This window comes from Enterobacter sp. B79-1 (assembly GCF_057444735.1).
On the sequence record NZ_JBYAZJ010000001.1, the window covers coordinates 909,121 to 1,370,493 of the forward strand.

The window sequence follows — 461,373 nt, forward strand, 5'->3', positions numbered from 1 at the left end:
TGGCAGTGAGGTGCGAGAAATTCTCTTCCGGGAGCCTCCACTACTCATACGAACGGCTCTTATCCTGTGCTAAAAAACGAAAGGACGGCATGCCATGAATATATTCGATCACTATCGCCAGCGCTACGAAGCTGCCAAGGACGAAGAGTTCACACTGCAGGAGTTTCTTACCATCTGTCGGCAAGATCGCAGTGCCTATGCCAATGCGGCAGAACGGCTATTGATGGCTATTGGTGAGCCTAACATGGTTGATACTGCCCTGGAGCCACGGCTTTCCCGTCTCTTTTCGAATCGGGTCGTCGCCCGATATCCGGCGTTTGAAGAGTTCTATGGCATGGAAGATGCCATCGAGCAGATCGTCTCCTACCTGAAGCATGCTGCTCAGGGTCTGGAAGAGAAGAAGCAGATCCTCTATTTACTGGGTCCTGTGGGCGGCGGTAAATCGTCGCTTGCCGAGCGCCTGAAAGCCCTGATGCAACGCGTGCCGATTTACGTGCTGAGTGCCAACGGGGAACGCAGCCCGGTCAATGACCATCCGCTGTGCCTGTTTAATCCGCAGGAAGATGCGCAGATCCTTGATAAAGAGTTTGGCATCCCGCACCGCTATCTCGGCACGATTATGTCACCGTGGGCGGCAAAACGCCTGCACGAGTTTGGTGGCGATATTACCAAATTCCGCGTCGTCAAAGTCTGGCCGTCAATTCTGGAACAGATTGCCATCGCCAAAACGGAGCCCGGCGACGAGAACAACCAGGACATTTCGGCCCTGGTCGGTAAAGTCGATATCCGTAAGCTGGAACATCACGCGCAAAACGACCCGGATGCCTATGGCTATTCCGGCGCCCTGTGCCGTGCAAACCAGGGGATTATGGAGTTCGTCGAGATGTTTAAAGCACCGATTAAAGTGCTGCATCCACTGCTGACCGCCACCCAGGAAGGGAACTACAACGGGACGGAAGGTATTTCCGCCCTGCCGTTTAACGGCATCATTCTGGCGCACTCCAACGAATCTGAGTGGGTCACCTTCCGTAATAACAAAAACAATGAGGCGTTCCTCGACCGTGTTTACATTGTCAAAGTGCCTTATTGCCTGCGGATCTCGGAAGAGATCAAAATTTACGAGAAACTGCTTAACCACAGTGAGCTGGTGCATGCCCCTTGCGCACCGGGAACGCTGGAAACGCTGTCTCGCTTCTCCATTCTGTCGCGTCTGAAAGAGCCGGAAAACTCCAGCATCTACTCGAAAATGCGCGTCTATGATGGTGAAAGCCTGAAGGACACCGACCCGAAAGCGAAGTCCTATCAGGAGTACCGTGATTACGCTGGCGTCGACGAGGGGATGAACGGTCTGTCCACGCGTTTCGCGTTTAAGATCCTCTCCCGCGTCTTTAACTTTGACCATGCGGAAGTGGCGGCCAACCCGGTCCATCTGTTCTACGTGCTGGAGCAGCAGATCGAACGCGAGCAGTTCCCGCAGGAGCAGGCTGAACGCTACCTGGAGTTCCTCAAAGGCTACCTGATCCCGAAATACGCCGAGTTCATTGGCAAAGAGATCCAGACGGCCTATCTGGAATCCTATTCAGAATACGGGCAAAACATTTTCGACCGTTATGTCACCTATGCTGACTTCTGGATCCAGGATCAGGAGTACCGCGACCCGGATACCGGCCAGTTGTTTGACCGTGAATCCCTGAATGCAGAACTGGAAAAAATTGAGAAGCCTGCCGGTATCAGCAACCCGAAAGACTTCCGTAATGAGATTGTCAACTTCGTCCTGCGCGCCAGAGCGCATAACAACGGGCGTAACCCGAACTGGACCAGCTACGAAAAACTGCGCACGGTCATTGAGAAAAAAATGTTCTCCAATACCGAAGAGCTGTTGCCGGTTATTTCGTTTAACGCCAAAACCTCAACCGACGAGCAGAAAAAGCACGACGATTTTGTCGACCGTATGATGGAGAAAGGCTATACCCGCAAACAGGTCCGCCTGCTCTGCGAATGGTACCTGCGCGTGCGCAAATCGTCTTAAAACAAGTGCCCGGTAGCGTTTACGCTTACCGGGCCTACAAAATGCAAGTTGGCAAATGCAGTACGGGGGGTATATGACCTGGTTTATTGACCGGCGTCTTAACGGCAAAAACAAGAGCACGGTGAACCGCCAGCGCTTCTTGCGTCGTTATAAAGCGCAAATTAAACAGTCGATCTCCGAGGCCATCAACAAACGCTCGGTAACCGACGTCGACAGCGGCGAGTCTGTCTCCATCCCCACCGATGACATCAGCGAACCGATGTTTCATCAGGGGCGAGGCGGTCTGCGCCATCGCGTCCACCCAGGTAACGATCACTTTGTTCAGAATGACCGAATCGAGCGTCCACAAGGCGGTGGCGGCGGTTCTGGAAGCGGTCAGGGACAAGCCAGCCAGGACGGTGAAGGTCAGGATGAATTTGTCTTCCAGATCTCGAAAGATGAATATCTCGACCTGCTGTTTGAGGATTTGGCGCTGCCTAATCTGAAAAAGAACCAGCACCGCCAGCTTAACGAATACAAAACCCATCGCGCGGGCTATACCGCAAACGGCGTGCCCGCCAATATCAGCGTCGTGCGTTCGCTGCAGAACTCACTGGCGCGACGGACGGCGATGACAGCAGGTAAACGACGTGAACTGCGCGAGCTGGAAACCAGCCTGAAGGTCGTGGAAAACACGGAACCGGCGCAACTGCTGGAAGAGGAGCGCCTGCGCAAAGAGATTGCCGAGCTACGGGCAAAAATCGACCGCGTGCCGTTTATTGACACTTTTGACCTGCGTTACAAGAACTACGAAAAACGTCCAGAGCCATCCAGCCAGGCGGTGATGTTCTGTCTGATGGACGTTTCCGGTTCAATGGACCAGGCCACCAAAGATATGGCGAAGCGTTTTTATATTCTGCTCTACCTGTTCCTGAGCAGAACCTATAAGAACGTGGAGGTGGTCTATATCCGCCACCACACTCAGGCGAAAGAGGTGGATGAACATGAGTTCTTCTACTCGCAGGAGACCGGTGGGACCATTGTATCGAGCGCCCTGAAGCTGATGGATGAAGTGGTGAAAGAGCGTTATGACCCGGCGCAGTGGAACATCTATGCCGCGCAGGCCTCGGATGGCGATAACTGGGCAGACGACTCGCCGCTGTGTCATGAAATTCTGGCGAAGAAAATTCTGCCCGTCGTGCGTTACTACAGCTATATCGAAATCACCCGCCGCGCGCACCAGACTCTGTGGCGGGAGTATGAACATTTGCAGTCGATGTTCGATAACTTTGCCATGCAGCACATCCGCGATCAGGATGATATCTATCCGGTATTCCGGGAGCTGTTCCACAAGCAGTCTGCCACCAGCAATGCATAACCCAGCAGCCAGCGAATCCGCTGGCTGTTTTCTTTCGACCCCGTTCATCCCGTGATAATGTAGCAAGCTGCAAATGGGTTTATTACCGGGAAAATCGTTATGTCTGAAGATGTTATTGGGACGGCAACTCACCAGCAACTGATTACCTTACTTACCGAGCAGGGCGCGCGGTTTCGGGTGATGGAGCACGAGGCGGTGGGGAAATGTGAAGCGGTAAGTGAAATTCGCGGGACCGATCTGAGACAAGGCGCGAAAGCGCTGGTGTGCAAAGTGAAAGGCAACGGCGTAAAAAAACACGTTCTGGCGATCCTGGCCGCCGACCTGCAGGCCGACCTAAGCCAGCTTGCCAGCCATTTTGGCGGGCTTAAGGCCTCGCTCGCCAGCCCGGCGGAAGTCGATACCCTGACCGCCTGCGTTTTCGGCGCTATCCCGCCCTTTAGCTTCCATCCTGACCTGGCGCTGGTGGCCGACCCGCTGCTGTTCGAGCGCTTCGACGAAATCGCGTTTAACGCTGGCCTGCTGGAGAAATCCGTCATTATGGATACCCAGGATTACCTGCGCATCGCCCGTCCTGAGCTGGTGACCTTCCATAAAGCGTAACCGCTAAGGCTGACGCCCCCGTCAGCCTTTTCTTTCCAGAAACAGTACGGAGGCGACGAGAATCACGGCAATAGCGAAAAACGATGAGGAGATAATCAGCGTTTCAACAAACATGTGATCGTTCATGATGGCGACCCCTTTTGCGATATCTGCCTCCGTTTTAATCCGCGTAAATGACAAGGTTATGACAACAACAAAATCTTTTTAAAACTGTCCTGCGTCGCGTTTGCGCGTACAGTAAGCAGGTTAATTATTTTGGCAAGGACTCCCTATGTTTGACCCTACTCTGCTCATTCTTCTGGCACTCGCCGCGCTCGGCTTTGTCAGCCATAACACCACGGTCGCCATCTCGATTCTGGTGCTGATTATTGTGCGCGTGACCCCGCTCAATACCTTTTTCCCGTGGATAGAAAAACAAGGCCTCACCATCGGTATTATCATTTTAACCATCGGTGTGATGGCTCCGATCGCCAGCGGCACGCTTCCCGCCTCGACACTGCTGCATTCGTTCATGAACTGGAAATCGCTGGTGGCGATCGCGGTGGGTGTTTTTGTCTCGTGGCTGGGTGGACGCGGCGTGACGCTGATGAGCAGCCAGCCCTCGCTGGTGGCGGGCCTGCTGGTAGGCACCGTGCTCGGCGTAGCGCTGTTCCGCGGCGTGCCGGTGGGGCCACTGATTGCCGCCGGGCTGGTTTCGCTGTTTATTGGGAAGTCGTAGTCAGGCTGGCAATATAGCGAGCAGGCGTCTGCCCCAACCCTTTCTTGAACATGGTAATAAAGGCGGTGGTAGAGTCATACCCCAGTGACTGTGCTACCTGCTGCACGGAGTTCCCGCTAATTAACAACTGCAAGGCGACAATCAACTGCAGCTGGTGTCGCCAGCGCCTGAAGCTTAACCCCGTCTCTTTTACGACCAGCCGCGCCAGGTTGCGCTCGCTCATGGCAAAGTGACTCGCCCATTGCGCCAGCGTTTGCCAGGCGGCAGGCTCTTCTGCCATCTTCTCGCTCATCAGCCGAATTTTAGGATGGGGCGACACGGGCAACTGCAGATGCTCCTGTGGCTGGAGCGGTAACTCGTCAAACAGGACATCCACAAGGCGCGATGTGGCTGCAAGGCGCAGCGCTTCACGCGATTTATCCGCCAGCGACAAAATAAGTTCCCGCACCAACGGGGAGATTTTCAGGGTGCAACAGCGATCGGGCAAACTGACGGCGCCGGGTTCAATAAATAAGAAACACAGCTGTGCGCCTGGCGTGGCCTTATTGCTGTGCGGCATCTCCCCCGGAACCCATACGGCATACTGCGGCGGCACCATCAGCATAGCGTTTTCCACATCGCAGGTGATCGCGCCCCCCAGCGCCAGAATCAGCTGACCTTTACGGTGATGATGCAGCGGAATATGCTGTTCTTCAGCCACCACGCGGATGCGAAACGCCACCGCAGCGTCGTGCTGGCTATCCGGATCGTAGCCATCCAGCCCAAGACCGATCATAAAGTTGTCCGATATTAGCGATAAACTGTCATTTTAGCTTGATTTCAACCAGGCTGAAAATCGGTATTGTGTGCGCTCGATTGAACGTATGAGAACATAATGACTACAGCTATTCGAACGTCAGGAAAACACGGCGCGCTGCTAATTGCAGGCATCCTGATGATTGCCACCACGCTTCGCGTCACCTTTACCGGGGCGGCGCCGCTGCTTGACACCATCCGTCAGGACTACGGCTTAACCACCGCGCAAACGGGTTTGCTCACCACGCTGCCTCTGCTGGCATTCGCGTTAATCTCTCCCCTCGCCGCAGGTGTCGCCCGCCGTATCGGCATGGAGCGCAGCCTGTTTCTCGCCCTGCTGCTGATTTGCGCCGGAATTGGCGTGCGTTCCCTGCCTTCGGCCTCTCTGCTGTTTATCGGTACGGCGGTCATCGGCTGTGGTATCGCACTGGGCAATGTGCTGTTACCGGGATTAATCAAGCGCGACTTCCCGGGCCAGGTGGCTAAGCTCACCGGGGCATATTCCCTGACAATGGGGGCGTCTGCTGCGTTAGGCTCTGCGCTGATTGTTCCCCTGGCGCTGGGTGATGCGGGCTGGCACGGCGCGCTGCTGATGCTGATGATCTTCCCGCTGGTCGCCCTGCTGCTGTGGCTGCCGCAGTGGCGTCAGACTCCTGCTGCCACCGTGACCGGCGCAGGTGCGTTGCACAATCGCGCCATCTGGCGCTCTGCTCTTGCCTGGCAGGTGACACTGTTTCTGGGAATCAACTCGCTGATTTACTACGTGATAATCGGCTGGCTACCGGCGATTTTACTCAGTCACGGCTACAGTGAAACACAGGCAGGTTCGATGCACGGCCTGCTACAGCTGGCCACCGCCGTGCCGGGTCTTGCTGTCCCCCTGCTCCTCCATCGCCTGAAGGATCAACGCGGGATCGCCGGTATCGTGGCACTGATGTGCGCGGTGAGCGCGGCGGGGTTCTGGTTTGCGCCTGACATGGCGGTAGTATGGACGCTGGTGTTTGGCTTTGGCTCGGGTGCGACCATGATCCTCGGCCTGACCTTCATTGGTCTGCGCGCCAGCTCTGCACACCAGGCGGCGGCGTTATCCGGTATGGCGCAGTCGATTGGTTATCTGCTGGCCGCCTGCGGGCCACCGCTGATGGGGAAAATTCACGACACGGCCGGGGACTGGCGCATTCCACTGATGGCCTGCGCGCTGGCCGCCGCGGTGATGGCGGTTTGCGGCGTGCTTGCCGGGCGTGACCGGGAGATCACACCCCGCTAATGACAAGGGCAGACCCGATAGTCTGCCCTTGTTTTATCCGCGCGCCGCGCGCAGCATCGCCTGCACCAGCACCACCGGACGCCCTTCAAGCGCTGCACGTTCATGCTGGAATAAGGTGATCACAAAGAACGGATGCGTAACCAGTTCGGCTGCGCGAATGTCGCCCTGCTCGTCCCAGCCCGTCACGCGCATATCACCGCTCTCCAGTTGCTGCGCAAATTCTGGCGACACGCCATAGTTGCAGTGATAACCCTCTACAATTTCCGGCTTTCCGTAGGCTTTCGCGATCAGCGTATTGTTCCGCAGTTCAATGGCATCGGTTTTTTCCACCAGCGAGCAGGTCAGCGGCGCAATCACCATCGTCCCTTCGGTATCCGTTTCGGCGTGAGCCGCATCGCTCCAGCCCAGCACATTGCGCGCGTACTCAATCAATGCGTGCTGGAATCCACCGCAGGTCCCGAGGAAGGGAATACTGTTTTCACGGGCGTAGCGTGCGGCGATGAAGGCCGCCTCGGTGTTCTTATAGGGACTTGCAGGCACCAGCCAGATGGCATCATAGCCTACCAGGTCTTCCGGACTGGTCAGCTCCGTTGTTGCAAGCCAGTCATAATCGGCGGTGAGATCCAGTACAGCAGCGGCATCGTCAATTGCCAGTGGGATCGCCTGATGCGCGACCACATTAGCGTTATAATCGCCAACAAGGGCAATGCGCAGCGTCGTTTTAACCGGGAGGTGTTCCATGAGGGAGTCCTTATGCCAAAGAATTATCAGATAACATAAGGAACCTCAGACTACCGATCTTCTGCAATTATCACAATACCTTAAATTGGGAGGGGTGAAATATGATTCAGTGCAAGCGCCTGTACGATCGGGCCAGTCAGGACGACGGTTATCGGGTTCTGGTGGACAGGTTGTGGCCACGCGGGGTGAAAAAAACAGACCTCGCGTATGATGAATGGTGTAAAACGCTCGCGCCTTCAACTGAATTGCGCAGAGCATTTCATAGCGAAACGATTGATTTCACTGCCTTCAGTAAGGCGTATCGGGAAGAACTGGCGCAGCATAAGGACGAAGGCCAGCGTCTGGCAGCTCTGGCAAACAGGCAGACCTTAACCCTGCTCTACGGCGCTAAAGACGAGGCGCAAAATCATGCCCTGGTTTTGGCTGACTGGCTGAGCCATCTGTAATCAACCGATCGTCAGTTCATCACAGGTCTGCGATGTTTCGTCCGGCGTCAGCGGCAGCAGATGTTCCGGGCGGACAAACGCAAAGCCATGCTGATTATCAAACGCATAGACATCTCCGGTCACCAGCCACAGCGCACGGTCCGCCGTTGCAGGCAGCTGCGTCATCACGCCGTTTACTGGATTAACAAAACGCTGACCTGGCTGGCAAAGACCAAACAGCTCCACTGATTTTCCAACGTTGCGGCGGCCAGCTGGCGTACGCGCGCCAATGATTATCGCCAGGCTGCCCGGCTTTAACTGAAACATACTTCTCTCGCGGTCAATATCGCCAGAAACTGGCTAAGAATAATCCTAAAGAGAAGTGTATCGCAGAGAGTATCCCGCTGTCACCTGGCAGGTTGCGGATGATCGCGACGGTAGAGATCCCACTCATCAATCACTTCACCGCCAGGCAGTTTGCACTCGGTACGCACACCCTGCGGACTTTGCACCGGGATCTGTTCGCCACCTTTCTCCAGGCAGTACACGGAGGCCGGGTTCGCCATCCCTACCGCATGCGGCGGCATAGGGGCGTCAGGTTGAGTAGCTTTTGTTGTGCATGCTGCGAGCGGTAACGCCAGTGCCAGTAACAGATATTTCATCATCGCAATCCTTAAAGCGTCCTGAAAACGTCAGGGTAACGGGTCAGGAGGGTTTTCTCCATGATTTCTCCATCGTAACTGCACTTTTGCCCCTTACAGTGCAGCGTGTTCTCGATATGACCAGAGAACATCATTCCGTAATCAAGATGTCTTTGCCCCGGTCTCTGCACCGGGGCCTTTTTGTCTCCTGAATCGCCCCGGAGAATGTATAAAATTTGTTATATCCATGTTTTACTATGTCGAAATTGGAAAATTTCAGCATAACATGCAGATGCAGACGTCTTCTGTATGGGAGTCAACACACGTCATGTCGGATATCATCCTTGCCCGTGTTTCTGAAACACTCGCCACCGAGCAATCCTTAGAAAGTCTTGTACGCCAGCTGCTGGAGATGCTGGAAATTGTGACCGAAATGGAATCCACCTACCTGACAAAGGTGGATATCAACGCGCGGTTGCAGCACATTCTTTATGCCCGCAACAGTAAGCAGATGCAGATCCCTGAAGGGCTGAGCGTTCCGTGGGGGGATACCCTGTGCAAGCGTGCGATAGACAGCGATACGCTGTTCAGCAACGACGTGGCGGGTCGCTGGCCTGATTGCGAAGCCGCAAAAGCGCTTGGGATTACAACCTACATGAGTATCCCTATTCACCTGGCTGATGGTTCGATTTACGGGACCCTCTGCGCGACCAGCACAGAAAAAAAGCAGCTTAGTGAACGCGGTGAGCAAGTGCTGAAACTGTTTGCCGGTTTAATTGCACAGTACATTCAGAAAGAGTCCCTGGTGGCCCAGCTTCGCGAGGCCAATGCAGCGCTCATCGCCCACTCGTATACCGATGCCCTCACGGGGTTGCCCAACCGTCGGGCGATTTTCGAGAATCTCACTACCCTGTTTTCCTTAGCTAAACACCTTAAACGCAACGCCATTATTGCGTTTATCGATCTGGATGATTTCAAACTGATTAACGATCGCTTCGGGCATGAGACGGGCGATCGATTCCTGATCGAAGTGGGCAAACGACTCACTGACGAACAGACCGAGGACGAGATCGTCGGAAGATTAGGCGGCGATGAGTTTCTGGTAGCTTGTCTGAGTCAAAGCACGGAAGAAGCCGAAAGGACGCAGGTTAATCTGCTGAAAACCCGGCTTAGCGCTCGCATTGCGGGCGAATACTGGCTCGGTCAGGTTCATATTGTGTATCCGGGTGCGAGTCTGGGCATCGTCGAAGTTGATCCCGCCAGCACCGATACGGACAGCGCGTTACAGGCGGCAGATATGGCGATGTATCAAGACAAAAAAGGAAAAAGTAAAACACGCTTTCTCACGATGGATTAACGCCGTACACTCTACGGCGTTTCGTAAAACGATAAAGGTGATGGCATGAGAATAGGGATCCTCTTCCCGGTTGTTATTTTTATAACGGCGGTGATTTTTTTAGCGTGGTTTTTCATTGGCGGTTACGCTGCGCCGGGGGCATAAATGAGAAAAACAACCATCATTATGTTGATCGTGGCAATCGTGGCTGTCGCCGGTTCACAGTTCGGCTGGTGGTAAACCTCCAATGTAAAAAGGCCGCCATCAGGCAGCCTTTTTTAGCGAATAATAGATTTAGCTTTTGATTTTTCTGTAGATAAACAGAACCACCAGGGCGCCAATCACCGCGACGGCAAAGCTGCCAAAATTGAAGCCATCTACTTTGCCAAACCCGAACAGGGTACTGATCCAGCCGCCAACGACTGCACCCACGATCCCCAGTATGACGGTTACGAAGAACCCACCACCATCTTTGCCCGGCATAATCCACTTCGCCAGGATCCCCGCAATCAGCCCAAAGATAATCCAGGATAAAATTCCCATAGCTTTCCTCTCTGTATGGTTTTTGTCATTAAATCAACGACACAGAAAAGGATAGCACAGGATTTAAGAAAGGAAATTTGTGATAAGCATCACAGGGTTTGATTGAGTAAAATCTGAGCTATAAAAATGCCGTTCCACATGAAATGTGGGGTTGCATCTTTTGTTGAGAAAGATTATCTTTCTCAACACTGAATAGTTGAGTGAAACACTCAGGTATTCAGTACGACATTGCTCACATTGCTTCCAGTATTTCTTGCCCACTCTTGAGTGGGCTTTTTTTTTGCCTGCAAGACAGACACGTCATACCGCAATAAAGGCGTGCTGGTTTCGTCCGGCCCGTTTTGCCTGATAGAGCGCACGATCGGCAGCAATAATAATGTTCTGCTGGCTGCCTGCAATCTCCACGGCACGCGCGGTTGAGACCCCTACGCTTACCGTTACCCGCCCAAAGGGGCTGAAATCGTGTTCAATATTCAGGGAACAGACATTGCGAATAATCGATTTGCCAAGGCGACACGCCTCCTCGATATCGGTGTCAGGCAAGATGAGCGCAAATTCCTCACCGCCGTATCTCGCCACAATTTGGTTGTTCCGGGTAAGGCTTTTCCTGAGACACTCTCCCAGAAGGCTAAGACAGCGATCCCCTTCCGGGTGCCCGTAGTTGTCATTGTATTTTTTGAAGAAATCCGCATCCACGATCAGCACCGAAATCGGGGAATTGTCAGCCGCACAGCGCGCAATTTCAGACAGGATCTTTTCATCAAATGCGCGGCGATTGAAAAGCCCGGTCAATGCATCTTCAGAGGCAATGATCTGAAGCTCTTTGTTAACCCGGTTTTTCCTGGATAAGTCTACATACAAAAAGTAGGAAGCCACGATCAGCACGGCGGTTAAAATAAGAATAACGACGGCGAGCTGAATGGCCTGCTTGCGCCAGGGAGACAGCGCCTCCTCCTTGCTGACCGCCACCGTCGTCACCAAACCATAGCGTCTGTTTTTCTCAAAAGCGTAGATGCGTTCGATTTTATCAAACCGCGAGACGGAACTGGCTATCCCGGCATTCTGTACCTTGAGATACTCTTTAAAGAGGGGTGAGTCAGAAACAATCGCGCCAATATAGTTATTTTTAAAAGGGTGCCGAACCAGTAATACACCTGTTTGCGTCGTTAAACCGATAACCCCAGAATGACCAATGTTAATCTGTCCATATAGCGCAAGAAAGTTTTCGATACCCAGCGTAACCACGACAACCCCGTTAAAGGCCCCCGAGTGCGTTTCCAGGCGTCGACTGATGGTAATCACCCATTTACCGTTTGTTCTGCTTACCACAGGTTGACCAATAAAAATCTGCGAATTTTTATTTTCTTTATGATAGACAAAAAATGGCCTGTCTGCCCCTTTACGGGAACCGGAAAACCCCTCATGCAATGCCGTGAAGATATCCCCTTTCGCATCGTAGACGACAACATTATTTATCTGAGAAAGTAAATCATCCTGATTTGTTATTATCCGCTGAATATTCACAGCCTGCTGCGGCGTCATGCCATAAATTTCAATCATGTCAGAGACGGTGGTAATCAACATTTCGCTTTGGCGCATAATCCCCTCAGTGTACACATCAAGGGTATGGCTCAGGTTGGCAACGCTGGTATTAATTTGTTGAATTGATTGCTGTCTGGACGTGGCGATCTGAACGACAAGCGACAGCGAAATAATCAGTGAGACGATGATGACGGTAATGGTTGTTGTGTTAAACGCGTTTTTCACATGCACGAGCTAATCCACCTTATCACGCCTGATATCCTTGGCTGACAACTCTTGTCACTGTAGCAAAGGTCAGTATAAGAGGAAAATAAATTGTACTTAAGCTATGCAAATGAAACCACCAGTATTGGTTGGTTGCGCAATTTGTCTCAACCTGAATTCTGCGAGCACGTTTTTGAAGGGGAAGAAAGTGAAAAAAAATATCGTTTATTGCCGAACGTTATCCTGATTCACTCATTCGGATAGAGTATAACTCAAATTACTGAAGGGCGGTGAGCCGGGATGTCTAAACGATGCCCATTCGTCCCATGATATCAACGTATTACTCGTTGCCCCACTGATTCAGGAAATTCGCAACATCATCAATCCGCATCGTGCGAATACCTGCTGTGCTGGCCATCTCTTGCTGGGCTTCCTCGCTGATCTCTTCATTATTCGTCAAACGGGTGATCAACAACTGGAAATAGTGTGCCAGCTGATCTCGCTCCGCTTCGCTCACCGTTTCAGCGGCTTCCGTCGAGTACTCGTCGACGATGTCATAAAATTTAAGTGGGATATCGTTGTTCATGCCTGTCTCAAGTTTAACAATTAAAGAGCAATATCGCGATTATATCTGACGACGCTCTTTGACAAAAGCCCATGGAAGGCTCAGTCAGTTGACTGATTACTTCAACAAACGACTAATGCCTTTTCGACCCGTTTTGGCCATCCACAGATACATTTCTGGCATAAGAATGAAGATAGCTATTGCAGCAGTAACAGCGACAAGCATAATACCGCAGTGAGATGTCGTTACGGGTTGAGCTTGATAGACAGACATATTCATGTCGTGCATCTTTTTTGCTGCTCAGCTACAGAGTTCGACTCGTGACCACAAAAAGGCTTTTAATAATAGGTTTTTTATGAAGATTTTTATTGTAAATCTTAAACAGTCCGTAGAAAGAAGGCAGAAGATTGAGGCCCAGCTTGTTGCTCTGGGGCTTTCTGCTGAGTTTGTAGAGGCCGTAGATGGCAGAGCGATGTCAGAGAAAGAGAGGCAAAGTGTCACAGCTCAAGTAAATTACGCTTTTCTTCCTGGTGAGATCGGCTGTGCACTAAGCCATCAAAAAATTTACCAAAAAATAATTGATGAAAAGATCAATAATGCTCTGATCCTTGAAGATGACGTTGTTTTGACCGAAGATTTTAAAAACATACTCCAAAGCATCACCGTTCCTTCAGAACGTCCTTCGATTATCTTGCTAAGCCGCACAAACAAGTATTTTAAAAAACCATTAAAGACTATTTTTGGCAATTACTCTTTACATAAAACCTTACTTGCCACAACGGCACATAGTTATATCATAAACTATGAAGCCGCAAGATCGTTACTAAAAGGGCTTTATCCTGTTTGGATTGTGTCTGATAAATGGGGGCTGTTTGAAGATATGTCATTGGTTGAGGTATATTCAGTTGTCCCTCATCCTGTGCATCTTTCTGATGAAGCTAAGAACTCTACGATTAATGTTCCGCAAGATGCGCACGAAATCCATATAAGAAAGAAGAAAATATGGAATGAGCTTATGGCAGGCAGAGCCTTTAAGACTAAAATCAAGCATAAATTCAGAAGAGCGATCCTTCCCCTTTTCAGTAAAGTCATTAATCAAGGGAAAGGCTAAAGTCTCAGATTAAGTTAACTCGGTTTTATATTTTCCATAACAAGCGTGATTGTAACAATAATCGAGGTAAAAAAACGGGAACCCTTAGGCTCCCGTTGATATTTAATCCAGCGAGTAGATTACATATTCGCGATAATCGCGTCGCCAAACTCTGAACATTTCAGCAGCTTAGCGCCTTCCATCAGACGTTCGAAGTCATAGGTTACGGTTTTCGCGTTAATCGCGCCTTCCATACCTTTAACGATCAGGTCTGCGGCTTCGAACCATTCCATATGACGCAGCATCATCTCTGCGGACAGAATAATTGAGCCTGGGTTCACTTTGTCCTGGCCTGCGTATTTAGGCGCAGTACCGTGGGTCGCTTCGAACAGAGCGCACTCGTCTCCGATGTTCGCGCCAGGGGCGATACCGATACCACCAACCTGCGCTGCCAGGGCGTCAGAGATGTAGTCACCGTTCAGGTTCATACAGGCGATTACGTCGTATTCAGCAGGACGCAGCAGGATCTGCTGGAGGAACGCATCGGCGATCACATCTTTAATGATGATCTCTTTGCCGGTGTTCGGGTTCTTGATCTTCTGCCATGGGCCGCCGTCGATCAGCTCACCGCCGAACTCTTCGGTCGCCAACTGGTAGCCCCAGTCTTTGAACGCGCCTTCGGTGAACTTCATGATGTTGCCTTTGTGAACCAGGGTCACAGAGTCACGGTCGTTGGTGATCGCGTATTCGATGGCCGCACGCACCAGACGTTTAGTACCGTCTTCAGAGCATGGCTTGATGCCGATACCGCAATGCTCAGGGAAGCGAATTTTCTTCACGCCCATCTCTTCGCGCAGGAATTTAATCACTTTTTCTGCGTCAGCAGAGTCCGCTTTCCATTCGATACCCGCGTAGATGTCTTCTGAGTTTTCGCGGAAGATAACCATATCGGTCAGTTCAGGGTGCTTAACCGGGCTTGGGGTGCCCTGATAGTAACGAACCGGACGCAGACACACGTACAGGTCCAGCTCCTGACGCAGCGCCACGTTCAGGGAACGGATACCGCCGCCAACTGGCGTCGTCAGTGGGCCTTTAATAGCAACGCGGTAGTCGCGGATCAGGTCCAGCGTTTCTGCTGGCAGCCAGACGTCCTGGCCATAAACTTGAGTCGATTTCTCACCGGTGTAAATTTCCATCCAGGAAATTTTACGCTCGCCTTTGTAGGCTTTCTCAACAGCGGCATCAACCACTTTCAGCATTGCCGGGGTAACGTCTACACCGATACCGTCGCCTTCAATGAACGGGATAATCGGATTGTGAGGAACGTTAATCTTGCCGTTTTGCAGGGTGATCTTTTTACCTTCCGCCGGAACAACTACTTTGCTTTCCATTAACCTCTCCTTCGAGCGCTTCTGGTTGTTACTGATCTTATGTTAATAAATTGTAATGAGCCCTTCGATAGTACCTGAATGTCCGACGCCATGAAAGGTCTTCGTTATTAGGCTATAATGCGGCAATTGATAACGCCTGAAAATACCATGAAGAAAACTTCTTTTACAAAACACCGGGTTGAGCGATTCAGCTCGCGACAAGCCACCAGAAGACCGCAAGAAACCCAGCCGACGCGGGTGATTCTGTTCAATAAACCCTACGATGTTTTGCCGCAGTTCACCGACGAGGCCGGGCGCAGCACGCTGAAGGACTACATCCCCGTGCAGGGCGTTTACGCCGCCGGGCGACTGGACCGCGACAGCGAAGGGCTACTGGTCTTAACCAACGACGGCGCATTGCAGGCAAAGCTCACGCAACCGGGGAAACGCACCGGCAAAATTTACTTCGTGCAGGTTGAAGGCGAACCGGATGACGCGACGCTGGCGACGTTGCGCAACGGCGTGACGTTAAATGACGGTCCCACCCTGCCCGCGGGTATTGAGCGCGTGAATGAGCCGGAATGGCTGTGGCCGCGCAACCCGCCGATTCGTGAACGTAAATCCATTCCGACAAGCTGGCTTAAAATCACCCTTTACGAAGGCCGCAACCGCCAGGTTCGCCGGATGACGGCACACGTTGGCTTCCCTACCCTGCGTCTGATTCGCTACGCCATGGGCAGCTACACGCTGGATTCACTGGCGAACGGCGAATGGCGGGACGCTGTCCCTTAAGGAGAAACGATGTTCAAACCTCATGTTACGGTCGCCTGTGTGGTTCACGCCCAGGGCAAATTCCTTGTTGTTGAAGAGAGCATCAACGGCAAAGCGCTGTGGAACCAGCCTGCCGGGCATCTTGAAGCCAATGAAACCCTACTCCAGGCAGCGAAGCGTGAGCTGTGGGAAGAGACTGGCATTCACGCTGAGCCCCAGCATTTCATCCGTATGCACCAGTGGATCGCGCCCGATAGCACCCCCTTCCTGCGTTTTTTATTCACCGTTGAGCTTAGCGAAACGTGCGCCACTGAACCGCACGATGACGATATCGATCGCTGCCTGTGGGTGACCGCCGACGAGATCCTGAACGCGCCAAACCTGCGCTCGCCGCTGGTTGCGGAAAGCATCCGCTGCTGGCAGTCTGCGGTTCGCCTGCCGCTGGATGTCATCGGAGAATTTAACTGGCCGTTTACAGAGGGTGTCAACGGTGGGGGGGCGTGATAGAATACGCCGCCTTGAAGTTCAATGTCGTGAGTATTCCATGTCAGATAATAGCCAGAAAAAAGTGATCGTCGGCATGTCCGGCGGTGTCGATTCCTCCGTTTCCGCCTACCTGTTACAGCAACAGGGCTATAAGGTGGAGGGCCTGTTCATGAAGAACTGGGAGGAAGATGATGGTGAGGAATATTGCACTGCCGCTGCGGATCTCGCCGATGCGCAGGCCGTGTGCGACAAGCTTGGCATTGAACTGCACACCGTAAACTTTGCGGCGGAATACTGGGACAACGTCTTTGAACTGTTCCTGGAAGAGTACAAAGCGGGCCGCACGCCGAACCCCGATATTCTCTGCAACAAAGAGATCAAATTCAAAGCCTTCCTGGAATTCGCTGCAGAAGATTTGGGCGCAGACTACATTGCGACCGGTCACTACGTGCGTCGCGCAGATGTGAATGGCAAAAGCCAGCTCCTGCGCGGTCTGGACGGCAATAAAGATCAGAGCTACTTCCTTTACACGCTGAGCCACGAACAGATTGCCCAAAGCCTGTTCCCGGTCGGCGAGCTGGAAAAGCCGGAAGTGCGTAAAATCGCCGAAGAGCTGGACCTGATCACCGCAAAGAAAAAAGACTCCACCGGCATCTGCTTCATCGGCGAGCGCAAATTCCGCGATTTCCTGGGACGTTACCTGCCTGCACAGCCGGGTAAAATTGTCACCGTCGACGGTGAAGAGATTGGCCAGCATCAGGGTCTGATGTACCACACGCTCGGCCAGCGTAAAGGTCTGGGTATCGGCGGGACCAAAGAAGGTAGTGAAGATCCGTGGTACGTCGTCGACAAAGATGTTGAAAACAACATTCTGGTTGTCGCCCAGGGCCACGATCATCCGCGTCTTATGTCCGTTGGGCTTATCGCGCAGCAGCTGCACTGGGTCGATCGCGAGCCGCTGAAAGGCACGCTCCGCTGCACGGTGAAAACACGCTACCGTCAGACCGACATTCCCTGCACCATTACCGCGCTTGATGACGATCGCATTGACGTGCGTTTCGACGAGCCGGTCGCAGCCGTCACCCCGGGTCAGTCCGCTGTCTTCTACAGCGGTGAGATCTGCCTGGGCGGCGGGATCATTGAACAGCGCCTGCCGCTGCCTGCTGTTTAATACGATTGCACACATAAAGGAGACCGTGTGGCGAAGAACTACTATGACATCACCCTGGCGCTGGCGGGAATTTGCCAGTCAGCCCGTCTGGTGCAACAGCTGGCGCATCAGGGTCACTGCGACGCCGATGCCCTGCACGTTTCACTTAACAGCGTTATCGATCTCAACCCGGGCTCTACGCTGGGTGTTTTCGGCGGCAGTGAAGCCAATCTTCGTCTCGGTCTTGAAACCCTGCTCGGCGTGCTCAATGCCAGCAACCGTCAGGGGTTAAACGCGGAATTAACCCGCTACACGTTAAGCCTGATGGTACTGGAACGTAAGCTGAACGCCGCAAAAGGCGCAATGAATACGCTGGGCGATCGCATTGCCGGGCTGCAGCGTCAGCTCGAACATTTTGACCTGCAGTCGGAAACGCTGTTGAGCGCGATGGCGGGGATTTATGTCGACGTCATCAGCCCGCTAGGCCCGCGCATTCAGGTCACCGGCTCTCCTGCGGTACTGCAAAGCCCACAGGTTCAGGCGAAGGTTCGCGCCTCGCTGCTGGCGGGCATCCGCGCCGCCGTGCTGTGGCATCAGGTCGGCGGCGGCCGCCTGCAGTTAATGTTTTCTCGTAATCGCCTGACCACTCAGGCAAAACAAATTCTTGCTCATTGTTAACCTCCCGGAGTTGCGAATTATGGAATTATCCTCACTGACCGCCGTATCCCCTGTCGATGGACGCTACGGCGATAAAGTCAGCGCGCTGCGCGGGATCTTCAGCGAATATGGTTTGCTGAAGTTCCGTGTTCAGGTTGAAGTACGCTGGCTGCAGAAGCTGGCCGCCCAGGCAGCAATCAAGGAAGTTCCTGCTTTTGACGAAAAGGCAAACGATTACCTTGATAAAATCGTTGCTGACTTCAATGAAGAAGATGCTGCGCGCATTAAGACCATTGAACGCACCACCAACCACGATGTGAAGGCGGTTGAGTATTTCCTGAAAGAGAAAGTGGAAAGCGTTCCTGCCCTGCACGCCGTGTCTGAATTCATTCACTTTGCCTGTACCTCTGAAGACATCAATAACCTGTCTCACGCGCTGATGCTCTCCACCGCGCGCAAAGAAGTCGTGCTGCCATACTGGCGTAAAATCATCGACGCGGTGAAAGCGCTGTCTGTGGAATATCGCGACATTCCGCTGCTTTCCCGTACCCACGGCCAGCCAGCTACCCCCTCTACCATGGGTAAAGAGATGGCGAACGTGGCATACCGTATGGAGCGTCAGTATCGTCAGCTGGAACAGGTTGAGATCCTCGGCAAAATCAACGGTGCCGTTGGCAACTATAACGCCCACATCGCCGCCTATCCGGAAGTGGACTGGCACCAGTTCAGCGAAGAGTTCGTGACCTCTCTGGGCATTCAGTGGAACCCATACACCACCCAGATCGAGCCGCACGACTACATCGCGGAACTGTTTGACTGCATCGCCCGCTTCAACACCATCCTGATCGACTTCGATCGTGACGTGTGGGGCTATATCGCGCTGAACCATTTCAAACAGAAAACCATCGCCGGTGAAATCGGTTCGTCCACCATGCCGCACAAAGTGAACCCGATTGACTTCGAAAACTCCGAAGGCAACCTGGGCCTGGCGAACGCCATGCTGCAGCATATGGCGAGCAAACTGCCGGTTTCCCGCTGGCAGCGTGACCTGACTGACTCCACCGTACTGCGTAACCTCGGCGTAGGCATTGGCTACGCGCTGATCGCCTATCAGTCCACACTGAAAGGCGTGAGCAAACTGGAAGTGAACCGCGATCGTCTGCTGGACGAACTGGATCACAACTGGGAAGTGCTGGCGGAGCCAATCCAGACCGTGATGCGCCGTTACGGCATTGAAAAACCGTACGAGAAGTTGAAAGAGCTGACCCGTGGCAAACGCGTGGACGCTGAAGGCATGAAGCAGTTTATCGACGGTCTGGAACTGCCGGAGGACGAGAAAACGCGTCTCAAGGCGATGACCCCGGCGAACTATATTGGTCGCGCCGTCACGATGGTTGACGAGCTGAAGTAACCCCTTCTCCCCCTTTTCGCCCGAAAAGGGGGATGCTTTTCCCCGGTTTAGTCAATGTTTATCACCACAACAACATAATCAGCGTTAAACTATTCATACCAATTATTTAGGGAGAAGAGATGATGCGCGTACTGGTTGTTGAGGATAACGCATTGCTACGTCATCACCTGAAAGTTCAGCTTCAGGAGATGGGACATCAGGTGGACGATGCTGAAGATGCAAAAGAAGCCGATTATTATCTCAATGAACACCTGCCGGATATCGCCATTGTCGATTTAGGCTTGCCGGATGAAGACGGTCTCTCGCTGATCCGTCGCTGGCGCAGCCATGACGTCTCTCTGCCGGTGCTGGTCCTGACCGCCCGTGAAGGCTGGCAGGATAAAGTGGAAGTGCTCAGCGCGGGTGCGGACGACTACGTGACGAAGCCGTTTCATATCGAAGAAGTCGCTGCGCGCATGCAGGCGCTGTTACGTCGCAACAGCGGTCATGCTTCGCAGGTTATCTCCCTTCCGCCATTTCAGGTTGATCTTTCCCGCCGCGAATTTTCTATTAATAATGAAGTGGTCAAGCTGACGGCGTTCGAGTACACCATCATGGAGACGCTTATCCGTAATAACGGCAAAGTGGTGAGCAAGGATTCCTTAATGCTCCAGCTTTACCCGGATGCCGAGCTACGGGAGAGCCACACCATTGACGTGCTGATGGGACGTTTGCGCAAAAAAATTCAGGCGCAATACCCGCAGGACGTGATCACCACGGTTCGTGGTCAGGGTTACCTGTTCGAATTACGCTAATGAAAGGGATTTCACGACACTTTCTGCCCCTTTCGCTGCGGGTTCGCTTTCTGCTGGCAACCGCTGCCGTGGTGCTGGTGCTTTCTCTTTCCTATGGGTTAGTGGCGCTGGTCGGGTATAGCGTGAGCTTCGATAAAACAACCTTCCGTCTGTTACGCGGCGAAAGTAACCTGTTTTATACCCTGGCGAAGTGGGAAGATAACCACATTACCGTGGATATGCCTGAGCACCTCAATCAGCAAAGCCCAACGCTGGCGTTAATTTATGATGAAAAAGGCAAACTGCTGTGGGCTCAGCGCGACGTCCCCTGGTTGAAAAAACGCATTCGCCCGGAATGGCTCAGGACGAATGGTTTTCATGAGATTGAGGCCGATCTCAATTCAACCAGCGCATTGCTGCATGACGATCGCGCCCTTCAGCAAAAGCTGAATGAGATACGCGAGGATGACGACGACACGGAGATGACCCACTCCGTCGCCATTAATCTCTATCCCGCTACCATGAACATGCCGCAACTGACCATCGTGGTGATCGACACCATTCCGGTTGAGCTTAAACGTTCTTACAGGGTCTGGAGTTGGTTCGTGTATGTTCTGGCCGCCAATCTACTGCTGGTTATCCCTCTGCTGTGGGTCGCAGCATGGTGGAGTTTGCGTCCGATAGAATCACTGGCCAAAGAGGTTCGCGAGCTGGAAGAACATCATCGTGAAAAGCTCAACCCGGACACCACGCGCGAACTCACCAGCCTGGTACGTAATCTTAACCGCCTGCTGAAAAGCGAGCGCGAACGCTATGATAAATACCGCACCACGCTCACCGACCTGACGCACAGCCTTAAGACGCCGCTGGCGGTCATGCAGAGCACGCTGCGTTCCATGCGTAGCTCAACGCTCAGCGTTGATGATGCAGAGCCTGTGATGCTTGAGCAGATCAGTCGCATCTCGCAGCAAATTGGCTATTATCTCCATCGCGCCAGCATGCGTTCAGGAAGTGCGTTATTGAGCCGCGAGCTGCATCCGGTGGCGCCTTTACTGGACAACCTCACTTCCGCGCTGAACAAGGTGTATCAGCGTAAAGGGGTGAACATCAGCCTCGATATCTCGCCGGAAATCAGCTTCGTGGGCGAGAAAAATGATTTCATGGAAGTGATGGGTAACCTGCTCGATAACGCCTGTAAATACTGCCTGGAGTTTGTGGAAGTGTCCGCGCGTCAGACGGATAAGGAGCTGCACATCATCGTTGAAGACGATGGGCCCGGCATTCCACGCAATAAACGTGAAGTGGTGTTTGATCGTGGTCAACGCGCCGATACGCTGCGCCCGGGTCAGGGAGTGGGGTTAGCCGTCGCCCGGGAGATTGTCGATCAGTACGATGGCATAATTGAAACGGGTGAAAGCCTGCTGGGCGGTGCGCGAATGGAGGCTATTTTTGGCCGCCAGCATCCCACATCGAACGATACTTGACCCGTTATGTGAAAAATGCGCGGATCTCGCACTCAGGCTCCTGAGCTTCCGTTATAATCCGACTCAATAAGAGCCTGCGGAATAAAAAAATATGGAATATCACTTAGCACTTAACTGGCCCGAGTTTATCGAGCGCTACTGGCAAAAACGCCCGGTGGTTCTCAAACGCGGGTTCAGCAATTTTGTCGACCCTATCTCCCCTGACGAGCTGGCCGGCCTGGCCATGGAAAATGAAGTCGACAGCCGCCTGGTGAGCCACCAGGACGGAAAATGGCAGGTCAGCCACGGTCCTTTCGAAAGTTACGATCACCTGGGCGAAAATAACTGGTCTTTACTGGTGCAGGCGGTCAACAACTGGCATGAGCCTACCGCCGCCTTAATGCGTCCGTTCCGCGCCCTGCCCGACTGGCGAATGGACGATCTGATGATCTCCTTCTCCGTTCCCGGTGGCGGCGTTGGCCCGCATCTGGATCAGTACGACGTGTTTATCATTCAGGGTACCGGCCGCCGTCGCTGGCGCGTGGGTGACAAAGTGCCGATGAAACAGCACTGCCCGCATCCGGACCTGCTTCAGGTTGACCCGTTTGAAGGGATCATCGACGAAGAGCTGGAGCCGGGTGATATTCTCTACATTCCGCCGGGATTCCCGCACGAAGGTTACTCCCTGGAAAACTCGCTCAACTACTCCGTGGGGTTCCGCGCGCCAAGCGGTCGCGAAATGATCAGCGGCTTCGCTGACTATGTTCTGCAGCGCGAGCTGGGCAGCTACCGCTACAGCGACCCGGACGTGCCATCGCGTGAACACCCTGCTGACATCCTGCCGGAAGAGCTTGATAAGCTGCGCGGCATGATGCTGGATTTGATCAACGAGCCGGAACATTTCAAACAGTGGTTTGGTGAGTTTGTCAGCCAGTCACGCCACGAGCTGGACGTTGCGCCACCGGAGCCACCGTATCAGGCCGATGAGATTTATGATGCCCTGCAACAGGGTGACAAGCTGGTTCGCCTCGGCGGGTTACGCGTGCTGCGCATTGGTGAAGATGTCTTCGTGAACGGCGAAAAGCTGGACTCTCCGCACCGTCCGGCGCTGGAAGCCATCGCCAGCCATCAGGTGTTGCACGCCGAAACGTTTGGCGACGCGCTGGAAGACCCGTCATTCCTCGCGATGCTGGCCGCGCTGGTGAACAGTGGGTATTGGTTCTTTGAGGACTAAGTCGCTGTAATGCCCGGTGGCGCTTCGCTTACCGGGCCTACGATCCGAATGTAGGCCGGGTAAGGCGTAGCCGCCACCCGGCTTTTTACTTCCGCTCACCTGCCGCAAAATCCTCGATCTCTCCGGCCCAATCCTCTGGATATAACCCTTCCCGTACGTCCCGATGAAACGTTGAATACGGCCAGTCGCGAACCTTACTGACGTAGCCATGCTTTAGCGGATTGATATAGACGTAATCCACATGCCGCCGGTAATCCTGTTCATTGCGAATGGTATGCTCCCAGAAACGCGGCTGCCATATGTGGCGCATGTCGATGTTGAGGCTAAACGTTTTTTTAATATCCCGCCAGCGGGCCGAAAAGTCGCTGTCGCCTTCCGGTAAGGTCCAGATACAGTGCATATGTTCGGGAAGGATAACCCAGGCGTTTATGGTAAAGGGCTTCGCGCGTTTAACCATAGAGGTGGCAGCACGCAGGCTATCAATGTGACGGGTAAGCAAATCGCTTTGGCGGTTTTGAAGGTTAACGGTGAAAAACCAGGTACCGCCAGGGACGTAATGACGACGATAGTTTGACATTGGCGTTCCTTGCCTAAAAGCCGGGTGGCGGCTTCGCCTTACCCGGCCTACAAAAGCGTGATACCGTAGGTCCGGTAAGCGAAGCGCCACCGGGCGTTTTCTCAGCGTTTTGCCGTCAGTTCAGCTATCCGCACAATCACCTTCACCGCTTTTTCCATTCCTTCCAGCGTCACAAACTCATGCTTGCCGTGGTAGTTATACCCGCCGGTAAACAGGTTCGGGCAAGGTAATCCCATAAACGACAATTGCGAGCCATCAGTACCACCGCGAATCGGCTTCAGCTGCGGTTCAATGTCACAGTCGCGCATGGCCTGCTGAGCGATGTCGAGGATATGAGGATGCTCCATCACCTTCTCACGCATATTGTAATAGCTGTCTTCTATGATCAGCTCAATATAGCAATCAGGGTGTAACCCTTTCCCCACCTTCTTGGCGATCTCCATCATCTTACGCTTGCGCGCCTCAAAGGCCTTGCGGTCGAAATCGCGAACGATGTAGTGCATCTGCGCGCTGTCCACGGCGCCTTTGATGCTGGTCAGGTGATAGAAACCTTCATACCCCTCCGTCATTTCAGGGCTCTCTTCCGCCGGAACCTCAGCATGAATACGCGACGCCAGCGACAGCGCATTCACCATCACACCTTTCGCGGAGCCTGGGTGAACGTTGTTCCCCACAATCTTGATCGTCACCGACGCGGCGTTAAAATTCTCATACTCGAGTTCACCGACGCCGCCGCCGTCAACGGTATAGGCCCACTTCGCATTGAAGGCCTCGACGTCGAAATGTTTTGCGCCCTTGCCCACCTCTTCATCTGGCGTAAAGGCCACGCGGATATCACCGTGCGGGATATTTTTGCCTTTCAGCACCGCCAACGCCGTCATGATCTCCGCAATGCCCGCCTTGTCATCCGCCCCCAGCAGCGTTTTGCCGTCAGTGGTGATCAGCGTCTGGCCCAGCAGCTGATGCAAAACCGGGAACATCACCGGCGAGAGCACTTCATCGCCAATACCCAGCGCGATATCGCCGCCGCGGTAGTTTTCAACAATCTGCGGGTTCACATGTTTACCGCTAAAATCCGGAGAGGTGTCGACATGGGAGATAAAGCCAATCGCCGGGATTTCCCCGTCGACATTGGCAGGCAGCGTTCCCATCACAGTGCCTTTCTCGCTTAACGTGACGTTGACCAGCCCCATGGCGTCAAGCTGCTCTTTAAGCAGGTTTAATAACTTCCACTGGCCTTCGGTGCTCGGCACCTGGCGAACACCCGGTTTAGATTGGGTATCCAGCGAAACGTACTGTAAAAAACGCTCAAGTAATTTATCCATGCAGTCACCCTCACTTTTTGTGACAACATTATCAATAAGCATCAAAACGCAAATATTGCGTCAGGTCACTTTTATCCCGCAAACGAGAATATTTTCCGTTTATATCGTTATGCGTTAATAAATGTAGCTTATGAATCAGTGACAAGGATTGGCGATTGCAGGGGATTGCCGTAGAATGTCCGCCCTCATTACGAGTCACCAAGGTGGTTACACACAAACCCCGCTTCGGTCTGCTGCCTGAGGCGTCTATATGGGACAGCGCAAAAATTGAATACACAATCCCGTTCACGTTCACCGCTGGTGCAACTGGAACGAATTCGTAAAAACTTTGATGGTAAAGACGTTATTTCCGACCTCACGCTCACCATCAACGACGGTGAGTTTCTGACGCTGCTTGGCCCCTCTGGCTGCGGCAAAACCACCGTACTGCGCCTTATCGCCGGGCTTGAAAGCGTTGATAACGGCCATATCCATCTTGAGAACCAGGATATTACCCAGGTTCCCGCAGAAGACAGACACGTCAACACCGTCTTTCAGAGCTACGCCCTGTTCCCGCACATGACCGTGTTTGAGAACGTCGCGTTTGGTCTGCGGATGCAAAAAACACCTGCCGCCGAGATCCCACCGCGCGTCACCGAAGCCCTGCGGATGGTGCAACTGGAAGAGTTTGCCCAGCGTAAACCCCATCAACTTTCCGGTGGCCAGCAGCAGCGCGTGGCCATCGCTCGCGCCGTGGTCAACAAGCCGCGTCTGCTCCTGCTGGATGAATCCCTCTCCGCGCTGGATTACAAGCTGCGCAAGCAGATGCAGAACGAATTGAAAGCCTTACAGCGTAAGCTGGGCATTACCTTTGTTTTTGTGACCCACGACCAGGAAGAAGCCCTGACCATGTCCGACCGCATCGTGGTGATGCGTGACGGAAAAATCGAGCAGGATGGAACGCCGCGCGAAATCTACGAAGAGCCGAAGAATCTGTTTGTCGCCAGCTTCATAGGTGAGATCAATATCTTCGACGCCACGGTGATTGAACGCCTGGACGACCAGCGCGTGCGCGCCAGCGTTGAAGGCCGTGAGTGCACTATCGCGGTGAATTTCCCCGTTGAAAAGGGACAAAAGCTTAACGTCCTGCTGCGCCCGGAAGATCTGCGCGTCGAGGAAATTCATGGCAATACCGAGGCCGAAGGGTTAATCGGCTATATCCGCGAGCGCAACTACAAAGGGATGACGCTGGAGTCCGTTGTTGAGCTGGAAAACGGCAAGATGGTGATGGTCAGCGAGTTCTTTAACGAGGATGACCCTGACTTCGACCACTCTCTCGACCAGAAAATGGTTATCAACTGGGTAGAAAGCTGGGAGGTTGTGCTGGCTGATGAAGAACACAAGTAAATTCCAGAATGTGGTGATCGCCACGATCGTCGGTTGGCTTGTGCTGTTTGTCTTTTTACCCAACCTGATGATCGTTGCGACCAGCTTCCTGACCCGCGACGACGCTAACTTCGTTTCGCTGGTCTTTACGCTGGACAACTACGCGCGCCTGCTCGATCCGCTCTATTTTGACGTGCTGCTGCACTCGCTCAATATGGCGCTGATTGCCACCCTCGCCTGTCTGGTGCTGGGTTATCCTTTCGCATGGTTCCTCGCGGGCCTGCCGCAAAAGGTACGCCCCCTGCTGCTGTTTTTACTGATTGTTCCCTTCTGGACCAACTCGTTAATCCGCATCTACGGGCTGAAAATCTTCCTGAGCACGAAAGGCTATCTCAACGAGTTTCTGCTGTGGCTGGGGGTGATTGATACGCCAATCCGTATTATGTTCACGCCGAGCGCGGTGATTGTCGGCCTGGTTTATATCCTGCTGCCGTTTATGGTGATGCCGCTCTACTCCAGCATCGAGAAGCTGGATAAACCGCTGCTGGAAGCGGCAAGAGATCTGGGTGCCAGTAAGCTGCAGACCTTTATCCGCATCATTATTCCGCTGACGATGCCCGGTATTATTGCAGGCTGTCTGCTGGTGATGCTCCCGGCGATGGGCTTGTTCTATGTGTCGGATCTGATGGGCGGTGCGAAAAACCTGCTGATCGGTAACGTGATCAAGAGTCAATTCCTCAACATCCGCGACTGGCCGTTCGGCTCGGCCACCAGCATTACGCTGACGGTGGTGATGGGCCTGATGCTGCTGGTCTACTGGCGCGCCTCGCGCCTGCTGAATAAAAAGGTGGAGCTCGAATGATCGGTCGACTGCTTCGCGGCGGTTTTATGACCGCCATTTATGCCTGGCTCTATATCCCGATCGTAATTTTGATCGTGAACTCATTCAACAGCTCGCGGTTCGGGATTAACTGGCAGGGCTTTACCACCAACTGGTACAGCCTGTTGATGAACAACGACAGCCTGCTGCAGGCCGCTCAGCACTCGCTGACGATGGCGATCGTCTCTGCCACCTTCGCGACGCTGATTGGCTCCCTCACCGCCGTCGCGCTGTACCGCTACCGCTTTCGCGGCAAACCGTTCGTCAGCGGCATGCTGTTTGTAGTGATGATGTCGCCGGATATCGTCATGGCCATTTCGCTGCTGGTGCTGTTTATGCTGCTGGGTGTACAGCTTGGCTTCTGGTCGCTGCTGTTCTCGCATATCACCTTCTGCCTGCCGTTTGTGGTGGTGACCGTCTTTGCGCGTCTTAAAGGGTTCGACGTGCGTATGCTGGAGGCGGCGAAAGATCTGGGCGCCAGCGAGATGACCATCCTGCGTAAAATCATCCTGCCGCTGGCAATGCCTGCCGTGGCGGCCGGATGGCTGCTCAGCTTTACTTTGTCGATGGATGACGTGGTGGTCTCCTCCTTCGTGACCGGGCCGAGCTATGAAATTCTGCCGTTGAAGATCTATTCAATGGTGAAAGTCGGCGTCTCACCTGAGGTGAACGCGCTGGCGACCATTCTGCTGGTGTTGTCGCTGGTTCTGGTGATCGCCAGCCAGGTTATTGCTCGTGATAAAACAAAATCTCAGGGGACAATGAAATGAAAAAAATGCTCGCCGCTGCGGCACTGGTGCTTGGCATGGGTGCCGCGCACGCTGATGACAGCAAAACGCTCTACTTCTACAACTGGACCGAATACGTGCCGCCAGGACTACTGGAACAGTTCACCAAAGAGACGGGCATCAAGGTTATCTACTCGACCTATGAGTCGAATGAAACCATGTACGCCAAGCTGAAAACCTACAAAGACGGCGCGTACGATCTGGTCGTGCCTTCAACCTACTTTGTCGACAAAATGCGCAAAGAGGGGATGATCCAGAAGATCGATAAAACGAAGCTAACCCATTTTTCAAACCTCGATCCGGAGATGCTTAACAAACCGTTCGATCCCAATAACGACTACTCGATTCCTTACATCTGGGGTGCGACAGCGATTGGCGTGAACAGCGATGCCATCGATCCGAAAACGGTTACAGGCTGGGCCGATCTGTGGAAACCGGAATACAAAGGTAGCCTGCTGTTAACCGACGATGCGCGTGAGGTGTTCCAGATAGCGCTGCGTAAACTCGGCTATTCCGGTAACACTACCGATCCGAAAGAGATCGAAGCGGCCTACAACGAGCTGAAAAAGCTGATGCCTAACGTGGCGGCATTCAACTCTGATAACCCGGCAAACCCGTATATGGAAGGCGAAGTGAATCTGGGGATGGTGTGGAACGGCTCAGCGTATGTTGCCCGCCAGGCCGGTACGCCGCTGGAGGTCGTCTGGCCGAAAGAAGGCGGGATCTTCTGGATGGATAGCCTGTCGATTCCGGCCAACGCGAAAAACGTGGACGGCGCGCTGAAGCTGATTAACTTCCTGCTGCGCCCCGACGTGGCGAAACAGGTGGCTGAAACCATCGGCTACCCGACGCCAAATCTGGCTGCACGCAAGCTGTTAAGCCCTGAAGTCGCGAATGATAAATCGCTGTACCCTGATGCTGATACCGTCAGCAAAGGCGAATGGCAGAACGACGTGGGTGACGCGAGCCGTCTTTATGAAGAGTATTATCAGAAGTTAAAAGCAGGTCGTTGAGATATGACGGGCGACGCGATGTCGCCCGTCACAACTACAGCCCCTTCAGGAGTTTATCCACAAAAGCGGGCACCACCTCACTTGCCAGGCCATAGTGTTTCTCTTCAAACTCACTGCCCACCTGACTCGGCTCCAGATTAAGCTCTACCGTATGCGCGCCCTGGAGTTTAGCCTCGTGAACAAATCCCGCCGCCGGATAGACGTGCCCGGACGTGCCGATGGCAATGAAAACGTCCGCCATCGCCAGCGCGCTGTAGATCTCATCCATGCCCAGCGGCATCTCCCCGAACCAGACCACGTGCGGGCGTAAACGCGCAGGAAACTGACAGCAATGGCATTTGTCTTCCGGAAGCACGTCCTCTTTCCAGTCCAGCACCTGACCGCTCCAGGCGCAGCGAACCTTGAGCAGCTCGCCGTGCATGTGGATGATATTCTTGTTACCCGCCCGCTCGTGCAGGTTATCGATATTCTGCGTCACCAGCAGAAAACGATCCCCCAGCGCCTCTTCCAGCTTAGCCAGCGCCAGATGCGCCGCATTCGGTGCAATCTCAGGCTGCTGAAGCTGACGACGACGGGCGTTATAAAACGCCTGCACCAGGTCCGGATCGCGGGCGAAACCTTCCGGCGTCGCCACGTCCTCGACACGGTGCTCTTCCCACAGCCCGTCCGCCGCGCGGAAGGTTCGAATTCCTGACTCGGCGGAGATCCCCGCGCCGGTCAGCACCACCACTCTGGGTTTATCCATCGCTTCTGGCATCATTCTGTCTCTGAAAAAGATCCGCTGGCGCAAGCGCTCACGCAAGCGGCGTTTGTTTTTGCGAAAACGGCTGAGTCGACCCTGGCGACGCGACAGCATAGAAACCTCGTAGACTAATCGGTGAGATGAAGGAATGCGGCACCGCGCATGCCTCCCGCGTCCCCGTGTCGCGCGCGTTCAATACGCGGCACGCGGGCGACCGGCAATAAATGTCGGGGCAAACGCCCGGACAGCTGTTCCGTAATCGCAGTAAAGTTTGATAGCCCTCCCCCAATCACCAGCAGATCCGGGTCGACGATGGTGAGAATATTTCCCAGACACACCGCCAGCAGATCAAGATAGCGCTCGACGTGCTCACGCGCCTGCGCATCCCCTTGCTCCCACAGGGTAATGATTTGGGGGGCTTCAAGTTTCTGATGATAGAAGTGTTCGTAAAGCCATGCAAACCCGCGACCGGAGAGGGTGTTCTCAATACAGCCATGCTGGCCACAGCCGCAGCGGGTGAGCGGAAAATCACGCCCAACGACCTCCAGCGCGTCCACCGGCAGACGAATGTGACCGAACTCGCCGGTGATGTAGCTGCGCCCGGTAATCGGTTTGCCATTAATAACAATCCCACCTCCAACGCCCGTACCGAGGATCAGCCCCATCACCAGTGGGTACTGGCGAAACTCATCGTCCCAGGCTTCGGAGAGGGCAAAACAGTTGGCATCGTTATCTAAACGCACATCGCGTTCAAGGAGGGCAGAGAGATCGGCGCGCAGCGGTTTGCCGCTGGCGGCAGGCACGTTGGCGGCATACAGCGTACCATCGTCGGTTTCCGGCATGCCCGGAATGCCGATGCCGACGCTGCCTTTCACGCCAAAGCGTTCATCGGCTTGCGCCACCAGTGCGGCAATGGCGGTTAAAAATTCGTCGTAGCTTTCGCGCGGCGTGGGAACGCGGGTTTCCCACTGCAGTTTGAGGTCTTTATCAAACACGCCGAGCGCAATCTTAGTGCCGCCAATATCAAATCCGTAATACATGATGCATTCCTCTGCTTGATCCAGCGGCCTAAAGACCGCTAAACCATGACGAAATTACTGGCCACTTAGTACCCTCGCCGGATCAATTCGGCTTGCGCGACGCGCCGGATACCAGCTTGCCAGCAGACTCAGTAAAAGTGCTGTAACCAGCACATAAAAAACATCCAGCCAGTGCAGTTCAGACGGCAGGAAGTCAATAAAATAGATATCACCCGACAGGAACTGGTGGCCAATCAGCTTTTCAATCCCGTTGATGATTGGGGTCAGCTGCAGGGAAACCACCACGCCAATCACCACGCCGCACAGGCTGCCGAACAGGCCCGCCAGTAAACCGTACCAGACGAAGATGGCGCGAATAAGGCCGTCTTTCGCCCCGAGGGTACGAAGCACGGCGATGTCTCCGCTCTTATCCTTGACCGCCATCACCAGCGTCGAGACGATATTAAAGCACGCTACACCAATCACCAGCACCATCGCCAGATACATAATGGCGCGGATCATCTGGATATCACGGTACATATACCCGTAAGTGCCGATCCAGCTTTTGATGTAGACATAGTTATTGGTCACGCTGCCCGCATCACGCACAAGTTTGTTGGCGTTAAAGACGTCGTTCACCTTAATGGCAATGCCCGTCACGCTGTCGCCCATGTCGAGATACTGGCGCGCGTCTTCCATCGGCACCATGGCGAAGCTGTGATCGAGCTGCCCGCTCAGCTGAAGAATGCCGGCAACGTGCAGTCGCACGCGCTTAGGCTGCTGCAGTTTGTGGTCGGCGCTGGCGTTCGGGATCATGATCGATACCCAGTCGCCCTGCTTCACCTTCAGCGCATCGGCAACACCTTTGCCCATGATGATCTGCTGCTCGCCAGCCTTAAAGTTGGCCCACGCGCCGTTCTGCACAAATTGCGGCAGCGCGCTGAGACGCTCCTCCTGGGCAGGGTTGACACCTTTCACCTGAATGGCGCGCAGGTTTACCCCGCTCTCCACCAGCCCGGTAAAGTTGATGTAGGGCGCGACCGCGGCAATGCCCGGCACTTTTTCGACTTTTGTGAGCGCATCGCTCCAGTTCGTCCACGGCTGGTTAACCGGCTCGATCTCCCCGTGCGGCACCACCGCAAGAATGCGGTTGTTTAGCTCGCGCTCAAAGCCGTTCATGGCGCTTAAGCCCACGATCAATACCGCCACACCGAGCGCGATACCCACGGTGGAGATCACGGAGATGAGCGACACCATGCCGCCGCGACGGCGACCACGACTAAAACGTAAACCGATGAGTAGCGATAACGGTGACGCCATTACTCTGCTCCCATCAGGGTCAGTTCCGCGTTCAGATGGCCGTCGCGCATCTCAAGCTGGCGACCCATGCGTTTTGCCAGCTGCAGATCGTGGGTCACCACCAGAAACGCGGTGCCCTGCGAGGCGTTCAGCTCGCCCAGAAGCTGGAAAATACTGTCCGCATTGCGCGCATCCAGGTTACCGGTAGGTTCATCCGCCAGTACCAGACGCGGATTGTTCACCAGCGCACGGGCAATCGCCACGCGCTGGCGCTCGCCACCGGAAAGCTCTGAGGGACGGTGGTTCCCGCGATGGCCCAGCCCTACCGCTTTCAGCATGTCGCTGGCGCGGGCGTTAATTTCTGCCGGTTTCTTTTTGCCAATCAGCAGCGGCATCGCCACGTTTTCCAGCGCCGTGAAGTCCGGCAGCAGGTGGTGGAACTGGTAGATAAAGCCCAGCTCGCGGTTACGCAGCTCGGCCTTCGCCGCGGAGGACATCTTGCTCATCGGCTGGCCGGAGAAGATCACGTCACCTTCAGTTGGCGTATCCAGCCCGCCCAGCAGATGCAGCAGCGTACTTTTGCCTGAGCCGGAGCTGCCGACAATCGCCATCATCTCGCCTTCACCCACGCTAAAGCTCACATTGTGCAGCACGTCGGTCTGCACAGTGCCTTCCTGATAGCGTTTGGACAGGTTGTCGCATTGCAACAGGATCTTATTCATAACGTAAAGCCTCAGCGGGTTGAGTGGCGGCAGCGCGCCAGGAAGGATAAAGCGTAGAAAGCAGCGCAATGGCCATCGCGGCCAGCGCAATCCCGACCACCTGCAGCGGCTCGATAGCCACCGGCAGCGCCGCACCATCAAGCAGCGCGCCGATGATCGGCATTAAGTTATTCAGCTGGCTGGCAAGCAGCGCGCCCAGCACGGCACCGAGCAGCGCACCGATGATGCCTGCGCTTGCCCCCTGAACCATAAAGACCGCCATAATCTGGCGCGGCGTGAGCCCCTGGGTTTGCAGAATGGCGACTTCGCCCTGCTTCTCCATCACCATCAGGCCCAGCGAGGTGATGATGTTAAATGCCGCCACGGCGACGATCAGGCTCAGCAGCAGCCCCATCATGTTTTTTTCCATGCGAACGGCCTGGAACAGTTCGCCTTTACGGTCACGCCAGTCCTGCCATTTGGTACCTTCCGGCAGCGTTTGCTGGCTGAGGGTATCGACCTTGAGCGGCTGATCGAGCCACAGGCGCCAGCCGGTAATGTTTCCCGCCGGGTAGCGCATCAGGCGCGACGCATCCTGGATGTTCACCAGCATCTGATAGCCGTCGACTTCGCTGTTGGCGGCAAAGGTACCTATCACGTTGAACAGGCGCTGGCTTGGCAGGCGCCCCATAGGTGTAAACTGGCTGGCAGACGGCACCATCACGCGCAGCTGGTCACCACGGTTGACGCCGAGCTGTCCGGCAAGCTGTTCGCCGAGGATGACATTGTATTTACCGGGCTGCAGATCGGATTGCTTCACGTTAACCAGATACGGCGTCAACGGATCGTTTTGGGCAGGATCAATCCCCAGCATGACGCCGACCGCCACGCTGCGGGCGCTTTGCAACACGACATCGCCGGTGGTTAATGGCGCAACGCGCGTGACACCCTGTAACTTCGCTGCGCTTTCCGGCAGCTGTTGCGGGTTCACGGAACCGTTGGTTGAGGAGAGAACGGCCTGCGGCATCAGCCCCAGGATATTGTTTTGCAGCTCACGCTCAAAGCCATTCATGACGGAAAGCACCGTCACCAGTGCCATCACGCCAAGCGTAATGCCAATAGTCGAAAGCCAGGAGACAAAACGACCGAAGCGGTCCGCGGCGCGCCCACGCATGTAACGTAAGCCTATGAAGAGTGCGACAGGTTGATACATGAAATCCGTCTGTTTGCTGATAGCAGACCCACGAGTATATAAGCGAATCCGTTAAGCGTAAATGACTGAAACCGTAAGCTTTGGTAATCATTTTTCCGAAAAACTCAGATAAATCAGGGTGGTACTTTCGGTTTCTTCTCTGCACACCCTCCACCTTTTCCGAAAAACGTCCCGATACAGACAGTTACCCGTTACATCGCGCTGTCGTTTTAGAACAATTGCCCGTTCGTTTATGGCAAAACAGGTATTGGTTACCGATGAAACAAAAAGCATTATGGATTAATCAGATAAAGGGGTTGTGCATCTGCCTGGTGGTGATTTACCACTCGGTCATCACCTTTTATCCTCATCTCAGCGGGCTGCAGCATCCGCTGTCAGGGCTTCTCGCCAAATGCTGGGTCTATTTTAACCTGTATCTCGCACCGTTCCGCATGCCGGTGTTCTTCTTTATCTCCGGCTTTCTGATCCGCCGATACATTGATGAAGTGGACTGGCGCACCAGCCTCGACAAGCGCATCTGGAGCATCGTCTGGGTGCTGGCGCTATGGGGAATACTGCAGTGGCAGGCGCTGACCCACCTCAATGCCTGGCTCGCACCGGAACGTGAACTGGCAACCTCCTCGAATGCGGCCTACGCTGATTCTGTCTCGGGCTTTATTCTGGGTATGCTCACTGCCAGCACCAGCCTGTGGTATCTGTATGCCCTGGTGGTCTATTTCACCCTGTGCAAACTGCTGAGCCGCTGGAAGCTACCTGTTCTGGGCCTGCTGGCGCTGGCGAGCGTTGCCATTAACTTCCTGCCGCTGCCGTGGTGGGGAATGAACAGCGTCGTGCGTAATATGATCTACTACAGCCTGGGCGCGTGGTACGGTGCCCAGCTTATGGCCTGGATGAAGGGGCTGGAAATAGGTCGCGTCTGGCTGGCGCTGGTCGCGTTCGGAGCGGTATCCGTAGTCCTGTGGTTTGCAAACGTCCCTCTCCCGCTCTCATTGCTGTCGATTGTACTGATCATGAAGCTTTTCTACAGCGTTGAGCAACGTTATGCCGTCCATCCCGGCAACCTACTGAATGTGGTGGGTTCTAATACCATTGCGATTTACACCACGCATCGCATTTTGATAGAGGCTTTTAGCCTGTGCCTGATTGGTGAAATGAATGCCGCGTACTGGCCGGTCTGGGCCGAGTTAACGCTGATTCTGGTCTATCCGTTCGCCAGCCTGCTGGTCTGCACCCTTGTAGGGCTTGGCATACGCAAGATTTCCACCTCTCTCTTTGGCGATCTCTTTTTCTCCCCACCCGCTACGCTCTCCCCATCAACCGCCACCCGTTGATGCCCTCTCCGCCCCCTTTTCGGGGGCGAATTGCCGCCCACACGCTTACGATTTGCTAATGCAAAACGATCGAGGATAATAAAGACATTGCGTATCAGTGATATGCCCCAATACTGTTGGTATATCCATAAGAGACTCTCACATAGCCATGCCTGAACACTATCGCTTTACCTTGCCTGTTAAAGCAGGCGACCAACGCCAGCTGGGCGAACTCACGGGCGCGGCGTGCGCCACGCTGGTGGCAGAAATCGCTGAGCGCCATCCCGGCCCGGTGGTGCTGGTTGCCCCGGATATGCAAAATGCCCTGCGCCTGCATGACGAAATCCGTCAATTTACCGACAGCCTGGTGTCCAGCCTGGCAGACTGGGAAACGCTGCCGTATGACAGCTTCTCCCCGCATCAGGAGATCATCTCTTCACGCCTGTCAACGCTGTATCAGCTTCCGACCATGCAGCGCGGCGTGTTAATTGTGCCGGTCAATACGCTGATGCAGCGCGTCTGCCCGCACAGCTATCTTCACGGCCACGCGCTGGTGATGAAAAAAGGCCAACGCCTGTCACGTGACGCCCTGCGCGCGCAGCTTGACGGTGCCGGTTATCGCCATGTCGATCAGGTGATGGAGCACGGGGAATACGCCACCCGCGGCGCGCTGCTCGATCTTTACCCAATGGGCAGTGACCAGCCGTATCGCCTGGATTTCTTTGATGATGAAATCGACAGCCTGCGCGTGTTCGACGCCGACACGCAGCGCACGCTGGAAGAAGTGGAATCCATCAACCTGCTGCCCGCACATGAATTCCCGACGGACAAAACCGCTATCGAGCTGTTCCGCAGCCAGTGGCGCGACAGGTTCGACGTGAAGCGCGATGCCGAGCACATTTATCAGCAGGTCAGCAGAGGCACGCTGCCTGCCGGGATCGAATACTGGCAGCCCCTGTTCTTCAACGAGCCGCTACCCGCGCTGTTCAGCTATTTCCCGGCGAACACGCTGATTGTCAACACCGGGGATATCGAGGCCAGCGCCAGCCGCTTTGAAAGTGAAACCCGCGCTCGCTTTGAAAACCGTGGCGTGGATCCGATGCGTCCGCTGCTGCCGCCGGAAACGCTTTGGCTGCGCACCGACGAGCTCAACGCCGAACTGAAGCGCTGGCCGCGCATGCAGCTCAGAACCGACTCGCTCGCGGATAAAGCGGCCAATACCAACCTGGCGTTCCAAACGCTGCCTGACCTCTCCGTTCAGGCGCAGCAAAAATCCCCGCTGGATAATCTGCGCAAGTTCCTGGAATCCTTTACCGGGCCGGTGGTGTTCTCCGTTGAGAGCGAAGGTCGTCGCGAAGCGTTAGGCGAACTGCTTGGCCGCATTAAGATCGCGCCAAAGCGTATTTTGCGGCTGGACGACGCCACCGGAACGGGCCGCTATCTGATGATCGGTGCCGCTGAGCATGGGTTTATCGACACGCTCAACAACCTGGCGCTAATTTGCGAAAGCGACCTTCTCGGCGAGCGCGTGGCGCGCCGCCGTCAGGATAGCCGTCGCACCATCAACCCGGACACGCTGATCCGTAACCTGGCCGAACTGCATCCGGGCCAGCCGATTGTTCACCTCGAGCACGGCGTCGGACGCTACCAGGGGATGACCACCCTTGAAGCGGGCGGCATCAAAGGCGAATACCTGATGCTGACCTACGCCAACGACGCCAAACTCTATGTGCCGGTCTCGTCCCTGCACCTGATCAGCCGCTATGCAGGCGGTGCCGAAGATAATGCACCGCTGCACAAGCTGGGCGGCGACGCCTGGGCGCGCGCGCGCCAGAAGGCGGCGGAAAAAGTGCGCGACGTGGCGGCCGAGCTGCTGGACATCTATGCCCAGCGCGCGGCCAAAGAAGGTTATGCGTTTAAGCATGATAAAGAGCAGTATCAGCTGTTCTGCGACAGTTTCCCGTTTGAAACCACGCCGGATCAGGCGCAGGCCATTAACGCGGTGCTGAGCGACATGTGCCAGCCGCTGGCGATGGACCGCTTAGTGTGCGGTGATGTGGGCTTCGGTAAAACTGAAGTCGCCATGCGCGCCGCTTTCCTGGCCGTGGAGAACAACAAGCAGGTGGCGGTGCTGGTTCCCACTACCCTGCTTGCCCAGCAGCACTTCGACAACTTCCGCGACCGCTTTGCCAACTGGCCGGTGCGCATCGAAATGCTTTCACGTTTTCGCAGCGCCAAAGAGCAGACGCAAATTCTGGAACAGGCAAGCGAAGGTAAAATCGATATCCTGATCGGCACCCACAAGCTGCTGCAAAGCGACGTGAAGTGGAAAGATCTGGGGCTGCTGATCGTCGACGAAGAGCACCGCTTCGGGGTGCGCCATAAGGAGCGCATCAAGGCGATGCGTGCCGACGTCGACATCCTGACCCTGACCGCCACGCCTATCCCGCGTACGCTGAATATGGCGATGAGCGGCATGCGCGATCTGTCGATTATCGCCACGCCACCGGCGCGCCGTCTGGCGGTAAAAACCTTTGTCCGCGAGTATGACAATCTGGTGGTGCGCGAAGCGATCCTGCGTGAAGTGCTGCGCGGCGGTCAGGTGTACTACCTCTACAACGACGTGGAAAACATTCAGAAAGCGGCAGACAGGCTGGCGGAGCTGGTGCCGGAAGCGCGTATCGCCATCGGTCACGGACAGATGCGCGAGCGCGAGCTGGAGCGGGTGATGAATGATTTCCACCACCAGCGCTTCAACGTGCTGGTGTGTACCACCATCATTGAAACCGGTATTGATATCCCGACCGCGAACACGATTATTATCGAACGCGCGGATCACTTTGGTCTGGCGCAGCTGCACCAGTTGCGCGGTCGCGTCGGGCGTTCGCACCATCAGGCCTACGCCTGGCTGCTGACGCCGCATCCGAAAGCGATGACCACCGACGCGCAAAAGCGTCTGGAAGCCATCGCCTCACTGGAAGACCTTGGCGCAGGCTTTGCGCTGGCGACACACGATCTCGAGATCCGCGGTGCCGGTGAACTGCTGGGTGAAGACCAGAGCGGCTCGATGGAGACCATCGGCTTCTCGCTCTATATGGAACTGCTGGAAAATGCCGTCGATGCGCTGAAGGCCGGACGCGAGCCGTCGCTGGAAGATTTGACCAGTCAGCAGACCGAGGTGGAATTGCGTATGCCTTCCCTGCTGCCGGATGATTTCATTCCTGATGTGAATACCCGTCTGTCATTCTACAAACGTATCGCCAGCGCGAAAAAAGAAAACGAGCTGGAAGAGATTAAGGTGGAGCTGATCGACCGCTTCGGGCTGCTGCCGGATGCCGCGCGAAATCTGCTGGATATCGCGCGACTCCGTCAGCAGGCGCAAAAGCTGGGCATTCGTAAGCTCGAAGGGAATGAAAAAGGCGGCGTGATTGAGTTCGCGGAAAAAAACCATGTCGATCCGATGTGGTTGATTGGTTTGCTGCAAAAACAGCCGCAGCACTTCCGCCTGGACGGCCCAACGCGTCTGCGTTTTACTCAGGAACTGACAGAACGCAAAACCCGCATGGACTGGGTGCGCAACTTTATGCGCCAGCTTGAAGAGAACGCTATCGCGTAATCTTCTCCCCCGTTAGCGCCTGGCTGACGGGGGAGAATTTACAAACTCTTTGCACTTCACCCGATCTTCCCGACACACCTCTTCGCCATAATTATCATTAACCCTTTATAAAACAATAACCTTATCATTTATAGGGATTGTGATAATGACCGCTTCGCGTTTAACTCGCTGGATCACCCTGCTTGCGCTTGCCGCTACGGTAGCCGTTGCGCTGCCTGCACGCGCAAATACCTGGCCCCTTCCCCCCCCTGGCAGCAACGTTGTCGGGCAAAACCGTTTTCATGTTGTTGAAGATAACGGGGGTTCGCTGGAGGCCATTGCCAAAAAATATAACGTCGGCTTTCTGGCCTTGCTGCAGGCCAACCCCGGTGTCGATCCTTACGTGCCGCGCGCTGGCAGCGTGCTGACGATCCCGCTTCAGACCATTCTTCCTGATGCACCACGACAGGGGATCGTGATTAACCTTGCCGAGCTTCGACTTTACTATTATCCGCCGGGTAAAAAAGAAGTGACCGTTTATCCAATCGGTATCGGCCAGTTGGGCGGCGATACGCTGACGCCAACCATGGTCACTACCGTGTCGGATAAACGTGCTAACCCAACCTGGACACCCACGGCAAATATTCGCGCACGCTATAAAGCTCAGGGTATCGATCTGCCCACCGTCGTGCCGGCGGGCCCGGACAACCCAATGGGTCATCACGCGATCCGCCTCGCGGCATATGGTGGGGTTTATCTGCTGCATGGAACGAATGCGGATTTCGGCATCGGTATGCGCGTCAGCTCCGGCTGTATTCGTCTGCGGGATGACGACATCAAGACGCTCTACAGCGTGATTACGCCGGGCACAAAAGTGAATATTATCAATACACCGATTAAGGCCTCGGAAGAGCCCGGTAGCGTACGGTTGGTCGAAATTCACCAGCCATTATCAAAACACCTCGGTGACGATCCGCAGACGCTGCCCATTCCACTGAATGCCGCGATGGTGGGCTTTAAATCGAATACCAACACCGATAGCCTGGTGATGGAGCGCGCGATGGAAGCCCGGTCAGGAATGCCAATCGACGTCACCCGACATGGCGATGTCACTCCGCAGTCAATGTAAGTACAAAAAAAACGCCCTGCAAATGCAGGGCGTTTTTTATAGCAGTGGCATAAATGAGGGTTTAGCCAGGCTTATTTATAGATAACCGCAGTACCGTGCAGGGTGTTAGGGCCGGTCACTGAGGTGATACGGAACGATTTCGCACCCATCTCATCCGCTTTCTGCGCCAGCTGATCTTCCAGTGAGCCCAGGTTTGTCCCCGCGTTTGCAGAGATGGTACCCACTTTTTGTTGATCAGCAGGAGTAGATTGAACTTCTACAGCGGCGAAGCTTGCGAAAGAGAGTGAGCTAAGTACAGCAGCAGCGATCAGGGTTTTTACGTTTTTCATGATTTTTACCTTTAGGCAGATGAATTGGGCGTCGTAAGTTATTTACTTAACGATCGATAGGTAAATGATAGATGTGATCCAGCTCACACGTCAACATGTTTTTATAACGACCGTTAAATTAATTTTATTTTCGTTAATTTTCATACCTATATGATTAATTTATTTTTAAGCAAACTACGCTGGTCGCGGGATGGGTTTATTTTTATAATGGTCATTCAACAAACCAACTGAGGACCAACGGCAAATGACAACCGAAGTCACGAGTTGCGCAAAGAAAAGCCGTGGCCGACCAAAAGTGTTCGACAGGGATGCGGCGCTCGATAAGGCCATGACACTCTTCTGGCAGCATGGGTACGAAGCGACCTCGCTTTCCGATCTGGTAGAAGCGACCGGCGCCAAGGCACCCACGCTGTATGCGGAATTTACCAATAAAGAGGGGCTGTTCAGGGCAGTGCTGGACAGATACATCTCGCGCTTTGCGGCAAAACACGAAGCGCAGCTTTTTTGCGAAGAGAAAAGCGTTGAGCAGGCGTTGCAGGACTATTTCTGTGCCGTCGCGACCTGCTTTACCAGCAAAGACACACCCGCGGGCTGTTTTATGATCAACACCTCCGCCACGCTTGCTGCGTCGTCTAAAGAGATTGCCAATACGGTGAAATCACGCCATGCCATGCAGGAGGAGACGTTAAGTACGTTTCTGGCCCAGCGGCAGCAGCGCGGTGAAATCCCGGCGCATTGCCGCCCGCAGGAGCTGGCGCAATACCTGAGCTGTATTTTACAGGGCATGTCCATCAGCGCCCGTGAAGGGGCTACGCTGGAAAAACTGCAGAGCATTACGCAAACCACGCTGCGTTTGTGGCCTGAACTGCTTAAACTTTAAGGCAAAAAAAAGCTCCTCAGCCTGAGCGCATGAGGAGCTAAGTTCAGAGAACATCTTTTTTACACTTTGTTGTTCAGTACCAGCTGACCATTGTTGTCCAGTGGGATCTGGGTGCCAGGGTCTTTATCCATGCGGATTTTGCCCTGCTGGTCGCCAATTTTGTAGGTTACGTCATAGCCCAGCATTTTTTCGGACTTGTCATAAACGGTTTTGCAGCGCTGCTGCGTAGTGGTGTACGTGTCGTTGTCCTGCATTGCGCCCTGCACCTGGTTACCGGCATAGCCGCCACCCAGCGCACCCACGACCGTCGCCACATCTTTGCCTCGCCCGCCACCAAACTGATGACCAATCACGCCACCGGCCACGGCACCGAGAACTGAACCGGCAATGCGGTTTTCATCCTGCACCGGACGACGGTGAGTCACGGAGACGTTGCGGCACTCCTGACGAGGGGTTTTCACGGTTTCTTTAATCGGGGTAGCGGAAACGACCTGCGCATACTGCGGGCCACGATCAAGTACGTTGAGACCGGCTACGGCAGCCACACCTAGCGCAGCAGCGACGCCAATCCCTATACCCGCCAACATTGATTTATTCACGGGACTTCCTCCTTTGTTGCTATTGGAAACCATTTTGCAGCAGGGGTCAGCCCTCGCCAATAAGACAAAGGATTAAAAAATGGGCGTCTGGGGGAGATATATCGTGTTTGAGAGAACTCTTAAGCACGCAAAGTGTGATGTACAGCATGAAATGCTAAAAAATCCCTCCGGATGGCCCGGAGGGAGAGAAATATCAGTGCAGCTTCAGTCGAGGGCGGATCACGCGGTTGATTCGGCCGACCAGCATCATCAGACCGGTTTTGAAGTAGCCGTGCAGCGCAATCTGATGCATACGGTAAAGGGAGATATACACGAAGCGTGCAATCCGCCCTTCTACCATCATGGAGCCGCGCATCAGGTTACCCATCAGGCTACCCACGGTAGAGAAGTTAGACAGTGACACCAGCGAACCGTGGTCTTTATAGACATACGATTTCATCGGCTTCCCTTTGTACTGCGCCAGGATGTTGTGCAGCACCAGACTCGCCATCTGGTGAGCGGCCTGAGCGCGCGGCGGCACGAACCCACCTTCAGGGCGCGCGCAGGATGCACAGTCACCAATAGCGAAGATTTCCGGGTCGCGCGTGGTTTGCAGCGTCGGCTCTGTCACCAGTTGGTTAATGCGGTTGGTTTCCAGCCCGCCGATCTCTTTCATGAAATCAGGCGCTTTGATGCCCGCCGCCCAGACCATCAGATCCGCTTTGATATACTCGCCGTCCTTAGTATGCAAGCCGCCTTCGTCAGCGCTGGTCACCATGGTCTGCGTCAGCACCCGCACGCCCAGTTTGGTGAGTTCATTGTGCGCCGCACCGGAAATACGTGGCGGCAGCGCAGGCAGAATGCGTTCACCGGCTTCAACCAGCGTCACGTTCAGCGCTTCGTTAGTCAGCCCTTTATAACCGTAGCTGTGCAGCTGTTTCACCGCGTTGTGCAGCTCCGCAGACAGCTCAACGCCCGTCGCGCCGCCGCCGACAATGGCGATATTGACCTTACCGTTCGCACCCATATTGCTGGTGTACTTCAGGAACAGGTTTAGCATTTCCTGATGGAAACGACGCGCCTGGTGCGGGTTATCGAGGAAGATACAGTGCTCTTTCACGCCCGGTGTGTTGAAGTCGTTAGAGGTACTGCCCAGCGCCATGACCAGCGTGTCATACGCCAGCTTGCGTTCAGGAACAAGCAGTTCGCCTTTTTCATCACGCAGTTCGGCCAGTGTAATGGTTTTGCTTTCACGGTTGATATCCACCACGGATCCCAGCTGGAACTGGAAATGGTGATTGCGCGCATGCGCCAGATAGCTCAGCGCATCGACGCCCTCATCCAGCGAACCGGTCGCCACTTCGTGCAGCAGCGGTTTCCACAGGTGGCTATGGTTGCGATCCACCAGCGTAATTTTGGCTTTTTTGCCGCGACCCAGCTTTTTACCCAGCTGTGTGGCCAGCTCCAGCCCGCCAGCACCACCGCCTACAATCACTATCTTTTTCAATGGCGTAGTCAACGTGACCCCCTCAAATTATTAACCAATTGTTAAGTAAAAGTTATAAAAATAACCCTTAATTAACAACAGGTTACAGCACTGAAACCATTCAGGTGAATTGAGAATAACACGTCAGGCGCATTGGTCATACCAAAATTGATATGCATCAAGTTTTGATGGCTTAAAAGTAGACAATTCTGGACAAAAAGAAACCCGGTCGCAAAGGCGTACCGGGTTTCGGGTGGCAGGCTGTGGCTTAGCCCAGCGTTTTGAAGGCTTTAATGCGCTGCAGATGCGGGGAGATATTCTTGAACTTGTGGGTTTGTTCCTCGTCCCAGACAATTTCATAGTAATGATGCAGCAGTTCTGCCGCCCGGCTGCTGTTCAGTGCCTCATCCTGGCGCGAGAGGATCACTAAACAGCGATCGCGGTTTTTCTCACGGAAGTTACTCACGCACTTGGTGGAAATGTCGACATACTCTTCCGGGCGGTCAATTTTGCCTTCCATGTTCTCGTTCGGGAACAGGTTGGGATTGAACACGACCTGGCGGATGTCGCACAGGAAGCCAATGCGTTCGGCCCAGTAGCCCCCCAGCCCCACGCCGCAGATCAGCGGGCGTTCATCGACGTTGAGCTGTAACATCTTGTCCACTTCCTTAAGCAGATGCTGCATATCATGCTTCGGATGACGCGTGCTGTAACTGATCAGCCGTACATCCGGGTCGATAAACTGCAGCTGCAGCACCTTCTCATGATTACCAGGACTGTTTGAGTCAAAACCGTGTAAATAGATGATCATTGTCTTCTCACCACGCTACGCCTTCCGGGAGGGTTTACAGGCTGGCTTTATGTGCCTGCCAGCGCTCATTCAGTGCTTCAAGCTGGGCGTTGACCGTCTTCCAGCGCGCCGAATCCATCAGCTCCTGACGGCTAAATGAACCTTTATGATACAATTGTGTAACACGCTCTGCTTTGATCGGCGACAGGTTATCCAACACGCTGACGGCCCCTTTACGATTATTGCAGACGAGGATCATATCGCAACCTGCGTCCAGGGATGCCTGCCCGCGCTCCGTGTAGCTGCCCATAATTGCCGCCCCTTCCATCGACAGATCGTCGGAGAAAATCACGCCGTTAAAACCGAGCTCCTGACGAAGCACCGTTTTCAGCCAGTGCGGTGAACCGCTGGCCGGGCGCGGATCGACATCGCTGTAAATCACGTGTGCAGGCATGATGGCATCAAGCTTGTTATCGGTGATAAGCGAACGGAACACCGACATATCTTTGGCACGGATTTCCGCTTCCGGACGCGGATCGCGCGGCGTCTCTTTGTGAGAATCTGCCGTCACTGCGCCATGTCCCGGGAAGTGTTTGCCGGTGGTTTTCATGCCCGCTGCGTGCATGCCGTCGATAAAACGGGTGGCTATTGCCAGCGCAATGCGCGGATCTTCATGGTATGAACGCTCGCCAATCGCCGCGCTGATATGGCCCACATCCAGAACGGGAGCAAAGCTGATGTCGATATCCATCGCAATCATTTCGCTCGCCATCAGCCAGCCAGCATCCTGCGCCAGTTTACCGCCCTCTTCTGTACCCAGCAGCGCAGCAAAAGATTGTGCGGCAGGCAAGCGGGTGAACCCCTCGCGGAAACGCTGCACGCGCCCGCCTTCCTGGTCCACCGCGACCACCAGATGGTTACGCGACGCCGCGCGGATCTGACGAACCAGTTCGCGCAACTGCGCCGGATCGTGGTAGTTGCGGGTAAACAGAATCAGCCCCCCTACCAGCGGATGCGCCAGAATGTCGCGCTCCTCCGCATCCAGCTCAAACCCTTCGACATCCAACATGACTGGACCCACACGAACCTCTCTTATCCTTTAGTTTGTAACTGACGCCAGACGTCATCTGCCAGCGTAATAAAGTGTTTGTCGTTTGATTGCTGATAGCGCATTTCAAACCAGCCCGCCATCAGCATGAATACCCAGGGTCGCCAGCGCCTGACCTGCCGCATAAGCGTCAACGCATCCATCTGCGCTTCACGGGCATAGGCCATTATAAGCTGCTCACGAGAGGCATCATCCGGCATCCAGACCGCCGCCAGCTCCAGCGCCACGTCGCCATCTCCGGCATACTCCCAGTCGATAAGCCTGGCTCCAGCGGGCGTGTGTACAATATTCCCGGCGTGGACGTCCATATGCAACGGCGAAAGCCGTAAGGGTTGCGGTTCCCCTCGCTTTCGCATCCGTTTAAGCTGCGCAAGCCAGAATGGCGTTCGTCTGTCGGGCGAGGCCTGCTGCCAGTATTTTTCCAGCAGCGGTAACAGCGTGACCTGCCATCCCAGGCATGGCTGGCGGTGAAGATGATACAGCATCGCGGCGAGCGCGGGAGTATGCGGAAGCGTGCTTTTGATCTCCCCCGCAAGATACTCTACCGCCATCCAGCCCTGCGTAAAAAAACAGGGCTTCGGCACGAGATCCGCAGGCAAGCGCCTCAGCGTACGAAACTGTCGGCGAAAGTGGGAGGCAGGGGCAGAGAGATCGTGATGCTGTCGCAGCACCAGCCGATGTTCGCCCTGCTCAATGATGCAGCTCGCGCCGCCAAGCCCGGAGTGGGCCTGCGGCGCGATAAGGCGATACTGAGGAAAATAACGCGTCAGAATCTCGTCACGCGTGCAGCTATTGTTGCGTAACGGCACCTTTACCTGACCAGATAATTTCACCTGTCTGAACCAGCATCAGCTGCATCTGCAGCGAAGGCGTGTTCACATTACCGGTGGCGTTAGAATAGAGGACATACTGAGCGCCAACGTTGCGCGCAATGCCTATCGCTTTGCTACGCGAGCCCAGGCTATCCTGCGGCGACAAGCCCAACTGCTGTTTGGCTACTGCCAGCTGCTGTGTCGAGACCAGGGTAAATTTGCCGTTGTTTGCTAACGCATTACGCAGCGTTTCCGTCGCTTCGCCCGCGTTGAGTGAACCATTGGTACGGTTATTAACACTATCCACCAACAGTACGCTTCCCGGCGTCACGCCCTGAGCCTGCAACATTTTGCCCACCATAGGCTGCATTGCGCCATTCCAGTCATAGTGACGCACGCGCGGCGCAGGCTGTGACGTTTGGTCCGGGTGCTCAATTGGGCCAGGCTGCGCCGGAATGGTCGGTACAGAAGGCACCGTTGGCACAGGCTGCGTTGGCTGTGTCGGCTGTTCCGTACCCGGTTTCGCCTCATCCACTGGCGCAGGCTGTTCTGTACGCGTCACACACCCTGCGAGGAAAAGTGCAAACGCACTTAAGAGCACATAACGGCTCATATTTTTAATCAAGGATCACCCCTTACAGATAAAGATAAAGTCTCACCTTATGCGCACCCAAATAGTTAGCGCTGCCATAGAGCGTCACCGACGATCTTGCCGGAATAGTCACGCTACGCGGCGCCTCAAGCGGATGCATTTCAAGACCTCTTACGTCATACCAGTAGAAGCGGTAATGTACCGTCACTGGCTCATGTCTTTCGTTATAGAGCGTAGAGGAAGCAGAAGGTTGGATTTCGCTAATGGTCAGCGAAGGCTGCTCTGCCGTAATGCCTGCAGCAAGGACTGAGGACTCCATCACCAGCGTCTGTTCGTCGCTGACGGGGATCGCAGGACGCGCACTGCACCCTGCTATCACCAGCGTTATCATCAGCGCTGCAATACGCCCTCTTAACATGTCAAAGACCTTTATGTGCCAGCATCGGTCCCAGTGGTCGCCCACCCAGAAGATGCATATGGATATGATAAACTTCCTGACCGCCGTGGCGATTGCAGTTCATGATCAAACGATAGCCGTCTTCAGCGATGCCTTCCTGCTCAGCAATTTTCGCGGCTACCGTTAGCATACGGCCTAACGCCACTTCATGCTCGGTTTTCACATCATTGACGGTAGGAATCAGAATATTTGGAATGATAAGGATATGCGTCGGCGCCTGAGGTGAAATGTCCCGAAAAGCCGTCACCAGCTCATCCTGAAAGACGATATCCGACGGGATTTCGCGGCGGATAATTTTACTGAAAATCGTTTCTTCGGCCATGACCTTTTCCTTTTTTGATTAATCTGGCGTGATGCGTCCGCTATTCACACATATAGTCTTTACGACAGTGTGATACAACGCAAGAGTATGAGCGAGTTTCTCCTGTCCTTTCAACCTTCTCCCTCGATTTCTTTCCCGATCCCTCACCAGCTGGCTGGAGAGTGACCGCCAGACGACATTATTCCTCTGAAACATTATTTCAGTTTCGTCCGAAACATCTGTTTACAGTGCTAATAACAATGCGTATATTTCGCATTTGCATTTTCATGCGCGTTTTTAACCAAGAATACGACGCCAGCCCGGTTAAGGGACTGACGCATACAACCTTCACCATTCACTAAGGGTTTGATGATGTCTTTCATTAATCATACCAGGGATGGGCAACGTCAGCCTGTTGCAACGCCTTCGTTGCTGGCAGCCTGCATTGCTATGGCACTGATGCCAACCGTAAGTTTCGCCGCACCAAACGAGGAAACACTCGTCGTTGACGGTACTTCCCAGCCAGACGCGTCCAGCGAAGAGCAGGACTACAGCGTCAAAACCACCACCATCGGCACCAAAATGCAGATGGTCCAGCGCGATATCCCCCAGTCAGTCTCCATTGTCAGTGAACAACGTATGGAAGATCAGCAGCTGCAAACGCTGGGAGACGTGATGGATAACACGATGGGGATCAGCAAAAACACCGCAGACTCCGATCGCAGCAGCTATTACTCACGTGGTTTCGAGATCGACAACTACATGATTGATGGTATCCCCACCTATTTCGAATCTCGCTGGAACCTCGGGGATGCCCTCTCGGATACCGCCCTGTTTGAGCGCGTGGAAGTGGTGCGTGGGGCGACCGGCTTGATGACGGGCACGGGTAACCCGTCGGCAGCGATCAACATGGTGCGCAAACATGCCACCAGCCGCGAGTTCAAAGGCAATCTGTCTGCGGAATACGGCAGCTGGAACAAACAGCGTTACGTCATGGATCTGCAAAGCCCGTTAACCGACGATGGCAATGTGCGTGGTCGCATCGTGGCAGGCTATCAGGATAATGACTCCTGGCTCGATAACTACAATCAAAAGAAAACGTTCTTCTCCGGCATTCTTGATGCGGACCTGGGCGATACCACCTCATTCTCGGCTGGTTACGAATATCAGCGCATTGACGTGAACAACCAGACCTGGGGCGGCTTACCGCGCTGGAACACGGACGGTAGCGTAAGGCATTACGATCGCGCCCACAGCACCGCGCCAGACTGGGCCTATAACGACAAAGAATTCAACAAAGTTTTCGCCACCTTCAAGCAACGCTTTGCCGACACCTGGCAGGCCACGCTGAATGCCACCCATACCGAGGCCAAATTCGACAGTAAAGCCCTGTACCTTGACGCTTATGTGGACAAATCAACCGGCATGCTGGTTGGGCCTTATTCGAATTATGGACCGGACTACGGCTACATTGGCGGTACGGGCTGGAACAGCGGTAAGCGTAAGGTAGACGCAGTCGATCTGTTTGCCGATGGTGGCTATGACCTGTTTGGCCGCCAGCATACCGTGATGTTCGGCGGCAGCTTCAGTCGTCAAACGAACCGTTACACCAACGCGTGGGCGAACGTATATCCGGACGAATTCGGTAATTTCTACGACTATGATGGCCATTTCCCGGAAACAAACTGGGGATCGCAGGCGCTGGCCCAGGACGACAAAACGAATATGAAATCGCTCTATGCCGCGACGCGCATTTCATTGGCCGATCCTCTGCATTTGATTCTCGGTGCCCGCTATACGAACTGGAGCGTCGACACCATGACTTATGGTATGGAAAAAAACCATACCACGCCGTATGCGGGTCTTGTGTATGACATTGATGATAACTGGTCTGCCTATGCCAGCTATACCTCCATCTTCCAGCCACAGAACTACCGTGACAGCACCGGCAGGTATCTCGACCCAATCACCGGCAACAATTATGAAGTGGGCCTGAAGTCGGACTGGATGAACAGCCGACTGACCACAACGCTCTCTATCTTCCGCATCGAGCAGGATAACGTGGCGCAGAGTACGGGGCGCGTGATTCAGGGGTCAACCGATACCGCTTATGAAGGCGTAGACGGCACAGTAAGTAAAGGCGTTGAATTTGAAATTAACGGCGCGCTGACGGACAACTGGCAAATGACCTTTGGCGCGACGCGCTACCTGGCTGAAGACAGCGACGGTAAAGACGTTAACCCTTATCTACCGCGCACGACGGTTAAACTGTTCACCAGTTACCGTCTGCCAGCGATGCCTGCACTGACCGTGGGTGGCGGTGTTAACTGGCAAAACCGCGTTTACAGCGACGTTGCCACACCTTACGGAACATGGCGTGCGGAACAAGGCAGCTATGCGCTGGTTGATCTCTTCACCCGCTATCAGGTCACGAAGAATTTCTCTCTGCAGGGGAATCTGAACAATCTGTTCGACAAGACTTACGATACCAACGTTCAGGGCTCACTGGTTTATGGTGAACCCCGAAACGTCAGCGTAACGGCAACCTACCAGTTCTGATCGCCCACGTATGAATAAGGGAGCCGAATGGCTCCCTTTTTTTGTTCGCGCTTCTCGCCGGGTGACGATTCGTTTCACGTAGGCCCGGTAAGGCGTAGCCGCCACCGGGCTGAACAGGCCGCACAAATAAAAAAGGCAGCCATTCGGCTGCCTCAGTCTCCCCACATCACAACTTAGTTGTTGCGGATGTACTCATCCATTTCGGTTTTCAGGTTATCGGATTTGGTACCGAAGATTGCCTGAACACCAGAACCTGCAACAACAACGCCTGCTGCGCCCAATTTTTTCAGGCCCGGCTGGTCAACTTTTGCGACATCGGCAACGCTCACACGCAGACGAGTAATACACGCGTCCAGGTTAGTGATGTTCTCTTTACCACCGAACGCGGCTACCAGTGCTGGAGCCATTTCGCTGGTCACGCCTGCTTTGCTGTCTTCAGTTGCATCTTCACGACCTGGAGTTTTCAGGTCCAGTGCTTTGATCAGCACGCGGAAGATGGTGTAGTAAGCAACGGCATAGCACGCACCCACGATTGGGAACAGCCACAGTTTGCTGCTGTTACCGGACAGAACGATGAAGTCGATCAGACCGTGAGAGAAGGACGTACCGTCACGCATACCCAGCAGGATACAGATTGGGAACGCCAGGCCAGCCAGTACAGCATGGATGATGTACAGGATCGGCGCAACGAACATGAAGGAGAACTCGATCGGCTCGGTGATACCGGTCAGGAACGAGGTCAGCGCCGCGGAGATCATGATACCGCCCACTTTTGCACGGTTCTCTGGTTTAGCAGAGTGCCAGATTGCAATCGCAGCAGCCGGCAGACCGTACATTTTGAACAGGAAGCCACCAGACAGTTTGCCTGCAGTTGGGTCGCCTGCCATGTAGCGTGGGATATCGCCGTGGAATACCTGACCTGCTGCGTTGGTGAATTCACCAATCTGCATCTGGAATGGAACGTTCCAGATGTGGTGCAGACCAAATGGTACCAGGCAGCGCTCGATGAAGCCGTAGATACCGAACGCCACAACCGGGTTCTGGTAAGCAGCCCACTGAGAGAACGTCTGAATAGCGGAACCGATTGGTGGCCAGATGAAGGACAGGATCACACCAGTGAAAATCGCTGCCAGACCAGAGATGATCGGAACGAAACGCTTGCCCGCGAAGAAGCCCAGATACTCAGGCAGCTTGATGCGATAGAAGCGGTTAAACATATACGCTGCAATCGCACCGGAGATGATACCGCCCAGAACACCGGTGTCCGCCAGGTGTTTCGCGGCGATCTCTTCAGCCGGTAAATGCAGAACCAGCGGCGCAACCACCGCCATGGTTTTCACCATGATGCCGTAGGCAACCACTGCAGCCAGTGCAGAGACACCGTCGTTATTGGTGAAGCCCAGAGCAACACCGATCGCGAAGATCAGCGGCATGTTAGCAAAAACAGAACCGCCTGCTTCGGCCATCACGTGGGAAACTACGGCTGGCAGCCAGCTGAAGTTAGCAGAACCGACGCCCAGCAGGATACCTGCGATAGGCAGTACGGATACTGGCAGCATCAGCGATTTACCGACCTTTTGCAGGTTAGCAAATGCATTCTTAAACATAATTGAGAGTGCTCCTGAGTATTTGTGCTTTTTTTACGCTTTCACGCATTGGCCCGGGGGGAGTACCGTGCCGTGGACAGGACATCTAAGCGCCCTTTATTTATTACACAGAGTAAAATAATTCCCTCTGGGTTTGTTTGACGGCTATCACGTTTCAGTTCAAGACGGCCAAAAAACTTTCAGATATTTACAAAAAGCATGTCTGGATGTGTCTAAAAACACCATCACCGCCCCAAATGAGGCGGTGAACTTTACTCGCTTTATTTATTAATTACGAGCCTAAAAAAAACAGGTGTATCAGACAGATTGCAGGCGGGCGGGGTCGATGTGGAACAGCGTGGAGAAATTTTCCGTCGTCGCACGAGCCAGCTCTTCAATGCTGACGCCCTTCAGAACGGCCATATACTCAGCCACGTCTCTCGTCATCGCTGGCTGGTTCTCTTTGCCGCGATGCGGCACCGGTGCCAGATACGGCGAGTCTGTTTCCACCAGAATGCGATCGAGCGGAACATAACGCGCAGCATCACGCAGCTGCTCAGCATTACGGAACGTTACGATCCCCGAAAACGAGATATAAAACCCCAAATCAAGCAGCTTGCCCGCCGTTTCTCTGTCTTCTGTGAAACAGTGTAGTACGCCACCGCAATCCGTCACCTTTTCTTCCCGCAGGATCGCCAGCGTATCGGCGCGCGCATCGCGGGTATGCACAATGACGGGTTTGTTCAGCTCGCGGCCAATGCGGATATGGTGACGGAAGGACGCCTGCTGGCGTGGTTTAGTTTCCGGCGTGTAAAAATAGTCAAGCCCGGTCTCCCCCATTGCCACCACGCCCTCTTCTGCCGCCAGACGACGTAAATCTTCTACGTCATACGCGTCATCCTGGTTCAGTGGATGAACGCCGCAGGAGAAGACGACGTTATCGCGAACGCCCACCAGCTCACGCATGGAGCGGTAGCCCGGCAGCGTGGTTGCTACCGCAAGGCAGAATTTCACATCGCGGGCAGCGGCTTTTTCCAGCACGTCATCGACGTTTTTATGCAGAGATTGATAATCCAGACCATCAAGATGGCAGTGTGAGTCGACTAAAAACATAATGTCTCTCTCAGAGATGGGAAACAGGCGGTATCACGCCTGGTTGCAGGTAGTGTTCGATTCGCAGTAACTGGTCGGTCAGTAAAAGCTCGCGATTAAGACCGGTTACTGTCAAAAGTTGTTCGCGACTCTGGCAAACATCATGAAGGATAGCGCGCAACGAGACGCCCGACAGGCGATTCGCAAGAGTGTTCACCAGCGACCAGACGTCAAGGTTGGTCAGAAGCGTTGCCCCCTGTTGAAGTTTGAGCGCATCCAGCAGTAAAGCGGCCAGCCAGTGCAGCCGATCGGTCGCCTGATCGCTGTTCAGGGCAGGCAGCAAACTCAACCAGTCGCCGCTATCCAGCGCGGATTCGACGGCACGACACAGCGTTTCACGCTGCGACCAGACATCCGCCTGAAGCAACGCCAGAGCCGCCGCTGGCGCGCCGCTGCACAGCCGCAGCGCAGTCAGTGCCGCATCTTGTGACACCGTCACTTCACGTTCAATCCAGGTGAGCGCCCATGCTTCCTGAGGGACTGCGAGGTGGTGAAGACGGCAGCGACTGCGCAGCGTCGCCAGTAATCGTCCCGGTTCACGACATGACAGGAAGAACCAGGTTTTCTCCGGTGGCTCTTCCAGGGTTTTGAGCAGCGCGTTCGCCGCCGCCTCGGTAAGCTGCGCGGCATCTTTCAGCCAGACCACTTTGGCCCCGTTAAGCCGCGCGTGTTCATACAGTTTTTCACTGACTTCACGCACGGCGTCAATCCCGAGCGTGCTTTTGCCCTTTTCAGGCTCCAGCGTGTAATAGTCCGGATGTGTGCCCGCCTGCATCAGCTGGCAGCCACGGCATTTACCGCAGCTTTTATGCCCTTCCGGCTGCTGACACATCAGGAAACGGGTGATAGCGTAAATGAGCGCATCATCGCCCATTCCTGGCAATGCCTGAATCAGTAACGCATGATGGCCCCGCCCCGCCTGATAGCTGTTGATCAACTGTTCAAAGTGCGGGCGCAACCATGGATACCATTTCATGCCTGTTGCTCCTGGTGCCACTGCGCGACCGTCTTCTGAATTGCGCGCGTCACCTCGTCCAGAGACTGTGTTGCATCAATAGTGCGAATGGAAGCATCCTGCTCCGCCAGTTCAAGGTAGCGCGCTCGGGTACGGTTGAAGAAGTCAAAAGACTCTTGCTCGATGCGGTCCAGTTCACCGCGCGCGCGGGCACGCTTCAGGCCGACTTCGGGCGTCACGTCCAGATAGAGCGTCAGGTCGGGACGGAAATCACCGAGCACGGCGTCGCGCAGCGTTGCTAACATCGTCTGGTCAATCCCCCGACCACCGCCCTGATACGCCTGGGTCGACAAGTCATGACGATCGCCAATCACCCATTTCCCTTCTGCCAGTGCAGGTTTGATCACCGTTTCTACCAGCTGCACGCGCGCCGCGTAGAACATCAACACTTCGGCTTTGTCAGTGATGACCTCGTCGCCAACGGATTTGATATCCAGCACAAGGCTACGCAGCTTTTCAGCCAGCTGCGTACCGCCTGGTTCACGGGTAAACACCATGTCCGCAACGCCAAGCGCTTTTAGCGTATCAACCACCACGTTGCGGGCGGTGGTTTTACCCGCCCCTTCGAGTCCCTCAATGACAATGTATTTACTGCGCATTTTTTTCCTTAAGTGCCTTAAGATAGTCCTGAACAGAGCGATTATGGCTGGCAAGGTTGGTATTAAAGGTATGCCCCCCTTTTCCGTCAGCCACAAAATAGAGGTACGGTGTTTTGGCCGGGTGCGCCGCGGCTCGTAATGAGGCTTCACTCGGCGTCGCAATCGGGCCTGGAGGCAGGCCTGCGATCACGTAGGTATTATACGCTGTTGGCGTCTCCAGATCTTTTCTGGATATCTTGCCGCTATAACTCTCGCCCATACCGTAGATGACGGTGGGATCGGTTTGCAGACGCATGCCGATGCGCAGACGGTTGATAAATACGGAAGCGACCTGATCGCGCTCTGCCGCAACGGCAGTCTCTTTTTCAATGATCGAGGCCATGGTGACGAACTGGTTTTGATCCTTATAGGGCAGGCCATCTACACGCCCTTCCCACGCTGACTCCACCGCCGCGACCATTTTTTTATGTGCGCGTTTCAGAATAGCAACGTCGGTTGTGCCCGCCGTGTACATCCAGGTATCCGGCCAGAGCCAGCCTTCCACCCACTCAGGATGCTCGAATTTCAGCACCTCAGCGACCGTCTGATAGCTGTCGTCTTTTAACGTGTGTTTGATATAGGGTGCGTCACGCAGCTGTTTGAGGTAATCGCTTAAACGCATCCCCTCAACAAACCGCAGCGGGAACTGGGCCTCTTTGCCGCTCTCCAGCACCTGCAACATCTGCCTGACGGTCATACCTGGGGTAAAGCGGTACGTACCGGCTTTGAAGTGAGACAGTTCAGGCTCAAGGCGCAGTAACCACTGGAAGACGCGCGGGCGGTTAATAACCTTATCCCCGTAAAGCTGCTCACCCAGCGCAATGCGCCCGGTACCGGCTTTAAGGGTAAAAATCGTCTCGTCTTTAATCAGGATTTTACTGTCCGCCAGCTGACGGACTTTCCACACTCCCGCGCCGCCAGCAATACCCAGCACAACGATGAGGAGGAGAACAAAGCGCAACATTTTCTTCATGACTATCTGGTTTGCTCACATAACGGGGCTAAAAACTGAAACAGTTCGCGCGATGACCAGACCTGTTGGCCATAGGCGCGGACGGGTAAAACAGGCATCAACGCGTTACAAACAATAACTTCATCAGCGGTCAGTAGCGCCTCTTCCCTTTCGCTAACTTCGACAACGCGAAAACCCGAGTGTGCCAACTGTTGCAAACAAAACTGACGCATAATGCCCTTCACCCCAGCCTGCTCCAGTGAAGGTGTGAAGACATCACGGCCCTTCCGCCAGAGTAAATTAGCCGCACAGCATTCCGTAATGAACCCTTCGCTGTCAAGAACCAGCGCCTCATCAGCGTCCGTCTGTTCAAGATGAGTACGAATCAGCACCTGTTCAAGGCGATTGAGGTGTTTAATTCCGGCCAGCATGGGGTTGCGGCCCAGTCGTATCGGGCTCAGCGTCAGCGTGACGCCGTCTTTGCGCCAGCTTTCATAATGTGCGGGATAAGCGGATACGGAGAGTATGCGCGTGGGGTTCTCACAGCTGGCCCCGCTATAACCCCGCCCTCCGCTGCCGCGACTGATGATGACTTTCAGCACACCACTGCTCTTCTCTGACACCAGCTGGCTCATCTCACGTCGCAGCGTGCCCCAGTGCTGAAAGGGGATCATTAAGGTTTCGCAGGCCGTTTGCAGACGGCGGATATGCGCGTCGAGCAGGCATACTTGCCCGTCAATAATTCTCGCCGTCGTAAAGCAGCCATCACCAAACTGCGTTGCTCTGTCGCTGGCAGGCAGATTCTCCTGCTCAAGGCCATTGATCAAAAACATGATGTCTCCTGATGCGTGGGGGTTCAGTCTGGCAGGATGTCTTTAACCGGACAAGGGGATTACGCTTAATAAAAAAGGCCCGACAAGCGGACCTCTTTTAATAGCCATCGTGCAGTCAGGCTCAGACCTTTTTGAAGATCAGAGAGCCGTTAGTACCACCGAAGCCGAAGGAGTTACACAGGGTGTACTCCATACCGCTAACCTGACGCGCTTCGTGAGGAACGAAGTCCAGATCGCAACCTTCATCCGGGTTATCCAGGTTGATGGTTGGCGGAACAGCCTGATCGCGCAGCGCAAGGATGGAGTAGATTGACTCTACTGCACCCGCCGCACCTAACAGGTGACCGGTCATGGATTTCGTGGAGCTCACCATTACGCGGCTGGCAGATTCACCGAAGATAGACTTAACCGCCTGTGCTTCAGCTTTATCGCCTGCAGGCGTAGAAGTACCGTGCGCGTTAACGTAGCCAATCTGTGCTGGGGTAATACCCGCATCACGAATCGCATTTTCCATCGCCAGCGCAGCACCCGCACCGTTCTCCGGAGGAGACGTCATGTGGTAAGCATCACTGCTCATGCCGAAACCAACGATTTCAGCATAAATTTTCGCACCGCGTTTTTTCGCGTGCTCGTACTCTTCCAGTACGATCATACCCGCACCGTCGCCCAGCACGAAGCCGTCACGGTCTTTATCCCACGGACGGCTCGCCGCCTGCGGGTTATCATTACGGGTAGACAGCGCTCGCGCCGCACCAAAACCGCCGACACCCAGTGGGGTACTGGCTTTTTCAGCACCGCCCGCAACCATAGCATCTGCATCGCCGTACGCAATGATGCGCGCGGCCTGGCCGATGTTATGTACGCCGGACGTACATGCGGTAGCGATGGAAATGCTTGGCCCACGCAGACCGAACATAATGGTCAGGTGACCTGCCACCATGTTAACAATCGTGGACGGAACGAAGAACGGGCTGATCTTACGCGGTCCGCCATTCATCAGAGATGTATGGTTTTCCTCGATCAGGCCAAGACCGCCGATCCCGGAGCCAATAGCGGCGCCGATACGGGATGCGTTCTCTTCCGTAATCTCAAGGCCAGAATCCTGCATGGCCTGAACGCCAGCGACAATTCCATATTGAATGAAGGCATCCATCTTGCGCTGTTCTTTGCGCGAGATGATCTCTTCACAGTTAAAATCCTTTACTAAGCCAGCAAATTTCGTTGCATAGGCGCTAGTATCGAAATGGTCGATTAGGCTGATGCCGCTCTGACCGGCAAGGAGAGCTTTCCAGGTGGACTCTACGGTATTGCCGACAGGAGACAACATGCCAAGTCCGGTCACAACTACACGACGCTTAGACACGTTTGTCCTCCAGGGAGGGATAAAAAAAGAGATTCGTGGGACTAAAAAAGATAAAACTCAGGCGGTCGAATGACCGCCTGGAGATGTTCACTTACGCTTGGTGACCGTTGATGTAATCAATGGCAGCCTGAACGGTGGTGATTTTCTCAGCTTCTTCGTCCGGAATCTCAGTATCAAACTCTTCTTCCAGAGCCATTACCAGCTCAACGGTGTCAAGAGAATCTGCGCCCAGGTCTTCAACGAAGGAAGCGGAGTTCACAACTTCTTCCTGCTTAACGCCCAGCTGTTCGCCGATAATTTTCTTAACGCGTTCTTCGATAGTGCTCATACTCTTAAATTTCCTATCAAAACTCGCTTTCGCGATGGTTTTCGTAGTGTATAAAATGTTGAAAAATTTGCAACTAAATCCCGGCAGGTCTTACCACGATTTTACGTTATTTTGAGGCCAACCCCTACAATAACGCAAATATTTTTCATCGTGATTAAACCATATACATCCCGCCATTGACGTGAAGGGTTTCACCAGTGATGTAACCCGCTTCGTCAGAGGCTAAAAATGCAACCGCGCTGGCGATTTCTTTAGGGTCGCCAAGACGACCCGCCGGAACTGCCGCCAGCGTACCCGCACGCTGATCATCGGTCAGCGCACGCGTCATGTCCGTTTCAATAAAGCCCGGAGCAACAACGTTTACAGTAATACCGCGGGACGCGACTTCACGTGCCAGCGACTTACTGAAGCCAATCAGACCTGCTTTCGCCGCAGCGTAGTTAGCCTGACCAGCATTTCCCATGGTACCAACCACAGAACCAACAGTGATAATACGACCATGACGCTTTTTCATCATAGCGCGCATTACCGCTTTTGACAGACGGAATACAGATGACAGGTTGGTTTCGATAATATCGTTCCACTCGTCATCTTTCATTCGCATCAGCAGGTTGTCGCGCGTGATCCCGGCATTATTGACCAGAATATCGACTTCGCCAAACTCTGCGCGAATATTTTCCAGAACAGATTCGATAGATGCAGGTTCGGTCACATTGAGTACCAGACCTTTACCGTTCGCACCCAGATACTCGCTGATGGCCTGAGCGCCATTCTCGCTGGTTGCTGTACCAATCACTTTCGCGCCGCGCGCAACCAGTGTTTCAGCAATTGCACGCCCGATACCGCGGCTTGCGCCGGTAACCAGTGCGATTTTTCCTTCAAAACTCATGGTATTCCTCTTTTATTGCGCGAGTGCCGCTGACAGTGCTTCCGGCTCGTTAATGGCCGAGGCAGTCAGGGTATCAACAATACGTTTTGTCAGGCCGGTGAGGACTTTACCTGGACCGACTTCATACAGATGCTCAACGCCCTGTGACGCCATAAACTCAACGGTTTTGGTCCACTGTACCGGGCTGTAAAGCTGGCGAACCAGCGCATTACGGATTGCTTCCGGCGCGGTTTCGCATTTCACATCGACGTTGTTTACAACGGAAATCGTCGGTGCGTTAAACGTAATTTTTTCCAGCTCAACCGCCAGTTTGTCGGCGGCTGGCTTCATCAGCGCGCAGTGTGACGGAACGCTGACCGGCAGTGGCAGCGCACGTTTCGCGCCAGCAGCTTTACAGGCAGCACCAGCACGTTCAACCGCTTCTTTATGACCGGCGATAACGACCTGGCCAGGCGAGTTAAAGTTTACCGGTGAAACCACCTGACCTTCAGCAGATTCTTCACACGCTTTTGCAATCGAAGCATCATCCAGGCCGATGATAGCAGACATGCCACCCGTGCCTTCTGGCACCGCTTCCTGCATGAATTTACCGCGCAGTTCTACCAGACGTACCGCGTCAGCAAAGGCGATCACACCCGCACACACCAGTGCAGAGTATTCACCGAGGCTGTGGCCCGCGAGCAGTGCAGGCGCTTTGCCGCCCTGCTGCTGCCATACACGCCACAGCGCAACGGACGCGGTCAGCAGTGCTGGCTGAGTCTGCCAGGTTTTGTTCAGTTCTTCGGCTGGACCCTGCTGAGTCAACGCCCACAGATCATAACCCAGTGCATCAGAAGCTTCACGGAAAGTCTCTTCAATTACCGGATAGTGTGCTGCCATTTCAGACAACATCCCAACGGTTTGAGAGCCCTGCCCCGGGAACACAAAAGCAAATTGCGTCATTTTTTAATCCTTATCCTAGAAACGAACCAGCGCGGAACCCCAGGTGAACCCGCCACCGAAGGCTTCAAGCAAGACCAACTGGCCCCGTTTGATTCGTCCATCGCGTACCGCTTCATCAAATGCGCACGGTACCGACGCCGCAGAGGTGTTGCCATGGCGATCAAGGGTCACCACAACATTATCCATCGACATGCCCAGCTTTTTCGCGGTTGCGCTGATAATACGCAGGTTAGCCTGATGCGGCACCAGCCAGTCAAGCGCAGAGCGTTCAAGGTTGTTCGCTTCCAGCGTTTCATCAACAATGTGTGCAAGCTCAGTCACCGCCACCTTGAACACCTCATTACCTGCCATTGTCAGGTGAATGGAGCTTTCCGGATTAACGCGATCGGCGTTTGGCAAGGTCAACAGCTCGCCGTAGCTACCGTCGGCATGCAGATGCGTGGAGATGATGCCCGGCTCTTCGGACTGCCCGAGCAGCACCGCACCCGCACCATCACCAAAAATAATGATCGTCCCGCGATCGGTTGGATCACAGGTACGCGCCAGCACGTCAGCGCCGATCACCAGCGCGTACTTCACGGCGCCAGATTTAACATACTGATCGGCAACGCTCAGCGCGTAGGTGAAACCTGCGCACGCGGCAGCAACGTCAAATGCCGGGCAGCCTTTAATGCCGAGCATGTTCTGCACCTGGCACGCTGCGCTTGGGAAGGCATGCGTGGCAGACGTGGTGGCGACCACGATCAAGCCAATCTGTTCTTTATCGATGCCAGCCATTTCGATAGCGCGCTGTGCGGCTTCGTAACCCATGGTGGACACGGTTTCGTCTGGCGCGGCGATACGACGTTCACGGATACCTGTGCGCGTGACAATCCACTCGTCAGACGTATCTACCATTTTTTCAAGATCGGCGTTGGTACGCACTTGTGTTGGCAGGTAGCTGCCGGTACCTAAAATCTTCGTATACATGTACGCTCAGTCACTTTTAGCTAATACAGATTCCAGGCGAGCGGCAATCCGTTGAGGAACTTGTCGCTGCACCGCCTGCACTGCCTGTTCTATCGCGACGGAAAAGGCTCGCTGATTGGCCGCACCGTGACTCTTAATCACGATGCCGCGCAATCCTAACAGACAGGCGCCATTATACTGGTCGGGGTTGAGGTGACTGAATCGCCGCGTCAGGCTTTTTTGTAACCAACGCTTTAATAAAATCAGCCACCAGGCGCTTTTTTTACCTTCCCCCTGCGATTTCAGCAGAGAAAGGAACATTCGCACCACCCCTTCCATAGTCTTCAACGTTACGTTTCCGGTGAAGCCATCACACACTAATACATCTGTCTTACCCGTCAGCAACTCATTGGCTTCGAGATAACCAATATAGTTGATGGAGGGAACCTGCTTGAGCAATTCGGCAGCGTCACGAATGCTGTCCAGGCCTTTGGTCTCTTCTTCACCAATATTCAGTAACGCAACGCGGGGATTGTGAATTCCCACTACGTCTTCAGCCAGCACCGACCCCATCACAGCAAACTGAGCCAGCATTGTACTATCACAATCAACGTTAGCACCGAGATCCAGCACCACCGTTTTGCCCTTTTGTTGATGCGGCAACACCGTCACCAGCGCCGGGCGCTCAATGCCCTCAATGGGCTTGAGCAATAATTTCGACAGCCCCATCAGTGCACCGGTATTTCCCGCACTGACGCAAGCCTGCGCTCGCCCTTCTTTCACCAGCTCCAGTGCAATGCGCATAGAGCTGCCACGGCTATTGCGAATAGCCTGCGATGGCCGGGCATCACTGGCAATAACTGACTGTGCAGGAATAATCTGCAGACGTGAACGTTGTTCGAAGTCAGCTTTTGCAAGTAATGGCGTGATTGTGTCGGGATTGCCGACTAAAAGAAGTGTGAGTTGCGAATTAGAATTCAGTGCCTGCAATGCTGCAGGCACTGTCACGGAAGGGCCAAAATCTCCCCCCATGACATCTAACGCCAGGGTTAGACGTGTCAAGGTATCGTCGCAGCCTGGTTCGGTAACTTCCCCGTTTGCACGGGGAAATCCTCACTAAGCCTAATCACGCTAACGCGTGATTACTTAGTGATAACCTTGCGGCCGCGGTAGAAACCGTCAGCGGTGATGTGGTGACGCAGGTGTTTCTCACCAGAAGTCTTGTCTACAGACAGGCTGGTAACTGCAGTCAGCGCGTCATGGGAACGACGCATGCCACGTTTGGAACGGGTTGGTTTATTCTGTTGTACGGCCATGGACCTTACTCCTTAATTACTTACGCTTTAAGCTGGCTAATACGGCAAATGGGTTTGGTTTTTGCGCTTCATCAGGCAGTTCCCCAAAGACCATGTCCGCCTCGGACACTTCACAGTGTTCAGAATCATGCACCGGAACCACTGGCAAGGTGAGGATGATTTCATCTTCAACCAGAGCCAGAAGATCGATTTCACCGAATTCGTTAACCTCAATCGGCTCATACGCTTCCGGGAGTGCTTCAGCCTGCTCGTCAGAACGAACGGGACTGAAACAATACGTTGTGTGAACATGCTGTACAAACGGTTTCCCGCAACGCTGACATTCGAGGGTTACCGTCACCTTTGCATCACCGGTTAAAACGGCGAGACGCTGGTTGTCGATAGCGAACGACATGGAGCATTCTACATCACTGTCCACACTGACTACGGATTCGGCAATACGCTCAGCCTGATCGGAAGAATAGATACCTTCGTAATCAAGGCGTTTTTGAGCCGTACGAACCGGATCAAGAGTCAGGGGTAATTTTACCTTTTGCATAGGGCGCGCATATTAACTTTGTAACGTCATAGAGTCAAAGAAAAAGGCAACCAGAGCTGCCTTTTGCCAATTATTCGCACACATTGTGGCCTGTAGTTTAAAATGGCTGGCATCGATACGCTATATCTGGTGATAAAAATATGCCAAATCTCGTTCTCGCCTCCACTTCACCCTACCGTCGAATGCTGCTGGAAAAGCTCGGGATCCCGTTCGAATGCGCTGCCCCCGACGTTGACGAAACGCCACACCTGGGCGAATCCCCGCGTCATCTGGTGACGCGTCTCGCACAAGAGAAAGCGCAATCGCTGGCCGCACGTTATCCCGCCCATTTGATTATAGGCTCCGATCAGGTTTGTGTACTGGACGGAGAGATCACCGGCAAGCCGCATACGGAAGAGAACGCCTGCCAGCAGCTTCTGCGTGCACGTGGCACTATCGTGACCTTTTATACAGGGCTGGCGCTTTATAACTCCGCCTCAGGCCACCTGCAAACGGAATGCGAGCCGTTCGACGTGCACTTTCGCCATCTCAGCGAGCAGGAAATAACGGATTATGTCCGCCGGGAACGTCCGCTCAACTGTGCAGGAAGTTTTAAAAGTGAAGGATTGGGGATTGCGCTGTTCGACAAGCTGGACGGTCGCGATCCCAACACGCTAGTGGGGTTACCGCTGATTGCCTTGTGTCAGATGTTAAGGCGAGAAGCGTGTAATCCACTGACGGCGTGACTTTTGCCCAGCGGCGCTTCGCTTGCATGGGCCTACGGATTTCGTAGGCCGGGTAAGCGCAGCGCCACCCGGCGCATAATCAGCCGCGCAGAACCTTCAGGCAGCGTTTCAGCTGCTCATCCAGCGGCGCTTCAATACGGATGATTTCACCGGTGTTTGGATGGGTAAACTTCAGCGCAGCCGCATGCAGGAACAGACGCGACAGCCCCGTGCCCGCCAGTTGTTTATCAAACTCGCGGTCGCCATAGCGGTCATCAAACGCAATAGGATGCCCGGCAAACTGGGTATGCACGCGAATCTGATGGGTACGCCCCGTCACCGGGCTGCAGCGCACCAGCGTGGCAAATTCATAGCGCTCTTCAACTTTAAAGCGCGTCTCGGACGGTTTCCCTTCCTGATTCACACGCACAATGCGCTCGCCGCTCTGCAGAATATTTTTCAACAGCGGTGCCTGCACCACTTTTACATGGGACTGCCACTGCCCGCGAACCAGCGCCAGGTAGTCTTTCTGCATCCCTTTTTCACGAAGCTGCTCATGCAAAGAACGCAGCGCAGAACGCTTTTTCGCCACCAGCAGCACGCCGGAGGTATCACGATCCAGGCGATGCACCAGCTCCAGGAAACGGGCTTCCGGTCGAAGCGCGCGCAGTCCTTCAATCACGCCAAAGCTCAGGCCGCTGCCGCCGTGTACGGCTGTACCTGACGGTTTGTTCAGTACAAGGATATAGTCATCCTCATAAAGGATGACGTCACTCAGCGCAGCCACTTTTTGCAGCTTAGGCGAAACCGCCTCTTCTTCACGTTCAGCCACGCGCACCGGCGGAATACGCACTTCATCACCGGCTTCGAGCTTATACTCAGGCTTCACGCGTTTTTTGTTAACCCGCACCTCGCCCTTGCGCAGGATGCGGTAAATCATACTTTTTGGCACGCCTTTCAACTGGGTGCGTAAAAAGTTATCGATGCGTTGCCCCGCATAGTCATCCACGATAGCAACAATTTTTACGGCTGGAGTCTCTGTTTTCATGGTTGGCGATTCTAAATATCGTCAGCCATTAGCGCCACTCATTTTTCTATGCTTATATTTACTTTTATCCGGCCTGCGCCCCGTTTCGCGCAATCGATTTGGTGGTTATTAAACCAATCACCACCTCGAAGTGAAGAAACTGTGAGTAACCGGGTGATAATTGGTAAAAGTCATCTTGCTATAACCCGGCGAGCAGTGGAATAATGAGGCTGTTTTCCGTGTTAAATCCTGGTTAAGTAAGGATGTCGACGGAATGACCAATTTTGTCTGACCGATCATCCACGCAGCAATGGCGTAAGACGTATTGATCTTTCAGGCAGTTAGCGGGCTGCGGGTTGCAGTACTTCCCGGTATAAGGATTGTTTTCTGGAGAGTTCTACCCAGGCAATTCCCCTGATAATTGCGCTGTGTTTCCGTATGAAATACAGGCAACCGACACTCTGCGCCTCTTAAGCGAGCGACAACCGTGAGGTTGGCGACGTGAACAGACACGAGGCCATCGGTTCATACCCCGGAAAGCGTCACCTTGCCCGCAGCTTTGTCGTCAATGTAAGAATAACGAGTAAGTTACGATGAAAAGAATGTTAATCAACGCAACTCAGCAAGAAGAGTTGCGTGTCGCCCTTGTGGATGGGCAGCGCCTGTACGATCTGGATATCGAAAGTCCTGGACACGAACAGAAAAAAGCGAACATTTACAAAGGTAAAATCACCCGCATTGAACCAAGCCTTGAAGCTGCATTTGTCGATTACGGTGCTGAGCGTCACGGTTTCCTCCCTCTTAAAGAAATCGCCCGCGAATATTTCCCTGCAAACTACAACGCCCATGGCCGCCCAAACATCAAAGATGTTCTGCGTGAAGGTCAGGAAGTTATCGTCCAGATTGATAAAGAAGAGCGTGGCAACAAAGGTGCCGCACTGACGACCTTTATCAGCCTGGCGGGGAGCTATCTGGTTCTGATGCCAAACAACCCGCGTGCGGGTGGTATCTCTCGCCGTATCGAAGGTGATGACCGTACCGAGCTGAAAGAAGCGCTGGCAAGTCTTGAACTGCCGGACGGCATGGGGCTTATCGTGCGTACCGCAGGCGTAGGCAAATCTGCCGAAGCGCTGCAGTGGGACTTAAGCTTCCGTCTGAAGCACTGGGAAGCTATCCAGAAAGCCGCAGAAAGCCGCCCTGCTCCGTTCCTGATCCACCAGGAAAGCAACGTTATCGTGCGTGCCTTCCGTGATTACCTGCGTCAGGACATCGGCGAAATTCTGATTGATAACCCAAAAGTGCTTGAACTGGCTCGCCAGCACATCGCCGCGCTGGGTCGTCCGGATTTCACCAGCAAAATCAAACTGTACACCGGTGAAATCCCGCTGTTCAGCCACTATCAGATTGAATCCCAGATTGAATCCGCCTTCCAGCGTGAAGTGCGTCTGCCATCCGGTGGTTCTATCGTTATCGATACGACCGAAGCGCTGACCGCTATCGACATCAACTCCGCGCGTGCAACCCGCGGCGGTGATATCGAAGAGACCGCCTTCAACACCAACCTTGAAGCCGCTGATGAAATCGCCCGCCAGCTCCGCCTGCGCGACCTGGGTGGTCTGATCGTTATCGACTTCATCGACATGACCCCTGTTCGTCACCAGCGTGCGGTTGAAAACCGTCTGCGCGAAGCGGTGCGCCAGGACCGTGCTCGTATTCAGATCAGCCATATCTCTCGCTTTGGCCTGCTGGAGATGTCCCGTCAGCGTCTGAGCCCATCACTGGGTGAGTCCAGCCATCACGTTTGCCCGCGCTGTTCCGGTACCGGTACCGTGCGTGATAACGAATCGCTGTCCCTCTCTATTCTGCGTCTGATTGAAGAAGAAGCGCTGAAAGAGAACACTAAAGAAGTTCACGCCATTGTGCCGGTGCCCGTTGCCTCTTACCTGCTTAACGAAAAACGTGCAGCGGTAAGCGCAATCGAAGCACGTCAGGGCGGCGTTCGCTGCATCATCGTGCCAAACGACCAGATGCAGACTCCGCACTATCACGTGCTGCGTGTACGTAAGGGCGAAGAGACGACCACCCTCAGCTACCTGCTGCCGAAGCTGCATGAAGAAGAGATGGCACTGCCATCCGATGAAGAGCCTGCCGAGCGTAAACTGCCTGAGCAGCCTGCATTAGCCACCTTCATTATGCCGGAAGCGCCGCCGGAAGCCGTGCTGGAAAAACCAGCGGCTAAACCTGCTGCGCAAAAAACTGCGCCAGACGTGGCGAAAGCCCAGCCAGAGCAACCTGGTCTTCTGAGCCGTTTCTTCGGCGCGCTGAAGAAGATGTTTGCTGGCGAAGAAGTTCAGCCGGAGCAGCCAAAAGAAGCACCGAAAGAAGCGAAGCCTGAGCGTCAGCAGGATCGTCGTAAGCGCCAGAACAACCGCCGCGATCGTAATGACCGCAGCGATCGTAACGACCGTAACGATCGTCGCGACAACCGTTCTGACAACAACGAAGGCCGTGAGCAACGCGAAGATAACCGTCGCAACCGTCGCGAGAAACAGCAGCAGAATGTTGAAGATCGCGAAATTCGCCAACCGGCGGGCGATGAGTCCGAGAAGAGCAAACAGCGCGACGAGCAGCAGCCTCGCCGCGAGCGCAATCGTCGTCGCAACGACGAGAAGCGTCAGGCGCAGCAGGAAGTTAAAAACCTGAACCGCGAAGAGCCTGTTGAACAGCAAGACGCTGAGCAGGAAGAACGTACTCAGGTTATGCCACGTCGTAAGCAGCGTCAGCTGAATCAGAAAGTCCGTTTTGCTTCTGAAACGACCGAAGAGACAACTGTTGTTACGGAAACCGTCGCCGAAAGCGCGCCGCAGACCCAACTGGCGAAAGTTGATCTGCCAGCAGTGGTAGAGAACAACGCCGAGCAGGACGATAACGGGGAAGGTCGTGATAACGCAGGCATGCCGCGTCGTTCACGTCGTTCTCCTCGTCACCTGCGCGTAAGCGGTCAGCGTCGTCGCCGTTATCGTGACGAGCGTTACCCGACTCAGTCTCCAATGCCGTTAGCTATCGCGTGTGCGTCACCTGAAATGGCATCCGGTAAAGTCTGGATCCGCTACCCGGTTGCTCGCCCGGAGCAGATTGTTGAAGAACAGTCTGTCACCGAAGAGGTGATTGCACCTGTCGTTGCAGCTGAAGAGGTTGTGGCTGCAGCAGCGACGGTGGTTGAGCCGCAGGCTGTGGAAGCTGAAGCCCCACAGGCAGTTGAAGTGGAAACCACCCATCCTGAAGTGATTGCTGCCCCGGTTGATGCCGCACCGCAGTTCATCGCCGAAGAAGACACGGCCGTGGCCGAAGAGGTTGCTGAAGAAGTTGAAGTCGCCGCGCCGGTTGAAGACACCGCTGACGCTGTTATCGAAACGGTGACAGAAGAGGTGGTTCAGGAGGTTGAACTCGACGTTGAACCGGTTCGTGAAGCCGAAGAAGCTCCAGCGCCTGAGGTAAAACCAGAGCCAGTGGTTACTGCGCCAGCGGCAGCACACGTTGCAACGGCACCCATGACTCGCGCACCTGCGCCTGAGTATGTGCCGGAAGCACCGCGTCAAAGCGACTGGGTTCGCCCGGAGTTCAACTTTGACGGCAAAGGTTCCGCAGGTGGTCACAGCGCGACGCATCAGGCGACTGCACCGGCAACCCGCCCCCAGTCTGTTGAGTAACACGCGTTAATACGAAAAGCCGACCTCAGGGTCGGCTTTTTTATTGCGCATTTGCTGGCTTTCTCATTCCGGCTATACCCGGCATCACCTGCTTCATCATCTCCAGAAAACGTCGCAAGCGCGCCGGATAGTATCGCGACCACGGATAAACCAGATGGACGGGCAGCGCCGTGGGTTGCCACTCGGGCAGAAGAGGGATTAAGCGCCCTTCCTGAATATCCTCTTTCACCGTCCAGCTTGATACCAGCGCCACCCCCAGCCCGGTCAGGGCCGTATTTCGCGCCACGTACAGGCTGTCCGTGCTCAGACGCGGCGTAATGGCAATGCGTGTCGGCTGCGCTGCAGCATCAAACAGCTCAACGTGTCGCTGGTAGAAGGTGCTGATGGCAATCCAGGGCAGCGCCTGCAAATCCTCTGGCTTGCTAACCTTTGGGAAGCGTGCCAGCAACGCCGGAGAGGCGACGATGGAGCGCGGTACCTCTGCCAGCTGTACGGAAACCGTGGCGGGATCGACCTCGGCACCCACGCGGATCGCACAATCAATATTGTCGCTGAGGAAATCCACCGACTTATCGTTCAACATCCACTCAACGGAAAGCTGAGGATAACGCTGCAAAAATTCCGTCAACGGTTTCAGGAGCTGTTCCTGACCAAAGGCGTGCGGTGCCCGCACCCGCAATACCCCAACCGGTTCATCCTCCGCCTGCCCGACTTCATCTTCCAGCGCCAGCCAGCTATCAATCACCCGCCGGGCATGCTGATAGCAGCGTTCACCGTCGTCAGTAAGCCTGGTGGCATGGGTGGTTCGCAGCAGCAGGCGAGCCCCCAGCAACGTTTCCAGAGACTGCAAACGTCGGCTTACCGTGGCCTGAGTCGTCGAAAGCTGCCTTGCCGCTGCCGAGAGCGAGCCGGTTTCCACAATGCGAACAAAAGTTCGCATCAGTTCCACTCTGTCTATACGCTCAACTCGCTTCATACTTTCCTCTGTCATACTCTTAACGTATAAGCGTTTTACCATCGGCCCGTCTACCGCCGCAAGACGTAGTGATAAAAAATAGCCTCACACTATGACTGAGGAACGTCTTATGAACACAACAACTGCCTCCCATGCCGTGAGCCGCTGGGTGATATTAATGCTGGCTCTGGGTGCTGGTTTCAGCGTGGCATCCATTTACTATGCACAGCCTTTGCTGCCTCTCATGGGCGCAGACCTTCATTTGAGTATTGAAGGAATGGGCCTGGTTCCGACGCTGACCCAGGCTGGCTACGCGCTCGGCATCCTCTTCCTGCTGCCGCTTGGCGATCGTCATGACCGCAGGACGCTGATTCTGATTAAAAGTGCTGCCCTGGCGCTGTTTCTTCTGGGCTGTAGTCTCACCGGGCAACTCCCTTCACTGCTGCTGGCAAGCCTGCTGATTGGCATGGCCGCCACCATGGCGCAGGATATCGTTCCCGCTGCTGCTATCCTCGCCCCTGAAGGTAAGCAGGGGAAAACCGTGGGCACCGTCATGACAGGTCTTCTGCTGGGCATATTGTTGTCGAGAACCGTCAGCGGCGTGGTCGGTGAAGCCTTTGGCTGGCGGGTGATGTATCAGCTGGCTGCTGCAAGCATTGCCTTTGTCGGCGCGGTGATGTGGGCCGTACTCCCACGTTTTGCTATTCACTCCACGCTGAGCTATCCCGCGCTGATGCGTTCCATGGAACACCTGTGGCGTCGTTACCCGGCACTGCGTCGCGCGGCGCTGGCTCAGGGTTTTCTGTCGATTGCCTTTAGCGCATTCTGGTCAACGCTGGCCGTGATGCTGCTGGAACGCTACCACCTCGGCAGCGCCGTGGCGGGCGGGTTTGGTATCGCAGGTGCTGCCGGGGCATTAGCCGCGCCGCTGGCCGGCGGGCTGGCGGATAAACTGGGTGCAGGAAAAGTGACGCAGCTGGGTGCCGCGCTCGTCACCGTCTCGTTTGCGCTGATGTTCCTGATGCCCGCCCTCGGCGTTCACGGGCAGTTGATCCTGATTGCCATCTCCGCCGTCGGTTTTGACCTTGGCCTGCAGTCAAGCCTGGTGGCTCACCAGAACCTGGTTTACAGCCTTGAACCGCAGGCACGCGGTCGCCTGAACGCCCTGCTCTTTACGGTGGTGTTTATCGGGATGGCGCTAGGCTCGGCGTTCGGCAGCAAAATTTATACGATGGCAGGCTGGCCTGGCGTGGTGGCGCTGGCAACCCTGTGCGGCGTTATTGCCCTGGTCATCAGACTGATTGAAAACGCCCGGGTAACCTCCGCTCAGGCTGAAACCGTGTAAAAAAAATGCCCAGTCCATACGGGCTGGGCAGTCAAAACATGCCCAGTTTCAAGACATGTTCTAAGAGGTCAAGACGTTATTTGTTCATCTGGAACAGGGACATCCCCTGCATATCGCTAAACGCCTTATAGGAGGCCTGCAGAGCCGCCTGCTGCATGGAGTAAGAAGAGATCACCGAGTTCCAGTCCACATCGACCAGGTCGCTCATCTGCTGCGTTTGGCCCAAAGCACGGTCATCGCCCAGCGAATCCAGTTTGCCCAGCTCGTCCAGTTTGATCCCCAGGTCTGCACGCACGGTCAGCACGTTGTTCAGCGAGTTGCTCAGGCCGCGGTTGGTTTTATCCATCGCTGCCGTAAACGCATCGGCTTTAGTCTGGTCGCCTTCAACCGGCGTATTCAGCGCAGCGATAGCGGTATCCAGGATCTTAAACAGGTTGGTTTCCGGCGCGCTGCCGTCCGGCTCCGGTTTCGCGTTACTGGTGAAGGTATCGAAAACTTCACTGCCCGTGTGGCTGATTTGCATGGTACGCGCGGCGTCAACCTGCTGGCTGATTGGCGTAGAGCCGCCGTTATAGGTGCCGGTCGTCTCGTCGAAGGCCGCCGCTTCCGTTTTGTAACCCGCAAAAATATAGCGTCCATTACCGTCGGTGCTGTTTGCCAGGTTCATCAGCTGATCGCGGATCCCCTGCAGGTTGGTGGCAAGCGACTGTCGGTCATCATCGCTCAGGGTTCCGTTACCGGCGTTAACCACTTTTTCCTGCGCGGTGATAATCGCATTCGTCACCTCTTTCAGCACGTTCTCTTCCAGCGACACCTTGGTCGTGGCGAAAGAACGCGCCAGCGCATACTGGCTGTTCTGCGTCTGCGCCTGGGAGAGCACAACGGCCTGAGAGGCCGCAATCGGGTCATCGGAAGGACGGTTTACGCGCTTGCCGGTTGACATCTGCTCGCCATAGCCCAGCCAGAGACTCTGGGAGTTCGTCACTCCGCGCATGCTCTGCTCATACATCATTTGAGTACTAATACGCATTTTTTAACCCCGGCCTTAGCGAATGTTGATCAACGCATCAAACAGCGTGCTCGCCGTTTGCAGCACCTGCGCATTCGCCAGGTAGTACTGCTGATAGCGCTGCAGGTTGCCGTATTCTTCATCCAGGTTAACCCCGGAAATCGACTGCTGCTGTTTGGTCAGCTGCGTTACCACGTTGTCTTTCGTGGCGCTGCTGGTTTTCAGCGATGCCGTGGTGCTCCCCACCGTACTGACCAGTGACGCATAGGCATCGTTGAAGGTTTTGTTATTCCTCACCAGCTTCGCGCTCTGCAGATCCAACAGTTTTTGGCCGTTGGTATTGTCGCTATCGCCGCTGTCGCTGGCGGAGGCCATCGCCAGTTTGGATTCATCGCTAATCGCGACGTCCATATTCATAATGACGTCATTCACCGGTTTCACGATGAAGCTGTCTTTCTGGTTGGCCGCACCGGTGATGTTCACGTTCAGACCGTCAAACGACAGGTTACCGCTGCCGTCCGGCGTGGCCGTAAAGCTGGTTTTGTCAGACAGACGCGTGACCGTCCAGTTGGTCCCGTTGTACTCAACTTTATAGTTCGTCGCCTGCACCGCAGAGCTGTCCGTTACGCTCGCCGTTACCGACGCGCTGCCGGTGTTTTTGCTGTTACTCAGTACGGAAGGTGAACCGAAGTCGAACAGCTTGCCGCCCGCGTCGCCGTTGGCGTCGAACCCGGCTTCATGCTGTGTGTTCATCGCGTCGGCAAACGCCAGCGCCATCTGGTTAAGCGTGTTACGCGCCTTATCCAGATCTTCAGTACGGAAGGTCAACAGTCCACCCAGTGACCCTGTGGTGATCTGCTTTTCCGGGATCTCAACGTTTCCAGACGCTGCATCTACGTAGGCAATCGTGGTGCGCGATGGGTCAGCACTGGATTTCACCGCAGCCAGCTGGCTGGCAGTACTGCCCTGTACCAGGGTGTAACCGTTCGCGATGGAGATATTGTAGGTACCGCTGTCCTGCACGGTCACGTCCACACCCACAATCTTATTCAGCTCGCTCACCAGCTGATCGCGCTGATCGAGCAGTTCGTTCGGCGATGCGCCCGCGCCTACGCCGGTCAGACGGGAAATCTGATCGTTAAGGTTGGCTATCTGCTTCGCGTAGTTGTTGATCTGATCCACGCTGGTGGTGATCGCGGTGTTAACCTGCGCATCCTGATCGCGAAGATACTGATCGTTGGTTTTAAACTGGTTTACCAGGCCATCCGCTTTACCGATCACCGTCTGGCGCGCAGCCGGATCTTCGGCGTTACTCACCAGCGTTTGCAGGCTCTTGAAGAAATCCTGCAGGGTGGTCGAGAGCGAGTTGGTGGTATCGGAGAGCACGTCGTCAATTTTTGACATCTGCTGATAGCGCGTTGTCAGCCCGCTGCTCTGCGTCTGTGCGGCGCGCAGCTGGTTGGTAATGAAGGCGTCATACTCACGCTGCACGCCGGAGACATAAACCCCGTTCCCCACCCAGCCACCGCCGGTCAGCGTGCTGTTAGCCGCGCCCAGAATGGTGTTCTGGCGGGTGTAACCTGCCACGTTATAGCTTGAAATATTATTACTTACGGTATTAAGTGCCGCCTGTGCCGCACTGAGGCCACTCATGGCGCTGTTAATCAAACTGGACATGGGGGTTCCTTTTATACTTTCAGACACGAGTCCTGATGAAGGTTATCGGCAGCCTCCACCGGGACTTGAGAACTTTCAGAACAGATTTTCAATATCGGTGCTATAGGCTTTACTCATCTTCTCACCCATCGATTTCAGCTGCTGGATCATGCTGGTGAGCTTGCGCGCATAGTTCGGATCGGTAGCGTATCCCGCATTCTGCAATGCCTGCGCGCCCTGCTCCGGCGTCGATGCCTGCGTCACGGCGGTATAGCGCGGGTTTCGGCTTAACAGGCCGACGTAATCTGACAATGCTTCAAGGTAGGAGCTGTAAACGCGGAATTTGGCTTTAACCTTCACTGCCGCGCCGTTTTCGTATTCGGTGGTGATGATCTCGGTTGTCGGCCCCTTCCAGCTGGAGGTGGCTTTGACGCCAAAGATGTTGAAGCTCGGATCGCCGTTTTCCTTACGGATTTGACGCTGGCCCCAGCCCGACTCCAGGGCCGCCTGGGCCAGGATCAGGTGATGCGGTACCCCGCTCTGCTCGCTGGCCAGTCGTGCAGGCAGAGAAAGCTGCGCCAGGAAGTCCTTACTGTCGCCGGAGAGCGGCTCGTCGCGCGTCTCTGCGGGCTTCGGCATGGCCTTACGCACCATCTGCGTCAGCGCCTGGTTCTGATAACTGGTCACCGTTTCGATGTCGAACTTCATCGGCACCTGCTGCGGCTGATCCTCAGGCTGAATCCCCTGTGCGGCAGCGGTCTGTTTGACAATCATGTCAGCCAGTCCGAGTCCTTTACCGGCGGTCATCTGCTGTGCAATCTGCTGGTCATACATGCTGGTGTACAGCCGCGTGGAATCACTGCTGAACATCCCGTCTTTCGGCAGGGTCTCACGCATGCTTTTCAACATCATCTGCACGAACATCCCTTCCACCTGGCGGGCGACCGGGCGGATATTCGCCGCCGGGTCTTTGCCTGCTTTGGTTTTCAGTTCGTTCAGCGACTGAGCATCCCAGGCGGCACCGGTCAGCAGTTTGCTATCGGTCAGCATTAGATGATTTCCAGTTTGGCGCGCAGGCAGCCTGCACTTTGCATCGATTGCAGAATCGACATCAGATCCATCGGCGTCGCGCCCAGCGCATTCAGGGCGCGCACCACGCTGTTCAGGTTCGCGCTGGAACGCACGCTTTGCAGCGAGCCGCCGCTCTGGCGCAAATCAATCTGCGTTTGCGGTGTCACCACCGTCTGACCGCCACCAAATGGCGTGTCCGGCTGGCTGACGTTGGCAGAGCGGTTCACCGTCACGGAGAGGTTACCCTGCGCCACGGCACAGCTGTCCAGCGACACCTCGCGGTTCATCACCACTGACCCGGTGCGTGAGTTGATGATGACTTTGGCATCCTGCACCGGCACGTTCACTTCCATATTCTGGATATCCGCCAGCATACGCACCTGGTTACTGTTACCCGAAGAGGTCCGGATCTGCACGGTACGCGCGTCCAGCGCCGTGGCGCTCCCGTAGCCGCGGCTGCGGTTGATGGTGTCGGCAATTTGCTGCGCCATCGTGAAGTCTTCATTATTAAGCTGCAGGTTGATGGTATTTCCTGCGCCAAACTGGGTCGGCAGCTCGCGCTCGATGATGGCCCCGTTAGTGATACGCCCGCCGTTCAGCTGGTTCACCTGCACGCTGCTCCCGCCCGCAGAGGCACCCGCACCGCCAACCAGAATGTTACCCTGCGCCAGCGCATACACCTGGCTGTCGACACCCTTAAGCGGCGTCATCAACAGCGTGCCGCCGCGCAGGCTTTTGGCGTTACCCATGGAGGAGACCACCACGTCGATGGTCTGCCCCTGACGCGCAAACGCCGGATAGGACGCGGTCACCATCACCGCCGCCACGTTTTTCAGCTGCATGTTGGTCCCCGCAGGGACGGTAATACCAAGCTGCGAAAGCATGTTATTCAGGGTCTGGGTGGTGAACGGCGTTTGGGTGGTCTGGTCACCCGTACCGTCCAGCCCCACCACCAGGCCATAGCCAATCAGCGAGTTCTCGCGCACGCCCTGAACGCTGGTCAGGTCGCGAATACGGTCAGCCTGAGCGAAGGTTGCCACCAGCGCCAGCGCCACGGCGAAGATCGTTTTAAACATGGGTCACCTCGCTTACATCGGCGATAAGTTAAGGAAGAAACGCTGCAGCCAGCCCATATTTTGCGCTTCATTGATATAGCCGTTACCGACGTATTCAATGCGCGCATCCGCCACCTGAGTGGACGGTACGGTGTTGGTGCCGCTGATGGTGCGAGGGTTAACCACACCGGAGAAGCGAATGAACTCAGTGCCCTGGTTAATGGCGATCTGTTTTTCACCCACAACGTGTAAATTGCCGTTAACCAGCACCTGGTCAACCGTCACCGTCAGCGTGCCGCTGAAGGTGTTACTGGCGTTCGCACCACCTTTACCGTTAAAGGTATTGCCGCCAGACGCCTCAACATCCGCACGCGCATTGCCGAACAGGCCCTGCAGATAGCGTGGAACGGTGTCGAAGCCAAAATTGGTTTTGCCATCGCGGCTGGCGTTCGCCGACGAGCTCTTGCTCGCACTGACGTTTTCCTGCAGCACGATGGTCAGCGTATCGCCGATGTTACGCGGGCGACGATCTTCAAACAGCGGCTGATAGCCGTAGTTAATTGGCTGTGCGGTCTGGAAAATGGAGCCGTTCACCACGGGCGCGGGGCCGGGTACGGGCTGGGCGGTAGTCGCACCCTCGACCAATGGTTTAGACGGGATCCAGGCACACCCGCTGAGGGTAATGGCCAGAACAGTCAGTATCGGATAACGAAACGCCGCGTTTTTTTGCATTGCCTTCATCTTCGAAAACAGGGAGCCGGTGCGGCGTTGACCGCACCGGGCTGCACCTTAGAGTTGCGTCAGTTTCTGCAGCATCTGGTCGGTCGTCGACACTGCTTTACTGTTAATTTCATACGCGCGCTGAACCTGGATCATATTCACCAGCTCTTCCGCCACGTTAACGTTCGAGGTTTCAACATAACCCTGATACAGCAGACCCGCGCCGTTCAGCCCCGGCGTGCTCTCATTTGGCGTACCGGAGGACTGGGTTTCGGTGTAGAGGTTCTCACCAATGCTTTCCAGACCGGTATCGTTCATGAAGGTGGTCAGGTTGAGCTGTCCAACCTGAACGGGCGCGGCCTGACCCTGCTGGGTGACGCTCACGATACCGTCGCGCCCGATGGTGATGCTCAGGGCATTCGCCGGAATGGTGATTGCAGGCTGAACCTGGAAGCCGCCCGCCGTCACCAGTTGGCCGTTTTGATCCACCTGGAATGAGCCGTCACGGGTGTAGGCTGAGGTACCGTCAGGCAGCTGTACCTGGAAGAAACCCTGCCCTTTGATGGCGACATCTTTACTGTTGTTGGTCTGAGACAGGTTGCCCTGGCTGTGCAGACGCTCGGTCGCTACCGGACGCACGCCGGTACCAATCTGCAGACCGGACGGCAGCGTCGTTTGCTCAGAAGACTGAGCACCCGGCTGGCGAATGGTTTGATAAAGCAAATCTTCGAAAACCGCACGCTGACGCTTGAAACCATTGGTGCTGACGTTTGCCAGGTTGTTGGCAATCACATCCATGTTGGTTTGCTGCGCGTCCAGGCCTGTTTTCGCGATCCATAAAGAACTGATCATAAGGAGTCCTGTTAACTCATAGCCAGAAGTTGGTTAGCCTTGCTCGCGTTTTCATCCACGCTGCTGATAATTTTCATCTGCATTTCAAAACGGCGGGCGCTGGCGATCATGTCGGTCATGGCTTCAACCGGCTTGACGTTACTGCCTTCCAGCACGCCGGACATCACGCGAATGCTCGGGTCAGCCTGGAGCGTAGCGCCACGGGTGGTCTGTGCCGCCTGGGTCAGACGGAACATGCCGTCATCGCCGCGCTGCACCTCTTTGCCTTCCGCTTTAACCAGCTTCAGACGCCCGACGGGCGCAACGGTATTGGCCGGATCGCCCGGGTTTAGCGCCGAGATGGTGCCGTCTGCCGCGATGGTCAGCTCTGAGCCTTCCGGTACCGTGAGCGGACCGGCTTCGCCCATCACCGGATGACCCTGAATGGTCAACTGCCCGGTTGCGCTCACCTGGATATTACCGTTACGGGTATAGCCTTCGCCGCCGTCTGCCGTCTGCACCGCCAGCCAGCCGTCCTGCTGAAGGGCAACGTCCAGCGGACGCGAGGTGTAATCCATCTGGCCCGGCGTCATATCGGCACCGGGCGTGGATGCCGTCACCAGCGTACGCGTAGGCAATGAAAGCCCTTCGACCGGCACCGCACGCAGCGCATTAAGCTGCGCGCGAAAGCCCGGCGTAGAGGCATTTGCCAGGTTGCTGGCGGTAACGGCCTGCTGATTGAGCGTCTGGCTTGCCGCGCCCATCGCTGTATATATTGCGTGATCCATTGCGCGTTCCTGTTAGCCGCTTAACGCAGGTTAACCAGCGTGTTGAGGATCTGATCCTGCGTTTTGATAGTCTGCGCATTCGACTGGTAGTTACGTTGCGCGACAATCATGTTCACCAGCTCTTTACTCAGGTCCACGTTAGAGGCTTCCAGCGCGCCGTTGGTCAGCGTACCGAAGTTACCGGTACCCGCCGTGCCGAGCAGCGCAACGCCGGAGGACTGGCTTGCAGACCAGACGTTGTCGCCTTCAGATTTCAGGCCTTCGTTGTTAGCGAAGTTTGCCAGCACGATCTGACCCAGAACCTGCGTCTGTTCGTTGGAGTAATTACCGACCACGGTACCGTCGTCGTTAATCTGATAGCTCACCAGATCGCCCGGCTTGTAGCCGTTCTGGGTGGTCCCGACAACGTTGTTGGCACCGGTATTCTGCTGCATGGAGTTCTGGAAGCTCAGGGAGAACGTCGCAGGCGTCGCGCCGCTCACTGAACCGGTGGTGATGTTGATGGCCGGAGTGGCGTTTGGCGTCGCGCTCAGTACGCCAGCCGCGTTGTAGTTGTACACGCCCGCCAGGTTACCGTTGCTGTCAAAGTTCATTTGAGCGGCTTTGGTTGCTGGAGAACCGGCAACGCTACCGTCCTGGGTGTACAGATCCCATTTGTTGTCTGCTGTTTTGACGTAGTAGACATACATGTTGTGGGCGTTACCCTGGGTATCGAATACGGTCACGGTCCCTTTTTTGTTGTAGGTATCCGGGTTAGTCGCATCGAACGCGGCAGTCTGCGCATCATCCGTGGAGTTCAGGTTGATCTGCTGGGTTGCCGTTGTGGTCGCCTTCGCGGCCATCAGGGTGTTAGGGATGGTAATCGCCTGTGGGTTCGCACCGGTCTGCACCGTTGGTGGCGTACCTGCAACCGGATAGCCGGTCAACTGCATCCCCTGCATGTTCACCAGGGTACGGTTTTCGTCGAGCTTAAACTGGCCGTTACGGCTGTAGAACACAGAGCCGTTGGAATCCACCATACGGAAGAAACCGTTCTGGCTGATGGCAACGTCCAGACCACGACCGGTATTGGTGGTGGTACCGTCGGTAAAGTCCTGAGTGATACCCGCAACTTTAACGCCCAGGCCGACTTTAGAGCCTGCAAACATATCGGCAAACGAGGCCGAACCGGATTTAAAACCATAGGTCGCGGAGTTGGCGATGTTGTTGCCAATGACGTCCAGGTTGGTGGCCGCAGCATTCAGGCCGCTGACCGCTTGAGAAAAGGCCATGACTTACTCCTGATAAGTGTAAAGGCTTAGATAATCTGCCGAACTTCGTCGAGTGTGGTGGTACCAGAGGTACCCAAATCCAGTTTGTTGCCATCGCTACTTTTGATGACGCCCTGAACCAGTGCAAACTGCAGCGGCTGCGCAACCAGCTGGGTGGTCCCGCTGCTGGCGCTGATCGCCACCTTATAGGAACCGTTTGGCGCTTTGGTGCCGTCGGTCAGGCTGCCATCCCAGGTGAAGGTATGCACACCGGCTTTCAACTCACCGATGTCGATGGTGCGTACCACGGCACCGGTCGAGTCGGTGATCGTCGCGGTCACTTTGTCAGCCGCCTGCTGCAGCTCAACGCCAAACGGCGTGGTGGTGGTGGTTGAGGTGCCATCGGTGGTGCTGGTGCCCGCCAGAATGGTAGTCCCCGGGATCATCACCCCGTGACCAATCAGGTTGGCTGCCTGCAAAGACTGGCTGTTGTCGATTTGACCGGAGACGGAGCCGAGCGTGGTATTCAGTTTCTCAATGCCGCTCACGGTGCTGATCTGCGCAAGCTGCGTGGTCAGTTCGTTGTTCTGCATCGGGTTGGTAGGATCCTGGTTCTTCAGCTGCGCCACCAGCAGCGTTAAGAAGCTGCTTTGCAGATCGTTAGCACTGCTTCCGGTCAGGGAGCTGGAACCGGAGGTCGTACTGGCACTGCTGACCCCCGTATTCGTTGGGTCATTCATACTGACGGCAATGGACATGCGTGTCTCCTTTACTGGCCGAGCGTGAGTGTTTTGAGCATCATGCTCTTCACGGTGTTGAGCACTTCGACGTTTGCCTGATAGCTGCGCGAGGCGGACATCGAGTTCACCATCTCACCGACCACATCCACGTTAGGCATCTTCACGTAACCACTGGCATCGGCGAGCGGGTTGCCCGGTTCATACACCAGCTTGTCAGGTGCCTGGCTCTCCACCACGTCAGAGACTTTCACGCCGCCTGTTGCCGCACCCGGTGCAGCATCGACCTGAAAGACCACCTGTTTTGCTTTATAGGGCTGTCCGTCAGGACCGGTTACGCTGTCGGCGTTAGCGAGGTTACTGGCGGCAACGTTCAGACGCTTGGACTGTGCCGTTAACGCCGAACCCGCGATATCAAAAATATTCAGCAAAGCCATGGATTAGTTGCCCCCTTGCAGGACGGTCATCATGCCTTTAATTTGTCCGCCGAGTAGGGTCAGACCCGTCTGGTACTGCAGGCTGTTATCGGCAAACTGCGTACGCTCCCGGTCCATGTCGACGGTGTTGCCGTCAAGCGATGGCTGGTCGGGAATGCGATAAAGTAAATCGGTCGTGGGCGCGGTCATCGCCTGAGCAGGAATATGGCGTGAGGATGTCAGTGCAAGTGCGACACCCGTTCCTTCGGCACGTCCACGCTCCATCACTTTTTTAAGTTCACTGGAAAAATCAATATCGCGCGCCTGATACCCCGGGGTATCGGCGTTGGCAATATTGGCGGCTAAAATCTCCTGCCGCTGGGCGCGTAAATTGAGCGCTTCCTGCTGAAAACGTAACGCGGCGTCGAGTTTATCGAGCATGTCTCCTCCGCTGATGGCAAAATTTCAGTTCACAGCTTAAATCTCACCCCGTCTCCCCTATCGACGGAATAAGCGCAAAATGCGTCGCTATTTATTGCGTTGATGTAAAACCACTGCGGGTAGAATCCTCTCAATTCTGGAAACGGTGGGATGTGCAATGCGGACGATAAAACGAGGCCTGGCGGCAACCTTATTGCTTTTAAGCCCTCTGGCGCAGGCTGAAAACTTACAGGCTCAGCTGACGACTTTTTTTGCACAGCAGCTGGCGGGCTTTAGCGATGAAGTCAGCGTCACCGTTCGCACGCCGCCTAATCTCTATCCCACCTGCGAACAGCCCTCATTCACCGTGACCGGCACGACAAAGCTGTGGGGTAACGTGAACGTGCTGGCGCGCTGCGCCAACGAAAAACGCTATTTACAGGTTGCGGTTCAGGCGACGGGCAATTATGTTGTTGCCGCCGCGCCCATTGCCCGCGGCAGCGTACTGCAGGCCAGCAGCGTGACGCTTAAACGCGGTCGACTGGATCAGCTTCCGCCGCGAACGATGCTGGACATAAACCAGGCACAGGACGCGGTCAGCCTGCGCGATATGGCACCAGGCCAGGCCATTCAGCTCTCCATGCTGCGTAAAGCGTGGCGGGTGAAAGCGGGTCAACAGGTGATGGTGGTCGCCAACGGAGACGGCTTTAGTATCAACAGTGAAGGTAAGGCATTAAACAATGCCGCCGTGGCGCAAAATGCCCGGGTCAGAATGTCTTCAGGCCAGGTGGTTAGCGGAACCGTCGATTCTGATGGGAATATTCTGATTAACCTATAATCTTTTTAAAGATTTCGCGGTGCCTGCCGATAAATATTCAACTAATGATGATGTCAGGCGCAAACGCCGCGAACCCTCGATGAGGACAACACTATGAGCATTGATCGTACATCAGCCCTGAAGCCGGTTAGCACTGTACAACCTCGCGAAACGAATGACGCTCCCGCGCAGAAAACGCGTCTGGAAAAACCGTCTACGGCTAACAGCACCAGCGTGACCCTGAGCGACGCGCAGTCCAAACTGATGCAGCCGGGCAGCAGCGATATCAACATGGAACGTGTTGAAGCGCTGAAAACGGCCATTCGTAACGGCGAGCTGAAAATGGATACCAGCAAAATCGCTGACGCGCTGATCGAGGAAGCGCAGAGTTTCTTACAGAGTAAATAACCGTATGAGTCGACTGTCAGAAATACTGGATCAGATGACGGTTGTCCTGAACGACCTGAAAACGGTAATGGATGCTGAACAACAACACCTGTCTTCGGGTCAAATCAACGGCAGCGCGTTGCAACGCATTACTGAAGACAAAAGTTCGCTTCTGGCGACGCTGGATTACCTTGAGCAGCAGCGACGCGCTGAACAGGATCAGAAGCGCAGCGCCAACGATGAAATTGTCGAACGTTGGCAAACGATTACGGAAAAAACCCAGCATCTGCGCGATCTCAACCAGCATAACGGTTGGTTACTTGAGGGACAGATGGTGCGTAATCAGCAGGCTCTGGAAGTATTAAAGCCCCATAAAGAGCCGGGGCTGTACGGTGCGGATGGTCAGACGGCCACGGCACGCATTACGGGCGGGAAAAAGATTTCGATTTGACGCCTTAGCGGCAAATCAGGCTGTGGGGAGCACCATAAGGTGAACTCCCCTTTTGGCGTTTATGCCGTACGGCGGGTGAACTCTTTCACCTTGAATCCCAACACCGCGAGCGTGGCGAAGTATGCCACCACGCCGACCACCACAACGGCCATCAGGCGCATCAGGCGGAATGGCATAGTGCCGGCTGACCAGTCCGGCATCACATACAGCATGCCCAGCAATGCCGCCGACATCACCAGCACCGCGATCACCAGACGCACAAGAAAACGCGACCAGCCCGGCTGCGGCGTGAAAATATCCTGCTTACGCAGCTGCCAGTACAGCAGCCCGGCATTCAGGCAGGCCGCCAGACCAATCGACAGCGCCAGCCCGGCGTGTCTCAGCGGACCAATAAACGCCAGGTTCATCAGCTGGGTCATAATCAGCGTCACAATGGCGATTTTCACCGGCGTTTTGATGTCCTGGCGTGAATAGAACCCCGGTGCCAGCACCTTCACGACAATCAGCCCCATCAACCCTACCGAATAGGCAATAAGCGCCTGCTGGGTCATGGCGGCGTCATGGGCGGTAAATTTACCGTACTGGAACAGCGACACCGTCAGCGGTTTCGCCAGAATCCCCAGCGCCACCGCGCTCGGCAGCGCCAGCAGAAAGCAGAGACGCAGCCCCCAGTCCATCAGGCGGCAATACTCATCGTGGTTGCCGCTGGCAAAGCTTTTGGAGAGCGACGGCAGCAGGATGGTCCCCAGCGCCACGCCCAGCACGCCGGACGGAAACTCCATCAGGCGGTCAGCGTAGTACATCCAGGAGACCGAGCCAGACACCAGGAAAGAGGCAAAAATGGTGTTGATGATAAGCGAGATCTGGCTGACGGAGACGCCAAGAATGGCGGGTCCCATCTGCTTGATCACGCGCATCGCCCCGGCATCTTTAAGGTTGATACGCGGCAGAACCAGCATGCCGATTTTCTTCAGGTGCGGCAGCTGGTAAGCAAGCTGCAGCACGCCGCCCACGGTCACGGCCCAGGCCAGCGCCAGCACCGGCGGGTTGAAATGCGGTGCGGCAAACAGCGCAAAGCCGATCATGCTGACGTTAAGAAACGTCGGCGCAAACGCCGGGACGGAGAAGCGGTTCCAGGTATTGAGTATCGCCCCCACCAGCGAGGCCAGCGAGATCAGCAGAATATAGGGGAAGGTAATGCGCAGAAGCTGCGAGGTCAGGGCAAATTTATCCGCCGTATCCGCAAAGCCCGGTGCCGTCACCATAATCACCCAGGGCGCGGCCAGCATCCCGATGACGGTCACCACCGCCAGCGCCAGGGTCAGCAGCCCCGAGACGTAAGAGACAAAAACGCGGGTCGCGTCCTCGCCTTGCTTGCTTTTATATTCTGCGAGAATCGGCACGAAGGCCTGGGAAAACGCACCTTCCGCAAAAATACGGCGTAATAAGTTCGGCAATTTGAACGCGACGAAAAAGGCGTCCGTGGCCATCCCTGCACCAAATACCCTTGCCACAATGGCGTCGCGCGCAAAGCCGAGCACGCGGGAAAACATGGTCATCGAGCTGACGGCCGCCAGCGATTTTAATAAGTTCATTAACGTGAATTTCCAGAACCATACGGATTTGTAGACCGGGTAAGCGTAAGCGCCACCCGGCAAAGCCAACAAGCGGCGCTTAGTCTAACCGGATTTCAACGAATTACTATCCGCAGATGTTACAGCGAGTTATTCACTCATGGCGTCGCGCCAGAGCCTTTCTACAATGCGCTGCGCCAGAATCGCCTGTTCGCCGGAGGTTTCAGGAACCGTCTGATTTTGTACGCAGGTGATAAAGTGACGAGCACACCCGGCAAAACCGCGCTGCTCCAGCGTGCTCTGCCAGCCGGGAACGGGCAGCATCACCACGCCGTTGCCCTTCTCTTCTCGCCACTCACGCATGTCCGTAATGTCGACCAGCGCGCCGTCGGTCACCGCCTGCACGGATTCACGCTGGCTACCGGCCCGACGGTGCATGCTGGTGGTCACCTGAAGATGCTCAACGGCAAAGTGGTGTTCCGCATAGACCATCTGCCCCTGCTCGTTTGTCAGCAGAGTGCCGCTTTTCAGCTGTGCATTGCCGTCCGTCAGCCATAACGCCGTATCCACAACGTGAAGATAATCATCCAGTAGGGTGAAACGCAGATCGTTCGGCCCGACGCTGTCGGTGCGGTGCTTATCCATCCGCAGCGAGGCAAACGTGCCCGACTGCGCCTTAAGCTGCTGATAAAGCGGCGCGAAGCGGCGGTTGAAGCCCACCATCAGCGTCAGCTTTTTGCGCGCGGCAAGCTCAATCAGCCGTTCGGCATCCTGAACATTTTCTGCCAGCGGCTTATCCACGCAGACGTGGACACCCGCGTTGAGCAGCTCGCTCACCACCTGATAGTGCGTTGCCGTTGAGGTATGCACAAATACCGCATCGCACTCGCGGGCTAACGCCTGAAGCGAGCTGGCATACGGAATACGCCAGGTTTCACAGATGCGCTCGGCCTTCTCGCGCGTGGGCGACCAGGCCCCCTGCAGCGTCCAGTCAGATGCTGCGCCCAAAACCGGTAGCCACGCTTTTTGCGCGATACCGCCCAGACCGACCACGCCAATGCGTAATTTTTTCACTGTTAGTCTCCCAGATGTGCCAGCAACGCATCCAGACGCTGTTTTAGCCCGGCGACCTCTTCTTCCAGGGCCTCTACGCGCGCGGCAAGGCTGTCATTGCGTTCAGGGCGATCCGATTCAGCCGTCGCGCTTGCGGCGTCAACGTCACCGCTGAACAGATGCATATAGCGGCTTTCGCGTTTTCCCGGCTCGCGCGCCAGACGCACCACGTAAGGGCCATCCTCACGCGCCGCCAGCCCCTCAAGCGTCTGTTCGACCTCCTGCATATCGCTGAACTCATGCATACGGGAAGCGCGCGTTCGCAGTTCCCCTGGCGTCTGTGCCCCCCGCATCAACAGCGTGGTGATGACCGCTACTTCCGCGCTGCTCAGCTTCAGGTCGCCAAATTCGGAGTTACAAAAGCGCTGTTCATACTTAGTGACGCGGTTACCGAAGCCGCTGACGGTGCGCAGGTAGTGGCGTTTGACCAGCCCATCCAGCACGTCCTGAACATCATGCTCGCTGAGGTTCATCACCGGCTCACGGTTGGTTTTTTGGTTGCAGGCCATCGTCACGGCGTTGACCGAAAGCGGATACTGTTCCGGCGTGGTGACCTGTTTTTCCAGCAGGCTGCCGACAACGCGCGCTTCTGCACCGCTTAACTGATATTTCATCTTTTCTCCTTAACGACCTGCAGTCCAGTCCGGGGTGGTTAATGCAGTGAGGACATGATCGCGCCATTCGCCATCGATAAGCAGATAGTCTTTGGCGTAGCCCTCTTTCTCAAAGCCTAAGCGCGCCAGCAAATCCCCGCTGCGCTGATTATGCGGCATGTAGTTCGCCATAATACGGTGGATATGTTGCGTGCGTTGCATGTAGCGGATCGCCGCCGTTAACGCCTCAAACATCAGCCCCTGCCCCTGCCATTTTTGACCGATGGAGTAGCCGAGATAACAGGCGTGGAACGATCCGCGCACCACGTTAGAAAAATTGGCGATGCCGATAATCTCTTTTTCTTCCGGATCCAGCAGCGCGAAATAAAATGCGCTGCCCTGTTTGTGAAATTCCGCGATCATACTGAGGCGCGCCTGCCAGCCGGAGGGGTAACAATGGCTCTCATCCCGAACGGGTTCCCAGGGCTTTAAAAACTGGCGATTCTCGGCGTAATAATCCGCCAGACGCCAGGCATCACGCTCATGCACCAGACGAACGACGAGCCTGTCCGTTGTCAGACGCACTTTTGGCACATTGCTGCGATAGCCAAACATCGATACCACTCCTTCCCGTCACTTCTGTTCTACCGATTAGCTTTACTATACCTGCGCCTGCGCCGTCTGTGAAAACAGTGACATACCATTTTGACCTCTTTTCACATTTTTCGATGAGAACTCTCTATCAAAGCACCCTTTTGATAAAAAAATATTGTCACGCCCGGGGGTGGGAAAAAACGCGGCGACACCGCAGAATGTTAGCGTGCTCACCTTCTTATTTTCCCTGGAGGGAAAATGTCCCGCGTATCACAGGCCAGGAGCCTGGGTAAATATTTCCTGCTCGTCGATAACATGCTGGTCGTGCTCGGCTTTTTTGTCGTTTTTCCGCTTATTTCGATCCGCTTTGTCGATCAGATGGGCTGGGCGGCATTAATGGTTGGCATTGCGCTGGGGTTGCGCCAGTTTGTCCAGCAGGGTCTGGGCGTCTTTGGCGGAGCCATTGCTGACCGCTTCGGCGCTAAACCGATGATCGTTACCGGCATGCTGTTACGCGCGGCAGGCTTTGCCACGATGGCAATCGCCCACGAGCCCTGGCTGCTGTGGTTCTCCTGCTTCCTCTCCGGGATTGGCGGCACCCTCTTCGATCCGCCGCGCACCGCGCTGGTAGTGAAGCTGATCCGCCCGCAGCACCGGGGACGCTTCTTCTCGATTCTGATGATGCAGGATAGCGCTGGCGCGGTGATTGGCGCACTGCTGGGCAGCTGGCTCCTGCAGTATGATTTCCGTCTGGTCTGTGCGACCGGGGCGGTGTTGTTTATTCTCTGCGCCTTGTTCAATGGCCTGTTCCTGCCCGCGTGGAAGCTGTCAACGGTGAAAGCGCCGGTGCGAGAAGGCCTGGGCCGCGTTTTGCGCGACAAACGCTTTGTCACCTATGTGCTCACCCTGACGGGGTACTACATGCTGGCGGTGCAGGTCATGCTGATGCTGCCGATCATGGTTAACGACATTGCAGGCACCCCTGCCGCCGTGAAGTGGATGTATGCCATTGAGGCCTGCCTGTCACTGACGCTCCTCTACCCGATAGCCCGCTGGAGCGAGCGCCGCTTTCGTCTGGAGCATCGCCTGATGGCAGGGCTTCTGCTGATGACGCTGAGCATGATGCCCATCGGGCTCGTGAATTCGCTGCAGCAGCTGTTCATGCTGATTTGCACCTTCTACATCGGCTCGATCGTTGCCGAACCCGCGCGTGAGACGCTGAGTGCCTCGCTGGCCGATGCACGCGCGCGTGGCAGCTATATGGGGTTCAGTCGACTTGGGCTCGCCCTTGGCGGCGCGCTGGGCTATGCCGGAGGCGGCTGGCTGTTCGACGCCGGTAAAGCGCTGAACCAGCCGGAACTGCCGTGGATGATGCTCGGCGTGGTAGGCTTTATGACCCTGCTGGCCCTGTGGTGGCAATTCAGCCAGAAGCGCAGCGCGAGCGGCATGCTCGAACCCGGCGCCTAGTTCTTCTTTCTGGCGGGCGTCATTTCCCGCCTCAATTCTCAGTTTTTTCTGCTGGTTTCTCCCTGGTCACACTGACATACTGGCGTATCAGGACAGATGCGCCGATTTTTCGTTGAGGAACACTATGAAGAAGATTGTCATTGCCGCTGCGTTAATTGTGAGTGGCCTGCTGGTAGGCTGTAACCAGCTTACGCAGTACACCGTCAGTGAGCAGGAAATTAATCAGGCGCTGGAAAAACATAATAACTTTGCCAAAGACATCGGCGTCCCGGGCCTTGCCGATGCCCATATCGTCCTCAGCAATCTCGCCAGCCAGATTGGACGTGAAGAACCGAACAAAGTCACCCTTTCCGGTGACGCCACGCTGGATATGACCTCATTATTTGGCAACCAGAAAGCCGATATTAAGCTGAAGCTCAAGGCGCTGCCGGTCTTCAACAAAGAGAAAGGGGCCATTTTCCTGCAGGAAATGGAGATCGTCGATGCGGTCGTCACGCCGGACAAAATGAAGCCGGTACTGCAAACCCTGATGCCTTATCTGAATCAGTCGCTGCGTAATTACTTCAACCAGCAACCCGCCTATGTCTTGAGCGAAGACAAGAGCAAGGGTGAAGCGCTCGCGAAAAAGTATGCAAAAGGGATAGAGGTGAAACCGGGAGAAATCATTATTCCTTTCACCGATTAACCTGAAGGGCGCGGAAGCGCCCTTTTTTTTCGCAGAAAAGTGTGCAAACGAAAACGTTTCCGCTTATGATTTGTGTCCGGCAAAAACAGCCATCCTTATGACTGATTCCTGACAAGCCGGAGCTTCCATGACTGCACAACCCCAGGTTCTTAAAATCCGCCGCCCTGACGACTGGCATATCCATCTGCGCGATGGCGATATGCTGAAAACCGTCGTGCCCTACACCAGCGAAATTTATGGCCGCGCGATTGTTATGCCTAACCTGGTTCCGCCAGTCACGACCGTCGATGCCGCAATGGCTTACCGCCAGCGTATTCTTGACGCCGTTCCGGCGGGGCATGATTTCACCCCGCTGATGACCTGCTACCTGACCGATTCACTCGATCCGAACGAAGTGGAACGAGGGTTTAACGAAGGCGTCTTCACCGCGGCGAAACTCTACCCGGCCAATGCCACCACCAACTCCAGCCACGGTGTGACCAGCATTGATGCCATCATGCCCGTTCTGGAACGGATGCAAAAACTGGGCATGCCGCTGCTGGTACACGGGGAAGTGACGCACGCCGAGATTGATATCTTCGACCGTGAAGCCCGGTTTATCGAAACGGTAATGGAACCGCTGCGCCAGCGTCTGCCTGCCCTCAAAGTGGTGTTTGAACACATCACAACCAAAGACGCCGCGGAATATGTTCGCGATGGCAACGATCTTATCGCCGCCACCATCACGCCTCAGCACCTGATGTTTAACCGTAACCATATGCTGGTTGGCGGCGTGCGCCCTCACCTCTATTGCCTGCCGATCCTCAAACGCAATATCCACCAGCAAGCCCTGCGCGAGCTGGTTGCCAGCGGTTTCTCCCGCGCGTTCCTGGGTACCGACTCCGCCCCGCACGCGCGTCATCGTAAAGAGGCCAGCTGCGGCTGCGCGGGTTGCTTCAACGCTCCGACTGCGCTGGCGAGCTATGCCACCGTGTTTGAAGAGATGAATGCGCTGGAACATTTTGAAGCGTTCTGCTCCCTCAACGGCCCACGCTTCTATGGTCTGCCGATCAATGAGAGCTTCATCGAACTGGAGCGCAAAGCCAGCCAGGTGGACGACGCGATTCCGTTGACGGATGACACGCTGATCCCGTTCCTGGCCGGTGAAACCGTACACTGGACGGTAAAACGTTAAAAAATCAACGCCTCTTGTTGTCAAATCCATAATATACCTGTATATATAAACAGTATATTACACAGGGGGCATTTATGCGTATTGAAGTCACCATTGCCAAAACAACCGTTCTGCCTGCTGGCGCACTCGATGCGCTGGCGGGCGAGTTATCCCGTCGTATTCACAGCACCTTTCCTGAAAATGATGGCGCCGTAACGGTACGTTACGCGGCCGCAAACAACCTCTCCGTCATCGGCGGTGCAAAAGAAGACAAAGATCGTATCCGCGACATCCTGCAGGAAACGTGGGAAAGCGCCGACGACTGGTTCATAACGGATTAACCTTGCTCCCTCATTGTTTTGTTTTGCCGGGTCGCCCCGGCTTTTTTTTGTTTTTTTATCCTGGATAAGTTCAAATTATTTCAGCATCTTCTTAGAAAATCGTGAACAAGACGGTGTTTTATTGTTCGAAGAATCCTAAAACGCAGAAAAATGTGTTGCCAGCTGTTTATTTTTCTCTTCGGAACCCTTATTACTTGTATACTGAAGATGCTTTCAGAAAAACATGCATTGAACCTCAAAGCCGTTGTCTTCTAACACGCATTTAGGGGGTTATAATGGAAAAGAATAGTGAAGTCATCCAGACCCATCCGCTTGTCGGCTGGGATATCAGTACCGTAGATAGCTACGATGCGCTGATGCTGCGTTTGCACTACCAGACCCCAAATCAACTCAACCGTGACGAAGCGGAAGTTGGACAGACGCTGTGGCTTACAACAGACGTCGCCCGTCAGTTTATTTCTATTTTAGAAGCAGGTATCGCAAAAATAGAATCTGGCGACTATCAGGAAAATGAGTATAAACGGCATTAGTACAATGCCCATTTTTCACTCAACAGGCACCCACGTGGTGCCTTATTTATTTCTCCCTTGTATCAGCCCGCATAGTTAATTACTCTGCTAACAAAGCGTGAGTTAACGAGATGCATATGAGATACGACTTAATCATTATTGGCAGCGGTTCTGTAGGTTCTGCTGCCGGTTATTACGCAACGCAGGCCGGTCTGAAGGTTCTGATGATTGATGCCCATCTTCCTCCGCACGCGGAAGGTAGCCATCACGGTGATACCCGTCTTATTCGCCACGCCTATGGTGAAGGAGAGCGTTATGTCCCGCTGGTCTTACGTGCCCAGACGCTGTGGGATGAACTGGCAACGCTGACCGAAGAACGCATTTTTGACCGCACGGGGATTATCAACCTTGGCCCGGCCAGTTCTGCATTTCTTGCGAACGTGGAAAAGAGCGCGAAGGAATTTAATCTTGATGTTGAACGTCTGGATGCGAACGGCATTATGCAACGCTGGCCGGAGATCGCCGTTCCGGATGATTACATCGGGCTGTTTGAAGCCAACTCGGGCGTACTGCATTGTGAATCGGCCATTAAGACCTGGATTGATTTGGCGGCAAAAGCCGGCTGTGCCCAGTTGTTCAACTGCCCCGTAAGCGGCATTACCCATCATGCTGACGGTGTCACCGTCACCACCGCTGACGGAGACTATTCTGCGTCTCGGCTGCTAATTAGCGCCGGAACCTGGGTAACAAAACTGCTCCCGGATCTGCCCATTCAGCCCGTGCGCAAAGTCTTCTCCTGGTTCCAGTCAGACGGGCGTTACAGCGCGCAGAATAAATTCCCGGCATTCACCGGCGAGTTACCGAACGGCGATCAGTTCTACGGATTCCCGTCAGAAAAGGACGCGCTTAAGATTGGCAAACACAACGGCGGACAAATTATCTCCACGCCTGAGGAGCGCAAACCCTATGGCGCATACCCTCAGGATGGTTCAGAAGCATTCATGTTCTTGCGCACTATCCTGCCGGGCGTTGGCGGCTTGCTCTACGGCGCAGCCTGCACCTATGACAATACGCCTGATGAAGATTTCATCATTGATACCCTGCCGGGACATGACAACACGCTGCTCATTACCGGGCTCAGCGGCCACGGTTTCAAGTTCGCCTCCGTGCTTGGCGAAATTGCCGCGCAGTTTGCGCAGGGTATTACGCCGCCATTTGATCTGCAGCCCTTCTCGCTCTCACGTTTTAACGGATAATACCCGCCAGGCTCCGGTCCCCCGGAGCCTCTTTTATCTGAGGAAAAATGATGCGCAGGATCGTCGATTTACTCGTCAATAATATTCGCGAGCATTTTATGCTCTATCTGTTGTTGTGGGCGCTGCTGGCCATCATTGATGTTATTTACATTGTATTTTATTGAAAAGAAACGCTTACGTTTATTGACACTTCTTGAGGTTAATTATTTTTAACGCATCCACTGATTCCGCCTGAGTTATATTGCTCGAAGCTTTTGAAATACATCCGCGCAACACCTTCAAATACGCTGAAATAAATTAAATTAAAAACGTTATCTACTTATTTCAGTTGCAATATCCTCTATTCCCGTTCATTTTTATTGCTCGAATGATTTTGAGTGGTATCTCCTATGCAATTGCGTAATACCCCCCATCGCTACGGAATAATATCCATAGGTTTGCACTGGATATTCGCGCTTGCGGTGTATGCTATGTTCGGGCTTGGGCTCTGGATGGTCACGTTAAGCTATTATGACGGCTGGTATCACCAGGCACCGGAACTGCATAAAAGCATAGGTGTCCTGTTGATGATGGGTCTGGTTGTTCGCGTCGTCTGGCGACATATTTCCCCACCGCCACCCGCGCCGAAAACCCACGGTAAATTCACGCGCGTGAGCGCTGTCGCGGCCCATATTGCGCTCTACGCCCTGCTTTTTGCCATTCTGATTAGCGGATACCTTATTTCAACAGCAGATGGCAAGCCGATCAGCGTCTTTGGTCTTTTTGACGTTCCCGCCACGCTCAGCGATGCTGGCGTCCAGGCGGATACCGCTGGCGTTGTCCATCTGTGGCTGGCCTGGAGCGTGGTTATTCTTTCTGTCCTTCATGGGCTCGCGGCCCTCAAACATCACGTTATCGATAAAGACGACACGCTGAAGCGCATGCTTGGCCGTTCGTCTTCTGACTCTGGAGCATAAAATGAAAAAACACCTGCTGGGCATCGCCTTAGGTTCACTGTTATTCACCACCGGTTCTGCTGTTGCGGCTGATTATAAAATTGATAAAGAGGGCCAACATGCCTTCGTCAATTTCCGTATTCAGCATCTTGGCTATAGCTGGCTATATGGCACCTTTAACGATTTTGATGGCACCTTTACTTTTGACGAGAAAAATCCGGCAGCGGATAAAGTCAATGTCACCATTAATACCAATAGCGTGGATACTAACCACGCCGAGCGTGATAAACATTTACGCAGTGCAGAATTTCTGAACGTATCGAAATTCCCGCAGGCGACATTCGCCTCTACCGGCGTGAAAAAGGACGGTGACAAGCTGGATATTACCGGCAACCTGACGCTTAATGGCGTAACGAAACCCGTCACTCTTAATGCGAAATTGCTTGGTCAGGGTGATGATCCGTGGGGCGGGAAACGTGCAGGCTTCGAAGCTGCAGGTAAAATTCACCTGAAAGACTTTAACATCACCACGGATTTAGGCCCGGCATCTCAGGATGTTGAACTGATTATTTCCGTGGAAGGCGTTCAGCAAAAGGGATAAAAATATGCCCGGCGGTATTTTCCGTCGGGCATAAACATTACTCAGGGTCGGGAATACCCAGTTTGGTATTCAGACGTCCGCGGGATTTATTAAAAATCTTGTTCCCGTTTTCGCGACCTGCGCGACGGCGACGCTGCTCTTCTTCCGGCAACACGCTCTCTTCGCTGCACAGCTCACTACAGCAGCCGTTAAATTTCTCAGCGCAGGTTGGACACTGAATAAACAGCAGGTGGCAACCGTCGTTTTTGCAGTTGGTATGCGTATCGCAAGGCGTTCCGCACTGGTGGCAGTGGGCGATCACGTCGTCGGAAATACGTTCCCCCATGCGCTCGTCAAAGACAAAGTTTTTGCCGATAAAGCGCACCGGCAGGCCCTGCTCACGCGCGCGGCGAGCATACTCAATGATGCCACCTTCGATGTGCCAGACCTTGTTGAAACCGTTATGCTTCATCCACGCACTGGCTTTCTCACAGCGGATCCCGCCGGTGCAGTACATCACGATCTTTTTGTCTTTATGTTCCTGCATCATCTCAACCGCTTTTGGCAGTTGCTCGCGGAAGGTATCAGCCGGAATTTCCATCGCGTTCTCGAAATGGCCCACTTCATACTCATAGTGGTTGCGCATATCGATAAAGACCGCATCAGGATCGTCAAGCATGGCGTTCACTTCAGCGGCCTTCAGGTATTCCCCGACGTCACCCGCATTAAAGCTGGGATCGTCAATACCGTCAGCCACGATACGCTCACGCACTTTCATGCGCAGAACCCAGAACGATTTCCCGTCATCATCCAGCGCAATGTTCAGGCGTAAGCCATTAAGCGCCGGATCGAAGCCATAAAGAAAATCACGGAAGGCGTTCACCTGACTTTCCGGTACGCTGATCTGCGCATTGATGCCCTCACGCGCCAGATAGACGCGCCCGAAGACATTGAGCGCAGTCAATGCCTGATAGAGTTCATCGCGGGTCGCTTGTGGATCGTTGATAGTGAAGTATTTGTAGAATGAGATGGTCGTGCGCGGTTCGGTTTCAGCCAACATACGCGCCTTCAACATCTCATTCGATACGCGGTTGTGTAACACTGGCATGGTGTACAAGTCCTGCAATCGTTAGAGAATTAAAATCGGTCGGCATCATATAGCAAACAAAGCTAATTTACATCCACACAATTTACGCTACATTTCAGCCTACCTGATTTACCAGGATTAACAAATGCTGGATTCGTGCACGTTTCGATGACAGACATTTTGGCTACGTACTAAAAAATGCGAGAATAGCCATTCAGGACGTAAGAACACAGGACAGACATGACCCAGTTACCGAAATTTACTGCCGCCCTTTTGCATCCCCGCTATTGGTTGACCTGGATTGGCATAGGCTTGTTGTGGCTTATCGTACAACTTCCTTACCCGGTTATTTTCCGCCTCGGTAAAGGGATCGGCCACGTTGCCCGGAAATTCATGAAACGCCGCGTCAGGATTGCTTACCGCAACCTCGAACTCTGTTTTCCGCAGATGAGTGAGACAGAGCGTCACGATATGGTGGTTAAAAATTTCGAATCCGTTGGCATGGGGCTGATGGAAACAGGCATTGCATGGTTCTGGTCGGACAAAAGAATGGCCCGCTGGACGGAGGTTGCCGGAACAGGTATGGAGCCCGTGCACACGTTGCAGGCTAATCAGACCGGCGTACTGTTGATTGGCGTCCATTTCCTGACGCTTGAAATTGGCGCGCGTATGTTTGGCATGCAGGCGCCTGGTATTGGCGTATATCGGCCGAATGACAACCCGGTCATCGATCTCATCCAGACCAATGGCCGCATGCGCTCTAACAAAAGCATGATTGACCGTAAAGATCTGAAGGGCATGATCCGCGCCCTCAAATCCGGTGAGGTGGTTTGGTACGCCCCCGATCACGATTACGGCCCGCAATCCAGCGTGTTTGTGCCGTTTTTTGCCGTCGAAGAAGCGGCGACCACCACGGGGACCTGGATGCTCGCCCGAATGTCTAAAGCGGCTATTGTTCCCTTTGTCCCACGCCGCAAGCCGGATGGTTCAGGCTATCAGCTCATCATGCTTGAGCCAGAACTCACGCCGCCTCTGGACGACGCAGAAACCACCGCGCGCTGGATGAACGATATTGTGGAGAAATGCATCATGATGGCACCGGAGCAGTACATGTGGCTCCACCGCCGCTTTAAAACGCGCCCGCAAGGCGTTCCCTCCCGATACTGATTGTCATGCGGCCTCCGGGCCGCATGCTGTTTTAGCTTTAAAAGCTCCCCCACATTGCGGCAATCCTGACCCAGGCGCATAATTAGCACGCTTATTACTTCCCCTTCCCGGCGCACTGTATCTTAATTTGCGGAGAGTTATGTCACCCTCAGATGCTCCCATAAACTGGAAACGCAACCTCGCGGTTGCCTGGCTCGGCTGCTTTCTGACGGGCGCGGCGTTCAGCCTGGTCATGCCTTTCCTGCCTCTCTACGTTGAACAGCTTGGCGTTACGGGCCACAGCGCGCTCAATATGTGGTCAGGTCTGGTGTTTAGCATCACCTTTCTGTTTTCCGCTATCGCTTCGCCATTCTGGGGCGGCCTCGCCGACCGCAAGGGGCGAAAAATTATGCTGCTACGTTCAGCGCTGGGGATGGCTATTATTATGGCGCTGATGGGTGTGGCGCAAAACGTCTGGCAGTTCCTGGTACTGCGCGCACTGCTTGGCCTGCTGGGCGGATTCATTCCCAATGCCAACGCCCTGATTGCCACACAAATTCCACGCCATAAAAGCGGCTGGGCTCTCGGTACGCTCTCAACGGGTGGCGTCAGCGGTGCGCTGCTTGGACCTCTGGCGGGCGGCTTACTGGCGGATAGCTACGGCCTGCGGCCCGTCTTTTTCATCACCGCCAGCGTGCTGTTCCTCTGCTTTGTCGTCACCTTGCTCTGTATCCGTGAAAAATTCACGCCGGTCACCAAAAAAGAGATGCTTCATGCCCGGGATGTTCTTACCTCGCTGAAAAACCCCAAACTGGTGTTGAGCCTGTTCGTGACGACCATGATTATTCAGGTGGCGACCGGGTCGATCGCCCCGATTTTAACGCTGTACGTGCGCGATCTGGCGGGCAACGTCAGCAACATTGCCTTTATCAGCGGGCTGATCGCATCAGTACCCGGCGTGGCGGCACTGCTCAGCGCGCCTAGGCTGGGAAAACTCGGCGACCGTGTTGGGCCCGAAAAGATCCTGATTTGTGCCCTGGTGATTTCCGTTCTGTTACTCATCCCGATGGCGATGGTGCAGTCTCCCTGGCAACTCGGCCTGCTGCGCTTTTTGCTCGGCGCGGCAGACGGTGCGCTGTTACCTGCCGTACAGACCCTGCTGGTCTACAACTCAACGAACCAAATCGCTGGACGTATTTTTAGCTATAACCAGTCGTTTCGTGATATCGGCAACGTCACCGGGCCGCTTGTCGGGGCGGGCATTTCCGCCAGCTTTGGCTTTCGCGCCGTTTTTATCGTCACGGCCGGTGTCGTGCTGTTTAACGCCATTTACTCCTGGTTCAGTTTATCCCGGACGATGCGTTCTGAACTGAATAAGACAAATGCCTGACGGCTTATTTTCGCATTCATACTTGCAAAATCAGAGAATCAGCTATTCTTTCCCTGAATACCTTCATGAAAAACAGGGAGACACCGATGACCATGTACGCCACGCTGGAAGAAGCTATTGATGCCGCTCGTGAAGAATTTCTCGCCGATAATCCCGGCATTGAGGAAGAAGATGCTGACGTGCAACAACTCAATATCCAAAAGTATGTCCTGCAGGACGGCGATATTATGTGGCAGGCCGAATTTTTTGCCGATGACGGTGAAGAGGGGGAATGTTTGCCGATATTGAGCGGTGAAGGTGCTCAGGCCGTCTTTGACGGCGATTACGACGAAATTGAATTACGCCAGGAATGGCTTGAAGAAAATACCCTGCATGAATGGGATGAGGGCGAATTTCAACTCGAACCGCCGCTGGATACCGAAGAGGGCCAGACCGCAGCCGATGAGTGGGACGAACGTTAAGCGCTCATTACTCGTAAGGCCCGTGGCTGGCGTCGATGGGCAGCAATAGCGTGTCGAAGATCAGCGAAAACGGCAGATCGAGCACGGTCAGGTAGCGCCAGGCGGAATCTCGTACGTCCCATTTGACGCCGGGATAATACTGATTCCCGTGACCTTGTCCCGGAATAGTGCGGCTGATAATGCTGCCGCAGCCGCTGAGCAGACATGTCATCAACACCACGACAATTATTTTCATTCATTACCTCTAAAAAAATACCGGCCTCGCAGCCGGTATTTTATCTGGCGGGTGCACTTCGCTTACCCGCCCTACTTAGCAGCTTACTTCGCCTTCAGCGCCAGCGGATTCAGCTTCAGCTCTTTGTAGTAGCCCACCCACGAAGAGTATTTCTCCGGAGCAGACCACACGCGATAGTGAAGCCTCGCCATGGTGACCGGGTCGCTCAGCAGCACCAAACGGCGGTCGCGATTGAGTTTTTCCGGCGTCTCGTTCAGCGCCTGCTCAACGTGGCGATCGCGGGCGATCTCCAGCACCTGGCTGGCGCGGTGACGTGCGGTCGCCATTGCCATCGCCAGGGCGTTGAATGACGGGTTAAACACCGCGTGCATAAAGCCATCATCCAGCGAACGGCTGCGGTTCTGCTCCAGGTACTTGTCGGTATCCACCAGCACCTGCGGCGGGGAATACTCTTCCGGGATCAGGAACAGCTTCCAGCGTTTGGTACGCAGCCCCACCGTTGAACGGCTGGAGATCACGGACACAAACGGCGACAGGATCAGCGAGAAGACAATCGGCGCCAGCCAGAACAGGAAGCGCAGATCCAGCCACGCCATCCCCGCAGCCCACACCAGACCGAGCAACAGCTGCGAACCGTGACGCATGAAGGCTTCGCTCCACGGGGTGGAGTCGTCATCACGCTGCGGTGAATTCCAGACCACTTCCCAGCCCAGGAACGCGCTGACCACAAACACGGTATGGAACAGCATGCGCACCGGCGCCAGCAGCACGGAGAACAGAACTTCCAGCAGCAGCGAGAGCGTCACGCGGCAGAAGCCGCCATACTCTTTCGAGCCTTTGCACCAGATCAGGATGATACTGAGCAGCTTAGGCAGGAACAGCAGCACCATTGTCGACGCAAACAGCGCTATCGCCAGCTCCGGACGCCACTGCGGCCACACCGGGAACAGCTGGCGCGGTTGCAGGAAGTATTGCGGCTCCGTCAGGGCATGAACCACCTGTAAGGCAGTCGACAGCGCCAGGAACATAAACCACAGCGGTGCAGAGAGATAGGACATCACGCCGGTCAGGAATACCGCACGGTGAACGGGGTGCATCCCTTTCACCAGGAACAGGCGGAAGTTCATCAGGTTACCGTGGCACCAGCGACGGTCACGCTTGAGCTCATCCAGCAGGTTCGGCGGCAGTTCTTCGTATGAGCCTGGCAGGTCGTAGGCAATCCAGACGCCCCACCCTGCGCGGCGCATCAGCGCTGCTTCCACGAAGTCATGCGACAGAATCGACCCGGCAAAAGACCCTTCACCCGGCAGCGGCGCAAGCGCACAGTGCTCAATGAACGGCTTCACGCGGATAATCGCATTGTGGCCCCAGTAGTGGGATTCACCCAACTGCCAGAAGTGCAGACCAGCCGTAAACAGCGGGCCGTATACACGGGTCGCGAACTGCTGGCAACGTGCGTAAAGCGTGTCCATTCCGGACGCTTTCGGCGAGGACTGAATGATACCGGCGTTCGGGTTGGCTTCCATCAGGCGGACCAGACCGCTCAGACAGTCACCGCTCATCACGGAGTCGGCATCCAGGACCACCATGTAGCTGTACTGATTGCCCCAGCGACGGCAGAAGTCATCGATGTTACCGCTTTTACGCTTCACACGACGGCGGCGGCGACGATAGAAGATCTGGCCTTCGCCCTGCACTTCCGCAATCAGCTCCATCCAGGCTTTTTGTTCTGCTACGCAGATATCCGGGTTGTAGCTGTCGCTCAGGATGTAAACGTCAAAATGCTCGGCGTTACCGGTCGCCTTAACAGACTCCCAGGTTGCGCGCAGCCCCGCAAACACGCGGTCAACGTCTTCGTTACAGATAGGCATAATCAGCGCAGTACGATGCTCAGGATTGAGGGGTTCATCCCCGACCGTTGACGCTGAAATACTGTATTTATCACGCCCCATCAGCAACTGCAGGAAGCCCATCAGCGCGGTCCAGAAACCCGCCGAGACCCAGCAGAAGAGAACGGCGAAAAGCAGCAGAATGCCGCTTTGCAGAATGTACGGCAGCAGTTGCATGAAGGAGACCCAGATATCCTGGCCTACCATGTCAGCCGGGTTGATCAGCGCCCAGCCCTGATACGGCAGAATGGTCTTCATGTACCAGGTTGCCACCACCGTCTGCGCCAGCGTCAGCAGTAACAGCGTGTAGCGACGGATCGTTCCGACGGTACGCCACTTCTGCTCTGAGGCCTGCTCTTCTTTGGTCAGACGCGACAGATAGCGCGGCGTGACGTCACGTCCGCGCAGGCGATCCCAGAAGCGACCCACCGGGTTGGTGCGCCATGGATCGGGGAACATTGAAGAACGCGTGGCTTTCGGCATCGCCTGAAGCTGGTCGCGCCCTTCGTCGTCTTTAATCAGCTGTCCTTCTGCCAGCGAGTCTGGCCAGGCCTGCTCCAGACGCGCCTTTACTGACCCCAGCGGCGTATCATCATCACGTGTAAACTGACGATGATCGCCATCCAGCGCGGTGTGTACCGCACGGATGTCGCTTTTAGGCAGTGCCGCTTTTTCAATGTCCGTCAGCGGCATGGCATCAATATATTCAGATGTATTATTCATTGGCAGGTAGCTGATAGCTCCAGGTTTCACTCAGCGGCTGATCGTTGCTGACCAGCGCGGCGCGCATTTCAGTGGTCTGTTTCGGATCTTTCACTTTCACGCGCAGGGTCAAACGCCACCCTTTCGTTACCGGGTTGTAACGCACGGCATTTTCAACGATCTCACCGTTATCACCGATGCTCGCCTGCGCAGTCACGGCGGTATCCGGGGACAGTTTTTTCATGTCCTGGCCCGCGAAGTCCACGATGAAAGCCACGGTACCGTCAGGCTGACGGATCAGGTTTGACTGCTTCACATCACCCGTTGAACGGCGAGTCTGCATCACATACGCGTTATCCGGCGCATGCAGTTTGTCTTCGTCACGGCTAAAGGTGATGGCGTATTTGAAGTTCATCTCTTTACCGGCCTCTGGAAGCTGGTCCGGGGTCCAGTAAGCGACGATGTTATCGTTGGTTTCGTCGTTAGTTGGAATTTCAACCAGCTCGACTTTCCCTTTACCCCAGTCACCTTTCGGGGTTACCCAGGCGCTTGGACGCTGATCGTAACGGTCATCCAGGTCTTCAAAGCGAGAGAACTGACGGCCACGCTGCAGCAGACCAAAGCCCTGCGGATTTTCCATCGCGAAGCTGCTCACCGCGAGGTGTTTCGGGTTATTCAGCGGACGCCAGATCCACTCGCCGTTACCGGCATGGATAGAGAGACCGTTAGAGTCATGCAGCTCCGGGCGGAAGTTGGTCGCCGGAGACGGCTGGTTCGGCCCGAACAGGAACATACTGGTCAGCGGTGCAACGCCCAGCTTGCCCACTTTATCGCGCAGGTAAACTTTGGACTGCACGTCAACGACAGTGTCGCGTCCCGGCATGATCACGAAGCGGTATGCGCCGGTTGCACGAGGGGAGTCCAGCAGCGCATAGATTGTCAGACGTTTATCCGTTGGTTTAGGACGCTCGATCCAGAACTCGCGGAAACGTGGGAATTCTTCACCTGATGGCAGCGCGGTATCAATAGCCAGACCACGTGCGGAAAGCCCGTACACCTGCCCTGCGCCAATCACGCGGAAGTAGCTGGCACCGAGCATGCTGACGATTTCGTCGTTTTTATCTTTGCTGTTAATTGGGTAGAGCACTTTGAAGCCGGCGAAGCCCAGGTCCTTAACCGTGTCTTTGTCGTGCTGCACATCGCCGAAATTGAAATAATCCGGGCTGTACTTGATTTTACGTACCGCGGTTGCCGTCACTTCATTGATAGCAACAGGCGTGTCGAAATACATACCCTGATGATAAAACTCAAGCTTGAACGGGGTTTTAACGTTGTTCCAGTATGCTTTGTCGTGATTGAACTGGATCTGCTGATAGTCCGCGTATTTCATGTCACGGAAAACGGAGGGCAGGTTACTTTTTGGCGCTTCGTAGCTCTTGCCAGCCATAGACTTGGCCTGTTTAGCAACGTCATCGATGGTAAAGGACCAGGCCGATGAGGTATACAGGGACAACAACACTGCCGCACCCAACCAACGCATTTTCATCATTTGTGATTTATGTTTCATAATAAGTAAGCACTTCCCCCTTTGTGTGCTTATATCGATCCGATCCATTTTAATGGAAACTCAGGCAATCCGACAACATTATCACTGCTTTGTTCAGCTCGCTGGCTCAGGGATTAAGCAAATGAAAGAACCCGCTTTTCACTTTGCGTGCTTATCCTGGAGACAGGGTGTCGGTCTTGGTGTAGGGTTGGCTTCGAATGTAACCATTATGCGCCTTAGGGATAAGGCGATTAGTCTGAGAATGTACTGAGTTATATGAGCACAACACCCGTACAACGTGAATATTTCCTCGACTCGATCCGGGCATGGCTGATGCTATTGGGGATCCCGTTTCACATTTCATTGATCTATTCCAGCCATACCTGGCACGTGAACAGCCAAATGCCCTCCTGGTGGCTGACGCTGTTTAATGACTTCATTCACGCCTTCCGTATGCAGGTGTTTTTTGTCATATCCGGCTACTTCTCTTATATGCTGTTTTTGCGCTACCCGCTTAAGCGATGGTGGAAGGTGCGCGTCGAGCGCGTCGGCATACCGATGCTCACCGCCATCCCGCTGTTGACGCTGCCGCAATTCATTATGCTGCAGTATGTGAAAGGCAAAGCGGAAAACTGGCCTAACCTGTCGCTGTATGAAAAGTACAATACGCTGGTCTGGGAGCTGGTTTCACACCTTTGGTTCCTGCTGGTTCTGGTGGTTCTTACCACTGTCAGTCTGGTCATCTTCAGCCGTCTGCGCCGCCATTTAAGCACTACGTCAGACGCTTTCTTTGCCAACATCACGCTCGGTAAACTGTCCCTGCTCTTTTTGGTGCTGGGGATTGTCTACGCGGCCATCAGACGCACGCTGTTCATTGTTTATCCACCCATCCTGAGCGACGGACTGTTTAATTTCGTGGTGATGCAGTCGCTGTTCTACATTCCTTTCTTCCTGGTGGGAGCGCTGGCGTTTGTCTATCCGCAGTTAAAAGCGCTGTTTACGCAACCGTCGCCCTGGTGTGCCGTCGGCGCAGCCCTTGCCTTCGCGGCCTATCTTCTCAATCAGCGCTACGGCAGCGGTGACGCGTGGATGTACGAAACGGAGAGCGTCATTACCATGTTGCTGGGCTTGTGGATGGTGAACGTGGTGTTTGCCCTCGGTCATCGCCTGCTGAACTTTAAATCCAGCCGCGTTACCTATTTCGTCAATGCATCACTGTTCATTTATCTGGTGCATCACCCGTTGACGCTGTTCTTCGGCGCTTACATCACTCCGCATATTGCTTCCAACACGCTGGGCTTCTTCACCGGGCTGGTCTTCGTGATCGGGATTGCCATCGTGCTGTACGAGATCCACCTGCGTATCCCGCTACTGCGGTTCCTCTTCTCCGGGAAACCGCAGGTTAAAGCCTGATCGAAAAAGCGGCGCCGATAAGGCGCCGCTTTTGTATCAGCCGTCCAGTTCTTCTCCACGCTGGGTCAAAAGTCTCTGGTAGAGATGCGTCGTTTCTTCGTCGAAACAGACAAAGATGACCTTTTCCGGCATGGGCTTCAGGGATAGGTAGTGGTACACGGTATTCACCGCAATGGTCGCGGCAGCCGCTTTGGGATAACCATAAACACCGGTGCTGATGGCAGGAAACGCCAGGGTTTTATAGCCATTGTCCGCAGCGAGGCGCAGGCAGTTACGGTAAGCATCCTCAAGGATCCGTGCCTCGTGGTGCTCGCCCCCCTGCCACACCGGTCCCACGGCGTGAATAACGGCTTTGGCGGGCAGATCCCCTGCCAGCGTAATCACCGCATGCCCCGGCGGACATTCCCCCTGTTGTTGACGCACGGCCTTGCAAGCTTCGAGCAATTGCGGCCCGGCAGCGCGATGAATAGCGCCATCCACGCCGCCTCCCCCCAGCAACGAGGAATTCGCTGCATTGACGATCACATCAACATGTAACGTTGTGATATCGCCGTGAATAATCTCGATTTGCGGTCTCATACATTCCCCCTGCTACCCGCCTTTTTCTTAAGTGTATCGCAGAGGGGAGGGTCAGAAAAAACTATCGTTTAAAACGGCTAGCGATATTCCACCTTAACAACGGCCAGCGTTTTTTCAGGATTGAGATACTGCATACTCACGGTTGCCAGTCCTGGATAGGCTGAGCGCCCATTCAGTGCATCCTCATAGCTGACCATCCGGGTCTGGATACGGTTATTTTCCGGGCAGGACATCGCAAACTGACGATGTTGAGGGGTAATCTCACAGGGATCGGCAACAATGGCACCACGGAAATGGATAACACCGCCTTCAACAATCGTTGCTGAAAATGCGGGTGTCATATAAGCCGAGACGATCAGGCTAAAACCTGAGATGAGCAGAGCGGTAGATTTGGTCACAAGTTGTACTCCTCAAAATAAATCATCCTTGAGGGGTAAAAGCGCTCCAGTATGACAACGCGGTAGCCGGTAATTGAACAGCGAAACGTGTTCAGCTCCTGATAACATCATAGTTACACCTTTCAACTCCCGCCACATTCCCAAATCATTGATTTTATGAATGATTAAAGCGAGCGTTCTGCAGGCGACCATTGTTGTGATAAATGCAGCGATTTTCCGTCAGAGACGGTGACCGTAATGTTCACCGTATCCCCTGTGCCAATATTTAAACTCAGTCTCATCAAATCAATCGTCTGATTAGCGGGTATAGAAAAGGTATTTTGCTGGCGTGAGGTACTTTGTCCTCCCTCCCCCTGGCGAACGGACAAAATTTGAACCTGACAATCGCACGCGTGTGTCAGGGTGACCTGCGGAATAATGGTGGTCATATTTCCCTGCTGCGATGTTTTAAAGGTTATTTGGCTGGAAAGCGCGGCAAGGAGAATTAACGTATTCATGATGAACTCCCGAAAAAAAACAGGGCAAATGCCCTGTTTTTTTGTAGCACAGATTTGAAATCAGTATTGGTGTGCGGTCGCATTGTTGCCAAAGCCGACCTGATGCACGGTAACAGTTGATCCAGATGCTGTCTGGTCCACTGCCGCACCGTTGCCGCCGCCGTACTGTTTAACATCGATGACGGAGTTTTTGCTGTTCCACTGGTCAATGGTTGCGCTGTTACCAAAGCCTTTCTGCAGCAGATCGATGGTGCTGTCATCAGATCCTTGTCCAACATCAGCACCGTTACCGCCGCCATGCTGGGTAATTGTCAGTTCTGAATCTCTTGCATCCGTTTGCAAGGCAAGAGCAGAGTTGCCGCCACCAAACTGGTAAATGCTCAGGGTTGAGTCAGGACCGCTATTACCACCACCGCCGTGGCCATGACCGTGGCCGCCAAATTGAGGTACCGCACCTGCGAAAGCACTGCCAGAAACGATGATTGCTGCAATTGCTGCCACTTTAAAAAGTTTCATGGTAAACCCCCATCGGATTGATTAAGTCGCCACAACGCCCTAACGTTGAATAACGCGGATGGCCATTTGTGACTGTCTCTGCACTACAACTGCTGTTTTCTGCGTACCATACTGCGTAATGCTCGCTCTGTTAGCCGACCCTTTTTGGATAATCATTGCGGTATTACCAAAAGCGTCCTGCTTTATACTCGCGTCATTACCATTTCCATCTTGATCGATATAAGCAAGGTTATAAGTTCCTGATTGATCAACCTTCGCTCGGTTGCCTCCACCCTCCTGAGAGACAACGGACATTAACTTGGAACCGTCCTGACGAATATCAGTAGAATTACCTGAACCTTGTTGACCAATAATGGCTGCCTGATTATAGGAGGACTTACTTAATTCATTAACCGCAAAGTTATATTCAGAACCGGCTAAGTCCGAACCGCCTGCGGTTACAAATCCAGGCACACCCAGTAATGTAAACATCATAAATAACGTTCTGTTTTTCATGTTGTCACCCTGGACCTGGCTATACACAAAATAACGTTTCTTCATGCATAAACGCGAATCGTTTTTTTGTTAACGTCGCGTTACGAAAAAGAGTATGTCCGCCGAAACAATTTAAATATCTCACCCGCGCGGCTTATTTTAATTAATGACTTCACCTCAAAGTATTAATTCCGGTAAAAATACGCTGACAGACGTTAGGTTTAGCGCGAGAAAAAAATCGTCTCTCTCAGATCCTGTACAATGGCAGGTTCCTTGTCCAGCCTTACGTAGCCTGGCTTCACCACACCCACGCGAGACAATTTGAAAACCTTGTCACACAGGGTGAGTTTTCTTAAGAAGGAATCGCCTGATGAGGGAAGGCTTAGTTTTCTTATGTATCTCATACCTTTCACCGGTGGGGTAAGAATTATAAATCCACATTTTTTTCATGCAGTTATAATTATTTGTATGATTTTTAAAATGTGTGCAGTCTTATTCTCATGTACAACTTTTCTCTTAAACAAAAACTAATTTATTACCACAAATACACAATTTAATATTGAATTTTACATTTAGTTACATGATTAACACTTGCTTTAACGTTTGTAATAGCTAGATTGAAAACAGTAGTAAGTCATTTTATTTTTATTTCCGTCCTCCTCTGGAGGAATGGTTTGATTCTACACACAGCAGTGCCACATCTGTCAGTGCTTCTGGTATTCCTTATCTATTAACAAGGGATAGCTGCCAGGTGTCATAAATAAAGTGGGGTTTCATCATGTTTAATGAAGTCCATAGTTTACATGGTCATACATTATTGTTGATCACCAAACCTTCTTTACAAGCGACAGCATTATTGCAGCATTTAAAGCAATCTCTTTCATTGAACGGGAAATTGCATAATATTCAACGTTCTTTTGATGACATTGCACCTGGCAGTATCATTCTTCTCGATATGATGGAAGCGGATAAAAAGCTGATCCATTACTGGCAAGATAACTTAAGCAGGAAAAACAATAATATCCGCGTGTTATTATTGAATACCCCTGATGAGTATCCTTTTAGAGACATAGAAAGCTGGCCGCATATCAATGGCGTGTTCTACGTCACTGAAGAAGAGAATCGTGTCGTGGAAGGCTTGCAGGGCATATTGCGAGGAGAATGCTATTTCTCGCAAAAGCTTGCCAGCTACCTCATTACACACTCCGGAAATTATCGCTACAACAGTACAGAGTCTGCACTGCTGACGCATCGTGAGAAAGAGATCCTGAACAAGTTGCGCATTGGTGCTTCAAACATTGAAATCGCCCGTTCGTTATTTATCAGCGAAAATACGGTCAAGACGCACCTTTATAATCTTTTCAAGAAGATAGCTGTTAAAAACCGGACTCAGGCCGTTTCATGGGCAAACGATAACCTCAGGCGTTAATAGCATGAAACGCACGTTGAGTTGGATTGCTGCAGCAGGTTTCCTGCTTGCGGCCGGGAATCTCCAGGCAGTGGAAGTTGAGGTCCCCGGATTGTTAACCGACCACACCGTCACATCTATCGGGCACGATTTCTACCGCGCCTTCAGCGATAAATGGGAAAGTGACTATCCCGGTAACTTAACAATCAACGAACGGCCCAGTGCACGGTGGGGAAGCTGGATCACAATAACAGCCAATCAGGATGTTATTTACCAAACCTTCCTGTTCCCTACCAAAAGAGACTTCGATCAGAACGTCGCTTTTGCCCTGGCACAAACAGAAGAAGCTATTAATCGTCTGCAGTTAGATAAAGCCCTACTGAGTACAGGCGATTTAGCAAAAGATGAGTTCTAGCAACGATACTTATTTCGGAGGCTGTAATGCGTCTCGCACACACAGTGATTTCGTTAATGCTCATTGCACCGCTAAGCTGGGCCGGGAATATGACCTTCCAGTTCCGCAACCCTAATTTTGGCGGCAACCCGAACAACGGGGCATTCATGCTTAACGAAGCCCAGGCTCAAAACTCTTACAAAGACCCAAGCTTTGACGACGATTTCGGTATCGAAACCCCGTCAGCGCTGGATAACTTCACCCAGGCCATCCAGTCGCAAATATTAGGTGGCTTATTAACCAATATTAATACCGGTAAACCCGGCCGCATGGTGACTAACGACTTTATCGTCGATATCGCCAACAAAGATGGGCAGCTTCAGCTGAACGTAACGGATCGCAAAACCGGAAAAACATCGACAATCCAGGTGTCGGGTTTGCAAACCAGTTCGACTGATTTTTAAACAACCCCAAAATAAGGACAATTATCATGCAGCGCTTTTTGATCTTTGTTGCAGTGTGCTTATTGAGCGGTTGTTTAACTGCTCCACCTAAAGAAGCCGCTAAGCCAACATTAATGCCTCGGGCACAAAGCTACCGCGATTTAACCCATCTGCCGACACCAACCGGTAAGATATTTGTCTCGGTATATAACATTCAGGATGAAACAGGACAGTTTAAACCGTATCCGGCAAGTAACTTCTCTACGGCCGTGCCGCAGAGTGCAACCGCCATGCTGGTCACTGCCCTGAAGGATTCACGCTGGTTTATTCCTCTGGAACGCCAGGGATTGCAAAACCTGCTGAATGAACGAAAAATCATCCGCGCCGCACAGGAAAACGGAACCGTTGGCGTGAATAATCGAATGCCACTTCAGTCGCTTACCGCGGCCAATATCATGGTGGAAGGCTCGATTATCGGTTACGAAAGTAACGTGAAATCGGGGGGAGCAGGTGCGCGTTACTTCGGTATCGGTGCTGACACCCAGTATCAACTCGACCAGATTGCCGTCAACCTGCGCGTGGTTAACGTGAGCACGGGTGAGATCTTATCCTCCGTGAACACCAGCAAAACCATTCTCTCGTATGAAGTTCAGGCCGGGGTATTCCGCTTTATCGACTATCAGCGTTTGCTGGAGGGTGAAATTGGGTATACCTCTAACGAACCGGTGATGCTGTGTCTGATGTCGGCTATCGAAACCGGGGTTATCTTCCTGATTAACGATGGTATCGATCGCGGCCTGTGGGATCTGCAGAACAAATCAGAAGCGCAAAACCCGGTACTGGTAAAATACCGCGATATGTCGGTGCCGCCGGAATCCTGATCGAAAGCGCATAAAAAAGGCGAGACCCTTGTCTCGCCTTTTTTTATTCACTCACCGCAGTGATGTTTTGCGCTTTTTCTCGCCGCGCTGCCAGCCACAGGCCGCTGTTTTTCATGGCATAGCCGAAGAGAAGTCCCAGCGCCAGCGAGGGAACGACCAGCTTCCAGTCCCCCTGCCCTGCAAAGGTCGCGCAGGCTCCCATGAACGTTCCCGGTACGAACGACAACAGCAAATGCTTTGCCTGAACGCACATTAAAAATGCGACCACGCCCGTCATGACATAGCCCAGGATCTCCAGGTGAGGCGCCAGCGCGCTGCCCTTCATGATCACCAGCGCCCAAATCACTCCGCTCATCAGGGTACAGCCGGAGATGAATAGCCCTTTGACGCCACCCTGCGGGCAGGCGAAATAGGCGGTGCAGCCGAGGAACCCGGCCCAGCTGAGCAATCCGAGAGACACGGCCACCCATCCCCAGAGTCCGGAGAGAATGCCTGTTGTCAGTGCAATACAAAGTAATATGTTCATGGCGCGCATCTTAGCAGAAGCGCGCCATAGAAATGCGATCAGAAGCACATTATGTGCAAGTTGAAATGTATCGTTGCAGAATTTTTGTGATCTAAATCACTCTTCATTTTCTTCTTCGAGCTCATCCCACATCGCAGCAATCGCATCACGCGTCAGCGGTGCCAGGGTTCTCCAGAATGGCGAGGTGGCATGGGCTTCAACTTTACCCAGGAATGTCCCAACCCACGGCAACAGATAGGTTTCAAACAGGGTTTCGATGGCTTCATTTTCGTCATCACCGGCGTTGTCTTCGAGCCAGGAGGCCGCAAGCAGCAGCGTACCGATGTGATCGGCTGGCGTATCGCTCAGCGGCATCCCGCGCTCGGAGAGAAACGCACGCACTTCTGCTTCCGTCGCCCCTTCCTGCCAGGCAGAACGGTACGGCGAAACACGGCACTCGTCACCGACGAACAGCGCATTGTAATCCGTTGAAATCTGCTGCATGTCGCAGCTTTTTTGCAGACGTTCCAGCAAATCATCCTGTTCCAGCGGCCAGTTCTGCGCCAGCTTGCCTTCACGGATCAGCGTGAAAAGCGGAACCAACAGCGGGTCTTGCGGCTGGCGATAATAGAGCGTACCCAGCACGCGGCAAAGGATGGAGAACTCGTTCATTTTTTATTCCATTACACAATTAAAGATCGGCAAATTCGGCAATCGGCTCCATTCCGCGCGACTCGAGGAAATCGAGCATGCGGCGTGGCGTCACGTTCAGGATTTGCGCTTCCGGGAAATCAACGTCATTTAATACTTTCATACACTCACTGAAATCACCCAGCGTAAACGCGGTATGAGAATCGGACCCCAGCGCCACCATTCCCCCCGCATCACGCACGGCGGCAGCCACTTCGCGACAGTTGGCTTCACTGCCCTTACGCGAGTGAACAAAGGAGGAGTTATTAATCTCCAGCGCCACGCGGTGTTTCGCTGCCGCCTGCGCGACAGCCTGAATATCAATCGGATACTTCGGGTTACCGGGGTGGCTGATAATGTGCACATTGCCGCTGGCAATGGTGGCAATCATCGCCGCAGTGTTGGTGTCTTTATCCTGAGGCGCAAAGACCGGCTCATGGAAACCGGCAAGGATAAGGTCAAGAGAGGTCAGCATCGGGCCGGTGCAGTCGATCTCACCGTCTGTATTTTTGATGTTCGCCTCAATGCCGCGCAGTATCCCGATACCGTCCACCAGACGTGGCCAAATCCGCATATTCACAAAATGCCAGTAGTGCGGTGCATCCGCCATATCCGGGCCATGATCGGTAATCGCAAAAAGCTTGATGCCCTTGAGCTTTGCCTGGGCGATATAATCATGGAGGTTACTATACGCGTGGGTGCTGGCGACGGTGTGCATATGCAGGTCTACGGGATACATCTTTCTCTCCTCTGCGGTTTTTCCAAAGGATAGCAGTTATCAGCGGCGAATATTAGCAAAAACCCGGCGAACGCCGGGTTTCCGTTAGTAGCCGCGCTGTCTGTCGACCTGTCCAGTGACCGCGTTACCCTTTTCCATTTCGCTGATGGTATGGGATATGTATGCCACCGCTTCTGCCGGACGCGTCACGGCAGCCACGTGTGGCGTCATCGCGACGCGCGGGTGCGCCCACAGCGGGCTTTCCGCTGGCAGTGGCTCACGGCTGTAAACGTCCAGCATGGCACCTTTAAGCTTTCCGCTGTCCAGCGCGCTCAGCAGATCGCCCTCCACGACATGGACCCCGCGCGCGAGGTTCATCAAATAGCTCTGCTCGGCTAACTGGTTCAGGAGAGTGCTATTGATAATGCCCACCGTTTCGGCGGTATTCGGCAGCAGGTTGATAAGCACGCGAGTCCCTTTCAGGAACGCAGGAAGCTCATCCGTTCCGGCAAAACTCTCGACGCCCGGATAATCCTTACGGCTGCGGCTCCAGCAACGTAGCGGGAAGCCCCACGGGGCAAGTGCTTCTGCCACTTTTGAGCCGAGCACACCCGCGCCGAGGATCCCAACGATAAAATCTTCATGTCGATAATCCGGCAGCGGCTCCCAGTGGGATTGCTGTTTAAAGGCCTGATAATCGTCGAAGCGGCGGAACCAGTGCAGCACCTGGCTCACGGCATACTCCTGCATCTGCTGGCCCATTCCCGTATCTTCAAGACGGAACAGCGGAATATTGTCAGGCAGCATTTCTGGATGCGCTTTCAATTTACTGAGGATCGAATCAACGCCCGCGCCCAGGGCGAAAACCGCCTTCAGCTTGCGGCCCTGCAGCATCTCAACCGGCGGGTGCCAGACCAGCGCATAGTCGGCATGTTCATTATCGCCACGCTTCCACTCGCGTACGCGTGCGCCGGGCAGCGCCGCCGAAAGTGCGTCAATCCAGTAAGCGGTATCAAATGTAGGGTGATAGAAGAGAATATCCATGGTCATTCCTGCCTTTTAGTGCGCTGTTTTGTTTTCATTTTCAAATGGATTGCCAGCATAACAAATTTATCAGGAAACCGCGTTGCTGATAAAAGAGGCGCTTTGTGCACATTTAGGAGTCAGGTTGCTTGAAGTTTGTCTAAACGCGCTAAATTACTGAAAAAGTGAGTTGACGCCAGTTCGGCTTTTCCTTACATTAGCGCCCGTCCCGGCAACAACGGGATGACAATATGGTGAGGTGTCCGAGTGGCTGAAGGAGCACGCCTGGAAAGTGTGTATACGGCAACGTATCGGGGGTTCGAATCCCCCCCTCACCGCCATATTTGAAGAAGAGCTCGCATGAAAATGCGGGCTTTTTTTTCGCATATTGCACGCCTGCAGGGGATTCGAACCTTTCGGCTCTGTGCGAAACTCATGTCGGGTGGCGCTGCGCTTACCCGACCTACGAAAAACTACTCCTCCACCATCCGCGCATACTCTTCGGTCAGAAAATCTACCAGCGTCCTGACCGACGGCAGCATGCCGCGCCGTGAAGGATAAACTGCGTGAATCACTTCCCGTCGGGGTTCCCACGCGTCCAGCACCCGTACCAGTTCCCCTGACGCAAGCTGATCCTTCACCATCAATATCGGCAACTGCACAACGCCCACGCCCGCCATCGCCGCTTCCCGCAGTGCCAGCATGTCGGTGGTAATAAAGCGCGGTGCGTAGTGGATCTCCGCTTTCGCCCCCTCTGGACCACTGAGTTCCCATTTATGCACCTGTTTACCGGCCCCCATACTTAAACCAGGCCATTCACTGAGCTCAGAAGGCATTCGAGGTTTACCCATACGTTCAATCAACTGCTGACTCGCCACCAGGCAATGCCCCCTGTCAGCCAGCACCCTTAAGACCAGATCGCTGTCATCAAACGGACGCGGACGTACGCGGATCGCCACATCAATGCCTTCGCCCACAAGATCGACCCGCCGATTGGTGGCCTCAAGCTGGAGATTAATCCCCGGGTAGCGCGCCATAAACCGTGCCAGCATCGGTCCTACGTGGACGTGCAGTAACGTGACGGGACAGGTGATCCTGACGACGCCGCGCGGCTCAGCCTGCAGCGCAGCAACGGCCTCCTCTGCCGCTTCTGCTTCTATCAGCATCGCCTTACAGTGCTGATAGAAGGTCTGCCCCACTTCCGTCACCGTAAACTGCCGCGTAGTGCGCTGTATCAACCGCACGCCAAGCCGCTCTTCCAGCTGCGCGATCCTGCGGCTCAGTTTGGACTTGGGTTGGTCTAGCGCCCTTCCCGCCGCCGCAAACCCACCATGGTCGACCACCTTCACAAACCAGACAAAGTCATTGAGATCCTGCATAAAACCCCATCGTTCTATTTTCGGAACAGTGAATGCCATTTTCACTATCTACCGGGATATTAACTCTGAATATAAGCTAATTACATCAACAGAACATCAGGAGTTAATCATGAAAAACGTAACAGGCGTTTATACCGCTCCCCGCCAGCACTGGGTTGGCGATGGTTTCCCGGTTCGTTCGATGTTTTCTTATCAAACCCACGGCGAGCCGCTGAGTCCGTTCCTGCTGCTGGATTACGCAGGTCCGTACACCTTTCCGGCAGATGGGGCGAAACGCGGCGTAGGCCAACACCCCCACCGGGGTTTTGAAACGGTCACCATCGTCTATTCCGGTGAAGTGGAGCATCGCGACTCCACGGGTAAAGGTGGCGTCATTGGCCCCGGCGACGTGCAGTGGATGACGGCAGGTGCAGGCATCCTGCACGAGGAGTTCCACTCCAGCGCGTTCTCGCAGAAAGGCGGCGAACTGAAAATGATGCAGCTTTGGGTCAACCTGCCAGCCAAAGACAAAATGGCGACGCCGGGCTACCAGAGCATCACCAAAAGCGACATCCCGGTTGTGGCGTTACCGGACAACAGCGGAACGGTGCGGGTTATCGCCGGACGCTACGACGCTATTACCGGCCCTGCGCACACCTTTTCGCCGCTGAACGTCTGGGATCTTGCCCTTAATCAGGGAAGCCATCTTACGCTCGCTCAGCCGGAGGGCTGGAGCACGGCGCTGGTGGTGCTGGAAGGTCACGTTACGGTGAATGGCACTGCTCAGGCGGGAGAAGCCCAGTTGGTGGTGCTGAGTCAGGAAGGCGACAAACTGCACCTTGAGGCAAGCAGCGATGCCAAAGTGCTGCTGATGGCCGGCGCGCCACTCAATGAACCCATCGTCGGCTATGGCCCGTTTGTGATGAACACTAAAACCGAGATCGCGGAAGCTATTCGTGATTTCAACTCCGGCCGCTTCGGCCAGATCCGATCGTAATCGTAATAAAGGAGAAGAACATGTCTACACCTGCCAATTTTAATGGAGCACGTCCGGTCATTGATGTTAACGATGCGGTGATGTTGCTTATCGATCACCAGAGCGGTCTGTTCCAGACCGTCGGTGACATGCCAATGCCGGAGCTGCGTGCTCGTGCGGCGGCGTTAGCGAAAATCGCTACCCTGGCGAAGATCCCGGTTATCACTACGGCGTCCGTACCACAGGGGCCGAACGGACCGCTGATCCCGGAGATCCACGCCAACGCACCGCATGCGCAGTATGTTGCCCGTAAAGGTGAGATCAACGCCTGGGACAACCCGGAGTTCGTGGCCGCGGTGAAAGCGACCGGACGTAAAACGTTGATTATCGCGGGCACTATCACCAGCGTCTGCATGGCCTTCCCGTCGATCAGCGCGGTGGCGGATGGCTATAAAGTGTTTGCGGTGATTGATGCCTCCGGCACCTACAGTAAGATGGCGCAGGAGATCACCCTGGCACGAGTCGTTCAGGCTGGCGTGGTGCCAATGGATACGGCGGCGGTGGCCTCTGAGATCCAGCGGACATGGAATCGTGAAGACGCGGCTGAGTGGGCTGAGGTATACACCCATATCTTCCCTGCTTATCAGCTGTTGATCGAAAGCTACGGCAAAGCACAGGAAGTGGTGAAAAACAGCGAAGTGCTCGATTCACAGCGTTAATAACCCGTGCTGCGACAAGAGCTGATTAAGGCTTAACCGAACGCACACGAATACAGAAAATCTGCTTGACCGTTTTAGCGCAACTCCCTATAGTAGCGCCCCGTTGCCCCCCAAGCGGTCAGGCAGCAAAACAATATGGTGAGGTGTCCGAGTGGCTGAAGGAGCACGCCTGGAAAGTGTGTATACGGCAACGTATCGGGGGTTCGAATCCCCCCCTCACCGCCATATTTAAAGAAGAGCTCGCATGAAAATGCGGGCTTTTTTTTTGCATGTTGCACGCCTGCGGGGGGATTCGAACCCTGGAACTCCCTGCGCTCTTTATGCCTGGTGGCGCTGCGCTTACCAGGCCTACGGGTATTGTAGGTCGGGTAAGCGCAGCGCCACCCAACAAAAAGCCCGCACAAAAAACAAAGCCCGGTTTCCCGGGCCTTGAACACAACAGCGAACTCAATAATACGCTTGCAGCGTGCGCTGACAGAGCGCCGAGCGCACGCAGTCATCTTTGGTGAAACGTACCACCCCAATCATCTCATCTTCCTCAAAACGTGACATGGCGTCGCTTAATCCGGATTTCACGCCGGACGGCAGATCACACTGGGTAATATCGCCGTTAACGATAACCGTCACGTTCTCCCCGAGGCGCGTTAAGAACATTTTCATTTGCGCTGCGGTCACGTTCTGAGCCTCGTCAAGAATAACGACCGCATTTTCAAATGTACGTCCGCGCATATAGGCGAACGGCGCGATTTCCACCTTGCCAATCTCTGGTCGCAGGCAGTACTGCATAAAGGATGCACCCAGTCGCTTCACCAGCACGTCATAAACGGGCCTGAAGTACGGGGCAAACTTCTCCGAAATATCTCCGGGCAAGAAGCCGAGATCTTCATCAGCTTGCAGTACCGGACGGGTAACAATAATGCGCTCCACGTCCTTATGGATCAGCGCTTCTGCCGCTTTGGCTGCACTAATCCAGGTTTTCCCGCATCCGGCTTCACCGGTTGCAAAGATGAGCTGTTTACTCTCGATAGCATTCAGGTAGTGCGCTTGAGCCTCATTGCGCGCAACAATTGGAGAATTATCACGGCTGTCTCGGGCCATGCCAATTGCTTCTACGCCACTCATCTGCACAAGCGAGGTGACCGATTCTTCTTCACGCTGTTTATGGCTACGTGAATCCCGTCTCAGCACACGTTTTGCTTCGCGACGAGCTTTGATCACTGCTTTTTGTCTTCCCATGGATAGCACCTTGAGTTGTTGGTATTCATCACACGCGCCAGCTTCGGCACGATTATGCGCACGAACATCAGAGGGTTGGCTTCCTTGTAAGCCATTGCTTGCTTTACCGGATGACGATACAGAATAGCTACGCGCACCAGTCTGCACGTCGGTGGAATCAGATTCTTGAGGTGAAGGGGAGAATTTAGTGGTGAGGAAATCGCTGCCGGAGTCTGAGCCTCCGCGCCGGGTGCTGCGGTTGTTATGTTTACCTTGTCCAGTATAGGACCCAACCATTCGCGATCTCCATAGTGATTCAGCATCACTGCCGGGAACTACCGCTGTCTTATCTTAAGTACATCAGGAGTTATCATAAATGCAACATTTATTTTACCTGAATGCAACTTTTAAGACTGCACCTGCAGTGGATTCAGTCTTATATAGAAATATTACAGAAATATAACAACAAGATAGTCATATGAAAAAATAATGTCCCCGCGAACTATCGCAGGGACGATTATCAGGCTTCGATCAGCCCTTGAGCGAGGTACGCGTTCCGGTCGCGCGGGCCAGGCAGGGCAAAGAAATAACCGCCGCCGATGGGCTTAATATACTCTTCCAGCGCTTCGCCGTTTAACCGCTTCTGTACGGTGAGGAACCCTTTCTCCAGATCGTGCTGATAGCAGACAAACAGCAGCCCCATATCAAGCTGACCAGAGTTGGTCACGCCTAACGAATAGCTGTAGCCACGACGCATCATCAGGCTCGACTGCGTCTCTTTGGTGCGCGGGTTCGCAAGGCGAATGTGGCTGTCGAGCGCGATGGTATTCCCGTCAGGATCGCTCGCGTAGTCCGGCACATCGTGCTCGTGCTGCATGCCCAGCGGCGCCCCGCTCTGCTTGTCGCGGCCGAATATGGTCTGCTGCTCTTTCAGCGGCGTGCGGTCCCAGAACTCCACGTGGAACTGAATAATGCGCACCGCCTGGTAGCTGCCGCCCACCGCCCACGCCGGTTCACCCTGGTCCGCTGTCACCCACACCACGTCTTTCATCAGCGCCGCATCGCTGCTGTTGGGGTTGGCCGTGCCGTCCTTAAAGCCCAGCAGGTTCACCGGCGTCTCTTTGCCTTTACTGCGGGCAGCGTGGTCAGAGATAAACCCTTCCCGCTTCCAGCGCACGCTCAGCAGATCCGGCGTGTGCTTGATGATATCGCGCAGGGCGTGGATCACCGTGTCCTGGGTATTGGCGCAAATCTGCAGGAGCAGATCGCCGTGGCACAGCGCCGCGTCGAGGGAATCATTTGGAAAGCGCGTCATTTTTTGCAGCGCTTTCGGCTTCTGTTTTGCCAGGCCGTAGCGGTCATCAAACAACGACTCGCCCACCGACACGGTAATGGTCAGGTTATCCGGGGCGATAAACGCCCCGAGAATACCGGAGTCCATCGGCGGCAAACGCGGATTTGGCGTTTCCGGTGCCGGACCGCCCGCGGTGAGAAACGCAATACGCGTTGTCAGCAGGCGGAACAGACGCACCAGATCGGCTTTATCGCTGGCCAGCGAATCAAACGCCACCAGCATCATGGAGGCCTGCTGCGGCGTCAGAATGCCCGCCTGATGCTCGCCATAAAACGGCTGCGTCTCCATGCGCGCATCCGGCGACAGCGTGCCGGGGGCACTCTGCGGTTTAGCCGCATGCGCCACCGGGCAGCCGCCTGCCAGGGCAAGCGCGCCGCCCAGCGCCCCTACTCCTTTTAACAAACGACGTCGGGAAGGTTCGGCCACGTCGTGCTCGTCATGCTTGTTCATCGTGCTTAGTCCAGACCCAGAACGCCGCGCAGCAGGGAGAGATCTTCCGCCAGGGTGGTAATCGGGCCTTTCAGCGCGTTACGGTCAGCGTCGGTCAGTTTGTCATAGGTTTCGAACCCGTCTTTGGTGCGGTACTTCGCCAGGATGGTGTCGACTTTTTTGAAGTTGGCATCCACTTTGGCCAGCAGTTCGCTGTTCTCTTTTTGCAGTTGGGGACGCAGCAGATCGACAATTTTCTGCGCGCCGTCAACGTTGGCCTGGAAGTCCCACAGGTCGGTGTGGCTGTAGCGATCTTCTTCACCGCTGATTTTGCTTGCAGCCACTTCTTCAATCAGACCGGCCGCGCCGCCAACCACTTTCGACGGCGGGAAGGCCAGCTCGCTGATGCGCTTTTGCAGCTCCAGCACGTCGCCGTTCAGCTGCCCGGCGTATTTCTCCATCCCTTTGGTGGAGTTGTCGCCAAACAGGGCTTTTTCCAGTCGGTGGAAGCCGGTAAATTTTGGATCGGCGGCCTTCTGCTCGTAATCGTCCTCACGGGCATCGATGCTACCATCGAGGTCAGAGAACAGCTCGGCAATCGGCTCGATGCGCTCGTAGTGCTGACGGGTTGGCGCGTACAGGGATTTCGCTTTTTCGATATCCCCGGCTTTCACCGCATCGGTGAAGGCTTTGGTGCCCGCAACCAGGTCCGCCGTCTCTTTAGTGACGTAGGCTTTATAGGCGGTGATGGCCTCGCCCAGGCTCAGCAGCGCTTCGCCTTTCGCGGCATCCTTCGTGGCGTTGCCCTTGACGATCAGCTTGCCTTTCGGATTGGTCAGCAGGCCGCAGGTCATGTCGTATTCACCCGGCTGTAGGTTGGCGGTCATCTTCTGGCTGAAGCCAGGGGCGATGTTTTCACGCTCTTCCACCACCATTACGCCTTTGAGGATCTCCCACTCCAGCGCCTTCTGGCTGTGGTTCTGGATGATAAACTGGGTTTTGCCGCTGTTGACCGTGATGGTCATCGGCTCGCACTGTTTATCATTGACGGTCACTTTGACCTGAGGAACATCAGCGCCCCAGGCAGAGAATGAAGAAGCGAACAGCGCGGCAATGCCTGCGCATAACGCACTACGACGGAACTGAATTGCCATGACTCTTCCCTTTAAAAGTATGTTGTAACTAAATTACACATTACGGCGCAACGCGCGACGCCTGGGTGCCGGTACGCGGCGGCATAGCGAACAGCACCAGCGCCGGAACCAGATAGATAAAGTACATCGCCACTTCGCTGACGCTCGGCGTTTCCTGGTAGCCGAAGATACCTTCGAGCAGGGTGCCGGCCAGTGAATGGGTGGAGAGAACGTTGCTGAGATCGAATGCCACGTCCTGGAAGTGGTTCCACAGGCCCGCTTCGTGGAAGGCGCGTATCGCCCCTGCCGCCAGCCCTGCCGCCACCAGAAGAATAAACAGGCTGGTCCACTTGAAGAAGGCGCCCAGATTGAGACGAATACCGCCCCAGTAGAGCAGAAAGCCCAGCACTACCGCGGTTGCCAGCCCGAGCATCGCGCCAACCGGCGGCCAGATGCCGACATCCTGTTGAAACGCCGCCAGCAGGAAGAAGACCGATTCCAGCCCCTCACGCGCAACGGCAAAGAAAACCATCCCGATCAGCGCCCAGCCGTGGTTATTGCCCTTTTGCAGCGCGTTATCCACCGCCTGCTCCAGTTGCACCTTCACGTTGCGGGAAACCTTGCGCATCCAGAACACCATCCAGGTGAGGATCACCACCGCAATCACGGCGACGATCCCTTCGAACAGCTCTTGTTCTTTCTGCGGGAATTCGCCGGTGGTTTCATTGATGAGGATGCCCAGGCCCAGGCAGAGCGCCGCGGCAAGGAAGACGCCAACCCACATGACGCCAATCCAGCGTCCGCGCTGGGTTCGCTTCAGATAGCTGGCGATAAGGCTGACAATCAGGGCCGCTTCAAGGCCTTCACGTAACATAATGAGAAATGGAACAAACATGCCGACACCTTAAATGTTTATCGCGGTCAACTGATGCAAAGAAAGGTAAATTCTTGTGATAGTGATTATCATTACGGCAAGAAGAAAAACAAGCGAAATATGTGGCCTTTTGATGACGAGTTGTAACCGCATCGCAGGATAATAATTCCATCCGTTACGATTGCGTTTATAAGTTATAACGAAAATGCCCATTTACGGTTAATCAGCGCTGTGGCTAAATATCCACCTCGAAAACTAACTGAAAATAAACCATGTTTAAGATTATCCATTTCCTGCTGGCGCTGGTGATTATTCTTGCGCTTGCCTGGCTGGTGAGTTTCGACCGCCGAAAAATTCGCATTCGTTTTGTTGTACAGCTGATTGTTATTGAAATCGCGCTGGCATTCTTTTTCCTGCATGCAGAAAGTGGACTTTTTATTATTAAATATGTCTCCGGTTTCTTTGAATCGCTGCTTAAATTTGCGGCCGAAGGGACGAATTTCGTCTTTGGCGGAATGGGTGAAAAAGGGCTGGCCTTCATTTTCCTCGGCGTGCTGTGTCCGATTATTTTTATTTCCGCACTGATTGGTATTCTTCAGCACTGGCGGATCCTGCCAATTTTTATTCGCGTCATCGGTACACTGCTGTCAAAACTGAACGGTATGGGCAAGCTGGAATCCTTTAACGCGGTAAGTTCGCTGATCCTCGGTCAGTCGGAAAACTTCATTGCCTACAAAGGCGTGCTGGGGGATCTCTCCTCTCGTCGTCTCTTCACCATGGCGGCCACGGCCATGTCGACGGTCTCCCTGTCGATAGTCGGTGCCTATATGACCATGCTCGACGCCAAATTTGTCGTCGCGGCGCTTATTCTGAATATGTTCAGCACCTTTATTATTCTCTCCGTCATCAACCCGGCGCGCCCGGAAGCGGAGCCGGATATCAAGCTCGAAAAGCTGCATGAATCACAGAGCTTCTTCGAAATGCTCGGCGAGTATATTCTGGCCGGTTTTAAGGTGGCGATGATTATTCTGGCGATGCTGATTGGTTTTATCGCCCTTATTAGCGCCGTTAACGCCCTCTTCTCCAGCGTATTTGGCATGAGCTTCCAGCAGATCCTGGGCTATGTGTTTTATCCCCTGGCCTGGCTGGTGGGGATCCCGCTGAGCGATGCCTTAAACGCGGGCAGTATTATGGCAACCAAGCTGGTAGCGAATGAATTTGTGGCGATGATCGAGCTGCAAAAAATCGCCCATCAGATGTCCCCTCGTGGGCTGGGTATTTTGTCCGTCTTCCTGGTGTCGTTCGCGAACTTCGCGTCCATCGGCATTGTGGCCGGGGCGATTAAGGGCCTGAACGAGCAGCAGGGCAACGTGGTATCGCGGTTTGGTCTGCGTCTGGTGTACGGCGCGACGCTGGTAAGCCTGCTGTCGGCGAGCTTTGCGGGGTTGGTGCTCTGATGCAATGCCGGGTGGCGCGCAGCGATCCCGGCCTACAAAACAACTACGATACAACAACGGCGGGTTATCCCGCCGTTTTCATTAAAACTGCACGCACACCGGCTGGTCGACCCGCATCACCGACTCCTGCGCGAAGCGTGATTTATAAATCCCGCGTAACGCTTCGATGTTCTTCTCGCTCTGCGCATCTTTACCGTGGATCAGCATCAATGCCTTGCTCGGCTCACGCGCCACTTTCCCGTCGTTCCCAAGCCACTGGCCGCGCGCATCAAATACCGTTAAGCCATCGCGGAAACGCGGCGTCACGTCCTGATCAACAAACTGTTGCCATTCGTTGCCGGTAATCTGCGCCCCGGCAGGACGATTTAAGCCGAAATAGAGCGTGGTTTGCTGCATCTGGTTACCCGCTTTGCAGGTCTCTACCGCCGCGTGCTGCGATGGCACCGTGCAGCCAGCGAGCATCAATAGTGCCGCCGCCATTAACCCTGTTTTGATTGTCATGCTTCGCTATCCTCATTGTTATAAGCACATGGATATCACAGGAAATTACGGATTTTGGCAAGAAAAAAGCCGGGTGCGCTTGCGCTCACCCGGCCCGCATTGTGCAGCGAGAAAAATTATTCTGCCTGAAGCTTAGAAGGCGGCGCAGTGTGGTAGTGCGCGTCGGCTTCAGCAAAGCGTTTCTGCATAGAAGCAGACGGTGCTTTACCCAGCAGGCTGAACACCACGATGCCGATGCTGCCGAAGATGAAGCCCGGAATGATTTCGTACAGGCCCAGCCACGCGAACTGTTTCCAGACGATAACGGTCACCGCACCGATAATCATCCCCGCCAGCGCGCCGTTACGGGTCATACGTGACCACAGCACGGAGAACAGCACGACCGGACCAAACGCAGCACCGAAGCCCGCCCAGGCATAGCTCACCAGACCCAGCACGCGGTTATTCGGGTTAGCCGCCAGCGCGATGGCAATCAGCGCCACCACCAGCACCATAAAGCGCCCTACCCAGACCAGCTCTTTCTGGCTCGCGTTTTTACGCAGGAAGGCTTTGTAGAGGTCTTCGGTGATCGCACTGGAGCAGACCAGCAGTTGGCAGCTTAGGGTGGACATCACCGCCGCCAGGATCGCCGAGAGCAGGATACCGGCAATCCACGGGTTAAACAGTATCTGCGCCAGCTCGATGAACACGCGCTCGGCGTTCTGGTTGACCGCGCCCGCCTGCGCCGGGTTGTTGTTGAAGTACGCGATACCGAAGAAGCCGACCGCACACGCGCCCGCCAGACAGAGGATCATCCACGTCATGCTGATGCGACGGGCATGAACGATGGTGTGGTGAGAATCCGCCGCCATGAAGCGCGCCAGAATATGCGGCTGACCGAAGTAGCCCAGGCCCCAGCCCATCAAGGAGACGATGGCAACGAAGTTCAGTCCTTTCAGCATGTCGACGTTCTCAATGCTCTTCTGCTTGATCACTTCCAGCGAATCGCCAAAGCCGCCAACGGTGAAAATCACAATCACCGGGGTCAGGATCAGGGCGAAGATCATCAGGCTCGCCTGCACGGTGTCGGTCCAGCTCACGGCAAGGAAACCGCCCACAAAGGTATAGAGGATGGTCGCCGCCGCACCGGCCCACAGAGCGGTTTCATAGCTCATGCCGAAAGTGCTTTCGAACAGGCGCGCGCCGGCCACGATGCCGGAGGCACAGTAGATGGTGAAGAACAGCAGAATAACTACCGCGGAGATAATGCGCAGAACGCGGCTGTTATCTTCAAAGCGTCCGGTGAAGTAATCCGGCAGCGTCAGGGCGTTATTGTTGGCCTCGGTATGCACGCGCAGACGGCCTGCCACCAGCTTCCAGTTGATCCACGCGCCGACGGTCAGGCCGATGGCGATCCAGCTTTCAGAGATACCGGAGATGAAAATCGCGCCCGGCAGGCCCATCAACAGCCAGCCGCTCATATCGGAAGCGCCCGCAGAGAGCGCGGTCACCATTGGGCCTAAACTGCGTCCGCCCAGAATGTAGTCGTCAAAGTTCTTTGTTGAACGCCATGCCAAAAACCCTATCAGGATCATGCCAAATATATAAACGAGAAATGTCACCAGCATCGGTGTGCTAATAGCCATTCAAATTCTCCAAAATGTCGAGCGACAACCATCCGGGCTGCCTTGTTATATGATCACCGGAACGAGGTGAATGTATCTTGTGTTTCTGTTGGGCGCGCTATCCTGCCGTATGCGCATCCCGCTGACAAACGATTTAACACTGCATTTACATCAATTTCATCCCTGGTTTGATACGAGTTTCCTATAGGTTGCACTCGCTCACGCTTTTACGGGTTGCACCTTTTAAAAGTGTTAACTCCCGCATAAAAACAGGCTTCCCGCCCAAAAGCCAGTGCGTTTTTCCAGCTAACCATTCGTTAACAATCCATTCATTTTCCGGGTTGCAAACCAGGTCACATTTAACACGGTTGCACAAAGTTGCAACATGGGGGATATTTCACGCTAACGACCAAACACGATTAAAGAACAACAGGAGCTTTGGCATGGGTATGACCACCATGGGGGTTAAGCTGGATGACGCCACCCGCGAACGGATTAAGACCGCAGCAACCCGCATTGACCGCACGCCGCACTGGTTAATTAAGCAGGCGATTTTTAACTATCTCGAAAGACTCGAGAGCGATGAAGGTCTGCCGGAACTGCCTGCCCTGCTGGCCGGTGCAGCGAACGAAAGCGAGGAAGCGCCAGCCGCTGGCGACGAGAACCATCAGCCGTTCCTCGAATTCGCCGAGCAGATCCTGCCGCAGTCCGTCAGCCGTGCCGCCATTACCGGCGCCTACCGCCGCGCCGAAACCGACGCCGTGCCGATGCTGCTGGAGCAGGCTCGTCTGCCGGAAGCCATTGCCGCACAGGCGCACAGCCTGGCGTATCAGTTAGCCGACAAGCTGCGCAACCAGAAAACCGCCACCGGCCGCGCCGGGATGGTTCAGGGTCTGCTGCAGGAGTTTTCCCTCTCTTCACAGGAAGGCGTGGCGCTGATGTGCCTGGCGGAAGCGCTGCTGCGTATTCCGGATAAAGCCACCCGCGATGCGCTCATCCGCGACAAGATCAGCAACGGCAACTGGCATTCCCACATTGGCCGCAGCCCGTCGCTGTTCGTCAACGCCGCGACCTGGGGCCTGCTGTTTACCGGCAAACTGGTCTCCACCCATAACGAAGCCAACCTCTCCCGCTCCCTGAACCGCATTATCGGTAAGAGCGGCGAGCCGCTGATCCGCAAAGGCGTGGACATGGCGATGCGCCTGATGGGCGAGCAGTTCGTCACCGGAGAAACCATTGCCGAAGCGCTAGCGAACGCCCGCAAGCTGGAAGATAAAGGTTTCCGCTACTCCTACGACATGCTGGGCGAAGCGGCGCTGACCGCCGCCGACGCGCAGGCCTACATGGTCTCTTACCAGCAGGCGATTCACGCCATCGGTAAAGCGTCCAACGGTCGCGGTATTTACGAAGGCCCGGGCATCTCCATTAAGCTTTCCGCCCTGCACCCGCGCTACAGCCGCGCGCAGTACGACCGGGTGATGGAAGAGCTCTACCCGCGCCTGAAGTCCCTGACCCTGCTGGCGCGCCAGTATGACATCGGCATTAACATCGACGCCGAAGAGGCCGACCGCCTGGAGATCTCCCTCGATCTGCTGGAAAAACTGTGCTTCGAGCCGGAGCTGGCAGGCTGGAACGGCATCGGCTTCGTTATCCAGGCTTACCAGAAGCGCTGCCCGTTCGTCATTGATTACCTGATTGACCTGGCAAGCCGCAGCCGCCGTCGCCTGATGATCCGTCTGGTGAAAGGCGCCTACTGGGACAGCGAAATCAAACGCGCCCAGATGGAAGGTCTGGAAGGCTACCCGGTCTATACCCGCAAGGTTTACACCGACGTCTCTTACCTCGCCTGTGCGAAAAAGCTGCTCGGCGTGCCGAACCTGATCTATCCGCAGTTCGCTACCCATAACGCCCACACCCTGGCGGCAATCTACAGCCTGGCGGGACAGAACTACTATCCGGGCCAGTACGAGTTCCAGTGCCTGCACGGCATGGGTGAACCGCTGTACGAGCAGGTCACCGGTAAAGTGGCGGACGGCAAGCTGAACCGCCCGTGCCGCATCTATGCCCCGGTGGGAACCCACGAAACCCTGCTGGCATACCTGGTGCGTCGTCTGCTGGAAAACGGCGCGAACACCTCCTTCGTTAACCGCATCGCCGACACCACCCTACCGCTGGACGAGCTGGTTGCCGATCCGGTGCAGGCCGTAGAGAAGATGGCGGCGCAGGAAGGCCAGATTGGCCTGCCGCATCCGAAGATTGCCCTGCCGCGCGAGCTGTATGGCGCAGGCCGCGTCAACTCGGCGGGTCTGGATCTCGCCAACGAACATCGTCTGGCGTCGCTCTCCTCTGCCCTGCTCAACAGCGCATTGCAGAAATGGCAGGCGAAGCCGATCCTGGAACATTCCGTTGCTGACGGCGAAATGCAGCCGGTCATTAACCCGGCAGAGCCAAAAGATATCGTCGGCTACGTGCGTGAAGCCACCGAAGCCGAGGTGGACCAGGCGCTGGACAGCGCGGTGAACAACGCGCCAATCTGGTTCGCCACGCCGCCGCAGGAACGTGCCGCCATTCTGGAACGCGCCGCAGTGCTGATGGAAGACCAGATGCAGTCGCTCATCGGCATTCTGGTGCGCGAAGCGGGTAAAACCTTCAGCAACGCCATCGCCGAAGTGCGCGAGGCCGTCGATTTCCTGCACTACTACGCCGGTCAGGTACGCGATGATTTCGATAACGAAACCCACCGTCCGCTGGGTCCGGTCGTCTGTATCAGCCCGTGGAACTTCCCGCTGGCGATCTTCACCGGCCAGATTGCCGCCGCGCTTGCCGCAGGCAACAGCGTGCTGGCAAAACCGGCAGAGCAGACTCCGCTGATTGCCGCGCAGGGTATCAACATTCTTCTGGAAGCCGGCGTGCCTGCGGGCGTGGTTCAGCTGCTGCCGGGCCGCGGTGAAACCGTCGGCGCTAAGCTGACCTCCGATAACCGCGTGCGCGGCGTGATGTTTACCGGTTCGACCGAAGTAGCCTCCCTGCTGCAGCGCAACATCGCTACCCGTCTGGATGCGCAGGGTCGCCCTACGCCGCTCGTCGCGGAAACCGGCGGGATGAACGCCATGATCGTTGACTCCTCCGCGCTCACCGAGCAGGTGGTGGTCGACGTGCTGGCCTCTGCGTTCGACAGCGCAGGTCAGCGCTGCTCCGCCCTGCGCGTGCTGTGCCTGCAGGACGACGTGGCGGACCACACGCTGAAGATGCTGCGCGGCGCGATGGCCGAATGCCGTATGGGCAACCCGGGCCGTCTCACCACCGACATCGGGCCGGTGATCGACGCGGAAGCCAAAGCCAATATCGAAAACCACATTCAGACCATGCGCGCGAAAGGCCGTCCGGTGTTCCAGGCGGTGCGCGAGAACAGCGAAGATGCCCGCGAATGGCGGACCGGCACCTTTGTGCCGCCAACGCTGATTGAGCTGGCCAGCTTCGACGAGCTGAAAAAAGAGGTCTTCGGTCCGGTACTGCACGTGGTGCGCTACAACCGTAACAACCTGAACGAGCTGGTTGAGCAAATCAACGCCTCCGGCTACGGCCTGACGCTCGCCGTGCATACCCGTATTGACGAAACCATTGCGCAGGTCACCGGCAATGCCAAAGTCGGCAACCTGTACGTCAACCGCAACATGGTTGGCGCGGTCGTGGGCGTGCAGCCGTTCGGCGGTGAAGGTCTCTCCGGCACCGGTCCGAAAGCGGGTGGCCCGCTCTACCTGTACCGTCTGCTCGCTAACCGTCCGGAGAACGCCCTGGGCGTGACCCTGGCGCGTCAGGACGCACACTATCCGGTGGATACGCAGGTGAAAACCGTGCTGACCCAGCCGCTGGAGGCGCTGATCGCCTGGGCGGAAAAACGTCCTGAACTGCGTGCCGTCGCCCGGCAGTACGGCGAGCTGGCGCAGGCGGGCACGCAGCGTCTGCTGCCGGGCCCAACCGGCGAGCGCAACACCTGGACGCTGATGCCGCGCGAGCGCGTGCTGTGCGTGGCCGATAACGAGCAGGACGCGCTGGTGCAGCTGGCTGCCGCAATGGCAACCGGGTGTGAAGTGCTGTGGCCGGAAGATGCGCTGCATCGCGATCTCGCCAAACAGCTGCCTAAAGCGGTCTCGGCCCGTATTCGCTTTGCGAAGGCCGATGCGCTGCTGACGCAGCCGTTTGATGCGGTGATCTACCACGGTGATTCCGACCAGCTGCGCGAACTGTGCGAGCAGGTTGCGGCCCGCAGCGGTGCCATCGTTTCCGTGCAGGGCTTTGCGCGCGGGGAAACCAACCTGCTGCTGGAGCGTCTGTACGTTGAGCGCTCGCTCAGCGTCAACACCGCGGCGGCGGGAGGTAACGCCAGCCTGATGACAATCGGCTAACGCTGTGCTAATAAGGCTCCGGAGACGGAGCCTTATTTTATTGGGGAGTGTATGAAACGATTTCTTATCGCAGGCGCAGCACTGCTAATGAGCGCCAGCGCGCTGGCCGACGAGTGCGACAAAGCGACCACCCAGCTTGAGCTGAATACCTGTAGCGCGCAGCAGTACCAGGCTGCCGATAAAAAGCTCAACCAGACCTATCAGGCCGCCATCAAACGCGCGGCCGCCCCTCAGCGCGACCTGCTGAAAAAAGCGCAGCAGGCGTGGATTACCCTGCGCGACGCGGACTGCGCGTTTATCGGCTCGGGTACGGAAGGCGGAAGCGTCCAGCCAATGATTGTTAACCAGTGCCTGGCGGAGAAAACGGTTGAACGCGAGGCGTTTCTGGCCTCGCTGATGCAGTGTGAAGAGGGCGACTTAAGCTGCCCTCTCCCTCCGGGAAACTAGCGCACGCGGATCCCTTCAATAATCATCCGCTGCACGTTATCCAGCGTACTTTGGAAAAACGCCTCGTCCTGGAGCGTTTTACCGGTCACCGCCTCAACCTGGGCCGCAAAGTCAGCGTAATGCTGGGTGGAGGCCCAAATCATAAAGATCAGATGATGCGGGTCGACCGGGGCCAGTTTACCGCTGGCGACCCATCCGGCAATAATGGCCGACTTATCGTCCACCAGCTGTTTTAAATCTCCGGTGAGTTCCGCCTGCAATAGCGGCGCGCCCTGCAGCATCTCAAGACAAAACAGCTTTGATGCCTGCGGATAATCGCGCGACACCTCCAGCTTCAGGCGAATGTACTCCTTGATCGCTACCAGCGGGGCCAGCTCTGCGCGGAACGCTTTTAGCGGCGCGAGCCAGATATCGAGGATCTGCTGCATCACCGCAATATAGAGCGCCTCTTTCGACGGGTAGTAGTAGAGCAGATTGGTTTTGGATACCCCGGACTGCTCCGCCACCTGCTCCAGGCGCGTGCCGTGGATGCCAAATTGCGAAAACGTATCCAGCGCCGCGCTCAGAATAGCCTGCTTTTTCGCACTCACCGCCTGCGAACGTTTACCCGGTGTTTTCACTGCGCCTTGTGTCATTCCCGCTCTCCTTATTCTGCGTTGCCCTCAGCATAGCAAAACCCCCGTCTCGCCACGATATCCTGCACTCCGATCGCGCATGAATGCCTGTTTTCTGTGCAATGTTTTTGACCATTTAGTCCACATTTAGACGCATCAATCCACCAACTTCTGGTTAACACATTAATAACACTGTCATTTTCAAAACTGGCATTCCCTTTGCAAAAACATCCCTACACCTGCGACGTAATGAAGAGAGGTTCGTGATGAAAATTGGCGTATTTGTACCCATCGGCAACAACGGCTGGCTTATCTCGACCACAGCACCGCAATACATGCCGACCTTTGAGCTGAATAAAGCCATCGTGCAGAAAGCAGAGCACTACCATTTCGACTTTGCGCTTTCGATGATCAAGCTGCGCGGCTTTGGCGGCAAAACCGAATTCTGGGATCACAACCTGGAGTCCTTTACCCTGATGGCCGGGCTGGCCGCGGTCACCTCGCGGATCCAAATCTACGCCACCGCCGCCACCCTCACCTTACCGCCAGCGATCGTAGCGCGCATGGCCTCCACCATCGACTCCATCTCCGGCGGGCGCTTTGGCGTCAACCTGGTCACCGGCTGGCAAAAACCCGAATACGAGCAGATGGGGCTCTGGCCGGGTGACGACTACTTCTCGCGTCGCTATGACTACCTGATTGAATACGTGCAGGTGCTGCGCGATCTGTGGGGTACGGGCAAAAGCGATTTCAAGGGTGACTTCTTTACCATGAACGACTGTCGCGTCAGCCCGCAGCCGTCGGTGCCGATGAAGGTGATTTGCGCCGGACAGAGCGACGCGGGGATGGAATTCTCCGCCAAATACGCCGACTTCAACTTCTGCTTCGGTAAAGGCGTGAACACCCCTGCCGCCTTCGCCCCGACCGCCGCGCGAATGAAAGAGGCCGCCGACAAGACCGGACGCGACGTGGGCTCCTACGTGCTGTTTATGGTGATCGCCGACGAAACCGACGACGCCGCGCGCGCGAAATGGGAGCGCTATAAGGACGGCGCCGACGAGGAGGCCCTGAGCTGGCTCACCGAGCAGAGCCAGAAGGATACCCGCTCCGGGGCGGATACCAACGTGCGCCAGATGGCCGACCCCACCTCTGCGGTGAATATCAACATGGGCACCCTGGTCGGCTCTTATGCCAGCGTGGCCAGAATGCTCGACGAAGTGGCGGCCGTCCCCGGCGCGGAAGGCGTCCTGCTGACCTTCGATGATTTCCTGACCGGCGTGGAGACCTTCGGCGAGCGCATCCAGCCGCTGATGCAGTGCCGCGCCCACATCCCTGCCGTCACGAAGGAGGTGGCGTAATGACGACCCTCAACGCACGCCCGGAAGCCATCACCTTTGCGCCAGAGCAGAGCGCGCTGATCGTAGTGGATATGCAAAACGCCTACGCCAGCCAGGGCGGCTATCTGGACCTGGCGGGGTTCGACGTCTCCACCACGCAGCCGGTGATCGCGAACATCAAAACCGCCGTCGCCGCCGCGCGCGCTGCGGGGATGCTCATCATCTGGTTCCAGAACGGCTGGGATGACCAGTACGTCGAGGCAGGCGGTCCCGGCTCACCCAACTTCCACAAGTCGAACGCCCTGAAAACCATGCGTAAACGGCCCGAACTGCAGGGCAAGCTGCTGGCGAAAGGCGGCTGGGACTATCAGCTGGTGGATGAGCTGGTACCGCAGGCGGGCGATATCGTTCTGCCGAAACCGCGCTACAGCGGCTTTTTCAACACCCCGCTCGACAGCCTGCTGCGCAGCCGGGGCATTCGCCATCTGGTGTTCACCGGAATCGCCACCAACGTCTGCGTGGAGTCGACCCTGCGCGACGGCTTTTTCCTCGAGTATTTTGGCGTGGTGCTGGAAGACGCGACCCACCAGGCCGGGCCGGAATTCGCCCAGAAAGCCGCCCTGTTCAATATCGAAACCTTTTTTGGCTGGGTCAGTAACGTCAATGATTTCTGCGACGCCCTGACTCCCCCGCTCGCCCGTATCGCCTGAGGAGACACCTGATGCCAAAATCCGTGATTATTCCGCCGGGCACCAGCACGCCCATCGCCCCGTTTGTCCCCGGCACCCTCGCCGACGGCGTGGTGTATGTCTCCGGCACGCTGCCGTTTGATAAAGACAACAACGTGGTGTTTATCAACGACCCAAAGGCGCAAACCCGCCACGTGCTGGAGACGATCAAAACCGTGATCGAAACGGCGGGTGGCACGATGGAGGATGTGACCTTCAACAGCATCTTTATCACCGACTGGAAAAACTACGCCGCGATTAACGAGATCTACGCCGAGTTCTTCCCCGGCGATAAACCGGCGCGGTTCTGCATTCAGTGCGGGCTGGTGAAGCCCGAGGCGCTGGTTGAAATCGCCACCGTTGCGCACATCGCGAAGTGAGGCTGCCATGAAGCTTTCTCTCTCGCCGCCCCCGTTCGAGGGCGCGCCCGTGGTCGTGCTGATTGCCGGACTTGGAGGCAGCGGTAGCTACTGGCTGCCCCAGTTCGCCGCGCTGGAAAAGGAGTATCAGGTGGTGTGCTATGACCAGCGAGGGACGGGTAATAACCCGGATACCCTTCCTGAAGGCTATAGCCTGGCGCAGATGGCCGATGAACTGGCTCAGGCGCTTACGGATGCCGGGATCTTACGCTACACCGTCGTGGGCCACGCGCTGGGCGCGCTGGTCGGCCTGCAGCTGGCGATCGACAAACCCGACGCGGTTTCTGCGCTGGTGTGTATTAACGGTTGGCTCACCCTCAATGCCCATACCCGCCGCTGTTTTGACGTTCGCGAGCGTCTGCTGCATTCCGGCGGCGCGCAGGCCTGGGTCGAGGCGCAGCCGCTGTTTCTCTACCCGGCAGACTGGATGGCCGCCCGCGCGCCTCGCCTGGAGGCAGAAGAAGCGCTGGCGCTGGCCCATTTCCAGGGTAAAACCAATCTGCTGCGCAGGCTCAGCGCACTAAAAAATGCCGACTTCCGACGCCATACCGCGCGCATTCGCTGCCCGGTACACATTATCTGTTCCGCCGACGACATGCTGGTGCCCGCTGTTTGCTCGTCCGAGCTGCAGGCGGCGATCCCACACAGCCACAGCGTGGTGATGCGCCAGGGCGGGCATGCCTGCAACGTCACCGAGCCGGACACCTTTAACACCCTGCTGCTGAACGGGCTTGCCAGCCTGCTGCACAGTCCTGAACCCGTTTTATAAGGAGCTTTAATGAGCGAAGCCATTACGCCCGCCGCGCTGGAAACGCTGTTCACCGGCGCCCGCACCCATAACGGCTGGCTGGATATGCCTGTCAGCGACGAAACGCTGCACGAAATCTACGACCTGATGAAATGGGGGCCAACGTCCGCGAACTGCTCCCCGGCGCGAATTGTGTTTGTGCGAAGCGCAGAGGGAAAAGAGAAGCTGCGCCCGGCGCTCTCCAGCGGCAACCTCGAGAAAACGCTCACCGCCCCGGTCACAGCCATTGTCGCCTGGGACGGTGAATTCTACGAGCGCCTGCCCGAGCTGTTCCCGCACGGCGATGCAAAGAGTTGGTTTACCTCCAGCCCCGCGCATGCGGAAGAGACCGCCTTTCGCAACAGCTCATTGCAGGCTGCTTACCTGATTTTCGCCTGTCGCGCCCTGGGGCTGGACACTGGCCCGATGTCGGGATTTGACCGGCAAAAGGTCGACGAGACCTTCTTCACCGGCACCACGCTTAAAAGCAATCTGCTGATCAACATTGGCTATGGCGATACCAGCAAACTTTACGGGCGCCTGCCGCGTCTGACCTTCGACGATGCCTGCGGGCTGGCGTAAGGGAGCGATCGTCATGACACCGGATAAACAAACCTTTCGCGACGCCATGGCCTGCGTCGGCGCGGCGGTCAATATCATCACCACCGACGGCCCGGCGGGGATGGCAGGCTTCACCGCCAGCGCGGTGTGCAGCGTCACGGATTCACCGCCCACCCTGCTGGTGTGCCTGAACCGCGGGGCGTCCGTCTGGCCAACGTTTAGCGAAAACCGCACCCTTTGCGTGAATACCCTGAGCGCCGGACAGGAGCCGCTGTCCAATCTGTTTGGCGGGAAAACGCCGATGGAGGAACGCTTTGCCGCCGCCCGCTGGCAGACGGGCGACACGGGCTGCCCGCGGCTGGAGGATGCGCTGGCCTCGTTTGACTGCCGCATCAGCCAGGTGGTCAGCGTCGGTACCCACGACATTCTGTTTTGCGACATTGTTTCGATTATTCGCCACCCCGCGCCGCAAGGGCTGGTGTGGTTTGACCGCGGCTACCACGCGCTTATGCGACCCGCCTGTTAACCCGCCTTAAGGAGACAGACCATGTTCGGATTTCCCCACTGGCAGTTGAAATCGACCTCCACAGAAGCAGGCGTGGTCGCGCCGGATGAACGCCTCCCGCTCGGGCAGACGATGGTGATGGGCGTACAGCACGCGGTTGCCATGTTTGGCGCGACGGTGCTGATGCCGATGCTGATGGGACTCGATCCCAACCTCTCTATTTTGATGTCGGGTATCGGTACCCTGCTGTTCTTCTTTGTTACCGGCGGGCGCGTGCCCAGCTATCTTGGCTCCAGCGCCGCTTTTGTCGGGGTGGTTATCGCCACCACCGGGTTTAACGGCCAGGGGATCAACCCCAACCTGAGCATGGCCCTCGGCGGCATCATCGCCTGCGGCCTGGTGTACACCCTGATTGGTCTGGTGGTGATGAAAATCGGCACGCGCTGGATAGAGCGAATGATGCCCCCCGTCGTGACGGGTGCCGTGGTGATGGCGATTGGCCTGAACCTCGCTCCGATTGCGGTCAGAAGCGTCTCCGCCTCGCCGTTTGAAAGCTGGATGGCGGTGATCACGGTGCTGTGCATCGGCGTGGTGGCGGTGTTTACGCGGGGCATGATCCAGCGTCTGCTTATCCTGGTTGGGCTGATTGTCGCCTGTCTGGTCTACGCCCTGCTGGCGAACGTTTTTGGCCTGGGCAAACCGGTTGATTTTACGCTGCTGCACCAGGCTGCCTGGTTCGGCCTGCCGCAGGTGACCTCGCCCACCTTTAACACCCAGGCGATGATGCTTATCGCGCCCGTCGCCGTTATCCTGGTGGCGGAGAACCTGGGCCACCTGAAGGCCGTGGCGGGCATGACTGGACGCAGCATGGACCCGTACATGGGCCGCGCGTTCGTCGGTGACGGGCTGGCGACCATGCTCTCCGGTTCCGTGGGCGGCAGCGGCGTCACCACCTATGCCGAAAACATCGGTGTGATGGCGGTCACCAAAGTCTACTCCACGCTGGTCTTCGTCGCAGCGGCGGTGATGGCGATACTGCTCGGCTTCTCACCGAAGTTCGGCGCGCTGATCCATACCATTCCGTCACCGGTCATCGGCGGCGCATCGATTGTGGTGTTTGGGCTGATCGCCGTGGCCGGGGCGCGCATCTGGGTGCAGCACCGCGTCGATCTCAGCCAGAACAGCAACCTGATTATGGTGGCGGTCACGCTGGTGCTGGGCGCAGGCGACTTCGCCCTGACGCTGGGCGGGTTTACGATTGGCGGGATTGGTACGGCGACCTTTGGGGCAATTCTGCTTAATGCCCTGCTGAGCCGCCGCAAAGGGGATGAAGCGCAAGCGGAAGCCATCACCCCCTGAACCTGAAATAACCGGGTGACGCTACGCTTACCCGGCCAACATGCCAATTGTAGGCCCGTGCAAGCGAAGCGCCGCCGGGCAAAACGGGCAGCGTGCGCGTTGTTAGCTATCTGCCCCTTGTTCAGTGCCCAGCCCGGCAATCGACTTACGTCGTTTTTTTAACTTTAACTCACTCACCAGCACCCCGGCGACAATAAATGCCGCGCCCACCAGGGCCAGCAGCGGCAGACGCTCCCCGGCCAGCCGCCCGAAAATGCCCGCCCAGACCGGTTCTCCGGTATAAATCACCGTCGCACGGGTTGGCGATACGCTGCGCTGCGCCCAGTTCATGGTGACCTGAATAATGGCGCTGAAGATACCCAGCCCCAGTGCGACCACAACCAGCCCGGTGGACATCGGCGGTACGGACTCGCCTGCCGGCACCATTGTCGCAAACGCCACCAGCGACGCCGTGGCGAGCTGCACCACCGTCACCCGCTTAACGTCGACCTTGCCCGCCCAGGCGCTAATCAGAATAATTTCCGCCGCAATGGCAATCGCCCCAATCAGGGTGATGATTTCGCCCGGCCCCAACGCCAGCAGGTTGTTTTCCGGTCCGGCCAGTAAGATCAGGCCGATAAACGCCAGCACGATGCCAATACAGGACATCAGGCCCGGAATTCTGCCGAGACAGAGCCACTGCAATAGCGGCACCAGCGGCACATACATGGCGGTAATAAACGCGGATTTGCTGCTGGAGATAGTCTGTAAACCCCACGTCTGCAGGCTGTAGCCCATCGCTATCGCCACACCAATCGCCACGCCGGCCTTAAGCTCTTTAAGCGTCAGCCCCCGCAGCGTTTTCAGTGAAATCAGCCCTACGGCAAGCGCCGCCGTCGCAAAGCGCAGGCCAACAAAAAAGAACGGATCGCTGAGGGTTACCGCGTACTGGACGGCCAGAAACGTCCCGCCCCAGAACATGGTGATGAGAATGAGGATGGCTTCCTGCGGTTTTACGGAGAATTTGAAGCGTGAGACAGACATGCGGCACTCGCAATTAAAATCAATTCTCTAGTGTGCGTTGCCTTTGGTTACAGTTCAATGTTGCAGAAATAAAAAAACCGCCGGGAAATCCCGGCGGCAGGGGTTCAACCCGGCGTGTTACTTATTGCTGCCGTGGCTGTTTTTGCCCCCTTTTTTACCAGCCTCTGATGCGCGCTGAGGGTCATTTTTGAAGTTACCCCCGCTGGACTGGCCACCTTTACGACCTGCTTCTGATGCTCTTTCACGGTCTTCAGCGAAATTACCTGAACCACCACGATGGTTTGCCATCTCTAACCTCCAGAGTGTGAAACATTAGACATCATATTGCATTCAGTAAAAGAGGATTCTTTCACCTCGCGACTCAAGGACAGTGCCTTTATCTGTGCCGCGTGAAACTAAGCTTAGTGGAATGCGGCTATCCAGCAAGCCAGAGGTAATATTCTGCAACATGATCTCAGTCTTTTGGGTGAGACGACGCGACGGTGACTCATAAACCTTTCTTATCATTTCAAAATTCGACTGAGAGAAAGTTGTTTCATTTTGCTACAAAGCCATTTTTGTAATCATATTGTTATATATCAAAGAAATGCCGTTCATTTTTGCAGTCTGGCTGTGATGGCATATCTTTAAAAGAACGCAGCGATCCGCTGTCAGAAAAAACAAACGAGGAGTGATGCAAAATGGCAAAAGTTCTGGTGCTCTATTATTCCATGTATGGACACATTGAAACCATGGCTCACGCGGTAGCAGAAGGTGCAAACAGGGTTGATGGCGTGGAGGTTGTGGTGAAACGCGTACCGGAAACCATGCAGGCGGAAGCCTTCGCGAAAGCCGGGGGGAAAACGCAAAACGCCCCGGTCGCCACCCCGCAGGAGCTGGCAGATTATGATGCCATTATCTTCGGCACCCCAACCCGCTTCGGCAATATGTCGGGTCAGATGCGCACCTTCCTCGATCAAACCGGCGGACTTTGGGCATCCGGGGCGCTCTACGGCAAACTCGCCAGCGTATTCAGCTCTACCGGCACCGGCGGCGGTCAGGAGCAGACGATTACCTCAACCTGGACTACCCTTGCTCATCATGGGATGGTGATTGTGCCGATTGGCTACGGCGCGCAGGAGCTGTTTGACGTTTCCCAGGTGCGCGGCGGTACGCCTTACGGTGCAACCACCATTGCCGGTGGGGACGGTTCACGCCAGCCAAGCAATGAAGAACTGGCTATCGCCCGCTATCAGGGTGAACACGTCGCGGGTCTGGCCAAAAAACTGAACGGCTAACACCCAACAGGAGGACAAGCATGCCAACTCAAGAATCCAAAGCTCACCACGTGGGCGAATGGGCAAGTTTACGCAATACCTCTCCGGAGATTGCCGAAGCTATCTTTGAAGTCGCGAAATACGATGAAAAGCTGGCCGAGCAGATTTGGGAGGAAGGTAACGATGAGGTGCTGGTGCGCGCCTTCGAAAAAACGGATAAAGACTCGCTCTTCTGGGGTGAGCAAACCATCGAACGTAAAAACGTCTAAGCGTTTCCCCCCGCCGCAGCGGGGGGTTCTCTTTTACTTCGCCGCGTTATTCATGACCGCATTGAATTTATCGACAGGGCAGAAGCCGTTCGCATCCACCGGACAGCCTTTCAGCTCCAGCGTCACGCGCTGCGCAGGCGACTGCAGTGACAGCACGCTGGCGTTACGCAGCTGCTCTGAGCTCTGGTAGACATACTCAATTTTCATCAGCTCGCGGTTGGCATTTTTGTCATGCCAGCGCTGGAAGACAATCTTGCCGCCAATCGGGGTACGTTCCTGCTGGTCGTGCAGCTGATACGGTTTGAAATCCAGGGCGGTGAGCAGGGAAGCAATGTTCGAATCATGCCCCACCAGCAGTGTGATCTTAGGCGCTTTCGCCTGCTCGGTGACCAGGGTTTTATCAATGTACTTCACCAGCGGCTTCGCCACGTTTTGCGCCACCTCGGTGGAGGTAAACAGCGAGTCCTGATAGCCGTTCTTCAGCTTCGACAGCACGCGCCACTGCTGGTCAGTCTTAATTTCGCCCCAGGCCACCTGGTCGGCCGGGAAGCCTTCGTAATACTGCAGCGTAAACGCATCCACCAGCGAGTTACCCACCTTCAGCGGCCCGGATACGCCAGGCTCTTTTTCATAGTCGGCGCTGAAGGTGTCTTTCGCGTCTGCCAGCGAGCAGACCTTTTTCTCTTTGCAGGACGGAGAATCCGCGTAGTTCGTCATTTGCTCCAGCAGCTTATAGCTTTCGCCAAGCTGCATTTTCTGCCGCTCGGTCTCCATCGCCCTCAGCGCTTTTTCACGGAATTCCGGCGAGTTATCGGTAATCACCGGGTTAAAGGTCGGATCCATGGTGCCCATTTTTTCCTGATGGTGCACGGGAACGTCGCAGCCCGGGAACGCGCCGGTGATAAAGAATTGCGCGGTGGCGACGGTGCGCTGCAGGCTGTTGGCATAGGCATAAACGCTATCCGCTGGAGGACATTCTCCGGTGGTTACCATTCCCTGCTGCGCCAGCCACTCGCGCATGTAATGGCCCATATAGACTTCCAGCACGCCACCCTTGGTGGTGAGCTGACCGCCCGGCACTTCCCACTCCGGCCACTGCTTCGGCGTGGACTGCTCCAGCACGCTGCCGTTATTGGCGAGCGGCGCGCGCAGGTTGTGACGGCTCATGATTAAAACTTGCTCCAGCTGATATCCGTCTGGCGTCTCCTGCGCCTGTGCGCCAAAGGTCACTGAAAGAGTACCTGCGACTGCAACTGCGAGTAGTGCTTTTCTCATCCCTTATTCCTCACGCGTTTTATTGTTGCGGCGAGTGTGACACATTCGTGACAGCTTTTTCGGGAAGCATTTCTCAAAGTGATGATTAACGTGCTTACGACGCGCGCAGATTAGTTTTATAATAAAACCACACCCTACCGGAGAATTGACCGTGAAACGTACCCGCCTTGAAGAGAGCAACTGCCCCGTCGCCCGTTCGCTGGATATCATCGGCGACTGGTGGTCGCTGCTGATCGTGCGCGATGCGCTGCGCGGGATTAAACGCTTCGGCGAGTTCCAGAAAAGCCTCGGTATCGCAAAAAACATGCTGACCACGCGGCTGAAGCTGCTGGTCGACGAAGGCATTCTTACGCTTCAGCCCGCGTCCGACGGCAGCGCCTGGCAGGAGTATGTCCTGACCGATAAAGGGCGCGCCCTGCAAACGGTGCTGGTTGCTCTGTCCCAGTGGGGGAATGAATTTTTGTTTGCTGAAAACGAATGCGGCACCGTGCTGGTCGATAGCGAACAGCGCAAACCCCTGCGCAGGCTGGCGCTTATTGCCGACGATGGGCGCGAACTGACGCCAGAAGAGATCGAGGCTAAACTCCCCTCCTGATCGTTCCCGATGGCAAAAGCACAAAATGCTCACCAAAATGGTTGCATTATAAAACCAAATGACAGAAAGTTAATTCAGTTTCATCTTGAAACCAAATAACCCACTTTGTCTTGAGGTAACACACGATGACTACGCAAATCACCACCGCCCTGATTACGGGCGCCTCTTCCGGGATTGGTGCTGTCTATGCTGACCGTCTTGCCGCGCGCGGTGCTAACCTGGTGCTGGTTGCCCGCCGCGAGGATCGCCTGAAAACCCTCGCTGCCGACCTGCGCGCGCGCTATGGCGTGGCCGTCGATATTCTGGTGGCCGATCTCACCGACGAGACCGGGATCCGCGCCGTGGAAGAGAAGCTGCGCAGCAATACCGCCATTGACACGCTTATTAACAACGCGGGCACCGCCCAGATGGCGCCGTTCCTCGCAGGTGACGTGGCGCAGCATCAGGCCATCAACACCCTGAACACCACGGCGCTGATGCGTCTGACCTACGCCATCCTGCCCCGACTGGCGCAGAACAATCGCGGCACGCTGATCAATATCGCGTCCGTGCTGGCCCTGCACGTGCGGGCGGGCAGCGCGCTCTACAGCGCCACCAAAGCGTGGGTATTAAGCTTTACCCGTGGGCTACAGGAAGAGTTTGCCGAGAGCAATGTGCGCATTCAGGCCGTGCTGCCCGCCGCCACGGCGACAGAAATCTGGAGCCATTCAGGCGTCACGGTGAACGATCTGCCGGAAGGATCGGTGATGACCACCGACGATATGGTGGATGCATCGCTGGCGGGTCTGGATCAGGGCGAACCGATCACCATCCCGCCGATGCATGACGCAGGCCTGTGGGAGCGCTACGAAGCGGCGCGCCTTGAGCTGTTCAACAGCGCGCGCACCGGCATTCCGGCACCGCGCTACGTAAAACGCTAGCCTAACGCTCCAGCTGGTCGCCGTATTCGCTTACCCAGGCGGCCAGCGGAGAAAGTGCCCCCTGAAGGGTTAGCCCCAGGTCGGTTATCTGATACTCCACGCGCGGCGGGATCTCCGGATAGACCGTCCGCGTCACCAGCCCGCGCTGTTCAAACAGGCGAAGCTGTTTGGTCAGCTCTTTTTGGGTGATGGGCGCGGCCGCCCTCAGCAGTTCGCCAAACCGCACGGGCGTATTGAGGATAATCAGGCGATAGAGGATCGGGATCGCCCATTTACCGGAAATCAGGTTCACAAACTGCGTCATTGGGCAGGTGTAAACCTCAGATTTTTTTTCGCATGACACGTCCAGCATTTCTGCCATAGCACACCTCTTGCCGCGTTAGTATCCATTTGGTACCTGGTTTCCTTTCGATACTAACGTTTCTATAGTGATTTCTCCAGTGACATTTCAGGAGAAGAACATGGGTCGTTTAACAGATAAATATACGCTGATTACCGGCGGCACCAGCGGCATCGGTCTTGCCACCGCGCAGGCGTTTATCGCCGAAGGCGCGCGCGTCGCCGTGACCGGACGCAACCCGGACACCCTCGCCGAAGCAGAACGTATTCTTGGCGATAAGGCCTGGGTGATCCCGACCGATGCGGGAGATATCACGTCGCAAAAAGCGCTGGCGGACACTCTCGCCGCTCGCTGGCCGCGCCTCGATGCAGTGTTTCTCAACGCTGGCGACGTGACGCACGCGCCGCTGGAAGCCTGGCAGGAGGATGCCTGGGACCGCCTGATGGGCATCAACCTGAAGGGACCGTTCTTTTTAATTCAGGCGCTGCTGCCGCTGCTGAATAACCCATCGTCGGTTATCCTCTGCGGCTCCGTGAGCGCGCGCATCGGCCTGCCCACCAGCAGCGTGTATGCCGCGAGCAAGGCCGCCCTGCTGTCTCTGGCGCGTACGCTGTCGGCGGAGCTGCTGCCGCGCGGGATCCGCGTCAACGGTCTGAGCCCCGGTCCGGTGGAAACCCCGGCGTTTACGAAGACGGGCCTAAGCGATGAGGCGCTTAACGCGATGATGGCAGAGGTCATCAAGCTGGTCCCGCTCGGCAGAATGGGCTCGACGACGGAGCTGGCAAAAGCCGCGCTCTATCTGGCGTCCGACGAGTCGAGCTATACGGTAGGAACGGAGCTGCTGGTGGACGGCGGAATGGGAAGTTTGTAAATCAAAAGGCGCTGATGCCGGTGACCGCGCCGACGTACAGCGCCGCCCACGCACAGGCGGAAAGCAGGCTGACGGCGTAGACCTTGACTGCATTCAGCCTGAGCATCCCCGCCGCCAGCGGCACGACGTAACGTAACACCGCCAGAAAGCGCGACGTAAACAGCACGATGACACCGTTCTTTTGCAGCTGGTGCTGTACCCGCAAGAACTTATCGGCGTGCTTCGACGTGAAACGCGTGACCAGCCGGGTATGCCCCATCAGCTGGCCGATATGGTAGTTCAGCACCGACCCCGCCGTTGCCCCCATCACCACGGCAAGCCACGCCAGCGCAGGATGCATGCTCCCCTGGCCGACGCTGATGCCCGCCAGCAGCATCACCGAGGCGGGCGGCAGCACGGAGGAGACCAGCACCGTGGATTTACTCAGCGCCATCACGAATAACAGCGCGAAAAGATGTGCCGGATAGAGGGCAAAATGATTCAGCAGATTATCAAGCCACGCCATTTTCCTCTCCTCCATTGATTATTTAATCCTTTATTAGAAATGAATCACCTTAAATAAACCCTCAACGTTTAATTAATAAAATTCTCCTAAACCATTCTTAAACATTATTTAATTTTCTGAGCGGCAAAATGAAATAAGCGTATTATCCCTCTCGTTTTACGACGATCTCGTTATGGCGAGGCTCCTGTACAAATACACGTTATCGCTCTGGTGGGTTCGAGAGAACCGGCACAGGGTAAAACAGGCACTGTCGAATCAAGGCTTTGTCAGTATAACTTCCCTTACGGGATACGGTGTACAGTGCTGAACCCAGGACGTGGGGATCTCCTCTTCGACATGCCCTGTCTTGCTCGCCCCTGAGAGATGTTATTATTCAAAGGGAATTCACTATGTCTTACGCTATTCACAACCAAAATCTGGCATTCAATGACAGCGCGATCGCGCAATATATGAATACTGATTTTATCGTCCTTGATATTTCATTATGCGTGGCGCTGGCGCGCGAGCAATTCTTCGAAAAATTAAAAGACGACGATATTCCGTCGCATATTTTCATTGAAGATAACGGTCGCCTCGCGGGCATGATTGCCGTGCGCAAACTCTTGCAGACTACCGATACGCTGCAGTCCGTTAAGGCGCTGATGATTTCGGAATTTATTCAGGTTAAACCCGAAGATGAACGTGCGGACGTGGCAGGCGTGCTGGCCCACGCCGGGGCGGATGTGGTGCCCGTGGTCACCCACGGCAAGCTCGTCGGCTGCCTGACCGAGCGCGAGATCGCCCATCTGCTGGAAGATGACGTCACCGAAGATGCTCAGCTTCAGGGTGCAACGCTGCCGCTGGAAAAGCCCTATCTGGAAACCAGCGCCTTTAGCCTGTGGAAAAAACGCTCCGTCTGGCTGCTGCTGCTGTTTGTCGCGGAAGCGTATACCAGTTCGGTGATCCAGCACTTCGAGGAGGCGCTGGAGTCCGCCATTGCGCTGGCGTTCTTTATTCCGCTGCTGATTGGCACGGGCGGCAACAGCGGGACGCAGATCACCTCCACGCTGGTGCGCGCGATGGCGCTGGGAGAAGTCCACCTTCGCGACGTCGGGCGCGTGCTGCGCAAAGAGATGACTACCTCGCTGATGATTGCCGCCACGCTCGGCATCGCCGGGTGTATCCGCGCCTGGATAATGGGTATCGGCCTGGAGATCACGCTTATCGTCAGCCTGACGCTGGTGTGTATCACGCTCTGGAGCGCGATTGTGTCGTCCGTGATCCCGATGGTGCTCAAGCGCTGCCGGATCGACCCTGCCGTGGTGTCCGCACCGTTTATCGCCACGCTGATTGACGGGACCGGGCTGATTATCTACTTCAAAATTGCCCAGTACACGCTGGGGCTAGAGTAAGCTTGCGAGCACCTCATTCACGTGATTGAGGTGCTCACTTCGCTACGCATCGCCGAGCTGATGCGCGATCTCACGCAGCTGCTGGGCAAGCGCCTGCAGGTTTTTCCCCTTCTCCCCTTTTGGCCCGGTGGACTGACGCACCACCAGACGGGCAGGTAAAATCGAGGACATGCGCTGGGCATTCTCTTCACCGCTGTCGAGAATACGGCGCACCGCCTCTTTACCCTGCAGATCTAAATCCAGCGATACCGTCGTCAGCGCCGGGTAGAAGAACGAGCTTTCATAGGTGTCATCGTAGCCAATCACCGACTTCTCGCCCGGAATTGAAATCTGCTGCTGATGGAATGCGCTCAGCACGCCGAGCGCCATCTGGTCGTTAGCCACCAGCACGGCGGTAAACTGCGCCGTTTCCCGCAGCATTTGCAACGCTCCCGAATAACCGCTTTGCGCATCCCAGTTGCCGCGAATGACCGATGCTGGCTCCAGGCCGTAGCCCTTCAGGGTCTCGATCCAGCTTTTCAGCCTCAGCTGCGCCGAGACGGAAGACGTCGGCCCCGCCAGCAGGGCAATGTCGCGATGCCCCAGTTCGTAAAGATATTTGACGCTGGCGCGGGTGCCGTCCGCCGGGTTAAACGAAACGTTAAACACGGAACTGTACGGGTCCACGTCGAGGAACAGGCAGACAATGTCGTCGTTGTCGGTGGCGATTTTCTGCGCCGCTTCAGCCTCCAGCGGCACGTTGATGATCACTTTGCTCACCAGCTGGGATTTCAGCTCGTTGATGGAATCCTGGATGCTGTGGTTGACGTTCTCATCAATCATTGAGATCAGTACCTGGTAGCCTTCCACATTGGCATAGCGTTTCACCGCCGCCGCAACCTGCGAAGGCGCGTGCAGCGCCAGCGAAATGGTCACCAGCCCAACGGTCTGGCTCTGCTTACCCACCAGCTGCTGAGCCAGTCGGTTGGGTACATACCGCAATAACTCTATGGATTTCTCCACCTTGCTGCGCGTGGCGTCGGATACATTGGCAGACTTATTCAGTACCCTGGACACGGTCTGATAGGAGACGCCCGCATGGCGTGCCACGTCCTCTAACGTTGCGCTTTTCGACTTCATGGTCCGGTTCCTTATGTTGTTATGCGCTGATTGTAACAGGGGTGCTGAAAAAAAACGCTTACCACCCTCTCGCTGCGGGCATAACACCATCAAAAAGTATGACGCTCACAATGCCATAATTTGTGTCAGATCTCATCGTTCGTAACAAAATTGTCTATTTTATTTGCAGTTAATCACACATTTCAGATCGTGCAATTGCCAGCCAACGGGTTTAGGCATTTTATGACAGCGGATTTGTGAACGTATTACAAAACAATAAGAGGGTTACAATGAACACGACGATCCGCTCTGTATCTGTTGCGTTGGCTGCCGCGCTGGCATCGCCTTCGCTGTTTGCAGCGTCTTCAGTACCGATTGATTTTCATGGATATCTTCGCTCCGGCGTGGGCGTCTCACGGGATGGTGGGATGGAGGAGTGGCAAAAAAACAAAATTGGCCGTCTGGGTAACGAGGCCGACACCTACGGCGAGCTGGAGCTAGGCTCTGAGGTATACAAAAAGAACGACGTCAGTTTCTATCTCGACAGCATGGTGAGCATGGTATCAGACGGCTCCAACGACAATGAAACCACCTTAGATGACGATGCCCAGTTCGGCCTGCGCCAGCTTAACCTGCAGATCAAGGGGCTGATCCCCGGGGATCCCAATGCGGTGATTTGGGGCGGTAAGCGCTACTACCAGCGCCATGACCTGCACATCATTGATACCAAATACTGGAATATTTCCGGCTCCGGTGCGGGTATCGAGAACTACACGCTTGGCCCGGGCGCAGTCTCCGTTGCGTGGATCCGCGGCGATGCCAACGACGTGGACTACCGCGTGGATGGCGACAGCGACGTTAACATCAACTACATCGACCTTCGCTATGCGGGCTGGAAGCCGTGGGCGGGCGCGTGGACGGAAGTGGGTATTGATTACGCCATGCCAAACCCGACCAACAAGCAGAAAGAGTACGGCGGGCTGTACGAGGCCGATAACGGCGTGATGGTCACCGGTGAGATCAGCCAGGATATGTTTGGCGGCTATAACAAGCTGGTGCTGCAGTACGCCAATAAAGGTCTGGCCCAGAACATGGTTTCACAGGGTGGGGGCTGGTACGACATGTGGAACTACGTGAACGACGCCACCGGCTACCGCGTGATTAACACCGGCTTAATTCCGATTACCGACAAGTTCTCCTTTAACCACGTCCTGACATGGGGCTCGGCAGACGACACCACGCAGTATACGGACAAATCACGCCTGGTATCGCTGGTGGGGCGCGCGCAGTATCAGTTCACCGAGTACGTGCGTCTGATTGGCGAAGTGGGCGGATTCTACCAGGAAGATACTTACACCGACGGCGCTAAGTACAAGCAGAGCGGCGAGAAGTACACCCTCGCGCTGGGCCTGGCAGACGGTCCTGAGTTTATGTCACGTCCTGAACTGCGCGTGTTCGCCTCCTATCTGAATGACTCCGAAAAAGGGCAATCCTTCGAGGATGGCACGGCCAACAATACCTGGAACTTTGGTGTGCAGGTCGAGGCCTGGTGGTAAGTCTTAATTCATAATTTGCGTTAATCGTTATCGTATCTCCAGCAACCTGCAGTCTATTTTACTGCTTTGGGATAGCCATTACTTTGGCTATCCCTTTTTTATATTTACTGATTAAAATGTTCGTCTAATAATTTCCGTAATGTATCAGACTGCCTGCCGAATATAGCATGCACCTGCTGACCGATAATAATCACCCCCAGCGCCCCCTCATTCTGTAACGCCTGTGAATCGACCTTATTCAAATCTTTTACCGTCACGCGCAGGCGGGTAATACAGGCTTCGACGTGCTCGATATTATCGTCGCCGCCAAATGCCGGAATTAAACGCTGGGTAATTTGACTGTCCATAATACGCCTCTCTGTTATGCAGATAAAAAAATGCCTGCTCGGGGAGCAGGCGTTTTGTGCCTTGTTGCCAGGACGGTGCGGTCTGATGCCCTCACCCCAACCCTCTCCCACAGGGAGAGGGAGAAAATCAACTACGCCTTACGCCTGAGCACCCGACAGTCCCACGCCAGCAGCACGGTATCGCCCGCAGCGGCGGCGTCGGTCATGCAGTCCGTATACCCCTGCGGCAGCGTGATGAGCTGCTGCTGGGAAGTGTAGTTCTGCACAAACACCCAGGCGGTTTCGCCATCCGTGCGTGCCGTGGCGACCACGCCCGGAGGGAAATCCCCTTCGACTGCGCGCGGCAGCGCCAGCTCGTCGATAATCCCGGCGAAGAAATCGCGCTGGAACGGCAGGTCGTTGCGCGACGCCACGTACCACGCCTTGCCTTTGCCGAAGCGGTTGACCGTCACCGCAGGGCGACCGGCGTAGAAATCATCCCGGTAGGTCGCCAGCGCCTGCGCGGATTCAGTATGGATCAGCTCGCACAGATGCCTGACCTGATACGGCCCCTGCAGGCCCGCCGCATTGCCCGCCAGCCCCTGAACCAGGTTTCGCTCCCCCTCGCCCAGGCAGTCTATCTCTTCAGCCCAGATGCCGAGGAGCTTGCGCAGCGGGCCCGGGAAACCACCGAGGTGGCAGAGATCGGTCTCATCCACTACCCCGCTCCAGTAGGTCGTCACCAGATGCCCGCCCGCGGCCACAAAGGCTTCCGCCCGCTCGGCGAAACCTTCGCGCACCATGTAGAGCATGGGGGCAATCACCAGTGCGTAGCGGCTCAGATCGCCGTCAGCGTCGATGACGTCGACCGCGATGCCCTTTTCCCAGAATGGACGATAGTGTTCGTTGACGGTTTTTTCGTACTCCAGCCCCATGTTGCGCGGGCCTTCGGCATCGTCCAGCGCCCAGCGGTTTTGCTGGTCAAAGATAATGGCCACGCGCGCGTCGGTGCGGCAACCCACCACCTCAGGCAGACGCGCCAGCATCTCCCCCAGACGCGTCACTTCGCGCCCGACGCGGGTATCAAGATGCCCCACGTGATCGATAATCGCACCGTGGAATTTCTCCACCGACCCGCGGCTCTTACGCCACTGGAAGTACTGCACAGAATCCGCCCCGTGCGCTACCGCCTGAATAGAGGAGAGAATATGCATCCCCGGCTTTTTCAGCTTGCTGGTCGGCTGCCAGTTGGTGGTGCTCGGCGTGGACTCCATCAGCACAAAGGGTTTACCGCCCTTCAGGCTGCGCATCATGTCGTGGTACATGGCGGTATAGCAGGCCAGCTGCGTTTCGTCTTTCTCCTTGTGCCACATCGGGTAGCTGTCCCAGGAGATGAAGTCGATCGCTTTCGCCAGCTGCCAGTAGTCGTAATCGTAGAAATACTCCATAAAGTTGGTCGTCACCGGCAGTTCGGCATTGGCGGCCTTCAGCGGTGCCACCTCATGCTGGCAAAAATCGGTGACCTGCGCGGTATTGAAGCGGCGCCAGTCGAGATTCAGGCCGTGAATCGACACTTCCCCCTGCGGCGCGGGGGACTCAATCTGCGACCAGTCGGTGTAGGTATGGCTCCAGAAGGTGCTCCACCACGCATGGTTCAGCGCGTCGAGGGTTTTGTAGCGCGCCTTTAGCCAGTCGCGGAAGCGTTCCTGACACAGGCTACAGTGGCATTCGCCGCCGTACTCATTGGAGATATGCCAGCCCAGCACCGCCGGATGATGCGAATAACGCGCCGCCAGCAGGCTGTTAATTTTCATCGTCTTTTCGCGGTAGACCGGAGACGACATGCAGTGGTTATGACGCCCGCCGTGCAGCGCGGGGACGCGGTTGCGCCCGACGCGCAGCACTTCCGGATATTTTTGCGACATCCATGCCGGACGCGCGCCGCTCGGCGTAGCGAGAAATATATGAATGCCCGCCGCATAGAGTTTTTCAATAATGCTGTCCAGCCAGGCAAAATCATATTCCCCTTCATGCGGTTCCAGTTTCGCCCAGCTAAATATCCCCACCGACATGACATTACATTTCGCCTGCTGCATCATGGCGATATCTTTTTCAATAATACCGGGGTAATTCTCCCATTGCTCCGGGTTATAGTCGGCGCCATGCAATAACGCCGCGACCTTTGGACTTAAAGGCGCAAATTTATTCATATTTAAAACATCCTGAATGGAGATAAAAACTAGTTAAATACCGTTATTGACGGCAGCACTTTACCCTGGCAATCAAATAACGCCTGATTCTCACGGGCATTACCCTCTTTCCACTCGTCATGGATATATTTCATGCCGGTTTTGGTGGCCCACGTGGTGCCCGGAACGGCTATCCAGGTCGGTTCCCAATAAAAGATGCCCTTGCCGCGACGGTCAGGCACATCAATAACGGACTGCATTAAATCGTGAATATAGTCGTACTGACCCTGAACGGTGCCGGGATAGCCACCGTCCTTTTCTTCTTTGGCCTGGAAGCTGTTCTCGGCGTTATCGCAGTTCTCCAGCGTATAGCCGTAGGCCGCTTCCACCACAATTACGTCTTTGTTATAGCGCCTGCTGATGTCATCCATGTTGGTCTTCAGCGCGCTAATCGGGCCGTTCCAGTAGGTGTACATCGACAGGCCGATGATATCGAACGGCACGTCGCGCTTCGTGATTTCATCAAACCACCAGCGGAAGGTGTCATTTTTGGTGCCTTCGGCCAGATGGAGCATGATTTTCACCTGCTCGCCGTCGGTCAGGTTCTCCTTTAGCCCACCAATCGCGGCGTTGAGCAGCCCGGCCAGGCGGTCAAATTCACCGCCGCCCTGCCCCCAGCTTTTCCCTTCCGGCCACAGCATGCCGCCGTTAATTTCGTTTCCTATCTGCACCATGTCCGGCAATACGCCCTCTTTCTTAAAGCGGGCGATCGTGTCGTGGGTATAGTCATGAATAGCCGTTTTCAGCTGCGGGTAGTCCATCTTCTCCCAGGCTTTTGGCTTGAACTGTTTGCCCGGATCGGTCCAGAAATCGCTGTAGTGGAAATCGAGCAGCAGCTTCAGGCCCTGCGCCTTTACGCGCTTCGCCAGCGCGAGGGTGTTTTCGAGATTATTACTGCCGCCGCCGTAGGTGTTGCCGTCGGCATCCTGCGGATCAACCCACAGGCGCAGGCGCACGGTGTTCACGCCGTTAGCTTTGAGGATAGCCATCGCGTCCTGCTGCTGGCCGCTCTGGTTATAAAATTTGGCGCCATGTTGTTCCGCTTCCAGCAGCGTCGAAATATCCGCGCCCTTGATAAAGTCCGCGGGCATGGCGTTAAAAGGACGCGTTTTCACCCCGTCCGCAGCAAACACGCTCGCGGCAAAGCCACATGAGAGGCAAACGGCAAGTAAAGCAGGTTTGAGTCTTTTCATGATTATCCTTTGGTACTCCCGGAGGTCAGGCCGGAGACGAAGTATTTTTGTAATGCCAGATAGAGGATCGCTACCGGCACCGCAATCAACACCGCGCCTGCCGCGTAGGTGGTGTAGCTGGCACCCATTTTTTGCGCCACCAGGTTATAGAGCCCGATGGGTAAGGTGTATTTGTCCGGGGTGCGCAGAATCGTGCTGGAGAGGATGAAATCCCCCAGCGGCCCGGTGAAAGAGAACAGCGCCACCACCGCCACAATTGGCTTCGATAGCGGCATGATAATTTCGATGAAAATCCGGAAATTACTGGCCCCGTCCATGCGCGCGGATTCATCCAGATCTTTCGGGATGGCGTCGAGGTAGCCTTTCATCAGGTAGGTATTCATCGGGATCATGCCGCCCACGTAGATCAGCACCAGCGCCAGATGGCTGTTGATGAGGCCCAAAAGCTGCGACAGCACGAAGATGGCAATCAGCGCCGAGAACTGGGGGATCATCTGCAGGAGCAGGAACAGCATCAGCCCGTTCTGGCGTCCCTTAAAGCGAAAGCGCGAAAAGGCATAGGCGGTAAAGCTGACGCTGATTAAGGTCAGCACCATGGTCAGGAAGCTGATTTTCATCGAGTTCCAGTACCAGGTCATGTAGTTCACCTGGCCATTAAACAGGTCGGCGTAGTGCTGCACCGAAAAGTTCTCTGGAATAATTGAGGAGCTGAGCAGGCTATTACCCGCGTTAAACGACGCGCCGACCGTCCACACCAGCGGGTAGATGATAATCGTCGACACCAGCACGATAACCAGCCAGGAGAGCGAGAGGCGTACCCACTTCTCACGTTTAATACTTTGTGATTGAGCCATTGTTACGTCCCTTACGCCATGTCGTCGTTTTTGAAAGATTTGGTGGCGCGGAACTGCCACAGCGCCAGGCCGACGACAAAGATCGACAGCAGGATAGTGATGGTCGCCGCAATCGCGTACTGCGACGACGACATGGTGAGCTTGTAGATCCACGACACCAGGATATCTGTCCCACCCGCATTGGACCCCACCACCGCCGGCCCGCCGTTGTTGAACAGGTAGATGATGTTGAAGTTATTGAAGTTGAAGGTGTATTGGGTAATCAGTATTGGCGCAATGGAATAAAGCACCAGCGGCAGCGTGATGGTGCGCAGCTTGGTCGCGCTGCTGGCCCCGTCCATGGTGGCGGCTTCGTACAAATCGTCAGGGATCGCCTGCAGCACGCCGGTGGTCATGGCAAAAACAAACGGGAAGCCGAGCCAAGTCTGCATCAGGATCAGCGCCGTTTTGGTCCAGAACGGATCGGTCATCCAGGCTTTCGGCGCAATGCCGAAGAAGGCCAGAATGGCATTGTTTATCACACCGAAAGAGTCGTTGAACATTCCGGCAAACACCAGAATGGTGACAAAGCCCGGCACCGCCCACGGCAGAATGAAGATGGTGCGGATAAGCGGCTTAAAGCGCAGGTCTTTCTGGTTCACCAGGATAGCCAGCAGTACGCCCACGGTACATTGCAGCGTGGTGGCGAGCAGCGTCCAGACCACCGTCCACTGCAGGACGTCAAAGAAGGTTGAGCGCCAGATGGAGAGCGTGAAAATATTGATGAAGTTCTTAAACCCAACCCAGTCCACCAGCTTAGCCGGCGGCGTGTGGTAAAGATTGTAGTTAGTAAAGGCGATGGCAAAACCGAAGAGGATCGGGAAAACCACCACAAACACCAGCAGAATAAAGCCCGGCGTGATCATCAGATACGGAAAGCCGTCGCTCAGCAGCATCTGATACTGCTTACGCACGCTGTTTAGCCCCAGCCCTTCATCGCGTTTTCGACCGTTGACCCAGGCATCACGCATCGACAGGTAATACACCATCACGCCAAATGCGGCGATCAGTACGCTAATGATCCCTTCTGCCAGCAGGAAGATGGAGTTATCCCGCGGCACTTCCTCCCCCAGCGTCACCAGCCCCCAAAGTCCTTCGCGCAGGAAATCGGCAAAAACGCCGATAAAACTGGCCAGCAGCACCAGGAAGATAACGCCCTTCAGCCACTGGCGGTGATAGAACTGGCCGAAGCCGGGGATGACCGCCAGCAGCAGGCCGGTCCAGGCGTGACGCCCGGCCCCGTGCGGTCTGGCAAAATTTTCCGGGATGATACTCACAGACAACTCCTTTCAATAAAACGGGAGAGCGGCCTCCCGTTCTGCGACGTCAGAAAATTACTGGTTGCTGGCCTGCATGGCTTCGATTTGCATCTGGACCTGTTTCTCTGCGCTGTCCAGCGCGGCTTTGGGATCCTGTTTACCGGTCAGGCTCAGCTCCAGCGCGGCGTTGGCCGGCCCCCAGACTTCGCCCATTTCAGGGATACCCGGCATGGCGGTGGCTCGCGCGGCCTGCACCGCAACGGCGCTCGCCTTCTCGTCGTTCTTGATTACCGGGTCGTCGATCATTGCGGTCAGCGGCGGGATCTCCCGCGTGGCCACGTAGCGGGTTTTCACGTACTGCGGCTGGTTGATGAATTCGATAAATTTCTGCGCCAGCGCTTTGTCCTTGCTCCAGGTGGAAACGACGTAGCCTTTCACGCCGAGGAAGGAGCTCATTGGCTTGCCGTCCGGCAGCGTGGGCAGCGGTGCCACGCCGTAATTGATGCCTGCCGCTTCATACGGCTGGAACGCCCACGGGCCGTTGATGACGGCTGCCGCTTTCTTCTCGGTGAACAGGGAGTCGATTGCGTTCAGGCCGTTGTCACCGACTATCCCGGCCGGGAAAATATCGTCAGCGTAGAATTTTTTCAGGTACGTCACGGCTTCTACCGCGCCCGGCTTGTTCAGGCCGACGTCGCTGGCGTTATAGCCGCCTTTGCCGTTTTGACCGAAGATGTAGCCTCCCATCGGGGAGATCGCGCCCCAGCTGTAGTAAATCTGATCGAACTTGGCGAGCAGACCGTACTGGTTTTTTGCGCGCTGCTGTTTAGAAAAATCATACCAGTCCTGCAGCGAGTTGAGCGGCTTGTCGATGAGATCTTTGTTGTAGATCAGCACCAGCGTCTCAACCGCTTTCGGCACGCCGTAGAGGGCGTTATCCATTTTGAAGGCGTTAATCGAGGCCGGGGTGTACTGTTCGGTCTGCTTAGCCTCCAGATTCAGGGGGGTCAATAACCCTTGCACGACGGCACCGCCCAGCTGATCGTTAGGAATGACCAGCACGTCCGGGCCAATGCCTGCCGGGCCGTCCAGGCGCAGTTTTTCCAGCTGCTGTGCGTAAGGGGTTTCCTGCACGTTGACCTTAACGTCGTACTGTTTTTCAAAGTCCGCGACCGCATCTTTAATACCGGACGACTTCTTGATGTCTTCCCAGACGTTAAGCTGCGCGGTGGCGTGAGCCTGTACCGCGAGCGTAGAGAGGATCAGAGCAGCGAGTATGTTCTTTTTCATTATCAACCCCATGTGAAGGTATAACAATTTTATGGTTGTTATTGCATCTGATGCCCTACAAACCCCGCTATATATCCTGATAAAACTGGCGTTGTACGTCTGACACCAAATGCCTTTGGTTTGTTATACGCTACCCTTCACATCATGATAACTCTACATAAAACTGTAAGTTGTGTGATCGTCATAACATTAATGGAATATCTGTATAGGGCGCATGAATGCTGGAAGTTATAGTCAAGGCAGACAAATTGCACCGTCCGGCCACGTTGAACACAATTGTTATACGTAAAACATACTCGGCGGTTTACCTGGGGAACACTGATGTCGAACATACAATTGAGGAATGTCACCAAGCGCTTTGGCGACACCGTCACGCTCCACAACGTTAATCTTGAGATTGAGGACGGTGAGTTTGCCGTATTCGTCGGGCCTTCCGGCTGTGGCAAATCCACTATGCTTCGCATGATTGCCGGGCTGGAGGAGATAAGCGAGGGTGAAGTGCTGATCGGTAACGAGGTGATGAACGACATCGCCCCTTCCCATCGGGGTGTGGCGATGGTCTTTCAGTCCTACGCGCTCTATCCGCATATGACGGTGGCCGAAAACATGGGCTACGGGCTGAAGGTGAATAAAGTGCCGAAAGATCAGATCCGCCATCAGGTTGAGATGGTCGCCAAAACGCTGCAGCTCTCCCACCTGCTGGACCGCAAACCCAAACAGCTCTCCGGCGGCCAGCGCCAGCGCGTCGCGATTGGCCGCGCTATCGTGCGTAACCCGCGCGTCTTTATGTTCGATGAGCCGCTTTCCAACCTGGATGCCGAACTGCGCGTGGAGATGCGCCTGCACCTCGCCCGCCTGCATCAGGAGCTGAAAACCACCATGGTGTATGTCACGCACGACCAGATCGAAGCGATGACCCTGGCCGACAAAATTGTGGTGATGAACTACGGCAAAGTGGAGCAGATGGGCGCCCCGATGGATCTCTATTACAAACCGGCGAATAAGTTTGTCGCCGGGTTTATCGGTTCTCCGAAGATGAACTTTCTGCCGGCGACCGTTGAGGCCTGGCAGCCGGGCAAGTTCACCGTCAGGTTGTCGCAGCAGAAGTCGCTCACGCTCGCGATAACCACCACACCGCTGCAGCCGGGCAGCCAGGTTACGCTGGGCATCCGTCCGGAACATTTAACCACTGACCTTCACCGCGGCACGCGGCTGGAATTTAGCTGTGAAGTAGTGGAGCGGCTGGGGAACAATACTTACCTGTTTGGACAATGCTACGGCCATGACAACGTGAAGATCTTGCTGCCGGGCGACGTGAAGTTCGCGCCCTGGCAGAAGATAGACGTGGCCTTCGACGATCGCCACTGCATGGTCTTTGACGAGCAGGATGTCCGGGTGAGCGCGGATATCGACGATGCGGTGCGTTCGGTGGCTTAACGCGCGCCACCGTCAGTCAGCTTTCTCACCGCCCGCCCAAACGCCTCAATCGCCAGGGCAACATCCTCAGCCATCACCGATTCCGCCGGATGGTGGCTGACGCCCCCCCTGCAGCGCACAAACAGCATCCCGACCGGCCAGCGTTCTGCCAGCGCGATGGTGTCATGCCCGGCACCGCTCGGCAGCGATAATGAGCGCCCCTGCACCGACTCAACGGCCTGTCCCAGCAGATCCTGCAAACGCGCATCGCACGGCGTGGCGGCGATACGGTAAAACTCCTCGGCGCTGAAGCTCAGCCCGCGACGAGCGGCAATGGTTTGCGCCTGCGCCAGCAGTTCCGCGAGGAGCGCGTCCAGCGGGGCATCCTGCGGGCCGCGAATATCCAGCGAGAGCGCCACCTCACCGGGGATCACGTTGACCGCGCCGGGCAGGCAGCGCAGTTCACCGACCGTCGCCACCAGATTGCCGCCCTGCTGCAGGGTCGCGTGTTCAATGAACACCATCCATTCGGCGGCGGCGGCCAGGGCATCCGTACGATGGTTCATCGGCACGGTGCCCGCATGCCCGGCCTCGCCGGTGAAGCGGCAGTTGAGGCGACGCGCGCCGTTGATGGCTTCCACCACGCCCAGCGCCAGCCCTTCCTGCTCCAGACACGGTCCCTGTTCGATATGCAGTTCCAGACAGGCGCTGAAATCGTCCTGATGGCGTGCCGCCAGCGCCACGCGGGCGGGATCGAGCCCCGCCTGCACCATCGCCTGCGCCACGCTGATGCCACTGGCATCACAGGTCTCCAGCCAGCCCTGCGGCCAGGTGCCCGTAATGCCCCGGCTGCCTAACAGGGTGATCCCAAAACGGGTGCCCTCTTCGTCACCAAAGCCGACAATCTCGATGGCCTGGGCCAGATGCACACCCTGCTGGTGCAGGCTGTCCACCACTTCGATGGCGGTGAGCACCCCGAGCATGCCGTCGTAGCGCCCGGCGTTGCGTACCGTGTCCAGATGCGAGCCGAGCAGCACTGCCTGCGCCCCTTCCTGCGCGCCCTCATAGCGTCCACAGATATTGCCCACGCTGTCCTGCCAGACGGTCATCCCCGCCTGGCGCATCCACTCGCCGACCAGTTGGTTGGCCTGCAGATGCTGCGCCGAGAGGTACACCCTCGTCAGCGCATCCGGGGTTTCGCTGATGGCGGCCAGCGCGTCGGCACGCGCCATCACCCGTTCTGCTGCCGGGCTCATTGCGGCGTCTCGCGGCGATAGTGATCCCACGCGGCCTGCATGGCGGCACCCTGCGTGGTGGTGAACTTCAGGTAGTTCAGCACCGACTCCAGCGCGCTCAGGGTAGTCATCACACAGTCTTTGCGCGCGTTGTAGCCCATGGTGCCAATGCGCCACACTTTGCCGTGCAGCGGGCCAAACGAGGTGCCGATTTCAATCCCGAAATCCTCCAGCATCAGCTTGCGCACCTGGTCGCCGTTGACGCCCTGCGGTATCACCACGCCCAGCACGTTGTTCATCTTGTGCTTCAGATCGCCGAAGGTCTCCAGCCCCATCGCCTGAATGCCCTTCAGCAATGCATCGCCGTGCAGCTTATGACGCGCGATGCCGTTATCCAGCCCTTCCTGCAGGATCAGCCGCGCGCATTCGCGGGCGCCAAACAGCGCGGTCGTGGCTTCGGTGTGGTGGTTCAGCCGCTCCGGCCCCCAGTAGTCCATCACCATGCCGAGATCGAAATAGTTGGAGTAGATCATCTCCTCGTCGCCGTCGCGGTGGGCGTCGGTGCGAATGCCTTCCTCAACGCATTTGCGGCGGCGGATCGCCTCCTCCATGCGCGCGCTCAGGGTGATCGGCGACGTGCCCGACGGGCCGCCAAGGCACTTCTGCATCCCGGCCGAGACGGCGTCCAGCCCCCAGGCGTCGGTCTCCAGCGCGTTGCCGCCGAGCGACGCGGTGGCGTCGGTGTAGAACAGCACGTCGTAGCGGCGGCAGATGGCACCGAGCTCGGCGAGCGGCTGCAGCATAGTGGTGGAGGTGTCGCCCTGCACGGTCAGCAGCAGGCGCGGGCGAATACGCTTAATCGCATCCTCAACCTGGTCCGGCGTGAACACCTCGCCCCACGGCACCTCAATGGTATGCACCTCCGCGCGGCAGCGGCGGGCAATTTCGCACAGCAGGTGACCAAAGCGGCCAAAGACCGGCACCAGCACCTTATCTCCCGGGCGAATGGCGGAGACCAGGACGGCTTCAATTCCCGCGCGGGAGGTGCCGTCCACCAGCATCGTCCAGCGGTTCTCGGTGCGGAACACCCCGCGATAGAGCGCCATCACCTCGTTCATGTAGTGGGTCATGGCCGGATCGTACTGGCCGATCAGCTGGCTCGACATGGCGCGCAGCACGCGCGGGTCGGCGTTGATCGGGCCCGGCCCCATCAGCAGGCGCTGGGGCGGATTGATTTGCGGAAATTGTGCGATATCCATTGTTAAGTCCTTATCAGTTGAGGCCGCGCACGGAGGAGATGAACTGCTTCAGTTCCGTGGTCTGCGGGTTGGCGAACAGCGTTTTGCTGTCGCCCTGCTCCCAGACTTTCCCCTGGTGCATAAACACCACGCGGTCGCCCACTTCGCGGGCAAAATTCATTTCATGGGTAACAAGTATCAGCGTCATCCCCTCGGCGGCCAGCTGCTCCAGCACCTTGAGCACTTCGCCCACCAGCTCCGGGTCAAGCGCGGAGGTGATCTCGTCACAGAGTAAAACTTTCGGCGACATGGCCAGCGCCCGGGCAATCGCCACGCGCTGCTGCTGGCCGCCGGAGAGGCTCGACGGGTAGTAATCCAGACGGTCACCGAGACCGACTTTTTTCAGCATGCGCTGCGCCAGCTCGCGGCATTCGGCGGCGCTTTTCTTCAGCACCCGACGCGGGGCCAGCATCACGTTTTCCAGCGCCGTCATGTGCGGGAACAGGTTGAAGCTCTGGAACACCATCCCGACCGAGCGGCTGATTTCACGCGCCTGAGAATCCCGGTCGGTAATGGTCATACCGCCCAGCTTGATGCTGCCGTCCTGATACCCTTCCAGGCCGTTAATGCAGCGCAGCAACGTGCTTTTACCCGATCCGCTGCGCCCGATAATGGAAATCACCTGGCCCATGTCGATATCCAGATCGACGCCCTTGAGCACGTGGTTTTCGCCGTAGTACTTCTGCACCTGATTAATGGTGATGAGAGGCATTGAATTTCGTCTCCAGATAGCGGCTGTAGCGCGACAGCGGATAACACAGAATAAAGTAGCCGAGCGCCACCAGCGCAAAGACCTTAAACGGCTGATACGTCACGTTGGTCAGCATGGTTCCGGCCTTGGTCAGCTCGATAAAGCCGATGATCGACGCCAGCGCGGTGCCTTTGATCACCTGCACGGCAAAACCGACCGTCGGGGCGATGCCGATGCGCAGCGCCTGCGGGGCGACCACGCGAAACAGCGTCTGGCCAAAGGTCAGCCCCAGACAGCGCGAGGCTTCCCACTGCCCTTTTGGCAAGGCGCGAATACTGCCAAACCAGATGTCGAGCAGAAACGCGCTGGTGTAGAAGGTTAACGCCAGCGAGGCGGCGGTCCACGGCGAAACGTCGATGCCGAACAGCGCCACGCCAAAGAAGGCCAGGAACAGCTGCATCAGCAGCGGCGTGCCCTGGAACAGCTCAATGTAGCCTCGGATGATGCGCCTCACCGCGCGCCCGCCCGTCAGGCGCAGCAGCAGGAGCGGCAGCGTCACCGCCGCGCCGCCGACGAACGCCACCAGCGACAGCAGCACCGTCCAGCGCCCGGCCAGCAGCAGGTTGCGAATAATGTCCCAGTCGGTAAAGGTGGTCATCATGCCTGCACCCCCAGCCATTTGCGTCCTGCCGCCATCATCAGCTGGCGCAGGATAATCGACAGCGCTAAGTAAATGCCGGTTGTCACCAGATAAACCTCAAAGCTCAGAAACGTTCTGGACTGGATCAGGTTGGCGGCGAAGGTCAGCTCTTCATACGAGACCTGCGACACCACCGACGAGCCGAGCATCACGATGATGCACTGGCTCACCAGCGCCGGGTAAATGCGCTGCAGCGCGGGCGGCAGCACCACGCGGATAAAGGTCTGCAAGCGGGTCAGCCCCAGCACGCGTCCGGCTTCCCACTGCCCTTTCGGCGTGACCTGAATGCCCGCGCGGATAATCTCGGTGCTGTAGGCGCCGAGGTTCACCACCATGGCCAGCAGCGCCGCTTCCCCCGCCGTCATCTTCAGCCCCAGATTCGGCAGGCCGAAGACGATGAAAAACAGCTGTACCACAAACGGCGTGTTGCGGATGATTTCCACGTACGCGCCCCAGAGCCGGCTGAACCAGGTGGTGCGTCCGCTGCGGATCGCCGCCCCGAAAATCCCTGTTGCCAGCCCGCCGACGGTTGCCATCACCGTCAGCTGAACGGTGACCCACAGCCCCGCCAGCAGCTCCGGCCAGTACGGCCAGAGCGCTGAAAAATCGAGTTGCTCAGCCATAGACTTAAACGCCGAGGCTTGCCGGTAGCGGGGCCTTCAGCCATTGCTCGGACAGGCCGTTCAGCGTGCCGTCCTTAATGCCCTGCTCAATCAGCGCATCCACTTTTGCCTTCAGGGCCGGTTCGTTTTTCTTCAGGCCAATAAAGCACGGCGAATCTTTCAGCATAAAGCTCGGCACCGGGGCTTTATCCGCGTTCTGGCGCGAAATGGCCGCCACCACGAGGTTGCCGGTTGCCACGTACTGCACCTGGCCGGAGAGGTAGGCGGAGAGCGTGGTGTTGTTGTCTTCGTAGCGCTTCACGTCCGCGTCTTTCGGCGCCAGGCCGGTCAGCACCATGTCCTCCACCGCCCCGCGCGTCACGCCGATGGTTTTTCCGCTCAGCGCGGCGGCGTCTTTCAGCTCGGCACCTTTCGGGCCAAACACGCCGAGGAAGAACGGCGCGTAGGCGCGGCTGAAGTCGATCACCTTCTCGCGCTCCGGGTTTTTACCGAGGCTTGAAATGACCAGATCCACCTTATCGGTTTGCAGGTACGGCACGCGGTTGGCGCTGGTCACCGGCACCAGCTGCAGCTTGAGCTTCATCTGTTTGGCCAGATAGCGCGCCATGTCGATGTCATAGCCCTGCGGCTGCAGATCGGTCCCCACCGAGCCAAACGGCGGGAAGTCCTGCGGAACGGCAATGCGGATGGTGCCGCGCTTCTCGATATCCTGAAGCTGGTCAGCCTTTGCCGGCAGCTGTGTGAAGAGGCATGCGGCCCCGGCCAGTGCAATCAACAATTTTTTCATGGTGCTTCCCCGTAACGTTAACATGAAACAAAAGATTCTTTGAATGTGATTTTGCAACTAATGTGCCAGATAAAGCGAAGCGGGGAATATTCTTGTAAAGCCTGATAAAACGTGGACGGGTCGAAAAAACGTGCGTTTTCCCGACCCGACAGCTGCACCATTTTAATGCAAAGCACCAGTCTGATGCCCCATTATCGCTGTTCGAGTTCGTCCAGCTGCTGGTAGAGGGAAGCAATGTCGTGAATGCGCGGACGGCCTTTATCAAGAATTTCATGCAGGAAAGCATTCGCCAGCAGATTGATCAGACTGTTGACCGACGAATAGCTGTCATAGGCCGAGACGCTGTCCAGCGGGGCGCAGAGCTGCCAGCTCGCCAGCGGGAACAGGCTGTGCGCCTGCGGCTCGCACATCAGCAGCACCGGAATACCGCTGCTCTGAAGCTGCTGCATCAGCGGGCGGATGATGCGCGGGCGGCGGCGAAAGGCCATCATCACCACCAGATCGTCCGGCGTTAAATCCACCAGCTCCTCGCTCAGGCTCTGCCCCGGCTGCGGCAGGACCAGCACCTGACCGCGCGCCTGCAGCAGCTGCTGGCGCAGGTGCAGCGCCGCTGGATAGGCGTTACGCATGCCGATAATGACGATGCGCCGTGCCTTCACCATGCAGGCCATGGCGTCGGCAAACTGCTGCGCGTCGAGGGCATTGACCCACTGGGTCAGGTTCGCCATCTCTTGCTTATAGTGGCGCGCCAGCAGCGTATTGCCCTGCACCGCATCGCGGTTATCGGTGAGCGGCATCCCGCTCTGGCGCAGGGTGCGCAGCTCGTCGCGCATGTCCTTATATTTCTCATAGCCCAGACGCTTAAACAGACGGCTGACCGTGGCTTTCGACACTCCACTCAGCTGCGCCAGCTCGGCGCTGTTGTAGCTAATGAGATCGTCAAAATGATCGAAAATAAAATCCGCCACCCGCTGCTCCTGCGGCGACAGCGACGGGTACTGTGCTTTCAGACGTTCATCTAACTGTTCCATAGCGCCTCTGTAACTTTTGTTTCATTACATTGTACCTTTTATTCTGCGTATTCATTATACGTGCCAGTTTACTGAAACTTTTCTTTCAGAACTGGAACAGCTTTTGCAGCACCTTGTGACTTTCAGGGTTACGAGGACTTTTCATGCAAAGTAATGTCTCCACGCACGGCATGGCCGTTGCGCCCCACCATCTTGCCAGCCAGAGCGCGCTGGCGGTGCTGCGCGAAGGCGGCAGCGCGATTGAAGCGATGGTCGCCGCGGCGGCCACCGTTGCCGTGGTTTACCCGCATATGAACGGGCTGGGCGGCGACGGCTTCTGGCTTATCGTGCCGCCGGAAGGCGAACCTATTGCCATTGACGCCAGCGGCGCGGCGGGATCGCGCGCAACGCTTGCCGCCTACGACGGTCTGGCGAATATTCCCCATCGCGGCCCCCGCGCGGCGCTGACCGTCGCCGGCACGGTGAGCGGCTGGGACGAGGCGCTGAAGGTCTCGCGCGAGATAACCGGCAAGGCGCTGCCGCTGGCTCGCCTGCTGGCCGACGCCATTGACTATGCGCAGAACGGCACCCCGGTCACGGCCTCTCAGGCCCATGCCACGGCCAGTAAATTCGACGAACTGAAGGCCATCCCCGGCTTCGCGGAAACCTGGCTGGTGGACGGTAAGCCGCCGCAGGTCGGGAGCCGGTTTTACCAGCCCGCCATGGCCACGACGTTGACGCGTTTGGTGGAAGAGGGTCTGGACAGCTTTTATCGCGGCCCGCTGGCGAACGTACTGGCGCACGGCATGGAGACGCTGGGCCTGCCCGTGACGCTGGCCGATTTACACGCGCACGCTGCCCGGCGCACCGCGCCGCTGAAGCTGCAGCATCAGCAGGGGGAGATCTTTAACCACGCCCCGCCGACGCAGGGACTGGTCTCGCTGGCGATACTCGGCATCACCGATTGTCTGAACATGGCGGAGGCCGACGATGCCGACACCATTCACCGCATCGTTGAAGCCACCAAGCTGGCCTTTGGCCTGCGCGATGCCCACATCACCGACCCGCGCGAGCTGAAAACCGATGTTCAGAAACTGCTGGATCCCGCCGCTCTGCAGGCGCTTGTCGACAGGGTTGACGATAGCCGCGCCGCGCCGTGGGGCACCGGTAAAGGCCCCGGCGATACGGTGTGGATGGGGGTGATGGATAACAGCGGGCTCGCCGTGTCGTTTATCCAGAGTATCTATCACGAGTTCGGCAGCGGCGTGGTGCTGCCCGACACCGGCATCGTCTGGCAGAACCGGGGCGCATCGTTCAGCCTCGATCCCAATCATCTTCTGGCCCTCGCGCCGGGCAAGCAGCCCTTCCATACCCTGAACCCGGCGGCGGCGCGTCTTAAGGATGGGCGAGTGATGGTCTACGGATCGATGGGCGGTGACGGACAGCCGCAAACCCAGGCTGCGCTCTTTACCCGCTACGCGATTCAGGGCGTGCCTTTACAGGAAAGCATTTCCCGCCCGCGCTGGCTGCTGGGTCGCACCTGGGGACAAACCTCGGACACATTAAAACTTGAAGGGAGCTTTAGCGCTGAGACGGTCTCGCAGCTCCGCGCGCGGGGACATGAGGTGGAAATGTTCCCTGACTTCAGTGAAGCGATGGGCCACGCGGGCGCGATTGTTCGCCACCCCAACGGGCTGTTCGAAGGGGCATTTGACCCGCGCAGCAATGGCGCGGCCGCCGGATTCTGAGGAGAAAACAATGACGACACCACAACCCGACTGGCAGGCGTATCTGGCGCAAATGGAGTCCGTTCTCGGCGTGACGCTGGACGATGCCCGCCGCACCGAGCTGCAGCTGCAGTTCAGCCGCATTGCCGCCCTGGCCGCCCCGCTGATGGCGCTGCCGCTCGATGACCGTCTGGAGATCGCAGGAGTATACAAAGCATGAGGCTACACGAGATGAGTATCAGCGCGATCCAGCATGCGCTGAGCGCGGGCGAGCTGAGCGCTCGCGAGATTGCTCGCCAGACGCTGGAGGCCATTGCGCGCGTTAACCCGCAGATCAACGCCTGGACCGCCGTGACGGAAGAACGCATGCTCGCCGAAGCCGAGAGCATCGACACCCTGCGCCGCGAGAAGCGCCCCCTGCCACCGCTGGCGGCCGTGCCCTACGCGGTAAAAAATCTGTTCGATGTTGCCGGTCACACCACCCTCGCCGGGGCAGAGCTGTTCAGCCAGCGCCCCGCCGCGGCCGCTGACAGCTTCGCAGTGCGCCAGCTGCGCAGCGCGGGCGGGCTGCTGACCGGGATGGTGAATATGGACGCCTACGCCTACGGCTTCACTACCGAAAACAGCCACTACGGCACGACGCGTAACCCGCACGATCTGGCGCGCATTGCGGGCGGGTCGTCCGGCGGTTCAGCCGCTGCCGTGGCCGCCGGGCTGGTGCACTTTTCGCTCGGCACCGACACCAACGGCTCGATTCGCGTTCCGGCCTCCCTGTGCGGCATCTATGGACTGAAGCCCACCTTTGGCCGCCTGTCGCGATCCGGCAGCCATCCGTTTGTCGCGAGCCTGGATCATATCGGTCCCTTTGCCCGCCGCGTGTGCGACCTGGCGTCCGTGTATGACGCGCTGCAGGGGCGGGACAGCAGCGACGGTTTTCAGGCAGAGAGCTCGCGCGAGCAGACGCGCCCCCTGCTTGAGCGCGGGCTTGACGGCCTGCGCTGCGCGGTGCTCGGCGGCTACTTCACCACCTGGTGCGACGCGGATGCCCGAGACGCCGTGGCGCGGGTGGCGAAGGCGCTCGACGTGCAGGATGAGCTGCAGTTTCCGGACGCCGAGCTGGCGCGCTCGGCAGCGTTTATCATCAGCGCCTCCGAAGGGGGAAACCAGTACCTGCCTGCGCTTCGCCGCGAGCCCGAGCGTTTTGAACCACACTCTCGCGAACGGCTGCTGGCCGGGGCGATGATCCCCTCCGCCTGGTACATTCAGGCCCAGCGGTTTCGCGCGCACGCCCGGCAGGCGTTTAAAACCCTCTTCGCGCAGGCCGACGTGCTGATCGCCCCGGCAACGCCGCGCAGTGCGACGCTCGCGGGTGAGCAGACCATGGAGATTAACGGCCAGCCGCTCCCCATTCGCGCCAGCATGGGGATGCTGACCCAGCCGATTTCGTTTTTGGGCCTGCCCGTGACCACCGTTCCGCTGCGCACCGCCCAGGGTGCGCCGATTGGCCTGCAGCTGATTGCCGCGCCGTTTAACGAGCAGGCCTGCCTGCGCGTCGCGCGCGTGCTGGAAGAGAGCGGGATCGCCGATGCCCGTCCGGCGGAGGTGGCCGCATGATGAATCACGATGACATTAACCTGCCGTGGGTGGTTGCCGAGGTGACCGCCGCGTTTTACCGCTATGAAGACGCGCTGGTCAGCAACAACGTTGCGGTGCTGGACGAGCTGTTCTGGCACGACAAAAACACGGTGCGTCTGGGAGCGGGTGAAAACCTGTACGGGATTGATGAAATCCGCGCCTTCCGCGCGGCGCGCCCGTCCGCCGGGCTGCAGCGGACGTTGCGCCACACCGCCATCACCACCTTCGGCGAGGATTACGCGGTGTGCAGCACCGAGTTTACCCGGGAGGGCACGGAACGCATTGGCCGTCAGCAGCAGACGTGGGTGCGGTTTGCCTACGGGTGGCGCATTGTTGCGGCGCAGGTGAGTTTGATGGTGTAACGCTGAAAAACCTGCCCGGTGGCGCTGCGCTTACCGGGCCTACGATGCTCCGTATGCTCTGTGGGTCCTGTAGGCCGGGTAAGGCGCAGCCGCCACCCGGCAAAACACGGCACAATTATTTCTGAAACGGATGTACCTCCCGCCAGTGCTCCGCAATCTGCTGGCGGGTACAGACCCACACCCGCTCGTGCTGCTGCACGTAATCAAGAAACCGCTGCAGCGCGCGAAAACGCCCCGGACGCCCGAGCAGGCGGCAGTGCATGCCGATGGACATCATCTTCGGCGCGCTTTCCCCCTCTTCGTACAGCACGTCAAAACTGTCCTTCAGATACGTATAAAACTGCTCGGCGGTATTAAACCCCTGAGCGGTGGCGAAGCGCATGTCGTTTGCATCCAGCGTGTAGGGCACAATCAGGTGCGGTTTGCGGGTGCCGTCGCTACAGGCCACTTCCGTCCAGAAGGGTAAGTCGTCGCCGTAGTAGTCGCTGTCGTAGTCGAAGCCGCCATGCTCCACCACCAGCTGGCGCGTGTTGGGGCTGTCGCGCCCGGTGTACCAGCCGGTTGGCGGCTTGCCGAACAGGTCGGTCAACACCTGCACCGCTTTGTGCAGGTGTTCGCGCTCCTGTTGGATATCCATGTGCTGATAGTGTATCCAGCGCCAGCCGTGGCTCACCACGTCGTAATCCGCACCCTTGATTGCCTCGACGATCTCCGGGTGACGCGCCAGCGCCATCGCCACGCCAAAGACCGTCAGCGGCAGGCCGCGCTTTTGAAATTCACTGTGGATCCGCCAGAACCCGGCGCGGCTGCCGTATTCGTAGAGGGAGTCCATCGACATGTGTTTATCCGGGTAGCTGGCCGCACCGATGATGTCCGACAGGAATTGCTCGGAACCGGCATCGCCGTGCAGAACGTGGTTTTCCGCCCCTTCCTCATAATTGAGCACAAACTGCACGGCGATGCGCGCCTGATTCGGCCACCGCGCGTGCGGCGGGTTGCCTGCGTAACCGCGCAGATCCCGCGGGTAATCCTGTTCAAAAAGCGCCATTACGTCTCCCCTCACCTTCAAAATGGATTCAATGCCTGAAACTGTCCGCTTAACGCTTTTTTCTCCGGGAAGGCCAGATCCCCGTGCTTGCTGGTCGACAGCCCCAGCGCCACCAGCGATTCCACCATCTTCACCGCCGCGCTGACGCCGTCGATAACCGGCACGCGCAGCTCTCGGGTCAGCTCCTGCGCCAGCGTCGCCATGCCGCCGCAGCCCAGCACGATGGCGCCGCAGCCATCCTCTTTCAGCGCCTGTATACAGCGCGCGCGCACCTTCTCCTGCGCCAGACCGCTGCCGTCTTCCAGCGTCAGCACCGGGAGATCGATAGCGTGCAGCGCCGCGCAGCGATCCTGAAAACCATACTGGTGCAGCAGATGACGGGCAATAATCAGCGTGCGCGGCAGCGTGGTAACCACCGAAAAGCGCGTCGCCACCAGCGTCGCCATATGCATGGCGGCTTCCGCAATCCCTACCACCGGCCCCTGCGCCAGCTCGCGCGCCGCCAGCAGGCCCGGATCGCCAAAGCAGGCGATGACGTGACCCTCCACGCCCTGCTCTCTGCCGAGCTTGACCTGTTCGAGAACGCCCACGGCGGCGATGGCTTCATCAAAGTGGCCTTCTATAGACGGCACGCCCGCGCTCGGGCAGACCGCGAGGATCTCCGTCCCCGGTGCCGCCACCGCGCGGGCCGCCGCGCCGATGGTTTCCGTCATCGCGAGGCTGGTGTTGGGGTTGATTACTTGTATACAGACAGAGGACATTACGACTCCTTGTGGCCGGCAAACAGCCGGGCAAAATCAGGCAGGCACTCGCCCGCCCGCTCGAAGCAGAGGCTGGCGACGATATGTTCAAAATGGTGCATTAAGGCATCGCTGAGCGGCTGGAGCGCCTTCTGGCGCAGCAGATCCACAAGCTGTTCGTGATCGTTGCAGCGACAGCCCTGCCGCCACGGCGCGCCCCAGGTGGCAATCACCAGCGAGGAGCGCTGGCTCAGGCCGGTCACCATCTCCGTCAGCACCTGGTTGCCGGAGATCGCCTGCAGCTGAATGTGGAAATTGGCAGAGTGGCGGATCGCCGCCGGGCCGTCGTACGCCTCGTGCGCCTGCTGCTCCTGACGAATAATGGCCTCCAGCGCGGCAAGGTGCGGCGGCTGACAGCGGGCCAGCACGTCCGGCAGGTTGGCCACCTCCAGCAGGGCGCGGGTGCGGAAGATATGCTGCGCCTCTTCCACCGTCGGGCTGGCAACGTGTGCACCACGTTTGGGCGTTAAAGTGACCATTTGCACAGCCGCGAGTCGCTGCAGCACCTTTCGGATGCCCGTGCGACTTACGCCAAACACCTCGGCCAGCGCCTCTTCCGGCAGTTTGCTCCCCGGCAGCAGCTGATGTTCGACAATCGCGGTCATCAGCGCCTGAAAGATCGATTCATCTTTGTCATGCAGGTCTGGCGCGGTCTGCAGGGCGTTCATGTTGTTCATTCACCACTCCGTCTTTTACTCTTCGTTATCGAATCGTATACATAAAAATAAAATATTGCATACAAGATTTATTATTTTGGCCTGGATCCTGCAACACCGTCTGCACTCCCACTCAACGGGTTTTCATTCACAGGAGCAGGTTTCATGCCAAACAGTCAAAACGCGCAGCAGGGTACGGCCGCTGATTCCGGTGCGGTTTACAGCCCACGTCTTTGCAATGAGGATCTGGCACCGACGCGTGACCAGAACTGGAGCTGGTACAACATTTTTTCGTTCTGGATGTCGGACGTCCACAGCATGGGGGGTTATGTTGTCGCCGCGAGCTTCTTTACGCTCGGGCTGGCAAGCTGGCAGGTGCTGCTTTGCCTGCTGGTGGGGATTTGCATCGTGCAGCTGTGCGCCAACCTGGTGGCCAAACCGAGCCAGATGGCGGGCGTGCCTTATGCGGTGATAAGCCGTCAGGCGTTTGGCGTCTTCGGGGCCAATATTCCGGCGGTGATCCGCGGGCTGATTGCCTTCGCGTGGTATGGCATTCAGACCTATCTGGCCGCCAATGCCCTGATGCTGGTGGCGCTGAAGTTCTGGCCGTCGCTCTCTTCGCTTACCACCGGCGCGTTCCTGGGCCTGTCGCATCTGGGCTGGATCTGCTTTGCCATCATGTGGGTACTGCAGGCGATGGTCTTCTGGCACGGCATGAGCGCCATCAAGCGCTTTATTGATATCGCCGGTCCGGCGGTCTACGTGGTGATGCTGGCCCTTGCAGGCTGGATTGTATACAAGACCGGTTTTGACGGCATTTCCTTCACCCTCGCCAGCAAATCCCTGAGCGCGGGCGAGCAGACCTGGCAGATGATCACCGCGACCGCGCTAGTGGTGTCTTACTTCTCCGGCCCGCTGCTCAACTTTGGCGACTTCTCCCGCTACGGCAAAAGCATGGGCGAGATCCGCCGTGGCAACCGCTGGGGCCTGCCGTTTAACTTCCTGCTGTTCTCCATCGTCACCGTAGTCATTGTCTCCGGCACCCAGTCGCTGTTTGGCCGCATGATCACCGACCCGATCGAGACCGTCAGCCGCGTGGGCAACGATCTGGCCGTGGCGATTGGCCTGCTGACGATGATCACCGCCACCATCGGGATCAACATCGTCGCGAACTTCGTCTCCCCGGCGTTTGATTTCTCTAACTGCTCGCCGCAGAAAATCAGCTTCCGCACCGGGGGCATGATTGCCGCCGTCGGCTCGATCCTGCTCACCCCGTGGAACCTGTTCAACTCGCCGGAGCTTATCCACTACACCCTGGACGTGCTCGGGGCGTTCATCGGCCCGCTGTTCGGCATTCTGATTGCCGACTTCTACCTGATTAAACGCGGCAAGGTGTCGGTCGACGATCTGTTCGACGACACGCCAAAGGGCAAATATTGGTATCGCAACGGCTTTAACCCGAAAGCCATTGGCGCGCTGATCCCGTCCGTTGCCGTAGGCCTGGTGATTAGCTTCATCCCGGCTCTGCATGAGGTGGCGAACTTCAGCTGGTTCATCGGCGTCTTCCTCGGCGGCGTGACCTACCGCTGGCTGGCGCGGGAAGATCGCGAGACGGCGGGCGCAACGTCGTTCGGCTCCCGCGTGGCAACGCAAAAAGAGTAATCCCCTCCTTCCGGCCGCAGGGTATCTGCGGCCCGTCCATTTTTTGGCACCGTTCTTGCTGCGCCTTTTCACCCCGCTACGCAAACACGAAGGCAGGAACCATGATGGATTACCAGACAGCGATCCGCGGCGCATTTTTTGATATTGCCCAGGTCTGCGACAGCGCAGACGCGATTGCCCAACACGCGCGCTACCTTGAGGACGGGCTGCTATTTATACAGAGCGGGAAAATCCTGGCGCAGATGCCGTGGCAGGACGGCGAGCAGTATCTTGACCCCCACAAGGGCTACACCGACCTGCGCGGCAGGCTGCTGCTGCCCGGTTTTGTCGACACCCACGTCCATTACCCGCAAACGGAGATGATCGGCGCCTTTGGCGAACAGCTGCTGGAGTGGCTGACCACCTACACCTTTCCGGTGGAGAGCCAGTTTGCCGATGAAGCCTACGCGACAGAGATCGCCCAATTCTTTATTAACCAGCTGGTGAGCAACGGCACCACCACCGCGCTGGTGTTTTGCACGCTGCACCCGGAATCGGTCGAGGCGCTGTTTACCGAAGCCCTGCGCCTGAACATGCGCCTAATCGCCGGAAAGGTGATGATGGACAGGCACACGCCGGACTACCTGAGCGAAGACGCGAAGCAGAGCTACCGGCAGACGCGGGAGCTGATTCAGCGCTGGCACCACCGGGGGCGGCTGGGCTATGCCATTACGCCGCGCTTTGCCCCGACCTCATCCCCCGAGCTGCTTGCCGCGGTCAGCCTGCTCAGAGAGGAGTTCCCGGATACCTGGCTGCAGACCCACCTGAGCGAAAACCCCAACGAAGTGGCCTGGGTAAGCGACCTCTGGCCGGAACATGAGCGCTATCTGGACGTGTATCACCACTACGGCCTGACCGGCGAGCGCAGCGTGTTTGCCCACGCGATTCATCTACACCACAGCGAGTGGCAGTGCCTGCATGACACCGGTTCGGCGGTGGCGTTTTGCCCCACCTCGAACCTGTTTCTCGGCAGCGGGCTGTTTCGCCTGCCCGCCTGCTGGCAGCACAAGGTGCGGATGGGCATCGGCACCGACGTCGGCGCGGGCACCACCTTCAGCATGCTGCGCACCCTGGGGGAAGCCTACAAGGTCGGCCAGCTTCAGAGCTACCGCCTGCGCGCCAGCGAGGCGTTTTACCACGCCACGCTGGGCGGCGCGCACGCCCTCAGGCTGGACGATAAGATTGGCAACTTCGCGCCCGGCAAAGAGGCGGATTTCGTGGTTATCGATCCTGACGTGACGCCGCTGCAGCGCCTGCGTAATCGCCGCTGTCAGGATATCTACGAGCAGCTTTTCGTGCTGATGACCCTGGGCGACGAGCGCAACATCAGCGAGACCTGGGTTAACGGCGAGCGGGTATGGTCAACTGCCCCGGTAGGTTGACCACCCGCCGGGCGCAATCACAAACGGCAGGTGGAAGTGCTCGCCTGCCGTTTCTCCCGTCACAAAATCAATTTGCGCGCAGGGGTAGAGCGTGTCGCGACCGGTTTCGCTAAACCACGCGCCGATCTCCGCCACCAGCCGATAGCGGCCTTTTGGCAGGAAAGGGACAAACTCGGTGATGCGACCATTTACGTTGGTCACGCCCGTCGCCATGATTTCGCCCTCCCGTTCGAGATGAACCGTCACGCCCTCTGCGGGTTGGCCCGTCGAGATATCCAGAATATGGGTACTGAGTGTGCTCATTCGCTAATGACTCCTTCCAGACGTAGTAACGTAATTTCCCGCAGCTGTTCCAGTGCAGCCCGTACTTCCTGCGCATCGCTGTTTTCAAGCCGCGCGCGCAGCGCCTGTAAAATGTCTTCGCCGCTGCGGCCCTTCGCGCGGATTAGAAAGACGCGCCCGAAGCGAGCTTCGTAGCGGGCATTCCCCTCGCGCAGCGCCTGAGCAAGGTCAGCATCACCTTCATTCACCGCGCCCTGCTCCTGGCGCGACAGCGCCGCCTCTGCCTGTGAGCCCGCCGGCTTTTCCCCGATGCGTGGATGGGCGCTCAGGGCCTGCGCTAGCGCCGCGTCGTCCCAGGCGTGCGTCAGCGCTTTCGCCGTACTGAACAATTCGTCCCGGTTGGCGTAGGGCCGCCCCAGAGCCAGCGCGTCGGCCCAGCCGGGGAGCGCCACGCAAGGGTGAATCAGCGCTAACGCCTTTTCGTGGGAAAGATGATTGAACTCGTGCAGTGCGATCATAGCGTCTCCTTTATTGTCATCCTCCGGGTTCTTGCACAAACCACGCCATTCTGAGCGCAGGTGTGAAACAGTCGATTCCGTAGAGCTCAACAGGAAATTATTGATTCATAAAAAGGCACCTTCACCGCGTTTGCGCACCTTAGCAGTGCAAACTCACCGCTCACAACGCAGTTTTCGCCACTCTGCAGCCTGGTACGCAAATTGCTGAATGTTTTTACACCCTGCAAAAGGAGAGAAGCATGAAAGCAATCGTTATAGGTGCGGGAATTGGCGGCCTGAGCGCCGCCGTCGCGCTGAAGAAAGCGGGCATCGACTGTACCGTGTTTGAAGCCGTAAGAGAGATCAGGCCCGTCGGGGCGGCCATCTCCATCTGGCCTAACGGCGTGAAATGCATGCAGCACCTCGGCATGGGCGACATCATCGAGACTTACGGCGGTCCGATGCGTTTTATGGCCTACAAAGATTACCGGCGCGGCGAGACCCTGACCCGCTTTAGCCTTGCCCCGCTGGTTGAGCGTACCGGAGGGCGTCCCTGCCCCGTCTCGCGCGCTGAACTCCAGCGCGAAATGCTGGACTTCTGGGGTCGCGACAGGGTGCAGTTCGGCAAGCGTGTGGAACACGTTCAGGAAGACGACGCGGGCGTGAGCGTGACCTTTACCGATGGCAGCACGGCAACAGGCGATTTTCTGATTGCCGCCGACGGCAGCCACTCGGCGGTTCGTCCGTACGTGCTGGGATACACCCCGGAGCGCCGCTACGCCGGGTACGTGAACTGGAACGGGCTGGTGAAGATTAATGAAGAGATAGCCCCGGCGCACCAGTGGACCACCTTCGTTGGCGAAGGTAAACGCGTGTCGCTGATGCCCGTCTCCGGCGGTCGTTTCTACTTCTTTTTTGACGTGCCGCTGCCCGCGGGCCTGGCAGAGGATCGCACCACCCTGCGCGCCGATCTCACGGGCTACTTCCGCGGCTGGGCGCCGCCGGTGCAGACGCTTATCGCGGCGCTGGATCCCGAGACCACCAACCGCATTGAAATCCACGACATTGAGCCGTTCGACAGCCTGGTGCGCGGCAACGTCGCCCTGCTCGGCGATGCCGCGCACAGCACCACGCCGGATATCGGCCAGGGCGGCTGTGCGGCGATGGAAGACGCCGTGGTGCTGGGGGAGTGCCTGCGTGAAAACCACAGCATTACGCTGGCGCTGCGGCAGTACGAGGCGCTGCGCTGCGACCGGGTGCGCGACCTGGTGCTGAAGGCGCGTAAACGCTGCGACGTCACCCACGGGAAAGACATGGCGTTGACGCAGGCCTGGTATCAGGAGCTCAAAGAGGAGACCGGCGAGCGCATCATCAACGGTCTGTGCGAGACCATTCAGGGCGGCCCGTTAGGCTGAATGCAAGAGGGACAACGATGAAAAGAGAACCGACTCCACCCGCCCACTGCACGTTTGAGCCAGAGGACTGGCTGCGCCTGGCGAAATGCTGGCACCCGGTCGCACGCGCCTGCGACGTCGGCCCGGCGCCGGTCAAGGCGACCCTGCTGGATGAACAGCTGGTGATTTACCGGATCCACGACCAGGTCGTGGTCGCCCGTGACGTCTGTCCGCACCGCGGCGTGCCGCTGACGCTCGGCTTTCACGACGAGCACGGGATCATCTGCCCCTACCACGGCCTACGCTTCGGGGAGGACGGGCGCTGCAACCGTATTCCGTCCAGCCCCGACCAGCCCGTTCCGGCGAAGCTGAACCTGATTAACTACGCCGTGGAGGAGCGCTTCGGCCTGATCTGGACCTGCCTGGCGTTTGACCCGGACAATCCTGCGCCGCTGCCGACCATGCCGCACTGGGATGACGCCGGATTTCAGCAGATCAACTGCCCGGCGTTTGAGGTGAATGGCTTCGCCGGGCGACAGGTGGAGGGGTTTCTGGACGTGGCGCACTTTGCGTGGATCCACACCGATACCTTTGCCGATCCCAATAATCAGCTTGTGCCCGCCTATCAGCCGCAGGAGACGCCGTTCGGCTTCGTGGCGGATTACTGGAGCTCCGTGAGCAACTATCCCGCCGGTTCACCCGTGCAGGTGCCAGAAGGGTTCCAGTGGCTGCGCCATTTTGAAATGCATCTGCCGTTTACCGCCACTCTGACGATTCATTTTCCGGGAGAGTCGAGACTGGTCATCATGAACGCCGCGTCGCCCGTGTCATCGCGCGTGACCCGCATGTTCGCCCCTATTGCGCGCAACCTTGACCTGCATATTCCGGTGGAAGACGTGCATGCCTTTAACCTGCGCATCTTCGAAGAGGATCGCCTGATGGTGGAAACTCAGCGTCCGGAAAGCCTGCCGCTGGACCTGACGCTGGAAGCTCATATTCCCGCTGACAAAAGCTCAATAGCCTACCGTCGGGGACTGAAAAAAATGGGCTTTGGCGAGTTTTTCCTGGTATGACGGAGGCCGATATGCTGAGCGTGATTGTTGACGGGCTGTGGCGCGAGGGCGACAAAAGCCTCGCCGTCAGGCTGGTGTCTGAAGACGGTAAAGCATTGCCGACGTGGCAGCCCGGCGCGCACATTGACGTCCACCTGCCCTGCGGCGTGGTGCGCCAGTATTCCCTGACCGGGCCATGTCAGGACGAGAGCTATCTTATCTGCGTGGGGCGGGAAACCGCCTCGCGCGGCGGGTCGCGCTACGTTCACGAGACGCTGCGTCCCGGGCAGAAGCTGATGATTTCCGCCCCGCGCAATCTGTTTCCGCTTGGTCAGGCAGAGCGGGTTTTGCTGCTGGCGGCAGGAATTGGCATTACACCGCTGTATGCGATGGCCCTGCAGCTGAAGGCGGCCGGAACGCCGTTTACCCTGCACTATTACGTCAAAAACCGCGAAAGCGCGGCGTTTGCGCGCGAACTCTCGCAGTGCGGTGAGTGCATCATTCATACCGCCAGCCCGCGCATAGTGCTGGGTGAGCATATTCCGGTGCCGGAGGTAGGATTTCATGCCTGGGTGTGTGGACCAGCGGGTTTTATGGAAAAAGTGCGTGAGGTGGCCACAGCGAAGGGATGGGATGACGCCCATCTTCACAGCGAGGCGTTTCAGCCCGCTGCTCCTGCCGCAGGCGGTGAAACCGGCGAGATCTTCACGGTCAAACTGGCCTCCACCGGCGAGCGCTGGCCGGTGCCTGCGGATAAAACCATCGCCCAGGTATTGCAGGAAAACGGTGTAGACGTGCCGCTGTCGTGTGAAATGGGGATTTGCGGTGCGTGCCTGACGCCGGTGATTGACGGCGTGGTGGATCACCGGGATAGCGTGCAGTCGGAGGCGGAAAAAGGCGCGCCGGACCAGCAGGTGGCGCTGTGCTGTTCCCGAAGCCATTCCGGTGAACTGGTGATTGCGCTGTAAAACGAAAAAACCCTGCGATACTGCTATCGCAGGGTTTTCGAATTTGGCGGAAGCGTAGAGATTCGAACTCTAGAACCCTTTCGGGTCGCCGGTTTTCAAGACCGGTGCCTTCAACCGCTCGGCCACGCTTCCAAAGTGAGGCGCACTATAAACACCTATTAGCGCCTTGTAAAGCAGGAATTTTTCGATTTCTACGCGCCTGCGCAAAACTCATTCAGCCGAGGTGTAAAACGCAGGGCCTGCTCCCCCGTGGCCAGCGTGCGTATGGCTGCTTTTAACGGGAATGAAACCTTCTACTTCTGGTATTTCTCCTACACTTTAAAGGTTCTACCGGTACGGTGAACGTGAAAAAGCCGGATCAATCAGGGCGATGAGGATTCAAGCCTTTCAGCCTGCGATCATGTTGCCTTTAACTGAGGAGTTTGCGGTATGGCATTCGTAACAACGAAAGACGGCGTCAACATTTTCTACAAAGACTGGGGGTCAAAAGAGGCGCAACCCATTGTTTTCCATCACGGCTGGCCGTTGAGTGCCGATGACTGGGATAACCAGATGCTCTTCTTCCTTGCGGAAGGCTATCGCGTTATCGCTATCGACCGTCGTGGTCATGGGCGTTCGGATCAGGTGAGTGAAGGCCACGATATGGATCATTATGCCTCCGATGCGTCGGCCGTGGTTGAAAGCCTGGACCTGCGCAACGCCGTGCACGTGGGCCACTCCACCGGCGGCGGCCAGGTCGCCCGCTACGTTGCACAGTACGGACAACCGCAGGGGCGCGTCGCCAAAGCGGTGCTCGTCAGCGCCGTCCCGCCTCTGATGGTAAAAACGGATGCTAACCCCGGTGGGACGCCCATCGAGGTTTTCGACGGCTTCCGCAAAGCGCTGGCGGCCAACCGCGCCCAGTTTTACCTCGACGTCGCCAGCGGTCCTTTCTACGGCTTTAATCGGGACGGGGCCGACGTTTCGCAGGGCACGATTCAGAACTGGTGGCGCCAGGGAATGATCGGAAGTGCCAAGGCTCACTATGAGGGAATTAAGGCGTTTTCAGAGACCGACCAGACGGAGGATTTAAAAGCCATCACGGTTCCCGTACTGGTGCTGCAGGGCGACGACGATCAGGTCGTGCCGTATAAAAATGCCTCTCTACTGCAGGACAAGCTGCTGGCGAACAGCGTACTGAAAGTTTATCCGGGCTTCCCGCACGGGATGCATACCACTCATGCGGATACTATCAACGCGGACATTCTGGCCTTTATCCGCTCTTAGACGTGACCTTTCTTGTTTTTGCCGGGTGGCGCTGCGCTTATCCGGCCTAGATTTCGCACGATCCACCGTAGGCCAACGCCACCCAAGGGTGGCGTTGTTTATTCCGTTTACTGATTATCAAGCTGGGCGCGAACGTTGTTCAGCCCGGTGGTATTGATGCGATAAGGCTGCCCGTTCACGGATCGGATCAGTTTTTTAGTGCGGAGTTTTTTAAAGACGTTAAGCGTGCAGTCGCTCAGCACCAGCCCTTCACGGGTGTAGCACTCAACGGACGTGACGCGGCCAGAACTGTCGCGGACGTGCACAATACGTCCACCTTTGGCGAGAACGTGTAAGGTACGTTGTTCCTGACGGGATAAATTCATACTGGAAAACCTGTGTAATCATCATGCGTAAAAACGAGCCCACACCTGCAGGTGCGTGCGTAAGGTTTAAGCGCAGCGATAACCAGTCCGTCCTGAAAAGAGCGGGAAACTGATTATCTGATGAAAACATTCTCCAGCATCAAAGCCTCGGTGAGAGATAGCAAGATATTTACGGCGTGAATGATAACGCCTGTTTTATATAGGGGAATAGCGGTTTTTTAAAAATGTGAGCCGGATCGGCCAATGCAAAAGAAAAACCCCAGATTGACGAGCAACCTGGGGTTTAAATTTGGCGGAAGCGTAGAGATTCGAACTCTAGAACCCTTTCGGGTCGCCGGTTTTCAAGACCGGTGCCTTCAACCGCTCGGCCACGCTTCCTAAGTGAGGCGAACTATAAACACCTCTCTGCATGCTGTAAAGAGCAACGGCATTCGTTCGCTTTAAAAATAGCCAATACGCGTTTAATCGGTTGAATTGACAACGTATTGGCCATTTTCTCAGCACAACATGCAGCGTTCAGGCTTAGTGCTTCTTGATGTACATATCTTTGGTGTAGTAGTACCCCAGCTTATCCGGCGTGAATCCGCCCACCCACGGTTTCACCAGGTGTGTACGCACGTAGTGATAGACCGGGATCGCAGGCACGTCGCGCCCTAAAAGATCCTCTGCCTGCTGGTAGAATTTGCCGCGCTCTTCCGGCGTTTTCGCTTTCGCCGCGTTGACTAACGCCTGGTCATACTCCGGGTTGCTGTACTGGCTGGTGTTTTCACTGTCTCCGGTACGGTAGTTGTTGAGGAACGTCGCCGCATCATCGTAATCCGCAATCCAGGCGTAGCGCACCACGTCAAAGTTGTGGGTGTGCATGGTATCCAGCATGGTTTTCCACTCCTGATTTTGCAGCTTCGCCTCCACGCCGAGATTTTTCTTCCACATTGAGCTGGCCGCGATGGCAATGCGCTGGTGCGATTCAGACGTGTTGTAGAGCAGACTAAAGCGCAGCGGGTGGCTGGCGTTAAAACCGGCTTCGTCCAGCAGTTTTTTGGCTTCGGCAATGCGTTTTTCCATCGGCCAGCTGGCGTAATCCGGGTTTTTTAGCGTGATACCGCCGATATCCGGCTGGCTGACGAGCCACGCCGGGCGCTGCCCCTGCCCTAACACTTTCTCCGCGATGATGTCTTTATCCAGCGCCATGTTCAGCGCCCTACGCACGCGGGCATCATTAAACGGCGGACGGGTGGTATTGAACTCATACCAGTACGTGGCAAGCTGTGGAGAAACATCCAGTTCGCTGCCCAGCGTTTTCTTGAGCTGCGCAAACTGATTGATCGGCACCGTATAAACGATGTCGATTTCACCGGCCTTATAGCGGTTCACATCCGAGGCTTCAGAGGTGATGGGCAGGTACGTCACCTTATTGATAACGGTATGCGGGTTATCCCAGTAGCGCGGGTTGCGTTCGGCCACAATGCGCTCGTTGACCACCCACTGCGACAGTTTATAAGCACCGCTGCTGACGAAATGCTCGGGTTTGGTCCATTTATCACCGAAACGCCCAATCAGCACTTTATCCACCGGCACCAGCGAAGGGTGCGCCAGCATCGCCAGGAAAGCGGCATTTGGCTGGGTGAGCGTGACTTCAAGCGTAGTGTCGTTGATGGCTTTCACGCCCAGTTTATCGGGCGCTTGTTTACCCTGCGCAATCTCTGCAGCGTTGATGATGTGCATGTTGCCCGGATAGCTGGCGTACGGCGAAGCGGTTTTAGGGTCGACCAGACGCTGCCAGCTCCAGACCACATCTTCTGCAGTAATGGGGGTGCCGTCGCTCCAGGTGATGTCAGGACGCAGATGGAACGTCCAGACGGTGTTGTCTTTGTTCTCCCATTTCTCCGCCAGCCGCGGCTGGATATCACCGTTCGGAGAAACGCTGACCAGCCCTTCGAATAAATCGCTGATAATATTGAATTCGACATCGCTTTCGACTTTATGGGGGTCAAGCGATGAGGGTTCACTGCCGTTGTTCCTGACCAGTTCCTGCTTCTCTGCCAGTTGCGTTCCTGCCGGCACGTTAGCCGCCCAGCTTGCCGTGCTGGTGCACAGTATGGCCGCGGTTAACAAAGAGAGTGTAAAGTTAGTGCGTGTTTGTGGTTTCATATCCTTCGCCTTATTGTCTGTTTTATGACGATCCGGGAATAACTCTTAGCGCCCGCATTGAAATAAGGCAATATTTTTCAGTAACCTATAAGAGGTTGATCTGAATAAAATTCGTAATCCGCTGTTCATCCTGTGGGAAATGATTTTCGCAGAAGAAATAACCAGCATCAGCGCTAACGTGCTGAGTAAAGATGGGTAAAACCACTTTGAGACTGGCGCGCCGTTTCCTATTCTTGCCGTTAATTACATCTGTCATAAGAGAGTGACTCATGGATCGTATAATTACATCTTCACGCGACCGCACATCGCTACTCAGTACCCACAAGGTGCTGCGCAATACCTATTTCATGCTTAGCCTGACGCTGGCGTTTTCGGCGATCACCGCCACCGCCAGCACCGTGCTGATGCTGCCGTCTCCGGGGCTGATCCTGACGCTGGTGGGGATGTATGGCCTGATGTTCCTGACCTACAAAACTGCTGACAAACCGGTTGGTATTCTGTCTGCGTTTGCCTTCACTGGCTTCCTGGGCTACATCCTGGGGCCGATGCTGAATGCGTATCTGTCTGCCGGGATGGGCGACCTTATCGGTATGGCGCTGGGCGGTACCGCGCTGGTGTTCTTCTGCTGCTCGGCCTACGTGCTGACTACCCGTAAGGACATGTCCTTCCTCGGCGGTATGCTGATGGCGGGCGTCGTGGTCGTGCTGGTGGGTATGGTGGCAAACATCTTCCTGCAGCTGCCTGCCCTGCACCTGGCAATTAGCGCCGTATTTATTCTGATTTCTTCAGGTGCCATCCTGTTTGAAACCAGCAACATCATTCGCGGCGGTGAGACGAACTATATCCGCGCTACCGTGAGCCTGTACGTGTCGCTGTATAACATCTTCGTCAGCCTGCTGAGCATTCTGGGCTTCGCCAGCCGCGATTAAAGCTACAGCAATGTAAACCTGGCCCCGCTTATGCGGGGCTTTGTTTTTTGATACACTGCTGCGGTTTTTGACTGATGCGTGAATGATTATGTTGAGTTTTGAAGGCAAAGAGATCGAGACCGATAACGACGGTTATCTCAAAGAGAGTGGCCAGTGGAGCGAAGCGCTGGCAGCGGTGATTGCGGAGAAAGAGGGTATCGTCCTTTCCCCCGAACACTGGGAAGTGGTGCGTTTTGTGCGCGAGTTCTATCTCGAATTCAACACCTCTCCGGCTATTCGTATGCTGGTCAAAGCCATGGCCAATAAATTCGGCGAAGAGAAAGGTAACAGCCGTTATCTGTATCGCCTGTTTCCAAAAGGCCCGGCAAAACAGGCAACAAAGATTGCTGGCCTGCCTAAGCCGGTGAAGTGCATTTAATAGCGAATACCGAAGTTAACGTACTCCCGACCGGGTTGATGCGGTTCCGTTAAAACCTTATCAACCCGCGCACTTCGCGGCCCGCCCGCTTTCAGCCACGCCAGCAGCTTCTCAACCTGTTCTTCTTCACCACAGGCCAGTACCTCTACGCTGCCGTCGTCCATATTACGTGCATATCCCGTTAACCCTAGCTGTACGGCTTCGCGCTGGGTACTGTAACGGAAGCCGACACCCTGAACGACGCCGTAAACCCAGGCGATGGTGCACACGTTTGACATCGTTATTCTCCTTATCCGTCCGGAGCGCAGCCCGCCCCTCTTTCTATTCGAATTCAAAGAATAGCAAATTATGCCGGTTTTTAAATCGTCTCAAAATATGGTATCAAAATAACAGGATAAACAGATGAATTTTAGGAAAAACCTATGCCACCATCAGATTATTTCTTTGAGAAGCTGGAAACGAAAGCCGGGTTAAATTACATATTACGCGCACAGGAAAAAGTGCCGGAAGGTGGAATGTACATCAAGCCACATATGCATCTCGAACATGAAATAATGTGGTTTTACAAAGCCAGAGGCAGCTATAGTATTGGCCGTGAAAAATTCGCTCTCCAGAATAATACGCTTGTCTATGTCAGCCCACTCACGCTGCATGATATGGAACTGGATTTTACGGCAGACCATGAACGTTTTATCTTACAATATGATCATACTGCGCTCAGCAATCTGAAATATCCAGTACCCGCCCTGGAATCACATACGGGTGTCGTTTCCTGCCTGGAGGAAAAGGATGCAGAAAGATTACAATTTATTTTCAAATGGTTCTCAGAAGTCAATGAGACGGCCTATTCTGAAAAAGAAATTAAGCCGTTAATGATTTTGTTACTCAGCACCGTTCTGCAGCATGCCGAAAACGCAACCAAAATCGCCACAGAGACGGATCATCAATCCATCTTTGCGGTTATTATCTCTTTTGTGATCAACCTGGAAACGCAAACCTCATTTACGATGAGTTTGAACGAAGCCGCTGAATCGGTCGGACTCTCACCCAGTCATTTTTCCAGAACGTTTAAAAAAATTATGCAGGTGAGTTTCAAGGAATATCTTCTGCGAAAGAAAATCGCCCTGTCAATACAACTGTTGCGTAATACAGAACTTAGCATCACCGACATTGCTTACAAATGTGAGTTTACAGATGCTGCGTACTATTGCTTCCAGTTCAGAAGGGTTATCGGCGTTACACCTAAAAAATTCAGGAACAGCAATCTGACATCAGAACAGTTAAAAACCGGTCATAACGTGCAGCTTTAAGCGTAAAACCGCGTCGTTGATAAAACTGTGATCGGCACAAATCTACCTGCGCAAAAAAATTATATAAAAGCATCTTTCTCATACATTTTTTTATGCTCTTAATATTTATCTTTTAACCTGAGACTGGCCACTCATTTCGGATTCGTACTCATCCTGATTAAAAGGTATTTATTATGAGAAAAATAGGATTCAAAGAAAAGATTGGTTATGGGTTAGGTGATGGTGCGTCCAATATTATCTGGCAAACGATAATGCTTTTCATGGCCTACTTTTATACAGATATCTACGGGCTAAGCGCTTTTCATATGGGGACCATGTTCCTGGTCGTCAGAGCGTTTGATGCCATTGCCGACGTGTACATTGGCTATCTGGCCGACCATACTCAGACCCGGTACGGTCAGTTCAGACCTTATCTCCTCTGGTTCTCGCTGCCCTTCGGTATTTTTGGTGCCCTGACGTTTTATACACCCGATTTTGGCGAGTCGGCCAAAATTGTCTATGCGTATGTGTCTTATATTGCCCTCTCGCTTTTTTATTCCCTCGTTAACGTTCCCTACTGCGCGCTGATTAATAACATTTCCAGTGATGCAAAAGAACGGGTTTCAATGCAGTCTTATCGTTTTGCCTTCGCTGCTTTAGGAGGGATTATTGTTTCCGTCGTGGCGCTACCGTTAACCAAAATTTTGGGTGAAGGCGATCTACAGAAAGGCTATTTTCTGGCGATGGTGATTATGGGGGCGATCAGCACTATCATGTTTTACTGTTGCTTTGCCATGACCAGGGAACATTACACGAAAGCGGTGGATAAAAAACGTAACTTTCGTGGTATCTATGATGATCTGACTGTCGTGGTGAAAGATCATAACTGGCGCTGTATTTTCAGCCTCAATATTGCAAGCCTTATCGCTGGCATCCTGAAAACAGGCGGAGCCATTTATTTCGTTAGCTACTATCTGAAAAGGCCCGATTTAGTGGGGCTTGTGCTTATTATTATTCTCTGCACCCGATTTCTGGGCGCATTGTCGACAACGCTATTATATAAAAATCATGACCGGGTATTGTCATATAAAGTTTCGTTAATTATACAAGCCATTATCTTAATTATTCTTTTCGCCATTCCTGCAGAATACGTCCTGCCGGTTTGCCTGGTGATCTGTCTGATTCATTTCATCGACGCCAGTTCTGCCCCCCTGCAATGGAGCCTGCTCAGTGACATCATTGATAACGTTGAAAAACAGTCAAACATTTCGCTGAGTGGCTTAGTTTTCTCAACCAATCTTTTCGCTATAAAAATTGGCATTGCGGTTGGCGGTGCCATCATTGGCTGGCTGCTCACCGTGGGCGGCTATGTGGGCAGTGCTGCGATCCAAACCGATCTCGCCATTCTGATTGTGCGGCTTATCTTTACGCTTATTCCCGCTGCTTTTGTCTTCATGATGTACCTCATCATGAGGCAATACCGGACCCATAATGCGTTACAGGCCTGACGTTACCACCGCTATTTTCATAACAGGAATCGAAGATGACCATAATAACTAACCCCATTATCCCAGGTTTTAATCCGGACCCCTCCATTATAAGAGTGGGTGAGGCGTATTACTTAGCAACATCGACATTTGAATGGTTTCCAGGTATTTGTTTGTATAAATCATACGATCTCAAAAACTGGCGGCTGATTTCTCATCCCCTGAAGCGGAAAAGTCAGTTGAACATGCGCGGGAATCCGAATTCCGGTGGAATCTATGCGCCATGCCTCAGCTACGATGCCGGAAAATTTTATCTCATCTATACCGATGTCAAAAACGTGACCGGTCGTTTCTGGGACCCTAATAACTTTATCGTGACCACGGACGATATCGAAGGTGAATGGTCTGAGCCAACGTATCTCAATAGCAGAGGGATTGATCCCTCACTGTTCCACCACAGTGACGGTACGAAATGGCTTGTGAGCATGGAGATGAGCTACAGAGACGGCGGGGAGGCAGGATTCCCCAAGTGGAATGGCATTATCATCCAACAATACGATGAGCAGAAGAGTCGCTTAACCGGCGAGTGCCGTAAAATTTTCGCCGGTACCGCGTTGGGCATCACCGAAGGGCCACACATTTATGAGTTGAACGGCTGGTTCTATTTGTTAGTGGCCGAAGGCGGAACGTTTTATAACCATGGCGTCACGCTGGCGCGCTCCCGACATCTGTTTGGCCCCTACGAAACCGATCCCATCGGACAAATGATGACATCTCGCTTTGATTGCCGTTTACCTTTACAGCGCGTCGGCCATGCGGATCTTTTTGATAACGGTCTGGGAGAATGGTTTATTGTGCATTTATGCGGGCGACCGTTGCCCTCAAAAGGACGCAGCCCGATGGGTCGTGAAACCGCTATTCAGCAGGTTTACTGGACGGAGGATGGCTGGCTGCGCTTAACAAATAACAGCATTACGCCAGAATTAACGGTGCAGACGCGCCTGAAAGAACGTCCGTGGCCAACGCCGCCAGCCCGGGATGAGTTCGATACGCCGGAGCTGCCCCTCCACTATCAGTCGTTACGCATCCCCTTAAGCGAGGAAATGTGCACGCTTACGGAAAGGCGCGGATGGTTACGGTTGCGGGGTTATGAATCCCTGAGTTCACAGCACTATCAAAGCCTGCTGGCAAGAAGACAAACCGATTTTATATATACCGCTCAGACATGCGTAGATTTTAAGCCTCACTCTTTCCAGCAGATGGCCGGGCTGGTCTGCTTTTATGACACCACCAACTACGTTTATCTGAACATATCCTGTAACGACGCGGGAGAACGGACGGTCAATTTGATGGTTAATGACCTGAACCGATTCTCCTTACCGACAGGAGAAGGGGTAAAAATTGCGGCAGAAGGTCTGGTTTACCTCAGAGTCTGCGTCAAAGATGATGGTGCTCTTTTTTACTATTCACTCGATGAAAAAAAATGGATCCCGATTGGGGGTTATGTTGAATACAGCAAACTGTCCGATGAATATTTTAAGGAACGTGGCATAGAGCGCTTCACCGGTGCCTTTGTCGGGATGTGCTGTCAGGATTTCACGGGGGAACATATCCCGGCCGATTTTGACTACTTTGCCTATTTCCCGGAAGATTTTTAGTTAAGGGCGCGCAGAGTGTCCGCAGATGATTGCCACTGGCCTTCTGTGCTACTCTACGCGCCATTTCCATGCAATCGACAGAATAGAAATTATGAGTGTACGTTTAGTGTTAGCCAAAGGGCGCGAGAAGTCATTGCTGCGCCGCCATCCCTGGGTCTTTTCCGGCGCGGTTGCGCGTATGGAAGGTAAAGCCAACCTCGGTGAAACCATCGATATCGTTGACCATCAGGGGAAATGGTTAGCGCGCGGCGCATACTCGCCAGCATCACAGATCCGCGCTCGCGTCTGGACGTTCGATAAAGATGAAACCATCGATATCGATTTCTTCGTCCGCCGCCTGCAGCAGGCTCAGCAGTGGCGTGAGTGGCTGGCAAAACGTGACGGGCTGGACAGCTATCGGCTGATCGCCGGTGAGTCCGACGGTCTGCCGGGCGTGACCATCGATCGCTTCGGCAACTTTATGGTGCTGCAGCTGTTAAGCGCAGGTGCGGAATATCAGCGTGCTGCCCTGATCAGCGCCCTTCAGTCTCAGTTCCCTGAATGCGCCATTTATGACCGCAGCGATGTGGCGGTGCGTAAAAAAGAGGGCATGGAGCTGACGCAAGGGCCTGTTACCGGTGAATTACCGCCTGCCCTGCTGCCTATCGAAGAACACGGCATGAAGCTGCTGGTGGATATTCAGGGCGGCCACAAAACAGGTTACTACCTCGACCAGCGCGACAGCCGTCTGGCAACCCGTCAGTACGTGGCGAACAAGCGCGTGCTGAACTGCTTCTCCTACACGGGCGGTTTTGCGGTGTCTGCGCTGATGGGCGGCTGTGCCCAGGTCGTTAGCGTGGATACGTCACAGGAAGCGCTGGACGTGGCGAAACAGAACGTTGAGCTAAACAAACTGGACCTGAGCAAAGCGGAGTTTGTACGTGATGACGTCTTCAAGCTGCTGCGTAAATATCGCGATCAGGGCGAGAAGTTCGATGTTATCGTCATGGATCCGCCTAAGTTTGTGGAAAACAAAAGCCAGCTGATGGGTGCATGCCGCGGGTATAAAGATATCAACATGCTGGCTATCCAGCTGCTGAACCCGGGCGGGGTTCTGCTCACGTTCTCCTGCTCCGGCCTGATGACCACAGATTTATTTCAGAAAATCATCGCCGATGCCGCAATAGATGCTGGTCGTGATGTACAATTTATAGAGCAGTTCCGTCAGGCGGCCGATCATCCGGTGATCGCTACCTACCCGGAAGGGCTGTATCTGAAAGGGTTTGCCTGTCGCGTCATGTAACTTGAAAAGAGAAATATTGCCCTCACATCGTGTGTAAGTAATGTTTCCCGGGAGGTGACTATGATTGCCAGCAAATTCGGTATCGGCCAGCAGGTCCGCCACACCTTGCTTGGGTATTTGGGTGTGGTCGTGGATATCGACCCGGAGTATTCCCTTGACGAACCGTCAGCCGACGAGCTGGCGGTTGATGCAGAGCTTCGTGCCGCGCCCTGGTACCACGTGGTGATGGAAGGTGACGACGGGCAACCCGTTCACACCTACCTCGCTGAGGCGCAGTTAAGCAGTGAGCTGCAGGATGAACATCCGGAGCAACCCACGATGGATGAATTAGCGCAGACTATCCGCAAGCAGTTGCAGGCGCCGCGCCTGCGCAACTGAGCGTGTAAAAAAAGCCCGATAATCGGGCCTTTTTTTTACTTAACCAGCCCCAGCCGGGGGATTTCAATGGCAGGGCATCTGTCCATAACCACCTGTAAACCCGCCTCGCGCGCCAGTACGGCAGCCTGTTCGTTGATGACGCCCAACTGCATCCACAGCGTTTTCGCACCAATGGCAATCGCTTCCTGCGCGACACCCCATGCCGCCTCGGAATTACGGAACACATCTACCATGTCCACTTTTTCCGGTACATCGTTAAGCGTGGCGTAGCCCTGCTGGCCTAATAACGTCTTTCCCGCCACTTTTGGCGAAACGGGGATCACGTGATAGCCCTGATCGAGAAGGTATTTCATCACGCGATAACTTGGACGATCCGGTTTATCGCTGGCACCCACCAGCGCAATAGTGCGCGTGGATGTCAAAATCTCGGCAATATCATTCTCTCTCATGCTTTTTCTCCTGGCTTTTTTCAAAGTGTACGCCAAAGCGCACATCTCAACCATTCATCCCATACAGATGTATGAGGGCAAAACGGTGATTTATGTCTATATGTTAGTAAACGTGATTATCGAAAAATTTTGATACATTCTTGCGGGTATAATTTTCAACTGGAGTCACCTATGAAAACCGGCATTGTCTCTGCTGTGATTGCGTTAGTGATGCCGGTTTGCGTTTTTGCAACCACGCTTCGGCTCTCTACTGATATTGACCTGCTGGTGCTGGACGGAAAAAAAGTCTCCAGTTCATTATTGCGCGGCGCAGAGAGCATTGAACTGGATAACGGGCCGCATCAGCTGGTGTTTCGGGTAGAAAAAACGATCGGTCTTGCGAATCATGAACAACGGATGTACATCTCTCCCCCACTGATTGTCAGCTTTAATACCCAGCGGGTCAGTCAGGTAAACATTACCCTGCCGCGGCTTGAGAACGAAAAAGAGTCCGTCGCTTTCGACGCCGCGCCGCGCATTGAGCTGCTGGATGGGGATTCGATGCCGATCCCGGTGAAGCTTGATATTCTGGCGCTAACCACCTCGCCAAAAGGCACGGACTACGAGGCCGCAACCGAGTCTTATAACAAAGCGGGTAAACGCGCCTCTCTTCCGCAGTTTGCCACCATGATGGCCGACGACAGTACGCTGTTATCCGGTGTTTCAGAGCTGGATGTTATACCGCCTCAGTCCCAGACGCTGACGGAGCAACGCCTGAAATTCTGGTTCCAGCAGGCCGATCCCGATACGCGCGCCCGCTTTTTGCAGTGGGCAAAACAACAACCTTCGTCGTAAGCCACATTTTTTACGCCTTTCTCTTGCAGCATCAGGCGGTTCCCGTCATCGTGTAGTCAGTTAACCTGATGGATATGATTATGGAACTGACAACACGCACGCTCCCGGAACGCAAACACATTGCTCTGGTTGCGCACGATCACTGTAAACAAATGCTGCTTAACTGGGTTCGCCGCCATCAGTCATTGCTGGAAAAGCACGCCCTCTCAGCGACCGGTACAACCGGCAATCTGATCCAGCGCGAAACGGGTCTCGAAGTGAACGCCATGCTGAGCGGCCCGATGGGCGGCGATCAGCAGGTAGGCGCGCAGATTTCGGAAGGGAAAATTGATGTGCTGATTTTCTTCTGGGATCCGCTGAACGCGGTTCCGCACGATCCGGATGTTAAAGCGCTGCTGCGCCTGGCGACGGTGTGGAATATTCCGGTGGCAACGAACCTGTCGACGGCGGATTTCATCATTGAATCGCCGCAGTTTAACTCGCCGGTTGATATCCTTATTCCGGACTACCAGCGTTATCTTTCCGAGAGACTGAAGTAGCTTTTTTGCCGGGTGGCGGCTGCGCCTTACCCGGCCTACAAAATCTTGCCTGACATCGCTATGGTTTACGCGCCACCGGCACATCAATACTCTTCAGAATATCGACAAACACGGATGGCTCCTCTTTATTGAACAACAGCCATACGCGATGACGCGCGCGGGTTATCGCCACATACAGCAGACGTCGCTCTTCTGCATCCGGGAAATCTTCCGGCACCGGCAGCAGGGCCTCTTCCATCACCGACTCGCGGGCCGGGGCCGGGAAACCGTCGCTGCCCTCTTTAAGCCCCACCACAATCACATAATCAGCCTGCTGCCCTTTGCTGGCGTGAATTGTCATAAATTCAAGCTGCAGTTTCGGCCAGCGTGTAGCGGCCTTTTCCAGCACGGCCGGTTTGAGATGATGATAGCGCGCCAGCACCAGAATGCGTTCGTCGGGTTTCGCGTAGCCGCTCAGTTTATCCAGTAGCGGCTCAAGCTGATCTTCTGCTAACAGGGTGACCGCTTTTTTATCCCCCGGCGTCAGGCTGTTGAGCGGTTTGGTCAGCTGGTGCGGGTTCTGCTGAATAAAGCGGTTGGCTATTTCGCCAATGCGCGCATTGAAGCGGTAGGTGGTGTCCAGATCGCTGCGATCGCCTTCGCCAAAATAGTGGTGAAACGCTGTCGTCAGTGAAAGCTGCGCCCCGCTAAAGCGATAGATGGCCTGCCAGTCATCCCCCACCGCAAACAGCGACGTATGTTTGTTCTGCGCCCTCAGCGCAGAGAGCAGAGCGGCACGCTGCGGAGAGATATCCTGAAACTCATCAACCAGTATGTGCTTCCACGGGCTGACGAAACGCCCCTTCTCTAAAATGATAATGGCCTGATGGATAAGCCCGGAGAAATCGACGGCGTTCTCCTCTTTCAGTGCCGTTTTCCAGGCTTTTAGCATCGGAGCCATCAGCTTCACGCGCTTTGAAAACACCGCGCGGATCGCCTCCGGGGCACTTTCAATCATCTCGGCCTGCGAACCGCCGTGCATGCGCATCAGGCTGACCCAACGATCGAGACGCGAGCCGAGCCGACGTGCCAGCTTGTCATCCTGCCAGAAACTGCCTTCCGGCACAGCCCAGTTCAGCTCTTCCTCCAGCCACTGACGCCAGCCTTTTGCCTGTGCTTTTTTCTCACTGCACTGTTGCCGCCACGTTTTAATGAACAGCGCCTGGCGCGCCTGCGTGTCGTTTTCCAGCTTACTGATGGACGGGACTTTCTTGCTGCCCTGCTGAATGATATGCAGCGCAAGCGCATGAAACGTTCTGGCCGAGATATCCTGGGTATGCAGTCTCGCCTGGATACGTTCGTCCATCTCCTGTGCGGCTTTGCGACCAAATGCCAGCAGCAGAATCTGGTCTGCAACGGCCTCGCCAGTGGTCAGAAGCCAGCCTGCGCGAGCCACCAGCACCGAGGTTTTACCGCTCCCGGCGCCCGCAAGTACCAGCAGCGACTGTTCACCGTTGACCACCGCACGCGCCTGCGCAGGGTTAAGCGGCGATGACTCGACCGTGCTGAAGAAATCAGCATATTGGGTGAGCATGGCATCGGTCCAGGCCTGGTTATGCGCCAGGCGACTTTTATCAATATCGCTCAGCCATGCCTGGCACTTCCGCCATGCATCGCGGCAATTTTCAAACTCATTGAGACGCGCTACGGGGAACGGCAACGCAGTCAGCGCCTGTTTTATTTTTTGCTGCAGTCCCGCAGTTTGCTGGCGCGTGAGCCATTTGTGTTGGGCATCGCTCTGCGCGATTTCATCCAGTACCTGTTGCAAAACCTGGGCGGCAATCACGCTCATATCCTGGCTCCACTGCTGCCAGAGTGTGTTCAGATGGTAATGAAAACGCTGGGTTTCCCCCCACTCGGTGCCGTGAAGGCGCACCACTTTATCGGCAGGCAAAACGAACTCCAGCTCGCCCCACACCAGCCCACGTTTACAGTGGATCGCCAACATTTGATTGAAGGGAATGAGATATTCGTGGCGTTCCCCGGAGACTTTCACTCCCGCGTTAAGGAGCACAACCTTGTCGTAAGGGTGTTGAGCCAGGCGTTTGCCCATTGACGTTGCTTTCAGTTCCATATCCAGCCGGATCCACGAAGAGATAATTTGCCTGATAGTTTAACTGCCAGTTTTAAGGTGCTCCAGCCTAAAAAAACGTTACAATCAGTGGGCGTTAATTTTATCGAAAGGAAGTGAGGGTTTATGCGTACCGTTCTGAATGTGTTGAATTTTGTGCTGGGCGGTTTTGCCACCACCCTTTCCTGGCTTTTTGCCACTCTGGTCAGCATCGTGCTTATCTTTACCCTGCCGCTGACGCGCTCCTGCTGGGAAATCACCAAACTCTCCTTTATTCCCTACGGTAATGAGGCTGTCCACGTTGATGAGCTGAACCCGGAAGGTAAAAACGCGCTGATGAATACCGGCGGCACCGTACTGAATATTCTGTGGCTGATTTTCTTTGGCTGGTGGCTGTGCCTGATGCACATTTTTGCCGGTATCGCCCAGTGCGTGACGATTATTGGCATTCCTGTTGGGATCGCGAACTTTAAAATTGCCGTCATTGCCCTGTGGCCGGTTGGACGTAGGGTCGTCCCGGTTGAGGTGGCGCAAGCCGCGCGTGAGGCCAATGCTCGCCGTCGTTTTCAGTAATAAGGACTGGCCGCGCTCATGCTAAGCCCACTGCTTCGCCGTTATACCTGGAACAGCATCTGGCTTTATAACGTCAGAATTTTTATCGCTCTCTGTGGCACCGTTGCCCTGCCGTGGTGGCTGAATGACGTTAAGCTCACGATTCCGCTCACGTTAGGGGTGGTTGCGGGGGCGCTTGCGGACCTCGATGACCGTCTGGCCGGGCGTCTGCGCAACCTGGTTATCACTCTTGTCTGTTTCTTTATTGCGTCCGCGTCTGTCGAGCTGCTCTTCCCGTGGCCCTGGCTGTTTGCCTTAGGCCTTACGCTCTCCACCAGCGGCTTTATTCTGCTCGGCGGGCTTGGACAGCGTTATGCCACTATCGCATTTGGCGCGCTGCTGATTGCTATTTACACCATGCTGGGCGTGTCGCTGTACGATCAGTGGTACCAGCAACCCGTGCTTCTATTGCTGGGGGCCATCTGGTATAACCTGCTGACGTTAACAGGGCACCTCATCTTCCCGGTGCGCCCTCTGCAGGATAATCTTGCTCGCAGCTATGAGCAGCTGGCTCATTATCTGGAGCTGAAATCCCGGCTGTTTGACCCGGATATCGAAGAGGAAAGTCAGGCCCCTCTTTACGATCTGGCGCTGGCAAACGGCCAGCTGGTCGCCACGCTGAACCAGACCAAAGCCTCCCTGCTGACCCGACTGCGCGGAGACCGCGGCCAACGCGGGACGCGAAGAACACTTCACTACTACTTTGCCGCTCAGGACATCCATGAGCGCGCCAGCTCTTCGCACGTTCAGTATGCCGCCCTGCGTGAAACGTTCCGCTACAGCGACGTGATGTTCCGCTTCCAGCGGTTACTTTCCATGCAGTCTCAGGCGTGCCAGCAGCTAGCGCGTTCAATTTTACTGCGAACGCCCTATCAGCATGACCCGCGGTTTGAGCGCGCGTTTAGCCATCTTGATGCGGCAATCGACCGCGTGCAGGCCAGTGGAACCGCACCGGAACATATAAAAGCACTGGGGTTTTTGCTTAATAACCTGCGGGCAATCGATGCTCAGCTCGCGACGATTGAATCCGAGCAGGCGATGGCCATGCCGGGCAACGATGCCGATAATCAGCTTGCTGATGACAGCGTGCATAGCGTTAGCGACATGTGGCTGCGGCTGAGCCGCAATTTTACGCCGGAATCTGCTCTATTTCGTCACGCGGTGAGAATGTCACTGGTGCTGTGCGTGGGTTATGCGTTTATTCAAATAACCGGTTTACACCACGGCTACTGGATCCTGCTCACCAGCCTGTTTGTCTGCCAGCCCAACTATAACGCCACCCGCCACCGCCTGGCGTTACGTATTATTGGAACGCTGGTAGGCGTCGCCATTGGCCTGCCGGTGCTCTATTTCGTGCCGTCCATCGAAGGCCAACTGGTGCTGATCGTCATTACCGGCGTACTGTTCTTCGCCTTCCGTAATGTGCAATACGCCCACGCGACGATGTTCATCACGCTGCTGGTTTTACTGTGCTTTAACCTGCTGGGAGAAGGGTTTGAAGTTGCCCTGCCCCGCGTGATCGACACGCTCATTGGCTGCGCTATCGCCTGGGCGGCGGTGAGTTTCATCTGGCCCGACTGGCGTTTTCGTAATTTGCCGCGTGTGTTAGACAGGGCGATGAATGCAAACTGCCGGTACCTTGATGCGATCCTTGAGCAATACCACCAGGGGCGCGATAACCGCCTTGCTTATCGCATTGCCCGACGCGATGCGCATAACAGCGATGCGGAACTGGCGTCGGTGGTCTCGAACATGTCCACGGAACCGCGCGCCACCGCGGAAATTCGGGAAACCGCTTTTCGTCTGCTGTGTCTGAATCATACGTTCACTAGCTATATTTCTACGTTGGGCGCACACCGTGAGAAACTGACCAACCCGGGCATTCTCGCCTTACTGGATGATGCTGTCTGCTACGTCGATGATGCGCTTCATCATCGGCCAGCCGATGAGCCGCGCGTTCAACAATCGCTGGATGAACTGGCCCAACGTATTGCCCACCTTGACCCGGGCGCCGACAACAAAGCCCCGCTGGTCCTGCAGCAAATCGGCCTGCTGATTGCCCTGCTGCCGGAAATCTGCCGGCTGCAGCAGCAGATCGCTACCTTGAGGAATGATGCTCCTGACTCTCGGGCAGCGCATTAAACCACTCCGTCAGCTCCCGGCGAATGTCGGCCGGGAGCGCCGCTTCATGTAGCCCTTCGATGGCACCTTCCAGCGCGAACAGCACCTTAATACTTAAGGCCTTGTTTTTGGACCTCATCTTTAACCAGCATTTCCTGGCGCCCAGTTCCCGTAAGGTTTCCTCATTAGTGATGCCTGCTTCTAAAAGCAGCACCTCAAGTTGAAAGGTCAGGTTCGGAAGATCTTTTAGCCGGTTGCGCTGATGGCGCTGGCAGCGCTCCTTCCTTGCCGCGTCGAGAGCAAAGGAGGAAAGCTGGAGCAATTTGTCCCTGTCCTGCCACAGCCCGTCGTCCACCCGATAGTAATTAAGCAGGACGGGACGGCCCCGTTTCATCAGCGTCAGAAACGAAGAGGCGTTTTTTACACAATACCTGGCACTTTCTTCACAGGCCCGGAGGTAGAGTTCCCCCTCCGACACCATCGCGAACACCGCATTATCCACCGCCAGGGTGTACCCACCGAATAGCGCCCGATGATGAATTTCGCCTAACGGTGAGAGGTATTCCTGCGATTTATAAATCCGCTCATAAGATATCTTTTTCATGATAATTCCATTTAAAATCAATTATTAACAACGATATTTCTCACTAACGGATCCGTTAGCAGGAAAATAGGCAACTTATTGCTGGAGGGCAAGATGATTTTTTATGGCGCACCAAGAATGGGTGAAATTTGCGAGTCTCTTTCCGAAAATGAGGTTGATCTTTATGCATACAGGGGTTACTGTATATCCATACAGTAACTACAGGGCTGGAATGAATATGTACACTTCAGGCTATGCAAATCGCTCAACATCTCTCTCTTCTACCGCTGGCAATGTCGCGCAGAAATCCGTCGGGCGTGATTCTACAGGGCTTATCAGTGAAGTGGTTTACCGTGAAGACCAGCCTCTGTTAACGCAACTCTTATTACTGCCGCTGTTGCAACAGCTTGGTCAGCAATCACGCTGGCAGCTTTGGCTAACGCCACAACAAAAATTGAGCCGCGAGTGGGTTCTGTCTGCGGGTCTGCCGCTGGCGAAAGTGATGCAGATTAACCAACTCTCACCCTGCGATACGGTAGATTCAATGATTCGGGCCTTACGCACAGGGAATTACAGTGTGGTGATCGGATGGCTGCCTGATGAACTGTCGGAAGAGGAACACTTGAGACTGACGGAAGCAGCGGAAGAAGGTCACGCGATGGGGTTTATTATGCGACCGGTTCGTGCAGATTCTTACCGCAGAGGACAACATTCCGGGCTAAAAATTCACTCAAATTTGTATCATTGAGTGAAATTAGGAGTTTTCCTGGAATTTTTTTCGACCATAAGATGCAGAAATAGTTCAACGCGTCAAATCTTCGGCAAGGCTTGTCTGGAGCGGTTCTCGTTAATTTTGCTGCACAATTTTCGTTCAAGAAATGTTAAATATTAGGTATACGGAACTTTTTTTTTCATATGCCTGACAGACTTCACACTTGTAAGTTTTCATCTACGTTGTAGACTTTACATCGCCAGGGGTGCTCGGCCTAAGCCGAAGATATCGGTAGATTTATATTTGACCACGCCCCCCGGTGAAGGATTTAACCGTGATTTCTCTGCAGAGATCTTCATGGCAAATTTTGGATGATAACGAGGCGCAAAAAATGAAAAAGACAGCTATCGCGATTGCAGTGGCACTGGCTGGCTTCGCTACCGTAGCGCAGGCCGCTCCGAAAGATAATACCTGGTATGCAGGTGGTAAACTGGGCTGGTCTCAGTTCCATGACACCGGCTGGTACAACAGCAGCCTGAACAACGATGGCCCGACTCACGAGAGCCAGCTGGGTGCAGGCGCGTTCGGTGGCTATCAGGTTAACCCGTATGTTGGTTTTGAAATGGGTTACGACTGGTTAGGTCGTATGCCATACAAAGGCGACAACGTCAATGGCGCTTTCAAAGCTCAAGGCGTTCAGCTGACCGCTAAACTGGGTTACCCAGTAACTGACGATCTGGACGTGTACACCCGTCTGGGCGGCATGGTATGGCGTGCAGACTCCAGCAACAGCATCGCTGGCGACGACCATGACACCGGTGTTTCCCCAGTATTCGCTGGTGGCGTTGAGTGGGCTATGACCCGTGACATCGCTACCCGTCTGGAATACCAGTGGGTTAACAACATTGGTGACGGTGCTACCGTTGGCGTTCGTCCAGACAACGGCATGCTGAGCGTTGGTGTTTCTTACCGTTTCGGTCAGCAGGAAGATGCTGCACCAATCGTAGCTCCAGCTCCGGCTCCAGCTCCAGAAGTACAGACCAAGCACTTCACTCTGAAGTCTGACGTTCTGTTCAACTTCAACAAAGCTACCCTGAAACCAGAAGGTCAGCAGGCACTGGATCAGCTGTACACCCAGCTGAGCAACCTGGATCCTAAAGATGGTTCTGTAGTGGTTCTGGGCTTCACCGACCGTATCGGTTCTGACGCTTACAACCAGAAACTGTCTGAGAAACGTGCTCAGTCTGTAGTTGATTACCTGGTATCTAAAGGTATCCCAGCTAACAAGATCTCCCCACGTGGTATGGGCGAATCTAACCCAGTGACCGGTTCTACCTGTGACAACGTGAAAGCTCGCGCTGCACTGATCGACTGCCTGGCACCAGATCGTCGCGTTGAGATCGAAGTTAAAGGTATCAAAGACGTTGTAACTCAGCCTGCGGCATAAGTTATCGTCTTATAAAAAAACCCCGCCATGCGGGGTTTTTTATTGTCTGAAGAACAGTAAGAAACTACTTTTTACCCAGCAGAGCCTGAAGATCGTTCTTCAGCGTCGACATCTGGCTGGCATACTTCTCTTTGTGCTCGGCATCTTCAATCAGTTGTACTACGGTCTCTGACAGCGTTTTTCCTCGACGTTGCGCTAGCCCCGCCAGACGCTGCCAGACCATAAACTCCAGGTCGATTGATTTTTTACGGGTGTGCTGATGCTCAGCATTAAAATGCCGTTTTCGCCGCGCACGGATAGTTTGCTTCATCCGGTTTAACAGGGCGGGATTAATATGCTTCTCAATCCAACTATTCACCTGTACCGGTTCATTTTCGAGGGTCAGCAAAATATCCACGGCCTCTTGCGCAGCGCTGGCTTCGATGTAGCAGGTGATCAGCTCCCCTTCACGGTGCTTTTTGACCAGGTACTTCCATTTCCAGCCGCTTTCGAGATTTTCCAGTTGTTGATATTTCATTGCGATCTCAGTGTTACCACGTAACTCTGTTCAGAATATCAGTTTTTTGGCAATCTGCTGAAAAGAAATCATATCCTGTGAAACATCGCTTGAGATTCACTCATTGAAATCCCCAATCCTGCTTGGGAAGAGCCCCCCGCTTACGGTATACTCCACGGTTTTACATCTGACTAAAAAACATCAACTTTGACCATTACGAAACTAGCATGGCGTGACCTGGTTCCGGATACCGAGAGCTATCAGGAACTGTTTGCACAGCCAGACCTCGCACAAGAACACGAATTCATACTTAGCGATACACAACCGCGTTTGCATTACGCGCTGGAGCAGGTGTTAAGCCCATGGGCAACATCTCCCTTCATGCTGCTCAAAGCCCCGGAAGAAGCCGAGTATTTGACGCTTCTGGGTGATGCCATGCGCGAGCTGAAACCGGAAGCGAATACTGTTTTCGGCGGCGAGTATCGTATCACAGGGCATAATGTCACTTTCGCCCCCGCTACGCAGGCTGATGACCGTTTTGCAGCGCAGGGCGAAGTCGTTACCGCTAACTGGGTCGAAGCAGAACAACTCTTTGGTTGTCTTCGTCAGTTTAACGGTGAGCTCTCCCTGCAGCCAGGGCTGGTGCATCGCGCAAACGGCGGCGTACTTATTATTTCCCTGCGCACCCTGATGTCGCAACCGCTGCTGTGGATGCGTCTGAAAACAATCGTGAGCCAGCAGCGCTTCGACTGGGTAGGCTATGACGAGTCTCGCCCTCTGCCTGTATCCATCCCGTCAATGCCGCTCTCTCTAACCGTCGTGCTGACGGGGGATCGTGAGTCTCTGGCCGACTTCCAGGAAATGGAGCCAGAGCTGGCGGATCAGGCGGTTTACAGCGAATACGAAGACAACATTCAAATTGCCGATGCGGATGATATGGCGCAGTGGTGCCAGTGGGTGATGGCCGTTGCTGAACGTTTTGCGCTGCCAACCCCTGCGGCTGACGCATGGCCGGGCTTAATCCGCGAAGCGGTACGCTACACCGGCGACCAGGAAACCCTGCCGCTTTGCCCACTCTGGATCGGCAAACAGCTGCGTGAAGTGGGTGTGATCAGCGGCGAAGGCACTTTCACAGGCGAACAATTGACCCAGATGCTTGCCCAGCGTGAGTGGCGCGAAGGCTATCTTGCGGACCGTATGCAGGATGAAATCCTGCTGGAACAGATTCTGGTCGAGACCGAAGGCGAACGAATCGGTCAGATTAACGCCTTGTCCGTAATTGAGTTCCCCGGCCACCCCCGTGCATTCGGCGAACCTTCCCGTATCAGCTGTGTTGTTCACATTGGCGACGGTGAATTTACGGATATTGAGCGGAAAGCGGAGCTGGGTGGAAACATTCATGCTAAAGGCATGATGATCATGCAAGCTTTCCTGATGTCCGAACTGCAGCTTGAGCAGCAGATCCCCTTCTCTGCGTCCCTGACGTTTGAGCAGTCCTACAGTGAAGTCGATGGCGATAGCGCTTCAATGGCCGAGCTGTGCGCCTTGATCAGCGCCCTGGCAGAAGTCCCGATTAATCAGAACATTGCCATTACGGGTTCCGTGGATCAGTTTGGCCGCGCCCAACCGGTCGGTGGTCTGAACGAGAAAATCGAAGGCTTCTTCTCCATTTGTCAGCAGCGTGGGTTAAACGGCAAACAGGGCGTTATTATCCCTGCGCCAAACGCACGCCATTTGAGCCTGAGCCAGGAACTGCTTGATGCGGTGGAACAGGAACAATTCACCCTGTGGGCCATCGAAGGCATTGAGGATGCACTACCCTTACTGACAAACCTGGTATGGGATGGCGAGGGTCAAACCACGCTGATGCAGACCATTCAGGAGCGCATTGCTCAGGCAACACAGCCGGATGCTCGTCATCGTTATCCCTGGCCGTTACGTTGGTTAAGTTGGTTTAGTTCAAACTGATCGGACTTGTTCAGCGTACACGTGTTAGCTATCCTGCGTCCTTCACTAAAATAAGGCTTACTGAGAACATGGTAGATAAACGCGAATCCTATACAAAAGAAGACCTTCTTGCCTCTGGTCGTGGTGAACTGTTTGGCGCTAAAGGCCCACAGTTACCGGCCCCAAGCATGCTGATGATGGACCGTGTCGTGAAAATGACCGAAACCGGCGGTAACTTCGATAAGGGTTACGTAGAAGCAGAACTCGATATCAACCCGGACCTGTGGTTCTTCGGTTGCCACTTTATTGGCGATCCGGTAATGCCTGGCTGCCTGGGCCTCGATGCGATGTGGCAGCTGGTTGGCTTCTATCTGGGCTGGCTCGGTGGCGAAGGCAAAGGCCGCGCGCTGGGCGTGGGTGAAGTGAAATTCACCGGTCAGGTACTGCCTACCGCGAAGAAAGTCACCTACCGTATCCACTTCAAGCGCATCGTTAACCGTCGTCTGATCATGGGCCTGGCGGATGGTGAAGTGCTGGTAGATGGTCGTCTGATTTATACCGCGAACGATCTGAAAGTAGGTCTGTTCCAGGATACCTCTGCTTTCTAAGCCCGGCTTTTAGCTGCTTCAGAAAGGCGAAACCTCCGCTGTGCGGAGGTTTCTTTTTTAAAGAGACGCTATCAAGCAAGTACTGCCCTGTCTCCGATGGCTTCTCGCCAGCCCCCTAACCATTGAGACCTTTGGTTCAAAGTCTGATAGGGACACATTTCTTTAGAACGTCCGGCGATGCCAGCCTGATAACCACGTTGATGAGCCCTTTCCAGGCGATCTCGTTTCTGTCTCTTCATGCCTCGTTTCCCTCATTCTTTTGTCTGGTGGAAAGAAAACAGTGATTGCAAAGTGTGCAAGCACAGATAACGAATAACCCGAATTAGCCTCAGCGTCAACGTTCAAAATTCATACGGGTGTCATATTTGTGAGCTAAGCAGAAGATCATTTGTACAAAAAATGTGATGCAGCACAAGTAACAACCTGAAGCCAAAACGAAAAAAAAGCCGCAATCAGCGAAAATCTGATAGCGGCTTTTGTCGATGAATTTTACTTATGGCAGTCTGGAAATCTCTCTGGCGATACTCGCAGACTCCTGCGCCCAACCCTGGGCCAGCACTTTCACCATCTCATCATATCCATCTTTTTGCTGCTTCATTTCCAGATGGAAAGGACGCTTAATCAGCTGCCCCTGATGATTCAGCAGCCATTCTCCACTCACCACAACGACGCCATCATAGCGACCGTGGAAGCCCGTCACGGTGACGTTAAGCGTGTCCTGGTCGCTTCCCAGCGGCTGTGACGCAACAACCCAGCCAGGAAGCTGGCTGCTGAGATTCGCCACCAGCGTATTGCGCAACTGCTGGTCCAGCGGGCTGGCCCACAGGTTATTGTTAGCAATAACGTACTGAACATCGCTGGTTTGATACACCACGCCGTTGCCAGCCAGATAATCCGGCACCGCAACCTGCTCCACCCATAACAGACGGTTGCCCTGCGAGGCGGTGCTTTGTGCGCTCGCCTGGGTCGTCAGCGGTAACTGATAGTAGCTTTTATTATCACCACCCGAGCTACAGGCCGTTAATACCATCGCTCCTGCAATCGCTAGCCATTTTTTCATTGTTTAGCCCTCTTCGGCTCAGGATCCTTTTTATCTTTCGCTTCGAACACCAGTGCGTTGCTCTTCTCATTGAGCGTTTTCAGCACAGGCTGCAGTTCACGTAAGACCTGATCAAGACGTTGCATATCGGCCACCATCTTGTTGTACGCCGCTGAACCCGGCTGGAAGCCCTGCATGCTACGGTTGAGTTCACGCAACGTTTTCTGCATATCCTGCGGCAGTTGCTGCATGGACTGGCTTGCCGTGATCTTATTAATATTATCCAGCGTCGTTTGCAGACGTTGCATCGTCGCCTGACTTTGATGTAACGAACCGGTCGCGGCTTCCAGCATCGGATTAAGCGGCAGATTGTTAATCTTATCGAGCGTATCCATCAGACGCTGCTGGATTTGCGCCAGACCGCTGCTGACCGTTGGGATAATTTTATAGCCCCCGAATTCACGAATACCGGTAATCGCTGGCGCTTTAGGATAGAAGTCCATATCCACATACAGCGCACCGGTGACCAGGTTTCCGGTTTTCAGCGAGCCTCGCAGACCGCGCTCCATCAGCTGGCTGATATGGGTGGCAATATCCTGATTTTCGCCAATCTGGTTGAGCAGACGCTCCGGCTCAATGCGGATCAGCACCGGAATACGGTAATCGTCATCCAGCATCTGCTGAAGACCCGGCACGAAGAACGGAACCTGTCCAACCGTTCCGAGTCGAATGCCGCGGAATTCGACCGGTGCACCCGGCTGAAGGCCACGGACCGAGTCCTTAAAGAACATCAGGAAGTCAACGTGATCGGTATAGAGCGCATCCTGAATACTTTTTTGATCGTCAAAGAGTCTGAACGCCGTTTTCTCTGCAACCGGCTGGCCCAAATCCTGCCCTTCCGGCACGTCAAAACTGACGCCACCGCCAAACAGCGTGGTCAGGGAGCCCATTTCGACACGCATACCCGCCGAGGTCAGATCTACCGCGATCCCACTGTCTTTCCAGAAGCGGACGTTGCTGGTGACCAGACGATCGTTTGGCGCATTGATGAAGAGCTGATAGCTAATGGTGCGTTTTTGCGCGTCAAACGTACTGGTTTCAACTGAACCCACGCGATAGCCGCGGAACAGCACGGGATCGCCTGGCGAGAGCTGTCCGGCTTTTTTACTGTCCAGGATCACGCGAATGCCTTTCGCATCCGGCGGCGCAAGCGGCGGAGAGTCCAGCAGCTCGTATTGTGCCGGCTGGCTCCCTTTCTTACCCGGCTGCAGCTCAATATAAGCGCCGGACAGCAGCGTCCCCAACCCGCTGATCCCCTCACGTCCTACCTGCGGTTTAACCACCCAGAAAACCGAGTCGCCATGCAGCAATTTTTCCATACCGGAATTTAAACGCGCCTTGATTTCAACGTGCGTCAAATCATCCGTCAGGGTTGCACTTTCAACCACGCCCACATCCACACTGCGGCTTTTGATGGTGGTTTTGCCCCCCTCAATACCTTCTGCATTGGTGGTGATAAGCGTGACTTCCGGTCCCTGATGGCTGTAATGATAAAACAGGATCCATGCACCGATCAGCGCGGTCACGATGGGGAAAATCCACACCGGAGACCAGTTCTTGACCTTCTGCACTTTCGCCTCTCCACTCTTATTTTCCATGCTCTTACTCTTCCTCATGGCTTGACTCGGGCTCACGATCCCACGATAAACGAGGGTCGAAGGTCATGGCCGCAAACATGGTCATAATGACGACCAACGCAAACATTAGCGCTCCCATTGCGGGATAAATACTCATCAGTCCTCCCATGCGCACCAGCGCAGAGAGAACGGCGATGACAAACACATCAATCATTGACCAGCGGCCAACAAATTCAACAACTTCGTAAATCAGGTGCATGCGTTCGCTGTCGCGTTTGCCGTGACCTTTCGCGTCCCAGCACAGCCAGGCAATGGCGATCATTTTTAAGGTTGGCACCATAATGCTGGCGATGAAGATCACGCCAGCCACCGGATAGGATCCTTCGCCCCACAGCAAAACGACTCCAGCGAGGATGGTTGAGGGCATTTTGTCGCCGAGTAAATCGGTGATCATAATGGGCAGAATATTGGCTGGCAGATAGAGCATGATTGACGTGACCAGCAACGCCATCGTCCACTGCAGGCTATTTTTACGACGTACATGGCCTTTCGTTTCACAGCGAGGACACACATCGAGATCCGCGGGCAGAACGGCGGTACAGCATGAGCAAGAGCGCAGCCCCTGACGGATACCCGGCACACCGACCTTAACCGTCTGCGCAAGCGTCGGTGCTGGCGCGATGTCATCCCACGCCCATCGCCTGTCTACGCACTGGAAGGCGCGCAGCTGTAATACACAGTAAAGGCACCAGGGAATAAAGCTGCTGCCAATTCCCACATCACCATAGGCCATCAGCTTGACGAAGCTGACCAGAATCCCCGCCAGAAAAATCTCGGCCATCCCCCAACTTTTCAGCTGGAACAGGATACGCGCGAGTTTAATTTTAAGGGATGTGGGCATCCTGATGCGGTTTACCAGCAACAGGATCACCACCAGACAGAACGCCGGGACGATTTGGACAAAGAGGAGGAAAAAGGTGCCGAGGCTGGCGTAATCTTCCGAGAACATCACGCCAGGAATTTCAAGCAGATCGACCTCGCTGGTCATGCCGCCCACTTTCATATAAATGAAAGGGAAGAGGTTGGAAAGCAGCAGCATGAACAATGCAGCAAGAGCATAAGCAGTGGGACGCTGCCTTGGCGCGTCCCACTCCGTCGTCAACGTTGCGCCGCAACGTGGACACAGGGCTTTATGTCCGTGACCAAGCTCTGGCAACGCCACGAGCATATCGCATTGCGAGCATAATATATGCCTGTCGGCGTGGTGCTGGTCACACATAGTTAATCCCTGTTTATGCGCCGTTTTTCAGAGACTCGAGGTACTCCCAGCGCTCAAATGCTTCTTCCAGGGCTTTTTCAGCCGCGGACAGTTCAGCCAATATTTTCTGAGTATAGTCGTGCGGCTGCGTAAAGAATGACGCATCAGCAACCTGAATTTGCAGCGTTTCAAGAGCAGCTTCCAGTTCTTCAAGACGCTGAGGTAAGCCTTCCAGTTCGCGCTGCAGGTTATAGCTCATTTTAGCAGGAGATTTTTTGACAGTTTCTGCTTTCGCTACAACCGGTTCCGGTGCACTTTTGGATTTTGCCTGTTTTTGCAGCAGCGACTGGGTTTGTTGTCCACGCGCGTCATGATAACCGCCCACGTATTGACCAATCCGGCCTTCACCTTCAAAAATCCAGCACTCGGTCACGGTGTTATCAACGAACTGACGATCGTGGCTCACCAGCATCACGGTTCCCTGATAACCGTCGATTAACTCCTCCAGTAATTCCAGCGTTTCGACATCCAGATCGTTGGTTGGTTCATCGAGAATCAACAGGTTACTTGGCTTCAGGAACAGACGTGCCAGCAGCAGACGATTTCGCTCGCCGCCAGACAGCGCGCGTACCGGTGTCATTGCGCGTTTCGGATGGAACAGGAAGTCCTGCAAATAACCCAGCACGTGGCGCGGCTTACCGTTAACCATCACCTCTTGCTTACCTTCAGCGAGGTTATCCATCACCGTTCTGTCCGGGTCAAGCTCAGCGCGGTGCTGGTCGAAGTAGGCCACTTCCAGCTTCGTACCACAGTGAACGCGGCCGCTATCAGCCTGCAGCTGGCCTAACATCAGCTTGAGCAGCGTGGTTTTACCACAGCCGTTCGGGCCAATAAGGGCAATTTTGTCGCCACGCTGAACCTGAGCGGAAAAGTCTTTCACCAGCACTTTACCGTCAACCTGGTAATTCACGTTTTCCATCTCAAAGACGATTTTGCCCGAGCGGGATGCCTCTTCCACCTGCATCTTCGCGCTACCCATCACCTCACGGCGGGCGCTACGCTCGTTACGCATCGCTTTTAACGCACGCACGCGGCCTTCGTTACGGGTACGGCGGGCTTTGATACCCTGGCGGATCCAGACCTCTTCTTGCGCCAGCTTGCGGTCAAACTCAGCGTTTTGCAGCTCTTCTACGCGCAGGTTTTCTTCTTTTTCCAGCAGATAGGTGTCGTAATCGCCAGGATAGGTCACCAGTTTTCCGCGATCGAGATCGACAATGCGGGTCGCCATGTTGCGGATAAACGAACGGTCGTGCGAAATGAAGATGATGGTGCCGTTGAAGGTCTTCAGGAACCCTTCCAGCCAGTCGATGGCTTCAATGTCCAGGTGGTTGGTCGGTTCGTCCAGCAACAGCACTTTCGGGCCGCTGACCAGCGCGCGTCCCAGTGCCGCTTTACGCAGCCAGCCGCCGGAAAGTGATGCCAGTTCCATATCCGCATCCAGACCTAGCTGGTCCAGCACTTCAGTGATACGGCTTTCAAGCTGCCACAGGCCGTGATGATCCAGCAGTTCCTGCAGGCGCGCCATTTCATTAAGATTTTTTTCGCTCGGGTCGGTCATCACCAGATGCGAAATTTCATGATAGCCCTTCAGGTATTCGGCTTGTTCAGAGATCCCCTCCGCAACGAAGTCGTAGACGGTGCCCGCCACGTTACGCGGTGGATCCTGCTGCAGTCGAGAAACAATCAGATCTTGTTCGTAAACGATACGGCCGTCATCCAGACCCTGCTCACGGTTAAGGATCTTCATCAGCGTGGATTTACCCGCGCCGTTACGGCCTACCAGACAAACACGTTCGTTATCTTCAATGTGCAGTTCAGTATCGTCGAGAAGGGGCGCATCGCTGAAAGACAGCCAGGCGCCGTGCATGCTAATTAGTGACATTTATATTTCCTTTCAGACTGCTGAGATTAACCAGCAGTTATGGATCTGACGGTTACGGGCAAAGTCCTGAGACAGCGTTTTCTGGCTGATTTCTTGCGCTTTCAGTCCCAGCGTGGCTAAGCCTTCATGATCCATGCGGAAGCCGCGTTTGTTGTTCGAGAACATAATGGTGCCGCCTTTACGCAGCAAGCGTTTCAGGTCGGTCATCAGGCGCAGGTGATCGCGTTGAACATCAAAGCTATCCTCCATACGCTTGGAGTTGGAGAAGGTCGGCGGATCGATAAAGATCAGGTCGAACTGCTCGTCGGTATCACGCAGCCAGCCCAGCACGTCGGCCTGCATCAGGCGATGCTGGCGTCCGGTCAGGCCGTTCAGACGCAGGTTACGCTCCGCCCACTCCAGATAGGTGCGAGACATATCCACCGTGGTGGTGCTACGCGCCCCGCCCAAACCTGCATGCACGCTCGCGCTACCGGTATAGGAGAACAGGTTGAGGAAGTCTTTACCCTTGCTCATCTGGCCCAGCATGCGGCGCGCGATACGGTGGTCAAGGAACAGGCCGGTATCAAGATAGTCGGTCAGGTTTACCCACAGGCGCGCGTTGTACTCGCCCACTTCGATAAAGTCGCCCTTCTCGCCCATCTTCTGGTACTGGTTTTTGCCCTTCTGACGCTCGCGGGTTTTCAGCACCAGTTTGTTCGGCGTGATGCCGAGCACGGCGATGGTTGCCGCAATGACGTCCAGCATACGCTGACGCGCTTTTTGCGCATCAATGGTTTTCGGTGGCGCATATTCCTGAATCACCACCCAGTCCGCGTAGCGGTCAACCGCCACGTTGTACTCCGGCAGGTCAGCGTCGTACAGGCGGTAGCATTCAATCCCTTCCTGCTTTGCCCATTTCTCATATTTCTTCAGGTTCTTGCGCAGGCGGTTGGCGTAATCTTCCGCCACGCCGGACGGCTTGCTGTCCGCCGCTTTCTCTGCCAGATGGTAGTTTTTCTGCACGCAGTCCAGCGGGCCGTTTTTCGCCTTAAACTGGCGATCGGCACGCAGCTGCAGGCAGCTCAGCAGCTCCGGCGAGGCGCTAAACAGGGAGAGATTCCAGCCACCGAAGTAATCCTTCATATTGCGGCCCAGCAGGCTGTGCAGAGCAATCAGCGCCGGCTCGCTGTCCAGACGCTCGCCGTATGGCGGGTTACTGATTACGGTGCCATACGGGCCTTTTGGCAGCGGGTTGGTCAGGTTCGCCACGTCTTTCACGTCGAAGGTGACCAGCTCGCCGATACCGGCGCGACGGGCGTTGCTGCGCGCGCGCTCAATGACGCGCGGGTCGCTGTCCGAACCGTAGAAGTGGGAGGTGTACTCCGCCAGGCCTTTACGCGCGCGGGTCTGCGCATCGTCTTTGACCTCTTTCCAGAGTGCTTCATCGTGCTGTGCCCAGCCTTTAAAGCCCCAGTGACCGCGATGCAGCCCCGGCGCACGGTCAGTTGCCAGCATGGCTGCTTCTATCAGCAGCGTACCAGAACCACACATTGGGTCGAGCAGCGGCGTGCCCGGCTGCCAGCCGGAGCGCATGACGATGGCGGCGGCCAGCGTTTCTTTGATCGGCGCCATACCGGTGCGATCGCGGTAGCCGCGCAGGTGCAGCCCCGCGCCGCTCAGATCGAGAGAGATACTTGCCGTGTCGCCGTTCAGCCAGACGTTAATACGCAGATCCGGATTTTCGCGATCGACGTTTGGACGCTCCTTATTTTTACGCGTGAAGCAGTCCACAATGGCGTCTTTTACACGCAGGGCACCGTACTGGCTGTTGCGGATCTCGTCGTTCACGCCGTTGAAATGCACCGCAAAGGTGGCATTTGGCGTGAAGATCTCTGTCCAGTCGATCATCTGTACGCCGGTATAGAGGTCCAGGTCGCTATAGACCTTGCACTCTTTCATCGGCAGCATGATGCGCGACGCCAGACGGCTCCACATCAGGCTCTGGTAAATAAGCCGCGTGTCGCCCTCAAAATGGACACCACCCTGAACCACCTGACACTCTTGCGCGCCCAGGCTTTCCAGTTCAGTTTTTAACAGCTCTTCCAGCCCACGGGCCGTACTGGCAAACAGAGAATTCATATCGTCACTTTTACTCTTAGAAAATTGTCGCGCATTATAGCTAATATGGCGTGTATGTCATAAAGTTGAAGGCTTATTTTCATTTGTGGGAGTGTGCAGTGGCGACGTTATCCAGGCTTTTTATTCATCCGGTGAAATCCATGCGCGGCATCGGCGTCTCTCACGCGCTGGCCGACATGAGCGGATTCGCCTTCGATCGCATTTTTATGGTCACCGAGCCTGACGGTACGTTCATTACCGCACGCCAGTTCCCGCAGATGGTTCGCTTTACCCCTTCTCCACTTCATGACGGTTTGCACCTGACCGCGCCGGACGGTTCCAGCGTAGTGATTCGCTTTGCTGATTTTGCCCCTGTCGACGCGCCAACGGAAGTGTGGGGCAATCATTTTACCGCGCGCATCGCCCCGGATGAAATTAACCGCTGGCTGAGCGGGTTCTTCTCCCGCGACGTGCAGTTGCGCTGGGTTGGTCCTGAACTGACGCGTCGCGTGAAGCGCCATGACGCCGTTCCCCTCTCCTTCGCCGATGGTTTCCCGTTCCTGCTGACCAACGAAGCCTCGCTGCGTGATTTACAGCGCCGCTGCAAAGCCAGCGTTCAGATGGAACAGTTCCGCCCTAACCTGGTGGTCACAGGTGCCGACGCCTGGGACGAAGATACCTGGAAGGTGATCCGCATCGGCAGCGTGATTTTCGACGTGGTGAAGCCCTGTAGTCGCTGCATATTCACCACTGTCAGCCCGGAAAAAGGCCAAAAACATCCTTCCGGTGAACCGTTGAAAACGTTGCAGTCATTCCGTACCGCCCAGGACAACGGTGATGTGGATTTCGGTCAGAACCTCATCCCGCGCTCCAGCGGCGTGATCCGCGTCGGTGACGAAGTAGAAATCCTCACCCGTGGTCTCGCCAGGATTTATGGTTCCAGCCAGGAAGAGGAGTTTGTCGATATCGAGTCCGCGCCTTCGTCAGGGGTCGATATTCACTGGCAGGGTAAAGTTATCCGTGGCAACAATCAGCAGGTATTACTTGAGCAACTGGAACAGGCAGGGATCCGCGTACCTTACTCCTGTCGTGCAGGTATTTGCGGATGCTGTCGAATCAAACTGATCGAGGGTGAAGTCACTGCGCTGAAGAAATCGGCGGTAGGTGATGACGGTACGATTTTATGCTGCAGCTGTGTGCCGAAAACGTCTGTCCAGCTGGAAGCTTAAACGGCCTGTTCAAGGCTGAACGAATCAACGCGCAGCTGTGGCTTCAGCCTGTCATTCATGACTTTGATCGCATCACCTAACTGCATAACTCGCCCGGCAATGGTCACGCCGGGCTGCGCTAACAAACAGAGCGCGGCGTTTTCACCGGGTTCAACGACCAGTAAATTCACCTCTTCTGCGGTATCGCTCAGATTGACGCTTGCCGCATCGCCCGTTGCCGGGGTCCAGCTCATGCCATGAGCAAGAAAATGCCAGCTTTTTGGCATTTGCGGTTTCAGGAAACGGATAGCCACCAGCGCATTCAGGACCAGCTCAGCGCGCTGTTCTTTGGAGAGCATCAGGTCGCGGCATTTTTCTTCGAAGGAAAAATAAAGCGCTGCATCGTCCACACAAAAGCCTGACGGCGAGAAAGCGTCCGGGGTTAACATTCGACGCGGAAAACGTGAACGAAACAACATGCCATTGGCTAAATCGAGCATCATACGATCGTGCTCGTCGCAAAAATACCAGCGCCAGTTATCGTCAGGTTTAATTCGCATGTGTCTCTCCCGTCCCCAAACGTCCTGTACTAAAAATGTCCTGTTTGCCGCCTCGTTTATAACACCATTAATAAAAGACTATAATGACTAAATAAGCAACAGTGACGGAATATAAAACAACCAGGGCCGGAAATAAAGCCCTGGTTGTCTGATTAGGAGAAAAGATTAGATATGAGTAACGATTTCTTTAATCAATGGCGGCCCTTTAAAAATAAAGCCGGAATAAATTTGCACCAGTGATGCCCCGGCAGCCATCTTCTCGCGGGCAGCAATAACAGAGTCGATACCGCCCACGCCAATAATGGGAAGACGTCCCTGTAATTCAGCAGAGAGTGCGCGAATAATTTCCGTACTTTTTAATTGTACCGGACGGCCACTTAACCCACCCGCTTCGTCACAGTTTTTCATTCCCTGAACGAGAGAACGATCGAGCGTTGTATTGGTTGCTATCACACCATCAATATTATGACGTACTAAACTGTCGGCAACCTGGATCAATTCTTCAATAGAAAGATCCGGCGCGATCTTAACCGCGACCGGAACATATTTATGGTGGATCGCCTGGAGCTCGTTTTGTTTATTTTTAATGGCACTCAGAAGATCGTCCAGCGCATCGCCATATTGTAATGAGCGCAGGCCCGGGGTATTGGGTGATGAAATATTCACCGCAATATAACCGGCATAGGCATAGACTTTTTCCATACAAATCAGATAGTCATCTTTGCCCTGCTCCACCGGCGTGTCTTTATTTTTACCAATATTGATGCCTAATACGCCATCAAAATGGGATTTTTTAACGTTCTCAACCAGATGATCGACACCGAGGTTGTTGAAGCCCATGCGGTTGATCAAACCCTCAGCTTCGACCAGGCGGAACAGACGCGGCTTGTCGTTACCCGGCTGCGGACGCGGCGTAACGGTACCGATTTCGATGGAGCCAAACCCCATCGCGCCCAGGGCATCAATACATTCGCCATTTTTATCCAGACCGGCCGCCAGGCCCAGCGGATTCTTGAAGGTCAGGCCCATGCATTGGACAGGTTTTTCCGGCACATTTTGACGCACCAGCGCAGCCAGAGGCGTGCCTGTAATACGACGTAATTGCTGGAATGTAAATTCATGAGCGCGCTCAGGATCGAGCTGGAAAAGGGCTTTACGAACGAAGGGGTAGTACATGAACTCTCCTGGATTCCCGGTGTGCAAACCGGGAGGGGATTATGTGCGATCCCGCCCGGAAAGGGAATTGACCTGCGGCAAAAAAATCGCGCAAAACGCAAACGTTTACCTGCGCGCCTGTTTCTTATGCACTTTTTCGCATTTAAATTGCAGATAAATCATTTAGTGGAATAACCCGGCGATGTCACACTCCTTAAAATTGTTATGAATGTTAGATAAAAGCAAACAATTAGTTATAAGGAGCAAACATGCGCGTCATCACCCTGGCCGGTAGTCCACGGTTTCCCTCGCGTTCCAGCGCCCTGTTGGAATATGCCCGCGAAAAGCTCACTGCTCTGGATGTGGAAGTGTGCCACTGGAATCTGCATAACTTCGAACCTGAAGATTTGCTCTATGCCCGCTTCGACAGCCCCGCGCTGAAAACACTGATCGAGCAGCTCAAGGGGGCAGATGGCTTAATTGTGGCGACGCCCATTTATAAAGCCTCTTTTTCTGGCGCACTGAAAACCCTGCTTGACCTGCTTCCGGAGCGCGCGCTGGACGGCAAAGTGGTGCTGCCGCTGGCTACGGGCGGTACGGTTGCCCATTTACTGGCGGTGGATTACGCCCTGAAACCGGTGCTGAACGCCCTGAAAGCACAGGAAATCCTGCATGGCGTTTTCGCAGATGATTCACAGGTCATCGACTATCAACACAAACCCCACTTTACGCCGAATCTGCAAACTCGCCTTGATGCCGCGCTGGAAACGTTCTGGCATGCGCTGCATCGCCGGGATATCCAGGTTCCCGCTTTTAATCCGTCGCAAGGAGTCGCTCATGTTTAAAACACTGACACGTATCGGGCTGGCAGGGCTGATGGCTCTGTCGTCGCTGGCTCATGCGGCGGAAACCGCGCCGGAAAGCCTGCGCATCGGCTATCAGAAAGGCAGCGTCAGCATGGTGCTGGCGAAAAGCCACCAGCTTCTGGAAAAACGCTTCCCGGACACCAAATTCTCCTGGGTGGAGTTCCCTGCAGGCCCACAGATGCTGGAGGCGTTGAACGTCGGCAGTATCGATTTGGGCAGCACGGGCGATATTCCGCCTATCTTTGCTCAGGCTGCCGGGGCCGATCTGGTCTATGTGGGGGTTGAACCCGCTAAACCGAAAGCCGAGGTGATTCTGGTACCTGAAAATAGCGAGATTAAAAGCGTTGCCGATCTTAAAGGCCATAAAGTGGCTTTCCAGAAAGGTTCCAGCTCACACAACTTGCTGCTGCGCGCCCTGCAAGAGGCCGGGCTTAAGTTCACCGACATTCAGCCCGTTTACCTGACGCCTGCCGACGCGCGCGCCGCGTTCCAGCAGAAGAACGTGGATGCCTGGGCCATCTGGGATCCGTACTACTCCGCAGCCTTACTGCAGGGTGGCGTGCGGGTGCTGAAAGATGGCACCACGCTGAAACAAACCGGCTCGTTCTATCTCGCTGCACGTCCTTACGCGGAGAAAAACGGCGCATTCATTCAGGGCGTACTGGATACCTTTACCCAGGCCGATGCCCTGACCCAGAGCCAGCGTCAGGAAAGCATTACCCTGCTGGCAAAAACCATGGGCTTACCTGAACCGGTGATCGCGAGCTATCTCAGCCACCGTCCGCCGACCACCATTGCGCCTGTTAATGCGCAGGTCGCCGCCCTTCAGCAACAAACCGCTGACCTTTTCTATCAAAACCGCCTGGTGCCAAAACAGGTCAATATTCGCGAACGCATCTGGCAGCCCGCAGGCAAAGAAGGAGCTAAATCATGAGTCTGAATCTTTTCTGGTTTTTACCCACCCACGGTGATGGACACTATCTTGGTACAGAAGAGGGTTCACGCCCGGTTGACTATGGCTATCTGCAGCAGATTGCCCAGGCAGCGGACCGAATCGGTTTCACCGGCGTGCTGATCCCAACCGGACGGTCATGCGAGGATGCGTGGCTGGTCGCCGCGTCGATGATCCCGGTCACCCAGCGTCTGAAGTTCCTGGTCGCGTTACGTCCAAGCGTGGTTTCCCCCACCGTGGCGGCGCGTCAGGCGGCAACGCTGGACAGACTGTCCAACGGCCGCGCCCTGTTTAACCTTGTCACCGGTAGCGATCCGCAGGAGCTGGCGGGCGATGGCGTTTTCCTCGATCACACGGAGCGCTACGAGGCCTCCGCCGAATTCACCCGCGTCTGGCGACGCCTGCTGGAAGGTGAAACCGTCACCTTCGAAGGCAAACATATTCACGTTCGCGACGCGAAACTCTACTTCCCGCCGGTGCAGCAGCCGCGCCCGCCGCTCTATTTTGGCGGATCGTCGGATGTGGCCCAGGATCTGGCCGCCGAGCAGGTCGATCTCTACCTGACCTGGGGCGAACCGCCTGAGCTGGTGAAAGAAAAAATTGCCCAGGTCCGTGCCAAAGCAGCAGCCCAAGGTCGCAAGGTGCGTTTCGGTATTCGCCTTCATGTGATTGTGCGCGAAACCAATGAGGAAGCCTGGCAGGCCGCCGACCGCCTGATTTCCCATCTGGACGATGAGACCATCGCGAAAGCGCAGGCCGCGTTTGCGAAAACCGACTCCGTCGGGCAGCACCGGATGGCGTCCCTGCACAACGGCGAGCGCGAGAATCTGGAGATCAGCCCGAACCTGTGGGCGGGTGTTGGTCTGGTACGCGGCGGCGCAGGTACGGCGCTGGTCGGCGATGGTCCAACGGTGGCCGCGCGGATTAATGAATACGCTGACCTGGGCATCGACAGCTTTATCCTCTCCGGCTATCCGCATCTGGAAGAGGCCTACAAGGTGGGCGAACTGTTATTCCCGCACCTGGATGTCGCCATCCCGGAAATTCCGCAGCCGCAGCAACTCCAGCTTCAGGGCGAAGCCGTGGCGAACGAATTTATTCCACGAAAAGCCGCGCAGAGCTAAGGAGTGACCATGTCTGCCACCTCACAAAAATGGCTGCTGCGCGCCGCGCCGTGGTTTTTACCCGTCGGCATCGTGGCTTTCTGGCAGCTCGCGTCGTCCACCGGCTGGCTGTCGAGCCGCATTCTGCCCTCTCCGGAGGGCGTTGTTGAAGCGTTCTGGTCGCTGAGCGTGAGCGGAGAGCTATGGCAGCATCTGGCGATCAGCTCATGGCGCGCCGTGATTGGGTTTTCCATTGGCGGCAGTATCGGTCTGGTTCTGGGTCTGATCAGCGGCCTTTCGCGGTGGGGTGAGCGGCTGCTTGATACGTCTATACAGATGCTGCGCAACGTGCCGCATCTGGCGCTGATCCCGCTGGTTATCCTGTGGTTTGGCATTGATGAGAGCGCCAAGATCTTCCTCGTGGCGCTGGGCACGCTGTTCCCGATTTACATCAACACCTGGCACGGCATCCGCAATATCGATCGCGGTCTGGTCGAGATGGCGAGAAGCTATGGCTTGTCCGGTTTTTCTCTCTTTATACACGTGATCCTGCCGGGCGCCCTGCCCTCGATTATGGTTGGGGTGCGTTTTGCGCTCGGCCTGATGTGGCTGACGCTGATTGTGGCGGAAACCATTTCGGCTAACTCCGGCATTGGCTATCTGGCGATGAACGCCCGTGAATTCCTGCAAACCGACGTGGTGGTGGTAGCCATCATCCTTTACGCCCTGCTCGGCAAACTCGCCGACGTCAGCGCCCAGTGGCTGGAGCGCAGCTGGCTGCGCTGGAACCCGGCCTATACCCTTCAGGAGGCAAAAGCATGAATACTGCACGACTGAACCAGGGGACGCCGTTACTGCTTAACAGCGTCACCAAACGCTACGGCGAAAATACTATTCTCAACGGGCTGGATCTGCATATTCCCGCCGGACAATTTGTGGCCGTTGTCGGACGCAGCGGCGGTGGCAAGAGTACGTTGCTACGCCTTCTGGCCGGGCTGGAAGCCCCCAACGGCGGTGAAATCCTGGCAGGCTCAACGCCGCTGGCCAATATTCAGGACGATACGCGCATGATGTTTCAGGACGCGCGCCTGCTGCCGTGGAAAACGGTTATCGACAACGTCGGTCTCGGCCTGAAGGGCAACTGGCGGGATAACGCGCGTCAGGCGCTGGCCGCCGTCGGGCTGGAAAACCGCGCAGGCGAGTGGCCTGCTGCGCTGTCAGGGGGACAGAAACAGCGCGTGGCGCTGGCGCGCGCGTTGATTCACCGTCCCGGCCTGCTGTTGCTTGATGAACCGCTCGGCGCGCTTGATGCGCTGACGCGGATTGAAATGCAGGATTTGATTGAGTCCCTGTGGCAGGAGCATGGCTTTACGGTACTGCTGGTGACGCATGACGTGAGCGAGGCCGTCGCGATGGCGGACCGGGTGCTGCTGATAGAAGACGGGAAGATTGGTCTGGATTTGACGGTGGATATCCCGCGCCCGCGCCGCGTGGGCTCGGCAAAACTGGCGGAGCTGGAGGCGGAAGTGTTGGATCGGGTGATGAAACGTGGGGAAGCGGAGATTCAGCGGATAAAGGCCAATGCATGATGCCCTCACCCCGGCCCTCTCCCACAGGGAGAGGGAGAAAACCGATGCCCCGCGACCCCACGTAGGCCCGGTAAGCGTAGCGCCACCGGGCTTTTTTACATCAGGCCAGCGCCTTAGCAATCTTCTCGTACAGATCGCCAGACAGGTTCTCCAGCCCTTTAAGCTGCTCAAGCGCGGCGCGCATCTTCGCCTGACGCTTCGCATCGTAGCGTTTCAGGCGGATCAGCGGCTCAATCAGTCGCGACGCCACCTGCGGGTTACGGCTGTTCAGCTCGGTCAGCATTTCCACCATAAATTGATAGCCGCTGCCGTCTTCCGCGTGGAAGGCAGCCGGGTTGCTGCTGGCAAACGCGCCAATCAGCGAGCGGACGCGGTTCGGGTTGCTCATGGTGAACGAGCGGTGCTTCAGCAGGCGACGTACGGTGCTCAGCACATCGGCGGACGGGCTGGTGGACTGCAGAATGAACCATTTGTCCATCACCAGACCATCCTGATGCCATTTGTCATCGTACTCCTGCATTAGCGCATCACGACACGGCAGTTCGGCGGCAACGCTTGCGGCGAGTGCAGCCAGCGCGTCGGTCATGTTATCGGCTTCGTGATACTGCTTGCTGACCAGCGTGTTCGCCAGTTCCACCTCACCAAAGGCCAGATAGCGCAGACAGGTATTGCGCAGGGAACGTTTGCCGATATCGGCATGCTCAACGCGGTACGCATCCAGCTTGTTGGCGTTGTAAATGGCCAGGAATTCATCCGCCAGTTCGGCAGCCAGCGTGCGGGTTAGCGCTTCACGCACTGCGACAATCGCAATCGGGTCGATAATCTCGAACAGCTCGGCGATTTCAGTCGCGGACGGTAAGGTCAGGATTTCAGCCGCCAGTGCCGGGTCAATGTTCTCGTCCAGCAGGATCGCGCGGAAGGCATCCGCAACATGAACCGGCAGCGTCAGCGGCTGGCCCTGCTGATAACGGTTCACGTTCAGCTTGATGTAGGTTGCCAGCAGGCTCTGCGCTGCATCCCAGCGAGAGAAGTCATTGCGCGCGTGACGCATCAGGAACGTCAACTGCTGATCGCTCCACTTGTACTCCAGTTTTACCGGCGCAGAGAATTCGCACAGCAGCGCAGGTACCGGCTGGAAGTAAACATTATCGAAAATAAACGTCTGCTCCGCCTGGGTGACGTTTAGCACGCTGTGTACCGGGTGACCGCCCTTCTTCAGGGGGATCACTTTGCCTTCGTTATCGTACAGCTCAATGCTGAACGGAATGTGCAGCGGCTGCTTCTCCGCCTGCTCGGCCGTTGGCGGCGTGCGCTGGCTGATGGTCAGGGTGTACTGCTCGGTCTCCGGATTGTAGTCGTCTTTAACGGTCACGACAGGTGTGCCGGCCTGGCTGTACCAGAGGCGGAAATGGGACAGATCCACGTTGGACGCGTCTTCCATCGCCTGGACGAAGTCGTCGCAGGTGGCGGCGCTGCCGTCGTGACGCTCGAAGTAGAGCTGCATCCCTTTCTGGAAATTCTCTTCGCCCAGCAGGGTGTGGATCATGCGGATGATTTCAGCGCCCTTTTCGTACACCGTCAGGGTGTAGAAGTTATTCATCTCGATGACTTTATCCGGGCGAATCGGGTGCGCCATTGGGCTGGCATCTTCCGCAAACTGCAGGCCGCGCATGGTGCGCACGTTGTTGATGCGGTTCACTGCGCGGGAGCCCAGATCGGAGCTGAACTCCTGGTCGCGGAAAACGGTTAAGCCCTCTTTCAGGCTCAGCTGGAACCAGTCGCGGCAGGTGACGCGGTTACCGGTCCAGTTATGGAAATATTCGTGCCCGATCACGCGTTCGATATCGAGATAGTCTTTATCGGTGGCGGTATCGGTACGCGCCAGCACGTATTTGGAGTTAAAGACGTTAAGACCTTTGTTCTCCATCGCGCCCATGTTGAAGAAGTCGACGGCGACGATCATATAAATGTCGAGATCGTATTCGAGGCCGAAGCGCTCTTCGTCCCACTTCATGGAGTTGATGAGCGAGGTCATCGCCCACGGCGCGCGGTCAAGGTTGCCGCGGTCAACAAACAGTTCCAGCGCCACGTCGCGGCCAGAGCGGGTTTTGTAGGTGTCGCGCAGGACATCGAAATCACCCGCCACCAGCGCAAACAGGTAGCACGGTTTCGGGAACGGATCCTGCCACTGTACCCAGTGACGACCGTTCTCCAGCTCGCCTTCGCCCACGCGGTTGCCGTTCGAGAGCAGGAACGGATAGAGGGTTTTATCGGCAATGATTTTGGTGGTAAAGCGCGCCAGGACGTCCGGGCGATCCAGATACCAGGTAATGTGGCGGAAGCCTTCTGCTTCACACTGGGTACACAGCGCCACGCCTGACTGGTAGAGCCCTTCCAGCGCGGTATTGGCGGCCGGGCTGATTTCGTTGACGATGCGCAGCGTAAAGCGTTCCGGCAGGTTGTCGATAACCAGCTGGTTGCCTTCTTCTTTATAATCAGCCCACGCTTCATCATTAATATGCAGGGAAACCAGCGTCAGGTCTTCACCATCAAGACGCAGCGGTACAGCCGTCGCGCTCTGGCGCGTCACCTGGCTCACCGCTGTCACGACGGTTTTAGTGGCATCCAGGTCAAAAGTCAGATCGATATCGCTAATCAGGTAATCCGGCGCACGGTAGTCGTGGCGGTATTTGGCTTGTGGCTGTTGTGTCATAGAAAACCTTATGCATCGTTTGTCGAGTAACGTTTCAATATATTCCTGTTGTCTAAAACGCGCTATGCAGAATGTTCATCTTTTCAGGTACAAACACCTTTTTCGCTACATTTGTATAACACGAGGCACAAAATGCCCTCGACCATAAAGAGCGCTTATGTTGTGATCGGGGTTCAATAAATCACTAAAACAGGTATACTCCGGAGTTGTTTATTGTACTAAACGCTCCCGTGAGAGGATGCTACTGCGCACCTATGACTCAATTCGCTTCTCCTGTTCTGCATACGTTGCTGGATACCGACGCGTATAAACTGCATATGCAGCAAGCCGTTTTCCACCATTACCATGACGTTCATGTTGCGGCGGAGTTTCGCTGCCGGGGCGACGACTTGCTGGGTATCTACGCGGATTCCATTCGTGAACAGGTCGATGCCATGCAGCACCTGGCGCTGCAGGACGACGAATATCACTGGCTTTCCGGCCTGCCCTTCTTTAAAGCTGACTACCTTACCTGGCTGCGCGACTTCCGCTACAAGCCAGAGCAGGTCACGGTGACTAACGATAATGGCAAGCTGAATATCCGCCTTGCCGGTCCGTGGCGTGAAGTGATCATGTGGGAAGTGCCGCTTCTGGCGGTGATCAGCGAGTTGGCCCACCGCTACCGTTCGCCGGAAACCGGCGTCGAACAGGCGGTTGCCTCACTGGAGCATAAGCTGGTTGAATTTTCCCACCTGACCGAAGGGCTGGATATGTCCCGCTTCCGCCTGATGGACTTTGGCACCCGCCGCCGTTTCTCTCGCGAAGTACAGCAGGCTATTGTTAAACGTCTTCAGCAAGAGCCGTGGTTTGTGGGCACCAGTAATTACGACCTTGCGCGTCGTCTGGACCTGACGCCTATGGGCACCCAGGCGCACGAGTGGTTCCAGGCGCATCAGCAGATCAGCCCTGACCTGGCCAATAGCCAGCGCGCGGCCCTGGCCGCATGGCTTGATGAGTATCCGAATCAACTGGGGATCGCCCTCACCGACTGCATCACAATGGATGCCTTCCTGCGCGACTTCGGTCCTGAATTTGCTGAGCGTTATCAGGGTTTACGCAATGACTCCGGAGACCCGGTGGAATGGGGTGAAAAGGCCATTGCCCATTACGAGAAGCTGGGCATTGATCCGATGACGAAAGTGCTGGTCTTCTCTGATAACCTGGATTTAGCCAAAGCGGTGGATCTTTACCGCCACTTCTCCTCCAGAGTGAATCTGAGCTTTGGTATTGGCACCCGTTTGACCTGCGATATTCCTCAGGTAAAACCTCTGAACATCGTCATAAAGCTGGTGGAATGTAACGGCAAGCCAGTGGCGAAACTCTCTGATAGTCCGGGTAAAACCATCTGTCATGACAAAGCTTTTGTCCGCGCATTGCGCAAAGCCTTCGATCTGCCGCAGGTTAAAAAAGCCAGTTAACCGCATTCGGGAGCCGTAAAGGCTCCCCACTTCTTATTTATTTCTTATTTCTTCTCTTAAGACTGCGAAATCTGCTTGTCTGATGGCGGATGCCAGGTAACATAGATATCCCCCCATAAGGGCGGACAAGTGTTTATCATTTCCGACAATTAACAGAGAGAATATTATGAGCGTTGTGCCTGTAGCCGACGTACTCCAGGGCCGTGTCGCCGTTGACCAAGAAGTCACCGTGCGCGGATGGGTGCGTACCCGCCGAGATTCTAAAGCTGGCATCTCCTTCCTCGCCGTCTATGACGGTTCCTGCTTTGATCCTGTACAGGCCGTCATTAATAATTCTCTGCCCAATTACAATGATGACGTTCTGCGCCTGACCACAGGTTGCTCCGTCATTGTTACCGGCGTGGTTGTCGCATCGCCTGGTCAGGGCCAGAGCTTCGAAATTCAGGCTTCGGCGATTGAAGTCACCGGCTGGGTGGAAGATCCAGATACCTACCCGATGGCGGCAAAACGCCACAGCATTGAGTATCTTCGCGAAGTGGCACACCTGCGTCCACGCACCAACCTGATCGGTGCGGTGGCCCGCGTGCGTCACACGCTGGCGCAGGCGCTGCATCGTTTCTTCGATGAGCAGGGTTACTTCTGGGTATCCACGCCGCTGATCACCGCGTCCGACACTGAAGGTGCGGGTGAGATGTTCCGCGTTTCTACGCTGGATATGGAAAACCTGCCGCGTACGCCGGAAGGTAAAGTGGATTACGACAAAGACTTCTTTGGTAAAGAAGCCTTCCTGACGGTATCCGGCCAACTCAACGGTGAAACCTATGCCTGTGCGCTGTCTAAGATCTACACGTTTGGCCCAACCTTCCGCGCAGAAAACTCCAACACCAGCCGCCACCTGGCGGAATTCTGGATGCTGGAACCAGAAGTGGCCTTTGCCGATCTCAATGATGTGGCAGGCCTGGCGGAAGCCATGCTGAAATACGTGTTTAAAGCCGTTCTGGAAGAGCGTGCAGACGACATGAAATTCTTCGCTGAGCGCGTGGATAACGACGCTATTGCCCGTCTGGAGCGCTTTGTATCCGCTGACTTCGCGCAGGTGGATTACACCGATGCGGTTGCCATCCTCGAGAAGTGCGGTGAGAAGTTCGAGAACCCGGTTTACTGGGGCGTGGATCTCTCTTCTGAGCACGAACGCTATCTGGCAGAGAAACACTTCAAAGCACCGGTTGTCGTGAAAAACTACCCGAAAGACATTAAGGCCTTCTATATGCGCCTTAACGAAGACGGTAAAACCGTTGCCGCAATGGATGTCCTGGCACCTGGCATCGGAGAAATCATCGGGGGTTCTCAGCGTGAAGAGCGTCTGGACGTCCTGGATGCCCGTATGGAAGAGATGGGTCTCAACCCGGCTGACTACAGCTGGTATCGCGATCTGCGTCGTTACGGTACTGTTCCGCATTCAGGCTTCGGCCTGGGCTTCGAGCGTCTGATTGCCTACGTAACCGGTGTTCAGAACGTCCGTGATGTGATTCCGTTCCCACGTACGCCGCGTAACGCAAGCTTCTAACCCGCCTCAATGATAATGGCCAGCACATGCTGGCCATTATTTTATTCTGCAATGTCAGTTTATGTCAGCGCAAAGTCAGCCTCTTTAAAAGACAACCCCGTCAAAAGCACTAGCTGTTACGTTTTGTTTCCATGGAATATCTGTGAATAAAAAATATCCCGCATTCTTATTGTGCTTATTTAATTCTCAAGCAATAGCATATTTTTTATTCAATTTCACAGCCATCCAGAAGGCCTTTCGCGGTCATAAGAAAAGATGAGCCGTTTAACCGCTGTTTATATGAATTGCCTTTAGCCAAATTAAACATAAGCAATTCATATATATAGGAATGAAACCGCCGATTAATTAACCAAGTCTCTCTGAAATTTGAGATGGTTCACAAAGTTCCCAAAAATACATATCTAGTTACACATTATTTCTTTTTGTTACCTAATCTTGAGAATTGTAGCACTTTCAGGCTAGCGAAACGGTTCTATGAATGGAAAGATGCCTGTCAGATACATAAAGACACCTAACTCTCATCAATAGTTCCGGAAATATTTATTGACAGAATTTATTGACGGCAGTGGCGAGTGTCATAAAAAAACCAATGAGGGTAATAAATAATGATGAAGCGCAATATCCTGGCAGTGGTTATCCCTGCCCTGCTGGTAGCCGGTGCAGCAAACGCTGCAGAAATCTATAACAAAGACGGCAACAAATTAGATCTTTACGGGAAAGCTGTTGGTCTGCATTACTTCTCTGATAATGACGGCAACGATGGCGACAAAACTTACGCGCGTCTGGGCTTCAAAGGCGAAACTCAGATCAACGATCAGCTGGCTGGTTACGGTCAGTGGGAATACAACTTCCAGGGTAACAACTCTGAAGGCTCCGATGCACAGTCCGGTAACAAAACCCGTCTGGCATTCGCAGGTCTGAAATTCGGTGACGCAGGCTCCTTCGACTACGGTCGTAACTATGGCCTGGTTTATGATGCAATCGGCATCACCGATATGCTGCCAGAGTTCGGCGGCGACACCGGCGTGAGCGACAACTTCTTCTCTGGCCGTACTGGTGGTCTGGCGACTTACCGTAACAGCGGCTTCTTCGGCCTGGTTGACGGTCTGAACTTTGGCGTTCAGTACCTGGGCAAAAACGAGCGTACCGATGCGTCACGTTCCAACGGCGACGGCTGGGCAACTTCTGTTAGCTACGATTTCGACGGTTTCGGTGTTGTAGGTGCATACGGCGCAGCTGACCGTACCAATGCCCAGCAGAATCTGCAGTGGGGCAAAGGCGATAAAGCTGAGCAGTGGGCTACCGGTCTGAAATACGACGCGAACAACATTTACCTGGCAGCGCTGTACGGTGAAATGCGCAACGCGGCTCGCCTGGACAACGGCTTCGCTAACAAAACTCAGGACTTCTCTGTTGTTGCTCAGTACCAGTTCGACTTCGGCCTGCGTCCATCCATCGCTTACTACAAATCTAAAGCGAAAGACGTAGAAGGCGTGGGTGATGAAGATTACATCAACTACATCGACATCGGTGCGACTTACTACTTCAACAAAAACATGTCCACCTATGTTGACTACCAGATCAACCAGCTGAAAGACGACAACAAGCTGGGCATCAACAACGATGATACCGTTGCTGTAGGTCTGGTTTACCAGTTCTAATCAGTACACCACGTTGTTATATGCTTAATGAACAGGGCTTCGGCCCTGTTTTTTTATGCCCGACAGAAAATAATGGCGACTTTTGAAAAGCCGCACGCTTTTCGTCGCAAACGGTTGGCATTTTGTAAATCTACCGTTAACCTGATAGCGGATTTCACTTCTGTAATCACAATGGAACTTCGTCATGTTTGAGAACATTACCGCCGCTCCTGCCGACCCTATTCTGGGCCTGGCCGATCTGTTTCGTGCCGACGACCGCCCTGGCAAAATCAACCTGGGTATTGGTGTATATAAAGATGAAACCGGCAAAACCCCGGTCCTGACCAGCGTTAAAAAAGCTGAACAGTATCTGCTGGAAAACGAAACCACCAAAAACTACCTCGGTATTGATGGTATCCCTGAATTTGGTCGCTGCACTCAGGAACTGCTGTTCGGTAAAGGCAGCGAAATTGTGAGCAGCAAACGCGCTCGCACAGCACAAACCCCTGGCGGTACCGGCGCGCTGCGCGTTGCGGCGGATTTCCTGGCGAAAAACACCTCTGTTAAGCGCGTATGGGTGAGCAACCCAAGCTGGCCAAACCACAAGAGCGTCTTTAACTCTGCGGGTCTGGAAGTGCGTGAATATGCTTACTACGACGCGGCAAACCACTCTCTCGACTTTGACGGCCTGCTGGCGAGCCTGAGCGAAGCGCAGGCGGGTGACGTAGTGCTGTTCCACGGCTGCTGCCACAACCCAACCGGTATCGACCCGACGCTGGAGCAGTGGGAACACCTGGCGAAGCTGTCCGTGGAGAAAGGCTGGCTGCCGCTGTTTGACTTCGCCTATCAGGGCTTTGCCCGTGGTCTGGAAGAGGATGCCGAAGGCCTGCGCGCGTTCGCCGCAGTGCATCAGGAACTGATCGTAGCAAGTTCCTATTCCAAGAACTTCGGCCTGTACAATGAGCGCGTAGGTGCCTGTACGCTGGTCGCGGCAAACGAAGAGACTGTCGATCGTGCGTTCAGCCAGATGAAATCGGTTATCCGCGCGAACTACTCTAACCCACCGGCACACGGTGCGTCTGTTGTTGCCACTATCCTGAGCAACGATGCGCTGCGCGCTATCTGGGAACAAGAGCTGAACGATATGCGCCAGCGCATTCAGCGCATGCGCCTGCTGTTCGTGAACACGCTGGCTGAGAAAGGCGCTGACCGCGACTTCAGCTTTATCATCAAACAGAACGGCATGTTCTCTTTCAGCGGCCTGACCAAAGAGCAGGTTCTGCGTTTGCGTGAAGAGTTTGGCGTGTACGCCGTAGCGTCTGGCCGCGTGAACGTTGCAGGCATGACGCCTGACAACATGGCGCCACTGTGCGAAGCGATTGTCGCCGTACTGTAAGTTGCGCCCATAAAAAAGCCTGCATTATGCAGGCTTTTTTTATTCGGGTTACCAGACAGGCATTTCATCCTGAAGGAACGGGTTGTGGAGCCGTTCATAGCCCAGCGTCGACATCGGACCGTGTCCTGCGATAAACGTTACGTCATCACCCAGCGGCAATAACTTTTGTTTAATCGACTGAATCAACTGACCGTGATCGCCGCGCGGGAAATCGCTGCGTCCTACGCCACCTTTGAAAATAACATCGCCAGAAATCAGCAGACGTGACTGGTCATCAAAGAATACGATATGGCCTGGCGTATGCCCAGGACAATGCAACACCTGTAAAGTCACATTCCCTACGGTAACGCGATCTCCTTCGTTTAACCAACGATCGGGCGTCAATGGTAGACACTCATCAAGGCCAAACATGCGGCTTTGGGCGGGTAACCCCTGCAGCCAGAACTCATCTTCTTTTTCCGGGCCGATCACCGGCACACCGTAGTGTTCAGCCAGTTCAGCCGCAGCACCCACATGGTCAAGATGACCATGAGTGAGCAAAATCTGCATCAGCGTAACGCCGCTTGCTGCGACTTCCTGCTTGATTTTCTCAGCGTCACCGCCGGGATCGACAAGCGCGGCCAGTTTAGTTTGCTCGCACCAGATCAATGAACAGTTCTGGGAGAACGCGGTAACCGGAATAATACGATAGTTCATACTGCTCCTGTGTTTCGTTATTACCAGTGCCGAACCGGCCCGGTATCAATATGCACAAAGTTGCTACGTGGGTAGTATCCTACACCACCTGCGCGCATAGATAACGCGGCTTTGCGAATATTGGCTAACGAAACGCCTTCAATGTGGAAATCCATTGCCTGCCCTTTGGTGTGATAGCTTTTTTTCGCTACCCCACGGCTGTGGGCGCGCAGTTCATTGTTGGTATCGAGCGAACGGTATCCTGAAATGAGCTGCACCGGCTTGCTGGTTCCCAGCAGGCCCTGAAGGCGGAAAATCTGATCAAACAGTCCTGGATCGATGGCTTTTATTTTATTCGCGCGGAAATCACGGAAAAAATGGTTAAGTCTTGCTAATTCATCCTGAATATAGCCTCTGCCATCGAAAAACTCCGCTTTAAGCGACTCACCGGTATGAAGATTGTTGAGCGTTAAAATACGCGGACGTGGTGTCGAGAGGGTGGCAAATGCTGGCGTCGGAAGGATGGCCGCAGCGCCGAGCGCAACACCACCTAACGCCAGCAATTTGCGGCGATTAGCGTCAAATTTGTCCATGATAATCAGGTCTACAGGTCAATGAAATCGTAAATATGCTTAGCGCACGAAGGGCACCTTAACCGTCAAAACAGCTTACGTCAAGGCGCCCAACCCCAGTGAATACGCGGCTTACAGCCAGATCGCCCCGTATTCACCATAACTTACGACAATCAATTTGCCCGAACTACTTCATTTACCTGATTAATTGTTCAGCTTTTGGCAAAATTTGTGCGCCGGATCGCGCAGTGAGATCATAATTGTAAATATCTGTACGGTACTGGGTGCGCCCGTCCTCGCCGACAAACGCCGTCAGATAGTAAAGATTGACCGGAATATTGTGTCGGATATTAACGTAACGGGTATCACCTTGTTTCAACGCATCTGAAATCCGCGTATCGTTCCATCCCGCATCCTGCAGCAGCATATTTGCCAGCTCGGAGGCCTTATTCACACGGACGCAACCCGAACTGAGCGCGCGCGTATCCTTCTGGAACAGGTTGTGGTTCGGCGTATCATGCAGATAGATTGCATCTGAACTTGGCATGTTGAATTTATAGCGCCCCAGCGAGTTATGGGCGCCTGGAGCCTGCTGGAAGCGGAACGGTAAATTTGACGCCGTTATCGTTGACCAGTCGACCATCCAGGGATCTATCGCCTCTTTACTGTTCCATCCGCGCATCACGGTATACCCATGGCGCTCCAGATACCCGGGATCGTTCCAGACCTTAGGCAGGATATCCTTACGAGCCAGCGTCGGCGGGACGTTCCACGGCGGGTTAACCACCACGTTATTCAGCGCGCTGCTCATCATTGGCGTTTTACGATCGGGACGCCCGACAATCACACGCGAAGCCAGCACTTCACTCCCGTTCTGGTAATAGACCAGCGAATACGCCGGTATATTCACCATGATGCCGGTCGACAGCGTGCCTGGCAGCAAGCGCAAACGCTGGATATTCAGCGCCAGTACGCCCGCCCGTTGTGCCGGAGAAACATTCAGCCAGTCGCGCGTTGACGGACCAATTACGCCATCGGCACCCAGCCCCTGAATAGCCTGGAACTGCTTAACTGCTGCAACCAGCTCGCGATCATACGCGGCTGGCTTCGAGCTTAGCGGAGCTGCGCTGGTCTCTTTTACCGGTGCCGACGGGCTCACGGCCACGCTTTGACCGTCATCGCCAGGAAGCGCAATCTTTGGCCCATTATCCAGAATGCCGGAACGTTTGAGAATTTCGCGCAGTGCGGGAACATCACTGCTCCACTGCCCCGGACGCAGCGTGGCGGTCGCTCGCAGCTGCGGCCACGGACGCGAATCCGCAACCAGCTCAAGCAGCGACTGATGCATTGTGGCGTATTGCGGATGTGCAGGCGCAAGGCTTGCGATAAAGCGCGGCAGGTCGCCACTATCCAGTGACAGTTGCCATTGGTTTATGACCGACAGGGCTGGCGTCGCCAGTTTGTACGGTTTTTCGCTGTATAACCAACGATTGCCATTGACCGGAATACCCGCCACAAACTGGAGATACCCCATCATGGCATCCGAGAGAACCACGTCACGCGCCTTCCCCGTCACGGCTGGATCGGTCAACAGCTCAACCCAGGTCGTAAACTGCGGCTGAATGCCCGCGATGGCCACTTCTGCCAGCTGCTGCTGGAAAGCACGCACCGCATCACGATTGTCCCACATCGGTTTCATATCACGCGCGGCATAGAGCAACGTGAGCTGATTAAGATAAGCAGGCGTATATCCTGATGGCATCCCGGACTGCAGCTGCTGACGAACAGACTCTGTGTCGATACCTTCAGGTAACGGCGTAATACCGGCCATAATGGCCGTTGCTGGCGACTGCTCCAGCGGCTGCGACAACGACGTCGGCTGAGCGCCCATCGTTGCAGAGCTGTCAGTCGGTACAACCTCAGGCTCATCAGCCTGCGCGGTGAACAGTGGAGCAAACATCACTGCCAGACACAAACTCAGCACTGACAGCTGACGACCACGATTTTTCTTTAGCAACATCCCTTGCCCCCTGTTTTCACGACACGCCCATCACATTGGGGCTTTCTTTCATTATAGGTAGGCACAATTGCTGTTGGCTTACCTTATGTAAAGAAGTTTAAAGATAACGCAGCCGTAAGCACAAGCTATGAGTAAAAAAAAAGCGGCGCTACTGCGCCGCGCTTTGTAACAAAACACCTCAGGAGGCGTCTGCCGTACCCGGTAAAGACTCAGGTGGTTGCGGTGCAAAACCGCGTAACCCGACAACGTGTACGTGTTCGCTGTTCTGGAACACTTTACGTACCAGTTTGTACGTCGTCCCTTTTTCCGGGCTGATGTTCTCCGGTGCCGCGATGATGAGCTGCATATCGAGGCGATCGCAAAGCTCAAACAGCGTGGCGATGGAACGGGCATCAAGACGCGCCGCTTCATCAAGGAACAGCAGACGACATGGCGAGATGTCTTTCCCGCGCAGACGACGCGCTTCATCTTCCCAACTCTGGACAACCATCACCAGAATCGACATACCGGTACCGATAGCCTCACCCGTCGACAGCGCACCAGACTCCGCACGCAGCCAGCCGTCGGAGCCACGGTTAACCTCAACTTCCATCTCCAGATAGTTACGGTAATCCAGTAGCTCTTCACCAATGGTTTGCGGCGTACGCTGGCCCATATCGATCTGCGGATTCAGGCGCTGATACAGCTTCGCCAGCGCTTCAGAGAAGGTTAGACGGTTGCTATTGAACAGATCCTGGTGCTGTTCGTGTTGTTCAGACAGCACGTCCAGCAGCGTAGAGTGAGCCTCACGCACGTTCACGTTCAGACGCACGCTGTTAACCTGGCCAAACGACACGCTCTGGAGGCCCTGGTTCAGCTGGCGGATACGGTTCTGCTCGCGCTGAATGGTCTTACGGATGATGTTCGCCACGCTGCGGGAGCTGATAGCCAGTTTCTGCTCGCGGGAGGTCAACTCTTCCGTCAGGCGACCCAGCTCGATTTCCATCTGTTCGATGGCTTCGACCGGATCGTCGGTACGGATGATGTCCTGACGAATACGTTCGCGCAGGTGCTGATAAACGGCCACGAAGAACTGGATTTTGCGCTCTGGACGCTTCGGATCTTCCGACATGCGCAATACATCACGCAGGTGTTCGTTATCCGCCACCGCCAAACGCAGCGCACCCAACGCTTTATCCGACATGGAACGCAGCTCGTCCCCGGAAAGATAGGCCAGCTCGCGACGGTGTAGACGACGCTCAACGTTATTGTCTTTCACCATGCGCATCACCGCGCACCAGCCCGCCTTCGCGGTCACGACCTGCTCGCGCATTTCGTGATAGTCGCGCTCCAGCTTGCGCAGGCGACGCGTCAGGTTGTCCATTTCCGCTTCGCAGAAGGTCAGCGCTTTTTCCAACTGATTGCGGCGCGCGCGGTTGTTGCTGAGCTGGCTGTGCAGTTCATCGCGACGAATGCGCGCACGCTCTTCCGCACCGCTGTCGGCACGCACGCCAATATCCTGCAGCTCTTTGTGCAGATCGTTCAACAGCTCTTTCTTGGTATCGAAGGAGCTTTTCAGCGAGGCCATGACCTGACTGTACTGGCTCAGCTGTGCGGCATGCGTACGCATGGCTTCACGAGCGCGGGTACGCTCGGCTTCAGCCTGCTCCAGGCGCTGACGCAGTTTTTCATTCAGATCGCTGTTTCCGCTCAGCATTTCTGCTGAATCGGAGTAGCCGAAGTGGGCGCGACGCTGTACGACTTCCGTCAGGGCAAACGCCTGCTGACGCGCTTCACGCTGCACCTGCTGTGACCAGGCGTAATCTTCTTTTAGCTGCTCGAACTGTTCCGGGTCGCTTTGAAGAACGGAGATGACCGGCTCCAGCTTCGCCAGCTGATTACCGTGCTGCTGCACAAAACGCGCGGCTTCCTGCGCTTCATCCAGACGTTCCTGGATTTCATCTACGCGGTCAGCCAGCGTGTCATCAGCCAGCAGATTCAGGCGCGGCAGGATGCGGTTAAGGGCGGCGACGCCCTCTTTCGCCTGTTCAAACTGGACGCGGCTCTGCTGGTTGTCACTTTCATGATTGGCAATCGCGCGCTCAAGTTCACCACGGCGGGTATTGAGCCTGCGAATCTCTGCTTCCGGATCCGCGTCAAAGGCCACGCCAAGATGGCTACCAATAAAGCGGCTGAATGCCTGGTGCAAACGCTGGGTTTTCTGAACGTCAAACGACAGCGTCGCAAAGCGTTCGGAGAGCGTTTCACGCTCGGCGTGCAGGCTTTCAATACGGTTTTCACGCGCGGCACGGCCAAACAGCGGCAGTTCCGGGAAGCGAGAATAGCGCCACTGGCGGTCAGCGATTTTCACCACCACCGCTTTTTCCAGCTCGTCGACGCTGAATACGCTGTCATCAAACGACTGCGGATCCCCTTCGATCAGGTAGAGATCTTCCGGGCAATCTTCCAGTCCTGCCAGCTGCTCAGAAATCAGCGACAGATCCGGGACAACAATTGCATTACGCGACGGCCCATACAGCGCGGAGAAATACGGCGCATCGTCCAGGCCAACATCGTCATAAATTTCGGACAGCAGTACACCGCCGAAACGCTCCGCCAGGGTATTCAGGCGTGCATCTTCCGCACCGCCCGGCTGGCTTAAGCGTTCAATTTCTTCGTCGACTTCACGCTTGCGGGCGCCGACTTCATCACGCTCAACAATCGCTTCGCGCTCGCGCTCCAGCAGCTGCTGCAGGTATTCGGTCACTTCCTGACTGGATTCAAACTGCTCGCCGCACTGTTCGCTGAGCTGGCTCAGGCTGCTTTGAGCTGCCAGCCAGACCGGCGCACGCTGCAACAGTTTTTGCGAGCGGGACTGAAGCTGCTCCATCTCCTGGCGCAGCGTCATACGCTGTTCGCTGGCGTTAGAGACACTGTCTGAAAGTGCCGCAATACGCGCTTCAAGCTCCTGATGCAGAGCCTCAAGCTCGTCGAAATCGTAATTTTTCCCCTGACGCTTGCAGAATTCCGCCAGCAGACGCTCGGCTTCCTGCTGCTCGCGCAGACGCTGCTCCAGCTCGTTGAGACGCATACGCAGCGGCTGAACCTGCTCGGCCAGATGGCGCTGGTTCACCCCGTCGCGCAGCAGTTCACGGGCGACGTCCCAGGCTTCATTACGCGCCAGCGGGCCGTTAATCGCCACCACCAGCTGGTAAGCCTGCTCAAACTGGCTGTGCGCCGTTTGCGCGACGCTCATTTTCTGATCGAGAGACAGGAGTTTCTCAGTGGCTTCCTGCTCTTTTGCCTGGAAGGTATCCAGCCATTCGTCGGCGCTTTCGGGCGTCAGGTCAGGCAGATGACACAGCTCTTTGGCACGCTGTAACGCCTGCAGGGCCTGAGTGTACTGAATAGCACGCGTCTGCTGCACGTCCAGCGCCTGCTGGTAATCGGCGAGCTGGCTTTTCAGCTCATCCACTTCCAGCTCGGCGGCTTCGGCGCGGGCTTCGTTCTCTTCCTGCATGTCGACGGCTTCAGCCACCACTTCATTCTGCTCTTCGAGGCGAATTTGCAGCTCATCGAGGTCCGCTTCATAGCGCTCGATTTTTTCCTGCTGACGCAGCGCGGTCTGCACCAGGTTGAGGTGATCGCTGGCGGCCTGATAATCCGCTTCCAGATCACCTTCGGCACCGTTGTGCTCACCCAGCTCGCGCGCCATTTCGACGTGCTTATACTGCTCGGCCACCAGCTGCTTACGCGAGGTAAACAGCTCGCGGCGGTACTCTAATGCCTGATCGAGATGAATGCGGCGCTCGTTGGCGTGACGCATATAGTCTGCGGCCACATAGTTGGTGGCTTCGCTGATAAGGTGTTTAAACAGGTCGCGGTCAGACTGGGTCACGCGAATGGCTTCCAGCGTCATGCGGTTTTCACGCAGCGCGGCTTCCATATCCTGGAAGGCTTTACGCACGCCGCTGTTTTCCGGCAGCAGGTAGTCGCGCAGGGAGCGGGTAATGGCGCTGGAGATACCGCCGTACAGGGACGCTTCGATCAGACGGTAGTATTTGCTACGGTCTGATGCCGTGCGCAGACGACGCGCCACCACGCCCAGATCGAACATCAGGGAGTGGTAGTCGGTAATGGAGTTGAACTGCTTGAACTGCACGCCTTCGATAGCTTCGAGCTTGTCTTTCAGTTCCTGCAGCGTCAGCACGCGCGCCTGACGTTCGTTCAGCGTTTCCGTCAGCAGCGCCGTCGGCTGCACGGACGTTGGCAGCCCCTGGATGGCGAACGGTTTGATATCCACTTTACGATCGCGACCGGCGACCTGCTGCAGACGCACACCCACCACCACGCGCTGGTGACGAGAGTTGATGACGTCCAGCACCGAATAACAGACACCGGCCTTCAGCTTACCGTGCAGACCCTTATCACGAGAGCCGCTTGTCGCGCCCGCTTCGGTGGTGTTACGGAAGTGCAGCAGCGTCAGATCGGGGATCAGCGCCGTCACAAATGCCGCCATGGTGGTGGATTTACCCGCACCGTTACCGCCGGAGAGCGTCGTCACCAGCTCATCCAGATCGAAGGTTCGGGCAAAGAAACCGTTCCAGTTAATCAGCGTTAGTGAGCGAAATTTACCGCGTTCAATCATTACTCTTCCTCCCCGCTATCCGGCTGATTCTCTTCATGCTCATCATTGAGCTGCAAATGGTTTTCCACCGGCATCGCTTCACCGTCGCGGATCATGCGCAGCTGCGCTTCACGGGCGTCGTCACCCGCGCGCACGTCGGCGCCAAAGCGGAAGACGGATTCCGTAATGCGGAATTTGCTGCTGTCATGGCCCATAAACCAGACCATGCCCAAACGACGCAGACGGTTCAGGGAAGAGCGAACTTTTTCCTGTAATTTCTGACGGTCAAGATCGGAACCTGTCGAACGGTTGTTCACCAGCTTCAGCAGTTTGCTTTCATCTGCCAGCGACAGCAGTTCGTCGTAGAGTTCCTGCTGAGTGAAAATCCCTTCGTTCGCCAGACGTTCCGGGCTGAGGTAAAGGTAGCAGAGGATTTTGCCGACCATCATATCCAGCTCGGAGAGTACGGAACGCGGAATCAGCGTGGTTGAGCGCGGGCGCAGGTAGAAAAACCCTTCCGGCGCGCGAATCAGCTCCACGTTGTAGCGCGCGTAGAACTCTTCCAGGTATTCCTGGAAATCCATCAAAAAAGCGTGATTATCCAGCTCGTCAAGACCAATGTGACGACCGGCACGCAGCTGGCTGTCCAGCGCCGGAAATAACGGATTCGCCAGCGCCTGTGCCAGCTTCACTGGCATCACTTGTTCAATATTTGTCAATGACATGCGCCTGTACCTTGGCTCCGTAATCGTTGATCGGCTGCCACTTCGGCGGCAGTCCGGTGAAATCTGCTTGCGCGACGCCCAGGCGTACCGCCTGATCTACCACGATGCGGGCAACGTCAAAGTGCCGCGCGCGAGGATATTGCGCCAGATAGTCGCGCACCACGAGACCAAGATCCAGCGGTGCTTGTCTGGTTTTGTAGACAGCGAGCTGTTCTTCGATCATCGCCGCAAGTTGTTCGCGAATTTCGTTAAATTCTTCGTATTCCAGATCCGGTGGCAATTCACCGGTAACCTCTTCATCACGCAGCGCCATCTCTTCGTCGCGCATATCCAGCAGACGGTCGGCATTCGCGTAGGTCAGCGCCCACGGGGCATCGAAATAGGTTTGTACCGACTGACGCAGACGCTGAGCGAAGACGCGGTTTTTATCCATGTCGATCGCGGTACGGATAAATTTATGCACGTGTCGGTCGTAGCCGATCCACAGGTCGATCGACTGCTGGCCCCAGCTAATAATACGATCGAGTTTGCTTTGCAGATCGAAGACAAGACGGTCGACAAAGTGGAGGTCGTCGTGCGCCATGGTCGCATCCTGGATGCGGAGCAGATTGGCCTGCAGCTTGTCGCCTGCGGCTTCCAGCGTATCCTGCAGTTCACGCAGCGTACCGGAGGTTTCTGACAATAAAAGTTCACAGCTGGAGATGGCTGCACGCCAGTCTTTATTCAGCAATTGAGCGATATCGTCTTTCACCTGCTGCTGCTGTTCATCCATCAGACGCTGGGTCAGATCGATGCTGTCGAAAATCTCTGCCACCGAGTACTTCAGCGGCGCGTAGACGTTACGGTGCCAGTGAAATTCGTCACCGTTTTCATCTGCCGCGTCGGCGGCGCGCTTAAGCTCGCCCGCCACGATCGAGAGCTGCATGGAGAGACGCAGCGTCGAAAACTCGCGCTGGCGAATGTAGTAATCGGTAATGCCGATCCCCAGAGGCGTCAGACGATAAATGGCGTTTCCTTCCGCCTGCTCGCTGGTAAAGCGGTTCAGCAGACGTTGACGCACCATATCGTTGATTGCGTTGTTGGCACGCACGCTAATGGTTTCGCTGGTTTGCTCAAACGCATCACTGACATGGCGGAACGCATCCACCAGTTCACCCTCGCTCATTTCACCATCCAGCCGTTCGCCGTTCAGCGTGGCAACCGCCAGCAGGAAGGAGAGTCTGTCTACCGGCAGCGTGATGGAGAAATCGTTTTTCCTGGCCCAGGCAACCAGTTCGGGGACTGTCTGGGAAAATTCACTCATAGATTATCCTTGCTTCTGCGGCTTGCGCGCGGTGACGTGTATATAGCGGCCAAGGCTCAGATAAGGCTCCTGGCGGCAATACCGCGTTTCTATTTCTGTTAAGGCGTCTAAACAGTCATGCTGTTTTTGTTTATCACGCAGATAATCATGAAACACCCTCACGCCTGTTTTACCGGTGATCTCCCAACCGATCTCCTCCAGCCAACCATAGACCTGCTGCGGTTCACGTGGGAAATCCGGCGATAGCGTGCGCCGTTTCTTTTTATACATACCCTGCTGCACGTAGCCAAAATTGCCCACCAGCACGTTTCGCATCAGCAGACCGTTTGCATTGTAGAACATCAGCGATAACGCACCGCCCGGACGCAACATCGACCACAGCGTTTTTAACATGGCTTGCGGTTCGGCGACCCATTCGAGCACAGCATGAAACAATATCAGATCAACCTGCGTTTCCAAATGCTGGGGAATGTCCTGAGCGGCGCAATGTATAAAATGCATGTTGTCGCTCACACCTTTCTCTTCTGCCGCGCGTTCGGCGCGAGTAACCATCTCAGCAGAAAGATCGCAAAGCGTGACGTGGTGCCCCCGCTGCGCCATCAGAATTGCAGTCTGACCTTCCCCGCCACCGGCATCGAGCACGCGCAACCGCCGGTCACCCAATTCAGCCAACAGCTTGTCCAGATCCTGCCAGAGGATCGTCTGCCGAAGCTGACCTTTGGTGGTGCCATAAATGTTGCGCGAAAACTTTTCCGCGATGTCATCAAAATTGCGATCCCGCATTGGGAAGGTTCCACTCGCTAACTGCAAAACCGCTATTTTGTCACACCCACGCGGAGAATGAACCACTCTGGTGTAATATCACGGGTAATCGCCTGCTGTATGGTTAAAAAAGGAACCAAAAAGGATGCTTTTTACCCTAAAAAAATACATCGGAGGCATGATGCTTCCCCTTCCCCTGCTGCTGCTTCTCATCGCGCTGGGGCTGGCACTGGTGTGGTTCAGCCGCTTTCAGAAAAGTGGCAAAACGCTTATCACCCTCGGCTGGCTGATGATGCTGCTGCTGAGCCTGCAGCCGGTCGCGGATGGTCTGTTACGCCCTATCGAAAATAAGTACCCGACCTGGCAGGGAAATCAGAAAGTGGAGTACATCGTGGTATTGGGTGGCGGGTATACCTGGGATCCGAACTGGGCACCCAGCTCTAATCTGATCAACAACAGCCTGCCGCGCCTGAACGAAGGTATCCGCCTGTGGCTTGCTAATCCGGGTTCGAAAATGATCTTCACCGGAGCCGCCGCCAAAACAAACCCGGTGAGTACGGCGGAGGCTGGCGCACGCGTCGCTGAATCATTGGGCGTGCCGCGTTCATCTATCATCACCCTGGACAGCCCAAAAGACACCGAAGAGGAAGCCGCCGCGGTGAAGCAGGCCATCGGCGACGTGCCGTTCCTGCTCGTGACATCGGCGTCGCATTTACCGAGAGCGATGATTTTCTTCGAGAAACAGGGATTACACCCCCTACCCGCACCGGCTAACCAGATAGCGATCAATGCGCCGCTTAACCCGTGGGAACGAGCAATCCCGTCCCCGGTCTGGTTGATGCACAGCGATCGTGTCGGTTACGAGACGCTTGGACGCCTCTGGCAATGGCTGAAAGGCGCGTCAGGCGAGCCAGGGCAAGAGTGATTTTGTCGCCAGGTCGAAGTTAGCGCGATTGAACCGTCCGGTATTCACCAGTTGCGCCACTTCATCCCAGAGTAAATAGAGCCAGCGCCGCCAGAGAAACGCCTCCGCGACAGGTGCCCGTTGCAGATAATGCCAGAGCAAACCTTCCGCAGAGGCGCTGTCGCATAGTCTGAACAGTTCGTACTCGCGCGGTGCCCAGAGCATAATGCCCGGCCCAACCATCGCCAACAGCTGGTCGCTGCGGGGATCTTTCAGCATGCTGCGCAGGGTAAAATTGCCGTGTATCAGCACGCAGTTGTCATTAAAGCCGTCAAACAGCGCAGGCAAGCACTCGCGGGTGCGAAACAGAATGCGTTTGTCCTGCATGGTTAAACCGGTGTTGTTGAACTGGTTAAGCGTTCCCCACAGCACTTCCACCCGCTGACGATACCAGAGCGGCCACAGGTTCTCCTGAGTGCTGTCCACGGGACCGACGAGCCCGCGGCTATCCTGCCGGTGCCAGGCCAGCAACGCCTCGACGATCTGATCTTTCAGCTGTTCCCAGCGGTCCGGCGTGCGCGCCGGGGCTTCAACAGAGACGCCACGCAGGCGCTCAATAAGCAGGACATCCGGGCCGGGGTGTTCCTCATGCGTCATGACACCGTAAACCGTCGGCATTCGCACCGTACCTTCCCTTGCCAGCATCGATATTTTCCATGCCAGCTGTCTGGCGACGCCGGGTGAGGTAAAGCTTCTGGCCATGAGAGGCATTGGGTTTCCATGACTGTCATACAGCGCCCAAAGTGCGGTATCCGCCTTTTCATTCACACACTCGACCCGGCTCAACGTCTCGCCAAGCAGATGGCTCAGTTCGGCACGCAGCTGTTCCATATGAGATTACCCCCATTAAGGCTACTGCTTTTATAATGAGCGCGTGAGCAAAGGATGTCACCCGGAAGAGATCAATTAAGAGTAAGAAAGGAAAATTTGTGGGGTGAGAACATCCCCCCGAAAGGAGGGATGGTGGCAAAATTAATGCAGTTCGGCGCGAACGCGCTCAAGATCTTCCGGCGTATCAACGCCCGTTCCGGGAACTTCTTTGGCAACGGCTACGTGGATTTTTTCGCCATACCAGAGCACGCGGAGCTGCTCCAGCATTTCAATATGTTCCAGCGGGCTTGGTGCCCAGTTGACATAGCGGCGAATGAAGCCCGCACGATAGCCGTAGATCCCAATGTGGCGCAGGAATGAATCACCGATGGTCTCTTTCGATACCGCAAAGCGATCGCGATCCCAGGGGATCGTCGCGCGTGAGAAATAGAGCGCATAGCCCTCGGCATCCATAACCACTTTAACCGCATTCGGGTTAAATGCTTCTTCAGCATGTTGAATGGGTACCGCGAGGGTGGCCATGCCAACCTGTCGCTGCGCCAGATTTTCCGCTACCTGGCGAATAATAACCGCCGGGATCATCGGCTCGTCGCCCTGCACGTTGACGATGACCGTATCATCGCTGAAACCGCATTTCTCAACCACTTCCGCCAGACGCTCAGTGCCGGACTGGTGATCGGCGCGAGTCATGCACACTTCACCACCCGCCGCTTCAACCGCTTGCGCCACGTCCGAATGATCGGTTGCCACGATGACGCGGTCAGCACCCGATTCACGCGCACGCTCCAGGACATGCACAATCATTGGCTTGCCGTTGATATCTACCAGAGGTTTACCCGGCAGACGCGTTGATGCATAGCGCGCCGGAATAATGACAACGAAACTCATGGCTTGCTCTCTTCTGCCACCAGGGAACGGGCTTCATTTTCCAGCAGGACCGGAATACCGTCCCGCAGCGGGAAAGCCAGACTGTCCAGCTTGCAAATCAGCTCTTGTTTATCCTGGCTGTAGTAGAGTTTGCCGTTGCACACCGGGCAGGCAATAATTTCAAGTAAACGGTGATCCATAGTTCCTCCGTATGGGTAATCGCTAAAGCTTAACACATTCCCTTTTCAGGGAGTGTCTGTTTCCCAACCATTTCGGCAGGTCGTAAACAGCCCGTCCGGCATACGGCCCAGCGTCACGCTGCTCGCCCCTTGCCAGCGCGCAAAATCGCTAATGGCGGATGATAATCCTTTCTCCAGGGTAGCCGTCGCCTTAACCCCGTCTTCAAGATACAGCGCGATGATTTCAAGCGTACCGGTTTTGCGGTGCATTTTGGCATCCATGCGTCCCACCAGTTGCCCTTTATGCAGCAGAGGCAAAACGAAGTAGCCGTACTGGCGTTTTGGCGCGGGGGTGTAACACTCAAGCCGGTAGCTGAAATTAAACAGCTGCTCGGCCCGTTTTCTGTCCCAGACGACCGGGTCGAAAGGTGACAGTACCGCGCTGTGCGTGGCCTGGAGCTTACCTTCCAGCGCCTGTGGTAAAAGCGGGAGTAAATCGGCATGCAGCCACATCTCGCCCAGCGTTTCGACAGCGACAGGTATGACGCGCTGCTCGCGCTGCCACACATCCAGCAACGGTTTAAGCGCGGGCTGACGGAGTCGGTAGTAGTCTGCCAGCCATTGCGGACGAAAAATTCCCAGACTGCGGGCGCTGTTCTCCAGCATGATGGCTTCGGCCGCTTCCTGCGTAAGCAGGTCACGCTCGTCGTCCCAGTGCGGCATCACGCGGTGCGTCAGGTCGTATACGCGCTGAAAGTTACGTCGTTCCACAACCATCACTTTACCGGATGTAAACAACCCCTCCAGATGACGTTTATGCGGTTTCCACTCCCACCATCCGCTCGCCCCTTTTCGCGGATGCTCAAAATCAGCCGAACGCACTGGACCGTTTTCCTGAATATGCGCGATAAGCTGCTCAATTTCAGCGGCGTGTTCATGCATCCACTCCTGACGATATTTCCAGCCCATCTTATCCGGAGAGAGCATGCGGTGACGAATCAGTGCGAAATCACTGCGGGGCAGGAAACAGGCTTCATGTGCCCAGTATTCCATTAGCTCACCCTGGCTAAGCGCATTGTCCAGCCACTGCGGCTGATAATTGCCCAGGCGGCTGAAGAGCACCAGATAAGGGCTTCGCGCCACGATGTTGATGGTATCGATTTGCAGCAACGACATGCGCTGTACGGTGGAGAGAATGTCAGAGGGTTGTGCGCGACGGCGAGGCTTTTTAAGCAGCCCTTGGGCAGCAAGGTGTAAATGACGTGCGGCTGAAAGCGAGAGTTGCGGTAAAGACATGCGTTTTCCTGTCAGTCAAAGCGCCACCAGAACCGCGTAAGCGTTTATCGCACCAACGCAATCAGTTCCTTGAGCAAGTGTTCCGGCTGCTCGCCGCTGAGTTCAGCGTCAACCGGCAGATACCACCAGTTTTCTTTCGCAAAGGCACGGCATTTCACCGCATCTTTTTCGGTCATGATCAGCGACTGCCCGGGTACGGTCAGGGCGTCTACCTGGCCTTCCACCAACGCCTGGTGGTCCGCCAGCGGAACGTATTTTTCCAGCCGGGCACCACACTGCTCCAGCGTTGCGAAGAAGCGCGGAGGATGGCCAATACCCGCCATCGCCACCAGTGCAGGCAGTTGTTCAACCGCCTTACGCTCGCCCGTTAACAGGTTAACCGCCATGCCAGGCTGAAGATGCATAGGGATTTCCCCTGGCTTAGCCTGGCCACCGTTAACAATGACCGCATCAACGGACTGAAGACGCGACGCGCGTTCACGCATCGGGCCGGCAGGCAGCCACCAGCCGTTGCCAAAACGGCGCACGCCGTCGATAACCACAATCTCTTTATCACGCGCCAGCGCGTAATGCTGAAGGCCATCGTCGGTGATAATGATGTCCACAGCGTGCCCGGCAAGAAGCACCTGAACGGCGTCGCTGCGCACCGGTGAGACCGCAACCGGCACACCTGTCCGCTGATAGATCAGAACCGGTTCATCACCCGCTTCGGCCGTTGTTGTATCAGCCGTAAGCAGAAGCGGATAGTGCGTCGCTTTACCACCGTAGCCGCGCGATACCACCCCTGGGCGAATGCCGCGTTTTTGCAACTGCTCCACCAGCCAGATCACCACCGGCGTTTTGCCGTTCCCACCAGCGGTCAGGTTACCGACCACCACAACCGGAACCGGTGCGCGCCAGGCGCGCTTCAGCCCCAGGCGGTACATCAGACGAATGGCACCGCTCACCAGGCCATAGAGCCAGGAGAGCGGCAGAAGCAGTCGCCACAGTGGTGATTCACCGGACCAGATGCGTGCAATCATTGTTGACCGAACTGCATCTTATGGAGCTGTGCGTAGACGCCACGGTGGGCGAGCAGATCGGCATGGCTGCCCCGCTCGACAATCACGCCGTCTTCTACCACCACGATTTCATCAGCCTGTTCGATAGTCGACAGACGGTGCGCAATCACCAGAGAGGTACGGTTCTTCTGCAGTTCGTCCAGCGCTGACTGAATAGCGCGTTCAGATTCAGTATCCAGCGCGGACGTCGCTTCATCCAGAATCAGGATTGGGCTGTCGCGCAGCAGCGCACGCGCAATGGCGATACGCTGACGCTGACCACCGGAAAGGAGCACGCCGTTTTCACCAATGATGGTATCCAGACCGTTATCCATCTTGTTGATGAAGTCCATCGCATACGCCATGCGTGCGGCATTCTCGATCTGCTCGCGGCTGTACTCTTCAGTACGCGCATAGGCGATGTTGTTGGCAACCGTGTCGTTGAACAGATGCACGTTTTGAGAAACCAGTGCAACCTGGTTACGCAGCGACTGCAGGGTATACTCCCGCAGGTCATGGCCATCTAACAGGATTTCGCCTTCATCAATGTCGTAGAAGCGCGTAATCAGGCTGGCAATGGTTGATTTACCCGAGCCGGAACGGCCCACCAGCGCAACGGTTTTACCTGCTGGAATCGTCAGGTTGATATTACGCAGTGCAGCCACTTCGCGGCCTGGATAGGTAAAGGTCACATTGCGGAATTCAACGTCTCCGTTTGCACGCTCAATCACGCGCGTACCTTCATCTTTTTCCTGCTCGGAATCCAGAATGCTGAACAACGTCTGGCATGCCGCCATCCCGCGCTGGAACTGCGCGTTCACGTTGGTCAGGGATTTCAGCGGACGCATCAGCGCAATCATGGAGGAGAACACTACGGTGATGGTCCCTGCAGTCAGGGTCTCCATAACGCTCGGGAAGCTCGCCGCATACAGAACAAATGCCAGTGCCAGTGAGGCAATCAGCTGAATGATAGGATCGGAGATAGAGGAGGCCGACACCATTTTCATTCCCTGCAGGCGCATTTTATTGCTGACCTTATCAAAGCGCTTGGTTTCGACCTCCTGACCACCAAAGATCAACACTTCTTTGTGGCCTTTCAGCATCTGTTCAGCGCTGGTCGTGACCTGCCCCATCGTATTCTGCATATTCTTACTGATATTGCGGAAACGCTTTGAGACGACGCGGATAGCAATGGAGACAACCGGGGCCAGCACGATCAGGATGAGCGACAGCTGCCAGCTGTAATAGAACATCATGATAAACAGGCCGATGATCGATGCGCCTTCACGGACCACGGTAATCAGCGCGCTGGAGGACGATGATGCCACCTGCTCTGAATCGTAGGTAATACGTGACAGCAGCGTGCCCGTAGACTGTTTATCAAAGAATGAGACCGGCATGCCCATCATGTGACCGAAGAGTCGGCGACGCATGGACATTACCACTTTTCCTGATACCCAGGAGATACAGTAGCTGGAGATATAGCTGGAAATACCGCGTAAGATCATCAGCCCAATAACCACCAGCGGCATCCATAGCAGCACTGAGCGATCCGTTTTACCAAAACCGTCATCCAGTAACGGTTTGAGGAGCGATAGCATAAAAGTATCGCTGGCTGCGTTGAGGATTAACGCTACGCCCGCCACGATCAAGCCTGCTTTGAAAGGGGCAATCATCGGCCAGAGTCGGCGGAACGTTTGCCACGTGGAGAGATCTTTGTCGTTATGCATTCAAAAAACCAGCATTTGTTGAAATAGCCGCATATTCTACCCGTTATCTACGGGCGCGCCAAACCACTGATGATACCAACGCGGTAAATTGTGTTCACGCAGGCGTCGGATCTGCCTGCTATGTTGCGAAAATGTCACCGATATTTGTCCAGAATGAGGGGTGTCTAGCCAGGTATATCCCTCTTTCCCGTAGCGCCGCACCACTTTCGCGGATGGAAAATGCCACGCGTTATAGCGGGCTGCAGAGGCCAGCGCTATTTCCCCTTCGGCACGCTGCACCAACGGCATAGAAGACGAGGTGTTGCTGCCGTGGTGAGGTACCTGAATGAGTGTAGACGCAAGATTGCGCCAGCGGTGGCTCAGCATTGCCATTTCGGCCTGTGCTTCAATATCCCCGGTCAGCAGGATGCTCTGCTCACCGTCGTCGATCTTAACCACGCAGGAGCGGTTATTACCTTTGGCGAGCCCTTCTTCAGGCGGCCAGTGAACGCTGAACGTTAGCCCCTGCCACTGCCACCGCTGCCCTCGAAAACAAGGAAGATGTCCATCCTGGTGCAGCGGACTCCTCACCCACATTTCGGGCCAGGCTTTTTGCAGCGATGCCAGTCCTCCCGCGTGGTCGAGATGCTCATGACTCAGGATCACCCCTTCGGGCTTCAGGTGATGCCAGCGTAACCATGGAATGATCAACTGCTGCCCGCTATCGCCCCCCGGCCAGGCCAGCCCGGTATCGTATAAAATAGCCCTCCCCTGACGTTCAATCACCATTGCCAGCCCCTGCCCGACATCCAGCATGTGCAGCGTCCAGCTGTCAGTTTTATCCGTTCGCCACAAAGGAAGTGCGAGCATAATACTTGCTGTCAGACAAACAGCCGGTAGAACTTTCCAGCTTCGAAAACGCCAGCCGATAATGGCAAGCCAGGGTAGCAGCGTCAGGTATTGCCAACGTTCATCGACATCCTGCCAGCCGTTCGGCAAGCGAGCCAGCAACCCGAATAACCCTGCCAGAGACTTATCGGCCGCATACCAGACAGCGTTCTCCAGTAACGCCAGCGGAAAAAGATGGAGCAGCATACCGAGAAGGATCAGGGGCACGGAAATAAACGTGACCAGCGGAACAGCAAACAGATTTGCGAGGAATGAAGACAGGCTGAAACCATGAAATATCAGCACCTGCAGTGGAAGCAGCAGGCACAGCATCCCTGTTTGCAGATGTATGAGATTTGCCAGAGGTTTTAGTCGGCGGATCCAGAGCCCGTTCGGAAGCGGTAGCCACTGGTACCAAAAAATTAATGCCGCAACCGCAAACGCCGACAGCGCAAAGCTTTGCGACAGAACAGCCACAGGGTCAAAAATCAGAATCGCCGCCACGCAGGCTAACCAGATCTGCCAGGGAGACCATTGACGGCCGCTAATCCGCAGCGCAGCCACCACCATGAGAGAGACCACCGTGCGCATTGCGGGCGGCTGCATCCCCGTTAACCATGCATAAAAAGCCGCAAAGCACAGACCTGCAAGCATGGGAAACTGCCAATGGATAGCGTGGCTCGGCAGGAAATATTGCAACCCTCTTGCCAGTAACCAGACGATGGACGCAGCCAGCGCGATGTGCAGACCCGAAATCGCCATCAGGTGTATTGTCCCTGTCTCGCGCATGAGATTTTTTATCTCACGCGGTACATTCAGGCGCTCCCCCATCCCCAGCCCAAGGATCACCGGCCCCCACTGATATGCTGTGAGTACGTTTTGCAGTGAGCCCAGGTACCGTGAACGCAGGCTACAGCGTGCGTCAACAGCCTCAGCATTCGTAAAACGCCCGCTCAGCGTTTGATGTCGGGCAAAAGCATTTTTCTGCGAATCGTAGCCACCGTCGTTTAATTCACCATGTACCGCTCTAAGACGCAGCACCATGGCCCAGCGTTGACCGGCACACCCTTTTTGGGGCAGGTAATTGCCATACAGCGTCACCCCAGTAACGCCCCACCAGCGTTTTCCGTTGAGGCTGACAATGTTTCCCTGATGCATTGTTGCGCCGTCGGTTGCTGTAATGACCACCTCCGCCTGCTGCGGCCCTGTCGTGAGATGATTCAAGGGCCAAACGCTCTCCTGCGCCGCTAATACGCCCCAGCAAAAAAAGAGCAACCCGATGCCTGAGAACGTTAGCCATCGTCTTTGCTGCGCGGCTAACGCGATACCTGCGGCAATCATCATCCAGACGCTCTCTGGTTCCGGTAAAACAGGTAACCAATAGAGCGGAATAATGGCCAGAATGGCACAAGCACTGACAATGTGGATCCCCATTTATACCTCCCTGTTTCGGGCAGTATGCCGTGAGAATAGCGTGTCGTCAGACAGGAAAAAGGGGCGTTACGGCGGGCGCTGCAACGTTTTTAGCGGTTTGCAGAAAAGCCAGAATGGAAATGCGTGACGCATTCAGAAATGCAGACGAGAGGCACAAAAAAAGCACCCGCAGGTGCTTTCTTTTAAACCCAGCTTAGCCATTATGGCTAAAACTCAGTTGCCGTAAATATTGGCGCGATCGCGCAGTTCTTTACCCGGCTTAAAGTGCGGAACGTACTTGCCTTCCAGCTCAACTTTATCGCCAGTCTTCGGGTTACGCCCGGTACGTGGAGCACGATAGTGCAGAGAAAAACTACCGAAACCGCGGATTTCAATGCGCTCGCCCTGGGCAAGAGTGGTGGCCATATGCTCCAGCATCTCTTTAACAGCATCTTCCACAGCCTTTGCTGGGATGTGCGGTTGCTGACTGGCAAGTCTTTCAATCAATTCTGACTTGGTCATGATTCCTCCGGTTCCTTTCAAACCAATTAGCTGAACAGCTCATTAAACAAGGGCGGCCGTAGCCGCCCTTTGTTATTGATTACAGGACGAATCCTGCAATCTGTCAAGTCTGCTCCTCATCCTTCTCGCTGTAAATGCGTTACAGCTCAAATGACGGTGAGAACTTGATATTACTCGCCTTTAGCTGCTTTGAAAGCTTCAGCCATTGCGTTGTTAGAGAAGTTTGCATCTTCCTGTTTGTTAACAGTTGCGATTGCATCTTTCTCATCAGCTTCGTCTTTAGCACGAACAGACAGGCTGATTGCACGGTTCTTACGGTCAACACCGGTGAACTTAGCTTCAACGTCGTCGCCAACGCTCAGAACCAGAGTGGCATCTTCAACGCGGTCACGTGAAGCTTCGGAAGCGCGCAGGTAACCTTCAACGCCGTCAGCCAGTTCTACGGTTGCGCCTTTAGCGTCAACTGCAGTCACTTTACCGTTTACGATTGCGCCTTTCTTGTTCAGTGCAACCCAGTTGTTGAACGGATCTTCTGCGAGCTGTTTAACGCCCAGGGAGATACGCTCACGCTCTGCGTCAACCTGCAGAACAACTGCAGCGATTTCGTCGCCTTTTTTGTATTCACGTACTGCTTCTTCGCCTGCAACGTTCCAGGAGATGTCAGACAGGTGAACCAGGCCATCGATGCCGCCGTCCAGGCCGATGAAGATACCGAAGTCAGTGATAGACTTGATTTTACCTTCAACACGGTCGCCCTTGTTGTGGGTTTCCGCGAACTGCTGCCATGGGTTGTTTTTGCACTGTTTCAGGCCCAGGGAGATACGACGACGTTCTTCGTCGATATCCAGAACCATCACTTCCACTACATCACCAACGTTAACAACTTTGGATGGGTGGATGTTTTTGTTGGTCCAGTCCATTTCGGAAACGTGCACCAAGCCTTCAACGCCTTCTTCGATTTCAACGAAGCAGCCGTAGTCAGTCAGGTTGGTAACGCGACCAGTCAGTTTAGTACCTTCTGGGTAACGCTTAGCGATAGCTACCCATGGATCTTCGCCCAGCTGTTTCAGGCCGAGGGATACACGAGTACGTTCGCGGTCGAACTTCAGCACTTTAACAGTGATTTCGTCGCCAACGTTCACGATTTCGCTTGGGTGCTTAACGCGTTTCCACGCCATGTCGGTGATGTGCAGCAGGCCATCAACGCCGCCCAGGTCAACGAATGCGCCGTAGTCAGTGAGGTTCTTAACGATACCTTTGACTTCCATGCCTTCCTGCAGGTTTTCCAGCAGCTGATCGCGTTCTGCGCTGTTTTCGGATTCGATAACGGCACGACGGGATACAACAACGTTGTTACGCTTCTGGTCCAGCTTGATTACTTTGAACTCAAGCTCTTTGCCTTCGAGGTGCAGGGTGTCACGGACTGGACGAACGTCTACCAGTGAACCTGGCAGGAACGCACGAATACCATTCAGCTCAACAGTGAAGCCGCCTTTAACTTTGCCGTTGATAACACCGACCACAGTTTCAGCTTCTTCGTAAGCTTTTTCCAGCGTGATCCAAGCTTCGTGACGCTTAGCTTTCTCACGGGACAGCAGGGTTTCACCGAAGCCGTCTTCCACTGCATCCAGAGCAACGTCAACTTCGTCACCAACCTGGATTTCCAGCTCGCCCTGGGCGTTTTTGAACTGCTCTGCCGGAATGGCGGACTCAGATTTCAGACCGGCGTCAACCAGTACTACGTCTTTGTCGATAGCAACAACAACACCACGAACGATGGAACCCGGACGGGTTTCGATTGTTTTTAAGGATTCTTCAAATAGTTGAGCAAAAGATTCAGTCATGTTTAATCTTCAGGTTAAGATAACGTCCACCTGGCTCCGTGCCGGATGGGGTTGTTTCACATACCCGCCGTCAATCCATTGCAGCGGGGGTACTGCTAAATCGGTCGCGATTACGCGAGTGCCAATTTCTGGCGCGCATATTGTAGCGCTTTTTCAATCACTTGCTCAATAGTTAAACTGGTTGAATCCAGAACTAATGCATCTTCTGCAGGAACAAGTGGGGCGACGGCGCGGTTACGATCGCGGTCATCGCGCTCTTTTATCTCGGATAAAAGGCGATCAAAGTTAACACTAAACCCCTTTTCCTGCAACTGAAGCATGCGGCGTTGCGCACGTTCTTCCGAAGAGGCGTCGAGGAAAATTTTCACAGGCGCATCAGGGAATACCACGGTTCCCATATCGCGCCCATCAGCGATCAGACCTGGGGCTTCACGGAAACCACGCTGGCGGCGCAGCAAGGCTTCGCGAACGCGCGGGAAGGCCGCGACCTGGGAGGCCGCGTTAGCGACTTCCTGAGTACGAATTTCCCCGCTGACGTCCTCTCCTTCCAGGATCACTTCAAGGTTGCCATCAGTCGAAACAAAACGCACATCCAGATGCGCAGCCAGCGGTACCAGCGCTTCTTCAGAGGCGACATCCACATGGTGATGCAACGCAGCCAGAGCCAGCACGCGATAGATTGCTCCCGAATCTAAAAGATGCCATTGCAATGCTTCTGCCATCGCTTTGCACAGAGTACCTTTCCCTGCGCCACTAGGCCCATCAATGGTGATTACCGGGGCAAGTGCCGTCATCTTTTTCTCCTTAAATAAGGCATACCGTTTACATGAACGCCGCGCATTATACGCGCCAACGTGCGCAACTGTTACCTTTGCGTGCAAATTACAGAATGATAGAAGCAGAGTGTAGAAGAAATGAGCGGGAGTGTTCGTCAGGAAGCGTAAGGAAATGCCGCATCGGATGATGCGGCATGAGGGTATCAGGCCAGCGTGCTAATGCGCGCCAGCTGCTCGAAGTAGTCCGGGAAGGTTTTCGCCGTACATTTCGGATCAAGAATGGTCACAGGCGTGTCGGACAACGCCACCAGCGAGAAGCACATCGCCATACGGTGATCGTTATAGGTGCCGATTTCCGCAAACTGCAGTTTTGCCGGCGGGGTCACGCGAATGTAGTCTTCGCCCTCTTCCACCTCTGCACCGACCTTACGCAGCTCGGTCGCCATCGCGAACAGGCGGTCCGTCTCTTTTACGCGCCAGTTGTAGATATTACGCAGCGTGGTAGTGCCTTTGGCAAACAGCGCCGCCGTGGCGATGGTCATCGCCGCATCCGGGATATGGTTCATGTCCATGTCGATGGCATTCAGCTCGCCGTGGGTACAGGAGATAAAGTCATCGCCCCAGGTCACAACCGCGCCCATTTTTTCCAGCACGTCCGCAAAACGGATATCGCCCTGCACGCTGTTACGGCCAATACCGGTCACTTTTACCGTGCCGCCTTTAATCGCACCCGCGGCCAGGAAGTAGGACGCGGATGACGCATCCCCTTCAACCAGGTAGTTGCCCGGGGACTGGTACTGCTGTGCCCCGCGCACCACGAAGCGCTGATAAGACTGGTTTTCTACCTCAACGCCGAAGGTTTTCATCAGGTGCAGCGTGATATCAATGTACGGTTTAGAAACCAGATCGCCTTTAATCGCGATCGCTGTATCCTGCGGTGCCAGCGGCGCGGTCATCAGCAGTGCCGTCAGAAACTGGCTGGAAACGCTGCCGTCCACCTCGACGTTACCGCCGGTAAAACCACCGCGCAGACGCAGTGGTGGATAATTTTCCTGCTCCAGATAGTCAATCTGCGCGCCGCCCTGGCGTAAGGCATCGACCAGATGGCCAATCGGACGCTCTTTCATACGCGGTTCGCCGGTCAGCACAATATTGTTGCTGCCCAGACACAGGGCTGCCGCCAGCGGACGCATCGCAGTACCCGCGTTACCCAGAAACAGCTCAAGCTCTTCAGCGGAACGTAATGCGCCGCCGTTGCCGGTTACTTCACAACGGGTACGATCGTCAGAGAGAGTGTAATGAACGCCCAACGCTTTCAGTGCATTGAGCATATGGCGCACGTCATCGCTGTCCAGCAGGTTTGTGAGGACGGTGGTGCCGTTTGCCAGAGCTGCCAGCAGCAGAGCGCGGTTCGAGACACTTTTTGAACCAGGCAGATTGATGATGCCATCTACCCGCGCGATAGGTTGTAACGTCAGGGATTCCATGAAAACTAAACTCTCAACTCAACATAATAAAAACCCCGCAGGGATGCTGCGGGGGTGAATAACAGCAAATTAACCGTGACGACGTTCGAAGTCGATCATGAAATCGGTCAGGGCTTTAACGCCTTCCAGCGGCATCGCGTTATAGATGGAGGCACGCATGCCGCCAACGACACGGTGACCTTTCAGCGCATGCAGACCAGCCGCGAAGGACTCTTCCAGGAACACTTTGTCCAGGTTGCTATCCGCCAGCTGGAACGGCACGTTCATGCGGGAACGGTTAGCTTTCGCCACATCGTTGCGGTAGAAATCGCTCTTGTCGATCACGCCATATAGCAGTTCAGCCTTCTGCTGGTTAACCTTATCCATCTGCGCCACGCCGCCGTTTTGCTTCAGCCATTTGAAGACCAGGCCGGAAAGGTACCAGGCAAACGTTGGTGGCGTGTTGAACATAGAATCGTTATCGTTCAACACGGTGTAATCGAGAATCGACGGGCAGGATTTGTGTGCTTTGCCTAGCAGGTCTTCACGCACAATCACAATTGTCAGCCCAGCAGGGCCGATATTTTTCTGTGCGCCAGCGTAGATCACACCGTAACGGCTAACGTCCAGCGGCGTGGAAAGAATGGTCGAAGAGAAGTCCGCGGTAACAACCACGTTTTCACCAAAGTTTGGCTCTTCATGGATGGCGATACCGTCAATGGTTTCATTCGGACAGTAGTGGAGATAGGCTGCGTTATCAGAAACGTGCCACTCGCTCATCGGCTTAACGCCGCGCAGGCCGTCAACGGTCACTTTGGCGTCGATGACATTCGGCGTGCAGTACTTATGCGCTTCCTTGACAGCGCTGGCCGCCCAGTAGCCCGCGTCCACATAATCAGCGGTAGTTTTGTCTCCCAGCAGGTTGAGCGGGATACCGGCAAACTGACCGCGCCCACCGCCGTGGCAGAACAATACTTTGTAGTTCGAGGGAATGTTCAGCAGATCGCGAAAATCCTTTTCTGCCTCTTCCGCCACCTGAATAAACTCTTTACCACGGTGGCTAACTTCCATCACCGACGTACCCAGACCGTTCCAGTCACACAGCTCCTGTTGAGCCTGTTTAAGCACGTCTGCCGGTAACATTGCCGGACCTGAACTGAAATTAAAGACTTGAGCCATTTCCCCTCACCACGCTAAAAGCCATAAGTTATAACTGTGGATATCGGTTTTATCATTCAGTGACACGCGCCGCAATGTCTAAAACTTATGACCCATGAAATGTGCCCCGCGTCACACAAAACAATCTGCCGCCTCGCTAAGGCAAAACCGACAAAATGGCTGTCAGGTGATACGTTTGGCCCGGCTAACCTTCGTCCATTCCGGATTTGCACAGCGGGGGCATAATTGACGATCCCCCGGCTGCATCGCGACAACATGGCTACATCTTACGCAAGCATATTCACCTGATTCAGGTACCGTTCTGAAACGCTCGATCAGCATATCCGGCAGGATACAGAGCCCCGGCTTCACCTCGTCGTCAGAATAGTAATAGACGCTGATCTGCCCGTTGGTTTCCATGATCGCCAGCCGCACCTGCCCGAGCTGTTCAACGCTGTTCAGGCGTAGCTCCATAAAGAACTCAAACTCGGTCATATTGGCGCTTTTTACATTTTCCCAGGCCAGCTGTCCGTCCTCGACGATAACGACCGGCTTCCCTTCAAGCAGATCTTCCAGCTTTTCGCTTTTCGACATCAGCCACATGACAAGACGGTAAAGTAGCGCCAGTGAGACAAAAACGATAAACACCGGCACCATCGGCACATCGTCATAAAAGGCAACGTCTCCCGCCGCTGACCCCAGCGTCAGGATGATCAACACTTCAAAGAGCGACATCTGCCGCACGCCGCGACGGCCGGTGATTTTTAGAAACAGGAAGACAAGCACGAAGGTATACAGGCTGCGCAGCGCCACTTCGCCCAGAAATTCAGGAGGAACTTTATCAAACGCCATCCGCTGGAGATCAAATGCTTTCATTTTTCTATGCCTTAACAGTCAGTTACTGCCACTAAGCATAGCCCAGCCTTTTATTTTCGCCGAAGATAGCACCCGTCACGCAAAACCCGTATCATTGCGCGCTTTACGTACGATAAAAGTGAACGCCATGACTCAAACGTTTATCCCCGGCAAAGACGCCGCTCTGGAAGATTCCATCGCTCGCTTCCAGCAGAAACTGACCGACCTGGGTTTTAACATCGAAGAAGCCTCCTGGCTCAATCCGGTGCCGCATGTCTGGTCCGTGCATATTCGCGATAAAGACTGTGCCCTGTGCTTTACCAACGGTAAAGGCGCGACAAAAAAAGCGGCACTGGCCTCTGCGCTGGGTGAGTATTTTGAGCGTCTGTCCACTAACTATTTCTTCGCTGACTTCTGGCTGGGCGAAACCATCGCTAACGGCCCGTTCGTTCACTATCCGAACGAAAAATGGTTCCCGCTGACCGAAGACGACGAACTGCCGGAAGGCATTCTCGACGCGCGCCTGCGTGCGTTCTACGATCCAGACAGCGAACTGACCGCCAGCATGCTGATCGATCTGCAGTCCGGTAACGAGGATCGCGGTATCTGCGCCCTGCCGTTTACCCGCCAGTCTGACGAAAAGACCGTTTACATCCCGATGAACATTGTCGGCAACCTGTATGTATCCAACGGTATGTCCGCTGGTAACACCCGCAATGAAGCGCGCGTGCAGGGTCTTTCTGAAGTCTTCGAACGTCACATCAAAAACCGCATTATTGCCGAATCCATCAGCCTGCCAGAAATTCCGGCAGACGTGCTGGCGCGCTATCCGGGCGTGGTGGAATCCATCGCTAAGCTGGAAGCAGAAGGTTTCCCAATCTTTGCCTATGACGGCTCGCTGGGCGGCAAATATCCCGTTATCTGCGTTGTGCTGTTTAACCCAACGAACGGTACCTGCTTCGCCTCCTTCGGCGCGCACCCGGACTTCGGCGTGGCGCTGGAGCGTACCGTCACCGAGCTGCTGCAGGGCCGTAGCCTGAAAGATCTCGACGTGTTCACCCCGCCAACCTTTGACGATGAAGAAGTGGCCGAGCATACCAACCTCGAAACCCACTTCATCGACTCCAGCGGTTTGATCTCCTGGGACATGTTTAAGCAGGATGCAGACTATCCGTTCGTGGACTGGAGCTTTGCCGGTACCACGGAAGAAGAGTTCGCCACGCTGATGGCAATCTTCAAAGCCGAAGACCAGGACGTTTATATCGCCGACTACGAACATCTTGGCGTCTACGCGTGCCGCATTATTGTTCCTGGCATGTCCGACATCTACCCTGCCGAAGATCTGTGGCTGGCAAATAACAGCATGGGCGCGCACCTGCGCGAAACACTGCTGGCCCTGCCGGGCAGCGAGTGGGAGAAAGACGATTATCTGAACCTGATCGCCCAACTGGACGAAGAAGGCCACGATGACTTCACCCGCGTGCGTGAACTGCTGGGTCTGGCGACCGGTAAAGACAACGGCTGGTACACTCTGCGTATTGGTGAGCTGAAAGCGATGCTGGCTCTTGCGGGTGGCGATCTGGATCAGGCCCTGGCCTGGACCGAGTGGACCATGGAATTCAACCAGTCTGTCTTCTCAGCCGAGCGCACCAACTACTACCGCTGTCTTCAGACGCTGTTGCTGCTCGCTCAGGAAGAGGACCGTGAACCTCTGCAGTACTTGAATGCCTTTGTTCGTATGTACGGTGCAGATGCAGTCGAAGCGGCCAGCGCGGCGCTGAGCGGCGAAGAGCCGTTCTATGGCCTGCAGGCTGTTGATAGCGATCTGAAAGCCTTCCCGGCACATCAGTCGCTGCTGAAAGCGTATGAAAAATTACAGAAGGCAAAAGCCGCTTACTGGTCAAAATAAGCGCATATAACATTACCAGATGTAGGCGTATCCAATCGTCTGGGCTATATTACGGGGCAATTTCATTGCCCCTTTTTTTTATTTTTTCGGTAATGATGTTTGATTGTAATAATTAAGTTAATTACGGGTAAATATAATAATACTTACCTGGGCTGGACTGTTACTTTTTGTGGTAAATACTCCATTTTAATTAACTGTTTTACGGGAGGCCTAACGAAAAAATTCAACTCTTCTCATAACTTTTAAAATTTATTTTTATACGGATAATCAAATACTTACTCCGCATTCGCTGTAAATCCATACACATTGCGGGCCTATAAGCCAGGCGAGATATGATCTATATCAATTTCTCTTCTATAATGCTTTGTTAGTATCTCGTCGCCGACTTAATAAAGAGAGAGTTAGTGTGAAAGCTGACAACCCTTTTGATCTTTTACTCCCAGCTGCAATGGCCAAAGTTGCCGAAGAAGCGGGTGTCTATAAAGCAACGAAACACCCGATGAAGACGTTCTATCTGGCGATCACGGCCGGTGTGTTCATCTCAATCGCTTTCGTCTTCTACATCACTGCCACCACCGGTACTGCCGGGATGCCTTTCGGCATGGCCAAACTGATTGGCGGCATTTGCTTCTCACTGGGTCTGATTCTTTGCGTCATCTGCGGCGCCGACCTTTTCACCTCTACGGTGCTAATTGTTGTGGCGAAAGCCAGCGGAAGAATTACCTGGGGTCAACTGGCACGCAACTGGCTAAACGTCTATGTTGGTAACCTGATTGGCTGTCTGCTCTTTGTTCTGTTGATGTGGCTCTCTGGCGAGTATATGACCGCCAACGGTGGCTGGGGGCTTAACGTCCTGCAAACCGCTGACCACAAAATGCACCATACATTTATCGAAGCTGTTGCTCTCGGCATCCTCGCAAACCTGATGGTCTGCCTGGCCGTCTGGATGAGCTACTCGGGTCGTAGCCTGATGGACAAAGCCATGATTATGGTTCTGCCGGTTGCGATGTTTGTTGCCAGCGGCTTCGAGCACAGTATTGCGAATATGTTTATGATCCCAATGGGGATTGTTATCCGCAACTTTGCGAGCCCGGAGTTCTGGACCGCAGTTGGTTCAAATCCGGAAAGTTTCTCTCACCTGACTATCATGAACTTCATTACTGATAACCTGATCCCTGTCACTATCGGGAACATTATCGGTGGGGGTCTGTTAGTTGGGTTGACATACTGGGTCATTTACCTGCGTGGCGACGACCATCATTAATGGTTGTCTCAGGCAGTAAATAAAAAATCCACTTAAGAAGGTAGGTGTTACATGTCCGAGCTTAATGAAAAGTTAGCCACAGCCTGGGAAGGTTTTGCGAAAGGTGACTGGCAGAATGAAGTAAACGTACGTGACTTCATTCAGAAAAACTATACCCCGTATGAAGGTGACGAATCCTTCCTGGCTGGCGCAACTGACGCGACCACCAAGCTGTGGGACAGCGTAATGGAAGGCGTTAAACTGGAAAACCGCACTCACGCGCCAGTTGATTTTGACACCTCCGTTGCTTCCACCATCACTTCTCACGATGCTGGTTACATCAACAAAGCCCTTGAGAAAATCGTTGGTCTGCAGACTGAAGCACCACTGAAACGCGCAATCATCCCGTTCGGTGGCATCAAAATGGTTGAAGGTTCCTGCAAAGCGTATAACCGCGAGCTGGACCCAATGCTGAAAAAAATCTTCACCGAATACCGCAAAACCCACAACCAGGGTGTATTCGATGTTTACACCAAAGACATTCTGAACTGCCGTAAATCTGGCGTTCTGACCGGTCTGCCAGATGCGTATGGCCGTGGCCGTATCATCGGTGACTACCGTCGCGTTGCGCTGTACGGTATCGACTTCCTGCTTAAAGACAAATACGCACAGTTCGTTTCCCTGCAGTCTGACCTGGAAAACGGCGTAAACCTGGAAGCGACCATCCGTCTGCGTGAAGAAATCGCTGAACAGCACCGCGCACTGGGTCAGATCAAAGAGATGGCTGCTAAATATGGCTGCGATATCTCTGGTCCTGCTACCAACGCTCAGGAAGCTATCCAGTGGACCTACTTCGGCTACCTGGCCGCGGTTAAGTCTCAGAACGGTGCAGCAATGTCCTTCGGTCGCGTATCCACCTTCCTGGATGCGTACATCGAACGTGATATCAAAGCAGGCAAAATTACCGAGCAAGACGCTCAGGAAATGATTGACCACCTGGTCATGAAACTGCGTATGGTTCGCTTCCTGCGTACCCCTGAATACGATGAGCTGTTCTCTGGTGACCCAATCTGGGCAACAGAATCAATCGGCGGTATGGGCGTTGACGGCCGTACTCTGGTCACCAAAAACAGCTTCCGCTTCCTGAATACCCTGTACACCATGGGTCCTTCTCCGGAGCCGAACATCACCGTTCTGTGGTCAGAAAAACTGCCTCTGAACTTCAAGAAATTCGCCGCTAAAGTGTCTATCGATACCTCTTCTCTGCAGTACGAGAACGATGACCTGATGCGTCCGGACTTCAACAACGACGATTACGCTATCGCTTGCTGCGTAAGCCCAATGGTTGTTGGTAAACAAATGCAGTTCTTCGGTGCGCGTGCAAACCTGGCGAAAACCATGCTGTACGCAATCAACGGCGGCGTTGATGAAAAACTGAAAATGCAGGTTGGTCCTAAGTCTGAGCCGATCAAAGGCGACGTTCTGAACTTCGACGAAGTGATGGATCGTATGGATCACTTCATGGACTGGCTGGCTAAACAGTACGTCACTGCGCTGAACGTTATCCACTACATGCACGACAAGTACAGCTACGAAGCCTCTCTGATGGCGCTGCACGACCGTGACGTGGTTCGCACCATGGCATGTGGTATCGCGGGTCTGTCCGTTGCCGCTGACTCCCTGTCTGCAATCAAATATGCGAAAGTTAAACCAATTCGTGACGAAGACGGCCTGGCTGTAGACTTCGAAATCGAAGGTGAATACCCGCAGTTTGGTAACAACGACTCTCGCGTTGATGACATGGCGGTTGACCTGGTAGAACGTTTCATGAAGAAAATTCAGAAACTGACGACTTACCGTAACGCTATCCCGACTCAGTCTGTTCTGACCATCACCTCTAACGTTGTGTATGGTAAGAAAACCGGTAACACCCCAGACGGTCGTCGTGCTGGCGCGCCATTCGGCCCAGGTGCTAACCCAATGCACGGTCGTGACCAGAAAGGTGCAGTTGCCTCTCTGACCTCCGTTGCTAAACTGCCGTTTGCTTACGCGAAAGATGGTATCTCTTATACCTTCTCTATCGTGCCAAACGCGCTGGGTAAAGACGACGAAGTGCGTAAAACTAACCTCGCGGGTCTGATGGATGGTTACTTCCACCACGAAGCGTCCATCGAAGGTGGTCAGCACCTGAACGTGAACGTAATGAACCGTGAAATGCTGCTCGACGCGATGGAACACCCTGAGAAATATCCTCAGCTGACCATCCGCGTATCTGGCTACGCAGTACGTTTTAACTCCCTGACTAAAGAACAGCAGCAGGACGTTATCACCCGTACTTTCACTCAGTCCATCTAACTGGAATTGACTGAAATCACGCGTTAAAAAGCGTACAATAAAGGCTCCACGTCAGTGGGGCCTTTTTAGCACCCTCTCCATCTCAGTCTCTTTTGTCCGCTATCTATACTTAATGGATAACAGCCAAAACAGACTTAACACAGCCGGTTTTGAGCTGTGCATACACAGGCCCCGGACGGGCCGATGCTGGAGATATCACCGCAATGTCAATTATTGGTCGCATTCACTCCTTTGAATCCTGTGGCACCGTCGATGGCCCGGGCATCCGCTTTATCACCTTTTTCCAGGGCTGCCTGATGCGCTGCTTGTACTGCCATAACCGTGACACCTGGGATACGCATGGCGGGAAAGAAGTAACCGTTGAAGATCTGATGAAAGAGGTGGTGACCTACCGCCACTTTATGAACGCGTCCGGCGGCGGTGTCACCGCGTCCGGCGGCGAGGCCATCCTGCAGGCTGAATTTGTCCGCGACTGGTTCCGTGCCTGCCGCAAGGAAGGCATCCATACCTGTCTCGACACCAATGGCTTTGTACGCCGCTACGATCCGGTTATTGATGAACTGCTCGAAGTGACCGATCTGGTCATGCTCGATCTCAAACAGATGAATGATGAGATCCACCAGAACCTGGTTGGCGTCTCCAACCACCGCACGCTGGAATTTGCCAAATACATTGCCGACAAAGGCATTAAAACCTGGATCCGCTATGTGGTCGTGCCGGGCTGGTCAGATGATGATGATTCCGCGCACCGTCTGGGCGAATTTACCCGTGATATGGGCAACGTGGAGAAAATTGAGCTTCTGCCCTATCACGAACTCGGTAAACACAAATGGGTGGCGATGGGTGAAGAATATAAGCTTGATGGCGTGAAGCCGCCGAAAAAAGAGACGATGGAACGCGTCAAAGGTATTCTTGAACAGTACGGCCACAAGGTGATGTATTAAAGAAAAGGCCCGGTGAAAACCGGGCCTTTTCTTTATTCTATTTGAAGACGCCGTTAATAACGGAGGTCACAATCGCGGTACTCAATGCGATTAAGACCAGGTCATCCCCCACCACCCGCCATTCATAGCCCGGATAAGAAGGAAGTTGGCCCAGCATAGACGCTGGCACGGTTTTCTTCGCAATGCCCGGAGGCAGCGGTTTACCGCGCGCCAGGTTTTTTGCGATCCCCGGAGGCAGAGAATCATAGCCCGTTAAGCCGTAATTCAGTGCCAGATGGCGGGCATGATCGAAGCTCACACGAACGTCGACATCATTACTGACATCTTTGCTGTTTTTGAAGCTCTTATCCGATTTTCCCGGATTGTCCTTACCGTTGTTTTGCTTATTACCATGGTCACCAGAATTCCCGTTGCCATGATTCCCGCTATTACCTTGTCCGCCACCGTTTCCGTGACCACCGCCATTCCCATTTCCAGGATTAGCCATGACCGGAGCGGTTGCAAACGTTAAAGACAACACTACGGCAAGCGCAGTAGTGGAAAAACGACGAATAGACATGATGGCTGCCTTATTGTGGTAGGACTCCTGTGAATTATCGCCTGGTGAGATAAACACACAATAAGTAAAACTCTTAGTTGTGATGGGGACAAAAAAGCCTGTCATCGACAGGCTTTTATTTAATCAGGCATGTGCCACTGGCGTTGGGTGCTCGCCCGCTTTGCGCAGCAGCATTAAGAGATAAATAAACGATACGCTGGCGATCATGATAAACAGCAGGTTATCGGAATAATTCTGCATCAGCATCGCGGTAAACGTCGGCCCTAATAAACTGCCGATGGTATAGCTCAGTAACAGCGCCTGGTTCATCGCCACCAGCTGGTGATGTTCAACTTTCTCACAGGCCCAGGCCATCGCAACAGGATAGAGCGTAAAGCCCGCAGCCCCGAGAATAAACAGGGCCGGTGCCATGGCGGCATTGCTGAGCATCGCAAGGCATCCCATGATCACCACGAAAACCTGAACGCGCAGCACCAGCAGGCGACCGAAGCGATCCGCCAGGCGACCAATAGGCCACTGCCCGACGATCCCGGCGCTGACCATCACCGCCATCCAGAACCCTATTCCGGAATCGCTCACGCCCTGATGATTCAGGTAGAGCGGCATCAGGCCATAGAGCGAACCCAGCACAATCCCGGAAATAATACAGCCGTTAATCCCCAGGCGCGCATGGCGCAGCCTCAGCATCGGCCAGATGTGTGTCGCTTCCTGATGCTCGCTGTTCTGGTTCACAATGCGCGTAAACAGCAGCGGCAGAATTGCGGCCAGCACCATGCCCGTTACCCACGGCAGAACGCTCATCAGGTCGGTTGGCAGCTTGCTAACCATCAGTTGACCCAGCACGGTGCCGACGTAGTAAACCATCATATAGGCGGCCAGCAGGCGTCCGCGGTTACGTGATGTGCCGCTGCACATCAGCGCACTTTCAACTACCACCCAAATCATTGCGCAGCCTACGCCAGCGATAAAGCGCCATGCCATCCAGCTCCAGAAACCAACCATCAGTCCCAGCCCGGAACATCCGGCGGCAAAAATCAGCGAAGCCAGATAATAGCTGCGATTAAAGCCAAAACGCTTAATCAGGCTACCGGTTAATAATGTGCCCAGCAGGTTCCCGGTAAAAAAGGACGAGCTGACCATACCCACCTGCCAGGTCGGTAAGTTTTCATGGGCGAGCCACAGCGGGACGAGCGTATTTAACACTGCGATCGCCAGGGTCAACAGAAGCAGGCCACAGAGCAACAGAAGCACTGGCCGGGTATAGGTGGTCATGGATTAAAAACCGTGAGGAAGTTCAGATTTCGTGCGCATCATGCCACTGGCAAAAACAAAGTCAATCCACTGATTTAAGCGCCACGCACAATATGATCCCTGTCGATTTAAAAAACTTATCCTGCTAATGCCACGCCTGCTATAGATATTAATTATGTCTCTGTTTTTATTTATTAATGCCCGAAATTAAAACAAAACGACAGTCGAAAAATTTCATGATTGAAAAAAGAAAAGCCGGGCGCTCGGGCCCGGCTTGATAGAACTAAATACAACGCTAACTGGCGATAGCCATACCAACGGTCATATGTAACCCGTAGAACACACCGCGGCCAATCAGTTCACCCGCCAGTACCAGCACAAAGGCCAGTGACAGCAGCGGCAGCGCGGGCTGATAACCTTTAAGCTGAGGGGCGATCCAGAATACCAACGCCGCGACCAGCAGAACGATGCGCCAGGCCATCAGAGAACCGTAATCCGGGACCAGGGCAGAGGCCTGCTGAATCGAACTGTGAATCGTTGCCAGCTCAGCCCCTTGCATCAGAGCAACCACAGCGCTCACGACCAAAGCCAGTAGCGAAACGGCAGGCAGCAAACGCATTGCCCAGCCATCCACACCCGCCACGCGCAGCAGCAGGTAGCCCAGCAGCGGACCGCCAATAAACATCGTCAGGAAGAAGCTCATCGGCGTCCAGACGCTGTACCAGGTTGGGACAGTATCAATGGTGTTATAGACACGCACCATCATCCACACGAACACCACGCCCAGCACCATCGTCACAATCAGCCACAGGCTACGCAGAGCCGCAGGCAATTTATTCAGCGCGGCCAGCAGCCAGCCCAGTCCGCCAACAGCAAAGAAAATCGCCCCACTGGCAATCTCGTTACTGAGGGATGAGGCGCCCACGCGGTTCAGAGAGTTGAACGCGCGCATTGGTGAGCCCAGGTGCAGCGTAGAAGCAATAAAGCCAAGCCCCATCAGAACCCACAGGCCAAACATGCTCAGCACCAGACGCTGCTGCTGTTCAGCGTTGAGATTACCTTTCAACAGCGCCAGCGCGAGCACAATAAAGCCACCCGCAACACACTGCCCAAAGACCGTGAAGATCATCAGCGGCCATTCATGCCATCCACTTCCCATCTCACACCTCCTTCGGGTTTGCCAGATAGCCGGTGGTATCACCTGTAGGACGGCTGTTGGCGTTAGGTTTAATGACAATACTCGGCTTGGTGAAGTGTGCGGACGGCAGCGGCGCAACGGCAGCAAGCTGGCCATGTTTTTTACGCAGCTCTTCAATTGGGCCAAAGTCCAGCGCGCGCAGCGGGCAGGATTCCACGCAGATCGGTTTTTTACCGTCGGCCACCCGGGAGTGGCAGCCGTCGCACTTGGTCATATGACCTTTGGCTTCGTTGTACTGCGGCGCACCGTACGGACACGCCATGTGGCAATAGCGGCAGCCGATGCAGACATCTTCGTCCACCACCACAAAGCCGTCTTCACGCTTGTGCATCGCACCGCTCGGACAGACTTTGGTACAAGCCGGATCTTCGCAGTGGTTGCACGCAATTGACAGGTAGTAGGCAAAGACGTTCTGATGCCAGACGCCGTTATCTTCCTGCCAGTCGCCACCGGCGTATTCGTAAATACGGCGGAAGCTCACATCCGGCGTCAGGTCTTTGTAATCTTTGCAGGCCAGCTCGCAGGTTTTACACCCTGTGCAGCGGCTGGAATCAATAAAAAATCCATACTGGGTTGTCATCGGTTACTCCTTACACCTTTTCAACCTGAACAAGGTTCGTGTGGGACGGGTTGCCCTTCGCCAGTGGCGACGGCCGCTGTGTGGTCAGTACGTTAATACTGCCCGCCTGGTCAATGCGGTTTGCATCCGGGTTATACCAGGCCCCTTCCCCCAGCGCGACAACGCCAGGCATCATGCGCGGAGTGACTTTGGCTTCGATATGTACCTCACCACGACCATTGAAGATGCGTACGCGGTCACCATTGTTGATTCCACGTGCTTTGGCATCCATCGGGTTGATCCACATCTCCTGGCGGCACGCGGCTTTCAGTACGTCGACGTTGCCGTAGGTTGAGTGGACGCGGGCCTTGTAATGGAAACCGGTCAGCTGCAGCGGGAATTTCGCGGTAAGCGGATCGTTGTAGTTTTCGAAACCCGGCGTGTAGATTGGCAGTGGATCGATAACATCCCCTTCCGGCAGCTCCCAGGTGGAGGCAATTTTTGCCAGCTCTTCGGAGTAAATTTCGATTTTGCCCGACGGTGTGGTCAGCGGGTTAGCCTGCGGGTCTTCGCGGAAGGCTTTGTACGCCACGTGATGCCCTTCAGGGTCACGCTGTTTGTACATCCCCTGCTTGCGGAAGGTGTCGAAGTCCGGCAGGTCAGGGATAGCGTTACGAGAGAGCTCGTGCAGATGGCGCATCCACCCTTCCTGCGTCCTCCCCTCGGTAAACTGCTGCTCTACGCCAAGACGCTTCGCCAGCTCAGAGGTCATCTCATAGATGGTTTTGCACTCGAAGCGAGGTTTAATCGCCTGGTCGGTAAAGATCACGTAAGACATGTTGCCGCAGGAGGCATCCAGGGCGAAATCCATCTGCTCTGACGCGGTGCAGTCCGGCAGCAGGATATCGGCGTATTTCGCCGACGATGTCATGTGGCAGTCAATCACCACAATCATTTCGCACTTCTTGTCATCCTGCAGGATTTCATGGGTGCGGTTGATTTCGGAGTGCTGGTTGATAAGACAGTTGCCGGCATAGTTCCAGATCATCTTGATCGGCACGTCCAGCTTGTCTTTGCCGCGCACGCCGTCGCGCAGGGCGGTCATTTCCGGGCCACGTTCAATCGCATCCGTCCACATAAACATGGAGATGCTGGTCTGCACGGGGTTGTCCAGCGTCGGCATGCGTTCAAACGGGACTTCATACGAGCCTTCGCGTGCGCCGGTGTTACCGCCGTGAATGCCGACGTTGCCGGTCAGAATGGAGAGCATGGAGATCGCGCGGGTCGCAATTTCACCGTTTGCATGACGCTGCGGTCCCCAACCCTGGCTGATGTAGGCCGGTTTAGCTGAACCAATCTCACGCGCCAGCTGAACAATACGCTCCACCGGGATCCCGGTGATGGTGGACGCCCACTCTGGCGTTTTCGCTACGCCGTCGCTGCCCTGTCCGAGAATATAGGCTTTGTAGTGACCGTTAGCAGGCGCGCTGGCTGGCAGGGTTTTCTCGTCATAGCCGACGCAGTATTTATCCAGGAAAGGCTGATCGACGAGGTTTTCAGTGATCATCACCCACGCCAGCGCTGAAACCAGCGCCGCATCGGTACCCGGACGGATTGGGATCCACTCGTCTTCACGTCCAGCACCGGTGTCGGTGTAGCGCGGATCGATGATGATCATACGGGCATTGGATTTAGCACGGGCCTGTTCGAGGTAGTAGGTCACCCCGCCGCCGCTCATGCGGGTTTCGCCCGGGTTGTTACCGAACAGGACGACCAGCTTACTGTTTTCGATATCAGACGGGCTGTTGCCGTCGGCCCAGCCGCCGTAAGTGTAGTTCAGGCCAGCCGCAATCTGCGCGGAAGAGTAGTCGCCGTAGTGATTGAGATAACCGCCGCAGCAGTTCATCAGACGTGCTACCAGCGTTTTTCCCGGCGGCCAGGATCGCGTCAGCGTGCCGCCTAGCGTCCCGGTGCCGTAGTTCAGGTAGATGGACTCGTTACCATACTCCTTTATCAGACGCTGCATGTTGGTCGCGATAATATCGTAGGCTTCGTCCCAGCTAATGCGCTCGAACTTCCCTTCCCCACGCTTACCGACACGCTTCATCGGGTATTTAAGACGATCCGGGTTATAGACGCGGCGACGCATGGAGCGCCCGCGCAGGCAGGCGCGAACCTGATGTAACCCTTCATAGTTATCGTCCCCGGTGTTGTCGGTTTCGACATTTTTAATTTCACCATCCACCACATGCATGCGCAGTGGACAACGGCTACCGCAGTTAACGGTACAGGCACTCCACACCACTTTTTCCGGGGCTGAGGCTGGGGATAATGCATCCGCCGCCGATGCTAGTCGGGTAAAAGGGAGCGTGAAGGCGCTGCTGGCTACAGCCAGGCCGCCAATTGCCGTGGTTTTCATCAACCCACGGCGAGTGACCTCGGCAGCCATTAACGCTTCAGGCGCTTTGATTTTCATAAAGACTCACTTTGGTTGCTCACAAAGAAAAGAGAGGCGGCACAGACCGCTATATAGTTTTATATAGAACGAATTTCTTCGTTATCAGCTTTTTATGCTGACTTTCATTCGGAGGAGTATTACTACTTTAGAGGGAGAGATTATTGAGTCGTATCAATTAGCAGGCATAAAAAAAGCGCCCTGAGGCGCTTTCTTGTTTTAAGACATATTATTTAGCCGATGAACTGCTGGCCCTTCATGTAGGGACGCAGCACTTCCGGGATCTCAATACGTCCGTCTGCCTGCTGATAGTTTTCCAGCACGGCAACCAGGGTACGACCTACAGCCAGACCAGAACCGTTCAGGGTGTGCACCAGACGGGTTTTCTTGTCGGACTTGCTGCGGCAGCGAGCCTGCATGCGGCGCGCCTGGAAATCCCAGACGTTAGAGCAAGAGGAGATTTCACGGTAGGTGTTCTGCGCAGGTACCCAAACTTCCAGGTCGAAGGTTTTGCAGGCACCAAAGCCCATGTCGCCGGTGCACAGCGCCATACGGCGGTACGGCAGCCCCAGCAGCTCCAGCACTTTCTCCGCGTGGCCGGTCATCTCTTCCAGCGCGTCCATAGACTCTTCCGGACGGACGATCTGCACCATCTCAACTTTGTCGAACTGGTGCATACGGATCAGACCGCGCGTATCGCGACCGTAAGATCCTGCTTCAGAACGGAAGCACGGAGAGTGTGCAGTCAGTTTGATTGGCAGGTCGTCTTCGTCGATGATCTCATCACGCACGAGGTTAGTCAGCGGCACTTCCGCGGTTGGGATCAGCGCATAGTTGCTGCTGTCTGCTTCCTCGTCCAGTGGACGGGTGTGGAACAGATCGCCGGCAAATTTCGGCAGCTGACCCGTACCGTACAGCGTATCGTGGTTAACCAGATACGGTACGTAGGTTTCGCTGTAACCGTGCTGCTCGGTGTGCAGATCAAGCATGAACTGTGCCAGCGCGCGGTGCAGATGGGCAATCTGGCCTTTCATGACCACGAAGCGAGAACCAGTCAGCTTAACCGCCGCTGCAAAGTCCAGGCCCGCGTGCATTTCACCCAGGGTCACGTGATCGCGAACCTCGAAGTCGAACTCGCGAGGCGTGCCCCAGCGTTTCACTTCAACGTTGTCGTTTTCATCTTTACCGACAGGCACGCTGTCGTCAGGAATGTTCGGGATAGCCAGGGCGATATCACGAATTTCGGTCTGAAGAACGTCCAGTTCAGCTTTCGCCTGATCCAGCTCTTCACCCAGTTTGTTCACTTCCAGGCGTAATGGCTCAATATCTTCCCCGCGCGCTTTCGCCTGGCCGATGGATTTCGATCGAGAATTACGCTCTGCCTGCAGATTTTCAGTTTGTACCTGCAGAACTTTACGACGCTCTTCAAGAGCGCGCAGCTTATCTACATCCAGCTTAAAGCCCCGGCGTGCCAGTTTTTCAGCGACTGCGTCTGGCTCATTACGCAGCAGATTGGGATCGAGCATGCTTATCCTGTGCTTATCGAATTAAAATAGGAAAAGTGACCACAGCCTGCGGTCACAGGGATACAACGCCAACATTACCGCAACGATAGCGCTAACGGTAGCGTTTTATAGGGCTATTTTGATCCTGTCCGGCAAGCCAGGCGAGCTTTTCGCCAATCTTACCCTCAAGACCTCTGTTTGTGGGGTGATAATAGCGGGTTTGTGCCATCTCCTGCGGGAAATAGTTCTCTCCGGCGGCATAGGCATTGGGTTCGTCGTGGGCGTAACGATACTCCTGCCCGTACCCCATCTCTTTCATCAACTTTGTTGGTGCGTTACGCAGATGAACCGGCACATCATAGTCCGGCCGCTCGCGCGCATCAGACATTGCTGCTTTGAAGGCGGTATAAACCGCATTACTTTTCGGCGCGCAGGCCAGATAGACAATCGCCTGCGCAATGGCACGCTCGCCTTCAGCAGGCCCGACGCGGGTGAAACAATCCCAGGCGGAGATAGCCACCTGCATGGCGCGCGGGTCGGCATTACCGACATCTTCTGATGCAATCGCCAGACAGCGACGTGCGACATACAGCGGATCGCCACCTGCGGTAATAATGCGCGCGTACCAGTAGAGCGCCGCATCGGGGGCACTACCGCGCACAGACTTATGCAGCGCCGAGATCAGGTCGTAAAAACGATCGCCTTTATTATCAAAACGCGCGCTGCGTTCACCGGCTATTTCAGTGAGCAATTCAGGCTTCAGCACCCGCTTGCCGGAATCATCCATTTCGGCCATATCGGCCATCATTTCCAGCGTGTTCAATGCCCGACGCGCATCACCGTTAACCAGCTGAGCAATCGCGAGGCGCGTCTCATCCGGTAGAACGATGTCTTGTCCGCCGTAACCCCGCGCTTTGTCATCCATCGCCTGGGTGAGCACCTTTTCGATATCGTCTGTAGTTAGCGATTTGAGCAGGTAAACGCGCGCACGGGAAAGAAGTGCTGAGTTAAGTTCAAAGGATGGGTTTTCCGTGGTGGCACCGATGAAGAAGATCGTGCCGTCTTCAATATGCGGCAGGAAGGCATCCTGCTGGCTCTTGTTGAAGCGGTGAACTTCGTCCACGAAGAGGATGGTGCGCCGCCCGGCATTGCGGTTCTGCCGCGCACGCTCGATCGCTTCGCGGATCTCCTTCACGCCGGAGGTCACGGCAGAAATCCGCTCAACGTCCGCGTTTGCATATCGGGCGATCACTTCAGCGAGGGTCGTTTTACCGGTGCCTGGTGGCCCCCAGAGGATCATCGAGTGCAGATGCCCGGCCTCAATGGCGCGTGGCAACGGTTTCCCGGCAGCCAGCAGATGCTGCTGGCCGATGTACTGCGCTAAATTTTCTGGCCGCATACGAGCGGCCAGAGGTTGAAACGCATTATCTGAAAAATCGAGCGACAGATTGCCCACTCATGCCTCTTACTTATTGCGTTGGTCATCCACCGTTACGCCCTGCGGCGGGGTAAAGGTGAATTTCGATGCATCAACAGCGCCGTTTTGCTGCGTTTTCAGCTGGTAGCTGCTGCGCTGGTCATCTTGCTCAACCGCACCGAACTGATTGATCGTGCCGTTGCTGCTCACGTTAATGGTGAACTGCTTCAGGTTGCCGTTGCTGCCTTTCGGCGTCAGGACAAACTCATCACCGTTTTGTTTGATGTTGTACTGCTGCCAGTCGCTGGACTGGTTGCGGGCAATCAGCATAAACGGCGTATTGCTGGTCGCATCTTTCAGCCAGGTCGCCGTGGCTTGTTCAACAAACGGGTTGAAGAACCACAGGGTTTTACCGTCAGACACCAGGATACTCTCATCCGGCTGGGTCATGTGCCAGTTGAAGAGATTTGGGCGTTTTACCCACAAATCTCCCTGGCCTTCCTGCACCGCGTTGCCGCTGCCGTCAGTCACTTTTTGCGTGAAGCTGGCGTGGAAGCTGCTTACTTTATCCAGTCGGCTTTTAAGGTCGCTGGCTGCATCAGCCCAGACGCTGCTGGCGACAAAACTGGTGAGTAATGCACAGGCGATGGCGATTTTTTTCATTGTTATTCCTTAAAATACGTCGTCCCAAAATGGGGTTTCCGTCTTCTATTCTGGCCCTGCACGAAGGCAGGCGACAGAAGAAAATGCTTAATTTTGGCTGATTTACCCTTCTTTGCAATCGCTGAAGGTTAATCAAACGGCGGCGGAGCCAGCACCTCGCGGTTACCGTTATGCCCCTGCTCGCTCACAATCCCCTGCGCTTCCATCTGCTCGATGATACGCGCCGCGCGGTTGTAGCCGATGCGGAACTGACGCTGCACGCCAGAGATGGACGCTTTGCGTTTTTCGGTCACGAAGTTAACCGCCTGATCGAATAACGGATCCAGCTCTTCACCGCCGTCAAAGCCACCGCCGCCGCCTTCGCTCTCGCTGTCAGAGGTGATCCCGTCCACGTATTGTGGACGACCGCGCGCTTTCCAGTCCTGCACGACAGCGTGAACTTCCTCATCGCGGACAAACGCACCGTGGACACGCACCGGCGAGGTCGAGTTCGGGCCTGAGTAAAGCATATCACCCATACCCAGCAGCGACTCTGCGCCGCCCTGGTCAAGAATGGTACGGGAGTCAATTTTACTTGATACGGTAAACGCAATACGCGTCGGAATGTTCGCTTTGATAAGCCCAGTAATAACGTCCACGGAAGGACGCTGCGTCGCCAGCACAAGGTGAATACCCGCCGCACGCGCTTTCTGCGCCAGACGAGCAATCAGCTCTTCCACTTTCTTACCGACGGTCATCATCAGGTCAGCGAACTCATCAACCAGCACGACGATATAAGGCAGTTTTTCCAGCACCGGGTGCTGGGCATCCATGCTGTCACCCGGCTTCCAGTAAGGGTCCGGAATAGGGCGTCCCATGCGCACCGCTTGGGCGATTTTCTCGTTATAGCCGGCCAGGTTACGCACGCCCAGCGCAGACATCAGCTTGTAGCGGCGTTCCATCTCATTGACGCTCCAGCGCAGCGCGTTGGCGGCGTCTTTCATGTCCGTCACCACTTCCGTGAGCAGATGCGGAATACCTTCGTAGACCGACAGTTCGAGCATTTTCGGGTCGATCATGATGAAACGCACATCTTCCGGCTGCGCTTTGTACAGCATGCTGAGGATCATGGCGTTCACGCCAACTGACTTACCGGAACCGGTGGTACCGGCAACCAGCAGGTGAGGCATTTTCGCGAGATCTGCCACTACCGGATCGCCTGCGATATCTTTACCCAGCACCACGGTCAGCGGGGACGGGTTATCGCGGAACTTGGTGTTATCCAGCACTTCTCGCAGGTAAACGGTCTGACGTTTCTTGTTCGGCAGCTCAAGGCCAACGTACGGCTTGCCTGGGATCACTTCCACCACACGTACCGCAACGGTCGACAGGGAACGCGCCAGGTCTCGTGACAGGTTAGAAATACGCGCTGCTTTTACGCCTGGTGCCAGATTCAGTTCGAATCGCGTGATCACCGGACCCGGCGAGTAGTTCACCACATCCGCCTTGATGCGGAAATCAGCCAGACGGGCTTCGACCAGACGCGCCATTTGTTCGAGCGCAAAGGTATCAACCGGCTCCACTTCTGACGGTGGCGGCGTTAACAGATCCAGCGACGGCAGCGGCGTGCTTGGACGCTGCAGCGGACGGCTATCGCCGTTACGCATCAGCAGCGGGTGAATAAGGCTTTCCTGCGGCTGAGGCGCAGGCTGCTGGAACTGCGGCGGCTGCTGCGGTTGCGCATACGGCTGCTGAGCAGGTTGTTGCGGCTGCGCGTAGGTCTGAGCTGCTGGCTGCTGGCGCACAGGCTCAGCGTCCGGCATTACGCTCGGCGTAAACAGCGGTTCGCTTGGGCCATCATCCACCAGATCTTTCATCGGTGAGAATTCAAAATCCGTCAGCGAGAACGGGTTCGCGCCCGAAGGCTGTTCACCAGAATAACGCTGTTGCTGCGTAGCGGCGAACTGGCGGGCTAATTCCGCTTCTGCCGCATCGTCTTCATCTTCCTGGATTTGCTCGTCGTGCTGATATTCTTCACCGTAACGCTGATTCTGCTGCGCGGCGAACTGACGCGCCAGCTCATCCTGATGAAGTTCATCGGCGTCGTCTTCATAGTCCGATTCACGCGCTTTTTCCTCAGCCATACGCTGGGAAGGCAGCTTGATACCGTAGGAAGCCAGCTCGCGGCGCGTGGGCACACGTACGCGATTAGGACGAGGCAATTGCGGGCCAATGCCCTCTTTCACCTGAGGACGAGGCGCGCCGCCGGTCGCCAGGCTAAAGACTGGTGCCGCAGCGGCGGCCGCGACAGAGGCTTGCTTCACGCTCTCTGCCACAGGCGTTGGATCGACTGGCGGTACGGAAACGGAAGGCGCTTTTGCGACAGGCTCTTGCACCGGCTCCGGCACAGGTTGATACCAGGCTGCCAGCTGCTCGCGCTCACGGGCGCGGCGCTCTTCCACTTCTTCAAAGTAGTACAGTGGTGGACGAGATGGTTTCGCCTCCTCCGCCACGTCAGGCTCAGGTTGTGCGTATGGCTGCGCAGGTTCAACCGGTTCCGGTACATACGGCTGTGCGACCGGCTGCTCATATTCCGGGTATCCCTGTGGTTCATACACGGGCTCCGGCTGATAAGGCTGCTGCCATTGTTCCTGCTGCACAGGAACATAGCTTTCTGGTTCAGGCGCAATAACAGGTTCCGGGGTGTGAACACCCGGCGCAGTCTGCCAGTCAACCTGAGGTTGCTGGATAACCGACTCCGGTGCCGGAACGGGCGCGGATGGCATTACGGCTTCCGCTGGCGCAGCAAAAGCCTGCGCTGCCGTGGTTGCGGCAGCAGCGGCTGCAACCGGTTCTGTCACTGAATGACCATTCAGCAGCGGATCGTATTCGTCAAAATCGCCCGGCATCGCACGGTTGCCGGAGAACAGAACATCATCAGGATCGACGGCGGCACCCGCCGCACGGTACTCAACCTGCTCGTCTTCATCCATGCGTTTGCCGGAGAAGAGCGCCGCATCTGTTTTACGCCCAAGCGGATTGGCAAATTTTTCAGCGACGCGCTGACGACGCGCGAGCGCGCCACGAAGAATACGGGCCCGACGAGATTCACGACGCTGTACCGGCGCCTCGTCTTCCTCTTCGTACTCATCTTCATATTCGTCTTCATCGACCCACGTATCGTCACGACGGGTACGGTTACTGGCGAAAGTGAGGATAGTGAGAATAAAGCTGCCGATCTTCTCGGCGATGCTCACCCACGACCAGCCAGTAAACAGGGTCAACCCTGCGGCCCAGATGCAAAGCAGCGTCAGGGTACCTCCGCTGCTGTGAAGCATCGGCTGCAGGGCGGAACTCAGCAGGCTGCCGATGACGCCACCGGAGGCGAAGTACCAGATATCGTCGGCGTTTATAGCCGCCAGCCCGCACGATGTGAGGATCAATGCCAGCGCGCCAATCAGGCGCAGCGATACCGCGAAGTAATCGATGTAGTCGTCATTCTGACGATGACGCCAGGCAAACCAGCATCCGCCAATGATAATGACGGGAATGGTATAGGCCATCACACCGAAAATGAAAAAGAGCGTGTCCGCAAGCCAGGCACCCGGTACACCGCCTAAATTATGGATAGGCTCATGCCATGCGGTTTGCGACCAGCTGGGATCGGAGGGGTTGAAACTGAGTAAGGCTGCCATCAGCCAGACGGCGAAAAGGGCAATAACCAACAGCAAAGCCTCGAGGAGACGACGTCCGCTGCTTAGCTTCGATAGTGTGACTTCTTTGTCTTCAGTGTATTCCTGGCTCAAGAAAGGCTCTCCAGGTATCAGGCATATCCTGCCTGTTTGCTAAAACGGACAACAGCGCCGGGGACTCCCCGGCACTGTTGCTGTATGGATTAACAGGAGTGTAATCAAACTACGCTGATTTTGCACCTGTTCCGTGTTAGCGCGTCTTAATTACCAGACGATTGCTCTGTTTAACCTCTTCCATCACCACATACGTACGGGTGTCGTTCACGCCCGGCAGACGCAGCAAGGTTTCACCCAGCAGCTTACGGTAGGCGGACATATCAGGCACGCGGGTTTTCAACAGGTAGTCGAAATCACCGGAAACCAGATGACACTCTTGAATTTCTTCAAGTTTTTGTACAGCGGAGTTGAATTGTTCAAACACATCCGGCGCACCACGATTCAGAGTAATCTCAACAAATACCAGAAGTGAGGCATCCAGATAATGCGGGTTAAGCAGAGCCGTATAGCCCTGAATAAAACCCTGTCTTTCCAGTCGGCGCACACGCTCAAGGCACGGCGTCGGGGAAAGTCCCACACGTTTTGAAAGCTCGACGTTGGAAATACGCCCATCCTTTTGCAATTCATTAAGAATGTTACGATCGATACGGTCGAGATCTTTGCCAGGGCGCTTCTTGCTATCTACCATTATTATTGTCTCTCTGTATTCCTTCCCTACTCCTGCCTGGACCCTGTGCACATCACTGTTCAGAGCCTGTACCCGTTAGTCATCACATCGCCTGGTTATGTATTATATCCGTCATACTTCAAGTTGCCTGTGCGTTGGCTTGACTCGGCCTGTGGCCTCGCCCCTTCGGGGCCAGCGCAAGCGCTGTTCAAACTGGCCAGGCCAGTTTGTCCTCGCTCACCCCAGTCACGTACTGATGTACGCTCCCGGGGATTCGCTGCGTCGCCGCCTTCATGCAACTCGAATTATTAGGCTATAGACGCGATGCGGATTCGGGTTCTGTTGGTAAGAAGACCGTTGCCCGAAGGCAGTCACCGACATCACGTATGGCGTCTGTCCACGCCATGCGTAGATTTCACTGACACGGTAAAAATGGCATTTACGTGCATGCCTATGCGGCACACGGTTAACGCGGTTTTTTTTTCTTCCTTGAATGTTTTCGCAAAAGCGCAGGTGATTGTCAAAGCAAAACATCGATTTTTAGTACAACATGCCGGATATTCATTACGGCAGGGTATTAATCGTCATTTTATTGCCTTATAAACGACCGGATTTCAGGCCAAATAGTGATGTTATAGCGCCTCATTCATCGTCCGTGGCTATTACACAGATTGATATCAAAATTGCTGCGCTCTTTTTTTACGACAACAAATTCCCTACAATCCAGCCAAATGTCTGCCAACAACAATGGGGATCTCATGGGCACGGCCAAACACAGTAAGCTGCTAATCCTTGGTTCTGGACCTGCGGGATATACCGCAGCGGTCTATGCTGCACGCGCTAACCTGCACCCGGTACTCATCACCGGCATGGAAAAAGGCGGTCAGCTGACCACCACCACCGAAGTGGAAAACTGGCCAGGGGACCCGAACGACCTGACCGGGCCGCTGCTGATGGAACGTATGCACGAGCATGCCGCCAAATTTGAAACTGAAATTCTGTTCGACCACATCAATAAGGTCGATCTGCAGAACCGTCCGTTCCGCCTGACCGGCGACAGCGGCGAATACACCTGTGACGCGCTGATCATCGCCACCGGCGCCTCTGCCCGTTACCTTGGTCTGCCGTCTGAAGAAGCGTTCAAGGGCCGCGGCGTATCTGCCTGCGCTACCTGCGACGGTTTCTTCTATCGCAATCAGAAAGTCGCCGTGATCGGCGGCGGTAACACCGCAGTGGAAGAAGCGCTCTACCTGGCAAACATCGCCTCTGAAGTGCACCTGATCCACCGTCGCGACACCTTCCGCGCGGAGAAGATCCTGATCAAACGCCTGATGGATAAAGTGGCAAGCGGCAACATCGTGCTTCACACTCACCGTACCCTGGAAGAGGTCACGGGTGACCAGATGGGCGTTGCCGGTCTGCGTCTGCGCGATACCCAGAACACCGATAACATCGAGTCGCTGGAAGTGGCGGGCCTGTTTGTGGCGATCGGTCACAGCCCGAACACCGCGATCTTCGACGGTCAGCTGGAGCTGGAAAACGGCTACATCAAAGTGCAGTCGGGCATTCACGGTAACGCGACCCAGACCAGCATCCCGGGCGTGTTCGCGGCTGGCGACGTGATGGACCATATTTATCGTCAGGCGATTACCTCTGCAGGCACCGGCTGTATGGCCGCGCTGGATGCTGAACGCTACCTCGACGGACTGGCTGAACAAGGTAAATAATCTTTACAAGTCAGTAACAAACGTAAATAAAGGCGGCCACAGGTCGCCTTTATTTTTCCCCACGTGTAACATGCAGTGGTCTAATTTCTTATAACGTCACCTGCAAAGTACGCAATGGAAAAAACCCGTCAACAAGAGTTAACACGCTGGCTTAAACAGCAAAGCGTTCTTTCCCGCCGCTGGCTCATGATTTCCCGTCTTCTGGGACTCGTCAGTGGTTTGTTGATTGTTGCCCAGGCATGGCTGCTGGCCCGCATTCTTAATCATATGATCATGGAGAACATTCCGCGTGAAGCGCTCCTGTTGCCCTTTATTGTCCTGATTCTGGTTTTTATCCTTCGTGCGTGGGTCGTCTGGCTGCGTGAACGCGTTGGTTTTCATGCCGGACAGCATATCCGCTACGAGATCCGCCGTAAGGTCCTGGATCGTCTTCAGGAGGCCGGGCCAGCCTGGATCCAGGGTAAACCAGCAGGAAGCTGGGCGACGCTGATCCTTGAACAGATCGACGATATGCACGACTACTACGCCCGCTACCTGCCGCAGATGGCGCTGGCAGTTTGCGTCCCGCTGCTGATTCTGATTGCGATTTTCCCGACCAACTGGGTAGCGGCGCTGATCCTGCTGGGTACCGCCCCGCTTATCCCGCTGTTTATGGCGATGGTCGGTATGGGTGCGGCGGATGCTAACCGTCGTAACTTCCTCGCGCTGGGCCGCCTGAGCGGTCATTTCCTTGACCGGCTGCGCGGAATGGAAACCCTGCGTATTTTTGGCCGGGGTGAAGCGGAAACGGAAAATATTCGCCTGGCGTCTCAGGATTTCCGTCAGCGCACCATGGAGGTGCTGCGTCTCGCATTTCTCTCCTCTGGCGTGCTTGAATTCTTCACTTCGCTGTCGATTGCCCTTGTGGCGGTCTACTTCGGGTTTTCTTACCTCGGCGCGCTGGATTTCGGCCACTACGGCACAGCCGTAACGCTTTCAGCAGGTTTCCTGGCATTGATCCTGGCTCCGGAGTTTTTCCAGCCGCTGCGCGATCTTGGCACCTTTTACCATGCCAAAGCACAGGCGGTTGGCGCGGCCGACAGCCTGAAAACCTTCCTTGAAACACCGCTGGCGCATCCCGAGCGTGGTGACATCGTTCTGAACGCCAAAGAGCCCGTGACGATTGAGGCGAAGGATTTTTCTGTTCTGTCACCTGAAGGCAAAGTGCTGGCAGGTCCGCTCAACTTTACCCTGCCTGCCGGGCATCGCGTGGTGCTGGTCGGAACCAGTGGCTCAGGGAAAAGCTCGCTGTTAAATGCACTCTCCGGCTTTATGGCTTACGCCGGTTCGCTGTGCATTAATAAAACTGAGTTGTGCGATTTGGAGCCTGATGCCTGGCGCAAACAGCTGAGCTGGGTAGGACAAAACCCGCAGCTTCCGGCTTCCACGCTACGCGAAAACGTGCTTCTGGCTCGCCCGGACGCGCGGGAAGATGAGCTGCAATCGGTCCTCGATCGCGCCTGGGTTAGCGAGTTTCTGCCGCTGCTCCCGCAGGGCGTGGATACGGTCGTTGGCGACCAGTCTGCCGGGCTGTCCGTAGGGCAAGCGCAGCGTGTGGCGGTTGCCCGCGCGTTGTTGAATCCTTGCCAACTGATGTTGCTGGATGAGCCTGCCGCCAGCCTGGACGCGCACAGCGAACAACGCGTGATGGAAGCGCTTAATGCCGCATCACAGCAGCAAACCACGCTGATGGTCACCCACCAGCTTGAAGGCATCGCCGACTGGGACCAGATTTGGGTGATGGAAAACGGTCAACTCGTTGAGCAAGGCGATTATGCCTCACTCGTTGCCGCGCAGGGGCCTTTTGCGGCCCTTCTCGCGAATCGTCAGGAGGACATCTGATGCGTGCCCTGCTCCCTTATCTTGCCCTGTATAAGCGCCACAAATGGATGCTGACGCTGGGGATCGTGCTGGCGATTATTACCCTGCTCGCCAGCATCGGCCTGCTCACCCTTTCTGGCTGGTTCCTGTCTGCCTCTGCCGTTGCAGGTTTCGCCGGGCTCTACAGCTTTAACTACATGCTCCCGGCAGCAGGCGTACGTGGCACCGCCATTACCCGTACCGCCGGGCGTTACTTCGAGCGTCTGGTCAGCCATGACGCCACATTCCGCGTGCTCCAGCACCTGCGCATTTACACGTTCAGCAAGCTGCTCCCGCTCTCCCCTGCCGGGCTGGCGCGTTTTCGTCAGGGCGAATTGCTCAACCGCGTGGTTGCGGATGTCGATACGCTGGATCACCTCTATCTGCGCGTGATTTCACCGATAGTCGGCGCGTTTGTGGTGATTGTTGTCGTCACGCTGGGGCTGTGTGTTCTGGACGTCCCTATCGCGCTGACGCTCGGCGGCATTATGCTGCTGACGTTGATTATACTGCCGCCGCTGTTCTATCGCGCCGGTAAATCCACCGGCGAAAGCCTGACGCGCCTGCGGGGAGAATATCGTCAGCAGCTGACCTCCTGGCTGCAGGGACAGGCAGAACTGACCATTTTCGGTGCAAGCAAGCGTTACCGCGCGCGTATGGAAAGTACGGAGTTGAACTGGCATGAAGCCCAGCGTCGACAGTCTGAACTCACGGCCTTCTCCCAGGCGCTGATGATGCTCATCGGCGGCGTGGCTGTTATCGCGATGCTGTGGATGGCCTCCGGCGGCGTGGGTGGAAATCTGCAGCCAGGCCCGCTGATTGCACTCTTTGTTTTCTGTGCACTGGCAGCCTTCGAAGCGCTGGCACCCGTGACGGGGGCCTTCCAGCATCTTGGACAGGTTATCGCCTCTGCCCTGCGCATCACCGAGATTGCCGAGCAGGAACCAGAGGTGAAATTCACTGCTGAACAGAGTGCGGTTCCTGCGCAGGTTGCGCTGACGCTGAATAACGTCACCTTCGCCTATAACACACAGACGCAGAATGCACTTGAAGGTATCAATCTCTCCGTTAACCCGGGCCAGCGCATTGCAATCCTTGGGCGGACCGGATGCGGTAAGTCAACGCTTCTGCAGCTGTTGACGCGCGCCTGGGATCCACAGCACGGTCAGATTCTCTTTAACGCAGTGCCGCTGGTTGATTTCAGCGAGCAGATCTTACGCAAGACCGTCAGCGTTGTCCCACAGCGCGTGCATCTGTTTAGCGCCACGCTGCGCGACAACCTGCTGCTGGCAGCGCCGGACGCATCTGACGATGCACTTCGTACCACGCTCGAACAGGTCGGGCTGCATAAGCTGCTTGAGGACGAAGGTCTGAATAGCTGGCTGGGTGAAGGCGGTCGTCAACTCTCCGGTGGCGAACTACGTCGTCTGGCGATTGCCCGTGCGCTGCTGCACGATGCGCCGCTGATGCTGCTCGACGAGCCCACCGAAGGGCTGGACGCCACCACCGAAAGCCAAATCCTTGATTTACTGACGAATGTTATGGCCGGTAAAACGGTGCTGATGGTGACGCATCGCCTGCGCGGACTGGCGAGTTTCGATCGGATAATTGTGATGGACAACGGACACATTATTGAGCAAGGTAGTCACGCAGAACTGTTGGCAAAACAGGGTCGCTACTACCAGTTTAAACAACGTCTGTAGACTATATTTGTACCGATCCTCACTCGCGTATTGGAGTTCTGCTGTCATGCGCCTGGTCCAGCTGTCTCGTCATAATATTGCGTTCCCTTCACCGGAGGGGGCGCTACGTGAACCTAACGGGTTGCTGGCACTGGGCGGCGATCTCAGCCCTGCTCGTCTGTTGATGGCTTATCAGCGCGGGATTTTTCCGTGGTTTTCTCCAGGCGACCCGATTTTATGGTGGTCACCCGATCCACGAGCCGTATTGTGGCCAGCGCAGTTTCACATTAGCCGCAGCATGAAGCGCTTTCACGCGAAGTCGCCGTATCGCGTAACCCTGAATCACGCTTTTGGTCAGGTCATTGAAGGCTGTGCGGAAGATCGGCACGAAGGTACATGGATCACTCGCGATATCATCACCGCCTATCATCAGTTGCATGAGCTGGGTTACGCGCATTCTATTGAAGTATGGGATGGCGGTGACCTGGTGGGCGGCATGTACGGCGTGGCTCAGGGAACGCTGTTTTGTGGGGAGTCGATGTTCTCGCGTGCGGTTAATGCCTCAAAAACGGCACTGCTGGTGTTCTGCGAGGAATTTGCCCAGCGTGGCGGACGACTGATGGATTGCCAGGTGCTTAACGAGCACACCGCCTCGCTCGGTGCCGTCGAAATCTCCCGCCGCCACTACATTGAACATCTCGATAATTGCCGTCAGGAGAAGCTCCCGCGCGACTTCTGGGTACCGCGTACACTCTTTCTGCCCAATGCCTAAATGTTTTCCGCATATTTTTTATGAGGGTGTTATAATTATGCCGCAGAGTAGCTTCTGCCTGTTGCCCCGCCGCCGTTTGGGACCCTCGCTTCAGATAACGTCCTGACGTTTATCCTGTCGTTTCCCCTTTACGAATGCGCTTTCCGTTCGGTTGTACCGTGACGCTTGGGCAATGCGCTGAAACTGTTTTGCTGCGTTTTAAACGCGCAATTCTTTACTTAATTGATGAATTTCGGCATTATCTTGCCGGTTCAAAACTTGGTAGTGATACCCCAGAGGATTAGATGGCCAAAGAAGACAATATTGAAATGCAGGGTACCGTACTTGATACGTTGCCTAATACCATGTTTCGCGTAGAGCTGGAAAACGGTCACGTGGTAACTGCGCACATCTCCGGTAAAATGCGCAAAAACTACATCCGCATTTTAACGGGCGACAAAGTGACTGTTGAACTGACCCCGTACGACCTGAGCAAAGGCCGCATTGTCTTCCGTAGTCGCTAATTGTTTTCGCCTGTAATGGCAGATGAATATTTAAAAGGTCGGGATAACCCCGGCCTTTTTTATTTATGGCTTCAGTGTTGCTGCGTCGGAAGATGTATTGTCATCCACGGTTGTGCAGGAGCGATTAAATCCCCTGCCATAGAATGAGCCATGTCGTGAAGTAATCCCGTGAGATGCGGCAACATATCGCGGTCAAAATGCGACACCAGCAGCACATGGTTTAACGCCCGGCAGTAGTCGCATTTCGTTTCTGTATCTTCCAGTAACCACTCTTTTTGTCGCGGTTGTTCTGCTTCGTCCTCAAATTCCACCACCTGAAAATCACGCATTGACTCTGTGAGGCCGGTTTTCACCTCTTCCAGCCAGGCCCCGAGACAGCGGCAAACGGGCTGGGTTTGCGGGAGTGATTTGCAGTCGAGGAGGATTTCGGTGAGCAGTTTGCAGCGCTCGGCAAGGATTGGGAGATCGGGGTTGAGAGAGAGTTCGCTGTAGAGCTGTGAAAAATTGTTATGTTCCATTTGATTATGACTCCGTGTGAAATGATGAGATCTCCACCCGAACGCCAACTCAGGTGGCAGACTGAACCGGTTTGGCGTACCGACCCACACGGGAAAATCGGCGCTTCAAAAGAAGCCCCGGTTCAGCCCACCATAATTGAGTCTGCGGATTATATCGCTAGCTTTCAAAAGTGTGAACGAACCTGATGATAGTTGACGTATCAACATCATTTCTCGTGTGTAATCAGGACGCCAATCCCGGCACCTGATTTTGCAGGTGCGCCGCCATTTTATTACTGTGGATTTATCCAGCAACTGACTTCGAAAGAAACTGGAAAGCGCCTCGCAAAATTCCTCTGCGGTCTGTTGCCCTCACCCCAACCCTCTCCCACAGGGAGAGGGAGAAAACACTAAAAACGACAACACTGTTGTCGTTTTGCTTTTACCTTGGCAGGCATAAAAAAACCGGGCAAAAGCCCGGTTTTTAACATTAACGTTCAACTCACTCAGTGAGCCGCTTCCGGCTTGTGCTTCGCCGCACTCTGGAAATCGTACGTCAGTTCGTTCTTCGCCTGGTCCAGCGCCACGGTCACCTGGCCGCCGTCCACCAGCGAGCCAAACAGCAGCTCGTTCGCCAGCGGTTTCTTCAGGTTGTCCTGAATCACGCGGGCCATCGGACGGGCACCCATCGCACGGTCGTAGCCTTTCTCGGCCAGCCAGTTGCGGGCCTCCTGGCTCACTTCCAGCGATACGCCTTTCTGATCCAGCTGAACCTGCAGCTCGACGATGAACTTATCCACCACCTGATGGATCACCTCGGTAGACAGGTGATCGAACCAGATAATGTTGTCCAGACGGTTACGGAACTCCGGCGTGAAGATCTTCTTGATCTCTTCCATCGCATCGGTGCTGTTATCCTGGTGGATCAGGCCGATAGATTTACGCTCGGTTTCACGCACACCGGCGTTGGTGGTCATCACCAGCACCACGTTGCGGAAGTCCGCCTTGCGCCCGTTGTTGTCGGTCAGCGTCCCGTTGTCCATCACCTGCAGCAGGATGTTGAACACGTCCGGGTGCGCTTTCTCGATTTCATCGAGTAGCAGTACCGCGTGTGGATGCTTGATCACCGCGTCGGTGAGCAGGCCGCCCTGGTCAAAGCCCACGTATCCCGGAGGCGCACCAATCAAACGGCTGACGGTGTGACGCTCCATATACTCGGACATATCAAAGCGCAGCAGCTCAATGCCCAGCGCTTTGGAGAGCTGAACCGTCACCTCGGTTTTCCCTACGCCGGTCGGGCCAGCGAACAGGAAGGAACCGACAGGCTTGTGGTCATGCCCCAGTCCGGCACGGGCCATCTTGATCGCTTCAGTTAAGGCTTCAATGGCTTTATCCTGACCAAAGACCAACATTTTCAGGCGATTGCCGAGAGTGCGCAGCGTGTCGCGGTCGCTCTGAGAAACGCTCTTCTCAGGGATACGCGCGATGCGGGCCACCACGGACTCAATATCCGCCACGTTAACGGTTTTCTTACGCTTGCTGGCCGGCATCAGGCGCGCACGCGCCCCTGCCTCATCAATCACGTCAATCGCCTTATCCGGCAGATGACGATCGTTGATGTATTTCACCGCCAGTTCCACCGCCGCACGGACCGCTTTCGCGGTGTAACGCACGTCGTGGTGCGCTTCGTACTTGGTTTTCAGGCCGTTGATGATCTGCACCGTTTCCTCGACGGACGGCTCGGTGACGTCGATTTTCTGGAAGCGACGCGCCAGCGCGCGGTCTTTCTCAAAGATGTTGCTGAACTCCTGGTAGGTCGTGGAGCCCATCACGCGGATCTTGCCGCTGGAGAGCAGCGGTTTGATCAGGTTCGCGGCATCCACCTGGCCACCGGAAGCCGCACCTGCGCCGATGATGGTGTGGATCTCATCGATAAACAGAATGCTGTTGGTGTCCTGCTCCAGCTGTTTTAACAGCGCCTTGAAGCGTTTTTCAAAATCACCGCGGTATTTCGTGCCCGCCAGCAGCGAGCCGATATCCAGCGAGTAGATGGTGCAGTCGGCAATCACTTCCGGCACGTCGCCCTGCACAATGCGCCAGGCAAGCCCTTCGGCAATCGCGGTTTTACCCACGCCTGACTCACCCACCAGCAGCGGGTTGTTCTTGCGGCGACGGCACAGCACCTGGATCGCGCGCTCCAGCTCTTTATCGCGACCAATCAGCGGGTCGATACCGCCAACGCGAGCAAGCTGGTTAAGATTGGTGGTGAAGTTTTCCATACGATCCTCCCCGCCTGCTTGCTCTTCATTGTTATTGACCTGATTGCTGGAATCCGATGCCTGGTTAGGCTCGTCTTTGCGCGTTCCGTGAGAAATAAAGTTAACCACGTCGAGGCGGCTGACTTCGTGTTTGCGCAGCAGGTAGGCAGCCTGTGACTCCTGCTCGCTGAAGATGGCGACTAAGACGTTTGCGCCAGTCACTTCGCTACGTCCGGAAGACTGGACGTGGAATACCGCGCGCTGCAGCACGCGCTGGAAGCTGAGCGTCGGCTGCGTGTCGCGCTCTTCTTCACTGGCTGGCAGCACCGGCGTGGTTTGTTCGATGAAGGCTTCGAGTTCCTGACGTAGCGCCACCAGATCCACGGAGCAGGCTTCCAGCGCTTCGCGGGCAGATGGGTTGCTAAGCAGTGCGAGCAGTAAATGCTCGACGGTCATAAACTCATGTCGGTGCTCACGCGCTCTGGCGAAAGCCATGTTTAAACTGAGTTCCAGTTCTTGATTGAGCATAGGCACCTCCCCCAATTTTATGCCTTATCAGGCCTTTTCCAGCGTACACAGCAACGGATGCTCGTTCTCCCTCGCATAGTCGTTCACCATCGCCACTTTGGTTTCCGCGACTTCGGCAGTAAAGATGCCGCAGATCGCTTTGCCTCGATAATGAACGGTAAGCATCAGTTGCGTTGCACGTTCTACATCATAAGAAAAGAACTTTTGTAGCACGTCAATAACAAATTCCATCGGCGTGTAATCATCGTTCATTAACATAACTTTATACATAGATGGCGGTTTTAGCGCGTCGCGCACTTTATCTTCCGCCAGCTGGTCAAAATCCAGCCAATCGTTGGTCTTACCCATTATGCATAACCACTTTGAATCTACCTCAGATGTTAGATAACAATCATCTATTACTGTCATCCGCGATGTCTGTCACAAACTGTTGCAATAGCGTTAACTGCCTCAAATTTTGGTTGATTATTGTCCCAACTCCAGCGCCAAACGCTTGACGGCTTCTTCCGTTTATCTAAATTGTACAAGCGTGAGATGGCGAGGTTTTGAACAGCCCCCACTCCACCACCGGTTCATTCCATCTTAATTTATAAGATTTACGAAGGATGTCGAAGCATGGAAATGGGTACTGTTAAGTGGTTCAACAACGCCAAAGGGTTTGGTTTCATCTGCCCTGAAGGCGGCGGCGAGGATATCTTCGCTCACTATTCCACCATTCAGATGGATGGTTACAGGACGCTCAAAGCCGGGCAGTCCGTTCGGTTCGATGTACACCAGGGGCCTAAAGGCAATCACGCCAGTCTGATCGTCCCCGTTGAAGCAGAAGCGGTTGCATAGCTCCCTAATTCATTGTGTACACCCCGCAGGCAAAATGCCAGCCCGATCGGCTGGCATTTTTATTTTCGGGTTATTCCCGCGCCAGTGCGTCCACCGGATCCAGCCGCGCCGCGTTGCGTGCCGGTAACCAGCCAAACAAAATACCCGTGAAGGTCGAGCATAAGAACGCCGTGAGGATCGCCACGGGGGAAAAGCCAATCTCCCACCCTGGTAAAAAGAGCTGGAGCGCAAACGCGATCATCATCGAAAGCGCAATGCCCATCGCCCCGCCGACCAGACACACCAGCACCGCTTCAATCAAAAACTGCTGCAGCACGTCGCTGGCTCTGGCCCCGACCGCCATGCGGATGCCAATCTCCCGCGTGCGCTCCGTGACCGACACCAGCATGATATTCATCACCCCGATACCGCCGACGACCAGCGAAATCACCGCCACCAGTGTCAGGAACATCTGAAGAGTACGTGTGGTCTTTTCCGCCGTTTTCAAGAGACCGTCCATGTTCCAGGTGAAGAAATCTTTCTTCCCGTGGCGCAGGGTGAGCAGCCGCTCAAGCTGCTGTTCGGCCATAGCGCTGTCGTAGCCCTCCTTCACGCGAACGGTAATGGAGTTGAGCCAGGACTGGCCCATAATGCGCCCGGAAATCGTGGTGTACGGCAGCCAGACGCGCAGGATTTTGCTGCTGCCGAACATCGACTGCTTCTCTTCCGCCACGCCGATCACCGTGGCAGGCATATTGCCCACCAGGATCACTTCCCCCACCACGTTGGTTTTATTCGGGAACAGCTGCCTGCGGGAGTTGGCGTCTAACACCACCACCTGCGCCCTGCCCGCCAGTTGCTCGGCGTTGAAGGTCGCCCCTTCGCTGAAGGTCATACCGTAGACGTTGAAGTAGTCGCCGCTGACGCCGTTGGCGCTGGCCGCAACGTCGATGTTGCCGTAGCGCAGACGCAGGTTCTGCGAGACCGCAGGCGTAGCCGAATTGACCCACGGCTGCTTCTGAATAGCCGCCAGATCGTCATACTTCAGCGCCTGCTGATACTGCGGCTCGTCGTCGCCGAAGTCTTTGCCGGGATAGACGTCGATGGTATTGGTGCCGATAGCGCGGATATCCGCCAGCACAAGCTGTTTTGCCGCGTCGCCCACCACCACAATCGACACCACCGAGGCAATACCGATGATGATGCCGAGCATCGTCAGCAGGGTGCGCATTTTATTGGCCGCCATCGCCAGCCAGGCCATGGTCAGCGCTTCACGAAAGCCGCTGGAGAACTGCCCCCAGCCGGTTGCGGCCGGCAGCGCCTCTTTCGGTGCGGCCGCCCGGGACTCGCGCGGCGGCGGGTTGCTCACCAGCTCACCGTCGTGGATCTCAATAATGCGTTCGGCCTGCGCCGCCACCTGCGGGTCGTGGGTAACGATAATCACCGTGTGGCCCTGATCGCGCAGCTGGTGCAGGATTGCCATCACCTCTTCACCGGAGTGGCTATCGAGCGCGCCCGTCGGTTCATCCGCGAGGATCACCTGCCCGCCGTTCATCAGGGCGCGCGCGATACTCACGCGCTGCTGCTGACCGCCGGAAAGCTGCGACGGCTGATACTCCACGCGTTCCGCCAGCCCCAGACGCGTTAACAGCGCCTTCGCGCGCTCAAGCCGTTTCTTCCGCTCGACGCCCGCATAAACCGCGGGAACCTCCACGTTCTGCGCCGCGCTCAGGTGAGAAAGCAGATGGTAACGCTGGAAGATAAAGCCGAAGTGTTCCCGGCGCAGCTTCGCCAGCGCGTCGCCGTCGAGCGTGGAAACATCCGTTCCGTCCACCCGGTACGTACCGCTGGTGGGTTTATCCAGACAGCCGAGAATATTCATCAGCGTCGATTTACCCGAACCGGACGCGCCAACAATCGCCACCATCTCGCCCGCTTCCACGCGCAGCGAGATCCCTTTCAGCACCTCTACCGGACCGTCGCCGGACGGATAGCTGCGGCGGATATCCTTCAGCTCAAGCAGCGCGGTCATTTAGCGGCTCCGGGCAGGCTTTCGCTGGTGACAACCTCCTCCCCCTCTTCCAGCCCTTTCACCACCACTACGTCGGTGTCGTTGCGCGCGCCAATCACCACTTCGCGCTCGCGCGTTTCGCCGTTGCGCAGCACCTTCACCTTGTAGCGACTATCCCCGGCGGATTCACCCAGCGCGGAGAGCGGAACGGTCAGCACGTTTTTCACGCCGGTCAGCTGGATATGTACCTGGGCGGTCATGTCCAGACGCAGCACGCCCTGCGGGTTTGGTACCTCAAAGCGGGCATAGTAGAAGATGGCGTCGTTCACTTTTTCCGGCGTCGGCAGAATGTCTTTCAGCACGCCTTCGTAGCGGGTCTGCGGGTCGCCCAGCACCGTAAACCAGGCGTTCTGCCCCGGCTTAAGATGGATCACATCCGCCTCGGAAACCTGGGCTTTGACCAGCATGGTGCCCATGTCCGCCAGCGTCAGGATGTTTGGCGCCTGCTGCGCGGCGATCACCGTCTGGCCCTGCAGCGTGGTGATTTGCGTCACTTCTCCGGCCATCGGCGCGACGATTTTGGTGTAGTCCAGGTTGGTTTTCGCCGTATCCAGCGAAGCCTGATTGCGTTTAATCTGCGCGTCGATGGTGCCGATCTGCGCCTGTTTTACCGCCAGCTCCGTGGTGGCGGTATCGAGATCCTGCTTCGAAATGGCCTGGGTTTTCGCCAGCGCCTGCTGGCGCGTCAGCGTCACCTGCGCAAGGTTACGCTCCGCCAGGGCCTGCGCACGCTGCGCGCGCAGCTCCATCAGCGTCGCTTCCACTTCGCGGATCTGGTTTTCGGCCTGTTCAGGATCGATAACGCCAAGCAGCTGGCCTTTTTTGACCTTGTCACCAATCTCGACGGACAGCGTTTTCAACTGGCCGCTCACCTGCGCGCCAACATCGACTTTACGCAGGGCATCCAGTTTGCCGGTCGCCAGCACGTTTTGCTGCAGCTCGCCGGGGCGAACGATCAGCGTTTGATACTGTGGTACAGGCGCATTGAGGACCTGCCAAAGCCAGAATCCACCGACCACCAGCACGACCGCCAGCAGCAGAAACAGTTTTCTGCGTTTTCCCTTAAGGTTCATAAATATTCCAAATAATTATTCTGGCTAACATCACCGTTGATTCTATCTAAACCACTCCTCAACGAAACCCCTGTTTTCTGGAAATGGCCGCATTTGTTTACATGACGTTGACAAAACGCCTGCTGAAATAGCGTTCTTCCCCAAGAAGCAGGATCTAACATGTCTTCCATAGTCGATACACCTTATTCTAATCTGCCGCAGCCTACGTCCGGCTGGGCGCTTTTTAAAAGTCTGGCAACCGGTGCCATCACGCCCGGTCTGGCGTGGCAGAACCCCTCATATCGACGCAAATTTATGTTACGTTCCCTGGTTTCCCCTTTCAGCACCGCTCGCCTGCTGGCAAGCCTGGCAAAGCAACCGCGTCTGATGCAAATCTTGCAGGTCCAGCCAGGGTTGCCGTGCCGACTGCATCGTCCGTGGCTGACGGTCAGTATGAACCGCCGGAACGCGCTGGAGGCGCTAAACGGGCACTATCAGACGATGAGCCAACACCTCCCCGCCGCGCTGCTCAAGGGCTATCTTTCAGGTCAGGGAATGACGCTGCTGACGCTAACCGGAAAGGACGAGCAGCAATTCACGATTCGCCTGTGTGCCGATGCCTTTATGGACAAAGAGGGTGAAGCGACCCTTACCTTCTGCAACCATCAGAACACCGTGCTGGCCGAAATGACCTTTACGCTGTGCCCGTTTGAGGGAAAATCCACGCTGTTCATCGGCGGGCTACAGGGCGCTAAAGCGCACGTTCCGCATGAGTTGATTCAGGGCGCAACCAAAGCGTGCCACGGCCTGTTCCCGAAACGTCTGCTGGTTGAAGCGGTGATGACGCTGGGCACCGCGTTCCCGGTTGAACAGATCCTCGCCGTGAGCAATGCCACCCACATTTACCGTAGCTGGCGTTACCGCAAGAAAAAAGAGGGGAAACTGCTGGCGGATTACGACAGTTTCTGGCTCTCCCTGGGTGGCGAACGCCAGGAGAGCGGCCATTTCGCGCTGCCGTTAACCATGCCGCGCAAACCGATGGAAGAGATTGCGAGTAAGAAACGTGCTGAATACCGCCGCCGCTACGAACTGCTGGATAGTCTGATCCAACAAATGACGCAGGCGACCCAACGTTAATCCGCTCTCCCGCGTGCCAGCCAAAGCACGCGGGAGAACATTTTACGCAGCAGCGTGGGCACGGACTCCACGCCTCGCCTTCCCGCCTCCGTCGCCACTTCGATGGCCAGGTCCGGCTTCGACGAACGATGAATCGCTTTGGCGATCACACGCCGCATGTTCATCGGCACATCCACCGGGATCATCGCCACGCGGTGAAAAACATCGTCAAATCCCTGTCGATACATAAAGTGTTCCATGTCCATCGCGGGCAGCATAGTCAGATGGTCACGCTCTTCTTCGCGATCGTTATTCAGCAAACCGCGCACGGTTGCGGCATACTTTTTACCTGCTTCATCGCCATCGACCAGAACATGCCATTCAATCCCCATCCTGCGGGCAAACTTGATCAGCGGTTTTAATCCCGACTGGGCAAACTCTATGACCTTAATACCTTCCGCATCGAAGTGGTGACCGCACTGACGCGCCAGTTCGTTGATAACCCAGGTCTCGGTTTCACCCTCAACCAACAGCCAGCAACGGGCAAACAGCGATGAAGCACGATTAAAGCGAATATGAAATGCAATGCGGCGACCGTCTTCCGCATTCAGGCCACCCGGCCCCAGCCGGTATGCGGATACGCGTGAGGATTCACGCACCAGGCGGCAGACGTATTCCACGGGGGTTAGCGAGAGCAACTCGCCGGAGTTGGTGGTGGTCACGCGCTGCAGCGGCAGCAGGTTCAACAGGTGCCACGCAACGGAGAGCATGATCGGATGCAGGCGCGTCTCGGGGTCTTCCACCAGCAGCAGCGGGCGGGCGTCCCGGTCTAACCGGACGGTGCCTTTCGCCTGCAAAAGCGTCGAGAATAACCCCAGCAGGATCACCCGATGGGTACGTCCACCGGGCCGGTCTATCATCCGGTTAATGATATCAAGATAACGCCAGCTGCGTTGTTCATCGTGCGAACGGCGACGCATCAGGCGATGGCGTGACTGTGACGTCCCCTGCTCGGAAAAATAGTGCTCCAGCAGCTGCACCATGGCCGAAAGCCCCTGGCGGATTTGACCGTCGGTGAGGTTCTGCGGGCGAGAGACCAGCTCACGCGCCAGGAAATCCAGCTCGCGGGCGGTGACTTCCACCTCCGGCATATTGGGTACGGAACCGTTGCGGATCCGGCGCATAAAGCGTGCATCGCGCAGGCGCAGCACCGGCGACAGGCGAATCAGGTGGCGCGCCAGGTCGTCAATATTCTCCAGCGGGATGGGGTTGCCTTTTTCATCAAGAAACTCACGCAGGGTTAACACCCCGTCATTTTCCGCCATTTCACCTTCAAGACGGTAGAAAATACGGTGATAGTCATCATCGCATGGCACCCAGCATGGCGACATCGGGCGGAAACGACGCACACGATGCCGCCCCGGCTCGGACTCGCGAAACGTAAGAATGATATGCAGATGCTTCTCGCGCCCCGCGACATCCCCCGGCGGAAACCAGAAGTCATCGTGAACGAAGTGGTACAAGTCATCTTCAGGGGAAAGCAGCAGTGTCAGCGCATCCAGCAGGCTGGATTTACCCCAGGCGTTTTCACCGATCAGGACGTTATTCTGCTCCAGCTGGAGCGACAGGCGGTTAATACCGCGAAACCCGACAATTTCCACACGTTCGAGAAGCATAAATCCCCCGCGTAATAACCACTTTTTCCTTTAAGTTATCAGCAGTATAGCGGCAGCGGCGCCGAGTGGACACTGCCAGACACCTCCGTTATTCCGATGAAGCACGAAAAATTCAGAATTTACCCATCAAGTTTCATTTGAAAAGGTGCTTCCAGAACAAGATACTCCCGTTTGAAAATTGGACTATGCTCTATTTACCTCCAGTTTGAACAAGGATTGACATCACATTGCCTTAAATCAAATTATCCGAATTTATTTAAGTGGCGAAGGGGTGTTGTTGCTTTCTAAAATAAAGGCTCTTTGAGTCGTCATCCCTTTATGGCGATATAACCCGTGCGCAGGATAGTGTGCGGAAATTTATTATTGAGGTGGTTATGTTCAGAAAATTAGCGGCAGAATGTTTTGGTACATTCTGGCTGGTGTTTGGCGGCTGCGGTAGTGCAGTGCTGGCAGCGGCATTCCCGGAATTAGGAATTGGTTTTGTCGGTGTCGCACTGGCATTCGGCTTAACAGTCTTAACCATGGCATTCGCGGTAGGGCATATTTCCGGCGGTCATTTTAACCCTGCTGTGACGCTGGGTTTATGGGCGGGCGGTCGTTTCCCGGTGAAAGACGTATTAGGCTATATTATTGCCCAGGTCATCGGCGGTATTATTGCAGCCGCAGTCCTGTACGTGATTGCCAGCGGCAAAGCAGGCTTTGACGCCGCAGCCAGCGGTTTCGCCTCTAACGGTTTCGGTGAACACTCACCGGGCGGCTACTCAATGCTGTCTGCCATCGTGATTGAAATCGTACTGACCGCAGGCTTCCTGCTGGTTATTCACGGCGCAACGGACAAATACGCACCTGCAGGCTTCGCGCCAATCGCCATTGGTCTGGCGCTGACGCTGATTCACCTGATCTCAATCCCGGTGACCAACACCTCCGTTAACCCGGCGCGCAGCACCGCGGTTGCTATCTTCCAGGGCGGTTGGGCGCTTGAGCAGCTTTGGCTGTTCTGGGTGATGCCAATTATCGGCGGTATTCTGGGCGGCGTGCTGTACCGCACCCTGCTGGAAAAACGCGATTAATGGTTTTCTCCCTCTCCCCGTGGGAGAGGGCCGGGGTGAGGGCATCAGGCCGCACCACCCCAAATATACAAGCCGGGTAAGGCGTAGCCGCCACCCGGCTTTTTTATTGCTCCTTTACCTGACAGCCTTTATTGGGTAGTGTCTCTGGCGCTTAACAGATACTCAAAAGGACCGGCTGTTCATGTTTTCAGGACTCCTCATTATTCTGCTGCCCCTGATCGTGGGCTACCTTATTCCGCTGCGCAGAGAATCCGCATTACGGCTCATCAACCGTTTTCTCAGCTGGATTGTTTACGTCATTCTTTTCTTTATGGGGATAAGCCTGGCCTTCCTGGATAACCTGTCAGCGAATTTACTCTCTATCCTCCATTATTCCGTCGTCACCGTGGTGGTTATTTTGCTGTGTAATATTGCCGCGCTGTTCTGGCTGGAACGCACTATTCCCTGGAAAAATAACCATCAACAGGAAAAACTCCCTTCCCGTATTGCGATGGCGCTGGAATCATTAAAACTCTGCGGCGTCGTGGTGCTCGGTTTTCTGCTGGGCCTTACCGGATGGTCATTTTTACAGCACGCCACGGAGGCCAGCGAATATACCCTGATCTTCCTGCTGTTCCTGATTGGTATTCAGCTGCGAAATAATGGCATGACGCTGAAACAGATTGTCCTCAACCGCCGGGGAATGATAGTGGCCATTGTCGTCGTCGCCAGTTCAATGGTCGCAGGCGTGATTAATGCCGTTATTCTCGACCTGCCGCTGAAAACCGGCCTGGCGATGGCGTCGGGTTTTGGCTGGTACTCCCTCTCCGGTATTCTTCTGACCGAATCGTTCGGTCCGGTCATTGGCAGCGCCGCCTTCTTCAATGACCTTGCGCGCGAATTGATTGCCATCATGCTGATCCCGGGTCTGGTACGCCGCAGCCGCTCTACCGCGTTGGGGCTGTGTGGCGCGACCTCGATGGACTTTACCCTGCCGGTTTTACAACGCTCAGGGGGGCTGGAGCTGGTCCCTGCCGCCATCGTGCACGGCTTTATTTTAAGCCTGCTGGTTCCGGTTCTGATGGCCTTCTTCTCGGCCTGATACTTCTTTGGCGGTAGCGAACCTGCCGCCAAAATTGCGCTAAATCAATCTCCCTCTATTTTGTAGCAGAAAGCCCTTTTCACCGTTCTGGCACAGGCATAACCTTAAACATGTATATTAAATATAACTTTAACAGGTGTGATTATGTTTTGTGTGCAATGTGAACAAACCATCCGTACCCCGGCAGGCAATGGCTGCTCCTACGCACAGGGTATGTGCGGCAAAACCGCAGAAACATCTGACCTGCAGGATCTGCTGATTGCAGCCCTGCAAGGCCTTTCCGCCTGGGCCTTTAAAGCCCGTGAATACGGCATTGTCGACCACTATGTCGACAACTTCGCCCCTCGCGCATTTTTCTCCACGCTGACCAACGTTAACTTCGATTCTCCGCGCATTGTCGGTTATGCCCGCGAAGCGATTGCCCTGCGTGAAGCGCTGAAAGCGCAGTGTCTGAAGGCCGATGCCAGCGCCCGCGTGGAAAACCCGATGTCCGAACTGCAGCTGGTGAGCGACGATCTGGGCGACCTGCAGCGTCAGGCGGCAGAATTCACCCCGAATAAAGACAAAGCGGCGATTGGCGAGAACATTCTCGGCCTGCGTCTGCTGTGCCTGTACGGCCTGAAGGGCGCTGCGGCCTATATGGAACACGCGCACGTGCTCGGCCAGTACGATAACGACATCTACGCCCAATACCACAAAATCATGGCGTGGCTGGGCACCTGGCCTGCCGATATGAACGCGCTGCTGGCGTGCTCGATGGAAATCGGCCAGATGAACTTCAAGGTAATGAGCATTCTGGATGCCGGTGAAACTAGCACCTACGGCCACCCGACGCCAACGCAGGTCAACGTTAAGGCGACCGAAGGCAAGTGCATCCTGATTTCCGGTCACGACCTGAAAGATCTCTACAACCTGCTGAAACAGACCGAAGGCACCGGCGTTAACGTCTACACCCACGGTGAAATGCTGCCCGCGCACGGCTACCCGGAGCTGCGCAAGTTTACGCATCTGATCGGTAACTACGGCAGCGGCTGGCAGAACCAGCAGGTGGAGTTCGCCCGCTTCCCGGGCCCTATCGTAATGACCTCTAACTGCATCATCGACCCTACCGTGGGCGCGTATGACGACCGCATCTGGACGCGCAGCATCGTCGGCTGGCCGGGCGTGAGCCACCTCGAAGGCGACGATTTCGGTCCCGTTATCGCCCAGGCGCAGCAGATGGCGGGCTTCCCGTACAGCGAGATCCCGCACCTGATCACCGTCGGCTTCGGTCGTGAAACCCTGCTGGGCGCCGCTGATTCGCTGATCGATCTCGTCAGCCGTGAAAAGCTGCGCCACATCTTCCTCGTCGGCGGCTGCGACGGCGCCCGCGGCGAGCGTAACTACTTTACCGACTTCGCCACCCGCGTGCCGGAAGACTGCCTGATCCTGACGCTGGCGTGCGGCAAGTACCGTTTCAACAAGCTGGACTTCGGCGACATCGAAGGCCTGCCGCGCCTGATCGATGCGGGCCAGTGTAACGACGCTTACTCGGCCATCATTCTGGCGGTCACTCTGGCGGAGAAACTGGGCTGCGGCGTGAACGACCTGCCGCTGTCGCTGGTGCTGTCATGGTTTGAGCAGAAAGCGATTGTCATCCTGCTGACCCTGCTTTCTCTCGGCGTAACCAACATCGTGACCGGCCCGACCGCACCAGGCTTCCTGACGCCGGACCTGCTGGCGGTGCTGAACGAGAAATTCGGTCTGCGTTCCGTGACCAACGTTGAAGATGACATGAAGCAGCTGCTGAGCGCGTAAGGAGTAACTCATGACCATGCCAACCTCACAATGTCCGTGGCGGATGCAGGTTCATCACATCCATCAGGAGACGCCGGATGTGTGGACGCTGTCGCTGCTGTGCCATGACTACTATCCATACCGTGCTGGCCAGTATGCGCTGGTCAGCATTCGCAACTCGGCGGACACCCTGCGCGCCTACACGATCTCCTCAACGCCGGGCGTGAGCGAGTACATTACGCTCACCGTCCGCCGCATTGACGACGGCGCAGGCTCCCATTGGCTGACACGTGACGTGAAGCGCGGGGATTATATCTGGCTGTCTGACGCGCAGGGGGATTTCATCTGTGACGACAAAGCAGACGATAAATTCCTGCTGCTGGCGGCGGGCTGTGGCGTAACGCCAATCATGTCGATGCGCCGCTGGCTGGCGAAAAATCGCCCGCAGGCTGACGTGCAGGTGATCTTCAGCGTGCGTTCACCGGAAGATGTCATTTTTGCCGAGGAGTGGCGTGATTATCCGGTGACGCTGGTGGCGGAGCACAACGCGACCCACGGTTTTGTGCCCGGTCGCCTGAGCCGCGAGCTGCTGCAAAGCGTGCCGGATATGGCGAACCGCACCGTGATGACCTGCGGCCCGGCGCCGTACATGGATATCGTCGAGAAAGAGGTGAAAGCGCTTGGCGTGACCCGCTTCTTCAAAGAGCAGTTCTTCACCCCGGTGGCGGAAGCGGTAACCAGTGGGATCCAGTTTACCAAGCTGCAACCGGCTCAAACTTTCTTTGGCCGCGTGGGCACCACGCTGCTGGAGGCGCTGGAAAGCAACAAGGTGCCGGTGGTCGCAGCCTGCCGTGCGGGCGTGTGCGGCTGCTGTAAGACAAAGGTGGTTTCCGGGGAGTACAGCGTCACCAGCACCATGACGCTGACCGACGCGGAAATTGCCGAGGGTTACGTGCTGGCCTGCTCATGCCACCCGCAGGGCGATCTCGTCCTCGCATAAGCGTTAAACGTTCGATCGTAGGCCCGGTAAGCGTCAGCGCCACCGGGCTTTTTGTCGGGTGGCACTACGTTTACCCGACCTACAACAACCCTACCGCCATGCGGGCGCTTTCCCTACCGCAAACCGCCCTGCCCCTAAAAATGCGACAGCCAGCGAGCCGATAAAGAAGTACACCAGGCTTTCAATCGCCCATGCGCCTACCTTATCGAGGGCGAGCGTTTCCCCCACGCCCACCATCAGCCACGCCACGATCATCGTAAACGCCAGCACCAGCGCGGCCGGACGCGTGAAGAGCCCAACAATAATCAGGATCGGTGCCACCACTTCGCCAATCAACACGCCGTAGGCGATAAACCCCGGCAACCCCTTTTCCACCAGCATGCCGCTGATGAACCCCACGCCACCAAAAAGCTTATGCAGCCCGTGAAACAGCATCAGCCCGCCAACGGCAAGTCGTAACAAGAGTTTGCCAAGATCGTCGCATGATAGCTTGTCATTAACAGTAATTAACAATGATTTAACCATTTGAAATGATTCCTGTTTTCATCCTAAGTATCACCAGATTATGCCGAATAATTGCGCAGGAAAACCACCTTTAATTAAGGGGTAATAAGCAGGCAATACAGTGACTTTCTTCTAAGCTTGTAAGCGATATCACAAAAAGGAGACGGACAACCATGAAACACACCGTGGCTGCATATATAGCAAAAACGCTCGAACAGGCTGGCGTGAAACGTATCTGGGGCGTGACCGGCGATTCCCTGAACGGGCTCAGCGACAGCCTCAACAAGATGAAGACCATCGAATGGATGCCCACCCGCCATGAAGAGGTTGCCGCCTTCGCAGCAGGAGCTGAAGCACAGCTCACGGGCGAGCTGGCCGTTTGCGCCGGATCCTGCGGGCCGGGCAACCTGCATCTGATTAACGGCCTGTTCGACTGTCACCGTAACCATGTGCCGGTGCTGGCGATTGCCGCCCATATCCCCTCTTCCGAAATCGGCAGCGGCTATTTTCAGGAAACGCATCCGCAGGAGCTGTTCCGTGAATGCAGCCACTATTGCGAGCTGGTTTCATCCCCGGAGCAGATCCCGCAGGTGCTGGCGATTGCCATGCGTAAAGCCGTGCTGAACCGCGGCGTATCGGTGGTCGTCATCCCGGGCGATGTGGCGCTCAAGGCTGCACCAGAAGGGGCCAGCACCCACTGGTATCACGCCCCGCAGCCCGTGGTAACGCCTGCTGAAGAGGAGCTGAAAAAGCTGGCCCAGCTGCTGCGTTACTCCAGCAACATCGCCCTGATGTGCGGCAGCGGCTGCGCGGGCGCGCATAAAGAACTGCTCGAATTTGCCGGGAAGCTGAAAGCGCCGATTGTCCACGCCCTGCGCGGCAAAGAGCACGTCGAGTACGACAACCCTTACGACGTGGGGATGACCGGGCTGATCGGTTTTTCCAGCGGCTTCCACACCATGATGAACGCCGACACGCTGATCCTGCTCGGCACCCAGTTCCCGTACCGCCCGTTCTATCCGGCGGATGCGAAAATCATTCAGATTGATATCAACCCGGCCAGCATCGGCGCGCACAGCAAGGTCGATATGGCGCTGGTGGGCGATATCAAATCCACGCTGGCCGCCCTGCTGCCGCTGCTGGAAGAAAAAACGGACCGCACGTTCCTTGATAAAGCCCTGAGCGACTATCGCGATGCCCGTAAGGGGCTCGACGACCTCGCCAAACCGAGCGACAAAGCCATTCACCCGCAGTATCTGGCGCAGCAGATCAGCCATTTCGCGGACGACGATGCCATCTTTACCTGCGACGTGGGCACGCCAACGGTCTGGGCCGCACGCTATCTGAAGATGAACGGCAAACGCCGTCTGCTCGGCTCGTTCAACCACGGCTCGATGGCCAACGCCATGCCGCAGGCGTTGGGCGCAAAAGCGACGGCCCCCGAGCGTCAGGTGGTGGCGATGTGCGGCGACGGCGGGTTCAGCATGCTGATGGGGGATTTCCTGTCGGTGGTGCAGATGAAGCTCCCGCTGAAAATCGTGGTCTTCAACAACAGCGTGCTGGGCTTTGTGGCGATGGAGATGAAGGCCGGTGGTTACCTGACGGACGGCACAGAGCTGCACGACACCAACTTCGCGCGCATCGCCGAGGCCTGCGGCATTACCGGTATTCGCGTGGAGAAAGCCTCTGAGGTGGATGAAGCCCTGCAGCGCGCCTTCTCCATCGACGGTCCGGTGCTGGTGGATGTCGTCGTCGCCAAAGAAGAGCTGGCGATCCCGCCGCAGATCAAGCTGGAACAGGCCAAAGGTTTTAGCCTGTATATGCTGCGCGCCATCATCAGCGGGCGCGGTGACGAGGTGATCGAACTGGCAAAAACCAACTGGCTCAGGTAAAACATCTGGCATCGCCTTTTTAATAATAAGGACATGCCATGATCGATTTACGCAGTGATACCGTTACCCGCCCGAGTCGCGCCATGCTCGAAGAGATGATGGCCGCCCCGGTCGGGGACGACGTCTACGGCGATGACCCGACGGTCAACGAGCTGCAGCGCTACGCGGCTGAACTGAGCGGCAAGGAAGCGGCCCTGTTCCTGCCCACCGGCACGCAGGCTAACCTGGTCGCGCTGCTCAGCCACTGCGAGCGCGGTGAAGAGTACATTGTCGGCCAGGGTGCACATAACTACCTGTATGAAGCAGGCGGCGCGGCGGTGCTCGGCAGCATTCAGCCGCAGCCGATTGACGCCGCGCCGGACGGCACTCTTCCGCTCGATAAGGTCGCCGCGAAAATCAAAGCCGACGATATTCACTTCGCCCGCACCAGGCTGCTCAGCCTCGAAAACACCCACAACGGCAAAGTGCTGCCGCGCGAATACCTGAAAGCGGCCTGGGAGTTTACCCGCGAGCGCAAGCTGGGCCTGCACGTTGACGGCGCGCGTATCTTTAACGCCGTGGTCGCGTACGGCTGCGAGCTGAAAGAGATTACGCAATACTGCGACTCGTTCACCATTTGCCTGTCTAAAGGTCTGGGCACGCCCGTGGGCTCCCTGCTGGTCGGTAACGCAGACTACATCAAGCGCGCCAACCGCTGGCGTAAGATGACCGGCGGCGGCATGCGTCAGGCGGGTATTCTGGCGGCTGCCGGACTGTATGCCCTGAAAAACAACGTGGCGCGCCTGAAAGACGATCACGACAACGCCGCGTGGATGGCGTCGCAGCTGCGCGAGATTGGTGCCGACGTGATGCGTCACGACACCAACATGCTGTTCGTGCGCGTCGGAGATGAGCACGCCGCCGCACTGGGCGAATTTATGAAATCACGTGGCGTGCTGATCAACGCCTCATCTGTCGTGCGCCTGGTCATGCACCTTGACGTGAGCCGCGAACAGCTGGCAGACGTGGTGAAACACTGGCAGGCGTTTTTACAGCGATAAGGAGCATCACGTGCCGCAACGCATTCTGGTGCTCGGCGCCAGCGGGTACATCGGTCAGCATCTCACCGCGGCGTTAAGCCAGCGGGGACACCAGGTGCTGGCAGCGGCACGCAACACCGAACGCCTGCAAAAACTCAGTTTGCCAGGCGTCACCTGCCACAACGTTGACCTCAACTGGCCGAAGGAACTTCCCGCGCTTCTGGACGGGGTCGACACGCTTTACTACCTGGTGCACAGCATGGGCGAAGGCGGGGATTTTATCGCCCACGAGCGTCAGGTGGCGATGAACGTCCGCGATGCCCTGCTGCAAACGCCGGTTAAGCAGGTGATTTTCTTAAGCTCTCTCCAGGCACCCGAAAGCGAGCAGTCCGACCATCTGCGCGCGCGCCAGCTGACGGCGGACACCCTGCGCGGCGCGAACATTCCCGTCACCGAACTGCGGGCCGGGATTATCGTCGGCGCGGGCTCCGCCGCCTTTGAAGTGATGCGCGATATGGTCTACAACCTGCCGGTACTCACGCCGCCGCGCTGGGTCCGTTCACGCACCACGCCGATTGCGCTGGAGAACCTGCTGCATTATCTGGTGGCCCTGCTGGATCACCCGGCGGCGCAACACCGCGTGGTGGAAGCCGCTGGCCCCGAAGTCCTGAGCTATCAGGAGCAGTTCGAACATTTCATGCGCGTCAGCGGTCGCCGCCGCTGGCTCATCCCCATCCCCTTCCCGACCCGCTGGATTTCGGTGTGGTTTTTGAACGTCATTACGTCGGTGCCGCCAACCACGGCAAAAGCGCTGATTCAGGGACTGAAGCACGATTTGCTGGCGGACGATCGCGCGCTGCGGGCGCTCATTCCCCAGGATTTGATCCGCTTTGACGATGCCGTGCGCAATACGCTGAAAGAGGAAGAGCAACTGGTGAACTCCAGCGACTGGGGTTACGACGCGCAGGCCTTTGCCCGCTGGCGACCCGAGTATGGCTACTACCCGAAACAGGCAGGCTGCACGGTGAAAACTTCCGCCAGCCTTACAGAGCTGTGGGAGACCGTGAACCAGATCGGCGGCAAAGAGCGCTACTTCTTCGGCAATATTCTCTGGCAAACGCGCGGGGCAATGGATCTACTGGTGGGGCACAGGCTGGCAAAAGGTCGCCCTGCCGCTCCGTATCTGAACGTGGGCGATACGGTCGACAGCTGGAAGGTGATCATCGTCGAGCCGGAAAAACAGCTGGCGCTGCTGTTCGGCATGAAAGCGCCAGGGCTGGGCCGGCTCTGCTTTACCCTGAAAGACAAAGGCGATTATCGTGAACTAGACGTGCGCGCCTGGTGGCACCCGCACGGAATGCCGGGGCTCTTCTACTGGTTATTGATGATCCCTGCGCACCTGTTTATCTTTCGGGGCATGGCAAAACGTATCGCGCAGCTGGCAGAACAAAAGGCGGAAAATAAGTAAATAAAACTCTTATTCTTTCACCTTTCCCATTGCAACACGTCGTAATTCACGAAAGAATGCGCACGAAATTCTTTTCAACACAGTGGATTGATATGAAGGTACTGGTTACCGGGGCGACCAGCGGCTTAGGCCGAAATGCGGTCGAATTTCTGCGCAACAAGGGCATCAGCGTCAGGGCTACCGGTCGCAACGAAGCGATGGGGAAACTGCTGCAAAAAATGGGCGCAGAGTTCGTCCATGCCGACCTGACGGAGCTGGTCTCCTCACAGGCAAAAGTGATGCTCGCCGGTATCGATACGCTGTGGCACTGCTCCAGTTTCACCTCCCCGTGGGGTACCCAGGAAGCCTTTGATCTCGCCAACGTGCGGGCAACCCGCCGTCTGGGCGAATGGGCCGTCGCCTGGGGCGTGCGTAACTTTATTCATATCTCGTCTCCGTCACTCTATTTCGACTATCACCACCATCGTGACGTGCAGGAAGATTTCCGCCCTGCTCGCTTTGCCTGTGAGTTTGCCCGCAGCAAGGCGGCCAGCGAAGAGGTGATTGACCTGCTGGCGCAGTCGAACCCGCATACCCGCTTTACGGTGCTGCGCCCGCAGAGCCTGTTCGGGCCGCACGACAAAGTGTTTATTCCCCGTCTGGCGCAGATGATGCACCACTACGGCAGCGTGCTGCTGCCGCGCGGCGGCGATGCCCTGGTGGATATGACCTATTACGAAAATGCCGTTCACGCCATGTGGCTGGCAAGCCAGCCGGACTGCGATAAGCTGATCTCCGGTCGCGCCTACAACATCACTAACGGCGAACCGTGCACGCTACGCAGCATTGTGCAACGGTTGATTGACGAGCTGCAGATCGACTGCCGTATCCGTTCCGTCCCCTACCCGATGCTGGATATGATCGCCCGCAGCATGGAGCGTTTTGGCAGTAAATCCGCCAAAGAGCCAGCGCTGACGCATTACGGCGTATCGAAGCTTAACTTTGATTTCACGCTGGATATTTCCCGGGCGGAGAACGAGCTGGGGTATAAACCGATTGTGACGCTGGATGAAGGGATTGTGCGCACGGCGGCGTGGCTGCGGGATCATGGGAAATTGCACCGGTAAGCACCCAGCCCCATGTAGGCCGGGTAAGCGCAGCGCCACCCGGCAAAAAACAGAACTCTGCGGCCTGATGCCCTCACCCCGGCCCTCTCCCACTGTACGGTCCGGGGACATAGTGAACACTTGTTCGGGGACATGGTAGACACTTACAACTAAGGCATAAGAACCCGTTTATGGAGTCGCTTATGCCCTGGGATGCGAGAGATACCATGTCATTACGTACCGAGTTTGTTTTGTTCGCCTCGCAGGACGGGGCGAACATCCGTTCCCTCTGCCGTCGCTTCGGCATTTCACCTGCCACCGGCTATAAGTGGCTTCGCCGCTGGGCGGAGGAAGGTGCCGCCGGCCTTCAGGACCGTCCGCGCATACCGCACCATTCCCCGAACCGCTCATCTGACGACATCACCGCCCTGCTGCGTATGGCCCATGACCGCCATCAACGCTGGGGCGCCCGCAAGATAAAGCGCTGGCTCGAAGACCAGGGGCACACTGCATGCCCGCCTTCAGCACCGTCCATAACCTCATGGCCCGTCACGGCCTGCTGCCGGGTACTTCACCGGGCATTCCCGCCACGGGACGGTTCGAACACAACGCGCCGAACCGCCTCTGGCAGATGGATTTAAGGGCCACTTTCCCTTCGGCGGTGGCCGCTGCCATCCGCTCACCCTGCTGGATGACCACTCCCGTTTTTCCCTGTGCCTGGCGCACTGTAACGATGAACGGCGCGAGACCGTGCAGCAGCAGCTGGTCAGCGTGTTTGAACGCTACGGCCTGCCGGACCGGATGACGATGGACAACGGCTCACCGTGGGGAGACACCACCGGCACCTGGACAGCGCTGGAGCTGTGGCTGATGCGCCAGGGTATCCGGGTGGGGCACTCCCGGCCGTATCATCCGCAGACGCAGGGCAAGCTGGAACGTTTTCACCGCAGCCTGAAGGCGGAAGTGCTGCAGGGGAAGTGGTTCGCGAGCGAGGGTGAGCTGCAGCGCGCCTTCGACCACTGGCGGACGGTCTATAACCTTGAACGCCCGCATGAGGCGCTGGATATGGCGGTACCGGGCTCGCGGTATAAGCCATCTGCACGACAGTACAGTGGCACCATGACGCCACCGGAATACGATGAGGGCGTGATGGTCAGGAAAGTGGATATCAGCGGAAAGCTGAGCGTGAAAGGGGTAAGTCTGAGCGCAGGCAAGGCGTTCAGGGGAGAACGGGTCGGGCTGAAGGAGACGCAGGATGACGGCTGCTATGAAGTGTGGTGGTACAGCACGAAAGTGGGGGTGATCAACCTGAAGAAAAAGTCGATCACCATGGGTAAAGGATGTTAAAAAGTGTTCACCATGTCCCCGAACACCTGTCTACCTGAAGTTCGTTCCTACATGTGCGCTCTCTTTTCCTGGGGTATGAAGTCTGATAAATCGCCTGTTATGGATGTTGTACAAAGCAAGTTTGATATCCCTTTTAACCCTGTTACTGCCATTCCTACACTTGCTTGTGAGAGCTACGTAGGTGAGCGCTACCTGTCTTTTGATGAGCTGGGTCAGCTACTGAAAGATGCGCATTCAGGCGAACACTTCATACATGACATAAGTGTGTTTTTAAAGCTTGTTTTCTTTTGTTGTGGTCAACGTCCATACGAAATACTGGCAGCAAAAAAAGAACATTATAATCGGGATGCGCAGTTACTTTCGATCCCTCCTGAAATTGCAAAAACAAAAAAATGGTATCACATCGCTTTAAGCCCCAGCGCGATAGAATTAATTGATGAAATGTGTTTGCGTTATCCTGAAAGTGAATACCTTTTCCCTGATATACGTTATGAATCAAAAATGGAGGGATGGATTACAAAAGAGAAGGAAGGAACCCTGAAAAAGAACTCTGTAAAACCCACTCCTTTCATATCAACAAGTATTCTCAGTGAAAATATTCGTCGTGAGCGTATTGATATGCAATCATTTACGCCACGCGATTTCCGTCGAACTTTTAAAACCCTCGGAGGACAAATAAAACTGTCAAAGGAAATCAGGGACCGCATTCAGAATCATAATAAAAGTGACGTGTCTTCTAAACACTATGATCGCTATGATTACTTTGAAGAGAAGATGGAAGCGGTTTTGAAATGGGAATCTGTTTTACTGAATTTAATAAATTAAAAATATTAATGCAGGCATTAATATTCACCATCTAAATAGGTAACATCTAGATAATCAAAAGCAACCCATAAACTGCATATCATTTGAACTGGATCATTAAAAATATCTATCCACCTCATATCTTAGAGCTTTCACTTACAAGAGAACTCTAAATTGAACGATATTTATTTTTACAAACCGGATGATAAGATTAAATACATCAATGAATGTGATTTATGGGTTATCGCCAGGCTAGTTGATGTAGTTAATGAGAAGAAGGAAGTTAAACAGTGGATGGAACCTTTCTGGCTATCTACCTCCGATCAAATAGGTATTGCAATATTTGTTTCACGGCTGGATGCGGAAATATTAGTGCAATATATGCAAAGGAATAATGAACGATGGAAAGTCTATCCACTTAATAATTTTGACATTCAAGAAATGATGGTTAATTGTGAAAAATTAACCAATAACAGCAGGTACAACTTTATTTATTCATTTGGATTCTGGAGTGATAGCGAGGGTAACTTAATTAATAAAAAATATTGTTTAAGCCAGTGCCTTGCAGTTGAGGGGTTCACTGTTGACAGCAGATATGAGGGTGATGAAGACATTGTAATAAGATTCAGTAAAGAAACATTGAATTTTATCTATTCATGCTGGAACAATAAAATCAGTGATAGCGCTGACTACAGGAAATATCTTGAGTCAGTTAATGAACTTGATGATGTAATCTGCAAGAAAGAAGCAATCCTTGCTCTCGAAAATATCAATTCGGCAGAAACCAATAGAGATTTCAATCCTGACATTGCAACAATATGGTCTATGCCGGAACAAAAATGGATTTACTCAAATTTAAATAACCCTATCAATTAAAGGATTAAAAAAATGGCTACGGGATATTTTTTAACGGTTGGTGATAAGACAACTTGCGGGGGCAGAATAATAACAGGCTGTGAAAATCATTCATTTTATGGACGCGCCACTGCAAGGAATGGAGATAAATACATTTGTGGTGAAGATGGAAAAATTTACCATATTGCTGGCGGCATACCAAATTATATAATTCATGGAGTAAGTGCTGCGGGAACCCTACACAGCAGAGGTACGTGCGGCTGCAAGTGCCGCTTCATCCCCTCTAACTGGAATGATAGCTATAACTTCGAATCTGAAAGTAAACTGCAATCAGCCAGGCCAGCACCAAAACCTGTTGCCAGCGCCAAGCCTGAAGTTCAGCCGAAAACCGTTGCACAACCTGCTCCAGCCCCAGCTCCAGTAGCCCCCAGCGAGCCAAGAATCCCTGTAGATGCGGGTTACTGCATTCTTCCCTATGGCGGATCTGCTCCGGCGTTTGATCGCTATATTTTCGATAATCCACCAGCGGGTACACGCGAACTATATCGTTCACTGAACACGAATGTTTCACGAAAAGCAGGTTCTATCTTCCTTCTGGTTGATCCTGATAAGCAGGACAGCAAGCAGATAGAGCATATGAAAGCAGCACAGGAGAAGTTAGATAAAGCATTAGCCCCTCTGACAGACCAACAGGCCCGCTTCCTCTATAAAAATAAAGATACTGTTGAAATGTTTGCAGCCGCCGCCAGTACAGCAAACAACGTGTACAGTTATTCTGGACAAGCTACAGAAGCCGCTAAACGTTACTTTGAAAGAGTTGAGAAAATTCTCAAAGAGATCGAAACAACCTACAAAAATCAGTACCTCACCAGTGGCACACTGATCGGCGAACAATTTTATGTTGAAAGAGGAAGGTTGTTTAAGGAACTTGATAGCGTTCTGAAAATGTTCATGAAGCATCGCTTCATGTTCAATCAATATGCAGACCTGAAATCAGCCCTGGGCCTTTCAACCCATTCCATAACACATCGGTGGGATGAAACAGGTGTCGGAGATATCGAGGGCTACGCTACTCATATTGAGAAACTTGCAAAGTACATCAAATTGATGGACGTGGCAGGAAAAATCGGAGTTGGTTTATCTGCCCTTGATACTGCTTCAAAAATTACAGAAGCTTGCGCAGTGGGCCGGGATTGTGCAAAAACTGCTTTTACCTCGATTGGTGAGTTTTCAGGTAGTATGTTTGGTGGGATGGTAGCTTCACAATTAATTGATAAAGGAGCTGCAACTGCCGTCTGCTCATTAGTTCTGGGAGCTGCAACCGTTGAAGCAGGTGGTGCGGGAGCTTTGCTTTGTACGATAGGCGTAGCTGGAGGAATTGGGTATGGTAGCGATAAATTTTTTGGTTCTACCTTCGGTAGTGTTGGAGAGTATCTTGGTAAGATGCTTGGCTTATATGAGATAACAAGTGATGAATAACTTACAGTACGCTATAGCATATACTGGTATTATAGCTATGCTGTTGTGCATAATCAGCGCTATTCTAGGGAGAGTGAACCGTAAATATTACAAAGAAATTTGCGCCTTATATAAAGAAAAGTATGGTAAACTTCCTTGGATGACTCAAATATATGACAACATTAACAGTTTATATGTTAAATCCGCTTACGGCTTTCGGATGGATTTTATTTTCAGACCATTGATATGGAATAAGAAATCTAGTTCTTCCCAAAATGATGATAAAGATTTCATTCGTGGATTACCTTTACGACTCAGAAAACCATTCTATATAGAATACGGCATAACAGTTACGACATTTTCGTTTATGGTGGTATTAGGAATATTAGTGCTGATTGATAAATATATCTAGACCCTTAATTCAATAAAAAAGCCCTGCGGGGCTTTTTTATTGATATATCTATTTTATAAAATTTAAGACATTCCTTTTCTGGATTATAATTTTTTATTTATATGATTTTCAGATGAATTATTATTAGATAACAATCACATATTTTTATCGCCTTCCGTAACAAAATCCCTCCCGCAAAGATTCGAACGTATGCATTACCTCATCAATGATTTAAGGGTATTCATTCATGGTAAATATAGTTCATTGGGGATTATTACCCTTTATACAATATTCCTGCCTTGCCTGACTTTGGTAGTATAGGCGAACCATTTGTTCGTGGAACAGCAGGTACACTGGTTGGTGACTGGGGGGATATGGCCTCTTATGGTTGGTTAGGAACATATTCAAACGGCATGTTTGCCTATGACTACCTTTCTCGAACTCATGCAAATGATGTTACAGTCAGAGGATGTAGTCTATCAAATCACATTGACTATTATGATATCTCATTTATAAATACTAACACCTTTCCTATCACTGCTCTTTTATAAATTTTTTATGCAATAAAATGCATAATCTAGGAGCACCTCTTAAATTGGCTTCTGAAATTTGAACTTTTCCTTGAACTTCAAATAAGTTGGTTGATTAAAATTATAACTAAACCATTGTTTTCATAAAAATTTTTTTTTAGCTTTGCTTCTTCTCTGCCCTCTCCCACAGGGAGAGGGTGCAAACACTAAAACGGCAACCTTTCGGTTGCCGTTTGCTGTTTATAATGCCGTCCAGGCGTCAGACCATGCCAGGCCTGCGCCTGGTTCATAGTATGCCGGAGCGTTGTTACACCAGCCGCTGTACGGGAACGGTTTGCACTGGAACAGTTTACCGTGGTTGTTCACGATATCACCTGCGTTGTACTTGCTGTTCGCGCTCCACGCGGCGTAAGACGCGTCGTCTTGAGACGGCGTGGCCGCTTTCGCCTTCACGTTCAGCAGGTAAGACGTGGTGCTGCTCAGTTCGCCATCGCTGACGGTGAGGCTGATTTCAATCTGCTGAGCCGTCGCCGCTTCTGGCGCCTTGAAGGTCACCACCGCTTTATCCTGACCGGTGACGGTCTGACCATCCTGTGAACGCCAGGTGTAGGTCAGCTTGTTACCATCAGCATCGGTAGAACCTTCCGCGCTCAGAGAGACCTGCGCACCGGCGTCAACCGCACCGATTGGACCTGCAATCTGTGCTACAGGGGCGTGGTTCACGACTGCCGGAGTTTCATCCGGTACTGGCGCTGGTGCTGGTGCTGGCGTTTCATCTTCAGCTGGCGTTGGCGTGACGGGTTTTTCATCCGGCGTAGTGGCAGAACCATCGTCGTTAATGATGTTCACGTTATAGAACTTCTTAACGCAGTTGGTGTAGTCACCCTCTTTGAACGCGCTGAATGGCGTCTGGTAGCCCACCAGCTGGCAAGAGTAGGTCTTACCGTCTGGCGTATCGGCGCTCCATCCCCAGTCCTGTTCCCAGTAAATCTTCAGCGCGCCGGCACCGCCTTCATCGAACTGCTTCATGTTGGCGCAGCCCAGCACTTCATTTGCCGGAACAGGCACTTTCAGGTAGTTCGCGAACTCTTTGTAGTACTTGATGCGGTTCTGAGACTGCGCGATTTCAGTCGGGCCGCCGCACTCGACGCCGCCGTTGATGATCTGAGTGGTCACGCCAAAGCCCGGTACCAGACCGTTGGCCTTATCGTGATCGTTCGGCTGCCAGGTTCCGTCGATAACCTGCAACATGCTTGGTTTTGGCGGCTGCGGATAGGCGAAGAAGAAAATAGCACTCGCCAGGTTCAGCCAGGTGTCGGCCACCAGTTCAGGCTTGTCCAACAGGGTACGGACAGTACCAAACATCGCTTCAGAGAACGGACCGTAGTTGTAGTTGTAAGACAGTTGTTTAGCACCGCGGCCGAAGTAGCTTACGAAATCACCGTCTTTGTCTTTCCCGCATGGCCAGGTCTGTCCCTGCCAGATGTCCGGATTACATTCGCCGTTATAGCCGCCCTTCTGACCTTCAGTCCAGCCCATTTCGCGGACGTGAACCAGCGCCTGACGCCATTCAGCTTCCGGACGCCAGCTTTCGTGGCCGCCGGTTTCCTGCGCAAAGTGGGCAAACATGGTTGCCAGCTCTTTACGGCAGATGGCGTCGCTGTCGCGACCGTCGTTGTAGGTCTTACACAGCGCCGGGAATTTACCCACCGCTTTCAGGAAGTTGCTGTAGGTATAGGACTGCGCACGCATCGGGAACAGGTATTCCCAGTCGCTGGCCTTCACGATCCCTTCAACGCGCTTCACGTTTTCCGGGTTCGCCGCGCGGCCTGGCTCAATCATTTCGACCTGAGCATTGTCCAGCGTCTGGATGGTCTCTTTCACGGAGGCCATCAGCGGGAAGCTGGTCAGCTCTTTTTCCTTCTTCGCCAGATCGCTTGCTTTCATGGTGTACGGTTCACTGGTGGTCGCTTGCAGCGAAGCAGCCTGCGCCATAAACGGGGCTACGCATGCGCCAGCAACGAGTACACTCAGTAACGTCCTTTTGTTCATTTCTGTATTCCTGTAAATAGAAGTTAAATTAAAAATCCCGGCTTATGTATTAATCCGTTAATAAATAAACCACAGACAGCTGTTTTCACTTTTCGAAGAACACCCTCGGGAATTTTTCAAAAATAAAAAACATTAATATTGCGCCGCTAGTTTCAACTGCTGATATTTCGCCCAGACTTTATGAGCATATTTCATCCGCTGCGGATAATTCTCTTTTTTCAAACCGGCGTTATAGGCGCCTACCGCCTCCCAGTTATAGCCATAAACTTTAATCATTCCGGACAGGATGGACGCGCCCACCATGATGGAGGTACAGGGTTCGGTCATTAACCGGTACTCATCAATCCCCCTGCTCTCCAGCGCCGTAAAATGCGAGCTGTTTATTTGCATTAGCCCGACATCGCGCGTGCCGTCGTGGTTTTGGCCCACCGCATACGGATTCATTCCGGATTCAACATTGGCGATGGCATACAATAAATAAGGATCGACATGATAATAATGCGCCGCTTTATCCCAACAGTTTGCCAGTGCGCTTTGGCTTATTATCAATAACAACAACATTAATTTTTTCATTTTTACCTGCTGACAGTTTTGGTAATTTCTCCTTGCCCACATCCTGTAAAATGAATTTTGAATCGCTCACCACCCTCGGAAGAGAGCGGTGAGCGTTTATCGGGTTAGATTATTTGCAGTCTGTTGATGGACCTTCTTTCACCCATACATCGCTGTTAGCCGGGTTATCACCACGGGTCCACCATTTGGCACGGTAAACGTTGCCCTGGTAGGTTGTGGTTTCGCCGCCGTTGTAGACCAGGTCAGAACGCCAGTTCATCTTCACGTTGCTGACCAGTTCCCATGCATCCACACCGAAGCCAGGCTTGTTGCCCTGCGTCCAGTACTTCGCTTTCCACACCAGATGGTCGGCACTCACGGTGTCGCCATTGTTGTAGATTTTGCTGGCATCCCACGCAGCATATTTGCTGGCGTTAGCATCGACAGGATTGTCGCAGCTACCGGTTGCAGAGCCTTCGTCAGATGGTGGTGTAACGTCGTCCGCTGGAGGCGTCACATCATCAGCCGGTGGCGTAACGTCATCAGCCGGTGGCGTAACGTCAGCCGGTTTCGGATTCACGGTAACCTGCACGTTAGACTGCACGCTGGTTTTACCATCGCCGATAACCACGCTCAGGGTGTATGTAGACGTAGAGGCCACATCTGGCGCAGTGATGCTCACGTTCGCGGTATCAGTACCGGTGGCGTGCATGTCCGCTGGTACGCTCCAGGCGTAGGTCAGCACGTCACCGTCAGGATCCACAGCCTGCGCATGCAGGGCGTAGGTTTCACCCGCCTGCAGCGTGACCGCTTCCATCTGGTTTACCACCGGCGCCTGGTTCGCTTTTGGCGCTTTGTTCACAACCTGCACATCAATCGCGTTGCTCAGGCCTTTAGCGTCAGTCACCGTCAGGCGGAACACCAGAGTCTGGTCGGACGTCGCGGCTGCAATATTAAAGGTCGCTTTCGCTTTGGTGCTGTTGGTGATAGTGACCGATGGGCCAGAAACCTGAGTCCATTTATAGGTAATCGCATCACCATCTGGATCGCTGGAAGCAGAACCATCGAGCGTAACGGTCGCCGGGCCAGAGATATTCTGGTCAGCAGATGACGCGATTGGCGCGTGGTTGGTTACAACCGGGTCGACCGGAGCAGAACCGCCCATCAGGCTCTCGTTCATCGCGTTCAGGATATCGCCGGTGTCAGAATCGATTGACCATGCGAAGAGACCGCCCAGGTTATTCGCCAGAACGTACTTGCCTTTTGCCGTTGTTGAACGCGCGTCCTCATAAGAGATCAGATCGCCCGTAGATTTGTTGAACACATAAGGTGCTTCAGCGGTTGCGTCGTAACCGGATTCCCAGCCTGGCTTGCCTTTGTATTCGTTAACAATCTGACGGTAGTCAACCACGCCCGGTTCCCAGGTGCCTTTCACCATGCCGGTTGCGGTACCGGTGAATGGATTGTCGCCGGTGTAACCATGCACGCCGGTCCAGCCGCGGCCATACATACCTGCACCCACGACGATTTTGCCTGGCTGCACGCCCTGCTGAAGCAGCGCGTTAACGCCGTTTTCGGTCGTATAGTTGGTATCAGGTCGCCATGCCGGTGCACGCAGCGCAGCCTGGTGGCCCAGGTCGGTGTTGCTCCAGCCGCCGTAGAAGTCATAGCTCATCAGGAAAATGTGGTCGAGATACTGTTGAGCGGTGGTGTAATCCACATCTTCAATCTTATCTTTACCGGCACCGATGGCGCTGGTCAGTTCATAGGTACGGCCAGTCTGCGCAGACAGTTCGTTCAGCATGGTGCGCAGATCGTGCATAAGCGCGGTATAGGTCGCTTTATCCTGCTGCGGATTGCCTTTGGTCTCAGTTACGCCGCCGCCGCCCGGGAATTCCCAGTCGATATCCACACCGTCAAAGAATTTCCAGGTTTGCAGGAACTCTTTAACAGAAGAGACGAAGCGTGCGCGAATGGCAGGGTCGCCCATGTGGTAGAACGGATCGGACAGGGTCCAGCCACCGATGGAAGGCAGCACTTTCAGGTCTGGATGCGCTTTTTTCAGCGCCATCAGCTGGCCAAAGTTACCTTTGTACGGGTCGTCCCAGTTAGAAACGCCAGACTGAGGTTTTTGCAGCGCAGCCCACGGATCGTGGATCGCCACGGTAAAGTCCGGGCGGCCCTGGCAGTCACGCTGAAGCACTTCGAAGCTGTTACCGCCTTCAACGGTTTTCAGACCGTCGTTGATGCCGTCACCGCCACAGATTGGAATGAAGCCGTACAGGATATGGTTCAGGTTAGCTGCGGGAATTTTATCAACCGGGAAATTACGACCGTACACGCCCCATTCAGGGAAATAGGCCGCAACCACTTTATCGGTATGCTTAGCGAAGGTTTTGTTGTTCTCCTGCATCGGCGCATTTAGCGGCAGCAGGTGGCTACCGTCGGTATCTGCAACGATGATCAGCTTGCTGGCGCTCTTCGTGCAGCCGCTGGTATTACAGAGTTCAACCTGCTCCTGATAACGTCCGCCCTTTTTCACCTTGAAGGTCGCAGAGCCGTTCGCGCTGCCCGCCCCTGTCCAGACGGTTTTACCATCCAGCAGTACTTTTGCAGAGGTTGGTGCATCACCGCTCCAGACGTTCCACTCGACTTTCACATCCACACCATCGTTGTGTACTTTAACGAGGTTGTTGTAATCCTGTGCCGCCGGGTCGACTTCAACAAGCGCAAACTTGTCATTGCCATAGCCGATAGTCGGCGTACCTGGTGCCGCTGCAAATACAGAGCTTGTTGCGGCTGCAACAAAAAGCGCCAGATATTTAGGCTTCATAAATTTCATTTATATTTCCTGATAAATTTATTCGTAACGTTAATAACCCATGTCTTCCATGAGAACATGGCGTGTTTTCGCGTAATGCGTATTTAACCAACCTGAAAACCGTGACAAAAAAGCGTTGCTGCGTTGTATTCCTCCATAAAAAGATACAAGCCCAAATTCCGTGTAGCTTATATCCCTTACGATACACTGAGCGCAAAGAGACGTCCTTCTCTTACACAATCGAAAAAATTTATAAAACAACTTGACCTGAATATTTAAATTATGAAAGCAAACTGCTGTGCACTGAACACCACTATTCCAGCAAATGAGAGATAAGGTCCGAAAGAAATAGTGAGGTTATTTTTATTTAAATGCGTTAACGCGAAATAACCGACAATACCGCTCAACGCAGCGATTAATTCCAGCGAGGGCAATGCCTGCCAGCCACACCAGGCACCCAGGGCCGCCAGTAGCTTAAAATCACCATATCCCAGCCCTTCCCGTCCGGTGGTCAGGCGAAACGCCCAGTACAGCAGCCAGAGAGACAGATAGCCCGCCACGGCGCCGAACAGCGCATCGCGTAGCGGCAGCATATGGTCAAATGCATGGAGCAATAATCCTGCCCACAGCAGGGGCTGCGTCAGGCAGTCCGGCAGCAGCTGGTGCCGCCAGTCGATCAGCGCAAGGGGCATTAAAAAGCTCACCAGCAGCCACAGGGAGAACAATGACTGAACGTCCGGCATACACCAGGCGGAGATGCCAAAAAACAGCGCGGAAAAAAGTTCGATTAAAAATATCCGCAGCGGGATGGCGGTGCCGCAGCGGCTACAGCGTCCGCGTAAAACAAGCCAGCTGACCAGCGGAATATTCTCCCAGGCGGCCAGCGCGTGCTGACACGCCGGGCAGTGCGAGGCCGGAAACAGCAAATTGCCTCCGACCTCTTCGTCCATCACCATGCCCGGTACGCGCTCGGCGACGACGCCCAGAAAGCTCCCCACAATACCGCCCAGGATCGCGCTCATCACCGGGAACCCCACCGGGTAAACGTCCCGCATCAGCGCGAAGGTGTTCATACGGTTTTGCTCCAGGTGAGCTGCACTTCGGCTTTTACGTCACTGAGATGATCGACCGGGGTGAGGCTCATTTTCTGCAATCTGACGCCTGCGGTCTGGTTAATTTCCCGCAGCCAGCTCTTTAATTCGTAAACGTTAACGCGACTGACCACAAAGGATAAAGTTTGCCCATCCTGACGCACATCCGTCAGTGACAAATTAATCTCATGCGCGCTATTCTCCACCACCGTGCGTGGATTATCCGTTTTGATAATCTGTACCTGCAGATGATTTTTATCTATTTCACTGCGCATCCAGTTCAGCGTCTCCTTTTGTCTGCTTAGCGTGGCTTTACTGTTTTGAATCATATTATCCAGCGGGATCACACCTGCGTAATAAACGGCCGCCCCTGCAAGGGCAACGGCAAACATTTTTATAAGAACTTTTTCCCTGACGCTGTAATTCTGGTAACGAGACTTAAGCTGCGCGATTCGCTCTTTCATTTATATTTCCCTGCGATCATGGCGGTATAAGGCGCAGCGGTGGAGACAGGCTGCAAGGTGAAATCAAAGTTTTCACCGGCCTGCTTCGCAAACGTCTGCAACGCGGTTTGGGTTTGCGCACTGACGCTCAGCGTCAGCGTATTCTGTTGAGCATCGTATTCCAGCAGATCGATCTCCATCGCCGGTACGGCCTGCCTGGCTTTCGCCAGTGCTTCAAGCTGCAAAAATACCCCTTTGGTCTGTTTCTTCATGTTTTGACCAAAGTGGTATTTGATGTTGGTCTGCTGGCGCATGCTGGGGAAATGGTGCTGATAAACCTGAACAATCTCCTGCTGAATGGCATTCTCCTGCTGAACGAGCATCCAGGCCATGGCGACGCGCGGGCCCAGCAGCAGGCCGATAGAGAGCAGGCCTGCTGCGACCATTGCCGCTTTGATGCCTTTCCAGGCTTTATCCGTGCCCGCTTTTGCACTGAATTCGCCGTGCATAATATTCACGCGGCAGGTTTGCCACTGCGGCTGAATCAGTACCAGCGGGTGCTGCCAGGGCTGCAGAAGGTCCACGTCAACCCCCTCAGGCTGCGCGCCGTAGCAGCACACCTCGCCCTCGCCCGCTTTTTGCATCAGCAGCGGCAGCAGGCTGGCCTCCATCTCCCCGGCGGTGTGAGGGGATAAACGCAGCCAGTAGCTTTCATCCTGTTTGACAAGCGTGCTTCCCCCTTCAGCCACCGGCAGCAGCCACGCATCCGGCAACGCCTGAATCACCTTCATTCCAGCGGCCTGAAAACGGGTTAACCATGCGCGCAGCAGGTCGGCATCAATCGCCACAGCATCGACCTCGGCGCCCTTTTTGTTGAGCACCGTCCAGTGAAGGTTATCCACGTCACCAATCAGCGTCTCTTCCGCCATCCACGAGAATGCCGTCGCCTGCGAGGCCACTTTCTTTGGCAGCGTAAAGTGGCGGAAAATCATGTTGCAGGCGGGCAGCAGCAAACAAACGCGGGCGGCCAGAGGATGGTCCACCAGCGCGTCCAGGCTCTCCAGCACCTCAACCTGCTCGCTGCCGGAGACACACCACATTATTTTCCCGCCCTCGCGGCTGTCGGGACGAACAAAAAGGACCTGTTTCATAGCGTTCTACTTTTCTTATTCAATCATTCGGTAACGACGTTGCCACGTCACGATCTCACCGGCTTCGTTATTCACCTGAAGCTGGCTCACCACGCGAAGCGTTAATTCATCGGTATTGCCGGTATAGTTCACGCGGAAATACCGGCTATTAATGGAGAGATAGTCGGCCACCTGTGGGAGGTCGTCCTTTAACTGAGGGAAGCTCTGCTCCAGCGCTTTGCTGAAGGTTTCCCTATTTTCCCAGCCGGTTTCAGGACGCGATTCAATCAGGCGAGCGGCATCATCTTCATTGAGTTTTCCGGGGAACAGGGCGGCCAGTAAGGCGGCCTGCTCCGGTTTAAGGGTGTTCACATCCACCTTGCTGGCGGAGTCCGGCAGCGCGCACAGCAGCTTGCTCACCTTCGGATAAGCGGCAGCCGGGAACGCAGGCAGCAGCTTGATCTCGGCAATGGTGCGCATCATCTGGTTCGCCGGTTGGCGGGCGGGCACCACGCCAGCCCAGGCATCGGTCTCTGCGCCTTCTTTGGCCGTCGTCGTGTCGCCATCGAGATAGTCCACCAGCTGCAGATACACCTCTTCCGCGTTGGTCTGGCTTAGGCCGCTCTCCGTCAGAAGCCGTTCAACAATCTGCTCTCTGCGGGGCTTTTCCGGCACCGTCGGGGCGTTTTGCCCCTGCGCAATTTTTTCGACCGCCAGCAGGTTATTGACGTTAAAGCAGTCCTGCGCGTCTTCCACCTGGCTGACCACCGTGTAGTCTTCACCCCGGGTTTCCAGCGGCTGATGCCAGTCGCCGTCGAGGGAGAGCGGTTTGCTTTCCCCGCTGGCGTCGGTCTGCAGCCGGTCTTTCACCACCTTTTCCTGCGCCTGCATCGCCCAGCGCAGCTGCTGCTGGCTTACCTGGTAATGCGTTTTTTGCAGGTTGCGGCAGAACTGCTGGCTGATTTTGGCGGCCAGCGCCGACATCATCACCAGCAGGATCAGCACCACCAGCAGCGCCACGCCTTTCTGTTTGCGTAATGCACTCATGATTTTGCTTCCGGTGCCGGTTGTGGCGCAGGCGCTGAGGCAGGCGCTGGTGTGGCCGCTTCAGGCATATCGCCCGGGGTCGTAAACACCCAGCGCCAGGTATCGCCGTTTTCCATGGTCAGCGTCAGCTCCACGCCGTCCGGCAGGTGCGCCGGGTCGTTCCAGCTTTTCTGCCAGCCCTGACGGTAAAAACGCCACTGGAGTGATTTCACCTCGCTGACAATTGGGACTTCATCGGGTTTGGCGTCCGCCGGGCCGTCAATCACCGGCCAGACGTCGCGATACAACCGCCCCGCCTCCAGCCGCCAGCGCACGCGCTCCAGCTGGACCGTTCCGCTCACGCCGTTCAGCGTGGTCAGCTCAAGCGCGTCGTCCACCTGACGAAACAGTTCCGGCTCGTTGCGCGGCGCGCGCGCCTGCAGCTGGTAGAAATCGCGCTCCATCAGGTTCCAGGCCCGCTGGAGCTGATTGAGCTTCGCCGCGCTGGCATCGGTGGCCGAACTGGTGCGCATCGCGCCGTCCAGAATTTGCCAGGCCAGGGTGCTGATCACCGCAAAGATGGTCAGCGCAATCATGATCTCCAGCAGGGTAAAACCGCGCTGGTGTCGGGTTCTCTTCACTGGCTCTCTCCCGGCCCAACGATCTGTAACGTGATGACCGGCTGGCTGTCGTCGCCCTCCGCATACACGCGGATGGCGTTAGCCCAGCCGCTGTCGGCGGTCTTGACCCGCTGCTTGCGCCAGTTCCAGCTGCGTCCGCCCATGATTTCCGTTCCCTGCTGCTCAGCATCCGGGAAGTCGGTTTTCGCGAGCTGCGCTTCTGCCAGCTGATTCTCAGCTACCCAGCTCGCCTGCAGCGTGTCGGCCAGCCCGTGGGTAAAACGCACATTCAGGGAGACCGAGTTCATCAGCGCCAGCGCGGCGGTGGAGAAGATCACCAGCGCGACCATGACCTCCAGCAGCGTCATTCCCGTTTGCTTTTTCTTTCCGTTAGCCATCGTTTTCTACCGATACCGGAGCCGCGCCCTGCGACACCACGCGGAAATGGTGCTGTTTGTCGTAGCTTTGCAGCGTCAGCGTGAAGCGGCTGATTTCACCGTCCGGCAAAAAGATCACCTGCGGCTCGGACGCCACCGTGGCGGCCAGACGCTGCGGCGAGAGCGAAACGTGCATCTCCTCAGGGAAATCGCCTTTGGTGGTAATACGGCCCGCGGTTAACGGCACCCAGCGGCGCTCGCCGTTTTTATCGTCGAGCGTCACCAGCAGATAGTTATCCGTGGTCATTACCAGCCCGACGATATTTCCGTCCATCACCGCACGGTCTGAACCATAATCAACGAGGGCTTTTAATTGCTGGCCAAATATATCCTCACCGCTGCGTGAAGGTATTGTTGACACCACCATCATGGCGCAGCTGGCAAATATCACCAGCGCCAGAATAATTTCCAGCAACGTAAAGCCGCGTTGATGTTTCATTATTTCTCTTTCTTATCCAGAGACCAGTTCGTAATATCATCAGCGGTATTGGCTTCACCGTCCGGACCGGCAGAGAAGATATCAACTGCACCGTGTTCGCCCGGGCTCACCAGGATATAATCCCCGCCCCACGGATCCTGCGGCAGGCGGCGAATATAGCCGTCGGCGCGGTAGCCGTTAGGGATCGGCGCGATTTCAGGTTTGGCCACCAGCGCCTGTAAACCCTGCTCGGTTGTCGGGTAACGGTGGTTATCCAGCTTGTACATATCCAGCGATCCTTCGAGCGCGACAATATCGCTGGTCGCTTTTTGCGTATCCGCTTTTTCCTTATTACCCATTAAGTTTGGCACCACCATACTGGCTAAAACGCCGAGAATAACGATGACCACCATTAATTCGAGCAACGTAAAGCCCGCCTGGCGAGCCAGGTGTTTTCTTTTTATAGCCATGATTTAACCTACCATATTATTAAGTTGCAGAAGCGGTTGTAATATTGACAGCACGATGAATAAAACAATGGTCGCCATGGAGACCACCAGCGCCGGCTCAAATACCGACAGCGTTAACGTAATGCGATGCTGTAATGCCGATTCCTGGTTTTCCGCCGCGCGGTCCATTAAATTGCCTAATTCGCCGCTCTCTTCGCCGGAGGCAATCATGTACAGCATGGTCGGCGGGAATAACTTTGCCTGCTCGAGTGCCGCGTAAAGCGATGCCCCCTGGCGCACGGTATCCGCCGCCTGCTCCAGCACCTGCCGGGCGTAGAGGTTTTCGATACCGTCCATCGCGATATACATCCCCTCCAGCAGCGGCACGCTGCTGGCCTGCAGAATGCTGAGGGTGCGGATATAGCGGGCGCTGTTGATGGCGCACACCAGCTTTTTAATCGGCGCGCCGTTCACCAGCCAGCGGTTCCAGCGAAAACGGTTTTTGGCATTTCTAAGCCAGGTTTTAAAACCGACAAACCCACCGCCCAGAAGCCCGACAATATAGATACCGTAGGCCTGCAGGAAATCGCTCACCGCAATCAGCGTGCGGGTGGTGATCGGCAGCTGCTGCTTCATGTGGGTGAACTGCTCGATCACCTGCGGCACCACCGCCACCAGCAGAATGCCGATCACCGCGATGGCCACCACCGTCAGGGTAATCGGGTAGACCATCGCCTGCGTCAGCTTGCTTTTCATCTTCTGGCGCTGCTCGTTGTATTCCGCCAGCTTCTCCAGCACGTCGCCCAGGTGGCCAGTCTTTTCACCGGCCATCACCAGCGTGCAGTAGAGCTTGTCGAAGGTGCGCGGGAACTGGCTAAAGGCGTCGAAGAGCGTATGCCCTTCCACTACCTTCTCGCGGATCTCCACCACCATCGTCGCCAGCTTTTTGTCTTCCGTCTGCTTCGAGATCGCCTTCAGCGCGCTCTCCAGCGGCAGCGCGGCGTTGACCAGCGTGGAGAGCTGACGGGTAAACATCGACAGCACCGGCGTGGAGAGCTTTGCCCCGGTTTTGGCTTTCCCGGACGCCGCCGCCTCGCGGGTTTCGGTGATGCTGACGGGCATCAGCTTTTGCTCGCGCAACATCTGGCGAACCTGCTTTTGCCCCTCGGCCTGCAAAGTGCCGCGCCGGGTTTTGCCCGCGACATCCGTCGCCGTCCAGGCGTAGAAGGCCATTACTCATCTCCCCCACGCTCGGCGGTGACGCGCATCACCTCTTCCAGCGAGGTTACGCCGCTAATCACCTTCAGCAGCCCGTTTTCGCGCAGGCTGTAGGCCTGCTTAAAGAGCTGCGTTTCGATGGACATCTCGTCCTTATCTTCATGAATGGCGCGGCGCATGGTGCTGTCCACCACCAGAAATTCATGAATACCTGCACGCCCCTGGTAGCCGCTCTGGCGGCAGTGCTCGCAGCCCACCGCGCGGTAAATCGCTTTGGGCGGCACGTCCATAAAGCTGAACAGCGCTTTTTCATTGGCGTCCAGCGGACTGGTGGTTCGGCAGTGGGTACACAGCCGACGCACCAGACGCTGGGCAATGACACCGAGCAACGATGAACCGATTAAAAAGGACTCCAGCCCCATATCGCGCAGACGGGTAATCGCCCCTGCGGCGCTGTTGGTGTGCAGCGTAGACATGACCAGGTGACCGGTGAGCGACGCCTGCACCGCAATTTGCGCGGTTTCGCCGTCGCGAATTTCCCCGATCATCACCACGTCCGGGTCCTGACGCAGAATGGCGCGCAGCCCGCGGGCAAAGGTCATGTCCACGCGCGGGTTAACCTGCGTCTGCCCCACCCCTTCCAGCTCGTATTCAATCGGGTCTTCCACGGTCAGGATGTTGCGTTCATGGCCGTTCAGCGCCGAGAGAATGGCGTACAGGGTGGTACTTTTACCGGAGCCCGTTGGCCCGGTGACCAGGATAATGCCGTGCGGGCGGTCAATCAGCCCTTTTAACTTCTCCAGCTCTTCATCAATCAGGCCCAGCTTGTTGATGTCGGGCTTCAGGTTGCTTTTATCGAGCAGACGCATCACCACGCGCTCGCCGTACTGGGACGGAATGGTCGACACGCGCACGTCGATCGCCTTGCGGCCAATGCGCAGGGAGATACGGCCATCCTGCGGCAGGCGCTTCTCGGCGATGTCGAGTTTTGACATGACCTTGATGCGCGACACCAGCAGCGGCGCCAGCTTGCGCGCCGGCTGCAGCACCGGGCGCAGCACGCCGTCAACGCGAAAGCGAATGCTCAGCGTGCGCTCGAAGGTTTCGATATGAATATCCGACGCGCCGTCTTTCACCGCCTCGCCGAGAATGGCGTTGATCAGGCGGATCACCGGGGAGTTTTCGTCGTTATCGAGCAGATCCTCGTTATCCGGGATCTCCTCGGTTAACGCCATCAGATCGATATCCGCGTCCATGTCGTCCACCAGCTGCTGCGACACGCCGCTGCTCTGCTGCCAGATCCTGGCAAGCAGTTCGTCAAAGGCTTCCGCCGTCAGGGTCACCGGGACGAACGCGCGTCCCAGCACCCGGCGCACCTCCAGCAGTGCCGTCGCTGGCGTTTCATCACGGATGTAGACGTCATTGTTATAAAACAGAACGCCGTTATCCTTTGCGTAGCTGCTGCTGCACAGCGCTTTACTCAGTTCGTCCACGTTGCCCCCTCCGCCTTAGTGTTTGAACGGATTACGCGATGCGCTGGTTTTCACCGGTGCGGCGCTGGCGTCGACGGGAAACGCGGGCAGTACCGCGTTATCCGCTGGCTCAATAATGCCGAGCTTTTTCTCTTCCACGCGCTGCTGCTGGCGGGCGCGGATCTGGTCATATTTCTCTTTTGACGCCGCGCTGTAGTTGTCGTCGTCACGCAGAACGGTGGTATGGATAAACACCATCAGGTTACGCTTGGACGAATCCTGCGAGGTGTAGCGGAACAGTTGGCCGACCAGCGGGATATCGCCCAGCAGTGGCACTTTGGAGACCGACTGCTTGGTGACGTTTTCCATCAGTCCGCCGAGCACCACCGTCTGCCCGCTGTGCACCATCACTTCGTTATTGATGGTGCGCGTGTTAAAGGTTGGGCCGAGGCTGGCGTCTTCCGTCGCGCTGTTGTCAACGCTGGAGACTTCCTGCTCAATCTTCAGGTGGATCATGTCGCCGTCGTTGATTTGCGGCACAATTTTCAGCTTGGTACCGACCGTCTTCCGCTCAACGGAGTTAAAGACGTTGTCCCCGCTGGTGGTCTGGGAGCCGGAGAGCACAGGCACGTCTTGACCGACGTTGAACGACGCCTCTTTGTTATCCAGCGTGACCACGCTTGGCGTGGAGAGAATGTCGTTTTTGCCGTCGGTAGAGAGCGCGGTCATCAGCGCCCCGAAATCGCCGTTAAAGAAGCCGGTCGCCAGGCCGGTGAAGCTCGCCCCCTTCATAGTGCCGTTCTTAATCTGGCTGATTGGCAGGCCGGTGGAGCCGAACTGCACGCCGCCGTGCTTGCCGGTCCACTGTACGCCGAGATCCAGACCGTTACCGTCCTGCACTTCAGCAATGATCGCCTCCACCAGCACCTGCGGACGGCGGATGTCGAGCTTGTCGATCACTTTCTCAAGCGAGTTCATCACGTTAGGCTGGGCGGTGATCACCAGCGAGTTGGTTGATTCGTCGGCGGTAATATTCAGATCCGTCGAGGCGCTCGCGGTTTTCGCTTTTGCGGTACCCGGCTTGTCCTTCAGCTGTTCGCCAATCCCTGTCAGCACCGGCACCACCTTCGTGGCGCTGGCAAATTTGAGGTAGAAGACGCGGGTATTCCCCTCGTTGTTCTGCTCGCGATCCAGCTGGTGGATCAGGGAGCGGGTACGCATGCGCGCATCTTCCGAACCGCTGATCACCAGGCTATTGGTTTCGTCATCTGCCACCACTTTGGTCGCCAGCTGCGGCGCGTTCTGCCCCTTCTGCTCTTCGTTGTTGAGGTTGTTCAACATGTCCGAGAGATCTTTAGCGGAGGCAAAGCGCAGCGGCACAATTTCGCGGCGTTGAATGCCGTCTTTATCGACGCGCTGCACCAGATCCACCAGGCGGTTCACCACCGAGGCTTTACCGGTCAACAGCAGCACGTTGGAGGGCTCGAAGTGCACCACGTTGCCGATACCGGTGGCATCGTTAAGCTGACGCAGCAGCGGGGCCAGTTCACGCACCGGCACGTTTTCCATGCGCACCACGCGGGTGATGATCTCATCGCCTTTGCCCGGGTTTTTGCTGTCGGCCAGCGGCGCGCCTGCGGTGCGGGCTACGCTTGAGCGCACCACTTTCACCATGCCGTTGTCCATCGGGATCACCGACAGGCCGTACAGATCCAGCACGCTCAGGAAGAACTGGTAGTACTCATCTTCCGTCAGCACGTTGTAGGTTCGCACCGACACAGAGCCCTGAACGGACGGGTCGACGAGAATGGTTTTGTTCAGATTGCGGCTCACCGTATCAATAAACTCGCGGATATCGGTATTTTTAAAGCTGGCGCTAAAGTTAGCTGCAAGCAGCGAACTGGAATATAACGACAATGCGGTCAGCGCCACGCACGCCCACGGAAATTTCTTCATGATGTACACTTGTTAATTGTTTAAAACATTAACCCGAATATTTTCAAGGTGAGCGTGCCGCCTGACGACGACCTCCGCCTCTTTCATTTTCGACCAGTTAGCGATGATATTTTTCGCCTGCGCTTCTTTCGTCATATCGACGTCGTTGACTTTCACTACCACATCGCCTTTTTTCAGCCCTGTATCGCTGTAAAAAGGAGACGCATTCCGTGGATTAATATTAAAGCCTTCCAGTTGGCCCTTTTCGATTAACGGCTTTAACACCAGATAATCATCCAGATGCACACTGTCCACGCCTGCATCTTTCGTCGATTTGGTCACCGGGCCGCTGTCAACGCCGCCTTTAAAATAATCAGGTTTATTTAACGCCAGTACCTGCGTAGCACCTTCGTAATTAACCACCACATTGTCTTTATTAATTTTCTGAATAAAAGCATCGTTAAAACCGATCAGCGGCTCGCCTTCACGGTAGCTCTTCTGGCCACCCGGCGTTTTGATAACGGCGAACGAAAGCCAGGCGTCATCGCTGCGAACAATGCCTTCTATTTCCGCTGCCAGCGGGACGTTTACCGCCGTTGCCGCGTTGTCCTGACGTACCGCTGCCGTGAAAAGGGTGAATGGCTTTTCGTCATGACGTTTTTTCAGCGGCTGCGCATCAGCATTAGCCAACTTATTCGTAACTTTTTTATAATCTTTAAACGTCAGATACCCTTGCTCGCCGCAAAAAATTAACAGCACAAACATAATGCAAGGCGTTACCCACCGTGACAGAAATGAGAACCTCATTTTTCATCTGGCCTTTAACAAAGCGAAAATAAGCAGCGTCGTGCTGCGCCAATATGTGAGCAAAGAGTAATTTCACGCTGTAAAAACGACCACTGACTTTGCCGCTAACTTTCATACCGAAAAATATTGACCGTATAAAATCCAGATGTTAGGCCTCACCGGCAGGATATTTTTACCCTGTGCGCAAATTGACCACCCTATAGCGTTGCTTTACTTTCTCGTCCTGTTGCTATTCCTAATCAGAGACGGTAAGTCGTTATGTATCAGAGCCACTTTAATTTTAAAAATCCGCCCTTTCGGAAAATAACCCGGTTATCCGGGGATTTTCTGGTGCCTTATCATCAGGACGTGTTCAACCTGCTGAAAGAGAAAACCCAACGGGCGGGAATTATCGGGCTCTTTTCCAACGATGCCCCGCTGCTGGGCCAGTTCAACAGTGCCCTGAAATCCGCTAATGCTGGCGTGCTTGCCATCAACGCGTTTCCAAAACTGAGTGCCAGTAGCCTGCTGTACAAACTCAATCCGGGAACGAAAGAGAGCAAGAGCCGGCTTCAGGCGGTGGATGCCGTTCTGCGTCAGTGGCAGGAGGGGAAAGCGAAAGCCAAAGTGCTGGTCATCGCCCATACTGAAGCGATGAAAGACAACTGCCGGGAAGTCCTGGCGATGTTGCTCACCCGCGCTCAGGAGCTGGATTTCCGGTTGTCCGTGGTGTTGATGGGCGCGGCGGATCAGGAAGCCATTCTGAAGCAGCAGCCTGAACTGCGTGAATACACGCACACACATCATGCCTTGCGTCCCCTGACCTGCCGCGAATTCCTGAGCTATGTTCAGGCGCAGTGTGAGGAGCACGGGTGCGAGACTTCGCCGTTAACGCCGGCGCGCGTGCGCAAGATGCATGCCCTGACCAAAGGGAGTATCAGCAAGCTGAACGAGCTGGCGCACCTGTCGCTGCTGGCCGCCTGGGCCGAACGGGCAAGACAGGTCAGCCCGCGTCATTTACGCCTGGCGGCAGGTGAGATCCTGCCCGCGAAAAAACACGGTAAGCGCCTGGCAACCGTGGGATTATTCGCGTCCGTGCTGTTCGCCGCCTGCGGCTGGTATTTAACGTCCTCTATTAGTGCAAGATTGCCGGTTCAACTGCCCGTTCCCGTTAGCTGGCAACACCCGACGCCAAAAGTACAGGCACCCGTGGTGCCGGTTATCGACAACGAAGTCGTTAATCAGCCGGATGCCATGCATCAGCTTTATCAGATGTGGGGGTATGACGCCTCGGCGGAAGATGCCCTGTGTCAAAACGCCGCGAAGGTGAACCTGATGTGTAAACAGGGGAACGCCTCGCCGGATGCGCTGGCACAGGAAGGCTATCCGTGGGTCAGTGAACTGAAAACCGGCAACCACCTTAATTACGCCGTGGTCGCACGCGTCGGGGAGACCTCTCTCGATCTGCTGATGAACAACCGTACCTGGCAGGTGAGCCGCAGCTGGTTTAATCAGCATGCGACCGGCAACTACACCCAACTGCACCGCCTGACGCCGGACGGCAAAGATGCCATCAGCGCCGCCAGCGATGCAAAAGACATGGGCTGGCTTGACCAGCAGCTGAGCGTGGCCCTTAACCAGCCGGAAATCCATGCCCAGACCTGGACGGCGGAGCTGATGAAACGCACACGAGAGTTCCAGCAAAAAATGCATCTGCACGTGGATGGCATTCCAGGGGAAGATACGCTGATGCAGTTAATGCGTGAAACCGATACCGCACCGAGCGTATTAATACAGGCCTCGCGTTCCACACCGGACGCGAAAAAGCAGGAGAAGCATTCCTGATGTCTACCATCTGTCTTGCTGCTCAGCGCAGCTACGTTTCCGGGGAAGCGGTCTGGTTTTCGTACCGCCTCCCCAGCCTGAGAAAAATCTTTGGCAACGCCTTTTTATGGACGTTGGGCCTGTGCGCCATGCTGATGGCGGGCCTGTACGCGCATACTTACTGGAGCCTGCGCCATCCTGCGCCGGAACCGGTAAAAGTGAGCGTCGCCAAACCGGAAACGCAGCTTTCGGATATGCATTATGTGTATGTGAGCAAACCGTTCCCGCATCCGCAGCCGGAACCTGTTCCCGTGCATACCGACGTCCCGGCCATGCAGGATTTGCCCATTAACAGCGATGATGCCGACTGGCAGCAGGCACCCGATGGCGCCGTTCCGCACGATACCTCGCGGGATACCTTGCCGGGAACCGAAGCGCACGATGCTGCGCCCGCCAGCGCAGGCAGCGATGATTCATCATTAACAGCGTTATTTAAGCAGGCGTTAAAAGAACAAGAGCAGGATTATTCCCAAGGCAAAATTCCCGCGCCGCCGGTTGACGAAACGCAGGAAAATCCTCAAAGCAGTATGCTACACGAAAATAAGGCGCGATCTCCCTTAAGTATTAAAGGAGACCGGCTGGAGTAATTAATATTTTTCTGGCAGAGCGTTGAGATTAAGAAGTCGACCTTTTTCCACCACGATATATTGGCCTTTCTTCAGGTCGGAGAGAATTTTAATAATGGTGCTGCGCGCCAGGTTGGTATATTCCTGGATGTAATCATAAATATTGATATCGCGCTGATGATGAACAATAAGCTCATTAATTTCGTACAAGAATTCACGCACAACAGAGTAAGCGCTGCGGGCAACCAGCACATCGTCACGTTTGCTCAGCATGCAGATGTACCAGGAGAGCACTTTGGTCAGTTCAGGCCATAAGTTGTTATCCGTCATCAACTGGGCGAAGGTCTCTTTCTTGATCGAGCGCACCAGGGTGTTGGCGCGAACGAGGCCGTACATATGGGTTGCGTTGTAGTACATCGAGGAGAGACCAAAAATACACTGGCCCGTAACCGTGAACATACACAGTTCGTCAGATTCGCGGCGGAATTCAACTTCACCGCTGACGATAATATGAATATATTGCGATTCAGACGTGGATATTTTCTGCCATTTCTTTAGGGTTTTTTCTTCAAAACCTGACGTTGCAGAAATAATGGCTTCCATTTCCTGTTGCGGACGTAATTTTTTTGCATAGATGCTTAACATTGTTATACCCGATTTAAGATGTAAAATTTAAAAGACGGAATTTAGGCGAACGGGCCCAAATCACGAAATATTTTCCTGATGAAAAAATGAAAGATAAAAATAAAATAAGCGCGTTTTAAATTTGCTTGCTTCATTACTTAGCAAGCTATGTGTCTATCTTAAATCCGGATACTTTTAAGTCAATTAACTAAAAGTGAATTGAGTTTGTACTTAAGATTAATCTTAACGAAAAAAGTCTAAATATACTCATTCGGGGGTAACCGAAGGATTACCCCTGCCCGTATTTTTCTAACAGTGCTTCTGCAATTGCCAGGGTTTCTACATCCGCGACGCCGTTCCACAGGTCAGGCCGGAAATGCATCTGGAACGCCGTGATGATGCGATTTTGCTGCGCCGGCGTGCTGTCAACCGGCACCTCATAGCCATACCGCGCCAGCAGATCGAGTAATGCACCGGTATCCACCTGCTGATAGCGCGGACGCCCGTTTATATAGAACGCGACGCGTGCCGGATCGGGCCATGCGCCAATGCCCTGCTGTGCCAGCTGCCGCCACGGGAAGAGCGGGCCGGGATCGTCTTTACGCTGCGGGGCGATGTCCGAATGGGCCACCACATTTTCAGGCCTGATGTTGTAGCGGGTGATAATGTCTTTGGCGAGCGGCACCAGCGCCGCAATTTGCGCAGGCTCAAAAGGGGTAAAGTGCTTAACGCCAGACGTTTTTTGCCAGCCACGGTTCTCCAGCTCAATCCCCACGGACGTATCGTTGATACGGTTGGTGCCGCGCCAGAAGCTGATCCCGGCATGCCACGCCAGTTCGCTTTCAGGCACCAGCTGCCAGATGCGCGGTTTGCCATCAGGAGCGGGAGGAATTGCCGGAATGAGATAATGGGAACTGACATTTTTGTCCGTTAAGGTCGCCAGCGAGCTGTCAAAATCATCCGCGGTATAGTGGATCACCAGCACCTTGATACGCGGGTAGGCCGCCTGCGCCTGGTGGCGGGTATCCAGCTCGTAGGCACCTTTATCAATAACGCCTTTTTCCGTGGCGCACCCTGCCAGCAGCAGCGCCAGCAGGAGTGTTGAAAGCGAACGCTTCATCGACGGGTTTTCACCGCCGTGCCGCTTACGCTCACCATCAGCATACTGGCGTCTTTACCGACCGTTTCGTAGTCAATATCAATGCCGACAACGGCATCAGCGCCCAGCGCTTTTGCCTGCTCGCCCAGTTCTTTAAAGGCAATTTCGCGGGCCTTGCGCAGCTCTTTCTCGTAAGCACCCGAGCGTCCGCCGACGATGTCGCGAATACCGGCAAAAAAGTCGCGGAAGATGTTGGCGCCCAGAATCGCTTCGCCCGTCACGACGCCGCAATACTCGGTAATTGGCTGCCCTTCCAGGGTTGGGGTGGTTGAAAACTGCATACTTTCTCTCCTTCTTTAGCGTTCAATGCCTTACCACCAGCATTATCGGTTCGTTACGCTATGATTGAAAGGATAGTTAATAAATAAGGAAATCAACATGCGCTACTCTGCTTTAACGCTTTTAGTGCCTTGCGCGCTGGTGCTCAGCGCGTGCACCACCCCGGTCACGCCAGCCTTTAAGGATATCGGTACCCGCAGCGGCCCCTGCATTGACGGTGGCCCGGATACCGTGGCGCAACAGTTCTATGATTATCGTATTCAGCATCGCGGTAACGATCTTACTGCCCTTCGTCCGTATTTGAGCGACGGTCTGGCCAAACTGCTGAATGATGCGACCCGCGATCCGCAGCATAACGCGCTGCTTCAGTCGGACCCGTTCTCCAGCCGCGCAACGCTGCCCGACAGCGCCGAGGTCGCGAGTGCTTCCACCATCCCAAACACCGATGCGCGAAATATCCCGCTGCGCGTGAAGCTGACCCAGGGCACCCAGTCCTGGCAGGATGAAGTGCTGATGATCCGCGAAGGCCAGTGCTGGGCCGTCGACGATGTACGCTACATCGGCGGCAGCGTTCATGCCCCGGCAGGCACGCTGCGACAGTCGATTGAGAACCGCTAACTCATCAGTAAAATAATTGTTAACCCCGTAAAATGTCCGGCATTTCTCGCGGAATGCCGACATTTATACTCGCACCCCTTACCCTTCGCTATTTTGTGCTATGTTTAAGAGGAAACACGGGTTATATTTAACTTTTAACGCAGAAATATTGCATAACTATTCTGTCAACGGTACTATCTGCGGCCTCAATTGCTATAGATTGCCTGGATGAGTAAAGACTGCCCCGATGAGTATTAAACTAAACGGCATTAACTGCTTCTACGGCGCACACCAGGCGCTGTTCGACATCACGCTGAACTGCCCGGAGGGCGAAACGCTGGTTTTGCTCGGCCCAAGCGGCGCAGGCAAAAGTTCCCTTCTGCGTGTCCTCAATCTGCTTGAAATGCCCCGCTCAGGTACGCTGGCCATTGCCGGTAACCATTTTGATTTTGCGAAAACGCCGTCTGATAAAGCGATTCGTGAACTGCGTCAAAACGTGGGCATGGTCTTTCAGCAATACAATCTCTGGCCGCACCTGACCGTTCAGCAAAACCTGATTGAAGCGCCGTGCCGCGTGCTCGGTTTAAGCAAGGACCAGGCGATGGCGCGTGCCGAAAAGCTGCTGGAACGTCTGCGTCTTAAGCCGTACAGCGATCGCTATCCGCTGCACCTTTCCGGCGGTCAGCAGCAGCGTGTGGCGATTGCCCGCGCGCTGATGATGGAGCCTGCGGTTCTGCTGTTTGATGAACCGACCGCGGCGCTGGACCCGGAAATCACCGCCCAGATCGTGAGCATTATTCGCGAGCTGGCGGAAACCAACATTACCCAGGTCATCGTGACCCATGAAGTGGAAGTGGCGCGTAAAACCGCCAGCCGCGTGGTGTATATGGAAAACGGGTATATCGTTGAGCAAGGTGATGCGGGCTGCTTCGCTAACCCGCAAACCGATGCCTTCAAAAACTATTTATCTCATTGATTGTGTCAGGGGAAATATAATGAAAAAAGTATTACTTGCCGTGCTGCTTGCTGGCGTTACCCTTTCCGCTACCGCAGCCCAGACCATTCGTTTCGCTACCGAAGCGTCTTATCCTCCGTTTGAATCCATCGATGCGAACAACAAAATTGTGGGCTTCGACGTGGACCTGGCTAACGCCCTGTGTAAAGAGATCGACGCGACCTGTACCTTCAGCAACCAGGCGTTCGACAGCCTGATCCCGAGCCTGAAGTTCCGCCGCATCGACGCCGTAATGGCCGGTATGGACATCACCCCTGAGCGTGAAAAGCAGGTGCTGTTCTCTACCCCTTACTACGATAACTCCGCCCTGTTCATCGGGCAGAAAGGCAAGTTCACTTCCATCGACCAGCTGAAAGGCAAGAAAGTGGGCGTGCAGAACGGCACCACGCATCAGAAATTCATCATGGATAAACATCCGGAAATCACCACCGTTCCGTATGACAGCTACCAGAACGCGAAGCTGGATCTGCAGAACGGCCGTATCGACGGCGTGTTTGGTGATACCGCGGTGGTGACTGAATGGCTGATAGCCAACGACAAACTGGCGCCAGTGGGCGACAAAGTGACCGATAAAGCCTATTTCGGTACCGGTCTGGGCATCGCCGTGCGTCAGGGCAACACTGAGCTGCAGCAGAAATTCAACGCTGCGCTGGAAAAAGTGAAGAAAGACGGCACCTACGAAACCATCTACCAAAAATGGTTCCAGAAGTAATTCCTGATGAATGAAATTCTTCCATTAGCAAGTGCCGCCGGGATGACCGTCGGCCTTGCCGTTTGCGCACTGATTATCGGCCTTGTGCTGGCGATGTTCTTTGCGGTGTGGGAATCAGCAAAATGGTTCCCCGTCGCCTGGACAGGTTCCGCACTGGTGACCGTGCTGCGTGGACTGCCGGAAATTCTGGTGGTCCTGTTTATCTATTTCGGTTCCTCACAGCTGCTGCTGACGCTGTCGGACGGCTTCACGATCAATCTCGGCTTTGCGCAGATCCCAGTGCAGATGCAGATTGAAAACTTCGACGTCAGCCCGTTCCTGTGCGGCGTGATTGCCCTCTCCCTACTTTACTCTGCCTACGCGTCACAAACGCTGCGCGGGGCGCTGAAGGCGGTTCCGCAAGGACAATGGGAATCCGGCCAGGCGCTCGGCATGTCGAAAGCGGCGATCTTTTTCCGCCTGGTGATGCCGCAGATGTGGCGTCATGCCCTGCCAGGACTGGGTAACCAGTGGCTGGTGTTGCTGAAAGATACCGCGCTGGTGAGCCTCATCAGCGTGAACGATTTAATGCTGCAGACCAAAAGTATCGCCACCCGTACCCAGGAGCCGTTTACCTGGTACATCGTGGCGGCGGCGATCTACCTGGTGATCACGTTGCTGAGTCAGTACATACTCAAACGCATCGACCTGCGTGCAACGCGTTTTGAACGGAGACCGGGCTGATGCTTGACTACTTACCCGAGCTGATGAAGGGGCTGCACACCAGCCTGACGCTGACCGTGGCGTCCATCGTCGTGGCGCTGATCCTGGCGCTGATCTTCACCATCATCCTGACGCTGAAAACGCCGGTGCTGGTGTGGATCGTGCGTGCCTACATCACCCTGTTTACCGGCACGCCGCTGCTGGTGCAGATCTTCCTGATTTACTATGGCCCGGGCCAGTTCCCGTCGCTGCAGGAGTATCCGGTTATCTGGCATCTGCTCTCTGAGCCGTGGCTGTGTGCCCTGATTGCCCTTTCGCTGAACAGTGCGGCCTATACCACCCAGCTGTTCTATGGGGCGATCCGCGCCATTCCGGAAGGACAATGGCAGTCGTGCGGGGCGTTGGGCATGAGCAAGAAAGACACGCTGGCGATCCTGCTGCCGTACGCCTTTAAGCGCGCCCTCTCCTCCTATTCCAACGAAGTGGTGCTGGTGTTCAAGAGTACGTCTCTGGCCTACACCATCACGCTGATGGAAGTGATGGGCCACGGACAGCTGCTGTACGGACGCACCTACGACGTGATGGTGTTCGGCGCGGCGGGTCTGGTGTATCTGGTGGTCAACGGTCTGTTGACGCTGATGATGCGCCTGATCGAGCGTAAAGCGCTGGCGTTTGAGCGCAGAAACTAGTCGGGTGGCGGCTGCGCCTTACCCGACCTACGATGTGCATAAATGTTGAATATAGATAGCGGATAACCTTTTGGTTATCCGTTTTTTTTTGCAACCAACATAATATTTAATCGTTTATATTGCATATAAATTCAATTACTGGCATTGTTTTATCATAAGACCTACCGACGGGAGTATTACAATGAAAAAGTTAGTTCTGGCCGCATTACTGGCAACCTTCGCCGCTGGCGCATCCGCTGCGGATAAAATCAATTTTGGCGTTTCCGCCACCTATCCGCCGTTTGAATCGCTGGATGCCAGCAACCAGATCGTCGGTTTCGACATCGACCTGGCGAAAGCGCTGTGCAAACAGATGCAGGCCGACTGCACCTTTACCAACCATGCCTTCGACAGCCTGATCCCGTCGCTGAAATTCAAAAAATACGATGCGGTGATCTCCGGAATGGACATCACGCCTGAGCGCAGCAAGCAGGTTGCGTTCACCGACCCGTACTACGCCAACTCGGCGGTGGTGATTGCGAAGAAAGGCGCTTATACCTCTTTCGATCAGCTGAAAGGCAAACGCATCGGAATGGAAAACGGCACCACGCACCAGAAATACCTGCAGGACAAACATCCTGAAGTGAAAACCGTGGCCTATGACAGCTACCAGAACGCGATTATCGACCTGAAAAATGGCCGTATCGACGGTGTATTCGGTGACACCGCCGTGGTGAACGAATGGCTGAAAACCAATCCGCAGCTGGGCACGGCAACCGAGAAAGTGACCGATCCGCAGTACTTTGGTACAGGCCTGGGTATCGCGGTACGTCCTGATAACAAGGCCCTGCTGGAAAAACTGAACGGTGCGCTGAAAGCGATTAAAGCGGACGGTACGTATCAGAAAATCAGCGACCAGTGGTTCCCGCAGTAATGGTTTTTGCCGGGTGACGGCTGCGCCTTACCCGGCCTACGGGGGGAGTTGTAGGCCGGGTAAGCGCAGCGCCACCCGGCACTCTCTCACAACGGCACGAAGAACCTGAACCGCGCCCCGCTCACCGACTCCATCAGCCTGATCCCGCCTCCGTGCAGTTCCAGCATTCGATTAACAATCAGCAGCCCTAATCCACCGCGATCCTCTCGCGATGCCTGAGGATTGAGCACGGAAGGCCGCTTGAAAAGATCGTCGCGCAGGGCAGCATCCACACCCGATCCGCTGTCTGCAACTTCAACCTGAAGTTGCTGCTCCTCCTGCCACACGGCAAGTCGGATCTCACCGCCCACGGGCGTATGACGGATGGCGTTATCCAGCAGATTAGTCACCACCCGCTCAATCATCGACACGTCGGCATAGACCAGCGGCAGCGGTCCCGGCACATCAATATGTAGGTTTAATTCGCGCGTGCGGGCCGTGAGTTCGAACTTTTGCGCCACGTCGGAAACCAGCTCGCCCATAGCAAAACGCTCGCGCTGTGGTTTGATGCCGCCGTGCTCAAGGCGTGCGAGTTCAAAAAGCTGCTGTGACAGGTGGCGCATCTTTTGTCCCTGACGCAGCGCAATGGCGAGGTACTGCTGGTGTTCCTCGGGAGTGAGCGTGGCCGATTTCAGCGATAGCATCTCCAGATACCCCAGCAGCGACGTCAGCGGCGTGCGCAGATCGTGCGAGATATTGGCGATAAACTCCCGGCGCTGGCGATCGCTATCGGAAAGCTGATCCCACTGGGAGGTGATTTTGCGGGCCAGCTCGATAAAGGTATTACGCAGCACGGCCACTTCGTCATTCCCTGTGGTCTTAAGCGGCTGCGCCGCCAGCTGTTTAATGGCGCTGATGCTGTCCTGCTCCAGTCCGGTGACCTCTTCCGTCAGGCGTTTTACCGGGCGCGTGACCCAGTACCAGACCAGCAGGCCCGCCAGCAGGCCAAACAGCGCGACCCACAGCAGTGACCACAGCACCGTGCTCCACAGCGCCTTATGCCAGGCCATCTCCGCCAGCGCGTTCGACTCCTCGCCCTGCAAAATAATGTACAGATAGCCTTTTAGCTCGCCGTCCTGCCGCAGCGGCGTGGCGCTAAAGACTTTTTTATTCTGGCTGCGCGGATCGTCGCCCAATACCGGAATAGCGGTACCGCTCAGGAAGGTCTGAACCGGCGCCAGGTCGATTTTTTGCCGCTGAATATGGCCCGGCGGTGCGGCATCGGCCAGGATATCGCCCTCCGGGGAGACGACGTACAGCTCAACGCTCGGATTAAAGGTCATCAGCCGGTCAAACAGCGGCTTGAGTGACGTTCGGTCGACCCTGCCCTGCGCGTCCAGAATCGGTTCGCGCTGGACGATCTGCTGCGCCAGCCCGCCCGACAGCCGCTGCACCATCGCGTTACCGTACTGCGTGCTGCTGTAGAGCTGTACCGCGCAGGCGACGGTGGCGCATAGCATCATCAGCAGGATGAACAGCAGCGTCAGACGCTGGCTCAGGCTAAAGCGGCGCATCATGATTTGGCTCCGCAAATTTATAGCCCTTGCCCCAGACGGTGCGAATAATCTCCGGCTCGGCGGCGTCCTTCTCAATCTTGATGCGCAGGCGGTTGATATGGGTGTTAACGGTGTGCTCATAGCCTTCGTGCTGATAGCCCCAGACCTGCTCCAGCAGCGCTAACCGGGAAAACACCTCGCCGGGATGACGGGCAAAGAAGTACAGCAGCTCGAATTCACGCGGCGTGAGATCCACCACCTGGCCGTGAAGCAGCACGCTGCGCGCCAGCGGATCGATAGTCAGCCCGTGAGCCTGAATTTGCCCGTCGGTTTGCGCCTGCCCCATCGCCTGCTGGCGGCGGAACAGCGCTTTGATGCGCGCAATCAGCTCCTGCACCGAGAACGGCTTAGCCAGATAATCATCGGCGCCGGTTTCCAGCCCGGTGATGCGGTCGGTTTCGCTGCTGCGGGCGCTGATGATAATGACCGGCAGGTAGCGCGTCATCTGACGGATGCGGCGGCAAATCTCCAGCCCGTCAACGTTGGGCAGCATCAGGTCGAGGATCACCGCATCCCACGGCTGTTTTTCAAGACGCTGCAGGGCGTTGCCCCCGTCGGGCTCGTGGGTGATGGCGTAGCCTTCATCTTCTAAATTGAGTCGCAGAAGCGCCGCGATATCGTGGTCGTCTTCCACCAGCAGGATCTGCTTCATGGGTAAGCCTTTATTCATGTCTTATGACGTAAGCTTACCTGATTTCGCAGGGATGAAGAGTTCACATTTTGTTGAACATTGTGCGGGGTTCATGCCGGGTGGCGGCTATGCCTTACCCGGCCTACGGATTAACAACGTCAACACTTCATAATGCGCGGTATGCGGGAACATATCGAAAAGCTGCACGCGTTCAATGCGGTAGCCCGGCAGGTTAGCGATATCTTTCGCCATGGTCTGCGCGTTACAGCTGGAGTAGACGATGTACTCTGGCGCCATCTGGCTCAGATAGTCGCACAGCGCTTTTCCGATGCCACGACGCGGCGGGTTCACCAGCACCAGTTCCGGCACGTTGCCCTGCCCGGTGGCGAACTGTGTGGAGTCCAGCGCCTGGAAGCGCAGATTCGTTAACCCCAGCTCGGCGGCGGACTGTTTCGCGCAGGCAATCGCTTCGGCGGAGATCTCAATTCCGGTGAGCTGCATCTCTGGCGTCGCGCAGTGCAGGCCAAAGCCGCCCACGCCGCAGAACAGATCCCACATATGCTGGATGTTTAACGCACGCACCCAGTCGCGGGCGGTGGCGTACAAACTGCTTGCCACGGCCGGGTTAGTCTGGAAGAAGCTTTGCGGGCGGATCCACAACGGCACACCGTTGAAATTCTCGGCCAGCGCGTGCTGTTCGGTGAAGAAAATCTCTTTCTCCCCCTCCATGATCGCCATATGCACCGGCTGAATATTTGCGGTAATGACCTTAAGCTGCACAAGCTGTTCCTGCAGCCACGGTATCGCCGCGCGCAACTGCTCCAGCTTGGCTTCGGAGCGCAGCACGAAGCGCAGCATCATGCCGCCGTCTTTCTGGCTTTCGGTCATGAGAAGGTATTTCAGCTCGCCGCGCTTGCGGGCGACGTTGTAAGGCGTTAAGCCCGCACGGGCGATAAAAGGTTTCAGTGCGGCAAAGACGGGCTCAAACGAGGCGGGATAGAGCGGACAGTCGGTTAAGTCTTCCGGCGTGCCGTCGCGGTGCAACATTCCCAGCAGCGGTTTTTCAACGCTGCCGCTGACCACCATTTTGGCTTTGTTGCGAAAGCCCTGCTCCGGGCCGCTGACGGGTGCGCACCACTCGCCCACCGCGTGTGCTGCCAGCAGCTGTTGCAGGTCGGCCATTTTGGCGGTGAGTTGTTGAGAGACCGGCTGTTCTATCCACTGACAGGAGCGGCAGCGTCCGGCGTCAAAGAGTGCGCACTGCATATTAAAACCTTAAGGATCACGAGGGCTGCGATTATACACATTATTGCAGGCGGAAGAATCTCCGACTGGAAGCCGGGATATAAAGCAGGCAGAGCACCAGCATATCCGGAAGCTTTTGCATCACCAGCGACTGGAAAATTTCCCGCCGGGAACCACCGGGAATGCTAAACAGTTCAGGATATCCGTAGCCCAGCGAAGCCGCCCACAAATAACCCGCAGCAATGATTTGCGTCAGCAGATAGACCCAGCGCGCCCAGTTGCGCCCTTTGACCAGCGAGAATGCACAGTAGATTTCAATAAACACCAGCACCAGGCTGCTCAAAAAAACCAGCGTCAGATTCCACGTCTGTACGCTGCGGTGAATGAATTCACCGATGCCGCGGGCGCCTAAGGTGTTCAGAATCATCAGCACGTCCAGACAGCGGATCATAATAATGGCGAGCGCCGCCACCTGCACCAGCGCAGGAACGTTCGGACGAGCATGCGTATGACGTGTTTTTTGAAAGAATCCCAATGTTTTACTTCCCTGAAAAACAGTGCCGCGTCATGCGCGGCACTTCACTGGAAATTTTAAATGCTTCAGCCGCGTCTTGCACGCTGGATATCACGCACCCGCTGCTTTTCCGCGCGCGCCATCAAATACCAGGCGATAAATCCGACAATTCCGACTACGCCGAGGATAATTGACGCCAGGGCGTTGATCTCCGGATTCACCCCCATACGCACGCTGGAGAAGACCAGCATTGGCAGCGTCGTCGCGCCCGGCCCGGAAACGAAGCTGGCGATAACCAGATCGTCGAGCGAGAGCGTAAACGCCAGCAGCCAGCCGGAGATCACCGCAGGCATAATCATCGGCAGCGTGATGATGAAGAAGACCTTCAGCGGCGTAGCGCCGAGATCCATCGCAGCCTCCTCAATAGAGCGATCCAGCTCGCGCAGGCGCGAGGAGATCACCACCGCCACGTAGGCGGTACAGAAGGTGACGTGGGCCAGCCAGATGGTGAGCATGCCGCGATCCGCCGGCCAGCCGATGGCGTGAGCCAGGGCAACGAACAGCAGCAGCAGCGACAGGCCGGTGATCACATCCGGCATCACCAGCGGCGCGGTGATCATAAAGGCAAAGCCATTCGAACCGCGAAAACGCCCGAAGCGCACCATCACCAGCGCGGCGATGGTGCCGAGAACACAGGCCATCGTGGCCGCCAGGGCGGCAATGGTCAGGCTCAGCCCCACCGCGCTCATCATCGCATCGTCGTGGAACAGCTCGCTGTACCAGCGCGTCGACCAGCCCGCCCAGACCGTTACCAGCTTAGAGCTGTTGAAGGAGTAGATCACCAGCATCAGCATCGGCGCATACAGGAAGGTAAAGCCAATCACCAGGATCGCAATTCGCCACGGGGAGCGCACTACCGGTAAGTTGTTCATCCGTGGTCTCCCATCTGTTTCTGCTGATGCTTGTGGAACCACATGATCGGCACGATCAGCAGCAACAGCATCACGATCGCCACCGCCGAGGCCACCGGCCAGTCGCGGTTATTGAAGAACTCCTGCCACAGCACGCGGCCAATCATGATGCTGTCCGGGCCGCCGAGCAGTTCAGGGATCACAAACTCCCCTACCGCCGGGATAAAGACCAGCATTGACCCGGCGATAATGCCGCCTTTGGTCAGCGGGACAATGACGCTGAAGAAGGTTTTTAACGGACGTGCGCCAAGATCGAGCGACGCTTCCACCAGCGAGTAATCAATGCGCGTCAGGGCCGTGTAAATCGGCAGCACCATAAACGGCAGATAGGCGTAAACAATCCCGATATAGACCGCGAGGTTGGTGTGCAGGATGGTCAACGGCTGGTCGATCACCCCAAGCCACATCAGAAAGTTATTCAGTATGCCGTTGTTTTTCAGGATCCCCATCCACGCGTAAACGCGGATCAGGAACGAGGTCCACGACGGCAGGATCACCAGCAGCAGCAGGATGTTACGCGTCGACGGCTTGCTGTGCGCGACCGCCCAGGCCAGCGGATAGCCCATGAGAAGGCAGCAGATCGTCGAGATCGCCGCCACCTGCAGCGACTGCAAATAGGCTTCGAAATAGAGCGGGTCGTCGGTGAGCTGCAGGAAATTGCCCAGGTTTAAGGTCAGCGTCAGCTGCCCATCGGCCCAGTCCAGCAGGTTGGTATACGGCGGGATCGCACGCGCCATTTCCGCCAGGCTGATCTTGAAAACAATCAGGAACGGCAGCAGGAACAGCAGGATCAGCCAGATATACGGCATGGCGATCACCAGCTTGCGGCCGTGGTTCATCTGCATGCGCGCCAGCCAGTGGGCAAAGCCGCCCGGTTTTTTGACGCGGGCTGGAGGTTCAAGTGTACTCATGATCGCTCCTTATACCGTCAGTACAACGCAGCTGTCCGCATCCCAGCACAGGCGCACTTCGTCGCCCCAGGTCGGCTGTCCCTTGCGATAGCGATGTTCGTTCTGCAACTGGGCGCTGAGCATTTGTCCGCTTTTCAGACGCACATGGTAAATAGACAGGTCGCCCAGATAGGCAATGTGCACCACTTCCCCGACGGCAAAGTTATAGCCATCGGCTGGCGGATCCTCACAGAGCATGATCTTCTCCGGGCGCAGGGCCACGTAGACCGGCACGTTATCTAACACCGAGTTATCAGAGTCGACCTTAAGCGGATGCTGCAGCCCCGGCGATTCGATGACCAGTCCGTCTTCCTGACGATCTTTCAGCAGCCCTTCGAAGACGTTCACCGAGCCGATAAACTCCGCGCTGTAGCGCGTAGTCGGATGCTCGTAAATCTCTTCCGGCTCGCCGATCTGCACGAACTTACCGCGGTTCATGATCGCGATACGTCCGGCCATGGTCATCGCCTCTTCCTGGTCGTGGGTAACCATCACGCAGGTCACGCCCACGCGCTCGAGAATGTCCACCACTTCGAGCTGCATGCGGTCGCGCAGTTTTTTATCCAGCGCGCCCATCGGTTCGTCGAGCAGCAATAATTTCGGACGTTTTGCCAGACTGCGGGCCAGCGCCACGCGCTGACGCTGGCCGCCGGAGAGCTGGTGCGGTTTACGCTTCGCGAACTCCTGCATGTGCACCAGGCTCAGCATCTCGGCCACGCGCGCGGTAATTTCAGCCTTCGGCAGTTTGTCCTGCTTCAGGCCAAAGGCGATGTTTTGCTCCACCGTCATGTGCGGAAACAGCGCGTAGGACTGGAACATCATGTTAATCGGGCGCTGATACGGCGGCACGCTGGACAGGTCTACGCCGTCCAGCACGATTTGCCCGGCGGTAGGCTGTTCAAAACCCGCCAGCATACGCAGCAGGGTAGATTTTCCACAGCCGGATGCGCCCAGCAGCGCGAAGATTTCGCCTTTGTAGATCGTCAGGCTGACGTCGTCCACGGCATGCTGGCCGTCGAAAGATTTGGTGAGGTTACGAATTTCAAGCAGCGGGGTCAGCGCTTTACGGACTTTCGCCTGCGGGCGGGGGATCGCGTCATTCACGGGGTGTTCTCCGGTAGAGATCAAAACTGGTGCAGGCGCACCAGAACGGTGCACCTGTTGCCGGGGGCGCTAGCACCTGCCCGGCCTACGACTCACGGTAACTTATTTACCGCTCTTCACCTTGGTCCACGCGCGGGTACGCACGCGGTCAATTTTGGGATCCTGAACTTTCAGGGTGAACAGCTTGGCAAACACATCCGCCGGTGGATAAATCGCCGGGTTATTGCGGATCTCTTCGCTCACCAGCGGCACCGAGGCCTTGTTACCGTTCGCGTAGTAAACGTGGTCGCTGATGTGGGCAATCACGTCCGGACGCATCAGATAGTTGAGGAACTGATAGGCTTCGTCTTTGTTCTTCGCATCAGCAGGCATCGCGAAGACGTCGAAGAACGCCAGCGCCCCCTCTTTTGGAATGAAGTAAGAGACGTTCACGCCGTTTTTCGCCTCTTTCGCGCGGTTAGCCGCCTGCCACACGTCACCTGCCCAGCCGATTGCGACGCAGATGTCGCCGTTTGCCAGGTCGTTGATGTACTGGGAAGAGTGGAAGTAGCGAATATTTGGACGCAGCTTCAGCAGCAAATCGGTCGCCGGGCCGGTGTAGTCATTGGCTTTGTTGCTGTTCGGGTCTTTGCCCAGGTAATTCAGCACGGTCGCGAAAATCTCTTCCGGCGCATCGAGGAAGGAGACGCCGCAGCTTTTCAACTTCTCAAGGTTTTCCGGCTTCAGCACCACATCCCAGCTGTCCAACTTGACGTCCGGGCCGAGCGCCGCTTTCACTTTATCGACGTTGTAGCCGATACCGGTGGTCGCCCACAGATAAGGCATCGCGTATTTGTTGTCCGGGTCGTGCTTCGCCACCAGCTTCAGCACTTCCGGGTCGAGGTTTTTCCAGTTCGATAATTTGCTCTTATCCAGCGGCTGGAAAACGCCTGCGGTCAGCTGACGCTCAAGGAAGCTCGCAGAGGGCACCACCAGGTCAAAACCGGTGCTGCCCGCCATCAGCTTTCCTTCCAGCACTTCGTTGGAATCGAAAACGTCATAGACCACTTTAATGCCGGTCTCTTTTTCAAAATTAGCGACCGTATCCGGCGCGATATAGTCAGACCAGTTATAAACGTGCAGCGTTTTTTGTTCCGCAGCGAGCGTGCCGGCAGAGACGGCCATCAGAGCACCCGCAACCAGACCCGATAACCATTTTTTATTCAAGGCGATCATAGTGTTATTCCTTCTGAAAGCTCGTTAACAAACGAACCAAAACTGTGCAATCTGGATATATGCAAAAATCATGCATAGTTTGTCGTTCTGCCCGAAATAAAAATAAACCCCTTTCCTGGCAGGTTCCGCTCGCTTTTTTGTAAGCATCGCAAGAATAACTGTAGCCCGTGTCTCCGGCTATAGCCCAGACGAAAAAACGCCTTTTATCAATTTTTTATGCAGGTTATGTCTACGTGATAAGCCGAAAGGGCCTTCAGGGAGGTGAAAAATTCTTTAAGGAAAGGTTAAAAGCAGCAGAAAAAATGGCGTTATGCAGCCGCTCTGGCAGCGACTGCGCAAAAGTCAGACAGGCTTAGTGGAGAAAATTGGGAGATGCATCATTATTCTCTGCGTCATCTTCCGCGCTATACAGCAGATGATGTGCATTGGCTTCCATCATGACCATCGAAATTTGCTCTTCACTCAAGCGCATAAACCAGGCGAACTGCTTAAAGGATAAGCCAGCACCGGAGAATAAAGACTGGCACACGACCAGTTTTGGCAGATTATCATCCTGTATGTCGAGAAATGCTTTCACCGTCAAGGAACTGGCGTTGATGGCCGAAAGATCGGAAGCCAGCGCCAGCAGCGCGGACGGCTTCACTTCAGCCAGCGCGGAGAAAAGGATCACGTCGTTAATCAGATCGACTTTAGCATCGAAAATGCCGTCGAAATTCTGCATATGAGGCAGATGCAGCGCCTGGCAGGAATCGCATTCGAAGAACGTAATTCCGGCATCATCAAGCCATTGACGTAACGTATCCAGTGTTGGAACGACCTGTAAATCCATCGCTGTGCAGCCTCTTAAATAAAAACTTTGCATAGATTACGCAAAAAGCGTGCTCAATACCATTTAACCGCCCGTTTTCAGACAGTAACCCGGCGTGGCATGACGCTCGATCCATGCGATCATTTTACCCGCAATATCGACACCTGTGGTTTTTTCCACGCCTTCCAGCCCCGGCGAGGCATTGACCTCCATTACCAGCGGCCCGCGTGTCGCCCGCAGAAGATCGACTCCGGCCACGTCCAGCCCCAGCGTTTGCGCCGCCTTTACGGCAATCTCTCGTTCACGCTCGCTGATCTCTGCAACCCGCGCCACGCCCCCGCGATGGAGATTTGAACGAAAATCGCCCTCTTTCGCCTGACGCTCGATGGCGGCAACCACCTCATTTCCAACCACGAAGCAGCGAATATCGCGACCTTTGGCCTCTTCGATATACTCCTGCACCAGAATATGCGCGTTCAGACCGCGAAAGGCGTCAATCACGCTTTCCGCTGCCTGCCGCGTTTCTGCCAGCACCACGCCAATGCCCTGCGTGCCTTCCACCAGTTTGATGACCAGCGGCGCACCGCCCACCATGTCGATCAGATCGCTGGTGTCGTCCGGTGAATGGGCAATCCCGGTGACGGGAAGATCGATCCCCTGACGGGCGAGCAGCTGCAGCGAACGCAGTTTATCGCGGGCGCGGGAAATGGCGACAGATTCATTAAGCGGATAGCTGCCCAGCATCTCGAACTGGCGCAGCGCGGCGGTGCCGTAATAGGTGATCTGGGAGCCGATGCGGGGGATCACCGCATCGAAATGCGGGAGCTTGCGGCCTTTGTAGTGAATCGACGACGCAGCGGGGTCGATGTTCATATAGCAGGACATCGGATCGAGGATCTCAACCTGATGCCCGCGTTTTGCCGCCGCCTCACGCAGGCGTTTACATGAATAGAGCGTTCCATCCCGGGACAATATGGCAATTTTCACCCTGCACCTCTCTGAAGACATGGATAAAGCCTGCATATCATACACGAGGCGCAGGAGGAATGGACTACCGCGTCGCCCAGCCCTGTTTATGAAGATAATCGAGAATAAACGGGCGGTTTTCTTTAATGATGGTGCGACGAATATGGTCAGTCCAGGTATCGCGACGGGTATTGCTGCCGCGCGTCATGTAGTAGTTCGCCAGCTCTTCATCATATTGATTCAGGACGTCCTGATTGACCGGCTGGTAGTGGTTTTCATGCACCAGCATCGCCGCAGGAATACGCGGTTTCAAATCCGGGTTATCCGCAGGCCAGCCGAGGCACAGGCCGAACAGCGGCAGCACATGTTTTGGCAGCTTCAGCAGCTCGGTCACGCTTTCGATGTTATTACGCAAGCCACCGATGTACACGCCGCCTAACCCCAGCGATTCCGCCGCCGTAAAGGCATTTTGCGCCATCAGCGCAGTATCCACCACGCCCAGCAGCAGCTGTTCGGCCAGCCCCAGTTCGGCTTCAGGGCAGATTTGCAGATGGCGGTTAAAGTCGGCGCAGAACACCCAGAACTCTGCCGCCTGCGCCACATGCTTCTGCCCGCCGGTCAGCGTGACCAGCTGCTCGCGCATGGCCGGGTCGGTGATGCGGATAATCGAACTGCACTGCAGGAAGCTGGAGCTGGAGGTCGCCCTGGCGCTGTCAATAATCGCGGCACGCTGCGCCTCGGTAATCGGCTCATCGGTGAAGTGGCGAATGGAACGGTGGGACTGGAGCAGGTCTATGGTTGGCGTCATCTTCTCTCTCTTTATCTTGCTAAAACCCTATGGCAGCCAGTATAGGCAATGATGTGCGCGGTGTAATTGGCGAAACATAGCTCATAGATATTATAACGACAGGCGAAACCTTCTTTAATGACGGCGGGTTATGGGGCACTATACGTGTCATTCGCCGTCAGGCTTGTTTTTTGAGGAGAGAGAAATGTTTGCAGTAATTTTTGGTCGTCCAGGGTGCCCTTACTGTGTTCGCGCGAAAGAGCTGGCTGAGAAACTGACCGAAGAGCGCGATGACTTCAACTTCCGCTACGTGGATATCCACGCGGAAGGCATCACCAAAGCGGATCTCGAAAAAACCGTCGGCAAGCCGGTTGAAACCGTACCGCAGATCTTCCTCGATCAGAAACACATCGGCGGCTGCACTGACTTTGAAGCCTACGCCAAAGAAAACCTGGGCCTGTTTGCCGCTCAGTAATGCGAAGACGCCCTCACCGCGAGGGCGTTTTTATTGCAGATGTTTGCGCCGGTGCAGCAGGCTGCGCACAAACAGATAGCAAAGCGCCCCCAGCGCACACCAGAACACCCCGCTCAGTAACCACGCCAGCTCCTGCCACAGACTTCTTGTCGGGACATACATCAGTCGCATCAGCAGCAGGCACAGCGGTGCTGCCAGCATGGCCCCGAGTAGAGGCTTGATCACCTCTCCTTTACGCGAGAGAAAACTGGCTGCGGCGCCCGGCAGGATGAAAAAGAGCAAACCCAGTTCCGGATGACCGGACGCCCTGAATGCCCCCTTCACATTAAAAGCGAGCGACATGCAAACGACCGTAAACAGCAAAAAGCAGCTGACCACGCCCGCCCAGTTTCGTTTAATGTTCAAACTATCCTCCTGACTTATCTCTATCAAATACAACTTCGTCCAGTGGACGCCCAGTCAGATAAAGCAGTACGGCAATCCTTGCCAAAGCACGCACAGGCTGATGCGATAATAGGTGGCTGTCGGTAGCTAATACGATTAAACTAACCGCCAGCGCATGTTTTAGGGAATTTATTAGGAAGCAGGGAGTCGTGAAGTCTTTCCCTGGCCCTAAAAACAGTAGCCCAAATAGTCCTTTCATTCAACAACTTACTGGTAAACAAGAAGTTAGCCTCCGTGAATATAAACGTCGCAGACTTGTTAAATGGGAATTACATCCTGTTATTATTTGTGGTACTGGCGTTGGGCCTTTGCCTGGGTAAATTGCGCCTGGGTTCAGTTCAACTGGGTAATTCCATTGGCGTTTTAGTCGTCTCCTTATTATTAGGTCAGCAGCATTTCAGTATTAACACGGATGCGCTCAATTTAGGGTTCATGCTGTTTATTTTTTGTGTTGGCGTGGAAGCGGGGCCGAACTTTTTTTCAATTTTCTTCCGCGACGGCAAAAATTACCTGATGCTGGCGCTGGTGATGGTCGGCAGCGCGCTGCTGATTGCGTTAGGGCTGGGCAAACTGTTTGGCTGGGATATCGGGTTAACGGCCGGTATGCTGGCAGGCTCCATGACATCCACCCCGGTGCTGGTGGGTGCGGGTGATACCCTGCGTCATTCCGGCATGCAGGGCGCACAGCTTTCCACCGCGCTCGACCACCTGAGTCTGGGCTATGCATTGACTTACCTTATTGGTCTGGTGAGCCTGATCGTGGGTGCGCGCTACCTGCCAAAATTGCAGCACCAGGATCTGCAGACCAGCGCACAGACAATTGCTCGCGAGCGCGGTCTGGACACGGACACCAAGCGTAAAGTCTATCTGCCTGTGATCCGCGCCTATCGCGTCGGGCCGGAGCTGGTGGCCTGGACCGACGGCAAAAACCTGCGCGAACTCGGTATTTATCGCCAGACGGGCTGTTACATCGAACGTATTCGACGTAACGGTATTCTGGCAAACCCGGACGGCGACGCGGTGCTGCAGATGGGCGACGACATCGCGCTGGTGGGTTACCCGGACGCCCATGCCCGTCTCGATCCGAGCTTCCGCAACGGTAAAGAGGTGTTCGACCGCGACCTGCTCGACATGCGTATCGTCACCGAAGAGATCGTGGTGAAAAACCATAACGCCGTTGGCCGCCGTCTGGCGCAGCTGAAGCTAACCGACCACGGCTGCTTCCTCAACCGCGTGATCCGCAGCCAGATTGAGATGCCCATCGACGACAACGTCGTGCTCAACAAAGGTGACGTTTTGCAGGTGAGCGGCGACGCGCGACGCGTGAAAACCGTAGCTGACCGCATCGGCTTTATCTCTATTCACAGCCAGGTCACCGACCTGCTGGCCTTCTGCGCGTTCTTTATCGTTGGCCTGATGATCGGGATGATCACCTTCCAGTTCAGCAACTTTAGCTTCGGCATCGGTAACGCCGCCGGGCTGCTGTTCGCCGGGATCATGCTGGGCTTCCTGCGAGCCAACCACCCAACCTTCGGCTACATTCCGCAGGGCGCGCTGAACATGGTAAAAGAGTTCGGTCTGATGGTGTTTATGGCAGGCGTCGGCTTGAGCGCCGGTAGCGGCATCGGCCACAGCCTGGGGGCCGTCGGCTGGCAAATGTTGGTTTCCGGACTTATCGTCAGCCTGGTACCGGTGGTTATTTGCTTCCTGTTCGGTGCCTACGTGCTGCGCATGAACCGCGCCCTGCTCTTCGGGGCAATGATGGGCGCGCGTACCTGTGCGCCTGCTATGGAAATCATCAGCGATACCGCGCGCAGCAACATTCCGGCGCTGGGGTATGCGGGCACGTACGCCATCGCTAACGTACTGCTCACGCTGGCGGGTACGCTGATCATCATCATTTGGCCAGGACTCGGATAAGTCTCAAGTTTGCGCGTGGTGAAAATTATTTTCGTTACGCGCAGAACTTTTTTATCAGGGGGCAGTCATAACTAGTGCCACTGCTTTTCTTTGATGTCCCCAATTTGTGGAGCCCATCAACCCCGCCGTTTTGGTTCAAGGTTGATGGGTTTTTTGTTGCCTGAAATCCCCTCACTTGCAGAATCAATCGCTTACAGCCACGCTTTCTGATGTTTGGCTTCAGCACCAGACAAAAACCCTATCCCCTTACTTTTTTCCTTCCTGGCTTCAGAAAACTATCGCTCCCTGACAGCAAAAGAATAAAATCAGAAAAAACGTCAGCAAGGAAAGCCGCATGTTCGATTTTTATCCCGAGAAAACCTACAGCAGAACGGAAGTAATGAGCAAGCCATCGCCAGTTCCGCCAGTAAATGGCGTCTACTTCTGGTGGTTTAAGGAGATCCCTCCAGGTGTGCCGACCGAGGGCTGCATCACCTCAGACGGCTATACGCTGCTATACGTTGGTATTTCGCCCGATCAGAGAGGGAAGCCTAATAGCCGTTCAAATTTAAGGAAACGAATAAAAACGCATTACAGCGGCAATGCAGCTGGTTCGACGCTTAGGCGCACGCTGGGTGTGTTATTGAGTGGTTTAAGTGGCTTTCCCCTGCGCCGCGTGGGTTCTGGATCCAGAATGACATTCACTCATCCTGGTGAGCAGTGGCTTGATGTCTGGATGGAAAAGAATGCTAAAGTTCACTGGCTTCGTGTCGAAGCGCCATGGGAACTTGAAGACACACTGATCGCATCGCTTTCCTTACCACTAAACATTCAGGGAAATGTTCATGGCTTTAAAATGACGCTTTCGGAAATGCGGAGGCTGGCTGCTGCCGAGGCAAGATTGATGGAGATTGCTGATGAAAGGGGTTTCAGAAGAAGACTAATAGCGCAGTGATAAAAGACTACGCCTATGATTTTGGATCAATAAGCTAATTGTTCCTGCATTCCTTTCGGATGTGGCGGTGCGGCGCTGATTTTTTGCGGACGGCAGACGGACCGAACAAAAGTCTTATGTGCCACGAACGTATGCCCGCACTCAATATTTGTACACTGGTTGTATCGCTCTTTGGTTTCGCTGGAAGGCTGAAATCTACTGCGTGTATGCGCGGCCTAGCCGAACATCGGACAATTCATCATTTCATTCAACTCTCACTCTTAATCATTTCGCAATAATAATATATCATTGTTCTTAATTTTGAATTAATCATTCAGATTCGAACTCGTCATTTTTCACTTCAAGATCCAGACTTATCGTAAAACACTGTCCGGGTTGACCGTATGAGTCAGCGTGGTGATGGTTCAACTCCGCATCATTAATGGGCTGCTTGAAGCCACTCATTGCACGGACATTTGGGTGGGTATAAATGCTTTAAATTTCAATAATTACAATTTAAATAAGGAAATCATGCCTGTAATTATAATCTATTACAGGCATGTTAATAGTTTAACTAATTAACAGGGCGCATCATCACTTAACAACAAAGAAGGTTTCTCAGTAGTGCCATCAACTTTCATGTCATCATCATTAGCACCAGACACTGGTTCAACGATATCGATATCGACAGGTTGAATCATTATATCCAGTGGTTTATACGAATCGCCCATCATCATCTTATAATGCGCTGCATGTTGGCTACACTCAAATACCTTCTGAAAAACAATTAGATTCTTCTCAACAGAAATATCATCTAAATTCATGAACACATCATCACCAGAAAAATGCGAGCCATCATTAATCCATGACACCAATGATTTAAAAATCAATTTTTCATAACCTTCAAAGTGGCACTCTAACTCTCTAACATCAACACCGCCTAAAATTTTAAAGTAGTTCTCTAAAATCCTGCGCATAGTATTTTGAATTGTACCATTATTTTTGTCACTACGGCGTAGTTCACTCCATAAGAGATCGTATGATGTTTTTATTGGGTTGGTAGTGCATTTTTCGACATATGAATTTTTATCTTTCTTTCTAATAATCCAGAAAGTTTCTTCATTCATCGCGTTATTACCAGATCTTTTCGGATTGAATGTCAATTCCTTGTGGAAATAAATATTATGGGTGAGTATAATTATTTGTTTTATACTTCCTTTGTTTGCACGAATATCATCCATTAAATTTTTAATCAATGAACTAACGATAAATAATATATCGCTATCTAAACTTGATATTGGATCGTCAAAAACTACTACCCGATCTGCCAGAACACCAGAAGACTTATTACTACCCCTGACAAGGCTATAATAGTAAAGAAAAGTAATGAATGTCTTCTCTCCTTCGCTTAATGTCAATCGAGCGTTATCGCCACTGTCCCTTACTATTATATAATGAGCTTTATCTTCCGATTGTTTTAAATGGAAATTTGTGAACCCATAACACTTCAAAATCTTGTTAATTTCATGAACAGTTGGAAGAATACTCGTCTGGCTAGATTCAATTCCTTCAATTTCCTTCTTCAACTCGATCAGTTTCTCGGTTTCTTTTGCTATCCCTACACTTAAACCATCTCTTTTCTTCTCTAGTTTGTTTCGATCTTTAAGATAAGTTTCTATATCTGTTTTTAACTCAGTTTTTGTAATGTATGCCCATATATGTTCTTTTAAATTTTTCTGCTCCGTTTTTATATTCCTAAAGAGTGTATTATTAGCCTCAATCTTTGAATTAATCGATTGTAAAAATATTGAAAAATCTTCTATTACAGAGTCAATGCTTTCAAATACAACAACCTCACTCAGTAACGTTTCTTTACCTCTTGCCTTTTCAAAATTACTAACCAATAGAGAAATAAGGATATTAGATTTATCTTCAAATATGTCGTTATCGATAAACGGTAATTTAGTATCCCTAATGTTATCAAGTTCCCATTTTAAGCGTTGTAAATGAGTATAGTACTCAGAAAGCAATCCATTTATTACTTGTTGCTTTTTATTATATGTTTCATCAAAGTATAATGAGAGATTATGGAAAATATCATCATTTACATCTTGCTGACAAAATGGGCACTTGGGCTTTGATTCGTGTAAATAATCAACGCCTTTTTTTACCCAGTCACTATTATTTAGGAGGCTAATTAAATCTGCAACGTTGACATCTTTTCTTCCCAGTATTTTCTCTTGCCATATCTCATGGCTTAAAATGGATTTGAATCCATCAAATTTAGGGATAGATAATGGGGCGAATGAAATTATTTCATCCGAGAATACTGCATGGCATTTTTCAGTAAGTTCACTTAGCGGTATTGGAACCACTGTGTTCTGCTCAAATTCAGCAAGAACTCTGATTTTAAATTTTTCAGCACTATTCCTTAAACCTTCAAAAGCTTTGAAGAAAAGCTCATCATGCTTTTGCTTTTGTTTCCAACAAATGTCTTTAAAAGCTTTATCTTTTTCAGTCAGTTCATAAATAACGCCCACATCATCAGCGCTGCCATTCAATAATTTTTGTTTAGTCGTTATTGCTTCTTGAAGCTTATTTCCCTCCTCATTTAATGAGGTTAACTTCTCTTGTGCGCCTTTAATATCGCTTCCTAAGGTAAACACACCTTTTATTTTATCTTGACTAAAATTATTGTCTACAAAATCCTTATTATAAACATAATTAATTAACTTATTGCCGTTTTTCCACTGAATGAAGCAATCGGGATAATTATCCGGTTCATTAATTACTTTACTAATAGTAGTTTTACCTGCACCATTAGCTCCATAAAGATAATTAAATGTAGACAAACCATACAATTTTTGTTCTGGCCCAGTATATGAACCTGCATTTCTGATCGTTAATTCTTCTATCATCACACAAATCCTTTTCAGTGGTTCGGATTTTTCCGAAAATGAAGTACATACTTAAGTCCAGAACAATCAAATTTTCAAGGTGGTCATTCATACAGGTGAAGCGATCAACTATAGTGTCAGCGCGTTTGTAACAATGTAGACAGGCGCTTGACCTGTTCCAGGTCTATTTCAGGCAGTACAAGCAACCCCTCCAGCCCTTCATGACTCGCCATAAACCGGAAAGAGGCAGACACCTGACTTTTCACGCACGCGATCCAGCCGCTCAAGACACGGTCTGATGGTCTCGCGCAAATAGCGAGAATAAGCCTTTGGCTTTCCCAGTCCCTGGAAGACTTTAATCCTTTCGAAAAGCGGTTTGCTGAGGTGGGCAGATTCGGCACTGACGTTGGCCAGAATGATCAGATCGAGATTGAAGCGATGCTGCTCATGTGCCATTTTGGCGCTGCTGATGAGCTGGTCCTACTCCATTTCACACTGAACAGGATCGCGGGATTAATTGAAGAAATAACGTTCTCAAACCTCTTTACTCAGCGCCTCGCGGCGCAGCTGTTCCTGCTACTGCGTAGAGAGTGATCAGGCTTGAAAGCGCAGACAGCTTACTCACGTCCTGCGGCATACATTTGCAGCACACTTTATGATGTCAGGTGGGAATATCCTTGGCCTTCAGAAAATCCTCGGGTGCCATGACATAAAAATGACCATGCATTATGCCCACCTGGCCCCCGCTCACCCGGACACGGCCCTACGCTTTAACCATTAGCGACAATGTCCTCTAGCCTAGCTGAGCAAGGGATGGTAAGGTCATAACTTATTTTCATAACCCATTGATAAAAGATAGTTTATATGCTCAAATTCATTAATAAACTCGGTCATGTCGCAATACATGACTTTGGTTTTAATATCATGCTATTACATGGTTTTATCAACCAAACTGAAGCTTCAATAAGAGATAGTATTACTAAATATGAAGCTGAAGGGCCTGAGACATTTGTAATTGAAGATTATCCCGAAGATGATATTTATATATCCATCGACAGCTATATGGGAATTGATGACCAATCTGTAAATCTTGATGACATATTCAAAAGATACTATCCATGTATCCTGAGACGTTCTGCTTTACTAACAATTATTGGTCTATTAGAACACGAAGTCGAAAAGTTCTGTATCAGTTACTCGAAAAGACATACAACGAACATCAGCCTTAACGATTTGAAAGGAATGGGCTTTGAAAGAGGACATCGGTTTATTAAAAAGGTTGTTGGCTTACGTAATTCTAAAGCCTTTCCTGAAATAACTAAAATTATAAAATTATAAAATTAAGAAATTCCTGTGCTCATAATGACGCTCGTTTAGTTAGTAATGACAACCAAGAGATTCAAGAAATCGTAAGACTTCTCGATCAGTACCCTGCTCTTCTTGAGAGAGATGGTAACCAGGTACTTTTCAATGAAGGTGCTCTTTTGGCATTTTTGAAAGTTTTCGAAGATTACATCAAAGAAATAGAAGCTCATATTAGTCCAGCCCGCTAGGCATAATAGCTTTTTTCTTAGTGGCGACAAAGTGGCGGCAGCGGTTGGCAATACCCCGTAATCCTCACTTTTCGCCACCTAACTAACTTATCAATTATCTTACAACTCATTGTTTTTACTAACCCGTTTACATAAATGGTTTTTTGTTGCCTGAATTCCCCTTACTTAAATCTCACCTTCTCTCTTGCAGTTAGAACATATATGATTAAACACATATAAAGCTCACACCTGCAGGAACACTTATGCTCCACCCGCTCCAGCTCTTCAAAACCCTCTCCGACGAAACGCGGCTCGCCATCGTCATGCTGCTCCGTGAAGCAGGAGAATTGTGCGTCTGCGATCTCTGCGCCGCGACCACCGAGTCGCAACCGAAAGTCTCCCGTCACATGGCCTTGTTGCGCGAGTCCGGGCTGGTGATCGACCGTCGCGAGGGTAAGTGGGTCTATTACCGTCTCTCTCCCAACATGCCTGCGTGGGCGGCAACCGTTATCGACAACAGCTGGAACTGCCTGCGGGAAGAGACGCGCATGAAGCTAAAAAACCGACTACCGGGCGCATGTTAATCGCAACACATTCACCAAATCAAATATAACGGAGTAAATGATGTTTCTGGCAGGGGCTATTTTTCTGTTTACGCTGGTACTGGTCATTTGGCAGCCCAGAGGGCTCAGTATCGGTTGGAGCGCCACCATCGGCGCCGTGCTGGCGCTGGCCAGCGGCGTGATTCACATTAACGATATTCCGGTCGTGTGGAATATCGTCTGGAACGCCACGGCAACGTTTATCGCCGTCATCATCATCAGCCTGCTGCTGGATGAGTCCGGCTTTTTCGAGTGGGCGGCGCTGCATGTTGCCCGCTGGGGAAACGGTCGCGGGCGATTGCTGTTTACGTATATCGTGCTGCTGGGTGCAGCCGTGGCGGCGCTGTTTGCCAATGACGGTGCGGCACTGATCCTGACCCCTATCGTTATCGCCATGCTGCTGGCGCTGGGGTTCAGCAAGCAAGCCACGCTGGCGTTTGTGATGGCGGCGGGCTTTATCGCCGATACCGCCAGCCTGCCGCTGATTGTGTCGAACCTGGTCAACATCGTGTCGGCAGACTTCTTTAAGCTGGGGTTCAGCGAATATGCCTCGGTGATGATCCCGGTGGATATCGCCGCAATTGTCGCAACGCTGGTGATGCTGCACCTCTTCTTCCGTAAGGAAATTCCCCCGGAATATGACCTGGCAAAACTCCGCGAGCCCGCACGCGCCATTCACGATCTCCCGACGTTCAGAACGGGCTGGATCGTCCTGCTGCTGCTTCTCGTCGGTTTCTTCGTACTTGAGCCTCTCGGCATTCCGGTCAGCGCCATTGCGACCGTCGGCGCGCTGATTTTATTTGCTGTCGCAAAGCGCGGACATGCGATAAACACAGGGAAAGTGCTGCGCGGCGCACCGTGGCAAATCGTTGTCTTCTCGCTGGGGATGTATCTGGTGGTGTATGGCCTGCGCAATGCCGGGCTGACGGACTATCTCACAGGCATATTGAATAACCTCGCCGGACACGGGCTGTGGGCCACCACGCTGGGAACCGGGTTCATCACCGCGTTCCTGTCATCCATAATGAACAATATGCCCACGGTGCTGATTGGCGCGATCTCCATTGAGGGCAGTACGGCAACGGGACTGATCAAGGACGCGATGATTTACGCCAACGTGATTGGCTGCGATCTGGGGCCGAAAATCACGCCTATCGGTAGCCTCGCCACCCTGCTCTGGCTTCACGTGCTGGCGCAGAAAAACATGACGATCACCTGGGGCTACTATTTCCGGACGGGCATCATGATGACGCTGCCGGTCCTGTTTGTGACGCTCGCCGCGCTGGCGCTACGTCTCTCCTTCACACTGTAATGAGCCACTGATATGAGCCACATCACTATCTACCATAACCCCGCCTGCGGCACCTCGCGCAACACGCTGGAGATGATCCGCAACAGCGGCACGGAGCCAGAGATTATCCTCTATCTGGAAACCCCACCGTCGCGCGATAAGCTGACCACGCTGATTGCCGATATGGGCATTTCAGTGCGGGACCTGCTGCGTAAAAACGTGGAGCCGTATGAGCAGCTTGGCCTTGCCGAAGATAACGTCACCGACGACCAGCTTATCGATTTTATGCTGCAACACCCGATCCTGATTAACCGTCCGATCGTGGTAACGCCGCTGGGCACCCGCCTGTGCCGCCCATCTGAAATCGTCCTCGACATCCTGCCGGACGCGCAAAAAGGGGCGTTTACGAAAGAGGATGGCGAAGCCGTCGTGGATGCCAGCGGGAAAAAAATCGACCACAGGTAGGTCTGGCTGGGGCGAGTGGTGCCTAACGGCCGCCCTCGCCCGCTATCCGCCCAACCATCGCGCGGATCTCTTCCCGGCTTAAGGGGTTGCGGTCGGTGACATAATGCAGCGTCATCCCTTCAATAAACGCGTCCAGCGCGCGGGTGGTGACCGGGTCGAACCACTGCTCCAGCGTGTCCTGGCTCATCTTCATCCAGTCCTGCATTACCGTTTTAAGCGCCGCACTGCGGTGCATAAAAGCGTAGAGCTGATACATCAGCGCCATGTTGTGCGGCGTGGTCACCTGCGAGCTGTGGATCAGCGTAGTGATGGACTCACACGCCATTTCAGGGCCGGTCACACCGGCAAAGAAATCCCGATACTGCTGCGACATCTGCCGGGTAAACCACGTAAAGGCCTCTTCAAGCAGCGATTCCATACCGTCAAAATAGTAGGTCATCGACCCCAGCGGTACGCCCGCGCAGGAGGCGATTTTACGGTGCGTGACGGCGTGAATACCGTGCTCAGCGATGGTGTCCAGCGTCGCCTGGAGTATTTTTTCCCGGCGGTGCGGATCGTTGGGTGGTCTGCTCATAAATTCCTCATCCGGTTTGTGTACAAATGTACACAAACTTGCTAGTGTTGTCGCTATTGTTGTACTTCTGGTGCTACCCCAATGACGTTGACCTCTCCCCGTAAGGCCCTGCAATTACGCATGTGGGCGCTGTTTATGTTCTTCTTTATTCCCGGGCTGCTGATGGCCTCCTGGGCCACGCGCACCCCGGCTATTCGCGATATTTTGTCCGTCTCTACCGCCGAGATGGGCATCGTACTGTTCGGCCTGTCGATAGGCTCCATGAGCGGCATTCTCTGCTCCGCGTGGCTGGTTAAACGCTTTGGCACGCGGGCGGTGATCCGCACCACCATGTGCTGCGCGGTGTTCGGGATGATGGTGCTGAGCGTGGCGCTGTGGTTTGCCTCGCCGGTCCTGTTTGCTCTGGGGCTGACGGTCTTTGGCGGCAGCTTCGGCGCGGCGGAAGTGGCGATTAACGTCGAAGGGGCATCTGTCGAGCGTGAGATGAACAAAACCGTGCTGCCGATGATGCATGGCTTTTACAGCCTCGGCACGCTGGCGGGTGCGGGCGTGGGGATGGCGCTGACGGCGTTTGGCGTGGCGGCCAACCTTCATATTTTACTGGCGGCGGTGGTGTGCATTATTCCGATCCTGACGGGCATCCGGGCGATCCCGGACGGCACCGGTAAGAACTCCGCTGGCGAACAGCACTCGGCCGAAAAAGGGCTGCCCTTCTACCGCGACTTCCAGCTGATGCTGATCGGCGTGGTGGTGCTGGCAATGGCGTTTGCGGAAGGCTCCGCCAACGACTGGCTACCGCTGCTGATGGTGGACGGTCACGGCTTCAGCCCGACCTCCGGCTCGCTGATTTACGCCGGGTTTACGCTGGGGATGACCGTCGGGCGCTTCACCGGCGGCTGGTTTATCGACCGCTACAGTCGCGTAGCGGTGGTGCGCGCCAGCGCCCTGCTCGGCGGGTTAGGCATCGCGATGATCATCTTTGTGGACGTGGACTGGATTGCAGGCGTTTCCGTGATCCTGTGGGGACTGGGGGCATCACTTGGCTTCCCGCTGACCATTTCCGCCGCCAGCGACACCGGCCCGGATGCGCCAACGCGCGTCAGCGTAGTGGCGACCACTGGTTACCTCGCCTTCCTGGTGGGACCGCCGCTGCTCGGTTTCCTCGGGGAGCACTACGGCCTGCGCAGCGCCATGCTGGTGGTATTAGGGTTAGTCATTATCGCGGCGCTGGTGGCGCGCGCGGTGGCAAAGCCGGAAACAGAACAGACGTCAATGGAGAAGGGATATGAGCGTTAAACTGATTGCAGTCGACATGGATGGCACCTTCCTGAACGATGCGAAGACGTACAACCGCACGCGGTTTCTGGCGCAGTACGCGCGCATGAAGGCGCAAGGCATTCGTTTTGTGGTCGCCAGCGGCAACCAATACTACCAGCTGATCTCCTTTTTCCCGGAGATCGCGCATGAAATTACGTTTGTTGCCGAAAACGGCGGCTGGGTCGTGAGCGAAGGTGAAGATGTCTTTAACGGTGAATTGTCGAAAGCTCATTTCGAGACTGTCGCGAACGTGTTAAATGACGTTCCGGGCATTGAGATTATCGCCTGCGGCAAAGGTAGCGCCTACACTCTCAAAGCCTATGACGATGCCTTCATCGATATGGCCTCAAAATATTATCACCGCCTCGAAAGGGTCAGTGATTTCGATAACCTGAACGATATTTTCTTCAAGTTTGGGCTTAACGTTTCCGATGATGAAATTCCGCGTATTCAGGCGCTGCTGCATGAAAGACTGGGCGATATTATGGTGCCCGTCACCACCGGTCACGGCAGTATCGACCTGATTATCCCCGGCGTGCACAAAGCTAACGGCTTGCGCATTTTGCAGGCGCGATGGGGCATAGAGAACAGCGACGTGGTGGCCTTTGGCGACAGCGGCAACGACGTAGAAATGTTGCGCCAGTCAGGGTTTAGCTTTGCGATGGCCAATGCCAAACCGCATATTAAGGCGGTCGCCCGGTTTGAAGCGCAGCATAATAACGATGAAGGCGTTTTAAACGTGATTGAGAAGGTGTTGAACGGGGAGGCACCGTTTAATTAATACCGTGCGGTCTGGTGCCCTCACCCTAACCCTCTCCCACGGGGAGAGGGAATAATAATTAGGGTTGCAGGGCGCTGCCGATGCGTTTGTCTTTCAGGAACACCACCATTAATCCCACCCACAGCACGCCGTTGGCAAGGTTGAACAGGCTGAACAGCCCGTTGCCGCCAAACGCGTAAGCGTGCTTGCTCACCTCAATTCCGACGGTAAAAATCAACATCTGCAGCATGCCCATCGCGGCGGACACCGTGCCTTTACTCATTTCGCTGGCAAACAGCGTCAGGCGCACCAGTCCGGCATTCGCCACGCCAATACCAAAGGCATAGACGCTCAGCCCTGCGGTCATCCACAGGTAGGCGTGGGAAGAGGCCACCGTAGCGACCGCGGCCATGACCAACCCTGCCGCAATCGGCCAGCCGCCCATAATAATCAGCGAGCGAACGGTGCGGCGCGACGTCAGACGTGCCAGCACGAGGTTACCGGCGATCAGCGCGCCAAAGATCGGCACCTGCAGCAAACCGTACTCGTAACTGCTGAGCTTCTCACCGCTGATGATAATGACCGGCGACTGCGCAATCCACGCCAGCAACGGCAGGCTGACAAAGCCCGTCGCCAGCGCACCCGCGACAAAGCGGCCATTTTTCAACACCTCTTTGTAGTCGCGTCCCAGCTCTTTCAGGGAGAGCTTTTCACCCAGACGCGTAGCCGTTTCCGGCATCGCACGGTGCAGACCAAAGAAGGAGATGGCAGCAAGGGCGGCGAAGAGTATGAACATCCCCTCCCACGGCGCAACGTGCACCCAGGCTGCGCCCACCAGCGGTCCCAGCAGCGGCGCAATCAGCGCCACGTTCGCCATCAGCGCGGTGATTTTGATACACACCGCCTCTTCAAACGACTCCTGAATAGCGGCATACCCCACGGCACCGATGAAGCACAGGCTCACCCCCTGCAGGAAACGCAGCAGGGTAAATTGTTCAATGTTTTGCGCCAGCAGCGTGGCAAGACAGGTGACGATAAACCACACCACGCCGGTCAGCATCACCGGACGACGACCAATACGGTCCGACAGCGGCCCTAACAGCCACTGTAAAAACATGCCGCCCGCCAGATAGGCGGTCATGGAGGTCGGCACCCACTCGATACCCGCGTTGTACTGTTCTACCACGGCCAGCATACCGGGCTGGATCATATCGTTGCCGATATAGGTAGAGAATTCGTAGAGCACCAGACACAGAGGGAAAAGTAACGCCTGACGCCCCAGACGATTACCAGAAGAAGAACGGTTTAACATGCAATCTCTTTATGATGAAAAAATCGCGATGAGTGTAATGAATTGCCGCAGCCCGAGATAGCAAATTATCGATAGTAAACAGAAATAAAGCACTTATCGTCGTCGTTTAAGGTTTCCTTAAGTTGACAGTTTTATGATAGCCCTATTTACACGTCACTGACCCTAATTATGGCCTACACCTTCAGCCCTTCAGAATTGTCTAACTTGCCGACAAATAAGACAAAAGACCTTTACCGTTTACCCCTGCGCTTTTATGGTTATCAGCTTTTCGTGCTGATTGTCCTCGCCGTCCTGTTTACCTGGCTTTCACGCGACGAAACGCTCGACAGATGGATCACCGGTTTCTGGTATGACGCAGCGACGCGCCATTTTCCGTTGCAGCAAAACCCGATGCTGGACCTGCTCAACCATCGGCTGGCGAAGTATGTCTCTATCGCCCTGGCCGCGGTTGCGCTGATTTACGGTGTCGTCAAGCGCAATGCCCGACTGGTCACGGCCGCGCTTCTGATGGGACTGGGTGCGCTGGTTGTCGGCGTGCTGAAAAGCATTAGCCACCATAGCTGTCCGTGGGATCTGGTGGAGTATGGCGGAAAGGCGGTTTCTTACCCCCTGTTTAGCACGGTACCGGCAGACAGCGGACCGGGCCGTTGCTTCCCGGGCGGCCACTCGTCAAGCGGCTTTATGGTGATGGGGCTGTTTTTTGCCTTCTGGCGCGAACGTCCACGTCTGGCCTGGAGTTTCGTCGTGCTGGGTGCGGTATTGGGTCTGGTGATGGGCTACGGTCAGGTCATGCGCGGGGCGCATTTTTTCTCTCACAACCTGTGGGCTGGGTGGTGGGTCTGGTTTTCCCAGGTGGTGGTCTATGGCCTTGTTTCCGCCTGGTTTGCGAAAGAGTGACGACATTATGTTAGAGAATCTGAACTACGGACTGTTTTATTTCATCAACGCCACGCCAGCCTCGCCGGAATGGATGATTGATTTCGCCACCTTTGTTGCCAGAGATTTGATCTCGATTGTGCCTGTACTGGCCGTTGTTCTCTGGCTGTGGGGCCCGCGTAAAGAGGTCACTGCACAGCGCCAGCTGGTGATCAAAGTGGCGATGGCCATCGGTGTCAGCGTAGTGACCAGCTATCTGCTGGGACATGCCTTCCCCCACGACCGTCCGTTCGTCGATCACGTTGGGTATAATTTCCTGCACCATGCGCCTGACGACTCCTTCCCAAGCGATCATGGCACCGTGATTTTCACCTTCGCTCTGGCATTCCTGTTCTGGCATCGCCTGTGGTCTGGCGCAGTGCTGATGGGTATCGCGCTGGCCATCGCCTGGTCCCGCGTTTATCTTGGCGTTCACTGGCCGCTGGATATGGTGGGCGGTTTCCTGGTGGGGCTGATCGGCTGCGTGAGCGCGGCGATCCTGTGGAGCCTCTTTGGCCCGGCGCTTTACCGCGGGCTGTCTCAGCTGTATCGCGTGCTGTTTGCCCTCCCGATCCGCAAAGGCTGGATACGTGACTAATCCCGTTCCGACAGGTTACACTTGAGCCCCCGCCCTGCGGGGGTTCACTTTTTCATCCTGAGGATCTATGGAAACACGCCGCGATGACCGCATTGCTCAGCTGCTCCAGGCGCTGAAGCGCAGTGATAAACTGCACCTCAAGGAAGCCGCCACGCTGCTCGGCGTCTCTGAGATGACCATTCGTCGGGATCTTAACAGCGACAGCGCCCCCGTTGTGCTGCTGGGCGGATACATCGTCCTCGAGCCGCGTAGCGCCAGCCACTATCTGATCAGCGATCAAAAAACGCGTCTGGTGGAAGAGAAGCGCAAGGCGGCACGGCTCGCGGCCTCCCTGGTGCAGCCGCATCAAACCCTGTTTTTTGACTGCGGGACCACCACGCCGTGGATCATCGAAGCCATTGACAGCAGCCTCCCGTTTACCGCCGTCTGTTACTCATTGAACACCTTTCTGGCGCTGCAGGAGAAACCCGAATGCCGGGTGATCCTCTGCGGCGGTGAGTTCCACGCCAGTAATGCCATCTTTAAGCCGCTGAACCTGCAGGACACGTTGAGTAACTTATGCCCGGATATCGCGTTTTATTCTGCGGCGGGTGTGAACGTGCGTCAGGGCGCGACCTGCTTTAACCTGGAAGAGTTACCCGTGAAGCACTGGGCGTTAAATGCCGCGCAGTATCATGTGCTGGTGGTGGACCACAGCAAGTTTGGCAAGGTGCGTCCGGCAAGAATGGGCGAGCTGGCGCAGTTTGATGCCATCGTCAGCGATTGCCGCCCGGACGACGAGATTGTGGCCCATGCGAAGGCGCAGCAGGTGAAGTTGATGTATTGAGGTTATGCCGGGTGGCGGCTTTGCCTTACCCAGCCTACAACGGCTCGAACGTAGGCCGGGTAAGCGCAGCGCCACCCGGCAAAAAACTTAGTTGAACCAGCTGCCAAACCACCCGTGGAATTTCATCAGTACGAAATCCCACATCCGGCTGAAGAATCCGCCCTCTTCTACCGCTTCCATCACAATCAGCGGACGCTGTTCAATCGACTTGCCGTTAAGCTGGAAATCAATCGTCCCGACGACCTGGCCTTTTTTCAGTGGAGCCGTGAGCTGCGGGTCGGTCAGGGTGAAGCTGGCTTTCAGGTTTTTCAGCTGACCGCGCGGAATGGTCACTGAACCGGCCTCACCTGCGCCCAGATTCACCTCGCTCTTATCGCCAAACCAGACGCGCTGGCTAACGAACGTGGCATCCGGCTTAATCGGCGTCACGGTTTCAAAGAAGCGGAAGCCCCAGGTCAGCAGTTTTTCTGATTCATTAAAGCGAATTCGATCGGTTTTGGTGCCCAGCACCACCGAAATCAGGCGCATATCGCCCTGGGTAGCGGACGCGACCAGGTTATAACCCGCGCCCGCCGTGGTGCCGGTCTTCATCCCGTCCACGTTGACGTTGCTGCTCCACAACAGACGGTTGCGGTTCTGCTGACGGATCTTATTGAAGGTAAACTCTTTCTCTTTGTGGATCGCGTATTCGTCCGGTACGTCGTGGATCAGCGCTTTCCCCAGCAGCGCCATGTCACGCGCGGTACTGAACTGCCCCGGCGCATCGAGACCGTGGACCGTTTTAAAGGTGGTGTTGGTCAGGCCCAGTTTTTGCGCATAGCCATTCATCAAACCAATGAACGAATCCTGGCTGCCCGCGACGTAATCGGCCAGCGCGATACACGCATCATTTCCCGATTGAATGATCACACCTTTATTCAGATCGGAAACGGAGACCTGATCCCCGGGCTTCAGGAACATCACCGACGAGCCCCTCAGCGCCGGGTTACCGGTCGCCCAGGCGTCTTTCCCGACGGTGACCATATCATCAAGCTTAATTTTGCCTGCTTTCAGCGCCTGACCCACCACGTAGCTGGTCATGATTTTGGTCAGGCTTGCCGGGTCGAGTTTCTCGTCGGCATTCCCTTCCGCCAGCACTTTACCGCTGGCGTAGTCCATTAAGATCCAGGCGCGGGCATCCACCGGTGGTGCTTCGGGCGCCGCCTGTTCCGCCGCGTAGAGCCTTGGGGCAAAAAGGAAGAGGAGCGCAGAGCCTGCCGCCAGGCTGCGCAGAGAAGTCAGTTTTCGCGTCATAAATGCCACCCGAGTGTCCATTCAAAAAATTACGTCACATCACCGTGTCGCAAGAAGCGATGAGTAATAGCGCACTAAAACGGTTAAAGAAACCCAACCAGGGTAAAGTTATTAAAGTTTATGCAATAACATTCATTTACGCTTTGATTCAGGCGATTTTTTTGTCTTCTGTTGCGTAATTGTTAGGTTTATCTCACCATGGCGAAAAGCTGACTCGGATTCACATCTCATCGGGAGTAAATATGATTACGCTGTGGGGCAGGAACAACTCAACCAACGTGAAGAAAGTGCTCTGGACGCTGGAGGAACTGGATTTACCGTTTAATCAAATCATGGCCGGCATGTCGTTCGGCGTGAATAAAGAGGCCGACTACCTGGCGATGAACCCGAACGGGCTGGTGCCGCTGCTGCGCGACGATGAGACCGATGCCACGCTGTGGGAGTCCAACACCATTGTCCGTTACCTTGCCGCGCAGTACGGTCAGGGCCGTCTGTGGGTAGAGAGCCCGGCCCAGCGTGCTCAGGGTGAAAAGTGGATGGACTGGGCAAACCAGACGCTCTCTCCCACTCACCGCGTGATCCTGATGGGGCTTATCCGCACGCCGGAAGCCGAACGTGACTATCCCGCCATTCATGCAGCCCAGGACACCTGTGAGACCCTGTTTGCGATGATGGACGACGAGCTGGCGAAGCACAAATGGTTCTCAGGCGATGCGTTCGGCGTGGGCGATATTGCGGTTGCACCATTCGTCTGGAATCTGACCAATATGGGTCTGAAATGGACGCCGCGCCCTCACCTCGACCGCTGGCTTCAGCAGCTCAGCGAGCGCCCGGCGTACCGTAACGCGGTGATGATCCCGGTTACCTGATTACGTGCCGGACGGGCTGACTTTCAACAGCTGCCCGTCCGTCTCGTCGGTCAGGACATATAAATAGCCGTCCGGACCAACCCGCACATCGCGAATACGCCGATCTTTATCACCCAGAATACGCCCGTCTTCCGTCACCTTATTGCCGTCTACGCTCAGCACGATGACGTCTTTCTCCTTCAGCGCGCCGACAAACAGTTTGTTTTTCCACTGCGGGAAGACGTCGCTGTTGTAAAACGCCATGCCGCTCACCGCCGGGGAAACCTTCCAGACAAACAGTGGTTTTTCCGTTCCCTCCGCGTGCTCACCTTTGGCTTCCGGAATTTTCAGGCCGCTATAGTTAATGCCGTGGGTCGCCAGCGGCCAGCCGTAATTCTTCCCTTTTTCCGGGATGTTGATTTCATCCCCGCCGCGCGGGCCGTGCTCGTTAAGCCATAGCGTGTCGCTCCACGGGTTCATCGCCATCCCCTGCGGGTTACGAATGCCGTAGGACCAGATTTCAGGCCGCGCGCCGGCGGTGTTTACAAACGGGTTATCCGGCGGCACCTTCCCGTCCTCCGTCAGGCGCACCACTTTGCCCTGAAGCTTGTCCAGATCTTGCGCCGTTGAACGCTCATTGTTCTCCCCTAAAGCAATAAACAGGTACCCTTTGCCGTCGAACACCAGCCGACCGCCAAAATGGTTCCCGGTGGAGAGTTTCGGCATCTGGCGGAACACCACCTCGAAGGCTTCAATGCGCGACAGATCGTCGCTCAGCCGACCGTAGCCCACCGCCGTGCCCGCTTTCCCGTCATTTCCCACTTCGGCATAGCTCAGCCAGATGCGTCGCGATTGTTCAAAATCAGGTGCCAGCACCACGTCCAGCAAACCGCCCTGGCCGTTTGCCCACACCCTGGGCACGCCGACAATCGGGTCAGACAACCCTTTTCCGGCCTGCCAGTGTTTCAGCTGGCCGCCTCTGAGCGTGATGAGCACGCCTTTATTGTCAGGCAAAAAGGCCAGTGACCAGGGGTGATCGAGTCGGTTCTGCAACACCTCGACCTTTACCGCGTCAGGGTCAGCGAGGAGAGAAAAAGGGAAAAATAACGCAGGCAGTAAAATCAGCGAGGATCGATGCATAACGCGCTCCTTTATCGGCATATGGCATAAAGATTAGCCACAACGTTCGGGCGCGTTACCACTTTTACAAAAGCTTAATCAGAAGGGGGAGTCGCCTCCCCCGGGCTCAGTGCTGGGCAAGCTTCGCGTGCTCGTTCAGACACATGATGCAAAGAGAGAGCGTTGTCAGGCAGTTTTCAAGCTTCTCCGCGTTAACAGCGATAAAATTCGGGCAGTCGTGGCGTCCGTTCATCAAACATACCCCTGCAATGGAGAGCACCTCAGCGGCACGACGCAGCGCCATCAGCTCGCTTTCGTCGTATTCCGCTTTCAGGGTCGGTGCTTTTTCACGCATGAAATTGCAAAGTTCAAACAGGTTATCACGCAGATGTTCGCTTTCGCTGACTGACATATAGCCTTTTGCCTTCCTGAGCTGCAGATACGCGGCCAGGTCGATTCGGGCGTTGATCAGCTTGTTAAGCAGATCGCGTTTCAGTCTGTCAACGGACATGCTATTTCCTCCTCTGTCAGTCATGTTGCACATTCAGAATAAGGTCATTTTTTGTACAATTTAATGCCTGAGATCAATAATTCTTAACTGATTAACATTCTTTACAATGTTACAACCTTTCCTCACCGCATCCGCCATGCAAAGAATGTATAAATCCCCCGCGATACGCTGTAAAATCCCGCCCTGATAACTCCATAATTGATGAATTTTTAACCTATGAGCAATGTTACGCACCAGCCGAAAATCGGCTTCGTCTCCCTCGGCTGCCCAAAAGTCTAAAATAATACATTGCTGCCTTTTTTCTAATCCCCAGTATGACTGGCTTAGGCGAAAAAAAGCCGGAATAAAAACCCGGCGCTTGAATCAATTTTTAATGCTGTCTCCCGCAAATTTTCACGAAAGCCGGGTTTACCGTTAGCTTTACGCCAAGCTTTAACCTCTTTAACCACCCCTTAAGGGCTATCTTCACGGTCATCTCGGGGGTAGTAGATAAGGTCAGACCCGTCAGGGTGCTCGGTCAGGCGCTTAAACTCCAGTATGTTTTTATATCTTCACTTTCTGAAGTGTCCGCAACGTTGAAGAGTTTACGGACGAACTACAGGAACTCGTTTTCTGTGTAGTCACTGAATGACCGCTTCAAGATGTTTCCCCGCCAGCGATTTGCACGATAACGTCTTCCGAATAGAATTTTTCGCCGAGTAAATTTTCTAAATCCAGTGCCTGTTTTTGGCTAACATTGAACCCTGCGATGCCTTTGACAAATGCATCTTCGTCATCCGGCCCCCACCCCATGACAGCAGCAACTCCTTTCAGTTTGCTCTTAGGGATCTCAACCTCTAAAACCAATTCTTCGCTTTGTTTATCAAAAACTTCCACAGAATAGATTACCATCACTTTTCTACCTTTCTGGTTGGATCTGCTGGCTTGGTTTGCTCACCTGTTATGTGATTGAACTCGCCTAAATGGTTACGGCCCGAACGGTCATAAACTTCGACTGTGCCATGTTGAGAGTCCCATTCATAAATTTTACCTTTGGCATCTTTCCATCTTGCCCGAAGTTGTCCGCCACCTTGAATAGCTGTCTTACGTGGTGCTCTTTTCGCATCAGGGAATGCTGGTAATGGTGGGGCCCCTTTTGGTGCTGTGTGGTATTTGTGATCCGCATTCAGATAGACGTAAATCGGATCAAAGGTCCCTGCTGGATGCACCAGAATATAATCCCGGAATGAACGTTCTCCCGGTGCTGGGGTAACTGTTGACCACGGGCTGTTGATTTCACTTTCCGGGTAAACCAGTGCATTCGGAGGAATATAGACATTGTTCTGGTTGCCAGTGTTAGTCGGGGAAGAATATCCCGGTTCGTCAGGAGTCCAAACGATTGTCGGCTTATCTGCGCCATCCTCCCAGAACTCATAGTTCCTGGTGGTGGTGTTCTTCTGAAGCATGCGCACAGGCACTTTATCCTGTCCGCCTCTGGCGCTGACGTGGAAGCCTTTCGGCCTCATAATGCCGAACTGGTCAGCCTCCCAGCGAAAGCGAACACGGGTCGGAACATCTTCTTTATTCCGTGCGGCCTGCTCAAGGCGCATTTTATCAATGTAGTCCTGTTCGCCACTGTTGAGCTTTGGCGAGTAGAACATGCCAAACAGAAAAACGGTTGGAGGACTCGGGGCTATCCAGCGACCAGCCGTCGAAAGATTTCCTCCGATTTTCTGCACTGCTGCGTATCCGGCCTCAATTGCTGCATCAGTGGCGATCCCTGCTGTAGTCGCGGCCCTTGCTGTTGCCATCCCTGCGGTCGCAGACGCTTTGGGGGCATCCGAGGAACTGAAAAGGCGCTTATACCACGGGCGGTTATCTTCTGGTGGTGGAGTCGGTTCGGCTGGTTTGAGTTTCTTTGCAGCCTGCGCGTGTTGGACGGGTTCCGATTCTGTTTGTTCCGGTTGAGGAAGTGCTCGGTAGTAGCCAACATGACCGAAATTATCAACAGATTCCTGATCAGCTCCTTCGTCAGTGCAGCCTTCACCTCGCAAACATGATTTTGCAAAAACGGGTAGAGCACTAAGGGCAGCAACGGCAACAGCTTTGTTTACTGGAGGTTCTGACATACCGAACGGATCGCTGATCTCCACAGTGCCAGGGGCTATCAAGAAGTTCGATCCACTTGGACAGTCACAATGGATGATTGAACCATCAACGGCGACCGCTTCGCCGTTCGTTTGTCGGTGATCTCCACTAACAATGACTCCGATTTTCCCACATTTCGGGCAAGGTGTGGTCTTATCGCCGAAATAGAATTTCCACTTTCCCATGACAGACATACCAGGGCGTGCGGCTATGCATCGTGAGCCTGTAGAGGTTTTATCCCCGTCTAGCCCAACATTTTTACCGTGAACAATACAGCCTCTGTTTACAGATGCCATAGTGACCGCCTAAGTTCAGAAAATTCTCTTTTGTACTGTTGCATAAGTCCCTCTACTTGTTATAAAAATAATCCACCAGGCCATTTTACAAGCAATACCCATACATTAAATAGGCGTTAGTTCTAATCAAAACATCGTTTCTTAATCAGAAGAATCGGTTGGCACCGAAAACCTGCCGTGAGCACAATTCTTCAGTACAAATTCCCCCCCAAACTCTGTAGAATCCCTGCCCTGACCATTCCAAAAACCGAACAATTTTTAACCTATGAGCAATGTTACGCACCAGCCGAAAATCGGCTTCGTCTCCCTCGGCTGCCCGAAAAACCTGGTGGATTCCGAACGCATCCTGACCGAACTTCGTACCGAAGGCTATGACGTGGTGCCAAGCTACGACAATGCCGACATGGTGATCGTCAACACCTGCGGGTTTATCGACAGCGCGGTTCAGGAGTCACTGGAAGCCATCGGTGAAGCCCTGACCGAAAACGGCAAAGTCATTGTCACCGGCTGCCTGGGCGCGAAAGTGGATCAGATCCGCGAAGTGCATCCGAAGGTGCTGGAGATCACCGGCCCGCACAGCTACGAGCAGGTGCTGGAACATGTTCATCACTACGTGCCAAAACCCAAGCACAACCCGTTCCTGAGCCTGGTGCCGGAACAAGGCGTGAAGCTGACGCCGCGCCACTACGCGTACCTGAAAATTTCCGAAGGCTGCAACCATCGCTGCACCTTCTGCATCATCCCGTCCATGCGTGGCGATCTGGTGAGCCGTCCAATCGGTGAAGTGCTGGCAGAAGCCAAACGTCTGGCCGACGCGGGCGTGAAGGAGCTGCTGGTCATCTCCCAGGACACCTCAGCCTACGGCGTGGACGTGAAACACCGCTCCGGTTTCCACAACGGTGAGCCGGTGAAAACCAGTATGGTCGGCCTGTGCGAGCAGCTTGCGAAGCTCGGTATCTGGACGCGTCTGCACTACGTCTACCCGTACCCGCACGTTGACGATGTGATCCCGCTGATGGCGGAAGGCAAAATTCTGCCGTACCTGGATATCCCGCTGCAGCACGCCAGCCCGCGTATTCTGAAGCTGATGAAGCGTCCTGGCTCCGTTGACCGCCAGCTGGCGCGCATCAAGCAGTGGCGTGAAATCTGTCCGGATCTGACCCTGCGCTCCACCTTCATCGTCGGCTTCCCGGGTGAAACCGAAGAAGATTTCCAGATGCTGCTCGACTTCCTGAAAGAAGCCCGTCTGGACCGCGTAGGCTGCTTCAAGTACAGCCCGGTAGAGGGCGCAACCGCCAACGAGCTGGCGGACCAGGTGCCGGAAGAGGTGAAAGAGGAGCGCTGGAACCGCTTCATGCAGCTGCAGCAGCAGATCTCTGCTGAGCGTCTGCAGGAAAAAGTGGGCCGCGAAATTCTGGTGATTATCGACGAAGTGGACGAAGAGGGCGCGATTGGCCGCAGCATGGCGGACGCCCCGGAAATCGACGGCGCGGTGTACCTGAACGGCGAAACCAGCGTTAAGCCGGGTGATATTATTCGCGTGAAGGTTGAAAACGCGGACGAGTATGACCTGTGGGGTAGCCGGGTTTAAACACCCCGCTTCCCTTTTGTAGGCCGGGTAAGGCGTAGCCGCCACCCGGCACATTCCACTGCCCTACCCCTTAATCCTCGGATCCAGCGCGTCGCGCAGCCCGTCCCCCAGCAGGTTAAACGCCAGCACGGTCAGGAAAATCGCCAGACTTGGGAAGATCGCCACGTGCGGTGCAATCACCATATCTGCTCTCGCCTCGTTCAGCATCGCGCCCCACTCCGGCGTGGGAGGCTGCGCCCCTAACCCCAGAAACGACAGGCTGGCCGCCGAGATAATCGACACGCCGATACGCATGGTGAAATAGACCACGATGGACGACACCGTACCCGGCAGAATATGGCTGAACAGGATGGTGGCATCGCTGGCCCCCATACTGCGCGCCGACTCGATAAAGGTCTGCTGTTTCAGCACCAGCGTGTTGCCGCGCACCAGGCGGGCGAAAGCCGGTATCGAAAAGACCGCGACCGCAATGATGACGTTCGCCATGCCGCTGCCCATGATCGCCACTACGGCAATCGCCAGCAGAATGCCGGGGAAGGCAAACAGCACGTCGCAGATGCGCATGATGATGCGGTCCCACCAGCCTTCGTAATACCCGGCGACGAGACCCAAAACCGTGCCTATCGCCGCGCCGATCAGCACCGCAAAGACCCCGGCGGCCAGCGAGATCTGCGCCCCCACCAGCACGCGGCTGAAGATATCCCGCCCGAGCGAATCCACGCCGAACCAGTGCATCATCGACGGCCCGTCGTTCAGACGGTCATAGTCAAAATAATTTTCCGCATCAAACGGCGCGACCCATGGCGCAACGATCGCCACCACAATCAGCAGCAAAACAAACAGCCCCGCCGTCATCGCGACAGGCTGACGGCGAAAACGCCGCCAGAATTCAGACCACGGAGTGCGGATGTGCTCCGGCTTTAGCCCCGGCATAGCATTTAATACGGCCTGACGACGCCAGTTCAACAATCGCATCTTACTTGTACCTGATGGCCGGGTTAATGGCGGCGTAAAGCACGTCCACCACTAAGTTGATAAGAATAAACTCCAGCGAGAACAGCAGGACTTCCGCCTGAATCACCGGATAATCGCGCATGTCGACCGAATCGACCAGCAGACGCCCCAGCCCCGGCCAGTTGAAGACCTTCTCCACCACAATAGAGCCGCCCAGCAGGAAGCCAAACTGCAGCCCCATCATCGTGACTACCGGGATCATCGCGTTGCGAAAACCGTGCTTGAGGATGACCCACTTCTCGCTGACCCCTTTCGCCCGCGCGGTGCGGATGTAGTCTTCACTCAGCACGTCGACAAACGAGGCGCGGGTAAAGCGCGCCATCACAGCCGCCACGGCTGCGCCAAGGGTCATCGATGGGAGAATGTAGTGCTTCCAGGTATCCGCGCCCACGGTCGGCAGCCAGCCCAGTTCCACGGAGAAGATCTGCATCAGCAGCATCCCGAGGGCGAATGCCGGGAAGGAGATGCCGGTCACGGCCAGCGCCATACCCAGTTTATCCGGCCAGCGGTTGCGCCAGACGGCGGCGACAATTCCCGCACCGAGACCAAACACCACCGCCCAGCCCATGCTGGCAAGGGTTAACCAAAAGGTCGGCATAAAGCGGCTGGCAATCTCTTCCGACACCGGGCGACGCGACACCATCGAGGTGCCAAAATCGCCCTGCAGCACGTTGCCCATATAGTGCAGGAACTGCATATACAACGGCCTGTCGAGACCCAGCTGCTTGCGCACCAGTTCAATAACGGTCGCATCCGCCTCAGGCCCGGCAATCAGCCGCGCCGGATCCCCCGGCAGCATATGGACAAACAGAAACACCAGCACCGCCACAATCAGCAGCGTCGGGATAAGCCCCAGCAGGCGTTTACAAACATAATTCAGCATGAGGTTTATTTTAAATCCGCGTCGTCAAAGCTAAAGCCCGTATCCGGCATGATATAGAACCCGGTCAGCGCTTTGTTATGGGCGGAGACCAGTTTTTCCACCACCAGCGGCACCCACGGCGACTCTTTCCAGATGATATCCTGAGCATCTTTATACAGCCGCGCTTTCTCCTCAGGCTTAGTGGTTTTCAGCGCGTCAGAGAGGTCTTTATCCACCTGCGGGTTGCTGTAGAACGCGGTATTGAACAGCGTTGGCGGCCAGTTCTGTGAGGCAAACAGCGGTGACAGCGCCCAGTCGGCTTCACCGGTGGAGGCGGTCCAGCCGGTGTAGAACATCCTCACGCCGCTCTCTTTCTGCCCTTTGCCCTCCACTTCTGCCGCACGCTGTCCGGCATCCATCGCGGTCACCTGCGCCTTGATGCCGACCTGCGCCAGCTGCTGCTGGGTAAACTGCAGCACCTTCTGGGCGGTACTGTGGTTATGCGACGACCACAGCGTGGTGCTGAAGCCGTTCGGGAAGCCCGCCTCTTTCAGCAGCTCGCGCGCTTTGGCCGGATCGTAAGGCCACGGCTGGTAGCTTTGCGCATAGGCGATAGCTGGCGGCACCACGCCGGTCGCCGGGGTGGCATAGCCCGCAAAGGCCACTTTCACCAGCGCCTGGCGGTTAATGGCGTAGTTGATGGCTTCACGCACCTTCGGGTTATCGAACGGTTTTTGCGTGACGTTCATGCTGATGTAGCGCTGCATGATTGACGGGCTGGCAACCAGCTCCAGCTTGCTGTTTTTCGCCAGCAGCGCTGCCTGCTCGTACGGGATCGGGAAGGCAAACTGCGCTTCACCGGTTTGCAGCATCGCCGCGCGGGTGTTGTTATCCACCACCGGGCGCCAGGTAATGGTGTCGAGCTTCGGCAAGCCCTGCTGCCAGTATCCGGCGAATTTCTTCACCTTCACAAAATCGGTTTGATTCCAGGTAAGCAGCTCGTACGGGCCGGTGCCTACCGGGTGGAAGCCGATCTCTTTGCCGTATTTCTTCAGCGCGGCAGGGGAAATCATCGCCGTTGCCGGATGCGCCAGAATATTGATAAACGCGGAGAACGGCTCTTTGAGGGTGATCTTCACGGTTGCCGGGTCGACCGCCTCGGTACTGGCGATATTTTTATACAGGTTATAGCGCTTCAGGCTATTTTCCGGGTTGCTGGCGCGGTCGAGGTTGACCTTTACCGCTTCAGCATTGAAATCCGTGCCGTCCTGGAACTTCACGCCGGAACGCAACTTGATGGTATACACCAGCCCGTCGTCCGAAACGGTATAGCTCTCCGCCAGCACGTTTTTGAGCTTCATCTCTTTATCCAGGCCAAACAGCCCCTGGTAGAACGATTTCGCCACCGCCTGCGACAGCGTGTCGTTAGCATCATACGGATCGAGCGTCGTAAAATTAGAGCCGACCGCCACGACCACGTCTTTGGCAGCGAACGCGGGGGCGACGGCCAGCGCCGCCGTCACGCTCGCGGCTAACAGCCATGTACGAGCAACAAATTTAACCATTGTGTTCTCCTGCCTGGTGTACGTTATAACCGCGAGAATGCATTGTCCTGACGCGGTGGTGCGACAAAATGACCGGGACCGACTTCCCGAAGCGTAACGCGCTCCAGAGTTTCGCCCCGTTTACGAATATTGCTCGGCATTTCATCCTGCAGCAGCACGCGCTGGGCGTGGTGATGCGCAGGATCGGCAACCGGCACAGCGGCCATCAGCTTGCGGGTGTAAGGATGCTGCGGGTTTTCAAATACCGCCCGCCGCGGGCCAATCTCAACAATTTGCCCCATGTACATCACCGCAACACGGTGGCTGATACGCTCCACCACCGCCATATCATGCGAGATAAACAGGAAGGCAATGCCCATATCCCGCTGTAAATCGAGCAATAAATTGATGATTTGCGCGCGGATAGAGACATCCAGTGCCGAAACGGACTCATCCGCAATCACCACTTTTGGATTCAGCGCCAGCGCCCGCGCAATGCAAATGCGCTGTCGCTGCCCGCCGGAAAACTCGTGGGGATAACGCCAGGCATGTTCAGGCTTCAACCCGACGCGCTCCAGCAGCCAGGCCACGCGACGCTGCGCCGCGTCCCCGTCGAGCAGGTTATGCACCCGCAGCGGCTCCATGATCGAATACCCCACCGTATGACGCGGATCGAGAGAAGCATACGGATCCTGGAAAATAAACTGAATATCCCGGCGCACGGCCTGCAGCTTGCTGTCTGGCAGGGTGTCGATACGCTCGCCGTTAAAGGTAATGGTCCCGGCCTGGGTCTCCACCAGCCGGAGCAACGCGCGTCCGGTCGTGGATTTACCGCAGCCCGACTCCCCCACCAGCGCCAGCGTTTCGCCCGGCCAGAGATCAAAACTGACGTTTTCCACCGCATGGACTTCGCGCTTCACGCGATTGAACACCCCGCTGCGCAGCGGAAAACGCGTGACCAGATCGCGGACTTCCAGAATGGGCCTGCCCGGCACCACCGTATCTTGCTCGGTTTCGGCCGTCTGCATGCCCGCCTCGCCCTGAGCCATCAACGGAAAACGGCGCGGTAAATCGCTGCCGTTCATCGCCCCAAGACGCGGCACCGCCGCCAGCAGCGCTTTGGTGTAAGGATGAACAGGCGCATGAAAAATTTGCTCAACCGTGCCCGTCTCTACGGCGTGCCCCTGGTGCATCACCAGTACGCGGTCGGCGATATCCGCCACCACGCCCATATCGTGGGTGATAAAAATCACCCCCATCTCCATCTCCTGCTGCAGCACTTTGATCAGCTGCAGGATCTGCGCCTGAATCGTCACGTCCAGCGCCGTTGTCGGCTCGTCGGCGATGAGCACCGCCGGACGGCACGAGAGCGCCATCGCAATCATGACGCGCTGGCGCATCCCGCCGGAAAGCTGATGCGGATAGCGCCCCAGAATGGCCTGCGCTTCAGGAATGCGCACCCTCTCCAGCATCCGCTTCGCTTCGAGGAGCGCTTCATCGCCGCTTAACCCCTGATGCAGGCGGATGGACTCGGCAATCTGCTCGCCCACCGGAAAAACCGGGTTCAGAGAGGTCATCGGCTCCTGGAAAATCATGGCGATATCCGCCCCACGCACGCCCTGCATCTGCGAACCACTCAGTTCATTTAAATCAATGACCTGACGGTTACGGCGGCGCAGGAGCATTTTCTCGCTGCCGACCTGCCCGCCCGTTTGCTCCAGCAGGCGCAACAATGCCAGTGCGGTAACCGATTTACCGGAACCAGACTCACCGACAATGGCCAGCGTTTCGCCGCGATGCAGCGAAAACGATAAATTCTGTACTGCGGGGATGAACTGCCGCTCCTCCTGAAACGCAATATTCAGCTGATGGACAGCCAATACCTGGCGGTTGTCCAGCTCTTCACTGTGCGGCACGTTTTGCCCCCTTATTCACGATAGATCCCCGTACTGGGCTCATCACCGGCGTAGCCCCAGGCGCGGTACATCCCTTCGCTGTTAAACGGCAGGGCCACGTTGCCCTCACGATCCACCGCAATCAACCCGCCGACGCCGCCAAGCGCGGGGAGCTTTTCCATGACCACGCGCTCGCAGGCCTCGCTCAGGCTTAATCCGCCGTAATCCATCAGCGCGGTGATGTCATAGGCCGCGAGAGCGCGAATAAACACTTCGCCAGTTCCGGTACAGGACACGGCGGCCGTGGCGTTGTTGGCATAGCACCCTGCGCCGGGCAGCGGGCTGTCGCCGACGCGTCCCGGCAGCTTGTTGGTCATCCCGCCCGTTGACGTTGCCGCCGCGAGGTTTCCGGCTTTATCGAGCGCGACTGCGCCGACCGTGCCCATTTTGGTGGTTTCATCCAGCGGCGCGGCGTGGTCAAGCTGCGTCTTGCCTGCCGTACGCGCGTCCAGCAGCTGCTGATAGCGCTCCTCCGTGGAAAAAAGATCGGGCGATACCGGTTCCATCCCGTGTTCGAAGGCAAACGTCTCCGCCCCTTCGCCCGCCAGCAGGACGTGCGGACTCGCTTCCATCACCAGACGCGCCGCCAGCACCGGGTTGCGCAGACGGCTGACGCCTGCCACGGCGCCCGCTTTCAGGGTAATACCGTCCATCACGCAGGCATCCAGCTCGTGCGTTTCATCCCGGGTAAAGACCGAACCGATCCCCGCGTTAAACAACGGGCACTCTTCCAGCAGGCGCACCGCCTCGGTGACCACATCCAGCGCGCTCTCGCCCGCTTCCAGCATCCGCTGGCCTGTTTCCACAATGGCGTACAGCGCGTCAATATAGCGCTTTTCCTGCTCGGGACTGAGCTGTGCACGGGTGATTGCCCCGGCGCCACCATGAATTGCGATTACCGCATTAACCATTTCGCATCACCCGTTAGCCTGATTTGCGGCTTTTTCTATAAATATCATTATCGTCGATGAAACTTCAGATGATTTTTGAATATAGAAAGACGCAACTGTGATGTAAAGCGTACACCCATCGGGTCATACAGTTAGCCGCACTTTTCTGCCATAATGGGCGCTTTCGTTGTTACTCCGCAGGAGCCCACCATGGATTTTACCGCCGGACTGATGCCGCTTGAGACGGCACTCACGCAGATGCTTGGCCGCATTACCCCGCTGCATGAGGTTGAAACGCTGCCCCTCGTGCGCTGTTTTGGCCGTATTGCCGCGCGCGATATTGTCTCTCCGCTTAACGTGCCGGGGTTTGATAACTCCGCGATGGACGGTTACGCGGTGCGCCTGGCGGATCTCCAGACGGGTAACGCCCTGCCGGTGGCGGGTAAAGCCTTTGCGGGTCAGCCGTTCAGCGGTGAATGGCCTGCGGGTACCTGCGTGCGCATCATGACCGGTGCGCCCGTTCCGGCTGGCTGCGACGCCGTGGTGATGCAGGAAGAGACCGAACAGACCGACGACGGCGTGCGTTTTACCGCGAACGTTAAAGCGGGCCAGAATATCCGCCGCACGGGCGAAGACATCACGCTTGGCGCGACGGTCTTTGCCGCCGGACAGAAGCTAACGGTAGGTGAACTGCCGGTGCTGGCGTCGCTCGGCGTTGCTGAAATCGACGTTGTCCGTAAAGTGCGCGTTGCCGTTTTCTCCACCGGCGACGAGCTGCAGCTTCCGGGCCAGCCGCTGCAGGAGGGTCAGATTTACGACACCAACCGCCTGGCGGTACACCTGATGCTGGAGCAGCTGGGCTGCGACGTGATTAACCTCGGCATCATTCCTGACGATCCGGAAAAACTGCGCGCCGCGTTTATCGAGGCGGATAACGCAGCCGACGTGGTCATCAGCTCTGGCGGCGTCTCCGTGGGCGAAGCGGATTACACCAAAACCATCCTTGAAGAGCTGGGCGAAATCGCCTTCTGGAAGCTGGCTATCAAGCCGGGCAAACCGTTCGCCTTTGGCAAGCTCACGCATAGCTGGTTCTGCGGCCTGCCGGGTAACCCGGTCTCTGCGGCACTCACCTTCTACCAGCTGGTGATCCCGCTGCTGGCGAAGCTTTCCGGCAACAAGGCTAACCCGCTGCCGGAACGCCTGCGCGTGCGTGCCGCCACGCGCCTGAAAAAATCACCGGGCCGTCTCGATTTCCAGCGCGGCATTCTGGCGCGCAACGCGGACGGTGAGCTCGACGTGAGCACCACCGGGCACCAGGGCTCGCACATTTTCAGCTCCTTCAGCCAGGGCAACTGCTTTATCGTGCTGGAGCGCGAGCGCGGCAATGTGGAAGCAGGCGAATGGGTTGAGATCGAGCGCTTTAACCACCTGTTCGGAGGCTGACATGACGGTGGAGCTGAGCGACCCGGAGATGCTGCGCTACAACCGCCAGATTATCCTGCGCGGGTTTGATTTCGAGGGCCAGGAAGCGCTCAAGGCGGCCAGCGTGCTGGTTGTTGGTCTTGGCGGGCTGGGCTGCGCGGCCGCGCAGTACCTTGCGGCGGCAGGCGTGGGCAGGATGACGCTGCTGGATTTCGATACCGTATCGATGTCCAACCTGCAGCGCCAGACGCTGCACAGCGACGCGACCATTGGCCAGCCGAAGGTGGGATCCGCCGGGGCTGCGCTGGCCCGCATCAACCCCAACGTTCAGTTCACCCTCATTGACGCGATGCTGGATGACGAGGCGCTGTCCGCGCAGATTGCGCAGCATGACCTGGTGCTGGACTGCACCGACAACGTCGCCGTCCGTAACCAGTTAAACGCAGGCTGTTTTGCCCACAAAACTCCGCTGGTCTCCGGTGCGGCGATCCGCATGGAGGGGCAAATCAGCGTCTTCACCTACGCGGAAGGTGATCCCTGCTACCGCTGCCTGAGCCGCCTGTTCGGCGAGAACGCATTGACCTGCGTTGAGGCGGGCGTGATGGCGCCGTTAGTCGGCGTGATTGGCTCACTGCAGGCGATGGAAGCGATCAAAGTCCTGGCGCACTACGGCACGCCTGCCGCGGGGAAAATCGTGATGTACGACGCGATGACCTGCCAGTTCCGTGAGATGAAGCTGATGCGTAACCCGGGGTGTGAGGTTTGTAGCAAATAAAAAGTCGGGTGGCGGCTCCGCCTTACCCGACCTACAACGGCTCGAACGTAGGCCGGGTAAGCGCCAGCGCCACCCGGCAAACGCGTCAGATAGACGTCCTTCCAAACGCCCCCTGCCAGTCCTGCTCAAACTTCACAATCGCCGCATCCACGGCCGGAGAGGTAATAAACTGCTGCGCCACGTCCAGCGGCAGCGTGATGGACTCGCAGCCTGCCAGCAGGCAGTCCAGCGCCTGACGCGGCGTTTTGAAGCTCGCGGCCAGCACTTTTGACTGCGGGGCGTGCAGCGTCAGCAGCTGTTGCAGTTCAACCACGGTCTGGATCCCGTCCCCGCCCTGCGCGTCCACGCGGTTAACGTAAGGCGCCACATATTCCGCCCCCGCCAGCGCGGAGAGCATACCCTGCGCGGCGCCGTATACCGCCGTACCCAGCGTCGGGATCCCTTCCGCTTTTAGCATCTTGATTGCCGCCAGCCCCTCTGCGGTCACCGGCACTTTCACCACCAGGTCATTAATGATGGCGCGGAGCTTGCGCGCGTCCTCCACCATCCCTTCAGCGGTAGTCGCCATCACCTGCGCGAACAGACGGCCTTTACCGCCCAACGCGTCGTGCAGTTCAGGCAGCAGCACGTCGAGCGGCGTTTTACCGGCTGCCACAATGCTTGGGTTGGTGGTCACGCCCGCCAGAGGGAAGATACGCGCCAGCTTTTTGACTGCCGCAACGTCAGATGTGTCGAGATAAAGTTCCATGATGTCACCCTCAAAATTAGCCTGCACTTACCCTATCACGACAAAACCTGCTCAAGAGTTGACCTGCATCAAGATAACTTTCATTCGAAAGTAATTTAATCTTCATATGCAAGATGAGAGGCGAAATCATGATCTTCAATATTCAGCGTTACTCTACCCACGATGGCCCCGGCATTCGAACTGTGGTGTTCCTGAAAGGCTGCTCGCTGGGCTGTCGCTGGTGCCAGAACCCGGAAAGCCGATCCCGCAGCCGGGACGTGCTGTTTGATGCGCGCCTGTGCCTGGACGGCTGCGACCTGTGCCAGCAGGCGGCACCGGGCTGCATCGAACGCGCGCTGAACGGGCTGGTCATTCACCGTGAGAAGCTTGATGACGCCACGCTCAACGTCCTCACCGACTGCTGCCCGACGCAGGCGCTGACCGTCTGTGGTGAAGAACAGCAGGTCGAGGAGATCATGGCGACCGTACTGCGCGATAAGCCTTTTTACGACCGCAGCGGCGGCGGCATCACCCTCTCCGGCGGTGAGCCGTTTATGAACCCGGAGCTGGCGCACGCGCTGTTTAAAGCCAGCCACGTCCAGGGGATCCACACCGCCGTCGAAACCTGCCTTCACGTGCCTTGGCACTATATCGAGCCGTCATTACCCTACGTCGATCTGTTCCTCGCCGACCTGAAGCACGTCGACGGTGAGGTGTTCAAGCAGTGGACGGACGGTTCGGCTAAGCGGATCCTGGACAACCTGAAACGCCTGGCCGGTGCCGGGAAAAAAATCACCATCCGCGTGCCGCTGATCCAGGGCTTTAACGCCGATGAAGCCTCTGTTACCGCCATTACCAATTTCGCTGCCGACGAGCTCGGCGTCGAGGATATTCATTTTCTGCCGTACCACACGCTGGGCATGAACAAATACACCCTGCTCGGCCAACCCTACTCAGCCCCTGACAAACCGCTGGATAACCCTGCCCTGCTGGACTTCGCGCAGCAGTACGCCTGCCAGAAAGGGTTAACCGCGACCTTACGAGGATAAACTTATGACGACCCTGAATCTCAACACCCTCAGCGAGCGCATTAAAGCGCACAAAACGGCCCTCGTACATATCGTCAAGCCGCCGGTCTGTACCGAGCGCGCGCAGCATTACACCGAAATGTATCAGCAGCACATGGACAAGCCGATCCCGGTGCGTCGCGCCCTGGCGCTGGCGCATCACCTGGCCGAGCGCACCATCTGGATCAAACACGACGAGCTGATCATCGGTAACCAGGCAAGCGAAGTGCGCGCCGCGCCGATCTTCCCGGAATACACCGTCTCCTGGATTGAGAAAGAGATCGACGATCTGGCGGATCGCCCGGGCGCTGGCTTTGCGGTGAGCGAAGAGAACAAGCGCGTCCTGCATGACATCTGCCCGTGGTGGCGCGGCCAGACGGTGCAGGATCGCTGCTACGGCATGTTCACCGACGAGCAGAAAGGCCTGCTCGAAACCGGCATTATCAAAGCCGAAGGCAATATGACCTCCGGCGATGCGCACCTGGCGGTGAACTTCCCGCTGGTGCTGGAGAAAGGTCTCGACGGCCTGCGCGCCAAGGTGGCCGAGCGCCGCTCGCGCATCAACCTGACAGTGCTGGAAGACCTGCACGGCGACCAATTCCTGAAGGCGATTGATATCGTGCTGGAGGCGGTGAGCCTGCACATCAAACGCTTTGCCGATCTGGCGCGTGAAATGGCCGCGACCGAAACCCGCGCAAGCCGCCGTGACGAGCTGCTGGCAATGGCGGAAAACTGTGATGTAATCGCCCACGAGCCGCCAAAAACCTTCTGGCAGGCGCTGCAGCTGTGCTACTTCATTCAGCTGTTCCTGCAGATTGAGTCCAACGGCCACTCCGTCTCCTTCGCGCGTATGGACCAGTATCTTTATCCGTACTACCGTCGCGACGTGGAGCTTGACCAGAGCCTCGACCGCGAGCACGCCATTGAGCTGCTGCACAGCTGCTGGCTGAAGCTGCTGGAAGTGAACAAGATCCGCTCCGGCTCGCACTCTAAAGCCTCCGCCGGCAGCCCGCTGTACCAGAACGTCACCATCGGTGGCCAGAAGCTGGTCAACGGCGAGCCGATGGACGCGGTCAACCCACTCTCCTACGCGATTCTGGAATCCTGCGGTCGCCTGCGCTCCACCCAGCCAAACCTGAGCGTGCGCTACCATGCGGGCATGAGCAACGACTTCCTCGACGCCTGCGTGCAGGTGATCCGCTGCGGCTTCGGGATGCCGGCGTTCAATAACGATGAAATCGTGATCCCGGAATTCATCAAGCTCGGCGTTGAACGAGACGACGCCTACGACTACGCGGCCATCGGCTGCATCGAAACCGCGGTGGGCGGCAAATGGGGCTACCGCTGCACCGGCATGAGCTTTATCAACTTCGCCCGCGTGATGCTGGCGGCGATGGAAGGCGGGCGCGATGCCACCAGCGGTAAGGTGTTCCTCCCGCAGGAGAAAGCCCTCTCTGCCGGTAACTTCGACAATTTCGAGGAGGTGATGGCAGCGTGGGACAGCCAGATCCGCTACTACACCCGCAAATCCATCGAGATTGAGTACGTGGTGGACACCATGCTGGAAGAGAACGTCCACGATATTCTCTGCTCGGCGCTGGTGGACGACTGCATCGAGCGCGCGAAAAGCATCAAGCAGGGCGGCGCGAAGTATGACTGGGTCTCCGGCCTGCAGGTGGGCATCGCCAACCTCGGCAATAGCCTGGCGGCGGTGAAAAAGCTGGTGTTCGAGCAGGGCACTATCGGTCAACAGCAGCTGGCGGCCGCGCTGGCGGATGACTTCGACGGGCTGACTCACGAGCAGCTGCGCCAGCGTCTGATCAACGGCGCGCCGAAGTACGGCAACGACGACGACAGCGTGGATATGCTGCTGACGCGCGCCTATCAGACCTACATTGAAGAGCTGAAGCAGTACCACAATCCGCGCTACGGCCGCGGCCCGATTGGCGGTAACTACTACGCGGGCACCTCTTCTATTTCTGCAAACGTGCCGTTTGGCGCAGCGACGATGGCCACCCCGGACGGGCGCAAAGCGCACACCCCGCTGGCGGAAGGGGCAAGCCCGGCCTCCGGTACGGATCACCTCGGCCCGACGGCGGTGATTGGCTCTGTCGGTAAACTGCCTACCGAGGCGATTCTCGGCGGCGTGCTGCTTAACCAGAAGCTGAACCCGTCGACGCTGGAAAACGACAGCGATCGCCAGAAGCTGATGGTGCTGCTGCGCACCTTCTTCGAGGTGCATAAGGGCTGGCATATCCAGTACAACATCGTCTCGCGCGATACGCTGCTGGAAGCGAAGAAACATCCTGACCAGTATCGTGATCTGGTGGTGCGCGTGGCGGGCTACTCGGCGTTCTTCACCGCCCTGTCGCCGGATGCGCAGGACGATATTATTGCCCGTACCGAGCATACGCTGTAAAAAAACGCCCGGTGGCGCTACGCTTACCGGGCCTACTCTTCCCTCCGTAGGCCGGGTAAGGCGAAGCCGCCACCCGGCTTTCTGACTTTCATTCGAAATTAAATTTGTGCTCCCCGTCACCTTGTTATTAGAATGTTTCAAAACGCAGTGACCCAGGAGCACAGTATGACCGTTAAAGTTATCGTCACCGATATGGACGGAACTTTCCTTGATGATGCCAAGCAGTACGATCGAGACCGCTTCCAGGCACAGTTTGAACAGCTTAAGGCTCGAAACATTGAATTCGTTGTCGCCAGCGGCAACCAGTATTACCAGCTCATCTCCTTCTTCCCGGAGCTGAAAGAGCAGATCTCCTTCGTGGCGGAAAACGGCGCGCTGGTGTTCGATCGCGGGGAACAGATTTTCCACGGCGAACTGACGCGTCATGAATCACAAATCGTCATTGGCGAACTGCTGAAAGACAAAGGGTTAAACTTCGTGGCCTGCGGGCTGGAGAGTGCCTACGTCAGCAACCAGGCTCCTGAAGCGTTCGTGGCGCTGATGTCAAAGCACTATCACCGCTTAAAGCGCATCAGCGATTACCGCGAGATTGACGACGTGCTGTTTAAATTCTCCCTGAACCTGCCGGACAGCGATATTCCTAATCTGGTGGATAAACTTCACGTCTCCCTGGACGGCATCATGAAGCCAGTCACCAGCGGCTTTGGCTTTGTGGATTTAATTATCCCCGGTCTGCACAAAGCCAACGGCATCAGCCGCCTGCTGAAACGCTGGAAAATCTCCCCGCAGGAATGCGTGGGCATTGGCGACAGCGGCAACGATGCCGAGATGCTAAAGCTGGTGAAATATTCCTTTGCGATGGGCAACGCGGCGCAGAGCATCAAAGAAATCAGCCGCTACAGCACCGACGACAACAACCATCAGGGCGCGCTGAACGTCATTCAGGCCGTGCTCGACAACCACTCCCCGTTCGACGCCTGATCCTCGCCTCGCCGGAGCCTCGCTCCGGCCTCTTACTCTTTTTCCGTCCTGTGGCTTGCGTCAAGTTTTTAAACTTGCATTAACTTAATTTTAACTTAAAGTATCACTTGTAGATATTTTTACTTTCGAATGAAAGATGCGAGGCAGTTATGACCTTTACCAGTGAAACTTTGCCAGCGGATCACAAAGCGGCAATCCGTCAGTTGAAACGTGAGCTGCGCGCGCAGATCGGTGACGTGCAGGCGGTGTTTAATAAGCTCAGCGATAAAATTGCCACCCGCGTGGCGGAAATCAACGCTCTTAAGAACAAAGGCGAAACCGTCTGGCCGGTGATCCCGTTCGCGGATGTGAAAAACGGCACCATTACCGACGCACAGCGCGAGGCCGTTAAACGCCGCGGCTGCGCGGTGATTAAAGGTCATTTCCCGCGCGAGCAGGCGCTGGCATGGGATCAGTCGATGCTCGACTACCTCGATCTCAACACGTTTGACGACGTGTACAAAGGCCCAGGCGATAACTTCTTCGGCACCTTAACGGCCTCTCGTCCGGAGATTTACCCGATTTACTGGTCTCAGGCGCAAATGCAGGCGCGCCAGAGCGAAGAGATGGCGCAGGTGCAGTCGTTCCTGAACCGTTTATGGACATTCGAGAGCAACGGCAAACAGTGGTTCGACCCGGACGTGAGCGTGATTTACCCGGACCGTATCCGCCGCCGTCCGCCGGGAACCACCTCGAAAGGACTGGGCGCGCATACCGATTCCGGCGCGCTGGAGCGCTGGCTGCTTCCGGCTTATCAACAGGTGTTCGCCCGCGTGTTTGACGGCAACGTCGATAAGTACGATCCGTGGAACGCCGCGCACCGTACTGAAGTGGAAGAGTACTCCGTCGACAACACCACCAAATGCTCGGTGTTCCGCACCTTCCAGGGCTGGACGGCGCTGTCGGACATGATCCCCGGTCAGGGGCTGCTGCACGTGGTGCCGATCCCGGAAGCGATGGCCTACATTCTGCTGCGCCCGCTGCTGGACGACGTGCCGGAAGACGAGCTGTGCGGCGTGGCACCGGGCCGCGTGCTGCCGGTTTCCGAGAAGTGGCACCCGCTGCTCATCGAGGCATTAAGCAGCATTCCGGCACTTGAGGCGGGCGATTCCGTGTGGTGGCACTGCGATGTGATCCACTCCGTCGCGCCGGTGGAGAATCAGCAGGGCTGGGGCAACGTGATGTACATCCCTGCCGCGCCGATGTGCGAGAAGAACCTCGCCTACGCGAAAAAGGTCAAGGAAGCGCTGGAAACCGGTGCGTCGCCGGGAGATTTCCCGCGCGAGGATTATGAAAAGAACTGGCAGGACCGCTTTACCGTGAACGATCTCAATATCCACGGCAAGCGCGCGCTGGGTATGGTCTAACTGTCGTACAGCCCTTCCCGCTCCACGGCGGTGCGTCGTTTCCCCTGACGTATCCGCCGTACCGAATCCCGAACGGTCAACGTACCGTTAAGCAGTAACGTCCCCACCGGCGCGTCCGGGCGCATCAGCCGCTGCTGGAGCATATGCACCGCTTCGGTTCCCAGCTCATCGCGGGGAACATGTACCGCCGTTAATGGCACATCCTGAATCGCCGCCAGGTTAAACCCGTCAATGCTCATCACCGACACATCCTGCGGCACGCGCAGGCCGTGGTTTTGTAATGCGCTAATGGTGCCCGCCGCCATAAAGTCGCCGCCGACCAGAAACGCCGTCGGCAGATCCTTTCCCTTCTGCTGGTTAAGCCACTCGCTGACCAGTTGTTCCGTCTCTTTGGCGCTGAAGCTGGGCACCACCAGCAGATCGCGTTTATCGTTGAACGTCAGGTTATGGGACTGCCAGGCGTCGCGGATCCCCGACAGGCGCAGCTCCATGGTGTAGCGACGCAGGCACAGCACGTTCATCACCTCACGGTGCCCCATCTCGAACAGGTACTCCGCCGCCCGCTCGCCAATGGCGCGATGATCCGGCGCAACGGCAGGCAAACGCATGTGGCGGTCCCGGCAGTTAATCAGCATGCAGGGTTTCCCCACGTCCACCGCCAGATCGTGAATGTGCGGATCGTCGATACCGAGCAGAATCGCCGCCTGAGTGTCCGCTTCATTCATGCGCGCCAGAAACAGCTGCGCGTCGCTGTCGTTCTCTTCCAGCGCGCAGTAGCGAAGTCGCACATCGTGGGATGCCAGGCCTTTACTCACGCTCTGGATCACACGGTAGTAAAAGATGTCGGACCGCTCGTCGAAGGCGCGTTGGGGGGCAAAAACCACCAGGCTATTGAGCAGCAGCCGCCCCGCCGCCATACCTTCCATCACGCCCAGCTCTCGGGCGCAGGCCAGCACCTTTGCGCGCGCCTTTTCACTGGTATTCGCTTTCCCCGCCAGCACCCGCGACACGGTGCTGATGGAGAGCTGTGTACGGGCGGCAATTTCGGTGATTTTTAGCCTTTTGTCCATTTTGTGATCTGGCTCCATTTGCGAAATGAAAAATTTTTCATAGCGTATTGGTCAGGCAATAACTGACATAAACACCATCATGCCAGAGGCATTTCGTCAGTTATGAGAAATTTTGCACAAAATCCACTATTGCCTGCTCATCTTCTCCCTTAAGGTGAACTTGTCACACAACTTCCATAATAGTTGTATACCAACTTAAGCAGTTTAAACGGATAGAAATCAAAGCCATAACAATCCGTGTGACACCTGAACCTCCGTCCCCTTACCGTCCGTCTTGTGGAGAGTAAAATGAGTCAGGACATCAATAACACCGTTGCGACAAGCAAAACCCGTCGCGTCATCAAGAACCTGCGCTGGTACGTGCTGGTGCTGTTCTTACTTGGCGTCACCGTTAACTACATCACCCGAAACTCGCTCGGGATCCTCGCCCCGGAACTGAAAGAGAGCCTCGGCATCACCACCGAGCAATACTCCTGGATCGTCGGCGCGTTCCAGATCGCCTACACCATTTTCCAGCCCCTGTGCGGCTGGCTGATTGACGTTATCGGCCTGAAGATTGGCTTTATGGTCTGCGCCGGGATCTGGGCGTTGATGTGTATTTTCCACGCGGGCGCCGGAAGCTGGCTGCACCTGGCGATTCTGCGCTTCTTTATGGGTGCTTCTGAGGCCGCCGCCACCCCGGCGAACGCCAAAACCATCGGCGAATGGTTCCCGAAATCAGAACGCCCCGTTGCCGCCGGCTGGGCGGGCGTGGGCTTCTCCATCGGCGCGATGCTGGCCCCGCCTATCATCTACTTTGCTCACGCCTCGTTCGGCTGGCAGGGCGCGTTTATGTTTACCGGCGTGCTGGCGCTGCTGTGGGTGATCCTCTGGTGGGCGTTCTACCACAACCCGGAGCAGCACCCGAACCTGAGCAAGGACGAACTGGCGTTTATCAAGCAGGATAACGAACCGCCTGCGGTGAGACTGCCCTTCCTAACCGCGCTGAAAACCGTTTCGAAAAACAAACGTTTCTACGGTATTGCCATCCCGGCCTTTATGGCGGAACCGGCCTGGGCGGTGCTGAGCTTCTGGGTGCCGCTGTACCTCGCCAAAGAGCACGGCATGGATCTGAAGCAGATTGCGATGTTTGCCTGGCTGCCGTTCCTCGCCGCCGACCTCGGCAGCGTGGCGAGCGGCTACCTGACGCGTCTGTACACCCGCCTGTTCGGCTGCTCCCGCGTTAACTCGGTCGTAGCCAGCTCCGTGACGGGCGCGTTCCTGATGATCTCGCTGGGCATCGTGGCCATCACACGCGACCCGTATATCACCATCGTGCTGATCTCCATCGGCGGCTTCGGGCACCAGATCATCTCCTGCATGCTGAGCGCCCTGGTCGTGGAGTCGTTCGACAAAGGCCAGATGGCGACCGTCAACGGCATGCGCGGCTCGGCGGCGTGGATCGCCAGCTTCCTGTTCTCGCTGTTAATCGGTGTGACCGCCGACAAAATCGGCTTTAACCCGCTCTTTATTGCCATGGGCTTCTTTGACCTGATTGGCGCTGTCTTCCTGGTAGCATTTATTGCTGAACGTCGCGCCAAGCGCGCCTGATAGTGGATGTATTGCATATGAAAACCCTGAAAAACTGGACCGTAGATAAACAGTCAGCAAATCATCTGGAACTGCTGGTCGATAACCAGCACCGCCTGTGCCTGTATGTGCTGGAAGAGAACCTGTTCCGCGTGCTGATCAAACGCAAAGGCGAGCTGGCGCTGGACCACACCTGGAGCATCGCGCCGGAAAAAGACGTGCCCTGGGAGGGCCGCCGCCGTGACGACATAAGCGGTTTCTCCTGCCCGGCCTGGACGCTAACGCAGCAAGGTGAGACGCTCACCGTGGCAACCGAACGGCTGCGCGTGACCGTCCACCAGCCGCTGTGGCTGGAGTGGCACTACCGCAATGACGCGGGCGAGTGGCAGCCGCTGGTCAACGACCGTCCGACCAGCGCCTACCTGCTGAACGCCCACGGTGACGGCGTGGCGCACTATCTGAGCCGTCGTAAGGACGAGCGTTTCTACGGCCTGGGCGAGAAAGCGGGCGATCTGCAGCGCAACGGTAAACGCTACGAGATGCGCAACCTCGACGCAATGGGCTATAACGCCGCCAGCACCGACCCGCTCTACAAGCACATTCCGTTCACCATCGCCCGCCGCGACGACGTCAGCTACGGCCTGTTCTACGACAACCTGAGCAGCTGCTGGCTGGATCTGGGTAACGAAATCGACAACTACCACACCGCCTATCGTCGCTGGCAGGCGGAAGCGGGCGATATCGACTACTACATCTTTACCGGCAAGCGCGTGCTGGACGTCACCAAAGCCTTTGTTCGCCTGACCGGGAAAACGCTGTTCGGGCCAAAATGGAGCCTCGGCTACAGCGGCTCGACCATGCACTACACCGACGCGCCGGACGCTCAGAACCAGCTGATGAACTTCATCCGCCTGTGCGAAGAGCACGCCATTCCGTGCGACTCGTTCCAGCTCTCCTCCGGCTATACCTCCATCAACGGCAAACGCTACGTCTTTAACTGGAACTATGACAAGGTGCCGCAGCCGAAGGTGATGAGCCAGGCGTTCCACGACGCGGGACTGAAGCTTGCGGCCAACATCAAGCCGTGCCTGCTGCAGGATCATCCGCGCTATAACGAAGTGGCGGAAAGCGGCCTGTTTATTCGCGATTCAGAAACCGATGCGCCGGAACGTTCCAGCTTCTGGGATGACGAAGGCTCGCACCTCGACTTTACCAACCCGCAGACGGTGCAGTGGTGGCAGAACGGCGTCACCACGCAGCTGCTGGAGATGGGCATCGACTCCACCTGGAACGACAACAACGAGTACGAAGTATGGGACGGGGAAGCCCGCTGCTTTGGCTTCGGCAAGGAGATCGCCATCAAGCACATTCGCCCGGTGATGCCGCTGCTGATGATGCGCGCCTCGCTTGAAGCTCAGCAGCGTTTCGCGCCGGAAAAGCGTCCGTACCTGATTTCCCGCTCCGGCTGCGCCGGGATGCAGCGCTACGTCCAGACCTGGAGCGGCGACAACCGCACCAACTGGGACACCCTGCGCTATAACATCCGCATGGGGCTGGGCATGAGCCTGTCCGGCCTGTTCAACGTCGGTCACGACGTCGGCGGTTTCTCCGGCGACAAGCCGGACGCCGAGCTGTTCGTGCGCTGGGTGCAGAACGGCGTGATGCATCCACGCTTTACCATTCACTCGTGGAACGATGACCACACCGTGAACGAACCGTGGATGTACCCGGGCGTCACGCCAGCCATTCGCGGCGCGGTGGAGCTGCGCTACCGCCTGCTGCCGTACCTCTACACCCTGCTCTGGCAGGCGCACGCCGACGACGAGCCGATGCTGCGCCCGACCTTCCTCGATCATGAGCACGATGCGCAGACGTTTGAGGAGTGCGATGACTTCCTGCTGGGCCGCGATCTGCTGGTGGCCAGCGTCGTCGAAGCCGGGCAGCGCGAGCGCCGCGTCTGGCTGCCGGATAACGCCACCGGCTGGTACGATTTTTACACCCACGCGTGGTATGCGGGCGGCCAGTCGATTGTTCTCGACGCGCCGCTGGAAAAACTGCCGCTGCTGGTGCGCGCCGGTGCCGGCCTGCCGCTCAGCGAGCGTATCACCCACGTATCCGCAGAAAAAGACGATACCCGCGAGCTGAAACTGTTCCCACTGAAGGGCGTCGGGACAACCACCGGGATGCTATTTGAAGACGACGGCGAAAGCTGGGGATATCAGAACGGCAATGCGCTGTGGGTGGAATGGGAAATGGTGTGCGACGGCGCAACCATCAACCTGAAGGTGAACGCGCGCGGGGATTATCGTCCGGCGTGGAAAGCGCTGAAGGTGTCGTTACCGGTCGGGGAAAAACGTAAGCTGCTGGTGAATGGGGTTGAAGGGAGCGAATGGGTGGTGTAGTGCGGCCTGATGCCCTCACCCTAACCCTCTCCCACGGGGAGAGGGAATAGAACGTAGGCCCGGTAAGCGAAGCGCCACCGGGCTTTTTTTTAGCCGTCGATACCTTTGCTGCGCAGGTAGTCTTCGTAGTTTCCGGTGAAGTCCACCACGCGCTCTGGCGTAATTTCAATCACGCGGGTCGCCAGCGAGCTGACGAACTCACGGTCGTGAGAGACGAAGATCAGGGTACCCTGATACATCTCCAGCGCCATGTTCAGCGATTCGATAGATTCCATGTCCAGGTGGTTAGTCGGTTCGTCCATCACCAGGATATTTGGTTTTTCCATCATCAGCTTGCCGAACAGCATGCGACCCTTTTCACCACCGGAAAGTACTTTAGCCGGCTTTTTGATGTCGTCCTGGCTGAACAGCAGACGACCCAGAATGCTGCGCACCGCCTGCTCGTCGTCGCCTTCCTGCTTCCACTGGCTCATCCAGTCAAAGACGGTGAGGTCGTTTTCGAACTCGTATTCATGGTCCTGCGCGTAGTAGCCAATCTGCGCGTTTTCAGACCACTTCACGGTGCCGTTGTCCGGCTGCAGTTCGCCGACCAGGGTTTTCAGCATGGTGGATTTACCCACGCCGTTGGCACCCAAAATGGCAATCTTCTCGCCCACTTCCAGCAGCAGGTTGAATTTTTTAAACAGCGGGCCGTTCTCAAAGCCTTTTGCCAGGGCTTCCACTTCCAGCGCGTTACGGAACAGCTTCTTGTCCTGCTCGAAGCGGATGAACGGGTTCTGACGGCTGGAGGCTTTGACTTCGTCCAGCTTGATTTTGTCGATCTGACGCGCACGCGAGGTCGCCTGACGCGACTTAGAGGCGTTGGCGCTAAAGCGGCTGACGAAGGACTGCAGGTCAGCAATCTGCGCTTTCTTCTTGGCGTTATCCGCCAGCAGACGTTCACGCGCCTGGGTGGCCGCCGTCATGTATTCGTCGTAGTTGCCCGGGTACACGCGCAGCTCGCCGTAGTCCAGATCCGCCATGTGCGTACAGACCATGTTCAGGAAGTGACGGTCGTGCGAGATGATGATCATGGTGCTGTCGCGGTCGTTCAGCGTCTGCTCCAGCCAGCGGATGGTGTCGATGTCCAGGTTGTTCGTCGGTTCGTCGAGCAGCAGGATGTCCGGGTTAGAGAACAGCGCCTGTGCCAGCAGCACACGCAGCTTCCAACCTGGCGCCACTTCGCTCATCGGGCCGTAATGCTGTTCAACGGGAATGCCTACGCCCAGCAGCAGCTCGCCCGCGCGCGCTTCCGCAGAGTAACCGTCCATCTCGCCGTACTGCGTTTCCAGATCGGCCACTTTATAGCCGTCTTCTTCGCTCATTTCGGCCAGCGCGTAAATGCGATCGCGCTCCTGCTTCACTTCCCACAGCTCCGCGTGCCCCATGATCACGGTGTCGAGCACGGTGAACTCTTCGAAGGCGAACTGATCCTGACGCAGCTTACCGATACGCTCGTTAGGGTCGAGCGACACGTTGCCGAGCGTCGGTTCTAAGTCACCGCCGAGGATTTTCATAAAGGTGGATTTTCCGCTACCGTTGGCACCAATCAGGCCGTAACGGTTGCCGCCGCCAAATTTGACGGAAATGTTTTCGAACAGCGGCTTACTGCCAAACTGCATAGTGACGTTGCTGGTAACTAACACGGGGAGATTCCTGCGAAAAGTGTGATAAACACGGCATTATGCCACAATTCCGAATTGAGATCCCGTGTTGCGGCAATCCACTAAACTTTAACAAAATCGAAAAAAATGTGATTTCGTACACATCTGAATTCCCTGTTAGCGGGAATGCACATATAATGCGCTCCCATCACAGATTCAGACTTATCAACTCATCGCCTGAATGGCTTAGATACCTCGCACAACATGAACATGAAATTGACAACGCTTTTTGCGGCAGCGTTAGCCGTAGTAGGTTTTTGCAAGACCGCTTCTGCGGTGACGTATCCCCTGCCGACAGACGGTAGCCGTCTGGTTGGGCAAAACCAGGTGGTGATTGTGCCGGAAGGCAACGCTCAGCCGCTGGAATATTTTGCCGCTGAATACCAGCTCGGTCTGTCTAACATGCTCGAAGCAAACCCGGGCGTTGACCCGTATCTGCCAAAAGCAGGTACCGTGCTGAACATCCCTCAGCAGCTGATCCTGCCGGATACTGTTCATGAAGGTATCGTAATCAACAGCGCCGAAATGCGTCTGTATTACTACCCGAAAGGCACTAACACCGTTATCGTGCTGCCAATCGGTATCGGCCAGCTGGGTAAAGATACCCCGCTGAACTGGACCACCAAAGTTGAGCGTAAGAAAGCGGGCCCAACCTGGACCCCAACCGCGAAAATGCACGCGGAATACATTGCTGCGGGCGAACCGCTGCCAGCCGTTGTGCCAGCAGGCCCGGATAACCCAATGGGTCTGTACGCGCTGTACATTGGCCGCCTGTACGCTATCCACGGTACTAACGCCAACTTCGGTATCGGCCTGCGCGTCAGCCACGGCTGCGTGCGTCTGCGTAACGACGACATTAAGTTCCTGTTCGAAAACGTGCCGGTCGGTACTCGCGTGCAGTTCATCAACGAACCGGTGAAAGCGACCTCTGAGCCAGACGGCAGCCGTTACATCGAAGTGCACAACCCGCTGTCCACCAGCGAAGATCAGATCAACAACAACGAAATCGTGCCAATCAACCTGACCAGCGCGGTGCAGTCCGTGACCTCTCAGGCTGACGTGGAAACGACCGTGGTTGACCAGGCGATCCAGAACCGTTCTGGTATGCCAGTGCGTCTGAACTGATAGCAAAGAGAAATAAAAAAGCGGGCCTCGTTGCCCGCTTTTTTTTATCCGTTGTTCACGATGACAATCCCGCCGTGGTCGTAGCGATAGTGACAGTGGGCATACTCCAGCGGCGTGCCATCTTCAAGATAGATCACCTGCTCCACCTCCAGCACCGGGTCCGTCTGTTCACAGATTAAGTGCTGCATATCCAGCGCATTTGGCTTCAACGCGCGCACGACGCGATACGAGCCCATTATTTTCAGCCCCAGCGTCTCCTGCACGTAACGGAACACCGAGCTTTCAAGATGGCTTTTGTTCAGGCCGGGCACCAGATTCAGCGGCATCACCGTGGAATCCAGCGACATCGGCTCGCCGTTCAGCAAACGCAGACGAATAAAATCATAGATCGGCGCATCGGCGTTAATCATCAGCGACGCCTGCTCTTTCTCGTTCGGGAAGCGCAGTTCGAAATGCACCACCTGGCTGGTCACCGTTCCCAGATGTTCCCAGGTTTTGGTGGCGCCAAAGTAGTCGCTGCCGGAGAGATCCCACTGCGAGAGCTGGAGGAAATTTTTACGGATGAACGTTCCCTGCCCCTGGCGGGTGTAGACCAGCCCTTCGACAATCAGCTGGCGCATGGCCTGCTGAATGGTCATCCGGCTGGTGCTGAACTCCGCCGCCAGCGCAAACTGGTCCGGCAGCGGTTCATTGGCGGCGTACTGCTGGCTGATAATGCGTTTCTTAATTTCCCGCGCTATGGTGATGTACTTCGCCGCCATCGTCCTTCCTTTCTGTTAGTTTTCTATCCCGCTGTTTTTCAACGCCACTCGCTCGGCAATCTTGAGGAAAGGCAGGTAGAAGAATACACCAAATACAATGATTGCCAACTGCACCACCACCGCCCGCCAGTCCCCCGCCGTCGCCAGCCAGGCACTCAGAATTGGCGGCGTGGTCCACGGGATCATCACCACGCAGCGCGACATTAGCCCCAGCGTAGTACAGAGCCAGGCGAAATAGATGCCGATGGCGGGCAGCAGCACAAACGGGATCATCAGCGGCAGGTTAAAGACAATCGGCAGGCCGAAGATCACCGGCTCGTTGATGTTGAATAAGCCGGGCGCCAGCGACAGACGCGCCACCTGCTTCGCCGATTTTTGTCGGGAGAAGATAAAGATGGCGATCAGCAGCGATATCGTGCTGCCCGTGCCGCCCACCATGCCGAACGTCGGCACGAAGATGTTATTGATGATATGCGGGATGGGCTGACCGTTGGCGAAGGCAAGCATGTTCTCGTTGGTGTTAATCAGCAGGAACGGCTCCAGCACCACGCTGTTCACCACCGACTGGTGAATACCCAGCGTGAACAGGAAGTTACCAAAGCTGTAGATGAAAATCGTCCCCGGCAGGCTGGTGTTGATCAGCCGCAGGGGCTGCTGGATAAAGGTCGTAATAAGATGGATCAGGTCCGTGTGCAGCACGTTTGCCAGTATGGCCGCCAGCACTGCGAACAGGGAGAGCGTGAGGATAGTTGGGATCAGCGCGGTAAAGGATTTGCTCACCGCCGGCGGCACGTTTTCCCCGAGGGAAATGTGCAGCGCCTTCAGCCGCGAGATGGCGATAAACACTTCTGTTGAAAGCAGCCCGATCAGCACCCCGGCGAAAATCCCGGTTGAGCCAATATTGGCGAACGTCAGCACCTGGGTGACGTTCACCGCGGCGTCGCTGCCGACGGGCGTAATTTGCAAGCGCATCGGCATCATGATGATGAAGCTGCTGACGGCGATAACCACTGCCGAGACCGGATTGTCGAAATCTTTGTTGCGCGCCAGCGACCAGGCAATCATCGGGGCCAGCAGCAGCGCGGCGATGTTCAGCGTGCCGTTGATAATCGCCTCGCCCCACACCTTAAACTGCACGAGCGTGTCGCCGTGAAAAATCCACGGAAACACCACGTTGTTCACCAGCACCGCCAGACCGGCGAGGATGAAAATCGGCATCACCGTGGCGAAGGCGTCGCGCAGAGAGCGCAGGTGCACCTGGTTTGCCAGGCGCGCCGAGAACTCAACAAACTTATCGACAAAGGACTGCATGTGCGGTGTTATTTTTGTTTCAGACATAGCGGATAGTTCCCATCAATCAGTCACAAAAACGGCCCGGCAGCGTACGGCTTACATCTCGCGTCCGTTGGTATGGATAACCTGTTTTAACCACGCGTAGCTCTTCTTCGGCACGCGCTTCAGGTCTTTCAGGTCGTGGTTTTCACGGTTGACATAGACCACGCCATAGCGCTTACGCATGTCGCCCTGGGAACTGAGAATGTCGATTAAGCCCCAACCAAGGTAGCCAATGACCTCCGCCCCGTCCTCGAACATCGCCTCCTTCATGGCCTCGATATGTGCCCGGTGGTAGTCGATGCGGTAGGTGTCATCAATCGGGTTCACGCCGTCCCAGGATTCAATCACCCCAATGCCGTTCTCAATCGGGAAGACCGGCATCCGCCAGTCGTTGGCGTAGCGGGTGATGATGGTGCGAAAGCCCAGCGGATCGATCTGCCAGTTCCACTCGGTGGCCTTCAGGTATGGGTTATTTTTCTCGCCGTGAAGCAGGTAATAGTTCACCGGCGTACCTTCCGGGATCGCATCACTGTCCAGCGTTTTGCTGGCGTAGTAGCTAAAGGCCATATAGTCGTTTCTGGTGCGCGCCAGCAGCGCGAGATCCTCGGCGCGGTAGATATCACCAAAGCCCTCCTGCTCCACCACCGCCATCACCGCCGGGCTGTAGCCCTGCCCCGCGAAAACGCGCAGCAGGTTCTGGTTGAGAAATTCGTCATACTGCTGGGCGCAGAAGATGTCACGCGGTTTGCAGGTGGCCGGGTAGATGAGCTGGTGTGCCAGCATGCCGCCCATCAGCTGGCCCGGTTTGGTCTGGTGCAAATACTCGGTCAGCGCCATGTGCGCCACCATCGTATGGTGCTGCAGCTCATACAGCTCGCGCAGGGTTTGCTCGCCTTTCATATAGCCCGAAATACGAAACGCTTCCGGCATATGGAAGATGTTCTGCTCGTTGAAGGTCAGCCAGTACTTCACGCGGTCGCCATAGCAGTCGATCATCTTTTTACCGTAGCGGATAAAGGCGTCCATTACGCGGCGGTCATTGAAGCCGTTGTACTCCTGCGCCAGCGCCAGCGGCATATCGAAGTGGTAGAGACACACCATCGGCTCGATGCCGCGTGCGATCAGATCGTCGATAAAACGGTCGTAAAACGCGATGCCCTCGTCGTTAAAATTGCCGTCGCCCTGCGGGCAGACGCGGCTCCATGAAATCTGAAAGCGGTAGCAGTTCATGCCCAGATCCTGCATCAGATCGAAATCTTCCCGATAGCGATGGTAGGAGTCGGTCGCCACTTTCCAGTCTGAGATGTTTTCCCCGGCTTCGCGAATGTCGTACACCGACATCCCTTTCCCACCCTCGTTCCAGGCCCCTTCCGTCTGCATGCTGGACACCGAGTTGCCCCATAAAAAGTTGGCTGGCAGTGAATTGTTCATGGTCTCTCCCTATATGACTAGTCATTTAAAATTTCATGACTAGTCATATAGGCGAAGATTAAATTTGGATCAAAGAGGAGGATCGTTTTTTGTGAGCAGTGCGGGAAAAAAAGCCCCGGCAAGCGAAGCGCCGCCGGGGAAAAGGAAGGTTACTGTTGTGCGAGCTGGTTACGGCGATATTCTCCCTGGCGCTCCAGCATCCAGCCCGGATACTCGCGCGGCAGCGCGCTCACCGCATCCAGCTGCTTAAGCTCGTCTTCGCTTAAGCGGATCCCTGTTGCGGCAATGTTGTCGTCCAGCTGATCGACGCGTTTAGCGCCAATAATCACGCTGGTTACCGCTTTCTGGTGCAGCAGCCACGCCAGCGCGATTTGCGCGACGGAGACACCCTTGCTTTCGGCGATAGTGCGCATCACGTCCACGCAGTCGAAGGCGCGATCTTTATCCACCGGCGGGAAATCGAACTCCAGACGGCGGCCACCGGTTTCGCTCGTCCCGTCGCGGCCATATTTTCCGCTCAGCAGGCCGCCCGCCAGCGGGCTCCAGACCATCAGCCCAACGCCTTCGCTCTGCATCATTGGCACCAGCTCACGCTCCAGATCGCGCCCGGCGATGGTGTAGTACGCCTGCAATGACGCAAAACGCGCCAGCCCCAGACGCGCCGAAATGCCCAACGCTTTGGCTATCTGCCACGCCGCCCAGTTAGAAACGCCGATGTAGCGCACGTGGCCATGCTGCACCAGGTTATCCAGCGCGTAGAGCGTCTCTTCAATCGGTGTTGCGGGGTCAAAGCCGTGAAGCTGATAGAGATCGATATGATCGAGCTGCAGGCGGCGCAGGCTCTCCTTCACGCTGCTGATGATGTGATAGCGCGAGCTGCCGCGCGAGTTCACCCCAGCGGTGCCCGTTTCGCCAAACACCTTGGTGGCCACCACCACATTTTCGCGCGGGACGTTCAGGTTTTTCAGCGCCTGCCCGAGTATCGTCTCCGAGCGCCCTTCCGAATAGACGTCGGCGGTATCGATAAAGTTGATGCCCGCGTCCAGCGCGCGGCCCACCAGCTGCTCGGCTTCGTTCTGCTTAAGCTGGCCAATCTTGCCCCACATGCCGTCTTCACCGCCGAAGGTCATGGTGCCGAGGCACAGTTCAGAAACAAACAGTCCGGTGTTGCCCAGTTTTTGATAACGCATAAGTGATTCCTCGCATGTCGATTGGGTACCCGATAGTTATACCCGCCCCTCAACCCTCGCGAATGTGGCGTTCCTGTCCGTTTCTTGCCCAATCCTCTGAATTTATCCGCGCGGGGCGTCGCCAAAGACGTTGTACTCCGGTAATTGCACCTGCTGATACGGCTCCCAGCCGCCGCCCAGAGCTTTGTAGAGCGCCACCAGATCGAGCGCGCTCTGCACCTGCGCCTGTGCGCGCTGCTGCTGGGCCTGCGCAAGCTGACGCTGGGCGTCCAGCACGTCGATAAAGCTGGCGATCCCCTGTCGGTAGCTGTCGCTTGCCAGGTCGAACGCGTTTTGCAGCGCGTCGATGGTCTTCGCGAGGCCCGCTTCACGCTGCTGGTCGGTGCGATAGCTCACCAGCGCGTTTTCCACATCCCCGAGCGCGGTGAGCACCGTCTGGCGATAGTCCAGCACCGCTGCGCCCTGCTGCGCACGCGCCACCTTGACACTGGAAACCAGCCGGCCGCCCTGGAAGATGGGAATAGAGACCTGCGGACCGAAGCTGTAGAAGTGGCTGCTCCAGTCGGTCAGCCAGTTAGTTTCGCTGTTGCGCAGGCCAAACTGCCCGGAGAGCGTAAAGCTCGGGAACAGCTCCGCCACCGAGACGCCGATTTGCGCCGTGGCAGCGTGAAGGTTCGCCTCCGCTTCGCGCACGTCCGGACGACGGCGCGCCAGCGTCGACGGAATGCCCGTTTGCACGATATCCGGCAGGGCAGGCATCGGCTGCACGCTTTGCAATTCCGCATCCAGCGCGCCCGGCGGCTTGCCGAGCAGGATCGCCAGGCCGTTCATCGCCTGCCGCTCCTGCGCCTGATATTGCGGCAGCTGCGCTTCAAGGTTGCCTAACTGCGCCCGGGCGTTTTCCACATCCATCTGCGGAGACAGCCCGCCGCGCTGGCGGCTTTCGGTCAGATCCAACGTCTGCCGGGCGCTCTCAATCTGGGTGTTCAGCGTGGCGATAATGCTCTGCGCCCCGCGCAGCTGGAGCCACGCGCGGGCCACTTCGGCCTCCAGCGACACCAGCGCGTCGTTACGCTGCTCTATCGCCGCTTTCTGCTGCGCTTCGGCGGCCTCCACCTGACGGCGCACCTTGCCCCACAGGTCGATTTCCCACTGGGCGTCGAAGCTGCCCTGGTAGAGGTTAACCGGCTGCGTCAGCGGCCCCAGCGCGCCTTTCAGATCGGGATCGATGCTATCCACCTGGTCGTACACACCGTGGGATTTCAGCTCTCCTTCCAACCCAAGCTGCTGGCGCGTCGCCTGCAGGTTACCGTTGACCGACGGATAAAACGCCCCGCCCGCCTGGTTAATCTGTTCACGCGCGCCGGCAATGCGCAGCACCGTTTGCTGCAGCGTCAGGTTTCCCGCGATGGCGCGTTCAACCAGGCTGTCGAGCTGCGCCGAGCCGAAGGTCTTCCACCAGCGCGGGTTGGTCGCGGCGGAGGTGGTTTGCGATTTCACCCCGCCGTCGCCCTTATCGTTCCAGTGCGTGACGGCGGGCGGCGCGGGCTGCTGGTAGTCCGGCCCGACGGCACAGCCCACCAGCAGCATCATTATCATCAGGGGGTGTAAACGTCTGTGTATCATCAATGTGCTCCTGCACTCCCCTCGCTCTTAACCGGCGAGAGCAACAAACAAAATGGGATCAGTAACAAGGCCACCGCGCTCAGGAGGGTGAAGACGTCGATGTAGGCCAGGAAGCGCGACTGCTCGATCATGGTCTGGTACATGCGCCCGGTGGCAATTCCCGTAGGGTCGCCCACCTGGGTGGTGAAGTTTTGAATCACCTGCGCGCTCTCACGAATCGCCAGCTGGAACTGTTCGTTAAACGGCGAAGCGTGGTACGCCAGATGAGCGCTGTGCGCCTGCGCGCGTTCGGTTATCGCCGCCGTCGAGAGCGAAATCCCAATCGAACCGGCCACGTTGCGGAACATGGTAAACAGCGCCGCCGCGTCGGCGTTCAGCCGCCTCGGTATCGAGATAAAGGCAATGGTGGTCAGCGGCACAAACAGGAACCCCAGCCCTATCGACTGGGCGCTGCGAAACAGCACCAGCGTTTCAAAGTCGATATCCGGCGTCAGCGTGCGCGACCAGAAGAACGACACCGCCAGACAGGTAAAACCAAATGCAATAATCCAGCGCGTCTGCACCACCGGCATCAGCTTCAGCACCAGCGGGATGGTTAACACAATCAACACCGCGCCGGGCGACAGCACCAGCCCTGACCAGGTGGCGGTATAGCCCAGGTCCTGCTGCGCCAGCTGCGGGATCACCACCGAGCTGCCGTACAGGATCATCGCCATCCCTGCCATTAACAGGCTGGAAATGGCGAAGTTGCGGTCCTTCATGCAGTGCAGATCCACAACCGGTTTTTTGGCATACAGCAGCCAGTAAATTGCGCCGATAATGCCGATGAGCGTCAGCACCGCGAAGGTGCGGATAAAGTTCGAGTAGAACCAGTCGTCATCTTCCCCCCGGTCGAGCATCACCTGCAGGCAGCCCAGGCCGAGGGCGATCAGGCCGATCCCCGTCCAGTCGACGGTCAGCTTCTCTTTTGACTTGCTCTCCCACGGCGGATCTTCCAGCAGCTGGTAGATCGCCAGCACCGTCACAATCCCCACCGGAATGTTGATAAAGAACACCCAGCGCCAGGAGTAGTTATCGGTGATCCAGCCGCCCAGCGTCGGACCAAGCACCGGCGCAACGATGATGGCAATGGACGACAGACCAAAGGCCTTGCCCCTGTCCTCCGGCTTGAAGTAGTCGAGCAGCACCGACTGCTGCGTGGGCTGCAGCCCGCCGCCAAAGAAGCCCTGCATCACGCGGAACAGGATGATTTGCCACAGCTCGGTGGCGATGCCGCACAGAAACGAGCAGATGGTGAACATCACGATGCAGATTAAGAAGAACTGCTTGCGGCCAAACAGGCGACTGAGGAAGGCAGAGATGGGTAGCACGATGCCGTTCGCCACCAGGTAGCTGGTCAGTACCCAGGTGGATTCGTCATAGCTGGCCGAGAGCGACCCGGCCACGTGCGGCAGCGCCACGTTGACGATGGTGGTGTCCAGAATTTCCATAAACACCGCGAGGGTGACAACAATTGCCACCGCCCACGGGTTGCTGGCGGGCTTCCAGCTATCGTGGCTGTGGTCCGTCATTCCACCGTCACCTTCGGTTCAACCGACAGCCCCAGCGGCAGCGGCCTGTTCGGATCCAGCCCCTTATCAATCACGATTTTCACCGGCACGCGCTGGACGATTTTGACAAAGTTACCGGTGGCGTTTTCCGACGGGAACGCGGAGAAGCGCGAACCGCTGCCCTGCTGGATGCTGTCAATGTGGCCTTCAAGTTCCATATCCGGCCAGGCATCCACAGAGACGCTGACCTTGTCACCGGGCTTCATGCGCTCCAGCTGCGACTCTTTGAAGTTCGCTACCACCCACACGTTCGGGGAGACCAGTGAGAACAGCGCCGTACCCGCCTGCACCAGCGTGCCGGGCTGTACGTTGCGTTTGGTGACGAAGCCGTCGAACGGGGCGCGGACTTCGGTGTAAGAGAGATTCAGGTTCGCGTTTTCCAGCTGCGCTTTGGCCTGATCGACCTGACGTTCGCGGGCTTCAACGTTGGTTTCCTGCTGACGGATTTGTAGCTGTACCTGCTCCGCCACTTCCAGCTGCGCCTGGGCGCTGGCCAGTCCGGCCTGCGCACTGCGCAATTGGGCATTCGCAGAATCGATACTTTGCTGCGTGGTCGCACGCGGGTCAACGCCGCGCTGACGGCGGTACTCCGCCTGGGCGTTCGCCATATCGGCCTGCGCTTTTAGCACCTGCGCTTTGGCTTCGTCACGCTGGGCAGGATATTGCACCTTCGAGAGCGCCAGCTGTGCCTGCGCCTGGTGGAGCTGAGCAAGCGCCAGCCCAAGCTGCGCCTGAGCCTGATCGCGCTGGGCCGTAGTATCGCGAGGATCGATAACCACCAGCAGATCCCCTTTCTTCACGCGCTGGTTATCACGCACGCGAAGCTCGGTGACGTATCCCGCCGTTTTGGGGGCAATGGTCACCACGTCACCGTCGGTAAAGGCGTCGTCGGTCGTCTCTTCATTACGGGTTAAAAACCACCAGACCAGCGCCACGACGACCATTACCACCACGACAACGCCGAGGATAATTAACGGTTTTTTGCCCGGGCGCTTGCGCGCATTATTGTTGTTTTCCTGCTCGTCAGCAGGCGGGTTTTGATCTTCAGCCATAGGTCAGCAACGGTCCTGTCAGTGAGCGGCATCACACTATGCCGTTCACTAAAGCTAGGACGTTGCTATACATTTGCCAGGATAAACTGACAAATAGCGCACTATATGAGAAGGAATAGTCCGAAACCGATCGCGGCTGCCCACATCAGCATCGGGACCGACCATAAATGGAAGCGCCACCAGATGCGGCGGTCGTTGGCCATGCGCAGGGCAATCAGGTTGGCAAGGGAACCGGGCAGCAGCCCAAACCCGCCGATGTTTACCGCCCAGGCCAGAAGGGTGTCAGGCGGAACATAGTTGAGCAGCAGAATGGTCGACGGCACGTTGCTGATAAACTGCGACAGGCCAATCGCCGTCAGCCACAGTCCCGGCTGCGACAGACCGCTGACGCCGTGAAGCACATTTTGCAGTGCAGGCAGCTGGATGAGCAGAGAGACATCGATAAACATCGCCATGAAGACCAGCAGCAGCGTCCAGTCGACGCTCACCAGCACCCACCGCGACAGCACTAAAAACCCGGCGGCAACCAGCAGCACGCCCGCCAGCTCAACCTTCATCTCCAGCGCGACCAAAAAGACGATATACAATGCCAGACAGCTCCAGACCAGCCGCGGCTGCCACTGCGGGCCCGTCGTGCCGCTGTGGTACTGCAGTTTTTTATCCGGGAAGGCAAACCAGCAGACCGCCAGCAGGGAAAGCATCATCACCAGCGCCAACGGGGCCATCTGCCAGGTAAAGGCGGCAAACGACAGGCCCGAACGGCCCCAGAGCAGGATATTTTGTGGATTCCCGATGGGCGTTAACAGCGAGCCAGCATTCACGGCCAGTGCTTCAAAGATAATCAGACGGCTGACCGGAATTTCACAGAGCTTACGCAGCGTGAGCGTGAGCGGCACGATGATAAACAGCGCGACATCGTTGGTCAGAAACGTCGACAGCACCGCTGCGGAAAAGACCATGAACAGAGACAGCCGGCGCTCGGTGGCAAAACGGCGCACCATTTTGCGCCCCAGAACATCAAAGTAGCCGCTTAGCTCTACCCCTTTGGTGAGCATCATTAAGCCGCTCAGGGTAATAATCGTGCGCCAGTCAATTGCCGCAGGCCAGGCGTGAGGGGTAAAGGGGACAAAGAGGCTTAAGCCTGCACCAATAATCAGTAAGAGATGAAAGAAACGGTCACGCGTCAGGGCTTGCAGGCCGGGGATGTTCATTCAGCAGAAGAACCATATTTGAGTGTAAATTCACGGAACTTCACCAGCGTTTCTTCACTGACGTGGTGCTCCATCCCTTCCGCATCCCGGCGGGCAATTTCCGGGCTGACGCCCAGTACCAGTAAAAAGTTCTCCACGATCTGATGACGCTCGCGGCTCTCCTGCGCCAGCTTTTCGCCTTCTGCCGTCAGGAACACGCCGCGCCACGGGATCATCTCGATCAAGCCCACTGACGCCAGACGTTTTAACATTTTGGCTACCGTTGGCTGGGAAACGCCCAGCCGCGCGGCCATATCGACCTGACGTGCTTCGCCAACCTCACGAATCAAATCGGAGATCAGTTCCACATAGTCATCAATCAGCTCCCGGCGATGCGCTTCACGCACCTGGCGGAACCCTTCTACGTGCTCTTCAACATTCACCAGTTGCGTCGTTTTTTTTGTAGTTGGCTTACCTGCGCGACGGTTCATTGTGCTTCCTCAATGGGGGTGACGCTTCCAGCGTCCTGTAACGGAGCGCACATTGTAAACCATAGCTCTACAAGCACAAAAATTTAACGAATTAGCCATAGCTATACAATATAGCCTGTGCTATATCTGTATGTAATGCAGTCACCCTTCACGGATCGAAGGGATCAGAAATCAGGAGGTCACATGAATGAATTCAAGAGGTGTATGAACGTGTTTACCCACTCTCCTTTTAAAGTGCGCTTAATGCTGTTGAACATGCTGTGCGATATGTTTAACAACAAACCGCAGCAGGATGACAAATCTTCTCACTAAGCGGCGTCGCGGTACGCCGCTTCATTTTTCCGTCACAAACCCCATGTAAACTGGCCTCTGGCCGCCTTAATCCCGATCTTTTTTACGGATTTGCAGTCTCCCTCGCAAAACATCTGTTTAGCAACTGTTGACCTTATTTCACGCTCGCACTATCTTCTTGCAGCCCTGCACCATTTGCGGCTCGCTGAAGCGGACCCTCATTCCCTCTCCACGCACTGTCAGGCAGGCTTTGACCCTTGGCGCCAGGGTGAGCACATGGCGTTTTCATGATAGTGATCTATGAACTTAACCCTGAAAGAAACACTTGTTACCCGCAGCCGGGCCTTAAGCCCGTGGACGGGATTCTACTTTCTGCAATCGCTGCTGATTAACTTTGCGCTTGGCTACCCGTTTAGCCTGCTCTACGCCGTGGCGTTTACCTGCGTGCTCCACGTGCTGTGGCGGAGTGCCCCGCGCGTGCAGAAAGCGTTGGTCGGGGTCTGTTCGCTGGTTGCTGCGATGTATTTCCCGTTTGGCCAGGCCTACGGCGCGCCAAACTTCAATACCCTGCTGGCGCTGCATTCGACCAATATGGAAGAGTCGACGGAGATCCTGACGATCTTCCCGTGGTACAGCTACGTGGTCGGGCTCTTTATCTTCGCGTTGGGCGTTATCGCCATCCGCCGTCAGTCAGGCGAGAAAAAATCCTGGGGTAAGATCGAAATACTCTGTCTGGTGTTCAGCATTGCCGTGGCGTTTGTCGCCCCCATCCAGAATATTCCCTGGGACGGTAAGCTAAGGCTCACCAATATTGGCTATCCGGTTTTCCGCTTCGTGAAAGACGTCGTGGTAAATAATAGAGAGGTTCTCGACGAGCAGGCGCGCATGGCTGAACTTTCCACCATGAAAGACACCTGGAACGTGCTGGCCGTGAAGCCGAAGTACCATACCTACGTGGTGGTGATTGGCGAAAGTGCGCGCCGCGATGCGCTCGGTGCTTTTGGCGGTCACTGGGATAACACGCCGTTTGCCAGTTCGGTAAACGGTGCCCTGTTTACCGATTACGTTGCAGCCAGCGGCTCGACGCAGAAATCACTCGGCCTGACACTGAACCGTGTGGTCGACGGCAAACCGCAGTATCAGGATAATTTTGTCACGCTGGCAAACCGCGCGGGGTTCCAGACATGGTGGTTCTCCAACCAGGGGCAAATTGGCGAATACGATACCGCCATCGCCAGTATTGCGAAGCGTGCCGATGAGGTTCAGTTCCTGAAAAGCGGTGATTTTGAAGCCGACAAAAACACGAAAGATGAAGCATTGCTGAAAATGACCGCGCAGGTCTTTGCCACTCAGCGCACCCAGCCACAGCTGATTGTTCTGCACCTGATGGGGTCACATCCTCAGGCGTGCGATCGTACAAACGGAAAGTACACAGAGTTTGTGCAGTCCAAAGAGACATCATGTTATCTCTACACCATGACGCAAACCGACGACCTGCTCAGCAAGCTCTATGCCCAGCTGCGCAATACGGGCGACAGTTTCTCGATGGTCTATTTCTCCGATCACGGGCTGGCGTTTAAAGAGCGCGGTAAAGAGGTGCAGTACCTGGCGCACGACGATGCATTTCAGCAGAACTTCCAGGTGCCTTTTATGGTGCTGTCGAGTGACGACAAAAAGCATCGCATCATCAAAGCGCGTCGTTCGGCGAATGATTTTCTGGCTTTCTTTTCACAATGGACGGGGATTGCTGCAGAGCAGATAAAAATTTCTTACCCGTTCGTCTCAAACAAGAAGGGCCCCCCAGTTTACGTTACCAACTTCAAGTTACAGAAAGTTGACTATAACCATCTGGGTACGGACATTTTTGATATTAAGAGTAAGTGATCTCTACCGTCTCGTGCGGTCTGATGCCCTCACCCTGGCCCTCTCCCACGGGGAGAGGGAAAAAGACAAAAAAAAAATCCGCCACAATGGGCGGATTTTTTACTGGCTCACCGAAGTGATTAGAAGCGGTAACCTACGCCTGCGATCCAGGTGCCAACGTCAACGTTGCGGATACGGCTCTGCTCATAGGAGAAGTCCAGTGCAACGTTTTCGATTGGGTTGAACTGCAGACCCGCGCCATAGGAGAAGCCGTAGTCGCTGTTGCTTGCAGTGCGGTTCAGACCTTCGTTTTCGGTCTGCTGGAATTTACCGTAACCAACACCTACAACACCGTAGATGCTAGCCCAGTCGTTCAGGCGGTAAGCAGGACCAGCGGTGATACCGTAGTACTGACCTTTGTTATATGCGCCGTTTTCAGTGCGATCTTTCTCGGTGTAAGTGAAAGAACCGATCACGCCCAGCGGGTTGTTGTCTTGCTCGTAACGGTACTTCAGGTTGAAACCGTTAGTTTTGTTCATCACGCCCTGCATATCGCTCTGAGCGTAACCACCGGTAACGGTAGAAGTAGCAGCTACAGCAGTACCTGCGGAAACAGCCAGAACTGCGGCCAGTGCTGAAAGACATGCAATTTTTTTCATAACCACCTCAAATGTGTTCAAGTAAGTCCGTAAGTTTTAAATATATCAAAAAATTTTGCGAAACTCTTTGTGATTCGTAATGTCTAACGAGGTCTTTCCTGTAACAGAACGTTTCCAGAATCAGCTATCTCGTTCAAATTACGTTAAATTTTCGCCGCAAAATAGTCATAGTGCGCGCCATCGCCGTTACATTCATCCAGATTATTCCTAATCTGACAGGCGATAAAACCAGCAACGCTTATCTATTTTACGGATTTTCCCTGGTTTTTTTTCAACAGTAGCTCAACCGTGAGCGCATATTTCCATTACACTGCGGCTTTTACCCTATTTGACATAAATTGACAGGAGAAAGGATGCCAGGGTTATCCCGCACGTCATCGGTCTGGATGCCGGTCGCTGTAATACTGATCGCCATGTTGTCGATTCAGAGTGGCGCGTCGCTTGCAAAATCACTCTTTCCTCTGGTGGGCGCGCCCGGCGTTACAGCCCTGCGTATTGCATTAGGGACGCTAATCCTCGTGGTTATCTTTAAACCCTGGCGTCTGCGTTTCAAAAAAGAGCAGCGGCTGCCGCTTCTTTTATACGGGCTGGCGCTGGGCGCGATGAACTACATGTTCTACCTCTCTATTCAGACCATTCCGCTGGGGATTGCCGTCGCGCTTGAATTTACGGGGCCGCTGGCGGTTGCTCTCTTCTCTTCACGTCGTCCGGTGGATTTCATCTGGGTCGTGTTAGCCGTTCTGGGGCTCTGGTTCCTGCTGCCGCTGGGTCAGAGCGTCGCGCAGATTGATCTGACGGGTGCCGCGCTGGCACTGGGCGCGGGTGCCTGCTGGGCTGTCTATATCCTCACCGGCCAACGCGCCGGGGAGGAGCATGGTCCGGCCACGGTTGCGCTGGGCTCGCTGATTGCCGCCATCATCTTTGTCCCCCTCGGTATGGCGCAGGCCACCGAATCCATCTGGCAATGGTCCATTCTGCCCGTGGGGCTGGCGGTCGCTATTCTTTCTACGGCACTCCCCTATTCTCTGGAGATGATAGCCCTGACGCGTTTGCCGACACGCATTTTCGGTACGTTAATGAGCATGGAGCCTGCACTGGCGGCTATCTCGGGGATGGTCTTCCTCGGCGAAACGCTGACGTTTACCCAGACGCTGGCACTGTGCTCCATTATCGCGGCCTCTATGGGATCAACGCTGACAATGCGCCCTGAACCCAAAGTGAAGAAAGTTGACATCAATTAATGCTCTATATTCTGCATGGCTTTCTCGCCATGCAGAATATAGGCGCCTTCCACGCTCATCATATTTCGTTACACGAACTGTCATCGTCACGAAATAATCCACAGGGCTACGCACCGTACGTTCAGAATTAAGATTGATCTGTATCAATTTCATAAAAATCATTTATTTTCAGCACGATACAGACTCAACATCCTTCTTGCTATTAAACCGATAGGCAGAGCCAAACCGCAGGCAAAAAATCCGGTGCTATACTTAGTTCCGTAATTACCTGGGACACAAACATCAAGAGGATATGAGATTATGAGTACCGCTAAACTGGTGAAAACGAAAGCGTCTAATCTGCTTTATACCCGTAACGATGTATCGGATAGCGACAAAAAGGCGACCATTGAGTTGCTGAATCGCCAGGTGATCCAGTTCATCGATCTTTCGCTGATCACCAAGCAGGCCCACTGGAATATGCGCGGTGCAAACTTTATTGCCGTTCATGAAATGCTGGATGGCTTCCGCACAGCACTGGTTACCCACCTCGATACGATGGCCGAACGTGCCGTTCAGTTAGGCGGTGTGGCGCTGGGGACCACGCAGGTGATTAACAGCAAAACGCCTCTGAAAAGCTATCCGCTGGATATCCATACCGTTCAGGATCACCTGAAAGAGCTGGCGGATCGTTATGCCATCGTCGCGAACGACGTGCGTAAAGCCATCGGCGAAGCGAAAGACGAAGACACGGCTGATATCTTCACCGCCGCCTCTCGCGACCTGGATCAATTCCTGTGGTTTATCGAATCTAACATCGAATAAGCCATACGAATTACCAATGACACCCTCGCCTCTGGCGGGGGTTTTGCACATTTATGGTGCACACTTTTGCACTGCACACCTGCAAAAGTGAACGAAATGTAATAATCACCTCACACAACCGTTAACGGAAGATTGTTTTTCCGTCAGAATCTGCGCTAAATATCACCTCGTCAGATACGCCAAATGAGTCGCACCAAAATGGTGCCTCACGCTGGTGCAACACGACATCATTGCTCCATTTTTTGTGCAATGCGTGACATCATCCCCTTTGTAAAACAACAGCTTGTAAAGTTGGCACGATTTTTTCATGGTGCCTGTCGTTCTCGCAGGGGATCGCCCCGTGGTTATAAAAGGAAATGCTATGAAGTCTGTATTAAAAGTTTCACTGGCTGCACTTACCCTGGCATTTGCAGTGTCCTCTCAGGCTGCCGACAAACTCGTTGTGGCGACCGACACGGCGTTCGTTCCGTTTGAATTCAAACAGGGTGACAAATACGTTGGTTTTGACGTGGATCTTTGGGCTGCGGTCGCAAAAGAACTCAAACTGGACTACACCCTGAAACCGATGGACTTCAGCGGCATCATCCCTGCGCTGCAGACCAAAAACGTTGACCTGGCACTGGCGGGTATCACGATTACCGAAGAGCGTAAAAAAGCGATCGACTTCTCCGACGGCTACTACAAAAGCGGCCTGCTGGTGATGGTGAAAGCCGACAATAACGACGTAAAAAGCGTAAAAGATCTCGACGGTAAAGTGGTGGCAGTGAAGAGCGGTACGGGTTCCGTTGATTACGCGAAAGCAAATATCAAAACCAAAGATCTGCGCCAGTTCCCGAACATCGACAATGCCTACATGGAACTGGGTACCAACCGTGCTGACGCCGTTCTGCACGACACGCCGAACATCCTGTACTTCATCAAAACCGCGGGCAACGGCAAGTTCAAAGCGGTCGGTGATTCTCTGGAAGCACAGCAGTATGGTATCGCGTTCCCGAAAGGCAGCGACGACCTGAGCACGAAAGTTAACGGCGCGCTGAAAACCCTGAAAGAGAACGGCACCTATAACGAAATCTACAAAAAATGGTTCGGTACCGAGCCTAAATAATTTACCTGAATTCAGGTTTGTAACGCCCGGTGGCGCTCACGCTTGCCGGGCCTACGTTTTTCGTTTTTTACCACGGTATACAGGAATACATCATGCAGTTTGACTGGAGCGCCATCTGGCCTGCCATTCCTCTCTTGCTTGAAGGCGCTAAAATGACCCTGTGGATTTCGGTCCTGGGTCTGGTTGGCGGGTTGATTATCGGTCTTGTCGCCGGTTTCGCCCGCACCTACGGCGGCTGGATTGCAAACCACATCGCACTGGTTTTCATCGAAGTGATCCGCGGCACCCCGATTGTCGTGCAGGTCATGTTTATCTACTTCGCCCTGCCAATGGCTTTCAACGATCTGCGCATTGACCCGTTCAGCGCCGCCGTCGTGACCATTATGATCAACTCAGGCGCTTACATCGCAGAAATCACCCGCGGTGCGGTGCTGTCGATTCATAAAGGTTTCAGTGAAGCCGGTCTGGCACTGGGGCTTTCCCGTCGCGAAACGATCCGCCACGTGATTCTGCCGCTGGCGCTGCGCCGTATGCTGCCGCCACTGGGTAACCAGTGGATTATCAGCATTAAAGACACGTCGCTGTTTATTGTTATCGGCGTGGCTGAACTGACCCGTCAGGGGCAGGAGATCATTGCGGGCAACTTCCGCGCGCTGGAAATCTGGAGTGCGGTAGCCGTTGTCTATCTGATCATCACTCTGGTTCTGAGCTTCGTTCTGCGTCGTCTTGAAAGAAGGATGAAAATCCTGTGATTGAATTTAAAAACGTTTCCAAGCACTTTGGCCCAACCCAGGTGCTGCATAATATCGATTTGAGCATCAAACAGGGCGAAGTGGTGGTGATTATCGGGCCGTCCGGCTCCGGTAAATCCACCCTGCTGCGCTGCATCAACAAGCTGGAAGAGATCACCAGCGGCGATCTGATCGTCGACGGCCTGAAGGTCAATGACCCGAAAGTGGATGAGCGTCTGATTCGTCAGGAAGCGGGCATGGTGTTCCAGCAGTTCTACCTGTTCCCGCACCTCACGGCGCTGGAGAACGTGATGTTTGGCCCGCTGCGCGTGCGCGGGGCGAGCAAAGCGGCGGCGGAAGCGCAGGCAAAAGATCTGCTGGCTAAGGTCGGCCTGGCCGAACGTGCGCACCACTACCCTTCCGAGCTGTCCGGCGGCCAGCAGCAGCGCGTGGCGATTGCCCGCGCGCTGGCGGTGAAACCGAAGATGATGCTGTTTGATGAGCCGACTTCCGCGCTCGACCCGGAGCTGCGCCACGAGGTGCTGAAAGTCATGCAGGATCTGGCCGAAGAAGGAATGACGATGGTGATCGTGACCCACGAAATCGGCTTTGCTGAGAAAGTAGCGTCCCGCCTGATCTTTATTGATAAAGGCCGTATTGCTCAGGACGGTAACCCGCAAGAGCTTATTGCTAACCCGCCAGGGCAGCGTTTGCAGGAGTTCCTCCAGCACGTCTCCTGATCCCTCGCGTCACACCGAGCCGGGCCCTGCCCGGCTTTTTTACGCCAGATTGTTCCCAAAAATTCCCCTCCGCGCCTCGACTTCTATACTTATCATTTTGTTCGACATTTTCACCGGAGGGCGCCGTGCCGTGGATCCTGTTGCTGTTGATTAGCCTGTTTAGTGCGCCATCGTTCGCCGTCGCGATCCCCGGCGTCACCACCGGAACCACCGCGACGAAGGACAGTACGCCGCCACCGGAGCCCGATGTTGAAAAGAAAAAAGCCGCCTACGGCGCCCTTGCCGACGTGCTGGAAAACGACGCCGCCCGGCAAGAGTTAATCGGTGAGCTTCGTAAAGTCGCCGCCACGCCATCCCAGGAGTCCGTTCCGGCCATCACTCCGCCCCAGGTGGAGGAGCAAAAAACAGTGCTGGAAAACGTCACCGACGTCAGCCGCCACTATGGGGAGGCCCTCTCCTCTCGTTTTGCCCAGCTTTACCGAAATCTGATTGGCTCTCCGCATAAGGCCTTTAATCCACAGACCTTTTCCACTGCCGTAACGCAGTTTTTAATGCTGGCCGCCGGTGTGTTTATTTTTTACTGGCTGGTACGCCTGTGTGCCTGGCCGCTGTACCGCAAGATGGGTATCTGGGGGCGGAAAAAAAACCAGCATAAAAGCAGCTGGCTGCACCTCCCGGCGATGGTCGCCGGAGCCTTTATCATCGATTTACTGCTGCTGGCACTGACGCTGTTTGTCGGTCAGATCCTGGCCGATCGCCTCAATACGGGCAACAAAACCATTGCCTTCCAGCAGGCGCTCTTCCTCAATGCATTTGCGCTCATCGAATTTTTTAAAGCGGTGCTGCGCGTCATCTTTTGCCCGCGCGTGCCTGAACTTCGCCCGTTTAATATTAAGGATGAGAGCGCGAAATACTGGGCCGTGCGGTTAAGCGTGCTCAGCGGCCTGATTGGCTACGGCCTGCTGGTGGCCGTGCCAATCATCTCCAACCAGGTCAACGTGCAGTTTGGCGCACTGGCAAACGTGCTGATTATGCTCTGTATTACCGTCTGGTCGCTGTATCTTATCTTTCACAATAAAAAGGCGATCACCGAAAGCCTGCTGCATTTGGCCGACCGTTCCCTCTCCTTCTTCAGCCTGTTTATCCGCGCCTTCGCGCTGGTGTGGCACTGGCTGGCGAGCGCCTACTTTATTGTGCTCTGCTTCTTCTCGCTGTTTGACCCGGGAAATAGCCTGAAATTTATGATGGGGGCGACGTTCAAAAGCCTGGCGATTATCGGCGTTGCGGCTTTTGTATCTGGCCTGCTGTCCCGCTGGATCTCGAAAACCATCACCCTCTCACCGCAGGTACAGCGGAACTACCCTGAACTGCAAAAGCGCGTGAACGGCTGGATGTCGGTATCACTTAAGGTGGCGCGGATTTTGACCGTCTGCGTGGCGATTATGCTGCTGCTGAACGCCTGGGGACTGTTTGATTTCTGGAACTGGCTGCACAACGGCGCGGGTGAAAAAACGGTCGATATTCTGATTCGTATCGCGTTGATCCTGTTCTTCTCCGCCGTCGGCTGGACGCTGCTGGCGAGCCTTATCGAAAACCGTCTGGTGTCCGATATTCACGGCAGGCCCCTGCCCAGCGCGCGGGCAAGAACGCTGTTAACGTTGTTCCGCAACGCGCTGGCGGTGATCATCAGCACCATCACCATCATGATTGTACTCTCGGAGATCGGCGTGAATATCGCTCCGCTGCTGGCGGGTGCCGGGGCGCTGGGGCTGGCGATCTCCTTCGGCTCACAAACGCTGGTGAAGGATATTATTACCGGTATCTTTATTCAGTTTGAGAACGGGATGAACACGGGCGACCTGGTGACCATCGGGCCGCTGACCGGCACCGTTGAGCGAATGTCCATCCGCTCCGTCGGCGTGCGTCAGGACACCGGTGCGTATCACATTATTCCATGGTCATCGATTACCACCTTCGCCAACTTCGTGCGCGGGATTGGTTCCGTTGTGGCGAACTACGATGTGGATCGCCACGAGGATGCGGACAAAGCGAAGCAGGCGCTGCGGGAAGCGGTAGAAGAGTTGATGCAGATGGACGATATTCGCGGGCTGGTGATCGGTGAGCCGTCGTTTGCCGGGATTGTCGGGCTGACGAATACCGCATTCACCCTGCGCGTCTCATTCACCACCCAGCCGCTGAAGCAGTGGACGGTGCGTTTTGCGCTCGACAGCATGGTGAAAAAGCACTTTGATCTGGCGGATGTGCGGATGCCGGTGCAGACGTATCAGGTATTGCCGCCACCCGCATCGCCGCTGCCACCTCAGGAGCCGACGCTGTAACCGAGCCGGGTGGCGGCTTCGCCTTACCCGGCCTACGACGGGGTACTATTTGCGACGTTTGTGATTGTCCATAAACGTCCAGGCAATAAAGCGGCTCTGTTTCTGGCCTTGCGACATCTCTTTCTTCACCACTTTCACCGCACCGGCTTCGGTCAAGGCGCGGTAGAGCGGCGGCAGGTTATCGCCGCGCGACACCAGCGAGGTAAACCACTTCACCTGACGGCCGAACTCTTTACTTTCTGCAATCATGCGCAGGATAAACGCGACTTCGCCCCCTTCACACCAGAGCTCCTGCTGCTGGCCGCCAAAGTTCAGTGCGGCATCTTCCGCCTGCCCAAGGTTACGGCGCTTACGCTCGCTGCCTGCGCGTGCTGTGGCAGCAGAATCATGGAACGGCGGATTACACATCGTGGCATCGTACTGTTCGTTCTTATGAATAATGCCGTTGAAGATGGATTTGTCATCTTTCTGACGACGTAAACGGATCGCCCGGGTTAAACCTGGATTCGCGTTAATAATCGCCTGCGCACTGGCGAATGCCTCTGTGCCAATTTCACTGCCGGTAAAACGCCATTGATATTCATGCGCGCCAATCAGCGGGTAAATCAGGTTTGCCCCGGTGCCAATATCCAGGATTGTCGCCTGCTGTGGAACGACGCCATCATTCCCTTCCGCAAGAAGATCGGCGAGGTGATGGACGTAATCTGCGCGGCCAGGCACGGGTGGGCAGAGAAAGCCTTCGGGAATATCCCAGTGCGTCACGCCATAAAAATGGGCCAGCAGCGCTTTGTTCAGCGTTTTGACCGCCTGAGGATCGGCAAAGTTGACCGAGGGTTCACCCGCTGGCGTCTGTACAATAAAGTCCTGCAACTGAGGGCAGCTCAGGCACAGCGCTTTCATGTCATAGCGGCTGTTATGGCGGTTACGCGGGTGCAATCCCGGCTTTTGGGCAGTCATGGCATTCTCCTTTCAACAGCGGCGTAAGATACCCTTTGCGGACCCAACGGTAAATAACTGTCTGCCCAACGCAAAAAAACACCGGGAATCAGTCACCTTTATGTCTATGATCTGTCAGCAAATTGTCAATTTACATCGTTCAAAAAATAAGCAGATCATCATCAAATTTTTGCGCTAAATCACACTCGTCGGGCTTCTAAACTTAAAGGGAATCACCTGTTGTTTCCCCCTGAGGATGTGATTATGAAAAGATATATGACCCTTGTTGTCGCGGGTGCACTGGCAGCCGCATCTTTCTCTGCCTGGTCCGTTCAGTCACTGAATGAAAACACAGACACCAGCCAGCTGCGTGCTGCCGGTACCGTCTCCGTCAGTCGCGCGAGTAACCTTGACGATCTCCAGGATAAGCTGGCTGAAAAAGCACGTCAGGAAGGTGCCAAAGGTTTCGTGGTGAATTCCGCTGGCGGCGATAACCACATGTATGGCACAGCAACCATCTACAAATAACCGTTCGACCTTCCTCCCGACTGCATCTGCCCCAACAGATGCAGTTTCTTTATTCCTGTCTTGACCGTACGATTTTTAACCCCACATTAATGTTATGAGTTTTATAAAACCAAACAGGAGAACGCCATGGCTTCCGGTTGGGCAAATGACGACGCCGTAAACGAACAGATCAACAGTACGATTGAAGATGCTGTAGCCCGCGCTCGCGGTGAATTACCGCGCGGTAAAAGCCTGCAGGAATGTGAGGAGTGTGGCGACCCCATTCCCGAGGCGCGGCAAAAAGCCATCCCTGGGGTAAGGTTATGCATTACCTGCCAGCAGGAGAAAGATTCAAAAAATACTTCACATTCGGGATATAATCGCAGAGGATCGAAAGATAGCCAGTTACGTTGACTTTCCTTTACCTAAGTCAACGGCGCAAGCGAATACGTTTACGCTCACGAATTTTCGTACGTCGCGTAGCAAAATGTGCCCTTCATCTTCTCTCTGTAAAGCGCATCGATAAGAACTGTAAAGCGCCGCTCTGAATTTATTAATATTCAATAACTTATTTGTCATTCAATTTTTTTGATTGACCACGTCAATTCTCTTCGATTTTATCTCTTAAGAAAAACCGTGATACTTATCACATCGACGGAACATCGTCCCTTTATCAGAATAACCTGCGAGAGATTAATTATGAAAACCATCAAATATGCTGTAGCTGCTGTTGCCCTGTCTGCTCTGTCTTTCGGCGCTTTCGCTGTAGAGCCAGTGTCTTCTACTCAGGCACAGAACATGAACAAAGTGGGTGTGGTAAGTGCTGAAGGCGCAACCACGCTGGACGGTCTTGAAGCCAAACTGGCTGAGAAAGCTGCTGCTGCAGGCGCAAGCGGATACACCATCACCTCCGCTAACGGCAATAACAAACTGAGCGGCACTGCGGTTATCTACAAATAATCGAACGAATTATGCTCCACCCTCACCGTACCCTCTGGTGAGATGCTCCACCCTCATTGACCCTGTTGTTACCCTTTGTTTGCCCGTCCGCCACTGGACGGGCTTTTTTTTGCTTAAAACGACTGCGCCACGCGCTGCAGCCCGGCATCCACTGAGTCCACCTCGCCCGTCGCCAGCAAACAACAGGCCATTTGCAACCTGATGGCGTGCGGAACGGGGACATTGCCCGCCAGACACTCAACGATCCAGTGCGCGGTGGTGTGCGGATCTTTTGCCTGCGGCAGAACCACATCCCTGTTCTCTTCCCCTCGTTCAAGCACTGCACGCGAGCCAGCAGAATCAATCAACATGATTTGCGGGCAGCGCAGTGGGTTGGCATACACCTCTCCTTCCGTTCCGTGCATCAATAACGCCCGTCCGCCAATGTCCTCAAAGAACTTGCCAACACGCGTCACGTACTCCGGGTGCGATACGCTGGAAAGACGCAGAGCCGCGTCTTCACTAAACGGCGTGGCCAGTTTCGCCAGCGTGTGGGCACTGTTACGCACCCCCATACGCCAGCGCATTTCAAGCTGTTTTTCCAGCGGCGGGCAGAGCGCGCGTACCGGAATATAGACTGGCTGATGCCCGTCCAGCTTCGCCTGCGCCTGACCCGCATGCAGGGTCGGTTCGATACCCAGCAGCGCAAAGATCGTTTCCGTCAGCACGCGCGTTGGATCGTCGCTGACGCCATGTACGACAACCGGAAACCCAAGCTTGTTAAGCAAAATGGCCAGCAGCGGCGTCAGGTTCGCCTGCTTACGTGCCCCGTTATAGCTGGGAATAACAATCGGCATCGGCTTCGTAACGGGCGGCGTTAAGCGCATCGTTTTCGCCTGCATCGCGTCATAAAAACCGCGCATCTCGGCTTCACCTTCACCTTTAATACGCAGCGCGATCAGGATGCCGCCCAGCTCAAGTTCTGGCACGTCGCCGTTCAGCATATGGGTGTACAGCGCATGGGCCGTTTCCTGGTCCAGGTCACGGGCGTGATTTTTGCCTCGCCCTACCTCTTTGATAATTTTGCGATAATCCACGACTTCTCTCCTGACAGCATCATCTTATTAACAATATAGCCCTGAAGAACGCCTTGCCGTTAGTCTTTTATCTACGGAATCAACCTGCTGTTTTTATGACAAAAAATAAACTCAAGCAATTTTTCAATTATTTGTGATTTCTATAGAAGAATCTTATTCATATTTTTTTTGATTAAATAACCAGCGGAAAGTCATTAAAGGTCAACGGTGAAAACGTCCAGGCAACGTTCGCGCCAGAAACATACCAGGATTTATTATGAACAAGGTTGCTTTAGGTTTATTGATCGCCGCAGCGGTGGGATGTTCTGCATCCGCTTTTGCGGCAACAAACGGTGAAGGGCAGATTAACTTCACCGGTGAAATTATCGATTCGGCTTGTCAGGTTGTTAATGGGTTAAGCAACCCGTTAAACGTTCAGTTAGGTAAAGTCTCTAAAACGGTATTTTCCGGAACTGGCTCCACTAGCACATTAACCAAGTTTGATATTCAGTTAACTAATTGCCCGGAAACGGTCACCTCCGCAGCGATTAACTTCGGCGGGACCCCGGATTCAAATAACAATGCTGCGCTGGCGTTAACCCCTGATGTCGATGCGGCAACGGGTGTCGCTATTCAGCTGGTTGATTCTTCAGAACAACCGGTCAGCTTGTATACCCCGTCTCAGCAGTATCCATTAACCTCCGGCACGGCGGTTAACAACCTGGAGTTTGGTGCACGTTATATTCAAACGGGATCCGCGATCACCGCAGGCCCGGCTAACTCCGTATCGACCTTCACCGTTATTTATAACTGATCTTATCAATCCTGAGATATTAATGCTTTTGCGAGCATTAATATCTCATCTATTTATTGAGAAATCTTTATGCGCCATGGTTATTTACTGAGCACACTTTTACTGGTAGCCGCCACTGCACATGCAGGTGTTATTATTAATGGCACACGACTGGTTTACCAGGGAGATAAGAAGGAATCCTCTCTTGGTCTTTCAAATCCAGATGCGACGGATTATCTGGTGCAGTCCTGGGTTGATTCCGGCGGTAAAAACCTGGCCAAAGCCCCGTTCCTGATTACCCCACCGCTGTTCCGCCTTGATGCAAAAGAAGATAACGTGCTGCGCGTGGTGCGCACCGGCGGTAATTTGCCGGAAGATCGTGAATCCTTGTACTGGCTGAATATCAAAGCCATCCCGTCCTCAAAACACGTAGAAGGAATAAACACGCTACAAATTGCGATTAATACGCGCATTAAATTGCTGTATCGCCCGTCAACGGTTAAAGGCAACCCTGAAGAGGTCGCGGATAAGCTTGAATGGCATCGTGAAGGCAACGATCTGGTTGTTAATAACCCAACGCCTTTTTATATGAATTTCCAGAAGGTGACGCTGAACGGCCATAAAGTGGATAAAGCCACCTGGGCCGTTCCTAAAACTGAAACGCACTTTGCATTACCCGGCAATGTGAGTGGTTCAACCGTCGCGTATTCCATTATTACGGATTACGGCAGCATCAGCCAGACCTGGTCGAAATCAGTCCACTAATACCCCACGCAGACAATTATAATAATTATGTACAGCCATAAAAAGCCGTTCACCTGCCGAATTTCGTCACTGCTGGTCATTCTCTGTGGCCTGGCACTGGCGATCTTTGCGCAGCAGGTTATGGCTGATGATTATTTCAACCCGGCGCTGCTGGATATTGATAATCCGCAACAGGGTAAGACTGATCTCTCTGTATATGAAAAAGGGCCAGGGCAAGCACCGGGTAAATATCAGGTCGCTATTTTTATTAATAACAATAAAATTGATACCCGCAATGTCACCTTTACATTAGAAAAAAACGCCCACGGGAATAATTCACTCCAGCCCTGTTTCTCGCTTGAGGATTTAAAAAGCCTCGGCATTAAAACCCAAAAATACCCGCAGCTGATGGCAAAAGGCCAGTGCGCCGATTTAACCGCCATCCCGGCAGCCTCCGCGTCGTTTCACGTTCGCAATCAGCAACTGCTGCTCAGTATTCCACAGCTGGCCCTGGGCCAGGTTCCACGCGGCTATATCGACCCGAAAGAGTTCGACGAAGGGATCACCGCAGGGCTGCTCAATTACAGCGCCACCGCCAGCCAGAGCCACGCACGCCAGCAGGGTGAACAGGATAACAGCAGCCAGTACGTCAACCTGCGCCCTGGCTTTAACATCGGTGCCTGGCGCGTGCGGAACTATTCCACATGGAACCGCAGCACGACGGGCAAAGAAGAGCAGCAAAAATTCTCCTCCGTTTATACCTACGCCCAGCGCGATATCGTGGCGATGAAGAGCGACCTCACCGTCGGGCAAAGCTCTTCGCCTTCCGATGTTTTTGACAGCGTGCCTTATACCGGCGTGCAGCTTAACTCCGACAGCGACATGCTGCCGGACAGCGAAAAAGGCTTTGCGCCGATTATACGTGGCACTGCCCACAGCAACGCGCTGATGATGGTCCGCCAGAACGGCTATGTCATTTACCAGAACACGGTCGCGCCCGGCGCGTTTGAAATTAACGATCTCTACCCTACCGGCAGCAGCGGTGACCTGCAGGTCACCGTGAAAGAGACCGACGGCAGCGAAAGTCATTTCGTGGTGCCGTATGCCTCCGTACCGGTACTGCAGCGTGAAAAAAACCTGCGCTACAGCGTCACCGCCGGGCGTTATCGCTCTTACGACAATGATGTCGAAAAGACCCCGTTTGCCCAGGGCAGCGCGATCTATGGCTTGCCTTATGGTGTCACCGTTTACGGTGGCGTTCAGCAGAGCAGCCATTATCAGTCTCAGGCGCTCGGTGCCGGGAAAAACATGGGCGATTTAGGCGCGTTCTCCATCGACGTGACCCGCGCGAAAGCCCTGCTGAAGAAGCAGCAGTTCAGCAAAGGCCAGTCCTGGCGCGTGCGCTACAGCAAAGATTTTGCCGGTTCGGGCACCAACTTCTCGCTCGCGGGCTATCGCTACAACAGCAAAGGGTTTTACACCCTGGAAGACACCATGGAGTCTTACACCCGCTCTGACGACTGGTCTGCCCCTCAGCAGCGCCGCGCCCGAACCGAGGCCACCGTCGACCAGACGCTTCCTGAAGGCTGGGGATCCGTCACCCTGAGCATGGTGAAAGAAACCTACTGGAGTCAGAGCCAGGACATGACCTCTATGGGCGTCAGCTACAACAACAGCTGGCACGGGGTGAGCTACAGCCTGAGCTACAGCATGAACAAGAACACCCACGACAGCGATGAAAACGGCGATGAGGTGACGAACGACAACCAGTTCTCGCTGAACGTTTCCGTTCCGCTGGACCACTGGATGCATAACACCTGGGCCACCTACAACCTCAACAATACCAAAGACGGTACGACGCAGAATATCGGCCTGAACGGCACGGCGCTGAAGGAGGACAACCTGAACTGGAATATCCAGCAGGGGCTGAGCAGCACCGGTAGCGGGAACTCGACCAGCATGAATGCTGATTACAAAGCGACCTACGGCGAGGTGAGCGCAGGCGTCAGTCAGGATAAGTATCAGCAGACCGTTAACGTTGGTTTGCAGGGCGGCGTCATTGCCCATGCCAATGGCATCACCCTGAGCCAGCCGCTGGGTGAAACCATCGCACTGGTGAAAGCACCCGGCACGCACGGAACGCATATCGCTAACCAGACGGGCGTGGAGACCGACTTCCGCGGCTATACCGTCGTGCCGTTTGTTACCGCGTATCGCCATAACACCATCGCGCTGGATACCGAAACGCTGCCGGACAACGCCGACGTGACGCACGCGGCACAGGTGGTGACCCCAACGCGCGGCGCCGTGGTGCGCGCCAGCTTTAACACCCGCGTGGGCAGTCGCGTGCTGATGACGCTCACCCACAACGGTAAACCGCTGCCCTTCGGCGCAACGGTAACCACGGAGGATAAGGACAGCGAGTTTATTGTCGGTAACGACGGACAGACGTACCTCTCAGGTCTGCCACAGCAAGGGCATCTCGCCGTCTCCTGGGGAGAGGATGTGAGCGAGCATTGCGTCGCGGACTATGCGCTAACGGATGAGAAAGACAAATCCAGCATCATCAACGCTGCGGCGCAGTGTCATTGATGCATCCTTCAGGCAAATATTATGCAAATGATTAAACAGTGCTTCTTGTTACTGGTTCTGGGAACCGCCGCGTTATTTATGCCGCATGCAAAAGCGACATGCACCACGCCGGATCTGCCCAAAATGATCAATGTGGCATCCATCTCCGTCCCAACGACGCTGGCGGTTGGCGAGACCATTCCCGGCACCGAACAGATCACCCATGTCGCCGGTCATTGCGATCAGGCGGTAGAAAGCGGACAGGAAATTGTCTCTTGCTATTACGGCACTGGCGCAGAAATCCCGGGCCTGAAAGGCGTCTACGATTCTGGCGTACCCGGTGTCGGTGTTGCATTGATGAACGATCAAGGCCAACGCATCAGCGGAGCCGGAGGCGTAAACTGCATCTCAACGGGAACGCCTGTCGGTTATGTCTCCAGTGACGGCAATCTCTCTTTTAACTTTGACGTTACGCTTGAGCTGGTCAAAACCAGCGATACGGTGACGTCAGGCACGCTGAACCAAAGCCAGACCCGTTTTGGGATTGGTGTTTATCACCACGATGGCATCGGTGATCCAAACTCTGTCTCCTACGCAGGGAATATCAATGTCCAGCAGGTGACCTGCTCCGTCTCGCCAAAAAGCCTGACCGTGGTGCTGGGCGATTTTCCCGTGAGCCAGTTTTTCTCAACCGGCCTGCTCACCGACGAAAAGGACTTTAACGTCAGCCTGAACTGTAATACGACGGTTCAGCCGGAGCTGAAGATCAGCAGCGCGAACGGCTATGTCCCCGGCTACGAAGGGGTCATTAAGCTGACCCCGGAAAGCGGCGTGGCAACAGGGGTTGGCGTGTCTATCGTTGCCGATAACAGGGTTCCCGCTTTTGATGAGTACTTCACCACCTCAAGCCCCGCGAACGCCAACGAAACGCTAAACATTCCCTTCAAGGTACGCTACGAGCAGATAAGCGATACCGTCACGCCAGGACCGGCCAATACCGTCGCGACCATTACCGTTGCGTATAAGTAGGTTCACAATGAAGAGATATTTGATTTTCCTGACCCTCGGCCTATTGGCAAACGCTTATGCGGAGGATATTCAGATAGAAATGACCGGCAACATTTACGCCAATACCTGCACGGTCGATAGCGCCAGCCAGAACCTGACGGTCAATCTGGGTCAGGCTGTCGCGGGTAATTTTAAGGACGTGGGGGATACCGGCGAGTGGAAAGCGTTTGATTTGACGCTGTCAAAATGCCCGTCAACCACCACGCTTGCGACGGCGACATTTATCGGCCAGGCCGACGGCGCACACCCGAATAAATTCGCTAACACCGGTACAGCCAGTGGGCTGGCGCTGGAGCTGGCCGATCGCCCGGATAAGATGCTCATCGCCCCGCAGGCAAGCTTCAGCGTTCTGGTGAATCAGGACGATCACACCGCCGATTTCCCGCTTTCTGCCCGCTATTACGCTACCGCCCTGCCCGTTACCGCCGGCACATTCAGCAGCGTCGTTCAGGTCACGTTTATTTACCAGTAGGACCGCGCCTCTTAGCACGGATGCTTTTTGTACGCCCGGCAGAGGATTTTGCCGGGCGTTTTTTTACTTCCGGCACATCCGGTTGTTCAATCGGGAAAACGGGCAGCGCGTTCAGCAGCCGCTGACCGTAGTTTTTAGTGAGTAAACGCTTGTCATAAATCACCACCTCTCCCCAGCAGCCGTGGCTACGAATCAGACGCCCGACCTGTTGAATAAGGTTGAACGATGCCGCAGGTAAACTCTGCACCTCAAACGGATAGCGGTTGAGGCTTTTCAGCCACTCCCCTTCGGTGATCACCACCGGGCTGTCGATAGGCGGGAAAGCGATTTTATGGATGTGTACCTGCGTCAGGTAGTCCCCTTTCAAATCCAGACCTTCAGCAAAGGACTGTAACCCCACCAGCACGCTACGTTCACCGTTATCGATGCGCTTGCGGTGGGTTTCGACCAGCCGGTAGCGAGGCTGATCGCCCTGCACGAGCAGGAGTAAACGCAGGTCGGTGACGTGCTCCAGGAAGCGCTGCATCGCGCGCCCGCTGGCAAACAGCACCAGCATGCCGGGGTACTTTTTACTCTCGACCTGTTCGCGGAAGTAGGCCGCCATCTCCGCAATATGCTGCTCTTCGTTGTCGATGAGCGGCTCGAATTTCATGCGCGGAATGACCAACTTGCCCTGCTCGCAGTGGTTAAACGGCGAGTCCAGCGCCACGAAACGGTCGCCCGCTTTCTCTTTTAGGCCGCTCATCTCCTGCAAACGAGAAAAACTGTTCAGGGAGCGCAGCGTGGCAGAGGTGACAACCACGTGCGGCACGCTGCGCCAGATCAGCTTTTCCAGCTGATCGGCCACGCGGATGCCCACGCAGTGGAAAAAGAGGTGCACCTGCCCGTCCCGCTCTTCGCGGGTGGCCCATTTGGTGACCGGCGCGCCGGACGCCTGCGCCATCGAGGCCAGCCGCCAGAGCTTGCTCTGCGCTTCAAACATCCCCAGCGCGCGGTTCATCTGCAGCAGAATGCGGTGCAGACGCACCACGTCGTGAGTGCCGGTTTTCTCGCTAAGATCGTTCAGGAACATCTCCGCCAGCCCGCGCAGTTTTTCCAGATGCTTCGCCAGCTGCTGGCAAATCTCCATCACCTCTTCAGGTAACTCACCCATCGCAAAGCGGTGTTCGGCTTCCTGCGTTTGCGGAAGATAAAGATTCAAAATGTTGTTGAGCGAGGCAATCAGGCCGTAGACCTCTTCGCAGTGGTCGCTCAGCCGCTCCGGCACCGCCAGCGGCGGCGTGGTTTTCGGGCGGAACTGCTCCATGCAGGTGGCAATCAGCTTGCAGAACAGATCCAGCTGCAGGCGGAACCACGGCGCGGTAATTTCGGCGCTCATCTCCAGCGCGTCCCGCGCCACGTCCGGCAGATGGTGGCCTTCATCGAGCACCAGCAGCAGGTTTTTGGGTTCCGGCAGCACCGCTTCGCTCTCCAGGGCGGCCATCACCAGCGCGTGGTTAGCCACCACCACTTCCGCCTCCTGAATTTCGCGCCGGGCGACGAAGAACGGGCACTCGCGATAGTAGTGGCAGTTGCGGTTCAGGCAGCTCGCTTTGTCGGTGCTGAGCCTGCGCCATAAATCGTCGCTGATGGCCTTATCAGTATGATCGCGCAGGCCATCCCACTTATAGCCGTCAAGATCGATCTTGAGCGTGGCGCAGAGCTCCTGCTCGGCTTTGTTGTTAGGCGTGAGATCGTCGTCGAGGAAGGCCAGCAGATCCTGCTGCGTCGCCTCGCTGCTGGCCAGCCCCGCCAGGTTACGCGGGCACACGTAACGCCCGCGCCCAAAGGCCGCCGTAAACCGCAGGTCGGGGATGATTTTGCGCAGTAGCGGTAAATCTTTGCTGAAGATCTGATCCTGCAGCGCCACGTTGGCGGTGCTGACCACCAGCGTTTTGTCCTCTTCCCGCGCGATCGCGATGCCGGGAATAAGGTACGACAAGGTTTTCCCGACGCCGGTCGGGGCTTCAATCGCCAGATGTCGCCCGTCGTCCCCGGCGAGCGTTTTGGCCACGTCAGCAATCATCTGTCGCTGCGGCGCTCGGGGGATAAAGTCGGGGATCTGCTGTTGTAGCGCCTTATACCATGCGCCAATTTGCGCCTTGAGCGCAGCGGTTAAAGCCATTGGAAAACCTGAAATACTGTATAAACAGCCACTATTGTGGCACTTTCTCTTCGCTGCCGCAAAAAGAAAAGCCCGGCTTTACGACCGGGCTTCCAGATTACTGCGGGTTAGCAGGTTTACGCGGGCGGCGTCGACGCTGCCCTTCCCCTGCCGGTTTCCCTTCGCCGCTGCGCCACGGGTTTTCACCCGCCGGTTTGCTGTCGTTGTTACGACGCGGCGGTTTGCCGGATGATTTCGGTGCGCCACCTTCTGCACGACGCGGCTGCTGACCGCGAGCGCCACCACCCTGACCACGTCCACCGCCGCCCTGACGACCGTTTTGAATCGGCTCGGCTTTGATCGACGGGTCCACTTCGTAGCCCGGGGTTTCAATGCGCGGGATCTCTTTCTTCAGCAGACGTTCGATGTCGCGCAGCAGCTTGTGTTCATCCACGCAGACCAGAGAAAGCGCTTCACCGGTTGCCGCCGCTCGGCCGGTACGACCGATACGGTGAACGTAGTCTTCCGGCACGTTTGGCAGCTCGTAGTTCACCACGTGCGGCAGCTCTTCGATATCCAGGCCACGGGCGGCAATATCGGTCGCCACCAGCACGCGGATGTCGCCGGATTTGAAGTCCGCCAGCGCACGGGTACGCGCGCCCTGGCTCTTGTTACCGTGGATCGCCGCGCTGCGGATACCGTCTTTATTCAGCTGTTCCGCCAGGTGGTTGGCACCATGTTTGGTGCGGGTAAAGACCAGCACCTGCTGCCAGTTGCCCTGACCGATCATCTGGGAGAGCAGTTCCCGCTTGCGCTTTTTATCAACAAAGTGAACGTGCTGCGTCACCTGCTCAGAGGCGGTGTTGCGACGCGCCACTTCCACTTCCAGCGGGTTATGCAGCAGCTTTTCCGCCAGCGCCTTGATCTCGTCGGAGAAGGTCGCGGAGAAGAGCAGGTTCTGACGGCGCGCAGGCAGCTTGGCCAGCACGCGACGAATATCGTGGATGAAGCCCATGTCGAGCATGCGGTCGGCTTCGTCCAGAACCAGAATTTCAACCTGATCCAGCTTAACCGCGTTCTGGTGTTCCAGATCCAGCAGACGGCCCGGCGTTGCCACCAGCACGTCCACGCCGCCGCGCAGCTTCATCATCTGTGGGTTGATGCTGACGCCACCGAAAACCACCAGCGAGCGAATGTTGAGATAGCGGCTGTAGTCACGCACGTTCTCACCAATCTGCGCGGCCAGCTCACGAGTAGGCGTCAGGATCAGGGCACGAACCGGACGACGGCTTTTGGCGTGCGGCTGGTTTTTTACCAGCAGTTCCAGCAGCGGCAGGGTAAAGCCCGCGGTTTTACCGGTGCCGGTCTGGGCGCTGGCCATCAGGTCACGACCCTGAAGCACGGCTGGGATCGCCTGCTGCTGGATTGGGGTTGGCTCAACGTAGCCCTGTTCTGCGATCGCGCGCAGAATTTCCGGGTTCAGGCCAAGGGAATCAAAAGACATAAAAACTCCGAACCGCCCCGACCATCACAGGTGTAGTTTTCAGGGAGATATAACGAATAGGGGAGGACAAAAACCACAATGTCGCGAAGGGGCGGAGTGTAGCAGCTTTTGTGACGTGGCGCATAAAATATCCCTCAACATTCCCTCGACGGGAGAGTGAATCAGACATAATCTTAATCAATCGATTGATTAATTCTTAATGCCGCCATGAATACGACACCCACAACAACCAAAGGTGAACAGGCCAAAAATCAGCTTATCGCCGCCGCGCTGGCGCAGTTTGGCGAGTACGGGCTGCATGCGACCACGCGCGATATTGCCGCGCTGGCCGGGCAGAACATTGCGGCTATTACCTACTATTTTGGCTCAAAAGAGGATTTATACCTCGCCTGCGCCGAGTGGATCGCCGATTTTATCGGCACGCAGTTTCACCCGCACGTGGAAGAGGCCACCGCGCTGCTCGGCCAGCCGTCGCCCGATCGCGCCGCCGTTCGCCAGCTTATTCTCAACGCCTGTCATAATATGATCCGCCTGCTGACGCACGACGATACGCTCAACCTGAGCAAGTTTATCTCCCGCGAGCAGCTCTCCCCTACAGCCGCCTACCAGCGGGTACACGATCGGGTGATCGCGCCGATGCACTCGCACCTGACCCGGCTTATCGCGGCCTATACCGGACGCGATGCACGCGACACCGAAATGATTTTGCATACCCATGCCCTGCTGGGCGAAGTGCTCGCCTTCCGTCTGGGGCGGGAGACCATCCTGTTACGCACGGGCTGGACACAATTTGATGAGGATAAAGCCGAGCAGATTAGCAAGGTGATCGCCTGTCACGTCGATCTGATCCTGCAAGGCTTAACGCAAAGGAGCCTGAAGTCATGAAAAAACCTGTCGCCATCGTTCTGGTGGTTGTTGTGTTGCTTGCTGCTGGAATAGGTGGCTGGCTGTGGTATCAGAGCCAGCAGGATAAAGGCCTGACGCTGTACGGTAACGTGGATATTCGCACGGTGAACATGAGCTTCCGCGTCGGCGGACGTCTCGCCTCGCTGAGCGTTGACGAAGGCGATGCCATCAAAAGCGGGCAGACGCTGGGGATGCTGGATAAGGCGCCCTATGAGAACGCGCTGATGCAGGCCAAAGCGGGCGTATCCGTGGCTCAGGCGCAGTATGACCTGATGCTGGCAGGCTATCGCGATGAAGAGATCGCCCAGGCCGCCGCCGCCGTTAAGCAGGCGAAAGCCGCCTATGACTACGCGCAGAACTTCTACGCGCGCCAGCAGGGGCTGTGGAAAAGCCGCACCATTTCCGCTAACGATCTGGAAAATGCGCGCTCGTCCCGCGACCAGGCGCAGGCGACGCTGAAATCCGCCCAGGATAAGTTAAGCCAGTACCGCACCGGTAACCGCGCGCAGGATATTGCCCAGGCGAAAGCCAGCCTTGAACAGGCACAGGCGCAGCTGGCCCAGGCGGAGCTGGACCTGCGCGACACCACGTTAATCGCCCCGTCCGACGGCACGCTGATGACCCGCGCCGTGGAGCCGGGCAGCATGCTCAGCGCGGGCAGCACCGTCTTAACGCTCTCCCTGACCCGCCCGGTGTGGGTGCGCGCCTACATTGACGAGCCGAACCTCGGCCAGATGCAGCCGGGCCGCGAGCTGCTGCTCTATACCGATGGTCGCCCGGACAAGCCGTATCACGGCAAAGTGGGCTTTGTCTCCCCTACCGCCGAATTCACCCCGAAAACGGTTGAAACACCGGACCTGCGAACCGACCTGGTGTATCGCCTGCGCATCATCGTCACCGATGCGGACGACGCGCTGCGTCAGGGTATGCCCGTAACCGTAACAGTCAGCGACGGGGAACGACATGAATGACGCGGTTATCCAGCTCAACAATCTGGTCAAACGCTTTAAGGGAATGGACAAACCGGCCGTCGCGCCGCTGAACGGCACCATCCAGAAAGGCTACGTGACCGGGCTGGTCGGTCCGGACGGCGCGGGGAAAACCACGCTGATGCGGATGCTGGCGGGGTTGCTCAAGCCGGATGAAGGTACGGCCAGCGTGCTTGGTCTTGACCCGATAAAAGACGACGGTGCGCTCCACGCCATGCTCGGCTATATGCCGCAGAAGTTTGGCCTGTATGAAGACCTGACGGTGATGGAAAACCTGAATCTGTACGCCGATCTGCGCAGCGTCACCGGCGAAACGCGACAGAAAACCTTCGCGCGCCTGCTGGAGTTTACCTCCCTCGGCCCGTTCACCGACCGGCTGGCGGGCAAGCTTTCCGGCGGGATGAAGCAGAAGCTGGGGCTGGCCTGCACGCTGGTCGGCGAGCCAAAGGTGCTGCTGCTGGATGAGCCCGGCGTTGGCGTTGACCCGATTTCGCGCCGCGAGCTGTGGCAGATGGTGCACGAGCTGGCGGGTGATGGGATGCTGATCCTCTGGAGCACCTCCTACCTCGACGAAGCGGAACAGTGCCGGGATGTGCTGCTGATGAACGAAGGCGAACTGCTTTATCAGGGCGAGCCGACGACGCTGACGCAGAGCATGGCCGGGCGCAGCTTCCTGCTGCATAGCCCGCAGGAGTCCAACCGCAGGCTGCTGCAGCGGGTGCTCAGGCTGCCGCAGGTGAGCGACGGGATGATCCAGGGCCGCTCGGTGCGCATTATTCTCAAAAAAGAGGCCGCAGCCGACGACATTCGCCAGGCGCAAGGCATGCCTGAGATCGAGATAGAAGAGACCGCGCCGCGCTTTGAGGACGCGTTTATCGACCTGCTGGGCGGCGCGGGTACATCAGAGTCGCCGCTTGCCGCCATTCTGCATACGGTGGAAGGCACGCCGGGCGAAACGGTCATTGAAGCCAAATCCCTCACCAAAAAGTTCGGGGATTTCGCCGCCACCGATAACGTCAATTTCGCGGTTAAACGCGGCGAGATTTTTGGCCTGCTTGGACCAAACGGCGCGGGAAAATCGACAACCTTTAAGATGATGTGCGGCCTGCTGGTGCCGACATCCGGCAAGGCGCTGGTGCTGGATATGGATCTGAAGGTCAGCTCCGGCAAGGCGCGCCAGCATCTCGGGTATATGGCGCAGAAGTTTTCGCTGTATGGCAACCTGACGGTCGAGCAGAATCTGCGCTTTTTCTCCGGCGTGTACGGCCTGCGCGGGCGGGCGCAGAACGAAAAAATCCGCCGCATGAGCGACGCCTTCGCGTTAACCAACATTGCGTCCCACGCCACCGACGAGCTGCCGCTCGGCTTTAAGCAGCGGCTGGCGCTGGCCTGCTCGCTGATGCACGAGCCGGATATTCTGTTTCTGGATGAACCGACATCCGGCGTGGATCCCATTACCCGCCGCGAGTTCTGGCTGCACATCAACAGCATGGTGGAAAAAGGGGTCACCGTGATGGTGACCACCCACTTTATGGACGAGGCGGAGTACTGCGACCGCATCGGGCTGGTGTATCGCGGCAAACTGATTGCCCACGGCACGCCGGACGACCTGAAAAACCAGGCCGCCGACGACGCACAGCCAGACCCGACCATGGAGCAGGCGTTTATCACCCTCATCCACGACTGGGATAAGGAGAATGCCCATGCACAGTAATGCGATTTCGTGGCGCAGGGTGCGCGCGCTATGCATTAAAGAGACGCGGCAGATCGTGCGTGACCCCAGCAGCTGGCTGATTGCGGTGGTGATCCCCCTGCTGCTGCTGTTTATCTTTGGCTACGGCATTAACCTGGACTCCAGCAAGCTGCGGGTCGGGATTTTGCTGGAGCAGCAGAGCGAGGAGTCGCTGGATTTCACTCATGCCATGACCGGCTCGCCCTACATTGACGCCACCATCAGCGACAACCGGCAGGAATTGATCCAGAAAATGCAGGCCGGGAAAATTCGCGGTCTGATCGTCATTCCGGTGGATTTCGCCGCCAATATGGCGCGCGCTGAAACCGATGCGCCGATCCAGGTGATCACCGACGGCAGCGAGCCGAACACCGCGAACTTCGTGCAGGGCTACGCGGAGGGGATCTGGCAGCTCTGGCAGATGCAGCGCGCCGAAGACCGGGGTGAGGAGTTTGAGCCGCTGATCGATGTGCAGACGCGCTACTGGTTTAACCCCGCCGCCATCAGCCAGCACTTTATTATTCCGGGCGCGGTGACCATCATCATGACGGTAATCGGCGCGATACTGACCTCGCTGGTGATCGCCCGCGAGTGGGAGCGCGGCACCATGGAGGCGCTGCTCTCTACCGAAGTCACGCGCGTCGAGCTGCTACTGTGTAAGCTCATCCCCTACTACTTCCTCGGCATGCTGGCGATGCTGCTCTGTATGCTTGTCGCCGTCTTTATCCTCGGCGTGCCGTATCGCGGCTCGCTTGTCGTGCTGTTCTTTATCACCAGCCTGTTTTTACTCAGCACGCTGGGCATGGGGCTGCTCATCTCCACCATCACCCGCAACCAGTTTAACGCCGCGCAGGTGGCCCTCAACGCCGCTTTCCTGCCGTCGATTATGCTGTCCGGGTTTATCTTTCAGATAGACAGTATGCCTGCGGTGATCCGCGCCGTGACCTATGTTATTCCGGCTCGCTACTTTGTGAGCACGCTGCAAAGCCTGTTCCTGGCGGGGAATATTCCAGTGGTGCTGATTATCAACACCCTGTTTTTGATGGCGTCGGCGGTGATGTTTATCGGGTTGACGTGGATGAAAACCAAACGGCGGTTAGATTAAGGAGCGCGCATGTTTCACCGTTTATGGACATTGATCCGCAAAGAGCTGCAATCCCTGCTGCGCGAGCCGCAAACCCGCGCCATTCTGGTTTTGCCGGTGCTGATCCAGGTTTTACTGTTCCCGTTTGCCGCCACCCTTGAGGTGACCAACGCCACCATCGCGATTTATAACGAAGACAACGGCAAACATTCCGTCGAGTTAACGCAGCGCTTTGCCCGCGCGAAGGCCTTTACTCACATCCTGCTGCTGAAAAGCCCGCAGGCGATCCAGCCCACCATCGACACGCAAAAAGCGCTGCTGCTGGTGCGGTTCCCGGCGGATTTCTCCCGCAATCTGGATACCTTCCAGACCGCGCCGATGCAGCTGATCCTCGACGGGCGTAACTCCAACAGCGCCCAGATCGCAGCGAACTATCTGCAGCAGGTGGTGAAGGATTACCAGCAGGAGCTGATGGAGGGCAAACCGAAGCCTAACAACAGCGAGCTGGTAGTGCGCAACTGGTACAACCCGAATCTGGACTATAAGTGGTTCGTGGTGCCGTCGCTGATCGCCATGATCACGACCATCGGGGTGATGATCGTCACCTCCCTGTCCGTCGCCCGCGAGCGCGAACAGGGCACGCTGGACCAGCTGCTGGTCTCCCCGCTCGCCACCTGGCAGATTTTCGTCGGCAAAGCGGTTCCGGCGCTGATTGTCGCGACCTTCCAGGCCACCATCGTGCTGGGAGTAGGTATTTGGGCCTACCAGATCCCGTTCGCCGGTTCGCTGGCGCTGTTTTACTTCACGATGGTGATTTACGGGCTGTCGCTGGTGGGGTTTGGACTGCTGATCTCGGCGCTCTGCTCGACGCAGCAGCAGGCATTTATCGGGGTATTCGTCTTTATGATGCCCGCAATTTTGCTCTCGGGTTATGTTTCCCCCGTCGAGAATATGCCGGTGTGGCTACAGGATCTGACGTGGGTAAACCCGATTCGGCACTTTACGGACATCACCAAGCAAATCTATCTGAAGGATGCGAGCCTGGACATTGTCTGGGGAAGTTTGTGGCCGCTACTGGTTATCGCGGCCACGACGGGATCAGTGGCGTACGCGATGTTTAGACGCAACATTGCGTAGCTTTTTCTCTTTGGTGAGTAAAGAGACAACCGCAGGCCCTGCGAGGATTGCCAGACCCGCCAGGGCCAGCAGCAGGTTGTTTTGCAGCACGCGCGACAGCAGCCAAAGCACAATCATCGCGGCACCAAAATACCAGGTGGTGGTGAGCTCTTCGAGCACATCACCCACTTCACGCCAGCGCGCTTCATGGTGGCGCTGTAAGAACAGCATCGACAGCACGGTGACGCCGTAAAGCACGCATAGCCCCAGACCAACATGCACCAGCGTGCCGCTCATCCAGCCCATCACCAGTACGGCCACGACCAGTAAATGCAACATTATCTGCCAGCAACTCAAACCCGTTGCGACACGAACACGTTGTTGCCACTTCATGGCTTCTCTCCTGAAGGATTTTTCTCTGCTAGTTCAGACTACCGCACTTTACGGAAAATTCCGTAACGCCGCATCTTTTTGTGACGCCGACTACACTTTATTTTCATCGGGATAGTCACCCAGGAAGGTGTTTATGACCATTAAAACGCAGCATTTCTCGCTTAAGGTGCTGACGATAAACATTCATAAGGGCTTCACAGCATTTAACCGCCGCTTCATTTTACCGGAGCTGCGCGACGCCGTACGCACCGTCAGCGCGGACATTGTTTGCCTGCAGGAAGTGATGGGCGCGCACGAAGTGCATCCAATGCATGTCGAAAACTGGCCGGATACCCCCCACTACGAGTTTCTGGCCGATACCATGTGGAGCGATTACGCCTACGGACGCAACGCAGTTTACCCCGAAGGGCACCACGGTAATGCGGTGCTGTCGCGTTTTCCGATTGAGCACTATGAAAACCGCGACGTGTCGGTGGGCGAAAGTGAAAAACGCGGCCTGCTTTACTGTCGTATCGCGCCACCCGATCTGCAATTTCCCGTTCACGTAGGCTGCGTGCATCTTGGCCTGCGTGAAGCCCACCGTCAGGCTCAGCTGCAGATGCTCGCCGAATGGAGCAATGCGCTGCCGGAAGGCGAGCCCGTGGTCATCGCCGGTGATTTCAACGACTGGCGGCAACGCGCCAACCATCCGCTTAAGGTGAACGCCGGGCTGGAGGAAATTTTCACCCGCGCCAACGGACGCCCCGCACGCACGTTCCCGGTGCGCTTCCCCCTGCTGCGCCTTGACCGCATCTACGTCAAAAACGCCCATGCCAGCAGCCCTACCGCGCTGGCGTTACTCAACTGGCGACATTTATCAGACCATGCCCCGCTCAGCGCGGAGATCCACTTATGAAATGTACATGGCAGGAAGGAAACCGCATTACGCTGCTGGAGAATGGCGATCAATATTATCCGGCCGTGTTTAAAGCGATTGATAACGCACAGCAGAAAGTGATCCTCGAAACCTTTATCTGGTTCGAAGATGAGGTTGGCAAGCAGCTGCACAGCGTGCTGCTGCGTGCTGCCCGGCGCGGGGTCAAAATTGAAGCGCTGCTCGACGGCTATGGCTCACCGGACCTGAGCGATGAGTTCGTCAACGAACTGACCGCCGCAGGCGTGGTCTTCCGCTACTACGATCCCGGTCCCCGCTTATTTGGCATGCGCACGAACCTTTTTCGTCGGATGCACCGCAAAATTGTGGTGGTGGATGAGACGGTGGCGTTCGTCGGCGGCATTAACTACTCCGCTGAACATATGTCCGACTATGGCCCGGAAGCCAAGCAGGACTACGCGATCCGCATTGAAGGCCCGGTGGTTCAGGATATTTTACTGTTTGAACTGGAGAACCTGCCGGGTAAAGAGGCCGTTCGCCACTGGTGGCGGCGTCGCCATCGCCCGGAGGAAAACCGACAGCCCGGCGAAGCGCAGGCGCTTTTCGTCTGGCGCGACAACGGCGAGCACCGGGATGACATTGAACGTCATTACCTGAAGATGCTGGCGAACGCGAAGCGCGAGGTGATTATCGCCAACGCTTACTTCTTCCCCGGCTACCGTATTCTGCATGCCATGCGCAATGCGGCCCGACGTGGCGTGCGCGTGAAGCTGATTGTGCAGGGCGAGCCGGATATGCCGATTGTCAAAGTGGGCGCACGCCTGCTCTATAACTATCTGGTGAAAGGCGGCGTACAGATCTACGAATATCGCCGCCGACCGCTGCACGGCAAAGTGGCGCTGATGGACGATCACTGGGCCACCGTCGGCTCCAGCAATCTCGATCCGCTGAGCCTGTCGCTGAATCTGGAAGCGAATCTGATCATTCACGATCGGCAGTTTAATCAAACCCTGCGGGATAACCTGCAGGGGCTGATCGTCAATGACTGCGTGCGCGTGGATGAGTCCATGGTGCCGAAACGCACCTGGTGGAACCTTGGCATTGGCGTGGTGGTGTTCCACTTCCTGCGTCATTTCCCGGCGATGGTCGGCTGGCTGCCCGCGCATACGCCAAAGCTTGCGCAGGTGGACCCGCCGGTTCAACCCGAAATGGAAACTCAGGACCGCATTGAAGCGGAAGACGGAGGGAAAACCTGATGTCGAAATCGCATCCTCGCTGGAAGCTGGCAAAAAAAATCCTCACCTGGCTGTTCTTTATCGCCGTCGCGGTACTGCTGGTGGTGTACGCGCAAAAAGTCGACTGGGAAGAGGTGTGGAAGGTTATCCGCAACTATAACCGGATGGTGCTCCTGAGCGCCGTTGGGCTGGTCATCGTAAGCTACCTGATATACGGCTGCTATGACCTGCTGGGCCGCGCCTACTGCGGCCACAAGCTGGCCAAGCGCCAGGTGATGCTGGTGTCGTTTATCTGCTACGCCTTTAACCTGACGCTGAGCACCTGGGTCGGCGGCATTGGCATGCGCTATCGCCTTTACTCGCGCCTTGGCCTGCCGGGCGGGACCATCACGCGCATTTTCTCGTTAAGCATCACCACGAACTGGCTGGGCTATATTCTGCTCGGCGGGGTGATCTTCACCATCGGCGTGGTGCAGCTGCCCGCGCACTGGTATATCGACGAGGCCACGCTGCGCATTCTGGGCATCGTGCTGCTGCTGATCATCGCCGTGTATCTGTGGGCCTGCGCCTTTGCTAAACGCCGCCATATGACCATCAAGGGGCAAAAGCTGGTGTTGCCCTCATGGAAGTTCGCGGTGCTGCAAATGGTGGTCTCCAGCGCCAACTGGATGGCGATGGGGGCGATTATCTGGCTGTTGATTGGCGAGGACGTAAATTACTTCTTCGTGCTGGGCGTGCTGCTGGTGAGCAGTATTGCAGGCGTGATTGTGCATATCCCGGCGGGGATCGGCGTGCTGGAGGCGGTGTTTATCGCGCTGCTTGCGGGGGAGCATGTCTCTCAGGGAACGATTATCGCCGCCCTGCTGGCGTACCGCATGATCTATTACTTCCTGCCGCTGGCGCTGGCAACGGTCTGTTATCTGGGGCTGGAGAGCCGGGCGAAGAAGTTACGGGCGAAGAATGAGAGGATGTTAGCGAAGTGAACTAGTCGGGTGGCGGCTTCGCCTTACCCGACCTACGGTTCGCGTTTCGTAGGCCGGGTAAGGCGAAGCCGCCACCCGGCAAAGCAACCTTAACGACGGTTGCCGAAAATACGCAGCAGCATCAGGAACAGGTTGATGAAGTCCAGATACAGCGTCAACGCCCCCAGAATCGAGTATTTGCGCAGGTTAGAACTGTCGCGCACGTCAATCTGCTCGCCGATGTTTTTCAGCTTCTGGGTGTCGTAGGCCGTCAAGCCAACGAAGACCACCACCCCGATGTAGGTCACAGCCCACATCAGCGCGTCACTCTTCAGCCACAGGTTCACCAGCGACGCCAGCACGATCCCAATTAGCCCCATAAACAGCATGTTGCCTAAGCCGCTCAGGTCACGTTTGGTGGTGTAACCGTACAGGCTCATCACGCCGAACATCCCGCCGGTCACCACAAAGGTGCTGGCGATGGAGGAGTAGGTGTAGACGATGAAAATACTGGAAAGCGTCAGTCCGGTTAGAGCTGAATAGAGCATAAACAGCGTGGTCGCCATTCCGGCACTCAGCTTTTGCACCAGGCCAGAAAGCACAAACACCAGCGCCAGCTGCGCGATAATCAGCCCAAAGAAGGTGATTTTGCTGGAAAAGATAAACATCATCAGTTCAGGCGTGTTCGCCGCATACCACGCGATAAACGCGGTAAGCAGCAGGCCGACCGTCATCCAGCCGTACACCTGAGCCATATACGTCTGCAGGCCGCTACGGGTCTGCTGTACTATTGAATCGGAACGCGGAAATCGGTCCATGATTCACTCCTGATTAAGATTAAGTAGACACACACGTTAAGATTAACACATCCACGTAAACCGACTACCAACGGCTGGCGGCTTGTTTATCGCTGTCGCGCGATTCCACCCAGCGGTCACCTTCCGGCGTGGCTTCACGCTTCCAGAACGGGGCTTTGGTTTTGAGATAGTCCATAATGAACTCCCCTGCCGCAAACGCACTGCCGCGGTGCGCGCTGGTCACCCCGACGAAGACAATCTCCTCGCCAGGCCACATCTCGCCAATGCGGTGAATAACCGTGATGCGGCCAAGCGGCCAGCGGCCCCGCGTCTCGTCGACAATCGCCGCCAGCGATTTCTCGGTCATCCCCGGATAGTGCTCCAGCGTCAACGCCTTCACGCTGTCGCCGAGGTTGTGGTTGCGCACTTTACCGGTAAAGGTGACGACCGCACCATCTTCATCGCGCTCGGCCAACCAGTCATATTCTGTACCAACATTAAAGCGCTCGTGACCGACCAGAATTCGTGTTTCAGCCATCTTAGCCCCCTGTCACCGGCGGGAAGAAGGCCACTTCATCCCCTGCGTTCAGCGGATGGGTGAATTCAACCAGCGTCTGATTCACGGCGGCCAGCAGCTTGCCTTCCTCGAGCGCCAGCGCCCAGCGGTCGCTTTGTGCCGCCAGATGCGCGCGCAGGGCAGCGACGTTTTCGAAGGACGCATCCAGCGTCAGGCTGTCGGTATTGACCAGTTCGCGCACCTGGGCAAAAAAGAGCACCTTAATCATGGCTGTCCACCTTAAAATCACCGGATTTGCCGCCGCTTTTTGCCAGCAGGCGAACCGGGCCAATCACCATATCTTTCTGCACCGCTTTGCACATATCGTAGATGGTCAGCGCGGCGACGGAGGCCGCCGTCAGCGCTTCCATCTCCACGCCGGTCTTCCCGGTTAAGCGGCAGAGTGACTCAATGCGCACGCGGCTGTGCTCCGGCTGCGCCTGCAGGTTCACTTCCACCTTGCTCAGCATCAGCGGATGGCACAGCGGAATTAAGTCCCAGGTGCGTTTCGCGGCCTGAATACCGGCGATGCGCGCGGTCGCAAAGACATCACCTTTGTGGTGGCTGCCGTCGAGAATCATCGCCAGGGTTTCTGGCAGCATAGTGACGAACGCTTCCGCGCGCGCCTCGCGCACCGTTTCCGCTTTGGCGGAAACATCCACCATATGCGCTTCACCGGCGGCGTTAATGTGGGTCAGTTGTGACATAGCTTATTTCTTTAAATGGGGGTGGAAATTACACGGACGGGTACGGGCATCCAGCTGCGGGGCGATGATGTTTTCCCACGCGGTACGGCAGGCTTTGGTCGAGCCCGGCATAGCGAAAATCAGCGTGTTGTTCGCCACGCCCGCCACGGCGCGTGACTGAAGCGTGGAGGTACCAATCTCTTCAAAGGAGAGCATGCGGAACACTTCGCCGAAGCCTTCCACTTCGCGGTCGAACAGCGGGATCAGCGCTTCGGGAGTCTGATCGCCTGCGGTAAAGCCGGTGCCGCCGGTAATCAACACCACCTGCACCTCATCGCTGGCGATCCACTGAGAGACCTGAGCGCGAATGGCGTAGCGGTTCTCTTTTACAATCGCTTTATCGACGATGTGATGCCCCGCGTCATGCGCCTCATCACGCAGCCAGTGACCGGAGGTATCATCCTCTTCGCCACGGCGGTCGGAAACGGTAAGGATAGCAATGCGTGTCGGGATAAATTCTGCGCTTACCTGACTCATCTTCTGATTCCTTCTTAAGACTGATTACCCGCCGATGTAAGACAGGTTCTGAGTAATGCCGGTATTGCCCTGATGCAGGAAGTGGGTCTGTTTTTTATGCGTCAGCGCTTCAGAAATGCGTGCTTCAAGCGCGTCCTGCTGCGCATCGTCTTCCAGCAAATCGCGAAGATCTACGCCGCCGTCGCCGAACAGGCAGAGATGAAGCTTGCCAACGGAGGAGACGCGCAGGCGGTTACAGCTGGCGCAGAAGTCCTTCTCATAGGGCATGATAAGGCCTATCTCACCTTCGTAATCCGGGTGGCAGAAGACCTGCGCCGGGCCGTCGCTGCGCTGGCGGATCTGGTGGATCCAGCCGCGTCTCAGCAGCGCGTCGCGCAGCACCATGCCGGAGATGTGATGGCGACGGAACAGCTCGCTGCCCTCGCCGGTTTCCATCAGCTCAATAAAACGCAGTTGAATGCGGCGTGGTTTGATCCACGCCAGGAAGGTGTCCAGCTGATGATGGTTTACATCACGCATCAGCACGGTATTGACTTTGACTTTGTCGAACCCCGCAGTGAATGCGGCGTCGATGCCTTCCATCACCTGATGGAATTTGTCCTGTCCGGTAATGGCGTGGAACTGACGGGCATCGAGGCTATCTACGCTGACGTTGATCGCCGTCAGGCCCGCATCGCGCCAGTTCGCCACGTCGCGCGCCATGCGGTAACCGTTAGTGGTCACCGCTATCTGGCGGATACGTTCGTTTTCACGCACGGCGGCAATGATGTCGGGGAAATCACGACGTAAAGAGGGTTCGCCACCGGTCAGACGCACCTTTTCCGTGCCGAGTTCAGAGAAGGCGCGCGTAACGCGGCGCACTTCATCCACGGAGAGAAAGCCGTTATTGGTGACCTTACCCGGCTTGTAGCCATCGGGCAGGCAGTAGGTGCAACGGAAGTTACACACATCGGTAATCGACAGACGTAAGTAATAAAACTTACGCGCGAAAGCATCAGTAAGTTGTGAAGCCATGTACACCTTTCCAAATCGGGAGGCACAGTCATTTCTTTCTGTACCCTGGTGGCTAATTTGCCACGGCCAGGGCGCCATATCGTTCGACACAGGCGCCAGGGCTAGAGTGTATGTTTTCAAAAATGAAAACGTGGTTATAGCGATAGTAACGCGGAAATCATCACTTCGCCATTCTCGCATTTCGCTATATAATTATATATATAGCGACTTAATCGTGCATTTTCGCTACAGGATACCCAAAAACCACACTTTCACATTGATATACGTCATTTTGCATCGGCTGAGGCATCGTCTTTTAGGGGTAGTTAGGTTACTGTTACGCGATCGAACGTGATAAGGAATACCTATGCGCAATCGCACTTTTGCGGATCTTGACCGAGTGGTCGCTCTTGGCGGAGGCCACGGCCTGGGCCGCGTCATGTCCTCATTGTCGTCACTCGGGTCAAGGCTGACAGGGATAGTGACCACCACCGATAACGGCGGCTCAACGGGGCGGATCCGACGTGCCGAAGGCGGGATTGCCTGGGGAGATATGCGCAACTGTCTGAACCAGTTAATTACCGAACCGAGCGTCGCATCGGCGATGTTTGAGTACCGTTTTGGCGGTAATGGCGAACTTTCCGGGCATAACCTCGGAAATCTGATGTTAAAGGCCTTAGATCACCTGAGTGTGCGGCCTCTCGAAGCCATCAACCTGATCCGTAATCTGCTTAAAGTGGATGCATTTCTGATCCCCATGTCTGAACAACCGGTCGATTTAATGGCTATCGACGCTGAAGGGCATGAAGTTTACGGTGAGGTGAATATTGATCAGCTTATCCTGCCGCCAACGGAGCTAATGACCTATCCAAGCGTCCCCGCCACGCGCGAAGCGGTAGAAGCCATCGGTGAAGCGGATCTGATCCTGATTGGCCCTGGTAGTTTTTACACCAGCCTGATGCCGATTCTGCTGGTGAAAGAGCTGGCGCAGGCGCTGCGCCGCACCCCCGCCCCGATGGTCTACATCGGTAACCTGGGACGTGAACTGAGCCCGGCGGCAGCGAGCCTGTCGCTGGCGGACAAGCTTGATTTAATGGAGCAATACGTCGGTAAAAAAATTATCGACGGTGTCGTGGTGGGGCCGAAGGTGGACGTATCGGGTATTGGCGACCGCGTGGTGGTGCAGGAGCCGCTAGAGGCGAGTGATATTAAGTATCGCCATGACCGTCACCTGCTGCGCGAGGCGCTGGAGAAGGCGATTCAGGCGCTGGGCTAGCAACCCCCCCGGTGGCGCTGCGCTTACCGGGGCTACAAAAGACGCTAACCCCGTAGGCCCGGTAAGCGCAGCGCCACCGGGCAAAACCCACTCACGATGCCGCGATGAAAAGATCCCGCAGCTGATGAAGCTGGTCGCGGATCTGCGCCGCTTCTTCGAACTCCAGGTTCTGCGCGTGCTGCATCATCTGTCCTTCCAGCTCGTGGATTTTCTGCTGCAGCGCTTTCGGCGTCAGCACGACGGTATCTTCTTCCACCACTGAGCGCGCCTTGCCGCGACCTTTCGCTTTGGTTTTGGCAATGTTCTGGCCCAGCGCCAGGATATCCACCACCTTCTTGTTCAGACCCTGCGGCGTGATGCCGTGCTCTTCGTTGTAGCGCTGCTGCTTCTCGCGGCGGCGCTCCGTTTCACCAATCGCTTTCGCCATCGACGGGGTGATTTTGTCACCGTACAGAATCGCTTTACCGTTGACGTTACGCGCCGCGCGGCCGATGGTCTGGATCAGCGAACGCTCGGAACGCAGGAAACCCTCTTTATCCGCATCCAGAATCGCCACCAGTGAGACTTCCGGCATATCCAGACCTTCTCGCAGCAGGTTGATCCCCACCAGCACGTCAAACTCGCCCAGACGCAGATCGCGAATAATTTCCATGCGCTCGACGGTGTCGATATCCGAGTGCAAATAACGCACCTTCTCGCCGTGCTCTTCCAGATACTCGGTCAGGTCTTCCGCCATGCGTTTGGTGAGCGTGGTCACCAGCACGCGCTCGTTGATGGCGGAACGAGCGCGAATTTCCGAGAGCAGATCGTCCACCTGAGTCGCCACCGGACGAACTTCAATAATCGGGTCGAGCAGACCCGTTGGACGCACAACCTGATCGACAACGTCTTCACCGGATTTCTCCAGCTCGTAGTTGCCCGGCGTGGCCGAGACGTAAATGGTTTGCGGCGCGAGCGCCTCAAACTCTTCAAACTTCATCGGACGGTTATCCAGCGCCGACGGCAGGCGGAAGCCGTATTCCACCAGCGTCTCTTTACGCGCGCGGTCACCGCGGTACATTCCGCCGATCTGCGGGATCGTAACGTGGGATTCGTCGATCACCAACAAACCGTCTGCCGGAAGGTAGTCAAACAGCGTCGGTGGCGGCTCGCCCGGCCCGCGCCCGGAGAGGAAGCGCGAGTAGTTTTCAATACCGGAGCAGTAGCCCAGCTCGTTCATCATCTCAAGGTCAAACTGGGTACGCTGGCTCAGGCGCTGCTCTTCCAGCAACTTGTTATTGGCCAGCAGCACCTTACGGCGCTCGGCCAGCTCCACTTTGATCTCTTCCATCGCCTGCACAATACGCTCGCGCGGCGTCACGTAGTGCGTTTTCGGGTAAATGGTGAAGCGCTGGATCACCGATTCAATGTGTCCGGTCAGCGGATCGAAGAGCGACAGGCGTTCGACCTCTTCGTCGAACAGCTCGACGCGCAGCGCCATATCGTCCGATTCCGCCGGGAAGATGTCGATCACCTCACCGCGTACGCGGAACGTCCCGCGCTGGAAAGCCTGATCGTTACGGGCATACTGCAGCTCCGCCAGACGACGGACGATGGCGCGCTGGTCGATGATCATCCCCTGCGTCAGGTGCAGCATCATCTTGAGATAGAGATCCGGATCGCCCAGACCGTAGATTGCGGAAACAGATGCGACGACGACCACATCGCGACGCTCCAGAAGCGCCTTAGTGGCCGACAGACGCATCTGCTCAATATGTTCGTTCACTGAGGCATCCTTCTCGATGAAGGTGTCAGAGCTCGGCACATAGGCTTCTGGCTGGTAGTAATCGTAGTAGGAGACGAAATACTCCACCGCATTTTCCGGGAAGAACTCTTTCATCTCACCATAAAGCTGCGCCGCCAGGGTTTTATTGGGTGCCAGCACCATCGTTGGGCGCTGGAGATCCGCAATCACGTTGGCGACGGTGAAGGTTTTACCTGACCCCGTCACACCTAATAGCGTCTGATGCGCCAGCCCATCTTCCAGCCCCTCTTCCAGACGGCGGATGGCCTCGGGCTGATCCCCCGAAGGACGGAAAGCAGAATTCAATTTGAACGGTTTACTCATGGGCGACAACCTGATGACGTTATAAGCGGCAGGTGAGTAATTTTACTCGTTGTTGCCAGGAATGCCAGTAAAAAACACTGGATGAAAAACCAGTAGCGTGGCAGGATATTTAGAGTAGCGCCCGGGGAATGAGCGCGATCCCGGTTGAAATGTAGACTGTGACAAAATAAAACACCAGCCTGACTCGGTTATCCCCAGAACTTTTCCTTTTTTAACATTTGTCAAGCCAGGTAATGATAGTTTTGTGGCAACGGGTGACAGTTTCATGACGGCAATTGATTTTATCTAACCAGCTAATTACTAAGCGATATTTTCTAAAGCCGTGTTTCGCATCAATTCGGGCGTAACCCGCGTATTCTCTCGCTTATCGCGTGTTTTCTAACTCTAATGCACATGGTTATCCACAGGAATAGTGGATAACTGCGTCCAGCCCGTACAGACCGCCACTCGGCAAATTCCCGGTTTTTCCCACGAGGCGGCAACAAAAAATTTTTATAGCTATTTTTTGATGATAAACAGTTGAGTCATTCATAACCAACTCATGCGATCTCGCTCACAAATCCGCCATTTCGCGCCCTGCACCATAAATCACCGCTTCCGGCACCGTTGATGTGCAATTCAAGGATCCGCACGACGATCCGCAGAGACTTATTCCTAAAAAAGCCCCTTTTTTAATCACTTTATGGTTTCTGGCAGGCGTTTTGCACAGTCGACTACGAGCGTCATCAATAAACATTTTTAAGGAGAGAAAGATGTTGAGTCTGCGTGCTGTGAATCAGTTTTACGGAAGCCAACATACGCTATGGAACCTGGATTTAGATTTTCCGCAAGGCATGTGTACAGGCGTCGTTGGCCTGCCGGGAATGGGCAAAACGACCCTGATGAACTGCATTACCGGAAAAGTGCCCGTCGAAAGCGGCACCATCATCTGGCATGAAGCCGGTGCGCCGCCGCGCGATTTGCTCAACCCGGCGTCAGAGCACCGTTCCATGCCGGGCATAGGCTATGTGCCGCAGGACAGACGGATCTTTTCCCAGCTGACCATCGATGAGAATTTGCATATTGCGATGCAGGCCGTGGGGAAACCCGACCCTGAGGCGAAAAGAGACGTTTACGACCTGTTTCCGGCACTCTATGCGCTGCGGCAGGCCCGCGCCAACACGCTCTCTCCGGACGACCAGTATCAGCTGGCGCTGGCCAACGCGCTGGTGAACCGCCCGCGCCTGCTGATCCTCGATGAACCCCTGCACGGCGCAGGACACAGCTTCGCCCAGAAGCTGGGACAGCTGCTGGTGCGCTTAAATCGGGAGCTGGGTATGACAGTGTTATTAGCGGAGCAACAGCTGTCGTTTATCCGCCGGGTTGCGGAGCGTTTCTGCATGCTCTATCGCGGGCGTAACGTGGCGCAGGGCCACGTTAACGAACTGGATGACGAGCTTATCGCCCACTGGATGTCGCGGGAAGCAAGACGCTGAGGTCGAGATAACACCCGGTGTCAGCATTTTCCGCGCCGTCAGCAAGCCAGGGGATTTCCCCGAGGCACGGCGCGGGGAGCACGCGTTTGAGGGTCGCCAGATACTCCTGATGGCGTTTACCCGGCGCAACCACGTCGTTGGCTATCCAGCCCGCCAGACGCAGCCCGGCCTGCTGTACGGCCTGCGCGGTCAACATGGCGTGATTGATGCAGCCCAGCTTGACGCCGACGACCAGAATGACCGGAAGCTGCTCGGCCTGCACCCAGTCAGCAAAGGTGTTTTCTTCGGAAAGCGGCGTAAACCAGCCGCCAGCCCCCTCCACCAGCACCCAGTCAGCCTGGCTTTCCAGCGTCCGTAATCCGGCAGACAGCACGGCGAAATCAATCGGACGACCTTCATCGGCACTGATGATGTGCGGCGAGGTCGGCTCGGCAAAGGTGTACGGATTGACCGCTGAATAGGCGAGTTCAAGCGTGCTGTTACGCTGGAGCGCCAGCGCGTCGGTATTGCGTAATCCTTCCGGCGTCATCTCGCTGCCGGAAGCAACAGGCTTATAGCCGGCGGTGTTTTTCCCAAGCTTTTGCGCCGCCTGCAGCAGCGCCGAGCTGGCAACCGTTTTGCCCACTTCCGTGTCCGTGCCGGTAACAAAATAACGTTCAGTCACGTTCGATAATCCCATGAAAAAGTTGATAAGAAAGCGGGAAATGACTCCGCTGCTGCGGCCAGGCCAGCTCCAGATGCTGCAGTTGTCCCCGGGTGAGCAGTTTTCTCTCCCGCCCGGCATGCAGGTGCGTGGCCCCGATGCCCTTCAGCGAGCGCATGGCGCTGAACGCATCGCTAAAATTGAGGGTGATGGTCTGTACCGTGCTGCGATAGCGCCAGCCTGCCAGCGCCTGCGTCACCTGTTCATGCGATAAAAAGCGGTTAGCGTGCGGTTGCTCATCCACCGCTTTCCACGCCTGATTCAGCTCCGGCAGCGAGCTTTCCAGCAAGGTGGTAAAAGCCACCTTCCCGCCCGGTCGCGCCATGCGATAAAGCTCGCGCAAGGCCTGTGGCAGACTGCTGCACCACTGGACCGCCAGATGACTCCAGACCAGATCGAACTGCGCATCCGCCAGCGGGATAGCCTCGATATCGGCCAGCAGATATCGATCCGCTGCCTGCCTCTGACGCGCCTCGTCGAGCATCTTGTCTGAGAGGTCGATAGCCGTGACCAGGCTTCCCGTCCCGCGCCAGTAGCGGCTGTTGCTGCCGGGACCACAGCCCGCGTCCAGCACCTGCGGAAAACGATTCTCGCCAAGCGCGGCCAGAAGCCCCTCCGCGCTCTGACGCTGCAGTTCATCGTGCTGCGAATAGCTCTGCGCGGCCCGACCAAATGCCGCCGCAACGGCCTGCTTATTCACCGGCATCATGGAGCGCCTCCAGCAGCGTCTGGATATCCCGTGCCTCATGCGCCGCCGTCAGGGTTAAGCGCAGCCGCGCGGTACCCGGAGGGACCGTTGGCGGGCGAATGGCGGTCACCCACATGCCGCGCTCGCGCAGCGCCTGTGCCAGCGCCAGCGCGCGGCCGTTTTCGCCGACAATCACCGGCTGGATAGCGCTCTGCGAATCAGGACTGTGGAAGGGCAGCGCCGCTAGCCCCTGACGGAAGCATGAAATATGCTCTGCCAGCCGCTGGCGACGTTCATCCCCTTCTGCGCTGCGGATCACCGCCAGCGACGCAGACAGCGCCACGGCCTGCGCCGGGGGCATGCTGGTGCTGTAAATCAGGTGTCGGGCAAACTGCAGCAGATAGTCAGCGACCGAATCGCTGCACAGCACGGCGGCGCCGCTGACGCCAAAGCCCTTGCCGAAGGTGACAATCAGCAGTTCCGGCTTCACGTTTTGCTGATGCGCGCTGCCGCGACCTTCGTCGCCCATCACGCCAATGCCGTGGGCATCGTCCACCAGCAGCCAGGCGTTTTGCCGCTTTGCTGCCTCATGCAGCGCGGCAAGCGGCGCGCTGTCGCCGTCCATACTGAACACCCCTTCTGTGACTGCCAGCTGCTGTCCGTCGCAGGGTTTATCCAGCAGCGCGGCGAGCTGCCCCGCATCGTTATGGGCAAAGCGGCGTAACTGTGCCGGGCTTAAATTTGCCGCCTCGAGCAGCGAGGCGTGGCTCAGGCGGTCGGCGACAATGCGGTCCTCTTTTCCCATCAGCGCGGTAATAACCGCCTGATTGGCGGCAAAGCCGGAGATAAAAAGCAGCGCGCGCGGGTAGCCGAGCCAGTCGGCAAGCTCTTCCTCCAGCGCCTGATGCGCCGCGGTGTATCCGCTGACGTGTCCCGAGCCGCCGCTGCCCACGCCAAACCGCTCCGCGCCCTGCTGCCAGGCGCGAATGATGGCCGGATGCTGGCTCAGCCCGAGATAGTCGTTGCTGGAGAAGTTACAGAACTGCCGCCCGTCGTGGGTAAGAAAACGGCCCGCGCCGTTTTCCACCACCCTGCGAACGCGAAACGCCTCTGCCGCCCGGCGTTCGTCCAGCGCGGTATGTATTCGTGCCTGCCAGGTCATACGGCTGCCGCATTGTAGAACTGGTCGGTGTCGGCGTTGAAAATCTGCTGCTCCAGCTGCTGCTGTTGCTCGTTATCGCCCGTCAGCACCTCGCTCTGGTGCGGGTTAAGCCCCAGCTTGCGGAACAGCTGAACGTCTTTGTCCTCTTCCGGGTTCGGCGTGGTCAGCAGCTTGCAGCCGTAGAAGATGGAGTTGGCTCCGGCCATAAAGCACATGGCCTGAGTTTGCTCACTCATCTGCTCGCGACCGGCGGAGAGGCGCACGAAAGAGGTCGGCATCATGATGCGCGCCACCGCGATGGTGCGAATAAAATCAAACGCATCCACGTCGTCGTTGTCCGCCATCGGCGTGCCCTTAACCTTCACCAGCATGTTGATCGGCACGCTTTCCGGCGGAGTCGGCAGGTTCGCCAGCTGCAGCAGCAGGCCCGCGCGGTCTTTCACCGTTTCGCCTAAGCCCACGATACCGCCGGAGCAAACCTTGATCCCCGCGTCACGCACTTTATCCAGCGTATCCAGACGCTCCTGATAGGTACGGGTGGTGATGACGTTGCCGTAAAACTCCGGCGAGGTGTCGAGGTTGTGGTTGTAGTAGTCCAGCCCCGCCGCGGAGAGGCGCTGCGCCTGCTCGTCGTTCAGCGTGCCGAGCGTCATACAGGCTTCGAGGCCCATCTCCTTCACGCCCTTTACCATCTGCTCCAGATACGGCATGTCGCGATCGTGCGGGTTCTTCCACGCCGCGCCCATGCAGAAGCGGGTCGATCCGGCGTTTTTCGCCTTGCGCGCCGAGTCGAGCACCTGCTCAACTTCCATCAGCCGTTCGGATTCCAGGCCAGTTTTGTAGCGCGCGCTCTGCGGGCAATATTTGCAGTCTTCAGGACAGGCACCGGTCTTGATCGACAGCAGCGTGCTGACCTGAACATGGCGTGGATCGAAGTGCTGACGATGCACCTGCTGCGCTTCGAACATCAGCTCAAGGAAAGGTTTGTTGAATAATTCAGTAACTTGCGACATCGTCCAGCGTGCGTGGTGAGCCATTGGGCTTCTCCAAAGGGTTTTGTTAATTTTCGGTTCGGTTTATACTCGTAAACCTAAAACTTTTCAAAATGGTTTACAAGTCGATTATGACCCAGGACGATCTCACCTTCGACAAGCAGCATATCTGGCACCCTTACACCTCCACCACCTGCCCCCTTCCCGTCTATCCGGTGGCCTCGGCCCACGGCTGCGAGCTGCATCTCGCCAGCGGCGAGCGGCTCGTTGACGGGATGTCTTCCTGGTGGGCGGCCATTCACGGGTACAACCACCCGCGCCTGAATGCGGCGATGAAGGCGCAGATTGACCAGATGTCGCACGTGATGTTTGGCGGGATAACCCATCAGCCCGCGGTGGATTTATGCCGTCGCCTGGTGGCGATGACGCCTGAATCGCTGGAGTGCGTGTTCCTGGCCGATTCCGGCTCCGTGGCGGTGGAAGTGGCGATGAAAATGGCGCTGCAGTACTGGCATGCGTTGGGCGAAACGCGCCAGCGGTTCCTCACCTTCCGCAACGGCTATCACGGGGATACCTTCGGGGCGATGTCGGTGTGCGATCCGGACAACTCCATGCACAGCCTGTGGAAAGGCTATCTGCCGGAAAACCTGTTTGCCCCGGCCCCCCAGAGCCGCTTCGACGGCGAGTGGAACGAGATGGACATGGTCGGTTTCGCGCGGCTGATGGCGGCGCATCGCCATGAAATCGCCGCCGTGATCCTGGAGCCGATTGTGCAGGGCGCGGGCGGAATGCGGATGTACCATCCGGAATGGCTGAGGCGCATTCGCAAGATGTGCGACCGCGAGGGCATTCTGCTGATTGCCGATGAGATCGCCACCGGCTTTGGCCGCACCGGCAAGCTATTTGCCTGCGAGCATGCGGGTATCGCCCCGGATATTCTGTGCCTGGGTAAAGCGCTGACCGGCGGCACCATGACGCTCTCCGCCACGCTAACCACCCGTCACGTTGCTGACACCATCAGTGACGGCGAGGCGGGCTGCTTTATGCACGGCCCGACGTTTATGGGCAACCCGCTGGCCTGCGCCGTCGCAAGCGAAAGTCTCGCCATTCTGGAGAGCGGCGAGTGGCAGAAGCAGGTGGCGGCGATTGAAGCGCAGCTGAAAGAGGCGCTGAGCGCCGCCTCGGGCGCGAATTTCGTGGCGGACGTTCGCGTGCTGGGTGCCATCGGGGTGATTGAAACCACCCATCCGGTGAATATGGCGGCGCTGCAGCGCTTCTTCGTTGAGCAGGGCGTCTGGGTGCGTCCGTTCGGCAAGCTTATCTATCTGATGCCGCCGTACAGCATCACGCCAGAGCAGCTGCGTAAATTAACCGACGCGGTCGTTACAGCCGTTAACATTCCCGCGCATTTCACGATTTGACCCCATGCGTTACACTTCCTGAACGAGTGATTAACGAGGGTAAACCGTATGAAAATCATCAGTAAAGATCTGCGCGACGGCGAAAAGCTCCCGGAACGCCACGTATTCAACGGCATGGGATATCAGGGAGACAATATCTCCCCGCACCTGGCGTGGGACGAGGTTCCGGCCGGAACCAAAAGCTTTGTCGTGACCTGCTACGACCCGGACGCGCCGACCGGCTCCGGCTGGTGGCACTGGATCGTGGCGAACCTGCCAGCCGACACGCGCGTCCTGCCGCAGGGCTCCGGTTCAGACCTGGTTGCCCTGCCTGAAGGCGCCATTCAGACGCGCACCGATTTTGGTAAAGCGGGCTACGGCGGTGCGGCGCCGCCAAAAGGGGAAACTCACCGCTATATCTTTACAGTGCACGCGCTGGATGTGGAGAAAATTGAGGTCGATGAAGGGGCGAGCGGCGCGATGGTAGGGTTTAACGTGCATTTCCATTCGCTCGGGAGCGCGTCGATTACGGCGATGTATTCATAAAAAAAAGCCGGGTGGCGGCTACGCCTTACCCGGCCTACATTTCTTACCCGTAGGCCCGGTAAGCGCAGCGCCACCGGGCATAAAATCACAGCACCGAAGGTAACAGCCCCACCAGCCTTCCCTCTTCCAGAAGCTGCATCGCCTTATCAATATCCGGCGCAAAGAAGCGATCATCATCGTAGTGCGTAACGTGTTCACGCAGCGCATGACGCGCCTGCTCCAGCAGCGGGCTGGATTTTAGCCCTTCTCGCAGATCGATACCCTGACTTGCCGCCAGCCATTCCACCGCCAGCACGCCGCGGGTGTTGGAAGCCATTTCCCAGAGACGACGCCCGGCAGCCGGTGCCATCGAGACATGATCTTCCTGGTTCGCTGACGTCGGCAGACTGTCCACGCTGTGCGGGTGCGACAGGGCTTTGTTCTCGCTCGCCAGCGCCGCAGCGGTCACCTGGGCAATCATAAAACCCGAATTCACCCCGCCGTTACGCACCAGGAACGGCGGCAGCTGGGACATATGTTTATCCATCATCAGCGCAATGCGACGCTCGGACAACGCGCCGACTTCGGCAATCGCAAGGGCGATATTATCCGCCGCCATCGCCACCGGCTCGGCGTGGAAGTTACCGCCGGAGACCACCTCGTTTTCCTGGGCGAACACCAGCGGGTTATCGGACACCGCGTTGGCTTCCACCAGCAGCACTTCTGCCGCCTGGCGCAGCTGCGTCAGGCACGCGCCCATCACCTGCGGCTGGCAGCGCAGGGAATACGGATCCTGTACCTTTTCGCAGTTATGGTGTGAATCGGCAATTTCGCTGGTGTCGGTAAGCACATGACGGTACATCGCGGCGGCATCAATCTGCCCGCGCTGACCGCGCACCTCGTGGATGCGGCCATCGAACGGACGACGCGAGCCCAGCACGGCTTCGGTGGTCAGCGCACCGCACACCACCGCCGAGGCAAACAGATCTTCCGCTTCAAACAGGCCGCGCAGCGCGAAAGCGGTCGATGCCTGGGTGCCGTTCAGCAGCGCCAGCCCCTCTTTCGCCGCCAGCGTAATGGTCGTTAATCCGGCTTTTTTCAGCGCCTCTTTCGCAGGAAGCCACTCGCCCTGCCAGCGCGCTTTGCCTTCACCCAGCAGCAGCAGCGACATGTGCGCCAGCGGCGCGAGATCGCCAGATGCCCCAACTGAGCCTTTCGCCGGGATCCACGGATAGACTTCCGCATTGACCAGCGCCATCAGCGCCTGAATGACGCTCAGGCGAATGCCGGAGAAACCGCGCGCCAGGCTGTTAATTTTGAGCACCATCATCAGACGGACAATTTCATCGTCCAGCGGCTGGCCGACGCCCGCCGCATGCGACAGCACCAGCGAACGCTGTAAGTTTTCCAGATCCTGTGTCGCGATGCGGGTCTGTGCCAGCAGGCCAAAGCCGGTGTTGATCCCGTAGGCGGTGCGCCCTTCGGCGACGATGGCTTCGACGCAGGCCACGCTGTCGTTAATGGCGGCGTGGGCGCTTTCATCCAGCGAAAGGGTGACAGGATTGCGCCAGACGTTACGCAGCTGTTTGAGGGTCAGCGAGCCGGGAGTGAGTGTTAACGCGTTCATTAATGCTTTCCTTGTGTGGCAGGGATCATCGGCAGGTTAAGGCCCTGCTCTTCGGCACAGTCAATGGCAATCTCATAACCCGCATCCGCGTGACGCATCACGCCGGTGGCCGGGTCGTTGTGCAGCACGCGAGCGATACGCGCGGCGGCTTCGTCAGTTCCGTCACAGACGATGACCATCCCGGAATGCTGGGAGAAGCCCATCCCAACGCCGCCGCCGTGGTGCAGCGACACCCAGGTCGCGCCGCTGGCGGTATTGAGCAGGGCGTTCAGCAATGGCCAGTCGGAGACCGCATCCGAACCGTCGCGCATGGCTTCGGTTTCGCGGTTCGGGCTGGCGACGGAGCCGGAGTCCAGATGGTCGCGGCCAATGACAATCGGCGCGGAGACTTCACCGCTGCGCACCATTTCGTTGAAGGCGAGGCCGAGTTTTTGCCGCCACTCCAGCCCTACCCAGCAGATACGCGCCGGCAGACCCTGGAAGTTAATGCGCTCGCGAGCCATGTCCAGCCAGCGATGCAGGTGCTCGTCATCGGCGACGATCTCCTTCATTTTGGCGTCGGTTTTGTAGATGTCCTCCGGGTCGCCGGACAGGGCAACCCAGCGGAACGGACCGATGCCGCGGCAGAACAGCGGGCGGATATAGGCCGGAACGAATCCCGGGAAGTCGAAGGCGTTGCTTACGCCCATCTCTTTCGCCATCTGGCGGATGTTGTTGCCGTAATCAAAGGTCGGAATGCCCATCTGGCTAAAGGCCAGCATCGCGGAAACGTGTTCCGCCATGGCGCGTTTTGCGGCAAGCACGGTGCCTTCCGGGTCGGTTTCCGCTTTTTGCTGATATTCTTCCCACGTCCAGTCTTTTGGCAGGTAACCGTGCAGCGGGTCATGGGCGCTGGTCTGGTCGGTGACCAGATCCGGGCGCACGCCGCGGGCGACGAGCTGCGGGAGAATATCCGCCGCGTTGCCGCACAGGGCAATCGACACCGCTTTGCCTTCGGAAGTGTATTTTTTGATGCGTGCCAGCGCGTCTTCCAGATCGGTTGCCTGTTCATCGACGTAACGGGTACGCAGACGGAAATCAATGCGGCTCTGCTGGCACTCAATGTTCAGTGAGCACGCACCGGCAAGCGTGGCAGCCAGCGGCTGTGCGCCGCCCATGCCGCCGAGACCCGCGGTCAATACCCAGCGGCCTTTCAGCGAGCCGTTATAGTGCTGGCGACCGGCTTCCACGAAGGTTTCATAGGTGCCCTGCACAATCCCCTGGCTGCCGATGTAGATCCAGCTCCCGGCGGTCATCTGGCCATACATCGCCAGCCCTTTCGCATCAAGCTCGTTGAAGTGTTCCCAGGTGGCCCAGTGCGGCACCAGGTTAGAGTTGGCAATCAGCACGCGCGGCGCGTTTTTGTGGGTTTTGAATACGCCAACCGGCTTGCCGGACTGCACCAGCAGGGTTTCGTCAGTTTCAAGGTTGGTGAGGGACTCGACAATGGCGTCATAGCACTCCCAGTTGCGCGCGGCGCGGCCAATGCCGCCGTAGACCACCAGCTCGTGGGGATTTTCCGCTACCTCAGGATCAAGGTTGTTCATCAACATGCGCAGCGGTGCTTCGGTGAGCCAGCTTTTGGCGGTAAGCGTGGTGCCGCGCGCGGCGCGGACATCCTGCTGGCGGTATTTACCTGACGACATTGTGTGCTCCTCATACGGGACAGATGATGCATTAAGATATACTTGTATAGACAAGCACACACAAGGTCAGATTTAACAAAAAAGATACAATTTTGTTATATTGCGTTAGCGATCACGCTTATAAAACTTATGACATAAAGTGGCCCTGCAGCCGGTAACGGTTACCGGGAAACAGCAGTCTGGCATGCGACACAATCTGCGAGGATGACCAGGTGCGGCGGCGAATAAGCAGGCAAGGGTCGTGCTCTTTGATGCGCAACAACTCACACTCCTGCGGCGTGGCGCGAACCGCCTCCACAATGTGCTCCCCTTCCGTCAGCGGGGCGACGAGCGAGAGATACGCATGCGGCGTGGTGTGGGTGTAATCCTGATTCAGATAGTCCGGGATCCGTTCAGCGTTCACGCAGCGATCTTCAATCTGCACCGGAATGTCGTTCTCAAAATGCACCATCACCGAATGGAAAATGCGGCTTCCCTCTTTCACATCCAGCTCTACGGCCTGCTCGGCGCTGGCCTGAGTCTCCTCGAGCACCAGCACCTCACAGCGGTGCTGGTGATTTCGCGAGGTTATCTCATCGGCAATACTGCGGATCTCAAACAGGGCTGACTGCCCTTTTGGTTCCGCCACAAACGTCCCCACGCCCTGAAGGCGTACCAGAAGCCCTTCGTCGGTCAGTTCACGCAGCGCCCGGTTGACGGTCATGCGGCTAAAACCAAACTGCGCCACCAGATCGGCCTCCGAGGGAATGCGGTCGTGCGGCCGCCAGACGCCGGTGGCAATTTTTTCGCTAATGGCCTGCTTCACCTTTTCGTAGAAAGGCGCGGGAGGGCTCGACGGCGGCAGAGGTGAGCGTGAAAACATCGTGACTCCTTGAATAGTGTTATGCCCACCAGTGAGCAATTTGCCAGGCCAGACGGGCGGCAAGCTTTGCGCCTTGCCCATCGCGGTCGTACTGCGGGTTAAATTCTACCAGATCGGCGGCCTGCAGTTTTCCACTGCGGCAGATGCGTTCGATGACCGGCATAAGCTCCAGCGCCGGTATGCCCAGTGCCGCAGGGGCCGAGACGGCGGGCATTTCTCCAGCAGGGAGAACGTCCAGGTCAATCGTGAGATAAACGCGATCGGCCTGCTCCAGCACCTTTTCCAGTGAAGAGAGCGCATCACGCCTGAAATGCAGATCCTCCACCAGCGTGACGTTAAGACGTTCGGCCTCATCCCACAGCGCCAGCGTGTTCGCCGCCCGGCTCACGCCAAAGCAGGCGTACTGAAATTCCCGCCCGCGCTCATCGCAGTAATTCGCCAGCTGGCGAAACGGCGTGCCTGACGTGGCCCGATCGGCTTTGCGCAGATCGAGATGGGCATCAAGGTTGATAATGGCAACCCGCGCGTTCGGGAAAGCGTCCAGCACGCCGCGGCCGTGCGCCCACGCGGTTTCATGCCCGCCGCCGAACACCAGCGTGCGCATCCCGGACTGCTGGCATTGCACCACCGCATCGCTTAATGCCCGCTGCGCGGCTTCAAGATCTGTGCCCTTGAGATAAATTGAGCCCATATCCACAAGCCGCTCATGTCCCTGATGGCTTGCCATGTTCGCGAGCGCCCGGCGAAGTGTATCGGGTGCCTGCACCGCGCCGGGTCTGCCGTGATTGCGCTTCACCCCTTCATCACATTCAAAGCCTATCAGGCCAATGCCTGAAGGCGCTGGTGAAAACGCTTCACGTTGCTGAATAGTCTGGAAAATGCGTTTTGCATTAGTGGCTTCAGCGCTGTCGTCGCGCCCCTGCCAGATCTGCGGTGATGTGGACCGCCACAGTGTCATAGCGTTTTCCCCCGAAAGACGCGTTGATACAAAGGATTACGTCCCGGTTCATAAACCATTTCTACCGGATTTTTTGCATCCCAGACGACAAAATCCGCCACGTATCCGGCCTTTAATTGCCCGTGCGTGGCGCCGCGCCCCAGCGCCTGCGCCGCGTGTCGCGTTACGCCAGCCCAGGCCTCTTCCGGCGTGAGGCCGAACTGGACGCAGGCCATGTTCATCGCCAGGTGCAGGCTGGCAAACGGGCTGGTGCCGGGGTTGTAGTCGGTGGCGACGGCCATCGGGACACCCTGTTTTCTGAGCTGTTCAACCGGCGGACGCTGACGCTCCTGAAGGAAATAGAACGCACCCGGCAACAGGACGGCAACCGTGCCGCTTTCCGCCATTGCCTGTAGGCCTGCGTCATCGAGATACTCAATATGATCGGCAGAAAGCCCCTTGTATCGGCTGACCAGCGCCGCGCCGCCCTGATTCGACAGCTGCTCGACGTGCCCTTTCACCGGGATACCGAGCGCGGTAGCAGCCTGGAAGAGGCGCTCGGTTTGCGACGGGGTAAAGCCGACGTTTTCACAAAACACATCGACTGCTTCATATAGCTCTTTTTGCCACAGCGTGGGCAGGATCTGCTCGCAGACCAGTGTGAGGTACGCATCCGAATCCTGCCGGTATTCCGCCGGAACCGCATGGGCCGCCAGCAGCGTTGGGCTGATATCAATTGGATTATTGAGGCTCAGCTGGCGCGCGACCTGCAGCATCTTCTCTTCGGCTTCGGCGTTTAGACCGTATCCCGATTTGATTTCAACCGTCGTCACACCTTCATTCATCAGACGCTGGAGCCGCTGTTGCGCCAGTTCTAGCAGAGTTTCCGGCGAGCTGCTGCGCGTCGCCGTCACAGTGGCGTTAATCCCGCCCCCCTGCGCGCTGATGGCCTGGTAAGAGACACCGTTCAGACGCTGCTCCCACTCCGCCGCGCGGTCGCCGCCAAACACCAGATGGGTATGGCAGTCAATCAGGCCTGGCGTGACCAGACGTCCCTGAAGATCGACGCTATGACGGTGTCCGGAAGGCAGTTCAGACTCTGGAACAACGGCCAGAAGGGTTTGGCCCCTGACCACCAGAGCGTGTTGTTCTTTCAGGCCATAAGGTTCCGGCTCGCCAGCAACCATTGTTGCCAGCCGTGCATTTCGCCATATCACATCGTCGGGATGAAGCTGCTGCATGGGGATTCCACTTGTCATGGGTTGTATAGACATTTATTTTCATCTGCTGTCTGGTGTCAACCGCATTCATGGAAAATGTTATTTATTTGTGATGACTTCCCCGCCCCCTGAGGGTAAAAACGCAACTTTTACCCTTTTTATCTTCCCGTTTCGCTCAACTTAGTATAAAAAAGCAGGCTATTTCGTCTATCCCGTTAAGACTTGCATACCCAGGAGCTTCACCTTGAACATTTCCAGGATTTCCCGTCTGGCGTTAGCACTTGCCTTTGGCGTGACTTTATCCGCTTGCAGCTCAACCCCGCCGGATCAGCGACCTTCTGAGCAGGTTGCGCCGGGGACCTCATCTCGCCCGATCCTGTCCGCCGATGAAGCGAAAAACTTCACCCAGGCGCGTTACTTCACGGCGATGGATCCCAATGCTGCACCGTGGACGCCGTCTTCTATTACTCTGCCAAAACAGCCAAACTTCGTTGTGGGTCCGGCTGGGGCGCAGGGCGTGACCCATACCTCTATCCAGGCGGCAGTTGACGCGGCTATCACTAAACACAGCGCATCGCGTCAGTACATCGCGATCCTGCCAGGTGAATATGAAGGTACCGTTTACGTACCAGCGGCGCCGGGCAGCATTACGATTTATGGTTTGGGCGAAAAAGCGCTCGACGTGAAAATTGGCCTGGCGATTGATTCCGAAATCGACACCACCACCTGGCGTCACCTTGTGAACCCGGCCGGTAAATACATGCCGGGTAAACCTGCGTGGTATATGTTTGATAACTGCCAGAGCAAGCGCGCCGCCACCATTGGCGTGATGTGCTCAGCGGTGGTCTGGTCGCAGAATAACGGTCTGCAATTGCAGAACCTGACTATTCAAAATACCCTGGGTGACAGCGTTGACGCGGGTAATCATCAGGCCGTGGCTCTGCGCAGCGATGGCGACAAGGTACAGATTAACAACGTGAATATTCTGGGTCGCCAGAACACCTTCTTCGTTACCAATAGCGGTGTGCAGAATACCCTGCAAAATAACCGCCTGACCCGTACCCTGGTGACCAACAGCTACGTTGAAGGCGACGTGGATCTGGTCTCTGGTCGTGGCGCAGTGGTGTTTGATAACACCGACTTCCGCGTGGTGAACTCGCGTACGCAGCAGGAAGGTTATGTGTTTGCGCCAGCGACACAGTCAAACCTCTTCTACGGCTTCCTGGCGGTGAACAGCCGTTTCACTGCTGCAGGTGACAACGTTGCACAGTTGGGTCGTTCTCTGGATGTGGACTCTGCCACTAACGGCCAGGTTGTTATCCGTGACAGCGTGATCAACGAAGGCTTCAACATCGCCAAACCGTGGGCGGACGCGGCCATCTCCAAACGTCCGTTCTCCGGCACCACCGGGACGGTGGACGATAAAGGCATCGTGCAGCGCAATCTGAACGACGCTAGCTTCAACCGCATGTGGGAATACAACAACCGCGGTGTGGGTAGCAAAGTGGTTGCTGAACAGAAGCAGTAAGATGAGAGTAAAAGGGGGAGTTTTAATCCCCCTTTTTACTGCGACTGAATGCGTCAGGCACCAAACTTAAGATACGCATCCAATAGTTGCATAATCGCAACCATGAGTTGCAGGAACAGAATTGCCCATTCCACACCGCTCATACGCCACTCCTTTGGTATAGAGCACTTCTCCTCTGATTTACCTTTCCGCTGCCTGTCACCAGAGGTGTGTTGGTTATGTTTTGAGGTGCTCCGCAGTTTAGGCACCGTCGGCACCACCCGACAGCCAGGACTTAAAAAGGAGCCTGAATTGCGGAACTGCAGCACATCAAACCAACGGACAGAATGATATCAAATCACCACTGTACATAAAAACAGATAAAATCAGTTTAGGAATTTATAAAGTAATATCACCTAAGTAAATGATTATTCATTAATTACTAATTTCTGATCATTCCGTATTTTCTTTTCTTTGTTGACGATGAATTTACATCGCCTTAAGCCAATATTATGATGATCAGGTTGGTTATGTTTTGATGTGCTCACCCGGCTACCACCGGGCATAAAAAAACCTCGCATTCGCGAGGTTTTTTGTTTTTAGCCGCTTAGTGAGCGTTTACCACTACCCACATTGGCCCTTGGCCGACGGCATAACGCCCTTTCTCTTCCAGCAGCCCCTGCTCGCCTTTGATTTCATACAGCGCGATATGGTGGGATTTCTGCCCCGCCGCAATCAGGTATTTGCCGCTGTGATCGATATTAAAGCCACGCGGCTGGGTTTCCGTTGGCTGGAAGCCCTCAATCGCCAACACGCTGCCATCTTCAGAGACGCTAAAGACGGTAATCAGACTGGAGGTACGATCGCACGCATACAGATGACGACCATCCGGCGTAATGTGGATATCGGCCGCCCAACGGGTGTCGGAGAAGTCAGACGGCATCATATCCAGCGTTTGTACGCACTCAATCTGACCGTGTGGATCTTTCAATTCCCACACGTCTACTGAGCTGTTCAGTTCGTTAACCACATACGCATATTGCTGATTCGGGTGGAAGACCATATGGCGCGGACCCGCGCCTTCTACGGTCGTCACTTCGGCAGGGTTTTGTGCCACCAGATGCCCGTCATCGCTCAGGGTAAACAGGCAGATGCGATCCTGCTTCAGGGCAGGCACCCACAGCGTACGGTTGTCCGGGGAGATATTCGCCGAGTGGCAGCCTTCCAGCCCTTCCACCACCTCGACAGTATCCACCGGAATACCGTCCTCAAGACGGGTCACGCTGACGCAGCCCGCATTATAGGAACCGCTGAAGATGAAGCGCCCTTTGCGATCGGTAGAGATATGGGTAGGACTACCCGGCAGCGGTGCTTCGGCGGTGTAGGTCAGTGCGCCATCATCGGGGGAGATACGGTACGCCAGCACGCGGAACTCAGGGCGCACGCCAACGTAGAGAAAACGTTTATCCGGGCTGACGACCATTGGCTGTACTTGCCCCGGAACATCAACAACCTGAACCAGCGTGAGCGAACCTTCTGCATTCAAACGCCAGACGTGGATCTGCTGACTTTCAGGACTGGCGGTATAAACGGTTTGTTTCATGAATACTCCTTTCCTCACTGCACGTGAAAGTGATTATTTTTAACGGTGAATGCTGAATTTTAGCCAGGAATTTTGCAGCGATTTACTCTCGGTGTAACATCCCCTGAGACCTAAAATTCAACATTAACCCGGAAGAACAAATGACCTCGCGTGTGATTGCACTGGATTTAGACGGAACATTACTTACCCCTCAGAAAACCCTGCTCCCCTCTTCTCTTGAAGCGCTTAAGCGCGCGCAGGAAGTGGGATATCAACTCCTTATCGTAACGGGTCGACATCACGTTGCCATTCATCCTTTTTATCAGGCACTGGCGTTAGATACACCTGCAATTTGTTGTAACGGCACCTATTTGTATGATTATCATGCAAAAAAGGTTTTGGCATCCGATCCGCTGCCGGTTCCTCAGGCGCTGCAATTAATTGATCTGCTGGATGAGCACGCCATTCACGGCCTGATGTACGTAGATAACGCGATGATGTACGAGCGCCCGACCGGCCATGTGGTACGCACCAGCAACTGGGCGCTTTCCCTGCCGGAAGCGCAGCGCCCCGTCTTTACGCAGGTTTCCTCTCTGCGTCAGGCGGCACAGGACGTTGAGGCTATCTGGAAATTCGCCCTGACGGATGAAGACACCACCAAACTGAATGCGTTTGCGAAGCACGTCGAGGAGACGCTGGGTCTGGAGTGCGAATGGTCCTGGCATGATCAGGTGGATATTGCCCGCAAGGGTAACAGCAAAGGCAAACGCCTGACGCAGTTTGTGGAATCTCAAGGCTGGTCGATGCAGGATGTGATCGCCTTTGGCGATAACTACAACGACATCAGCATGCTGGAAGCCGCAGGAACGGGCGTGGCGATGGGCAATGCCGACGACGCGGTCAAAGCGCGCGCTAACATGGTGATCGGCGATAACACCACCGACAGCATCGCGCAGTACATTTATACCCACCTGCTGTAATCAGGCGGTGATCGAGACGCTCTTGATTTGCGCGTAAAGCCACAGGCCGGGCTTGATGCCTAACTCATCCCTGGCCCACGGGCTGATACGCGCCCAGAGCGTCCTGCTGCCAACCTCAAGCTTCACTTCCACCTGCCCGTTATCGTCAAAACACTCGGCCACTTTGGCGCGCAGAATATTTCGGACACTGGTTTGCAGCGGCGGCTGCAGCACCAGCGAGACGTCCGACGCCTGGATGCGAATTCTCAGCGCGGACTGTAACGGTTTGTCGATCTTATTGACCCAAAGATGCTGATCGCCCAGCGCCAGCGCGGTCATCGCGTAGTGAGGATGGTGTTCCAGTACGCTCACTTTCAGGATACTGCTCTGCTGCTCTTTCGGGAGCCATGGGTGCATCACGCTGCTACCCCACACCTCTTCCAGGCTGCCGAAGGCCTTCACGCAGCCCTCTTCCAGCACCAGCACCTTGTCTGCCAGATGCAAAATCTCATCCAGGGAATGGCTCACGTAGAGCATCGGAATATTAATTTCTCGTGTCAGGCGCTGTAGATAAGGCAGAAGTTCGCGTTTACGCGGAATATCGAGCGAGGTCAGCGGTTCGTCGAGCAGCAGCAGCTCCGGCGCGGTCAGCAACGCGCGGCCAATGGCCACACGTTGTTTTTCTCCGCCGGAGAGCGAGGATGGCAGCCTGTCAAGCAGAGGTTCAATGCCTAACAGCGTCACCAGCTTATCAAACTGCCCGGCCATGCTTTTCGCCATGCCGTAGCGCAGGTTGCCGCGCACGCTGTAGTGCGGGAATAGCCGCGCATCCTGAAAAACGTAACCAATGCGGCGTTTGTCCGGAGAGAGGTAGACCTTGCTTTCTACGTCATTTAAAACGCGGTTATTCAGGACAATACGCCCGGACTGTGGGCGCGTCAGGCCGCTGATAGCATTAATCAGCGACGTTTTCCCCGCACCGGAAACGCCAAATATGGCGGTAATGCCGCTAGCCGGTAGCGTCTCGTTAAGCGTCAGGGTATGGTTTCCCAGCGTCTGGGTGAAATTGAGTTCAAGCATGCTTATTTCCCCATTCGCTCGCGGCTAAGCCGGGCCAGCCATTCAGATACCAGTAGAGAAGCCAGCGCCAGAACTATCGAGATGATGCACAAACGCGCCGCCGCTCCCTCACCGCCAGGGGTTTGAATCAGGGTATACATTGCGGACGGGATGGTTCGCGTTTCGCCGGGAATGTTCGAGACAAAGGTGATGGTCGCGCCGAACTCGCCGAGCGAGCGGGCAAATGCGAGCACCGTTCCGACAATAATGCCCGGCAGCGTGAGCGGAAGCGTGATGGTAAAGAAGACGCGTAAACGTCCGGCTCCCAGCGTGCGTGCCGCCTGTTCGAGCTTCATGTCCACGCCTTCCAGCGCGAGGCGGATAGCCCTCACCATCAGCGGGAATGACATCACCGCCGCCGCCAGCACGGCGCCGCGCCAGCTAAAAGCAAACGTCAGCCCAAACCAGTCGTAGAGCTTCTCGCCGATAAAACCGCGTCGCCCCATAGAGACGAGCAGAAGATAACCGACCACCACGGGCGGTAACACAAGGGGAAGATGAAGAACGCTATCAAGCAGGGCTTTGCCCGGAAACCGGGTGCGAACCAGTAACCAGGCAAAGAAGATCCCAAAGGGCAAACTCAGCGCAACCGCGAGGGAAGAGACTTTAAGGCTCAGCAGCACAGCCTGCCATTCAGGATCGGTCAATATCATCAGTGAGTCGTAAATCCATAACGTTTAAAGATCGCAGACGCGTCTGGCCCCTTCAGATAGTCATAGAAGGCCGTCACGGTCGCATTTTTATGTCCATCAACAATCGCAACAGGATATTCCACTTTCTTGTGCGAGTCTTCCGGGAACGTACCAACCACTTTCACCCCTTTGCTGGCAACGGCATCAGAGCCATAAACAATCCCCAGCGGGGCCTCGTTACGCTCTACCAGCGCCAGCGCGCCGCGAACGTCCTCCGCCGGAGCCAGTTTCGGAGAGAGGCTGTCCCACGCGCCCAGCTTTTGCAGCGCTTCTTTGGCGTAAATCCCGGCAGGCACATGTTCCGGATCGCCCACCGCCAGACGCCCCCCGTTCAGCAAGCGGGTCCAGTCGGTCGCCTTGTTGATGGTGAGCTCGCCCTGAGCGCTGGCTTTCGGCGCCACGACCACCAGGCTATTCCCCAGCAGCGTTTCGCGAGTTGCGGTATCAATCGATTTTTTCTCAGCCGCGTAGTCCATCCACTTCTGGTCTGCAGAGATGAACAGATCGGCAGGTGCACCCGCTTCAATCTGGCGCGCCAGCGTCGAAGAGGAAGCAAACGACGAGACCACATCAACGTTCTTCTCTTTTTTATACTCAGCGGCGATGTCCTGCATCGCATTGGTCAGCGAGGCAGCCGCAAACACCGTAATTTTCCCCTCTTCAGCCAGCGCGTGCCCGGTAAGAGAAAGCGTCAGCGTTGCCCCTGCAAAAAGGCGTACCCATGTACGTGCCATCTGTAGCTCCTGTCATCATCGTTATATACATATTAATATAACGATATCGTCAGGGAGATCCCAGCGTTAAATGGTACCGATTAATGAGTAAACGGCCTGTTGCTAAGAAAGATATCGGCGATGGAAAGAAATACTTGAGAGCAAAACGCCCGGGTTAACCGGGCGTTTTGGAGGGAATCAATGCTGCTTTTTAGCCTGGTCTCGGTGACCAATGTTCGAAAAGACGTTGAACACTTCACCCAGGCCGTAGATGGCACCGAGGATGATGGCCATCACTACTGGTACCATGATTACCGCGAATACCAGACTTTTCAACAACTCTAACATGGTTTTCTCCAGTTATTGTGAACGGCTTATTCTACCCTTTCAAGTGAGAAAAACATCCCCTTTTGTGCGGTGCACTTTGCGCCCTGCGTCATTTGGGTCACAATACACTTTTTGCCAGGACACTGTTATGCAGGCCGAAATTCTCCTCACCTTACGACTTCAGCAAAAGCTTTTTGCCGACCCGCGACGTATCGCCCTGCTTAAACAAATAGAACAAACAGGCTCGATTAGCCAGGGTGCCAAAAACGCGGGCATCAGCTACAAAAGCGCCTGGGATGCCATCAATGAGATGAACACCCTGAGCGAGCAAACGCTGGTCGACCGTGCAACAGGCGGCAAAGGCGGCGGTGGTGCCGTCCTGACGCGTTACGGTCAGCGTCTGATCCAGCTCTACGATCTGCTGGCGCAGATCCAGCAAAAAGCCTTCGATGTACTGAGCGATGATGACAACGTCCCGCTGGACAGTCTGCTGGCCGCCATTTCACGTTTTTCACTGCAGACCAGCGCCCGCAATCAGTGGTTTGGCAAGGTCACGGCTCGCGACGACGCCCAGGTGCAGCAGCATATCGACATCCTGCTTGCGGATGGTACTACTCGTCTGAAAGCCGCGATCACCGCGCAGAGCGGGCAGCGCCTTGGTCTGGACGAAGGCAAAGAGGTGCTGGTGCTGCTCAAAGCGCCGTGGGTCAGCATTACGCGCAACCCGGAACAGGCCAGTGGTGCAGATAACCAGCTGCAGGGCACCATCAGCCATATCGAACGCGGCGAAGAACAATGCGAAGTGCTGATGACGCTGCCGGATGGGCAACCTCTCTGCGCGACGCTCCCCGCTGCGGAGGCGAACGGTTTAGAAGAAGGTGCTGTCGTTACCGCATATTTCAACGCTGACCGGGTGATTATCGCCACATTGTGCTGAGTGCATTGACAATCGCGCCGACAGCCAGTATCCCTGACATCTATCGCTGCAAAAAATGGGATACATCATGTCATCATTGCATATTTCGCAAGGCACGTTTCGTCTTAGCGATACCCGAACGCTGACCCTTCCTGATTTAACGCTGCGCGCAGGCGAAAGCTGGGCGTTTGTGGGAACCAACGGCAGCGGCAAATCAGCGCTGGCGCGAGCTCTGGCCGGAGAGCTAACCCAGCTTAAAGGCGAACGCCAGAACACCTTCACCCGCCTGACGCGCCTGTCGTTTGAACAGCTCCAGAAGCTGGTGAGCGATGAGTGGCAGCGCAACAACACCGACCTGCTCAGCCCGGGTGAAGATGATACCGGTCGCACCACAGCAGAAATTATTCAGGACGAGGTCAAAAACCCAGCCCGCTGCCAACAGCTGGCGGAGCAGTTTGGCATCTCCGCCCTGCTGAACCGGCGCTTCAAATACCTTTCCACCGGCGAGACGCGCAAAACGCTGCTGTGCCAGGCATTGATGAGCCAGCCGGAACTGCTGATTCTGGATGAGCCGTTCGACGGGCTGGATGTGCACTCCCGTGCCCAGCTGGCCGCCCTGTTAGGAACGCTTAATCAGGATGGTTACACCATCGTACTGGTGCTTAACCGCTTTGATGAAATTCCGGATTTCGTGCAGAACGCGGGCGTGCTGGCAGACTGCAATCTGACCGAAACCGGGGAAAAATCCGCATTGCTCAGGCAGGCGCTGATTGCTCAGCTAGCGCACAGCGAAAAACTGGACGGTATCGCGCTTCCGGAGCCCGACGCCCCGGCGGCACGCCACGGCCTCGATCCCCACCAGCCCCTTATCGTTCTGCGCGACGGCGTGGTCTCCTATGACGATCGACCGATCCTGAACCACCTTAGCTGGACGGTTAATCCCGCCGAACACTGGCAGATTGTCGGCCCTAACGGCGCGGGGAAATCGACGCTGCTGAGCCTGATAACCGGCGATCACCCGCAGGGCTACAGCAACGATCTGACGCTGTTTGGCCGACGTCGCGGCAGCGGTGAAACCATCTGGGATATCAAAAAGCACATTGGCTACGTCAGCAGCAGCCTGCATCTGGATTACCGCGTCAGTACCACGGTGCGCAACGCGATCCTCTCCGGGTATTTTGACTCCATCGGCATTTATCAGGCGGTGTCGGACAGACAGCACAAGCTGGTTCAGCAGTGGCTGGATATTCTGGGCATGGACAGCCGGGTTGCTGACGCGCCGTTCCATAGCCTGTCGTGGGGACAGCAGCGCCTGGCACTCATTGTTCGCGCGCTGGTAAAACACCCGACGCTGTTGATTCTCGACGAACCGCTTCAGGGGCTGGATCCGCTAAACCGCCAGCTGGTCCGTCGCTTTGTCGATATCCTCATTAGTGAGGGAGAAACGCAATTGCTGTTCGTTTCACACCATGCCGAAGATGCGCCCTCCTGTATCACGCATCGCCTTGAGTTTGTCCCCGACGGCGAGCGCTATCGCTACCTTCTCAGCAAAATCGATTAATCGTGGAGGGCACTGCCCTCCGCTTTTTCAGATAACTTGCATCAATACATCGCTATCCCTTTGATCTAGAATGTCATCAGTCATTGAAAAAGCGAGTGTAAAACCGAGTGTAAACGATTCCACTATTTTATCCCATGTCACACTTTTCGCGTCTCTGTTATGCTATGGTTATTACAAACCATAAGCCCAATGGAGCGAATTATGCGAGTTCTGGTAACAGGTGGTAGCGGTTACATCGGAAGTCATACCTGTGTGCAGCTGCTGCAAAATGGTCACGATGTGATCGTCCTCGATAACCTGTGCAATAGTAAGCGCAGCGTGCTGCCGGTGATTGAACGTCTAGGTGGAAAACAGCCGACCTTCGTGGAAGGCGACATCCGCAACGAAGCGCTGATGACCGAGATCCTTCACGACCACGCCATCGAAGCAGTGATCCACTTCGCGGGTCTGAAAGCCGTCGGTGAATCCGTTGCGAAACCGCTTGAGTATTACGATAACAACGTCAACGGTACTCTGCGTCTCATTTCCGCCATGCGCGCAGCGAACGTCAAAAACTTTATCTTTAGCTCCTCCGCCACCGTCTACGGCGATCAGCCCAAAATCCCTTACGTTGAAAGCTTCCCGACCGGCACCCCGCAAAGCCCGTACGGCAAAAGCAAGCTGATGGTGGAGCAGATCCTGACCGACCTGCAAAAAGCACAGCCGGAGTGGAGCATCGCGCTACTGCGTTACTTCAACCCGGTCGGCGCGCATCCGTCGGGAGATATGGGTGAAGATCCGCAGGGCATCCCGAATAACCTGATGCCGTACATCGCCCAGGTCGCCGTAGGCCGTCGCGACTCGCTGGCGATTTTTGGCAATGACTACCCTACCGAAGACGGCACCGGCGTGCGTGACTACATCCACGTGATGGATCTGGCAGACGGCCACGTGGCGGCGATGCAGCAGCTGGCTGACAAACCGGGCGTGCATATTTACAACCTCGGCGCCGGAGTCGGCAGCAGCGTGCTGGACGTGGTTAACGCCTTCAGCAAAGCCTGCGGTAAGCCGGTGAGCTACCACTTTGCCCCGCGTCGTGATGGCGACCTGCCTGCTTACTGGGCAGATGCCACCAAAGCCGATAAAGAGCTTAACTGGCGTGTTACCCGCACGCTTGATGAAATGGCACAGGATACCTGGCACTGGCAGTCACGCCATCCGCAGGGCTATCCGGACTAAGGATCCGTCATGACGCAATTTAATCCCGTCGATCACCCGCATCGTCGTTTTAACCCGCTAAGCGGGCAGTGGATTTTGGTCTCTCCGCATCGCGCCAAACGCCCCTGGCAGGGGGCGCAGGAGACGCCTGCAAAACAGACGCTGCCACAGCACGACCCGGACTGCTTCCTCTGTCCGGGCAACACGCGCGTCACCGGGGATAAAAACCCAGACTACAAAGGCACCTTCGTGTTCACCAACGATTTTGCCGCCCTGATGACCGATACCCCGGACGCGCCGGAAAGCCACGATTCGCTGATGCGCTGCGAAAGCGCGCGCGGGACCAGCCGGGTTATCTGCTTCTCGCCCGATCACAGCAAAACGCTGCCGGAGCTGAGCGTGGACGCGCTGAAAGAGGTGGTCAGCACCTGGCAGGCGCAAACCGCAGAGCTGGGGCAGAGCTATCCGTGGGTGCAGGTGTTTGAAAACAAAGGCGCGGCGATGGGCTGCTCTAACCCGCACCCGCACGGCCAGATCTGGGCGAACAGCTTCCTGCCCAACGAAGCCGAGCGTGAAGACCGTCTGCAGAAAGCGTATTACGCGGAAAACGGTTCGCCGATGCTGGTGGATTACACGCAGCGCGAGCTGGCCGACGGCAGCCGCACCGTGGTGGAAACCGAACACTGGCTGGCCGTTGTCCCTTACTGGGCCGCCTGGCCGTTTGAAACGCTGCTGCTGCCGAAAGCGCACGTGAAGCGCATTACCGATCTCAGCGACGCGCAGCGTGACGACCTTGCCCTGGCGCTGAAAAAGCTGACCAGCCGTTACGACAACCTCTTCCAGTGCTCCTTCCCGTACTCCATGGGCTGGCACGGCGCCCCGTTTAACGGCGAAGAGAATCAACACTGGCAGCTGCACGCCCATTTCTATCCGCCGCTGCTGCGCTCTGCGACGGTGCGTAAATTTATGGTGGGCTATGAAATGCTTGCGGAAACCCAGCGTGACCTGACGGCGGAACAGGCGGCAGAACGTCTGCGTGCCGTTAGCGACGTCCATTATCGCGAATCAGGAGTCTAAAAAATGAGTCTGAAAGATAAAACACAATCCCTGTTTGCTGAGAAATTTGGCTACCCTGCCACCCACGTTATCCAGGCGCCTGGCCGCGTTAACCTGATCGGTGAACACACCGACTATAATGACGGTTTCGTGCTGCCGTGCGCCATCGATTACCAGACCGTCATCAGCTGCGCGAAGCGCGACGACCGTAAAGTCCGCGTGATTGCGGCGGATTACGGTAATGAGACGGACGAATTTTCCCTCGATGCCCCGATTGTGACGCACGACAGCCAGCAGTGGTCTAATTACGTGCGCGGCGTGGTGAAGCATCTGCAGAAGCGTAACAAGAACGTTGGCGGTGCGGATTTAGTGATCAGCGGCAACGTGCCGCAGGGTGCGGGCTTAAGCTCCTCTGCGTCTCTGGAAGTCGCCGTGGGAACCGTGTTCCAGCAGCTTTATCATCTGCCGCTGGATGGCGCGCAAATCGCCCTGAACGGCCAGGAAGCAGAAAACCAGTTCGTGGGCTGTAACTGCGGCATTATGGACCAGCTGATCTCCGCGCTGGGCAAAAAAGAGCATGCCCTGTTAATTGATTGCCGTTCCCTGGGTACCAAAGCCGTTCCCCTGCCAAAAGGCGCGGCCGTGGTGATTATCAACAGCAACTTCAAACGCACGCTGGTGGGCAGCGAGTACAACACCCGCCGCGAACAGTGCGAAACCGGCGCCCGCTTCTTCCAGCAGCCTGCCCTGCGCGACGTCACGCTCAATGAATTTAACAAAGTGGCGCACGAGCTGGATCCGGTGGTCGCCAAACGCGTTCGTCACGTGCTGACTGAAAATGCCCGTACCGTTGAAGCCGCGTCAGCACTGGCGAAAGGCGATCTGAAACGCATGGGCGAGCTGATGGCGGAATCTCACGCCTCCATGCGCGATGATTTTGAAATCACCGTTCCGCAGATCGACACCCTGGTGGACATCGTCAAAGCCACCATTGGCGACAAAGGCGGCGTGCGCATGACGGGCGGTGGTTTTGGTGGCTGCATCGTTGCGCTGGTGCCTGCAGAGCTGGTCCCTGCCGTACAGGACGCCGTGGCGAAGCAGTACGAAGCAAAAACGGGTATCAAAGAAACCTTCTATGTTTGTAAAGCATCACAAGGAGCCGGACAGTGCTAAACGAAACACCTACCCTTGCACCGGATGGTCTGCCGTATCGCCTGTTAACCCTGCGCAACAGCGCGGGGATGGTCGTTACGCTGATGGACTGGGGTGCCACCCTTCTTTCTGCCCGCGTACCGATGCCGGACGGCAGCGTACGCGAGACTCTGCTCGGCTGTGCCTCGCCTGAGCAGTATATTAATCAGTCCGCCTATCTGGGCGCGTCCGTTGGGCGCTATGCTAACCGTATCGCGAAGAGCCGTTTTGAACTCGACGGCGTGCAGTACACCCTGCTGCCAAGCCAGGGTGAGAACCAGCTGCACGGCGGACCGGACGGGTTTGATAAACGCCGCTGGAAGATTGTTCGTCAAAACGACGGGGAAGTGCTGCTCTCGCTGGATTCACCTGATGGCGATCAGGGCTTCCCGGGGAACCTTATCGCCTCTGCGCGCTTTACGCTGACCGACGACAACCGTATCGCCATTGAATACCGTGCGACGATCGACAAGCCGTGTCCGGTCAACCTGACTAACCATGCGTACTTCAACCTGGACGGTAACCAGTGCGACGTGCGTAACCACAGGCTACAGATCCTGGCGGATGAATATCTGCCGGTTGATGAGATGGGTATTCCTTATCAGGGGCTGAAAGAGGTGGGCGGGACCAGCTTTGACTTCCGCAGCGTGAAAACTATCGCCCAGGATTTCCTGAGCGATGACGATCAGCGCAAGGTGAAAGGCTACGACCACGCTTTCCTGCTGCAGGCCAAAGGTGATGTGAAGCTACCTGCCGCACAGGTCTGGTCTGCGGATGAGAAGCTGCAGATGACGGTCTATACCACCGCC

The 461,373-nt window shown here is 55.6% G+C and carries 431 protein-coding genes, 4 tRNA genes, 7 pseudogenes and 2 riboswitches (1 of these 444 only partly in view); of the genes and pseudogenes, 199 read left to right on the top strand and 243 right to left on the bottom strand.

Translation table 11 applies throughout. The annotated features are described in order from the left end of the window. Nucleotides 1–94 precede the first annotated feature (94 nt). From yeaG to AC2T6E_RS04420, 3 genes are all read left to right on the top strand, one after another. Nucleotides 95–2,029: a protein kinase YeaG gene (gene yeaG, locus AC2T6E_RS04410; RefSeq protein ID WP_042717518.1), complete on the top strand. Its 1,935-nt coding sequence runs from the start codon at nt 95–97 to the stop codon at nt 2,027–2,029. Between the two features lie 73 nt (nt 2,030–2,102). Next, nucleotides 2,103–3,386, top strand: coding sequence for a YeaH/YhbH family protein (locus AC2T6E_RS04415; protein ID WP_010430062.1), 1,284 nt, complete (start codon nt 2,103–2,105; stop codon nt 3,384–3,386). A 99-nt stretch (nt 3,387–3,485) separates the two neighbouring features. Beyond that, nucleotides 3,486–3,986: a YbaK/prolyl-tRNA synthetase associated domain-containing protein gene (locus AC2T6E_RS04420; protein WP_042719249.1), complete on the top strand. Its 501-nt coding sequence runs from the start codon at nt 3,486–3,488 to the stop codon at nt 3,984–3,986. Between the two features lie 21 nt (nt 3,987–4,007). Here AC2T6E_RS04420 and yoaI read toward each other — a convergent pair whose 3' ends face one another. Beyond that, nucleotides 4,008–4,112, bottom strand: a complete 105-nt coding sequence (gene yoaI / locus AC2T6E_RS04425; protein ID WP_010430055.1) for a small membrane protein YoaI — start codon at nt 4,110–4,112, stop codon at nt 4,008–4,010. A 145-nt stretch (nt 4,113–4,257) separates the two neighbouring features. On the opposite strand from yoaI, the gene AC2T6E_RS04430 reads away from it, so the two are divergent. Beyond that, nucleotides 4,258–4,704, top strand: coding sequence for a DUF441 domain-containing protein (locus tag AC2T6E_RS04430; RefSeq protein WP_010430052.1), 447 nt, complete (start codon nt 4,258–4,260; stop codon nt 4,702–4,704). On the opposite strand, the gene AC2T6E_RS04435 is transcribed toward AC2T6E_RS04430, so the two are convergent. Then, nucleotides 4,688–5,479 (bottom strand): AraC family transcriptional regulator, encoded by a 792-nt coding sequence (locus AC2T6E_RS04435; RefSeq protein ID WP_460212451.1) that lies wholly within the window; start codon nt 5,477–5,479, stop codon nt 4,688–4,690. The genes AC2T6E_RS04430 and AC2T6E_RS04435 overlap by 17 nt on opposite strands. 99 nt (nt 5,480–5,578) lie before the next feature. Between AC2T6E_RS04435 and AC2T6E_RS04440 the strand changes: the two genes are divergently transcribed. Further along, the gene (locus AC2T6E_RS04440) at nt 5,579–6,766 is read left to right on the top strand and encodes a CynX/NimT family MFS transporter (RefSeq protein WP_108416781.1); all 1,188 of its coding nucleotides are present in this window, start codon (nt 5,579–5,581) and stop codon (nt 6,764–6,766) included. Nucleotides 6,767–6,799: 33 nt separating this feature from the next. On the opposite strand, the gene AC2T6E_RS04445 is transcribed toward AC2T6E_RS04440, so the two are convergent. Continuing rightward, nucleotides 6,800–7,507 (bottom strand): CTP synthase C-terminal region-related (seleno)protein, encoded by a 708-nt coding sequence (locus tag AC2T6E_RS04445; RefSeq protein WP_089599071.1) that lies wholly within the window; start codon nt 7,505–7,507, stop codon nt 6,800–6,802. 101 nt (nt 7,508–7,608) lie between these two features. Here AC2T6E_RS04445 and AC2T6E_RS04450 point away from each other — a divergent pair, with 101 nt between their 5' ends. Beyond that, a complete protein-coding gene (locus AC2T6E_RS04450) occupies nt 7,609–7,953 on the top strand; it encodes a DUF488 domain-containing protein (protein WP_454539269.1) in 345 nt (114 codons plus the stop codon). Here AC2T6E_RS04450 and AC2T6E_RS04455 read toward each other — a convergent pair whose 3' ends face one another. Beyond that, nucleotides 7,954–8,259, bottom strand: coding sequence for a periplasmic protein (locus AC2T6E_RS04455; RefSeq protein WP_042714215.1), 306 nt, complete (start codon nt 8,257–8,259; stop codon nt 7,954–7,956). Between the two features lie 80 nt (nt 8,260–8,339). After that, on the bottom strand, nt 8,340–8,594 hold the full coding sequence (locus tag AC2T6E_RS04460) for a putative hemolysin (protein ID WP_089599068.1): 255 nt from the start codon (nt 8,592–8,594) through the stop codon (nt 8,340–8,342). Between the two features lie 307 nt (nt 8,595–8,901). Here AC2T6E_RS04460 and AC2T6E_RS04465 point away from each other — a divergent pair, with 307 nt between their 5' ends. Genes AC2T6E_RS04465 through yoaJ form a run of 3 tightly spaced genes read left to right on the top strand, consistent with a single transcriptional unit; the run spans nt 8,902 to nt 10,149 of the window. Continuing rightward, nucleotides 8,902–9,930, top strand: coding sequence for a sensor domain-containing diguanylate cyclase (locus tag AC2T6E_RS04465; protein ID WP_486690688.1), 1,029 nt, complete (start codon nt 8,902–8,904; stop codon nt 9,928–9,930). Nucleotides 9,931–9,975: 45 nt separating this feature from the next. Beyond that, nucleotides 9,976–10,074, top strand: coding sequence for a YoaK family small membrane protein (locus tag AC2T6E_RS04470; protein ID WP_010430030.1), 99 nt, complete (start codon nt 9,976–9,978; stop codon nt 10,072–10,074). Further along, the gene (gene yoaJ, locus AC2T6E_RS04475) at nt 10,075–10,149 is read left to right on the top strand and encodes a protein YoaJ (protein WP_071985424.1); all 75 of its coding nucleotides are present in this window, start codon (nt 10,075–10,077) and stop codon (nt 10,147–10,149) included. 54 nt (nt 10,150–10,203) lie between these two features. On the opposite strand, the gene AC2T6E_RS04480 is transcribed toward yoaJ, so the two are convergent. The 3 genes from AC2T6E_RS04480 to AC2T6E_RS04490 all read right to left on the bottom strand — a co-directional run bounded on the left by AC2T6E_RS04480 (nt 10,204) and on the right by AC2T6E_RS04490 (nt 12,784). Next, nucleotides 10,204–10,452, bottom strand: coding sequence for a GlsB/YeaQ/YmgE family stress response membrane protein (locus AC2T6E_RS04480; RefSeq protein WP_010430025.1), 249 nt, complete (start codon nt 10,450–10,452; stop codon nt 10,204–10,206). A 300-nt stretch (nt 10,453–10,752) separates the two neighbouring features. Beyond that, on the bottom strand, nt 10,753–12,225 hold the full coding sequence (locus AC2T6E_RS04485; RefSeq protein WP_120158890.1) for a sensor domain-containing diguanylate cyclase: 1,473 nt from the start codon (nt 12,223–12,225) through the stop codon (nt 10,753–10,755). Nucleotides 12,226–12,538: 313 nt separating this feature from the next. Then, entirely contained in the window at nt 12,539–12,784 is a 246-nt protein-coding gene (locus AC2T6E_RS04490) for a YmjA family protein (protein ID WP_454539268.1), read from the bottom strand. A gap of 334 nt (nt 12,785–13,118) precedes the next feature. On the opposite strand from AC2T6E_RS04490, the gene AC2T6E_RS04495 reads away from it, so the two are divergent. Continuing rightward, nucleotides 13,119–13,874 carry a glycosyltransferase family 25 protein gene (locus tag AC2T6E_RS04495; protein WP_454539267.1) on the top strand — a complete coding sequence of 252 codons (756 nt, stop codon included), beginning with the start codon at nt 13,119–13,121 and terminating at the stop codon, nt 13,872–13,874. Nucleotides 13,875–13,993: 119 nt separating this feature from the next. Here AC2T6E_RS04495 and icd read toward each other — a convergent pair whose 3' ends face one another. Then, complete coding sequence (icd, locus tag AC2T6E_RS04500; RefSeq protein WP_063142859.1) at nt 13,994–15,244, bottom strand: NADP-dependent isocitrate dehydrogenase; 1,251 nt, start codon at nt 15,242–15,244, stop codon at nt 13,994–13,996. A gap of 117 nt (nt 15,245–15,361) precedes the next feature. Between icd and rluE the strand changes: the two genes are divergently transcribed. The 8 genes from rluE (at nt 15,362) to AC2T6E_RS04540 (ending at nt 23,168) form a co-directional block, all read left to right on the top strand. After that, a complete protein-coding gene (gene rluE, locus AC2T6E_RS04505; protein ID WP_120158891.1) occupies nt 15,362–16,015 on the top strand; it encodes a 23S rRNA pseudouridine(2457) synthase RluE in 654 nt (217 codons plus the stop codon). Between the two features lie 9 nt (nt 16,016–16,024). Next, on the top strand, nt 16,025–16,498 hold the full coding sequence (locus AC2T6E_RS04510) for an NUDIX hydrolase (RefSeq protein WP_089599908.1): 474 nt from the start codon (nt 16,025–16,027) through the stop codon (nt 16,496–16,498). Nucleotides 16,499–16,538: 40 nt separating this feature from the next. Continuing rightward, a complete protein-coding gene (mnmA, locus tag AC2T6E_RS04515; protein WP_108416777.1) occupies nt 16,539–17,651 on the top strand; it encodes a tRNA 2-thiouridine(34) synthase MnmA in 1,113 nt (370 codons plus the stop codon). Between the two features lie 27 nt (nt 17,652–17,678). Next, nucleotides 17,679–18,308 carry a high frequency lysogenization protein HflD gene (hflD, locus tag AC2T6E_RS04520; protein ID WP_126815342.1) on the top strand — a complete coding sequence of 210 codons (630 nt, stop codon included), beginning with the start codon at nt 17,679–17,681 and terminating at the stop codon, nt 18,306–18,308. Nucleotides 18,309–18,327: 19 nt separating this feature from the next. Next, nucleotides 18,328–19,698, top strand: a complete 1,371-nt coding sequence (purB, locus tag AC2T6E_RS04525) for an adenylosuccinate lyase (protein WP_120158893.1) — start codon at nt 18,328–18,330, stop codon at nt 19,696–19,698. A 122-nt stretch (nt 19,699–19,820) separates the two neighbouring features. Further along, complete coding sequence (gene phoP / locus AC2T6E_RS04530) at nt 19,821–20,492, top strand: two-component system response regulator PhoP (RefSeq protein ID WP_010429800.1); 672 nt, start codon at nt 19,821–19,823, stop codon at nt 20,490–20,492. Beyond that, nucleotides 20,492–21,955: a two-component system sensor histidine kinase PhoQ gene (gene phoQ / locus AC2T6E_RS04535; RefSeq protein WP_486690694.1), complete on the top strand. Its 1,464-nt coding sequence runs from the start codon at nt 20,492–20,494 to the stop codon at nt 21,953–21,955. The genes phoP and phoQ overlap by 1 nt, the downstream gene beginning before the upstream one ends. 91 nt (nt 21,956–22,046) lie before the next feature. Continuing rightward, nucleotides 22,047–23,168 carry a ribosomal protein uL16 3-hydroxylase gene (locus AC2T6E_RS04540; protein ID WP_010429795.1) on the top strand — a complete coding sequence of 374 codons (1,122 nt, stop codon included), beginning with the start codon at nt 22,047–22,049 and terminating at the stop codon, nt 23,166–23,168. A gap of 85 nt (nt 23,169–23,253) precedes the next feature. On the opposite strand, the gene AC2T6E_RS04545 is transcribed toward AC2T6E_RS04540, so the two are convergent. Continuing rightward, nucleotides 23,254–23,745 carry an REP-associated tyrosine transposase gene (locus tag AC2T6E_RS04545; RefSeq protein ID WP_265185701.1) on the bottom strand — a complete coding sequence of 164 codons (492 nt, stop codon included), beginning with the start codon at nt 23,743–23,745 and terminating at the stop codon, nt 23,254–23,256. Nucleotides 23,746–23,846: 101 nt separating this feature from the next. Then, nucleotides 23,847–25,070, bottom strand: a complete 1,224-nt coding sequence (gene pepT / locus AC2T6E_RS04550) for a peptidase T (RefSeq protein ID WP_486690697.1) — start codon at nt 25,068–25,070, stop codon at nt 23,847–23,849. A gap of 237 nt (nt 25,071–25,307) precedes the next feature. On the opposite strand from pepT, the gene potA reads away from it, so the two are divergent. From potA to potD, 4 genes are read left to right on the top strand one after another with little or no spacing between them, the layout of a single operon-like run. Then, nucleotides 25,308–26,456 (top strand): spermidine/putrescine ABC transporter ATP-binding protein PotA, encoded by a 1,149-nt coding sequence (gene potA / locus AC2T6E_RS04555; protein ID WP_182403477.1) that lies wholly within the window; start codon nt 25,308–25,310, stop codon nt 26,454–26,456. After that, a complete protein-coding gene (gene potB / locus AC2T6E_RS04560) occupies nt 26,440–27,297 on the top strand; it encodes a spermidine/putrescine ABC transporter permease PotB (RefSeq protein WP_042718889.1) in 858 nt (285 codons plus the stop codon). Before potA ends, potB begins: the two co-directional genes overlap by 17 nt. Beyond that, complete coding sequence (gene potC / locus AC2T6E_RS04565; protein WP_042718888.1) at nt 27,294–28,085, top strand: spermidine/putrescine ABC transporter permease PotC; 792 nt, start codon at nt 27,294–27,296, stop codon at nt 28,083–28,085. Before potB ends, potC begins: the two co-directional genes overlap by 4 nt. Continuing rightward, nucleotides 28,082–29,116 (top strand): spermidine/putrescine ABC transporter substrate-binding protein PotD, encoded by a 1,035-nt coding sequence (potD, locus tag AC2T6E_RS04570; protein WP_100167025.1) that lies wholly within the window; start codon nt 28,082–28,084, stop codon nt 29,114–29,116. The genes potC and potD overlap by 4 nt, the downstream gene beginning before the upstream one ends. 34 nt (nt 29,117–29,150) lie before the next feature. Here potD and cobB read toward each other — a convergent pair whose 3' ends face one another. Genes cobB through lolC form a run of 5 tightly spaced genes read right to left on the bottom strand, consistent with a single transcriptional unit; the run spans nt 29,151 to nt 34,090 of the window. Continuing rightward, nucleotides 29,151–29,972 (bottom strand): Sir2 family NAD+-dependent deacetylase, encoded by an 822-nt coding sequence (gene cobB / locus AC2T6E_RS04575; protein WP_010429776.1) that lies wholly within the window; start codon nt 29,970–29,972, stop codon nt 29,151–29,153. Nucleotides 29,973–29,986: 14 nt separating this feature from the next. After that, nucleotides 29,987–30,898 carry an N-acetylglucosamine kinase gene (gene nagK, locus AC2T6E_RS04580; RefSeq protein WP_042718885.1) on the bottom strand — a complete coding sequence of 304 codons (912 nt, stop codon included), beginning with the start codon at nt 30,896–30,898 and terminating at the stop codon, nt 29,987–29,989. 54 nt (nt 30,899–30,952) lie between these two features. Then, entirely contained in the window at nt 30,953–32,197 is a 1,245-nt protein-coding gene (gene lolE, locus AC2T6E_RS04585) for a lipoprotein-releasing ABC transporter permease subunit LolE (protein WP_486690701.1), read from the bottom strand. Continuing rightward, nucleotides 32,197–32,898, bottom strand: coding sequence for a lipoprotein-releasing ABC transporter ATP-binding protein LolD (gene lolD, locus AC2T6E_RS04590; RefSeq protein WP_010429765.1), 702 nt, complete (start codon nt 32,896–32,898; stop codon nt 32,197–32,199). Before lolD ends, lolE begins: the two co-directional genes overlap by 1 nt. Then, nucleotides 32,891–34,090: a lipoprotein-releasing ABC transporter permease subunit LolC gene (lolC, locus tag AC2T6E_RS04595; RefSeq protein WP_089599895.1), complete on the bottom strand. Its 1,200-nt coding sequence runs from the start codon at nt 34,088–34,090 to the stop codon at nt 32,891–32,893. Before lolC ends, lolD begins: the two co-directional genes overlap by 8 nt. Before the next feature lie 257 nt (nt 34,091–34,347). Here lolC and AC2T6E_RS04600 point away from each other — a divergent pair, with 257 nt between their 5' ends. The 3 genes from AC2T6E_RS04600 (at nt 34,348) to ldtC (ending at nt 40,124) form a co-directional block, all read left to right on the top strand. After that, entirely contained in the window at nt 34,348–35,421 is a 1,074-nt protein-coding gene (locus AC2T6E_RS04600; protein ID WP_486690704.1) for an acyltransferase family protein, read from the top strand. Nucleotides 35,422–35,569: 148 nt separating this feature from the next. After that, nucleotides 35,570–39,016 carry a transcription-repair coupling factor gene (gene mfd / locus AC2T6E_RS04605; protein WP_486690706.1) on the top strand — a complete coding sequence of 1,149 codons (3,447 nt, stop codon included), beginning with the start codon at nt 35,570–35,572 and terminating at the stop codon, nt 39,014–39,016. Between the two features lie 142 nt (nt 39,017–39,158). Continuing rightward, the gene (gene ldtC, locus AC2T6E_RS04610; RefSeq protein WP_316466835.1) at nt 39,159–40,124 is read left to right on the top strand and encodes a L,D-transpeptidase LdtC; all 966 of its coding nucleotides are present in this window, start codon (nt 39,159–39,161) and stop codon (nt 40,122–40,124) included. A gap of 71 nt (nt 40,125–40,195) precedes the next feature. Here the strand turns inward: ldtC and bhsA are convergent, their stop codons facing one another. Further along, a complete protein-coding gene (gene bhsA, locus AC2T6E_RS04615; RefSeq protein WP_006174713.1) occupies nt 40,196–40,453 on the bottom strand; it encodes a multiple stress resistance protein BhsA in 258 nt (85 codons plus the stop codon). Between the two features lie 244 nt (nt 40,454–40,697). On the opposite strand from bhsA, the gene comR reads away from it, so the two are divergent. Further along, complete coding sequence (gene comR / locus AC2T6E_RS04620; RefSeq protein WP_010429744.1) at nt 40,698–41,333, top strand: TetR family copper-responsive transcriptional repressor ComR; 636 nt, start codon at nt 40,698–40,700, stop codon at nt 41,331–41,333. Between the two features lie 59 nt (nt 41,334–41,392). Here the strand turns inward: comR and AC2T6E_RS04625 are convergent, their stop codons facing one another. The 8 genes from AC2T6E_RS04625 to hinT form a co-directional block, all read right to left on the bottom strand. Next, nucleotides 41,393–41,932 (bottom strand): glycine zipper 2TM domain-containing protein, encoded by a 540-nt coding sequence (locus AC2T6E_RS04625; protein WP_029485037.1) that lies wholly within the window; start codon nt 41,930–41,932, stop codon nt 41,393–41,395. Between the two features lie 193 nt (nt 41,933–42,125). Then, entirely contained in the window at nt 42,126–43,430 is a 1,305-nt protein-coding gene (locus AC2T6E_RS04630) for an NAD(P)/FAD-dependent oxidoreductase (protein ID WP_089599891.1), read from the bottom strand. A 235-nt stretch (nt 43,431–43,665) separates the two neighbouring features. Continuing rightward, entirely contained in the window at nt 43,666–44,208 is a 543-nt protein-coding gene (ycfP, locus tag AC2T6E_RS04635) for an alpha/beta hydrolase YcfP (RefSeq protein ID WP_148399567.1), read from the bottom strand. 34 nt (nt 44,209–44,242) lie between these two features. Continuing rightward, the gene (gene nagZ / locus AC2T6E_RS04640; protein WP_454539263.1) at nt 44,243–45,268 is read right to left on the bottom strand and encodes a beta-N-acetylhexosaminidase; all 1,026 of its coding nucleotides are present in this window, start codon (nt 45,266–45,268) and stop codon (nt 44,243–44,245) included. Between the two features lie 11 nt (nt 45,269–45,279). Then, nucleotides 45,280–46,104: a thiamine kinase gene (gene thiK / locus AC2T6E_RS04645; RefSeq protein WP_214605240.1), complete on the bottom strand. Its 825-nt coding sequence runs from the start codon at nt 46,102–46,104 to the stop codon at nt 45,280–45,282. Further along, a complete protein-coding gene (gene lpoB, locus AC2T6E_RS04650) occupies nt 46,085–46,732 on the bottom strand; it encodes a penicillin-binding protein activator LpoB (protein ID WP_089599887.1) in 648 nt (215 codons plus the stop codon). Before lpoB ends, thiK begins: the two co-directional genes overlap by 20 nt. A 10-nt stretch (nt 46,733–46,742) precedes the next feature. Continuing rightward, on the bottom strand, nt 46,743–47,117 hold the full coding sequence (locus tag AC2T6E_RS04655) for a YcfL family putative periplasmic lipoprotein (protein ID WP_010429726.1): 375 nt from the start codon (nt 47,115–47,117) through the stop codon (nt 46,743–46,745). Between the two features lies 1 nt (nt 47,118). Continuing rightward, the gene (gene hinT, locus AC2T6E_RS04660; RefSeq protein WP_010429724.1) at nt 47,119–47,478 is read right to left on the bottom strand and encodes a purine nucleoside phosphoramidase; all 360 of its coding nucleotides are present in this window, start codon (nt 47,476–47,478) and stop codon (nt 47,119–47,121) included. A gap of 351 nt (nt 47,479–47,829) precedes the next feature. Between hinT and fhuE the strand changes: the two genes are divergently transcribed. After that, nucleotides 47,830–50,016: a ferric-rhodotorulic acid/ferric-coprogen receptor FhuE gene (gene fhuE / locus AC2T6E_RS04665; protein WP_486690712.1), complete on the top strand. Its 2,187-nt coding sequence runs from the start codon at nt 47,830–47,832 to the stop codon at nt 50,014–50,016. Between the two features lie 173 nt (nt 50,017–50,189). Here fhuE and ptsG read toward each other — a convergent pair whose 3' ends face one another. The 14 genes from ptsG to yceD all read right to left on the bottom strand — a co-directional run bounded on the left by ptsG (nt 50,190) and on the right by yceD (nt 62,516). After that, nucleotides 50,190–51,623, bottom strand: a complete 1,434-nt coding sequence (gene ptsG, locus AC2T6E_RS04670; protein WP_010429721.1) for a PTS glucose transporter subunit IIBC — start codon at nt 51,621–51,623, stop codon at nt 50,190–50,192. 297 nt (nt 51,624–51,920) lie between these two features. Further along, nucleotides 51,921–52,715, bottom strand: a complete 795-nt coding sequence (locus tag AC2T6E_RS04675; protein WP_108418030.1) for a metal-dependent hydrolase — start codon at nt 52,713–52,715, stop codon at nt 51,921–51,923. A 10-nt stretch (nt 52,716–52,725) separates the two neighbouring features. After that, entirely contained in the window at nt 52,726–53,730 is a 1,005-nt protein-coding gene (holB, locus tag AC2T6E_RS04680) for a DNA polymerase III subunit delta' (RefSeq protein WP_316466761.1), read from the bottom strand. After that, nucleotides 53,727–54,368, bottom strand: coding sequence for a dTMP kinase (tmk, locus tag AC2T6E_RS04685; RefSeq protein ID WP_100167036.1), 642 nt, complete (start codon nt 54,366–54,368; stop codon nt 53,727–53,729). The genes holB and tmk overlap by 4 nt, the downstream gene beginning before the upstream one ends. Beyond that, entirely contained in the window at nt 54,358–55,380 is a 1,023-nt protein-coding gene (gene yceG, locus AC2T6E_RS04690; protein ID WP_486690716.1) for a cell division protein YceG, read from the bottom strand. Before yceG ends, tmk begins: the two co-directional genes overlap by 11 nt. 2 nt (nt 55,381–55,382) lie before the next feature. After that, nucleotides 55,383–56,192 (bottom strand): aminodeoxychorismate lyase, encoded by an 810-nt coding sequence (gene pabC, locus AC2T6E_RS04695; protein ID WP_427353533.1) that lies wholly within the window; start codon nt 56,190–56,192, stop codon nt 55,383–55,385. A 121-nt stretch (nt 56,193–56,313) separates the two neighbouring features. After that, nucleotides 56,314–57,555, bottom strand: coding sequence for a beta-ketoacyl-ACP synthase II (fabF, locus tag AC2T6E_RS04700; RefSeq protein WP_010429707.1), 1,242 nt, complete (start codon nt 57,553–57,555; stop codon nt 56,314–56,316). A 91-nt stretch (nt 57,556–57,646) separates the two neighbouring features. Continuing rightward, on the bottom strand, nt 57,647–57,883 hold the full coding sequence (gene acpP, locus AC2T6E_RS04705; RefSeq protein WP_003857954.1) for an acyl carrier protein: 237 nt from the start codon (nt 57,881–57,883) through the stop codon (nt 57,647–57,649). Nucleotides 57,884–58,037: 154 nt separating this feature from the next. Continuing rightward, a complete protein-coding gene (gene fabG, locus AC2T6E_RS04710; RefSeq protein ID WP_010429699.1) occupies nt 58,038–58,772 on the bottom strand; it encodes a 3-oxoacyl-ACP reductase FabG in 735 nt (244 codons plus the stop codon). A 12-nt stretch (nt 58,773–58,784) separates the two neighbouring features. Continuing rightward, nucleotides 58,785–59,714, bottom strand: coding sequence for an ACP S-malonyltransferase (gene fabD, locus AC2T6E_RS04715; protein ID WP_032647992.1), 930 nt, complete (start codon nt 59,712–59,714; stop codon nt 58,785–58,787). A 15-nt stretch (nt 59,715–59,729) separates the two neighbouring features. Next, a complete protein-coding gene (locus tag AC2T6E_RS04720) occupies nt 59,730–60,683 on the bottom strand; it encodes a beta-ketoacyl-ACP synthase III (protein WP_032647990.1) in 954 nt (317 codons plus the stop codon). 6 nt (nt 60,684–60,689) lie between these two features. After that, a complete protein-coding gene (gene plsX / locus AC2T6E_RS04725) occupies nt 60,690–61,724 on the bottom strand; it encodes a phosphate acyltransferase PlsX (protein ID WP_010429690.1) in 1,035 nt (344 codons plus the stop codon). An 80-nt stretch (nt 61,725–61,804) separates the two neighbouring features. After that, a complete protein-coding gene (gene rpmF / locus AC2T6E_RS04730; RefSeq protein ID WP_003857964.1) occupies nt 61,805–61,978 on the bottom strand; it encodes a 50S ribosomal protein L32 in 174 nt (57 codons plus the stop codon). A 16-nt stretch (nt 61,979–61,994) separates the two neighbouring features. Continuing rightward, entirely contained in the window at nt 61,995–62,516 is a 522-nt protein-coding gene (gene yceD, locus AC2T6E_RS04735; RefSeq protein WP_006174678.1) for a 23S rRNA accumulation protein YceD, read from the bottom strand. 140 nt (nt 62,517–62,656) lie between these two features. Here yceD and AC2T6E_RS04740 point away from each other — a divergent pair, with 140 nt between their 5' ends. Next, nucleotides 62,657–63,241 carry a Maf family protein gene (locus AC2T6E_RS04740; protein ID WP_212473737.1) on the top strand — a complete coding sequence of 195 codons (585 nt, stop codon included), beginning with the start codon at nt 62,657–62,659 and terminating at the stop codon, nt 63,239–63,241. Nucleotides 63,242–63,320: 79 nt separating this feature from the next. Here the strand turns inward: AC2T6E_RS04740 and rluC are convergent, their stop codons facing one another. Further along, the gene (rluC, locus tag AC2T6E_RS04745; protein WP_486690722.1) at nt 63,321–64,268 is read right to left on the bottom strand and encodes a 23S rRNA pseudouridine(955/2504/2580) synthase RluC; all 948 of its coding nucleotides are present in this window, start codon (nt 64,266–64,268) and stop codon (nt 63,321–63,323) included. A gap of 572 nt (nt 64,269–64,840) precedes the next feature. Between rluC and rne the strand changes: the two genes are divergently transcribed. Continuing rightward, nucleotides 64,841–67,957: a ribonuclease E gene (gene rne / locus AC2T6E_RS04750; RefSeq protein ID WP_460212456.1), complete on the top strand. Its 3,117-nt coding sequence runs from the start codon at nt 64,841–64,843 to the stop codon at nt 67,955–67,957. Between the two features lie 40 nt (nt 67,958–67,997). Here the strand turns inward: rne and AC2T6E_RS04755 are convergent, their stop codons facing one another. Next, nucleotides 67,998–68,975 carry a LysR family transcriptional regulator gene (locus AC2T6E_RS04755; protein ID WP_486690724.1) on the bottom strand — a complete coding sequence of 326 codons (978 nt, stop codon included), beginning with the start codon at nt 68,973–68,975 and terminating at the stop codon, nt 67,998–68,000. Between the two features lie 67 nt (nt 68,976–69,042). On the opposite strand from AC2T6E_RS04755, the gene AC2T6E_RS04760 reads away from it, so the two are divergent. Beyond that, nucleotides 69,043–70,257, top strand: coding sequence for an MFS transporter (locus AC2T6E_RS04760; RefSeq protein ID WP_447853936.1), 1,215 nt, complete (start codon nt 69,043–69,045; stop codon nt 70,255–70,257). 76 nt (nt 70,258–70,333) lie between these two features. On the opposite strand, the gene flgL is transcribed toward AC2T6E_RS04760, so the two are convergent. The 11 genes from flgL to flgB all read right to left on the bottom strand — a co-directional run bounded on the left by flgL (nt 70,334) and on the right by flgB (nt 80,231). Continuing rightward, nucleotides 70,334–71,287 (bottom strand): flagellar hook-associated protein FlgL, encoded by a 954-nt coding sequence (gene flgL, locus AC2T6E_RS04765; RefSeq protein ID WP_010429668.1) that lies wholly within the window; start codon nt 71,285–71,287, stop codon nt 70,334–70,336. Between the two features lie 15 nt (nt 71,288–71,302). Next, complete coding sequence (gene flgK / locus AC2T6E_RS04770; RefSeq protein WP_486690727.1) at nt 71,303–72,943, bottom strand: flagellar hook-associated protein FlgK; 1,641 nt, start codon at nt 72,941–72,943, stop codon at nt 71,303–71,305. Between the two features lie 75 nt (nt 72,944–73,018). Then, a complete protein-coding gene (flgJ, locus tag AC2T6E_RS04775; RefSeq protein ID WP_486690729.1) occupies nt 73,019–73,972 on the bottom strand; it encodes a flagellar assembly peptidoglycan hydrolase FlgJ in 954 nt (317 codons plus the stop codon). Beyond that, nucleotides 73,972–75,069, bottom strand: coding sequence for a flagellar basal body P-ring protein FlgI (locus AC2T6E_RS04780; protein WP_010429662.1), 1,098 nt, complete (start codon nt 75,067–75,069; stop codon nt 73,972–73,974). The genes flgJ and AC2T6E_RS04780 overlap by 1 nt, the downstream gene beginning before the upstream one ends. A gap of 12 nt (nt 75,070–75,081) precedes the next feature. Next, nucleotides 75,082–75,780, bottom strand: a complete 699-nt coding sequence (gene flgH / locus AC2T6E_RS04785) for a flagellar basal body L-ring protein FlgH (protein ID WP_120158551.1) — start codon at nt 75,778–75,780, stop codon at nt 75,082–75,084. Nucleotides 75,781–75,837: 57 nt separating this feature from the next. Beyond that, nucleotides 75,838–76,620 (bottom strand): flagellar basal-body rod protein FlgG, encoded by a 783-nt coding sequence (flgG, locus tag AC2T6E_RS04790; protein ID WP_000625853.1) that lies wholly within the window; start codon nt 76,618–76,620, stop codon nt 75,838–75,840. 11 nt (nt 76,621–76,631) lie between these two features. Continuing rightward, on the bottom strand, nt 76,632–77,387 hold the full coding sequence (locus tag AC2T6E_RS04795) for a flagellar basal body rod protein FlgF (protein WP_120158550.1): 756 nt from the start codon (nt 77,385–77,387) through the stop codon (nt 76,632–76,634). Nucleotides 77,388–77,407: 20 nt separating this feature from the next. After that, entirely contained in the window at nt 77,408–78,658 is a 1,251-nt protein-coding gene (gene flgE / locus AC2T6E_RS04800; protein ID WP_100167048.1) for a flagellar hook protein FlgE, read from the bottom strand. Between the two features lie 26 nt (nt 78,659–78,684). Next, nucleotides 78,685–79,395: a flagellar hook assembly protein FlgD gene (gene flgD / locus AC2T6E_RS04805; RefSeq protein WP_100167049.1), complete on the bottom strand. Its 711-nt coding sequence runs from the start codon at nt 79,393–79,395 to the stop codon at nt 78,685–78,687. 11 nt (nt 79,396–79,406) lie between these two features. Beyond that, nucleotides 79,407–79,811 carry a flagellar basal body rod protein FlgC gene (flgC, locus tag AC2T6E_RS04810; protein WP_010429647.1) on the bottom strand — a complete coding sequence of 135 codons (405 nt, stop codon included), beginning with the start codon at nt 79,809–79,811 and terminating at the stop codon, nt 79,407–79,409. 3 nt (nt 79,812–79,814) lie between these two features. Continuing rightward, on the bottom strand, nt 79,815–80,231 hold the full coding sequence (gene flgB, locus AC2T6E_RS04815; protein ID WP_010429643.1) for a flagellar basal body rod protein FlgB: 417 nt from the start codon (nt 80,229–80,231) through the stop codon (nt 79,815–79,817). Between the two features lie 157 nt (nt 80,232–80,388). On the opposite strand from flgB, the gene flgA reads away from it, so the two are divergent. From flgA to flgN, 3 genes are all read left to right on the top strand, one after another. Beyond that, nucleotides 80,389–81,048, top strand: a complete 660-nt coding sequence (gene flgA / locus AC2T6E_RS04820) for a flagellar basal body P-ring formation chaperone FlgA (RefSeq protein ID WP_108418042.1) — start codon at nt 80,389–80,391, stop codon at nt 81,046–81,048. A 93-nt stretch (nt 81,049–81,141) separates the two neighbouring features. Continuing rightward, the gene (gene flgM / locus AC2T6E_RS04825; protein ID WP_010429637.1) at nt 81,142–81,435 is read left to right on the top strand and encodes a flagellar biosynthesis anti-sigma factor FlgM; all 294 of its coding nucleotides are present in this window, start codon (nt 81,142–81,144) and stop codon (nt 81,433–81,435) included. A 4-nt stretch (nt 81,436–81,439) separates the two neighbouring features. Next, entirely contained in the window at nt 81,440–81,865 is a 426-nt protein-coding gene (flgN, locus tag AC2T6E_RS04830; RefSeq protein ID WP_108418043.1) for a flagella biosynthesis chaperone FlgN, read from the top strand. A 59-nt stretch (nt 81,866–81,924) separates the two neighbouring features. Here the strand turns inward: flgN and murJ are convergent, their stop codons facing one another. The 4 genes from murJ to rimJ form a co-directional block, all read right to left on the bottom strand. Then, entirely contained in the window at nt 81,925–83,460 is a 1,536-nt protein-coding gene (gene murJ / locus AC2T6E_RS04835; RefSeq protein WP_089599868.1) for a murein biosynthesis integral membrane protein MurJ, read from the bottom strand. 129 nt (nt 83,461–83,589) lie between these two features. Then, nucleotides 83,590–84,513, bottom strand: coding sequence for a Gfo/Idh/MocA family protein (locus AC2T6E_RS04840; RefSeq protein ID WP_214594202.1), 924 nt, complete (start codon nt 84,511–84,513; stop codon nt 83,590–83,592). A 2-nt stretch (nt 84,514–84,515) separates the two neighbouring features. After that, nucleotides 84,516–85,166 carry a YceH family protein gene (locus AC2T6E_RS04845; protein ID WP_486690736.1) on the bottom strand — a complete coding sequence of 217 codons (651 nt, stop codon included), beginning with the start codon at nt 85,164–85,166 and terminating at the stop codon, nt 84,516–84,518. A gap of 9 nt (nt 85,167–85,175) precedes the next feature. Further along, nucleotides 85,176–85,760: a ribosomal protein S5-alanine N-acetyltransferase gene (rimJ, locus tag AC2T6E_RS04850; protein ID WP_010429626.1), complete on the bottom strand. Its 585-nt coding sequence runs from the start codon at nt 85,758–85,760 to the stop codon at nt 85,176–85,178. 237 nt (nt 85,761–85,997) lie between these two features. Here rimJ and mdtH point away from each other — a divergent pair, with 237 nt between their 5' ends. From mdtH to AC2T6E_RS04895, 9 genes are all read left to right on the top strand, one after another. Then, the gene (mdtH, locus tag AC2T6E_RS04855) at nt 85,998–87,206 is read left to right on the top strand and encodes a multidrug efflux MFS transporter MdtH (protein ID WP_108418047.1); all 1,209 of its coding nucleotides are present in this window, start codon (nt 85,998–86,000) and stop codon (nt 87,204–87,206) included. 124 nt (nt 87,207–87,330) lie between these two features. Further along, a complete protein-coding gene (locus AC2T6E_RS04860) occupies nt 87,331–87,891 on the top strand; it encodes a lipoprotein (RefSeq protein WP_010429621.1) in 561 nt (186 codons plus the stop codon). Between the two features lie 127 nt (nt 87,892–88,018). Beyond that, nucleotides 88,019–89,065 (top strand): dihydroorotase, encoded by a 1,047-nt coding sequence (pyrC, locus tag AC2T6E_RS04865; RefSeq protein WP_108418048.1) that lies wholly within the window; start codon nt 88,019–88,021, stop codon nt 89,063–89,065. A gap of 74 nt (nt 89,066–89,139) precedes the next feature. After that, nucleotides 89,140–89,385 carry a DNA damage-inducible protein I gene (gene dinI, locus AC2T6E_RS04870; RefSeq protein WP_108418049.1) on the top strand — a complete coding sequence of 82 codons (246 nt, stop codon included), beginning with the start codon at nt 89,140–89,142 and terminating at the stop codon, nt 89,383–89,385. A gap of 275 nt (nt 89,386–89,660) precedes the next feature. Then, the gene (bssS, locus tag AC2T6E_RS04875; RefSeq protein ID WP_003858012.1) at nt 89,661–89,915 is read left to right on the top strand and encodes a biofilm formation regulator BssS; all 255 of its coding nucleotides are present in this window, start codon (nt 89,661–89,663) and stop codon (nt 89,913–89,915) included. A gap of 116 nt (nt 89,916–90,031) precedes the next feature. Beyond that, nucleotides 90,032–91,150 carry an N-methyl-L-tryptophan oxidase gene (gene solA / locus AC2T6E_RS04880; protein WP_337256436.1) on the top strand — a complete coding sequence of 373 codons (1,119 nt, stop codon included), beginning with the start codon at nt 90,032–90,034 and terminating at the stop codon, nt 91,148–91,150. A 50-nt stretch (nt 91,151–91,200) separates the two neighbouring features. Further along, the gene (locus AC2T6E_RS04885; protein ID WP_010429609.1) at nt 91,201–91,314 is read left to right on the top strand and encodes a DUF2770 family protein; all 114 of its coding nucleotides are present in this window, start codon (nt 91,201–91,203) and stop codon (nt 91,312–91,314) included. A gap of 225 nt (nt 91,315–91,539) precedes the next feature. Beyond that, a complete protein-coding gene (locus tag AC2T6E_RS04890) occupies nt 91,540–92,106 on the top strand; it encodes a cytochrome b (RefSeq protein ID WP_042718788.1) in 567 nt (188 codons plus the stop codon). A gap of 1 nt (nt 92,107) precedes the next feature. Further along, complete coding sequence (locus AC2T6E_RS04895) at nt 92,108–92,686, top strand: YceI family protein (protein WP_010429605.1); 579 nt, start codon at nt 92,108–92,110, stop codon at nt 92,684–92,686. A 37-nt stretch (nt 92,687–92,723) separates the two neighbouring features. Here AC2T6E_RS04895 and trhO read toward each other — a convergent pair whose 3' ends face one another. After that, the gene (gene trhO / locus AC2T6E_RS04900; protein WP_108418052.1) at nt 92,724–93,773 is read right to left on the bottom strand and encodes an oxygen-dependent tRNA uridine(34) hydroxylase TrhO; all 1,050 of its coding nucleotides are present in this window, start codon (nt 93,771–93,773) and stop codon (nt 92,724–92,726) included. A gap of 219 nt (nt 93,774–93,992) precedes the next feature. Here trhO and AC2T6E_RS04905 point away from each other — a divergent pair, with 219 nt between their 5' ends. From AC2T6E_RS04905 to AC2T6E_RS04915, 3 genes are all read left to right on the top strand, one after another. Next, nucleotides 93,993–94,919 carry a Kdo(2)-lipid IV(A) acyltransferase gene (locus tag AC2T6E_RS04905; RefSeq protein ID WP_108418053.1) on the top strand — a complete coding sequence of 309 codons (927 nt, stop codon included), beginning with the start codon at nt 93,993–93,995 and terminating at the stop codon, nt 94,917–94,919. Between the two features lie 139 nt (nt 94,920–95,058). Next, complete coding sequence (gene mdtG, locus AC2T6E_RS04910) at nt 95,059–96,288, top strand: multidrug efflux MFS transporter MdtG (RefSeq protein WP_089599861.1); 1,230 nt, start codon at nt 95,059–95,061, stop codon at nt 96,286–96,288. Between the two features lie 86 nt (nt 96,289–96,374). Next, nucleotides 96,375–96,749, top strand: a complete 375-nt coding sequence (locus AC2T6E_RS04915; RefSeq protein WP_100167059.1) for a MysB family protein — start codon at nt 96,375–96,377, stop codon at nt 96,747–96,749. 7 nt (nt 96,750–96,756) lie between these two features. On the opposite strand, the gene AC2T6E_RS04920 is transcribed toward AC2T6E_RS04915, so the two are convergent. The 3 genes from AC2T6E_RS04920 to mdoG form a co-directional block, all read right to left on the bottom strand. After that, the gene (locus tag AC2T6E_RS04920; protein ID WP_010429597.1) at nt 96,757–96,984 is read right to left on the bottom strand and encodes a YceK/YidQ family lipoprotein; all 228 of its coding nucleotides are present in this window, start codon (nt 96,982–96,984) and stop codon (nt 96,757–96,759) included. An 83-nt stretch (nt 96,985–97,067) separates the two neighbouring features. After that, nucleotides 97,068–99,596, bottom strand: coding sequence for a glucans biosynthesis glucosyltransferase MdoH (gene mdoH / locus AC2T6E_RS04925; protein ID WP_108418055.1), 2,529 nt, complete (start codon nt 99,594–99,596; stop codon nt 97,068–97,070). Continuing rightward, on the bottom strand, nt 99,589–101,124 hold the full coding sequence (mdoG, locus tag AC2T6E_RS04930; RefSeq protein ID WP_010429591.1) for a glucans biosynthesis protein MdoG: 1,536 nt from the start codon (nt 101,122–101,124) through the stop codon (nt 99,589–99,591). Before mdoG ends, mdoH begins: the two co-directional genes overlap by 8 nt. 273 nt (nt 101,125–101,397) lie before the next feature. On the opposite strand from mdoG, the gene mdoC reads away from it, so the two are divergent. Continuing rightward, nucleotides 101,398–102,534 carry a glucans biosynthesis protein MdoC gene (gene mdoC / locus AC2T6E_RS04935; RefSeq protein WP_120158542.1) on the top strand — a complete coding sequence of 379 codons (1,137 nt, stop codon included), beginning with the start codon at nt 101,398–101,400 and terminating at the stop codon, nt 102,532–102,534. A 36-nt stretch (nt 102,535–102,570) separates the two neighbouring features. Here the strand turns inward: mdoC and ymdB are convergent, their stop codons facing one another. From ymdB to csgB, 5 genes are all read right to left on the bottom strand, one after another. Next, nucleotides 102,571–103,113 (bottom strand): O-acetyl-ADP-ribose deacetylase, encoded by a 543-nt coding sequence (ymdB, locus tag AC2T6E_RS04940; RefSeq protein WP_010429585.1) that lies wholly within the window; start codon nt 103,111–103,113, stop codon nt 102,571–102,573. Between the two features lie 77 nt (nt 103,114–103,190). Further along, nucleotides 103,191–103,511, bottom strand: coding sequence for a type 1 fimbrial protein (locus AC2T6E_RS04945; RefSeq protein ID WP_100167061.1), 321 nt, complete (start codon nt 103,509–103,511; stop codon nt 103,191–103,193). Nucleotides 103,512–103,675: 164 nt separating this feature from the next. Continuing rightward, nucleotides 103,676–104,008, bottom strand: coding sequence for a curli assembly chaperone CsgC (gene csgC / locus AC2T6E_RS04950; RefSeq protein ID WP_010429579.1), 333 nt, complete (start codon nt 104,006–104,008; stop codon nt 103,676–103,678). Nucleotides 104,009–104,068: 60 nt separating this feature from the next. Further along, on the bottom strand, nt 104,069–104,524 hold the full coding sequence (gene csgA, locus AC2T6E_RS04955) for a curli major subunit CsgA (RefSeq protein WP_010429577.1): 456 nt from the start codon (nt 104,522–104,524) through the stop codon (nt 104,069–104,071). Between the two features lie 39 nt (nt 104,525–104,563). Then, on the bottom strand, nt 104,564–105,019 hold the full coding sequence (csgB, locus tag AC2T6E_RS04960) for a curli minor subunit CsgB (protein WP_089597832.1): 456 nt from the start codon (nt 105,017–105,019) through the stop codon (nt 104,564–104,566). Between the two features lie 757 nt (nt 105,020–105,776). Here csgB and csgD point away from each other — a divergent pair. Genes csgD through csgG form a run of 4 tightly spaced genes read left to right on the top strand, consistent with a single transcriptional unit; the run spans nt 105,777 to nt 108,124 of the window. Beyond that, complete coding sequence (csgD, locus tag AC2T6E_RS04965; protein ID WP_010429571.1) at nt 105,777–106,427, top strand: biofilm master transcriptional regulator CsgD; 651 nt, start codon at nt 105,777–105,779, stop codon at nt 106,425–106,427. Between the two features lie 4 nt (nt 106,428–106,431). Then, the gene (csgE, locus tag AC2T6E_RS04970) at nt 106,432–106,821 is read left to right on the top strand and encodes a curli production assembly/transport protein CsgE (RefSeq protein WP_010429567.1); all 390 of its coding nucleotides are present in this window, start codon (nt 106,432–106,434) and stop codon (nt 106,819–106,821) included. A gap of 26 nt (nt 106,822–106,847) precedes the next feature. Further along, entirely contained in the window at nt 106,848–107,264 is a 417-nt protein-coding gene (gene csgF / locus AC2T6E_RS04975) for a curli production assembly/transport protein CsgF (protein WP_010429564.1), read from the top strand. Nucleotides 107,265–107,290: 26 nt separating this feature from the next. Next, nucleotides 107,291–108,124: a curli production assembly/transport protein CsgG gene (csgG, locus tag AC2T6E_RS04980; protein WP_108418058.1), complete on the top strand. Its 834-nt coding sequence runs from the start codon at nt 107,291–107,293 to the stop codon at nt 108,122–108,124. Nucleotides 108,125–108,167: 43 nt separating this feature from the next. Here csgG and AC2T6E_RS04985 read toward each other — a convergent pair whose 3' ends face one another. The 4 genes from AC2T6E_RS04985 to ghrA form a co-directional block, all read right to left on the bottom strand. Then, nucleotides 108,168–108,650 (bottom strand): DUF1097 domain-containing protein, encoded by a 483-nt coding sequence (locus AC2T6E_RS04985; protein ID WP_126815316.1) that lies wholly within the window; start codon nt 108,648–108,650, stop codon nt 108,168–108,170. A 96-nt stretch (nt 108,651–108,746) separates the two neighbouring features. Continuing rightward, nucleotides 108,747–109,301 (bottom strand): TorD/DmsD family molecular chaperone, encoded by a 555-nt coding sequence (locus tag AC2T6E_RS04990; protein WP_042719419.1) that lies wholly within the window; start codon nt 109,299–109,301, stop codon nt 108,747–108,749. A 19-nt stretch (nt 109,302–109,320) separates the two neighbouring features. Next, nucleotides 109,321–110,058 (bottom strand): phosphatase, encoded by a 738-nt coding sequence (locus AC2T6E_RS04995; RefSeq protein ID WP_120158538.1) that lies wholly within the window; start codon nt 110,056–110,058, stop codon nt 109,321–109,323. Between the two features lie 84 nt (nt 110,059–110,142). Beyond that, nucleotides 110,143–111,081 (bottom strand): glyoxylate/hydroxypyruvate reductase GhrA, encoded by a 939-nt coding sequence (ghrA, locus tag AC2T6E_RS05000; protein ID WP_486690749.1) that lies wholly within the window; start codon nt 111,079–111,081, stop codon nt 110,143–110,145. Nucleotides 111,082–111,313: 232 nt separating this feature from the next. Between ghrA and AC2T6E_RS05005 the strand changes: the two genes are divergently transcribed. Then, a tRNA-Ser gene (locus AC2T6E_RS05005) sits at nt 111,314–111,401 on the top strand. Nucleotides 111,402–111,533: 132 nt separating this feature from the next. Here AC2T6E_RS05005 and AC2T6E_RS05010 read toward each other — a convergent pair. After that, nucleotides 111,534–112,439, bottom strand: coding sequence for a LysR family transcriptional regulator (locus tag AC2T6E_RS05010; protein ID WP_108418204.1), 906 nt, complete (start codon nt 112,437–112,439; stop codon nt 111,534–111,536). Nucleotides 112,440–112,548: 109 nt separating this feature from the next. Between AC2T6E_RS05010 and AC2T6E_RS05015 the strand changes: the two genes are divergently transcribed. The 3 genes from AC2T6E_RS05015 to AC2T6E_RS05025 all read left to right on the top strand — a co-directional run bounded on the left by AC2T6E_RS05015 (nt 112,549) and on the right by AC2T6E_RS05025 (nt 114,338). Next, nucleotides 112,549–113,415, top strand: a complete 867-nt coding sequence (locus AC2T6E_RS05015; RefSeq protein WP_108418203.1) for a pirin family protein — start codon at nt 112,549–112,551, stop codon at nt 113,413–113,415. Between the two features lie 20 nt (nt 113,416–113,435). Next, a complete protein-coding gene (locus tag AC2T6E_RS05020; protein WP_025755865.1) occupies nt 113,436–114,113 on the top strand; it encodes an isochorismatase family protein in 678 nt (225 codons plus the stop codon). Between the two features lie 137 nt (nt 114,114–114,250). Beyond that, nucleotides 114,251–114,338 (top strand) — tRNA-Ser (locus tag AC2T6E_RS05025). 222 nt (nt 114,339–114,560) lie between these two features. Here AC2T6E_RS05025 and phoH read toward each other — a convergent pair. The 4 genes from phoH to efeU all read right to left on the bottom strand — a co-directional run bounded on the left by phoH (nt 114,561) and on the right by efeU (nt 119,139). Continuing rightward, nucleotides 114,561–115,349, bottom strand: a complete 789-nt coding sequence (phoH, locus tag AC2T6E_RS05030; RefSeq protein ID WP_008503509.1) for a phosphate starvation-inducible protein PhoH — start codon at nt 115,347–115,349, stop codon at nt 114,561–114,563. 499 nt (nt 115,350–115,848) lie between these two features. Continuing rightward, a complete protein-coding gene (gene efeB, locus AC2T6E_RS05035) occupies nt 115,849–117,132 on the bottom strand; it encodes an iron uptake transporter deferrochelatase/peroxidase subunit (RefSeq protein WP_126816762.1) in 1,284 nt (427 codons plus the stop codon). Between the two features lie 5 nt (nt 117,133–117,137). After that, nucleotides 117,138–118,265, bottom strand: a complete 1,128-nt coding sequence (gene efeO / locus AC2T6E_RS05040; RefSeq protein WP_126816763.1) for an iron uptake system protein EfeO — start codon at nt 118,263–118,265, stop codon at nt 117,138–117,140. Between the two features lie 40 nt (nt 118,266–118,305). After that, nucleotides 118,306–119,139, bottom strand: a complete 834-nt coding sequence (gene efeU, locus AC2T6E_RS05045; protein ID WP_214594246.1) for an iron uptake transporter permease EfeU — start codon at nt 119,137–119,139, stop codon at nt 118,306–118,308. Nucleotides 119,140–119,390: 251 nt separating this feature from the next. Here efeU and AC2T6E_RS05050 point away from each other — a divergent pair, with 251 nt between their 5' ends. Then, entirely contained in the window at nt 119,391–120,575 is a 1,185-nt protein-coding gene (locus AC2T6E_RS05050; protein ID WP_174339335.1) for a NupC/NupG family nucleoside CNT transporter, read from the top strand. Between the two features lie 81 nt (nt 120,576–120,656). Here the strand turns inward: AC2T6E_RS05050 and AC2T6E_RS05055 are convergent, their stop codons facing one another. Both AC2T6E_RS05055 and putP read right to left on the bottom strand, forming a co-directional pair. Then, complete coding sequence (locus AC2T6E_RS05055; RefSeq protein WP_126816766.1) at nt 120,657–121,076, bottom strand: DUF3574 domain-containing protein; 420 nt, start codon at nt 121,074–121,076, stop codon at nt 120,657–120,659. Between the two features lie 116 nt (nt 121,077–121,192). Next, nucleotides 121,193–122,701 carry a sodium/proline symporter PutP gene (gene putP, locus AC2T6E_RS05060; protein ID WP_126816767.1) on the bottom strand — a complete coding sequence of 503 codons (1,509 nt, stop codon included), beginning with the start codon at nt 122,699–122,701 and terminating at the stop codon, nt 121,193–121,195. Nucleotides 122,702–123,123: 422 nt separating this feature from the next. On the opposite strand from putP, the gene putA reads away from it, so the two are divergent. Next, nucleotides 123,124–127,086: a trifunctional transcriptional regulator/proline dehydrogenase/L-glutamate gamma-semialdehyde dehydrogenase gene (putA, locus tag AC2T6E_RS05065; RefSeq protein ID WP_486690755.1), complete on the top strand. Its 3,963-nt coding sequence runs from the start codon at nt 123,124–123,126 to the stop codon at nt 127,084–127,086. 51 nt (nt 127,087–127,137) lie between these two features. Next, on the top strand, nt 127,138–127,533 hold the full coding sequence (locus AC2T6E_RS05070) for a lysozyme inhibitor LprI family protein (RefSeq protein WP_120158526.1): 396 nt from the start codon (nt 127,138–127,140) through the stop codon (nt 127,531–127,533). Here the strand turns inward: AC2T6E_RS05070 and rutR are convergent. Beyond that, nucleotides 127,530–128,168, bottom strand: coding sequence for an HTH-type transcriptional regulator RutR (gene rutR / locus AC2T6E_RS05075; protein WP_316383382.1), 639 nt, complete (start codon nt 128,166–128,168; stop codon nt 127,530–127,532). The two genes, AC2T6E_RS05070 and rutR, sit on opposite strands and share 4 nt — an antisense overlap. A gap of 245 nt (nt 128,169–128,413) precedes the next feature. Here rutR and rutA point away from each other — a divergent pair, with 245 nt between their 5' ends. Genes rutA through rutG form a run of 7 tightly spaced genes read left to right on the top strand, consistent with a single transcriptional unit; the run spans nt 128,414 to nt 133,843 of the window. Further along, complete coding sequence (gene rutA, locus AC2T6E_RS05080) at nt 128,414–129,505, top strand: pyrimidine utilization protein A (RefSeq protein ID WP_316383381.1); 1,092 nt, start codon at nt 128,414–128,416, stop codon at nt 129,503–129,505. Then, nucleotides 129,505–130,194: a pyrimidine utilization protein B gene (gene rutB / locus AC2T6E_RS05085; RefSeq protein WP_108416066.1), complete on the top strand. Its 690-nt coding sequence runs from the start codon at nt 129,505–129,507 to the stop codon at nt 130,192–130,194. The genes rutA and rutB overlap by 1 nt, the downstream gene beginning before the upstream one ends. Nucleotides 130,195–130,205: 11 nt before the next feature. After that, nucleotides 130,206–130,592 (top strand): pyrimidine utilization protein C, encoded by a 387-nt coding sequence (gene rutC, locus AC2T6E_RS05090; RefSeq protein ID WP_010429508.1) that lies wholly within the window; start codon nt 130,206–130,208, stop codon nt 130,590–130,592. A 7-nt stretch (nt 130,593–130,599) separates the two neighbouring features. Then, nucleotides 130,600–131,400, top strand: coding sequence for a pyrimidine utilization protein D (rutD, locus tag AC2T6E_RS05095; RefSeq protein ID WP_278435938.1), 801 nt, complete (start codon nt 130,600–130,602; stop codon nt 131,398–131,400). 9 nt (nt 131,401–131,409) lie between these two features. Beyond that, nucleotides 131,410–132,000, top strand: a complete 591-nt coding sequence (locus AC2T6E_RS05100; protein WP_174339332.1) for a malonic semialdehyde reductase — start codon at nt 131,410–131,412, stop codon at nt 131,998–132,000. A gap of 13 nt (nt 132,001–132,013) precedes the next feature. Further along, on the top strand, nt 132,014–132,505 hold the full coding sequence (gene rutF / locus AC2T6E_RS05105; RefSeq protein WP_029485030.1) for an NADH-dependent FMN reductase RutF: 492 nt from the start codon (nt 132,014–132,016) through the stop codon (nt 132,503–132,505). Between the two features lie 21 nt (nt 132,506–132,526). Beyond that, nucleotides 132,527–133,843 (top strand): pyrimidine utilization transport protein G, encoded by a 1,317-nt coding sequence (rutG, locus tag AC2T6E_RS05110; protein ID WP_174339331.1) that lies wholly within the window; start codon nt 132,527–132,529, stop codon nt 133,841–133,843. A gap of 102 nt (nt 133,844–133,945) precedes the next feature. On the opposite strand, the gene AC2T6E_RS05115 is transcribed toward rutG, so the two are convergent. Then, complete coding sequence (locus AC2T6E_RS05115; RefSeq protein ID WP_174339329.1) at nt 133,946–134,866, bottom strand: DMT family transporter; 921 nt, start codon at nt 134,864–134,866, stop codon at nt 133,946–133,948. Nucleotides 134,867–134,983: 117 nt separating this feature from the next. Next, nucleotides 134,984–135,154 carry a con-10 family general stress protein gene (locus tag AC2T6E_RS05120; protein WP_001273664.1) on the bottom strand — a complete coding sequence of 57 codons (171 nt, stop codon included), beginning with the start codon at nt 135,152–135,154 and terminating at the stop codon, nt 134,984–134,986. Between the two features lie 392 nt (nt 135,155–135,546). On the opposite strand from AC2T6E_RS05120, the gene wrbA reads away from it, so the two are divergent. Further along, on the top strand, nt 135,547–136,143 hold the full coding sequence (gene wrbA / locus AC2T6E_RS05125) for an NAD(P)H:quinone oxidoreductase (RefSeq protein WP_010429487.1): 597 nt from the start codon (nt 135,547–135,549) through the stop codon (nt 136,141–136,143). Between the two features lie 20 nt (nt 136,144–136,163). Then, the gene (locus AC2T6E_RS05130; RefSeq protein ID WP_008499832.1) at nt 136,164–136,391 is read left to right on the top strand and encodes a YccJ family protein; all 228 of its coding nucleotides are present in this window, start codon (nt 136,164–136,166) and stop codon (nt 136,389–136,391) included. 33 nt (nt 136,392–136,424) lie between these two features. On the opposite strand, the gene agp is transcribed toward AC2T6E_RS05130, so the two are convergent. Further along, the gene (agp, locus tag AC2T6E_RS05135; protein WP_174339328.1) at nt 136,425–137,666 is read right to left on the bottom strand and encodes a bifunctional glucose-1-phosphatase/inositol phosphatase; all 1,242 of its coding nucleotides are present in this window, start codon (nt 137,664–137,666) and stop codon (nt 136,425–136,427) included. A gap of 151 nt (nt 137,667–137,817) precedes the next feature. Between agp and AC2T6E_RS05140 the strand changes: the two genes are divergently transcribed. Continuing rightward, complete coding sequence (locus tag AC2T6E_RS05140) at nt 137,818–138,261, top strand: winged helix-turn-helix transcriptional regulator (protein WP_486690764.1); 444 nt, start codon at nt 137,818–137,820, stop codon at nt 138,259–138,261. 125 nt (nt 138,262–138,386) lie between these two features. Beyond that, nucleotides 138,387–139,181 carry an SDR family NAD(P)-dependent oxidoreductase gene (locus AC2T6E_RS05145; RefSeq protein WP_214605524.1) on the top strand — a complete coding sequence of 265 codons (795 nt, stop codon included), beginning with the start codon at nt 138,387–138,389 and terminating at the stop codon, nt 139,179–139,181. 1 nt (nt 139,182) lies between these two features. On the opposite strand, the gene AC2T6E_RS05150 is transcribed toward AC2T6E_RS05145, so the two are convergent. Then, nucleotides 139,183–139,542, bottom strand: coding sequence for a winged helix-turn-helix transcriptional regulator (locus AC2T6E_RS05150; RefSeq protein WP_042718861.1), 360 nt, complete (start codon nt 139,540–139,542; stop codon nt 139,183–139,185). Nucleotides 139,543–139,642: 100 nt separating this feature from the next. Between AC2T6E_RS05150 and AC2T6E_RS05155 the strand changes: the two genes are divergently transcribed. Beyond that, nucleotides 139,643–140,392, top strand: coding sequence for an SDR family oxidoreductase (locus AC2T6E_RS05155; RefSeq protein ID WP_108416060.1), 750 nt, complete (start codon nt 139,643–139,645; stop codon nt 140,390–140,392). 1 nt (nt 140,393) lies between these two features. Here AC2T6E_RS05155 and AC2T6E_RS05160 read toward each other — a convergent pair whose 3' ends face one another. Then, nucleotides 140,394–140,897, bottom strand: a complete 504-nt coding sequence (locus tag AC2T6E_RS05160; protein WP_108416059.1) for a DedA family protein — start codon at nt 140,895–140,897, stop codon at nt 140,394–140,396. A gap of 159 nt (nt 140,898–141,056) precedes the next feature. After that, a riboswitch (M-box (ykoK) riboswitch) is annotated at nt 141,057–141,226 on the top strand. Between the two features lie 60 nt (nt 141,227–141,286). On the opposite strand from AC2T6E_RS05160, the gene AC2T6E_RS05165 reads away from it, so the two are divergent. After that, nucleotides 141,287–142,288: a magnesium transporter gene (locus AC2T6E_RS05165; protein WP_278435942.1), complete on the top strand. Its 1,002-nt coding sequence runs from the start codon at nt 141,287–141,289 to the stop codon at nt 142,286–142,288. Nucleotides 142,289–142,330: 42 nt separating this feature from the next. Here the strand turns inward: AC2T6E_RS05165 and AC2T6E_RS05170 are convergent, their stop codons facing one another. Then, nucleotides 142,331–143,407: a LacI family DNA-binding transcriptional regulator gene (locus AC2T6E_RS05170; protein WP_010429458.1), complete on the bottom strand. Its 1,077-nt coding sequence runs from the start codon at nt 143,405–143,407 to the stop codon at nt 142,331–142,333. A gap of 269 nt (nt 143,408–143,676) precedes the next feature. Here AC2T6E_RS05170 and AC2T6E_RS05175 point away from each other — a divergent pair, with 269 nt between their 5' ends. Further along, entirely contained in the window at nt 143,677–144,942 is a 1,266-nt protein-coding gene (locus AC2T6E_RS05175; protein ID WP_100165109.1) for a maltoporin, read from the top strand. A gap of 104 nt (nt 144,943–145,046) precedes the next feature. Here AC2T6E_RS05175 and AC2T6E_RS05180 read toward each other — a convergent pair whose 3' ends face one another. The 6 genes from AC2T6E_RS05180 to AC2T6E_RS05205 form a co-directional block, all read right to left on the bottom strand. Further along, nucleotides 145,047–145,289 (bottom strand): PTS sugar transporter subunit IIB, encoded by a 243-nt coding sequence (locus tag AC2T6E_RS05180; RefSeq protein WP_072250618.1) that lies wholly within the window; start codon nt 145,287–145,289, stop codon nt 145,047–145,049. Nucleotides 145,290–145,420: 131 nt separating this feature from the next. Then, the gene (locus AC2T6E_RS05185; protein ID WP_253179069.1) at nt 145,421–147,478 is read right to left on the bottom strand and encodes a beta-galactosidase; all 2,058 of its coding nucleotides are present in this window, start codon (nt 147,476–147,478) and stop codon (nt 145,421–145,423) included. Nucleotides 147,479–147,507: 29 nt separating this feature from the next. Further along, entirely contained in the window at nt 147,508–148,710 is a 1,203-nt protein-coding gene (locus tag AC2T6E_RS05190; RefSeq protein ID WP_486690770.1) for a glycoside hydrolase family 53 protein, read from the bottom strand. 2 nt (nt 148,711–148,712) lie between these two features. After that, nucleotides 148,713–149,564: a sugar ABC transporter permease gene (locus tag AC2T6E_RS05195; protein WP_042715482.1), complete on the bottom strand. Its 852-nt coding sequence runs from the start codon at nt 149,562–149,564 to the stop codon at nt 148,713–148,715. A gap of 11 nt (nt 149,565–149,575) precedes the next feature. After that, nucleotides 149,576–150,880, bottom strand: coding sequence for a carbohydrate ABC transporter permease (locus tag AC2T6E_RS05200; RefSeq protein WP_024909615.1), 1,305 nt, complete (start codon nt 150,878–150,880; stop codon nt 149,576–149,578). A 57-nt stretch (nt 150,881–150,937) separates the two neighbouring features. Further along, nucleotides 150,938–152,152 (bottom strand): extracellular solute-binding protein, encoded by a 1,215-nt coding sequence (locus AC2T6E_RS05205; protein ID WP_041910573.1) that lies wholly within the window; start codon nt 152,150–152,152, stop codon nt 150,938–150,940. A 321-nt stretch (nt 152,153–152,473) separates the two neighbouring features. Here AC2T6E_RS05205 and AC2T6E_RS05210 point away from each other — a divergent pair, with 321 nt between their 5' ends. Next, nucleotides 152,474–153,589 (top strand): ABC transporter ATP-binding protein, encoded by a 1,116-nt coding sequence (locus AC2T6E_RS05210; RefSeq protein ID WP_486690772.1) that lies wholly within the window; start codon nt 152,474–152,476, stop codon nt 153,587–153,589. On the opposite strand, the gene hpxK is transcribed toward AC2T6E_RS05210, so the two are convergent. The 7 genes from hpxK to hpxU form a co-directional block, all read right to left on the bottom strand. Continuing rightward, entirely contained in the window at nt 153,586–154,824 is a 1,239-nt protein-coding gene (gene hpxK / locus AC2T6E_RS05215) for an allantoate amidohydrolase (protein ID WP_486690774.1), read from the bottom strand. The genes AC2T6E_RS05210 and hpxK overlap by 4 nt on opposite strands. Continuing rightward, nucleotides 154,821–156,062, bottom strand: coding sequence for a pyridoxal-phosphate-dependent aminotransferase family protein (locus tag AC2T6E_RS05220; RefSeq protein WP_218308002.1), 1,242 nt, complete (start codon nt 156,060–156,062; stop codon nt 154,821–154,823). Before AC2T6E_RS05220 ends, hpxK begins: the two co-directional genes overlap by 4 nt. A gap of 13 nt (nt 156,063–156,075) precedes the next feature. Beyond that, complete coding sequence (locus tag AC2T6E_RS05225; protein WP_486690777.1) at nt 156,076–156,813, bottom strand: amino acid ABC transporter ATP-binding protein; 738 nt, start codon at nt 156,811–156,813, stop codon at nt 156,076–156,078. After that, the gene (locus tag AC2T6E_RS05230; protein WP_071787484.1) at nt 156,794–157,450 is read right to left on the bottom strand and encodes an amino acid ABC transporter permease; all 657 of its coding nucleotides are present in this window, start codon (nt 157,448–157,450) and stop codon (nt 156,794–156,796) included. Before AC2T6E_RS05230 ends, AC2T6E_RS05225 begins: the two co-directional genes overlap by 20 nt. Then, nucleotides 157,450–158,115, bottom strand: a complete 666-nt coding sequence (locus AC2T6E_RS05235) for an amino acid ABC transporter permease (RefSeq protein WP_348573333.1) — start codon at nt 158,113–158,115, stop codon at nt 157,450–157,452. Before AC2T6E_RS05235 ends, AC2T6E_RS05230 begins: the two co-directional genes overlap by 1 nt. A gap of 4 nt (nt 158,116–158,119) precedes the next feature. After that, nucleotides 158,120–158,902: a transporter substrate-binding domain-containing protein gene (locus tag AC2T6E_RS05240; RefSeq protein ID WP_010429429.1), complete on the bottom strand. Its 783-nt coding sequence runs from the start codon at nt 158,900–158,902 to the stop codon at nt 158,120–158,122. A 191-nt stretch (nt 158,903–159,093) separates the two neighbouring features. Next, a complete protein-coding gene (gene hpxU, locus AC2T6E_RS05245; RefSeq protein ID WP_059311094.1) occupies nt 159,094–159,933 on the bottom strand; it encodes a MurR/RpiR family transcriptional regulator HpxU in 840 nt (279 codons plus the stop codon). Between the two features lie 143 nt (nt 159,934–160,076). Between hpxU and hpxW the strand changes: the two genes are divergently transcribed. The 4 genes from hpxW to hpxZ are packed head-to-tail and all read left to right on the top strand — an operon-like array spanning nt 160,077 to nt 163,636. Then, the gene (gene hpxW / locus AC2T6E_RS05250) at nt 160,077–161,660 is read left to right on the top strand and encodes an oxamate amidohydrolase (protein ID WP_486690780.1); all 1,584 of its coding nucleotides are present in this window, start codon (nt 160,077–160,079) and stop codon (nt 161,658–161,660) included. Between the two features lie 10 nt (nt 161,661–161,670). Next, nucleotides 161,671–161,859 (top strand): oxalurate catabolism protein HpxX, encoded by a 189-nt coding sequence (hpxX, locus tag AC2T6E_RS05255; RefSeq protein WP_120158507.1) that lies wholly within the window; start codon nt 161,671–161,673, stop codon nt 161,857–161,859. After that, complete coding sequence (locus AC2T6E_RS05260) at nt 161,856–163,253, top strand: AtzE family amidohydrolase (protein WP_120158506.1); 1,398 nt, start codon at nt 161,856–161,858, stop codon at nt 163,251–163,253. The genes hpxX and AC2T6E_RS05260 overlap by 4 nt, the downstream gene beginning before the upstream one ends. Next, on the top strand, nt 163,250–163,636 hold the full coding sequence (hpxZ, locus tag AC2T6E_RS05265; protein WP_431642005.1) for an oxalurate catabolism protein HpxZ: 387 nt from the start codon (nt 163,250–163,252) through the stop codon (nt 163,634–163,636). The genes AC2T6E_RS05260 and hpxZ overlap by 4 nt, the downstream gene beginning before the upstream one ends. A 115-nt stretch (nt 163,637–163,751) precedes the next feature. Here hpxZ and puuE read toward each other — a convergent pair whose 3' ends face one another. From puuE to AC2T6E_RS05280, 3 genes and pseudogenes are all read right to left on the bottom strand, one after another. Next, nucleotides 163,752–164,651 carry an allantoinase PuuE gene (gene puuE, locus AC2T6E_RS05270; protein WP_235028107.1) on the bottom strand — a complete coding sequence of 300 codons (900 nt, stop codon included), beginning with the start codon at nt 164,649–164,651 and terminating at the stop codon, nt 163,752–163,754. Beyond that, nucleotides 164,569–165,445: pseudogene (gene hpxA / locus AC2T6E_RS05275) on the bottom strand (allantoin racemase). The gene puuE and the pseudogene hpxA overlap by 83 nt, the downstream one beginning before the upstream one ends. After that, nucleotides 165,445–166,161, bottom strand: coding sequence for a GntR family transcriptional regulator (locus AC2T6E_RS05280; RefSeq protein WP_218307998.1), 717 nt, complete (start codon nt 166,159–166,161; stop codon nt 165,445–165,447). Before AC2T6E_RS05280 ends, hpxA begins: the two are co-directional and overlap by 1 nt. A gap of 144 nt (nt 166,162–166,305) precedes the next feature. Here AC2T6E_RS05280 and AC2T6E_RS05285 point away from each other — a divergent pair, with 144 nt between their 5' ends. Both AC2T6E_RS05285 and guaD read left to right on the top strand, forming a co-directional pair. Further along, nucleotides 166,306–167,802, top strand: coding sequence for an NCS1 family nucleobase:cation symporter-1 (locus AC2T6E_RS05285; RefSeq protein ID WP_023335187.1), 1,497 nt, complete (start codon nt 166,306–166,308; stop codon nt 167,800–167,802). 104 nt (nt 167,803–167,906) lie between these two features. Next, nucleotides 167,907–169,223 (top strand): guanine deaminase, encoded by a 1,317-nt coding sequence (guaD, locus tag AC2T6E_RS05290; RefSeq protein ID WP_431642013.1) that lies wholly within the window; start codon nt 167,907–167,909, stop codon nt 169,221–169,223. Here the strand turns inward: guaD and uraH are convergent. Together uraH and uraD are read right to left on the bottom strand one after the other, a co-directional pair. Beyond that, nucleotides 169,203–169,526 (bottom strand): hydroxyisourate hydrolase, encoded by a 324-nt coding sequence (gene uraH / locus AC2T6E_RS05295; protein ID WP_211446586.1) that lies wholly within the window; start codon nt 169,524–169,526, stop codon nt 169,203–169,205. The genes guaD and uraH overlap by 21 nt on opposite strands. Then, the gene (gene uraD / locus AC2T6E_RS05300) at nt 169,523–170,023 is read right to left on the bottom strand and encodes a 2-oxo-4-hydroxy-4-carboxy-5-ureidoimidazoline decarboxylase (RefSeq protein WP_316383364.1); all 501 of its coding nucleotides are present in this window, start codon (nt 170,021–170,023) and stop codon (nt 169,523–169,525) included. The genes uraH and uraD overlap by 4 nt, the downstream gene beginning before the upstream one ends. Nucleotides 170,024–170,262: 239 nt before the next feature. Here uraD and hpxO point away from each other — a divergent pair, with 239 nt between their 5' ends. Genes hpxO through AC2T6E_RS05315 form a run of 3 tightly spaced genes read left to right on the top strand, consistent with a single transcriptional unit; the run spans nt 170,263 to nt 173,416 of the window. Continuing rightward, nucleotides 170,263–171,417 carry an FAD-dependent urate hydroxylase HpxO gene (gene hpxO, locus AC2T6E_RS05305; RefSeq protein ID WP_126816797.1) on the top strand — a complete coding sequence of 385 codons (1,155 nt, stop codon included), beginning with the start codon at nt 170,263–170,265 and terminating at the stop codon, nt 171,415–171,417. Nucleotides 171,418–171,434: 17 nt separating this feature from the next. Further along, on the top strand, nt 171,435–172,469 hold the full coding sequence (gene hpxD, locus AC2T6E_RS05310; protein WP_316383363.1) for a molybdenum cofactor-independent xanthine hydroxylase subunit HpxD: 1,035 nt from the start codon (nt 171,435–171,437) through the stop codon (nt 172,467–172,469). An 11-nt stretch (nt 172,470–172,480) separates the two neighbouring features. Further along, complete coding sequence (locus tag AC2T6E_RS05315; protein ID WP_316383362.1) at nt 172,481–173,416, top strand: PDR/VanB family oxidoreductase; 936 nt, start codon at nt 172,481–172,483, stop codon at nt 173,414–173,416. Nucleotides 173,417–173,460: 44 nt separating this feature from the next. Here AC2T6E_RS05315 and AC2T6E_RS05320 read toward each other — a convergent pair. Continuing rightward, nucleotides 173,461–173,548: transfer RNA gene (locus tag AC2T6E_RS05320), tRNA-Ser, on the bottom strand. 297 nt (nt 173,549–173,845) lie between these two features. Here AC2T6E_RS05320 and AC2T6E_RS05325 point away from each other — a divergent pair. Beyond that, nucleotides 173,846–174,682 carry an alpha/beta fold hydrolase gene (locus tag AC2T6E_RS05325; protein ID WP_010429396.1) on the top strand — a complete coding sequence of 279 codons (837 nt, stop codon included), beginning with the start codon at nt 173,846–173,848 and terminating at the stop codon, nt 174,680–174,682. Between the two features lie 107 nt (nt 174,683–174,789). On the opposite strand, the gene AC2T6E_RS05330 is transcribed toward AC2T6E_RS05325, so the two are convergent. The 3 genes from AC2T6E_RS05330 to AC2T6E_RS05340 all read right to left on the bottom strand — a co-directional run bounded on the left by AC2T6E_RS05330 (nt 174,790) and on the right by AC2T6E_RS05340 (nt 177,198). Then, nucleotides 174,790–175,047: a YjhX family toxin gene (locus tag AC2T6E_RS05330; protein WP_120158495.1), complete on the bottom strand. Its 258-nt coding sequence runs from the start codon at nt 175,045–175,047 to the stop codon at nt 174,790–174,792. Nucleotides 175,048–175,337: 290 nt separating this feature from the next. Then, nucleotides 175,338–175,425 (bottom strand) — tRNA-Ser (locus AC2T6E_RS05335). 144 nt (nt 175,426–175,569) lie between these two features. Next, nucleotides 175,570–177,198, bottom strand: coding sequence for an ABC transporter substrate-binding protein (locus AC2T6E_RS05340; RefSeq protein ID WP_126816802.1), 1,629 nt, complete (start codon nt 177,196–177,198; stop codon nt 175,570–175,572). Between the two features lie 269 nt (nt 177,199–177,467). Here AC2T6E_RS05340 and yccA point away from each other — a divergent pair, with 269 nt between their 5' ends. Beyond that, entirely contained in the window at nt 177,468–178,127 is a 660-nt protein-coding gene (gene yccA, locus AC2T6E_RS05345; protein ID WP_023335168.1) for an FtsH protease modulator YccA, read from the top strand. An 88-nt stretch (nt 178,128–178,215) separates the two neighbouring features. Next, a complete protein-coding gene (gene tusE, locus AC2T6E_RS05350) occupies nt 178,216–178,545 on the top strand; it encodes a sulfurtransferase TusE (RefSeq protein WP_010429378.1) in 330 nt (109 codons plus the stop codon). On the opposite strand, the gene yccX is transcribed toward tusE, so the two are convergent. After that, nucleotides 178,542–178,823, bottom strand: coding sequence for an acylphosphatase (yccX, locus tag AC2T6E_RS05355; RefSeq protein WP_120158493.1), 282 nt, complete (start codon nt 178,821–178,823; stop codon nt 178,542–178,544). The genes tusE and yccX overlap by 4 nt on opposite strands. Before the next feature lie 144 nt (nt 178,824–178,967). Here yccX and AC2T6E_RS05360 point away from each other — a divergent pair, with 144 nt between their 5' ends. The 5 genes from AC2T6E_RS05360 (at nt 178,968) to hspQ (ending at nt 184,639) form a co-directional block, all read left to right on the top strand. After that, complete coding sequence (locus AC2T6E_RS05360) at nt 178,968–179,855, top strand: helix-turn-helix domain-containing protein (protein ID WP_089598382.1); 888 nt, start codon at nt 178,968–178,970, stop codon at nt 179,853–179,855. Nucleotides 179,856–180,028: 173 nt separating this feature from the next. Further along, complete coding sequence (locus AC2T6E_RS05365; RefSeq protein WP_486690789.1) at nt 180,029–181,342, top strand: glycoside-pentoside-hexuronide (GPH):cation symporter; 1,314 nt, start codon at nt 180,029–180,031, stop codon at nt 181,340–181,342. 35 nt (nt 181,343–181,377) lie between these two features. Continuing rightward, nucleotides 181,378–182,979 carry a glycoside hydrolase family 43 protein gene (locus AC2T6E_RS05370; RefSeq protein WP_486690791.1) on the top strand — a complete coding sequence of 534 codons (1,602 nt, stop codon included), beginning with the start codon at nt 181,378–181,380 and terminating at the stop codon, nt 182,977–182,979. Between the two features lie 91 nt (nt 182,980–183,070). Then, nucleotides 183,071–184,261, top strand: a complete 1,191-nt coding sequence (gene rlmI, locus AC2T6E_RS05375) for a 23S rRNA (cytosine(1962)-C(5))-methyltransferase RlmI (protein WP_108416029.1) — start codon at nt 183,071–183,073, stop codon at nt 184,259–184,261. Nucleotides 184,262–184,321: 60 nt separating this feature from the next. Further along, on the top strand, nt 184,322–184,639 hold the full coding sequence (gene hspQ / locus AC2T6E_RS05380) for a heat shock protein HspQ (protein ID WP_010429359.1): 318 nt from the start codon (nt 184,322–184,324) through the stop codon (nt 184,637–184,639). 35 nt (nt 184,640–184,674) lie between these two features. On the opposite strand, the gene AC2T6E_RS05385 is transcribed toward hspQ, so the two are convergent. Next, nucleotides 184,675–185,088, bottom strand: a complete 414-nt coding sequence (locus AC2T6E_RS05385) for a CoA-binding protein (RefSeq protein WP_108416028.1) — start codon at nt 185,086–185,088, stop codon at nt 184,675–184,677. 171 nt (nt 185,089–185,259) lie between these two features. Here AC2T6E_RS05385 and csgI point away from each other — a divergent pair, with 171 nt between their 5' ends. Both csgI and mgsA read left to right on the top strand, forming a co-directional pair. Next, nucleotides 185,260–185,922: a curli synthesis inhibitor gene (gene csgI / locus AC2T6E_RS05390; protein WP_108416027.1), complete on the top strand. Its 663-nt coding sequence runs from the start codon at nt 185,260–185,262 to the stop codon at nt 185,920–185,922. Nucleotides 185,923–186,002: 80 nt separating this feature from the next. Then, entirely contained in the window at nt 186,003–186,461 is a 459-nt protein-coding gene (gene mgsA / locus AC2T6E_RS05395) for a methylglyoxal synthase (RefSeq protein WP_008499922.1), read from the top strand. 58 nt (nt 186,462–186,519) lie between these two features. On the opposite strand, the gene helD is transcribed toward mgsA, so the two are convergent. Beyond that, nucleotides 186,520–188,574, bottom strand: coding sequence for a DNA helicase IV (helD, locus tag AC2T6E_RS05400; RefSeq protein WP_486690795.1), 2,055 nt, complete (start codon nt 188,572–188,574; stop codon nt 186,520–186,522). A 123-nt stretch (nt 188,575–188,697) separates the two neighbouring features. On the opposite strand from helD, the gene AC2T6E_RS05405 reads away from it, so the two are divergent. Both AC2T6E_RS05405 and yccS read left to right on the top strand, forming a co-directional pair. Beyond that, nucleotides 188,698–189,144, top strand: coding sequence for a YccF domain-containing protein (locus AC2T6E_RS05405; protein WP_100165146.1), 447 nt, complete (start codon nt 188,698–188,700; stop codon nt 189,142–189,144). A gap of 18 nt (nt 189,145–189,162) precedes the next feature. Beyond that, entirely contained in the window at nt 189,163–191,325 is a 2,163-nt protein-coding gene (gene yccS / locus AC2T6E_RS05410; RefSeq protein ID WP_089598375.1) for a YccS family putative transporter, read from the top strand. Here the strand turns inward: yccS and AC2T6E_RS05415 are convergent. After that, the gene (locus tag AC2T6E_RS05415; protein WP_042719042.1) at nt 191,282–191,908 is read right to left on the bottom strand and encodes a TfoX/Sxy family DNA transformation protein; all 627 of its coding nucleotides are present in this window, start codon (nt 191,906–191,908) and stop codon (nt 191,282–191,284) included. The two genes, yccS and AC2T6E_RS05415, sit on opposite strands and share 44 nt — an antisense overlap. A 217-nt stretch (nt 191,909–192,125) precedes the next feature. Between AC2T6E_RS05415 and sulA the strand changes: the two genes are divergently transcribed. Further along, on the top strand, nt 192,126–192,635 hold the full coding sequence (gene sulA / locus AC2T6E_RS05420) for an SOS-induced cell division inhibitor SulA (RefSeq protein WP_089598374.1): 510 nt from the start codon (nt 192,126–192,128) through the stop codon (nt 192,633–192,635). A gap of 355 nt (nt 192,636–192,990) precedes the next feature. Next, nucleotides 192,991–194,046 carry a porin OmpA gene (gene ompA, locus AC2T6E_RS05425; RefSeq protein ID WP_010429345.1) on the top strand — a complete coding sequence of 352 codons (1,056 nt, stop codon included), beginning with the start codon at nt 192,991–192,993 and terminating at the stop codon, nt 194,044–194,046. A gap of 64 nt (nt 194,047–194,110) precedes the next feature. Here ompA and matP read toward each other — a convergent pair whose 3' ends face one another. Further along, nucleotides 194,111–194,563, bottom strand: coding sequence for a macrodomain Ter protein MatP (gene matP / locus AC2T6E_RS05430; RefSeq protein ID WP_010429344.1), 453 nt, complete (start codon nt 194,561–194,563; stop codon nt 194,111–194,113). A gap of 186 nt (nt 194,564–194,749) precedes the next feature. Here matP and AC2T6E_RS05435 point away from each other — a divergent pair, with 186 nt between their 5' ends. After that, entirely contained in the window at nt 194,750–196,510 is a 1,761-nt protein-coding gene (locus tag AC2T6E_RS05435) for an AAA family ATPase (protein ID WP_260663100.1), read from the top strand. A gap of 68 nt (nt 196,511–196,578) precedes the next feature. Beyond that, the gene (gene fabA / locus AC2T6E_RS05440; protein WP_010429339.1) at nt 196,579–197,097 is read left to right on the top strand and encodes a bifunctional 3-hydroxydecanoyl-ACP dehydratase/trans-2-decenoyl-ACP isomerase; all 519 of its coding nucleotides are present in this window, start codon (nt 196,579–196,581) and stop codon (nt 197,095–197,097) included. Nucleotides 197,098–197,168: 71 nt separating this feature from the next. Here the strand turns inward: fabA and rmf are convergent, their stop codons facing one another. The 6 genes from rmf to rlmKL all read right to left on the bottom strand — a co-directional run bounded on the left by rmf (nt 197,169) and on the right by rlmKL (nt 205,094). Then, complete coding sequence (gene rmf, locus AC2T6E_RS05445; RefSeq protein ID WP_010429337.1) at nt 197,169–197,336, bottom strand: ribosome modulation factor; 168 nt, start codon at nt 197,334–197,336, stop codon at nt 197,169–197,171. A gap of 254 nt (nt 197,337–197,590) precedes the next feature. Next, nucleotides 197,591–198,157, bottom strand: a complete 567-nt coding sequence (gene pqiC / locus AC2T6E_RS05450) for a membrane integrity-associated transporter subunit PqiC (RefSeq protein WP_212473696.1) — start codon at nt 198,155–198,157, stop codon at nt 197,591–197,593. After that, nucleotides 198,154–199,794, bottom strand: a complete 1,641-nt coding sequence (gene pqiB, locus AC2T6E_RS05455; RefSeq protein WP_108416024.1) for an intermembrane transport protein PqiB — start codon at nt 199,792–199,794, stop codon at nt 198,154–198,156. The genes pqiC and pqiB overlap by 4 nt, the downstream gene beginning before the upstream one ends. Nucleotides 199,795–199,798: 4 nt before the next feature. Next, a complete protein-coding gene (pqiA, locus tag AC2T6E_RS05460; protein ID WP_108416023.1) occupies nt 199,799–201,052 on the bottom strand; it encodes a membrane integrity-associated transporter subunit PqiA in 1,254 nt (417 codons plus the stop codon). A 13-nt stretch (nt 201,053–201,065) separates the two neighbouring features. Then, nucleotides 201,066–202,973 carry an ABC transporter ATP-binding protein gene (locus AC2T6E_RS05465; protein ID WP_348552386.1) on the bottom strand — a complete coding sequence of 636 codons (1,908 nt, stop codon included), beginning with the start codon at nt 202,971–202,973 and terminating at the stop codon, nt 201,066–201,068. 12 nt (nt 202,974–202,985) lie between these two features. After that, nucleotides 202,986–205,094: a bifunctional 23S rRNA (guanine(2069)-N(7))-methyltransferase RlmK/23S rRNA (guanine(2445)-N(2))-methyltransferase RlmL gene (rlmKL, locus tag AC2T6E_RS05470; RefSeq protein ID WP_010429329.1), complete on the bottom strand. Its 2,109-nt coding sequence runs from the start codon at nt 205,092–205,094 to the stop codon at nt 202,986–202,988. A 98-nt stretch (nt 205,095–205,192) separates the two neighbouring features. Here rlmKL and AC2T6E_RS05475 point away from each other — a divergent pair, with 98 nt between their 5' ends. Next, nucleotides 205,193–206,302, top strand: coding sequence for a YcbX family protein (locus tag AC2T6E_RS05475; protein WP_486690802.1), 1,110 nt, complete (start codon nt 205,193–205,195; stop codon nt 206,300–206,302). Here the strand turns inward: AC2T6E_RS05475 and zapC are convergent. Together zapC and pyrD are read right to left on the bottom strand one after the other, a co-directional pair. Continuing rightward, nucleotides 206,299–206,841, bottom strand: coding sequence for a cell division protein ZapC (gene zapC, locus AC2T6E_RS05480; RefSeq protein WP_042716264.1), 543 nt, complete (start codon nt 206,839–206,841; stop codon nt 206,299–206,301). The genes AC2T6E_RS05475 and zapC overlap by 4 nt on opposite strands. Before the next feature lie 165 nt (nt 206,842–207,006). Further along, a complete protein-coding gene (gene pyrD / locus AC2T6E_RS05485; protein ID WP_010429325.1) occupies nt 207,007–208,017 on the bottom strand; it encodes a quinone-dependent dihydroorotate dehydrogenase in 1,011 nt (336 codons plus the stop codon). 248 nt (nt 208,018–208,265) lie between these two features. On the opposite strand from pyrD, the gene ssuE reads away from it, so the two are divergent. The 5 genes from ssuE to ssuB are packed head-to-tail and all read left to right on the top strand — an operon-like array spanning nt 208,266 to nt 212,506. Beyond that, nucleotides 208,266–208,841, top strand: coding sequence for an NADPH-dependent FMN reductase (gene ssuE, locus AC2T6E_RS05490; RefSeq protein WP_010429323.1), 576 nt, complete (start codon nt 208,266–208,268; stop codon nt 208,839–208,841). Then, nucleotides 208,834–209,796, top strand: coding sequence for a sulfonate ABC transporter substrate-binding protein (locus tag AC2T6E_RS05495; protein ID WP_089598368.1), 963 nt, complete (start codon nt 208,834–208,836; stop codon nt 209,794–209,796). Before ssuE ends, AC2T6E_RS05495 begins: the two co-directional genes overlap by 8 nt. Further along, nucleotides 209,793–210,938 carry an FMNH2-dependent alkanesulfonate monooxygenase gene (gene ssuD, locus AC2T6E_RS05500; RefSeq protein ID WP_454539239.1) on the top strand — a complete coding sequence of 382 codons (1,146 nt, stop codon included), beginning with the start codon at nt 209,793–209,795 and terminating at the stop codon, nt 210,936–210,938. Before AC2T6E_RS05495 ends, ssuD begins: the two co-directional genes overlap by 4 nt. A 9-nt stretch (nt 210,939–210,947) precedes the next feature. Continuing rightward, a complete protein-coding gene (gene ssuC / locus AC2T6E_RS05505) occupies nt 210,948–211,739 on the top strand; it encodes an aliphatic sulfonate ABC transporter permease SsuC (RefSeq protein ID WP_454539238.1) in 792 nt (263 codons plus the stop codon). Then, nucleotides 211,736–212,506 carry an aliphatic sulfonates ABC transporter ATP-binding protein gene (gene ssuB, locus AC2T6E_RS05510; RefSeq protein ID WP_212473694.1) on the top strand — a complete coding sequence of 257 codons (771 nt, stop codon included), beginning with the start codon at nt 211,736–211,738 and terminating at the stop codon, nt 212,504–212,506. Before ssuC ends, ssuB begins: the two co-directional genes overlap by 4 nt. Nucleotides 212,507–212,606: 100 nt before the next feature. On the opposite strand, the gene pepN is transcribed toward ssuB, so the two are convergent. Continuing rightward, entirely contained in the window at nt 212,607–215,219 is a 2,613-nt protein-coding gene (pepN, locus tag AC2T6E_RS05515) for an aminopeptidase N (RefSeq protein WP_120158480.1), read from the bottom strand. A gap of 254 nt (nt 215,220–215,473) precedes the next feature. Between pepN and pncB the strand changes: the two genes are divergently transcribed. The 4 genes from pncB (at nt 215,474) to AC2T6E_RS05535 (ending at nt 221,279) form a co-directional block, all read left to right on the top strand. After that, nucleotides 215,474–216,676 carry a nicotinate phosphoribosyltransferase gene (gene pncB / locus AC2T6E_RS05520; RefSeq protein ID WP_486690807.1) on the top strand — a complete coding sequence of 401 codons (1,203 nt, stop codon included), beginning with the start codon at nt 215,474–215,476 and terminating at the stop codon, nt 216,674–216,676. 166 nt (nt 216,677–216,842) lie between these two features. Continuing rightward, nucleotides 216,843–218,243, top strand: coding sequence for an asparagine--tRNA ligase (asnS, locus tag AC2T6E_RS05525; protein ID WP_010429307.1), 1,401 nt, complete (start codon nt 216,843–216,845; stop codon nt 218,241–218,243). 605 nt (nt 218,244–218,848) lie between these two features. Further along, entirely contained in the window at nt 218,849–219,904 is a 1,056-nt protein-coding gene (gene ompF / locus AC2T6E_RS05530) for a porin OmpF (RefSeq protein ID WP_010429301.1), read from the top strand. A gap of 184 nt (nt 219,905–220,088) precedes the next feature. Beyond that, a complete protein-coding gene (locus tag AC2T6E_RS05535; protein ID WP_047648166.1) occupies nt 220,089–221,279 on the top strand; it encodes an amino acid aminotransferase in 1,191 nt (396 codons plus the stop codon). 48 nt (nt 221,280–221,327) lie between these two features. Here AC2T6E_RS05535 and AC2T6E_RS05540 read toward each other — a convergent pair whose 3' ends face one another. The 7 genes from AC2T6E_RS05540 to cmoM all read right to left on the bottom strand — a co-directional run bounded on the left by AC2T6E_RS05540 (nt 221,328) and on the right by cmoM (nt 231,963). After that, a complete protein-coding gene (locus tag AC2T6E_RS05540; protein ID WP_089598364.1) occupies nt 221,328–221,975 on the bottom strand; it encodes an MBL fold metallo-hydrolase in 648 nt (215 codons plus the stop codon). A 20-nt stretch (nt 221,976–221,995) separates the two neighbouring features. Further along, nucleotides 221,996–222,547 (bottom strand): peptidoglycan L,D-endopeptidase MepK, encoded by a 552-nt coding sequence (gene mepK, locus AC2T6E_RS05545; protein ID WP_010429293.1) that lies wholly within the window; start codon nt 222,545–222,547, stop codon nt 221,996–221,998. Nucleotides 222,548–222,722: 175 nt separating this feature from the next. Further along, nucleotides 222,723–224,546 carry a L,D-transpeptidase gene (ldtD, locus tag AC2T6E_RS05550; protein WP_486690811.1) on the bottom strand — a complete coding sequence of 608 codons (1,824 nt, stop codon included), beginning with the start codon at nt 224,544–224,546 and terminating at the stop codon, nt 222,723–222,725. A gap of 178 nt (nt 224,547–224,724) precedes the next feature. Next, complete coding sequence (gene mukB / locus AC2T6E_RS05555) at nt 224,725–229,173, bottom strand: chromosome partition protein MukB (protein ID WP_486690813.1); 4,449 nt, start codon at nt 229,171–229,173, stop codon at nt 224,725–224,727. Then, entirely contained in the window at nt 229,173–229,877 is a 705-nt protein-coding gene (gene mukE, locus AC2T6E_RS05560; protein WP_003858208.1) for a chromosome partition protein MukE, read from the bottom strand. Before mukE ends, mukB begins: the two co-directional genes overlap by 1 nt. Further along, a complete protein-coding gene (gene mukF, locus AC2T6E_RS05565) occupies nt 229,858–231,180 on the bottom strand; it encodes a chromosome partition protein MukF (RefSeq protein WP_010429279.1) in 1,323 nt (440 codons plus the stop codon). The genes mukE and mukF overlap by 20 nt, the downstream gene beginning before the upstream one ends. Nucleotides 231,181–231,183: 3 nt before the next feature. Beyond that, nucleotides 231,184–231,963 carry a tRNA uridine 5-oxyacetic acid(34) methyltransferase CmoM gene (gene cmoM, locus AC2T6E_RS05570; RefSeq protein WP_010429276.1) on the bottom strand — a complete coding sequence of 260 codons (780 nt, stop codon included), beginning with the start codon at nt 231,961–231,963 and terminating at the stop codon, nt 231,184–231,186. 124 nt (nt 231,964–232,087) lie between these two features. Here cmoM and elyC point away from each other — a divergent pair, with 124 nt between their 5' ends. Beyond that, a complete protein-coding gene (elyC, locus tag AC2T6E_RS05575) occupies nt 232,088–232,867 on the top strand; it encodes an envelope biogenesis factor ElyC (protein WP_010429275.1) in 780 nt (259 codons plus the stop codon). Here the strand turns inward: elyC and AC2T6E_RS05580 are convergent. The 13 genes from AC2T6E_RS05580 to AC2T6E_RS05640 all read right to left on the bottom strand — a co-directional run bounded on the left by AC2T6E_RS05580 (nt 232,844) and on the right by AC2T6E_RS05640 (nt 247,771). Then, on the bottom strand, nt 232,844–233,737 hold the full coding sequence (locus AC2T6E_RS05580; RefSeq protein WP_042713970.1) for a YcbJ family phosphotransferase: 894 nt from the start codon (nt 233,735–233,737) through the stop codon (nt 232,844–232,846). The two genes, elyC and AC2T6E_RS05580, sit on opposite strands and share 24 nt — an antisense overlap. Before the next feature lie 141 nt (nt 233,738–233,878). Beyond that, on the bottom strand, nt 233,879–234,625 hold the full coding sequence (gene kdsB, locus AC2T6E_RS05585; protein WP_262186995.1) for a 3-deoxy-manno-octulosonate cytidylyltransferase: 747 nt from the start codon (nt 234,623–234,625) through the stop codon (nt 233,879–233,881). Beyond that, nucleotides 234,622–234,804 carry a protein YcaR gene (gene ycaR, locus AC2T6E_RS05590; RefSeq protein WP_006174474.1) on the bottom strand — a complete coding sequence of 61 codons (183 nt, stop codon included), beginning with the start codon at nt 234,802–234,804 and terminating at the stop codon, nt 234,622–234,624. Before ycaR ends, kdsB begins: the two co-directional genes overlap by 4 nt. A 45-nt stretch (nt 234,805–234,849) precedes the next feature. Next, entirely contained in the window at nt 234,850–236,079 is a 1,230-nt protein-coding gene (locus tag AC2T6E_RS05595; protein WP_316466638.1) for a winged helix-turn-helix domain-containing protein, read from the bottom strand. 44 nt (nt 236,080–236,123) lie between these two features. Further along, nucleotides 236,124–237,101 (bottom strand): tetraacyldisaccharide 4'-kinase, encoded by a 978-nt coding sequence (gene lpxK, locus AC2T6E_RS05600; RefSeq protein WP_486690817.1) that lies wholly within the window; start codon nt 237,099–237,101, stop codon nt 236,124–236,126. After that, entirely contained in the window at nt 237,098–238,849 is a 1,752-nt protein-coding gene (gene msbA, locus AC2T6E_RS05605) for a lipid A ABC transporter ATP-binding protein/permease MsbA (RefSeq protein ID WP_089598356.1), read from the bottom strand. Before msbA ends, lpxK begins: the two co-directional genes overlap by 4 nt. A gap of 36 nt (nt 238,850–238,885) precedes the next feature. Then, nucleotides 238,886–241,150 carry a ComEC family protein gene (locus tag AC2T6E_RS05610; RefSeq protein WP_341494608.1) on the bottom strand — a complete coding sequence of 755 codons (2,265 nt, stop codon included), beginning with the start codon at nt 241,148–241,150 and terminating at the stop codon, nt 238,886–238,888. Nucleotides 241,151–241,363: 213 nt separating this feature from the next. Then, a complete protein-coding gene (gene ihfB / locus AC2T6E_RS05615; RefSeq protein ID WP_003858233.1) occupies nt 241,364–241,651 on the bottom strand; it encodes an integration host factor subunit beta in 288 nt (95 codons plus the stop codon). Between the two features lie 170 nt (nt 241,652–241,821). After that, on the bottom strand, nt 241,822–243,495 hold the full coding sequence (gene rpsA, locus AC2T6E_RS05620; RefSeq protein ID WP_010429251.1) for a 30S ribosomal protein S1: 1,674 nt from the start codon (nt 243,493–243,495) through the stop codon (nt 241,822–241,824). A gap of 110 nt (nt 243,496–243,605) precedes the next feature. Continuing rightward, nucleotides 243,606–244,289 carry a (d)CMP kinase gene (cmk, locus tag AC2T6E_RS05625; protein ID WP_010429248.1) on the bottom strand — a complete coding sequence of 228 codons (684 nt, stop codon included), beginning with the start codon at nt 244,287–244,289 and terminating at the stop codon, nt 243,606–243,608. Nucleotides 244,290–244,474: 185 nt separating this feature from the next. Beyond that, on the bottom strand, nt 244,475–245,758 hold the full coding sequence (gene aroA, locus AC2T6E_RS05630; RefSeq protein WP_486690821.1) for a 3-phosphoshikimate 1-carboxyvinyltransferase: 1,284 nt from the start codon (nt 245,756–245,758) through the stop codon (nt 244,475–244,477). 69 nt (nt 245,759–245,827) lie between these two features. Then, a complete protein-coding gene (gene serC, locus AC2T6E_RS05635; RefSeq protein WP_260663120.1) occupies nt 245,828–246,916 on the bottom strand; it encodes a 3-phosphoserine/phosphohydroxythreonine transaminase in 1,089 nt (362 codons plus the stop codon). 162 nt (nt 246,917–247,078) lie between these two features. Further along, complete coding sequence (locus AC2T6E_RS05640; RefSeq protein WP_108416006.1) at nt 247,079–247,771, bottom strand: DUF421 domain-containing protein; 693 nt, start codon at nt 247,769–247,771, stop codon at nt 247,079–247,081. A 127-nt stretch (nt 247,772–247,898) separates the two neighbouring features. Here AC2T6E_RS05640 and ycaO point away from each other — a divergent pair, with 127 nt between their 5' ends. The 4 genes from ycaO to pflA all read left to right on the top strand — a co-directional run bounded on the left by ycaO (nt 247,899) and on the right by pflA (nt 254,201). Further along, the gene (gene ycaO, locus AC2T6E_RS05645) at nt 247,899–249,659 is read left to right on the top strand and encodes a 30S ribosomal protein S12 methylthiotransferase accessory factor YcaO (protein ID WP_214605501.1); all 1,761 of its coding nucleotides are present in this window, start codon (nt 247,899–247,901) and stop codon (nt 249,657–249,659) included. 406 nt (nt 249,660–250,065) lie between these two features. Further along, on the top strand, nt 250,066–250,923 hold the full coding sequence (gene focA / locus AC2T6E_RS05650) for a formate transporter FocA (RefSeq protein ID WP_126543592.1): 858 nt from the start codon (nt 250,066–250,068) through the stop codon (nt 250,921–250,923). Nucleotides 250,924–250,974: 51 nt separating this feature from the next. Continuing rightward, entirely contained in the window at nt 250,975–253,257 is a 2,283-nt protein-coding gene (pflB, locus tag AC2T6E_RS05655) for a formate C-acetyltransferase (RefSeq protein ID WP_089597765.1), read from the top strand. A 203-nt stretch (nt 253,258–253,460) separates the two neighbouring features. Continuing rightward, nucleotides 253,461–254,201, top strand: a complete 741-nt coding sequence (pflA, locus tag AC2T6E_RS05660; protein ID WP_010429226.1) for a pyruvate formate lyase 1-activating protein — start codon at nt 253,461–253,463, stop codon at nt 254,199–254,201. 37 nt (nt 254,202–254,238) lie between these two features. On the opposite strand, the gene AC2T6E_RS05665 is transcribed toward pflA, so the two are convergent. The 10 genes from AC2T6E_RS05665 to lrp form a co-directional block, all read right to left on the bottom strand. Continuing rightward, on the bottom strand, nt 254,239–254,760 hold the full coding sequence (locus AC2T6E_RS05665; RefSeq protein WP_120158466.1) for an anti-virulence regulator CigR family protein: 522 nt from the start codon (nt 254,758–254,760) through the stop codon (nt 254,239–254,241). Nucleotides 254,761–254,883: 123 nt separating this feature from the next. After that, entirely contained in the window at nt 254,884–256,032 is a 1,149-nt protein-coding gene (locus AC2T6E_RS05670) for an MFS transporter (protein WP_486690827.1), read from the bottom strand. A 274-nt stretch (nt 256,033–256,306) separates the two neighbouring features. Next, the gene (locus AC2T6E_RS05675) at nt 256,307–257,170 is read right to left on the bottom strand and encodes a dimethyl sulfoxide reductase anchor subunit family protein (protein WP_108416003.1); all 864 of its coding nucleotides are present in this window, start codon (nt 257,168–257,170) and stop codon (nt 256,307–256,309) included. 1 nt (nt 257,171) lies between these two features. Then, nucleotides 257,172–257,789 (bottom strand): dimethylsulfoxide reductase iron-sulfur subunit DmsB, encoded by a 618-nt coding sequence (gene dmsB, locus AC2T6E_RS05680; RefSeq protein ID WP_089597769.1) that lies wholly within the window; start codon nt 257,787–257,789, stop codon nt 257,172–257,174. A gap of 10 nt (nt 257,790–257,799) precedes the next feature. Continuing rightward, nucleotides 257,800–260,244 carry a dimethylsulfoxide reductase subunit A gene (gene dmsA, locus AC2T6E_RS05685; protein WP_486690830.1) on the bottom strand — a complete coding sequence of 815 codons (2,445 nt, stop codon included), beginning with the start codon at nt 260,242–260,244 and terminating at the stop codon, nt 257,800–257,802. A gap of 212 nt (nt 260,245–260,456) precedes the next feature. Beyond that, entirely contained in the window at nt 260,457–261,749 is a 1,293-nt protein-coding gene (gene serS / locus AC2T6E_RS05690; RefSeq protein ID WP_010429208.1) for a serine--tRNA ligase, read from the bottom strand. A gap of 91 nt (nt 261,750–261,840) precedes the next feature. Continuing rightward, on the bottom strand, nt 261,841–263,184 hold the full coding sequence (gene rarA, locus AC2T6E_RS05695) for a replication-associated recombination protein RarA (protein ID WP_126815664.1): 1,344 nt from the start codon (nt 263,182–263,184) through the stop codon (nt 261,841–261,843). A gap of 9 nt (nt 263,185–263,193) precedes the next feature. Then, the gene (gene lolA / locus AC2T6E_RS05700; RefSeq protein ID WP_010429202.1) at nt 263,194–263,808 is read right to left on the bottom strand and encodes an outer membrane lipoprotein periplasmic chaperone LolA; all 615 of its coding nucleotides are present in this window, start codon (nt 263,806–263,808) and stop codon (nt 263,194–263,196) included. Between the two features lie 128 nt (nt 263,809–263,936). Then, entirely contained in the window at nt 263,937–267,593 is a 3,657-nt protein-coding gene (locus tag AC2T6E_RS05705; RefSeq protein ID WP_126815663.1) for a DNA translocase FtsK 4TM domain-containing protein, read from the bottom strand. 136 nt (nt 267,594–267,729) lie between these two features. Beyond that, on the bottom strand, nt 267,730–268,224 hold the full coding sequence (gene lrp / locus AC2T6E_RS05710) for a leucine-responsive transcriptional regulator Lrp (RefSeq protein ID WP_002439523.1): 495 nt from the start codon (nt 268,222–268,224) through the stop codon (nt 267,730–267,732). A gap of 737 nt (nt 268,225–268,961) precedes the next feature. On the opposite strand from lrp, the gene trxB reads away from it, so the two are divergent. The 5 genes from trxB to infA all read left to right on the top strand — a co-directional run bounded on the left by trxB (nt 268,962) and on the right by infA (nt 274,786). Continuing rightward, nucleotides 268,962–269,930 (top strand): thioredoxin-disulfide reductase, encoded by a 969-nt coding sequence (trxB, locus tag AC2T6E_RS05715; protein WP_010429185.1) that lies wholly within the window; start codon nt 268,962–268,964, stop codon nt 269,928–269,930. A 114-nt stretch (nt 269,931–270,044) separates the two neighbouring features. After that, nucleotides 270,045–271,811, top strand: a complete 1,767-nt coding sequence (cydD, locus tag AC2T6E_RS05720) for a heme ABC transporter permease/ATP-binding protein CydD (protein ID WP_486690836.1) — start codon at nt 270,045–270,047, stop codon at nt 271,809–271,811. After that, nucleotides 271,811–273,532 (top strand): heme ABC transporter ATP-binding protein/permease CydC, encoded by a 1,722-nt coding sequence (gene cydC / locus AC2T6E_RS05725; protein WP_486690838.1) that lies wholly within the window; start codon nt 271,811–271,813, stop codon nt 273,530–273,532. Before cydD ends, cydC begins: the two co-directional genes overlap by 1 nt. Nucleotides 273,533–273,578: 46 nt before the next feature. Next, entirely contained in the window at nt 273,579–274,283 is a 705-nt protein-coding gene (gene aat, locus AC2T6E_RS05730; RefSeq protein WP_262183857.1) for a leucyl/phenylalanyl-tRNA--protein transferase, read from the top strand. A 284-nt stretch (nt 274,284–274,567) separates the two neighbouring features. Further along, nucleotides 274,568–274,786 (top strand): translation initiation factor IF-1, encoded by a 219-nt coding sequence (gene infA / locus AC2T6E_RS05735; protein ID WP_002211347.1) that lies wholly within the window; start codon nt 274,568–274,570, stop codon nt 274,784–274,786. A 71-nt stretch (nt 274,787–274,857) separates the two neighbouring features. Here the strand turns inward: infA and AC2T6E_RS05740 are convergent, their stop codons facing one another. From AC2T6E_RS05740 to clpS, 3 genes are all read right to left on the bottom strand, one after another. Beyond that, nucleotides 274,858–275,304 (bottom strand): hypothetical protein, encoded by a 447-nt coding sequence (locus AC2T6E_RS05740; protein WP_148399742.1) that lies wholly within the window; start codon nt 275,302–275,304, stop codon nt 274,858–274,860. 485 nt (nt 275,305–275,789) lie between these two features. Then, entirely contained in the window at nt 275,790–278,069 is a 2,280-nt protein-coding gene (clpA, locus tag AC2T6E_RS05745; RefSeq protein ID WP_089597777.1) for an ATP-dependent Clp protease ATP-binding subunit ClpA, read from the bottom strand. A 27-nt stretch (nt 278,070–278,096) separates the two neighbouring features. Further along, nucleotides 278,097–278,417 carry an ATP-dependent Clp protease adapter ClpS gene (clpS, locus tag AC2T6E_RS05750; RefSeq protein ID WP_006174393.1) on the bottom strand — a complete coding sequence of 107 codons (321 nt, stop codon included), beginning with the start codon at nt 278,415–278,417 and terminating at the stop codon, nt 278,097–278,099. A gap of 267 nt (nt 278,418–278,684) precedes the next feature. Between clpS and cspD the strand changes: the two genes are divergently transcribed. Then, a complete protein-coding gene (gene cspD / locus AC2T6E_RS05755; RefSeq protein ID WP_006174390.1) occupies nt 278,685–278,906 on the top strand; it encodes a cold shock-like protein CspD in 222 nt (73 codons plus the stop codon). 70 nt (nt 278,907–278,976) lie between these two features. Here the strand turns inward: cspD and macB are convergent, their stop codons facing one another. Continuing rightward, on the bottom strand, nt 278,977–280,917 hold the full coding sequence (gene macB, locus AC2T6E_RS05760) for a macrolide ABC transporter ATP-binding protein/permease MacB (RefSeq protein ID WP_010429159.1): 1,941 nt from the start codon (nt 280,915–280,917) through the stop codon (nt 278,977–278,979). Beyond that, the gene (macA, locus tag AC2T6E_RS05765) at nt 280,914–282,029 is read right to left on the bottom strand and encodes a macrolide transporter subunit MacA (RefSeq protein WP_010429157.1); all 1,116 of its coding nucleotides are present in this window, start codon (nt 282,027–282,029) and stop codon (nt 280,914–280,916) included. Before macA ends, macB begins: the two co-directional genes overlap by 4 nt. Before the next feature lie 159 nt (nt 282,030–282,188). Between macA and AC2T6E_RS05770 the strand changes: the two genes are divergently transcribed. Then, the gene (locus AC2T6E_RS05770; RefSeq protein WP_214605497.1) at nt 282,189–283,145 is read left to right on the top strand and encodes a VirK/YbjX family protein; all 957 of its coding nucleotides are present in this window, start codon (nt 282,189–282,191) and stop codon (nt 283,143–283,145) included. On the opposite strand, the gene AC2T6E_RS05775 is transcribed toward AC2T6E_RS05770, so the two are convergent. Then, the gene (locus AC2T6E_RS05775) at nt 283,142–284,800 is read right to left on the bottom strand and encodes an ATP-dependent endonuclease (protein WP_042717575.1); all 1,659 of its coding nucleotides are present in this window, start codon (nt 284,798–284,800) and stop codon (nt 283,142–283,144) included. The two genes, AC2T6E_RS05770 and AC2T6E_RS05775, sit on opposite strands and share 4 nt — an antisense overlap. A 374-nt stretch (nt 284,801–285,174) precedes the next feature. On the opposite strand from AC2T6E_RS05775, the gene aqpZ reads away from it, so the two are divergent. From aqpZ to hcr, 4 genes are all read left to right on the top strand, one after another. After that, nucleotides 285,175–285,870, top strand: a complete 696-nt coding sequence (gene aqpZ / locus AC2T6E_RS05780; RefSeq protein ID WP_010429151.1) for an aquaporin Z — start codon at nt 285,175–285,177, stop codon at nt 285,868–285,870. Nucleotides 285,871–286,051: 181 nt separating this feature from the next. Continuing rightward, nucleotides 286,052–286,951: a LysO family transporter gene (locus AC2T6E_RS05785; RefSeq protein WP_120158454.1), complete on the top strand. Its 900-nt coding sequence runs from the start codon at nt 286,052–286,054 to the stop codon at nt 286,949–286,951. Nucleotides 286,952–287,095: 144 nt separating this feature from the next. Continuing rightward, nucleotides 287,096–288,748, top strand: coding sequence for a hydroxylamine reductase (hcp, locus tag AC2T6E_RS05790; RefSeq protein ID WP_486690844.1), 1,653 nt, complete (start codon nt 287,096–287,098; stop codon nt 288,746–288,748). Nucleotides 288,749–288,758: 10 nt separating this feature from the next. Further along, a complete protein-coding gene (hcr, locus tag AC2T6E_RS05795) occupies nt 288,759–289,727 on the top strand; it encodes an NADH oxidoreductase (protein ID WP_262183928.1) in 969 nt (322 codons plus the stop codon). Nucleotides 289,728–289,817: 90 nt separating this feature from the next. Here hcr and AC2T6E_RS05800 read toward each other — a convergent pair whose 3' ends face one another. Next, nucleotides 289,818–290,252, bottom strand: a complete 435-nt coding sequence (locus tag AC2T6E_RS05800; RefSeq protein WP_486690847.1) for a DoxX family protein — start codon at nt 290,250–290,252, stop codon at nt 289,818–289,820. A gap of 152 nt (nt 290,253–290,404) precedes the next feature. Here AC2T6E_RS05800 and poxB point away from each other — a divergent pair, with 152 nt between their 5' ends. The 8 genes and pseudogenes from poxB (at nt 290,405) to AC2T6E_RS05840 (ending at nt 300,180) form a co-directional block, all read left to right on the top strand. Further along, nucleotides 290,405–292,123 (top strand): ubiquinone-dependent pyruvate dehydrogenase, encoded by a 1,719-nt coding sequence (poxB, locus tag AC2T6E_RS05805; protein ID WP_108415985.1) that lies wholly within the window; start codon nt 290,405–290,407, stop codon nt 292,121–292,123. Between the two features lie 38 nt (nt 292,124–292,161). Then, nucleotides 292,162–293,163 (top strand): low-specificity L-threonine aldolase, encoded by a 1,002-nt coding sequence (gene ltaE, locus AC2T6E_RS05810; RefSeq protein ID WP_486690849.1) that lies wholly within the window; start codon nt 292,162–292,164, stop codon nt 293,161–293,163. 10 nt (nt 293,164–293,173) lie between these two features. Continuing rightward, a complete protein-coding gene (locus tag AC2T6E_RS05815) occupies nt 293,174–294,610 on the top strand; it encodes an SDR family oxidoreductase (RefSeq protein ID WP_126815646.1) in 1,437 nt (478 codons plus the stop codon). Nucleotides 294,611–294,702: 92 nt separating this feature from the next. Further along, on the top strand, nt 294,703–295,716 hold the full coding sequence (locus AC2T6E_RS05820; RefSeq protein WP_126815645.1) for an NAD-dependent epimerase/dehydratase family protein: 1,014 nt from the start codon (nt 294,703–294,705) through the stop codon (nt 295,714–295,716). A 182-nt stretch (nt 295,717–295,898) separates the two neighbouring features. Then, a pseudogene (locus AC2T6E_RS05825) lies at nt 295,899–297,042 on the top strand (IS481 family transposase). A gap of 3 nt (nt 297,043–297,045) precedes the next feature. After that, entirely contained in the window at nt 297,046–297,867 is an 822-nt protein-coding gene (locus AC2T6E_RS05830) for a site-specific integrase (RefSeq protein ID WP_486690852.1), read from the top strand. Between the two features lie 153 nt (nt 297,868–298,020). After that, nucleotides 298,021–298,722, top strand: a complete 702-nt coding sequence (locus tag AC2T6E_RS05835; protein WP_486690854.1) for a hypothetical protein — start codon at nt 298,021–298,023, stop codon at nt 298,720–298,722. A 12-nt stretch (nt 298,723–298,734) separates the two neighbouring features. Further along, on the top strand, nt 298,735–300,180 hold the full coding sequence (locus AC2T6E_RS05840) for a PAAR domain-containing protein (RefSeq protein WP_182402721.1): 1,446 nt from the start codon (nt 298,735–298,737) through the stop codon (nt 300,178–300,180). A 1,140-nt stretch (nt 300,181–301,320) separates the two neighbouring features. On the opposite strand, the gene AC2T6E_RS05845 is transcribed toward AC2T6E_RS05840, so the two are convergent. The 15 genes from AC2T6E_RS05845 to gspC all read right to left on the bottom strand — a co-directional run bounded on the left by AC2T6E_RS05845 (nt 301,321) and on the right by gspC (nt 317,509). Further along, nucleotides 301,321–303,132, bottom strand: coding sequence for a glycoside hydrolase family 19 protein (locus tag AC2T6E_RS05845; RefSeq protein WP_174340644.1), 1,812 nt, complete (start codon nt 303,130–303,132; stop codon nt 301,321–301,323). 132 nt (nt 303,133–303,264) lie between these two features. Beyond that, a complete protein-coding gene (iagB, locus tag AC2T6E_RS05850) occupies nt 303,265–303,705 on the bottom strand; it encodes a type III secretion system invasion protein IagB (RefSeq protein ID WP_108415977.1) in 441 nt (146 codons plus the stop codon). A 109-nt stretch (nt 303,706–303,814) separates the two neighbouring features. Beyond that, on the bottom strand, nt 303,815–306,526 hold the full coding sequence (locus AC2T6E_RS05855) for a glycosyl hydrolase family 18 protein (protein ID WP_148399758.1): 2,712 nt from the start codon (nt 306,524–306,526) through the stop codon (nt 303,815–303,817). A 254-nt stretch (nt 306,527–306,780) separates the two neighbouring features. Then, nucleotides 306,781–307,578, bottom strand: coding sequence for a prepilin peptidase (locus tag AC2T6E_RS05860; protein WP_486690858.1), 798 nt, complete (start codon nt 307,576–307,578; stop codon nt 306,781–306,783). Then, complete coding sequence (gspM, locus tag AC2T6E_RS05865) at nt 307,575–308,060, bottom strand: type II secretion system protein GspM (RefSeq protein WP_126815640.1); 486 nt, start codon at nt 308,058–308,060, stop codon at nt 307,575–307,577. Before gspM ends, AC2T6E_RS05860 begins: the two co-directional genes overlap by 4 nt. Further along, nucleotides 308,057–309,190, bottom strand: coding sequence for a type II secretion system protein GspL (gene gspL, locus AC2T6E_RS05870; protein WP_486690861.1), 1,134 nt, complete (start codon nt 309,188–309,190; stop codon nt 308,057–308,059). The genes gspM and gspL overlap by 4 nt, the downstream gene beginning before the upstream one ends. A gap of 15 nt (nt 309,191–309,205) precedes the next feature. After that, the gene (gene gspK, locus AC2T6E_RS05875) at nt 309,206–310,216 is read right to left on the bottom strand and encodes a type II secretion system minor pseudopilin GspK (protein ID WP_148399760.1); all 1,011 of its coding nucleotides are present in this window, start codon (nt 310,214–310,216) and stop codon (nt 309,206–309,208) included. After that, nucleotides 310,213–310,836, bottom strand: coding sequence for a type II secretion system minor pseudopilin GspJ (gspJ, locus tag AC2T6E_RS05880; RefSeq protein WP_486690863.1), 624 nt, complete (start codon nt 310,834–310,836; stop codon nt 310,213–310,215). The genes gspK and gspJ overlap by 4 nt, the downstream gene beginning before the upstream one ends. Continuing rightward, nucleotides 310,833–311,213 (bottom strand): type II secretion system minor pseudopilin GspI, encoded by a 381-nt coding sequence (gene gspI / locus AC2T6E_RS05885; RefSeq protein ID WP_032639022.1) that lies wholly within the window; start codon nt 311,211–311,213, stop codon nt 310,833–310,835. The genes gspJ and gspI overlap by 4 nt, the downstream gene beginning before the upstream one ends. Beyond that, nucleotides 311,206–311,691 carry a type II secretion system minor pseudopilin GspH gene (gene gspH, locus AC2T6E_RS05890; protein WP_486690866.1) on the bottom strand — a complete coding sequence of 162 codons (486 nt, stop codon included), beginning with the start codon at nt 311,689–311,691 and terminating at the stop codon, nt 311,206–311,208. The genes gspI and gspH overlap by 8 nt, the downstream gene beginning before the upstream one ends. After that, nucleotides 311,691–312,140, bottom strand: a complete 450-nt coding sequence (gene gspG, locus AC2T6E_RS05895) for a type II secretion system major pseudopilin GspG (RefSeq protein ID WP_486690868.1) — start codon at nt 312,138–312,140, stop codon at nt 311,691–311,693. Before gspG ends, gspH begins: the two co-directional genes overlap by 1 nt. A gap of 3 nt (nt 312,141–312,143) precedes the next feature. Further along, nucleotides 312,144–313,352, bottom strand: a complete 1,209-nt coding sequence (gene gspF, locus AC2T6E_RS05900; RefSeq protein ID WP_486690870.1) for a type II secretion system inner membrane protein GspF — start codon at nt 313,350–313,352, stop codon at nt 312,144–312,146. After that, complete coding sequence (gspE, locus tag AC2T6E_RS05905; protein ID WP_486690871.1) at nt 313,352–314,830, bottom strand: type II secretion system ATPase GspE; 1,479 nt, start codon at nt 314,828–314,830, stop codon at nt 313,352–313,354. The genes gspF and gspE overlap by 1 nt, the downstream gene beginning before the upstream one ends. Nucleotides 314,831–314,845: 15 nt before the next feature. Beyond that, the gene (gene gspD, locus AC2T6E_RS05910; RefSeq protein ID WP_126815632.1) at nt 314,846–316,765 is read right to left on the bottom strand and encodes a type II secretion system secretin GspD; all 1,920 of its coding nucleotides are present in this window, start codon (nt 316,763–316,765) and stop codon (nt 314,846–314,848) included. A 12-nt stretch (nt 316,766–316,777) separates the two neighbouring features. Further along, a complete protein-coding gene (gene gspC / locus AC2T6E_RS05915; RefSeq protein WP_486690874.1) occupies nt 316,778–317,509 on the bottom strand; it encodes a type II secretion system protein GspC in 732 nt (243 codons plus the stop codon). A gap of 300 nt (nt 317,510–317,809) precedes the next feature. Here gspC and AC2T6E_RS05920 point away from each other — a divergent pair, with 300 nt between their 5' ends. Next, nucleotides 317,810–319,375, top strand: coding sequence for an ExeA family protein (locus AC2T6E_RS05920; RefSeq protein ID WP_486690876.1), 1,566 nt, complete (start codon nt 317,810–317,812; stop codon nt 319,373–319,375). Then, entirely contained in the window at nt 319,375–320,001 is a 627-nt protein-coding gene (locus tag AC2T6E_RS05925) for a hypothetical protein (RefSeq protein WP_486690878.1), read from the top strand. The genes AC2T6E_RS05920 and AC2T6E_RS05925 overlap by 1 nt, the downstream gene beginning before the upstream one ends. On the opposite strand, the gene AC2T6E_RS05930 is transcribed toward AC2T6E_RS05925, so the two are convergent. The 3 genes from AC2T6E_RS05930 to AC2T6E_RS05940 form a co-directional block, all read right to left on the bottom strand. After that, on the bottom strand, nt 320,002–320,625 hold the full coding sequence (locus AC2T6E_RS05930) for a helix-turn-helix domain-containing protein (protein ID WP_108415963.1): 624 nt from the start codon (nt 320,623–320,625) through the stop codon (nt 320,002–320,004). It abuts the gene before it with no gap. 268 nt (nt 320,626–320,893) lie between these two features. Further along, nucleotides 320,894–321,724 (bottom strand): N-acetylmuramoyl-L-alanine amidase, encoded by an 831-nt coding sequence (locus AC2T6E_RS05935; RefSeq protein WP_108415962.1) that lies wholly within the window; start codon nt 321,722–321,724, stop codon nt 320,894–320,896. Further along, nucleotides 321,721–322,044 (bottom strand): heavy metal-binding domain-containing protein, encoded by a 324-nt coding sequence (locus AC2T6E_RS05940; protein ID WP_006174327.1) that lies wholly within the window; start codon nt 322,042–322,044, stop codon nt 321,721–321,723. Before AC2T6E_RS05940 ends, AC2T6E_RS05935 begins: the two co-directional genes overlap by 4 nt. Nucleotides 322,045–322,141: 97 nt before the next feature. On the opposite strand from AC2T6E_RS05940, the gene AC2T6E_RS05945 reads away from it, so the two are divergent. The 6 genes from AC2T6E_RS05945 (at nt 322,142) to artJ (ending at nt 326,670) form a co-directional block, all read left to right on the top strand. After that, nucleotides 322,142–322,660: a lipoprotein gene (locus AC2T6E_RS05945; protein WP_010429096.1), complete on the top strand. Its 519-nt coding sequence runs from the start codon at nt 322,142–322,144 to the stop codon at nt 322,658–322,660. A gap of 226 nt (nt 322,661–322,886) precedes the next feature. Next, a complete protein-coding gene (artP, locus tag AC2T6E_RS05950; RefSeq protein ID WP_010429094.1) occupies nt 322,887–323,615 on the top strand; it encodes an arginine ABC transporter ATP-binding protein ArtP in 729 nt (242 codons plus the stop codon). Nucleotides 323,616–323,634: 19 nt separating this feature from the next. Beyond that, entirely contained in the window at nt 323,635–324,366 is a 732-nt protein-coding gene (gene artI / locus AC2T6E_RS05955; RefSeq protein ID WP_454539208.1) for an arginine ABC transporter substrate-binding protein ArtI, read from the top strand. A 6-nt stretch (nt 324,367–324,372) separates the two neighbouring features. Next, complete coding sequence (gene artQ / locus AC2T6E_RS05960) at nt 324,373–325,089, top strand: arginine ABC transporter permease ArtQ (RefSeq protein ID WP_089599005.1); 717 nt, start codon at nt 324,373–324,375, stop codon at nt 325,087–325,089. Beyond that, nucleotides 325,089–325,757 (top strand): arginine ABC transporter permease ArtM, encoded by a 669-nt coding sequence (artM, locus tag AC2T6E_RS05965; RefSeq protein ID WP_010429086.1) that lies wholly within the window; start codon nt 325,089–325,091, stop codon nt 325,755–325,757. The genes artQ and artM overlap by 1 nt, the downstream gene beginning before the upstream one ends. 181 nt (nt 325,758–325,938) lie before the next feature. Beyond that, nucleotides 325,939–326,670 (top strand): arginine ABC transporter substrate-binding protein ArtJ, encoded by a 732-nt coding sequence (gene artJ, locus AC2T6E_RS05970; RefSeq protein WP_033145047.1) that lies wholly within the window; start codon nt 325,939–325,941, stop codon nt 326,668–326,670. Between the two features lie 86 nt (nt 326,671–326,756). On the opposite strand, the gene AC2T6E_RS05975 is transcribed toward artJ, so the two are convergent. The 11 genes from AC2T6E_RS05975 to nfsA form a co-directional block, all read right to left on the bottom strand. Beyond that, nucleotides 326,757–328,226, bottom strand: a complete 1,470-nt coding sequence (locus tag AC2T6E_RS05975; protein ID WP_486690885.1) for a sensor histidine kinase — start codon at nt 328,224–328,226, stop codon at nt 326,757–326,759. Next, on the bottom strand, nt 328,210–328,917 hold the full coding sequence (locus AC2T6E_RS05980; protein ID WP_089599001.1) for a response regulator transcription factor: 708 nt from the start codon (nt 328,915–328,917) through the stop codon (nt 328,210–328,212). Before AC2T6E_RS05980 ends, AC2T6E_RS05975 begins: the two co-directional genes overlap by 17 nt. A 105-nt stretch (nt 328,918–329,022) precedes the next feature. Continuing rightward, entirely contained in the window at nt 329,023–330,162 is a 1,140-nt protein-coding gene (gene rlmC / locus AC2T6E_RS05985) for a 23S rRNA (uracil(747)-C(5))-methyltransferase RlmC (RefSeq protein ID WP_486690888.1), read from the bottom strand. Nucleotides 330,163–330,202: 40 nt separating this feature from the next. Then, nucleotides 330,203–330,676: a YbjO family protein gene (locus AC2T6E_RS05990; protein WP_042716348.1), complete on the bottom strand. Its 474-nt coding sequence runs from the start codon at nt 330,674–330,676 to the stop codon at nt 330,203–330,205. A gap of 65 nt (nt 330,677–330,741) precedes the next feature. Then, complete coding sequence (potI, locus tag AC2T6E_RS05995; RefSeq protein WP_042716350.1) at nt 330,742–331,587, bottom strand: putrescine ABC transporter permease PotI; 846 nt, start codon at nt 331,585–331,587, stop codon at nt 330,742–330,744. Beyond that, complete coding sequence (gene potH / locus AC2T6E_RS06000; protein WP_042716351.1) at nt 331,584–332,537, bottom strand: putrescine ABC transporter permease PotH; 954 nt, start codon at nt 332,535–332,537, stop codon at nt 331,584–331,586. The genes potI and potH overlap by 4 nt, the downstream gene beginning before the upstream one ends. Nucleotides 332,538–332,546: 9 nt before the next feature. Beyond that, complete coding sequence (potG, locus tag AC2T6E_RS06005) at nt 332,547–333,680, bottom strand: putrescine ABC transporter ATP-binding subunit PotG (protein WP_042716353.1); 1,134 nt, start codon at nt 333,678–333,680, stop codon at nt 332,547–332,549. Nucleotides 333,681–333,782: 102 nt separating this feature from the next. Beyond that, a complete protein-coding gene (gene potF / locus AC2T6E_RS06010; protein ID WP_010429062.1) occupies nt 333,783–334,895 on the bottom strand; it encodes a spermidine/putrescine ABC transporter substrate-binding protein PotF in 1,113 nt (370 codons plus the stop codon). Nucleotides 334,896–335,247: 352 nt separating this feature from the next. Next, nucleotides 335,248–335,724, bottom strand: coding sequence for a YbjN domain-containing protein (locus AC2T6E_RS06015; RefSeq protein WP_010429060.1), 477 nt, complete (start codon nt 335,722–335,724; stop codon nt 335,248–335,250). 63 nt (nt 335,725–335,787) lie between these two features. Further along, nucleotides 335,788–336,690, bottom strand: coding sequence for a 30S ribosomal protein S6--L-glutamate ligase (gene rimK, locus AC2T6E_RS06020; RefSeq protein ID WP_010429057.1), 903 nt, complete (start codon nt 336,688–336,690; stop codon nt 335,788–335,790). A 64-nt stretch (nt 336,691–336,754) separates the two neighbouring features. Beyond that, on the bottom strand, nt 336,755–337,477 hold the full coding sequence (gene nfsA, locus AC2T6E_RS06025) for a nitroreductase NfsA (RefSeq protein ID WP_089598997.1): 723 nt from the start codon (nt 337,475–337,477) through the stop codon (nt 336,755–336,757). A 184-nt stretch (nt 337,478–337,661) separates the two neighbouring features. Here nfsA and AC2T6E_RS06030 point away from each other — a divergent pair, with 184 nt between their 5' ends. After that, nucleotides 337,662–337,931: a GrxA family glutaredoxin gene (locus tag AC2T6E_RS06030; RefSeq protein WP_010429050.1), complete on the top strand. Its 270-nt coding sequence runs from the start codon at nt 337,662–337,664 to the stop codon at nt 337,929–337,931. Between the two features lie 30 nt (nt 337,932–337,961). Here AC2T6E_RS06030 and AC2T6E_RS06035 read toward each other — a convergent pair whose 3' ends face one another. Beyond that, complete coding sequence (locus tag AC2T6E_RS06035; protein WP_460212657.1) at nt 337,962–338,336, bottom strand: inner membrane protein YbjM; 375 nt, start codon at nt 338,334–338,336, stop codon at nt 337,962–337,964. Between the two features lie 273 nt (nt 338,337–338,609). Here AC2T6E_RS06035 and AC2T6E_RS06040 point away from each other — a divergent pair, with 273 nt between their 5' ends. Beyond that, complete coding sequence (locus AC2T6E_RS06040; RefSeq protein ID WP_089598996.1) at nt 338,610–340,295, top strand: aspartate:alanine antiporter; 1,686 nt, start codon at nt 338,610–338,612, stop codon at nt 340,293–340,295. Between the two features lie 334 nt (nt 340,296–340,629). Beyond that, entirely contained in the window at nt 340,630–341,229 is a 600-nt protein-coding gene (locus AC2T6E_RS06045) for a GIY-YIG nuclease family protein (RefSeq protein WP_486690895.1), read from the top strand. Nucleotides 341,230–341,255: 26 nt separating this feature from the next. Here the strand turns inward: AC2T6E_RS06045 and AC2T6E_RS06050 are convergent. From AC2T6E_RS06050 to AC2T6E_RS06065, 4 genes and pseudogenes are all read right to left on the bottom strand, one after another. Beyond that, nucleotides 341,256–341,471: pseudogene (locus tag AC2T6E_RS06050) on the bottom strand (ogr/Delta-like zinc finger family protein). Nucleotides 341,472–341,538: 67 nt separating this feature from the next. Further along, a pseudogene (locus tag AC2T6E_RS06055) lies at nt 341,539–341,700 on the bottom strand (phage late control D family protein); the annotation flags it as partial. Between the two features lie 86 nt (nt 341,701–341,786). Further along, a complete protein-coding gene (locus AC2T6E_RS06060) occupies nt 341,787–344,126 on the bottom strand; it encodes an AAA family ATPase (protein ID WP_486690897.1) in 2,340 nt (779 codons plus the stop codon). A gap of 128 nt (nt 344,127–344,254) precedes the next feature. Continuing rightward, nucleotides 344,255–344,742 (bottom strand): annotated as a pseudogene (locus AC2T6E_RS06065) (replication endonuclease); the annotation flags it as partial. Here AC2T6E_RS06065 and AC2T6E_RS06070 point away from each other — a divergent pair. The 5 genes and pseudogenes from AC2T6E_RS06070 to arsC all read left to right on the top strand — a co-directional run. Continuing rightward, nucleotides 344,713–344,886: pseudogene (locus AC2T6E_RS06070) on the top strand (tyrosine-type recombinase/integrase); the annotation flags it as partial. The pseudogenes AC2T6E_RS06065 and AC2T6E_RS06070 sit on opposite strands and share 30 nt — an antisense overlap. 83 nt (nt 344,887–344,969) lie before the next feature. After that, nucleotides 344,970–345,443 carry a hypothetical protein gene (locus tag AC2T6E_RS06075; RefSeq protein WP_486690899.1) on the top strand — a complete coding sequence of 158 codons (474 nt, stop codon included), beginning with the start codon at nt 344,970–344,972 and terminating at the stop codon, nt 345,441–345,443. A gap of 457 nt (nt 345,444–345,900) precedes the next feature. Beyond that, complete coding sequence (locus AC2T6E_RS06080) at nt 345,901–346,221, top strand: metalloregulator ArsR/SmtB family transcription factor (RefSeq protein ID WP_182402691.1); 321 nt, start codon at nt 345,901–345,903, stop codon at nt 346,219–346,221. 40 nt (nt 346,222–346,261) lie between these two features. Continuing rightward, the gene (locus tag AC2T6E_RS06085) at nt 346,262–347,551 is read left to right on the top strand and encodes an arsenic transporter (protein WP_486691217.1); all 1,290 of its coding nucleotides are present in this window, start codon (nt 346,262–346,264) and stop codon (nt 347,549–347,551) included. A gap of 12 nt (nt 347,552–347,563) precedes the next feature. Next, complete coding sequence (gene arsC / locus AC2T6E_RS06090) at nt 347,564–347,995, top strand: glutaredoxin-dependent arsenate reductase (RefSeq protein ID WP_212473662.1); 432 nt, start codon at nt 347,564–347,566, stop codon at nt 347,993–347,995. A 22-nt stretch (nt 347,996–348,017) separates the two neighbouring features. On the opposite strand, the gene AC2T6E_RS06095 is transcribed toward arsC, so the two are convergent. Then, nucleotides 348,018–348,569: a TetR/AcrR family transcriptional regulator gene (locus AC2T6E_RS06095; RefSeq protein WP_120158423.1), complete on the bottom strand. Its 552-nt coding sequence runs from the start codon at nt 348,567–348,569 to the stop codon at nt 348,018–348,020. 81 nt (nt 348,570–348,650) lie between these two features. Here AC2T6E_RS06095 and AC2T6E_RS06100 point away from each other — a divergent pair, with 81 nt between their 5' ends. Together AC2T6E_RS06100 and AC2T6E_RS06105 are read left to right on the top strand one after the other, a co-directional pair. Beyond that, nucleotides 348,651–349,865, top strand: coding sequence for an MFS transporter (locus AC2T6E_RS06100; protein WP_486690902.1), 1,215 nt, complete (start codon nt 348,651–348,653; stop codon nt 349,863–349,865). Next, on the top strand, nt 349,855–350,667 hold the full coding sequence (locus AC2T6E_RS06105) for a Cof-type HAD-IIB family hydrolase (protein WP_486690904.1): 813 nt from the start codon (nt 349,855–349,857) through the stop codon (nt 350,665–350,667). The genes AC2T6E_RS06100 and AC2T6E_RS06105 overlap by 11 nt, the downstream gene beginning before the upstream one ends. A 58-nt stretch (nt 350,668–350,725) precedes the next feature. On the opposite strand, the gene AC2T6E_RS06110 is transcribed toward AC2T6E_RS06105, so the two are convergent. Continuing rightward, complete coding sequence (locus AC2T6E_RS06110) at nt 350,726–351,958, bottom strand: MFS transporter (RefSeq protein ID WP_010429024.1); 1,233 nt, start codon at nt 351,956–351,958, stop codon at nt 350,726–350,728. Between the two features lie 168 nt (nt 351,959–352,126). Here AC2T6E_RS06110 and AC2T6E_RS06115 point away from each other — a divergent pair, with 168 nt between their 5' ends. The 3 genes from AC2T6E_RS06115 to deoR all read left to right on the top strand — a co-directional run bounded on the left by AC2T6E_RS06115 (nt 352,127) and on the right by deoR (nt 354,297). Then, complete coding sequence (locus AC2T6E_RS06115; protein ID WP_253179183.1) at nt 352,127–352,855, top strand: phosphatase PAP2 family protein; 729 nt, start codon at nt 352,127–352,129, stop codon at nt 352,853–352,855. A 7-nt stretch (nt 352,856–352,862) separates the two neighbouring features. Beyond that, entirely contained in the window at nt 352,863–353,471 is a 609-nt protein-coding gene (ybjG, locus tag AC2T6E_RS06120; RefSeq protein ID WP_010429020.1) for an undecaprenyl-diphosphate phosphatase, read from the top strand. Between the two features lie 67 nt (nt 353,472–353,538). Continuing rightward, nucleotides 353,539–354,297: a DNA-binding transcriptional repressor DeoR gene (gene deoR / locus AC2T6E_RS06125; protein WP_010429018.1), complete on the top strand. Its 759-nt coding sequence runs from the start codon at nt 353,539–353,541 to the stop codon at nt 354,295–354,297. 87 nt (nt 354,298–354,384) lie between these two features. On the opposite strand, the gene dacC is transcribed toward deoR, so the two are convergent. Continuing rightward, a complete protein-coding gene (gene dacC / locus AC2T6E_RS06130; RefSeq protein WP_486690908.1) occupies nt 354,385–355,590 on the bottom strand; it encodes a serine-type D-Ala-D-Ala carboxypeptidase in 1,206 nt (401 codons plus the stop codon). Between the two features lie 242 nt (nt 355,591–355,832). On the opposite strand from dacC, the gene AC2T6E_RS06135 reads away from it, so the two are divergent. Next, the gene (locus AC2T6E_RS06135) at nt 355,833–356,459 is read left to right on the top strand and encodes a glutathione S-transferase family protein (RefSeq protein WP_100165216.1); all 627 of its coding nucleotides are present in this window, start codon (nt 355,833–355,835) and stop codon (nt 356,457–356,459) included. Here AC2T6E_RS06135 and AC2T6E_RS06140 read toward each other — a convergent pair whose 3' ends face one another. From AC2T6E_RS06140 to AC2T6E_RS06160, 5 genes and pseudogenes are all read right to left on the bottom strand, one after another. Continuing rightward, the gene (locus AC2T6E_RS06140; RefSeq protein ID WP_486690910.1) at nt 356,460–357,578 is read right to left on the bottom strand and encodes a PQQ-dependent sugar dehydrogenase; all 1,119 of its coding nucleotides are present in this window, start codon (nt 357,576–357,578) and stop codon (nt 356,460–356,462) included. A 106-nt stretch (nt 357,579–357,684) separates the two neighbouring features. Next, complete coding sequence (bssR, locus tag AC2T6E_RS06145) at nt 357,685–358,068, bottom strand: biofilm formation regulator BssR (RefSeq protein WP_108415945.1); 384 nt, start codon at nt 358,066–358,068, stop codon at nt 357,685–357,687. A 392-nt stretch (nt 358,069–358,460) separates the two neighbouring features. Beyond that, a pseudogene (locus AC2T6E_RS06150) lies at nt 358,461–358,711 on the bottom strand (bacteriocin immunity protein); the annotation flags it as partial. Next, nucleotides 358,705–358,959 carry a DUF7683 domain-containing protein gene (locus AC2T6E_RS06155; protein WP_431642591.1) on the bottom strand — a complete coding sequence of 85 codons (255 nt, stop codon included), beginning with the start codon at nt 358,957–358,959 and terminating at the stop codon, nt 358,705–358,707. The pseudogene AC2T6E_RS06150 and the gene AC2T6E_RS06155, both read right to left, overlap by 7 nt. Beyond that, nucleotides 358,959–360,491, bottom strand: coding sequence for an S-type pyocin domain-containing protein (locus tag AC2T6E_RS06160; protein WP_460212650.1), 1,533 nt, complete (start codon nt 360,489–360,491; stop codon nt 358,959–358,961). Before AC2T6E_RS06160 ends, AC2T6E_RS06155 begins: the two co-directional genes overlap by 1 nt. Nucleotides 360,492–360,756: 265 nt before the next feature. On the opposite strand from AC2T6E_RS06160, the gene rimO reads away from it, so the two are divergent. Continuing rightward, nucleotides 360,757–362,082: a 30S ribosomal protein S12 methylthiotransferase RimO gene (rimO, locus tag AC2T6E_RS06165; RefSeq protein ID WP_126543519.1), complete on the top strand. Its 1,326-nt coding sequence runs from the start codon at nt 360,757–360,759 to the stop codon at nt 362,080–362,082. Nucleotides 362,083–362,145: 63 nt separating this feature from the next. On the opposite strand, the gene gsiD is transcribed toward rimO, so the two are convergent. The 5 genes from gsiD to iaaA are packed head-to-tail and all read right to left on the bottom strand — an operon-like array spanning nt 362,146 to nt 368,368. Beyond that, nucleotides 362,146–363,057, bottom strand: a complete 912-nt coding sequence (gene gsiD / locus AC2T6E_RS06170) for a glutathione ABC transporter permease GsiD (protein ID WP_010429000.1) — start codon at nt 363,055–363,057, stop codon at nt 362,146–362,148. Between the two features lies 1 nt (nt 363,058). After that, nucleotides 363,059–363,979, bottom strand: a complete 921-nt coding sequence (gsiC, locus tag AC2T6E_RS06175; protein WP_120158414.1) for a glutathione ABC transporter permease GsiC — start codon at nt 363,977–363,979, stop codon at nt 363,059–363,061. Between the two features lie 5 nt (nt 363,980–363,984). Further along, a complete protein-coding gene (gene gsiB, locus AC2T6E_RS06180) occupies nt 363,985–365,523 on the bottom strand; it encodes a glutathione ABC transporter substrate-binding protein GsiB (RefSeq protein WP_089598982.1) in 1,539 nt (512 codons plus the stop codon). A 23-nt stretch (nt 365,524–365,546) separates the two neighbouring features. Further along, complete coding sequence (gsiA, locus tag AC2T6E_RS06185; RefSeq protein ID WP_260663159.1) at nt 365,547–367,418, bottom strand: glutathione ABC transporter ATP-binding protein GsiA; 1,872 nt, start codon at nt 367,416–367,418, stop codon at nt 365,547–365,549. A gap of 11 nt (nt 367,419–367,429) precedes the next feature. Beyond that, nucleotides 367,430–368,368, bottom strand: a complete 939-nt coding sequence (gene iaaA, locus AC2T6E_RS06190) for a beta-aspartyl-peptidase (RefSeq protein ID WP_108415928.1) — start codon at nt 368,366–368,368, stop codon at nt 367,430–367,432. 189 nt (nt 368,369–368,557) lie between these two features. Here iaaA and moeA point away from each other — a divergent pair, with 189 nt between their 5' ends. Beyond that, nucleotides 368,558–369,790 (top strand): molybdopterin molybdotransferase MoeA, encoded by a 1,233-nt coding sequence (gene moeA, locus AC2T6E_RS06195; protein WP_486690916.1) that lies wholly within the window; start codon nt 368,558–368,560, stop codon nt 369,788–369,790. Nucleotide 369,791: 1 nt separating this feature from the next. Next, on the top strand, nt 369,792–370,544 hold the full coding sequence (gene moeB, locus AC2T6E_RS06200; RefSeq protein WP_486690918.1) for a molybdopterin-synthase adenylyltransferase MoeB: 753 nt from the start codon (nt 369,792–369,794) through the stop codon (nt 370,542–370,544). An 85-nt stretch (nt 370,545–370,629) separates the two neighbouring features. Here moeB and fsa read toward each other — a convergent pair whose 3' ends face one another. Beyond that, nucleotides 370,630–371,292 (bottom strand): fructose-6-phosphate aldolase, encoded by a 663-nt coding sequence (fsa, locus tag AC2T6E_RS06205; protein ID WP_010428983.1) that lies wholly within the window; start codon nt 371,290–371,292, stop codon nt 370,630–370,632. 128 nt (nt 371,293–371,420) lie between these two features. Between fsa and AC2T6E_RS06210 the strand changes: the two genes are divergently transcribed. The 4 genes from AC2T6E_RS06210 to AC2T6E_RS06225 all read left to right on the top strand — a co-directional run bounded on the left by AC2T6E_RS06210 (nt 371,421) and on the right by AC2T6E_RS06225 (nt 377,144). Then, nucleotides 371,421–372,320 carry a glycyl-radical enzyme activating protein gene (locus AC2T6E_RS06210; protein ID WP_486690920.1) on the top strand — a complete coding sequence of 300 codons (900 nt, stop codon included), beginning with the start codon at nt 371,421–371,423 and terminating at the stop codon, nt 372,318–372,320. 4 nt (nt 372,321–372,324) lie between these two features. Then, entirely contained in the window at nt 372,325–374,757 is a 2,433-nt protein-coding gene (locus tag AC2T6E_RS06215) for a formate C-acetyltransferase/glycerol dehydratase family glycyl radical enzyme (protein ID WP_460212648.1), read from the top strand. A gap of 165 nt (nt 374,758–374,922) precedes the next feature. Then, nucleotides 374,923–375,738 carry a Cof-type HAD-IIB family hydrolase gene (locus AC2T6E_RS06220; RefSeq protein ID WP_486690923.1) on the top strand — a complete coding sequence of 272 codons (816 nt, stop codon included), beginning with the start codon at nt 374,923–374,925 and terminating at the stop codon, nt 375,736–375,738. Nucleotides 375,739–375,887: 149 nt separating this feature from the next. After that, nucleotides 375,888–377,144: a DUF1479 domain-containing protein gene (locus tag AC2T6E_RS06225; RefSeq protein ID WP_486690925.1), complete on the top strand. Its 1,257-nt coding sequence runs from the start codon at nt 375,888–375,890 to the stop codon at nt 377,142–377,144. On the opposite strand, the gene AC2T6E_RS06230 is transcribed toward AC2T6E_RS06225, so the two are convergent. Beyond that, a complete protein-coding gene (locus AC2T6E_RS06230) occupies nt 377,141–378,214 on the bottom strand; it encodes a LacI family DNA-binding transcriptional regulator (RefSeq protein WP_214594328.1) in 1,074 nt (357 codons plus the stop codon). The two genes, AC2T6E_RS06225 and AC2T6E_RS06230, sit on opposite strands and share 4 nt — an antisense overlap. Before the next feature lie 288 nt (nt 378,215–378,502). Between AC2T6E_RS06230 and AC2T6E_RS06235 the strand changes: the two genes are divergently transcribed. Continuing rightward, nucleotides 378,503–379,804 (top strand): MFS transporter, encoded by a 1,302-nt coding sequence (locus tag AC2T6E_RS06235; protein ID WP_023335029.1) that lies wholly within the window; start codon nt 378,503–378,505, stop codon nt 379,802–379,804. A gap of 17 nt (nt 379,805–379,821) precedes the next feature. Beyond that, a complete protein-coding gene (locus tag AC2T6E_RS06240; RefSeq protein WP_486690928.1) occupies nt 379,822–382,185 on the top strand; it encodes a glycoside hydrolase family 31 protein in 2,364 nt (787 codons plus the stop codon). 89 nt (nt 382,186–382,274) lie between these two features. Here the strand turns inward: AC2T6E_RS06240 and AC2T6E_RS06245 are convergent, their stop codons facing one another. Beyond that, nucleotides 382,275–383,870, bottom strand: a complete 1,596-nt coding sequence (locus tag AC2T6E_RS06245; protein WP_010428967.1) for an ABC-F family ATPase — start codon at nt 383,868–383,870, stop codon at nt 382,275–382,277. Between the two features lie 222 nt (nt 383,871–384,092). Here AC2T6E_RS06245 and ldtB point away from each other — a divergent pair, with 222 nt between their 5' ends. Then, nucleotides 384,093–385,013, top strand: a complete 921-nt coding sequence (gene ldtB / locus AC2T6E_RS06250) for a L,D-transpeptidase (protein ID WP_010428965.1) — start codon at nt 384,093–384,095, stop codon at nt 385,011–385,013. Between the two features lie 44 nt (nt 385,014–385,057). Here ldtB and AC2T6E_RS06255 read toward each other — a convergent pair whose 3' ends face one another. The 9 genes from AC2T6E_RS06255 to mntR form a co-directional block, all read right to left on the bottom strand. Then, entirely contained in the window at nt 385,058–385,774 is a 717-nt protein-coding gene (locus AC2T6E_RS06255) for a GntR family transcriptional regulator (RefSeq protein WP_010428962.1), read from the bottom strand. Between the two features lie 15 nt (nt 385,775–385,789). Continuing rightward, nucleotides 385,790–387,112 (bottom strand): PTS sugar transporter subunit IIC, encoded by a 1,323-nt coding sequence (locus AC2T6E_RS06260; protein WP_089598971.1) that lies wholly within the window; start codon nt 387,110–387,112, stop codon nt 385,790–385,792. A 51-nt stretch (nt 387,113–387,163) separates the two neighbouring features. After that, the gene (locus AC2T6E_RS06265) at nt 387,164–388,540 is read right to left on the bottom strand and encodes a glycoside hydrolase family 1 protein (protein ID WP_486690932.1); all 1,377 of its coding nucleotides are present in this window, start codon (nt 388,538–388,540) and stop codon (nt 387,164–387,166) included. Between the two features lie 149 nt (nt 388,541–388,689). Then, a complete protein-coding gene (locus AC2T6E_RS06270; RefSeq protein WP_010428955.1) occupies nt 388,690–389,730 on the bottom strand; it encodes an aldo/keto reductase in 1,041 nt (346 codons plus the stop codon). Between the two features lie 102 nt (nt 389,731–389,832). Continuing rightward, nucleotides 389,833–391,356 carry an efflux transporter outer membrane subunit gene (locus AC2T6E_RS06275; protein WP_253179172.1) on the bottom strand — a complete coding sequence of 508 codons (1,524 nt, stop codon included), beginning with the start codon at nt 391,354–391,356 and terminating at the stop codon, nt 389,833–389,835. Continuing rightward, entirely contained in the window at nt 391,356–392,927 is a 1,572-nt protein-coding gene (locus AC2T6E_RS06280; protein ID WP_486690935.1) for a DHA2 family efflux MFS transporter permease subunit, read from the bottom strand. Before AC2T6E_RS06280 ends, AC2T6E_RS06275 begins: the two co-directional genes overlap by 1 nt. Continuing rightward, complete coding sequence (locus AC2T6E_RS06285; protein ID WP_010428945.1) at nt 392,924–394,018, bottom strand: HlyD family secretion protein; 1,095 nt, start codon at nt 394,016–394,018, stop codon at nt 392,924–392,926. The genes AC2T6E_RS06280 and AC2T6E_RS06285 overlap by 4 nt, the downstream gene beginning before the upstream one ends. 101 nt (nt 394,019–394,119) lie before the next feature. Continuing rightward, the gene (locus AC2T6E_RS06290; RefSeq protein WP_486690937.1) at nt 394,120–395,229 is read right to left on the bottom strand and encodes an anion transporter; all 1,110 of its coding nucleotides are present in this window, start codon (nt 395,227–395,229) and stop codon (nt 394,120–394,122) included. Then, nucleotides 395,226–395,699 (bottom strand): manganese-binding transcriptional regulator MntR, encoded by a 474-nt coding sequence (gene mntR, locus AC2T6E_RS06295; RefSeq protein ID WP_010428939.1) that lies wholly within the window; start codon nt 395,697–395,699, stop codon nt 395,226–395,228. Before mntR ends, AC2T6E_RS06290 begins: the two co-directional genes overlap by 4 nt. Before the next feature lie 183 nt (nt 395,700–395,882). On the opposite strand from mntR, the gene mntS reads away from it, so the two are divergent. Then, entirely contained in the window at nt 395,883–396,011 is a 129-nt protein-coding gene (gene mntS / locus AC2T6E_RS06300) for a manganase accumulation protein MntS (RefSeq protein WP_042718971.1), read from the top strand. A gap of 279 nt (nt 396,012–396,290) precedes the next feature. Beyond that, nucleotides 396,291–397,874 (top strand): phosphoethanolamine transferase, encoded by a 1,584-nt coding sequence (locus tag AC2T6E_RS06305; RefSeq protein WP_316467299.1) that lies wholly within the window; start codon nt 396,291–396,293, stop codon nt 397,872–397,874. A 119-nt stretch (nt 397,875–397,993) separates the two neighbouring features. Here AC2T6E_RS06305 and ompX read toward each other — a convergent pair whose 3' ends face one another. Next, nucleotides 397,994–398,512, bottom strand: coding sequence for an outer membrane protein OmpX (gene ompX, locus AC2T6E_RS06310; RefSeq protein WP_120158396.1), 519 nt, complete (start codon nt 398,510–398,512; stop codon nt 397,994–397,996). A 353-nt stretch (nt 398,513–398,865) separates the two neighbouring features. On the opposite strand from ompX, the gene rhtA reads away from it, so the two are divergent. From rhtA to ybiO, 6 genes are all read left to right on the top strand, one after another. Beyond that, nucleotides 398,866–399,753 carry a threonine/homoserine exporter RhtA gene (gene rhtA, locus AC2T6E_RS06315; protein ID WP_010428927.1) on the top strand — a complete coding sequence of 296 codons (888 nt, stop codon included), beginning with the start codon at nt 398,866–398,868 and terminating at the stop codon, nt 399,751–399,753. A gap of 300 nt (nt 399,754–400,053) precedes the next feature. Beyond that, complete coding sequence (gene dps, locus AC2T6E_RS06320) at nt 400,054–400,557, top strand: DNA starvation/stationary phase protection protein Dps (RefSeq protein ID WP_010428924.1); 504 nt, start codon at nt 400,054–400,056, stop codon at nt 400,555–400,557. Between the two features lie 361 nt (nt 400,558–400,918). After that, a complete protein-coding gene (gene glnH / locus AC2T6E_RS06325; protein ID WP_486690942.1) occupies nt 400,919–401,662 on the top strand; it encodes a glutamine ABC transporter substrate-binding protein GlnH in 744 nt (247 codons plus the stop codon). 92 nt (nt 401,663–401,754) lie between these two features. Continuing rightward, nucleotides 401,755–402,414, top strand: a complete 660-nt coding sequence (gene glnP / locus AC2T6E_RS06330; protein ID WP_010428919.1) for a glutamine ABC transporter permease GlnP — start codon at nt 401,755–401,757, stop codon at nt 402,412–402,414. After that, entirely contained in the window at nt 402,411–403,133 is a 723-nt protein-coding gene (gene glnQ, locus AC2T6E_RS06335) for a glutamine ABC transporter ATP-binding protein GlnQ (protein WP_089598967.1), read from the top strand. Before glnP ends, glnQ begins: the two co-directional genes overlap by 4 nt. A 125-nt stretch (nt 403,134–403,258) precedes the next feature. Then, complete coding sequence (gene ybiO / locus AC2T6E_RS06340) at nt 403,259–405,472, top strand: mechanosensitive channel protein (protein WP_444508376.1); 2,214 nt, start codon at nt 403,259–403,261, stop codon at nt 405,470–405,472. Between the two features lie 45 nt (nt 405,473–405,517). Here ybiO and rlmF read toward each other — a convergent pair whose 3' ends face one another. Next, nucleotides 405,518–406,429, bottom strand: coding sequence for a 23S rRNA (adenine(1618)-N(6))-methyltransferase RlmF (gene rlmF, locus AC2T6E_RS06345; RefSeq protein ID WP_108415915.1), 912 nt, complete (start codon nt 406,427–406,429; stop codon nt 405,518–405,520). Nucleotides 406,430–406,672: 243 nt separating this feature from the next. Between rlmF and mcbA the strand changes: the two genes are divergently transcribed. The 3 genes from mcbA to ybiJ all read left to right on the top strand — a co-directional run bounded on the left by mcbA (nt 406,673) and on the right by ybiJ (nt 407,875). Next, the gene (gene mcbA, locus AC2T6E_RS06350; protein WP_042716255.1) at nt 406,673–406,936 is read left to right on the top strand and encodes a DUF1471 family periplasmic protein McbA; all 264 of its coding nucleotides are present in this window, start codon (nt 406,673–406,675) and stop codon (nt 406,934–406,936) included. A 126-nt stretch (nt 406,937–407,062) separates the two neighbouring features. Beyond that, nucleotides 407,063–407,329, top strand: coding sequence for a DksA/TraR family C4-type zinc finger protein (locus AC2T6E_RS06355; RefSeq protein WP_108415913.1), 267 nt, complete (start codon nt 407,063–407,065; stop codon nt 407,327–407,329). 285 nt (nt 407,330–407,614) lie between these two features. Beyond that, complete coding sequence (gene ybiJ, locus AC2T6E_RS06360; RefSeq protein WP_029485014.1) at nt 407,615–407,875, top strand: DUF1471 family protein YbiJ; 261 nt, start codon at nt 407,615–407,617, stop codon at nt 407,873–407,875. Nucleotides 407,876–407,988: 113 nt separating this feature from the next. Here the strand turns inward: ybiJ and ybiB are convergent, their stop codons facing one another. Then, nucleotides 407,989–408,951, bottom strand: coding sequence for a DNA-binding protein YbiB (ybiB, locus tag AC2T6E_RS06365; protein ID WP_174340596.1), 963 nt, complete (start codon nt 408,949–408,951; stop codon nt 407,989–407,991). 256 nt (nt 408,952–409,207) lie between these two features. Here ybiB and AC2T6E_RS06370 point away from each other — a divergent pair, with 256 nt between their 5' ends. From AC2T6E_RS06370 to AC2T6E_RS06390, 5 genes are all read left to right on the top strand, one after another. Beyond that, nucleotides 409,208–409,744: a fimbrial protein gene (locus AC2T6E_RS06370; RefSeq protein WP_120158391.1), complete on the top strand. Its 537-nt coding sequence runs from the start codon at nt 409,208–409,210 to the stop codon at nt 409,742–409,744. Between the two features lie 69 nt (nt 409,745–409,813). Then, nucleotides 409,814–410,488, top strand: coding sequence for a fimbrial biogenesis chaperone (locus AC2T6E_RS06375; protein WP_174340595.1), 675 nt, complete (start codon nt 409,814–409,816; stop codon nt 410,486–410,488). Nucleotides 410,489–410,515: 27 nt separating this feature from the next. After that, nucleotides 410,516–413,059 (top strand): fimbria/pilus outer membrane usher protein, encoded by a 2,544-nt coding sequence (locus AC2T6E_RS06380; RefSeq protein ID WP_486690949.1) that lies wholly within the window; start codon nt 410,516–410,518, stop codon nt 413,057–413,059. Nucleotides 413,060–413,080: 21 nt separating this feature from the next. Beyond that, nucleotides 413,081–414,067, top strand: coding sequence for a fimbrial protein (locus AC2T6E_RS06385; RefSeq protein ID WP_108415910.1), 987 nt, complete (start codon nt 413,081–413,083; stop codon nt 414,065–414,067). 7 nt (nt 414,068–414,074) lie between these two features. Next, a complete protein-coding gene (locus AC2T6E_RS06390) occupies nt 414,075–414,578 on the top strand; it encodes a fimbrial protein (protein ID WP_108415909.1) in 504 nt (167 codons plus the stop codon). Here the strand turns inward: AC2T6E_RS06390 and dinG are convergent. Next, complete coding sequence (dinG, locus tag AC2T6E_RS06395; RefSeq protein ID WP_486690952.1) at nt 414,565–416,742, bottom strand: ATP-dependent DNA helicase DinG; 2,178 nt, start codon at nt 416,740–416,742, stop codon at nt 414,565–414,567. The two genes, AC2T6E_RS06390 and dinG, sit on opposite strands and share 14 nt — an antisense overlap. Before the next feature lie 97 nt (nt 416,743–416,839). Beyond that, nucleotides 416,840–418,225, bottom strand: a complete 1,386-nt coding sequence (rhlE, locus tag AC2T6E_RS06400; RefSeq protein ID WP_486690954.1) for an ATP-dependent RNA helicase RhlE — start codon at nt 418,223–418,225, stop codon at nt 416,840–416,842. A gap of 207 nt (nt 418,226–418,432) precedes the next feature. On the opposite strand from rhlE, the gene cecR reads away from it, so the two are divergent. The 5 genes from cecR to AC2T6E_RS06425 are packed head-to-tail and all read left to right on the top strand — an operon-like array spanning nt 418,433 to nt 424,073. After that, nucleotides 418,433–419,110, top strand: a complete 678-nt coding sequence (gene cecR / locus AC2T6E_RS06405; protein WP_182402643.1) for a transcriptional regulator CecR — start codon at nt 418,433–418,435, stop codon at nt 419,108–419,110. Then, nucleotides 419,107–420,102: a secretion protein HlyD gene (gene hlyD / locus AC2T6E_RS06410; protein WP_010428860.1), complete on the top strand. Its 996-nt coding sequence runs from the start codon at nt 419,107–419,109 to the stop codon at nt 420,100–420,102. Before cecR ends, hlyD begins: the two co-directional genes overlap by 4 nt. Further along, complete coding sequence (locus AC2T6E_RS06415) at nt 420,095–421,834, top strand: ATP-binding cassette domain-containing protein (protein ID WP_460212643.1); 1,740 nt, start codon at nt 420,095–420,097, stop codon at nt 421,832–421,834. Before hlyD ends, AC2T6E_RS06415 begins: the two co-directional genes overlap by 8 nt. Beyond that, on the top strand, nt 421,824–422,957 hold the full coding sequence (locus tag AC2T6E_RS06420) for an ABC transporter permease (protein WP_470296632.1): 1,134 nt from the start codon (nt 421,824–421,826) through the stop codon (nt 422,955–422,957). Before AC2T6E_RS06415 ends, AC2T6E_RS06420 begins: the two co-directional genes overlap by 11 nt. A 9-nt stretch (nt 422,958–422,966) precedes the next feature. Beyond that, the gene (locus AC2T6E_RS06425; protein WP_042715003.1) at nt 422,967–424,073 is read left to right on the top strand and encodes an ABC transporter permease; all 1,107 of its coding nucleotides are present in this window, start codon (nt 422,967–422,969) and stop codon (nt 424,071–424,073) included. Here the strand turns inward: AC2T6E_RS06425 and AC2T6E_RS06430 are convergent. Next, nucleotides 424,035–424,445 (bottom strand): YbhQ family protein, encoded by a 411-nt coding sequence (locus tag AC2T6E_RS06430; RefSeq protein WP_089598953.1) that lies wholly within the window; start codon nt 424,443–424,445, stop codon nt 424,035–424,037. The two genes, AC2T6E_RS06425 and AC2T6E_RS06430, sit on opposite strands and share 39 nt — an antisense overlap. A 133-nt stretch (nt 424,446–424,578) precedes the next feature. On the opposite strand from AC2T6E_RS06430, the gene AC2T6E_RS06435 reads away from it, so the two are divergent. The 3 genes from AC2T6E_RS06435 to AC2T6E_RS06445 are packed head-to-tail and all read left to right on the top strand — an operon-like array spanning nt 424,579 to nt 427,537. Next, on the top strand, nt 424,579–425,340 hold the full coding sequence (locus AC2T6E_RS06435; protein ID WP_126815586.1) for an endonuclease/exonuclease/phosphatase family protein: 762 nt from the start codon (nt 424,579–424,581) through the stop codon (nt 425,338–425,340). Beyond that, nucleotides 425,337–426,575, top strand: a complete 1,239-nt coding sequence (gene clsB / locus AC2T6E_RS06440) for a cardiolipin synthase ClsB (RefSeq protein ID WP_010428848.1) — start codon at nt 425,337–425,339, stop codon at nt 426,573–426,575. Before AC2T6E_RS06435 ends, clsB begins: the two co-directional genes overlap by 4 nt. Next, a complete protein-coding gene (locus AC2T6E_RS06445) occupies nt 426,575–427,537 on the top strand; it encodes a lysylphosphatidylglycerol synthase domain-containing protein (RefSeq protein ID WP_108415902.1) in 963 nt (320 codons plus the stop codon). The genes clsB and AC2T6E_RS06445 overlap by 1 nt, the downstream gene beginning before the upstream one ends. Nucleotides 427,538–427,626: 89 nt before the next feature. Here AC2T6E_RS06445 and AC2T6E_RS06450 read toward each other — a convergent pair whose 3' ends face one another. The 6 genes from AC2T6E_RS06450 to moaA all read right to left on the bottom strand — a co-directional run bounded on the left by AC2T6E_RS06450 (nt 427,627) and on the right by moaA (nt 431,106). Then, nucleotides 427,627–428,334 carry a Bax inhibitor-1/YccA family protein gene (locus AC2T6E_RS06450; RefSeq protein ID WP_010428846.1) on the bottom strand — a complete coding sequence of 236 codons (708 nt, stop codon included), beginning with the start codon at nt 428,332–428,334 and terminating at the stop codon, nt 427,627–427,629. 64 nt (nt 428,335–428,398) lie between these two features. Further along, the gene (gene moaE, locus AC2T6E_RS06455; protein WP_486690960.1) at nt 428,399–428,851 is read right to left on the bottom strand and encodes a molybdopterin synthase catalytic subunit MoaE; all 453 of its coding nucleotides are present in this window, start codon (nt 428,849–428,851) and stop codon (nt 428,399–428,401) included. Nucleotide 428,852: 1 nt separating this feature from the next. Beyond that, nucleotides 428,853–429,098 (bottom strand): molybdopterin synthase sulfur carrier subunit, encoded by a 246-nt coding sequence (gene moaD, locus AC2T6E_RS06460; RefSeq protein WP_042719364.1) that lies wholly within the window; start codon nt 429,096–429,098, stop codon nt 428,853–428,855. After that, a complete protein-coding gene (gene moaC, locus AC2T6E_RS06465) occupies nt 429,091–429,576 on the bottom strand; it encodes a cyclic pyranopterin monophosphate synthase MoaC (RefSeq protein ID WP_089598948.1) in 486 nt (161 codons plus the stop codon). Before moaC ends, moaD begins: the two co-directional genes overlap by 8 nt. Before the next feature lie 3 nt (nt 429,577–429,579). After that, a complete protein-coding gene (gene moaB / locus AC2T6E_RS06470) occupies nt 429,580–430,092 on the bottom strand; it encodes a molybdenum cofactor biosynthesis protein B (protein ID WP_010428839.1) in 513 nt (170 codons plus the stop codon). 24 nt (nt 430,093–430,116) lie between these two features. Further along, entirely contained in the window at nt 430,117–431,106 is a 990-nt protein-coding gene (moaA, locus tag AC2T6E_RS06475; RefSeq protein WP_100165247.1) for a GTP 3',8-cyclase MoaA, read from the bottom strand. Then, nucleotides 431,094–431,227: riboswitch (molybdenum cofactor riboswitch) on the bottom strand. (Overlaps the previous gene by 13 nt.) 225 nt (nt 431,228–431,452) lie before the next feature. Here moaA and yvcK point away from each other — a divergent pair. After that, complete coding sequence (gene yvcK, locus AC2T6E_RS06480; RefSeq protein ID WP_010428835.1) at nt 431,453–432,361, top strand: uridine diphosphate-N-acetylglucosamine-binding protein YvcK; 909 nt, start codon at nt 431,453–431,455, stop codon at nt 432,359–432,361. A gap of 91 nt (nt 432,362–432,452) precedes the next feature. Here yvcK and uvrB read toward each other — a convergent pair whose 3' ends face one another. Continuing rightward, nucleotides 432,453–434,468, bottom strand: a complete 2,016-nt coding sequence (gene uvrB / locus AC2T6E_RS06485) for an excinuclease ABC subunit UvrB (RefSeq protein ID WP_108415896.1) — start codon at nt 434,466–434,468, stop codon at nt 432,453–432,455. Nucleotides 434,469–435,220: 752 nt separating this feature from the next. Here uvrB and AC2T6E_RS06490 point away from each other — a divergent pair. Further along, on the top strand, nt 435,221–435,943 hold the full coding sequence (locus AC2T6E_RS06490; protein ID WP_348573071.1) for an ABC transporter ATP-binding protein: 723 nt from the start codon (nt 435,221–435,223) through the stop codon (nt 435,941–435,943). Here AC2T6E_RS06490 and bioD read toward each other — a convergent pair. From bioD to bioB, 4 genes are read right to left on the bottom strand one after another with little or no spacing between them, the layout of a single operon-like run. After that, nucleotides 435,906–436,607: a dethiobiotin synthase gene (gene bioD / locus AC2T6E_RS06495; RefSeq protein ID WP_185869993.1), complete on the bottom strand. Its 702-nt coding sequence runs from the start codon at nt 436,605–436,607 to the stop codon at nt 435,906–435,908. The genes AC2T6E_RS06490 and bioD overlap by 38 nt on opposite strands. Next, the gene (gene bioC, locus AC2T6E_RS06500) at nt 436,600–437,355 is read right to left on the bottom strand and encodes a malonyl-ACP O-methyltransferase BioC (RefSeq protein ID WP_341494664.1); all 756 of its coding nucleotides are present in this window, start codon (nt 437,353–437,355) and stop codon (nt 436,600–436,602) included. The genes bioD and bioC overlap by 8 nt, the downstream gene beginning before the upstream one ends. Further along, entirely contained in the window at nt 437,339–438,496 is a 1,158-nt protein-coding gene (gene bioF / locus AC2T6E_RS06505) for an 8-amino-7-oxononanoate synthase (protein ID WP_148399826.1), read from the bottom strand. The genes bioC and bioF overlap by 17 nt, the downstream gene beginning before the upstream one ends. Further along, nucleotides 438,493–439,533 carry a biotin synthase BioB gene (gene bioB, locus AC2T6E_RS06510; protein ID WP_348573070.1) on the bottom strand — a complete coding sequence of 347 codons (1,041 nt, stop codon included), beginning with the start codon at nt 439,531–439,533 and terminating at the stop codon, nt 438,493–438,495. Before bioB ends, bioF begins: the two co-directional genes overlap by 4 nt. 86 nt (nt 439,534–439,619) lie before the next feature. Between bioB and bioA the strand changes: the two genes are divergently transcribed. Next, nucleotides 439,620–440,909 carry an adenosylmethionine--8-amino-7-oxononanoate transaminase gene (gene bioA, locus AC2T6E_RS06515; RefSeq protein ID WP_486690966.1) on the top strand — a complete coding sequence of 430 codons (1,290 nt, stop codon included), beginning with the start codon at nt 439,620–439,622 and terminating at the stop codon, nt 440,907–440,909. A 48-nt stretch (nt 440,910–440,957) separates the two neighbouring features. Continuing rightward, entirely contained in the window at nt 440,958–441,434 is a 477-nt protein-coding gene (locus AC2T6E_RS06520; protein ID WP_008501131.1) for a kinase inhibitor, read from the top strand. Between the two features lie 85 nt (nt 441,435–441,519). Here the strand turns inward: AC2T6E_RS06520 and hutH are convergent, their stop codons facing one another. The 5 genes from hutH to hutI all read right to left on the bottom strand — a co-directional run bounded on the left by hutH (nt 441,520) and on the right by hutI (nt 447,765). Then, complete coding sequence (gene hutH / locus AC2T6E_RS06525) at nt 441,520–443,040, bottom strand: histidine ammonia-lyase (RefSeq protein WP_486690968.1); 1,521 nt, start codon at nt 443,038–443,040, stop codon at nt 441,520–441,522. Next, the gene (gene hutU / locus AC2T6E_RS06530) at nt 443,040–444,725 is read right to left on the bottom strand and encodes a urocanate hydratase (RefSeq protein WP_486690970.1); all 1,686 of its coding nucleotides are present in this window, start codon (nt 444,723–444,725) and stop codon (nt 443,040–443,042) included. Before hutU ends, hutH begins: the two co-directional genes overlap by 1 nt. A 127-nt stretch (nt 444,726–444,852) precedes the next feature. Next, nucleotides 444,853–445,587 carry a histidine utilization repressor gene (locus tag AC2T6E_RS06535; RefSeq protein WP_486690972.1) on the bottom strand — a complete coding sequence of 245 codons (735 nt, stop codon included), beginning with the start codon at nt 445,585–445,587 and terminating at the stop codon, nt 444,853–444,855. A 19-nt stretch (nt 445,588–445,606) separates the two neighbouring features. Then, nucleotides 445,607–446,545, bottom strand: coding sequence for a formimidoylglutamase (gene hutG, locus AC2T6E_RS06540; protein WP_486690974.1), 939 nt, complete (start codon nt 446,543–446,545; stop codon nt 445,607–445,609). Then, nucleotides 446,542–447,765 carry an imidazolonepropionase gene (gene hutI, locus AC2T6E_RS06545; RefSeq protein WP_253179155.1) on the bottom strand — a complete coding sequence of 408 codons (1,224 nt, stop codon included), beginning with the start codon at nt 447,763–447,765 and terminating at the stop codon, nt 446,542–446,544. The genes hutG and hutI overlap by 4 nt, the downstream gene beginning before the upstream one ends. A gap of 223 nt (nt 447,766–447,988) precedes the next feature. Between hutI and AC2T6E_RS06550 the strand changes: the two genes are divergently transcribed. Next, a complete protein-coding gene (locus tag AC2T6E_RS06550; RefSeq protein WP_108415886.1) occupies nt 447,989–449,272 on the top strand; it encodes a putative acyl-CoA thioester hydrolase in 1,284 nt (427 codons plus the stop codon). A 53-nt stretch (nt 449,273–449,325) separates the two neighbouring features. Here AC2T6E_RS06550 and tisB read toward each other — a convergent pair whose 3' ends face one another. Both tisB and pgl read right to left on the bottom strand, forming a co-directional pair. Continuing rightward, on the bottom strand, nt 449,326–449,415 hold the full coding sequence (gene tisB, locus AC2T6E_RS06555; protein ID WP_023332440.1) for a type I toxin-antitoxin system toxin TisB: 90 nt from the start codon (nt 449,413–449,415) through the stop codon (nt 449,326–449,328). Nucleotides 449,416–449,858: 443 nt separating this feature from the next. Beyond that, nucleotides 449,859–450,854: a 6-phosphogluconolactonase gene (gene pgl, locus AC2T6E_RS06560; RefSeq protein WP_174340578.1), complete on the bottom strand. Its 996-nt coding sequence runs from the start codon at nt 450,852–450,854 to the stop codon at nt 449,859–449,861. 140 nt (nt 450,855–450,994) lie between these two features. On the opposite strand from pgl, the gene AC2T6E_RS06565 reads away from it, so the two are divergent. After that, nucleotides 450,995–451,813, top strand: coding sequence for a pyridoxal phosphatase (locus AC2T6E_RS06565; RefSeq protein WP_278435520.1), 819 nt, complete (start codon nt 450,995–450,997; stop codon nt 451,811–451,813). Here the strand turns inward: AC2T6E_RS06565 and modC are convergent, their stop codons facing one another. From modC to AC2T6E_RS06585, 4 genes are all read right to left on the bottom strand, one after another. Beyond that, nucleotides 451,814–452,872: a molybdenum ABC transporter ATP-binding protein ModC gene (gene modC, locus AC2T6E_RS06570; protein ID WP_486690978.1), complete on the bottom strand. Its 1,059-nt coding sequence runs from the start codon at nt 452,870–452,872 to the stop codon at nt 451,814–451,816. 2 nt (nt 452,873–452,874) lie between these two features. After that, nucleotides 452,875–453,564: a molybdate ABC transporter permease subunit gene (modB, locus tag AC2T6E_RS06575; protein ID WP_010428783.1), complete on the bottom strand. Its 690-nt coding sequence runs from the start codon at nt 453,562–453,564 to the stop codon at nt 452,875–452,877. Next, nucleotides 453,564–454,337: a molybdate ABC transporter substrate-binding protein gene (modA, locus tag AC2T6E_RS06580; protein ID WP_126815571.1), complete on the bottom strand. Its 774-nt coding sequence runs from the start codon at nt 454,335–454,337 to the stop codon at nt 453,564–453,566. Before modA ends, modB begins: the two co-directional genes overlap by 1 nt. A gap of 177 nt (nt 454,338–454,514) precedes the next feature. Further along, nucleotides 454,515–454,664 carry an AcrZ family multidrug efflux pump-associated protein gene (locus AC2T6E_RS06585; RefSeq protein WP_008501118.1) on the bottom strand — a complete coding sequence of 50 codons (150 nt, stop codon included), beginning with the start codon at nt 454,662–454,664 and terminating at the stop codon, nt 454,515–454,517. A gap of 127 nt (nt 454,665–454,791) precedes the next feature. Here AC2T6E_RS06585 and modE point away from each other — a divergent pair, with 127 nt between their 5' ends. From modE to galM, 6 genes are all read left to right on the top strand, one after another. Beyond that, a complete protein-coding gene (gene modE / locus AC2T6E_RS06590; RefSeq protein WP_108415881.1) occupies nt 454,792–455,580 on the top strand; it encodes a molybdenum-dependent transcriptional regulator in 789 nt (262 codons plus the stop codon). Between the two features lie 67 nt (nt 455,581–455,647). Further along, entirely contained in the window at nt 455,648–457,120 is a 1,473-nt protein-coding gene (modF, locus tag AC2T6E_RS06595; RefSeq protein WP_427354037.1) for a molybdate ABC transporter ATP-binding protein ModF, read from the top strand. Nucleotides 457,121–457,321: 201 nt separating this feature from the next. After that, nucleotides 457,322–458,338 carry a UDP-glucose 4-epimerase GalE gene (gene galE, locus AC2T6E_RS06600; protein ID WP_042719422.1) on the top strand — a complete coding sequence of 339 codons (1,017 nt, stop codon included), beginning with the start codon at nt 457,322–457,324 and terminating at the stop codon, nt 458,336–458,338. A gap of 9 nt (nt 458,339–458,347) precedes the next feature. Then, nucleotides 458,348–459,394: a galactose-1-phosphate uridylyltransferase gene (gene galT, locus AC2T6E_RS06605; protein WP_042719424.1), complete on the top strand. Its 1,047-nt coding sequence runs from the start codon at nt 458,348–458,350 to the stop codon at nt 459,392–459,394. A 3-nt stretch (nt 459,395–459,397) separates the two neighbouring features. Next, nucleotides 459,398–460,546, top strand: a complete 1,149-nt coding sequence (gene galK, locus AC2T6E_RS06610; RefSeq protein ID WP_214605443.1) for a galactokinase — start codon at nt 459,398–459,400, stop codon at nt 460,544–460,546. Beyond that, on the top strand, nt 460,540–461,373 hold the 5' portion of the coding sequence (gene galM / locus AC2T6E_RS06615; RefSeq protein WP_214605442.1) for a galactose-1-epimerase. It continues 210 nt past the right edge of the window; the window shows 834 of its 1,044 coding nt (coding positions 1–834); it begins with the start codon at nt 460,540–460,542; the stop codon falls past the right edge of the window. The genes galK and galM overlap by 7 nt, the downstream gene beginning before the upstream one ends.

Coding starts and splice junctions, on each gene's coding strand:
- yeaG (WP_042717518.1), top strand. CDS start 95: ATGAATATATTCGATCACTATCGCCAGCGCTACGAAGCTGCCAAGGAC.
- AC2T6E_RS04415 (WP_010430062.1), top strand. CDS start 2,103: ATGACCTGGTTTATTGACCGGCGTCTTAACGGCAAAAACAAGAGCACG.
- AC2T6E_RS04420 (WP_042719249.1), top strand. CDS start 3,486: ATGTCTGAAGATGTTATTGGGACGGCAACTCACCAGCAACTGATTACC.
- yoaI (WP_010430055.1), bottom strand. CDS start 4,112: ATGAACGATCACATGTTTGTTGAAACGCTGATTATCTCCTCATCGTTT.
- AC2T6E_RS04430 (WP_010430052.1), top strand. CDS start 4,258: ATGTTTGACCCTACTCTGCTCATTCTTCTGGCACTCGCCGCGCTCGGC.
- AC2T6E_RS04435 (WP_460212451.1), bottom strand. CDS start 5,479: ATGATCGGTCTTGGGCTGGATGGCTACGATCCGGATAGCCAGCACGAC.
- AC2T6E_RS04440 (WP_108416781.1), top strand. CDS start 5,579: ATGACTACAGCTATTCGAACGTCAGGAAAACACGGCGCGCTGCTAATT.
- AC2T6E_RS04445 (WP_089599071.1), bottom strand. CDS start 7,507: ATGGAACACCTCCCGGTTAAAACGACGCTGCGCATTGCCCTTGTTGGC.
- AC2T6E_RS04450 (WP_454539269.1), top strand. CDS start 7,609: ATGATTCAGTGCAAGCGCCTGTACGATCGGGCCAGTCAGGACGACGGT.
- AC2T6E_RS04455 (WP_042714215.1), bottom strand. CDS start 8,259: ATGTTTCAGTTAAAGCCGGGCAGCCTGGCGATAATCATTGGCGCGCGT.
- AC2T6E_RS04460 (WP_089599068.1), bottom strand. CDS start 8,594: ATGAAATATCTGTTACTGGCACTGGCGTTACCGCTCGCAGCATGCACA.
- AC2T6E_RS04465 (WP_486690688.1), top strand. CDS start 8,902: ATGTCGGATATCATCCTTGCCCGTGTTTCTGAAACACTCGCCACCGAG.
- AC2T6E_RS04470 (WP_010430030.1), top strand. CDS start 9,976: ATGAGAATAGGGATCCTCTTCCCGGTTGTTATTTTTATAACGGCGGTG.
- AC2T6E_RS04480 (WP_010430025.1), bottom strand. CDS start 10,452: ATGGGAATTTTATCCTGGATTATCTTTGGGCTGATTGCGGGGATCCTG.
- AC2T6E_RS04490 (WP_454539268.1), bottom strand. CDS start 12,784: ATGAACAACGATATCCCACTTAAATTTTATGACATCGTCGACGAGTAC.
- AC2T6E_RS04495 (WP_454539267.1), top strand. CDS start 13,119: ATGAAGATTTTTATTGTAAATCTTAAACAGTCCGTAGAAAGAAGGCAG.
- icd (WP_063142859.1), bottom strand. CDS start 15,244: ATGGAAAGCAAAGTAGTTGTTCCGGCGGAAGGTAAAAAGATCACCCTG.
- rluE (WP_120158891.1), top strand. CDS start 15,362: ATGCGGCAATTGATAACGCCTGAAAATACCATGAAGAAAACTTCTTTT.
- AC2T6E_RS04510 (WP_089599908.1), top strand. CDS start 16,025: ATGTTCAAACCTCATGTTACGGTCGCCTGTGTGGTTCACGCCCAGGGC.
- mnmA (WP_108416777.1), top strand. CDS start 16,539: ATGTCAGATAATAGCCAGAAAAAAGTGATCGTCGGCATGTCCGGCGGT.
- purB (WP_120158893.1), top strand. CDS start 18,328: ATGGAATTATCCTCACTGACCGCCGTATCCCCTGTCGATGGACGCTAC.
- phoP (WP_010429800.1), top strand. CDS start 19,821: ATGCGCGTACTGGTTGTTGAGGATAACGCATTGCTACGTCATCACCTG.
- phoQ (WP_486690694.1), top strand. CDS start 20,492: ATGAAAGGGATTTCACGACACTTTCTGCCCCTTTCGCTGCGGGTTCGC.
- AC2T6E_RS04540 (WP_010429795.1), top strand. CDS start 22,047: ATGGAATATCACTTAGCACTTAACTGGCCCGAGTTTATCGAGCGCTAC.
- AC2T6E_RS04545 (WP_265185701.1), bottom strand. CDS start 23,745: ATGTCAAACTATCGTCGTCATTACGTCCCTGGCGGTACCTGGTTTTTC.
- pepT (WP_486690697.1), bottom strand. CDS start 25,070: ATGGATAAATTACTTGAGCGTTTTTTACAGTACGTTTCGCTGGATACC.
- potB (WP_042718889.1), top strand. CDS start 26,440: ATGAAGAACACAAGTAAATTCCAGAATGTGGTGATCGCCACGATCGTC.
- potC (WP_042718888.1), top strand. CDS start 27,294: ATGATCGGTCGACTGCTTCGCGGCGGTTTTATGACCGCCATTTATGCC.
- potD (WP_100167025.1), top strand. CDS start 28,082: ATGAAAAAAATGCTCGCCGCTGCGGCACTGGTGCTTGGCATGGGTGCC.
- cobB (WP_010429776.1), bottom strand. CDS start 29,972: ATGCTGTCGCGTCGCCAGGGTCGACTCAGCCGTTTTCGCAAAAACAAA.
- nagK (WP_042718885.1), bottom strand. CDS start 30,898: ATGTATTACGGATTTGATATTGGCGGCACTAAGATTGCGCTCGGCGTG.
- lolE (WP_486690701.1), bottom strand. CDS start 32,197: ATGGCGTCACCGTTATCGCTACTCATCGGTTTACGTTTTAGTCGTGGT.
- lolD (WP_010429765.1), bottom strand. CDS start 32,898: ATGAATAAGATCCTGTTGCAATGCGACAACCTGTCCAAACGCTATCAG.
- lolC (WP_089599895.1), bottom strand. CDS start 34,090: ATGTATCAACCTGTCGCACTCTTCATAGGCTTACGTTACATGCGTGGG.
- AC2T6E_RS04600 (WP_486690704.1), top strand. CDS start 34,348: ATGAAACAAAAAGCATTATGGATTAATCAGATAAAGGGGTTGTGCATC.
- mfd (WP_486690706.1), top strand. CDS start 35,570: ATGCCTGAACACTATCGCTTTACCTTGCCTGTTAAAGCAGGCGACCAA.
- bhsA (WP_006174713.1), bottom strand. CDS start 40,453: ATGAAAAACGTAAAAACCCTGATCGCTGCTGCTGTACTTAGCTCACTC.
- comR (WP_010429744.1), top strand. CDS start 40,698: ATGACAACCGAAGTCACGAGTTGCGCAAAGAAAAGCCGTGGCCGACCA.
- ycfP (WP_148399567.1), bottom strand. CDS start 44,208: ATGATCATCTATTTACACGGTTTTGACTCAAACAGTCCTGGTAATCAT.
- AC2T6E_RS04655 (WP_010429726.1), bottom strand. CDS start 47,117: ATGTTAAGAGGGCGTATTGCAGCGCTGATGATAACGCTGGTGATAGCA.
- hinT (WP_010429724.1), bottom strand. CDS start 47,478: ATGGCCGAAGAAACGATTTTCAGTAAAATTATCCGCCGCGAAATCCCG.
- fhuE (WP_486690712.1), top strand. CDS start 47,830: ATGTCTTTCATTAATCATACCAGGGATGGGCAACGTCAGCCTGTTGCA.
- ptsG (WP_010429721.1), bottom strand. CDS start 51,623: ATGTTTAAGAATGCATTTGCTAACCTGCAAAAGGTCGGTAAATCGCTG.
- AC2T6E_RS04675 (WP_108418030.1), bottom strand. CDS start 52,715: ATGTTTTTAGTCGACTCACACTGCCATCTTGATGGTCTGGATTATCAA.
- holB (WP_316466761.1), bottom strand. CDS start 53,730: ATGAAATGGTATCCATGGTTGCGCCCGCACTTTGAACAGTTGATCAAC.
- tmk (WP_100167036.1), bottom strand. CDS start 54,368: ATGCGCAGTAAATACATTGTCATTGAGGGACTCGAAGGGGCGGGTAAA.
- yceG (WP_486690716.1), bottom strand. CDS start 55,380: ATGAAGAAAATGTTGCGCTTTGTTCTCCTCCTCATCGTTGTGCTGGGT.
- pabC (WP_427353533.1), bottom strand. CDS start 56,192: ATGTTTTTGATCAATGGCCTTGAGCAGGAGAATCTGCCTGCCAGCGAC.
- acpP (WP_003857954.1), bottom strand. CDS start 57,883: ATGAGCACTATCGAAGAACGCGTTAAGAAAATTATCGGCGAACAGCTG.
- fabG (WP_010429699.1), bottom strand. CDS start 58,772: ATGAGTTTTGAAGGAAAAATCGCACTGGTTACCGGCGCAAGCCGCGGT.
- fabD (WP_032647992.1), bottom strand. CDS start 59,714: ATGACGCAATTTGCTTTTGTGTTCCCGGGGCAGGGCTCTCAAACCGTT.
- AC2T6E_RS04720 (WP_032647990.1), bottom strand. CDS start 60,683: ATGTATACGAAGATTTTAGGTACCGGCAGCTACCTGCCAACACAAGTG.
- rpmF (WP_003857964.1), bottom strand. CDS start 61,978: ATGGCCGTACAACAGAATAAACCAACCCGTTCCAAACGTGGCATGCGT.
- yceD (WP_006174678.1), bottom strand. CDS start 62,516: ATGCAAAAGGTAAAATTACCCCTGACTCTTGATCCGGTTCGTACGGCT.
- AC2T6E_RS04740 (WP_212473737.1), top strand. CDS start 62,657: ATGCCAAATCTCGTTCTCGCCTCCACTTCACCCTACCGTCGAATGCTG.
- rluC (WP_486690722.1), bottom strand. CDS start 64,268: ATGAAAACAGAGACTCCAGCCGTAAAAATTGTTGCTATCGTGGATGAC.
- rne (WP_460212456.1), top strand. CDS start 64,841: ATGAAAAGAATGTTAATCAACGCAACTCAGCAAGAAGAGTTGCGTGTC.
- AC2T6E_RS04755 (WP_486690724.1), bottom strand. CDS start 68,975: ATGGTAAAACGCTTATACGTTAAGAGTATGACAGAGGAAAGTATGAAG.
- AC2T6E_RS04760 (WP_447853936.1), top strand. CDS start 69,043: ATGAACACAACAACTGCCTCCCATGCCGTGAGCCGCTGGGTGATATTA.
- flgL (WP_010429668.1), bottom strand. CDS start 71,287: ATGCGTATTAGTACTCAAATGATGTATGAGCAGAGCATGCGCGGAGTG.
- flgK (WP_486690727.1), bottom strand. CDS start 72,943: ATGTCCAGTTTGATTAACAGCGCCATGAGTGGCCTCAGTGCGGCACAG.
- flgJ (WP_486690729.1), bottom strand. CDS start 73,972: ATGCTGACCGATAGCAAACTGCTGACCGGTGCCGCCTGGGATGCTCAG.
- AC2T6E_RS04780 (WP_010429662.1), bottom strand. CDS start 75,069: ATGTTTAAAACGATCTTCGCCGTGGCGCTGGCGCTGGTGGCAACCTTC.
- flgH (WP_120158551.1), bottom strand. CDS start 75,780: ATGCAAAAAAACGCGGCGTTTCGTTATCCGATACTGACTGTTCTGGCC.
- flgG (WP_000625853.1), bottom strand. CDS start 76,620: ATGATCAGTTCTTTATGGATCGCGAAAACAGGCCTGGACGCGCAGCAA.
- AC2T6E_RS04795 (WP_120158550.1), bottom strand. CDS start 77,387: ATGGATCACGCAATATATACAGCGATGGGCGCGGCAAGCCAGACGCTC.
- flgE (WP_100167048.1), bottom strand. CDS start 78,658: ATGGCCTTTTCTCAAGCGGTCAGCGGCCTGAATGCTGCGGCCACCAAC.
- flgD (WP_100167049.1), bottom strand. CDS start 79,395: ATGTCCATTGCCGTCAGTATGAATGACCCAACGAATACGGGGGTCAGC.
- flgC (WP_010429647.1), bottom strand. CDS start 79,811: ATGGCTTTGCTGAATATTTTTGATATCGCGGGTTCGGCGTTAACGGCA.
- flgB (WP_010429643.1), bottom strand. CDS start 80,231: ATGCTCGATAAACTCGACGCCGCGTTACGTTTTCAGCAGGAAGCGCTC.
- flgA (WP_108418042.1), top strand. CDS start 80,389: ATGCGGACGATAAAACGAGGCCTGGCGGCAACCTTATTGCTTTTAAGC.
- flgM (WP_010429637.1), top strand. CDS start 81,142: ATGAGCATTGATCGTACATCAGCCCTGAAGCCGGTTAGCACTGTACAA.
- flgN (WP_108418043.1), top strand. CDS start 81,440: ATGAGTCGACTGTCAGAAATACTGGATCAGATGACGGTTGTCCTGAAC.
- murJ (WP_089599868.1), bottom strand. CDS start 83,460: ATGAACTTATTAAAATCGCTGGCGGCCGTCAGCTCGATGACCATGTTT.
- AC2T6E_RS04845 (WP_486690736.1), bottom strand. CDS start 85,166: ATGAAATATCAGTTAAGCGGTGCAGAAGCGCGCGTTGTCGGCAGCCTG.
- rimJ (WP_010429626.1), bottom strand. CDS start 85,760: ATGTTTGGCTATCGCAGCAATGTGCCAAAAGTGCGTCTGACAACGGAC.
- mdtH (WP_108418047.1), top strand. CDS start 85,998: ATGTCCCGCGTATCACAGGCCAGGAGCCTGGGTAAATATTTCCTGCTC.
- AC2T6E_RS04860 (WP_010429621.1), top strand. CDS start 87,331: ATGAAGAAGATTGTCATTGCCGCTGCGTTAATTGTGAGTGGCCTGCTG.
- pyrC (WP_108418048.1), top strand. CDS start 88,019: ATGACTGCACAACCCCAGGTTCTTAAAATCCGCCGCCCTGACGACTGG.
- dinI (WP_108418049.1), top strand. CDS start 89,140: ATGCGTATTGAAGTCACCATTGCCAAAACAACCGTTCTGCCTGCTGGC.
- bssS (WP_003858012.1), top strand. CDS start 89,661: ATGGAAAAGAATAGTGAAGTCATCCAGACCCATCCGCTTGTCGGCTGG.
- solA (WP_337256436.1), top strand. CDS start 90,032: ATGAGATACGACTTAATCATTATTGGCAGCGGTTCTGTAGGTTCTGCT.
- AC2T6E_RS04885 (WP_010429609.1), top strand. CDS start 91,201: ATGCGCAGGATCGTCGATTTACTCGTCAATAATATTCGCGAGCATTTT.
- AC2T6E_RS04890 (WP_042718788.1), top strand. CDS start 91,540: ATGCAATTGCGTAATACCCCCCATCGCTACGGAATAATATCCATAGGT.
- AC2T6E_RS04895 (WP_010429605.1), top strand. CDS start 92,108: ATGAAAAAACACCTGCTGGGCATCGCCTTAGGTTCACTGTTATTCACC.
- trhO (WP_108418052.1), bottom strand. CDS start 93,773: ATGCCAGTGTTACACAACCGCGTATCGAATGAGATGTTGAAGGCGCGT.
- AC2T6E_RS04905 (WP_108418053.1), top strand. CDS start 93,993: ATGACCCAGTTACCGAAATTTACTGCCGCCCTTTTGCATCCCCGCTAT.
- mdtG (WP_089599861.1), top strand. CDS start 95,059: ATGTCACCCTCAGATGCTCCCATAAACTGGAAACGCAACCTCGCGGTT.
- AC2T6E_RS04915 (WP_100167059.1), top strand. CDS start 96,375: ATGACCATGTACGCCACGCTGGAAGAAGCTATTGATGCCGCTCGTGAA.
- AC2T6E_RS04920 (WP_010429597.1), bottom strand. CDS start 96,984: ATGAAAATAATTGTCGTGGTGTTGATGACATGTCTGCTCAGCGGCTGC.
- mdoH (WP_108418055.1), bottom strand. CDS start 99,596: ATGAATAATACATCTGAATATATTGATGCCATGCCGCTGACGGACATT.
- mdoG (WP_010429591.1), bottom strand. CDS start 101,124: ATGATGAAAATGCGTTGGTTGGGTGCGGCAGTGTTGTTGTCCCTGTAT.
- mdoC (WP_120158542.1), top strand. CDS start 101,398: ATGAGCACAACACCCGTACAACGTGAATATTTCCTCGACTCGATCCGG.
- ymdB (WP_010429585.1), bottom strand. CDS start 103,113: ATGAGACCGCAAATCGAGATTATTCACGGCGATATCACAACGTTACAT.
- csgC (WP_010429579.1), bottom strand. CDS start 104,008: ATGAATACGTTAATTCTCCTTGCCGCGCTTTCCAGCCAAATAACCTTT.
- csgA (WP_010429577.1), bottom strand. CDS start 104,524: ATGAAACTTTTTAAAGTGGCAGCAATTGCAGCAATCATCGTTTCTGGC.
- csgB (WP_089597832.1), bottom strand. CDS start 105,019: ATGAAAAACAGAACGTTATTTATGATGTTTACATTACTGGGTGTGCCT.
- csgD (WP_010429571.1), top strand. CDS start 105,777: ATGTTTAATGAAGTCCATAGTTTACATGGTCATACATTATTGTTGATC.
- csgE (WP_010429567.1), top strand. CDS start 106,432: ATGAAACGCACGTTGAGTTGGATTGCTGCAGCAGGTTTCCTGCTTGCG.
- csgF (WP_010429564.1), top strand. CDS start 106,848: ATGCGTCTCGCACACACAGTGATTTCGTTAATGCTCATTGCACCGCTA.
- csgG (WP_108418058.1), top strand. CDS start 107,291: ATGCAGCGCTTTTTGATCTTTGTTGCAGTGTGCTTATTGAGCGGTTGT.
- AC2T6E_RS04985 (WP_126815316.1), bottom strand. CDS start 108,650: ATGAACATATTACTTTGTATTGCACTGACAACAGGCATTCTCTCCGGA.
- AC2T6E_RS04990 (WP_042719419.1), bottom strand. CDS start 109,301: ATGAACGAGTTCTCCATCCTTTGCCGCGTGCTGGGTACGCTCTATTAT.
- AC2T6E_RS04995 (WP_120158538.1), bottom strand. CDS start 110,058: ATGTATCCCGTAGACCTGCATATGCACACCGTCGCCAGCACCCACGCG.
- ghrA (WP_486690749.1), bottom strand. CDS start 111,081: ATGGATATTCTCTTCTATCACCCTACATTTGATACCGCTTACTGGATT.
- AC2T6E_RS05010 (WP_108418204.1), bottom strand. CDS start 112,439: ATGCAGGATCTCAATGACTTTGTCTGGTTTGTGAAGGTGGTCGACCAT.
- AC2T6E_RS05015 (WP_108418203.1), top strand. CDS start 112,549: ATGAAAAACGTAACAGGCGTTTATACCGCTCCCCGCCAGCACTGGGTT.
- AC2T6E_RS05020 (WP_025755865.1), top strand. CDS start 113,436: ATGTCTACACCTGCCAATTTTAATGGAGCACGTCCGGTCATTGATGTT.
- phoH (WP_008503509.1), bottom strand. CDS start 115,349: ATGGGAAGACAAAAAGCAGTGATCAAAGCTCGTCGCGAAGCAAAACGT.
- efeB (WP_126816762.1), bottom strand. CDS start 117,132: ATGAACAAGCATGACGAGCACGACGTGGCCGAACCTTCCCGACGTCGT.
- efeO (WP_126816763.1), bottom strand. CDS start 118,265: ATGGCAATTCAGTTCCGTCGTAGTGCGTTATGCGCAGGCATTGCCGCG.
- efeU (WP_214594246.1), bottom strand. CDS start 119,139: ATGTTTGTTCCATTTCTCATTATGTTACGTGAAGGCCTTGAAGCGGCC.
- AC2T6E_RS05050 (WP_174339335.1), top strand. CDS start 119,391: ATGTTTAAGATTATCCATTTCCTGCTGGCGCTGGTGATTATTCTTGCG.
- AC2T6E_RS05055 (WP_126816766.1), bottom strand. CDS start 121,076: ATGACAATCAAAACAGGGTTAATGGCGGCGGCACTATTGATGCTCGCT.
- putP (WP_126816767.1), bottom strand. CDS start 122,701: ATGGCTATTAGCACACCGATGCTGGTGACATTTCTCGTTTATATATTT.
- putA (WP_486690755.1), top strand. CDS start 123,124: ATGGGTATGACCACCATGGGGGTTAAGCTGGATGACGCCACCCGCGAA.
- AC2T6E_RS05070 (WP_120158526.1), top strand. CDS start 127,138: ATGAAACGATTTCTTATCGCAGGCGCAGCACTGCTAATGAGCGCCAGC.
- rutR (WP_316383382.1), bottom strand. CDS start 128,168: ATGACACAAGGCGCAGTGAAAACACCGGGTAAACGTTCGCAGGCGGTG.
- rutA (WP_316383381.1), top strand. CDS start 128,414: ATGAAAATTGGCGTATTTGTACCCATCGGCAACAACGGCTGGCTTATC.
- rutB (WP_108416066.1), top strand. CDS start 129,505: ATGACGACCCTCAACGCACGCCCGGAAGCCATCACCTTTGCGCCAGAG.
- rutC (WP_010429508.1), top strand. CDS start 130,206: ATGCCAAAATCCGTGATTATTCCGCCGGGCACCAGCACGCCCATCGCC.
- rutD (WP_278435938.1), top strand. CDS start 130,600: ATGAAGCTTTCTCTCTCGCCGCCCCCGTTCGAGGGCGCGCCCGTGGTC.
- AC2T6E_RS05100 (WP_174339332.1), top strand. CDS start 131,410: ATGAGCGAAGCCATTACGCCCGCCGCGCTGGAAACGCTGTTCACCGGC.
- rutF (WP_029485030.1), top strand. CDS start 132,014: ATGACACCGGATAAACAAACCTTTCGCGACGCCATGGCCTGCGTCGGC.
- rutG (WP_174339331.1), top strand. CDS start 132,527: ATGTTCGGATTTCCCCACTGGCAGTTGAAATCGACCTCCACAGAAGCA.
- AC2T6E_RS05115 (WP_174339329.1), bottom strand. CDS start 134,866: ATGTCTGTCTCACGCTTCAAATTCTCCGTAAAACCGCAGGAAGCCATC.
- AC2T6E_RS05120 (WP_001273664.1), bottom strand. CDS start 135,154: ATGGCAAACCATCGTGGTGGTTCAGGTAATTTCGCTGAAGACCGTGAA.
- wrbA (WP_010429487.1), top strand. CDS start 135,547: ATGGCAAAAGTTCTGGTGCTCTATTATTCCATGTATGGACACATTGAA.
- AC2T6E_RS05130 (WP_008499832.1), top strand. CDS start 136,164: ATGCCAACTCAAGAATCCAAAGCTCACCACGTGGGCGAATGGGCAAGT.
- agp (WP_174339328.1), bottom strand. CDS start 137,666: ATGAGAAAAGCACTACTCGCAGTTGCAGTCGCAGGTACTCTTTCAGTG.
- AC2T6E_RS05145 (WP_214605524.1), top strand. CDS start 138,387: ATGACTACGCAAATCACCACCGCCCTGATTACGGGCGCCTCTTCCGGG.
- AC2T6E_RS05150 (WP_042718861.1), bottom strand. CDS start 139,542: ATGGCAGAAATGCTGGACGTGTCATGCGAAAAAAAATCTGAGGTTTAC.
- AC2T6E_RS05155 (WP_108416060.1), top strand. CDS start 139,643: ATGGGTCGTTTAACAGATAAATATACGCTGATTACCGGCGGCACCAGC.
- AC2T6E_RS05160 (WP_108416059.1), bottom strand. CDS start 140,897: ATGGCGTGGCTTGATAATCTGCTGAATCATTTTGCCCTCTATCCGGCA.
- AC2T6E_RS05165 (WP_278435942.1), top strand. CDS start 141,287: ATGTCTTACGCTATTCACAACCAAAATCTGGCATTCAATGACAGCGCG.
- AC2T6E_RS05170 (WP_010429458.1), bottom strand. CDS start 143,407: ATGAAGTCGAAAAGCGCAACGTTAGAGGACGTGGCACGCCATGCGGGC.
- AC2T6E_RS05175 (WP_100165109.1), top strand. CDS start 143,677: ATGAACACGACGATCCGCTCTGTATCTGTTGCGTTGGCTGCCGCGCTG.
- AC2T6E_RS05180 (WP_072250618.1), bottom strand. CDS start 145,289: ATGGACAGTCAAATTACCCAGCGTTTAATTCCGGCATTTGGCGGCGAC.
- AC2T6E_RS05185 (WP_253179069.1), bottom strand. CDS start 147,478: ATGAATAAATTTGCGCCTTTAAGTCCAAAGGTCGCGGCGTTATTGCAT.
- AC2T6E_RS05190 (WP_486690770.1), bottom strand. CDS start 148,710: ATGAAAAGACTCAAACCTGCTTTACTTGCCGTTTGCCTCTCATGTGGC.
- AC2T6E_RS05195 (WP_042715482.1), bottom strand. CDS start 149,564: ATGGCTCAATCACAAAGTATTAAACGTGAGAAGTGGGTACGCCTCTCG.
- AC2T6E_RS05205 (WP_041910573.1), bottom strand. CDS start 152,152: ATGAAAAAGAACATACTCGCTGCTCTGATCCTCTCTACGCTCGCGGTA.
- AC2T6E_RS05210 (WP_486690772.1), top strand. CDS start 152,474: ATGTCGAACATACAATTGAGGAATGTCACCAAGCGCTTTGGCGACACC.
- hpxK (WP_486690774.1), bottom strand. CDS start 154,824: ATGAGCCCGGCAGCAGAACGGGTGATGGCGCGTGCCGACGCGCTGGCC.
- AC2T6E_RS05220 (WP_218308002.1), bottom strand. CDS start 156,062: ATGGATATCGCACAATTTCCGCAAATCAATCCGCCCCAGCGCCTGCTG.
- AC2T6E_RS05225 (WP_486690777.1), bottom strand. CDS start 156,813: ATGCCTCTCATCACCATTAATCAGGTGCAGAAGTACTACGGCGAAAAC.
- AC2T6E_RS05230 (WP_071787484.1), bottom strand. CDS start 157,450: ATGACCACCTTTACCGACTGGGACATTATTCGCAACCTGCTGCTGGCC.
- AC2T6E_RS05235 (WP_348573333.1), bottom strand. CDS start 158,115: ATGGCTGAGCAACTCGATTTTTCAGCGCTCTGGCCGTACTGGCCGGAG.
- AC2T6E_RS05240 (WP_010429429.1), bottom strand. CDS start 158,902: ATGAAAAAATTGTTGATTGCACTGGCCGGGGCCGCATGCCTCTTCACA.
- hpxU (WP_059311094.1), bottom strand. CDS start 159,933: ATGGAACAGTTAGATGAACGTCTGAAAGCACAGTACCCGTCGCTGTCG.
- hpxW (WP_486690780.1), top strand. CDS start 160,077: ATGCAAAGTAATGTCTCCACGCACGGCATGGCCGTTGCGCCCCACCAT.
- hpxX (WP_120158507.1), top strand. CDS start 161,671: ATGACGACACCACAACCCGACTGGCAGGCGTATCTGGCGCAAATGGAG.
- AC2T6E_RS05260 (WP_120158506.1), top strand. CDS start 161,856: ATGAGGCTACACGAGATGAGTATCAGCGCGATCCAGCATGCGCTGAGC.
- hpxZ (WP_431642005.1), top strand. CDS start 163,250: ATGATGAATCACGATGACATTAACCTGCCGTGGGTGGTTGCCGAGGTG.
- AC2T6E_RS05280 (WP_218307998.1), bottom strand. CDS start 166,161: ATGAACAACATGAACGCCCTGCAGACCGCGCCAGACCTGCATGACAAA.
- AC2T6E_RS05285 (WP_023335187.1), top strand. CDS start 166,306: ATGCCAAACAGTCAAAACGCGCAGCAGGGTACGGCCGCTGATTCCGGT.
- guaD (WP_431642013.1), top strand. CDS start 167,907: ATGGATTACCAGACAGCGATCCGCGGCGCATTTTTTGATATTGCCCAG.
- uraH (WP_211446586.1), bottom strand. CDS start 169,526: ATGAGCACACTCAGTACCCATATTCTGGATATCTCGACGGGCCAACCC.
- uraD (WP_316383364.1), bottom strand. CDS start 170,023: ATGATCGCACTGCACGAGTTCAATCATCTTTCCCACGAAAAGGCGTTA.
- hpxO (WP_126816797.1), top strand. CDS start 170,263: ATGAAAGCAATCGTTATAGGTGCGGGAATTGGCGGCCTGAGCGCCGCC.
- hpxD (WP_316383363.1), top strand. CDS start 171,435: ATGAAAAGAGAACCGACTCCACCCGCCCACTGCACGTTTGAGCCAGAG.
- AC2T6E_RS05315 (WP_316383362.1), top strand. CDS start 172,481: ATGCTGAGCGTGATTGTTGACGGGCTGTGGCGCGAGGGCGACAAAAGC.
- AC2T6E_RS05325 (WP_010429396.1), top strand. CDS start 173,846: ATGGCATTCGTAACAACGAAAGACGGCGTCAACATTTTCTACAAAGAC.
- AC2T6E_RS05330 (WP_120158495.1), bottom strand. CDS start 175,047: ATGAATTTATCCCGTCAGGAACAACGTACCTTACACGTTCTCGCCAAA.
- AC2T6E_RS05340 (WP_126816802.1), bottom strand. CDS start 177,198: ATGAAACCACAAACACGCACTAACTTTACACTCTCTTTGTTAACCGCG.
- yccA (WP_023335168.1), top strand. CDS start 177,468: ATGGATCGTATAATTACATCTTCACGCGACCGCACATCGCTACTCAGT.
- tusE (WP_010429378.1), top strand. CDS start 178,216: ATGTTGAGTTTTGAAGGCAAAGAGATCGAGACCGATAACGACGGTTAT.
- yccX (WP_120158493.1), bottom strand. CDS start 178,823: ATGTCAAACGTGTGCACCATCGCCTGGGTTTACGGCGTCGTTCAGGGT.
- AC2T6E_RS05360 (WP_089598382.1), top strand. CDS start 178,968: ATGCCACCATCAGATTATTTCTTTGAGAAGCTGGAAACGAAAGCCGGG.
- AC2T6E_RS05365 (WP_486690789.1), top strand. CDS start 180,029: ATGAGAAAAATAGGATTCAAAGAAAAGATTGGTTATGGGTTAGGTGAT.
- AC2T6E_RS05370 (WP_486690791.1), top strand. CDS start 181,378: ATGACCATAATAACTAACCCCATTATCCCAGGTTTTAATCCGGACCCC.
- rlmI (WP_108416029.1), top strand. CDS start 183,071: ATGAGTGTACGTTTAGTGTTAGCCAAAGGGCGCGAGAAGTCATTGCTG.
- hspQ (WP_010429359.1), top strand. CDS start 184,322: ATGATTGCCAGCAAATTCGGTATCGGCCAGCAGGTCCGCCACACCTTG.
- AC2T6E_RS05385 (WP_108416028.1), bottom strand. CDS start 185,088: ATGAGAGAGAATGATATTGCCGAGATTTTGACATCCACGCGCACTATT.
- csgI (WP_108416027.1), top strand. CDS start 185,260: ATGAAAACCGGCATTGTCTCTGCTGTGATTGCGTTAGTGATGCCGGTT.
- mgsA (WP_008499922.1), top strand. CDS start 186,003: ATGGAACTGACAACACGCACGCTCCCGGAACGCAAACACATTGCTCTG.
- helD (WP_486690795.1), bottom strand. CDS start 188,574: ATGGAACTGAAAGCAACGTCAATGGGCAAACGCCTGGCTCAACACCCT.
- AC2T6E_RS05405 (WP_100165146.1), top strand. CDS start 188,698: ATGCGTACCGTTCTGAATGTGTTGAATTTTGTGCTGGGCGGTTTTGCC.
- yccS (WP_089598375.1), top strand. CDS start 189,163: ATGCTAAGCCCACTGCTTCGCCGTTATACCTGGAACAGCATCTGGCTT.
- AC2T6E_RS05415 (WP_042719042.1), bottom strand. CDS start 191,908: ATGAAAAAGATATCTTATGAGCGGATTTATAAATCGCAGGAATACCTC.
- sulA (WP_089598374.1), top strand. CDS start 192,126: ATGTACACTTCAGGCTATGCAAATCGCTCAACATCTCTCTCTTCTACC.
- ompA (WP_010429345.1), top strand. CDS start 192,991: ATGAAAAAGACAGCTATCGCGATTGCAGTGGCACTGGCTGGCTTCGCT.
- matP (WP_010429344.1), bottom strand. CDS start 194,563: ATGAAATATCAACAACTGGAAAATCTCGAAAGCGGCTGGAAATGGAAG.
- fabA (WP_010429339.1), top strand. CDS start 196,579: ATGGTAGATAAACGCGAATCCTATACAAAAGAAGACCTTCTTGCCTCT.
- rmf (WP_010429337.1), bottom strand. CDS start 197,336: ATGAAGAGACAGAAACGAGATCGCCTGGAAAGGGCTCATCAACGTGGT.
- pqiC (WP_212473696.1), bottom strand. CDS start 198,157: ATGAAAAAATGGCTAGCGATTGCAGGAGCGATGGTATTAACGGCCTGT.
- pqiB (WP_108416024.1), bottom strand. CDS start 199,794: ATGGAAAATAAGAGTGGAGAGGCGAAAGTGCAGAAGGTCAAGAACTGG.
- pqiA (WP_108416023.1), bottom strand. CDS start 201,052: ATGTGTGACCAGCACCACGCCGACAGGCATATATTATGCTCGCAATGC.
- AC2T6E_RS05465 (WP_348552386.1), bottom strand. CDS start 202,973: ATGTCACTAATTAGCATGCACGGCGCCTGGCTGTCTTTCAGCGATGCG.
- rlmKL (WP_010429329.1), bottom strand. CDS start 205,094: ATGAATTCTCTGTTTGCCAGTACGGCCCGTGGGCTGGAAGAGCTGTTA.
- zapC (WP_042716264.1), bottom strand. CDS start 206,841: ATGCGAATTAAACCTGACGATAACTGGCGCTGGTATTTTTGCGACGAG.
- pyrD (WP_010429325.1), bottom strand. CDS start 208,017: ATGTACTACCCCTTCGTTCGTAAAGCCCTTTTCCAGCTCGATCCTGAG.
- ssuE (WP_010429323.1), top strand. CDS start 208,266: ATGCGCGTCATCACCCTGGCCGGTAGTCCACGGTTTCCCTCGCGTTCC.
- AC2T6E_RS05495 (WP_089598368.1), top strand. CDS start 208,834: ATGTTTAAAACACTGACACGTATCGGGCTGGCAGGGCTGATGGCTCTG.
- ssuD (WP_454539239.1), top strand. CDS start 209,793: ATGAGTCTGAATCTTTTCTGGTTTTTACCCACCCACGGTGATGGACAC.
- ssuC (WP_454539238.1), top strand. CDS start 210,948: ATGTCTGCCACCTCACAAAAATGGCTGCTGCGCGCCGCGCCGTGGTTT.
- ssuB (WP_212473694.1), top strand. CDS start 211,736: ATGAATACTGCACGACTGAACCAGGGGACGCCGTTACTGCTTAACAGC.
- pepN (WP_120158480.1), bottom strand. CDS start 215,219: ATGACACAACAGCCACAAGCCAAATACCGCCACGACTACCGTGCGCCG.
- pncB (WP_486690807.1), top strand. CDS start 215,474: ATGACTCAATTCGCTTCTCCTGTTCTGCATACGTTGCTGGATACCGAC.
- asnS (WP_010429307.1), top strand. CDS start 216,843: ATGAGCGTTGTGCCTGTAGCCGACGTACTCCAGGGCCGTGTCGCCGTT.
- ompF (WP_010429301.1), top strand. CDS start 218,849: ATGATGAAGCGCAATATCCTGGCAGTGGTTATCCCTGCCCTGCTGGTA.
- AC2T6E_RS05535 (WP_047648166.1), top strand. CDS start 220,089: ATGTTTGAGAACATTACCGCCGCTCCTGCCGACCCTATTCTGGGCCTG.
- AC2T6E_RS05540 (WP_089598364.1), bottom strand. CDS start 221,975: ATGAACTATCGTATTATTCCGGTTACCGCGTTCTCCCAGAACTGTTCA.
- mepK (WP_010429293.1), bottom strand. CDS start 222,547: ATGGACAAATTTGACGCTAATCGCCGCAAATTGCTGGCGTTAGGTGGT.
- ldtD (WP_486690811.1), bottom strand. CDS start 224,546: ATGTTGCTAAAGAAAAATCGTGGTCGTCAGCTGTCAGTGCTGAGTTTG.
- mukB (WP_486690813.1), bottom strand. CDS start 229,173: ATGATTGAACGCGGTAAATTTCGCTCACTAACGCTGATTAACTGGAAC.
- mukE (WP_003858208.1), bottom strand. CDS start 229,877: ATGTCATTGACAAATATTGAACAAGTGATGCCAGTGAAGCTGGCACAG.
- mukF (WP_010429279.1), bottom strand. CDS start 231,180: ATGAGTGAATTTTCCCAGACAGTCCCCGAACTGGTTGCCTGGGCCAGG.
- cmoM (WP_010429276.1), bottom strand. CDS start 231,963: ATGCGGGATCGCAATTTTGATGACATCGCGGAAAAGTTTTCGCGCAAC.
- elyC (WP_010429275.1), top strand. CDS start 232,088: ATGCTTTTTACCCTAAAAAAATACATCGGAGGCATGATGCTTCCCCTT.
- AC2T6E_RS05580 (WP_042713970.1), bottom strand. CDS start 233,737: ATGGAACAGCTGCGTGCCGAACTGAGCCATCTGCTTGGCGAGACGTTG.
- kdsB (WP_262186995.1), bottom strand. CDS start 234,625: ATGAGTTTCGTTGTCATTATTCCGGCGCGCTATGCATCAACGCGTCTG.
- ycaR (WP_006174474.1), bottom strand. CDS start 234,804: ATGGATCACCGTTTACTTGAAATTATTGCCTGCCCGGTGTGCAACGGC.
- AC2T6E_RS05595 (WP_316466638.1), bottom strand. CDS start 236,079: ATGTCTTTACCGCAACTCTCGCTTTCAGCCGCACGTCATTTACACCTT.
- lpxK (WP_486690817.1), bottom strand. CDS start 237,101: ATGATTGCACGCATCTGGTCCGGTGAATCACCACTGTGGCGACTGCTT.
- msbA (WP_089598356.1), bottom strand. CDS start 238,849: ATGCATAACGACAAAGATCTCTCCACGTGGCAAACGTTCCGCCGACTC.
- AC2T6E_RS05610 (WP_341494608.1), bottom strand. CDS start 241,150: ATGGGGATCCACATTGTCAGTGCTTGTGCCATTCTGGCCATTATTCCG.
- ihfB (WP_003858233.1), bottom strand. CDS start 241,651: ATGACCAAGTCAGAATTGATTGAAAGACTTGCCAGTCAGCAACCGCAC.
- rpsA (WP_010429251.1), bottom strand. CDS start 243,495: ATGACTGAATCTTTTGCTCAACTATTTGAAGAATCCTTAAAAACAATC.
- cmk (WP_010429248.1), bottom strand. CDS start 244,289: ATGACGGCACTTGCCCCGGTAATCACCATTGATGGGCCTAGTGGCGCA.
- aroA (WP_486690821.1), bottom strand. CDS start 245,758: ATGGAATCCCTGACGTTACAACCTATCGCGCGGGTAGATGGCATCATC.
- serC (WP_260663120.1), bottom strand. CDS start 246,916: ATGGCTCAAGTCTTTAATTTCAGTTCAGGTCCGGCAATGTTACCGGCA.
- AC2T6E_RS05640 (WP_108416006.1), bottom strand. CDS start 247,771: ATGAAAGCATTTGATCTCCAGCGGATGGCGTTTGATAAAGTTCCTCCT.
- ycaO (WP_214605501.1), top strand. CDS start 247,899: ATGACTCAAACGTTTATCCCCGGCAAAGACGCCGCTCTGGAAGATTCC.
- pflB (WP_089597765.1), top strand. CDS start 250,975: ATGTCCGAGCTTAATGAAAAGTTAGCCACAGCCTGGGAAGGTTTTGCG.
- pflA (WP_010429226.1), top strand. CDS start 253,461: ATGTCAATTATTGGTCGCATTCACTCCTTTGAATCCTGTGGCACCGTC.
- AC2T6E_RS05665 (WP_120158466.1), bottom strand. CDS start 254,760: ATGTCTATTCGTCGTTTTTCCACTACTGCGCTTGCCGTAGTGTTGTCT.
- AC2T6E_RS05670 (WP_486690827.1), bottom strand. CDS start 256,032: ATGACCACCTATACCCGGCCAGTGCTTCTGTTGCTCTGTGGCCTGCTT.
- AC2T6E_RS05675 (WP_108416003.1), bottom strand. CDS start 257,170: ATGGGAAGTGGATGGCATGAATGGCCGCTGATGATCTTCACGGTCTTT.
- dmsB (WP_089597769.1), bottom strand. CDS start 257,789: ATGACAACCCAGTATGGATTTTTTATTGATTCCAGCCGCTGCACAGGG.
- dmsA (WP_486690830.1), bottom strand. CDS start 260,244: ATGAAAATCAAAGCGCCTGAAGCGTTAATGGCTGCCGAGGTCACTCGC.
- serS (WP_010429208.1), bottom strand. CDS start 261,749: ATGCTCGATCCCAATCTGCTGCGTAATGAGCCAGACGCAGTCGCTGAA.
- lolA (WP_010429202.1), bottom strand. CDS start 263,808: ATGAAAAAAATCGCCATCGCCTGTGCATTACTCACCAGTTTTGTCGCC.
- lrp (WP_002439523.1), bottom strand. CDS start 268,224: ATGGTAGATAGCAAGAAGCGCCCTGGCAAAGATCTCGACCGTATCGAT.
- trxB (WP_010429185.1), top strand. CDS start 268,962: ATGGGCACGGCCAAACACAGTAAGCTGCTAATCCTTGGTTCTGGACCT.
- cydD (WP_486690836.1), top strand. CDS start 270,045: ATGGAAAAAACCCGTCAACAAGAGTTAACACGCTGGCTTAAACAGCAA.
- cydC (WP_486690838.1), top strand. CDS start 271,811: ATGCGTGCCCTGCTCCCTTATCTTGCCCTGTATAAGCGCCACAAATGG.
- aat (WP_262183857.1), top strand. CDS start 273,579: ATGCGCCTGGTCCAGCTGTCTCGTCATAATATTGCGTTCCCTTCACCG.
- infA (WP_002211347.1), top strand. CDS start 274,568: ATGGCCAAAGAAGACAATATTGAAATGCAGGGTACCGTACTTGATACG.
- AC2T6E_RS05740 (WP_148399742.1), bottom strand. CDS start 275,304: ATGGAACATAACAATTTTTCACAGCTCTACAGCGAACTCTCTCTCAAC.
- clpA (WP_089597777.1), bottom strand. CDS start 278,069: ATGCTCAATCAAGAACTGGAACTCAGTTTAAACATGGCTTTCGCCAGA.
- clpS (WP_006174393.1), bottom strand. CDS start 278,417: ATGGGTAAGACCAACGATTGGCTGGATTTTGACCAGCTGGCGGAAGAT.
- cspD (WP_006174390.1), top strand. CDS start 278,685: ATGGAAATGGGTACTGTTAAGTGGTTCAACAACGCCAAAGGGTTTGGT.
- macB (WP_010429159.1), bottom strand. CDS start 280,917: ATGACCGCGCTGCTTGAGCTGAAGGATATCCGCCGCAGCTATCCGTCC.
- macA (WP_010429157.1), bottom strand. CDS start 282,029: ATGAACCTTAAGGGAAAACGCAGAAAACTGTTTCTGCTGCTGGCGGTC.
- AC2T6E_RS05770 (WP_214605497.1), top strand. CDS start 282,189: ATGTCTTCCATAGTCGATACACCTTATTCTAATCTGCCGCAGCCTACG.
- AC2T6E_RS05775 (WP_042717575.1), bottom strand. CDS start 284,800: ATGCTTCTCGAACGTGTGGAAATTGTCGGGTTTCGCGGTATTAACCGC.
- aqpZ (WP_010429151.1), top strand. CDS start 285,175: ATGTTCAGAAAATTAGCGGCAGAATGTTTTGGTACATTCTGGCTGGTG.
- AC2T6E_RS05785 (WP_120158454.1), top strand. CDS start 286,052: ATGTTTTCAGGACTCCTCATTATTCTGCTGCCCCTGATCGTGGGCTAC.
- hcp (WP_486690844.1), top strand. CDS start 287,096: ATGTTTTGTGTGCAATGTGAACAAACCATCCGTACCCCGGCAGGCAAT.
- hcr (WP_262183928.1), top strand. CDS start 288,759: ATGACCATGCCAACCTCACAATGTCCGTGGCGGATGCAGGTTCATCAC.
- AC2T6E_RS05800 (WP_486690847.1), bottom strand. CDS start 290,252: ATGGTTAAATCATTGTTAATTACTGTTAATGACAAGCTATCATGCGAC.
- poxB (WP_108415985.1), top strand. CDS start 290,405: ATGAAACACACCGTGGCTGCATATATAGCAAAAACGCTCGAACAGGCT.
- ltaE (WP_486690849.1), top strand. CDS start 292,162: ATGATCGATTTACGCAGTGATACCGTTACCCGCCCGAGTCGCGCCATG.
- AC2T6E_RS05820 (WP_126815645.1), top strand. CDS start 294,703: ATGAAGGTACTGGTTACCGGGGCGACCAGCGGCTTAGGCCGAAATGCG.
- AC2T6E_RS05840 (WP_182402721.1), top strand. CDS start 298,735: ATGGCTACGGGATATTTTTTAACGGTTGGTGATAAGACAACTTGCGGG.
- AC2T6E_RS05845 (WP_174340644.1), bottom strand. CDS start 303,132: ATGAACAAAAGGACGTTACTGAGTGTACTCGTTGCTGGCGCATGCGTA.
- iagB (WP_108415977.1), bottom strand. CDS start 303,705: ATGAAAAAATTAATGTTGTTGTTATTGATAATAAGCCAAAGCGCACTG.
- AC2T6E_RS05855 (WP_148399758.1), bottom strand. CDS start 306,526: ATGAAATTTATGAAGCCTAAATATCTGGCGCTTTTTGTTGCAGCCGCA.
- AC2T6E_RS05860 (WP_486690858.1), bottom strand. CDS start 307,578: ATGAACACCTTCGCGCTGATGCGGGACGTTTACCCGGTGGGGTTCCCG.
- gspM (WP_126815640.1), bottom strand. CDS start 308,060: ATGAAAGAGCGAATCGCGCAGCTTAAGTCTCGTTACCAGAATTACAGC.
- gspL (WP_486690861.1), bottom strand. CDS start 309,190: ATGAAACAGGTCCTTTTTGTTCGTCCCGACAGCCGCGAGGGCGGGAAA.
- gspK (WP_148399760.1), bottom strand. CDS start 310,216: ATGAGTGCATTACGCAAACAGAAAGGCGTGGCGCTGCTGGTGGTGCTG.
- gspI (WP_032639022.1), bottom strand. CDS start 311,213: ATGGCTAACGGAAAGAAAAAGCAAACGGGAATGACGCTGCTGGAGGTC.
- gspH (WP_486690866.1), bottom strand. CDS start 311,691: ATGAAACATCAACGCGGCTTTACGTTGCTGGAAATTATTCTGGCGCTG.
- gspG (WP_486690868.1), bottom strand. CDS start 312,140: ATGGCTATAAAAAGAAAACACCTGGCTCGCCAGGCGGGCTTTACGTTG.
- gspF (WP_486690870.1), bottom strand. CDS start 313,352: ATGGCCTTCTACGCCTGGACGGCGACGGATGTCGCGGGCAAAACCCGG.
- gspD (WP_126815632.1), bottom strand. CDS start 316,765: ATGAAGAAATTTCCGTGGGCGTGCGTGGCGCTGACCGCATTGTCGTTA.
- gspC (WP_486690874.1), bottom strand. CDS start 317,509: ATGTTTGTGCTGTTAATTTTTTGCGGCGAGCAAGGGTATCTGACGTTT.
- AC2T6E_RS05920 (WP_486690876.1), top strand. CDS start 317,810: ATGTATCAGAGCCACTTTAATTTTAAAAATCCGCCCTTTCGGAAAATA.
- AC2T6E_RS05925 (WP_486690878.1), top strand. CDS start 319,375: ATGTCTACCATCTGTCTTGCTGCTCAGCGCAGCTACGTTTCCGGGGAA.
- AC2T6E_RS05930 (WP_108415963.1), bottom strand. CDS start 320,625: ATGTTAAGCATCTATGCAAAAAAATTACGTCCGCAACAGGAAATGGAA.
- AC2T6E_RS05935 (WP_108415962.1), bottom strand. CDS start 321,724: ATGAAGCGTTCGCTTTCAACACTCCTGCTGGCGCTGCTGCTGGCAGGG.
- AC2T6E_RS05940 (WP_006174327.1), bottom strand. CDS start 322,044: ATGCAGTTTTCAACCACCCCAACCCTGGAAGGGCAGCCAATTACCGAG.
- AC2T6E_RS05945 (WP_010429096.1), top strand. CDS start 322,142: ATGCGCTACTCTGCTTTAACGCTTTTAGTGCCTTGCGCGCTGGTGCTC.
- artP (WP_010429094.1), top strand. CDS start 322,887: ATGAGTATTAAACTAAACGGCATTAACTGCTTCTACGGCGCACACCAG.
- artI (WP_454539208.1), top strand. CDS start 323,635: ATGAAAAAAGTATTACTTGCCGTGCTGCTTGCTGGCGTTACCCTTTCC.
- artQ (WP_089599005.1), top strand. CDS start 324,373: ATGAATGAAATTCTTCCATTAGCAAGTGCCGCCGGGATGACCGTCGGC.
- artM (WP_010429086.1), top strand. CDS start 325,089: ATGCTTGACTACTTACCCGAGCTGATGAAGGGGCTGCACACCAGCCTG.
- artJ (WP_033145047.1), top strand. CDS start 325,939: ATGAAAAAGTTAGTTCTGGCCGCATTACTGGCAACCTTCGCCGCTGGC.
- AC2T6E_RS05975 (WP_486690885.1), bottom strand. CDS start 328,226: ATGATGCGCCGCTTTAGCCTGAGCCAGCGTCTGACGCTGCTGTTCATC.
- AC2T6E_RS05980 (WP_089599001.1), bottom strand. CDS start 328,917: ATGAAGCAGATCCTGCTGGTGGAAGACGACCACGATATCGCGGCGCTT.
- rlmC (WP_486690888.1), bottom strand. CDS start 330,162: ATGCAGTGCGCACTCTTTGACGCCGGACGCTGCCGCTCCTGTCAGTGG.
- potI (WP_042716350.1), bottom strand. CDS start 331,587: ATGAACAACTTACCGGTAGTGCGCTCCCCGTGGCGAATTGCGATCCTG.
- potH (WP_042716351.1), bottom strand. CDS start 332,537: ATGAGTACACTTGAACCTCCAGCCCGCGTCAAAAAACCGGGCGGCTTT.
- potF (WP_010429062.1), bottom strand. CDS start 334,895: ATGATCGCCTTGAATAAAAAATGGTTATCGGGTCTGGTTGCGGGTGCT.
- AC2T6E_RS06015 (WP_010429060.1), bottom strand. CDS start 335,724: ATGGATTTACAGGTCGTTCCAACACTGGATACGTTACGTCAATGGCTT.
- nfsA (WP_089598997.1), bottom strand. CDS start 337,477: ATGACGCCAACCATAGACCTGCTCCAGTCCCACCGTTCCATTCGCCAC.
- AC2T6E_RS06030 (WP_010429050.1), top strand. CDS start 337,662: ATGTTTGCAGTAATTTTTGGTCGTCCAGGGTGCCCTTACTGTGTTCGC.
- AC2T6E_RS06045 (WP_486690895.1), top strand. CDS start 340,630: ATGTTCGATTTTTATCCCGAGAAAACCTACAGCAGAACGGAAGTAATG.
- AC2T6E_RS06060 (WP_486690897.1), bottom strand. CDS start 344,126: ATGATAGAAGAATTAACGATCAGAAATGCAGGTTCATATACTGGGCCA.
- AC2T6E_RS06075 (WP_486690899.1), top strand. CDS start 344,970: ATGCTCAAATTCATTAATAAACTCGGTCATGTCGCAATACATGACTTT.
- AC2T6E_RS06080 (WP_182402691.1), top strand. CDS start 345,901: ATGCTCCACCCGCTCCAGCTCTTCAAAACCCTCTCCGACGAAACGCGG.
- AC2T6E_RS06085 (WP_486691217.1), top strand. CDS start 346,262: ATGTTTCTGGCAGGGGCTATTTTTCTGTTTACGCTGGTACTGGTCATT.
- arsC (WP_212473662.1), top strand. CDS start 347,564: ATGAGCCACATCACTATCTACCATAACCCCGCCTGCGGCACCTCGCGC.
- AC2T6E_RS06095 (WP_120158423.1), bottom strand. CDS start 348,569: ATGAGCAGACCACCCAACGATCCGCACCGCCGGGAAAAAATACTCCAG.
- AC2T6E_RS06100 (WP_486690902.1), top strand. CDS start 348,651: ATGACGTTGACCTCTCCCCGTAAGGCCCTGCAATTACGCATGTGGGCG.
- AC2T6E_RS06105 (WP_486690904.1), top strand. CDS start 349,855: ATGAGCGTTAAACTGATTGCAGTCGACATGGATGGCACCTTCCTGAAC.
- AC2T6E_RS06110 (WP_010429024.1), bottom strand. CDS start 351,958: ATGTTAAACCGTTCTTCTTCTGGTAATCGTCTGGGGCGTCAGGCGTTA.
- AC2T6E_RS06115 (WP_253179183.1), top strand. CDS start 352,127: ATGGCCTACACCTTCAGCCCTTCAGAATTGTCTAACTTGCCGACAAAT.
- ybjG (WP_010429020.1), top strand. CDS start 352,863: ATGTTAGAGAATCTGAACTACGGACTGTTTTATTTCATCAACGCCACG.
- deoR (WP_010429018.1), top strand. CDS start 353,539: ATGGAAACACGCCGCGATGACCGCATTGCTCAGCTGCTCCAGGCGCTG.
- dacC (WP_486690908.1), bottom strand. CDS start 355,590: ATGACGCGAAAACTGACTTCTCTGCGCAGCCTGGCGGCAGGCTCTGCG.
- AC2T6E_RS06135 (WP_100165216.1), top strand. CDS start 355,833: ATGATTACGCTGTGGGGCAGGAACAACTCAACCAACGTGAAGAAAGTG.
- AC2T6E_RS06140 (WP_486690910.1), bottom strand. CDS start 357,578: ATGCATCGATCCTCGCTGATTTTACTGCCTGCGTTATTTTTCCCTTTT.
- bssR (WP_108415945.1), bottom strand. CDS start 358,068: ATGTCCGTTGACAGACTGAAACGCGATCTGCTTAACAAGCTGATCAAC.
- AC2T6E_RS06155 (WP_431642591.1), bottom strand. CDS start 358,959: ATGGTAATCTATTCTGTGGAAGTTTTTGATAAACAAAGCGAAGAATTG.
- AC2T6E_RS06160 (WP_460212650.1), bottom strand. CDS start 360,491: ATGGCATCTGTAAACAGAGGCTGTATTGTTCACGGTAAAAATGTTGGG.
- rimO (WP_126543519.1), top strand. CDS start 360,757: ATGAGCAATGTTACGCACCAGCCGAAAATCGGCTTCGTCTCCCTCGGC.
- gsiD (WP_010429000.1), bottom strand. CDS start 363,057: ATGCGATTGTTGAACTGGCGTCGTCAGGCCGTATTAAATGCTATGCCG.
- gsiC (WP_120158414.1), bottom strand. CDS start 363,979: ATGCTGAATTATGTTTGTAAACGCCTGCTGGGGCTTATCCCGACGCTG.
- gsiB (WP_089598982.1), bottom strand. CDS start 365,523: ATGGTTAAATTTGTTGCTCGTACATGGCTGTTAGCCGCGAGCGTGACG.
- iaaA (WP_108415928.1), bottom strand. CDS start 368,368: ATGGTTAATGCGGTAATCGCAATTCATGGTGGCGCCGGGGCAATCACC.
- moeA (WP_486690916.1), top strand. CDS start 368,558: ATGGATTTTACCGCCGGACTGATGCCGCTTGAGACGGCACTCACGCAG.
- moeB (WP_486690918.1), top strand. CDS start 369,792: ATGACGGTGGAGCTGAGCGACCCGGAGATGCTGCGCTACAACCGCCAG.
- fsa (WP_010428983.1), bottom strand. CDS start 371,292: ATGGAACTTTATCTCGACACATCTGACGTTGCGGCAGTCAAAAAGCTG.
- AC2T6E_RS06210 (WP_486690920.1), top strand. CDS start 371,421: ATGATCTTCAATATTCAGCGTTACTCTACCCACGATGGCCCCGGCATT.
- AC2T6E_RS06215 (WP_460212648.1), top strand. CDS start 372,325: ATGACGACCCTGAATCTCAACACCCTCAGCGAGCGCATTAAAGCGCAC.
- AC2T6E_RS06220 (WP_486690923.1), top strand. CDS start 374,923: ATGACCGTTAAAGTTATCGTCACCGATATGGACGGAACTTTCCTTGAT.
- AC2T6E_RS06225 (WP_486690925.1), top strand. CDS start 375,888: ATGACCTTTACCAGTGAAACTTTGCCAGCGGATCACAAAGCGGCAATC.
- AC2T6E_RS06230 (WP_214594328.1), bottom strand. CDS start 378,214: ATGGACAAAAGGCTAAAAATCACCGAAATTGCCGCCCGTACACAGCTC.
- AC2T6E_RS06235 (WP_023335029.1), top strand. CDS start 378,503: ATGAGTCAGGACATCAATAACACCGTTGCGACAAGCAAAACCCGTCGC.
- AC2T6E_RS06240 (WP_486690928.1), top strand. CDS start 379,822: ATGAAAACCCTGAAAAACTGGACCGTAGATAAACAGTCAGCAAATCAT.
- ldtB (WP_010428965.1), top strand. CDS start 384,093: ATGAACATGAAATTGACAACGCTTTTTGCGGCAGCGTTAGCCGTAGTA.
- AC2T6E_RS06255 (WP_010428962.1), bottom strand. CDS start 385,774: ATGGCGGCGAAGTACATCACCATAGCGCGGGAAATTAAGAAACGCATT.
- AC2T6E_RS06260 (WP_089598971.1), bottom strand. CDS start 387,112: ATGTCTGAAACAAAAATAACACCGCACATGCAGTCCTTTGTCGATAAG.
- AC2T6E_RS06265 (WP_486690932.1), bottom strand. CDS start 388,540: ATGAACAATTCACTGCCAGCCAACTTTTTATGGGGCAACTCGGTGTCC.
- AC2T6E_RS06270 (WP_010428955.1), bottom strand. CDS start 389,730: ATGCGTTATCAAAAACTGGGCAACACCGGACTGTTTGTTTCTGAACTG.
- AC2T6E_RS06275 (WP_253179172.1), bottom strand. CDS start 391,356: ATGATACACAGACGTTTACACCCCCTGATGATAATGATGCTGCTGGTG.
- AC2T6E_RS06280 (WP_486690935.1), bottom strand. CDS start 392,927: ATGACGGACCACAGCCACGATAGCTGGAAGCCCGCCAGCAACCCGTGG.
- AC2T6E_RS06285 (WP_010428945.1), bottom strand. CDS start 394,018: ATGGCTGAAGATCAAAACCCGCCTGCTGACGAGCAGGAAAACAACAAT.
- AC2T6E_RS06290 (WP_486690937.1), bottom strand. CDS start 395,229: ATGAACATCCCCGGCCTGCAAGCCCTGACGCGTGACCGTTTCTTTCAT.
- mntR (WP_010428939.1), bottom strand. CDS start 395,699: ATGAACCGTCGCGCAGGTAAGCCAACTACAAAAAAAACGACGCAACTG.
- mntS (WP_042718971.1), top strand. CDS start 395,883: ATGAATGAATTCAAGAGGTGTATGAACGTGTTTACCCACTCTCCTTTT.
- AC2T6E_RS06305 (WP_316467299.1), top strand. CDS start 396,291: ATGAACTTAACCCTGAAAGAAACACTTGTTACCCGCAGCCGGGCCTTA.
- ompX (WP_120158396.1), bottom strand. CDS start 398,512: ATGAAAAAAATTGCATGTCTTTCAGCACTGGCCGCAGTTCTGGCTGTT.
- rhtA (WP_010428927.1), top strand. CDS start 398,866: ATGCCAGGGTTATCCCGCACGTCATCGGTCTGGATGCCGGTCGCTGTA.
- dps (WP_010428924.1), top strand. CDS start 400,054: ATGAGTACCGCTAAACTGGTGAAAACGAAAGCGTCTAATCTGCTTTAT.
- glnH (WP_486690942.1), top strand. CDS start 400,919: ATGAAGTCTGTATTAAAAGTTTCACTGGCTGCACTTACCCTGGCATTT.
- glnP (WP_010428919.1), top strand. CDS start 401,755: ATGCAGTTTGACTGGAGCGCCATCTGGCCTGCCATTCCTCTCTTGCTT.
- rlmF (WP_108415915.1), bottom strand. CDS start 406,429: ATGACTGCCCAAAAGCCGGGATTGCACCCGCGTAACCGCCATAACAGC.
- mcbA (WP_042716255.1), top strand. CDS start 406,673: ATGAAAAGATATATGACCCTTGTTGTCGCGGGTGCACTGGCAGCCGCA.
- AC2T6E_RS06355 (WP_108415913.1), top strand. CDS start 407,063: ATGGCTTCCGGTTGGGCAAATGACGACGCCGTAAACGAACAGATCAAC.
- ybiJ (WP_029485014.1), top strand. CDS start 407,615: ATGAAAACCATCAAATATGCTGTAGCTGCTGTTGCCCTGTCTGCTCTG.
- AC2T6E_RS06370 (WP_120158391.1), top strand. CDS start 409,208: ATGAACAAGGTTGCTTTAGGTTTATTGATCGCCGCAGCGGTGGGATGT.
- AC2T6E_RS06375 (WP_174340595.1), top strand. CDS start 409,814: ATGCGCCATGGTTATTTACTGAGCACACTTTTACTGGTAGCCGCCACT.
- AC2T6E_RS06380 (WP_486690949.1), top strand. CDS start 410,516: ATGTACAGCCATAAAAAGCCGTTCACCTGCCGAATTTCGTCACTGCTG.
- AC2T6E_RS06385 (WP_108415910.1), top strand. CDS start 413,081: ATGCAAATGATTAAACAGTGCTTCTTGTTACTGGTTCTGGGAACCGCC.
- AC2T6E_RS06390 (WP_108415909.1), top strand. CDS start 414,075: ATGAAGAGATATTTGATTTTCCTGACCCTCGGCCTATTGGCAAACGCT.
- dinG (WP_486690952.1), bottom strand. CDS start 416,742: ATGGCTTTAACCGCTGCGCTCAAGGCGCAAATTGGCGCATGGTATAAG.
- rhlE (WP_486690954.1), bottom strand. CDS start 418,225: ATGTCTTTTGATTCCCTTGGCCTGAACCCGGAAATTCTGCGCGCGATC.
- cecR (WP_182402643.1), top strand. CDS start 418,433: ATGAATACGACACCCACAACAACCAAAGGTGAACAGGCCAAAAATCAG.
- hlyD (WP_010428860.1), top strand. CDS start 419,107: ATGAAAAAACCTGTCGCCATCGTTCTGGTGGTTGTTGTGTTGCTTGCT.
- AC2T6E_RS06415 (WP_460212643.1), top strand. CDS start 420,095: ATGAATGACGCGGTTATCCAGCTCAACAATCTGGTCAAACGCTTTAAG.
- AC2T6E_RS06420 (WP_470296632.1), top strand. CDS start 421,824: ATGCACAGTAATGCGATTTCGTGGCGCAGGGTGCGCGCGCTATGCATT.
- AC2T6E_RS06425 (WP_042715003.1), top strand. CDS start 422,967: ATGTTTCACCGTTTATGGACATTGATCCGCAAAGAGCTGCAATCCCTG.
- AC2T6E_RS06430 (WP_089598953.1), bottom strand. CDS start 424,445: ATGAAGTGGCAACAACGTGTTCGTGTCGCAACGGGTTTGAGTTGCTGG.
- AC2T6E_RS06435 (WP_126815586.1), top strand. CDS start 424,579: ATGACCATTAAAACGCAGCATTTCTCGCTTAAGGTGCTGACGATAAAC.
- clsB (WP_010428848.1), top strand. CDS start 425,337: ATGAAATGTACATGGCAGGAAGGAAACCGCATTACGCTGCTGGAGAAT.
- AC2T6E_RS06445 (WP_108415902.1), top strand. CDS start 426,575: ATGTCGAAATCGCATCCTCGCTGGAAGCTGGCAAAAAAAATCCTCACC.
- AC2T6E_RS06450 (WP_010428846.1), bottom strand. CDS start 428,334: ATGGACCGATTTCCGCGTTCCGATTCAATAGTACAGCAGACCCGTAGC.
- moaE (WP_486690960.1), bottom strand. CDS start 428,851: ATGGCTGAAACACGAATTCTGGTCGGTCACGAGCGCTTTAATGTTGGT.
- moaD (WP_042719364.1), bottom strand. CDS start 429,098: ATGATTAAGGTGCTCTTTTTTGCCCAGGTGCGCGAACTGGTCAATACC.
- moaC (WP_089598948.1), bottom strand. CDS start 429,576: ATGTCACAACTGACCCACATTAACGCCGCCGGTGAAGCGCATATGGTG.
- moaB (WP_010428839.1), bottom strand. CDS start 430,092: ATGAGTCAGGTAAGCGCAGAATTTATCCCGACACGCATTGCTATCCTT.
- moaA (WP_100165247.1), bottom strand. CDS start 431,106: ATGGCTTCACAACTTACTGATGCTTTCGCGCGTAAGTTTTATTACTTA.
- yvcK (WP_010428835.1), top strand. CDS start 431,453: ATGCGCAATCGCACTTTTGCGGATCTTGACCGAGTGGTCGCTCTTGGC.
- uvrB (WP_108415896.1), bottom strand. CDS start 434,468: ATGAGTAAACCGTTCAAATTGAATTCTGCTTTCCGTCCTTCGGGGGAT.
- AC2T6E_RS06490 (WP_348573071.1), top strand. CDS start 435,221: ATGTTGAGTCTGCGTGCTGTGAATCAGTTTTACGGAAGCCAACATACG.
- bioC (WP_341494664.1), bottom strand. CDS start 437,355: ATGATGCCGGTGAATAAGCAGGCCGTTGCGGCGGCATTTGGTCGGGCC.
- bioF (WP_148399826.1), bottom strand. CDS start 438,496: ATGACCTGGCAGGCACGAATACATACCGCGCTGGACGAACGCCGGGCG.
- bioB (WP_348573070.1), bottom strand. CDS start 439,533: ATGGCTCACCACGCACGCTGGACGATGTCGCAAGTTACTGAATTATTC.
- bioA (WP_486690966.1), top strand. CDS start 439,620: ATGACCCAGGACGATCTCACCTTCGACAAGCAGCATATCTGGCACCCT.
- AC2T6E_RS06520 (WP_008501131.1), top strand. CDS start 440,958: ATGAAAATCATCAGTAAAGATCTGCGCGACGGCGAAAAGCTCCCGGAA.
- hutH (WP_486690968.1), bottom strand. CDS start 443,040: ATGAACGCGTTAACACTCACTCCCGGCTCGCTGACCCTCAAACAGCTG.
- hutU (WP_486690970.1), bottom strand. CDS start 444,725: ATGTCGTCAGGTAAATACCGCCAGCAGGATGTCCGCGCCGCGCGCGGC.
- AC2T6E_RS06535 (WP_486690972.1), bottom strand. CDS start 445,587: ATGTTTTCACGCTCACCTCTGCCGCCGTCGAGCCCTCCCGCGCCTTTC.
- hutG (WP_486690974.1), bottom strand. CDS start 446,545: ATGACACTGTGGCGGTCCACATCACCGCAGATCTGGCAGGGGCGCGAC.
- hutI (WP_253179155.1), bottom strand. CDS start 447,765: ATGCAGCAGCTTCATCCCGACGATGTGATATGGCGAAATGCACGGCTG.
- tisB (WP_023332440.1), bottom strand. CDS start 449,415: ATGAGCGGTGTGGAATGGGCAATTCTGTTCCTGCAACTCATGGTTGCG.
- pgl (WP_174340578.1), bottom strand. CDS start 450,854: ATGAAACAAACCGTTTATACCGCCAGTCCTGAAAGTCAGCAGATCCAC.
- AC2T6E_RS06565 (WP_278435520.1), top strand. CDS start 450,995: ATGACCTCGCGTGTGATTGCACTGGATTTAGACGGAACATTACTTACC.
- modC (WP_486690978.1), bottom strand. CDS start 452,872: ATGCTTGAACTCAATTTCACCCAGACGCTGGGAAACCATACCCTGACG.
- modB (WP_010428783.1), bottom strand. CDS start 453,564: ATGATATTGACCGATCCTGAATGGCAGGCTGTGCTGCTGAGCCTTAAA.
- modA (WP_126815571.1), bottom strand. CDS start 454,337: ATGGCACGTACATGGGTACGCCTTTTTGCAGGGGCAACGCTGACGCTT.
- AC2T6E_RS06585 (WP_008501118.1), bottom strand. CDS start 454,664: ATGTTAGAGTTGTTGAAAAGTCTGGTATTCGCGGTAATCATGGTACCA.
- modE (WP_108415881.1), top strand. CDS start 454,792: ATGCAGGCCGAAATTCTCCTCACCTTACGACTTCAGCAAAAGCTTTTT.
- modF (WP_427354037.1), top strand. CDS start 455,648: ATGTCATCATTGCATATTTCGCAAGGCACGTTTCGTCTTAGCGATACC.
- galE (WP_042719422.1), top strand. CDS start 457,322: ATGCGAGTTCTGGTAACAGGTGGTAGCGGTTACATCGGAAGTCATACC.
- galT (WP_042719424.1), top strand. CDS start 458,348: ATGACGCAATTTAATCCCGTCGATCACCCGCATCGTCGTTTTAACCCG.
- galK (WP_214605443.1), top strand. CDS start 459,398: ATGAGTCTGAAAGATAAAACACAATCCCTGTTTGCTGAGAAATTTGGC.